This window comes from Kutzneria viridogrisea DSM 43870 (assembly GCF_000525635.1).
In the GTDB taxonomy this organism is placed as follows: Bacteria; Actinomycetota; Actinomycetes; order Mycobacteriales; family Pseudonocardiaceae; genus Kutzneria; species Kutzneria viridogrisea.
Genome location: NZ_CP007155.1, coordinates 6,583,600 through 7,044,972, shown reverse-complemented (window position 1 = coordinate 7,044,972; position 461,373 = coordinate 6,583,600). Strand labels below are relative to the sequence as shown.

General features: G+C 71.6%; 358 protein-coding genes, 4 pseudogenes and 2 riboswitches (2 of these 364 cut by a window edge). Of the genes and pseudogenes, 222 read left to right on the top strand and 140 right to left on the bottom strand.

All coding sequences use genetic code 11. The features are described from left to right. The 5 genes in view from KALB_RS30845 to KALB_RS44435 are tightly spaced (at most 16 nt apart) and all read left to right on the top strand, a layout consistent with a single transcriptional unit that may run on beyond the window. Window positions 1-302: the 3' portion of a hypothetical protein gene (locus KALB_RS30845; protein ID WP_148309721.1), read on the top strand. Its footprint begins 226 nt before the window's first position; only the last 302 of its 528 coding nucleotides appear in the window; its start codon lies beyond the left edge, outside the window; the stop codon is at window positions 300-302. 16 nt (window positions 303-318) lie between these two features. Beyond that, window positions 319-492 (top strand): hypothetical protein, encoded by a 174-nt coding sequence (locus KALB_RS47865; protein WP_158510852.1) that lies wholly within the window; start codon window positions 319-321, stop codon window positions 490-492. Further along, a complete protein-coding gene (locus tag KALB_RS30840) occupies window positions 489-1,802 on the top strand; it encodes a glycosyltransferase family 2 protein (protein WP_025359535.1) in 1,314 nt (437 codons plus the stop codon). Before KALB_RS47865 ends, KALB_RS30840 begins: the two co-directional genes overlap by 4 nt. Then, a complete protein-coding gene (locus KALB_RS30835; RefSeq protein ID WP_025359534.1) occupies window positions 1,799-3,847 on the top strand; it encodes a hypothetical protein in 2,049 nt (682 codons plus the stop codon). The genes KALB_RS30840 and KALB_RS30835 overlap by 4 nt, the downstream gene beginning before the upstream one ends. Beyond that, a complete protein-coding gene (locus tag KALB_RS44435; protein WP_025359533.1) occupies window positions 3,844-4,539 on the top strand; it encodes a helix-turn-helix transcriptional regulator in 696 nt (231 codons plus the stop codon). The genes KALB_RS30835 and KALB_RS44435 overlap by 4 nt, the downstream gene beginning before the upstream one ends. 68 nt (window positions 4,540-4,607) lie before the next feature. Here the strand turns inward: KALB_RS44435 and KALB_RS30825 are convergent, their stop codons facing one another. After that, window positions 4,608-5,384 (bottom strand): hypothetical protein, encoded by a 777-nt coding sequence (locus tag KALB_RS30825; RefSeq protein ID WP_148309720.1) that lies wholly within the window; start codon window positions 5,382-5,384, stop codon window positions 4,608-4,610. A gap of 233 nt (window positions 5,385-5,617) precedes the next feature. Between KALB_RS30825 and KALB_RS30820 the strand changes: the two genes are divergently transcribed. The 21 genes from KALB_RS30820 to KALB_RS30720 all read left to right on the top strand — a co-directional run bounded on the left by KALB_RS30820 (window position 5,618) and on the right by KALB_RS30720 (window position 29,074). Next, window positions 5,618-6,022 carry an acyl carrier protein gene (locus KALB_RS30820; protein ID WP_025359531.1) on the top strand — a complete coding sequence of 135 codons (405 nt, stop codon included), beginning with the start codon at window positions 5,618-5,620 and terminating at the stop codon, window positions 6,020-6,022. Then, window positions 6,019-6,465: a hotdog family protein gene (locus KALB_RS30815; protein ID WP_025359530.1), complete on the top strand. Its 447-nt coding sequence runs from the start codon at window positions 6,019-6,021 to the stop codon at window positions 6,463-6,465. The genes KALB_RS30820 and KALB_RS30815 overlap by 4 nt, the downstream gene beginning before the upstream one ends. Continuing rightward, entirely contained in the window at window positions 6,462-7,685 is a 1,224-nt protein-coding gene (locus KALB_RS30810; protein ID WP_025359529.1) for a beta-ketoacyl-[acyl-carrier-protein] synthase family protein, read from the top strand. Before KALB_RS30815 ends, KALB_RS30810 begins: the two co-directional genes overlap by 4 nt. Beyond that, entirely contained in the window at window positions 7,658-8,053 is a 396-nt protein-coding gene (locus tag KALB_RS30805) for a 3-hydroxyacyl-ACP dehydratase FabZ family protein (protein WP_025359528.1), read from the top strand. The genes KALB_RS30810 and KALB_RS30805 overlap by 28 nt, the downstream gene beginning before the upstream one ends. Then, complete coding sequence (locus KALB_RS30800; protein WP_030108280.1) at window positions 8,050-9,306, top strand: beta-ketoacyl-[acyl-carrier-protein] synthase family protein; 1,257 nt, start codon at window positions 8,050-8,052, stop codon at window positions 9,304-9,306. The genes KALB_RS30805 and KALB_RS30800 overlap by 4 nt, the downstream gene beginning before the upstream one ends. Next, on the top strand, window positions 9,303-11,519 hold the full coding sequence (locus KALB_RS30795; protein ID WP_025359526.1) for a beta-ketoacyl-[acyl-carrier-protein] synthase family protein: 2,217 nt from the start codon (window positions 9,303-9,305) through the stop codon (window positions 11,517-11,519). The genes KALB_RS30800 and KALB_RS30795 overlap by 4 nt, the downstream gene beginning before the upstream one ends. After that, the gene (locus KALB_RS30790; RefSeq protein WP_025359525.1) at window positions 11,516-12,289 is read left to right on the top strand and encodes a 3-oxoacyl-ACP reductase family protein; all 774 of its coding nucleotides are present in this window, start codon (window positions 11,516-11,518) and stop codon (window positions 12,287-12,289) included. Before KALB_RS30795 ends, KALB_RS30790 begins: the two co-directional genes overlap by 4 nt. Next, window positions 12,286-13,767, top strand: coding sequence for a phytoene desaturase family protein (locus KALB_RS30785; RefSeq protein WP_081789617.1), 1,482 nt, complete (start codon window positions 12,286-12,288; stop codon window positions 13,765-13,767). Before KALB_RS30790 ends, KALB_RS30785 begins: the two co-directional genes overlap by 4 nt. Before the next feature lie 11 nt (window positions 13,768-13,778). After that, entirely contained in the window at window positions 13,779-14,291 is a 513-nt protein-coding gene (locus KALB_RS44430) for an ester cyclase (RefSeq protein WP_025359523.1), read from the top strand. Continuing rightward, window positions 14,288-14,794: an ester cyclase gene (locus tag KALB_RS44425; RefSeq protein ID WP_025359522.1), complete on the top strand. Its 507-nt coding sequence runs from the start codon at window positions 14,288-14,290 to the stop codon at window positions 14,792-14,794. Before KALB_RS44430 ends, KALB_RS44425 begins: the two co-directional genes overlap by 4 nt. Further along, window positions 14,791-16,137 (top strand): cytochrome P450, encoded by a 1,347-nt coding sequence (locus tag KALB_RS30770; protein WP_025359521.1) that lies wholly within the window; start codon window positions 14,791-14,793, stop codon window positions 16,135-16,137. The genes KALB_RS44425 and KALB_RS30770 overlap by 4 nt, the downstream gene beginning before the upstream one ends. After that, window positions 16,134-17,417: a cytochrome P450 gene (locus KALB_RS30765; protein WP_025359520.1), complete on the top strand. Its 1,284-nt coding sequence runs from the start codon at window positions 16,134-16,136 to the stop codon at window positions 17,415-17,417. Before KALB_RS30770 ends, KALB_RS30765 begins: the two co-directional genes overlap by 4 nt. Beyond that, entirely contained in the window at window positions 17,414-18,475 is a 1,062-nt protein-coding gene (locus KALB_RS30760; protein WP_025359519.1) for a 3-oxoacyl-ACP synthase III family protein, read from the top strand. The genes KALB_RS30765 and KALB_RS30760 overlap by 4 nt, the downstream gene beginning before the upstream one ends. 1,392 nt (window positions 18,476-19,867) lie before the next feature. Continuing rightward, entirely contained in the window at window positions 19,868-20,752 is an 885-nt protein-coding gene (locus KALB_RS30755; protein WP_158510851.1) for an HNH endonuclease signature motif containing protein, read from the top strand. A gap of 395 nt (window positions 20,753-21,147) precedes the next feature. Beyond that, entirely contained in the window at window positions 21,148-21,894 is a 747-nt protein-coding gene (locus KALB_RS30750) for an FHA domain-containing protein (RefSeq protein WP_158510850.1), read from the top strand. 52 nt (window positions 21,895-21,946) lie between these two features. Then, a complete protein-coding gene (locus tag KALB_RS30745; RefSeq protein ID WP_025359516.1) occupies window positions 21,947-23,041 on the top strand; it encodes a serine/threonine-protein kinase in 1,095 nt (364 codons plus the stop codon). A 23-nt stretch (window positions 23,042-23,064) separates the two neighbouring features. Then, window positions 23,065-24,621: a hypothetical protein gene (locus KALB_RS30740; protein ID WP_025359515.1), complete on the top strand. Its 1,557-nt coding sequence runs from the start codon at window positions 23,065-23,067 to the stop codon at window positions 24,619-24,621. Window positions 24,622-24,626: 5 nt separating this feature from the next. Further along, window positions 24,627-25,103, top strand: a complete 477-nt coding sequence (locus KALB_RS47860; protein WP_158510849.1) for a hypothetical protein — start codon at window positions 24,627-24,629, stop codon at window positions 25,101-25,103. Further along, the gene (locus KALB_RS47855; RefSeq protein ID WP_025359514.1) at window positions 25,100-27,610 is read left to right on the top strand and encodes an Hsp70 family protein; all 2,511 of its coding nucleotides are present in this window, start codon (window positions 25,100-25,102) and stop codon (window positions 27,608-27,610) included. Before KALB_RS47860 ends, KALB_RS47855 begins: the two co-directional genes overlap by 4 nt. Beyond that, the gene (locus KALB_RS30725; RefSeq protein ID WP_025359513.1) at window positions 27,607-28,479 is read left to right on the top strand and encodes an OmpA family protein; all 873 of its coding nucleotides are present in this window, start codon (window positions 27,607-27,609) and stop codon (window positions 28,477-28,479) included. The genes KALB_RS47855 and KALB_RS30725 overlap by 4 nt, the downstream gene beginning before the upstream one ends. Before the next feature lie 85 nt (window positions 28,480-28,564). Continuing rightward, a complete protein-coding gene (locus tag KALB_RS30720; protein ID WP_025359512.1) occupies window positions 28,565-29,074 on the top strand; it encodes a GNAT family N-acetyltransferase in 510 nt (169 codons plus the stop codon). Here the strand turns inward: KALB_RS30720 and KALB_RS30715 are convergent. Continuing rightward, window positions 29,058-30,185, bottom strand: coding sequence for a hypothetical protein (locus KALB_RS30715; protein ID WP_025359511.1), 1,128 nt, complete (start codon window positions 30,183-30,185; stop codon window positions 29,058-29,060). The genes KALB_RS30720 and KALB_RS30715 overlap by 17 nt on opposite strands. Next, a complete protein-coding gene (locus tag KALB_RS30710) occupies window positions 30,182-31,267 on the bottom strand; it encodes a helix-turn-helix domain-containing protein (protein WP_025359510.1) in 1,086 nt (361 codons plus the stop codon). The genes KALB_RS30715 and KALB_RS30710 overlap by 4 nt, the downstream gene beginning before the upstream one ends. Before the next feature lie 238 nt (window positions 31,268-31,505). On the opposite strand from KALB_RS30710, the gene KALB_RS30705 reads away from it, so the two are divergent. From KALB_RS30705 to KALB_RS30695, 3 genes are read left to right on the top strand one after another with little or no spacing between them, the layout of a single operon-like run. Continuing rightward, a complete protein-coding gene (locus KALB_RS30705; RefSeq protein ID WP_025359509.1) occupies window positions 31,506-32,111 on the top strand; it encodes a nucleotidyl cyclase domain-containing protein in 606 nt (201 codons plus the stop codon). Window positions 32,112-32,162: 51 nt separating this feature from the next. After that, complete coding sequence (argS, locus tag KALB_RS30700; protein ID WP_025359508.1) at window positions 32,163-33,905, top strand: arginine--tRNA ligase; 1,743 nt, start codon at window positions 32,163-32,165, stop codon at window positions 33,903-33,905. Beyond that, window positions 33,902-35,242, top strand: coding sequence for a hypothetical protein (locus KALB_RS30695; protein ID WP_025359507.1), 1,341 nt, complete (start codon window positions 33,902-33,904; stop codon window positions 35,240-35,242). The genes argS and KALB_RS30695 overlap by 4 nt, the downstream gene beginning before the upstream one ends. A gap of 43 nt (window positions 35,243-35,285) precedes the next feature. Here KALB_RS30695 and KALB_RS30690 read toward each other — a convergent pair whose 3' ends face one another. Next, window positions 35,286-36,683, bottom strand: coding sequence for a sugar porter family MFS transporter (locus tag KALB_RS30690; RefSeq protein ID WP_042220975.1), 1,398 nt, complete (start codon window positions 36,681-36,683; stop codon window positions 35,286-35,288). 260 nt (window positions 36,684-36,943) lie between these two features. Between KALB_RS30690 and KALB_RS30685 the strand changes: the two genes are divergently transcribed. Both KALB_RS30685 and KALB_RS30680 read left to right on the top strand, forming a co-directional pair. Beyond that, on the top strand, window positions 36,944-38,170 hold the full coding sequence (locus KALB_RS30685; RefSeq protein ID WP_025359505.1) for a mannosyltransferase family protein: 1,227 nt from the start codon (window positions 36,944-36,946) through the stop codon (window positions 38,168-38,170). A gap of 180 nt (window positions 38,171-38,350) precedes the next feature. Further along, window positions 38,351-39,433 (top strand): HNH endonuclease signature motif containing protein, encoded by a 1,083-nt coding sequence (locus KALB_RS30680; protein WP_025359504.1) that lies wholly within the window; start codon window positions 38,351-38,353, stop codon window positions 39,431-39,433. Between the two features lie 27 nt (window positions 39,434-39,460). Here the strand turns inward: KALB_RS30680 and KALB_RS30675 are convergent, their stop codons facing one another. Genes KALB_RS30675 through KALB_RS30650 form a run of 6 tightly spaced genes read right to left on the bottom strand, consistent with a single transcriptional unit; the run spans window position 39,461 to window position 46,977 of the window. Then, window positions 39,461-41,386, bottom strand: a complete 1,926-nt coding sequence (locus tag KALB_RS30675) for an AfsR/SARP family transcriptional regulator (RefSeq protein ID WP_025359503.1) — start codon at window positions 41,384-41,386, stop codon at window positions 39,461-39,463. 28 nt (window positions 41,387-41,414) lie between these two features. Further along, on the bottom strand, window positions 41,415-42,959 hold the full coding sequence (locus tag KALB_RS30670) for an amino acid adenylation domain-containing protein (RefSeq protein WP_025359502.1): 1,545 nt from the start codon (window positions 42,957-42,959) through the stop codon (window positions 41,415-41,417). Continuing rightward, window positions 42,956-44,218, bottom strand: a complete 1,263-nt coding sequence (locus KALB_RS30665) for an MFS transporter (protein ID WP_025359501.1) — start codon at window positions 44,216-44,218, stop codon at window positions 42,956-42,958. The genes KALB_RS30670 and KALB_RS30665 overlap by 4 nt, the downstream gene beginning before the upstream one ends. Further along, window positions 44,215-45,288, bottom strand: coding sequence for a class I SAM-dependent methyltransferase (locus tag KALB_RS30660; protein WP_148309719.1), 1,074 nt, complete (start codon window positions 45,286-45,288; stop codon window positions 44,215-44,217). Before KALB_RS30660 ends, KALB_RS30665 begins: the two co-directional genes overlap by 4 nt. A gap of 28 nt (window positions 45,289-45,316) precedes the next feature. Next, window positions 45,317-45,637 carry a Rieske (2Fe-2S) protein gene (locus KALB_RS44420; protein WP_025359499.1) on the bottom strand — a complete coding sequence of 107 codons (321 nt, stop codon included), beginning with the start codon at window positions 45,635-45,637 and terminating at the stop codon, window positions 45,317-45,319. Then, complete coding sequence (locus tag KALB_RS30650) at window positions 45,634-46,977, bottom strand: iron-containing redox enzyme family protein (protein ID WP_025359498.1); 1,344 nt, start codon at window positions 46,975-46,977, stop codon at window positions 45,634-45,636. The genes KALB_RS44420 and KALB_RS30650 overlap by 4 nt, the downstream gene beginning before the upstream one ends. A gap of 514 nt (window positions 46,978-47,491) precedes the next feature. Here KALB_RS30650 and KALB_RS30645 point away from each other — a divergent pair. From KALB_RS30645 to KALB_RS47850, 17 genes are all read left to right on the top strand, one after another. Next, window positions 47,492-47,734: a phosphopantetheine-binding protein gene (locus KALB_RS30645; RefSeq protein ID WP_025359497.1), complete on the top strand. Its 243-nt coding sequence runs from the start codon at window positions 47,492-47,494 to the stop codon at window positions 47,732-47,734. Next, complete coding sequence (locus tag KALB_RS30640; protein WP_025359496.1) at window positions 47,728-50,865, top strand: non-ribosomal peptide synthetase; 3,138 nt, start codon at window positions 47,728-47,730, stop codon at window positions 50,863-50,865. The genes KALB_RS30645 and KALB_RS30640 overlap by 7 nt, the downstream gene beginning before the upstream one ends. Next, on the top strand, window positions 50,865-51,560 hold the full coding sequence (locus tag KALB_RS30635) for an alpha/beta fold hydrolase (RefSeq protein WP_025359495.1): 696 nt from the start codon (window positions 50,865-50,867) through the stop codon (window positions 51,558-51,560). Before KALB_RS30640 ends, KALB_RS30635 begins: the two co-directional genes overlap by 1 nt. Further along, window positions 51,557-52,291 carry an SDR family NAD(P)-dependent oxidoreductase gene (locus KALB_RS30630; RefSeq protein WP_042220973.1) on the top strand — a complete coding sequence of 245 codons (735 nt, stop codon included), beginning with the start codon at window positions 51,557-51,559 and terminating at the stop codon, window positions 52,289-52,291. Before KALB_RS30635 ends, KALB_RS30630 begins: the two co-directional genes overlap by 4 nt. Beyond that, window positions 52,288-53,541 carry a glutamate-5-semialdehyde dehydrogenase gene (locus tag KALB_RS30625; protein ID WP_081789989.1) on the top strand — a complete coding sequence of 418 codons (1,254 nt, stop codon included), beginning with the start codon at window positions 52,288-52,290 and terminating at the stop codon, window positions 53,539-53,541. The genes KALB_RS30630 and KALB_RS30625 overlap by 4 nt, the downstream gene beginning before the upstream one ends. Further along, window positions 53,538-53,819, top strand: a complete 282-nt coding sequence (locus tag KALB_RS30620; RefSeq protein ID WP_030108178.1) for an acyl carrier protein — start codon at window positions 53,538-53,540, stop codon at window positions 53,817-53,819. The genes KALB_RS30625 and KALB_RS30620 overlap by 4 nt, the downstream gene beginning before the upstream one ends. Continuing rightward, entirely contained in the window at window positions 53,816-55,117 is a 1,302-nt protein-coding gene (locus tag KALB_RS30615) for a TrpB-like pyridoxal phosphate-dependent enzyme (RefSeq protein WP_042220972.1), read from the top strand. The genes KALB_RS30620 and KALB_RS30615 overlap by 4 nt, the downstream gene beginning before the upstream one ends. Continuing rightward, a complete protein-coding gene (locus KALB_RS30610; RefSeq protein WP_030109948.1) occupies window positions 55,117-56,172 on the top strand; it encodes an acyl carrier protein in 1,056 nt (351 codons plus the stop codon). The genes KALB_RS30615 and KALB_RS30610 overlap by 1 nt, the downstream gene beginning before the upstream one ends. Beyond that, a complete protein-coding gene (locus KALB_RS30605) occupies window positions 56,172-57,590 on the top strand; it encodes a class I adenylate-forming enzyme family protein (protein WP_042220970.1) in 1,419 nt (472 codons plus the stop codon). Before KALB_RS30610 ends, KALB_RS30605 begins: the two co-directional genes overlap by 1 nt. Further along, window positions 57,580-58,791 carry a type III PLP-dependent enzyme domain-containing protein gene (locus tag KALB_RS30600; protein ID WP_201771841.1) on the top strand — a complete coding sequence of 404 codons (1,212 nt, stop codon included), beginning with the start codon at window positions 57,580-57,582 and terminating at the stop codon, window positions 58,789-58,791. Before KALB_RS30605 ends, KALB_RS30600 begins: the two co-directional genes overlap by 11 nt. Before the next feature lie 6 nt (window positions 58,792-58,797). Beyond that, the gene (locus tag KALB_RS48790) at window positions 58,798-59,049 is read left to right on the top strand and encodes a phosphopantetheine-binding protein (RefSeq protein ID WP_025359487.1); all 252 of its coding nucleotides are present in this window, start codon (window positions 58,798-58,800) and stop codon (window positions 59,047-59,049) included. Further along, window positions 59,046-60,182, top strand: a complete 1,137-nt coding sequence (locus KALB_RS30590) for an acyl-CoA dehydrogenase family protein (protein ID WP_025359486.1) — start codon at window positions 59,046-59,048, stop codon at window positions 60,180-60,182. The genes KALB_RS48790 and KALB_RS30590 overlap by 4 nt, the downstream gene beginning before the upstream one ends. Further along, window positions 60,175-61,197, top strand: a complete 1,023-nt coding sequence (locus KALB_RS30585; protein WP_025359485.1) for an acyl-CoA dehydrogenase family protein — start codon at window positions 60,175-60,177, stop codon at window positions 61,195-61,197. The genes KALB_RS30590 and KALB_RS30585 overlap by 8 nt, the downstream gene beginning before the upstream one ends. Continuing rightward, a complete protein-coding gene (locus tag KALB_RS30580) occupies window positions 61,194-61,820 on the top strand; it encodes a 4'-phosphopantetheinyl transferase family protein (RefSeq protein ID WP_025359484.1) in 627 nt (208 codons plus the stop codon). Before KALB_RS30585 ends, KALB_RS30580 begins: the two co-directional genes overlap by 4 nt. Next, the gene (locus tag KALB_RS48785) at window positions 61,817-64,381 is read left to right on the top strand and encodes an AMP-binding protein (RefSeq protein ID WP_201771840.1); all 2,565 of its coding nucleotides are present in this window, start codon (window positions 61,817-61,819) and stop codon (window positions 64,379-64,381) included. The genes KALB_RS30580 and KALB_RS48785 overlap by 4 nt, the downstream gene beginning before the upstream one ends. Continuing rightward, window positions 64,378-66,687, top strand: a complete 2,310-nt coding sequence (locus KALB_RS30570; RefSeq protein ID WP_025359482.1) for a condensation domain-containing protein — start codon at window positions 64,378-64,380, stop codon at window positions 66,685-66,687. The genes KALB_RS48785 and KALB_RS30570 overlap by 4 nt, the downstream gene beginning before the upstream one ends. Window positions 66,688-66,797: 110 nt before the next feature. Further along, window positions 66,798-67,346 carry a TetR family transcriptional regulator gene (locus KALB_RS47850; protein ID WP_025359481.1) on the top strand — a complete coding sequence of 183 codons (549 nt, stop codon included), beginning with the start codon at window positions 66,798-66,800 and terminating at the stop codon, window positions 67,344-67,346. Here KALB_RS47850 and KALB_RS30560 read toward each other — a convergent pair. Then, window positions 67,312-67,665, bottom strand: a complete 354-nt coding sequence (locus KALB_RS30560; RefSeq protein ID WP_025359480.1) for an antibiotic biosynthesis monooxygenase family protein — start codon at window positions 67,663-67,665, stop codon at window positions 67,312-67,314. The two genes, KALB_RS47850 and KALB_RS30560, sit on opposite strands and share 35 nt — an antisense overlap. A gap of 55 nt (window positions 67,666-67,720) precedes the next feature. Between KALB_RS30560 and KALB_RS30555 the strand changes: the two genes are divergently transcribed. The 4 genes from KALB_RS30555 to ahcY all read left to right on the top strand — a co-directional run bounded on the left by KALB_RS30555 (window position 67,721) and on the right by ahcY (window position 71,123). Further along, complete coding sequence (locus KALB_RS30555; RefSeq protein ID WP_201771839.1) at window positions 67,721-68,197, top strand: MarR family winged helix-turn-helix transcriptional regulator; 477 nt, start codon at window positions 67,721-67,723, stop codon at window positions 68,195-68,197. A gap of 402 nt (window positions 68,198-68,599) precedes the next feature. After that, window positions 68,600-68,944 carry a histone-like nucleoid-structuring protein Lsr2 gene (locus KALB_RS30550; protein WP_025359478.1) on the top strand — a complete coding sequence of 115 codons (345 nt, stop codon included), beginning with the start codon at window positions 68,600-68,602 and terminating at the stop codon, window positions 68,942-68,944. A 94-nt stretch (window positions 68,945-69,038) separates the two neighbouring features. Continuing rightward, window positions 69,039-69,437: a GNAT family N-acetyltransferase gene (locus KALB_RS30545; protein WP_236650059.1), complete on the top strand. Its 399-nt coding sequence runs from the start codon at window positions 69,039-69,041 to the stop codon at window positions 69,435-69,437. Window positions 69,438-69,498: 61 nt separating this feature from the next. Next, window positions 69,499-69,576, top strand: a riboswitch (S-adenosyl-L-homocysteine riboswitch). A gap of 89 nt (window positions 69,577-69,665) precedes the next feature. After that, window positions 69,666-71,123 (top strand): adenosylhomocysteinase, encoded by a 1,458-nt coding sequence (ahcY, locus tag KALB_RS30540; RefSeq protein WP_025359476.1) that lies wholly within the window; start codon window positions 69,666-69,668, stop codon window positions 71,121-71,123. Here the strand turns inward: ahcY and KALB_RS30535 are convergent. Further along, window positions 71,117-72,460, bottom strand: coding sequence for an MFS transporter (locus KALB_RS30535; RefSeq protein WP_025359475.1), 1,344 nt, complete (start codon window positions 72,458-72,460; stop codon window positions 71,117-71,119). The two genes, ahcY and KALB_RS30535, sit on opposite strands and share 7 nt — an antisense overlap. An 83-nt stretch (window positions 72,461-72,543) precedes the next feature. Here KALB_RS30535 and KALB_RS30530 point away from each other — a divergent pair, with 83 nt between their 5' ends. Continuing rightward, window positions 72,544-73,137, top strand: a complete 594-nt coding sequence (locus KALB_RS30530) for a TetR/AcrR family transcriptional regulator (protein WP_025359474.1) — start codon at window positions 72,544-72,546, stop codon at window positions 73,135-73,137. Here KALB_RS30530 and KALB_RS30525 read toward each other — a convergent pair. Beyond that, complete coding sequence (locus KALB_RS30525) at window positions 73,114-74,079, bottom strand: LysR family transcriptional regulator (RefSeq protein ID WP_025359473.1); 966 nt, start codon at window positions 74,077-74,079, stop codon at window positions 73,114-73,116. The two genes, KALB_RS30530 and KALB_RS30525, sit on opposite strands and share 24 nt — an antisense overlap. 127 nt (window positions 74,080-74,206) lie before the next feature. On the opposite strand from KALB_RS30525, the gene KALB_RS30520 reads away from it, so the two are divergent. Genes KALB_RS30520 through KALB_RS30505 form a run of 4 tightly spaced genes read left to right on the top strand, consistent with a single transcriptional unit; the run spans window position 74,207 to window position 77,453 of the window. Further along, the gene (locus KALB_RS30520) at window positions 74,207-74,842 is read left to right on the top strand and encodes a dioxygenase family protein (RefSeq protein WP_025359472.1); all 636 of its coding nucleotides are present in this window, start codon (window positions 74,207-74,209) and stop codon (window positions 74,840-74,842) included. A gap of 14 nt (window positions 74,843-74,856) precedes the next feature. Next, window positions 74,857-76,347 (top strand): carboxylesterase/lipase family protein, encoded by a 1,491-nt coding sequence (locus tag KALB_RS30515; protein ID WP_158510848.1) that lies wholly within the window; start codon window positions 74,857-74,859, stop codon window positions 76,345-76,347. Window positions 76,348-76,371: 24 nt separating this feature from the next. Beyond that, the gene (locus KALB_RS30510) at window positions 76,372-76,569 is read left to right on the top strand and encodes a hypothetical protein (RefSeq protein ID WP_025359470.1); all 198 of its coding nucleotides are present in this window, start codon (window positions 76,372-76,374) and stop codon (window positions 76,567-76,569) included. Continuing rightward, complete coding sequence (locus KALB_RS30505; RefSeq protein ID WP_025359469.1) at window positions 76,566-77,453, top strand: hypothetical protein; 888 nt, start codon at window positions 76,566-76,568, stop codon at window positions 77,451-77,453. The genes KALB_RS30510 and KALB_RS30505 overlap by 4 nt, the downstream gene beginning before the upstream one ends. Window positions 77,454-77,685: 232 nt before the next feature. On the opposite strand, the gene KALB_RS30500 is transcribed toward KALB_RS30505, so the two are convergent. After that, on the bottom strand, window positions 77,686-80,283 hold the full coding sequence (locus KALB_RS30500; RefSeq protein ID WP_025359468.1) for a PEP/pyruvate-binding domain-containing protein: 2,598 nt from the start codon (window positions 80,281-80,283) through the stop codon (window positions 77,686-77,688). Between the two features lie 435 nt (window positions 80,284-80,718). Here KALB_RS30500 and KALB_RS47845 point away from each other — a divergent pair, with 435 nt between their 5' ends. Next, a complete protein-coding gene (locus KALB_RS47845; protein WP_158510847.1) occupies window positions 80,719-80,874 on the top strand; it encodes a hypothetical protein in 156 nt (51 codons plus the stop codon). A 377-nt stretch (window positions 80,875-81,251) separates the two neighbouring features. On the opposite strand, the gene KALB_RS30490 is transcribed toward KALB_RS47845, so the two are convergent. Next, entirely contained in the window at window positions 81,252-81,695 is a 444-nt protein-coding gene (locus KALB_RS30490) for a MarR family winged helix-turn-helix transcriptional regulator (protein ID WP_025359466.1), read from the bottom strand. Between KALB_RS30490 and KALB_RS45885 the strand changes: the two genes are divergently transcribed. The 3 genes from KALB_RS45885 (at window position 81,630) to KALB_RS50120 (ending at window position 84,461) form a co-directional block, all read left to right on the top strand. Further along, entirely contained in the window at window positions 81,630-82,163 is a 534-nt protein-coding gene (locus tag KALB_RS45885) for an MFS transporter (RefSeq protein ID WP_338033823.1), read from the top strand. The two genes, KALB_RS30490 and KALB_RS45885, sit on opposite strands and share 66 nt — an antisense overlap. Window positions 82,164-82,235: 72 nt before the next feature. Then, window positions 82,236-83,216 carry an amidohydrolase family protein gene (locus tag KALB_RS30485; RefSeq protein WP_025359465.1) on the top strand — a complete coding sequence of 327 codons (981 nt, stop codon included), beginning with the start codon at window positions 82,236-82,238 and terminating at the stop codon, window positions 83,214-83,216. A 48-nt stretch (window positions 83,217-83,264) separates the two neighbouring features. Then, window positions 83,265-84,461: an SDR family NAD(P)-dependent oxidoreductase gene (locus tag KALB_RS50120; RefSeq protein WP_081789608.1), complete on the top strand. Its 1,197-nt coding sequence runs from the start codon at window positions 83,265-83,267 to the stop codon at window positions 84,459-84,461. Window positions 84,462-84,521: 60 nt separating this feature from the next. On the opposite strand, the pseudogene KALB_RS50325 reads toward KALB_RS50120, so the two are convergent. The 3 genes and pseudogenes from KALB_RS50325 to KALB_RS30465 all read right to left on the bottom strand — a co-directional run bounded on the left by KALB_RS50325 (window position 84,522) and on the right by KALB_RS30465 (window position 87,843). Then, a pseudogene (locus KALB_RS50325) lies at window positions 84,522-85,125 on the bottom strand (transposase family protein). Window positions 85,126-85,172: 47 nt separating this feature from the next. Next, window positions 85,173-86,342: an acyl-CoA dehydrogenase family protein gene (locus KALB_RS30470; RefSeq protein WP_025359462.1), complete on the bottom strand. Its 1,170-nt coding sequence runs from the start codon at window positions 86,340-86,342 to the stop codon at window positions 85,173-85,175. After that, window positions 86,335-87,843 (bottom strand): long-chain-fatty-acid--CoA ligase, encoded by a 1,509-nt coding sequence (locus KALB_RS30465; protein ID WP_025359461.1) that lies wholly within the window; start codon window positions 87,841-87,843, stop codon window positions 86,335-86,337. The genes KALB_RS30470 and KALB_RS30465 overlap by 8 nt, the downstream gene beginning before the upstream one ends. A gap of 480 nt (window positions 87,844-88,323) precedes the next feature. Between KALB_RS30465 and KALB_RS30460 the strand changes: the two genes are divergently transcribed. Then, window positions 88,324-89,367, top strand: a complete 1,044-nt coding sequence (locus KALB_RS30460; RefSeq protein ID WP_025357638.1) for an IS630 family transposase — start codon at window positions 88,324-88,326, stop codon at window positions 89,365-89,367. 19 nt (window positions 89,368-89,386) lie between these two features. On the opposite strand, the gene KALB_RS30455 is transcribed toward KALB_RS30460, so the two are convergent. From KALB_RS30455 to KALB_RS30445, 3 genes are all read right to left on the bottom strand, one after another. Further along, window positions 89,387-90,034 carry a response regulator transcription factor gene (locus tag KALB_RS30455; protein ID WP_025359460.1) on the bottom strand — a complete coding sequence of 216 codons (648 nt, stop codon included), beginning with the start codon at window positions 90,032-90,034 and terminating at the stop codon, window positions 89,387-89,389. A gap of 65 nt (window positions 90,035-90,099) precedes the next feature. Next, on the bottom strand, window positions 90,100-93,888 hold the full coding sequence (locus tag KALB_RS30450; protein WP_025359459.1) for an nSTAND1 domain-containing NTPase: 3,789 nt from the start codon (window positions 93,886-93,888) through the stop codon (window positions 90,100-90,102). A 16-nt stretch (window positions 93,889-93,904) separates the two neighbouring features. Continuing rightward, entirely contained in the window at window positions 93,905-94,492 is a 588-nt protein-coding gene (locus KALB_RS30445; RefSeq protein WP_025359458.1) for a TetR/AcrR family transcriptional regulator, read from the bottom strand. Window positions 94,493-94,594: 102 nt separating this feature from the next. Between KALB_RS30445 and KALB_RS30440 the strand changes: the two genes are divergently transcribed. The 3 genes from KALB_RS30440 to KALB_RS30430 all read left to right on the top strand — a co-directional run bounded on the left by KALB_RS30440 (window position 94,595) and on the right by KALB_RS30430 (window position 96,055). Next, a complete protein-coding gene (locus KALB_RS30440; RefSeq protein WP_025359457.1) occupies window positions 94,595-95,419 on the top strand; it encodes an SDR family NAD(P)-dependent oxidoreductase in 825 nt (274 codons plus the stop codon). Window positions 95,420-95,487: 68 nt separating this feature from the next. Next, window positions 95,488-95,676, top strand: a complete 189-nt coding sequence (locus KALB_RS30435) for a hypothetical protein (protein ID WP_030111859.1) — start codon at window positions 95,488-95,490, stop codon at window positions 95,674-95,676. A gap of 13 nt (window positions 95,677-95,689) precedes the next feature. Further along, a complete protein-coding gene (locus tag KALB_RS30430) occupies window positions 95,690-96,055 on the top strand; it encodes a MerR family transcriptional regulator (RefSeq protein WP_030111860.1) in 366 nt (121 codons plus the stop codon). On the opposite strand, the gene KALB_RS30425 is transcribed toward KALB_RS30430, so the two are convergent. Then, entirely contained in the window at window positions 96,052-96,693 is a 642-nt protein-coding gene (locus KALB_RS30425; RefSeq protein WP_030111861.1) for a hypothetical protein, read from the bottom strand. The genes KALB_RS30430 and KALB_RS30425 overlap by 4 nt on opposite strands. Before the next feature lie 180 nt (window positions 96,694-96,873). On the opposite strand from KALB_RS30425, the gene KALB_RS30420 reads away from it, so the two are divergent. Then, complete coding sequence (locus KALB_RS30420) at window positions 96,874-97,746, top strand: C1 family peptidase (protein WP_025359455.1); 873 nt, start codon at window positions 96,874-96,876, stop codon at window positions 97,744-97,746. A 78-nt stretch (window positions 97,747-97,824) separates the two neighbouring features. On the opposite strand, the gene KALB_RS30415 is transcribed toward KALB_RS30420, so the two are convergent. Next, a complete protein-coding gene (locus tag KALB_RS30415) occupies window positions 97,825-98,544 on the bottom strand; it encodes an SDR family oxidoreductase (protein WP_025359454.1) in 720 nt (239 codons plus the stop codon). 118 nt (window positions 98,545-98,662) lie between these two features. Here KALB_RS30415 and KALB_RS30410 point away from each other — a divergent pair, with 118 nt between their 5' ends. From KALB_RS30410 to KALB_RS30400, 3 genes are read left to right on the top strand one after another with little or no spacing between them, the layout of a single operon-like run. After that, a complete protein-coding gene (locus KALB_RS30410) occupies window positions 98,663-99,517 on the top strand; it encodes a LysR family transcriptional regulator (protein WP_030110047.1) in 855 nt (284 codons plus the stop codon). A 4-nt stretch (window positions 99,518-99,521) separates the two neighbouring features. After that, entirely contained in the window at window positions 99,522-100,292 is a 771-nt protein-coding gene (locus KALB_RS30405; protein WP_236650057.1) for a GNAT family N-acetyltransferase, read from the top strand. A gap of 17 nt (window positions 100,293-100,309) precedes the next feature. Beyond that, complete coding sequence (locus KALB_RS30400; RefSeq protein ID WP_025359452.1) at window positions 100,310-101,224, top strand: ribonuclease Z; 915 nt, start codon at window positions 100,310-100,312, stop codon at window positions 101,222-101,224. A gap of 5 nt (window positions 101,225-101,229) precedes the next feature. Here the strand turns inward: KALB_RS30400 and KALB_RS30395 are convergent, their stop codons facing one another. After that, complete coding sequence (locus KALB_RS30395) at window positions 101,230-101,739, bottom strand: pyridoxamine 5'-phosphate oxidase family protein (RefSeq protein WP_025359451.1); 510 nt, start codon at window positions 101,737-101,739, stop codon at window positions 101,230-101,232. 162 nt (window positions 101,740-101,901) lie between these two features. On the opposite strand from KALB_RS30395, the gene KALB_RS30390 reads away from it, so the two are divergent. Beyond that, a complete protein-coding gene (locus KALB_RS30390) occupies window positions 101,902-102,699 on the top strand; it encodes a putative hydro-lyase (RefSeq protein WP_025359450.1) in 798 nt (265 codons plus the stop codon). Window positions 102,700-102,756: 57 nt separating this feature from the next. On the opposite strand, the gene KALB_RS30385 is transcribed toward KALB_RS30390, so the two are convergent. Then, a complete protein-coding gene (locus tag KALB_RS30385) occupies window positions 102,757-104,205 on the bottom strand; it encodes a GAF domain-containing protein (RefSeq protein ID WP_042220963.1) in 1,449 nt (482 codons plus the stop codon). A gap of 149 nt (window positions 104,206-104,354) precedes the next feature. Between KALB_RS30385 and adh the strand changes: the two genes are divergently transcribed. The 3 genes from adh to KALB_RS30370 are packed head-to-tail and all read left to right on the top strand — an operon-like array spanning window position 104,355 to window position 106,683. Continuing rightward, window positions 104,355-105,878 (top strand): aldehyde dehydrogenase, encoded by a 1,524-nt coding sequence (gene adh / locus KALB_RS30380; RefSeq protein WP_025359449.1) that lies wholly within the window; start codon window positions 104,355-104,357, stop codon window positions 105,876-105,878. A 4-nt stretch (window positions 105,879-105,882) separates the two neighbouring features. Further along, on the top strand, window positions 105,883-106,269 hold the full coding sequence (locus KALB_RS30375; protein WP_025359448.1) for a DUF779 domain-containing protein: 387 nt from the start codon (window positions 105,883-105,885) through the stop codon (window positions 106,267-106,269). A gap of 60 nt (window positions 106,270-106,329) precedes the next feature. After that, the gene (locus KALB_RS30370) at window positions 106,330-106,683 is read left to right on the top strand and encodes a hypothetical protein (RefSeq protein ID WP_025359447.1); all 354 of its coding nucleotides are present in this window, start codon (window positions 106,330-106,332) and stop codon (window positions 106,681-106,683) included. A gap of 52 nt (window positions 106,684-106,735) precedes the next feature. On the opposite strand, the gene KALB_RS30365 is transcribed toward KALB_RS30370, so the two are convergent. The 6 genes from KALB_RS30365 to KALB_RS30340 all read right to left on the bottom strand — a co-directional run bounded on the left by KALB_RS30365 (window position 106,736) and on the right by KALB_RS30340 (window position 111,094). Beyond that, window positions 106,736-107,215, bottom strand: coding sequence for a HEAT repeat domain-containing protein (locus tag KALB_RS30365; protein ID WP_025359446.1), 480 nt, complete (start codon window positions 107,213-107,215; stop codon window positions 106,736-106,738). Between the two features lie 55 nt (window positions 107,216-107,270). After that, a complete protein-coding gene (locus KALB_RS50060; RefSeq protein ID WP_025359445.1) occupies window positions 107,271-108,671 on the bottom strand; it encodes a resuscitation-promoting factor in 1,401 nt (466 codons plus the stop codon). Further along, on the bottom strand, window positions 108,668-109,075 hold the full coding sequence (locus tag KALB_RS30355) for a hypothetical protein (protein ID WP_025359444.1): 408 nt from the start codon (window positions 109,073-109,075) through the stop codon (window positions 108,668-108,670). The genes KALB_RS50060 and KALB_RS30355 overlap by 4 nt, the downstream gene beginning before the upstream one ends. Further along, on the bottom strand, window positions 109,068-109,433 hold the full coding sequence (locus tag KALB_RS44415; RefSeq protein ID WP_025359443.1) for a hypothetical protein: 366 nt from the start codon (window positions 109,431-109,433) through the stop codon (window positions 109,068-109,070). The genes KALB_RS30355 and KALB_RS44415 overlap by 8 nt, the downstream gene beginning before the upstream one ends. Then, entirely contained in the window at window positions 109,430-110,677 is a 1,248-nt protein-coding gene (locus tag KALB_RS30345) for a PepSY-associated TM helix domain-containing protein (protein WP_081789607.1), read from the bottom strand. The genes KALB_RS44415 and KALB_RS30345 overlap by 4 nt, the downstream gene beginning before the upstream one ends. 84 nt (window positions 110,678-110,761) lie before the next feature. Further along, on the bottom strand, window positions 110,762-111,094 hold the full coding sequence (locus KALB_RS30340) for a Cif family virulence factor (RefSeq protein WP_025359441.1): 333 nt from the start codon (window positions 111,092-111,094) through the stop codon (window positions 110,762-110,764). 389 nt (window positions 111,095-111,483) lie between these two features. Between KALB_RS30340 and KALB_RS30335 the strand changes: the two genes are divergently transcribed. Continuing rightward, window positions 111,484-112,680, top strand: coding sequence for a macrolide family glycosyltransferase (locus KALB_RS30335; protein ID WP_158510846.1), 1,197 nt, complete (start codon window positions 111,484-111,486; stop codon window positions 112,678-112,680). A 48-nt stretch (window positions 112,681-112,728) separates the two neighbouring features. Here KALB_RS30335 and KALB_RS30330 read toward each other — a convergent pair whose 3' ends face one another. Together KALB_RS30330 and KALB_RS30325 are read right to left on the bottom strand one after the other, a co-directional pair. Beyond that, window positions 112,729-113,112, bottom strand: a complete 384-nt coding sequence (locus tag KALB_RS30330; RefSeq protein ID WP_025359439.1) for a VOC family protein — start codon at window positions 113,110-113,112, stop codon at window positions 112,729-112,731. Window positions 113,113-113,219: 107 nt separating this feature from the next. After that, window positions 113,220-114,113, bottom strand: coding sequence for a LysR family transcriptional regulator (locus tag KALB_RS30325; protein WP_025359438.1), 894 nt, complete (start codon window positions 114,111-114,113; stop codon window positions 113,220-113,222). Between the two features lie 74 nt (window positions 114,114-114,187). Here KALB_RS30325 and KALB_RS30320 point away from each other — a divergent pair, with 74 nt between their 5' ends. The 3 genes from KALB_RS30320 to KALB_RS49545 all read left to right on the top strand — a co-directional run bounded on the left by KALB_RS30320 (window position 114,188) and on the right by KALB_RS49545 (window position 115,834). After that, window positions 114,188-115,039, top strand: coding sequence for a hypothetical protein (locus KALB_RS30320; protein WP_025359437.1), 852 nt, complete (start codon window positions 114,188-114,190; stop codon window positions 115,037-115,039). Continuing rightward, window positions 115,036-115,395: a GntR family transcriptional regulator gene (locus tag KALB_RS30315; protein ID WP_030111704.1), complete on the top strand. Its 360-nt coding sequence runs from the start codon at window positions 115,036-115,038 to the stop codon at window positions 115,393-115,395. Before KALB_RS30320 ends, KALB_RS30315 begins: the two co-directional genes overlap by 4 nt. Before the next feature lie 241 nt (window positions 115,396-115,636). Further along, the gene (locus tag KALB_RS49545; RefSeq protein ID WP_030111705.1) at window positions 115,637-115,834 is read left to right on the top strand and encodes a class I SAM-dependent methyltransferase; all 198 of its coding nucleotides are present in this window, start codon (window positions 115,637-115,639) and stop codon (window positions 115,832-115,834) included. A gap of 141 nt (window positions 115,835-115,975) precedes the next feature. Here KALB_RS49545 and KALB_RS30305 read toward each other — a convergent pair whose 3' ends face one another. The 3 genes from KALB_RS30305 to KALB_RS30295 are packed head-to-tail and all read right to left on the bottom strand — an operon-like array spanning window position 115,976 to window position 118,794. Further along, window positions 115,976-116,596 (bottom strand): L-threonylcarbamoyladenylate synthase, encoded by a 621-nt coding sequence (locus KALB_RS30305; protein WP_025359436.1) that lies wholly within the window; start codon window positions 116,594-116,596, stop codon window positions 115,976-115,978. A 50-nt stretch (window positions 116,597-116,646) separates the two neighbouring features. Further along, window positions 116,647-117,777: a hypothetical protein gene (locus KALB_RS30300; protein WP_025359435.1), complete on the bottom strand. Its 1,131-nt coding sequence runs from the start codon at window positions 117,775-117,777 to the stop codon at window positions 116,647-116,649. Window positions 117,778-117,828: 51 nt separating this feature from the next. Further along, the gene (locus KALB_RS30295) at window positions 117,829-118,794 is read right to left on the bottom strand and encodes a pirin family protein (RefSeq protein ID WP_025359434.1); all 966 of its coding nucleotides are present in this window, start codon (window positions 118,792-118,794) and stop codon (window positions 117,829-117,831) included. Between the two features lie 315 nt (window positions 118,795-119,109). On the opposite strand from KALB_RS30295, the gene KALB_RS30290 reads away from it, so the two are divergent. From KALB_RS30290 to KALB_RS30280, 3 genes are read left to right on the top strand one after another with little or no spacing between them, the layout of a single operon-like run. After that, window positions 119,110-120,000: a C1 family peptidase gene (locus KALB_RS30290; RefSeq protein WP_025359433.1), complete on the top strand. Its 891-nt coding sequence runs from the start codon at window positions 119,110-119,112 to the stop codon at window positions 119,998-120,000. A gap of 43 nt (window positions 120,001-120,043) precedes the next feature. Next, window positions 120,044-120,241 (top strand): hypothetical protein, encoded by a 198-nt coding sequence (locus KALB_RS49540; protein WP_025359432.1) that lies wholly within the window; start codon window positions 120,044-120,046, stop codon window positions 120,239-120,241. After that, window positions 120,238-122,331 (top strand): alpha-galactosidase, encoded by a 2,094-nt coding sequence (locus KALB_RS30280; RefSeq protein ID WP_025359431.1) that lies wholly within the window; start codon window positions 120,238-120,240, stop codon window positions 122,329-122,331. Before KALB_RS49540 ends, KALB_RS30280 begins: the two co-directional genes overlap by 4 nt. Window positions 122,332-122,408: 77 nt before the next feature. On the opposite strand, the gene KALB_RS30275 is transcribed toward KALB_RS30280, so the two are convergent. Further along, window positions 122,409-123,392, bottom strand: coding sequence for a TauD/TfdA family dioxygenase (locus KALB_RS30275; protein WP_025359430.1), 984 nt, complete (start codon window positions 123,390-123,392; stop codon window positions 122,409-122,411). 145 nt (window positions 123,393-123,537) lie between these two features. Here KALB_RS30275 and KALB_RS30270 point away from each other — a divergent pair, with 145 nt between their 5' ends. Both KALB_RS30270 and KALB_RS30265 read left to right on the top strand, forming a co-directional pair. Next, window positions 123,538-124,254: a thioesterase II family protein gene (locus KALB_RS30270; protein WP_025359429.1), complete on the top strand. Its 717-nt coding sequence runs from the start codon at window positions 123,538-123,540 to the stop codon at window positions 124,252-124,254. 62 nt (window positions 124,255-124,316) lie between these two features. Beyond that, window positions 124,317-125,255, top strand: a complete 939-nt coding sequence (locus KALB_RS30265) for an ornithine carbamoyltransferase (protein ID WP_268872227.1) — start codon at window positions 124,317-124,319, stop codon at window positions 125,253-125,255. 57 nt (window positions 125,256-125,312) lie between these two features. On the opposite strand, the gene KALB_RS47840 is transcribed toward KALB_RS30265, so the two are convergent. Together KALB_RS47840 and KALB_RS30255 are read right to left on the bottom strand one after the other, a co-directional pair. Then, a complete protein-coding gene (locus KALB_RS47840; protein WP_025359427.1) occupies window positions 125,313-125,555 on the bottom strand; it encodes a hypothetical protein in 243 nt (80 codons plus the stop codon). A gap of 14 nt (window positions 125,556-125,569) precedes the next feature. After that, on the bottom strand, window positions 125,570-127,033 hold the full coding sequence (locus KALB_RS30255; protein ID WP_025359426.1) for an amidase family protein: 1,464 nt from the start codon (window positions 127,031-127,033) through the stop codon (window positions 125,570-125,572). 154 nt (window positions 127,034-127,187) lie between these two features. Between KALB_RS30255 and KALB_RS49535 the strand changes: the two genes are divergently transcribed. The 12 genes from KALB_RS49535 to KALB_RS30190 all read left to right on the top strand — a co-directional run bounded on the left by KALB_RS49535 (window position 127,188) and on the right by KALB_RS30190 (window position 175,023). Beyond that, window positions 127,188-149,747 (top strand): non-ribosomal peptide synthase/polyketide synthase, encoded by a 22,560-nt coding sequence (locus KALB_RS49535; protein WP_025359425.1) that lies wholly within the window; start codon window positions 127,188-127,190, stop codon window positions 149,745-149,747. Beyond that, a complete protein-coding gene (locus tag KALB_RS30240; protein ID WP_025359424.1) occupies window positions 149,744-159,667 on the top strand; it encodes an amino acid adenylation domain-containing protein in 9,924 nt (3,307 codons plus the stop codon). Before KALB_RS49535 ends, KALB_RS30240 begins: the two co-directional genes overlap by 4 nt. A gap of 156 nt (window positions 159,668-159,823) precedes the next feature. Further along, entirely contained in the window at window positions 159,824-160,612 is a 789-nt protein-coding gene (locus KALB_RS30235; protein ID WP_025359423.1) for a thioesterase II family protein, read from the top strand. Continuing rightward, window positions 160,609-164,313 (top strand): SDR family NAD(P)-dependent oxidoreductase, encoded by a 3,705-nt coding sequence (locus tag KALB_RS30230; RefSeq protein ID WP_025359422.1) that lies wholly within the window; start codon window positions 160,609-160,611, stop codon window positions 164,311-164,313. The genes KALB_RS30235 and KALB_RS30230 overlap by 4 nt, the downstream gene beginning before the upstream one ends. A 15-nt stretch (window positions 164,314-164,328) precedes the next feature. Continuing rightward, on the top strand, window positions 164,329-164,547 hold the full coding sequence (locus KALB_RS30225; RefSeq protein WP_025359421.1) for an MbtH family protein: 219 nt from the start codon (window positions 164,329-164,331) through the stop codon (window positions 164,545-164,547). Window positions 164,548-164,628: 81 nt separating this feature from the next. Further along, on the top strand, window positions 164,629-167,814 hold the full coding sequence (locus KALB_RS30220) for a non-ribosomal peptide synthetase (RefSeq protein ID WP_025359420.1): 3,186 nt from the start codon (window positions 164,629-164,631) through the stop codon (window positions 167,812-167,814). A 1-nt stretch (window position 167,815) separates the two neighbouring features. Continuing rightward, window positions 167,816-168,793 carry a TauD/TfdA family dioxygenase gene (locus tag KALB_RS30215; protein WP_025359419.1) on the top strand — a complete coding sequence of 326 codons (978 nt, stop codon included), beginning with the start codon at window positions 167,816-167,818 and terminating at the stop codon, window positions 168,791-168,793. A 32-nt stretch (window positions 168,794-168,825) separates the two neighbouring features. Beyond that, window positions 168,826-169,851 (top strand): 2,3-diaminopropionate biosynthesis protein SbnB, encoded by a 1,026-nt coding sequence (gene sbnB / locus KALB_RS30210; protein ID WP_025359418.1) that lies wholly within the window; start codon window positions 168,826-168,828, stop codon window positions 169,849-169,851. A gap of 10 nt (window positions 169,852-169,861) precedes the next feature. Continuing rightward, window positions 169,862-170,845 (top strand): 2,3-diaminopropionate biosynthesis protein SbnA, encoded by a 984-nt coding sequence (sbnA, locus tag KALB_RS30205; protein WP_025359417.1) that lies wholly within the window; start codon window positions 169,862-169,864, stop codon window positions 170,843-170,845. Further along, entirely contained in the window at window positions 170,842-171,777 is a 936-nt protein-coding gene (locus KALB_RS30200) for a daunorubicin resistance protein DrrA family ABC transporter ATP-binding protein (protein WP_025359416.1), read from the top strand. Before sbnA ends, KALB_RS30200 begins: the two co-directional genes overlap by 4 nt. Further along, on the top strand, window positions 171,774-172,583 hold the full coding sequence (locus KALB_RS30195) for an ABC transporter permease (RefSeq protein ID WP_025359415.1): 810 nt from the start codon (window positions 171,774-171,776) through the stop codon (window positions 172,581-172,583). Before KALB_RS30200 ends, KALB_RS30195 begins: the two co-directional genes overlap by 4 nt. Window positions 172,584-172,983: 400 nt before the next feature. Further along, window positions 172,984-175,023 carry an AfsR/SARP family transcriptional regulator gene (locus KALB_RS30190; protein ID WP_158510845.1) on the top strand — a complete coding sequence of 680 codons (2,040 nt, stop codon included), beginning with the start codon at window positions 172,984-172,986 and terminating at the stop codon, window positions 175,021-175,023. Here the strand turns inward: KALB_RS30190 and KALB_RS30185 are convergent. Together KALB_RS30185 and KALB_RS30180 are read right to left on the bottom strand one after the other, a co-directional pair. Further along, on the bottom strand, window positions 175,004-176,374 hold the full coding sequence (locus tag KALB_RS30185) for a glycoside hydrolase family 30 beta sandwich domain-containing protein (protein WP_081789602.1): 1,371 nt from the start codon (window positions 176,372-176,374) through the stop codon (window positions 175,004-175,006). The genes KALB_RS30190 and KALB_RS30185 overlap by 20 nt on opposite strands. 166 nt (window positions 176,375-176,540) lie before the next feature. After that, on the bottom strand, window positions 176,541-176,906 hold the full coding sequence (locus tag KALB_RS30180) for a PIN domain-containing protein (RefSeq protein ID WP_025359412.1): 366 nt from the start codon (window positions 176,904-176,906) through the stop codon (window positions 176,541-176,543). 259 nt (window positions 176,907-177,165) lie between these two features. Between KALB_RS30180 and KALB_RS30175 the strand changes: the two genes are divergently transcribed. From KALB_RS30175 to KALB_RS50055, 15 genes are all read left to right on the top strand, one after another. Then, window positions 177,166-178,047, top strand: coding sequence for a 2OG-Fe(II)-dependent halogenase WelO5 family protein (locus KALB_RS30175; RefSeq protein ID WP_042220953.1), 882 nt, complete (start codon window positions 177,166-177,168; stop codon window positions 178,045-178,047). Window positions 178,048-178,251: 204 nt separating this feature from the next. Next, the gene (locus tag KALB_RS30170; RefSeq protein ID WP_042222709.1) at window positions 178,252-178,623 is read left to right on the top strand and encodes a nuclear transport factor 2 family protein; all 372 of its coding nucleotides are present in this window, start codon (window positions 178,252-178,254) and stop codon (window positions 178,621-178,623) included. Window positions 178,624-178,655: 32 nt separating this feature from the next. After that, window positions 178,656-179,618, top strand: a complete 963-nt coding sequence (locus KALB_RS30165; protein WP_051912920.1) for a TauD/TfdA family dioxygenase — start codon at window positions 178,656-178,658, stop codon at window positions 179,616-179,618. 44 nt (window positions 179,619-179,662) lie between these two features. Then, window positions 179,663-180,778, top strand: coding sequence for a hypothetical protein (locus KALB_RS30160; protein ID WP_025359409.1), 1,116 nt, complete (start codon window positions 179,663-179,665; stop codon window positions 180,776-180,778). A gap of 74 nt (window positions 180,779-180,852) precedes the next feature. Then, window positions 180,853-192,636: an amino acid adenylation domain-containing protein gene (locus KALB_RS30155; RefSeq protein WP_025359408.1), complete on the top strand. Its 11,784-nt coding sequence runs from the start codon at window positions 180,853-180,855 to the stop codon at window positions 192,634-192,636. A 53-nt stretch (window positions 192,637-192,689) separates the two neighbouring features. Continuing rightward, entirely contained in the window at window positions 192,690-193,907 is a 1,218-nt protein-coding gene (locus KALB_RS30150) for an MFS transporter (protein ID WP_025359407.1), read from the top strand. A 49-nt stretch (window positions 193,908-193,956) separates the two neighbouring features. Further along, complete coding sequence (locus tag KALB_RS30145) at window positions 193,957-195,684, top strand: carbamoyltransferase N-terminal domain-containing protein (RefSeq protein ID WP_025359406.1); 1,728 nt, start codon at window positions 193,957-193,959, stop codon at window positions 195,682-195,684. 27 nt (window positions 195,685-195,711) lie between these two features. Beyond that, a complete protein-coding gene (locus tag KALB_RS30140; RefSeq protein ID WP_052360499.1) occupies window positions 195,712-197,247 on the top strand; it encodes an amino acid adenylation domain-containing protein in 1,536 nt (511 codons plus the stop codon). Window positions 197,248-197,299: 52 nt separating this feature from the next. Continuing rightward, window positions 197,300-204,856, top strand: a complete 7,557-nt coding sequence (locus KALB_RS30135) for an amino acid adenylation domain-containing protein (protein WP_052360498.1) — start codon at window positions 197,300-197,302, stop codon at window positions 204,854-204,856. 59 nt (window positions 204,857-204,915) lie between these two features. Then, the gene (hppD, locus tag KALB_RS30130) at window positions 204,916-205,989 is read left to right on the top strand and encodes a 4-hydroxyphenylpyruvate dioxygenase (protein ID WP_025359405.1); all 1,074 of its coding nucleotides are present in this window, start codon (window positions 204,916-204,918) and stop codon (window positions 205,987-205,989) included. Further along, window positions 205,986-207,095, top strand: coding sequence for an alpha-hydroxy acid oxidase (locus tag KALB_RS30125; protein ID WP_025359404.1), 1,110 nt, complete (start codon window positions 205,986-205,988; stop codon window positions 207,093-207,095). The genes hppD and KALB_RS30125 overlap by 4 nt, the downstream gene beginning before the upstream one ends. 4 nt (window positions 207,096-207,099) lie before the next feature. Continuing rightward, window positions 207,100-208,434 (top strand): aminotransferase-like domain-containing protein, encoded by a 1,335-nt coding sequence (locus tag KALB_RS30120; RefSeq protein ID WP_025359403.1) that lies wholly within the window; start codon window positions 207,100-207,102, stop codon window positions 208,432-208,434. A gap of 1 nt (window position 208,435) precedes the next feature. Continuing rightward, complete coding sequence (locus tag KALB_RS30115) at window positions 208,436-209,683, top strand: cytochrome P450 (RefSeq protein ID WP_042220951.1); 1,248 nt, start codon at window positions 208,436-208,438, stop codon at window positions 209,681-209,683. 28 nt (window positions 209,684-209,711) lie between these two features. Then, window positions 209,712-210,764 (top strand): branched-chain amino acid aminotransferase, encoded by a 1,053-nt coding sequence (locus tag KALB_RS30110; RefSeq protein ID WP_025359401.1) that lies wholly within the window; start codon window positions 209,712-209,714, stop codon window positions 210,762-210,764. Next, window positions 210,761-211,999: an SDR family NAD(P)-dependent oxidoreductase gene (locus KALB_RS50055; protein WP_025359400.1), complete on the top strand. Its 1,239-nt coding sequence runs from the start codon at window positions 210,761-210,763 to the stop codon at window positions 211,997-211,999. Before KALB_RS30110 ends, KALB_RS50055 begins: the two co-directional genes overlap by 4 nt. Here KALB_RS50055 and KALB_RS30100 read toward each other — a convergent pair. After that, window positions 211,996-212,379 carry a DnaJ family domain-containing protein gene (locus KALB_RS30100; protein WP_025359399.1) on the bottom strand — a complete coding sequence of 128 codons (384 nt, stop codon included), beginning with the start codon at window positions 212,377-212,379 and terminating at the stop codon, window positions 211,996-211,998. The two genes, KALB_RS50055 and KALB_RS30100, sit on opposite strands and share 4 nt — an antisense overlap. Before the next feature lie 92 nt (window positions 212,380-212,471). Here KALB_RS30100 and KALB_RS30095 point away from each other — a divergent pair, with 92 nt between their 5' ends. Then, entirely contained in the window at window positions 212,472-214,022 is a 1,551-nt protein-coding gene (locus KALB_RS30095; protein WP_025359398.1) for a cation:proton antiporter, read from the top strand. Here the strand turns inward: KALB_RS30095 and KALB_RS30090 are convergent. Continuing rightward, window positions 214,015-214,482 carry a DUF309 domain-containing protein gene (locus KALB_RS30090; RefSeq protein ID WP_025359397.1) on the bottom strand — a complete coding sequence of 156 codons (468 nt, stop codon included), beginning with the start codon at window positions 214,480-214,482 and terminating at the stop codon, window positions 214,015-214,017. The genes KALB_RS30095 and KALB_RS30090 overlap by 8 nt on opposite strands. Window positions 214,483-214,551: 69 nt before the next feature. Between KALB_RS30090 and KALB_RS30085 the strand changes: the two genes are divergently transcribed. Next, a complete protein-coding gene (locus KALB_RS30085; RefSeq protein WP_025359396.1) occupies window positions 214,552-215,433 on the top strand; it encodes a carbohydrate kinase family protein in 882 nt (293 codons plus the stop codon). Between the two features lie 36 nt (window positions 215,434-215,469). Here KALB_RS30085 and KALB_RS30080 read toward each other — a convergent pair whose 3' ends face one another. Next, window positions 215,470-216,366, bottom strand: a complete 897-nt coding sequence (locus tag KALB_RS30080) for a hypothetical protein (RefSeq protein WP_025359395.1) — start codon at window positions 216,364-216,366, stop codon at window positions 215,470-215,472. Between the two features lie 134 nt (window positions 216,367-216,500). Between KALB_RS30080 and KALB_RS30075 the strand changes: the two genes are divergently transcribed. From KALB_RS30075 to KALB_RS30025, 11 genes are read left to right on the top strand one after another with little or no spacing between them, the layout of a single operon-like run. Then, window positions 216,501-217,085, top strand: coding sequence for a Pvc16 family protein (locus KALB_RS30075; protein WP_025359394.1), 585 nt, complete (start codon window positions 216,501-216,503; stop codon window positions 217,083-217,085). Then, on the top strand, window positions 217,082-217,825 hold the full coding sequence (locus KALB_RS30070) for a hypothetical protein (protein ID WP_025359393.1): 744 nt from the start codon (window positions 217,082-217,084) through the stop codon (window positions 217,823-217,825). Before KALB_RS30075 ends, KALB_RS30070 begins: the two co-directional genes overlap by 4 nt. A gap of 16 nt (window positions 217,826-217,841) precedes the next feature. Beyond that, window positions 217,842-219,635 carry a phage tail sheath family protein gene (locus KALB_RS30065; RefSeq protein ID WP_025359392.1) on the top strand — a complete coding sequence of 598 codons (1,794 nt, stop codon included), beginning with the start codon at window positions 217,842-217,844 and terminating at the stop codon, window positions 219,633-219,635. A gap of 12 nt (window positions 219,636-219,647) precedes the next feature. Continuing rightward, window positions 219,648-220,103 (top strand): phage tail protein, encoded by a 456-nt coding sequence (locus KALB_RS30060; protein WP_025359391.1) that lies wholly within the window; start codon window positions 219,648-219,650, stop codon window positions 220,101-220,103. Next, entirely contained in the window at window positions 220,100-221,968 is a 1,869-nt protein-coding gene (locus KALB_RS44405; protein WP_025359390.1) for a phage tail sheath family protein, read from the top strand. Before KALB_RS30060 ends, KALB_RS44405 begins: the two co-directional genes overlap by 4 nt. Next, entirely contained in the window at window positions 221,955-222,455 is a 501-nt protein-coding gene (locus KALB_RS30050) for a phage tail protein (protein ID WP_025359389.1), read from the top strand. The genes KALB_RS44405 and KALB_RS30050 overlap by 14 nt, the downstream gene beginning before the upstream one ends. Then, window positions 222,452-223,693 carry a CIS tube protein gene (locus tag KALB_RS30045; RefSeq protein WP_025359388.1) on the top strand — a complete coding sequence of 414 codons (1,242 nt, stop codon included), beginning with the start codon at window positions 222,452-222,454 and terminating at the stop codon, window positions 223,691-223,693. Before KALB_RS30050 ends, KALB_RS30045 begins: the two co-directional genes overlap by 4 nt. Then, complete coding sequence (locus KALB_RS47835; RefSeq protein WP_158510844.1) at window positions 223,690-223,863, top strand: hypothetical protein; 174 nt, start codon at window positions 223,690-223,692, stop codon at window positions 223,861-223,863. Before KALB_RS30045 ends, KALB_RS47835 begins: the two co-directional genes overlap by 4 nt. Then, window positions 223,856-224,941 carry a phage late control D family protein gene (locus KALB_RS30035; RefSeq protein WP_025359386.1) on the top strand — a complete coding sequence of 362 codons (1,086 nt, stop codon included), beginning with the start codon at window positions 223,856-223,858 and terminating at the stop codon, window positions 224,939-224,941. Before KALB_RS47835 ends, KALB_RS30035 begins: the two co-directional genes overlap by 8 nt. Further along, window positions 224,941-225,612, top strand: coding sequence for a phage baseplate assembly protein V (locus KALB_RS30030; protein WP_025359385.1), 672 nt, complete (start codon window positions 224,941-224,943; stop codon window positions 225,610-225,612). Before KALB_RS30035 ends, KALB_RS30030 begins: the two co-directional genes overlap by 1 nt. 5 nt (window positions 225,613-225,617) lie before the next feature. Further along, window positions 225,618-227,081 (top strand): hypothetical protein, encoded by a 1,464-nt coding sequence (locus KALB_RS30025; RefSeq protein ID WP_025359384.1) that lies wholly within the window; start codon window positions 225,618-225,620, stop codon window positions 227,079-227,081. A gap of 65 nt (window positions 227,082-227,146) precedes the next feature. Here KALB_RS30025 and KALB_RS44400 read toward each other — a convergent pair whose 3' ends face one another. Beyond that, entirely contained in the window at window positions 227,147-228,358 is a 1,212-nt protein-coding gene (locus KALB_RS44400) for an eCIS core domain-containing protein (RefSeq protein WP_025359383.1), read from the bottom strand. Window positions 228,359-228,424: 66 nt separating this feature from the next. Here KALB_RS44400 and KALB_RS30015 point away from each other — a divergent pair, with 66 nt between their 5' ends. The 13 genes from KALB_RS30015 to KALB_RS29955 all read left to right on the top strand — a co-directional run bounded on the left by KALB_RS30015 (window position 228,425) and on the right by KALB_RS29955 (window position 245,498). Continuing rightward, window positions 228,425-228,811: a GPW/gp25 family protein gene (locus KALB_RS30015; protein WP_025359382.1), complete on the top strand. Its 387-nt coding sequence runs from the start codon at window positions 228,425-228,427 to the stop codon at window positions 228,809-228,811. 19 nt (window positions 228,812-228,830) lie between these two features. Next, window positions 228,831-230,972: a putative baseplate assembly protein gene (locus tag KALB_RS30010; RefSeq protein WP_025359381.1), complete on the top strand. Its 2,142-nt coding sequence runs from the start codon at window positions 228,831-228,833 to the stop codon at window positions 230,970-230,972. After that, the gene (locus KALB_RS30005) at window positions 230,972-232,993 is read left to right on the top strand and encodes a phage tail protein I (protein WP_025359380.1); all 2,022 of its coding nucleotides are present in this window, start codon (window positions 230,972-230,974) and stop codon (window positions 232,991-232,993) included. Before KALB_RS30010 ends, KALB_RS30005 begins: the two co-directional genes overlap by 1 nt. Then, window positions 232,990-234,543, top strand: coding sequence for a hypothetical protein (locus KALB_RS30000; protein ID WP_025359379.1), 1,554 nt, complete (start codon window positions 232,990-232,992; stop codon window positions 234,541-234,543). Before KALB_RS30005 ends, KALB_RS30000 begins: the two co-directional genes overlap by 4 nt. 68 nt (window positions 234,544-234,611) lie before the next feature. Continuing rightward, a complete protein-coding gene (locus KALB_RS44395; protein WP_025359378.1) occupies window positions 234,612-236,519 on the top strand; it encodes an ATP-binding protein in 1,908 nt (635 codons plus the stop codon). Next, the gene (locus tag KALB_RS29990) at window positions 236,516-237,799 is read left to right on the top strand and encodes a hypothetical protein (RefSeq protein WP_025359377.1); all 1,284 of its coding nucleotides are present in this window, start codon (window positions 236,516-236,518) and stop codon (window positions 237,797-237,799) included. Before KALB_RS44395 ends, KALB_RS29990 begins: the two co-directional genes overlap by 4 nt. Then, window positions 237,796-239,145 carry a hypothetical protein gene (locus KALB_RS29985; RefSeq protein ID WP_025359376.1) on the top strand — a complete coding sequence of 450 codons (1,350 nt, stop codon included), beginning with the start codon at window positions 237,796-237,798 and terminating at the stop codon, window positions 239,143-239,145. The genes KALB_RS29990 and KALB_RS29985 overlap by 4 nt, the downstream gene beginning before the upstream one ends. 35 nt (window positions 239,146-239,180) lie before the next feature. Beyond that, window positions 239,181-239,873 carry an AfsR/SARP family transcriptional regulator gene (locus KALB_RS29980; protein WP_042220947.1) on the top strand — a complete coding sequence of 231 codons (693 nt, stop codon included), beginning with the start codon at window positions 239,181-239,183 and terminating at the stop codon, window positions 239,871-239,873. Between the two features lie 17 nt (window positions 239,874-239,890). Next, on the top strand, window positions 239,891-240,829 hold the full coding sequence (locus tag KALB_RS29975; protein ID WP_025359374.1) for a carbon-nitrogen hydrolase family protein: 939 nt from the start codon (window positions 239,891-239,893) through the stop codon (window positions 240,827-240,829). Window positions 240,830-241,749: 920 nt separating this feature from the next. Beyond that, a complete protein-coding gene (locus tag KALB_RS29970) occupies window positions 241,750-242,865 on the top strand; it encodes an HNH endonuclease signature motif containing protein (protein ID WP_025359373.1) in 1,116 nt (371 codons plus the stop codon). A gap of 4 nt (window positions 242,866-242,869) precedes the next feature. Beyond that, window positions 242,870-243,991: a MalY/PatB family protein gene (locus KALB_RS29965; RefSeq protein ID WP_025359372.1), complete on the top strand. Its 1,122-nt coding sequence runs from the start codon at window positions 242,870-242,872 to the stop codon at window positions 243,989-243,991. A gap of 119 nt (window positions 243,992-244,110) precedes the next feature. Next, a complete protein-coding gene (locus tag KALB_RS29960) occupies window positions 244,111-244,701 on the top strand; it encodes a papain-like cysteine protease family protein (protein WP_025359371.1) in 591 nt (196 codons plus the stop codon). A 5-nt stretch (window positions 244,702-244,706) separates the two neighbouring features. Next, window positions 244,707-245,498, top strand: coding sequence for a hypothetical protein (locus tag KALB_RS29955; RefSeq protein WP_025359370.1), 792 nt, complete (start codon window positions 244,707-244,709; stop codon window positions 245,496-245,498). A gap of 48 nt (window positions 245,499-245,546) precedes the next feature. Here KALB_RS29955 and KALB_RS29950 read toward each other — a convergent pair whose 3' ends face one another. After that, complete coding sequence (locus KALB_RS29950; RefSeq protein ID WP_030109226.1) at window positions 245,547-245,993, bottom strand: L,D-transpeptidase; 447 nt, start codon at window positions 245,991-245,993, stop codon at window positions 245,547-245,549. A gap of 113 nt (window positions 245,994-246,106) precedes the next feature. Here KALB_RS29950 and KALB_RS29945 point away from each other — a divergent pair, with 113 nt between their 5' ends. Then, entirely contained in the window at window positions 246,107-246,568 is a 462-nt protein-coding gene (locus KALB_RS29945; RefSeq protein ID WP_025359368.1) for a heme-degrading domain-containing protein, read from the top strand. Here KALB_RS29945 and KALB_RS29940 read toward each other — a convergent pair. Continuing rightward, complete coding sequence (locus tag KALB_RS29940) at window positions 246,546-246,965, bottom strand: hypothetical protein (RefSeq protein ID WP_025359367.1); 420 nt, start codon at window positions 246,963-246,965, stop codon at window positions 246,546-246,548. The genes KALB_RS29945 and KALB_RS29940 overlap by 23 nt on opposite strands. On the opposite strand from KALB_RS29940, the pseudogene KALB_RS49525 reads away from it, so the two are divergent. The 3 genes and pseudogenes from KALB_RS49525 to KALB_RS49515 form a co-directional block, all read left to right on the top strand. After that, window positions 246,964-247,470: pseudogene (locus KALB_RS49525) on the top strand (RNA polymerase sigma factor); the annotation flags it as partial. The gene KALB_RS29940 and the pseudogene KALB_RS49525 sit on opposite strands and share 2 nt — an antisense overlap. A gap of 250 nt (window positions 247,471-247,720) precedes the next feature. Continuing rightward, window positions 247,721-248,575, top strand: coding sequence for a hypothetical protein (locus tag KALB_RS49520; RefSeq protein WP_025359365.1), 855 nt, complete (start codon window positions 247,721-247,723; stop codon window positions 248,573-248,575). 47 nt (window positions 248,576-248,622) lie between these two features. Beyond that, window positions 248,623-249,426, top strand: a pseudogene (locus KALB_RS49515) (glycosyltransferase family 87 protein); the annotation flags it as partial. A 181-nt stretch (window positions 249,427-249,607) separates the two neighbouring features. Here the strand turns inward: KALB_RS49515 and KALB_RS29920 are convergent. Next, window positions 249,608-251,092, bottom strand: a complete 1,485-nt coding sequence (locus tag KALB_RS29920; RefSeq protein WP_025359363.1) for a flavin-containing monooxygenase — start codon at window positions 251,090-251,092, stop codon at window positions 249,608-249,610. Window positions 251,093-251,192: 100 nt separating this feature from the next. Here KALB_RS29920 and KALB_RS29915 point away from each other — a divergent pair, with 100 nt between their 5' ends. Beyond that, window positions 251,193-251,837 carry a TetR/AcrR family transcriptional regulator gene (locus KALB_RS29915; protein WP_025359362.1) on the top strand — a complete coding sequence of 215 codons (645 nt, stop codon included), beginning with the start codon at window positions 251,193-251,195 and terminating at the stop codon, window positions 251,835-251,837. 29 nt (window positions 251,838-251,866) lie between these two features. Further along, entirely contained in the window at window positions 251,867-252,898 is a 1,032-nt protein-coding gene (locus tag KALB_RS29910) for a YdcF family protein (protein ID WP_030108918.1), read from the top strand. Here KALB_RS29910 and KALB_RS29905 read toward each other — a convergent pair. Continuing rightward, window positions 252,895-256,278: a TM0106 family RecB-like putative nuclease gene (locus KALB_RS29905; RefSeq protein ID WP_025359360.1), complete on the bottom strand. Its 3,384-nt coding sequence runs from the start codon at window positions 256,276-256,278 to the stop codon at window positions 252,895-252,897. The two genes, KALB_RS29910 and KALB_RS29905, sit on opposite strands and share 4 nt — an antisense overlap. Window positions 256,279-256,341: 63 nt before the next feature. Here KALB_RS29905 and KALB_RS44390 point away from each other — a divergent pair, with 63 nt between their 5' ends. Then, complete coding sequence (locus tag KALB_RS44390; protein WP_025359359.1) at window positions 256,342-257,076, top strand: GNAT family N-acetyltransferase; 735 nt, start codon at window positions 256,342-256,344, stop codon at window positions 257,074-257,076. Window positions 257,077-257,101: 25 nt separating this feature from the next. Here KALB_RS44390 and KALB_RS44385 read toward each other — a convergent pair whose 3' ends face one another. Next, window positions 257,102-258,304, bottom strand: a complete 1,203-nt coding sequence (locus tag KALB_RS44385) for an RCC1 domain-containing protein (protein WP_025359358.1) — start codon at window positions 258,302-258,304, stop codon at window positions 257,102-257,104. A 54-nt stretch (window positions 258,305-258,358) separates the two neighbouring features. Further along, window positions 258,359-260,065 carry a PucR family transcriptional regulator gene (locus tag KALB_RS29890; protein ID WP_025359357.1) on the bottom strand — a complete coding sequence of 569 codons (1,707 nt, stop codon included), beginning with the start codon at window positions 260,063-260,065 and terminating at the stop codon, window positions 258,359-258,361. Window positions 260,066-260,252: 187 nt separating this feature from the next. Here KALB_RS29890 and KALB_RS29885 point away from each other — a divergent pair, with 187 nt between their 5' ends. Together KALB_RS29885 and KALB_RS29880 are read left to right on the top strand one after the other, a co-directional pair. Beyond that, the gene (locus tag KALB_RS29885; protein WP_025359356.1) at window positions 260,253-260,708 is read left to right on the top strand and encodes an Hsp20/alpha crystallin family protein; all 456 of its coding nucleotides are present in this window, start codon (window positions 260,253-260,255) and stop codon (window positions 260,706-260,708) included. 47 nt (window positions 260,709-260,755) lie between these two features. After that, window positions 260,756-261,043 (top strand): ubiquitin carboxyl-terminal hydrolase 14, encoded by a 288-nt coding sequence (locus KALB_RS29880; protein WP_035971579.1) that lies wholly within the window; start codon window positions 260,756-260,758, stop codon window positions 261,041-261,043. Here the strand turns inward: KALB_RS29880 and KALB_RS29875 are convergent. Next, complete coding sequence (locus KALB_RS29875) at window positions 261,034-262,506, bottom strand: sensor histidine kinase (protein ID WP_236650056.1); 1,473 nt, start codon at window positions 262,504-262,506, stop codon at window positions 261,034-261,036. The two genes, KALB_RS29880 and KALB_RS29875, sit on opposite strands and share 10 nt — an antisense overlap. Window positions 262,507-262,516: 10 nt before the next feature. Next, window positions 262,517-263,191, bottom strand: a complete 675-nt coding sequence (locus tag KALB_RS29870; protein ID WP_025359353.1) for a response regulator transcription factor — start codon at window positions 263,189-263,191, stop codon at window positions 262,517-262,519. 107 nt (window positions 263,192-263,298) lie between these two features. Between KALB_RS29870 and KALB_RS29865 the strand changes: the two genes are divergently transcribed. Then, window positions 263,299-264,030 (top strand): ABC transporter ATP-binding protein, encoded by a 732-nt coding sequence (locus KALB_RS29865; protein ID WP_025359352.1) that lies wholly within the window; start codon window positions 263,299-263,301, stop codon window positions 264,028-264,030. Continuing rightward, window positions 264,030-266,543 carry an FtsX-like permease family protein gene (locus KALB_RS29860; RefSeq protein ID WP_025359351.1) on the top strand — a complete coding sequence of 838 codons (2,514 nt, stop codon included), beginning with the start codon at window positions 264,030-264,032 and terminating at the stop codon, window positions 266,541-266,543. Before KALB_RS29865 ends, KALB_RS29860 begins: the two co-directional genes overlap by 1 nt. A gap of 8 nt (window positions 266,544-266,551) precedes the next feature. Here the strand turns inward: KALB_RS29860 and lexA are convergent, their stop codons facing one another. The 3 genes from lexA to KALB_RS29845 form a co-directional block, all read right to left on the bottom strand. Then, a complete protein-coding gene (gene lexA / locus KALB_RS29855) occupies window positions 266,552-267,214 on the bottom strand; it encodes a transcriptional repressor LexA (protein ID WP_025359350.1) in 663 nt (220 codons plus the stop codon). 49 nt (window positions 267,215-267,263) lie between these two features. Next, window positions 267,264-268,031, bottom strand: coding sequence for a GH12 family glycosyl hydrolase domain-containing protein (locus tag KALB_RS29850; protein WP_030109452.1), 768 nt, complete (start codon window positions 268,029-268,031; stop codon window positions 267,264-267,266). 108 nt (window positions 268,032-268,139) lie between these two features. After that, window positions 268,140-269,981 (bottom strand): glycogen debranching N-terminal domain-containing protein, encoded by a 1,842-nt coding sequence (locus KALB_RS29845; RefSeq protein ID WP_025359348.1) that lies wholly within the window; start codon window positions 269,979-269,981, stop codon window positions 268,140-268,142. 89 nt (window positions 269,982-270,070) lie between these two features. On the opposite strand from KALB_RS29845, the gene KALB_RS29840 reads away from it, so the two are divergent. The 5 genes from KALB_RS29840 (at window position 270,071) to KALB_RS29820 (ending at window position 275,181) form a co-directional block, all read left to right on the top strand. Continuing rightward, window positions 270,071-271,072: a LacI family DNA-binding transcriptional regulator gene (locus KALB_RS29840; protein ID WP_025359347.1), complete on the top strand. Its 1,002-nt coding sequence runs from the start codon at window positions 270,071-270,073 to the stop codon at window positions 271,070-271,072. 3 nt (window positions 271,073-271,075) lie between these two features. Then, window positions 271,076-272,308 (top strand): extracellular solute-binding protein, encoded by a 1,233-nt coding sequence (locus tag KALB_RS29835; protein WP_025359346.1) that lies wholly within the window; start codon window positions 271,076-271,078, stop codon window positions 272,306-272,308. Beyond that, the gene (locus KALB_RS29830) at window positions 272,305-273,297 is read left to right on the top strand and encodes a carbohydrate ABC transporter permease (protein ID WP_025359345.1); all 993 of its coding nucleotides are present in this window, start codon (window positions 272,305-272,307) and stop codon (window positions 273,295-273,297) included. Before KALB_RS29835 ends, KALB_RS29830 begins: the two co-directional genes overlap by 4 nt. Then, a complete protein-coding gene (locus KALB_RS29825; protein ID WP_025359344.1) occupies window positions 273,294-274,118 on the top strand; it encodes a carbohydrate ABC transporter permease in 825 nt (274 codons plus the stop codon). The genes KALB_RS29830 and KALB_RS29825 overlap by 4 nt, the downstream gene beginning before the upstream one ends. A gap of 340 nt (window positions 274,119-274,458) precedes the next feature. Further along, window positions 274,459-275,181, top strand: a complete 723-nt coding sequence (locus KALB_RS29820; protein WP_025359343.1) for a GAF and ANTAR domain-containing protein — start codon at window positions 274,459-274,461, stop codon at window positions 275,179-275,181. An 11-nt stretch (window positions 275,182-275,192) separates the two neighbouring features. Here KALB_RS29820 and KALB_RS29815 read toward each other — a convergent pair whose 3' ends face one another. Then, complete coding sequence (locus KALB_RS29815; RefSeq protein ID WP_025359342.1) at window positions 275,193-275,528, bottom strand: ArsR/SmtB family transcription factor; 336 nt, start codon at window positions 275,526-275,528, stop codon at window positions 275,193-275,195. A gap of 172 nt (window positions 275,529-275,700) precedes the next feature. Between KALB_RS29815 and KALB_RS29810 the strand changes: the two genes are divergently transcribed. The 3 genes from KALB_RS29810 to KALB_RS29800 all read left to right on the top strand — a co-directional run bounded on the left by KALB_RS29810 (window position 275,701) and on the right by KALB_RS29800 (window position 279,438). Then, window positions 275,701-276,909 carry a macrolide family glycosyltransferase gene (locus KALB_RS29810; RefSeq protein WP_025359341.1) on the top strand — a complete coding sequence of 403 codons (1,209 nt, stop codon included), beginning with the start codon at window positions 275,701-275,703 and terminating at the stop codon, window positions 276,907-276,909. A gap of 73 nt (window positions 276,910-276,982) precedes the next feature. Beyond that, window positions 276,983-278,284, top strand: coding sequence for a sensor histidine kinase (locus KALB_RS29805; RefSeq protein ID WP_025359340.1), 1,302 nt, complete (start codon window positions 276,983-276,985; stop codon window positions 278,282-278,284). After that, complete coding sequence (locus tag KALB_RS29800) at window positions 278,281-279,438, top strand: S8 family serine peptidase (protein WP_042222690.1); 1,158 nt, start codon at window positions 278,281-278,283, stop codon at window positions 279,436-279,438. The genes KALB_RS29805 and KALB_RS29800 overlap by 4 nt, the downstream gene beginning before the upstream one ends. Here the strand turns inward: KALB_RS29800 and KALB_RS29795 are convergent. After that, a complete protein-coding gene (locus KALB_RS29795) occupies window positions 279,380-282,094 on the bottom strand; it encodes an AAA family ATPase (protein WP_042220938.1) in 2,715 nt (904 codons plus the stop codon). The genes KALB_RS29800 and KALB_RS29795 overlap by 59 nt on opposite strands. Before the next feature lie 501 nt (window positions 282,095-282,595). On the opposite strand from KALB_RS29795, the gene KALB_RS29790 reads away from it, so the two are divergent. Then, window positions 282,596-282,955, top strand: a complete 360-nt coding sequence (locus KALB_RS29790; RefSeq protein ID WP_025359337.1) for a hypothetical protein — start codon at window positions 282,596-282,598, stop codon at window positions 282,953-282,955. 109 nt (window positions 282,956-283,064) lie between these two features. Here KALB_RS29790 and KALB_RS44380 read toward each other — a convergent pair whose 3' ends face one another. The 6 genes from KALB_RS44380 to KALB_RS29760 form a co-directional block, all read right to left on the bottom strand. Continuing rightward, window positions 283,065-283,793, bottom strand: coding sequence for a transglycosylase SLT domain-containing protein (locus tag KALB_RS44380; RefSeq protein WP_025359336.1), 729 nt, complete (start codon window positions 283,791-283,793; stop codon window positions 283,065-283,067). 2 nt (window positions 283,794-283,795) lie between these two features. Beyond that, window positions 283,796-285,046 (bottom strand): WXG100 family type VII secretion target, encoded by a 1,251-nt coding sequence (locus KALB_RS29780; protein WP_025359335.1) that lies wholly within the window; start codon window positions 285,044-285,046, stop codon window positions 283,796-283,798. A gap of 5 nt (window positions 285,047-285,051) precedes the next feature. After that, window positions 285,052-285,450, bottom strand: a complete 399-nt coding sequence (locus KALB_RS29775) for a DUF2563 family protein (RefSeq protein WP_025359334.1) — start codon at window positions 285,448-285,450, stop codon at window positions 285,052-285,054. An 85-nt stretch (window positions 285,451-285,535) separates the two neighbouring features. Continuing rightward, complete coding sequence (locus tag KALB_RS29770; protein WP_025359333.1) at window positions 285,536-285,838, bottom strand: WXG100 family type VII secretion target; 303 nt, start codon at window positions 285,836-285,838, stop codon at window positions 285,536-285,538. A 17-nt stretch (window positions 285,839-285,855) separates the two neighbouring features. Further along, on the bottom strand, window positions 285,856-286,218 hold the full coding sequence (locus tag KALB_RS29765; RefSeq protein ID WP_236650055.1) for a WXG100 family type VII secretion target: 363 nt from the start codon (window positions 286,216-286,218) through the stop codon (window positions 285,856-285,858). Between the two features lie 224 nt (window positions 286,219-286,442). Then, window positions 286,443-290,357: a type VII secretion protein EccC gene (locus KALB_RS29760; protein ID WP_025359331.1), complete on the bottom strand. Its 3,915-nt coding sequence runs from the start codon at window positions 290,355-290,357 to the stop codon at window positions 286,443-286,445. Between the two features lie 104 nt (window positions 290,358-290,461). Here KALB_RS29760 and KALB_RS29755 point away from each other — a divergent pair, with 104 nt between their 5' ends. From KALB_RS29755 to eccD, 6 genes are read left to right on the top strand one after another with little or no spacing between them, the layout of a single operon-like run. Further along, window positions 290,462-291,247 carry a WXG100 family type VII secretion target gene (locus tag KALB_RS29755; protein WP_236650054.1) on the top strand — a complete coding sequence of 262 codons (786 nt, stop codon included), beginning with the start codon at window positions 290,462-290,464 and terminating at the stop codon, window positions 291,245-291,247. Window positions 291,248-291,277: 30 nt separating this feature from the next. After that, window positions 291,278-292,303: a WXG100 family type VII secretion target gene (locus KALB_RS29750; protein ID WP_148309716.1), complete on the top strand. Its 1,026-nt coding sequence runs from the start codon at window positions 291,278-291,280 to the stop codon at window positions 292,301-292,303. Next, a complete protein-coding gene (locus KALB_RS29745; RefSeq protein ID WP_025359328.1) occupies window positions 292,300-293,742 on the top strand; it encodes a WXG100 family type VII secretion target in 1,443 nt (480 codons plus the stop codon). The genes KALB_RS29750 and KALB_RS29745 overlap by 4 nt, the downstream gene beginning before the upstream one ends. Next, window positions 293,739-294,188, top strand: coding sequence for a hypothetical protein (locus tag KALB_RS29740; protein WP_030110070.1), 450 nt, complete (start codon window positions 293,739-293,741; stop codon window positions 294,186-294,188). Before KALB_RS29745 ends, KALB_RS29740 begins: the two co-directional genes overlap by 4 nt. Before the next feature lie 11 nt (window positions 294,189-294,199). After that, a complete protein-coding gene (locus KALB_RS29735) occupies window positions 294,200-294,529 on the top strand; it encodes a YbaB/EbfC family nucleoid-associated protein (protein WP_025359327.1) in 330 nt (109 codons plus the stop codon). Further along, entirely contained in the window at window positions 294,529-295,899 is a 1,371-nt protein-coding gene (gene eccD, locus KALB_RS29730) for a type VII secretion integral membrane protein EccD (RefSeq protein WP_025359326.1), read from the top strand. The genes KALB_RS29735 and eccD overlap by 1 nt, the downstream gene beginning before the upstream one ends. Here eccD and KALB_RS29725 read toward each other — a convergent pair. Beyond that, window positions 295,896-297,041, bottom strand: coding sequence for a glycosyltransferase (locus tag KALB_RS29725; RefSeq protein WP_025359325.1), 1,146 nt, complete (start codon window positions 297,039-297,041; stop codon window positions 295,896-295,898). The two genes, eccD and KALB_RS29725, sit on opposite strands and share 4 nt — an antisense overlap. Before the next feature lie 9 nt (window positions 297,042-297,050). Continuing rightward, window positions 297,051-298,184, bottom strand: a complete 1,134-nt coding sequence (locus tag KALB_RS29720; RefSeq protein WP_042220935.1) for a type VII secretion protein EccE — start codon at window positions 298,182-298,184, stop codon at window positions 297,051-297,053. A 114-nt stretch (window positions 298,185-298,298) separates the two neighbouring features. Between KALB_RS29720 and eccB the strand changes: the two genes are divergently transcribed. Beyond that, window positions 298,299-299,669, top strand: a complete 1,371-nt coding sequence (gene eccB / locus KALB_RS29715; RefSeq protein WP_420811811.1) for a type VII secretion protein EccB — start codon at window positions 298,299-298,301, stop codon at window positions 299,667-299,669. Continuing rightward, window positions 299,659-300,315, top strand: a complete 657-nt coding sequence (locus tag KALB_RS29710) for a LuxR C-terminal-related transcriptional regulator (protein ID WP_025359322.1) — start codon at window positions 299,659-299,661, stop codon at window positions 300,313-300,315. Before eccB ends, KALB_RS29710 begins: the two co-directional genes overlap by 11 nt. A gap of 126 nt (window positions 300,316-300,441) precedes the next feature. Here KALB_RS29710 and KALB_RS29705 read toward each other — a convergent pair whose 3' ends face one another. The 3 genes from KALB_RS29705 to KALB_RS29695 form a co-directional block, all read right to left on the bottom strand. Beyond that, window positions 300,442-301,554 carry an HNH endonuclease signature motif containing protein gene (locus tag KALB_RS29705; RefSeq protein ID WP_081789595.1) on the bottom strand — a complete coding sequence of 371 codons (1,113 nt, stop codon included), beginning with the start codon at window positions 301,552-301,554 and terminating at the stop codon, window positions 300,442-300,444. Between the two features lie 1,140 nt (window positions 301,555-302,694). Continuing rightward, complete coding sequence (locus tag KALB_RS29700; RefSeq protein ID WP_025359320.1) at window positions 302,695-303,468, bottom strand: DUF427 domain-containing protein; 774 nt, start codon at window positions 303,466-303,468, stop codon at window positions 302,695-302,697. A gap of 82 nt (window positions 303,469-303,550) precedes the next feature. Then, the gene (locus KALB_RS29695; protein WP_081789594.1) at window positions 303,551-304,231 is read right to left on the bottom strand and encodes a hemerythrin domain-containing protein; all 681 of its coding nucleotides are present in this window, start codon (window positions 304,229-304,231) and stop codon (window positions 303,551-303,553) included. 246 nt (window positions 304,232-304,477) lie between these two features. On the opposite strand from KALB_RS29695, the gene KALB_RS29690 reads away from it, so the two are divergent. From KALB_RS29690 to KALB_RS29680, 3 genes are all read left to right on the top strand, one after another. Then, a complete protein-coding gene (locus KALB_RS29690) occupies window positions 304,478-305,605 on the top strand; it encodes a nucleotide disphospho-sugar-binding domain-containing protein (protein WP_025359318.1) in 1,128 nt (375 codons plus the stop codon). A gap of 146 nt (window positions 305,606-305,751) precedes the next feature. Beyond that, the gene (locus KALB_RS29685; protein ID WP_025359317.1) at window positions 305,752-306,747 is read left to right on the top strand and encodes a S1 family peptidase; all 996 of its coding nucleotides are present in this window, start codon (window positions 305,752-305,754) and stop codon (window positions 306,745-306,747) included. Window positions 306,748-307,218: 471 nt separating this feature from the next. Next, window positions 307,219-307,818, top strand: a complete 600-nt coding sequence (locus KALB_RS29680) for a LysM peptidoglycan-binding domain-containing protein (protein WP_025359316.1) — start codon at window positions 307,219-307,221, stop codon at window positions 307,816-307,818. Window positions 307,819-307,851: 33 nt separating this feature from the next. Here KALB_RS29680 and KALB_RS29675 read toward each other — a convergent pair whose 3' ends face one another. The 3 genes from KALB_RS29675 to KALB_RS29665 are packed head-to-tail and all read right to left on the bottom strand — an operon-like array spanning window position 307,852 to window position 310,544. After that, on the bottom strand, window positions 307,852-308,442 hold the full coding sequence (locus tag KALB_RS29675; protein WP_025359315.1) for an FMN reductase: 591 nt from the start codon (window positions 308,440-308,442) through the stop codon (window positions 307,852-307,854). Next, window positions 308,439-309,524 (bottom strand): LLM class flavin-dependent oxidoreductase, encoded by a 1,086-nt coding sequence (locus tag KALB_RS29670; RefSeq protein WP_025359314.1) that lies wholly within the window; start codon window positions 309,522-309,524, stop codon window positions 308,439-308,441. The genes KALB_RS29675 and KALB_RS29670 overlap by 4 nt, the downstream gene beginning before the upstream one ends. Window positions 309,525-309,551: 27 nt before the next feature. Beyond that, window positions 309,552-310,544, bottom strand: a complete 993-nt coding sequence (locus tag KALB_RS29665) for an Lrp/AsnC family transcriptional regulator (protein WP_025359313.1) — start codon at window positions 310,542-310,544, stop codon at window positions 309,552-309,554. A gap of 97 nt (window positions 310,545-310,641) precedes the next feature. Between KALB_RS29665 and KALB_RS29660 the strand changes: the two genes are divergently transcribed. Further along, entirely contained in the window at window positions 310,642-311,964 is a 1,323-nt protein-coding gene (locus tag KALB_RS29660; RefSeq protein ID WP_030110018.1) for an MFS transporter, read from the top strand. On the opposite strand, the gene KALB_RS29655 is transcribed toward KALB_RS29660, so the two are convergent. Further along, window positions 311,961-313,601, bottom strand: coding sequence for a helix-turn-helix domain-containing protein (locus KALB_RS29655; RefSeq protein WP_052360495.1), 1,641 nt, complete (start codon window positions 313,599-313,601; stop codon window positions 311,961-311,963). The genes KALB_RS29660 and KALB_RS29655 overlap by 4 nt on opposite strands. 82 nt (window positions 313,602-313,683) lie before the next feature. Here KALB_RS29655 and KALB_RS29650 point away from each other — a divergent pair, with 82 nt between their 5' ends. From KALB_RS29650 to KALB_RS29620, 7 genes are all read left to right on the top strand, one after another. Then, a complete protein-coding gene (locus tag KALB_RS29650; RefSeq protein WP_025359312.1) occupies window positions 313,684-315,066 on the top strand; it encodes an FAD-binding oxidoreductase in 1,383 nt (460 codons plus the stop codon). Continuing rightward, window positions 315,063-316,469 (top strand): carboxylesterase/lipase family protein, encoded by a 1,407-nt coding sequence (locus KALB_RS29645; protein ID WP_025359311.1) that lies wholly within the window; start codon window positions 315,063-315,065, stop codon window positions 316,467-316,469. The genes KALB_RS29650 and KALB_RS29645 overlap by 4 nt, the downstream gene beginning before the upstream one ends. Before the next feature lie 120 nt (window positions 316,470-316,589). Beyond that, entirely contained in the window at window positions 316,590-316,991 is a 402-nt protein-coding gene (locus KALB_RS29640; RefSeq protein WP_025359310.1) for a roadblock/LC7 domain-containing protein, read from the top strand. After that, window positions 316,988-317,482 (top strand): GTP-binding protein, encoded by a 495-nt coding sequence (locus KALB_RS29635; RefSeq protein WP_025359309.1) that lies wholly within the window; start codon window positions 316,988-316,990, stop codon window positions 317,480-317,482. Before KALB_RS29640 ends, KALB_RS29635 begins: the two co-directional genes overlap by 4 nt. 38 nt (window positions 317,483-317,520) lie before the next feature. Further along, window positions 317,521-317,600: riboswitch (S-adenosyl-L-homocysteine riboswitch) on the top strand. Between the two features lie 9 nt (window positions 317,601-317,609). Then, window positions 317,610-321,236 (top strand): methionine synthase, encoded by a 3,627-nt coding sequence (metH, locus tag KALB_RS29630; RefSeq protein ID WP_420811810.1) that lies wholly within the window; start codon window positions 317,610-317,612, stop codon window positions 321,234-321,236. A 76-nt stretch (window positions 321,237-321,312) separates the two neighbouring features. After that, window positions 321,313-322,332: a LysR family transcriptional regulator gene (locus tag KALB_RS29625; protein WP_236650053.1), complete on the top strand. Its 1,020-nt coding sequence runs from the start codon at window positions 321,313-321,315 to the stop codon at window positions 322,330-322,332. Window positions 322,333-322,337: 5 nt separating this feature from the next. Beyond that, window positions 322,338-323,279, top strand: a complete 942-nt coding sequence (locus tag KALB_RS29620; protein ID WP_025359306.1) for a LysR family transcriptional regulator — start codon at window positions 322,338-322,340, stop codon at window positions 323,277-323,279. On the opposite strand, the gene KALB_RS29615 is transcribed toward KALB_RS29620, so the two are convergent. Continuing rightward, window positions 323,280-324,392 (bottom strand): HNH endonuclease signature motif containing protein, encoded by a 1,113-nt coding sequence (locus KALB_RS29615; RefSeq protein ID WP_081789593.1) that lies wholly within the window; start codon window positions 324,390-324,392, stop codon window positions 323,280-323,282. It lies immediately after the preceding gene. 621 nt (window positions 324,393-325,013) lie between these two features. Between KALB_RS29615 and KALB_RS29610 the strand changes: the two genes are divergently transcribed. Beyond that, entirely contained in the window at window positions 325,014-326,390 is a 1,377-nt protein-coding gene (locus tag KALB_RS29610; RefSeq protein ID WP_025359304.1) for a helix-turn-helix domain-containing protein, read from the top strand. A gap of 108 nt (window positions 326,391-326,498) precedes the next feature. Beyond that, window positions 326,499-329,132, top strand: coding sequence for a M4 family metallopeptidase (locus KALB_RS29605; protein ID WP_148309715.1), 2,634 nt, complete (start codon window positions 326,499-326,501; stop codon window positions 329,130-329,132). A 43-nt stretch (window positions 329,133-329,175) separates the two neighbouring features. Here the strand turns inward: KALB_RS29605 and groEL are convergent, their stop codons facing one another. The 8 genes from groEL to KALB_RS29565 form a co-directional block, all read right to left on the bottom strand. Then, the gene (gene groEL, locus KALB_RS29600; RefSeq protein ID WP_025359302.1) at window positions 329,176-331,467 is read right to left on the bottom strand and encodes a chaperonin GroEL; all 2,292 of its coding nucleotides are present in this window, start codon (window positions 331,465-331,467) and stop codon (window positions 329,176-329,178) included. 3 nt (window positions 331,468-331,470) lie between these two features. Next, window positions 331,471-331,833: a hypothetical protein gene (locus KALB_RS29595; RefSeq protein WP_148309714.1), complete on the bottom strand. Its 363-nt coding sequence runs from the start codon at window positions 331,831-331,833 to the stop codon at window positions 331,471-331,473. A gap of 70 nt (window positions 331,834-331,903) precedes the next feature. Then, on the bottom strand, window positions 331,904-332,941 hold the full coding sequence (gene hpaD / locus KALB_RS29590) for a 3,4-dihydroxyphenylacetate 2,3-dioxygenase (protein ID WP_025359300.1): 1,038 nt from the start codon (window positions 332,939-332,941) through the stop codon (window positions 331,904-331,906). Further along, complete coding sequence (gene hpaE / locus KALB_RS29585) at window positions 332,938-334,449, bottom strand: 5-carboxymethyl-2-hydroxymuconate semialdehyde dehydrogenase (RefSeq protein WP_025359299.1); 1,512 nt, start codon at window positions 334,447-334,449, stop codon at window positions 332,938-332,940. The genes hpaD and hpaE overlap by 4 nt, the downstream gene beginning before the upstream one ends. Before the next feature lie 2 nt (window positions 334,450-334,451). Continuing rightward, window positions 334,452-335,396, bottom strand: coding sequence for a 4-hydroxy-tetrahydrodipicolinate synthase (dapA, locus tag KALB_RS29580; protein WP_025359298.1), 945 nt, complete (start codon window positions 335,394-335,396; stop codon window positions 334,452-334,454). Then, window positions 335,345-336,043, bottom strand: a complete 699-nt coding sequence (locus KALB_RS29575; protein ID WP_042220929.1) for a GntR family transcriptional regulator — start codon at window positions 336,041-336,043, stop codon at window positions 335,345-335,347. Before KALB_RS29575 ends, dapA begins: the two co-directional genes overlap by 52 nt. Then, window positions 336,040-337,431 (bottom strand): fumarylacetoacetate hydrolase family protein, encoded by a 1,392-nt coding sequence (locus KALB_RS29570; RefSeq protein WP_025359296.1) that lies wholly within the window; start codon window positions 337,429-337,431, stop codon window positions 336,040-336,042. Before KALB_RS29570 ends, KALB_RS29575 begins: the two co-directional genes overlap by 4 nt. A gap of 81 nt (window positions 337,432-337,512) precedes the next feature. Beyond that, window positions 337,513-338,949 (bottom strand): aldehyde dehydrogenase family protein, encoded by a 1,437-nt coding sequence (locus tag KALB_RS29565; protein ID WP_025359295.1) that lies wholly within the window; start codon window positions 338,947-338,949, stop codon window positions 337,513-337,515. Window positions 338,950-339,089: 140 nt separating this feature from the next. Between KALB_RS29565 and KALB_RS29560 the strand changes: the two genes are divergently transcribed. Further along, complete coding sequence (locus KALB_RS29560) at window positions 339,090-340,538, top strand: GMC family oxidoreductase (RefSeq protein WP_025359294.1); 1,449 nt, start codon at window positions 339,090-339,092, stop codon at window positions 340,536-340,538. Here KALB_RS29560 and KALB_RS29555 read toward each other — a convergent pair. The 3 genes from KALB_RS29555 to KALB_RS29545 all read right to left on the bottom strand — a co-directional run bounded on the left by KALB_RS29555 (window position 340,504) and on the right by KALB_RS29545 (window position 344,748). Then, on the bottom strand, window positions 340,504-341,631 hold the full coding sequence (locus KALB_RS29555) for an HNH endonuclease signature motif containing protein (protein WP_158510843.1): 1,128 nt from the start codon (window positions 341,629-341,631) through the stop codon (window positions 340,504-340,506). The two genes, KALB_RS29560 and KALB_RS29555, sit on opposite strands and share 35 nt — an antisense overlap. Before the next feature lie 1,089 nt (window positions 341,632-342,720). After that, window positions 342,721-343,629, bottom strand: a complete 909-nt coding sequence (locus tag KALB_RS29550; RefSeq protein ID WP_025359292.1) for an aldo/keto reductase — start codon at window positions 343,627-343,629, stop codon at window positions 342,721-342,723. Between the two features lie 9 nt (window positions 343,630-343,638). Continuing rightward, window positions 343,639-344,748 (bottom strand): zinc-binding dehydrogenase, encoded by a 1,110-nt coding sequence (locus tag KALB_RS29545; RefSeq protein WP_025359291.1) that lies wholly within the window; start codon window positions 344,746-344,748, stop codon window positions 343,639-343,641. Window positions 344,749-344,827: 79 nt separating this feature from the next. Here KALB_RS29545 and KALB_RS29540 point away from each other — a divergent pair, with 79 nt between their 5' ends. Beyond that, window positions 344,828-346,123 carry an amidohydrolase gene (locus tag KALB_RS29540; RefSeq protein WP_025359290.1) on the top strand — a complete coding sequence of 432 codons (1,296 nt, stop codon included), beginning with the start codon at window positions 344,828-344,830 and terminating at the stop codon, window positions 346,121-346,123. Between the two features lie 57 nt (window positions 346,124-346,180). Here KALB_RS29540 and KALB_RS29535 read toward each other — a convergent pair whose 3' ends face one another. Further along, entirely contained in the window at window positions 346,181-346,894 is a 714-nt protein-coding gene (locus KALB_RS29535) for an SDR family NAD(P)-dependent oxidoreductase (RefSeq protein WP_025359289.1), read from the bottom strand. A gap of 50 nt (window positions 346,895-346,944) precedes the next feature. Here KALB_RS29535 and KALB_RS29530 point away from each other — a divergent pair, with 50 nt between their 5' ends. After that, window positions 346,945-347,880 (top strand): aldo/keto reductase, encoded by a 936-nt coding sequence (locus tag KALB_RS29530; protein WP_025359288.1) that lies wholly within the window; start codon window positions 346,945-346,947, stop codon window positions 347,878-347,880. A 41-nt stretch (window positions 347,881-347,921) separates the two neighbouring features. On the opposite strand, the gene KALB_RS29525 is transcribed toward KALB_RS29530, so the two are convergent. Genes KALB_RS29525 through KALB_RS29505 form a run of 5 tightly spaced genes read right to left on the bottom strand, consistent with a single transcriptional unit; the run spans window position 347,922 to window position 353,677 of the window. Continuing rightward, a complete protein-coding gene (locus KALB_RS29525; RefSeq protein WP_236650052.1) occupies window positions 347,922-348,644 on the bottom strand; it encodes an alpha/beta fold hydrolase in 723 nt (240 codons plus the stop codon). 11 nt (window positions 348,645-348,655) lie between these two features. Then, window positions 348,656-349,495 carry an ABC transporter permease gene (locus KALB_RS29520; protein WP_025359286.1) on the bottom strand — a complete coding sequence of 280 codons (840 nt, stop codon included), beginning with the start codon at window positions 349,493-349,495 and terminating at the stop codon, window positions 348,656-348,658. Next, window positions 349,492-350,436 carry an ABC transporter permease gene (locus tag KALB_RS29515; protein WP_025359285.1) on the bottom strand — a complete coding sequence of 315 codons (945 nt, stop codon included), beginning with the start codon at window positions 350,434-350,436 and terminating at the stop codon, window positions 349,492-349,494. The genes KALB_RS29520 and KALB_RS29515 overlap by 4 nt, the downstream gene beginning before the upstream one ends. Beyond that, window positions 350,433-352,001 (bottom strand): ABC transporter substrate-binding protein, encoded by a 1,569-nt coding sequence (locus KALB_RS29510; RefSeq protein ID WP_025359284.1) that lies wholly within the window; start codon window positions 351,999-352,001, stop codon window positions 350,433-350,435. Before KALB_RS29510 ends, KALB_RS29515 begins: the two co-directional genes overlap by 4 nt. After that, window positions 351,998-353,677 carry a dipeptide ABC transporter ATP-binding protein gene (locus KALB_RS29505; protein ID WP_025359283.1) on the bottom strand — a complete coding sequence of 560 codons (1,680 nt, stop codon included), beginning with the start codon at window positions 353,675-353,677 and terminating at the stop codon, window positions 351,998-352,000. The genes KALB_RS29510 and KALB_RS29505 overlap by 4 nt, the downstream gene beginning before the upstream one ends. Before the next feature lie 180 nt (window positions 353,678-353,857). Here KALB_RS29505 and KALB_RS29500 point away from each other — a divergent pair, with 180 nt between their 5' ends. Next, window positions 353,858-354,838: a methyltransferase gene (locus tag KALB_RS29500; protein WP_030108072.1), complete on the top strand. Its 981-nt coding sequence runs from the start codon at window positions 353,858-353,860 to the stop codon at window positions 354,836-354,838. A 1-nt stretch (window position 354,839) separates the two neighbouring features. Next, window positions 354,840-355,769: an alpha/beta hydrolase gene (locus KALB_RS29495; RefSeq protein ID WP_025359281.1), complete on the top strand. Its 930-nt coding sequence runs from the start codon at window positions 354,840-354,842 to the stop codon at window positions 355,767-355,769. Here the strand turns inward: KALB_RS29495 and KALB_RS29490 are convergent. Genes KALB_RS29490 through KALB_RS29480 form a run of 3 tightly spaced genes read right to left on the bottom strand, consistent with a single transcriptional unit; the run spans window position 355,756 to window position 358,708 of the window. After that, on the bottom strand, window positions 355,756-356,343 hold the full coding sequence (locus KALB_RS29490) for a TetR/AcrR family transcriptional regulator (RefSeq protein WP_025359280.1): 588 nt from the start codon (window positions 356,341-356,343) through the stop codon (window positions 355,756-355,758). The genes KALB_RS29495 and KALB_RS29490 overlap by 14 nt on opposite strands. Before the next feature lie 46 nt (window positions 356,344-356,389). Next, window positions 356,390-357,988 (bottom strand): amidohydrolase, encoded by a 1,599-nt coding sequence (locus KALB_RS29485; protein WP_025359279.1) that lies wholly within the window; start codon window positions 357,986-357,988, stop codon window positions 356,390-356,392. Window positions 357,989-357,991: 3 nt separating this feature from the next. Further along, on the bottom strand, window positions 357,992-358,708 hold the full coding sequence (locus KALB_RS29480) for a MoaF C-terminal domain-containing protein (protein WP_025359278.1): 717 nt from the start codon (window positions 358,706-358,708) through the stop codon (window positions 357,992-357,994). Window positions 358,709-358,820: 112 nt separating this feature from the next. Between KALB_RS29480 and KALB_RS29475 the strand changes: the two genes are divergently transcribed. Both KALB_RS29475 and KALB_RS29470 read left to right on the top strand, forming a co-directional pair. Beyond that, entirely contained in the window at window positions 358,821-359,525 is a 705-nt protein-coding gene (locus tag KALB_RS29475) for an SDR family NAD(P)-dependent oxidoreductase (protein ID WP_025359277.1), read from the top strand. Window positions 359,526-359,538: 13 nt separating this feature from the next. Beyond that, window positions 359,539-360,336, top strand: coding sequence for an SDR family NAD(P)-dependent oxidoreductase (locus KALB_RS29470; RefSeq protein WP_025359276.1), 798 nt, complete (start codon window positions 359,539-359,541; stop codon window positions 360,334-360,336). 122 nt (window positions 360,337-360,458) lie between these two features. On the opposite strand, the gene KALB_RS29465 is transcribed toward KALB_RS29470, so the two are convergent. From KALB_RS29465 to KALB_RS47830, 8 genes are all read right to left on the bottom strand, one after another. Continuing rightward, a complete protein-coding gene (locus KALB_RS29465; RefSeq protein ID WP_025359275.1) occupies window positions 360,459-361,157 on the bottom strand; it encodes an ABC transporter ATP-binding protein in 699 nt (232 codons plus the stop codon). Next, a complete protein-coding gene (locus KALB_RS29460) occupies window positions 361,154-362,851 on the bottom strand; it encodes a branched-chain amino acid ABC transporter ATP-binding protein/permease (RefSeq protein ID WP_025359274.1) in 1,698 nt (565 codons plus the stop codon). Before KALB_RS29460 ends, KALB_RS29465 begins: the two co-directional genes overlap by 4 nt. Continuing rightward, window positions 362,838-363,698, bottom strand: coding sequence for a branched-chain amino acid ABC transporter permease (locus KALB_RS29455; protein WP_025359273.1), 861 nt, complete (start codon window positions 363,696-363,698; stop codon window positions 362,838-362,840). The genes KALB_RS29460 and KALB_RS29455 overlap by 14 nt, the downstream gene beginning before the upstream one ends. 10 nt (window positions 363,699-363,708) lie before the next feature. After that, complete coding sequence (locus tag KALB_RS29450) at window positions 363,709-364,872, bottom strand: ABC transporter substrate-binding protein (protein WP_030108487.1); 1,164 nt, start codon at window positions 364,870-364,872, stop codon at window positions 363,709-363,711. Further along, window positions 364,869-365,264: a nuclear transport factor 2 family protein gene (locus KALB_RS29445; RefSeq protein ID WP_025359271.1), complete on the bottom strand. Its 396-nt coding sequence runs from the start codon at window positions 365,262-365,264 to the stop codon at window positions 364,869-364,871. The genes KALB_RS29450 and KALB_RS29445 overlap by 4 nt, the downstream gene beginning before the upstream one ends. Before the next feature lie 10 nt (window positions 365,265-365,274). Next, window positions 365,275-366,018 carry a MoaF C-terminal domain-containing protein gene (locus KALB_RS29440; RefSeq protein WP_411931064.1) on the bottom strand — a complete coding sequence of 248 codons (744 nt, stop codon included), beginning with the start codon at window positions 366,016-366,018 and terminating at the stop codon, window positions 365,275-365,277. 86 nt (window positions 366,019-366,104) lie between these two features. Further along, window positions 366,105-367,025 carry an AraC-like ligand-binding domain-containing protein gene (locus KALB_RS29435; RefSeq protein WP_025359269.1) on the bottom strand — a complete coding sequence of 307 codons (921 nt, stop codon included), beginning with the start codon at window positions 367,023-367,025 and terminating at the stop codon, window positions 366,105-366,107. Window positions 367,026-367,108: 83 nt separating this feature from the next. After that, complete coding sequence (locus tag KALB_RS47830; RefSeq protein ID WP_158510842.1) at window positions 367,109-367,273, bottom strand: hypothetical protein; 165 nt, start codon at window positions 367,271-367,273, stop codon at window positions 367,109-367,111. A 138-nt stretch (window positions 367,274-367,411) separates the two neighbouring features. On the opposite strand from KALB_RS47830, the gene KALB_RS29430 reads away from it, so the two are divergent. Next, a complete protein-coding gene (locus KALB_RS29430; RefSeq protein WP_030108489.1) occupies window positions 367,412-368,041 on the top strand; it encodes a 3-keto-alpha-glucoside-1,2-lyase-like domain-containing protein in 630 nt (209 codons plus the stop codon). Between the two features lies 1 nt (window position 368,042). Here the strand turns inward: KALB_RS29430 and KALB_RS29425 are convergent, their stop codons facing one another. Together KALB_RS29425 and KALB_RS47825 are read right to left on the bottom strand one after the other, a co-directional pair. Further along, window positions 368,043-369,335 (bottom strand): glycosyltransferase family 2 protein, encoded by a 1,293-nt coding sequence (locus KALB_RS29425; protein ID WP_025359267.1) that lies wholly within the window; start codon window positions 369,333-369,335, stop codon window positions 368,043-368,045. Further along, window positions 369,332-369,490 (bottom strand): hypothetical protein, encoded by a 159-nt coding sequence (locus tag KALB_RS47825; RefSeq protein ID WP_158510841.1) that lies wholly within the window; start codon window positions 369,488-369,490, stop codon window positions 369,332-369,334. The genes KALB_RS29425 and KALB_RS47825 overlap by 4 nt, the downstream gene beginning before the upstream one ends. A 354-nt stretch (window positions 369,491-369,844) precedes the next feature. Here KALB_RS47825 and wecB point away from each other — a divergent pair, with 354 nt between their 5' ends. Genes wecB through KALB_RS29405 form a run of 4 tightly spaced genes read left to right on the top strand, consistent with a single transcriptional unit; the run spans window position 369,845 to window position 376,823 of the window. Continuing rightward, window positions 369,845-371,047 carry a non-hydrolyzing UDP-N-acetylglucosamine 2-epimerase gene (wecB, locus tag KALB_RS29420; RefSeq protein ID WP_025359266.1) on the top strand — a complete coding sequence of 401 codons (1,203 nt, stop codon included), beginning with the start codon at window positions 369,845-369,847 and terminating at the stop codon, window positions 371,045-371,047. Then, complete coding sequence (locus KALB_RS29415) at window positions 371,044-372,792, top strand: DUF2334 domain-containing protein (protein ID WP_030109699.1); 1,749 nt, start codon at window positions 371,044-371,046, stop codon at window positions 372,790-372,792. Before wecB ends, KALB_RS29415 begins: the two co-directional genes overlap by 4 nt. Further along, window positions 372,789-373,403 carry a hypothetical protein gene (locus KALB_RS29410; RefSeq protein WP_052360493.1) on the top strand — a complete coding sequence of 205 codons (615 nt, stop codon included), beginning with the start codon at window positions 372,789-372,791 and terminating at the stop codon, window positions 373,401-373,403. The genes KALB_RS29415 and KALB_RS29410 overlap by 4 nt, the downstream gene beginning before the upstream one ends. 30 nt (window positions 373,404-373,433) lie before the next feature. Beyond that, on the top strand, window positions 373,434-376,823 hold the full coding sequence (locus tag KALB_RS29405; protein WP_148309712.1) for a hypothetical protein: 3,390 nt from the start codon (window positions 373,434-373,436) through the stop codon (window positions 376,821-376,823). Here the strand turns inward: KALB_RS29405 and KALB_RS29400 are convergent. Continuing rightward, on the bottom strand, window positions 376,778-377,770 hold the full coding sequence (locus KALB_RS29400) for a phosphotransferase family protein (RefSeq protein WP_025359263.1): 993 nt from the start codon (window positions 377,768-377,770) through the stop codon (window positions 376,778-376,780). The two genes, KALB_RS29405 and KALB_RS29400, sit on opposite strands and share 46 nt — an antisense overlap. A 76-nt stretch (window positions 377,771-377,846) precedes the next feature. On the opposite strand from KALB_RS29400, the gene KALB_RS47820 reads away from it, so the two are divergent. Then, window positions 377,847-378,008 carry a hypothetical protein gene (locus KALB_RS47820; RefSeq protein WP_158510840.1) on the top strand — a complete coding sequence of 54 codons (162 nt, stop codon included), beginning with the start codon at window positions 377,847-377,849 and terminating at the stop codon, window positions 378,006-378,008. 1 nt (window position 378,009) lies between these two features. Here KALB_RS47820 and KALB_RS50115 read toward each other — a convergent pair whose 3' ends face one another. Together KALB_RS50115 and KALB_RS29390 are read right to left on the bottom strand one after the other, a co-directional pair. Then, window positions 378,010-378,273 (bottom strand): VOC family protein, encoded by a 264-nt coding sequence (locus tag KALB_RS50115; RefSeq protein ID WP_338033876.1) that lies wholly within the window; start codon window positions 378,271-378,273, stop codon window positions 378,010-378,012. Between the two features lie 13 nt (window positions 378,274-378,286). After that, window positions 378,287-378,694: a YccF domain-containing protein gene (locus tag KALB_RS29390; RefSeq protein ID WP_025359262.1), complete on the bottom strand. Its 408-nt coding sequence runs from the start codon at window positions 378,692-378,694 to the stop codon at window positions 378,287-378,289. Window positions 378,695-378,822: 128 nt separating this feature from the next. Between KALB_RS29390 and KALB_RS29385 the strand changes: the two genes are divergently transcribed. Further along, a complete protein-coding gene (locus tag KALB_RS29385) occupies window positions 378,823-379,713 on the top strand; it encodes a right-handed parallel beta-helix repeat-containing protein (RefSeq protein ID WP_025359261.1) in 891 nt (296 codons plus the stop codon). A 3-nt stretch (window positions 379,714-379,716) separates the two neighbouring features. Here the strand turns inward: KALB_RS29385 and KALB_RS29380 are convergent, their stop codons facing one another. Beyond that, window positions 379,717-380,343 (bottom strand): hypothetical protein, encoded by a 627-nt coding sequence (locus KALB_RS29380; protein ID WP_025359260.1) that lies wholly within the window; start codon window positions 380,341-380,343, stop codon window positions 379,717-379,719. A 226-nt stretch (window positions 380,344-380,569) separates the two neighbouring features. Between KALB_RS29380 and KALB_RS29375 the strand changes: the two genes are divergently transcribed. Further along, complete coding sequence (locus KALB_RS29375) at window positions 380,570-381,358, top strand: DUF1684 domain-containing protein (protein ID WP_025359259.1); 789 nt, start codon at window positions 380,570-380,572, stop codon at window positions 381,356-381,358. Between the two features lie 4 nt (window positions 381,359-381,362). On the opposite strand, the gene KALB_RS29370 is transcribed toward KALB_RS29375, so the two are convergent. The 10 genes from KALB_RS29370 to KALB_RS49980 form a co-directional block, all read right to left on the bottom strand. After that, window positions 381,363-382,271, bottom strand: a complete 909-nt coding sequence (locus tag KALB_RS29370; RefSeq protein WP_025359258.1) for a CE1 family esterase — start codon at window positions 382,269-382,271, stop codon at window positions 381,363-381,365. Between the two features lie 11 nt (window positions 382,272-382,282). Then, the gene (locus KALB_RS29365; protein WP_051912904.1) at window positions 382,283-382,960 is read right to left on the bottom strand and encodes a FadR/GntR family transcriptional regulator; all 678 of its coding nucleotides are present in this window, start codon (window positions 382,958-382,960) and stop codon (window positions 382,283-382,285) included. A gap of 59 nt (window positions 382,961-383,019) precedes the next feature. Next, on the bottom strand, window positions 383,020-387,111 hold the full coding sequence (locus tag KALB_RS29360) for a non-ribosomal peptide synthetase (protein WP_025359256.1): 4,092 nt from the start codon (window positions 387,109-387,111) through the stop codon (window positions 383,020-383,022). Next, window positions 387,095-387,604, bottom strand: coding sequence for an SET domain-containing protein-lysine N-methyltransferase (locus KALB_RS29355; RefSeq protein ID WP_025359255.1), 510 nt, complete (start codon window positions 387,602-387,604; stop codon window positions 387,095-387,097). The genes KALB_RS29360 and KALB_RS29355 overlap by 17 nt, the downstream gene beginning before the upstream one ends. Before the next feature lie 149 nt (window positions 387,605-387,753). Then, the gene (locus tag KALB_RS29350) at window positions 387,754-388,914 is read right to left on the bottom strand and encodes an FAD-dependent monooxygenase (RefSeq protein WP_025359254.1); all 1,161 of its coding nucleotides are present in this window, start codon (window positions 388,912-388,914) and stop codon (window positions 387,754-387,756) included. A gap of 78 nt (window positions 388,915-388,992) precedes the next feature. Further along, window positions 388,993-390,417, bottom strand: coding sequence for a glycoside hydrolase family 76 protein (locus KALB_RS29345; RefSeq protein ID WP_025359253.1), 1,425 nt, complete (start codon window positions 390,415-390,417; stop codon window positions 388,993-388,995). 12 nt (window positions 390,418-390,429) lie between these two features. After that, complete coding sequence (locus KALB_RS29340; protein WP_025359252.1) at window positions 390,430-391,911, bottom strand: FG-GAP-like repeat-containing protein; 1,482 nt, start codon at window positions 391,909-391,911, stop codon at window positions 390,430-390,432. Between the two features lie 96 nt (window positions 391,912-392,007). Next, window positions 392,008-392,508: a hypothetical protein gene (locus tag KALB_RS29335; RefSeq protein ID WP_025359251.1), complete on the bottom strand. Its 501-nt coding sequence runs from the start codon at window positions 392,506-392,508 to the stop codon at window positions 392,008-392,010. A gap of 2 nt (window positions 392,509-392,510) precedes the next feature. Next, window positions 392,511-393,758: a phenylacetate--CoA ligase family protein gene (locus KALB_RS29330; RefSeq protein WP_025359250.1), complete on the bottom strand. Its 1,248-nt coding sequence runs from the start codon at window positions 393,756-393,758 to the stop codon at window positions 392,511-392,513. Window positions 393,759-393,818: 60 nt separating this feature from the next. Then, window positions 393,819-393,947, bottom strand: coding sequence for a hypothetical protein (locus KALB_RS49980; protein ID WP_268872226.1), 129 nt, complete (start codon window positions 393,945-393,947; stop codon window positions 393,819-393,821). Window positions 393,948-394,053: 106 nt separating this feature from the next. Between KALB_RS49980 and mmuM the strand changes: the two genes are divergently transcribed. After that, window positions 394,054-394,935 carry a homocysteine S-methyltransferase gene (gene mmuM, locus KALB_RS29325; protein ID WP_030107997.1) on the top strand — a complete coding sequence of 294 codons (882 nt, stop codon included), beginning with the start codon at window positions 394,054-394,056 and terminating at the stop codon, window positions 394,933-394,935. A gap of 31 nt (window positions 394,936-394,966) precedes the next feature. Here mmuM and htpG read toward each other — a convergent pair whose 3' ends face one another. The 3 genes from htpG to KALB_RS29310 form a co-directional block, all read right to left on the bottom strand. Then, the gene (gene htpG / locus KALB_RS29320) at window positions 394,967-396,841 is read right to left on the bottom strand and encodes a molecular chaperone HtpG (RefSeq protein ID WP_025359249.1); all 1,875 of its coding nucleotides are present in this window, start codon (window positions 396,839-396,841) and stop codon (window positions 394,967-394,969) included. Between the two features lie 92 nt (window positions 396,842-396,933). Further along, window positions 396,934-398,070, bottom strand: coding sequence for an HNH endonuclease signature motif containing protein (locus KALB_RS29315; protein ID WP_148309711.1), 1,137 nt, complete (start codon window positions 398,068-398,070; stop codon window positions 396,934-396,936). A 463-nt stretch (window positions 398,071-398,533) separates the two neighbouring features. Then, complete coding sequence (locus tag KALB_RS29310) at window positions 398,534-401,527, bottom strand: AfsR/SARP family transcriptional regulator (RefSeq protein WP_025359247.1); 2,994 nt, start codon at window positions 401,525-401,527, stop codon at window positions 398,534-398,536. A 170-nt stretch (window positions 401,528-401,697) separates the two neighbouring features. Between KALB_RS29310 and KALB_RS29305 the strand changes: the two genes are divergently transcribed. The 10 genes from KALB_RS29305 (at window position 401,698) to KALB_RS29260 (ending at window position 412,212) form a co-directional block, all read left to right on the top strand. Beyond that, a complete protein-coding gene (locus KALB_RS29305) occupies window positions 401,698-403,164 on the top strand; it encodes a DUF8189 domain-containing protein (protein WP_025359246.1) in 1,467 nt (488 codons plus the stop codon). Continuing rightward, window positions 403,161-404,387, top strand: coding sequence for a PLL family lectin (locus tag KALB_RS44375; RefSeq protein WP_025359245.1), 1,227 nt, complete (start codon window positions 403,161-403,163; stop codon window positions 404,385-404,387). The genes KALB_RS29305 and KALB_RS44375 overlap by 4 nt, the downstream gene beginning before the upstream one ends. A gap of 164 nt (window positions 404,388-404,551) precedes the next feature. Next, window positions 404,552-405,589, top strand: a complete 1,038-nt coding sequence (locus tag KALB_RS29295) for a LacI family DNA-binding transcriptional regulator (protein ID WP_236650398.1) — start codon at window positions 404,552-404,554, stop codon at window positions 405,587-405,589. 416 nt (window positions 405,590-406,005) lie between these two features. Further along, window positions 406,006-406,509 (top strand): DUF6801 domain-containing protein, encoded by a 504-nt coding sequence (locus KALB_RS29290; protein WP_030111232.1) that lies wholly within the window; start codon window positions 406,006-406,008, stop codon window positions 406,507-406,509. A gap of 99 nt (window positions 406,510-406,608) precedes the next feature. Beyond that, the gene (locus tag KALB_RS29285; protein WP_201771837.1) at window positions 406,609-407,673 is read left to right on the top strand and encodes a ferredoxin reductase; all 1,065 of its coding nucleotides are present in this window, start codon (window positions 406,609-406,611) and stop codon (window positions 407,671-407,673) included. A gap of 14 nt (window positions 407,674-407,687) precedes the next feature. Beyond that, window positions 407,688-408,929 carry a fatty acid desaturase family protein gene (locus tag KALB_RS29280; RefSeq protein WP_025359241.1) on the top strand — a complete coding sequence of 414 codons (1,242 nt, stop codon included), beginning with the start codon at window positions 407,688-407,690 and terminating at the stop codon, window positions 408,927-408,929. A gap of 84 nt (window positions 408,930-409,013) precedes the next feature. Continuing rightward, complete coding sequence (locus KALB_RS29275; RefSeq protein ID WP_025359240.1) at window positions 409,014-409,838, top strand: class I SAM-dependent methyltransferase; 825 nt, start codon at window positions 409,014-409,016, stop codon at window positions 409,836-409,838. 86 nt (window positions 409,839-409,924) lie between these two features. Then, entirely contained in the window at window positions 409,925-410,338 is a 414-nt protein-coding gene (locus KALB_RS29270) for a VOC family protein (RefSeq protein WP_025359239.1), read from the top strand. A 143-nt stretch (window positions 410,339-410,481) separates the two neighbouring features. Then, window positions 410,482-411,000: a CHAP domain-containing protein gene (locus tag KALB_RS29265; RefSeq protein WP_025359238.1), complete on the top strand. Its 519-nt coding sequence runs from the start codon at window positions 410,482-410,484 to the stop codon at window positions 410,998-411,000. A 156-nt stretch (window positions 411,001-411,156) separates the two neighbouring features. Next, window positions 411,157-412,212, top strand: coding sequence for a sulfite oxidase (locus KALB_RS29260; protein ID WP_035976535.1), 1,056 nt, complete (start codon window positions 411,157-411,159; stop codon window positions 412,210-412,212). Between the two features lie 424 nt (window positions 412,213-412,636). Here the strand turns inward: KALB_RS29260 and KALB_RS48770 are convergent, their stop codons facing one another. Both KALB_RS48770 and KALB_RS48140 read right to left on the bottom strand, forming a co-directional pair. After that, complete coding sequence (locus KALB_RS48770) at window positions 412,637-412,843, bottom strand: hypothetical protein (protein WP_030111229.1); 207 nt, start codon at window positions 412,841-412,843, stop codon at window positions 412,637-412,639. A gap of 57 nt (window positions 412,844-412,900) precedes the next feature. Then, window positions 412,901-413,425: a hypothetical protein gene (locus tag KALB_RS48140; RefSeq protein ID WP_025359235.1), complete on the bottom strand. Its 525-nt coding sequence runs from the start codon at window positions 413,423-413,425 to the stop codon at window positions 412,901-412,903. Between the two features lie 510 nt (window positions 413,426-413,935). Between KALB_RS48140 and KALB_RS29245 the strand changes: the two genes are divergently transcribed. The 3 genes from KALB_RS29245 (at window position 413,936) to KALB_RS29235 (ending at window position 419,931) form a co-directional block, all read left to right on the top strand. Beyond that, window positions 413,936-415,930, top strand: coding sequence for a glycoside hydrolase family 31 protein (locus KALB_RS29245; protein WP_042222655.1), 1,995 nt, complete (start codon window positions 413,936-413,938; stop codon window positions 415,928-415,930). 138 nt (window positions 415,931-416,068) lie between these two features. After that, complete coding sequence (locus KALB_RS29240) at window positions 416,069-417,394, top strand: apiosidase-like domain-containing protein (protein WP_081789590.1); 1,326 nt, start codon at window positions 416,069-416,071, stop codon at window positions 417,392-417,394. 1,679 nt (window positions 417,395-419,073) lie between these two features. Then, on the top strand, window positions 419,074-419,931 hold the full coding sequence (locus tag KALB_RS29235; RefSeq protein WP_025359232.1) for an HNH endonuclease signature motif containing protein: 858 nt from the start codon (window positions 419,074-419,076) through the stop codon (window positions 419,929-419,931). Here KALB_RS29235 and KALB_RS29230 read toward each other — a convergent pair. After that, the gene (locus KALB_RS29230; protein ID WP_025359231.1) at window positions 419,912-420,664 is read right to left on the bottom strand and encodes an SAM-dependent methyltransferase; all 753 of its coding nucleotides are present in this window, start codon (window positions 420,662-420,664) and stop codon (window positions 419,912-419,914) included. The two genes, KALB_RS29235 and KALB_RS29230, sit on opposite strands and share 20 nt — an antisense overlap. A gap of 266 nt (window positions 420,665-420,930) precedes the next feature. Here KALB_RS29230 and KALB_RS29225 point away from each other — a divergent pair, with 266 nt between their 5' ends. Together KALB_RS29225 and KALB_RS29220 are read left to right on the top strand one after the other, a co-directional pair. After that, window positions 420,931-421,470 (top strand): RNA polymerase sigma factor, encoded by a 540-nt coding sequence (locus KALB_RS29225; protein ID WP_025359230.1) that lies wholly within the window; start codon window positions 420,931-420,933, stop codon window positions 421,468-421,470. Then, the gene (locus KALB_RS29220) at window positions 421,467-423,716 is read left to right on the top strand and encodes an EAL domain-containing protein (RefSeq protein ID WP_148309709.1); all 2,250 of its coding nucleotides are present in this window, start codon (window positions 421,467-421,469) and stop codon (window positions 423,714-423,716) included. The genes KALB_RS29225 and KALB_RS29220 overlap by 4 nt, the downstream gene beginning before the upstream one ends. Window positions 423,717-423,779: 63 nt before the next feature. Here KALB_RS29220 and KALB_RS29215 read toward each other — a convergent pair whose 3' ends face one another. Next, window positions 423,780-425,612: a Xaa-Pro dipeptidyl-peptidase gene (locus KALB_RS29215; RefSeq protein WP_042220910.1), complete on the bottom strand. Its 1,833-nt coding sequence runs from the start codon at window positions 425,610-425,612 to the stop codon at window positions 423,780-423,782. Window positions 425,613-425,782: 170 nt separating this feature from the next. Between KALB_RS29215 and lanL the strand changes: the two genes are divergently transcribed. The 4 genes from lanL (at window position 425,783) to KALB_RS29200 (ending at window position 431,060) form a co-directional block, all read left to right on the top strand. Then, entirely contained in the window at window positions 425,783-428,407 is a 2,625-nt protein-coding gene (gene lanL / locus KALB_RS29210) for a class IV lanthionine synthetase LanL (RefSeq protein ID WP_025359227.1), read from the top strand. Continuing rightward, window positions 428,397-428,528, top strand: coding sequence for a hypothetical protein (locus KALB_RS49975; protein ID WP_268872225.1), 132 nt, complete (start codon window positions 428,397-428,399; stop codon window positions 428,526-428,528). The genes lanL and KALB_RS49975 overlap by 11 nt, the downstream gene beginning before the upstream one ends. A 64-nt stretch (window positions 428,529-428,592) precedes the next feature. Continuing rightward, complete coding sequence (locus KALB_RS29205; protein WP_030109437.1) at window positions 428,593-429,579, top strand: lanthionine synthetase LanC family protein; 987 nt, start codon at window positions 428,593-428,595, stop codon at window positions 429,577-429,579. A gap of 59 nt (window positions 429,580-429,638) precedes the next feature. Then, entirely contained in the window at window positions 429,639-431,060 is a 1,422-nt protein-coding gene (locus KALB_RS29200; protein WP_025359225.1) for an FAD-dependent monooxygenase, read from the top strand. Between the two features lie 4 nt (window positions 431,061-431,064). Here the strand turns inward: KALB_RS29200 and KALB_RS29195 are convergent, their stop codons facing one another. Genes KALB_RS29195 through KALB_RS29180 form a run of 4 tightly spaced genes read right to left on the bottom strand, consistent with a single transcriptional unit; the run spans window position 431,065 to window position 434,427 of the window. After that, on the bottom strand, window positions 431,065-431,814 hold the full coding sequence (locus KALB_RS29195) for an amino acid ABC transporter ATP-binding protein (protein ID WP_025359224.1): 750 nt from the start codon (window positions 431,812-431,814) through the stop codon (window positions 431,065-431,067). Beyond that, entirely contained in the window at window positions 431,811-432,644 is an 834-nt protein-coding gene (locus KALB_RS29190) for an amino acid ABC transporter permease (RefSeq protein WP_030109096.1), read from the bottom strand. Before KALB_RS29190 ends, KALB_RS29195 begins: the two co-directional genes overlap by 4 nt. Then, window positions 432,641-433,510: an ABC transporter substrate-binding protein gene (locus KALB_RS29185; RefSeq protein WP_025359222.1), complete on the bottom strand. Its 870-nt coding sequence runs from the start codon at window positions 433,508-433,510 to the stop codon at window positions 432,641-432,643. The genes KALB_RS29190 and KALB_RS29185 overlap by 4 nt, the downstream gene beginning before the upstream one ends. Continuing rightward, window positions 433,507-434,427: an EamA family transporter gene (locus tag KALB_RS29180; RefSeq protein ID WP_025359221.1), complete on the bottom strand. Its 921-nt coding sequence runs from the start codon at window positions 434,425-434,427 to the stop codon at window positions 433,507-433,509. The genes KALB_RS29185 and KALB_RS29180 overlap by 4 nt, the downstream gene beginning before the upstream one ends. Window positions 434,428-434,467: 40 nt before the next feature. On the opposite strand from KALB_RS29180, the gene KALB_RS29175 reads away from it, so the two are divergent. After that, window positions 434,468-434,986: a MarR family winged helix-turn-helix transcriptional regulator gene (locus tag KALB_RS29175; protein ID WP_030109098.1), complete on the top strand. Its 519-nt coding sequence runs from the start codon at window positions 434,468-434,470 to the stop codon at window positions 434,984-434,986. Here KALB_RS29175 and KALB_RS49970 read toward each other — a convergent pair. From KALB_RS49970 to KALB_RS29160, 3 genes are read right to left on the bottom strand one after another with little or no spacing between them, the layout of a single operon-like run. After that, window positions 434,969-438,841 carry a CHAT domain-containing protein gene (locus tag KALB_RS49970; RefSeq protein WP_025359219.1) on the bottom strand — a complete coding sequence of 1,291 codons (3,873 nt, stop codon included), beginning with the start codon at window positions 438,839-438,841 and terminating at the stop codon, window positions 434,969-434,971. The two genes, KALB_RS29175 and KALB_RS49970, sit on opposite strands and share 18 nt — an antisense overlap. Then, entirely contained in the window at window positions 438,838-439,773 is a 936-nt protein-coding gene (locus KALB_RS29165) for a hypothetical protein (protein ID WP_025359218.1), read from the bottom strand. The genes KALB_RS49970 and KALB_RS29165 overlap by 4 nt, the downstream gene beginning before the upstream one ends. Next, entirely contained in the window at window positions 439,770-440,177 is a 408-nt protein-coding gene (locus tag KALB_RS29160) for a zinc ribbon domain-containing protein (protein WP_025359217.1), read from the bottom strand. The genes KALB_RS29165 and KALB_RS29160 overlap by 4 nt, the downstream gene beginning before the upstream one ends. A 126-nt stretch (window positions 440,178-440,303) precedes the next feature. Here KALB_RS29160 and KALB_RS29155 point away from each other — a divergent pair, with 126 nt between their 5' ends. After that, the gene (locus KALB_RS29155; protein WP_025359216.1) at window positions 440,304-441,716 is read left to right on the top strand and encodes a phosphatidylinositol-specific phospholipase C domain-containing protein; all 1,413 of its coding nucleotides are present in this window, start codon (window positions 440,304-440,306) and stop codon (window positions 441,714-441,716) included. Between the two features lie 6 nt (window positions 441,717-441,722). Here KALB_RS29155 and KALB_RS29150 read toward each other — a convergent pair whose 3' ends face one another. From KALB_RS29150 to KALB_RS29140, 3 genes are read right to left on the bottom strand one after another with little or no spacing between them, the layout of a single operon-like run. After that, the gene (locus KALB_RS29150) at window positions 441,723-442,475 is read right to left on the bottom strand and encodes an ESX secretion-associated protein EspG (protein ID WP_025359215.1); all 753 of its coding nucleotides are present in this window, start codon (window positions 442,473-442,475) and stop codon (window positions 441,723-441,725) included. Then, on the bottom strand, window positions 442,472-442,801 hold the full coding sequence (locus KALB_RS29145) for a hypothetical protein (protein WP_025359214.1): 330 nt from the start codon (window positions 442,799-442,801) through the stop codon (window positions 442,472-442,474). Before KALB_RS29145 ends, KALB_RS29150 begins: the two co-directional genes overlap by 4 nt. Then, the gene (locus KALB_RS29140; protein WP_148309708.1) at window positions 442,798-443,886 is read right to left on the bottom strand and encodes a WXG100 family type VII secretion target; all 1,089 of its coding nucleotides are present in this window, start codon (window positions 443,884-443,886) and stop codon (window positions 442,798-442,800) included. The genes KALB_RS29145 and KALB_RS29140 overlap by 4 nt, the downstream gene beginning before the upstream one ends. Before the next feature lie 169 nt (window positions 443,887-444,055). Here KALB_RS29140 and KALB_RS29135 point away from each other — a divergent pair, with 169 nt between their 5' ends. Beyond that, the gene (locus KALB_RS29135; protein WP_025359212.1) at window positions 444,056-445,021 is read left to right on the top strand and encodes a helix-turn-helix transcriptional regulator; all 966 of its coding nucleotides are present in this window, start codon (window positions 444,056-444,058) and stop codon (window positions 445,019-445,021) included. Window positions 445,022-445,028: 7 nt separating this feature from the next. Here the strand turns inward: KALB_RS29135 and KALB_RS29130 are convergent, their stop codons facing one another. Then, entirely contained in the window at window positions 445,029-445,775 is a 747-nt protein-coding gene (locus KALB_RS29130) for an MBL fold metallo-hydrolase (protein ID WP_025359211.1), read from the bottom strand. Window positions 445,776-445,861: 86 nt separating this feature from the next. Between KALB_RS29130 and KALB_RS29125 the strand changes: the two genes are divergently transcribed. From KALB_RS29125 to KALB_RS29110, 4 genes are all read left to right on the top strand, one after another. Beyond that, window positions 445,862-446,446 carry a CGNR zinc finger domain-containing protein gene (locus KALB_RS29125; protein ID WP_025359210.1) on the top strand — a complete coding sequence of 195 codons (585 nt, stop codon included), beginning with the start codon at window positions 445,862-445,864 and terminating at the stop codon, window positions 446,444-446,446. A gap of 180 nt (window positions 446,447-446,626) precedes the next feature. Further along, a complete protein-coding gene (locus KALB_RS29120; protein ID WP_025359209.1) occupies window positions 446,627-447,034 on the top strand; it encodes a condensation domain-containing protein in 408 nt (135 codons plus the stop codon). Continuing rightward, a complete protein-coding gene (locus tag KALB_RS29115) occupies window positions 447,031-451,905 on the top strand; it encodes a non-ribosomal peptide synthetase (protein WP_081789585.1) in 4,875 nt (1,624 codons plus the stop codon). The genes KALB_RS29120 and KALB_RS29115 overlap by 4 nt, the downstream gene beginning before the upstream one ends. Window positions 451,906-451,991: 86 nt before the next feature. Next, on the top strand, window positions 451,992-452,831 hold the full coding sequence (locus tag KALB_RS29110) for a hypothetical protein (RefSeq protein ID WP_148309707.1): 840 nt from the start codon (window positions 451,992-451,994) through the stop codon (window positions 452,829-452,831). On the opposite strand, the gene KALB_RS29105 is transcribed toward KALB_RS29110, so the two are convergent. The 3 genes from KALB_RS29105 to KALB_RS29095 all read right to left on the bottom strand — a co-directional run bounded on the left by KALB_RS29105 (window position 452,832) and on the right by KALB_RS29095 (window position 455,671). Continuing rightward, a complete protein-coding gene (locus tag KALB_RS29105) occupies window positions 452,832-453,521 on the bottom strand; it encodes a fibronectin type III domain-containing protein (RefSeq protein ID WP_148309706.1) in 690 nt (229 codons plus the stop codon). It abuts the gene before it with no gap. Next, entirely contained in the window at window positions 453,518-454,159 is a 642-nt protein-coding gene (locus KALB_RS29100; protein ID WP_025359208.1) for a hypothetical protein, read from the bottom strand. The genes KALB_RS29105 and KALB_RS29100 overlap by 4 nt, the downstream gene beginning before the upstream one ends. Window positions 454,160-454,315: 156 nt before the next feature. Then, on the bottom strand, window positions 454,316-455,671 hold the full coding sequence (locus tag KALB_RS29095; RefSeq protein ID WP_025359207.1) for a DHA2 family efflux MFS transporter permease subunit: 1,356 nt from the start codon (window positions 455,669-455,671) through the stop codon (window positions 454,316-454,318). A 117-nt stretch (window positions 455,672-455,788) separates the two neighbouring features. Here KALB_RS29095 and KALB_RS29090 point away from each other — a divergent pair, with 117 nt between their 5' ends. The 4 genes and pseudogenes from KALB_RS29090 to KALB_RS50320 form a co-directional block, all read left to right on the top strand. Then, window positions 455,789-456,727, top strand: a complete 939-nt coding sequence (locus KALB_RS29090) for a LysR family transcriptional regulator (RefSeq protein ID WP_025359206.1) — start codon at window positions 455,789-455,791, stop codon at window positions 456,725-456,727. Window positions 456,728-456,759: 32 nt separating this feature from the next. Continuing rightward, window positions 456,760-457,287 carry a carboxymuconolactone decarboxylase family protein gene (locus KALB_RS29085; RefSeq protein WP_025359205.1) on the top strand — a complete coding sequence of 176 codons (528 nt, stop codon included), beginning with the start codon at window positions 456,760-456,762 and terminating at the stop codon, window positions 457,285-457,287. An 81-nt stretch (window positions 457,288-457,368) separates the two neighbouring features. Then, a complete protein-coding gene (locus KALB_RS29080) occupies window positions 457,369-458,724 on the top strand; it encodes an aspartate aminotransferase family protein (RefSeq protein WP_025359204.1) in 1,356 nt (451 codons plus the stop codon). A 1,120-nt stretch (window positions 458,725-459,844) separates the two neighbouring features. After that, window positions 459,845-460,861: pseudogene (locus KALB_RS50320) on the top strand (HNH endonuclease signature motif containing protein); the annotation flags it as partial. A 101-nt stretch (window positions 460,862-460,962) separates the two neighbouring features. Here the strand turns inward: KALB_RS50320 and KALB_RS49505 are convergent. Beyond that, on the bottom strand, window positions 460,963-461,373 hold the 3' portion of the coding sequence (locus KALB_RS49505; RefSeq protein ID WP_025359203.1) for a sensor domain-containing protein. 327 nt of this gene lie beyond the right edge of the window; only the last 411 of its 738 coding nucleotides appear in the window; its start codon lies off the right edge, out of view — the gene reads right to left on this strand; the stop codon is at window positions 460,963-460,965.

Genomic DNA, 461,373 nt, shown 5'->3' with positions numbered 1-461,373 from the left:
CGATCGCCTACCCGCTGGCGGGTTTCCTGCTGCTGCTGGCCTTCCTGGCCCAGGTGCCGCGCTGGTCGCTGGCCAGGGTGTGGCTGGCCGGGCTCGGCTCCACCGCGGTGCTGGTCGCGGTCAACCAGGTCCGCCTGCTCGGCATCGCCTTCGCCAGCAGGGAATGGGGCCTGCAGACCGGGTACGAGATCAGCCACCGGGTGGTCGGCACCGTGATCACCCTGGTCGGCCTGGTGCTGGCCATCGCCATCGTGTTCGCCGTGATCGGCCGGGACTCCCGCGCCGCACGGGCCGCCGCCTGAGGGAAGGACTGAGCTGATGTACACCGTGGGACCCATCACGATCGGCGGTACCGGGGCCGGACTCGCCACAGCCACCCTGGCCGCCACCGGGGTCAACTCCCTGTCCATCGGCATGGGCGGCGCGATCCTGCTGATCACCGGCGCGGTGCTGGTGCGGGCCGGGTCGATGAAGCGGCGGCGGGACAAGTGATCAGCGTCGTCTCCGGCGTGGTCATCGCCATCGGGCTGTGCTACTTCCTGCTGGCGATGGTGCTGGGCATGCGCTACGCCCGCGTGCAGCGCCGCGAGCACGAGCGCACCCGGCGTGCGGGCGTCGTGCCGCACGCCCCGCGCATGGAGCTGTACTTCCTGGTGCCCTGCCTGAACGAGGAGCGGGTCATCGGGGACACCGTGCGCACCCTGCTGCGCGAGGCCCCCGGCTCACGGGTCGTGGTGATCGACGACGGCTCCGACGACGACACGGTCGGCCAGGCCCGTGCCGCGGGCGGCGGGCAGATGCTGCTGGTGCGCCGGATCCTGCCCGACGCGCGCAAGGGCAAGGGAGCCGCGCTCAACCACGCGTACCGGCACGTGATGGCCGATGTGCGCAAGCGCGGGCTGGACCCGGAGAAGGTGCTGGTGTGCGTGATGGATGCGGACGGGCGCGTCTCGGCAGGCGCGATCCCGCACGTGCTGCGGTTGTTCAGTGACTCGACGGTCGGCGGTGCGCAACTCGCCGTGCGCATCCGCAACCGCGACTCGTTCATCACCCGCATGCAGGACGTGGAGTTCTGGTCGGTGGCCGCCATCGCCCAGTACGGCCGGTCCTACACCCGCTCGGTCAGCCTCGGCGGCAACGCCCAGTTCACCCGGCTGTCCGCGCTGATCGACCTGGGCCGCGACCCGTGGTCCAGCTCGCTCACCGAGGACCTGGACCTCGCGCTGTGCCTGATGGCAAAGGGCTGGGCGCTGGTCACCACCCCGCACGCCTGGGTGGAGCAGGAGGCCGTGGACACCTGGCGGCGGCTGATCCGCCAGCGGACCCGGTGGTACCAGGGCCACATGATGTGCATCAACCGGCTGCCCGCGGTGTGGCGCTCCACCAAGCTCTCGCACATCGCCGCGCTGGAGGCCTCCCTGTACGTGCTGATGCCCTGGGTCACCGTGCTGCCCTGGTCACTGATCTTCCACTACACCCTGTTGCAGACCGTTTTCGTGTGGAGCTATGTGGGGACCGACCAGTTCCTGGGCTCCTCCGGGCTGTCCCGCGTGCTGTTCGTGCTCGTCTGGTACCTGCTGTCCTTCCTGCCGCACATCGTGGCCGGGTACGCCTACTCGCGGCGCGACTCCGGCACGAGCCGGTTCAAGGCCGTGCTGTACGGACACGCCCTGGTGGCCTCGGGCTACGTGACGATCGCCGCCGCGTGGAGCGCCCTCGGCAAGATCATCGAGGGCTACTCGGGCTGGGCCAAGACAACGCGCAGCGCGGTGCCGGCCCCCGCCCGCTCGGAGGCGGCATGATCGGACTGCTGATCGCGCTGGCCGCCGTGCTCTTCGGCGCCGCGCTGCTGGCCGCCTGCTTCGGCCTGCGCAGGCGTTCCGACGTGGTCACGGCCGTGCTGGTGTTGTTCTTCCTGGCACTGGCCACGCTCGGCAAGCTGCTCGGCCTGCTCGGCGGCCTGCGCTCCGAGCCGATGTTGTTGGCAGCACTGGGTTTCTGCGTCGCCGCCGCGATCGTCGCGCTGTTCGTGCCGATGGCCAACCGCGGGTTCATGGCCACGCTGCGGCTGTTCGCCCCGCCCTACCCCAACGCGCTGCACGCCCCGCTGGTGTGGATCGCCGCCCTGGGCGCCATGCTCGCGCTGGGCTACCGGTTGTTCGTCGCGGTCCGGTTGCCGCCCAAGGACTACGACTCGATCTTCTACCACCTGGTGAGCGTGTCCCAGTGGGTGCGCACCGGCTCGCTGTCCCGCCCGTTCCTGGACCTGGCGGGCACCAACCCCTACACCGTGATCTGGGCCGACTCGTACCCCAAGGACGCCGAGCTGATCTCCACCTGGAGCGCGGTGTTCCGGGGTGACCTCCAGTACACGCAGGTCACCCAGCTGGCCTTCGCCGTGCTGCTCGGCTTCGCCGGGTACGGGCTGGGCCGCAGACTCGGCGCCAGCGCCGCCTGGTCGGTGCTGGCCGCCTGCACCGTGATCACCATCCCGGCCGCCCTGCTCCAGTTGGACACCAACTACGTGGACGTGGCGATGTGCGCCGCCGTCGTGGCCGGTGCCCAGTTCGCCGTTGCCGCACTAGGTATTGGTGGCGGTGACCGTCCACTGTGCACCGGAACCGGCAACTACGCGCTGCTGTCCGGCCTGAGCTTCGGCCTGGCCGCGGGCATCAAGGCCACCGGGGCCGCCTTCGGCGGGGTCACCCTGCTGGTCGTCCTGGTCTTCGCCATGCTGCACGTCCGCTGGCACAACCTGCGCCAGCGCCCCGGCGAGGGCATCGGCCTGGACCGCTGCGCCTCACGCCGCGCCACCCGCCTCGCCCTGGCGATGGCCGTGCCGCTGCTGCTGTTTGGCTCCTTCTGGTACCTGCGCACCTGGTGGCACTGGGGATCCCCGTTGTGGCCCATGGCCTTCGGCCCGATGCCCGGCCCGATCGACCCGACCTACTTCTACCAGACGGTGAACCTGCCCGAGGCCTGGCAGACCGACCCGGCCCCGCTGGCCGCCGTCAAGATGTGGGGCTCGGCCGTCACCGCACCCTTCCAGCCCTGGAACCTGCTCTACCAGCAAGGCGGGCTCGGCGTGGTGTGGCTGTTCCTGGCCCTGCCCGCGCTGCTGTGGCTCTACGCGAGGCCGAGCAGGCACCGTGACGCCGCAGTCGGCCTGCTGCCGTTGGTCCTCGCCTCGTTCGTGGCCGGTTCCTACGTCGTGCCACGTTTTTCGCTGCCACTGGCCGTCGCGGGCACCGTCGCACTCGCCGTGCTGGCCACCTCGCTGCGTGCCCCCGCCTTCTCGGACAGCGCACGTCACCGGCTGCGCCAGGAGCCCAAGCTCTCGGCGAAGGCCAAGTCCGCACTGGCCTCCGTGCTCGCCGGCCTCGCCGTGCTGGGGCTGACCTTCAACGCCTCGTGGGCCACCACGGCGGGCAACTGGGACGTCACGCCCGGAAAGCGCTCCGCGGGCGACGTGATCACCGCCGCGGTCGCCCCGGCCGAGCAGCGCCAGAAGATCTCCTACTGGGAGCAGTCCCAGCGGCTACAGGACAAACTCGTCGGCCACGCGCCCGTTGCGTTCCTGGAGAACGCCCCGCTCTGGCAGACCCTGACCACCACCGGCCTGGACATGCGGCGCGCGCTCTCCGTACTGCCCGCGGTGTCCAGTGTGGACCAACTGGCCAAGTCACTGCACGAGCGCGGACTGCGCTACGTGTACCTGTCCCAGGACTCCCCGGACCTGGTGTCGCAGCTGAAGTCGCCGACCGGCGGGCAGCGGTTCCGCCCCGTCTCCGACATCGACCGCGGCCAGGTCTACGAGCTGATCGATCCCCGAGGTGACCAGTCATGACCAGCGCTGTGCCCCAGCAGCTCGCCCCCGTCCAGCCACTGGCGGGCCGGGTCGCCCCGCCCCGCGTGCTCGTGGTGGGCCGCGCCCCGCTGACCGCCGAGGGCATCGCCCGCGTGCTCGAACGCGCCACCGGCGTGGTCCTCGCCGGGGTCACCTGCTCCATGTCCGTGGCGGTCAACATGATCGCCATGCGACACCCCAGCATGGTGGTGCTCGACGAGCAGATCGACCCCAGCCTGTGCTCGGTGACCCGGTTCGCGTCCCGGCACGGGGTCGGCGTCGTGCTCGTGCTCGGGCCCAGCGGCCCGCCCACCGTGCGCGCCTCGCTGGGCAGGCGGGCCGGGGCCAACGCCGTGGTCTCCAGCACCGTCGCGCCCGCCGAACTGCTCGACGCCATCCGGCACACCGCCGCTGGCCGGCCGTTCGTGACGCCCGAGCTGCGCACCGGGAGGCCCGTGCGGCTCGCCGGGCTCGGTGGACCGGGCGGCGCCCTGTCCCCGCGCGAGTCCGAGGTGCTGCACCTGATCGCCGAGGGCATGGACAACCACGGCATCGCCGCCGCGCTCGGCGTCTCGCTGGAGACCGTGCGGACCCACGTCAAGAACACCGCCCGCAAGCTCGGCGCCCGCGACCGCTCCCAGGTCGTGGCCATGGCCTACAAGTCCGGCTTCGTCGACCGCTTCACCCGGTGAGCGCCCTGGTGCCATGAAAGTGCCGTTCGAGGCATCTAACGCCACGAACGGCACTTTCATGGCGCGGGTCACTCGGCGGTGATCGGGTCCTTGCGGAAGCGGCGGTAGAGGCCGAAGCCGACCAGTCCGGCGAGGGCGGCGCCACCGGCGCTCATGGCTACGCCGTCACCGAGCGGCACCGGGGGCTTGGGCACGTTGGGGCCGCAGGTGGTCTTGGCGAACTCCAGGGAGACGCCCTTCTCACCGAGCACGTTGACCGACAGGGCGGTGACGGTGATGACCCCCTCCTTCTCGGTCTGCTTGTTGATCAGGACCTCGCCCAGCCCACCAGGCAGTTGCACTCCGGTCTGCTTGCCGGGCCGCACCTCGACGGGCACGTCGACCAGCGGGGCACCGGGCAGCAGCGCCACCCTGACGTGCACACTGGCCAGGTTGAAGGTGCCCTTGAGGTCACCGCCGTCAGCGGTGCAGCCCACGTCGAGCGAGGCCTCGGTGATCTCCACGCGGGGGCCGCCCGGGATGCCCACGGTCAGCTTGGCGTCGGCGTAGTTCACGTCCGCCTTCGAGTACCCCTTGGCGGTGTCCCCGCTGGCCGCCGCGCCAAGGCCGACCAGGTCCAGCCGGGCGATACCCAGGTCGACGGTGGGCTGGGTGATCTTGCCGCCCGGCGGGTACTCCACCTGCACGGGGCTGATCGCGGTGCCCAGCACGGAGCCGCGGATCACCTCCGCCTTGGCGTAGGCCTTGCCGGTCTCCTCGGCGAACGCGGGGGCGGCTCCGACCACCAGCCCGAGCCCGGCCACCCCGGCCGCGGCCAGCGCCCTGCGCGCAATCCTTGATCGCACTCCGATCTCCTTCCTCACCTGGGGAGCCCGCCGCGACGCGAGGGGCACGGCAGCAACCCTCGGTGGCGCGAACGTGTTGTGGGAAGCCAGGAAGGGGACAACACCCCAGCACGGTGAGCGGTGCTCACCCAGCGGGGGGAGTCGCGGGAATTTCCCGTTGTGGCGGCGTAATGGCGGGCGCCCAGCCTCATCTACGCCGCATCGAACAGTACTGGCACTGGAAGGGGTTGGCCATGGTCGACCGGGATCCCGTTGTCGTCGTGCACACCGCGATCGCGGACGCGCTGGGCCTGGAGCCCGAGGAGGTCAGCGGTCCCGCCACGCTGATCAACGACCTCGGCGCCGAGTCCATCGACCTGCTGGACATCCTGTTCCGGCTGGAGCGCGGCCTCCAGGTCAAGATCGAGGCCGCCGAGCTCGCCGAGTACGTGCAGGGCGGCATCCCGGACGAGGAGTTCGGCGACGAGAGCGAGATCGTCACGGCGGCGGGGCTGGCGCAGCTCAAGCTGGTGATGCCGCAGATCGACACGGCCGCGCTGGTGGGCAGGCTCAAGGCCGACCAGGTGATGGGCCTGTTCACCGTGGACAACCTCGTGCGACTCGTGCTGGCCAGGCTCTCGGCCGAGGTGGTGCGGTGAACTTCCACCTGGTCGACCGGATCGACCTGATCGAGCCGAGGCGGCGGGTGCTCGCGTGCAAGCTCACCTCGTTCGCCGAGCAGTACTGGCGCGACGACGGCCGCGGCGTGGAGATGCCGCCCGCGCTGGTCCTGGAGGCCCTGTGCCAGGCGGGGAACTGGCTGGTGCTGGCCTCCACCGGGCTGTCCCGCAGCGCGGCGCTGCTGTCGGTGGACCGCACCAGGTTCGGCGCTCCGGTGCGGCCCGGCGACGTCCTGGTGCTGGACGGGGTAGTCGAGTCCTTCGGCGCCGACACCGCCGCCATCTCCGGCACGGTCCGGGTGGACGGCCAGGAGGTGCTGGCCGCCGACACGATCCTGTGCGCGCTGATCCCCAGCGAGGAGTTGGACGATCCGGCCGCGCTGGGGTGCCGCCTCGAAGCGCTGACCGGTGGTGCCCGGTGAGGCGCGTGGCGATCACCGGCGTGGGCGCGGTCACCCCGCTGGGGCTGACGGCGGAGTCCACTTGGGACGGACTGCGGGCGGGCCGGTGCGGGATCACCGGGTTGGACACGTTCGACGCGCGGACCTTCCCGGTGCGGATCGCCGGTCAGGTAAGAGGATTCGACCCGGAGTCGGCGATCCCCGCCGACCACTCGCGGCGGCACCTTTCGCGTGCCGCCCAGTTCGGGGTCGCCGCGGCGTACCAGGCCCTGGACGACGCTGGCGCCGACTGGTGGCTGGTGCCGCCGCACCGGCGAGGTGCCGCGGTCGGTGCGACGGTGGGGCGGCCGGAGTTGCAGGACCTGGTCGACATGTCGCACCGGCTGGCCACCGCTGGGGAGTTGCCGAGGCAGGCGCCAGGCGAGGTGTTGCGCAGGGAACAGAACCTTGGCGTGCGCTCCATCGCGCTCGCTGGGGACTGCCGTGGGCCGGTGCTCAGTCTCAGCACGGCTTGCGCAGGTGCCGGGCACGCCATCGGCGAGGCATATCGGTCCATTCAGGACGGTGACTGCGACCTGGCGCTGGCGGGCGGGTTCGACGCGCTCACCACGTGGATGGACGTACTGGGCTTCACCCTGCTCGGGGCGCTGAGCCCGGACGGGTGCCGACCGTTCGACGCGACCCGCTCGGGCTTCGTGCTCGGTGAGGGCGCGGTGCTCGTCGTGCTGGAGGAATGGGACACCGCCCAGGACCGTGGCGCACGTGTGCACGGCGAACTCGTCGGCTACGGCAGCTCGCTCAACGCGTACCGGCTCACCGACTCCCCGCCGGACGGCGGCGGTGCGATCAGTGCGATGAGCAGCGTGCTGGCCGAGGCCGGGCTCGCCCCGTCGGAGATCGACTACATCGCGGCGCACGGCACCGGGACGCGGGGTAACGACCTGAGCGAAACCGTTGCCATCAAGCAGGTGTTCGGCCGGACGCGGGTGCCGGTCAGCTCGCCGAAGTCGATGACCGGGCACCTCACCTCGGCGGCTGCCGGGGTCAACCTGTTGGCTGCGCTGGGCGCGATCCGGACTGGGATGCTGCCGCCGACGATCAACCTGCACACCCCGGACCCGCGCCTGGACCTGGACCACGTGCCGCTGCGCGCAAGGCCGCACCCGGTGCGAGCCGCGCTGGTCAACGCCTTCGCCTTCGGTGGCAGCAACGCGTGCCTGGCCGTGCGGCGGGCCGCATGACCCCGGTGGACAAGGTGATCGCGCTGGACCCCGGGGAGCACGCCATGGCCGTGCGCAACGTGGCGTCCACATTGGACGTGTTCCGCTCGCACTTCCCGCGCCGCCCCGTCCTGCCCGGGGTGCTGATCCTGGACGACATGGTGGCCGTGGCCAGGCTGGCGCTCGGCGAGGTGGACGGCCGGTGGACGCTGGTGCGGGCGGATCGCCTGCGCTACCGGCACTTCGTGCGACCGGGGCAGGCCATGGGCATCCGGGTGGACGTGGTCGGCATCGCCGGGGACACGGCTACCTGCCGCGCCGCGGTGTCGGTCGGCGACCGGGTGGTCACGACGGCGGACGCGCTCGTCCTGCGCCGGGAGGTGCGATGAGAGCCGTTGCGGTGACGGGGATCGGGCTGCTGACCCCGCTGGGCCTTGGCACCGCCGAGACCTGGAAGCGGCTGCTGGCCGGTGACTCGGCGATCGGCCCGATCCGCTCGTACGACCCGAGCCCGTTCCACTGCCAGCTCGGAGCGGAGATCGCCGAGTTCGATCCGGAGCGGTTCGCCAGTCCTCGCCTGCTGCGCACGACCACCCGCAACGACCAGTTGGCCATCGCCGGTGCGGTGCTGGCCGTCGAGGATTCCGGTGTCGACACCACTGCGGTCGACCTCGATCGGTTCGCGGTGTTCGTGGGCGGTGCGAAGGAGATCTCGCGGCCCGAGGACCTGATGACCGCCAGCCTGTCGGCACGGCGCGAGGACGGCACGGCCGACCACGGACTGCTCGGACGCAACGCGCGCTCGGCCTTCTCGCCGAGGTTCTACCTCGAAGGGCTCCAGTCGGCCTCGCTGTTCTACCTGTCCTCGATCTTCGGAGCGCGCGGGCCAAGCACGTACTTCCACGGCACGGCCGACGCCAGCGCGTGGGCGGTCGCCCGCGCGTACCGGTCCATCGCGCGCGGTGAGTCCGACCTGGCGATCGCCGGTGGCGCCGACGACGCCGTGTCCTGGTGGTCAATGTCCAAGATGGACGGTCTCGGCCTGCTCGCCTCGAACGGCGAGTTCCGTCCGTACGACGTGCGGCGCAGCGGGACCGTACTGGGGGAAGGTGCGGCGTTCCTCGTGCTGGAGTCCGAGGAGTCGGCCCGGCGGCGAGGCGCACACGTCTACGCCACGGTGCGGGCGGCCAGCACGACCTTCGACCCGCACGGGTTGGCCACCCCCGACCCGACTGGCGCCCCGTTGGCCGACGCCCTGCGCCGCGTGGCGGATCCGTCCGAAGTGGACTACGTGGCCACGCACGGCTCGGGCACGCCGCTCGGCGACGTCAGCGAGGCGCGGGCGCTGCGCGAGGTTTTCGGCGAAACGGGGTACTGCGCCAGCAGCGTCAAGCCCGCTACCGGTCACCTCACGGCCGCAGCCGGTGCGCTGAACGCGGCGGTGTGCGCGCTGGCGGTCGACGCCTCGGCGGTGCCGCCGCTGCTCAACCTGGAGCGTGTCGACGTGGACTGCGCCGCGCCATGGGTCCTCGGCCAGGCAAGGGAGTTGCGGGTGCGCACGGCGGTCGCACTCGCGCGCGGCCTGCTGGGGCAGCAGGTCGCCGTCGTACTCGGTCGGGCAGCACAGAGGAGCAGGACATGACGATCGCCGTGGTGGGCACCGGGGCCGTGACGGCACTCGGCCCCAGCGCCCAGGATCTGTGGCAGGGCGCGCGCTCCGGGCGCGTGGCCATCGGCCCGGTCCGCGGGCTGCCCATGCAGGAGTACCGCACGCGGGTCGCGGGTGAGGTGGCCGAGATCCCGTTCAGCGGCACAGGATGTCGCGACCGCGCACTGGAACTGGCCATCGCGGCGGCGCACGAGGCGCTCGGTGAGCTGCCTCGGTCCGTCCCGCCCGAGCGCTGCGGCGTCGTGCTGGGGACCTGCAACGCCGGGGTGATCAGCGCCTGGCAGTGGCTCAAGGCCACGGTGTCCAGCGAGCACGTGGACCCGCGTCTGGTGGCGGGCAGCACCCCACAGGCGCTCGCCGAGGCGCTCGCGGTCCACTTCGGCTTCCAGGGCCCGGTGCTCGCCGTGAACACCGCCTGCGCCTCGGGCACCAACGCGATCGGCCTCGCCGCCGACCTGATTCGCCTGGGGCGGGCCGACTTCGTGCTCGCCGGTGGCACGGACGGGCTGTCCGAGGTGGCGTTCGCCGGGTTCGACGCGCTCGGCTCGCTCTCCGAACAGGCCGCCGCCCCGTACTGCGGCAGCAGGTCCGGCCTGTCCCTTGGCGAGGGCAGCGGCATGGTGGCCCTGGCCAGTCCCGTGCTGGCCCAGGACGCCAGATGGCCGGTGCTCGCCGAGGTGCTGGCCTACGGGCTGTCCGCCGACGGCTACCACGTGACGGCGCCGCGTCCGGACGGATCCGTTGCCGCACAAGCGATGCGTTCCGCCCTCGCCCGAGCGGGCGCCCGCACCTCGAAGGTGGGGTACGTCAACGGGCACGGCACGGGCACCGGCAGGAACGACAGCGCCGAGACCAAGGCGATCCGGCTGGCGTTCGGCGCCCACGCGGACCAGTTGCTGGTGAGTAGCACCAAGTCGGTGATCGGCCACCTGCTCGGCGCGGCCGGGGCGGTGGAGGCGATCGTCACCGTGCGGGCACTGGCCGAGGGCGTGGCCCCGCCGACCGCGGGCTACACCCGGCACGACCCGGACTGCGACCTGGACTACGTCGCCGGTGACGCGCGGCGGTTCGAGGCCGACCTCGCCGTGTCGAACAGCTTTGCCTTCGCTGGCGCCAATGCCTCGGTCGTGCTGGCGAAGCCGGGCAGTTGGCGGGTCCCCGAACCCACAGCCGACCGCGTGGTGATCACCGGCATGTCGGTGATCACGCCTGCTGGCAACGAGATCGAGTCCGCGTGGCAGGCGCTGCGCCGCGGAGTTCCCGTCCGGTGCGGGGTGCGGGTCGACCCCGATCCGCACCTGGACCGCCGTGCACGCCGCAGGATGGACCGGCTCGCCGTGTTCAGCGTGATCACCGCGGCCAGGGCCCTCGCCAGTGCGGGGATCACTGACCCGGAGTCCGCCGGGATCGTGTTCGGCACCGGCAACGGGCCCATGGAGGCCATGGCGGACTTCGCCCTGCCGCTGCTCGCCGAGGGCCGGTCCGCCGCGAACCCCGGCGTGTTCCCCAACACCGTCTACAACCAGGCCGCCGGGCAGGTCGCCAAGCACCTGGGCCTGCGCGGGCCGACCAGTACCCTGTCGGTCGGTCACGCCACAGGCGCCGCGGCGATCAGCTACGCCGCCGACCTGGTGGCGACCGGCCACAGCGACACGCTGCTCGTCACCGTCACCGACACGGTGTCCGCCGAGGTCGTGCAGGCCTACGCGGACAACGGTCTGCCGCCGACCTGCCTGCTCGCGGAGGGCAGCGTCACACTGGTTCTGGAGCGACGATCCACGGCGCTGGCCCGCGGTGCCACGGTCCTGGCGGAACTGCTCGGGTCCGGCACGGCCTTCGACGGCAGGCCGAGGCGTCCCTGGGACCCGCGCGGTACCGGTCTGGAGCGGGCCATGCACAACGCCATGGCCGACGGGGACAGCAAGCCGGAGGAGATCGACACCTTGTGGCTCAACGCCTGCGGGCTGGCGTGGGCGGACCGCGCCGAGCAGCGGGCGGTGCACCGCGTGTTCACCGAGCAGCCCACCACGTACGAGCCGAAGCGCGTGCTCGGTGAGCCAGCAGGGGTCGGCGGGGCGCTGAGCACGGCGCTGGCCGTGCACGGGTTGGCGGGCGGGACCGCGCTGGTGAACAGCTCCTCACTGGGTGGGACCCACGTGAGCCTGCTGCTGGGAGCGGACCGATGACCGCGCTGGCGGGCCAGGTCGCGCTGGTCACGGGCGGCTCGCGGGGCATCGGCGCGGCCGTGTGCCGGGCGCTGGCCGCCGACGGGGCCGCGGTGGCCGTCAACTACCGAACGTCCGAAGTGGACGCTCACAAGGTCGTCGACGAGATCGTGGCGGAGGGCGGCCGGGCGCTGGCCTTCGGCGCGGACGTGGCCGACGCCGAGGCGGTGCGGGCCATGACCCGCCGCGTGCTGGACGAGCTCGGCGGACTGGACGTGCTGGTCAATAACGCCGGTGTGGCAAGGGACGGCCTGCTGCACACGATGGCCCCGGAGGACTGGATCCCGGTGATGCACACCAACTTCGGCGGGGTCTTCAACTGCACCACCAGCGTGCTGCCGCACTTCATGGCCAAGGGCTCCGGCGTGATCGTCAACGTGTCCTCGGTGCTGGGGGAGCGGGGCTGGGTCGGCACGGCCAACTACGCCGCGTCCAAGGGAGCGATCAACGCCTTCACCCTCAGCTGCGCCGTGGAGCACGCCCGGTTCGGGGTGCGGGTCAACGCGGTGCTGCCGGGCTTCACGCCCACCGACCTGGTCGGTGATCTCGCCGGGGGTGAGGCCGCGCGGGGGATCCGGCGCCAGGTCCCGATGCGGGCACTGGCCGGGGTCGAGCAGGTGGCCAAGGCCGTGCGCTTCCTCAGCGGCCCCGAGTCGGACTACCTGACCGGCGCGCTCGTGCCGGTGGACGGCGGCGCCACGGCCGCGCTGGGCCTGGGCAGGCCGCGGTGACCGACTACGACGCCGTGGTGGTCGGTAGCGGGCTCGGCGGCTTGACGGCAGCAGCTTTCCTTGCCAGGGCGGGACTTCAGGTGCTGGTGGTGGAGCAGGGCGACGGCCCCGGCGGGTACGCGCACGCCTTCACCCGCGAGGGCCGGTACTTCGACCCGGCGATCCACGTGGTGCCGGGCGCCAACGAGGGCGGCACGATCGACACCGTGCTGCGGCACCTGGACGTGCGGGACCGTTGCCAGTTCGTGGAATCCGACCTGCTGTACCGGGCGGTGGTCGGCACGCACCGGTTGGACGCGCCGTTCGGAGCTGAGGCGTTCATCGAGTCGCATGTGCGGGCCTTTCCCCACCAGGCGACGGGAATCCGCGAGTTCTTCCGGCTCTGCGAACGGTTTCTGGCCGAGGCGCACCAGGTCCCGCTCAAGCTCTCGCTGCGTGAACTCGGTGAGGCGGTGGAACGGTTCCCGGTGCTGTTCGCGCACCGTTCGGCCACACTGGCACAGGTCGTCAACCGGTACATCACCGACCCGGCCTGCGCCGCCGTGTGCACCGCGAGTTGGCCGTACATGGGATTGCCGCCCTCGCTGCTGTCCTTCGAACTGTTCGCCCGCTTCCTGTTCACCCAGATGCACGGTCTGTACCACTGCGTCGGCGGCTTCCAGCGACTGGTCGACGCGTTCACCGCGGCGATCACTCGCGACGGCGGCAAGCTCGTCTACGGCAAGGCGGTGCAACGGGTTCTGCTCGAACAGGAACGGGTCGCCGGTGTCGTGCTCGATGGCGGTGAGGTCGTTCGCGCGCCGGTCGTCGTGTCCAATGCGGACGCTCGGCAGACCTTCCGGCACATGGTGGGCCTGGAACACCTGCCCACGCGGTTCGTGCGCCGACTGAACTCGCTGCAACCCTCCCTGTCGATGTTCGTGCTCTACCTGGCCACCACCAACGACTTGACCGGTGGCACACACGAGACCTTCGTCTTCGACAGCACCGACCACGACAGCACCTTCCGCGCCTTCGAACGCGGCCAGGCCCCGGCCACCGTCGTGGCCGCCCCGACCCTGCTCGATCCTTCCCTTGCCCCGCAAGGCGAACACCTGATCACTTCGACCGCGCTGGCGCCCTTCGAACCGGGCACGCCGTGGCCGCAACTGCGCCCCGTGCTGACCGAGCGGTACCTGGACCTGGTGGAGCGGGTCTACCCGGGAACCCGCGAGGGGCTGACCTTCGTGTCCAGCTCGACCCCGCTGACCTTGCGGCGGTACACCGGCAACGACCGCGGGGCCGCGTACGGCTGGGAGAACACGCCCAAGCAGGCCGGGAGCAAGAGGTTGAGCTACCAGACGCCGATCCCCGGACTCTACCTGGCCGGGCACTGGGCGCAGGCGGCCAGCGCGCTGCGCGTGATCGTCTCCGGCGGGCACGCCGCGCAACAGGTGCTGCGTGACGCCGGGCGGACCGAGTGTGGACCCGAGTTGTGAGAGGACACGACATGCAGGACCTGGGCCAGCGGGCTCGGTGGATCACCGACCAGCTGTTCAACCTCGGCAACCTCGATGCGGCGCGGACCTGTGCGCCGGACTTCCTCGGGCACCTGCCGGACTATCCCGACGCCCACGGCCCGGACGGGCTCGCCGAATTCGTGCGCGGGCTGCGCACCTCGTTCCCGGACTTCGGGCACAAGGTGCACGTCAGCGTCTGGGAGGGCGACCAGGTCTTCCTGCGCTCCAGCCTGACCGGCACCCAGCGCGGCGAGTTCCTCGGCATACCGCCGACCAACCTGCCCGTGCTGATGTCGGAGATGCTCTGGCTGCGCTTCGACGCCGACGGGCGGCTCGCCGAGCTGTGGCGGGAGACCAACCCGGTGGCCGCCCTGGACCAGATCGGCGTGGTGCCGCCGGACGGGGTGGGCCCGGCGGGCCGGTTCGGGCACACCCTGAAGACCGTGGCCAGGCTGGCGGCACTGACCGCTCGGCAACAGCTCGCACAGCGGAGGTCGGCATGAGCCAGGAGCAGTTCTTCCGGGAGCGGGTGATCGAGTTCGTGAACCGCTCGTGGAGCGTGGCCGATCCTGCCGCGCTGGACACGCTGGGGGAGCTGGTGGCACCCGGCGTGCGGTTCACCATCGGCAGCCGGGCGGAGGTGAGCACGCTGGCGCAGTTCCAGGCCCTGGTGCGGCAGATCAAGGTTGGGCAGCCGGACCTGGACTACCGGATGGTGGACATGGTGGTGCAGGGCAACCTGATCGCGTACCGGCTGATCGTCACCGGCACGCACCTTGGCATGTTCGCGGGGGTCTACCCGCCCACCGGCAGGAGGCTCACGCTCAGCGCGATGGTGCAGGTCCGCCTGGACGAGCAGGGGTGCCTGGTCGAGGCGTGGCAGGAGGGCGACTTCCTCGGCGTCCTGGCACAGGTCGGCGCCATCCCGCCCACCGGGACCGGACCGCTGGGCCAGGTGCTGCACTCGGCGCGCACCTCCTGGCGCCTGGCCAGGGCGGGCCGGTGACCCGGCTCGCGCCCGGTCCGCGCGGGCTGCCGCTGCTCGGGTCGGGGCCTGACCTGGTCCGCGACCTGGTGGGCACCTTCACCCGCGGCTGGCGTGAGCACGGTGACGTGGTGCGGTTCCGAGTGCCGGGCAAGGAGCTGTTCCTGCTGGTGGACCCGGAGCACGTCAAGCACGTGCTCGCCGACAACCAGCCGATCTACCCCAAGGACCCGCAGTCGGTGGGCAAGTTCGAGGAGTTCGTGGGCCAGGGCCTGTTCACCTCCAACGGGGAGTTCCACTTCCGGCACCGCAGGCTGGCCCAACCGGCCTTCCAGGGCACGCGCATCGCCGGGTTCGCCCCGGACATGGTCGCCGCCGCCGAGGACCTGGTGCGGGACTGGCGGCCGCTGGCCTGGAAAGAGTCCACAGTGGACATCGTGCCGGAGATGATGCGACTCGCGCTGACCATCGTGATGCGCACCCTGTTCAGCACCGACGTGTCCGCGCAGGCCGGGCACATCGCCGCCGCCGTGCGCACCTGCAACGCCTACACGAACCTGCGCCTACAGCGGTTCGTGGAGCTGCCCCGGATCGGTCCGAGCCGCCGCCGCAGGGAGTTCGCCGCCGCCCGCGCCCGGCTCGACGAGTTCGTCTACGCCCTGGTGGCCCGGCGCCGCGCCCAGGGCACCGACTCCTCTCGGGACCTGCTCTCGCTCTACCTGGCCGCCCGCGACGAGCAGAGCGGCTACCGGATGAGTGACCGCCAGCTGCGCGACGAGGTCGTCACGATCTTCCTCGGCGGTTACGAGACGACCGCGCTGTCACTGGTGTGGACGTTCTGGCTGCTGGCCAGGCACCCCGATGTCGAGCGGCGGGTCCGCGCCGAGCTGGAGCACGTGCTGGGCGGCCACGAGCCGACGGCCGCCGACCTGCCCCGCCTGGAGTACCTGCGCGCGGTCTACGCCGAGGCACTGCGGCTCTACCCTCCTGTGTGGACGTTGTCCCGGACCCCGTTGCGGGAGGACGTGATCGGTGGCTACCGGGTGCCACGCGGCGCGCAGGTGTTCATCAGCCCGTACCTGGTGCACCGGCACCCTGGGCACTGGCCGGACGCCGAGCGCTTCGACCCGGACCGGTTCCTGGGCAAGCGGCCCGGCGGCTGGGCCTACCTGCCGTTCGCGCGCGGCCCACGCGTGTGCCCCGGCTCGTCCATCGCCTGGCTGGAGGGCCCGCTGGTGCTGGCCACGATCCTGCGCAGCTACCGGCTGACCGTGCCGCCGACGCATCAGGTCCGGCCCAGGTCCAACGTGTTCCTCTACCCCAGCGGAGGCATGCCCATGCGGATCGAGGAGGTCGAGCCGTGACCCTGCCACCCGGCCCACGTGGTCACTTCCTGCTCGGCTCGGCGCTGGGCTTCCGCCGCGACCCGCTGGGCACCTTCGAGCGGGCCTGGCGCGAGCACGGCCGCCTGGTCCGGTTCCGCGGTCCGGTCGAGGTCTACCTGGTCACCGACCCGGCACACCTGGAGCGGATCCTGGTGTCCAATGTGGACAACTACCCGCACCCCGCCGACTTCGACCGCAAGGTGGGGGCCTTCGTGGGCCGTTCGCTGGTCACGACGAACGGTACCGAGTGGGAGCGGCGCCGCGCTGCCGTGGAGCCCGCGTTCCGCCGTGAGCCGCTGCTGGGGTACGGGCAGGTCGTCACCGAGCGCAGCACCGCCATGCTGGACCGCTGGCAGGCCGCGCGCGGGCCGTTCGACCTCGGCGCGGAGATGCGCGTGCTCACCCTGGACGTGTTGGCGCGCAGCCTGTTCGACGCCGAGTGGTCGGAGCAGGCGCCCGAACTGGCCGAGGCCGTTCGCGTGGGCATGGAGTACCTCAACCAGGAGCTGATCTCCGTGCTGAGCCTGCCCGAGTGGCTGCCGACCCCGCGCAACCTGCGCCTGCGCAAGGCCCGTGCCCGCCTGGACCGTTCTGTGTACGCGCTGATCGCAGAGCGGCGCCGTACCGGAGGCAGCGACCTGCTGTCCATGCTGCTGTCCACTTCGGACAAAGAGGTTCGGGACCACGTGGTGTCGATGTTCGTGGCCGGTCACGTGACCGTGGCCGCCACACTCACCTGGGCGTTCACCGCGCTGTCGCGGGAAGTTGAGGTGGTGGAGCGGATCCGCGCTGAACTGTCCGAAGTGGTCGGTTCACGGCCGCCCACTGGCGCTGATCTTCCGCACCTGAGGTACCTGCGCATGGTGGTGCAGGAGGTGTTGCGGCTGTACCCACCGCTGTGGCAGGTGCCGCGCACGCCGGTCCGTGCCGACGAACTCGGCGGCCACCGCATCCCGGCCGGGTCGTTCCTGCTGTTGAACACGTACCTGGCGCACCGTGATCCGGAGTACTGGGAGCGACCCGAGCGCTTCGAGCCGGAGCGGTTCGAGCGCGGCCGGTCCGCGCGACGGCCGCGCTTCGCGTACCTGCCCTACCTCGGTGGCCCCCGGTCCTGTGTCGGGCTGGCCCTGGCGAACCTGGAGCTGACCTTGGTGCTTGCCGCTGTCCTGCAACGGTTCTCGGTGGACGTGCCCGGTCCGGTGCGGCCGAGCCCGGACCTGGTGCTGGAGCCCCGCGACGTGCTGGCCTCGGTCCGGTGAGGGCGCACGTCATCGGCACGGGCGCCCACCTGCCCGGTGAGCCGATCGAGACCGCGCTGATCGAGGAACTGGCCGGGCCGCTGCCCGCCGAGGTACTGGACGGCCTGTCCGTGGACCGGCGGCACTGGATGATCGACCCGCGCACCGGTGAACACCTGGACAGCAACTCCGGCATGGCACACCGGGCAGCGCTGCGTGCGCTGGAGTCGTGCGGGGTCGAACCCGGCGAGGTCGATCTGCTCGTACTGTCCACCGGAACGCCCGACTACCCGTTGCCGCAGGTGGTCAACCTCGTGCAGGAACGCCTCGGGCTGCGGCGCTGCGCCACACTGGAACTGCGCTCCGGCGGGGCGGGGGTGGTGCAGGGCATGGACATCGCACGGATGTACCTGGAGCGCGGCGTGCACCGGACCGCCCTGGTGATCGGCAGCGAGGCCATCTCGCCGGTACTCGCTCCGGTCTACCTGGGCACCGAGCCGGAACGGATCCGCATGCGCGACCGGATGCCGATTTACATGTTCGGTGACGGCGCCGGAGCTGTTGTGCTGCGCGCCAGCGAGGAGCCGGGCGGCGTGCTCGGCGCCGCCATGTCGGCGATCGGCGGGGACCGGCCGCCGGGCATCCAGTCGATCGGTGGCGGGACCCACGCGCCGCTCCGCGCGCAGCAGGCGGCTCGGCGCCTGGTGGAGTTGAAGGTCGACGTGGTCGGCGCTGGGCAGTTCACGCCCGCGATGGTGGTCGAGGCGATCTCCGAGACGTTGGCGAGCTGCGGTGTCGCCGTGGACGACGTGGACGCGTGTGTCCTACCTGAGGGCAACGTGGGCTGGCTGCTCGATTCGCTGCACGCGGCCGGGCTGGACACCCCGCAGTGGCAGGCCCTGGACGGCCGGATCGTGGACAGCCTGCGCACCATGGGCGCCGTCGGCAGCGCAGCGGTCCCACTGTTCCTGGACGAGGCCGTGCGGAGCGGGCGGATCAGTGCCGGGGACCGCGTCATGCTGGTGGGAATCGAAAGCACGAAGTGGATCTACGCGGGGCTGGTGTTTGACGCGAGGTGAGGGGGTGGGGGGTTCTTTGGCGAGGTGAGTTCCGGGCTGGGGTGGGCGAGTCCCGGTCTCCGGCAAGCGAGTCCCGGGCTGAGGGGCGTGAGTCCCGTGTGAGGTGGGTGAGTCCCGGTGTGTGGGGTGCGAGTCCCGGTGTGAGGAGGGCGAGTTCCGGCGTCTGGGGTGCGAGTCCCGGCGTGAGAGGCGTGAGGCCTGGTGAGGAGAGGGTGCGGCCTGGCTTCTGCCGAGTGTTGGCGTTTGCGGGGTGCACACGGGGTGTGTCGGGGTTGGGGGTGTGGGGTTGGTTTGGTGCGGGTCCCTCGCGGCGGCCGTAATCGGGGTAGTCGGGGCGTGGAGGACGCCCCGATTTCGCCAGCCAGCGTAAGGCCGCCGCTACCCGCACAAAACCAACCCCGGGTTGGTGAGGGGCGTGCGGGGGTTGGTGGAGGGCGGCACGCGGGGGTTGGTGGTGCGGCACGTGGGAGTTGCGGTGCGTGTCGGACGTTGAGGGGTGGTGTGTTGGACGTTGGGGTGCGGCGTGTTCGGCGTTGCGGTGCGGTGTGTTGGACGTTGTGGTGCGGCGTGTTCGGCGTTGAGGGGTGGTGTGTTGGACGCTGCGGGGTGGTGTGTCGGCGGCTGCGGTGCGGCGTGCTGGAGGTTCTGGGGCGGCGTGCTGGAGGTTCTGGGGTGATGTGTTGGACGTTGGGGTGCGGTGTGTTCGGCGTTGCGGGGTGGTGTAGCGGACGTTGGGGTGCGGCGTGTTCGGCGTTGCGGTGTGTTGGAGGTTGGGGTGCGGAGTGTCGGCGGCTGCGGGGCGGCGTGTCCCGCTGACCGGAGCGCGAGTCCCGTTCTGGGGTGGGTGAGTCCCGGTGTGAGGAGCGCGAGTCCCGTTCTCGGTGGGTGAGTCCCGGGCTGGGGAGGGCGAGTCCCGTTCTCCAGCAAGCGAGTCCCGGGCTGAGGGGCGTGAGTCACGGTGTCTGGAGCGTGAGTCCCGGTGTAGGAGGGCGAGCTCCGTTCTGGGATGGGTGAGTCCTGGGCCCCGGTGTGGGGTCTCGTCGACTGGCCAGGGTTGGGTTTGTGGTGCGGTCACCCACATGGGTAGGCATTGGCATGCAACGGTTTTGAGGTGGATTGGGGAGTAGAATTGTTGGTATGGCAGCGTTTGTGGACACCCCTAGCGTCACGGAGTTGTGGCGGTGGGGTGACGCGGAGCTGTTGGGGGCTATGCAGGAGGCGGAGGGTCGGCTTCGGCGGGAGTACGCGGGGTTGCTCGCGATGATCGCGGAGGCGGACGCGCGGGGTGTGGCGGAGCGGGTGGGGTATCCGAGCCTGAGTGAACTGTTGCGGAGCGTTCTGCTTGTGAGTAAGCGGGAGGCGAAGCAGAGGATTGTGCATGCGGGTGTTCCGGTGCCGGTTCCACTTGAGCCGGAGCAGTTGTCGGTGATCGACCGGGTGCTGCGGGAGTTGCCGCCACGCGTGGATCAGACCGAGCGCGGGCACGCCGTGGAGGTCCTGGCAGCAGCGGCCCAGTCGCTGGACGCCTCCAACCTGGTGCCGCTGGGCCGGGAGATCGTCAACCGGCTGGACCCCGACGGGGCGCTACCGGGTGAGGACGAACTCGCCCATCCCCGACGCGAGTTCCGGTACGACACACGGCGGGACGGGTCAGTACGGTTCCAGGGGTGCTTGGACGCGGAGACCGGCGCACTGCTGGGGGCAGTCCTCAGCCCGCTGGCGAAACCACACAACGCCCACGACACTCGCAGCCTCACGGAACGGCAAGGGGATGCGTTCGCGGAACTGCTGGAGACTAGCACTACGCCGACGGAGGGCGGGGAACGGCCCCACATCGCGGTGACCGTGCCGTACGAGACCCTGCGAACAGGGCTCGGCACCACCGAACTCGCCCCATCGGCGATCCGCCGACTGGCCTGTGATGCGAAGGTGATCCCAGTGGTACTGGGTAGCAACTCCGAACCGCTCGACATCGGGCGGATCAGCTACACCGTGCCGCCCCACCTCCGACGAGCACTGATCGTCAGGGACCAGCACTGCGCATTCCCGGGGTGCAGGCGGCGGCCGAGCACTTGCCACGCACACCACATCGTCCACTGGGCGAATGGTGGAGCGACCGCACTGTCCAATCTGGTGCTGTTGTGCGGGATGCACCACAGGCTCGTCCACCACAGTGCCTGGACAATCCACCTGGTCAACGGCAGACCGGAGTTCACTCCGCCGAGCTGGCTCAGGCGAGGGCGGAGTCCCGGTTGGTGCTCCGACCAGAGCGCATGATCGCCACCTGCTGTGCAAGGCAGCGTGGGGCGCTGGTGGCTGCGGCGACCGCCGTTACAGTACGTGCCGCATCAGGAAGTGGACGCGGCACGTCAACGAACGGGCCTGGGCGCAGACCGCGGTGCGAGCGCTCGGACAGGGGGCCGGATGTCCCAGGTCAGGGGCCGGGTTCTTGATCACTGCCACGTCCGGCACGGCTCCCAAGCTGTGGTTATCGGTGGAACCCGTAACGCCAGGCGGTTCAAACCGATGCTGATCAATGCGTCAAATGAGGTGGTGACGTGGCGAGTACGTGGTTTCCATGGAGTCCGGGAGACCTCCCGACCAGGATTGATCTCATGGAAGCGGCGGTCGTAGCGCGAGAGAGGGAATGCGTGAAGTCACGTGTCACCTGCTTGTGGATCACTTCTCCGGACGGTAGGAAGTGGACCCACGAGCTGGCCGGGGGGCGCACGAGGATCGGCAGGGCCACCAGGGACGGGGCACCGGAAGTCGCACTGGAGCCCGACGAGCAACGCCTGGTCAGCAGGGTGCACTGCGTGCTGGACCACCGCGACGGCTGCTGGACGCTGACCGACAACGCCTCCGCGAACGGCACCCTGCTGCGCCGCAACGGGGAGGTGACGAGGGTGCTGGGCAGCGCCGAACTGCGGCACGGGGACTCCGTGCTGATCCTGGGCGACATCAGCGAGGACGGCAAGCCCGGCTACTGGAAGCTGAAGTTCGACGACCCGTTCCGCACCCAGGTCGCGCCCACGGACATGCCGCAGCCCACCGCCGAGGCCGCGCCGCACCTGACCTACGACTGGATCCAGTTCAAGGTCTTCCGGGTGACCGGGGCCGAGCGGGTCGAGGTCACGGGCCTGTCCCCGCAGGCGCACAAGCTGATCCGGTACATGGCCGAGCTGAGCAGGCTCAACAACGGCTCCGCCGTGGCCTGCCCGCACAACGAGCTGATCCAGATGATGTGGGGCAGACCCGAGGAGTGGCCGCCGGGACGCGCCTACGACGAGACCAACCTGCGCAACATCGTCAACGCCGCGCGCAAGCGGATCGAGCCGGACCCGGCCAACCCGGTGCTGCTGCAGACCGAGCGCAACATCGGCTACCGCTTGATCATCAGGGCATCGGGGGCGCCGTGACCGAGCTTGCGAGTCAACCACTGAGCACAGCGTTCGCCAGCGAGGTGCGGGGATGAGCCTGCTGGAGATCGGCCAGAAGATCAGTCGCAACTACACGGTGGAGCGTTTCCTGGGGCAGGGCGCCTTCGCCGAGGTCTACCGGGTCAAGCACCGCTACCTGGGCCGACAGGCGATGAAGGTGTTCAAGCGGATCGGCACCGTCGAGGAGATCGAGGCGATGCTTGGCGAGGCGATCCTGCTCTCCAAGATCGGCCACCCCAACATCGTGCGCGTGTTCGAGGCCGACACCGTGACCACCTCGGCGGGGCAGTGCGGGTTCTTCACCATGGAGTACGTGGCCGGCGGCAACCTGCACCGGTTCCTGACCTCGCACTACTCGGGTTTCGTTCCGGTGGAGGTGGCGGTGCGCATCCTCAGCCAGATCTGCGAGGGCCTGGCCGTGGCGCACTCGGAGGACCCGCCCATCATCCACCGCGACGTGACCCCGCAGAACGTGCTGATCGGTGACGACACCAAGGGGCTGCGCGCCAGGGTCAGCGACTTCGGGCTGGCCAAGCGCACCGACCCGCTGACCCTGCTGGCCAGCACCAAGGGCACGCTGGCGTTCAAGGCGCCGGAGTCCCTGCGGGACCTGCGCAGCGACTCCTGCGCGGGCGACGTGTGGGCCATCGGCACCATCGCCTACCTGGTGCTGACGGGCAAGCTGCCCTACGAGGGGGCCGACGGGCCCGCCTCGTTCTTCGGGGCGCCGTTCCTGACCAAGCCGCAGCGGCCGCAGGAGATCAACCCCGAGATCGACGACGGGCTGGCCGAGATCGTGCTGCACGCCCTGGAACCAGACCCGGCCAAGCGCACCCCGCACGCGGGTGCGATGGCCGACGAGTTCTCCCAGTGGCGGCTCCTGCGTGGGCGGACCAAGCAGTCCGAGCGGGTGCACACCTTCTCGCGGGCGCCCGACCCGCAGGTCGTGCCGCTGGACGAGGCGCGCGGCAGGCAACTGGTCGGGCAGGCGCTGGAACTGGGGCGCCAGGGCAGCACCCTCACCGAGGCGATCGCTCTGCTGGAGCAGGCGTTCCGCGCCTGGCCCGCGCTGCGTGCCGAACACGAGCGGCGGTTGTGGTTGTGGCGCAAGGGCATCGTGAGCTGAGCAGAGGAGCACGGGGGATACCGATGAATCCGACGGATTCCGCACTGGACGAAGCCCTGCGGCCACTGGCGGGCGTGAACCTGTACCGCGCCAACATCTTCCGGATCAGCGGCCTGCCGACCTCGGCCACCGCGGCGCAGGTCAACAGCAGGCGGCGGGAGGCCACCATGCTGGCCAAGCTGGGCACCGCCGCGCCCCCGCCGCGCGCGGGCGAGCTGCCGCTGCCGAGCCCGCCGGACGAGGAGGCGCTGCGGGCAGCCTTCGAGGCGCTGCGCGATCCGGTGACGAGATTCGTGCACGAGGTGCTGTGGCTGTGGGGCGGGGAGAAGGCGGCCGCGCACGACGAGGCGATCCGCGCGCACTGCACGGCGCTGGAGGAGGAACGGCCGGGGGAGCCCAGGTCGCCGGCCGAGCTGGAGCGGCTGGACCAGTTGTGGCGGCAGGCGTTGAAGGCATGGGCCTCGGTGCTCTACGCCGCGCGGACCTGGGACCGGCCCAGACAGCGGGTACGGGAGATCGACGACCCCCGGTTGACCATCGGCACGCTGCGCAGACTGGAGGCCAGGTTGCCGCTGCACGTGGTGACCACCCTGGTTGAGCTCGCGGCCAGGACGGCGGAACTGGACAGCGAGGACGCGGCGGACCGCTACCTGGAACTGCTCGACGACTCCCCGTTCGGCGAGGACCTGGTCGAGAAGGCCGTGCTGGCGGTGTCCCGTACCGCCGAGGAGCGGGTGTTCGCGGCCTGCACCGCGGCGGAGAACATGGTCGTCTCCTCCTCGGAAAGCGGGCTGACCGCCGCCCGCACGCTCATCGACCGGGCCACGCCGCAACTGCGCGTGGTCTCCGCACTGCTGGGGCCGGACAACCCGGCCACCTCGGCGGTGCACGACGCGGTGGCCGCCGGGATCAACCAGTGCGCCGTGGCCTACTGGAACGCCAAGGACCAGCCCCCCGGGGTGGTGGCACTGCTCCGCGAGGCGCAGGACCTCGCCAGGGAGAGCACCACCAGCGCGCAGATCAGCCGCAACCTGAACACGTGCGGCTCGGAGTTCGTGCTGGTGCAGGTGCTCGACCTGTGCAAGGCGAAGGACGTGGACGGTGCCGCGGACCGCCTGCGCGCCTGGCGCGAGCGCACCACGGACCCCGAGCTGGACGCGCACCTCGGCACGCTCCTGGACGACCCGTTCGCGCTGCGCGGCCCGATCCAGTCGGCCCCGTTCACCGGCAACGTCTTCGGCATCGGCGTGACGGCAGTGGGACAGCGGGCCCGTGCCGCCGACGGCAGCTACATCGCCACCTACTGCTTCACGATCATCTTCCTGCTCATCCCGATGGCCGCCTACCACCGCGACGCCCGGTACGTCTACGCCAAGGTGCCGCTGAGCCGGTTCGCGCGCTGGTGGCGGGTGGCGATGCTGGTGCTGCTGCCGACCCTGTTCGCGCTGGTCTTCCTGAGCGGCACCGCCGCGCTGTGGGTCGGCGCGCTGGCCGGGATCACCGCCGGGGTCGCGCTGCTGGCCAGGCAGAAGGTGTTGTCCGACTGGGTGGCCGAACGGTCCGCGATGGAAGAGGTGTGAACCCCGTGCTGACCAGTTTGCTCGAACGGGTGCGCCAGCGGCGCTTCCCACCCGAGTTCCGCATCGCGCAGGTGCTGGCGCCACTGCCGGTACCGCCGCAACCACCACCCGTGCCACGGCCCGAGCAGTCCGGGGACTTCTCCGACGCCGCACTGGCCGACCTGGCCACCAACCTGTGGCGCACGGTGCGCAAGATCGCGCCGGAGGGCCAGGAGGACCTGCCCCGCGCGCAGCGGCAGGCCGCACGCCACCTGCGCGCGATGAGCGAGGTGCTGGCCGAGTCCGGGGTCAGCGTGCAGGACCACGACGGACTGGCCTACGACCCCGGGCTGACCCTCGACGTGCTCGCGTACGAGGAACGGCCCGGGGTGACCAGGGAGGTCGTCGTGGAGACGATCCGCCCCTCCGTGTACCGCTCCGGCCGCACCATCCAGATCGGGCAAGTGATCGTCGCCCAACCCGAACGAGGGGGAGAGCAGTGAGCCGTCAGACCGTCGACTTCGGCATCGACCTGGGCACCACCACCAGCGCCATCGCGGTGAGCACCGGTGCGGGCGCGGAGGTGGTGCGGGATGCGGCCACGCAGCGGGACTTCACCCCCTCCGCGGTCTACGTCAGCAAGAACTCCAAGGTGTTCGTCGGGGACAAGGGCCGCGAGCGGGCCGAGTCCGACCCGGACAACGCCTGCGTGGAGTTCAAGCTGCAGATGGGCATGCGCGGCACGCACAAGCACTTCGCCGCCGCTGGCCGGGACATGAGCCCGGAGGAGCTGTCCGCGGAGGTGCTCAAGTCCCTGCGCGGCAACGTGCAGCAGGCCACCGGTGAGGCCATCTCCGCCTCGGTGATCACCGTGCCCGCGGCCTTCGAGCTGGACCAGTGCGACGCCACCCGCCGGGCCGCCGCGCTGGCCGGGCTGGAGTTCGCCCCGCTGTTGCAGGAGCCCACGGCCGCGGCCTGGGCCTACAGCGTGCACCACAAGCCCGAGCGCGGGTTCTGGCTGGTCTACGACTTCGGCGGCGGCACCTTCGACGCCGCGGTGGTCAGCTTCCGGGACGGGGAGTTCGTCGTGGTCAACCACGAGGGCGACAACTTCCTGGGCGGCAAGCTGATCGACTGGGCACTGGTGGAGCAGGTGCTGATCCCCGCCGCCCGCGAGGAGTACGGGCTGACCGGGCTCAGCAGGGGCGACGCGCGCTGGCGGGGCACCGTGGCCAAGCTCAAGCAGGCCGCGGAGAACGCCAAGATCCACCTGTCCACGGCGCAGACCGTGGAGGTGGACGTGCAGCTGGACCCGCCGGGCGGGGAGCGGGTCGACTTCACCTGGGAGCTCACCAGGGCCGACGTGGAGCGGGCGTCCATGCCGCTGTACCGCAGTTCCATCGAGCTGTGCCGCCGGGCGCTCACGGAGAAGGGCCTGGCACCCGGGGACATCGAGCGGGTGCTGCTGGTCGGCGGCACCACCATCGCCCCCGGCCTGCGCGCGCTGGTCGCCGACCCGACCGAGGGCCTGGGCATCCCGGTGGACCACAGCCTGGACCCGGTCACCGTGGTCGCCAAGGGGGCCGCGATCTTCGCAAGCACCCAGCGCGTACCGCACGGCACGCACGTGGCCGCGCCCGGCGAGGTCGTGCTGGAGATGGAGCACGAGCCGGTCGGCCAGGACCTGGAACCCCTTGCGGGCGGCCGGTTGCGCGCCGAGGCCGCGCGGGACTGGTCGGGCTGGACGATCGAGTTCGTCAACGAGCAGGCGCAGCCCGTGTGGCGCAGCGGCCAGGTCGCGGTCAGCGGCGAGGGCACCTTCGCCACCCGGCTCGCCGCGGTGCACGCCGCCACCAGCGCCTACCAGGTGCTGCTGCGCGACCAGCACGGCACGCAGGTGCCCACGGTGCCCGCGACCGTGGAGTACCGGCACAGCGTCGGCCCGCTGGGAACGTCCACAGTGCTCAGTCACTCGGTGGGTGTCTGGCTGGAGGGCAACGAGGTGCAGTGGTTGCTGCGCAAGGGAACCGAGCTGCCCGCCAGCAAGCAGATCGTGCTGCACTCCACTGTGGACGTACGGCGCAACACCCGCAGCGGCCTGATCCGCGTGCCGATCGTGGAGGGCGAGCGGTCCAGGGCCGACCGCAACACGCTGATCGGGCGGCTGGACATCCGCGCCGACGAGGTCAAGCGGGACGTGCCCGCGGGCAGCGAGGTGGAGGTGCACCTGCGCATCGACCGCAGCTTCACCCCGCGCGCCGACGCCTACGTGCCGCTGCTGGACGCGGAGTTCGACATCCAGGTGGAACTGGGCCGCTCGGCGGCGCCGGACGTGGCCGAACTGCGCGAGGAGGCACGGGAACTGGTGCAGCGGCACGGTGACCTGCGCGCCAGGGCCACCCAGTTCGGTGCGACCGACGCGGGCGCGCTGCTGGACCGGTTCGACCGCGCGGGCGTGCTCAAGGAGGTGCAGGGCATGGTCGCCGCGCTGGAGGTGGACCTGGACGCCGTGCAGACCTGCCAGGTGCGCCTGCGCGACGCCCAGAACCAGCTCGACGAGGTGGAGGAGGCGCTGGTCCTGCCCGAGATGATCAGCCACGCCCGTGCGCTGGTGCAGCAGGTGCGGGAGATGGCCAAGGACTGGGGCGAGCCGGGGGACCAGCGGGACCTGACCGCGGCGGCATCCTCCGTGGAGGACGCCATCGCGGCGGGGGACCGCAGCGTGCTGCAACGCCAGATGGAGGTGGTGCGCGGCATCGGCCTGCGCATCCTGCGCGACACCGGGCGGCTGGACGCGGTGATCTTCGGGCAGCGCGAGGCCCAGCTCAGCGGCAGCAGCGACCCGCAGGTGCAGCGGGTGCTGGCCGAGGGGCGGCTGGCGCTGGACTCCGGGGACGGGGCCCGGCTGCGCCAGGTCAACCGGCAGCTGGACGCGTTGCTGCCCGAGGACGAGACCACCGCTGACGTGTTCGGCATGAAGAGCACCGTGACCATGGGAGATCGGCGTTGACCATCACCGAGGCCGCCTCGTTCGCCCGCAGGGGGCGTTACACCGAGGCGAGTGCCGTGCTCGCCGGGCTCGGGGGCCTGGGCAGCACCGATCCCCGGGTGCTCGACCTGCTCGCCAGGGTGTACGCCCAGCAGGGCGATCTGGTCGCCGCCGACGAGTGCTGGGCCGCCGTGCAGCGGTTGGACGGGGACCACTCCGCCGCCGACGCGGGCCGCAGGCGCATCGCCGAGCTGCGGTCGCGGCGGCACCGGTCCGGCACGGCGCGGACCGTCGGGCTGGTGGCGCTGGCCGGGGTCGTTGGCGTGCTCGCCGGGGTGGCGCTGCGCCCGGGGGCCGACCCCGACTTGGCCGCGCAGCTGCACCGCGTGCAGGACGGGCAGCAGGCGCTGACCGGCAAGGTCAGCGACCTGTCCGCCAAGCTCAGCCAGGAGTCGACCCACCGCGAGCAGTTGCTCGCCGAGGTCCGCGCCGCGCTGTCCGGCGGCCCGGTCTCGGCGAGCGAGGGGCACGGCGGGGTCGAACTGTCCTTCTCCGAGGGCCTGTTCTCCGCGCTGGACCGGCTCTCGCCGGCGGGCCGCGCGGCCCTGACCGAGCTCGCGGGGCGGCTCAAGAAGTACTGCGCCGAGCTGAGTGTGCAGATCGTCGGGCACACCGAGAACGCGCTGGTCTCGCCGGACAGCGGGTTCGTGGACAACACCGACCTCGCGCTGCGCCGGGCCCGGGTCGCCGCCGAGCAGTTGGCCGAGGCCACCGGCCTGCCCGCGTCCGCCTTCCAACTCGGTGCGGGTGGCGCGGTCTTCGACCAGACCAAGCCCGGCGCCGACCCCGCCCGCAACCGCACGGTCACCCTGCTGCTGCACCCCGCGTAGCAGGCCGTTTCGCGCAGACGGCCGCTGTGGCCCATACCGGAACGCAGGCATGATCACAGGTATGGGCAGGTGAGAGGGGCTCTACGTGGGGTGGTTGGACGCGGTTCAGGTCAGGCAGGCACGCACCGAGGACCTGGGTGCACTGGTCGAGGCGCTGGGCGAGGAGGACTTCTTCGCCGACCGCCTGGCCAGACAGCGGGCCGGTCGCGGGATCCAGCTCACGGCCTGGCTGCGCGGCACGCCGATCGGCGGGGTGTACCTGTGGTGGGACCCCGCCGAGGAACCCGAGGTCCGTCGACACCTGTCCGGCGTGCCGCTGCTCAACCACGTGGAGGTGTGCGCGCGGCACCGCAACCGCGGGGTCGGTACCAGACTGGTGCTCACCAGTGAGCGGCTGCTGCGGGAGCGCGGGTTCGACCGGGTGGCGCTGGCGGTGCGCATCGACAACCCGGACGCGGGCAGGCTGTACCAGCGGCTCGGCTACCAGGTGTGGCCCCACCCGCCGGTGATCTGCCGCTACGAGGTGAAACTGCCCGACGGGACTCGCAAGCAGTGCTCGGAGACCTGCGACATGCTGGTCAAGCCGCTGTGCTGACCACGTGTGCCAGGCCCAGTTCGGCCAGCGCCTTGTCCAGGTCGGTGTCGGTGCCCTGGGCGTCCAGGTGCCGGCGCCACAGGTCCCGGTCGCGCTGCCAGGCCCGCAGGTAGGACACGCACAGCCCCGGTTCGATCAGCAGGCTGCGGCCCTGCGCCGCCTTCAGCGCCGCGATCATGCGAGCCCGTTCGTCCGTGGCCATCTCCACCGAGCTGAGACGGCCTGCCACCTCCGCGATGAACAGCCTGCGGTCGCGCAGGAACCCACGCCAGTAAGGGCGCGTGGCCCCGCGCAGGCCCTTGCCCGCGTCCAGCAGCCCGAACACGCCCTCGGCCAGGCAGTCGCCCAGTTCCTCCGAGCGGGCCCGCCTGGCGTCGCGGAACGGGTCGTAGGGCGCCTGCACCGCCAGCCCCGTGATCGCCGTGGGACGCAGCCGGTCCTCACCGAGCAGGAAGAACCAGTCCTCGTTGTAGATGTTGGGGAAGAACGAGGAGTAGGACTCGGTGCCCACCGCCAGCGCCCCGCCCCCGACGAAGGTGTCCTGCTGCCCGTTGACGGTGCGGAAGGCGTGGCACACCACGGAGTTGTCCGGGTAGCCGCCGTTGGCCAGCCCGACGCCCGCGTACCGGTCGAGCAGCCCGGCGGCGTCGGTGAGGTCCTCGGGCCTTGGCACGCTGATGTCGTCGTCGAGGAAGACCACCCGCTGCCAGCCGACGACCTTGGCCAGCAGCAGGCCCAGGTTGCGCTTGAGGCTGGTGTCGGTGCGCCGCTCGAACCGGGTGTTGCGCAGCATCAGGCAGGTCTGGAACTCCGGGACCAGCCCCGTGGGCAACTCGTCCACGTCGATGGCGAGCACGTCCACCCCGGCTGCCCCGGCCAGGGCCACGGTGTGCTGCGGGGAGGCGAGCTTGCTGCACAGTGCGACCAGGGTGCAGTCCAGTCGCGAGGCGAGGGCGATCGCCTTGCGCAGGTAGGCGGCGGGCCGTGCGGTGGGCACGATGATCGCGTCCACCTCGTGTTGCGTCGTGGGCTTGCCGGTGGCAAGCAGGTTGCGGTGGGAGCCCTGGTGGTGTGCCGAGTGCACGGTGGCCGTGGCCACGGGGGTGTTCACAGAATTGCTCCAGACCATTCCAGGAGGCGCGTCTCGGCGAGCGTCCAGTCCGGGGTGAGCGCCTTGCCACCCACGATGGTGACGCGGGTGATGATCCCGAAGGAGTCGGCGCCCGCGGAGTGCTCTCGCAGGTAGGCGTCGTTGCGGTCGCGGAACCGCGCGTCGGTCAGCGCACGCACCGCGCCCAGCGTGCCCCGCCCGAACATGCCGTTGCAGACGGTCACCGTGCGCTTGACGTTGAACGGGCTGCGACCGCGGTAGAACAGCGCCACGTCCTCGGTGAGCTGCCCGTTGCGGGACAGTTGCGGCGCGAACAGCGTCTGACTGCTCTCGCGGTTGATCTCGAAGCCGCCGACCGTCGAGTCCGCGTGCCTGTCCAGTTGCCGGACCGGCAGTTCGGCGCGTTCGATCAGGTCCTTGGTCACCACGTTCCAGTCCACCCCACCCAGCAACACCAGATGTGAGGTGTAGTCGTCCTGCTCCATTGCCTGTGCGGTGCGGAAGTTCACCTGGTTGTTCGGGTTGAAGGCACGCAGGTGGCCGTACAGCTCGATCAGCGCGTCCAGATCCGAGTAGGTGTACAGCTCCACGTAGTCCGGGCTGTCGGGGTCGGTGTAGGGCAACTGGCTGCGCAGTTCCTGCGGGAGCCGGGCGCACACGATCGTGATGACCTGGTCCTCGGGGAAGCGCAGCAGGCCGCCTCCGCTGGGCCCGACCGGGGCAACCGCTTCCGGTTGTTGCAGCGCGGCGGAGCGCAGGTCGGTCAGCTCGCGCAGCAGCGCCTCACGGGTGAGGCGTTCCTGCTCGGTGAGCTGGTCGGCGGACAGCACCCGGTAGGGCTGCTGGGCCAGTGACCGCCTGGTGGCGAAGAAGGTGGCGTAGGCCGTGAGCCGGGGGGCCGGCGGGGTCGTCGGCTTCGCGACGTTCTCCCAGGAGGAGATCAGCGCGACGCTCAGCGGCTTCTTGCCGCCCAACGCCTCGGCGAGCTGGAGCTGGGTGATCCCCTGACCAGACCAGTGCTCCTCGCGCAGCTCCCGGAGCCGTCGGGCCAGCGTCTGACGCGGGTTCTCCGAGGCCAACACGGTGCCGAAACCTCCAGTGAGTTTCAGTTGAATGAGCTGAATATGGATCGTACACGTGAACTCCCGGTTGCCACCAGGGGGCCACGACCCGGACGGCGTGCAGGTCGCGCCCGGTTTAGGCCACGCGCGCGTATTGCTACAGCCCAGTACGTAGCTTACAGTCGAATCGCAGCAAAAGTCGAGTCAACTTCACTGAAGTTACTGAAATTCAGGGCAAGAGGTATGTTGGGAGCTCGAGATGACAACACTGGCCGCGGTGCTGCCACTGCACCGAACCATCATGGCGGTGGACATCGAGGGATCCACCACGAGGACCAACCCGGTGCGCGCACGCAACCGCCAGCTGATGTACGAACTGGTCGAACAGGCCCTGCACCTGGGCGGGATCGCCGCCGAGCACCGCGACGAGTTCCACGACCTCGGCGACGGGGTGCTCGTGGTGATCCACCCCGTGCCGCAGGCGCCGAAGACGGTGCTGCTGAACACGGTGATCCCCACGCTGCGCGAGCTGCTCGCCGAGCATGCCGCGCGGCACCCCGAGCAGTCCTTGCGGCTGCGCGCGGCGGTGCACACCGGGGACGTGCACTACGACGCGCGGGGGTGCTACGGCGAGGACGTGGACATCACCTTCCGGCTGCTCAACTCGCAGAAGCTGAAGACGCTGCTGCGGCAGAGCAGTGACCCGCTCGTGCTGGTGGTCTCCCAGGACGTGCACCGCTCGGTGATCCGGCACGGCTACGAGGGCATCGACGACAGCGCGTTCGAGCCGCTGGTCAGCGTGCGCATCGCCGGGCAGCGCCAGCGCGGCTGGGTGCACGTGCCCAGCCAGCGGCTGCCCAACTGACCGCCACTGGGATACTCCCGTGATCGGGGCGGGACTACTGGAGGTCGGTCGGTGTTCACCGGGGATGTCGGGCTGGAGTTGGGCGGCAGGGTCGCGGCGGCACTGCGCACCGCGCTGGACGTGGAGATCACCGCGGAGCAGGCGCTGATCCGCCCCTCGGCCGCCGGGCGAGGCGCCGACTACCAGTGCAACGCCGCGATGAGCCTGGCCAAGCGGGTGGGCCGCGCGCCGCGCGAGGTGGCCGAGCTGATCGTGACGCACCTGGACGCCGCCGATCTCGTGGAACCGCCGGAGGTGGCCGGTCCGGGCTTCGTCAACTTCACGCTGCGCCGGGAGTGGTTGCAGCAGTGGGCGACCGGGCTGTTGGCCGACCCCCGGCTGGGCGTGCGCAGCGCGCCGCGGCCACGTCGCTACGCCATCGACTACGGCAGCCCGAACGTGGCCAAGGAGATGCACGTCGGCCACCTGCGGTCCTCGATCATCGGTGACGCCATCGTGCGCATGCTGGAGTTCGCCGGGCACGAGGTGATCCGGCACAACCACCTTGGCGACTGGGGCACCCCGTTCGGCATGCTCATCGAGCACCTGGTCGACGAGGGCTGGGCCGCCGGCGGCGAGCACTCGATCAGCGACCTGAACAGCTTCTACCAGGCGGCGCGCAAGAAGTTCGACGCCGACCAGGACTTCGCCGAGCGGGCCAGGCGCCGGGTCGTCGCGCTGCAGAGCGGGGACGAGGCCACGCTGGGGCTGTGGCGCGAGCTGGTCGGCGAGTCCGAGCGCCACTTCGCGCAGGTCTACCAGTTGCTCGGTGTGAAGCTGACCGCCGAGGACTACTACGGGGAGAGCTTCTACAACCCGTTCCTGGCCGACACCATCGCGGAGCTGGAGGCCAAGGGGCTCACCGAGCTCAGCGACGGGGCGGTGTGCGTGTTCCCGCCCGGCTTCAGCAACCGCGAGGGCGACCGGCTGCCGCTGATCGCGCGCAAGAGCGACGGGGGCTACGGCTACGCCAGCACCGACCTGGCCACCGTGCGGTACTGGACCCGCGACCGGCAGGCCACCGACCTGCTCTACGTGGTGGGATCCCCGCAGGCGCAGCACTTCCAGATGGTGTTCAAGGCCAGCGAGCAGGCCGGGTGGCTGGACCAGGCGCACCGGGCCGTGCACATCGGCTTCGGCTCGGTGCTCGGCTCGGACGGGCAGATGCTGCGCACCCGCGCGGGCAGCACGATCAAGCTGGTGGACCTACTGCGGGAGGCCGTGGACCGGGCCGCCGCCGTGGTCGCCGAGCGCACCGAGCTGGACGAGCGGCAGCGGGCCGAGGTCGCGCGGGCGGTCGGCATCGGCGCGGTGAAGTACGCCGACCTGTCCAACGACCGGGTCAAGGACTACGTGTTCGCCTGGGACCGGATGCTGGCCATGGAGGGCAACACCTCCGTGTACCTCCAGTACGCCAACACCCGGGTGCTGTCGATCATCGGCAGGGCGGGCAGGTCCGCGCCCGAGGGCACCGAGGTGGTGCTGCACGCCGCCGCCGAGCGCGCGCTGGTGGTCAAGCTCCTGCAACTGCCCGCCGCGCTGGCCGCCGCCACCGAGGAGTTCGCCCCGCACAAGTTGTGCACCTACCTGTATGAAACGGCTGCGGCGTTCTCGGCCTTCTACGAGAATTGCCCCATCCTGAAAGCGCCCGACGACCGCACCCAGCTGTCCCGGCTCGCGCTGGCCCAGCTGACCTCGCGCGTGCTCACGCTCGGCTTGGCGTTGTTGGGCATCGACACCCCGGAGCAGCTGTGAAACAGATCCTCGCCGTGCTCGGCCTGCTCCTCGCGCTGGCCGTGCCCGCGCAGGCAGCCGAAGGACCCGCCCACGTCACCGGATCGCTCAACGACGGCTCGACCTACGTGATGGACGTGCCCGCGCGCTGGAACGGCACGGTGTTGCTGTGGAGCCACGGGCTGAACTTCACCCCGGAGACGCCGACTCCGCCCAACCCCGCGCAGAACGCGCCGACCGGCGCCACGCAGGCCCTGCTGGACCAGGGCTACGCGCTGATCGGCTCCTCGTACGTGACCGCGGGCTGGGTCGTGGCCACCGCGGTGCCCGACCAGGTCGCCACGCTGGCCGCGTTCCAGCAGCGGTTCGGCAGGCCCAAGCGGACCATCGCCTGGGGCGGCTCGATGGGCGGGCTGATCACCACCAAGCTGAACGAGGACTACGGCTCCCTGCTGGACGGCTCGGTGTCGCTGTGCGGTGCGGTGATGGGCGGACCGGGCATCTTCAACTCCATGCTGGACGTCAGCTTCGCGCTGCGCACGCTGATCGCGCCCGAGCTCAAGCTGGTGGACTACACCGACCGCGCCGACGGGCTGGCCGCGATGCGGCAGCTGGCCAAAGCCGTCACCGCGGCCCAGGCCACGCCCGAGGGCAGGGCCCGCATCGCGCTGGCCGCCGCACTGTACGACGTGCCGGGCTACAACGACCCCAGCCAGACCAGGCCCGCGCCCGGTGACGCGGCGGCGGCCGAGGTCAACCAGTTCCAGTTCGTGTCCACGGTGATCGCCGCGATCGACACCGCCGCCCGCCAGGACACCGAGGGCAACCTGGGCGGCAACCCCTCGTGGAACACCGGCGTGGACTACCGCAGGCTGCTGGGCCAGTCGCGGGTCGCCGAGGAGGTCGGCCAGCTCTACTCCGCTGCCGGGCTGTCCCTACACGGTGACCTGGACGCGCTGGCGGCTGCCCCGCGGATCTCCGCCAACCCCGCGGCCAAGGAGCTACTGGCCCGCTCCTCCGCGCTGACCGGACGGCTGACCAAGCCGCAGATCACCCTGCACACCACCGGCGACGGGCTGGTCCCGATCGAGGGGGAGCAGGCGTACCGCCAGTACTCGGGTGACAGCCCGCTGCTGCGTCAGACCAATGTGGACGGTCCAGGGCACTGCGCCTTCGCGCTGCCCGAGGTGCTCGCCGGGCTCAAGGCGCTCGAACAGCGACTGGACTCCGGCCGCTGGGGCGACACCGGGGCCGCCGCCATGAACGCCCGCGCCCGCGCCGCCGACCCCACCGCGACCCCGCGGTTCACCGAGTTCAAGCCCGGCCCGTACCAGCGGCCGTACCAGTTGCGGCGCTGACACACGTGTGGCGCGCACCCCGGGTGCGCGCCACACGAGTTCGTCAGTGCCCGTAGACCAGTTCCTGGCCGATGTCCTCCAGGCTGCGGCCCTTCGTCTCCGGCATCAGCTTCTTGACGAACAGGAACGCCAAGCCCGTCATCACCGCGAAGAACAGGAAGTTCAGGCCCGCGCCGAACTTGTCCAGCAGCGCGGGGAACACCAGTGCCACCAACAGGTTGAACAGCCAGTTGAAGGTCACGCAGAGCCCGACCGCCCCGGCCCGTACGCTCAGCGGGAACAGTTCCGGCAGGGCCACCCACTGCACCGGTCCCCAGGACACCGAGAACGAGGCGATGTAGACCGCGATGCCGAGCAGGGTGAGCCCCAGCAGCAGCGGCCCGGTGGACAGCCCGGCCAGGTTCACCGCGGCGAGCAGGACCATCGCCCCGCACATGCCCAGCGCACCGTAGAGCAGCAGCGGGCGCCGCCCCACCTGGTCGATGAGCCGCATCGCGGGCAGGGTCATCACCATGTTGATCGCGCCGATGCCCACGTTGGCCAGGATCGCCCCGTTGGCACTGAAACCCACGTTGGTGAGCAGGGTCGGCGCGTAGTAGATGATCGTGTTGATGCCCACGAAGTTCTGGAAGAACACCAGCAGCATGCCCACGACGAACAGCGGGCGCAGCCGCCCCTTGACCAGCATGCGCAGTTGCAGCGGCTCGGCCTGTTCGGCCTCCTTGCGCGCGCTGGCCTGGATCTCGGCGAGCTCGGAGTTGGCGGCCTGCTCGTCACCGCGCAACGAGGTCAGCACCTTCTTGGCCTCGTCCGCGCTGCCCTTGTTGACCGCCAGCCAGCGCGGGCTCTCCGGCTGGGTGTAGATACCGATCATGAGCAGCACCGCGGGCAGCACGCCCAGGCCGATCATCCAGCGCCACGCCCCCGCGTCGGCCAGCGCGTAGTCGGTGGCGTAGGCGACCAGGATGCCCACGGTCACCAGGAGCTGCATGAGTGAGGTGAGCTTGCCCCTGGCCTCCTTGGGTGCGAGCTCCGACAGGTACATCGGCACGACCACCGAGGCGATGCCGACACCCACACCCATGATGAAGCGGAACGCGACCAGGAACTCCGCGTTGCCCGCCAGCGCGGCGCCCAGTGTGCCGACCGTGAAGACCACGCCCGAGGAGAGGATCATCTTTCTGCGGCCAAGGGAGTCGGCGAGCTTGCCCGCCAGACCCGCGCCCAGCATCGAGCCCGCCAGCAGTCCCGACACGACTGTGCCCTGCACGATCGGGCTCAGCGGGATGTCGTCCTTGATGTAGAGCAGGGCACCGGAGATCACTCCTGTGTCGTAGCCCCAGAGGATGCCGCCCAGCGCGCCGAAGAACCAGATCCCGATGTTCCTCCTGCTGTGCCGCGCCCTGGCGACCACAGTGGAGGAGTCCGTTCCGGGAGACATCTTTGTCCCTTCTCTCGGAGGGTGATCACCCTAGGGCTGACCGTGGTGCCCAGCTACTCGGAAGCACTCGCTGCCGCCGATGCGTGGTGCTCTGGGGCAGTCTCGGGTCACGGGACTTGACAAGCTTTCCGTGCAACCGAAGCAGGCTCACACGGCATGACAGGGGCTCAGCGAGGCCGCCGGTTGCACGGGATCGCTGCCGTGTACAGAACTTCACAGTCACGGGCTGGCAGGGTGTTTGCGCTGGCAGCATCGGTGCGGTGACCAGTACAGCCCTGCCCCGACGGCAGCACAAGACGGTCTCGGAGCTGCTGCGCGGGGACTTCGGCCGGGTGCTCGTCCACGTCCTGTGCTGGCAGCTGGCGATGACCCTGCTCGGGGTGCTGATGGAGCGGATGCTCGGCGTCGGCGGCAAGTACACCGGGGACGTGGCGCCCGCCGGGGCGAACCTGCTCACGCACACCTACCGCTGGGACTCCGGCTGGTTCCGGGACATCGTCCTGCACTGGTACCAGTTCCGCGCCCAGGAACCCGTGTTCTACCCGGTGTTCCCGTTGGCCGTGCTGCTGGTCAACTGGTTGAGCCTGGGCACGGCCGGTCTGCTCGTCTCCGGCCTGGTCGTCAACACGGTGTCCAGCTGGCTGGCCGTGACCGCGCTGGTCAAGATCGTGCGGTACCACGTGGACGGTCCGCACGAGCGCAGGCTCGCGCTGCTGGCCTTCCTCGCCGCGCCCGCGGCCTTCTTCCTGCACATGTTCTACAGCGAGGCCGTGTTCGTCGCCTTCGCTTTCTGGGCCTACCTGTTCGCGCTGCGCAGGCAGTGGCGGGCCATGGCCCTGTGCATGATCCCGATGATGGCCACGCGGGTCACCGCCGTGCTGTTCCTGGGCCTGTGCTTCCTGGAGTTCTGGCGTGCCGGTCAGTGGAGACCCCGCGCGCTGCTGAGCTGGAACCTGCTGTGGTTCCCCGTCGGCCTGGCCGGGCTCGGGCTGTACGCCTTGTTCCTGCACGCCGTGACCGGCGACGCGCTCGGCATGTTCACCGCGTACCACAAGGGTCCTGACTGGGCGTACCACGTGTTCAACCTGAACTTCCCCGGCACGATCCTCGACCAGGTCCGGCAGCTGTGGCGTGAGCTGACCGGTGTGGACCAGGTCTACGTGCGGACCTTCACCGACCGGCTGCTGCCGCTGCCCTACCTGGCCGTGACCGCGGCCAGCTCGGTCTACCTGCTGGTGGTGCGGCGGTCGGCCGCGGTGCCGTTGGCGGCCTTCGGGTTCGCGTCGATCGTCATGTTCACGCTGAACAGCAACCTGATCTCGGTGTACCGCTACCTGTTGCCCTGCATCACGATCTACATCGCGCTCGCCGAACTGGTCGGGCGGCGGCCGTCCTGGCGGTACCCGGTGTACGGGCTGCTGGTGTGCGGCGGGGCGTTCCAGGTGGCGCTGGTCGCGACGTTCGTGTGCTATCGGTGGGCGGGGTGAGTCGCAATGTGGTTTCGGGGTGGTTTGTCCTGGGGCCCTGGCGATGGGCTGTGATCGGGGTAGTTGGGGCGTGGAATGCCGCCCCGATCTCGCCGACGAGCGTAAGCCCATCGCCACCCAGGAAAAACCACCCCTGAGGATTCACTCATTCGTGCGCTCAATTCGGCGTAGAATGGTGGCATGGGGCAGCGGAAGATCGCGGAGCGGATGCTGGAGGCGTGGAAGCGCCTCGCGTCCGTCGAATTCGATCTGCTCTGCTGTGCCGCTGAGATCGGTGATCCGCATGAGATCGCGTTGTTGCTGCGCATTCCGCTCGGGAGGGCTCGTCGGCTTCAGGAGCAGGCGGTGGCAATGGAGCGGTTGCCGGTGTTGGCTGGGTTGATGCGGGACGGGTTGCTGGATCTGGACCGGTTCGAGGTGGTGCGGAAGCTGACCGAGAACCTGGACCCAGTGAAGGCTCGTCGGGTGGATGCCCGGCTGACCGGTGCCGCCGAACTGAACTCCAGGGAGTTGAAGGTCGAGGTTGGGCGGCTGGTGTGTCTGGTTGATCCGTCGGGAGCTGAGGTTCGGCACGTCAAGGCGGTGAAACGGTCCGAAGTGCGGTACCGGTCGATGCCTGATGGCATGGCGGAACTGATCGCCTACCTGGACGCCGTGGAAGCACGGCGGATCTTCGACCAGGTCAACGCCGACGCTGAGACGCTGCCGGAGGACGGTCGGTCCTGGGGCGAGAAGCAGGCCGATGTGTTCGTCGATCGGGTGCTGGGATCGGGTCGGCCGGTGACGGTGCGGACTGATGTGACCGTGTCCGCGCGGACACTGCTCGGGTTGACCACCGATCCTGGATATATCGCGGGTGTCGGATACGTTGACGCGAACTTGGCTCGTGAAATCGCCGCGCAGGGCGACTGGCGTAAAGTGCTCACCGATAAAGTCGGCATGCCGATTGGTGTCGGTCGGAAACGGTATCGTCCGCCGAAGGCGTTGCGGGATTTTGTGATGGTGCGGGACTGGGTCTGTCAGGCGCCGGGCTGTCTGCGGCCGGTGGCGGAATGCGAGATCGATCATGCGCGAGGTTTTGCCTCGGGCGGTGCGACGGATGAGCGGAATCTCGGGCCGTTCTGCGATGTGCACCATTACCTGAAGACGATCGGCAGGTACCGGTTCGAGCGGGATGCGGATGGGATTCGACGGTGGATCACGCCGCTGGGGTTCGAGTACGAGACCCGGGCGAAGGCCATCGCGGAACCGGACCCGCCGTGAGCGACGGATCGGAAGGCGGGCGGCCCGTCAACCAACCCGGGGGCGACCGTGCGACAGGGACCAGCGCAGTTCGTCCACGGCCTTGTGCAACGCATCGGTGCAGTCCCGCATGCTCAGGGCCCGCAGGGTGCCGAGTTCCCTGCGGTACCAGGCGAGTCCGCGCGCCGTGGCGGAGGGCTCACCCAGCAGCTCCAACTGGGCCTCGACCAGACCGACATAGTGCCGGACCACGCGCGACACAGCGGCCTCAGCGTCCACATCGGACGGTTGCTGTTCGCGGGCGACAAGCCGGACCATGTCGGGGATCCGGTAGCTGTCGATACGCAGGCGCTCCACCAAACCGGCGTCCACCAACCGGTCGACGACAGCCTCGGCGCGCTCGACATGCTCACCGAGCAGGGCGGCAAGCACATGCTCGGACACGACAGGCAGGTCGAGCACGCCGAGCAGGCTCAGGGCGGTGATGGCGGAGCGATCCGCCCACCGGTGCAGCAGCCGCACCCCGGCGTGCAGGCTGGCGCGCACACTGTGGCCGCCGTGGGCGAGCAGGTCGAGGCGGCGGCGTGGGTCGGCGAGGCGGGCGGCGAACTCGTGCAGCCGCCATTCGGGGCGGGTGGCGAGCCTGGCGGCGGCCAAACCGAGTGCCAGTGGGGAGTACTCGCACAGCCGCGCCACCTCCGAGGCAGCGGCCCGCTCGGCGTCGACGCGCACGGGCCCGAGCGCGGAGCGCAGCAGGCTCAGCGCGGTGTCGGCGGTCATCCGTCCCAAGTGGACATGTCCGCGCGGGCCGACTGAGTCGAGGGCGAGACGCCCGCCGATCAACAGGGCGCTACCGGGAGCCGGGTCCAGCAGCGGCCGTACCTGCTCGGGATCGCCCACGTCGTCGAGCACGACCAGCACGCGCTGCGCGGAACCACTGAGCCTGCGCACCGCATCGACCACCTCCTCGGGCCGCATCGCCCGGTCGGCGGCCGAACCCCGTACGTCGAGGTACACCTGCCCGTCGGGGAAGTGCGGGGCCAGCGCGTGGGCGGCCCGCAGCAGCAGGGTCGTCTTGCCCGCACCGGCGAGCCCGTGTACGGCGCACACCTGTTCGCCGCCGCTCAGCAGTGACACCACGGCGTCGAGTTCGGCCGTGTGCCCGACGACCCCGTGCACGGTCGGCAGCGGCCGGACCACCTCCACCGGCTTGGGGCGTGCGGGCTCGCGACCCCGCACCAGCTCCGGATCCTCGACGAGGATGCGCTGGTGCAGTTCGCGCAGCGGCTTGCTGGGTTCGATGCCCAGCTCGCCGACGAGCAGCCGCCGCAGGTCCCGGTACGCGCCGAGCGCGTCGGCCTGGTGCCCGCAGCGGTAGAGCACGAGCATGAGGTGGGCGTGCAGCCGTTCCCGCAGCGGGAACTGGGCCACCAGCTGCTTCAGCTCCGGCAACAGTGCCTCGTGCTGGCCCAGCCCGATCTGCGCGCCGATCCGCGCCTCGATCACCGCCAGCTGCGACTCCTCCAGCCGGGCGCGTTCGGCCATGACCGCGGGGCTCAGCGGCACGTCGGCCAGCGGCACGTCCCGCCAGATCGCCAGCGCGCGGCCGAACGAGCTCGCGGCCGCGGACAGGTCGCCCTCGGCGGCGCTGGCCCTCCCCTGCGCCACGAGCCGGTCGTACTCGTGCACGTCCAGCATTCCCTGCGGCACCAGCAGCTGGTAGCCGGGGGCGCGGGTCTGCAACACGGTGCCGGTCAACTGCTTGCGCAGCCGCCACACGTAGCCCGCGAGCAGCCCGCTGGCCGAGGCCGGGGCCCGGTCCGGCCACAGCTCGGCCAGCAACCGGTCCACCGGCACCACCTGGTTGGCGTGCAGCACCAGCGTGGCCAGCAGCGCGCGCTGCTTGGCCGAGGCGATCGGGGACCACTCGCCACCGTCGAGGTACTCGACCGGTCCCAGTATGCGCAGCCTCATCTCGCCCCCTAGCGACGAAGCACCAAGCTCACTGCCGGATCTCGGCGGCCAGCCTGCGTCGGTCCACCTTCCCGCTCGGGTTGATCGGGAACCCGGTCACGTGCAGGAAGCTCTGCGGTGTCATGTACTCCGGCAGCCTGCGGCGCACCGCCGCGGTCAGCTCGGCCTCGCCGAGCCGCTCACCGGTGTAGATCGCGTGCAGTTCCAGGTCCTCGCCCCGGCCGGGAATGGCCAGCACGACCACCTCCCGCACGCCCGCGCAGCCACGCAGCACCGACTCGACCTCGGCGAGCTCGATACGGTACCCGCGGATCTTGACCTGGTCGTCCAGCCGCCCGAGGTGCACCAGGGCCCCGTCCTCCAGCCGCACCCGGTCCCCGGTCCGGTACCAGTCCCGGGTTTCCGGCGTGCCCGCCAGCACCTCGGCGGTACCGCCCTCGTACCGCACGAACCGGTTCGGGTCGTGCGCCGGATCCAGGTAGCCGTCGAACCGCTGGCTGCCGCGCACGCACAGCTCCCCGTCCTCGGTCGCCTGGCCCTCCGGGGTGAGCAGCACGCCGTCCAGGTGCTCGTAGACGGTGCCGATCGGCACGGTCCCGTTGGAGGTCTCCGGCCACTGTTGCTGGTCGGCGGGCAGCCGGTAGCCGACGCAGGTGATCGTCAGCTCGGTCGGCCCGTAGATGTTCTCCACGGTGCTGTTCGCCGCGGCCACCAGCCAGTCCCGCGCCTGGTCCAGGGTGAGCTGTTCACCGGCGAACAGGCTCCACCGCAGGCTGGGCATGGAGCCGGGCTCCAGGGCGTGCAGCCTGCGCGAGAAGGAGATCACCGAGGGCACGGAGAACCAGTGCGTGATCTGCCTGTCGACGACGAACCGGATCGGCACCATCACCTCGTCCGAGCGCGGCACGACCAGGGCCGCACCCGAGGTCCAGGCCACGAACATGTCGAACACGGACGGGTCGAAGGTCATCGCGAACGCTTGGGACAGACGGGATCCCGGCCCGGCCCCGTACCGGCTCACGCAGTGCGCCAGGTAGTCGCGCAGGTTGCGGTGCCGGATCGGCACCCCCTTGGGCGTACCGGTGGAGCCGGAGGTGAACAGGGTGTAGGCCACGTCCTCCGCGGTGCCGGTGTACGGCTCCTGCCAGGGCTCGGGCAGCGCCGCCAGCCAGTCGTCCGCCAGCAGCCGGACCTCGGTCATGCCGGTACCGGCCAGCGCGGCCCCGGCGTGCGGTGCGCCCTCGTCGTCGACCAGCACCACCGACACCCCGGCCGACTGGCACATGGTGCGGTTGCGCTCGGCGGGGAAGGTCGGGTTGAGCGGCACGACCCCGGCGCCCAGCCGCAGCGCCGCCAGGTACCCGGCGTACGCGGCGAGGCTGCGCAGGGTCAGCAGCCCGACCGCGCCGGGCACGCCACCGGCCTCGCGCACGATCCGCGCGGCCAGTCGATCGGCCACAGTGGACAGTTCCCGGTAGGACAGCACGTGCTCGCCGACCTCCAGGGCGGTGGCCTCGGGGAACCGCTCCACGGTGTCCCGGAACCACGTGTGCAGGGTGCCCTCGGGGTTCACGAGGCGCTCACCTCGACCGGCTTGTCCACATCCGCGATCGCGCCCGTGGTGACGACGCGCAGGAACGGGATCACCAGCAGGGCGCACACCACGGCGAACAGGCCGAACGCCAGCTGGTAGCCGAGCACCTGCGCGAGCACCCCGGCCAGCGCGGCGGCCACCGGGGTCATGCCCCAGGAGATCAACCGGCTGGCGGAGCTGAACCGCCCCAACAGGTTCTGCGGCACACAGGACTGCGCGATCACCCGCGAGTTGACCGTCCACATGGTACCGCCCGCCCCGGCGACGAAGGCCGCCGCGCCGATCACCCACGCGCTGTCGGCCGTGGCTGGCAGCACCGCGGGGGCGGCCACCAGCGCGAAGGAGCCCACGATGTCCACGAACATCGCCCAGCGCCTGCCCAGCAGCCGGTTGGCCGGGCCGGTGAGCACGGTGCCGACCACGCCGCCCGCGCCGAGGCAGGTCAGCAGCAGGCCGTAGCGCTGGGAGTCCAGGCCGAGCGGGCCGGTGGCGTAGACCGGGATCAGTGCGAGCCAGGCCGCCCAGCACCCGGCCATCACGGTGATCAGGAAGGACATGCCGCGCAACAGCTTGTGCTGCCACAGGAAGGCCAGGCCGTCGCGGATCTCCACGTGCACCGACTTGCGCTCGGACACCTTGCTGACGGCGAAGTTGCCGGTCAGCAGCACCAGCAGCAGGGCGCCGGCCACGTACACCAGCCCGGTGCTGCCCAGCGCGATGGCGAACCCGGCGGCGACCAGGAAGCCGCCGACCGGGGCGCCCAGGAAGCTGTTGCACAGGTACTCCACGGCGGTGATCCGCGCGGTCACCGACTGCCAGCGGCTGCGCGGCACGGCGGAGGGCACGATGGAGGCCCCGGAGATCAGCGCCACCACCTCGGCCACACCGAGTACCAGCGCGACCAGGTAGATCAGCGGCAGGCTGACCAGGTTCAGCAGCACCGCGAGCAGCAGCACGGCGACCGAGACCATGCGCGCGGTCTCCGCCCCGATCATCAGCGAGCGCCGGTTGTGCCGGTCCACGAACACGCCGATGTGCAGCGCGGTCAGCAGCCAGGGCAGGGTCAGCGCGATCACCACCCCGGACACCAGCGCGGGCGAGCTGGTCAGTTGCACGGCCAGCAGCGGCAGTACCACCTTGGTCACCGCGTCGGCGATGTTGGTGGTGCCGGTGAACAGCACCAGCAGCCACTCGTTGCGGCGGCCCACCTCGGCGGTCACCGGTTCGGCTTCGGTCATGGGGTGCGCACCTCCCGGTCGGTGCCCACGCAGACCCGCTCGCGGTCGTGGAACACGTGCAGCGGGACCGGGATGCCCGCCTCGCAGCGCAGCGGGGCGGCGAAGGTCTGCACGGCCTGCCGCCAGTGCGTGTCCGGGTGCAGCGGGCTGTTGGACAGGGTCACGCCCGCGCCCAGGTCCAGCTCGAACCAGATGGCGATCGCGTCGCAGTCACCGTCCACTGTGGGCAGTGCCTTGACCAGTTCGCGGTTGGGCGGGCAGTCGGCGCCGAAGTCCACGTCCAGCAGCGGGAAGGGTTCGGTCAGCGCCAGGTGCGGGTAGTTGTGCAGGTAGGTGGAGAAGTACTCCATCGAGCGCAGGTTGTTGAACCCGCTGACGTCGAACCCGCACGCGGTGGACACGTGGTTGTGCGAGCGCAGCCGGTCGCTGGACACCAGCTGGCCCCACAGCCTGCCGCGGCCCGGCACGATGCGCGGTTCGGCGACCAGCAGCTCCTCACGGGCGTGCTCCAGCGTGGGCAGCGCGTTCTCGCCGAGCAGGGCGCAGTCGAAGATCTCGGTGACCAGCACGTCGGCCCTGCGCGGCAGGTCGACGCCCAGCCGCAGGTCGGTGGAGGCCTTGTTGACCACGGTGATCCGCGTGTCGAACCCGTTGGCCCGCACGATCTGCTCGGCCACGGTGGCGATCAGCGGTTCCACCTCGCAGGTGACGACCTGCGCGGCACCGGCCCTGGCCGCGAGCAGGGCCAGCAGCCCGCTGCCGGTGCCGATGTCCAGCACCAGGTCGCCAGGGCGCACCGAGGCCATGATCGCGTCGTGGTAGGCCTGGTTGCGCTCCACGTCGTTGAGCATCGCGAAGTGCCAGCGCGGCACCAGCTTGCGCACCGCCCGGTTGAGCAGCAGCGATGGCAGCGAGTCACTGCCCTCGGCCAGCCGCTCGGCCAGCCCGAAGTAGTCGGCCGCGCTGCCGTAGTCCTGGCGGTCCATCGACACGCGGCCGCGGGCGAGCAGGGTCTGCACCAGGTCCTCGGTGTCCATCGCCGGGACCCGTGCGGGTCTGCTGGGGGGCATCACATCCACTTGCTGCTGCACGGCATCCTCACTGAGCTAGGACCATTGTGTTGGTGGCCACCGGGTCCGCACCGCCGTCGGGCAGGTACGCGATCACGTGCGGGCCCCGTTGGACGGTGGACACGCCGCGCGTGCACAACCGGTCCACCCGGAAGCTGTTGCCGTGCCAGGGGCAGCGCAGGCCGTTGCCCTCGACCTCACCCAGGTGCAGCGGGCCGCCCCGGTGCGGGCAGCGGCTGGCGATCAGGTGCACCGCACCGTCGCGTTCCAGCCCGAAGTAGCGCTGCTCGCCCACCACCACGACGTTGTGCCGCGGCCAGGTGAGTTCCACGCGGACCGCGGCGCTCACCGGTCGCTGACCGCGATGCTCGCGTCGGACTCGGCACGCAGCCCGTACAACCGTCCACTGGGGACGGTCACGGCCTCACCCTGCTTGACCTGCAAGGGATCGCCGGTGGGGCTGCGGTACAGGTCGACCACCCCGCTGAGCACGCTGACCGTGGTCTCGCCCGCGGCCATCCGCGTCTCGAAGAAGCTGGCCGGCCCGAGGTCGCTGACCACGCCCGTGCGGGCGGCGTCCCCCTCGGCGGTGTGCGTGCTGGGATCCCACTGCAACTGGGCGAGCAGGTCGTTGTCCGCCAGCACACCCAGCAGCCGGATCTCCTCGACCCCGCGGATCAGCCCGTGCGTGGCGACCGGCCCGTGCTTGCGGGCCAGCGGCAGCAGCAGGTCGTGCACTGCCATGCGCCCGTGGTGCTGGTCGATGTGCGCGTGCTCGTCGCAGTAGCGGGTGTCCACGTCCTCGCCGTAGACCACGCGCAGGGTCTTCGCCAGCTGCGCGAAGTACGGGGCGAAGGTGGCCTCCAGCAAGGCCATCGCGCCGATGTAGCGGAAGAATCCGGTGCGGTTCTGGGTGACCCAGTAGAAGTAGTTGTTCACCGCGATCGAGCTGGGCAGGTAGTAGAACCAGTAGTGGTGCGCCCTGGTCGACATGTCCGCGCTGGCGCACAGGTCGGTGAACAGCTTGCTGTGCTTGGCGTCGAAGACCCCGTAGCCGAACTCGTCGATGAAGATCTTGAACAGCTCGCTCTGCTCGGGACCGAAGGCCCCACCGAGGTTCTGCGACATGGCGGTGGCCTCGGTCAGCCCGTCCAGCGCCATCTGCGCGATCAGCGTCTCCGCGGCCCGCCTGCGGTCCGGGGCCGCCTCGATCGCCCTGAGGATCGTGCGCTCGGCGGTGACCGCCTCGGTGATCGTGGCCTCCAGGTGCGCCTCGGTGGCGGCCATGTCCCAGTCGCCGTTCACCCGCACGCTGGTGTCCAGGAAGCTCAGCGCGTAGTGCTCCACGTCGTGGCGCGCGCGGTCGGCGAGCAGCCGGTTCTGGGTGGAGTAGAAGGCCTCGAAGTCGCGTTCCTTGCCGCGCAGGCCGTCCTCGGGCAGGAACAGGGCCCCGCTCTCGTAGACGTTCATCAGGAAGCGGTTGGCCATCAGGCTCTCGTCGGCGGCGAACTGGTCCTCCCGCAGCGGCGTGCTCAGGTCCAGCCGGGCCAGCCTGCCCGCGTCCAGCGGCCGCCGGTACGGGTTGTCGCGCACCCACGGCGCGGCGACTCCCCGGTACGGCTGGCTGCCCGCGAATTCCGCGACGGCGGCGGCGACCGAATTATCCAAGCCGACCTCAGAGATAGTCATCGGTGATTCTCCATACCCCAGCCTCGCAGCAGCTCTACAGGCCCGTACGTGCGATGTTCCCATTCGCGGGACGTGCCGCAACTATTCCTGGTCAACAACCATTCGTCTAGTACCGATCTCTTGGTGACCGATCAATCACACTGTGCGACCGCTGTTTCTTCTCGGCGCGGGTGTGTTCGTCCAACCCCGTTGTACAACGGGGCAGACCTGCTGTGTTCATGAATGGATTCCGAGCTGGCGCTGGAACGTCGACCTGCGGTTGTGTCATCCGCTGAACGGGGTAAGGCCCCAGGTCGGCGCTGTGTGAATGGGCAGGCGGGTGGAGTAGAACAGGCAATCTGTTTCTGTTTCTGCGAACGCGTGAATCCGAAGCGTGACGGCCTTGACCCATTACTGCGATCGGCGGAGTGACCCGTTCGGTACACCGCGGCTGCATCCAGAAAACATCGAGAAAACATCGGCCGCGGAGATGCTCTCCGGCGCCGGGATCGGATTAGAAGGCGGAGATACAGCCATGACCGCACCACTGGACCTTGACGCCACGATCGGCAAGTACGCCACCGGGGCCTTCGACGACAGCACGCCGCTGCTGGAGGTGGGCCTGGAGTCGCTGTCCCTGCTGCGGCTGGCGGTGGAGGTGGCCGCCGACGACGACGCGGAGATCGACGCGACCCGACTGGCCGAGCTGCGCGTGGTCGGCGACCTGAAGGCCTGGCTTGGCGACCTGGCCGTGGTGGACGGGGCCGCGTCGTGCTGACCGAACAGCAGGCCGACCTGGCCATCACCGAGTCCCAGAAGGGACTGCTGGTGCTGGACAGCCGCGTGGCCGCCAAGCACCTGTACAACCAGATCATCCAGTTCGACCTGGACCCGGCGGCGGTGCCCGCCGAGGCGGTCGGGCCCGCGCTGCTGGCGCTGGTGGCCGTGCAGCCCGCGCTGCGCCAGGTCTTCACAGCGCTGCCCGCGATCCACGCCCGGCTCACCGCGCCGCCCACGGCCGAGGGCTTCCCCCTGACCCACCTCGACGTGCCCCCGCAGGACTACCCCGAGGCGGTGGCCGCGCTGGCCCGCGAGCTCGGGCCGATGGCCTTCGACCTGGCCACGGGCCCGGCGTACCGCTTCGGCACGGTGCGGGCCACCGACAACAGCGCGGCGACCATCCTGCTGGTCGGCCACCACATCGTCGGTGACGGCGTGTCCATGGGCCCGATCGTGCGCGACCTGGAGGCCCTGTTCACCGGGCGGTTGGCCGGGGAGGCGATCGCGGCCAAGCAGGTCGAGCGCGAAACCGCGCTGCGCAAGGAACTCCAGGCGCAGAACCGGGTCGCCGCCCAGGACCGCACCACCGAACGCGCCAAGCAGTGGGCCGCCGCGCTGCGCGAGGTCCCGCCGCTGGTGCTGCAACCGCGCCCGAACCGCCCCACGCAGACCGCCTTCACCGGTGCGCGGGTCGCGTGGCGGCTGGACGAGGCCGAGTCGGCCCGCTTCACCCAGACCTGCAAGCGACTGGGCGTCACCTCCTTCGTGCTGCTCAGCGGGGTCTACGGCGCGGTGCTGGCCCGGCACGGCGCGGTGTCCAAGGTGCTGGTGGGCAGCCCGTTCATGGCCCGGCGCACGATCGGCGCCTTCGATCTGTGCGGGTTCTTCGTCAACACGTTGCCGGTCACCGTGGACGTGGACTGGGCGCGCACCGTGGACGAGCACCTGGCCGAGCACGTGCGGCCCGCGATCGACTTCTGCCGCTCCCACGTGGACGTCAGCTTCAACCAGCTCGTGGAGCACGCCCAGCCGGACCGCTCCAGCAACCGAAACCCCTTGTTCTCCGCCATGTTGGCGATGCAGGACACCTTCGACCCGGCCACGGCGCAGGCCGTCGTCCGGGTCCGCGAACCGGGCAACGGCACCGCCAAGTTCGACCTGTGGCTGGGGGCGACCCCGATCGACGGCCGCTGGCAGCTGGAGCTGGAGTACGACCGCGAGCTGATCTCGCCCGCGGTGGCCGACGGCCTGCTGGACTCCTTGCGCACCGCTCTGCGCCGTGCCGTGGCCGACGGCTCACGCACCCTGGCCGAACTGTTCGAGGACGCCCCGCTGGCGGAGAGCCTGCGTACCGACGGCCAGCCCGCCAGGGTCGAGGCCGCCACGCTGAGCCAGTGGTTCGAGCAGTCCGTGGCGGCCACGCCCCAGGCGGTGGCCATCGAGGACCCGCACAACCGGCTCACCTACGCGGAGTTGGCCGCGGCGGCGACCACCGCGGCGGCGGGGTTGGCCGCGCACGGCATCGGCCCCGGCGACGTGGTCGGCCTGGCCCTGGACACCCTCGCCGACACCGTGGTCGCGATCATGGCGATCCTGCGCCGTGGCGCCGTGTTCCTGCCGCTGGACTCCGGGCTGCCCACGGAGCGCCTGGCGTACATGGCGGACAAGGCGGGCTGCCGCACGGTGCTCGGCGCCCCGCTGGTGCCCGACTTGACCGTGCTGAACATGGCTGAACTCGCTGAAGGCGGCACCGACACCAGCTCGCTGGCCAGCGCCGACAGCCCGGTGTACGTCATGTTCACCTCCGGGTCCACCGGCCAGCCCAAGGGCGTGCAGATGGGCCACGGGCCGCTGCTCAACCTCACCGGCTGGCAGCACGCCGCGCTGCGGATGGGCCGCCAGACGCGGTTCCTCCAGTACGCCCCGCTCGGGTTCGACGTGTCGTACCAGGAGATCCTGCCGACCCTGCTGTGCGGGGGCACGGTGGTTTCCCGCGAACCGGCCGACCGGCGCGATTTCCCCGCCATGTTGCGACGTATCGCCGACACGGCCGTCACCCACGTGTACCTGCCGGTGGCTGCGCTGCGCCCGCTGGTGCAGTGCGCCAAGGCCAACCAGGTGAGCCTGCCCGCGTTGCGGTACCTGTGCGTCTCCGGCGAGCAGTTGCTGGTGGACGAAGAGATCCGCGAGTTCTTCGTGGCGCACCCGCACTGCACGCTGGTGAACCTGTACGGGCCCACCGAGACGCACGCGGTGACCAGCCACCGGCTGTCCGCCCGGGACGAGCAGTGGCCGCCGCACGTGCCGATCGGCCTGCCCTACCCGAACGTGGCCGCCTACGTCGTTGACGTCACCGGCCACCTCGCCCCGGTCGGTGTGCCCGGTGAGCTGTACCTCGGCGGGGACTGCCCGGCCGAGGGCTACGTCAACGACCCGCAGATCACCGCCGAACGCTTCGTGGCCGACCGGTTCGACGGGGGCACGGCCTACCGCACCGGGGACCGCGTGGTGCGCGAACCCGACGGGGTGCTGGTCTTCCTGGGCCGCGAGGACACCCAGGTGAAGATCCGCGGGTACCGGGTGGAGCTGGGGGAGATCCAGACCGTGGCCACGGCGGTGGACGGGGTGCTGGAGGCGGTGGCCGTGGCCAGGGGCAGCGGGGTCGACCGCGAGCTGGCGCTGTTCGTGCTCGGTGAGGGGCCGGTGGACCACGAGGCGTTGCGGGCCAAGCTGGCCGAGGCGCTGCCGGAGTACATGGTGCCCACCTGGATCTTCGACCTGGACAGGGTGCCGACAACTCCCACTGGCAAAACGGATCTGGACGCACTGGTGGCACTGGCCGACGAGCTGGTGACCGAGCGCCGGATCGACTCGGCCGCGGCGCCCGCGGACTACCAGGACGCGCTGGAGGCGGAGCTGGCCGGGATCTGGGCCGAGGTGCTGGGCGTGGACTCGGTGCTGCGGGACCGGCCGGTGATGGCCTACGGCGCGCACTCGCTGAACATCTTCACGGCGCTGGCGCAGGTGCAGGAGCGCTACGGGGTTCCGGTGCCGGTGGTCGACTTCTTCAGCTCGCCGACCGTGGCCACGCTGGCGGGTCTGGTGCGCACGGCCCTGGCGGGGGCGTGATGGCCACCGTCTCGCCCTCGCGGCTGATCCCCTTGGTGCGCAAGAAGAACCGGCCCAGTTGTGTGCTGCTGCCCGGACTGGGCGGCGGGCTGGAGCCCTACCTCCGACTGGCCGCCGCCCTGGGCGAGCAGCGCAACGTGCACGCCTTCCGCGCGGCCGGGCTGATGCCCGAGGAACTGCCGGAGACCTCGGTCGCCGAGATGGGCGACGCGGCGGCGGCCGTACTGGAGCAGTCCGGGATCCAGCCCGAGCTGGTGATCGGCTGGTCGCTGGGCGGGGTGGTCGGCTGGGAGCTGTGCACCCGGCTGCCGCACCGGCCGCCGCTGGTGATCATCGACAGCGCGCCCTGCCCGTGGCAGGCCAGCGAGGACAGCCGGGTGGAGCTGCGTTCGAGCATCACCGGCATGTTGGGGCCCAACCCCGATCCCGGCACGCGGGACCGCGTCTTGTCCACAGTGGACGCCCAGCTCGACGCGCTGGCCGAGCACAAGACCTCGGTCGGCTACGACGGGCCCGTGCTGCTGCTGATGTGCCAGCCGGACGAGGGCTGGCGCGAGGAGGCGGTCCGGGGCTGGCGGGCACTGGCCCCGAACCTGCGCACCGCGCGGCTGGGCGCGGGCCACTACGAGGTGTTCGACGCCGGGCGGCTGCCCGAGCTGATCGACCAGATCGCCGAGTTCGAGGAGGCGTGGTGACCGGGCCACTGGCCGTGGTCAGCGGCGGGACCCGGGGCATCGGGCTGGCGCTGAGCCATCGGCTGATCAAACTGGGCCACCGGGTGGTCGCCCTGTACCGCGGCGATGACGCCGCGGCCGAGGCGGTGCGCGAGGAGTCGCTGCACGTGCTGCGGGCCGACCTCGCCGACTCCGGGGCCGTGCGGGCCGCGGCCCACCAGGTCCTCGCCGAGCACGGTGTGCCGACGGTGCTGGTGCACAACGCGGGCCGCAACATCGACCGGCCGTTCCTGGAGATGAGCGAGGAGGACTGGCACGGGGTGCTGGACACCAACCTGTCCGGGGTCTTCTACCTCACCAGGGCGCTCGCCCCGGCGATGGTCGAGTCCGGGCAGCAGGGTGTGATCGTCACCGTAGGTGCCACCACCGGGATGCGCCCGCGGCTCAACGGCGCCAACTACTGCGCCAGCAAGGCGGGCCTGCTGCAACTGACCAAGTGCCTCGCACTGGAGCTCGCGCCCCGGATCCGGGTCAACTGCCTGATCCCCGGCATGACCGAGACCGAGGAGCTGGTCACCCGCTTCCGGTTGCACGACCCCCAGGCCCGCGCCCAGGTCCTCGGCGAGATCCCGCTGCGCCGCATCGGCGGCACCGAGGACGTGGCCGACGCCCTGGAGTACCTGGTGAGCCCGCGCAGCGCGTACCTGACCGGCCAGAAGATCATCGTGGATGGTGGGCAGTACATGTGGTGACCGAGATCCTGGCCGCGACGAGCGCCGCACGCGACACGGCGCCCGCACCCGGCGACGAGCGCTACGACTCCTACTGCACGGAGCTGGCCCGGCAGCTGACCGCCAACTGGGACGCGGTGCTGGCCGCCAACGCCGAGGACATCGCGCTGGCCCGCCAGCGCGGGCTCGGCGAGCCGCTGATCGACCGGCTCCAGCTGGGCTACCAGCACCTGGCTCCGCTGCTGGAGCTGGCCGAGCAGACCCGCAAGGCGCTGCCCGCCGTGACTGCCTGTTCACCCGGTACGCCCGCGTTCGGGCAGAGCGTGGTGCGGCGCAAGCCCAAGCCGCTCGGCGTGCTGCTGATGATCTACGAGGCCCGGCCCACCGTGACGGTGGAGGGCGCGCTGCTGGCCGTGGCCGTGGGCAACGCGGTGATCCTGCGCGGGGGCTCGGAGATCGCGGCCACCAACGCCAAGCTCGGTGAGCTGGCCGCGAACGCCGCCCGCGCGGCCGGTCTGCCCGAGGGCATGGTGTCCGTGCTCACCGACGGGGACCGCAGGCTGGTCCGCGAGCTGCTCAAGCGGCACGACGCCATCGACGCGCTGATTCCGCGCGGCAGCGCCTCGCTGATCGACTACTGCCGCACGGCCTCCACCATCCCGGTGATCGCCAGCGGCGGCGGGGTCAACCACCTCTACGTGGACTCCAGCGCCGATCCCGCGGTGGCCGCCCGCATCGCCGTTGACAGCAAGCTGACCGAGCCCACCGCGTGCAACACGCTGGAGATGGTCCTTGCGCACCAGGACATCGCGGCTCAGGTCGTGACGGAGTTGCTGGCGCTGGGCGAGGAGTTCGAGCTGCGCCTGGACCCGGCCCTGCTGGTGCCCGGCGAACAGGTCAGTGAGCTGTCGGCCCGCGACGACGGCCGCGAGTTCCTGGACCGCTCGCTGGGGGTCCGGCCGGTGGCCGACCTCGCGCAGGCCACCGCGCACATCCGCCAGCACGGCTCGAAGCACACCGAGGGCATCGTCAGCGAGGACCCCTTGGTGGTGCAGGAGTTCCTGGACACCGTGGACGCGGCGGCCCTGGTGGTCAACGGATCGCTGCGGTTGCACGACGGCCCGACCATGGGGCTGGGACCGGAGATCTCCATCAGCACCGGCAGGTTGCACACCAGGGGACCGGTGGACCTGTCCGCGCTGCTGACCTACAGCTGGGTCATCGAGGGCCACGGAACGGTCCGTGGCAAGGAGAGGGGGAGCGCGTCGTGACGCCTACCCAAGCCCGTCGGGCCGAGGTCAACGACGCCGTGAAGCGCATCGTCGCGCTGGAGTCGCGGCTGTCGCTGGCCCCGCACGAGATCCCCGACGCCGAACCGCTCAACGGGGACCTGCTCAAGGTCAACTCGCTCGGGTTCCTCGGCATGTTGGTGCGCCTGGAGGACGAGCTGGACGTGACCCTGCCCGACGACCTGTTCACCGGGCGGACCTTCCACACCGTGGCCGACCTGACCGGGGTCGTGCTGCTCGCGGTGGGGGAGCAGTCATGAGGTGGCGCAGTGTGTTGCCGCGCCTGGGGTACGAACTGCCGCCGGACCTGACCCCGCCGAGCGCGAACGGCCCGCTCACCCCGTCGGTGCCGCTGGAGCTGATCCGGCAGAGCGTGTCCGCGCGGGAGTACTGGGACATCCCGGAGCCGGTGGCCGAGCAGTACCGCCGGTACCGGCCGACCCCGCTGTGGCGGGCGACCGCCTTCGAGCGGGCCATCGGCGCCGAGGTGCCGGTGTACGTCAAGTACGAGGGCGGCAACATCTCCGGCAGTCACAAGCTCAACACCGCGCTGGCCCAGGCGTACTACTACCAGCGGGCCGGGGTGCGCGAGCTGGTCACCGGCACCGGGGCAGGCCAGTGGGGCACCGCGCTCGCGGCGGCCTGCGCGGCGTTCGGCCTGTCCTGCACGGTGTTCATGGTCGGCGGCAGCCTGCGCGACAAGCCGTACCGGGGCAGCCTGATGCGGCTGCTCGGCGCGCAGGTGCACGCCAGCCCGAGCGGGCTCACCGAGATCGGTCACCAGGGCGGGGGCAACAGCCTGGCCCTGGCCATCGGTGAGGCAGTGGAGTACGCGAAGGCCGGTGCGGGGCGCGCGTTCTGCATCGGCAGCGGGGAGAACTACAGCATCCTGCACCAGTCGGTGATCGGGCAGGAGGCGATCGAGCAGCTGTCCACTCTGGACGCCGAGGTGGACACGGTGATCGGTTGCGTGGGCGCGGGCTCGAACTTCGGTGGTATCGCGCTGCCGTTCTTCTCCGGTGACGACCAGGGGCCGACCCTGCTCGCCGCCGAGTCCAGCTCCACGCCCAAGCTGACCCGCGGTGTCTACGCCTATGACCTGACCGACGCGACGGGCACCGGCCCGATGGAAGCCATGTACACCATCGGCAGCCAGTACTCGATCCCCGCGTCCCACTCGGCCGGGCTGCGCTTCCACGGGGCCGCGAAGCTGTTGTCCGCCATGCGCCACCGGGGGCAGATCGCCGCCACCGCCGTAGGCCAGCGGGCGGCGCTGGAGGCGGGCCGCGCGTTCGCGGGCAGCGAGCTGATCGTGCCCGCGCCCGAGTCCGGGCACGCACTGGCGGCAGCGGCCTCGGTGGTCACCGGGCGCGACGCCAAGCACCGCGGCGGCCGTGGCGTGCTGGTGTGTGTGAGCGGGCACGGGTTGCTGGACCTGGCCGCGTACGACCAACTGCTCGCCGGGCAGCTCACCGACCTGGCCGCCGACCCCGAAGCCGTCGAGCTGGCCACGGCCGCGCTGACCCGGGTCGACAACACCCTCGTCGAGGTGAACTGATGACACCGACCGAGACCCGCCACGGCGTGTTCACGCCGATCCTGCGCGGGCTGCGTGCCGAGGCGCTGGACTGCATTCAGGCCAACCTGGCCGTGCTGGCCGATCAGCAGGGCGGCAGCGGCACGCACCTGGCACTGGGCTCCGCACTGCGCTTTCCTGTCGACTCCACAATGGACACACGGCTGTCCGAGGCTGCCGAACAGGTGGGCGCCGAGGTCGTACAGCGCTGGGACGACGCCGACGTGCGGGACCTCGCCGAGCAGCACCCCGTGCTCTACGTCGTGGCCGACGCGTACGAACTGCCGTGGGTGCCTTACGCGGGCCAGCAGCACATGGAGCACTCGTTCCTGCTGCTCGGACCATCCACTGTGGCCGATGCGTACCACAACGACACGCAGTGGGGCGCCGTCCGGCCCGGGGTGTGGAAGATCGGTGACACGCCCCTGCCGAGGGCTACGGCGTTCACGCTGGAGGTGCGGCCGACCAAGCTGGACCCGGCTGCCGTGGTGGCCGCCAACGCCGCCGCCATGACCGGGGCCGTGCCCGCGATCGAGGCGTACGTCCAGGGCTGCAACGAGGATCTGCCCCAGCTCGTGCTGGACGTATGGGTGATCGGCCGCTCCCGGCTGCTGCACGCGGCGTGGCTGGCCAGCGTGGGGCTGCCCGCGGAGGCCGCCGAGCGGCAGGCGCAGGACTGGCTGTCGTTCGCGGCGCAGACCTACGTCGCGATGCGACGGGCTCAACGCGGCGGGCCGCTGACCGCGCCGATCGACACGGAACTGCACCGCCTACTGCACGGCGATGTGGCGCTGGCCCAGGACCTGTTCGTGCGCAGCACCGTCAACGAGGCGCTGTGCTCCGTGCTGCGCCTGGACGCCGTGCCCGCTGACGGGACACTGCGCGACCTGCCCGGCTACAACTCGTTCAAGCTCGTGGACGTGATCAACCGCGTCGAGGACCGGCTCGGGATGCAGGTGGACCCGCGCGCGCTGACCGCGCAGAACCTGCGCGACCCGGCCAGCCTGTGCCGCCTGTTCGTGGCTGGGGAGGCGTGATGCTGCTGCACGAGCTAATCGACACGACCCGCCCGGACGCGATTGCCATCAGCCGGGGCGAGGACGCGCTGACCTTCGCCGAGCTGGACCTGGCCGGGCTCCGCGTGGCCAAGTGGTTGCTGGACAAAGGGGTTCGCCGTGGCGACCGGGTCCTCGCCGCGCTGCCGCCCTCGGTCGAGGTACCCGCGCTGCTCTACGGCTGCTCGCGAGTCGGGGCAGTGTTCAGCCTGATCCACGACACGGCCCCGGCCTCGGCGGTGCAGCACGTCGTCGACGACTGCGAGCCCGCGCTCGTCGTGGACCCCGCCGAGCTGTCCACTGTGGTCGGATCGGGCGCGGTCCCGGACGAGCTGCCCGCGTCGCCGCTGACCGTCGACCCGATCTGCCTGATCTACACCTCGGGCAGCACCGGTGCGCCCAAGGCCGTCGTCTCCACGCACGCCCAGGTGACCTTCGCCGCCAGGGCGATCCAGTCGCGGCTGCGGTACCGGCCCGAGGACGTCGTGTACTGCGCGCTGCCGCTGGCCTTCGACTACGGCATGTACCAGCTGTTCCTCGGCGCCCTGTCCGGGGCGCGCGTCGAACTGGGCTCCGCCTCGGACGCCGGTCCGCAACTGCTCGGCAAGCTCGCCGCCTGCGGGGCCACGGTGCTGCCCGCCGTGCCCGCGCTGGCCCGCGGCCTGGCGGCGATGCTGGCCCGGCCCACGGCCAAGGCCCCGGCGATCCGGTTGCTGACCAACACCGGGGCCGCCATGCCCGACACCGTGCTGGCCACCCTGCGGGCGCGCATCCCAGGGCTGCGCGTGCAACTGATGTTCGGGCTCACCGAGTGCAAGCGGGCGACGATCATGCCGGTGGACGAGGACCTGAACCGGCCGGGCGCGTGCGGCGTGGCGCTGCCCGGCACGGAGGTCTACGCCGTGGACCCCGCGGGCGGGCGGCTCCCGGCCGGGGAGGTCGGCGAGATCGTGGTGCGCGGCCCCAACGTGATGGCTGGCTACTGGCGGCGGCCCGAACTCACCGAGCAGCGGTTCCCGCGCCAGCAAGGGCTTTTCCCCGTCCTGCGCACCGGCGACTTCGGCTGGCTGGACAAGGATGGCTACCTGTACTTCGCGGGTCGCCGTGACGACCAGTACAAGGAGCACGGGTTCCGGGTCAGCGTGACCGAGGTCGAGGCCGCGGCTCACCGAGTGTCCGGAGTGGACGCCGCGGCGGTGTTGCCGCCGGGTGCCGAGGAGCACGGGGCCACGCTCGTCGTGGTGTCCGAGCTGGCGCCGCATGAGGTGCTCGCCGGGCTGCGTGCCGAGCTGGAGGAGTTCAAGATCCCGCGCACCTGCCACGTGGTGGCGGCACTTCCGTTGACCCGCAACGGCAAGGTCGACCGCGCCGAGTTGGTGAGGGTGACCCGTGCTGGCTGACCTGGAGACCCCGGCCTACGTCTACGACCTGGACGAGGTGCGCCGCTGCGCGGCCGCCCTGCGTGCCGCGCTGCCCGAGCCGACCCGGATCTACTACTCCTTCAAGGCGAACCCGCACCCGGCGGTCGTCTCCGCGCTGCGCGAGCAGGGCTGCCACGCGGAGGTCTGCTCGCCCGGCGAGCTGGCCACCGCGCTGGACGCGGGCTTCCCCGCCGCCGAGGTGCTCTACACCGGCCCCGGCAAGCGCGACCAGGACGTCACCGAGGCCGTCAAGTCCGGGATTCGACTGTTCTCAGTGGACAGTCCACACGGGATTGATCAGCTCGATTCGGCCGCCGCCGCACAGGGTGTCACGGTGCGCAGCCTGGTTCGGGTCAACGACCTGAGCCCGGTGCCCGGCCAGGGCCTGACGATGACCGGGGTGGCCTCGCAGTTCGGTGCCGACGCGGACTGGGTGCTGGCCGAGCCCGAGCGCTTCGGCGCCAGGGACCACGTCCTGCCGGCGGGGTACCACCTCTACATGGGCACCAACCTCACCGAGTCCGACGCACTGCTCGCGCAGTTCCGGCAGTCGGCGAGCACCGCGCGCTGGCTCGCCGAGACCACCGGCACCGCCGTGCAGGTGCTGGACCTGGGCGGCGGCTTCGGCGCCCCGTTCGCCAAGGCGGGCGTGCTGCCCAGGTTCGACGGCCTGGCCGAGCGGATCGCCGACCTGCTGGACGAGACCTTTCCCGGTTGGCGTGCGGGCAGTCCCGTCGTGGCCTTCGAGTCGGGGCGCCACCTCGTCGCCACCAGCGGCACGCTCTACACGCGGGTGCTGGACGTCAAGCGCTCGCACGGCAGGGACGTGCTGGTGCTGGAGTCGGGCATCAACCACCTGGGCGGCATGTCCGGGCTGCGCAGACTGCCGCCGATCACCCCCGACGTGCTGGCCGCCGAGGGCGTTGGCGAGCCGCTGACCGGCGCGATCGTCGCCGGGCCGCTGTGCACCCCGTTGGACACCTGGTCGCACGCGGCGAGCCTGCCCGCGGTGCGCCCCGGCGACCTCGTGTCGGTGCCCAACGTGGGCGCCTACGGGCTGTCCGCCAGCCTGCTGGCCTTCCTCGGCCACCCGGCACCGGTCGAGGCGGTCCGCGAAGGCGGCCGGATCACCGACGTGTCCCGCTTGCACCTCCACCGACAAGACCTGAACAGGATGTGATCAGCCGTGGATGCCAACTTCCCCGCCGTGCTCCAGCCGTTCCTGAAGTACGCGGGCGGTCAGGAGATCACCGGTGAGTCCCGGTTGCGCGACCTGGGCCTGGACTCGATGCAGTCCATCCAGCTGCTGTTCGCGGTGGAGGACGCCTACCACGTGTCCCTGCCCGACGAGCTGCTCACCGACGACACCTTCGCCACCGTGGGCAGCCTCTGGGCGGCCATCGAGTCGGTGCGCCCGGCCGCACAGGAGGCGTCGTGAACCTGGACGAGCTGTTCGCGGTGACCGCCGAGCACGCCGCGCGTACCGACCGTGAGGCCTCGTTCCCGGTCGAGGCGCTGGATGCCATGCGCGCCAACGGAATGCTGGGCTTCGTTGTGCCGACCGAGCACGGCGGCGGTGGCGGCTCGGTCACCGAGGTGCTGGACCTGACCCTGCGGCTGGCCCGCGAGGACATGTCCGTGGCGATGATCTTCACCATGCACTGCCAGCAGGCGCTTGCCCTGGTGCGGCACGCCAATCCCGAGCTGGCGGCGCAGGTGCTGCCCCGGCTGGCCCGCGGTGAGCTGTACCTCGCCTCGGTCACCACCGAGCGGGGCAAGGGCGGCCACCTGCTCAGCTCCGAGTCGGTCGTGCACAGCGACGGCAGCCACCTCAAGATCGACCGCGACGCGCCGATCGTCACCGGTGGCCCGCACGCCGACGCCTACCTGGTCACGGTGCTCGCCCCGGACGCCACCTCGCCCAGCCAGGTCTCCCTGGTCTACGCGGAACGGTCCGAAGTGGACGTTGAGGTGCTCGGTGGTTGGCAGCCCCTGGGTATGCGGGCCACCCGCAGCGTGCCGATGCGGCTGACCGGCCAGGTCCCGGTGCGCAACCTGGTCGGCGAGCCCGGCGGGTTCCGCGAGATCGTCACCGGCACCTTCGGACCGCTGGCCCACCTGGGTTGGTCGGCGGCCTGGCTCGGCACGGCGGCTGGTGCGCTGTCCCGCGTGGTGCAGTTCCTGCGCGGCGAGTCCGGCCGCAAGCAGTTCGACACGACCTCCGAGCTGTTGCTGACCGGCCTCGCCAAGGTGCGTGGTCGGATCGACACCGTGCACTCGTTGCTGCGCAACACATCGCGCGTGGTTGAGTCCACTGAGGACCTGACCCAACCGCCCGTGCAGCTACTGCTCAACACGCTGAAGATCACCGCCGCCGAGCAGTGCTTCACCGCCGTGGACGAGCTGATCGAGCTGGTCGGCCTGCGGCACGGCTACCTGACCGGCTCCCCGCTGCGCCTGGAGCAGGCGTTCCGCGACCTGCGCTCGGCCTCGCTCAACTACGGCAACCAGCGGCTGTACCTGGCCAACGGCACGTTGTCCCTCCTGGACCAGCAGGTGCGCCTTGTCTGAGCAGGCCCGCGAGCTGTGGCGCTCCCTCGGCGAACGGGGCGTGCTGCGCGCCCTGTTCGCCGAGGGCCCGTCGCGCGAGCAGTTGGGCGGCCTGCTCGCCGAGCTGGACCGCGAGCACCCGGTTGGCGTCGTGCTCTCTGCCTGCGTGCAGCTCGCCACGATCCTGCCGATCCTGCGCGGGGAAACGGGTGCCGCCGCCAAGGTGTACGAGTCCGCGCTGTCCGGTGCGGCCGTGCTCGCGCTCGCCGCGACCGACGCCGCCGCGGCCGGGTCCGACCTGACCTCGTTGGGCACCAAGGCCGAGCTCGCCGAGGACCACCTGGTCCTCACCGGTGCCAAGCGGTGGATCACCAACGCCTGCACCGCCGACCACGTGCTGGTGCTCGCCAGGCACCGGCCTGCCGACCACTTCACGAGCTTCCTGTGGGTGCTCGTCCCGGTGACGGCACCCGGTGTGCGCGTGGAACCGGCCAGTGGCGGGCTGTTCGCCGGGTCCGGGGTCGGCCACCTGGAGTTCGACCAGGTCCGGCTGGACCGCGAGCACGTGGTGGGCGGGGTCGGCCGGGGCATGGTGTCCTTCGGACGACATGTCACCACCGAACGGCTCGCCGGTGGGCTGTGGGCCGCGGCGATGTGCCGCCGGGTGCTTGCCGACACGCTGAAGTCCCTGTGCGAGCGGCAGTTGGGCGGGCGTCCCATGTGGACGAACGAGGCGATCCGGCACCGCTTCGCGCGCTGCCTGGTGGAGACCCGCCGCATCGAGGCGATGTGCGCGCAGGTCGAGCAGTGGTCCCTGCTGGGCAGCATGGTGCTCAAGGTCTCCGTGGCCGAGAGCCTGGACCTGGTGCTCACCGAGTGCGCGCAGTTGGCCGGTGCCGAGGCGTTCGCCGAGGGCGGGCTCGCCCAGCTGCGGGCGGAGATCGGCATGTTCGGCATCGCGGGCGGTGCTTCCGGCGCGATGCTCGCGGGCATCGCCGAGCACGCCCACGACCTGTTGGGGCTGCGGGCCGGATGAGCAGCACCTGGGTCGCCGACACCGTCAAGCTGGCCTTCGCCAGGGTGACGGAGACCAGTACTCGCCTTGCCACCGAAGAAGACCGCAGGGCAGGGGCGGAACAGGCCGCGTGGCGCCAACGCGAGTACCTGGCCGCCAGGGCCCTGCTGCGCGGACTGCTCACCGAGCTCGCCGACCTGGCGGCGGCGCGGGCGAGCCTGTCCGCCGACGAGGCCGGTCGCCCGTTCCTGCTTGGGCGGCCGGACCTCGCCGTCAGTCTGTCCCATGAGGACGGTTGGGTGGCCGCGGCCGTGGCGGTGGGGCAGGGCGCGCGGGTCGGGGTGGACGTGCAGGTGCCGGTGCAGGGCACGGACCTGTCGCTGATCAACCGCTGTTGCGGCCCCAGGGCGCGTGCCGAGCTTGCGGCCATGCCCGGTGAGCGCCGCGATCACGAGTTCGCCTGGATCTGGAGCGTGCAGGAGGCATGCGTGAAGGCAGAGGGCACCGGGCTGGCCGGTCGTCCGTGGACGGTCCCCGTCGAGGTCGGCGGCACGGCCGGTCGCTGGGGCGACTACCACTGGCGCAGCCTGCGCGACAGGGCGCCGATCCCGCTCAGCTGCGCCTACCGGCAGGTGGGCGGATGACCGCGGCGCCGCAACCAGAACTGGCCGGGCTGAGCTGTTACACCGGCAGCCTCGCGGGCTACCTGGACGGTGAGCCGGTCGACGCCGCCGAGTTGCTGGCGAACTCGATCAGGCTGGCCGTGCGCATCGACCTGCCCGAGGGGGCGCTGGCCTTCTCCCACCACAGGTTCCCGCTCAACCGGCTGCCCAACGGTGATCAGCTGCACTACGCCGCCGAGGCCGACCCGCAGCGCGCCCTCGCCGCGATCACCGCCGAGCTGAGCAGGCACGGACGTGTGATCGTGGTGGTGGACAACGCCGAACTGCCCTGGTCGCCCTCCTACGGGGTCGGGCCGAGCGCTCCGCACTGGCTGCTGCTGTCCACCAGGGAGGAGGACAAGTGGCACGTGGTGGACCCGTTCAGCGGGCTGCTGCCGGCCGGGGAACAGCACCCGTTCACCGGCTGGCTGTCCACCGAGTCCTTGCTGGCGGCCCTCGCCCCGCGCGACTGGGCGCCAGAACAGTTGCGCCGCAACGAACTCGCCTTCGGACTGCCCGTGCCCGTTGCCGGATCGGGGCTGACCTGGCTGGGCCGGGTCCAGGCCACGCGGCAGGCCGAGGACCCGTTGCCCGGCAACTGGCTCACCGGCTGCGACCAGGTGCTGCCCTTCCTCATCGGCCACCTGGAGCGGCGCCTGGCCGAGAGCGGTCCGCTGCTGGACGACCTGTGGGCCGCCGCCCAACACCACGTGTTCCGGCACCGCTGGCTCGGTGAGCGCGCGGGCGTGCTCGGTGACCTCGCCGGGGCGGCCCGGCACGAGTCCGCCGCCCAGGCCTGGGCCAGCCTGCCCAAGGCCCTGCGCTTCGCCGTGGAGTCGGCCTCGCGCGGACGGCCCAGGGCCACGCTCGTGCGCACCACGCTGAACCACCTGCTGGCACTGGAAACCCCACCCGCCCCCGCCTACCACGCCGTGTCACACCACACGCCGATCTCCACCCGTGATCCGGAAGGACCTGCCATGCCCACCCGCACCCTCTATGACTGGTTCCTCAACTCCGCGACGCAGCACCCGGACAACACCGCGATCGAGGTGAGCACCCAGTCGCTGACCTACGCGGAGCTCAGGGCAGCGGTGGAACGCCTGTCCGGGGCCATGGTGGAGGTGCTGGGCCGCACCCCGACCAGGGTCGGCCTGCTCACCTCGCGCAGCCTCGCCGGGTACGTCGGATACCTTGCCGCGCAACGACTCGGCGCCGCCTGCGTACCGCTGAACTCGGCCGCCCCCGCCGTGCGCAACCTGACGATCACCACCGAGGCCGAGCTGGACCTGACCCTGGTGGACGACACCTCGGGCGACGGGCTGGCCGAGTACCGGCGCGACTGCGGCATCGCCCTGCTGGACCTGACCGGGGACCGGGTGCGCGAGCTGACCTCGCCCAGCCGTGAGTACAAGGAGACCGAGGTCGTGCCGCGCGGGGCCGAGGACGTGGCGTACATCATCTTCACCAGCGGCACCACCGGCAAGCCCAAGGGCGTGCCCACCACACAGTCCAATGTGGACGCGTTTCTGGCCGAGGTGATCGAGCGCTACACCCTGCTGCCCACCAGCCGGGTCTCGCAGACCTTCGAGATGTCCTTCGACGGCTCCATCGTGGAGATCTTCGGCACCTGGGGCTCCGGCGGCGCGCTGTGCGTCGCCCAGCACGGGGACGTGTTCACCCCGGTGAAGTTCGTCAAGGCCAAGCAGTTGACGCACTGGATGTCGGTGCCCTCGCTGATCTCCTTCGCCACCAGGCTGCGCGCGCTGGCCCCGGGCAGCATGCCCACCCTGACCGGCAGCATGTTCGGCGGCGAGGCGCTGACCATGGAGCAGGCCGAGGCCTGGTCGGCGGCGGCACCCAGCACGCGGATCCTCAACTGCTACGGGCCCACCGAGACCACGGTGACCGTCACCGGCTACGAGGTGCCGCTGGACGGCAGCCAGCAGGAGACCTCCAACCGCACGATCCCGATCGGGGACGTGTACCCGCACATGGAGAGCGTGCTGCTGGACGCGAACCTGCGCCCGGTGGACGACGGGGAGCTGTGCGTGCGCGGCCCGCAGCGCTTCCCCGGCTACCTGGACCCGGCCGAGAACGCGGGCCGGTTCGTCTCCTTCGACGGGGTGCAGGGCGAGCTGTTCACCGGCGGCGCCCCGCTGACCGAGAAGCACTGGTACCGCACGGGCGACCGGGTGCGCCGCGAGCACGGCACGTTGGTCCACTTGGGACGGATCGACGAGCAGGTCAAGGTGCGCGGCAACCGGGTGGAGCTGGGCGAGATCGAGTCGGTGCTGCGCAGGCACCCGGCCATCGCCGAGGTCGTGGTGCTCACGATCAGGGGCGCGGACGGGGAGATCGACCTGTACGCGGTCTACACCGGGGGCAAGGTCAGCGACGCGGAGTTCGCCGGACTGGTCGAGGGCCTGCCCACCTACATGCACCCGCGCGGCTACCACCACCGCGAGGAGATCCCGCTGACCACGGTCGGCAAGGTGGACCGCAAGCTGCTCACCGACCAGTTCGTGGCGGTCGCCCGATGACCGCGGCGACTGCCATGCAGGAGGCCCTCTGGTGGGTGCACCAGCGGGCGAAGAACAAGTCCGTCTACAACCTCACCTGGCGGCTGGGCTGCGACAAGGCCCCAGACCTCGAGGCGCTCGGCCTCGCCTGGCAGGCGGTGGTGGACCGGCACGAGGCGTTGCGGACCTCGGTGGTGCAGCGCGAGGGCGTGATCGAACTCGTGGTGCGGCCGGAACTGGCCGTGCAGGTGCAGCTGGTCGAGGTGGACGAGGCCACGCCGGAGCTGCTGAGGCTGATCGCCGAGGAGATCCAGGAGCAGGCGATGCACCTGGACCAGGCCCCGCTGGCGCAGCTCACCGTGGTGCGGGTCGGCGAGGTGCACGAGCTGCTGCTGACGGTGCACCACGTGGTGCTCGACGGCTGGGCGAACCAGTTGCTGGTCAGCGAGCTGTCCTCGGCCTACGAGGCGGCCTGCCAGGGGCGCAAGCCGGAGTTCGCGACCGAGGCCGTGCCGTTCAGCGCGTACGCCCAGGAGTGCGCACAGGCCCGCGACGCGGGCAAGTGGCAGGCGAGCCTGGACCACTGGCGCAAGACCTTGGACGGCGCGGTGTCCACGACTGTCGCCGCGGACCGGCACAACCTGGCCGGGACCGGGGCTCCGGGCACGACCCTGCGCTACGCGCTCAGCGACGAGGCGGTGGCCGGGGTCGGCGAGCTGACCAAGGCCACGTTCGCCACGCCCTTCGTGGTCGCGCTGGCGGCTTTGCAGATCGTGTTGGCACGCGGCGGTGCGGGGGAGGACGTGGCGCTGGGTGTGGTGGTGGCCAACCGCATGTCCCAGCGCGACCAGGAACTCATGGGTTACACGGCCAACCTGTGCATCGCCCGCGCCACGGTGACCGGGGCCGACACGGTGCTGGACGTGGTGGGCCGCGCGCGGGACGCGATGTGGACCATGCTCGCGCACCAGACCGTGCCCTACCCGGCGGTGTTCGGGGCGCTGACCGAGTCCGCGCAGGCGATGTTGCGCGATTCGGCCCCGCTGCTGCTGAACTACCTGGGCCCGATCGGCAACGGGCTGTCCCTCGGTGACGTTCCGATGCAACTGCACCGCTCGCCGAACCGGGCGGCACGCGCGGATATCGCCGTGGCGATGTGGGAAACCCCTGACGGGTTCATGACCGAGATCGAGTACAACACCGGCCGTTACGACCGGGAAACCGTGCTGCGGCTCATGGAGGACATCGACACTGTGCTGTCCGCACCCGGCGCGACCGCGGTGTCCGAACTGGACCTGGGCACGCGCTCGGTCGCGGGCTACGTCGACCACCAGGCCAAGCCGGTGACCACTGGGGCCGCGCTGCCCGAGTCCGCGGCGGCCGAGCAGGTCTCACGGGTGTGGGAGCAGGTGCTGGGTGAGCCGCCCGCCGAGCCCGACGAGGACTTCTTCGCGCAGGGCGGGCGTTCGCTCAAGGTGCTGCAACTGGCCTCGGCCGTGCGCGAGGAGACCGGTACCGAGCTGGACCTGGTGCGGTGGCTGGCCGAACCCACCCCGCGGCGGCTCGTGGAGCAGGTCGCCAGCACCGCGGGCGGCCAGGACGCCAGCACGCTGGTGGTGCTGCGCGAGAGCGTGGACGGCGGCCCGCACCTGCACCTGCTGCCCGGCGCGGGCGGCGGTCCGCACGACTACCGCGCACTGCTGGCGGCCCTGCCCGCGCACTGGCGGGTCACCGCATCCCAGGAGCGGCGCCCGTTCGGGTCGGTGGCCGAGATGGCCGCGGCCTACCGCGCCGATCTGGACGCCGCCGGGGCCCGGCCCGATCTGCTCGGCGGCTGGTCCATGGGCGGCCAGATCGCGTTCGAGCTGGCCAGGGGCTACCCCGTGCCGGTCCCGCTCGTGCTGATCGACTCCGCGCCCCCGGTGGGTTACGACTTCGGCGCCGACACCGACTCACTGCGCTTCGAGGCGTTCGCGACCGGGGCGTTCGGCGGCGGCCTGCCGCGCGTGCGTGGTGGCGACTCACTCCGGGTCGCCGCGCTGGCGGCCTGGCTCGCCGCCGACGGACGGGAGGTGTCGGCCACCGTGCTCGCCCAGCAGTGGGCCACCTACCGGCGGCACGCCCAGGCCGTGTCGGACTACGTGCCCAGCGGCGGCGTGCCCGCACCGGCGCTCGTGGTGGCCGCCGACCTCGTGGACGCCCAGGTCGACCAGTGGGCGGCGCGTGTCGGCTCGGTGCGACGGCTGCGCGTCGCGACCGATCACGCCGGTGTCCTGCGTGGCGACCCCGTCCGCGCCGTGGCCGAGGCGATGACCCACCTGCTCTGACCACCACCCGCCGCGTGTCGGCGTTTCCCGTACGGTGTGTCGGCCCAACACGGCGTACCGGAAGCGCCGACACGCGGTACCGGAACGCACGACACGCGGGGGAGGTGGGCGTGGCACTGAGTCAGGCGGAGATCCTGGACGCGGCGACCGGGTTGCTGGACGAGGTGGGCGTGGACGAGCTGAGCACGCGCAGGCTCGCGGCGCGCCTCGGTGTGCGGGCCGGCGCCCTGTACTGGCACTTCCCCAACAAGCAGGCGCTGCTGGACGAGCTCGCGGGGCGGGTGCTGCTGCCGCTGCTGGACCTGGACCTCGGGGCGACCGGGCAGTGGGCGCACGGGGTGGCGGCCTTCGGCGGGGCGCTGCGGGCGGCGATGCTCGCGCACCGGGACGGCGCCCGGCTGGTGGCCACGATGGCCAGGCCGGTGGCGACGGCCCGCACGGCGCACGCGCGGCTGATCGACCTGCTGATCGGCGGGGGAGCGCAGCCGGAGCAGGCGGGGTTCGCCGCGGACGCGCTCACCAGCTACGTCAACGGCTACACCCTGGAGGAGCAGGCCCGCCAGCTGGTGACCCTGTCCGAGGAGCACCGCGAGCGGGCGTTCGCCACCGGGATCCGGGTGGTCGTCAGCGGCCTGCGGGCGGAGTTGTCGCTGCGCTGACCGAGTGGGTGGCGCACACGATGAACAGCCTTGGCTCGGTGTTGTCGGCGATCCGCATGATCTCGCCCATGTGTTGCTGGGCGTCGGGCCGCTGGAGCATCGCCTGGAAGTGCTCGGGGCTGGCCCACTGCGCGTAGTTGACCACCCGCGCGCCGTCGAGGCTCGCGTGGATGTTGGCCGAGACGAAACCCGGGATGCCCACGAACAACTGCTCGGTGGCCTGGTTCAGCGCGGCGACCAATTCGGCCTGGCGGGCCGGTTCGACGGTGAACACGTTGATCAGTGTGGCCACGGGTGCGTCGGCCTGGATGGTGGTCACGGGCCGCCTCCATGTTAGCGTCCTAATATGTAATTAGCACGCTAACATGTTTGGCGTGGACTCGCACGTGGACCCCGGCCAGTCGATGGGCTTCGCGCTGAAGCGGTTGCAGCAGGCGCTGCGCTCGCGCATGGACGCCGGGCTGGCGCGCTACGGACTGACCACCCCGCAGTACGCGGTACTGGCCCTGCTGGCCGACCAGCCGGGCATCTCCAACGCGGAACTGGCCCGGCGCGCGTTCGTCACCCCGCCGACGATGATCAGGATCGTGACCACCCTGGCGGAACTGGGCCTGCTCACCAGGCAGGGCACCCCGGTCGAGGGGCGGGCGCGGTCCACCCGGTTGACCGAGGAGGGGCGCCGTCGCCTGAACGCCGCGGCGCGGGCCGTGCAGCAGTGCGAGGACCTGCTCCGCGAGCAGGCCGGTCCCGGCGAACGGGAGCTCGTCCTGCGCTGGCTCGCCGACTGCGCGGATCGGCTGGAGGCCCCGCAGCGTGCCGGAGTGTTTCCTGATGAGCGTCCAGGACGGTGATCCCCATGCGCCCGAAAGGCCGCCTTTGTGGACGTGCTGAGCTCTACTCGGCACATTTCCGCAACTCTTGACGCACCCGACCGGGGGACGTGCACGGCGGGTCAACTGTTCACTCCGCGTCGTGACCTTGGCTGGGGTGAACACTGATTTTCCTTGATGCCCTGGTTCAGTCATCGTAATCCATGTCACACGATCGGTGGGGGGTGCCCGCTCGCGCTCCCGTTTCGTATCGTCGCTTGCGTCACGGGCCGAATCGAGTATTCTCACCGGTGGTATTGGCGGTGCAATCACCGAGGCGGACCCGCAAAACTTCTGCCCGAACGGGTTTTCGCTGCTGGTGAAGTGGGTGTTGGGCCACTCGGCCGAGTGCCCCGTGATTGCAGGAGAAGACGGAGAAGGTTCATGGCGCAGAAGACGATCGTTCAGCTCATCGACGACGTCGACGGCAGTGAGGCGAACGAGAGCGTGTCGTTCGCGCTGGACGGCGTGGAGTACACCATTGACCTGTCCGACGACAACGCCGCCAAGCTCCGCGGGAACTTGGCGCCGTTTGTCGAGAAGGCGCAGCGCCTCGGTGGCCGCAAGCAGCGTGCGGGCGCGACCAGGACCGCTGTCCGCGCAGGTGGCGACCGCGCGCAGAACCAGGCCATTCGGGAGTGGGCCCGCAGCCAGGGAGAGACCATCTCCGACCGCGGTCGTATCCCGCAGGAACTGGTCACCCGGTTCCAGGCCGCGCACGGTTCCTGAAGTGGTAACACGGGCCGACGGACCGACCTCCGTCGGCTCGTGCACCGCTGCACCGATTCGCCGGGCGGTTCCCGGTGACCTGGAAGACCTGCTCGTGCTCGTCGGCGAGTTCTACGAGATCGACCGGCACGAGTTCGACCGGAGCACCGTGCTGCGGGGTCTTGGCCCGTTGCTCGACGGTGACGAACACGGTCAGGTTTGGCTACTCCTGGACAACCGTGACCGATCCGCGGCGGGCTATGCCGTGATGACCTGGTCGTGGAGTCTGGAGTCCGGCGGGCGTGAGGCCCTGCTCGACGAAATCTACGTGCGCGACCGCGCCTCGGGCGCGGGATCTGCGCTGTTGAACCGCGTTTTGCGGGAAGCTTCCGCCCGCGGAGCACGTGCGGTCTTCCTCGAAACAGAGGAGCACAACGAGCGCGTGCGGGCGTTCTATTCACGGCACGGATTCGCGGTGGAGAAGTCCACCTGGATGTCCCGCGTCCTGCCCTGAACCCGTTGACACCCGGCGAACGCGGGTGCGATGCTCGGCCCCGCGCCGACACGGCGCGGCCAGACCCGAGAGGCGCTGCGACGGACCACATGTCCGCCACGCTCGGGTCTGCGTTCACCACTCAAGGGCGCCTCCCACACGGGAGGTGCCCTTCAGCGTGTTTGCGGCAGTTCGCGGCCGTCCTCGCACCTCCCGTCCCCGACAACCACGGGAAACGAGGTAGGGACCATGAGCGACAAGTTGCGGAAGTCCAACGGCGTCGAGTTCGCCGTGGCCGACCTGGGGCTGGCCGCGCTCGGCCGGGACCAGATCCGGCTGGCGGAGCACGAGATGCCGGGCCTGATGGCCACCCGGCGCGAGTACGCCGAGAGCCAGCCACTCAAGGGGGCGCGCATCGTCGGCTCGCTGCACATGACCGTGCAGACCGCGGTGCTGATCGAGACCCTGGTCGCGCTGGGCGCACAGGTGCGCTGGGTGTCCTGCAACATCTTCTCCACCCAGGACGAGGCCGCCGCCGCGGTGGTCGTCGGCGAGGGCACCCCGGAGCAGCCCGCGGGCACCCCGGTGTTCGCCTGGAAGGGCGAGACCCTCGAGGAGTACTGGTGGTGCACCGACCAGGTGTTCCGCTTCCCCGACGGCCAGCTGGCGAACATGATCGTCGACGACGGCGGGGACGCCACGGTGCTGCTGCACAAGGGTGTGGAGTTCGAGGCAACCGGCGTGGTGCCCTCCGCGGGGGAGAACGACCCCGAGGAGTACGGCATCCTGCTGCGCACCCTGGCGGCCAGCCTGGCCGAGGACCCGAAGCGGTTCACCCGCATCGCCGAGCAGATGCGCGGGGTCACCGAGGAGACCACGGCCGGGGTCAACCGGCTCTACCGGCTCGCGGCCGAGGACAAGCTGCTGTTCCCGGCGATCAACGTCAACGACTCGGTGACCAAGTCGAAGTTCGACAACAAGTACGGCATCAGGCACTCGCTGGCCGATGGCCTCAACCGGGCCACCGACGTGATGATCGGCGGCAAGCTGGCCGTGGTCTGCGGCTACGGGGACGTGGGCAAGGGGGCCGCCGACGCGCTGCGCGGCCAGGGCGCCCGCGTGGTGGTCACCGAGGTTGACCCGATCTGCGCGTTGCAGGCCGCCATGGAGGGGCTGGAGGTCGTACGGCTGGAGGACGTGGTCGAGAAGGGCGACATCTTCATCACCACCACCGGCAACTTCAACATCATCATGGCCGAGCACATGGCGCGGATGAAGCACAACGCCATCGTGGGCAACGTGGGCCACTTCGACAACGAGATCGACATGGCCGGTCTGGCCAAGGTGCCTGGCATCCGCAAGCGCGAGATCAAGCCCCAGGTGCACGAGTGGGTCTTCCCCGACGGGCACGCGATCCTGGTGCTGTCCGAGGGCAGGCTGATGAACCTGGGCAACGCCACCGGCCACCCCAGCTTCGTCATGTCCAACTCCTTCACCAACCAGGTGATCGCGCAGATCGAGCTGTTCACCAACGTGCGCGGCTACGAGCGTCAGGTCTACCGGCTGCCCAAGCACCTGGACGAGAAGGTGGCCCGGCTGCACCTGGACGCGGTCGGCGCCCGGCTGACCACGCTCACCAAGGAGCAGGCCGAGTACATCGGGGTGGACGTGGCCGGGCCGTTCAAGCCCGACCACTACCGCTACTGATCCGCTAGCCCCTCCCTGGTCGCGCCGGACGAGAGCAGCACCCCGGCCAGCGCGACCAGGGCGGCGGCCCCGAACGCGAACGGGTAGCCCCCGCCGGAGACCAGGATCGCGGCGGCCAGCTGGCTGCCCACCGCCCCGCCCGCGGTCCTGGCCACGGTGTTCACCCCGTTGGCCGTGGCCACCCTGTCGTGTGGCACCGAGCCGGTGACCAGCCGGGGCAGCACCGCCATGACCAGGCCGAACCCCACGCTGGCGACCAGGTAGAACACCACCAGGTGCCACACCTGTCCGTTCCACAGCGCGAGCAGCCCGGCCGCCGCCGCCACGCAGCCCAGCCCGGCGGCCAGCGAGGTCCGCTCGCCAAGGCGCACCGCCAGCCAGCTCGCGGGCAGCATCACCAGCGTGCCCGGCAGCATGATCAGACCGGCCACCGTGACCCCGGTGCCGAACCCGGTCTGCGCGATCTTGGGCACCAGCACGTACAGCACGAACTGGGCCGCCCCCAGCGACAGCGCGGCCAGGTGGATCCACAGCACCGGCCGGTCGACCAGCACCTCGGGGTCCACCAGCGGGCTGGTGCTGCGCCGTTCCACCACGAGGAACGCGGCAAGGCCCAGCACCGCCAGCGCGAACAGGCCAAGCACCCAGGCCGAGCCCCAGCCCAGGGTGGGGCCGAGGGGCAGCGCCAGCAGCAGGCCGCCGATGCCCAGGGCGAGCAGCACGGCCCCGGGTACGTCCAACCGGCCGCCGGGCCGGTGCGGGCTCTCCGGCACACTGCGCGCGACGAGCACCAGTGCGGCGGTCACCAGTACCGCGCTGACCGCGAACAGCCAGCGCCAGGACAGCAGGTCCACCAGCAGCCCGCCGAGGACCAGGCCCAGCCCGGCCGCCCCGCCGACCAGCCCCGAGGTCAGCGCGAGGCCGTGCGTGACCCGGTCGGCGGGCAGCGATTCCTTGACGATGCCGAACACCAGCGGCAGCACGCCCAGGCTCACGCCCTGCACCGCGCGGAACGCGATCAGCGAGCCGATGTCCCAGGCCACCAGCCCGCCCAGCGTGCCGAGCAGGAACACGGCCAGCACCCAGAGCAGCACCCGGCGCTTGCCGTGGAAGTCGCCGAGCTTGCCGATCAGCGGGGTCAGCACGGCGCTGGCCAGCAGCGGCGCGCTGAGCACGGCCCAGGCGGCCCAGGTCGCGGTGGTGTTCAGCGCGTGCTGCAACACGGTGGTGGTGGGCACGAGCATCGTCTGCGTCAGCGAGTACGCCAGCACGGTCACGCTCATCGCGGTCAGCAGCGCGCCGCCGCGCACGGTCGGCCGCGCGGCCAAGTCGATCATCGGATCCCCCTCGAATCGATGCGAACCGCGTTCGCTGAAGTTTAGGTTACCCTAACTAACTGGGGGGCGTCTACGGTGTGCGCGTGGTGACACCAGAGGCGAACAGACCGCGCCTGAGCCGGGACCTGATCGTGGCGGCGGCCCGCTCGGTCGCCGACTCCACCGGGCTGGACAGCCTGACCCTGCGCGAGGTGGCCCGCGAGCTGGGCACCGGCCAGGCCTCGCTGTACCGGCACATCGCCGACCGGCGCGAGCTGCTCGGGCTGCTCGCCGACGACCTCGCGCTGGGCTTCCCGCTGGCCGATCCCGCGCTGCCGCCCCGCGAGCGGCTGCCCGCGCTGTGGCAGAGCCTGCACGGCTACCTGTCCCGGCACCGGTGGGCCGCGCGGGTGATCGTCGACGGGGAGCACACCTCCCGCAACGCCGTGCCCTTCGTGGACAGCCTCCTGGACTGCTCCGCGGCGGTGGGCATGGGTCCGGCGCTGGCCATGCGCACCTACCAGGCGGTGTACAACCTGCTGCTGGGCTACCTGCTCAACGAGCACCCGATGGGCCACGACCGCGAAGGCGGCCAGCGGCCGCTGCCCGGCTGGCACGTGGCTGGCGGGCAGGACGCCTTCTGCTGGGCGATGCGGTGCCTGCTGGACGGGGTGCTAGAAGGGCGTGGCGACCTGTGAGCGGGCAACGGAGTTCTCCCGCAGCCACGCCGTGAAGACCGGGCTCGCCAGCGCACTATCCACATAGGACAGACGCAGTGCGGTGACCAGTTCCTCGGCGAGCGGTGCGAGCGGGCCGCCGGTGTGCCAGGCGAACAGCTGGCTCAGCCGCAGCGGGGACCCGATCAGCTCGCGGCCGACCACGCCCTCGGGCACCGGGGCGGTGGCCTGCAACAGCCCCACGCCCAGCCCGTGCGCCACGATCTCGCCCGCGGAGTGCAGATCGCTGGTCTCGTGCGGCACCCACGGGCTGAACCCGGCCGCCTCGCAGGCCGCGCGCACGTGCCCGCGCACCCCGTCCCCGGTGGCCGGGGGCAGCACCCAGTTCTCCTCGCGCAGCTCCGCCAGGTGCAGCCGTTCGCGGGCGGCCAGCGGGTGGGACCGCGCCAGCATCACGAACACCGGCCCCTCGCTCACCGTGCGCACCGCCACCTCCGGCAGGGTGCTGGCAGGGGCCGAGGGGAAGCCCACCAGCGTCGCCCCGTCCAGGCGCTGCTCGTCCAGCAGCCTGATCAGCGCGATCCCGCTGTAGTGCACGGAACTGGCCACCGGCGGTGCGCCCCTGGTGCGGCACAGGTGGTCCAGGCTGGCCGCGAACAGCGGGCCGGGCATGCCGCCGATCCGGATCCGCTCCCCGCCCGCACGGCAGGTGGCGTGCCTGCGCAACTCCGCCATCCGGTCCAGGATCTCGTCGCAGGTGGACAACACGTACTCGCCCAGCTCGGTGGGCACCGCGCCGTTCTTGCCGCGCAGGAACAACTGCCCGCCGACCGCCGACTCGATCCGTCTCAACTGGACGGTCAGCGAGGGCTGGGACACCCCCAGCGCGGCGGCCGCGGCGGTCAGCGAGCCCGCCTCCGCGATCGCCCGGACCGACCGCAGGTGGCGGATCTCCAGCTCCATCGCACCAGGTTAGCCGGGGCCTGCCATAGAGCCGCCCTATGCCCGAGACGTAGTGGTGCGCCGCGCTGATCCGGTGCCAGTGTTGGTACCGGGCCGCCTGCCCGGTCGTCCAGAGAGGAATCCCCGCATGGATCCCACCACACGCCGCGCCGCGCTCAAGGTCGGTGCCGCCGCCGCGCTGGCCGCTGGTCTCACCGCCGTGTCGGCCGGTTCGAGCCCGGCGGCCCGCCTGCCGCTGACCCCGGCCTGCACCGACGGGGACGACACCCCCGGCAACATCGAGGGCCCGTACTTCAAGCGCAACTCCCCGCTGCGCTCGGACCTGCGCACCGCGGGTGTCACGGGTGTGCTGCTCACCCTGCGCGGCACCGTGCACAGCGAGCACTGCCTGCCGGTCCCCGGCGCGCTGCTGGAGTTCTGGCAGGCCGATGACAAGGGCGTCTACGACAACACCGGGTTCACCCTGCGCGGGCACCAGTACACCCCGGCCGACGGCACGTACTCGCTGGAGACGATCGTGCCCAAGGACTACGTGGACGCGGGTACGCACCGCACCCCGCACATCCACGTGAAGGTGCAGCCCGCCAACGGCAGGGTGCTCACCTCGCAGCTGTTCTTCCCCGACACCACCACGGCGTACGGGCTGGACTTCGCGCAGCTCAACGCCCGCGACCGGTTCCTCAACCGCAAGTGCACGCTCGCACTGGGCGTGCTGTCCGACAACCACTACGCGGCCAACTTCGACTTCGTCGTCGCGGCCTGAGAGCGGGAGACCCAGTGGAGTTGACCAGACGTGGCGTGTTCGCGCTGACCGCCGCCGCCTCGCTGACCCTGTGCGGCGGCGCGGGTGCGGCGGCGGCCACCGAGGAGGTGATCGCCAGGACCGCACTGGGTCGGCTGCGCGGCCTGCGCCAGGGCGGGGTGTGCGTGTGGCGGGGCGTGCCCTACGCGCAGCCGCCCGAGCGGTTCGCCCCGGCCAGGCCGGTGCAGCCCTGGCAGGGGGTGCGCTCGGCCACCGAGTTCGGACCAACCGCCATGCAGATCGCGCTCGGCCCCGGCGGGCCGTCCACCGCCACCAGGCAGAGCGAGGACTGCCTGTACCTCAACGTGTGGTCCCCGGGCACCACCGGCCGCCGCCCGGTGGTCGTGTGGATCCACGGCGGGGCCTTCGTCTCCGGCGCGGGCAGCGACTACGACGGCACCCAGTACGCCGCCCTCGGCGACACGGTGTTCGTCACGATCAACTACCGGCTCGGCGCCTTCGGCTACCTGTACCAGGCCGACCGGCCGGGCTCGGGCAACCTGGCCCTGACCGACCAGATCGCCGCCCTGCGCTGGGTGCGGCAGAACATCGCCGCCTTCGGTGGGGACCCGGACGCCGTGACGGTGATGGGGGAGTCAGCGGGCGGCATGTCCATCGGCTACCTGCTGGGCATGCCCGCCGCGCGCGGGCTGTTCCGCCGCGCGGTCGTGCAGAGCGGGGGAGCGCGCCCGCTGTTCACCCCGGAGCAGGCGGCGAAGACCACGGCGGCGGTCCGCGAGGCGCTGGGCGGTGCGGATCCGAAGTCGGTCACCGCCGAGCAGTTGCGCACCGCCTCCGCCGCCGTGGCCAAGGACTCCGCGCTGGGCGGTGAGCCCTTCCATCAGGTCGTGGACGGCGGCGTGGTGCCCGCACACCCGCTGGAGCAGCTCGACAGTCAGGTGGACGTCATGATCGGCACCTGCCGGGACGAGTCGAACGTGCTCGCCAGGATCCTGCCGCTGTTCGCGAAGGGCTTGCCTCAACACGTGAAGGAAGTGGTCGGCACGGCGAAGTGGGCGCAGTTGCAACGGGTCTACCGGGACAGCACCCCGTCCGACCGGGACTGGGAGCTGGACCTGCTCAGCGCGTGCTTCACCGTCATGCCCTCGGTGTGGCTGGCCGAGGCGGCGCACAACGCGGGCGCGCGCGTCTGGCAGTACCGGTTCGACTACGCCGACGCCAGCCCGACAGGACCGGTGCACGCGGCCGACTTGATGTTCACCTTCAACTCGGTCGAACCGGACCTGTTGGCGCCCAAGGCCGATCTCGCCGTGGCCCGTGCCGTCGCGAGGCGCGTGTTCGACGGGGTCGTGGCTTTCGCCCGGGACGGCAACCCCGGCTGGGCCGCGTTCGAGCCGGTCAGGCGGTGCACGATGCTGTTCGACGCCGAGCCGGGAGTGCGCGAGGACCGGATCGAGCGGGTGCAGCGCGAGGCCTGGCGTGGAGTCCGGCCCACGCACTTCTGAGGGATTGGTCCATAATCCTGGTTGATGACCCAACCGGACAGCACCGAGTTCTCCGCCACGCCGCAGCGGGCGATCGCGGCCAAGGGCCTGACCCTGGACCGGATCGTGCACCGGCCGCATGAGCGCGGGCACGCCCTCAGCGCCGACACCCTGAGCTACTGGACCACCGGTCGCGGCCAGTCCGAACGGCCGCGTGGCCTGCACTGGGACCGGACCCGATGAACGAGTCGGAGTTCTCCGCCGCGCTGCAACAGGCGGTCCTGGCCAGGGGGCTGACCCTGGACCGGATCGTGCACCGGTTGCGGGAGCGCGGGTTCACGCTCAGCACGGCGACCCTGAGCTACTGGACCACCGGCCGCAGCCAGCCCGAGCGGCAGGAGTCGCTGGCCGCCCTGGACGTGCTGGAGACCATCCTCGACCTGGAACCGGGTTCGCTGCGCGGAAAACTGGTGCCCAGGGCGCGCAAGAGCCGTCGCAAGCCCGACCGGCTCGTGCCGCTGGAGTTGCTGTGGCGGGAGATCAGCGGGCCGATCGGGCGGGTCGTGGACCCCGGCGAGCACTACGTGCGGGCGCGCAAGGTGCTCAGCATGCACGACCGGTACACCCTGGACGCCAACGGGGCACTGGCGCACGTCCGTACGACCACCGTGCTGGAGGCCGACGAGGACGACGTGGACCACATGCTGATCATCTGCCACGACGAGGACGTGGTGCACGACCTGCCCCAGGTGCGCCCGGTCAGCGGGGCCTACCTGGGGCGGGTGGACCGGTTCGACAGCGATCACGTGCAGATGGCCGAGCTGGTGTTCGACCAGCCGCTGCAACGGGGTGAACGCACCATGGTCGAGCACGAGCTGATCTTCCCGGCCGGGGGCAGGCGCGTGTGGCGCGGCGAGCGCAGGCTGCCCATGGCGATCCGCCAGCACGTGGTGGAGGTGGTGTTCGACCCGGCGGCGCTGCCCGCGGCGGCCCAGCACGTGACCGTGCCCGCCGACGGCACGGGCCGCACCGTGCAGCCGCTGGCCGTGGACCCGGCCAACACCGCCCGGCTGGTGCTGCTCGACCCACCAGCCGGGATCCACGGCATCCACTGGACCTGGCCCTGACCACGAGTCCCGCTCTGGGGCGCGCGAGTCCCGCCCAGCGGTCGGCGAGTCCCGCTCTGGGGCGCGCGAGTCCTGTCCAGCCGTGCGTGAGTCCCGCTCTGCCGCAGCCGAGTCCCGTTCTCGGGTCGCCGAGTCCCGCTCTCCCGCACGCGAGTCCCGACCTCAGGTTGGCGAGTCCCGCTCTGCCGCAGCCGAGTCCCGCCCAGCGCACGTGAGTCCCGTGCGCCAGCGGTCAGTCCGCGGCGGACACCGTGCCCGCGGCTCCGTCCACGGTGATCCGGTCACCGGTCGCGATGCGGTGCGTGGCCTCGGCGACCCCGACCACGGCGGGGATGCCGTACTCCCTGGCCACGACGGCGCCGTGCGAGTTCGCGCCGCCCATCTCCATCACCAGTCCACCCGCGGTCAGGAACAGCGGGGTCCAGCCGGGGTCGGTGGAGGGGGCGACCAGGATCTCGCCGGGCTCCAGCCGCGCGCCGACCGGGTCGAGCACGACCCGCGCCGTGCCGGTGACCCGGCCCGAGGAGGCCGAGGTGCCGACCATCGCGTCCCCGGTGGCCGCCGGGGCGGAGGCCTCGGGTTCGGAGCCGTCGGACAGCAGCACGCGGGGGACCTTGCGGCGGCGCAGTTCCCGCTCGTACGACTCGCGCCGTTCGGCCACCAGGTCCCGGCAGTCCCGGCCGTCCAGCGCGGCGAGGGCCTCCGCCACCGTCAGGAAGAACACGTCCTCGGCCCGCTCGATCCGGCCTGCCGCGGCGAGTTCCACCCCGACCTGTCCGAGCTGACGGCGCATCTCGGCCAGCGCCTGGATGAGGAAGAACTTGGGGGTTTCGCGCAGCCCGGCCAGTGCGCGCACCCGGCTCAGCGCGCGGCCGACCAGCCAGCCCCGCAGCGGGCCCGCCTTGGCCACGAGCGCGCGTACGGTTCGCTCCGCCTCGGCCCTGCCCCGCGCGAACTGCACGTCCGGCGCGGCCTGCGGGTCCGCCAACCGCAGGTAGTTGGCCAGCACACCGAGGATGTGTTCGGGCCGCTCGGACCAGCGGGGCATGCCGAGGTCGATCTCGGCGACGGCCCGGTGCCCGAACCGGGCGAGCCAGCCCGCCAGCTCGCGCCGCACCACCTCCGGCAACTCGCCCGCCAGGTAGCGCTCGGACAGTTCGGCGGGGCTGAGCGTGTCGAAGAGTTCGCCGTGCTCGCGAATTCGTGTTGCCAGCGCCCAGAGTTCCAGGTCCATCTCGGTGGTGACGTTGTGCGGCAGCCCGCGCAGCACGGCCTCCAACTGGCCGGGCTCCAGCTTGTCACCGAGCAGCTTGCCCACCAGCGCGAGCATCACGAACCCGGCCCCTGCCACGGGGAGCAAGCTGGGCAGCATGGGCACCAGCGAGGTGGACAGGAACCGCTGCACGTGGTCCAGGCGTTCTCGCGAACTGGGATTTCCCCGCAGGGCAATGGCTTCCTGCAGATGAGAGCCGATCCGTGTCACGCGCCGACGTGCCGCCTCCGGGCGCAGCACGGCCTCGACGAAGCGCCACGGCAGGCCCAACCTCAGTACGACCCTTAGCAGTCTGCGCAGCCCTGGCAGTCGCGAACTGTCCACAAGGGACATGTCCGGATCCTGGTAGAGGGAGCGGAACACCACTGCCGACCGCGCCTCCATCAGGTCGAACACGCGTGGGACCACGTCCCGGCCCAGCCTGCTGCGCAGCACCGGCGTGATGTCGACGAACGCGCGCTGACCGGCCTCGGCGAAGACCCTTGGCCCGGCAAGGGGATTGGCGACCGGCACGCCCACCATGCGGGCCATGCCCGCGCCGATCAGCCGGAACGCGGCCATGCCCATCGGCGTGATCGGCCGGTACAGGCCCTGCGCCACCGACAGACACAGGTAGGCCCTGCGCCCGGGGCCGGTGTTCGAGGGGCTGTCCGGCACCGGGAACAGGGTGGTGATCGGCCGGGCCTGGGTCAGCCAGAGCCGCCCGCCGGGGTCGATGGCCCACTCGGTGTCCTGTGGGCTGCCGTAGTGCCGCTCCACCCGGTCGCCGAGCCGGGCCAGTTCCCGTACCTGCTCGTCGGACAGGCAGGCGCCCTGGTGGTCGAGTGCGACCTGCTCGGTGCCACCGCCCGCCAGCGAGCGGATCGCGTGCTTCTTGTCGCCCAGCCTGCGCTGGCGGATCTCGCCCGAGGCGGTGTCCACCACGAAGTGGTCAGGGTTGACCGAACCTGAGACCACAGTCTCACCAAGGCCAGGGTTGGCGTCGATCACCGCCTCGCGTCGGCGCCCGGTGACCGGGTTCGCGGTGAACAGCACCCCGGCCACCTGCGAGTCGACCATGTGCTGCACGACGACCGCCAGTTCCACCGCGTCCTGGTCGATGTTGTTGGCCTCGCGGTAGGCGTGCGCGCGGTCGGTCCACAGTGAGGCCCAGCAGCGGCGGACCGCGTCCAGGACGGCTTGCCCGCCGACCACGTTGAGGTAGGTGTCCTGCTGTCCGGCGAAGCTGGCGAACGGCAGGTCCTCGGCCGTGGCCGAGGACCGCACCGCCACCGGGACGTCCGCGCCGAGTTCCGCGTACCGGGCCAGCACCGCCTCGGCGATGTGCTCGGGCACCTCGGCGCCCAGCAGGGCCTCGCGGGCCAGGTGCGGCCGGTCCACCAGCGCCCGCACGCCCGCGGTCTCGGCGACCTGCCGGTAGGCGGCCGTGGTGACGCAGAACCCTTGGGGCACCGGCAGACCGGCCCTGCTGAGCACGCCGAGGTTGGCCGCCTTGCCGCCGACCGAGGCCAGCATGCTGCCGTCGATCTCGGTGAAGTCCACGGTCAGCGTCATCATGGCAGTCAGGTTAAGACCGCGCGGCGCGAAACTCAACGGTTGTTGAAAATCTCGCGCCGCTCCAGGACCTGGACCACCCGGTCGGCCGTGGCCCTGCTCGACTGCGGGTTCTGCCCGGTGATCAGGTTGCCGTCCACCAGGACCTCGCTCGACCACGGCGGGCGCTGAGCAGCGCGGCCACGGCAGGGTGCCATCGCCGCCGCACCGCTGGTCGACGAGGAGTTCCTGCTCCTCGCCCCGCCGACGCTGGCGCGCAGCGTCGATCCGGCCCGGCTGCGGGAGGAGCCGGTCCGGGCGCTGGCGTACCTGCCGTTGATCGCCTACGCCGAGGAGCTGCCGATCATCCGCCGCTACTGACGCAGCGAGTTCGGCCGCAGGCTGCCCAAGCGGGTCGCCGTGGTCGTGCCCGATCAGAGGGTGGTCCTGGCACACGCCGTGAGGGAGCTGGAGAACACCATTCGCATCTATGCCAACCAGATTCAGGTCCTCACGCTGCGCAACGCCGAACTGGAAGACAAGCTCCACCGACGCGCCGGCCACGACGTCAGCACGATCCGAGTCGGACCGGCGCACGTTGTCTCGCGTCCGTGATGATCTAGTGCGATCCTCCGTGTGGCGCCAGCGAGTCAGGATCGGGGCTGTGTGGCACGTGATCGCGCCAGGTCCGGCGACCGCGAGTCGCCGGACCTCGGCGCGGCAACTGGGTCAGCCCGCGCCCTGTTTCGCCAGACGCCCTTGGCTGCCCTCGGCGGCGGATCGGGCCCAGTGGATTCGTTCGGTTGGCAATGGCCCAAACGGTCCAATACGGACACACCCGCGATGGTGTCAACGCAGCCGACCACCCGCTGCGACCGGCGAGGATGGCCATTTCACCGGTCGCAGTCGCGAGTGGCGGAGGCCACAGTTGTCGTCAGCTGAGATTGCAGCTCCGATCCGAACTACCCGGACCCCGATGCCTGCCGGATCCATCAGGTGCCGCGCCGGGCTCTCGTGACGAGCTGGGCCTCGATGCGTCGAAGCGTCGAGTTCATGGCGTCGATCTCGTCGGGATCGGGCACAATCCCGTCGAGCAGGCCGCTCCAGACCTCACGCAGTTGTCGCAGGTGGTCGTTTGCCCGCGCGGTGGGGTACAGGTGTGATCGCCGGCCGTCGTGTGGATCGACGTCACGGCGCACCAAGCCCTTCTTCTCCAGGCCGCGCAACGCCCTGCTGAAGTTGCTGGAGATCAGTTGGGTCGCCTCCGCTGCCGCGCTGGCCGACGTGCCCGGGTTGCGGTCGATGAACCGCATCACCGCGCTCTCCAGCGGCGTCCACGACTCGGCCGCGAACTCCTTGGACGCGTGGATATGTCGGCCGACCGCAAGGATCAGGTCGGCGAGCTCGAACAACCGCGACGCTTGCTCGTCATCCACCCTCCCATGCTATCTTTGTTGTCAATTGATAGCTATCAAAGGATAGGTGATGAGGTGGGTGCTCCGTCGCATGGCAACATCACCGTCCCGCTCCTGCTCGGGCTTGCCGCGGGGCAGCTGGCCTTCGGGCCGGTGTCGGACACAGTGGGGCGGCGTGGGCCACTGCTCGTTGGTTCGGTGGCGTTCGTCGCCGCGGGTGTCCTTGCCGCCTTCTCGCCCACCATCGGTATCTTGCTGGCCGCTCGCCTCGTTCAGGGGTTGAGTGCAGCGGCGGGCATGGTCGTCGGCCGCGCGATCATCGCCGATCCGGAAACCGGTCGTGCTGCCGCCCACGCCTTCAGTCTGATGATGATCGTCAGCGGCATTGCCCCCGTAGTCGCTCCAAGCCCCGTACGGCGACGTGGACCAGACCGCTCGCCTGACCGACGTGAACACTGTGCCGCCACAACCCGGCCCGCCCACCATTGACCCGGTCAGCAATCAAATCGGCTCACCGGACACTGGTCAGACAAACCACCAACGCGACACAAGGACAAAACCGTGCCCCTCATCGCCATCGAAGAACACTGGATCATGCCGGACTTGACGTCCGCCCTTCGTGCCATGCCGGAGGATGTGCGCGACGAAAGCCTCGCCTTCAACGAGATGGGCGACCATCAACAGCGCCTGGAGGACCTTGGCGCGGGCCGCATCGCGGCCATGGACGCCCAGGGCATCGACGTGTCGATTCTCGCCCTGACGCCACCGGGAACCCAGCCGCTGCCCGCCAGGGATGCCCTGCGGCTGAGTCGCGCCGCGAACGACGTCGCGGCAGAGGCTGTCAGGAGCAATCCGTCCCGATTCCGATCGCTATGCACCCTGCCGATGTCCTCACCACCCGATGTCGCGGGCGAGCTTGAACGAGCCGCAGGTCTGGGCCACGTAGGCGCCATGGTCTACGGCCGAGCGGGCGGCCTCCTCCTCGACGACCCGGCCTACAACGACTTCTTCGCCGCCGCAGCCGAACTCGGCCAACCAGTGTTCATTCATCCGCAACTGCCGTCGGCCGCCGTCCGTGACGCGTCCTACCGCGGCTTCGATCCCATGACCGAGCTCGGCCTGGCCACCTTCGGATGGGGGTGGCACCTCGACGCCGCGACCGCGGCACTGCGACTGATCCTGCGAGGCACCTTCGACCGGCACCCCGACCTCCAGGTCGTGCTCGGCCATTGGGGTGAGATGCTGCTGTTCTGGCTGGACCGGGCCAACAGTCTTTCTCGCGTCGCCGGCTTGCAACGATCGGTGAAAGACTACATACGGTCGAACTTCTTCATCACCACCTCCGGCATGCTCAACCCGGCACTCCTGCACCACGCTCTGTCGGTGACCACCGTGGATCGGTTGATCTTCTCCACCGACTACCCTTTCCAGCATCCGACGCGGGAAGAAATCACTTCTTTCCTGGAGCACTTCACTTCCGATGGGGAACGGCAGAAGTTTTCGTCGGCCAACGCGGCATCCCTCTACGGCATCGACATCTGACGTGCGACTGGATTCAAGGGAAAAAGAATTCCTGTCACAGGAGCGATTATGGGCACGTCACGTACCGTCGTCATCACTGGCGCAGCCGGAGGCATCGGCTCCGAGCTCGTCGAGCGGTTCCTCAAGAACGGCGACACCGTGGTCGCCACTGACGTCTCGCAGGAGACGCTTGATAGCTGGCGCTCCCGCTGGGATGCCGACACCTTCGACGGGCGGCACTCGTTTCTGCACGCCGTCGCCGGGGACCTGTCCAGCGAACAGAGCATCGCGGCGCTGACCGAAACCACGTGGGACCGCTTCGGTATCGTCGGCGTCCTGGTCAACTGCGGCGATCTTTCCCTCGATCCTGTTCGAGGAGATGCCCGTCGACCTCTGGCGGCGAGTCCTCGACGTCAACCTCACTGGCGCCAGATGCGCGCCCTTCACCGGGACGAAGTGCCACAGGACGTGGTTGGTTCGGTGTTCTTCCTCGCGCCCAGGCCCCACCCAATCGCACCGACCAGTCAATACGACCCACTCAATACGACAACAGGAGCAGTCATGAGCTCGACCTCAGTGAACACCACTGTTCTGCTCATCGGCGCGTCTCGTGGCTTGGGCCACGCCATCGCCGCGGAGTACCTCGACCGTGGAGCGCGCGTCGTGGCGACCGTCCGCGGTACCGGCCGCACCGCGCTGCACGAGCTGCAGGACACCGCCGACGGGCAGCTGGAGATCGAGCACGTCGACATCACCGTGCCTGAGCAGGTCCAGGCCCTGCGCGACCGGCTCGGTGACCGCAAGTTCGATCTGCTGTTCGTCAACGCGGGCGTCAGCAACGGCCGGTACGAGACCAGCGCGGATGTCACGACCGAGGAGTTCACCCGCGTGATGGTCACCAACGCGCTCAGCCCGATGCGGGTCATCGAAACGCTCGGCGAGCTCACCGGCCCGAACGGCACCATCGCGATCATGTCCTCCGGGCAGGGCAGCATCGCCAACAACGGGCGCGGCGGCTTCGAGATCTACCGGGCCAGCAAATCCGCCCTCAACCAGCTCATGCGCAGCTACGCCGCGCGCCACCGCGACGACAGCCGAACGCTGCTGCTGATGGCGCCCGGCTGGGTCAAGACCGAAATGGGCGGCTCGGACGCCCGCCTCACCATCAGTGAGAGCATCCCCAACCTCGTCACGGTCGTCGACGCCCAGCGCGGCCGCGCCGGCCTTCAGTACCTCGACTACCAAGGCCAGAGCGTCGCCTGGTGAGGGGTCTCGACAGCAGCGGAGGAAAACCCACCGAGGTGCCTGGTCACAGGGTTCCCTCAACTAGGGTGCGTCTGACAAAGCGTTGGTCCAGGTGATCACGGCGTGCAGGACGATCGCTGCCCGGTAGACCACAGCAAGTTTGTCGTACCGGGTGGCGATGCCCCGCCACTGCTTGATGACAGTGGAGCCACACTCGATCACGTTGCGGCCCCGGTAGTCCACCGGATCGAACGCCGACGGCCGGCCACCACGAGACCCTCGACGAACGCGGTGACCGACCTGATCAGCCGGCTCCGGAATGACCGCACGGATCCCACGCGACCGCAGATGAACCCGGATCGCCCGCGACGAATACGCCTTCGCCCGCGTCCGTCCACGAGATGGTGGATCTTGGTGGTCACCCCGCCCCGCGAGCGACCCAGAGCGTGGTCGGGCGGCTCGGCCAGCGGATTCATGTAGTTCGACCCAGCCCCCTGTGTCGCGGGTGATGCTGGTGGCGTGCTGGTGGGCGCGGGCGATCGTGGAGTCCACCGACGATGCCCTCCACCATCGACCGCGCATCGGCGAACGGCCTGCCCTGCCGATGCGTCCGCGCCGGTAACAGGTCCTCGATCAACGCCCACTGCTCGTCGGACAGCAGTGGGAACCGTGTCCTGACCGCCAGGGTCGCAGCATCCCACCGCAATGTTTGTCAGACACGACCTGGCGCCGCTACCCGCGGAAGGCGGCCTGCCCGGTCAGCGCGTTGCCGATCACCAGCTGGTGCACTTCCGAGGTGCCCTCGTAGGTGAGCACCGACTCCAGGTTGTTGGCGTGCCGGATCACCGGGTACTCCAGGGTGATCCCGTTGGCGCCCAACAGGGTCCGGCACTCGCGTGCGATGGCCAGCGCCTCGCGCACGTTGTTCAGCTTGCCCAGGCTCACCTGCTCGGCGCGCAGCTGACCGGCGTCCTTGAGCCGTCCCAGGTGTAGCGCGAGCAGCGCGCCCTTGCCCAGTTCCAGCGCCATGTCGGCGAGCTTGGTCTGGGTGATCTGGTACCCGGCCAGGGGCTTGTCGAACACCTCGCGGTCCGCGGTGTAGGCCAGCGCGGACTCCAGGCAGTCGCGGGCGGCACCCAGCGCGCCGAACACGATGCCGAACCGCGCCTCGTTCAGGCAGGCCAGCGGCCCGGACAGGCCCTTGGCCCCGGGCAACATCGCCGACTCCGGCAGCCGCACGCCCGCCAGCACCAGCTCGCTGGTCACCGAGGCGCGCAGGGAGAGCTTGCGGTGGATCTCCGGCGCGGAGAAGCCCGGCGTGTCGGTGGGCACCACGAAGCCGCGGATGCCCTCGTCGGTGCGGGCCCACACCACTGCCACGTCGGCGATCGAGCCGTTCGTGATCCACATCTTGGACCCGTCCAGCACCCAGTCCGAGCCGTCCCGCTTGGCCCTGGTGCGCATGCCCGCCGGGTTCGAGCCGAAGTCCGGTTCGGTCAGCCCGAAGCAGCCGATCGCCTCGCCGGATGCCATGCGCGGCAACCACTCCTGCTTCTGCTGCTCGCTGCCGAAGTGGTGGATGGCGAACATCGCCAGCGAGCCCTGCACCGACACCAGGCTGCGCAGACCCGAGTCGGCGGCCTCCAACTCCATGCAGGCCAGGCCGTACGCGGTGGCGCTGGTGCCCGCGCAGCCGTAGCCCTCCAGGTGCATGCCCAGCAGCCCGAGCCCGCCCAGCTCGCGAGCCAGTTCGCGGGCGGGCAACCGCGCGGTCTCGAACCAGTCGGCCAGGTGCGGGCGGATCCGATCGGCGCAGAACCTGCGCACGGTGTCGCGGATCGCGCGCTCCTCCTCGCTGAGCAGCGAGTCGATGGCGAACAGGGTGAACGGGTGCTCAGACATCGTCGTCCTTCGGTGTGGTGAGGATCCGGCGCAGCTCTCGCTTGAGCACCTTGTGGCTCGGGCCCATCGGCAGTTCGGCCACGAACTCCACGCGGCGCGGGTACTTGTGCCCGGCGAGGTGTTCCCTGGCCCACGCGATGATCGCGGCGGCGTCGGTGTCGGCCCCCGGCTTGGCCACCACCACCGCCACGACCTCCTCGCCGCGCAGCTCGTCGGGCAGGCCGATCACCGCGACCTGACCCACCGCCGGATGGCGCGCCAGGACCTCCTCCACCTCCCGCGGGTACACGTTGTAGCCGCCGCGGATGATCAGGTCCTTCTTGCGGTCCACCACCGAGACGAAGCCCTCGGCGTCCTTGACCCCGATGTCCCCGGTGCGGAACCAGCCGTCCACCACGGCGGCCCGGGTGGCCTCCGGGTCGTCCAGGTACCCCGCGAACACGTTGTGCCCGCGGATCACGATCTCGCCGGACTCGCCCACGGGCAGCAGCTCGATCCGATCCTCCAGGTCGGCGCGGGCGATCTCCACGTCCACGCCCCACACCGGGTGGCCCACCGTGCCCGGCCGCGCGCCGTAGCACTGCTGGTTCACGCTGGCCGTCGGTGAGGTCTCCGACAGCCCGTAGCCCTCGTAGACCGTGGTGGCGAACTGGGCCTCGAACCGCTCCAGCACCGCCACCGGCAGCGAGGCCCCACCCGACACGCAACTGCGCAACGTGGTCACCGGCGCGTGCCGCGCTGCCCGGTCCAGCAGGCGCATGTACATGGTCGGCACGCCGAAGAACGCCGTCACGCGCTCGGCGTGCACCAGCTCGATCGCCTCGTCGGCGTCGAACCTCGGTTGCAGCACCAGTGTGCCGCCGACCCGGAACGTGGAGTTCATCGACACGGTCTGGCCGAAGGTGTGGAACAGCGGCAGGCAGCCCAGCACCACGTCGTCCCGGTACAGCGGGTTCGCGTCGAAGGCGTTGACCGTGGCGTTCATGACCAGGTTCAGGTGGGTCAGCACCGCGCCCTTCGGCTGCCCGGTCGTACCGCTGGTGTAGAACACCACCGCCGTGTCGCCCGGGTCGCGCAGCTCGTAGCTCGGCACCGGCTCGTGGCCGGTCCAGTCGCCCGCGTCGAGCAGTGGGATGCCCGCGAGCTCGGCGGCCCGCTCGCCGACGGCGACGCAGGACCGCTCGCAGACCACGGCCCTCGCCCGGCTGTGGGTCAGGATGTGTGCCGCCTCCTCGGCGTTGAGCAGGGTCGGCACCGGCACGACGGCCGCCCCCAGCGCGAGGATCCCGTAGTAGTTGCGCGCGAAGTCCGCCACGTTCGGTGCCAGCAGGGCCACGTGGTCACCCGGCCGCACGCCGCGCTCGTGCAGCCGTGCGGCGCAGCTGCGCGCCTGCCGCCACAACTCGCGGTAGGTGAGCCGGTGACCGCTCTCGATCAGCGCGGTCTTGTCCGGAACCCGCTTCGCCGACTCCGCGAGGATCGTTGCCAGTGACAGCCGCACATCGCCTCCGCCGACCTAACCGAACGGTGTTAGGTAAAACCTAGGCCACGGCCCCGGCAGATGACAACCCCCGCCCTTGCCCGCGCGAGTCCCGCTCTGGTGACGGCGAGTCCCGTTCTGGGGAACGCGAGTCCCGGCCTGGGGAGGCTGAGTCCCGCTCTGGCGCGCGATCCCGAGGGCAGGGGAGTGGATCTTGCCCGGGGAGGACGGGACTCGCGCTCCGGAGGCCGGGATTCGTGCGCTGGAGAGCGGGACTGGCGCTCCGGAGGCCGGGACTCGCGGGCGGCTCAGCGGGACTCGCGCTCTGGTCGGCGGGACTGGCGCGCGGCTGAGCGGGACTCGTGCCCCGGTCGGCGGGACTCGCGCTCCGGAGAGCGGGACTCGCGTGCTGGAGGCCGGGACTCGCGCTCGCCAGGGCGGGACTCGCGGGGTGGGGGTTATTGAGTCGAAAGTGATCGTTTGCCTGTATGTTGCTCACTTGTGATCGAGGTCGAGGACGCGCGTCGTCTGTCGCCCGCTGAGCGGGAGGTGCTGCGGTTGCGGGTAGTGGCCGCGTTGGAGTCCGGCACCGTCACCGGCTATCGGCAGGCGGCCGAGGTGTTCAGGGTGGCCGAGCGGTCGGTGGGCGCGTGGTGGCGGGCGTATCGGGATGGTGGCCGTGAGGCGCTGGCGGTGCGGCGGGTGCGCCGCCCTGGACCGGCCGAGCTGATCACTGCCGCCGAGCGGGGCACGCTATTCATGGCGATGGCCGACTACACGCCCGAGGAGTTGCTGATCGGTGGCCCGTTGTGGACCCGGGCGGCGGTGGTCGAGTTGATCCGGTTGGTCACCGGGGTGGTGATGACCGAGCAGGGCGTGGGGCTGTGGTTGCGTCGTCACGGGTTCACCCCGCAGCGCCCGGCCCGGCGCGCCTACGAGCAGCAACCGGCCGCGGTGCGGGCCTGGCTGGACACCGAGTATCCGGCGATCGCGTCGCGAGCCAAGGCCGAGGGCGCGGTGGTGGCCTGGGTTGACCAGTGCGGGTTGCGCTCGGATGCGGCCCCGCCGGGGCGGTCGTGGGCGCCCAAGGGACACACGCCGGTGGTGCGGGTGACCGGGAAACGGCTGCGGGTCAACGTCATGTCCGCAGTCGCGTCCCGGGGTGCGTTGTGGTTCACCGTGTTCACCGGCCGGTTCACCGCGCCGGTGTTCACCGCGTTCCTGGCCCGGCTGGCCCGGCAGGCCGGGCGGAAGGTGTACGTGATCGCCGACCGGCACCCGGTCCACCGCAGCAGGGTGGTGCGTACCTGGCTGGAAGCCAACACCGACCGGATCGAGTTGCACCTGATGCCCGGCTACAGCCCCGAGTTGAACCCCGACGAGCTGCTCAACGCCGACCTCAAACGCAACATGCCTGCCGGTCGTGCTCGCACTGTGGAGCGGCTCGCCCGGGACACGCGCCGCTTCCTGCACCGCCGCCAGCGCCAGCCACACCTCGTCCGTGGCTACTTCCAGGCACGCCACGTCCGCTACGCGATCATGTAGGCAACCAAACAGTTTCGGCTCAATAGGTGGTGCGGCCGATTCCTGCTTGGGTGGCTTTGCGGATGGCCTCGGCGCGGGTGGTGACCCCCAGCTTGGTGAAGATCGCGGAGTTGTGGTTGCCCACGGTCTTGGCGGCCAGGCGCAGCGTGCGGGCGATCGCGGGGTTGGACATGCCGCTGGCGAGCAGTTCCAGCACCTGGGACTCGCGGTCGGTCAGTTCGGGGAACGGGGCCTGGTGCGCGGTCGTGGCGTCCACCAGCAAATGCGTGAACCGGGACGCGATGCGCGGGCAGAAGATCGCACAACCGTCGGCCACGCTGCCGATCGCGCGGATCAGGCAGTTCTCGTCGGCGTCGTCGAGCAGATATCCGAGGGCACCGGCCCGCACGGCGGACAGCAGGGATTGGGTGTCCGCCAGTTCGGTGCGCACGAGAACGGCGACACCGGGTGCCGTGCGCCGCACCTCACGAATAGTGGTGAACCCGTCGTGTTCCCGCAGTTGCAAATCCACCACCAGTACATCGGTGCGGTGCGACACCACTTCCCGCACGGCCTCGCGCCCCGTTCCGGCCGTGCCGGCGACTCGCATTCCTGGTACTCCGTCGAGCAGTGAGCTCAGGTGACGGCGCGCGTCCAGGTGCCCATCGGCGATCACCACGTTGACCATGTCAGCATGTCTACGGCACCGGGCTTTGTCCGGTTCCGGGCGGCGGAGCCGTACAACCAATGCCCTCACAAAGGGCAGAGCTGCCGGTAATCGATATCCGGGAGGTAGCGCGCCCACTCCTCGGGGGTGATCCTTGGGTAGGCCACGGCGCAGATCCGGGCTTCGACCTCGTTCACATCCGTGTCCCACAGCCGCACGGTTCCGTCATTGCTGCCGCTGACAACGGTGTGCCCGTCCGGGGAGAACATCGAAGTCGCCACAGCCAGGGTGTGGCCCGACAGGGTTTCCAACAACCGCGGGGCCCGCGGATCGCTGACGTCCCACACCCGCACCGTCTTGTCGGCGCTGCTGGTGACCAACCGGTTCCCATCAGTGCTGAACGAGGCGTCGTACACGCCTCGGGTGTGACCGGTGAGTTGTGACAGTTCACGGGGGTTGTGCCGATCTGTCATGTCCACGAGCCGAACAAGTCCGTCATCGCGCACAGTGGCCAGCACATTCCCGTTCGGGCTGAAACCGCGTACCGGTATGCTTTCCGTGCTGCCCAGTGGGAAAGGCAGGCGACGCGGATTGCTCGGATCAGTGACGTCCCACAGGAGCGATTTCGGGTCGCCGTTCTCGGTGGCCAGGGTCTTGCCGTCAGGGCTGAAAACCACGGCCCAGGAATTGACGGTGTAACCGGGCGGGCGGGACAGCTCGCGCGGGTTCTTCGGATCGCTGATGTCCCACAGCACGACCCCGTGCTCGGTGCCGGTGGCCAGCACCCGGCCGTCGGCCCGCAGGGACAGGGAGTCGACCTCCCCGGACTTGGGCTGCACGGAACCGACCTTCACCGGGTGCTCGGGGTCGCGGACGTTCCACAGGGCGGCGGTGCCGTCGTCGCTGCCGGTGGCCAGCAGGGTGCCGTCCCGGCTGAACTCGACCGCCCGCACGTAGCCGGTGTGGTCGGTGAGCGTGGGCAGCGCGTGCCAGGACCGGGGGTCGGTGACCTCGGTGAGCCGCACCGTGCCGTCCCAGCTGCCGCTGGCCAGCAGGTGGCCGTTCGGGCTGAACTGCACCGAGGACACGAAGTTCTCGTGGCCGATCATGGGCAGCTCGCGCAGGTTGGTCAGCCGGACGGCGCGCTCGTCGTCGGTGACCAGCAGCCGGTTGCTGTCCGGGCTGAAGGCCACCGAGTAGACCCCGCCACTGACCACGTTCGACAACCGGGGGTGCGCGCGGTCGGCCAGGTCCCACAGCCGGACGGTCAGGTCCCCGGTGGTGGCGAAGGTGTGCCCGTCCGGGCTGAAGCCCACACCCCACACGATGGAGTTCTGGCCGGTCAGCGTGGCCAGTCCGCGCGGCGCGGCGGGATCGCTGACGTCCCACAGCCGGGACTGGTGGTCCCAGCCGCCGGTGCCGACCGTGTGGCCGTCGGGGCTGAAGGCCAGCGAGGCGACTGTGCCGACGTGCCCGGCCAGCACGCCGCGCCGGACCGGGGCGGCCGGGTCGCTGAGGTCCCACAACCGCACGACGCTGCCGTCGACCGCGGCCAGCAGGTGCCCGTCGGCGCCGAACGCGGTCTGCCCGAACGGGGCGGATCGGCCCAGCTCGGCGGGCAGCTGCACGGGGTGGGCGGGATCGCTCAGGTCGAACAGCCGGTCCGGGCCGTCCTGCACGCTGGCGACGGCCAGCCTGCCGTCCGGGCGGAACGCCACCCAGGTGAGGTTCTTGCCGTGCCCGTCGAGCAGCCCCGACTCGCGGGGGCTGGCCGGGTCGGTGACGTCCCACAGCCGCGCCGAGCCGCCGCCCACGGTGACCATCGTGCGGCCGTCGGCGGTGAACGCGAGCTGGACCAGTGGGTCGGCCTGCCGGATGGTCGCCAGCTCACGCGGCCGGTGGATGTCGGTGACGTCCCACAACCTGGCCGTGCGGTCCAGGCTGACGGCGGCGGCCACCTTGCCGTTCGGGGAGAACGCCGAGTAGGACAGGTCCCCGCTGAAACCGGTCAGCCGGGTGCCGAAGTCGGTGCTCAGCGAGCTGAGCAGGTTGTCCCGGCTCTCCTGGTTGGGCACCAGTTCGTACACGGCCAGGCTCAGTTGCAGCGACAGCGCGGGGTTGCCCGCCCGCATCGCGGCGGCATCGCCGATCGCCTTGCGCGACACCGCGATGTTGCGCTGCTCGGTCGCGGTCCGCTGGGTGTTCATCGCGTAGACCACCGCCGTGACGGCCATCAGCAGCAGCACCGTCAGCAGGGCCACGAGCTGGCGCAGGCGCTTGGCCCGGCGGCGGGCCGTGGCCTGCTCCGCCGCCTCCGCCGCGAGGCTGGCCTCGAGGAACTCCCGCTCGCGCACGGTCAGCGCGGACCCGTTGGCCGCGGCGAAGTCCCTGGCCAGCGCCAACCGCGTGCCCCGGTAGAGCGCGCCGGGGTCGCGATCCAGCGCCCGCCAGGAGTCGGTGGCCTCCCCGAGTTGGCGGTGCACGCGCAACGCGTCCCGGTCCTCGGTCAGCCAGCCCCGCAGCCGCGGCCAGGACCGGATCAGCGCCTCGTGCGCGATCTCCACGCTGTCCCGGTCCAGGGTCAGCAGCCGCGCGTCGGCCAGGGTCCGCAACACCGGCTCGGACTCGGGGTCCAGTTCCTCACGGCGGATCCGGCGCTTGGTGTCCTCGGTGCCCTCGCCCAGCGCCGTGAGTCGCAGGAACAGCTGCCTGGCCACCCGCTGCCCGGCCGGGTCCAGCCCGCTGAAGACCTGGTCGGCGGTGCGGGACACCGCGTGCTGGATGCCGCCGGTCTCCTGGTAGCCCTCCAGCGTCAGCCGGGTGCCGCGGCGCCGGTGCCAGGTCTCCAGCAGGGCGTGCGACACCAGCGGCAACACCCCGGCCTGCCCGGTCGCGTCGGCGATCAGCCGGGACACCAGTGCGGTCTCCACCGTGCAGCCCGCCCGCACGGCCGGGGCCGTGACCGCCTGGCGCAGCTCCTCGGCGGTCATCGGACCGACCAGCAACTGCCCGTCGCGCAGCGCCTCGACCAGGTCCGGGTGCTGGCCACAGTGCCCGTAGAAGTCCGCGCGCACCCCGAGCACCACCCGGGTACGGCTGGTCGCGGCCTGGGCGGCGTGCACCAGCGCCGCGATGAACCAGGTCCGCTCCGCCGGGTCGGTGCAGACGGTGAAGACCTCCTCGAACTGGTCGACCACCAGCAGCAGCTCGGCGTCCTCGGACTCGCCCAGCAGCGCCTGCCGCACCACCAGGTGCAGGTTCGCCGGGTCCTCGGCCAGCTCCGCGTGCAGGCCCGGCGCCGGCTCCCCGGTCAGCGGGGCCAGGTGCAGGGCGCACTCCTCCAGCGGGTGCGGACCCGGCGTGATCACCAGCGTGCGACCGCCCCCGGCGGCCACCTCGGCGACCAGGCCCGCGCGCAGCAGCGAGGACTTGCCCGAGCCCGATGCCCCGAACACGCCGAGCAGGCGCCGATCGCGGACCCGCGCCAGCAGCTCGCCGACCAGCCGCTCGCGGCCGAAGAACCGGTCGGCGTCGGTGGACTGGAACGCGCCCAGCCCCACGTAGGGCGCGGGCTGCTCGGGCGCGCGGGGCAGCGGGGGCGCCGCCCCGGACAGTTCGGCGGCCACCTGCTGCCAGCGGTCCTGCCACTGGTCCGGATCGCCCTCGCAGGCCCGCACGTAGGCCAGCGTGACGGCCAGGGTCGGCAGCTTGCGCCCGCCCGCGGCCTCCGAGAGCACGGTCGCCGAGTAGTGCGCGGCCCTGCTCAGCTCGCGGTAGGTCGGGCTGCCCGCCTGCTCCCGCAGCTTGCGCAGCTCCACCGCGAACCGGCTGAGCGCCCCGTCCCCGGCGTCGAGCGGGCTTTCCCGTCGAGGCACCGCCCTACCTCCCCAGTCAGCCCCCGGCCACAGTGTCCCGGACGGCCACAAGAGCGGCGACCGCCTCGGTGACCACGTGGCGGCGGTGCTCGCTGGTGTGCCCCTCGATCAGCACGTGGTACTCGGGGGTGATCGAGGTCCACATCGCGGCCAGGGTGAGCACCAGCGCGAGCAGGTCGGCGGCGGCGAAGCGGTCGGTGACCAGGCCCTCGCGCTGGGCCTGTTCGATGGCCAGCACCTTGCCCCGGTTGGCCTGGACCACGCTGTCCAGCGGGACCTGGCTGTCGGCCCGCTCCAGGCGGTACCAGGTGGCCAGCCGCTGCACCTCGGGCCGCCGCTCGAAGCCGTCGAACAGCCTGCCCGCGTACTCGGGCAGGTCGGCCGGGTCGATCGGCACCTCGCGCAGGGTGGTGGCCACCAGCTCGTTGAACACCGCGTCGAACAGCTGGTCCTTGCTGCCGAAGTAGTGGTAGATCTGCGCCTTGTTCGCCTTGGCCACCAGCGCGATCCGGTCCACCCGGGCGCCCGCGATGCCGTACGCGGCGAACTCCTGCGCCGCGGCCTCGATCAACCGCTTCTGGGTGGCCTGCGCGTCTCCTGCCATGACCCGAGGGTAGTCGACTAACCGGATAGTTGACAGCGGGGGCACCGCGTGGTTGTCTTTCAACTAACCAGATAGTTAGCAACTCGGAGGGAAGTGGGCGACATGTCCAAGGTCTGGTTCGTCACCGGGGCCTCGCGGGGTCTGGGGCGCAGTGTCGTGCTCGCGGCGGCGGAGGCGGGGCACCGGGTGGTCGCCGCGGCGCGCCGTCCCGAGCAGGTGTCCGACCTGGTCGAGCGCTACGGGGACCGGGTGCACGCCACCCGGCTCGACGTCACCGACGCGGCTGCGGCCGAGCGGGCCGTGCGCGAGGCGGTGGAGGTGTTCGGGCGGCTGGACGTCGTGGTCAACAACGCGGGCTACGGGGACCTCGCCCCCGTGGAGGACGTGACCCCGGAGGCCTTCCGGGCCCAGATCGACACCAACTTCTACGGCACCGTGCACGTCAGCAAGGCGGCGATCCCGGTGCTGCGCGAGCAGGGCAGCGGTCACATCGTGCAGGTCTCCTCGATCGGCGGCCGGATCGGCAGCCCGGGGCTGGCCGCCTACCAGAGCGCCAAGTGGGCCGTCGGCGGCTTCTCCTCGGTGCTGGCCGCCGAACTGGCCCCGTTCAACGTCAAGGTGACGGTGGTCGAGCCCGGCGGCATGCGCACCGACTGGGCCGGGTCCTCGATGGCCATCCCGCCGATGAGCGAGCCCTACCGGCAGACCCTTGGCCCCATGCTGAAGATGCTGGCGGACCTGCACGGCAACGAGCCCACCGGCCCGGACGCCGCCGCCGAGGCGATCCTGCGCGTCACCGAGGCCGAGCAGCCCCCGCTGCACCTGCTGCTGGGCGCCGACGCGGTGGCCATCGCCGAGCAAGCGGCCGAGCAACTCGCCGAGTCCGACGCCGCCTGGCGCGAGCTCAGCGTCTCCGTCTCGCACTGACCTCCTCGGCGACCTGGCGACGCGTGATCGCGGCTCACCGCGGTCGGCCGGTGTGCCCGAGCAGGGCCGTGAGCAGGACGTGCACGGCCTTGCCGGGGTCCGCACTCGCCGCCTACGACTCCGCCCGCCGGGGCGTCACGCAGAAGCTCGCCCGCATGTCCTTGTCCGTCAACAGGATGGCGCACGCGCGCCGGTTCCTCTGGGCACGCGACCTCGCTGTGCGCGGCGCCATGCGGTTCGGTGAGCTGCCCGCGTAGTAGCGTGGCGGTGATGCGCATCGGAGAGCTGTCGGAGCGCACCGGCACACCCCGTCGGCTGCTGCGCTACTACGAGGAACAGGGGCTGATCGTCGCCGCCCGCTGCGCCAACGGCTACCGCGCGTACGAGGAGTACAACGTCGACCGGGTCCGGCAGATCAGGGGCCTGCTCGACGCCGGACTGCCGACCCGGATCATCAAGCAGATCCTGCCCTGCCTGGACAAGCCGAGGGTCATCCACTTCACCGACGCGACCCCGGAGATGCTCGCCACCCTGGAGCAGGAGCTGGACCGCATGTCCGAGCGCATCCGGTTCCTCAGCCGCAACCGCGACGCCATCGCGGAGTACCTGGAGGCCGTGCGGGCCACCAGGGCCTAGCCCAGTGCGGCGATCGCCCCGCGCAGCAGGGCGAGCTCGTCCTCCGGCAGCGAGCGGCTCGCGTGCACCATGTGCAGCGCCGTGAGCAGTCGAGTCCGGTCCTCGTCCGTGCCCAGGTCGCCGAGGTACGCGGGCAGCAGCAGGGCGAGCGTGGTCAACTCCGCGCGGGCGCACAGTTTCGTGGCCAGCTCGGCCAGTTCCGCCGAGGCGGGCGCCGCCCGCGTGCCGGTGGCGCGCAGCCCTTCGGCCACCGCGAAGCGGATCCCGTCCGCGTAGGGCCCGGCGGCCGCGTCCTCGATCGTGGCCGCGGCCCGCCGGTAGTGCTCGTGCGCCAGGTCCGCGGTGCCCAGTTGCTCGTGCGCCTTCGCCAGGTTCAGGTGCAGTGACGGGTAGAAGCCCCGGACCCGTTCGTCACCTACCGCGTCCGCACGGTCCAGGCATACCTGGTTCCAATGCAGTACGTCCTCGGGTCGCTTTTGGTGCCGTGCCAAGTAGTGCGCCGCGACGCACGCGTCGTAGTCGTCGGTCGCGGCGTCCCAGGCCTGGCGGAACAGCGCCTCGGCCTCGGCCGCCCGGCCCTCGGCCTCCGCCCGCATGCCCTGTGCGCACAACAGCACCACTGGGTTGTTCGGATCCACGGTCAGCAGTCTAGTCGCCCAGCGGAAAACTGTTTTCTCACAGTTGTTCTGCCTTTGAAACTCGCCCTACTTTCGTCGGGTAACACGAGTTCTGCTCGCCGGATAGCTTCAAATCGCTTGCTGGGAAACAGATTCCACCTTCTCAGTCCCTGTCACTGTCCGTGAGAGCAAGGAATCATCATGTTCGCAAAGAAAGCGGCTGGCGTCGCCACCGTTCTCGCGCTGGCCGCCCTGCCGGTCGCCCTGTCCGCGACCACGGCCACCGCTGCACCCCTCGCCGAGGAGCACGGTCTGGGTCTGGACCTGAGCGCGGCCAAGGCAGCCAAGGCCGCCGCCCCGCACGCCGGGCAGCACGCGCAGGCCCCGCTGGAGCGCATCGGCGACGCGCCGAGCAGCTTCGACCTGACCAAGTACGCGCTGTCGGCTGGCAACCAGGGCAAGGTCGGCTCCTGCGTCACCTGGGCCACCGGCTACAGCGGCTACGGCATCCTGATGAACGAGCAGGGCATCAAGGGCGCCCCGATGGCCCCGATGTACATCTACTCGCAGATCGCGCGCGGCAACGACCGGGGCACCCTGGCCTCGGTGGCCCTGCCGATGGAGCAGAAGCAGGGCATCGACACCAAGGCCCACTACACCCAGGGCGACTTCGACTACACCACCCAGCCCACCCAGGCCGAGCGCGCCAACGCCGCGCACTACAAGCTGTCCGGCTTCGAGGAGCTGCCCTCCAGCGGCGAGGGGCTCAAGTCGGCCATCAAGGACTCCATCTCGCGCGGCATGCCCGTGCCGATCGGCGTCCAGGTGCACCAGAGCTTCCGCTCGCTCAACAGCCAGACCGCCTCGGACTACAGCTACCTGCCCGGGGACAACGACCCGGTCATCGGCGGCCACGAGATCACCATCGTGGGCTACGAGGACCGCGGTGTGAAGATCGAGAACAGCTGGGGCACCAACTGGGGCGACCACGGCTTCTTCACCGTGCCGTGGGAGTTCTTCGACAGCAGCGACATGATGGAGGCCCACGCGATGGGCAAGCTCGTCCAGAGCTGATCCTCCCGGGGGTCGCGTGAAGGTGGCTTTCACTGCGCTGGCCGCAGTGAAAGCCACCTTCACGGCGTTGTTGCCGGGTCAGACGAGCACTGTGCCGCCGTCCGTGGTGAGCACCGTGCCGGTGGCGAATGGCTGGGTGAGGCAGTACAGGTAGGCCTGGGCGATGTCGGCCACCTCGCCGACCCGCCCGGCCGGGATCGCGGCGCCGACCTCGGCGTACATCCGCTCGCGGGCGGCGGGGTCCATGGCCGCCCACAGTTCGGTGCGCACCACGCCGGGGGACACGGCGTTGACCCGCAGCGGGGCGAGCTCCACGGCCAGCGCCCTGGTCAGGGCCTCGACGGCCCCGCACACGCTCGCGCCCAGCGCCCACCCGGCCCGCGGGCGGTCCTTGGCGACGCCGGTGGTCAGCGTGATCGAGCCGCCCGGCCGCAGCCTCGGGGCGGCGGCCCGCACGGAGGCCAGCGCGCCGAAGTAGCGGACGGTGAAGAAGGACTTGGCCGCGTCGAGGTCCAACTCCGCCAGCGTGCGCAGCTCCAGCGACTCGCCCGCCGTGTAGACGAGGTGGTCGATGGGGCCGAGCTGGGCGAACAGGGCCTCGATCACGGCGGGCTCGGACAGGTCGGCCACGTGTCCGGTGCTACCCGAGGGCAGTTCGGCCAGTGCCTTGTCCACGCTGGTGCGGCGGCTGGAGGCGACGACCACGTCCGCGCCGCGCTCGGCGGCGGCCCTGGCGGTGGCCAGCCCGATGCCGGAGGTGCCGCCGAGCACGACGACCCGCTGTCCGTGCAGTTCCATGTGAGTTCCTCTCGTGGTGACCTGTTCCACCCTGCGTCCGGTCCGGGTGCGGCGTCCAAGACCCATGTCGCGCGCTGTAATACCCTGGAGGTATCAGCACTGATCCGGGGAGCTGCCGGTGGACGTGGACCTGCGCAAACTGCGCTACTTCGTGGCGGTCGCCGAGCAGTTGCACTTCGGGCGCGCCGCCGAGCGGCTGCACATTGCCCAGCCGGTGTTGTCCCGGCAGATCCGCGCCCTGGAGGAGGAACTCAAGGCCCAGCTGTTCGTACGGGACAAGCGGCGCACCGAGCTCACGGCGGCGGGGGAGCAGTTGCTCGCCGACGCGCGGCCCCTGTTGGCCGCAGCCGAGGCCCTGCGCCGCAGGGTCGGCCGCGCGGCCCGTGGCAGGGACACCTTCACCGTGGGCTTCATGCCGGGCCTGATCGTCACGACTGCGGTGCGGGCACTGGCGCAGCGGCACCCGGAGCTGACCGTGGAGGTGGTCCGCACCACCTGGGACGACCAGGTGGAGGTGATCAGGGACGGGCGGGTGGACGTGGGCTACGTGCGGCTGCCGGTGGACCAGCGCGGTCTGCGGCTGCGGCCGCTGCTGACCGAGCCGAGGGTGGCCGTGCTGCCCACCGAGCACCGGCTCGCGGGCAAGGAGGTGATCTCCATCGCCGACCTGGCCGAGGACCACCTGCTGCAACCCCCCGACGCCGTGCCGGAGTGGCGCGACCTCGCCACCGAGTTGCGCGAGGGCAGGCGCGTACCCGAGCCCGCGTTCCACTCCGTGGAGGAGAAGCTGGAGCACGTGGCCGCCGGGCAGGGCGTTGTCGTGCTGCCGTTGTCGGTGGCCAGCTTCTACACCCGGCCCGACCTCACCCACGCCACCGTGCGCGACATCGCCGACAACCAGGTGTGCCTGGCCTGGGACTCCGCCCGGCGCAGCCCCCTGATCCGCGAGTTCGTGGCCATTGCGGAAGGCTGAGCGGGTGCACGAGAACGACCTGCGACTGGCCATGGAGCTCAACCTCGCCGAACACGCCGGCTACCTGTACGGCACGGTCCACCGGCAGCCGGACCTGGTGATCACCGACAGCGGGCTCGCCGAGGACACGTTCAACATCGTGGCCGCCGCGGCCTTCACGGAGCGGACCGCCGACACGCGCATCGCGCAGACCGTGGCGGCGCTGCGGGCCACCGGCCGACCCTTCTCCTGGTGGGTGGGGCCCGCCTCGCGCCCGGTGGACCTGGCCGACCGGCTGACGGCGGCCGGGCTGGCCGCCAGCGAGCGGGAGACCGCCATGTGGGCCCCGCTGGCGGAGCTGCCACCGGTGGAACCCTTGCCAGGACTGGACATTCGGCCGGTGACCGACCGTGTGCTGCTGGCCGGGTTCGCCGAGGTGCTGGCGGCCAACTGGCAGCCGCCCGCGCCCGGTGTGCGGCGCTTCTACGAGCTGGCGGCCGACCGGGCGCTGGCCAGCGGGCTGCTGCTGGTGGGCAGCGCCGGGGGACAGGTCGTCTGCGCGGCCGAGGCCGTGCTCCACGCGGGGGTGGCCGGGATCTACAACATCGCAACGCTGGCAACACATCGGCGGCGCGGCTACGGCGGGGCGATCACCCTGGCCGTGCTGCACGCCGCGCGGGCCGCCGGGGCGGAGCACGCCGTATTGCAGGCGTCAGCGGAGGGGGAGCCGGTGTACCGTCGCCTCGGTTTCCGGTCCTGCGGGCAGTTCACCGAGTTCGCCGTGACCCCTGATTGAGTCTGGAGTGGACAGTCGTGTCACAGCGCGAGCTGGTGGTGCTCGGCACCGCGAGCCAAACCCCCACGCGGCACCGCAACCACAACGCGTACCTGCTGCGCTTCGACGGTGAGGGCCTGCTGTTCGACCCCGGCGAGGGCACCCAGCGGCAGCTGCTGCTGGCTGGGGTCGCGGCTACCCAGATAACGCGGATCTGCGTCACCCACTTCCACGGGGACCACAGCCTGGGCCTGGCGGGCATCATCCAGCGGCTGTCCCTGGACGGGGTGACCCGCCCGGTCTCCTGCTACTACCCGGCTTCCGGTCAGGTCTACTTCGACCGCCTGCGGCACGCCACCTCCTTCCACGAGCGCGCCCCGCTGGTGCAGGTGCCGCTGGCCGCCGAGGGCCCCGTGCCGGGTGGGCCGCTGCTGATGTCCGTGCGCGAACTGGACCACCGCATCGACTGCTACGGCTACCGGGTCGCCGAGCCGGACGGCAGGCGGATCCTGCCGGAGCGGCTCGCCGAGCACGGCTTGCGCGGACCGCAGGTGAGCCAGGTGCAGCGCGCGGGCTCGATCACCGTGGACGGCCGCACGGTGAGCCTGGAACAGATCAGCGAGCCGCGGCGGGGCCAGGTCTTCGCCTTCGTCATGGACACCCGCCTCTGCCCCGGGGCCTACGAGCTGGCGGCGGGCGCGGACCTGCTCGTGGCCGAGTCGACCTACCTGGACGCCGACCGGGACATGGCGCAGCGCTTCGCCCACCTCACGGCACGGCAGGCGGGGCGGTTGGCGGCCGAGTCGGGCGTCCGCGAGTTGGTGCTGACCCATTTCTCGCAGCGCTACCCGGTGGAAGAGTCGGAGCGGTTCCGTGAGGAGGCGGCGGCCGTGTTCGACGGCCCGGTGCACGTGGCCCAGGACCTGACCCGCATCCCGCTGCCCCCGCGCTGAACCGCTCAGAACCGCCAGCGGGTCTGGCTGTGCGGGTCCTTGCCGAAGCCGAACACGGTGCGCAGCGGCACGGCGAACACCAGCGCCTCGGACTCGCCGCTGCTGCGGAACGCCCCGTCGCCGACCTCGAAGCGCCAGTCGCTGCCGTACTTCTGTTCGTAGGCATCGGCGATGCGCCGCAACCGGGCGTTGTCGGTGACCTGCTCCGCCGTGCCCTCCACGACCAGGTCCAGGCCGCTGGCCCAGCTGTTGCTGCCCGTGGTCAGCACCACCTCGCGGTTCTGAGTGAGGTTGCGGGCCTTGCGCTCGTGCGAGCCGGTGCACAGGTGCAGCGCCCCGTCGAGCAGCACGGCGACCAGCGGGGTCACGTGCGGTCGTCCGTCCGGGCGCACCGTGCTCAGCCAGTACAGCTCGGCCTCGGCCAGGGCGCGCCGCGCCACCGCCCAGTCGGTGGGCGGCGCGGCCGGGTCGCCGTAGCGCAGGTCCTGCTGGGTCCGCGGATCGGTGCTGGTCATCTCGTCTCCCGTCCTCGTACTGGAGGGGTTGACCGGCCGCGGGCCCGGAACTCATCGGGGCGGGCGCGAGCTCGCCGAGCTGCCCGGCACTTGTAGGATTGTTGAACGAATTCTACAGTGTGAGCTGGTTCACGAATCTTCCCCGACGGACGGAGGATCGAGATGACCAGCAGCACCTCACCCGCCCAGGCCCGCGCCCTGTTCCGCGCCGGGACCTCGGTGCCCACCGCGGGCTGGGCCAGCGGGTTCGCCCAGACCAACCTGATCGCCGTGCCGCTGGACTGGGCCCGGGACGTGCGGGAGTTCTGCGCCGCCAACCCGAGGGCCTGCCCGGTGCTCGACGTGAGCGCCCCCGGCGATCCGGGCAGCGGCCTGGCCGTTGGGGCCGACCTGCGCACCGACCTGCCCCGCTACCGTGTGTGGCGGGACGGGGAGCTTGTCGAGGAGACCGGGCACGTGCTGGACCACTGGCGCGCGGACCTGGTCGCCTTCTCGATCGGGTGCAGCTTCACCTTCGAGACGGCGCTGGCCGCCGAGGGGATCCCGCTGCGGCACGTGGCCCAGGGCCGCAACGTCGCGATGTACCTCACCGACCAGCCCTGCCGACCCGGTGGCCGACTGCACGGGCCGCTGGTGGTGTCCATGCGCTACATCCCGGCGGGCATGGTCGAGGACGCCGTGCGGATCAGTGGGCAGATGCCCGCCGTGCACGGTGCCCCGGTGCACGTCGGAGCCCCCGCCGCGCTGGGCATCCGCGACCTGGACCGCCCCGACTTCGGCCAGGCGTGCCAGCGCGAACCCGGTGACGTGCCGGTGTTCTGGGCCTGCGGCGTCACCCCGCAGGCCGCCCTGATGGCCTCCCGCCCGCCGTTCGCGATCACGCACGCCCCCGGCCACATGTTCATCTCCGACCGGCGGGACGAGGAGTACCGGGTGCCGACCCCGCTCGCGAGGTCATGAAGGTGCCCTTCATGACGGTGAACGTCCGCAACGGCACCTTCATGACGCTCGGGCACTTCAGGACAGCCGCGCGGCCCTGGGGTCGGTGCTGGGCAGCACGCGCAGCAGGTGCTCGGCGATGGCCGGGTCGCCCGCGCCCTCGGCGGTGGTCGACAGCCGCCACACCGCCGCCGTGTCCCCGCGGCTGAGCGCGGCGCGGCGCACCGTGGCCCACAGGTGCTCGCGCTCCTCGCGCACCGCGGGCGCCTCGGACCCGGGCAGCAGCGGCCCGCGGTAGCCCTCGGCGGCGGCCCGCACCCGGCCCCCGGCCAGTTCCGCGCGCACCGCGAGGAAGTCCGCGTCCAGCACGGCGCTGATCCGGTACGGCTGGGTGCTCAGCACACCGCCGGGCAGTTGCGCGCGCAGCCGGTGCACCTCGGCGCGGACCGTCACCGGGTTGCCGCGCTCCCCGTACAGCCCGGTGGCCAGCTGCTCGGCGGTCAGCCCCTCGGGGTGCAGCGCCAGCAGGGTGAGCAGCTCCGCGTGCCGCAGGCTCAGCCGCAGCTCGCGCCCGCCCACGTGGGCCACCGGCGCCGCCCCGCCCAGGAAAGCCAGTGACAGCACGGGATCCGCCCGCCTGGCCTGCTGGGGCAGCCGCAGCAGGTAGCCCTCCGACAGCGGTTCGAGCAGCCCGTGGCCGTGCTCGCCCAGGTCCACCCGGTCCCCGCTGGCGGGCAGCGCCACGCGGTCGGGCAGCCACCCGAGCGGCTGCGTGGCGAGCACCCGCCCGCTGGCGCTGAGCAGCGCGCCGGACTCGCCGCGCAGGGCGGTGAGGTGGCCCAGGTTGCGGTCGAGCAGGCGCTGGTCGCGCACGGCGAGCTGGGCGTGCAGGTGCGCCTCGGCCAGCCGCACGCTCGCGGTGACCAGGGCCATCGTGGCCGGGTGGAAGGTGCGCACCGGGCCGGTGATGTCCACGGCGCCGATGACCGCCCCGGAGTCCGGGTCGTGCACGGGAGCCGCCGCGCAGGTCCACGTGTGGTAGCGCCGCACCAGGTGCTCGGCGGAGTGGATCTGCACCGCCCGGTCGGCGGCCAGCGCGGTGCCCATGGCGTTGGTGCCCACGGTGTCCTCGGTCCACCGCGTGCCCTCGGCCAGGCCCACCCGGTCGGCCAGCCGCAGCACGTCGGACTGGCCCTCGCACCACAGGATGTGCCCCTCGGCATCGGTCACGATCATCACGTGCATGGCCTCGTCGGCGATGGCCACCAGCGTGTCGCGCAACAGGGGCAGCACCTCGTTGAGCGGGTGGCCGGAGCGGATGCGGGTCACCTCGCTGTGCTCGAACACCCGGCGCGGTCCGCCCCGCTCGGGGTCCACCCTGGCCGCCAGCGAACGCTGCCAGGAGTCGGCGACCACCGGGCGCGGGGCCTGCCCGCCGCGCTCCCCGCTCAGCACGGCCTCGCGGATGCCCGCCAGCACGCGGGCACGCGCCACCGGGTCGGTGATGGACGGCGGCTGGCCGGTCATGGGCGTCCCCCGGCGACGTCGGCGGTGCGTCCCATCATGCGCCGATCGGGTTAGCCCGACAAGCGGCGTTCCCGGTGCATGCAACGTCGCTGCAACCCCACCGCCCCTAGCGTCCCGGCAATCCGGCACGAGGACGTGGAGGATCGAAGATGAGCAAGTACGCCGCACCGGGCGAAGAGGGCAGCATCGTCAGCTACCAGCCGCGTTACGACCACTTCATCGGCGGCGAGTACGTGCCGCCGGTCAACGGCGGCTACTTCGAGAACCCGACCCCGGTCACCGGCCAGACCTTCACCGAGGTCGCGCGCGGCACCGCCGAGGACGTGGAGGCCGCGCTGGACGCCGCGCACGGGGCAGCACCCGCCTGGGGCCGCACCTCCGCCGCCGAGCGCGCGGTGATCCTGAACAAGATGGCCGACCGCATGGAGGCCAACCTCGAACTGCTTGCCGTGGCCGAGTCCTGGGAGAACGGCAAGGCCTGCCGGGAGACCCTGGCCGCCGACATCCCGCTGGCCATCGACCACCTGCGCTACTTCGCGGGCGCGATCCGCGCGCAGGAGGGCCACCTGTCCCAGATCGACGAGAACACCGTGGCCTACCACTTCCACGAGCCGCTTGGCGTGGTCGGCCAGATCATCCCGTGGAACTTCCCGATCCTGATGGCGATCTGGAAGCTGGCGCCCGCGCTGGCCGCGGGCAACGCCGTGGTGCTCAAGCCCGCCGAGCAGACCCCGGCCTCCATCCACGTGCTGCTCGGCCTGGTCGCCGACCTGCTGCCGCCCGGGGTGCTCAACGTGGTCAACGGTTTCGGCGTGGAGGCGGGCAAGCCGCTGGCGTCCAGCCCGCGCATCCGCAAGATCGCCTTCACCGGGGAGACCACCACCGGTCGGCTGATCATGCAGTACGCCAGCGAGAACCTGATCCCGGTGACCCTGGAACTGGGCGGCAAGAGCCCGAACATCTTCTTCAACGACGTGGCCGCGGCCCAGGACGCCTTCTACGACAAGGCACTGGAGGGCTTCGCCATGTTCGCGCTCAACCAGGGCGAGGTCTGCACCTGCCCGTCCCGGGCGCTGATCCAGCGCGGGATCTACGAGGACTTCCTGGCCGCCTCGGTCAAGCGCGTGGAGCAGATCAAGCAGGGCGACCCGCTGGACACCGAGACGATGATCGGCGCGCAGGCCAGCAACGACCAGCTCGAGAAGATCATGTCCTACATCGACATCGGGCGGCAGGAGGGCGCCAAGGTGCTCACCGGCGGGGAGCGCGCGGACCTGGGCGGCGCGCTGTCCGGCGGCTACTACGTGCAGCCCACGGTGTTCGAGGGCGACAACCGGATGCGGATCTTCCAGGAGGAGATCTTCGGGCCGGTGGTCTCGGTGACCCGCTTCGAGGACTACGCGGACGCCATGAAGATCGCCAACGACACCCTGTACGGGCTGGGCGCGGGTGTGTGGAGCCGGGACACCACCACCGCCTACCGCGCTGGCCGCGACATCCAGGCCGGCCGGGTGTGGGTGAACAACTACCACGCCTACCCGGCGCACGCGGCCTTCGGCGGCTACAAGCAGTCCGGGGTGGGCCGGGAGAACCACAAGATGATGCTGGACCACTACCAGCAGACGAAGAACCTGCTGGTGAGCTACTCGCCCGACGCACTGGGCTTCTTCTGAGCCGATGGGCGGCTCACGGGTAGACCTGACCCCGCAGGCGGCACAGCTGCTGTGCCGCCTGCGGGCGGTGCACGGTCCGCTGATGTTCCACCAGTCCGGCGGCTGCTGCGACGGCAGCTCGCCGATGTGCTTCCCGCTTGGCGAGTTCAAGCTCGGCGGCTCCGACGTGCACCTCGGGGACCTGGCCGTGGACGGGCTGGCGGAGCCGGTGCAGGTGTGGATGTCACGGGCGCAGTTCGAGTACTGGCGGCACACCCACCTGACCATCGACGTGGTGCCCGGCCGGGGCAGCGGCTTCTCCGTGGAGGCCCCGGAGGGCGTGCGCTTCCTGATCCGCTCGCGGCTGCTCACCGAGCAGGAACTGCTCGAACTGGACGGATCCGTGGGCTGAACGCGCACGATCGGGTGCCCGCACGCGGTGGCGGGCCGTGCCGTTCCTAGCGTGGGGCACATGAACTTGGGCAAGGTGAGCAGTGCCGTGTTGATGCTGTCCGGGATCGCCGGCGTCCTGACCCCGCGCGGGGTGGGCCAGGCGCTGGAGCTGACCGCCCCGAGCGCGCGTGGCACCGCCGAGATCCGCGCCGGGCTCGGCGGCACCTACGCCGCGCTCGGTGGCTGGTCGCTGGCGAGCAGGGAGCCCGCCGCCGACCTGGCCGTGGGCGCGACCTGGCTGGGCGCCGCCGCCGTGCGCACGGCGGCGCTGCTGGTGGACCGCCCGCGCACCACGTGGTCGTACTGGGCCTACCTCGCGCTGGAGGTCGGCATGGGCACGGCCTCGCTGCGGGCGGCCCGGGCCGCGCGCTGAGCCAGTGCCATGAAAGTGCCGTTCCTGGCGTTCAACGCCAGGAACGGCACTTTCATGACAACGCGATGCGTAGTTCGCGCCACACGGCGGCGGGCAGGTCGCGGCGGCTCAGGGCGAGCAGGGCGCCGCGGGCCCGCGCGCCGCCGATCTCGCCGAGCGCGCTCACCACCCGGATCATGTCCACATCGGACAGTCCGGGGTCCGCCAGCAGCGCGATGAGAGCCGGTACCGAGTCGGCGCGGCCCAACTCGGCCAGGGCGTCCAGGGCGATCCGCCGGGTTGGCGGCGGCGCCAGCATGCGGTGTGCCCGCGCGAGCCGGGGGCCGTCGGTGCACCAGGCCACGAGCAGGTCGGCCATGGCCAGTTCCAGGTCGTCCCGGTGCAGGTCGGCGGGCAGCGGGTCGCCGCGACCGGCGAGTTCGGTCAGCAGCGCGGGCAGGTCCGGCAGGTCGCGGGCCACCTGCTCGGCGCGCTCGCGGCCTCGCCCGCGGGCCAGGTCGAGCAGCAGTGCGGACAGCTGCTCCGGGGTCATGCACTGATGGTTACCGGGCGGCTGTCACCTCGGCGTCACTGGCCGGGCCCAGCCCTCAGCGACAGCCCCACGGGCCCAGCCCGCGCGCCGCGTACACCCGGTTGGCGACCGCGATCTGCTGCTCGCGGGTGGCCCCGTCGGCGTTGTCGGCGTAGGCCCCGCCGCCGTTGGCCATCCACGTGCCGTGGTCGAACTGCAACCCGCCGTGGTAGCGCCCGTTCGCGGAGACCGCGTGCCAGTTGCCGCTGGACTCGCAGCGGGCGATCCGGTCCCACATCGCCCCGTTGGGCGCGGAGGTGTCCACGGGCTCGGGCTTGCTGCCCACCCGCACGACCTTCGGCTTGGGCGGGGTGAGGACCTTGGCCTCGCCGACCTGCTCGCGGCGGACCTCGCGGCCGTTGCGGGTGGTCACCCGGTAGGTGACCTCCTTCTGGCCGGGTGCCCCGGGGTCGTCCACCTTCTGCTGGCCCACGGTCATCGAGGGGTCCTCGGTGCGCTGCACCGGGGCCTCGATCGTCTCGTTCTGGTGCACCACGGTGACGCCGTTGCGGCTGATGTCCACCTGCGCGCCGGTCGCCAGCGGGGTCTGCACCGCGGGGCTGACCGAGTCCTCGGCGCCGAGCGTGATCGACAGCTCCCGCAGCAGCTCCTGCACGGAGTTGGCGTGCGTGGTCAGCTGCCGGGGCGCCGCGCCGCCGTCCAGCACGGTGATCGCCTTGGCGGTGCGCAGGTCCACGGCCATGCCGCCGAGCGGGATCTCGCTGTTCGGGTCGGCGGACAGCTTGACGTCCCGGTCCGGCACGCGCAGTTCGCGCAGCGCCCCGGACAGGGTGGTGGCCTTCACCCACTGGCTGCTCTGCTTGCCGTCCACGGTCAGGTGCAGCTGCCTGCCGCGTTGCAGGACGATCTTGCCGCCGTCGGCGATGGCGCTGTCGGTCGCGGGCACCACCGCGTCGTGCGCCCCGGGCAGCAGTCCGTCCCTGGCCAGCACGTCGCCCACGGTCCCGGCGTAGGTGTGCACGGTCCTGGTGTGCCCGTCCACGTCCACCGTGACGGCCTTGTCCATGGCCATGGCCGTGGCGCCGCCACCGGTCAGGCTGAGCAGGGTGGCCATCACCGCGGCCTTGACGAAGCGCCGCTTCCAGGACCGCTCGGGTGTGGTGGCCGCCGGCTCCAGGGGCAGCTCGCCGCCGAAGCGGTCCTCCCACTGCGCCCAGTCGGTGTCGGTGATCCTGGGCAGCAGGCAGGTCTTCGCGTTGAGCAGGTCGACCAGCTGGTCGACGCCCATGTCCACGGAGGCCAGCAGGGCGTCGGCGTCGGGACCCAGCACCTCGAACAGGTCCTGGGTCCGCACGTAGACCCCGCCGGGCACGTGCTGCTTGGCGGCCTCGAACTCGGCCTGCCAGTACCAGAGGCCCTGGTCCTCGGCGGTGACCCCGCCTGTTCCGCCGCTCACCGGCCCACGCCCTCCCGCTCCCTCGACAGCCACCAGCCGGTCAGCACTGGCAGCAGCACGGGCACGAACCCGTAGCCGGAACCAAACCGGGACCACACAGTAGCGTCCGGAAAAGCGGCGGGGTCGAGCACCGTCCAGCTCCCGACCGCCGCTACTCCCAGCAGCTCAACGCCACAGCACACTAGCGCGGGGGTTCGTGGCTGGTCGGGATTCCGGTTGCTCCGGGACAGCAGAATCAGCCCGATCGTGTACACCAGCGCGGCGACACCCGAAAGGGCGTAGGCCAGCGGGGCCCTGGCCGGGTGGGTGATCAGCTGGACGGCGCAGCGCGCGGAGGCGGCGACCACGAACAGCGTGTAACCAGCGAGGATGAGCTGCGCCGGGCCGACCCCGCGGTCAGCCACCGCCGACCCGCCAGGTGGTCTGCATGCGCACCACGACCACCGCGAGCGCGATCAGTGCTGCGGCAAGCAACAGTCCCGCCCAGCGGCCGTTGTCCCGCGCGATCCGCGTTGCTGTGACCGGAAGCACAAGCAGTGAGGCGGCGAGGTAGGCGTTGTGCGTGAGCTGTTCAGCCATCCGGTGGCCCGCCAGTTGGCCGCACACGTCCGCCACGGCCTGCGCCAGCACCGCGAGTTCGACACCGGCCAGCGCGGGCCGGACCGCCCGCCAGCGGTAGCGCCCGGCCGCCGCCGTGAGCAGCACGCCAAGCGCGAGCAGCCCGCAGACCACCGTGGTGGCGAACGCCAGCACCTCGATCACGCCGCGCGCCGCCTGCGCCGCCTGACCCCGGACCGGTAGAGCCAGGTGGACAGGCCGGTGAGCATCAGCGCCAGCGGGGCAAGGCCCAGCACCAGCCAGATCACCCGCCACCAGCCGTCGACCAGCCAGCCGAAGTGGGCGGGCTCGAAGACCTTGTCGTAGAAGGCGTTCGCCGCGGGCTGGCCCGCATCGTCCACAACGGACACATGGCCCGGGTCGTACCGGTCCACGTACACCGTCGTGTCCCCGCCGAAGAAGGCCCGCTCGCCGTAGGGGGCGTAGTCGCTCGCGATGTTCACCGTGTAGTAGTCGGTGTCCTGCTGGGGCGCCACCAGGTAGCGCACCTCGCCCGCGCTGTGCCGCACCGCGGCCTGTGCCGCCCGGTCCACGCCGATGTCCTGGGCGCCGGCCGCCGCGGGGTTCGGGGTGAAGCTGTACCGGTTCTCCTCCGGCGCGCTGCCGCCGGTGATCGTCAGCCAGGCCGTCTCCACCCCGGGCAGGTAGAACGCCGCCCCGGTCACGCCCCACATCAGCACGAAGGGCAGCGCGATGATGCCGATCACGTTGTGCAGGTCGAAGTCCCTGGCGAACCGGCTGCCCTGTGTGCGGACCCGGAACCGGTGCGAGAGCTTGCGGATCCCCGGCCACCAGGTGATCAGCCCGGTCACCGCGAGCAGGATCATCAGCAGGCCCAGCACCACCAGCGCCAGCTGCCCCCAGTTGGCGGTGGCCACCGGTGAGGGCGCCGCCAGCCAGGGCACGTAGCCCGCGTAGCCCTCACAGGTGAACCCGCAGTCGTGCAGGTTCGCCAGCCAGCCCATCACCCCGTCGTTCAGCTCCGCCGAGCCGTTGATCCGCCCGGTGCCCGGGTCCACCGCGTAGGCCGTGGTGTAGCGCGGATCACCGACCGCGATGATGCCGTGCTCGTTGCTCACCCAGGCCGCCTGGAACTCCGGGTGCGCCTTCGCGACGATCTCGCGCGCCTGTTGCAGCCCGATCGGGTGCGCGCTGTCGGTGTGCCGGTAGAACTCGGCGTGCGTCGCGCGGAAGATCTCCGCCCGGTACAGCAGCACGGCGCCGGAGGTGGTCTCCAGCACCAGGAACAGGCCGAGTACCAGGGAGGTCCAGCGGTGGGCGAGCACCAGCGAGGTGCGCACGGGTTTGCGGCGCCACCAGCGGCGCACGCGGCCGCGCGCGGGTCTCGGTGGCGCCGCTGTGGCCCGCTCCTCCGCCTGTGTGGTCATGTCCGTCCCCCGGGATCGCGTGCCGCGTGTCGCGGATCGAGGGAAGGTTAGCCTTGCTTAACTAGCTGGTCCAGTTCCCGCCGCTCAGGCCAGCACGGTCAGCAGGGCGATGTGCTGCCCGCTGAGAGTGAAGTGCAGGTGCAGGTCGCGCGGGCCGCCCGCCAGCCCGTCCACCGCGAGCGCCACCAGCAGGGTGCGCTGGTCCACCTGGTGCGAGGCGGTGACCTGCGCGTCCAGCGGCTGCGTCCGCATGTGGTGGATGCTCCACCCGAGGATCTCGCGGTGGCCGCGGAAGGTGCTGCCATCGCTGTCCTGCACGACCCCGTCCTCGGTGAAGGCCGTGACGAGTGAATGGGGGTCCTGCGCTCCGACGGCTTGCACGAATGTGGCGACCGGCTGCGGGAGGTTCACAGGCATGAATGGGCTCCAGTGACTGTCGGGGGCTGCGCCTCATTATTTCGGTGTGCGATTTTTTTTCCGCGTTCGTGCACACCCTGTCCGCTCGTGGCGGCGGGTGTGCCGTGTCGTGTCGGTGTGTGATCGATGGACGGTGACCGTGCTGGTACTTCCTGTGACTACAGCAGGTGAAGAGCGTATATCGGCTTTGGAAAACCTTTACCGTCGGTGGCGCTCCGTGAGCGAATCGTTGCCCGTCCGTGCCAGAAGGTCCTGCACGTTCGACCGTGGTCCTTCCGTTGTGCGCCGATCTTGTGCTTGCCGGTCCGGCCGTGCGGAAAGAAATGATTTCCCTAGTGTGGGCGGTGCTACAACGGTCGTAGGCGATTCCGCAATTGAGGTTGGTGATGATGGCCGGTCACATCGCGTTCTTCAGTTTTCCCGCCTACGCGCACCTGGCGCCGACCCTCCCGGTGGTGCGCGGACTGGTCGAGCGGGGACACCGGGTGACCTGCGTGGTGGCCGACCGGTTCGCCGACCGGGTGGCCGAGACCGGAGCCGAGGTGCTCCGCTACGAGTCCACCTTCCCGTGGCAGACCGGGCTGTCCGACGCGGGCGACCACGAGGCGATGGTGCAGACCGCGACCAGTTTCGTGCGCGAGGGCCTCGCTCCGCTGGAGGTCGCGCTGCGTCGGTTCGCCGAGGACGTGCCGGACCTGTTCGTACACGACCTTGCCGCCTCGGAGACCGCGCGCATCCTGGCCAAGCACTGGGGCAAGCCGATCGCGCAGAGCTGCGTCAGCATGGCCTCCGGCCCCGCGTTCTCGATGAACGAGGCGCAGGCCGCCAAGGGATCCGTCGAGGTGGACCTGGACGATCCCGTGCTGGCCGAGTTGTTCGCCGAGCAGGCCAAGCTGGTCGAGGACCTGGGCCTGGGCGAGGTGGACATCGAGGGCTTCGGCGGGGACCACGCCCCGAACCTGGTGTTCCTGCCCAAGCAGTTCCAGGTCAACGGTGCGGACTTCCCGGACAGGTACGGCTTCGTCGGGCCCTGCGTGGTGCCCGCCGCGGACTCGGACTGGGCACCTCCGCCCGGCGCGGGCGGGGTTGTGCTCATCTCGCTGGGCACCTCGTACAGCCCGGGTCGCGCCGAGTTCTTCCGCCGCTGCGCCGAGGCCTTCGCCGAGCAGCCCTGGCACGTGGTGATGACGCTGGGGTCCGCCGTGGACCCCGCCGAACTCGGTGCGCTTCCGTCCAATGTGGAGGCTCGCCAGTGGGTGGCCCACCCCGCGGTGCTCAAGCACACCAACGTCTTCGTCACGCACTGCGGCATGGGCAGCGTCATGGAGGCGCTCAGCCTTGGCGTGCCGATGGTCTGCGTGCCGCACCACGTGGACCAGCAGGTGATCGGCGGCCAGGTGGCGAACCTGGGACTGGGGCGCATGATCGACCGTGGTGTCGGCGCCGAGGAACTGGTGGCCGCCGTGGCCGCGGTCGGCGCGGACCCGGCGTACCGGCGGCGCGCGGTCGAGATGCGAGGTGAGATCGAACGTGCCGGCGGGACCGAGCGGGCGGTGCGGCTGGTGGAGTCGTGGCTGGCGGGATGAGGGCGAAGGCCGGGTGGGGTGGGCGAGCCCGCCCCACCCGGCCTCGGCTCAGGCGGTGCCGTAGGGCTGGGTGATGACTTCCATGCCGTGGCCCGCGGGGTCCATGAAGTAGACGCCGCGGCCGCCGTGGTTGTGGTTGATCTCGCCGACCTGCTTGCCCATGGGGTCGGCGAAGTAGGTGATGCCCGCGTCCTTCAGGCGCTGCCAGATCTCGTCGAACTCGGGCTCGGAGACGAGGAAGGCGTAGTGCTGGAGGACGATCTTCTCGGGGTCAGCGGTGGCGAAGTCGAGGGTGACGCCGTTGCTGAGTTGCAGGGGGACGAAGGGCCCCCACGGGGTGCCGATCTGCAGACCGAGGATGGTGGCCAGGAAATCGGCCGATTCGTGCCTGTCCTTGGACAGCACGATGGTGTGGTTGAACTCGACGGACACGGTGCAATGCCTCCAGGGGCATCTCAAGACACCTCCACGCCTCACCCAGCCGGTGACCGACGCGCGATGGCTTCCCGTGCATCGTAACCACGGGGCGGTGACCGGGGTCAAGCGCCTTGCACGGCCTCGCGGACGTGGTCGCGCAGCCAGGCGTGGGCGGCGTCGGCGTCGTAGCGGTGGTGCCAGGACTGGTGGATGAGCAGTGGGGGCACGGTCACGGGCAGTTCGAAGGTGTGCAGGCCCAGTGCGCGCACGGCGGTGCGGCACAGCCGGTCGGCGACGACGCCGACGAGGCCGCTCTCGCGCACGAGCAGCAGCCCGGCGGTGACCGAGGCGGCGGTGGCGGTGACCTCGCGGGAAAGTCCCTGGGCGGCAAGGGCTTCGTCGATGGGGCCGGTGCCGCGGCCGCGGCGGGAGATGCTCAGGTGCTCGGCGCGGGCGAAGCGCTCGGCGGTGACGGCACCGCTGGCGAGGGGGTGGTCGGCGCGCACCACGCCGATCATGCGGTCGCGGGCGAGCAGTTCGACGCTGATCTCGGGCGGGGCGGAGTGCACGGTGCCCACGGCGAGGTCCACGGAGCCCTGGCGCAGGTCGTTGGTGTCGGTGGCGGCCTCGGGCAGCAGCCGCAGCCGCACACCGTGGGCCTCGGCGCGCAGGGCGGCGAGCAGCCGGGCGCCGACCCCGGCGCCGAACGCGTCGTGGCACTGCAGGCTGAAGGTCCGGTCCAAAGTGGACAGATCGAGTTCCTGGTCGGGGCGCAGCAGGGCCTGCGCGCGCTCGACGAGGGTGTGCACCTCGGCGCGCAGGGCGAGCGCCCGCGGCGTGGGCACCATGCAACGCCCGGAGCGGACCAGGATCGGGTCCCCGGTGGCCCTGCGGATGCGGCCCAGGGTGCGGCTCATCGCGGGCGCGGACAGTCCCAACCGGTCGGCGGCCCCGCCGACGCTGCCCTCCTCGAGCAGCACGTCCAGGGCCACCAGCAGGTTCAGGTCCAGTTGCACGGGTAGACGCTAGCCCTTGACAGCCTGTGGCAGACTTTGTGTTGAGTGATTGATACAAACCGGGGAGTGGGGGCATGGGCGAGTACAGCGGCACGCACATCGTGATCATCGCGGTGGTGCTCGCGCTGATCGTGGCGGCGCTGTGGCCCACGGAGGCGGGCGGCGGGCGGCTGCTGCGCGGCTGGGGGCTCCCGGACGCCGACCGGGAGCAGCGGCTGATCGCGCGGAACTACCTGCGCAACCGGCGGGTGCTGTACCTGGTGTTCAGCCTGGCACCGCTGCCCCTGTTCGGCTCCAGCGGCTGGCTGGTGGTCATGCTCGCCGGGCTGTTGCTGGCGGAACTGGTCGCTGCCTTCACCCCGGTGCGTGGCGGCACGCGGGTTGCCACCCTGCGCAGGCGCACCTGGCGCGACCTGGTGCCACGCTGGGTCATGGCCACCTACCTGACCTTCGCCGGGCTGGCGGTGCTCGGGTCGGTGCTGGTGCTGCTGGCGACACCGTGGGCGGCCGAGTCGGCGGCCAACCAGCCGTTCTCCCAACTGGACGACTCGACGCCGGTGCTCTCGCTGGTGATCGTCGGGGTGGCCACGCTCGCGGCGGGCGGGCTGGTCCTGCTGGCGACGGCCCGCCCCTCGGTGGGGGACGCGGCGGCCGACTCGGCGCTACGGGTGCGCAGCGCGCGGGTGATGATCGCCCTGGCCACGGTCGTGCTCGCGGACCAGGCCTCCCGCCAGCTGCGCATGGTGGGTGACTACAACTCCCCGCAGTTGGCGGGCCACCCCGGCAAGCCGGAGTGGCTCGCCCTGGCCGGTGCCGTGTTCGGCGGTGCGACGAGCTGGTTCCTGCTGCTGGCCGCGGCCCTCGCGTGGATCCTGATCGCGAACCCGATGCGGCGGCCGGGCATCGTGGTCGCGGCGACCCGATGAGCCGCGCGTTGATCACGGTGGACACCACCAGCGGGGTGCCGCCGTGGCGACAGATCCACGACCAGATCGTGCGGGTGGCAGGCGGCCCGCTGCTGCCCGCGGGCTCGCGATTACCCACGATCCGGCAGCTCGCCGGTGACCTCGGACTCGCGGCGGGCACCGTGGCGCGGGCCTACCGCGAACTGGAGGCCGCGGGCATCACGCGCACGGCCCGCCGCCTGGGCACGGTGGTGCAGGAACGGACCGGCCCCGCGCCGGACCTGTTGCGCGTGGCGGCGGCGGAGTACCTGGCGCGGGCCCGTGAGCTGGGCGCCGACCTGGAGGCGGCACTGGAGGCGGTGCGCGCGGAGTACTGAGCCGGTGTCCAGTTTCGCGCTGTGGTCAGTGCACGGCGGGCGGTGCCACGATCGGCGCCGCACGCCGAGCGAGCGAGGAGCGCCATATCCCACGCCGCGCAGTGGCCCGATTTCGTCGACACCCAGGCACGCGCCGAGCACGAGCGCATGGCACTGCTGGAGCAGGTCTTCGACCCGCACAGCCCGCGCCACCTCGATCGGATCGGGCTGGCGCTGCCTGGTCGCCACCGACCTGAGCACGGTGCTGCGGCACGACGTGCTGGTGGACCCGGCGCCGGGCGAGTTCGACCTCATCCACAGCAGGTTCGTGCTGGACCACCTGCCGGAGCGGCAGAAGGCGTTGCGGCGCTTGGTGTCCTGGCTCAGGCCCGGTGGGGTGCTGCTGATCGAGGCGGGCACCACGGCCCCGGAGCTGTCCTCGGTTCCGCTGGTGGGCTAGGCCATGGCGGCGGCGAACTCCGTGCTGGTCGCGCAGCCGCGCGGCACACGGCTGGACCCTCCAGTCGTCGTGTCCACCGACCAACGCTGGAGCGGTTCTACCGCAGGGAGCGCAAGAGCCGCGCAACCGGCCGCGCGCGGGCTACTCGAACCGGGAGGTGTCCCCCGCGCCGCGGCGGATGATCTCCGGCTCGTCCTCCGAGAAGTCGATCACCGTGGTCGGCTCGGTGCCGCAGTCCCCGGAGTCCAGCACTGCGTCCACCACGTGGTCGAGCAGCTCCTTGATCTCCCAGCCCTGGGTCATCGGCTCGTCCTGGCCGGGCAGCAGCAGGGTGCTCGACAGCAACGGCTCGCCCAGTTCCTCCAGCAGGGCCTGGGTGGTCACGTGGTCGGGAATGCGCACGCCGACGGTCTTCTTCTTGGGGTGCATCAGCCTGCGCGGAACCTCCTTGGTCGCGGGCAGGATGAAGGTGTAGCTGCCGGGGGTGCACGCCTTGATCGTGCGGAACACCGTGTTGCTGATGTGCGCGAACTGCCCGAGCTGGGCGAAGTCCCGGCACACCAGCGTGAAGTGGTGCCGGTCGTCGAGGTGGCGGATGGTGCGGATGCGGTCCAGGCCCTCGCGGTTGCCCAGCGCGCAGCCCAGCGCGAAGCAGGAGTCGGTGGGGTAGGCGACCAGCCCACCGGACCGGACCAGGTCGACCACCTGACCGATGGCTCGCCGCTGGGGGTTGTCCGGGTGCACGTCGAAGTACCTCGCCATGTGCCGAGCCTAGGGCCAGGCGGTCAGCACCGGCACATCGGCCGGGGCGCTCAGCCCGCGCGCAGGATGTAGCTGGCGTAGCTGCCCGCGCCCCGGTAGGACTGGGTGTTGACCACCACCCAGGTGGGTCCGCCGTGCCCGGCGGCCACGGCCCAGCCCTGCCCGCTGCCCGCGAGCAGTTCGGCAGGCACGGGGTAGGCCACCCACTTCGTCCCATCCCAGCGCAGGATGCGCGGCGCGGACCGGTGCGAGCCGGTCAGCTGCTGCGCGGCGATCCACAGCTGACCCGGCGACCCCGCCGAGGCCCCGCGCACGATGTTGACCGCGGCCCCGCCGTCGTCCTCGGTGGGCGCGGCCGGGCCGAGCTCCCAGGCGTGCCCGTTCCAGTGCTCGAAGGTGTAGATCTCCCGGCGGAACGCGGTGTTGCCGCCCACCAGCCACGGCCCGGTGAGCAACTCGCCCGAGGCCACACCGCCGGTGGGCAGGCTGGGCACCGGCGGGGTGCTCACCGGAGTCCAGGCGTGGCCGTCCCAGCGCGTCACGAAGATCCGCGAGTGCGAGGTCCCGTCCGGGTCGGGGGTCACCGCGCTGCCGGTGGCCCACACCTCGTGCGGGCCGTGCGCCTCCACCGCGTTCAGCGCGCCCTCGACCACGCCCGCCGGCAGCGGTACGGGGACCTCCAGCCAGGCGTTCCCGTTCCACCGCAAGCTGATCGGCAGCCGGTGGCCCGCGCGGAGCACGGTCCCGACGAGCCAGCCCTCGGTCAGCCCGGTCAGCTCCGGCTGGTCCTCGGCCCGCAGCGGGACCGGCACCTCACGCCAGTCCGCGCCCCGCCCGTGCGCCACGATGGGCAGGCCGGGGGCCTTGGTGCCGATCGCCCACGCCTCCGCGTGGCCCACGGCCAGCACCGTGGTCAAGGCGCTGTCGGGCAGGTTCGGCGTGGCCACCTCGCTCCAGGTGTGCCCGTCCCAGTGCACGACCAGTGGCCGCCCGCTGTTGCCGGTCGAGCCGGTGGCCCACGCGCTGTTCGCGTCGTGGCTCGACACGGAGTCCAACTGCCCGTAGTCGGCCGACGGGCGGGTGTAGGCCACGCTCAGGTCGGTCGGCGCCGCCTGCGCGCTCGCCGTTCCGGTCACCGCCAGCGCCGAAGCCGCCAGCAGGCCGATGACTGTTCTCCCCATGGGTTCACCGTCACACGGTCGCCGGGGGAAAACCACCGCCAGGAAGCGGATTCAGCGGATGCGGCCCCTCGGCTTGAGAGGTGTGCCCGGAAGTGCGGGGGCCGGGATCGGCCCGCCCTGGTAGCCGTGCACGGTGCCGAACCGGTCCCCGCCCATCCAGTCCGCGCGGGCCTGCGTGATCTCCTCCCCGCTGCGGGCGACGAAGTTCCACCACATCACGATGCGCTCCTCGAAGGGCTCGCCGCCCAGCAGCATGACAGCGCTGTCCACCGAGGCGCGCAGCCGCAGCTCGCGCCGCCCGCAGCCCAGGTACAGCAGGTTGCCCGCGGCCACCTCCACCCCGTCCACCTCGGCCGCGCCGGACATGGACAGCGCCGCGTACTCGAAGTCCGGCCGCACCGGCAGCCGCACGTCGGTACCGGCGGCCAGCGCCAGGTCCGCGCCCACCAGCGGGGAGTAGGTCGTGCCGGGGGACTCGGCGCCGGCCAGCTCGCCGAGCAGCACGGTGGCGGTCAGCCCGCCGCTGGTCAGCACGGGCAGGTCGGCGTGGAACTCGAAGCTCGGGTCCACGTGCCGGTGCTGGTCGGGCAGCGCCACCCACAACTGCGCCCCGTGCAGCACCGGGCCGTGCGCCCCGGGGGACTGCTCGGAGTGCGAGATCGCCCGCCCCGCCGTCATCAGCCCCAGCTGGCGTGGCCGCACCGTCTGCAAGCTGCCCAGGCTGTCGCGATGCTCCACCTCGCCCTCGTGCAGCCAGCTGACCGTCTGCAACCCCGTGTGCGGGTGCGGGGCCACCTGCATGCCCGGCTCGCTCGCGATGTCCTCGGGGCCGTAGTGGTCCACGAAGCACCAGGCACCGATCATCCGGCGCCCGATGTTGGGCAGCAGCCTGCGCACCACCGTGGACTCGCCGAGCTTGACCTGCTTGCCGATCAACAGTTCGCGCACCGGCCGCGCGGTGACGTCGGTGCGGCCCCCGCACTCGGTCAGCGAGGGCCGGAGGTCGAGGTTGCTCATGGGCGTGAGCGTAGCGCCAGAGGCGGCACCGAACTGACCGGTCGGACGATCAGAAAATTGCTGATGATTTTTCCGGGAACGCTCCCGACAATTCGCGATATGTTCCGCATCGCGGACGAAACGGACATAAATTTCCAAACTTCTGTTAATTTCACAGAACCCTCCGGTGGTCCCGTCAACTCCCTACTTTCGTCGGGTAACGCCTACAGTGAGCCCTCGCTAACGTCGTTCGCGTTTTCCCCTGTCGGATATTCGTTCTTGATTGGTTTCCGTTTCTCGTCCCTGCGAGACAACACCGAGAGCAAGGAATCAACCATGTTCGCAAAGAAGGCGGCCGGCGCCGCCGTCGTACTCGCCGTCGCCGCCATGCCGCTCGCGCTGACCGTGACCGACGCCGGCGCCCAGGCGCCCGCCAAGCCGCACCACGGCATGGGCCTGGACCTGGCGGCGCTCAAGGCCGCCAAGGAGCACGGCACCTTCTCGGCGCACGCCGCGCAGGCCGTCGAGGGCCCGCACAAGCGCATCGGTGCCGCCCCCGCCAGCGCCGACCTGTCGCAGTACGCGCTCAGCCCCGGCGACCAGGGCCAGGTCGGCTCCTGCGTCACCTGGGCCACCGGCTACACCGGCTACGGCATCCTGATGAACGAGCAGAACATCGACGGTGGCCCGATGGCCCCGATGTTCATCTACTCGCAGATCGCCAAGGGCAACGACCAGGGCACCTATGCCTCGGTCGCGCTGCCGATGGAGCAGAAGCAGGGCATCGACACGAAGTCCGACTACACCCAGGGCGATTTCGACTACACGACGCAGCCGACCCAGGCTGAGCGTGAGAACGCCGCGCACTACAAGCTGTCGGGTTTCCAGGAGTTGCCGACGAGCGGTTCCGCTGCGAAGCAGGCCATTGAGAACGCGATTTCCCAGGGCTCCCCGGTGCCGATCGGTTTCCAGGTGCACCAGAGCTTCCAGTCGCTGGACAGCTCCACCGCCTCGGACTACAGCTACATGCCCGGTGACTCCAGCAGCGACCCGGTCATCGGCGGCCACGAGGTCACCATCGTGGGCTACAACGAGCAGGGTGTGAAGATCGAGAACAGCTGGGGCTCCGGCTGGGGCGCCAGCGGCTTCTTCACCGTGCCGTGGGACTTCTTCAACACCGGTGACGTGAGCGAGGTCCACGCCATGGGCAAGCTCGTCCAGGGCTGATCCCCGCCATCGCCTGAAGGTGGCTTTCACTGCGCCCAGCGCAGTGAAAGCCACCTTCACGGCGTTCTGCATCGCATGGGACCTGTCGGTGTTCACCACGGCGCCGCACAACGGTTCCCAGTACTCTGCCACCGTGTACGGCAACGGAGTGGAGTTGCAGCAGGCGATCGAGCCGCTGTTCGAGGCGTACTTCTCCCACGCGCGCAACGACGAGGTGTTCACCGAGATGGCCAGGAAGTGATCGTCGCACTGCGCGGGGCGGGCACCTCGCTGGTGGTCCGCGTCAGCGAACCGGTCCCCGAGGTGCTGCACTGGGGCGCGGATCTGGGTGATCTGTCCGAGGAGGACTTGTCCGCGCTGGAGCTGACCGGGCAACTGGCCGTGCTGAACAACTCCGTGGACTCACCGCGTGTCCTCTCGGTCTGGCCCACCCAGGCCGAGGGCTGGCTGGGAACGCCAGCGCACCAGGGCCACAGCGAGGGCACACGCAGCACTCCCCGGCCCAGGCTCACCGGGTACGACCTGCGCGGCGAGGAACTCGTGCTGCGGCTGGACGACGCGGTGTCCGAAGTGGACATCGAGCTGAGCTACCGGCTCACCGGCAGCGGCGTGCTCGCCGTGCGGTCGAGGCTCACCGCGCGGGCGCCGTACGAACTCACCGGCGTCACCACGCTCGTGCCGTTGCCACCGCGTGCCACGGAGATCCTGGACTTCACCGGTAAGTGGTGCCGGGAACGCGCCCCGCAGCGCACCGCGCTCGGGCACGGGGCCCACGTGCGCGAGGTCCGGCGTGGCAAGCCGGGGCAGGACTCGCCCTACCTGCTGGTGGTCGGCGTGCCGGGATTCCGGTTCGGCGCGGGTGAGGTGTGGGGCCTGCACGTGGCGTGGAGCGGTGACCAGCGGTACCTGGTGGAGCAGTTGCCCGAGTCCACCGGCGTGCTGGGCGGTGGCGAACTGCTCCGGCCCGGCGCGGTGAGGTTGGCGGCGGGGGAGAGCTACGAGTCGCCGACCTGCTACCTGGCCTGGTCGGACACCGGCCTGGACGGGCTCGCGCACCGGTTGCACGCCATGCAGCGCGGCACACCGCGTGGCCCGCGCCCGCTGGTGCTCAACACCTGGGAGGCCGTCTACTTCGACCACGACCTGGACCGGCTGCGCGAGTTGACCACGCTCGGGGCGCAGGTCGGCGTGGAGCGGGTGGTGCTGGACGACGGCTGGTTCCTGGGCCGCCGCGACGACCGTGCCGGGCTCGGCGACTGGACCGTGGACCCGCAGGTGTGGCCGCGGGGCCTGCACCCGCTGGTGGACCACGTGCGCGGGCTCGGCATGCAGTTCGGGCTGTGGGTGGAGCCGGAGATGGTCAACCTGGACTCCCGGCTGGCCCGCGAGCACCCGGACTGGGTGATCGGTCCCGTCCTGCCCTCCCGCAACCAGCAGGTACTGGACCTGGCCAACCCGGACGCCTGGGCGTACCTGCTGGAGTCCCTGGACGACCTGGTCGGCGAGTACGCCATCGACTACCTGAAGTGGGACCACAACCGGGACCTGCTCGAGGCCGACGCGCACGCGCAGACCCACGCGCTGTACCGGTTGATCGACGCGCTGCGGGCCAGGCACCCCGCGCTGGAGATCGAGAGCTGTGCCAGTGGCGGCGGCCGGGTCGACCTGGGCATCCTGGCCCGCACCGACCGGGTGTGGGCCTCGGACTGCAACGACCCCGTGGAACGCCAGCACATCCAGCGCTGGACGGGGCAGCTGGTGCCGCCCGAACTGGTCGGCAGCCACGTCGGACCGGCGCGCTGCCACACCACCGGGCGGGTCACCGAGGGCTCGTTCCGCATGATCACCGCCCTGTTCGGGCACGCGGGCATCGAGCAGGACCTGACCCGGTGCACGCCCGAGGAACTGGACGACCTGCGCCGGTGGGCCGCGCTGTACCGGGAGCTGCGCCCGCTGCTGCACAGCGGTCGGGTGGTGCGCGCCGACCTGCCCGACGAGGCCACCCTGTTGCACGGGGTCGTCGGCGCCGAGTCGGCGATCTACTGCTGGGCCCGCACCGAGACCTCCGCACCGGGGCAGTCCGGACGGGTCCGCCTGCCCGGCCTGGACCCGCGCGCGGCATACCGGGTACGGGTCCGCACCGAACTCGGCCTGCCCTCGATGCGCCAGGTGAGCCCGCCCGCGTGGATCGGCCAGGCCCTGCGCGGCTGGGTGCGGCTGCCCGGCGCCGTGCTGACCGGCTCCGGCGTGGCGCTGCCCGTGCTGGACCCGCAGCAGGCGATGCTGATCGAGGTCGCAGGGCGCGAGCGGGAGGTCCTGGCAGGTGGGTGAGCTGCGGCTGGCCCACGATGTCATGAAAGTGCCGTTCGAGACATCCAGTGTCTCGAACGGCACTTTCATGACAGGGGTCAGACCAGCACGTATCCGTCGCTCGGGCGCTGGTGGCGGGAGCGGCGCAGGTCGGTCATCACGAAGGTGCGCTGCAACCAGCGGTCCTGGCCGTCGTAGCGCGGGGTGAAGCCGGTGCGGCCGTGCACGGTGACCCGGTTGTCCACAATGGCCAGATCACCGGGTCGCAGCACGAGGGTCTGCGCCGCGTCGTTGAACCGCTCCTGCAACTCGGTCAGCGCGGCGGCGGCCCGGTCGGTGCGCGGGCTGGTGGCGGCCAGGTCCACCTGCAGGTTCGGGTCCTCCTCGGCGCCGGTCAGCACCGCGTGGTGCACGGCACCTTCCGGTCCGAGGTCGAACGAGGGCGGGGCCTGGGTCACGAACTCGTTGCTGAACAAGGCTTCCCGCGCCGAGCTGGACAGCAGCGGCAGCACCGTGCGGATGCACGCGGTGCGCAGGCCCGCGATGCCCTCGTGGTCCTGGCGCAGGCACAGCAGCATCACGAAGTCCGGGCGGTTGGGGTGGAACGCGTTCTCGGTGTGCCACTCCAGCAGCACCGACCCGGCGTTGCCCTGGAAGGACTCCTTGCCACGCACCGGAACCACGTCCTGCACGAGGGCGCCGGTCTTCTCCGGGCGGAAGGCCGCGGGGTCGCCGAGCCCGGCGGCGATCATCATCAGCACCGCGGCGGGCACCGAGGCGGTGCGCTGCACCGAACCGGCCACCCCGGGCGTGTCGGGCAGCACCTCGCGGTCCACCGGCAGCCCGCGCAGCAGCATCGCGCCCTGCGGTCCGGAGTCCCTGCGGAACTCCCGCAGCGGGCGGCGCAGGCCGATCGGGGTCTCGTCCCAGGCCTGTCGCGCGGCGGCCACCCAGTCGGGGGAGTCCACCGGGTCCGCGCCCGGCCCGCACAGCGAGCGGGCGACCTGCTCCACCCCCGCGGCGTCGGTGCTGTCGAGCACGACCGCGATCGGGTCGACGACGGTCTCGGTGACCACGCTCATCGCGAAAAACCTCCGGTCGGCACTGGTAGTTCAGGGCAGCCGGGGCCGCCACACCGCTGACCGTACGGAGCACCGATTTTGAGTCGTTATCGAAGCCCTTTCCGGCTGTACCACGAGCGTCCGCGCCTGGGTAGGGTCGGCGACCGTGACCACCACCTGGCTCCCACCCGAGACCACCGGCAGCGGTGTGCCGCTGTTGTGCCTGCCGCACTCCGGCGCCGGAGCGGCCGCCTACCGCGAGTGGACCGCCCGGCTGGCCCCCGCCCTGCGCGTGCTGCCGGTGCGGCTGCCCGGCCGCGAGCAGCGGTTCACCGAGCCGCTGCTGACCAGCGTCAAGGAGATCGTCACCGAGCTGGCGCCGGTGGTGCTGGCCCTGCCGCCCGGCCCGTACCGGCTGTTCGGGCACAGCATGGGCGCGCTGCTGGCCTACGAACTGGCCCAGGCCGCGTCCGCGGCGGGCCGCCCGCCCGAGCACCTCTACGTCTCCGGCTTCTGCGCCCCGCAGCTGGCACACACCCAGCCGAAGCTGCACGAGCTGACCGACGCGCAGCTCGTCGAGTACCTGAAGTCCCTGCAAGGCATGGATTCCGAGCTGCTGGACCTGCCGGAGTTGCTGGAGCTGATGCTGCCCGTGGTGCGCGCGGACTTCACCGTCTGCGGCACCTACCAGCACCCGGACCACGCCCCGCTGGAGATCCCGGTCACCGTGTTCGCCGGGTCCGAGGACTCGACCCTGCCCGCGGGCTCACTGGAGGGCTGGCGCGAGGCCAGCACCGGCCCGGTGCGCCTGCACACCCTGCCCGGCGGGCACTTCTACCTGACCGAGCAGCTCGACGCGGTCGCGCGCGTGATAACCGCATGAAAACCGCTCCGGCTAGGGTGCCGGGGTCCTGTCGTGGAACGACGATACGAGGAGTTGGCGGCGTGGGTGGTACGGCGGGCAACGGCTTGCGGCGTCACCTGATCTCACTGTCCGATGTGGACACTGCTGAGCTCGGGCGGCTGGTGCGGATGAGCGTGGGCTTCGCGGAGGGGCACCGGCGCGGTGAGCCGCTGTCCGGCGCCGTGGTGGGGATCTACTTCCGCAAGACCTCCACCAGGACGCGCACCGCCTTCTCCACCGCCGCCCTGCGCCTTGGCGCGCGCATCATCAGCTACGGGCCCGACGACCTCCAGCTCAACACCGGCGAGACGATCGAGGACACCGCCAAGGTGATGTCCCGCATGCTCGACGGGCTGGTGGCCCGCACCACCGGCACGATGCGCGAGCTGCGCGCCCTTGGCGACCAGAGCACCATGTCGGTGATCAACGCCATGAGCGCGCTGGAGCACCCCACCCAGGCGCTGGCCGACCTCACCACGCTGATGCGCCGGTTCGGCAGGCTGGAGGGCCTGCGCGTGCTCTACGTCGGCGAGGGCAACAGCACGGCGGTCGCGCTGGCGCTGGCGCTGAGCCGGTTCCCCGGCACCAAGCTCTACCTGCGGACCCCCGCGGGCTACGGGCTGGACCCCGAGGTCGCGGTGCAGGCCAAGGGATACGCGGCGGCCAGCGGTGCGCTGGTCGAGGAGCGGCACGACATGGCCGAGCTGCCCCGCGACGTGGACGCGGTCTACACCACGCGCTGGCAGACCACCGGCACCGACAAGCCCGACCCGAACTGGCGCGAGCTGTTCGCCCCGTTCCAGGTCGACCAGGACGTGCTGGACAGCAGCCCGGAGGCCGTGTTCCTGCACGACCTGCCCGCGCACCGCGGCGAGGAGGTCACCGCCGAGGTGCTGGACGGCCCGCGCTCCATCGCGTTCGACCAGGCCGAGAACAAGCTCTACAGCGCCATGGCCGCACTGGAGTGGTGCATCCGCTGAGCGGGTAGAACGCCGTGAAGGTGGCTTTCACCGCGCTGGACGCGGTGAAAGCCACCTTCACGCCATTTCGGCCAGGGCGAAGCTCGCGGCGACCACGGCGGCGCGGGCGGCGGCCAGCGCCTCGTGCAGCTGCTCGCGGTCGGCGGGGCGCTCGGCGGCCGCGGCGGCGCGCGCGGCGCACTCGACCAGGCACAGCACGGTCTCCTCAACCGGGTCGGACCGGTTGGCGGTCGCGCGCAGGACTTCCAGCTCGCGGTGCAGCACACCGCTGAGGGCAGTACCGGGGTACGAGATGGTCATGGCTCCCCACCAGGTCAGAGGCCGCGGGCGAACGTGGGTACCCGGCGGACCGGGTTGGCCTGCTCGAAGGCGTGCGCCAACCGGATCAGCACCGGCTCGCTCCAGGCGCCCGCGGCGAAGGTGACGCCCACCGGCAGCCCCCGCACGAAACCGGCGGGCACGCTGATCGCCGGGTAGCCGGCGAACCCCGGCACCAGGGAACTGCCCATGACCTCCGGGTCCCCGTTGACCAGGTCGATCATCCACGGCGGCCCCATGGTGGGCATCACCAGCGCGTCGAGCCCGTGTGCGCCCAGCGCGGCGTCGATGCCCTCGTCCCGGGTGAGCCGGTGCAGGGTGGCCAGTGCCTCGCGGTACTCCACGTCCAGGTCGGCGCTGAAGCCGTTGACCAGCTCCAGCGATTCCTGGCCGAAGTGGCGCAGTTGCACGTCCGCGTGCTCGCGGTTGTACTCGATCAGCTCCGCGAGGCTGCGCGGGTGCTCGCCGGGGGTCTGCGCGAGGTAGGCGTCCTTGTAGTGCTTGGCCTCGCGGAACTGCACGGTGCCCAGCACCATGCCGTGCCGCATCAGCTCGTCGGGTGTGGGCAGCGGCACCTCGTCCACGAGCACCGCGCCGGAGTCGGCCAGCACCTTCAGCGCCGACTCGGCCACGGCGTCGGCGTGGTCGTTGAAGCCGAAGTAGCCGCGCACCACGCCGATCCTGGCGCCCCGCAAGCCATCCGCGTCCAGGAACCGCGTGTAGTCCTCCTGCGGGCGGCTGGCGCGGGTCGCGGGGTCGCGCGGGTCCACACCGGTCAGCACGCTGAGCATGCGCGCGGCGTCGGCCACGGTGCGGGTCAGTGGTCCGATCGAGTCCATGCTGTGCACGCCGGGGATCAGGCCAGCCCGGCTGGTCAGGCCCACCGTGGGTTTGAGACCCACGACGCAGTTCACGCTGGCCGGGCCGAGAATTGAGCCTACGGTCTCAACTCCCAGTGCGGCGGCGCACAGGTTGGCCGCCACGCCGACCGCCGAGCCCGCGCTGGACCCGTTCGGACTGCGGTCCAGGTGGTACGGGTTGCGGCACTGGCCGCCACGCGGGCTCCAGCCACTGGACCCGGTGATCCAGGTGGTGAGGTTGGTCTTGCCGAGCAGGACGGCACCGGCCGCGCGCAACTGGGCGGCCACCGTGGCGTCCTGCGCGGGCCGTGACCCGAGCAGTGCCTGCGAGCCCGCGGTGGTGTGCATCCGGTCCGCGGTCTCGATGGTGTCCTTGAGCAGCACGGGAATGCCGTGCAGCGGCCCCCGGTTCGGGCCCGCGTCCAGCGCGGCGGCCTCGGCCAGCGCGTCCGGGTTCGTCTCGAGCACGGCGAGCAGTTCGGGGTTGAGCCGCTCGATCCGGTCCAGGTAGTGGCGGGTCAGCTCCACCGCGCTCAGCTCACCGGCGTCCAGCCGGGCGCGCAGCTGCCCGATCGTCGCCTCCTCGAACTCGTCGAGCATCGACCGAACCTCCGCACTGTGCTGTCCTGGCTGGTCGCCACGCTAGGCACGCGGTCTTTCGTCTTGTTATCGGCCGCGCGATAACAAGACGAAACGCGCCGTCACTAGCGTCCGCCGCGGCACGAAGTCTTTGAGGTCACGAGGAGTTGGCGGCGTGGACGGTTCGACGATGCGGGTGGACGAGGGCACGGCGAGCCTGGCGGCGCTGGTCCAGGCGCGGGCCGAGCGCGCACCCGGTCGGCGGGCGCTGGTGTTCGAGGACACCGCGCTGACCTATCGGGAACTGACCGAGCAGGCGCACCGGCTGGCCCGGTTCCTGCTGGCGCGCGGGGTCGCGCCCGGGCAGCGGGTGGCGCTGGCGCTGCCGCGCTCGGTGTCGATGATCGTGGCGATGCTCGCCGTGGCCGAGGTCGGCGCGGCCTACGTGCCCGTGGACCCGGACTACCCCGCCGACCGGATCGCCTTCATGGTGGCCGATTCGGCCCCCGCCCTGCTGCTGACCGACAGCACGGTCGCCGGGGCGCTGCCCGAGCTGGCCGCACCTCGGCTGCTGCTGGACGACCCGGAGATCGCCGCCGCTGTTGCTTCCCAGGAAGATACTGGGGTCGGCATCGAGGTCAGCCCGGCCAGCCCGGCGTACGTGATCTACACCTCCGGTTCGACCGGCCGTCCCAAGGGCGTGGTCGTACCGCACGCCGGTGTGGTCAACCACATGCTGTGGCAGGCCGAGGCCTGGGACGTGGACGAGCAGGACGTGGTGCTGGCCCGCACCGCGTTCAGCTTCGACGCGGCGGGCTCGGAGATCTGGCTGCCGCTGCTGGCCGGGGCCACGATCTGTCTCGCGCCGAGCACCGTGACCCGCGACCCCGAGGCGCTGGTGGCCTACGCCGCGCGGCACGGGGTCACCGTGGCGCAGTTCGTGCCCTCGCTGCTGGCCGTCACCGCCGAGGCCATCGCGCGCGCCGAGAACCTGGCGCTGCGCCTGGTCTTCGTGGCCGGTGAGGTGCTGCCGCCCACGCTGGCCGAACAGGTCGTCTCCGAGTGGGGTGTGCGGCTGGCCCACCTGTACGGCCCCACCGAGGCCTCGGTGGACGTCACCGGCTACGAGGCGCGGCCCGGGTGCGGCAACGCCCCGCTGCCGATCGGCCGCCCGGTGTGGAACACCAGCGCGTACGTGCTGGACGAGGCGCTGCGACCGGTCGAGCTCGGTGTGACCGGCGAGCTCTACGTGGCCGGTGTGCAGCTGGCGCACGGCTACCTCAACCGCCCCGGCCTGTCCGCGGAGCGGTTCGTGGCCGACCCGTTCGGCGAGCCGGGCACCCGCATGTACCGCACGGGTGACCTGGCCCGCTGGAACGCCAACGACGAGCTGGACTTCCTCGGCCGCGCCGACGACCAGGTCAAGGTGCGCGGGTTCCGCATCGAGCTGGGCGAGATCGAGGCCGCGCTGGCCCAGTGCGAGGGCGTGCGCCGAGTGGCCGTCCTGGTGCGCGAGGACCAGCCGGGAGACAAGCGCATCGTCGCCTACGTGGTGTCCGATGTGGACAGCGGCGAGCTGCGGACCGCGCTCGGCGAGCGGCTGCCCGAGTACATGGTTCCCTCGGCGATCGTCGCGCTGGAGGACTTCCCGCTGGCGCCCAACGGCAAGCTGGACCGCCAGGCACTGCCGCGTCCGCGCTACGAGACCACCAGGGGCGCCAGCACCGAGCAGGAGCAGGTGCTGTGCGGGCTGTTCGCCGAGGTGCTCGGCGTGGCCGAGGTCGGCGCCGAGGACAACTTCTTCGACCTCGGCGGTCACTCCCTGCTGGCGGCCAGGCTGATCGCCCGCCTGCGCTCGCAGCTGCGCGTCGAGCTGCCGGTCCGCGCGCTGTTCGAGGCGCCCACCGTGGCCGAGCTGGCCCGTCGCCTGGACGCCGCTGTGACGGCCCGGCCCGCACTGTCCAAGGTGGACCGTCCGGAGCGCCTGCCGCTCTCGCCTGCCCAGCAGGGCCTGTGGTTCCTGCACCGCCTTGAGGGCCCGAGCGCGACCTACAACATCCCGCTGGCCCTGACCATGACCGGCCAGGTGGACCGGGACGCGCTGCGGCTGGCCCTGGCCGACGTCGTGGACCGCCACGAGTCCCTGCGCACGGTCTTCCCCGACGAGGAGGGCCGCCCGTACCAGCACGTCCTGGCCTCCGGCCCTGACTTGTCCTTTGTGGACCTCAAGCCGGGTGCCGTGGAGCAGGCCGCCCGCCACGCCTTCGACCTGGCGGCCGAGGCCCCGCTGCGGGCCACGCTGTTCTCCGAGGGCGACCGGCACGTGCTGCTGCTGGTGATGCACCACATCGCCAGCGACGGCTGGTCGGAGCGCCCGCTCATCGCCGACCTGTCCACCGCGTACCAGGCACGACTGCACGGCGCCGCACCGGACTGGGCGCCGCTGCCCGTGCAGTACGCGGACTACACCCTGTGGCAGCAGCACGACCTCACCGAGGGGCTCGCCTTCTGGCGTGAGGCCCTGGCCGGTGTGGCCGAGCTGGCGGAGTTCCCCAGCGACCGGCCGCGCCCCGCCGTGGCCTCGCACCGCGGTGACGAGCTGACCTTCGCCTTCGAGGCGGACCTGCACCGGGCCGTCACGGACCTGGCCCGCAGCACCGGCAGCACCGTGTTCATGGTGGTGCAGGCCGCTCTGGCCACCCTGCTCACCAGGCTCGGCGCGGGCACCGACATCCCGCTGGGCACGCCCGCCGCGGGCCGCACCGACGAGGCGCTGACCGATCTGGTCGGCTACTTCGTGAACACGCTCGTACTGCGTACGGACACCTCCGGGGACCCCAGCTTCCGCGAGCTGCTGGCGCGGGTCCGCGAGGCCGACCTCGCCGCCTACGCCCACCAGGACGTGCCCTTCGACCGGCTCGTCGAGGAGCTCAACCCGCAGCGCTCCCTGGCCAACACCCCGCTGTTCCAGGTCATGCTGACCTTCGAGAACCTGGGCGAGGCCGCGCCGCGACTGCCCGGCCTGGACGTGGCGGTCAGCGAGATCCCCACCGGTGTGGCCAAGTTCGACATGGACCTGCGCCTTCAGGAGCGGCACACCGCCGACGGCCTGCCCGACGGGGTCACCGGCATCGTGGAGTACGCCACCGACCTGTTCGAGCACGACACGGTCCGCACGATCACCGAGGCGCTGGCGGCCGTGCTGCGCGCCGCCACGGCCGCCCCCGACCAGTCCATCGCGCGGATCGAGGTGCCCGCGATCGGCGCCGCCCCGCTCGGCGAGCAGGTGCGGGTCCGCGGCGCCCTTGCCGACCTCGGGCGACTGGAGTCGGTGCTGCGCAAGCACCCCGCCGTGGACCAGGCCGCCGTGCGGGCCTTCGGCGACAAGCTGGCCGCCTACGTGGTGCCGTTGCCCGGACTGACCGTGCGCGGCACCGACCTGCGCGAGCACGTCGCCCGCGAGGTGCCGGAGTACATGGTCCCGGCGGCCTTCCGCACCGTGGACTCGCTCGGCGGTGAGCTGCCCGAGCCGGACTTCGGCGCGGTGGAGCAGCGCCCGATGAGCCCGCGCGAACGCGTGCTGGCCGACCTGTTCGCCGACCTGCTCGGCCTGCCCGCGGTGGGCCTGGACGAGGGCTTCTTCGACCTCGGCGGCGACAGCATCGTGTCGATCCAGCTCGTCTCGCGCGCACGCAAGGCCGGGCTGGTGATCACCCCGCGCAACGTGTTCGAGCACAAGACCGTGGCCCGGCTCGCGGCCGTGGCCACCGAGGCCGCGGCCCCGGTCGCCTCCGCCGTGGTGGACGTGGCGGTCGGCGAGGTCGTGCCGACCCCGATCATGCACGCCCTGCGCGAGCACGGCGGCCCGACCGACGCCTACCACCAGTCCGTGCTGCTGCGCGTGCCCGCCGGGCTCGGTGCGGAGAACCTGACCGCCGCCGTGCAGGCCTTGCTGGACAAGCACGACGTGCTCCGCCTGCGAGTTGATGATCAGTGGCGGATGACCGTGCTCGCACCCGGATCGGTCGACGCGAGCGCTTGCGTCCAGCGGATCACCGGGTCCACTGTGGACGAAGCACGTGCCGAGGCCCAGCAGCGCCTGTCCCCGCGAGACGGGATCATGGTGCAGGCCGTGTGGTTCGAGGACACCGACCGGCTGCTGGTCCTGGTGCACCACCTCGCCGTGGACGGTGTGTCCTGGCGCATCCTGCTGCCCGACCTGCGCGCCGCGTGGGAGGCCGTGTCCGGTGGGCGAACCCCGGAGCTCGCCCCGGTGGGCACCTCGTTCCGGCGCTGGACCGAGCAGTTGCGGGCCCAGTCCGCGGCCCGCGCCGAAGAGCTGGCCCTGTGGCAGGAGGTCCTGGAGGGCGAGGACCCGCTGATCGGGGTCCGCGCGCTCGACCACGCCCGTGACGTGCGCGGCACCGCGCGGACCGTCACGGTCTCGTTGCCCGCGGAGTACACCGGGCCGCTGCTGACCACGCTGCCCGCCGCCGTGCACGGTGGCGTCAACGACGTGCTGCTCACCGCGCTGGCGGTGGCGGTGGCCGACTGGCGCCGCGACCGCGGCGAGGAGGTCTCCGGCCTGCTGGTGGACCTGGAGGGCCACGGCCGCGAGGAGATCGCCGAAGGGCTGGACCTGTCCCGCACGGTGGGCTGGTTCACCAGCGTCTACCCCGTGCGACTGGACGCCGCGGTGTCCGATTTGGACGAACTGCGGGTCGGCGGCGCCTCGCTGGGCCGCGCGGTCAAGCGGGTCAAGGAGCAGCTGCGCCGCCTGCCGGACAACGGGATCGGCTACGGCCTGCTGCGCCACCTCAACGAGCGCACCCGCGACACCCTCGCCGGGTACGGCACCCCGCAGATCGGCTTCAACTACCTGGGCCGGTTCAGTGCCCCGGAGGGCGCCGACTGGGCCACCGCCCCCGAGGGCGAGTCGCTGGGCGGCGGGGCCGACGCGGGCATGCCGCTGGAGTACGCGCTGGAGATCAACGCGCTGACCGAGGACCTGGCCGACGGCCCGCGCCTGTCGGCGACCTTCACCTGGCCGGACGGCCTGCTGTCCGACCAGGACGTGCGCAAGCTGGCCCGCACCTGGCTGCGCGCCCTGGAACTGCTGGCCACCCACGCCACCGACCGCGGTGTCGCCGGGCACACCCCCTCCGATCTGCCGCTGGTGTCCCTGGCGCAGCACGAGATCGAGCGCATCGAGGCCGCCGTGCCCGCGCTGGCCGACGTGCTGCCGCTGGCCCCGCTCCAGGACGGCCTGCTGTTCCACGCCCTGTTCGACGACCAGGCCCCGGACATCTACGCCGTGCAGGAGGTCTTCCGCCTGGACGGCCCGCTGGACCCGGCCGCGCTGCGCCGTGCCGCCGCCGGGGTGCTGCGCCGCCGCGACAACCTGCGCGCCGGGTTCTGGCACGAGGGCGTGAGCCGCCCCGTGCAGTTCGTGCCCGCCGAGGTCGAGCTGCCCTGGACCGAGCACGACCTGTCCACTGTGGACGCCGTTGCCCAGCGGGACGCCGTCACGGCCATCACCACCGAGGACCGCCAGCGCCGCTTCGACCTGGCCAAGCCCCCGCTGCTCCGGTTCACGCTGATCAAGCTCGGCGCGGAGCAGCACCGGTTCGTGATCACCAACCACCACGTGCTGTTCGACGGCTGGTCCATGCAGTCCCTGCTGGACGAGCTGTTCGACCTGTACGCCGGGCGCGAGCCGGGTGCGGTCGCCCCGTACCGCGACTACCTGGCCTGGCTGTCCGCCCAGGACGCGTCCACCGCCGAGCAGGCGTGGCGCACCGCACTGTCCGAACTGGACGGTCCGACCCTGTTGGCGCCCAACGCGGCGGGCACCCCGGTGCGGCCCGAGCAGGTGATGCTCCGGCTCACCGAGCAGTTCACCGCGGAGTTGCTCGCGGCTGCCCGCAGCCACGGCCTCACGCTGAACACGCTGGTACAGGGCGCGTGGGCGATGCTGCTGGCGCTGCGCACCGGCCGCACCGACGTGGTGTTCGGCGCCACCGTCTCGGGCCGCCCCTCGGAGATCCCCGGCATCGAGTCGATGATCGGCATGTTCATCAACACCCTGCCGGTGCGCATCCGGCTGGACCGCGAGGAGAGCCTGACCGGGCTGCTGGCCCGTGTGCAGGACGAGCAGTCCCAGCTGCTGGCGCACCACCACGTGGGCCTGGCCGACCTCCAGCGCCTGACCGGGCTGGGCGAGCTGTTCGACACCCTGACGATCGTGGAGAACTACCCGCACGAGGCGGGCAGCAGCTGGCCGGTGGCCCCGGGCCTGACCGTGGCCGGGCTGGAGGACCACGACGCCACGCACTTCCCGCTGACCCTGTCCGTGCTGCCCGGCGCCCAGCTCGGGCTGCGCCTGGAGCACCGCCCCGACCTGCTCGACCACGCCGCGACCGTGGAGCTGAGCCAGCACCTGGAGCGGCTGCTGCGCGCGGTCGTGTCCACTCCGGACAGTACGATCGGCGAGCTGGTCGAGCTGAACTGGGACGGCACCGCCGAGCAGGCGGAGGTCGAAGAGGTCGCACAGCAGGCGGTTCGCCGCGCGCCGCGCACCCCGCAGGAGGAGATCCTCTGTGGACTGTTCGGTGACGTGCTCGGCGTGCCCGAGGTCGGCATCGACGACAGCTTCTTCGAGCTGGGCGGCCACTCGCTGTCGGCGATCCGCATGCTCAGCCGGATCCGCTCGATGTTCGGCGTGGAGCTGACGATCCGCAACCTGTTCGAGTCGCCCACGGTGGCCGGGCTGGTCGAGCGGTTCAGCGCCGCCGGGACCGCGCGCGTCCCGCTGGAGCGGGCGCAGCGCCCCGAGCAGCACATGCCGCTGTCCTTCGCACAGTGGCGGCTGTGGTTCCTGCACCGCCTGGAGGAGGACAGCGCCACCTACACCGAGCCGCTGATCCTGCGGCTGACCGGTGAGCTGGACCGCCCCGCCTTCGCCGCCGCCGTGGCCGACGTGGTGGACCGGCACGAGACCCTGCGCACGATCTACCCCGAGCACGACGGCACGCCCTACCAGCTGATCCTGCCGCTGGCACAGGCCCAGCCGGTGATCACCGAGGTGGCCACCGACGCGGAGACCCTGCCGGTGCTGCTGGCCGAGGCCGGGCGGTACAGCTTCGACCTGGCCGCCGAGGTGCCGCTGCGGGTGACGGTGTTCTCCAGCAGCCCCACCGACCACGTGGTCCTGTTGCTGCTGCACCACATCGCCAGCGACGGCTGGTCGGACGCCCCGCTGTCGCGCGACCTGTCCACCGCGTACAAGGCGCGGCTGCGCGGGCAGGCCCCGGACTGGGCGCCGCTGCCGGTGCAGTACGCGGACTTCACGCTGTGGCAGCAGAAGCTGCTCGGTGACGAGAAGGACCCGGACAGCCTGCTGAACGAGCAGTTGACGTTCTGGAAGAAGGCGCTGGCCGAGCTGCCCGAGCAGCTGAGCCTGCCCACCGACCGGCCGCGCCCCGCGGTGGCCTCCTACCGGGGCGACGAGGTGGAGTTCACCATCGACGCCCGCCTGCACCTCGGACTGGTGGAACTGGCCAGGCAGACCAACTCCACGCTGTTCATGGTGGTGCAGTCGGCGCTGTCCGCCCTGCTCACCAGGCTGGGCGCGGGCACGGACATCCCGATGGGCAGCGTCTCGGCCGCCCGCACCGACGAGGCGCTGGAGGACCTGGTCGGGTTCTTCGTGAACACGCTCGTCCTGCGCACGGACACCTCCGGCAACCCCAGCTTCCGGCAGCTGGTCGGCCGGGTGCGCGAGGCCGACCTCGCCGCCTACGCCCACCAGGAGGTCCCGTTCGAGCGCTTGGTCGAGGTGCTCAACCCGGTCCGCTCCCTGTCGCACCACCCGCTGTTCCAGGTCATGGTGCTGTTCCAGAACAACGCCGAGGCCGAGCTGGACCTGCCCGGCCTGCGCGCCAGCTTCGAGGACATCGGTTCGGGCTCCTCCAAGTTCGACCTGGACTTCGACTTCCGCGAGTCCTACGCCGAGGACGGCACCCCGCTGGGCATGGCGGGCCTGATCGAGTACGCCACCGACCTGTTCGACCGGGAGACCGTGCTGACCATCGCGGGCCGCCTGGTGCGGCTGCTCACCGCGGTGGTGGCCGACCCGGACCGCCCGATCGGCCAGATCGACGTGCTGACCCCGGCCGAGCGCCAGCGCATGCTGGTGGAGTGGAACGGCGCCGAGGCCGACACCACCCAGGAGACCCTGACGGGCGTCTTCGAGGCCCAGGTCGCCCGGGACCCGTCGGCGATCGCCGTGGTGTTCGAGGACACCCGACTGTCCTATGCGGACCTCAACGAGCGCGCGAACCGCTTGGCGCACCACCTGATCGCCCAGGGCGTGGGCACCGAGGACCTGGTTGCCCTGGCCATGCCGCGCTGCGCGGAGATGGTCGTCGCCGTGCTGGCCACGATCAAGGCCGGTGCCGCCTACCTGCCGATCGACCCGGCCTACCCGGCCGACCGCATCGCCTACGTGCTGGCCGACGCCAAGCCCGCGGCCGTGGTCACCAGCTCGCAGGTCAGCGTGGAGCTGCCCGACTCGGTGCCGGTGGTCGTGCTGGACCAGGCCGAGCTGTCCACGTACCCGAGCGGCAACCCGGAGCTCGGCGCGCTGAGCCCGGACAACGCCGCGTACGTGATCTACACCTCGGGATCCACCGGCCGTCCCAAGGGCGTGCTGATCCCGCACCGCAACGCCGTGCGCCTGTTCACCGCCACCGAGCAGTGGTTCCACTTTGGACCGGAGGATGTGTGGACCCTGTTCCACTCCTACGCGTTCGACTTCTCGGTGTGGGAGCTGTGGGGCCCGCTGCTGCACGGCGGTCGCCTGGTGGTCGTGCCGCACGCCACCACGCGTTCGCCGGAGGAGTTCCTGGCTCTGTTGAGCCAGGAGCGGGTCACGGTGCTCAACCAGACCCCGTCCGCGTTCTACCAGCTGATCCAAGCGGACAAGGACAACCCCAAGCCGCTGTCCCTGCGCTACGTGGTCTTCGGCGGCGAGGCGCTGGAACTGCGCCGCATGACCGAGTGGTACGCCAGGCACGCCGCCGACGCCCCGGTGCTGGTCAACATGTACGGCATCACCGAGACCACGGTGCACGTCACGCACATCGCCCTGGACGAGGAGATCGCCGCGGGCGGCGGTGCCAGCCTGATCGGCACCGGCATCCCCGACCTGCGCGTCTACCTGCTCGACGACTGCCTCCAGCCGGTGCCGCCCGGGGTCACCGGTGAGCTCTACGTCGCGGGCGCCGGACTGGCCCGCGGCTACCTGGGCCGCCCCGGCCTGAGCGGGGAGCGGTTCGTGGCCGACCCGTTCGGCGAGCCGGGCACCCGCATGTACCGCAGCGGGGACCTGGCCCGGTGGACCACCGACGGCACCCTGGACTACCTGGGCCGCGCCGACCACCAGGTGAAGATCCGCGGCTTCCGCATCGAACTGGGCGAGATCGAGGGCGTCATCGAGCGCCACCCCGAGGTGGAGCAGGTCACCGTGCTGGTGCGCGAGGACCGGCCCGGGGACAAGAGGCTGGTCGCCTACGTGATCGGCGGGGTGGACCACGCCGAGCTCAAGGCACACGCCCAGGGCTCGCTGCCGGAGTACATGGTGCCCTCGGCCTTCGTGACGATCGACGCGTTCCCGTTGACCGCCAACGGAAAGCTGGACCGCAAGGCGCTGCCCGCGCCCGACCTGTCCGCGGCCGCCGGTGGCCGCGAGCCGCGCAACCAGCGCGAGGAAGTCCTCTGTGGACTGTTCGCCGACGTGCTTGGCGTGGAGCGGGTCGGCATCGACGACAGCTTCTTCGACCTCGGCGGCCACTCGCTGCTGGTGACCAGGCTGGTCAGCCGGATCCGCTCCGCCTTCGGCGCGGAGCTGGCCCTGCGCGCGCTGTTCGAGGCGCCGACCGTGGCGGGGCTGTCCGAGCGGCTCGACGCCGCCGAGCGGGCCCGCACCGCGCTGCGCCCGATGCCGCGCGAGGGCAGGTTGCCGCTGTCGTTCGTGCAGCAGGGCTTGTGGTTCCTCGGCCAGCTGGAGGGCCCGAGCGCCACCTACAACGTGCCACTGGTCATGCGCATGTCCGGCGATCTCGACCTGGACGCGCTGCGTGAGGCCCTGGCCGACGTGGTCGCACGGCACGAGTCGCTGCGCACCCTGTTCCCCGACGTGGACGGCACGCCCTACCAGGTCGTGCTGGACCCGGTGCAGGGCCGCCCGGAACTGCACGTCGAGCACGTCAGCGCGGAGGAGCTCACCGAGGCGCTGCGCGAGGCCTCCCGGTACCACTTCGACCTGACCACCGAGCTGCCGCTGCGCACCACCCTGTTCTGCCTGGGCGGCAACGAGTACGCGCTGCTGCCGCTGATGCACCACATCGCCAGCGACGGCTGGTCGGAGTCCCTGCTGGGCAACGACCTGTCCGAGGCCTACGCGGCACGACTGCGTGGCCAGGCGCCGGGCTGGGCCCCGCTGCCGGTGCAGTACGTGGACTACACGCTGTGGCAGCGGGAACTGCTGGGCAGCGAGGAGGACCCGAACAGCGAGATCAGCCGCCAGATGGCGTTCTGGCGCACGACCCTGGCCGGGCTGCCGGAGAAGATCGAGCTGCCCACCGACCGCGCGCGGCCCGCCGTGGCCAGCTACGGCGGCGACGAGGCCGAGCTGCGGATCAGCCCCGCGCTGCACGCGAAGATGGCCGAACTGGCCAAGCAGACCAACACCACGCTGTTCATGCTGATCCAGGCGGGCCTGTCCGCCCTGCTGACCAGGGTCGGCGCGGGCACGGACATCCCGCTGGGCACGCCGATCGCCGGTCGTACCGACGAGGCGCTGGAGGACCTGTTCGGGTTCTTCGTGAACACGCTCGTACTGCGTACGGACACCTCCGGGGACCCGAGCTTCCGCACCCTGCTGGACCGGGTGCGCGAGACCGACCTGGCCGCCTTCGCCCACCAGGACCTGCCCTTCGAGCGGATCGTGGAGGTGGTCAACCCCACCCGTTCGCTGGCGCACCACCCGCTGTTCCAGATCATGCTGACCTTCGAGAACTTCGACGAGGTCGACGTGCGCCTGCCCGGCCTGGAGGTTGGCCTGGAGGACGTGATCGCGGGCGTGGCGAAGTTCGCCATGGACATCCGCCTGCAGGAGCGCTACTCCGCGGACGGCGAGCCCGCGGGCATCGTCGGTGAGATCGAGTACGCCACCGACCTGTTCGACCGGGCCACGATCGACGGCTTCGGTGAGCGGCTCATGCGCGTGCTGGACGAGGCGGTCAGCAACCCGGACCGGACCATCGGCGAGCTGGACGTGCTGGACCCGGCCGAGCGCCAGCGGATCACGGTGGACTGGAACGGGCCCGCCGTCACCAGCACCACGACGGTCGGCGAACTGGTCGAGGCCCAGGACCCGGCCGCCACGGCGGTGATCTGCGGCGAGCAGCGACTGTCCTATGCGGACCTGCGCGAGCGGATCGGCACGGTGTCCGAGCTGCCGCAGGAGCTGTCGGTGGACTACGTGGCCGCCGCGCTGGCGGCCCAGTGGTCGGCCGCGGTCACCGTGGTCGAGCCGATCCTGCCGACCGACCGCGTGCTGCTGCACACGGCGAGCACGGCGGTTCGCGACCTGGTCTGGGCGCTGACCTCCGGCGCGGCGGTCGTGATCGGCTCCACCGAGGGCGTCACCGTGGCGTCCTACACCCCGACCCAGCTCGCCGCGTCCACTGTGGACCTGCGCCTGGTGTTCTGCGCTGGCGAGCCGCTGCCCGCCGCCCTCGCGCGGCGGTTCCACGGCACGCTGGTGAACCTGCACGAGGTGGCTGGCCGTCCCGTGGCCGCCACGAGGTTCGTCACGACCGACCCCGCCGCGCTGGTGCCGATCGGCCGCCCGCTGCCCGGTGTCGACGTGTCCGTTGTGGACGGTGAGGGCCGACTGCTGGCCCCCGGCGTGCTCGGGCAGTTGGTCGTCGACGGGGAGCGGACCGGCGACCAGGTGCGCTGGCGGTCGGACGGTCAGCTCGAACTGGTCGAGACCGCCGTGGTCCGCGGGCTGCTCATCCAGCCCGCCGAGGTCGAGGCCGCGCTGCTGGAGCGCCCCGACGTCACGCAGGCGGCCGTGGTGGTCCGGGACGGGCAGTTGGTGGCCCACCTGGTCGGCCGGGACGTGGACGTGGCCGGGGTCCGCCAGTACGTGGACGCGGTGCTGCCGGAGTACCTGGTGCCGACCACCGTGGTCGTCGCGGCCGAGCTGCCGCTGACCGAGCGCGGCACCGTCGACCGCGAGGCGCTGGACGTCTCCACCGGCGCCGCCGAGTCGCGGTCGGCGCGCACCCCGCAGGAGGAGATCCTGTGCGGGCTGTTCGCCGAGGTCCTCGGCGTGGAGCGGGTCGGCATCGACGACAGCTTCTTCGTGTTGGGCGGCCACTCGCTGTCGGCGATCCGCCTGCTCAGCCGGATCCGCGCCACCTTCGGCGCGGAACTGACCGTGCGCGCCCTGTTCGGCGAGCCCACTGTCGCGGGCCTGGTGGAGCGGCTCGACTCGGCCGCCGCCAGCACGCGGGTCCCGCTGGTGCCCGTGCAGCGGCCCGAGCGGCTGCCGCTGTCCTTCGCCCAGCAGCGCCTGTGGTTCCTGCACCGGCTGGAGGGCCCCAGCTCCACGTACAACGTGCCGCTGGTGCTCCGCCTGTCGGGCCGACTGGACCGCGCGGCGCTGCGGGCCGCCATCGGTGACGTCGTGCGGCGCCACGAAACCCTGCGCACGATCTTCCCCGAGGCCGGGGACACGCCGTACCAGTTGGTGCTCAACGAGGTCAGCCCCGAACTGGACGTGGTGCGGACCAGCGAGGACGGGCTTGCCGCCGCGCTGGAGACCGCGTCCCGGCGGGCGTTCGACCTGACCGGCGAGATCCCGCTGCGGGCCACGCTGTTCGAGCTCGGCACCGACGAGCACGTGTTGTTGCTGCTGGTGCACCACATCGCCAGCGACGGCTGGTCGGAGGGCCCGCTGGCCCGCGACGTGTCGGTGGCCTACGCGGCACGCAGCCAGGGCGCCGCCCCGCGCTGGACCCCGCTGCCCGTGCAGTACGCCGACTACACGATCTGGCAGCGCCAGGTCCTCGGCGCCGAGGAGGACCCGGAAAGCCAGCTGGCAAAGCAGATCGACTACTGGAAGCAGGCCCTGACCGGGCTGCCCGAGGTGCTGCCGCTGCCGGTGGACCGGGTGCGGCCCGCCGTCGCCTCCTACCAGGGTGACGAGATCGCGTTCACCATCAGCGAGCCGCTGCACCAGGCCATGGCCGGGCTGGCGCGGCGCACCGGCAGCACCGTGTTCATGGTGATGCAGGCGGCCTTCGCCGCGCTGCTCACCAAGCTGGGCGCGGGCACGGACATCCCGATCGGCACGCCGGTGGCCGGTCGCGGTGACGAGGCGCTGGACGAGCTGGTCGGGTTCTTCGTGAACACCGTCGTACTGCGTACGGACACCTCCGGCGACCCGAGCTTCCGCGACCTGCTGGCCCGCGTCCGCGAGTCCGACCTGGCCGCGCTGGCCCACCAGGACGTGCCGTTCGAGCACCTGGTGGACGCGGTCAACCCGGTCCGTTCGCTGGCGCACCACCCGCTGTTCCAGGTCATGCTGGTCTTCGAGACCAACAGTGCCGGGGTGTTCGCCATGCCGGGGCTGGACGCGCGGTTCGCCGAGGACGTGGACATGTCCGCGGCCCGCTTCGACCTGACCCTGCACCTGGACGAGCACCGCGGGGCCGACGACACCCCGCACGGCATCACCGGGTTCCTGGAGTTCGCGACCGACCTGTTCGAGCGCCCCACCGTGGAGCGCATGGTGCAGCGGCTGATCACCGTGCTGGCCTCGGTGGTCGACGATGCCGAGCAGCCGATCAGCGCGCTGGAGGTGCTGCTGGCCGACGAGCACCGTGCGGTGCCCGCCCGCGAGCTGCCCATGGCTGGCGTCGCGGAGCGGTTCGCGGCCCAGGTGGCGCGGACCCCGGACGCGACCGCCGTGGTGCACGAGGACGTTGAACTGTCCTATGTGGAGCTGAACGAGCGGGCGAACCGCCTGGCGCACAAGCTGGTCGGCGCCGAGCAGGTCGCTGTGGACCTGCCGCGCTCTGCCGACCTGGTGGTGGCCGTGCTGGCCGCCGTCAAGGCCGGTGCGACCCTGGTGCCGACCGCCGAGGTGGTCGTGACCAGTGTCGACGCCGAGGGTGAGCCCAGCACCGATCCCGCTGTGACGGCCCGTGCCGTCGTGCTCGTGACGGCCGAGGGCCTGGCGATCCCGGCCACGGCCATCGCGGAGCAGGCGCCCGAGCGGGTCGCGCTGTACGGCGAGTCCGCGGAGTTGGAGATCCTGTCCACGCTGGTGTCGGGCGGCTGCGTGGTCGTGCCGACCGAGCAGGTGGACGACACCGAACTGCTCGGCTGGCTGGAGTGGTTCGAGGTGCAGCGGCTCACCGCGCCCGCCGCGGTGGTGGACCGCCTGCTGGCGGTCGCCGAGGAGCAGTCCTACGACCTGGACGACGTGCGCCGGGTCATCCGCGTGGCCCAGCCCTGGGGCGCGCAGGTGCTCGACTCCGCACTGCGCCCGGTGCCGCCGGGTGTGGTCGGCGACCTGTACGTCGGCGACGAGGCCCTGGGCTACCAGGGCGAGCCCGCCCGCACGGCGGCCCAGTTCGTGGCCAACCCGTTCGGTGCGCCGGGGACCCGGTTGCACCGCACGGGGGAGAAGGCCCGCTGGAGCGTGGACGGCGTGCTGCTGCCGCCGCTGGCCAGCACCGTTGAAGAGTCCGAAGTGGACGCTGGCCGCGAGGCGCGGACCCCACAGGAACGCCGTCTGTGCGAGCTGTTCGCCGAGGTGCTGGAGGTCGAGTCCTTCGGCGTCACGGACAGCTTCTTCGCCTGGGGCGGTCACTCGCTGCGGGCGACCCAGCTGATCAGCCGTATCCGCTCGGCCTTCGCGGTGGAGCTGCCGGTGCGGGCGATCTTCGAGGCGCCGACCCCGGCCGCACTGGCCGAGCAGCTCGCGGCGGCCGGTGGGGCGCGCACCGCGCTGGCCCCGGCCACCCGGCCCGAGCGTGTCCCGCTGTCCTTCGCCCAGCAGCGGCTGTGGTTCCTGCACCGGATGCAGGGCCCGAGCCCGACGTACAACGTGCCGGTGGTGCTGCGCCTGGACGGTGAGCTGCACCGGGACGCACTGGTCGCCGCGGTCCGGGACGTGGTGGTCAGGCATGAGAGCCTGCGCACGGTCTTCCCGGACGTCGAAGGCACGCCGTACCAGCACGTGCTGGCCGAGTTCGAGCCCGCGGTGTCCTTCGTGGACACGACGGACCTGGACGCGGACCTGACCGAGCTGGCGCGCCACGCCTTCGACCTGGCGACCGAGTTGCCGATCCGGGTCACGGTGTTGTCCACCAGCCCGACCGAGCACGCGCTGTTGCTGCTGACGCACCACATCGCCAGCGACGGCTGGTCCACCGAGCCGCTGTCCCGCGACTTCGCGCACGCCTACGCCGCGCGGACCCGTGGCGAGCAGCCGGAGTTCACGCCGCTGCCCGTGCAGTACGCGGACTACACCCTGTGGCAGCAGGACTTGCTGGGTAGCGAGCAGGACCCGACCAGCCTGCTCTCGCGCCAGGTGGAGTTCTGGCGTACGGCCCTGGCCGACCTGCCGGAGCTGCTGCAACTGCCCACCGACCGGCCGCGTCCTGCGGTGGCCTCCTACGAGGGCGGCGCGCTGGACTTCGAGTTCACGCCCGAGCTGCACCGGGGCGTGACCGAACTGGCCGAGCGGACCGGCACCACGGTGTTCATGGTCATGCAGGCCGCGCTGTCCACCCTGTTCACGAAGTTGGGTGCTGGCACGGACATCCCGCTGGGCACGCCGATCGCGGGCCGCACCGACGAGGCGCTGGAGGAGCTGGTCGGCTTCTTCGTGAACACGCTCGTCCTGCGTACGGACACCTCCGGTGACCCCGGCTTCGGCCAGGTCCTGGAGCGGGTGCGCGAGGCCAACCTGGCCGCGTACGCCCACCAGGACGTGCCGTTCGAGCGGCTGGTCGAGGTGCTCAACCCGACCCGGTCCCTGGCCCACCACCCGCTGTTCCAGGTCATGATGACCCTGCACAACAGCTCGGCGGACGGTCCCGGGCTGGAGGGCGTGGACACTGGCGTGGCCACCGTGGACCTCCAGTTCACCCTGCAGGAGTCCTTCGACGCCAACGGTTCCCCGGCTGGGCTCGGCGGCGACGTGGAGTACGCCACCGACCTGTTCGGCCCCGACTCGGTGCGGCTGCTGCTGACCAGGCTGGAGACCCTGCTGGCGGCCGTCGTGGCCGACCCGCGGCGGCCGATCAGCCGGATCGACCTGCTCACCGCGCAGGAGCGCACGCAGGTGCTGCGCACCTGGAACGACACGGCCCGCGAGGTGCCCGCGCTGACGGTCCCGCAGCTGTTCCAGGCGCACGCCCAGGGCAGCCCGGAGGCCACCGCGCTGGTGTTCGGCGCCGAGCAGGTGTCCTATGTGGAGCTGAACGTGCGCGCCAACCAGTTGGCGCACCACCTGATCGCCCAAGGCGTCGGCCCGGAGCGGATCGTCGCGGTGGCCCTGCCCAGGTCGGTGGACCTGGTGGTCGCCCTGCTCGCCGTACTCAAGACGGGGGCCGCCTACCTGCCGATCGACCCCGGCTACCCGGCGGAGCGGATCGGCTACATCCTGGCCGACGCCCAGCCGGTGTGCCTGCTCAGCACGGGCAACGGTCCGCGCACCGAGGTGCCGACCGTGCTGCTGGACTCGGCGGCCAAGCAGGCCGAGCTGGCGGAGCTGTCCGGGGCCGACCCGGAGTCCACTGTGGACCTGCGCAACCCGGCTTACACGATCTACACCTCCGGCTCCACCGGCCGCCCCAAGGGCGTGGTGGTCACGGTCGGTGACCTGGCCAACTTCCTGGCCGCGATGACCGACCGGATCGGCCTCACCCCCGAGGACCGGCTGCTGGCGGTCACCACGGTGGCCTTCGACATCGCCGGGCTGGAGATCCACCTGCCGCTGGTCAGCGGCGCGAGGGTGGTGCTGGCGGCCGAGTCGCAGGTGCGCGACCCGGCGGCGCTGACCGCGCTGGCGCGGACCAGTGGCGCGACCGTCATGCAGGCCACGCCCTCGCTCTGGCAGGCCGCGCTCGCGGAGGACGCGGAGTCCTTGCGGGGCATGAGGATGCTGGTCGGCGGCGAGGCGCTGCCCGCGGCGCTGGCCGGGACCATGGCAGAGGTCGGTGCCGAGGTGGTCAACCTGTACGGGCCCACCGAGACCACGATCTGGTCGGCCAGCGCGGCGATCAGTGACGGCAGTGTGCCGCCGATCGGGCGGCCGATCGCCAACACCGCCGTGTACGTGCTGGACTCCGCGCTGGCCCCGGTGCCGGTCGGGGTCACCGGTGAGCTCTACATCGCCGGTGACGGCCTGGCCCGCGGCTACGCCAACCGGCCCGGCCTGACCGCCGAGCGGTTCAGCGCCGACCCGTTCGGCGAGCCTGGTTCCCGCATGTACCGCACCGGCGACCTCGCCCGGTGGCGTGCCGACGGCCAACTGGAGTACCTGGCCCGGGTGGACGACCAGGTGAAGCTGCGCGGGTTCCGCATCGAGCTGGGCGAGATCGAGTCCGTGCTCACGGCGCACCCCGAGGTGACGCGGGCGGCCGTGCTGGTGCGGGAAGAGCGGCTGGTGGCCTATGTGGTCGGCAGTGCGGACGTGTCCGGTCTGCGGGCGTTGGCGCAGAGCAGGTTGCCGGAGTACATGGTGCCCTCGGCCTACGTCAGCCTGGACACGCTGCCGCTGACCCCGAACGGCAAGCTGGACCGCAAGGCCCTGCCCGCGCCCGACTTCGGCGCCGAGTCCGGTGGCCGTGCCGCGCGCACCCCGGCCGAGCAGGTTCTCTGCGGGCTGTTCGCCGACGTGCTCGGCGCGGAGCGGGTCGGCATCGAGGACAACTTCTTCGAGCTGGGCGGGCACTCCCTGCTGGCCACGAAGTTGATCAGCCGGATCCGGGTGGCGCTGGGGGTCGAGGTGCCGATCCAGGCCCTGTTCGAGGCGCCGACCGTCGCCGGTCTCGCCGAGCGGCTGACCGGCGCCGCCACGGGCCGCCGTGCCCTGGAGCCGATGGCCCGCCCGCAACGCGTGCCGCTGTCCTACGCCCAGCGCAGGCTGTGGTTCCTCAACCGGCTGGAAGGCCCGTCCGCCACCTACAACCTGCCGCTGGTGCTGCGCCTGTCCGGCTCGGTGGACGCCAGTGCGCTGGCCGCCGCGCTGCGGGACGTGGTGGGCAGGCACGAGAGCCTGCGCACGGTCTTCCCGGACAGCAGCGCCGACCCGCACCAGATCATCCTGTCCCCGGCCGAGGCCCAGCCGCGGTTCGACACCGTGGAGCTGTCCGCCGCGGAGCTGGACGGGGCGATCGCCGAGGCGGCGCAGTACCGGTTCGACCTGGCCGCCGAGCTGCCGATCCGGGCCTGGCTGTTCACGGTCAGCCCGACCGAGCACGCCGTTGTCCTGCTGATGCACCACATCGCCAGCGACGGTTGGTCGATGACCCCGCTGAGCCAGGACCTGGCGCACGCCTACACGGCCCGGTGCCGTGGCGAGGAGCCGGTGTTCGCCCCGCTGCCTGTGCAGTACGCGGACTACACCCTGTGGCAGCACGAGGTCCTCGGTGACGAGCAGGACGCCGACAGCGTGCTGGCCCAGCAGGTGGCGCACTGGCAGCGGACCCTGGCCGGTGCTCCCGAACTGCTGGAGCTGCCCACCGACCGGCCCCGTCCCGCGGTGGCCAGCTACCAGGGCGGCATCCTGGAGTTCGAGCTGGACTACGAAGTCCACAAGGGACTGTCCACACTGGCCAAGCGGAGCGGCACCACGCTGTTCATGGTGGTGCAGTCCGCGCTGGCGACCCTGTTCACGAAGTTGGGCGCCGGTACGGACATCCCGTTGGGCACGGCGATCGCCGGTCGCACCGACGAGGCGGTGGAGGACCTGATCGGGTTCTTCGTCAACACCCTCGTGCTGCGCACCGACACCTCCGGCGACCCGAGCTTCACCGAACTGCTGGGCCGCGTGCGGCAGACCGACCTGGCCGCCTTCGCCCACCAGGAGGTGCCGTTCGAGCGGCTGGTCGAGGTGCTCAACCCGGCCCGCTCGCTGGCGCACCACCCGCTGTTCCAGGTGCTGCTGACGGTGCAGAACACCGAGCAGGCCCAGCTGCGGCTGCCCGGGGCCGAGGTGGAGTTCGACGGGGCCGGCACCGGGGTGGCCAAGTTCGACCTGGCGTTCAGCCTGGAGGAGTCCGGCGAGGGCCTGGAGGGCCTGGTCGAGTACGCCGCCGACCTGTTCGACCGGGACACCGTGCAGCGGCTCGTGGACCGGCTGATCACCCTGCTGCGCGGCGTGATCACCGACCCCGAGCTGCCGATCAGCCAGCTGGACGTGCTCAGCGACACCGAGCGCGGGCAGCTGCTCGGCGAGTGGAACGAGACCGCTGCGTCCACTGAGGACGGTGTGCTAGCAGAGCTGTTCGCGGCGCGGGTCCGGCGCGACCCGCAGGCGCCCGCGCTGGCGTTCGAGGGCACCACGCTGACCTACGGTGAGCTGGACGCCCGCGCGAACCGCTTGGCGCACAAGCTGGTTGAGCTCGGTGCCGGTCCGGAACGGTTCGTCGCGGTGGCCGTGCCGCGTTCGGTGGAGATGGTCGTGGCCCTGCTCGCGGTGGCCAAGTCCGGTGCCGCCTACGTTCCGGTGGACCCGAGCTACCCGGCCGACCGCGTGGCCTACATGCTCTCCGACGCGGCGCCCAGCCTGGTGCTCACCACCTCGGGCACCGGCCTGGCCGGGCTGCGCCTGGACGAGCTGGAGCTGGACGGCCCGGACACGGCCCCGGCGGTGACCGGACTGGGGCTGGGCAGCCCGGCGTACGTGATCTACACCTCCGGGTCCACCGGCCGTCCGAAGGGTGTGGTGGTGACCCACTCCGGTTTGGCCAGCCTGGTTGCGGCCCAGGTCGGCGCCTTCGGTGTCGGCCCGGGCAGCCGGGTGCTCCAGTTCGCCTCGCTCAGCTTCGACGCGGCGTCCTGGGAGGTCTGCATGGGCCTGCTCTCCGGTGCCTGCCTGGTGGTGGCCCCGGCCGACCGGGTGCTGCCCGGTGAGCCGCTGGCCGAGCTGGTGGCCGAGCACGCGGTGACCCACGTGACCCTGCCGCCCACGGCGCTGGCGGCGCTGCCCGCCAACGGCCTGCCCGAGGGCATGACCCTGGTGGTGGCCGGCGAGGCAACCCAACCGTCCACTGTGGAGCAGTGGTCGGCGGGCCGCACGATGATCAACGCCTACGGGCCGACCGAGACCACGGTCTGCGCCACGATGAGCGGCCCGCTGTCGGGAGCCGTGGTGGCGCCGATCGGGCGGCCGATCACCAACTCGCGGGTGTACGTGCTGGACGCGGGCCTGCGCCCGGTCCCGCCCGGCACCACGGGTGAGCTGTACGTGGCCGGTGCGAGCCTGGCCCGCGGCTACCACAACCGGCCCGGCCTGACCGCCGAGCGGTTCGTGGCCAGCCCGTTCGGCGTGGGGGAGCGGCTGTACCGCACCGGCGACCTCGCGAAGTGGCGGGTGGACGGCCAGTTGGAGTACGTGGGCCGCGCCGACCACCAGGTCAAGGTGCGCGGGTTCCGCATCGAGCTGGGCGAGATCGAGTCCGTGCTCGCGGCGCACCCCGCGATCGCCGAGGTGGCCGCTGTGGTCCGTGAGGACCAGCCCGGCGACCGGCGCATCGTGGCCTACCTGGTCGCGGCCGGGCAGGCGCCCGGATCGGCGGAACTGCGCTCGGTGGTGGGCGCCGCGCTGCCGGAGTACATGGTGCCCTCGGCCTTCGTGGTGCTGCCCGCGATCCCGTTGCTGCCCAACGGCAAGGTGGACCGCAAGGCGCTGCCCGCCCCGGACTTCACCGCCGTGTCCACCGGCCGTGCCCCGCGCACCTCGCGCGAGGAACTGCTGTGCGGGCTCTACGCGGAGGTCCTCGGCCTGCCCGAGGTCGGCATCGACGCCAACTTCTTCGAGCTGGGCGGGGACAGCATCCTGTCCCTTCAGGTGGTCAGCCGGGCGCGCAACGCTGGCATCGTGATCAGCGCGCGGGACGTCTTCCGGTACGGCACTCCTGCCGCACTGGCCGCCGCGGCCGGTTCGCAGGGTGCCCGCGCCGAGGAGCCGGACGCCGGGATCGGCGCGATGCCGCTGACCCCGATCATGCGCTGGCTGCGTGAACAGGGCGGCCAGTACACCGGGTTCAACCAGTCCATGGTGGTCCAGGTGCCCGCCGACCTCGGCATGGACCGGCTCACCACGGCCGTGCAGGCACTGCTCGACCACCACGACGCCCTGCGCGGCAAGCTGTCCGACGCCGCGCTGGTGATCGCCCCGCGCGGTGCGGTGCGCGCCAAGGACGTGGTGCAGCGGGTGGACGTCACCAGGCTGGACCTGGCCCAGGCCGTCACCGAGCACGGCGGCTACGCCAGGGACCGGCTCGCCCCCGCCGACGGGGTGATGGTGCAGATCGTGTGGTTCGACGCGGGGCCGAACGAGTCCGGGCGGCTGCTGCTGGTGCTGCACCACCTGGTGGTGGACGGCGTGTCCTGGCGGATCCTGTTGCCGGACCTGGCCGCCGCCTGGCACACGGCGGCGCGCGGTGACCAGCCGGTGCTGGACCCGGTGCGGACCTCGCTGCGCACCTGGGCGCACGCGCTGGCCACGCAGGTCCCCGCCCGGCGCGCAGAGCGTCCACTGTGGACGTCCATGCTCGGCGGCACCGACCCGCTGCTGAGTGGGCGCGCACTGGACCCGGCGGTGGATGTGGCGTCCACGGTGCGCGAGGTGGAGCTGACGCTGTCCACGAAGGACACCGAGGCGCTGCTGACCGCGGTGCCCGCGATGTTCCACGCCGGGGTCAACGATGTGCTGCTGACCGGGCTGGCGCTGGCCGTGGCCAGGTGGCGCGAGCAGCGCGGCCTGTCCGGTGACGGGGTGCTGGTGGACCTGGAGGGCCACGGCCGCGAGGAGATCGTGGACGGGCTGGACCTGACCCGCACGGTGGGCTGGTTCACCAGCCTGTTCCCGGTCCGTCTCGACCCGGGAACCCCGTCCTGGCAGGAGGTCCAGGCCGGTGGGCACGCGGTCGGCCAGGCCGTCAAGCAGGTCAAGGAGCAACTGCGGGCGCTGCCCGACCACGGCATCGGCTATGGCCTGCTGCGCTACCTGGACCCCGAACCACACCTGGACCCGGTGAAGCCGCAGATCGGCTTCAACTACCTGGGCCGGTTCGGCGCGGGCACGGCGGGGGACTGGGCGCTGGCCGAGGACGTGTCCGGGCCGGACGGGCGTGACCCGCGCATGCCGCTGGCGCACGCGCTGGAGGTCAACGCGGTCACCGAGGACCGCGCGGACGGGCCCGCGCTGACCGCGACCTGGTCCTGGCCGGACGCGCTGTTCACCGAGCCCGAGGTCCGCGAACTGGCCGAGGCGTGGTTCGAGGCGCTGCACGCGCTGGTCGAGCACGCGCAGGCCCCCGGTTCGGGCGGGTTCACCCCCTCGGACCTGTCGTTGGTGTCGCTGAGCCAGGACGAGATCGAGGACCTGGAAGAGGAATTGGGGAGCTTCGAGTGAAGCCGTCTGGCCTGCAAGACGTCCTGCCGCTGTCCCCGCTGCAGGAGGGCATGCTGTTCCACTCGCTGTTCGATCGGGCAGCGGTGGACGTCTACACCACCCAGCTGGTGCTGGACCTGGACGGCCCGCTGCGCGCGGAGACCCTGCGGCAGGCGGCCAACGCCTTGCTGCGCAGGCACTCCTCGCTGCGGGCCTGCTTCCGGCAGCGCGCCAACGGGCAGCCGATCCAGGTGATCGTCAAGGAGGTGGCCGCACCCTGGCAGGAGGTGGACCTGACCGGCCGGGAGCAGGAGCTGGCCGAGCTGCTCGCCGCCGACCGGGTGCGCCGCTTCGACCTGGCCAAGCCGCCGCTGATCCGGTTCACCCTGGTCCGGCTCGGCGAGGACCGGCACAAGCTGGTGATCTCCAACCACCACATCCTGCTGGACGGCTGGTCGGCGCCCCTGTTGTTGCAGGACCTGTTCGAGCTCTACGCCGGGCGCGAACCCGGACCTGTTGCCCCGTACCGGGACTACCTCGCCTGGCTGGCGGCGCAGGACGCCGGTGCGGCGGAGCGGGTCTGGCAGCGCGCGCTGGACGGGGTCACCGAGCCGACCCGCGTCCGCGCCGCCGACCCGGCCCGCGTGCCCGATCTGCCGGAACGGCTCTACGTGGAGCTGCCCGCCGAGCTCACCTCGGCGCTGACCAAGCTGGTCCGCGGTCGCGGGCTCACCGTGAACACGGCGGTGCAGGCGGCGTGGGGCATCGTGCTCGGCGAGCTGACCGGCCGCGATGACGTGGTGTTCGGCGAGACCGTGTCCGGCCGCCCGCCGGAGGTGGCCGGGGTCGAGACGATGATCGGCCTGTTCATCAACGCGCTGCCGGTGCGGATGCGCCTGGACCCGGCCCGCTCCCTGGTGCAGAACCTGGCGCGGTTGCAGTCCGATCGCGCCGAGGTGCTGTCCCACCAGCACCTGGGCCTGGCGCAGATCCAGTCGGCCACCGGGCTGGGCGAGCTGTTCGACACCATGACGGTGTTCGAGAACTACCCGGTCAGCGCCGATGACGAGGACGAGACCTACGCGGGGCTGCGGCTGACCGATGCCACCGGCGGCGGCGCCACGCACTACCCGCTGAGCCTGATCAGCACGATGGCGGGCGACAAGTTGTCGCTGCGGCTGGACTTCCGCACCGACCTGTTCGACCGCGCCGAGGTGACGCGCCTGGGTGACCGGCTCGTGCGGCTGTTCGAGACGCTGGTGGCCGACCCCGACCTGCCGCTGGCCAAGCTGGAGCCGCTGACCGAGGCCGAACGCCACCGCGTGCTGGTCGAGTTCAACGACACGGCCCAGCCGGTGCCGGAGGGCACGCTGGCCGACCTGCTCACCGGGCAGGCGCAGCGCACGCCCGAGCGGATCGCCGTGGTGTTCGAGGGCACCGAAGTGTCCTATGTGGACCTGCATGCCAGGGCGAACCGCCTGGCGAACCTGCTGACCGAGCGCGGGGTGGGCCCCGGGCACACGGTCGCGATCAGCCTGCCGCGCTCGGTGGACCTGGTCGCCGCGCTGGTCGGGGTGCTGAAGACCGGCGCCGCGTACCTGCCGGTTGACCCGGACTACCCGGCCGACCGGATCGCGTACATGCTCGCCGACGCCAAGCCCAGCCAGCTCGTCGACGACGAGATCATGGCGCTGAGCAAGGACTTCGCCGACAGTGAGCCGGGGCGCCGGTTCTCCGCCGCGCTGCCCGCCTACGTCATGTACACCTCCGGCTCCACCGGCCGCCCCAAGGGCGTGGTCGTGCCGCACCAGGCGGTCCTCACGCGCATGGCGGGCATGCAGGCCGACTTCGGGCTGGCCGCCGACGACCGGGTGTTGCAGAAGACCCCGTCCAGCTTCGACGTGTCGGTCTGGGAGTTCTTCTGGCCGCTCACCCAGGGCGCCACCCTGGTCGTGGCCCGGCCCGACGGCCACCGCGACCCCGGCTACCTGGCGGAGACCATCCGCGCCCAGCGCGTCACCACGGTGCACTTCGTGCCCTCCATGCTGCGGCTGTTCCTCCAGGAGCCCGCCGCCGCGCAGTGCACGGGCCTGCGCCGGGTCTACTCCGGTGGTGAGGTGCTCACCGAGGAGTTGCAGCGGCAGTTCCACACGCTGCTGGACGTCCAGCTCATCAACGGATACGGCCCCACCGAGTCCACTGTGGACGTCACGTTCTCCTCGTGCGTGCCCGACTCCGGCCCCGCCCCGATCGGCGGCCCGGTCGGCAACACCCGGCTGTACGTGCTGGACTCCGCCCTGCGCCCGGTCGGCGTGGGCGCGGTCGGTGAGCTGCACATCGCGGGCGTGCAGCTGGCCTACGGCTACCACGGGCGCGCGGACCTGACCGCGGAGCGCTTCGTGGCCGATCCGTTCGGCGAGCCGGGCAGCCGCATGTACCGGTCCGGCGACCTGGTCCGATGGCGTGGCGACGGCCAGATCGAGTTCGTCGGTCGCGCCGACGACCAGGTCAAGGTGCGCGGCCTGCGCATCGAGCTCGGTGAGATCGAACAGGCCCTGCTCGACCAGGACGGCGTGCGCCGCGCGGCGGTCGTCGTCCGCGAGAACCGCGTGCTCGCCTACACCGTTCCGTCCACTGTGGACGTACTTGCGCTGCGCTCGGCCCTACAGGACAGGCTGCCGGAGTACATGGTGCCCGCGGCGATCGTCGGGCTGGACGAGCTGCCGCTCACCCCGAGCGGCAAGCTGGACCGCAAGGCGCTGCCGGAGCCCGAGTTCGGCGCGGCCCCGGTCGGCAGAGCGCCGCGAACACCCCAGCAGGAGATCCTCTGCGGGCTGTTCGCCGAGGTCCTGGGCGTGCCCAGGGTCGGCATCGACGACAACTTCTTCGACCTCGGCGGGCACTCCCTGCTGGCCATCCGCCTGATCAGCCGGATCCGCTCCGCGCTGGACGCCGAGCTGCCCATCCGCGTGCTGTTCGAGGCACCGACCGTGGCCACGCTGAGCGAGCGCCTCGGTGCCGCCGACCGTGCCCGCACCCCGCTGACCCGCCAGGAACGCCCCGAGCTGGTGCCGCTCTCGCTGGCCCAGCGCCGACTGTGGTTCCTGTACCGGCTCGAAGGCCCCAACGCGCTGTACAACATCGCCACGTTGGTGCGCCTGAGCGGCCAGCTCGACCAGGACGCGCTCGCCGCCGCTGTGTCCGATGTGGTCGGTCGGCACGAGATGCTGCGTACGGTTTTCCCCGAGTCCGGCGGCACCCCGCACCAGGTCGTGCTGGACCAGGGGCCGCGACTGCACGTCGAGTCCACACTGGACGAATCGGCGGTCGAGCGGGCCGCTGGCCACGCGTTCGACCTGGCCACCGAGCCGCCGCTGCGGGCGACCCTGTTCACCGATGGCGCCGAGGAGCACGTGCTGGCCCTGGTGCTGCACCACATCGCCGGTGACGGTGGCTCCACGTCCGCGCTGCTGGGGGACCTGGCGCTGGCCTACGACGCACGCCGTGACGGGCGCGCGCCGTCCTGGGCCGCGCTGCCCGTGCAGTACGCGGACTACACCCTGTGGCAGCAGAAACTGCTCGACAGCGACATGGACCGCCAGCTCGCGTACTGGCGCACCTCGCTGGCAGGCCTGCCCGAGCAGCTCGAACTGCCCACCGACCGGCCGCGTCCCGCCGTGGCGATCACGCACAGCGAGACGGTGGAACTGGGCTTCGGGCCCGAGCTGCACCGCGACCTGCTCGCACTGGCACGCAAGACGAACACCACCCCGTTCATGGTCATGCAGGCCGCGCTGGCCGTGCTGCTGACCAGACTCGGCGCCGGTACGGACATCCCGCTGGGCACCGCCGTGTCCGGCCGCGGGGACGACGCCCTGGACGGGGTGATCGGGTTCTTCATCAACACGCTCGTGCTGCGCACGGACACCTCCGGTGAGCCGAGCTTCACCGAGCTGCTGCGCCGGGTCCGGCAGACCGACCTGGACGCCTTCGCGCACCAGGACGTGCCCTTCGAGCGGCTGGTCGAGACGATCAACCCGAGCCGCTCGCTGGCCCGCCACCCGCTGTTCCAGGTCATGCTGACCTACCAGGACCCCGGGGAGTCGGAGTTCGCCCTGGCCGGGCTGGACACCAGGTTGGACGGCACCGGCACCGGCTCGGCCAAGGTGGACCTGTCCTTCCACCTTCAGGAGTCCTTCACCGCCGAGGGCCGCCCCGACGGGGTGGACGGCCTGCTGGAGTTCGCCACCGCCCTGTTCGACCGGGCCAGCGCCCAGGCCATCGCCGACCGGCTGGTCATCGCGCTGACCGCGCTGGTCGCCGACCCCGCACAGCCGATCACCCGCGTGGACGTGCTGTCCGAGGTGGAGCGGCACCAGGTGATCACCGCCTGGAACGACACCGCCCGCGAGGTGGCCCCGGCCCACCTGCCCGGCCTGTTTGAGACTCAGGTCTCAGTTCAGCCCGATGTGGTGGCCGTGGTGCACGGGGCCGAGTCGCTGACCTACCGCGAGCTCAACGAGCGCGCCAACCGGCTGGCCCGGTACCTGGTGGCCCAGGGCGTGGGCCCGGAGCGCTTCGTCGGCGTGGCCATGCCGCGTTCGGTGGACCTGGCCGTGGCCCTGCTCGCCGTGGTCAAGGCCGGTGCCGCCTACCTGCCGATCGACACCAGCTACCCGGCCGAGCGCATCGGGTTCATGCTGGAGGACGTCCAGCCGGTGCTCGTGCTCACCGAGCAACCCGTTGACACCAGCGGGTTCTCCGGCGAGAACCTCACCGATGCCGAGCGCTTGGCCCCGCTGCGGGTGAGCAACCCGGCCTTCGTGATCTTCACCTCCGGGTCCACCGGCCGCCCCAAGGGCGTGGTGGTGGAGCACCGCTCGCTCAACGTGTACCTGGCCTGGACCCGCTCGGCCTACCCGGGTGTCGCGGGCCGCTCGCTGGTGCACAGCCCGGTGTCCTTCGACCTCACCGTGACCGGCCTGTTCTCCACGCTGACCGCGGGCGGCTGCGCCCAGTTGATCGAGCTGGACGAGAACTCCGCCGCCGACGGCACCCTGGTGCGGCCCAGCTTCGTCAAGGCCACCCCGAGCCACCTGTCCCTGCTGATCGCCCTGCCCGGGGAGTTCTCGCCCACCGACCAACTCGTGCTCGGCGGGGAATCGCTGATGGGCGAGGTGCTCGACGAGTGGCGGCGCCGCCACCCGGGCGCGACCGTGATCAACGAGTACGGCCCCACCGAGACCACCGTGGGCTGCACCGAGTACCGCATCGAGCCGGGGGACAGCGTGCCCGCCGGGGTGGTCACGATCGGCAAGCCGATCTGGAACACCCGGATGTACGTGCTGGACGGCGGCCTGTGTCCCGCGCCGGTCGGCGTGATCGGCGAGCTCTACATCGCCGGTGACCTGGTCACCCGCGGCTACCACAAGCGGCCCGGCCTGACCGCGGGCAAGTTCGTGGCCGACCCGTACGGCCCCGCGGGCGCGCGCATGTACCGCTCCGGGGACCTGGCCCGGTGGAACGCCCAGGGCGGGCTGGAGTTCATCGCCCGCGTGGACGACCAGGTGAAGCTGCGCGGGTTCCGCATCGAACTGGGCGAGATCGAGGCGGTGATCGGCCAGCGCGAGGACGTGGTGCAGGCGGCCGTGATCGTCCGCGAGGACCAGCCCGGCGACCGGCGACTTGTCGCCTACGTGGTGCCCGCCAACGGGTCCGTGGACGTGACTGCCCTGCGCGCGACCGTGGCCGACCAGCTACCGGAGTACATGGTGCCCGCGGCCTTCGTGGTGCTGGACGCGCTGCCGCTGACGGCGAACCGCAAGCTGGACCGCAAGGCCCTGCCCGCGCCGGAGTTCGGCTCCGACTCGGCTGGCCGCGCCCCGCGCACCCCCGCCGAGGAGGTGCTGTGCGCGCTGTTCGCCGACGTGCTCGGTGTGGAGCGGGTCGGGGTGGATGACGACTTCTTCGACCTGGGCGGGCACTCGCTGCTCGCGACGCGCCTGGTCAGCCGGGTCCGCGCCGCGTTCAACGCGGAGTTGCCGATCCGCAGCGTGTTCGAGGCCCCGTCCGTGGCCGGGCTGGCCCAACGCCTGACCGGCGCGAGCGGGTCCGCGCGGCAGCCGTTGACCCCGATGCCCCGGCCCGAGCGCGTGCCGCTGTCCTTCGCCCAGCGCAGGCTGTGGTTCCTGCACCGGCTCGAAGGCCCGTCGCCGACGTACAACATCCCTTTGCTGCTCAGGCTTTCCGGCCACCTGGACCGCGAGGCGCTCACCGCGGCCGTGGCCGACGTGGTGGCACGACACGAGTCCCTGCGCACGGTCTTCCCCGACGTGGACGGCGATCCGCACCAGGCCCTGACCCAGCAACCGGTTCGGGTCGACTTCGTGCCTGCCGGTGACCTGGACGAGCAGCTGACCCAGGCGGCACGGCACGGCTTCGAGCTGGCGACCGAGGCCCCGCTGCGGGTCACGGTGTTCAGCGCGGGCGCCGAGCACACGGTGCTGCTGCTCACCCACCACATCGCCAGCGACGGCTGGTCGGCGGCACCGCTGGTCGGGGACCTCAGCGCGGCCTACACCGCACGACTGCGCGGCGAAGCTCCACAGTGGACGCCACTGCCCGTGCAGTACGCGGACTACGCGCTGTGGCAGCAGGAACTGCTCGGCAGCGAGCAGGACCCGGACAGCCTCGTGTCCCGGCAGGTCCAGTTCTGGCGCGACACCCTCGCCGGTGCGCCGGAACTGCTGGACCTGCCGACCGACCGCCCGCGCCCGCAGGTGCTCACCCACCGCGGCGACTCCCTGCTGCTCGACATCGACCCGGAGCTGCACCGCGCGTTGATCAGCACTGCGCGCCGCGGCGGGGCAACGGTGTTCATGGTGTTGCAGGCCGCGCTGGCCGCCCTGCTCACCCGGCTCGGCTCCGGCACCGACGTGCCCATCGGCACCCCGGTGGCCGGTCGGCTGGACGAGTCTCTCGAAGACCTCGTTGGCTTCTTCGTGAACACCGTCGTACTGCGTACGGACACCTCCGGCGACCCGAGCTTCACCGAGCTTCTCGCCCGGGTCCGCCACACCGACCTCGCCGCGCTGGCCCACCAGGACGTGCCGTTCGAGCGCCTGGTGGAGGCCCTCAACCCGGTCCGCTCGCTGGCCCACCACCCGCTGTTCCAGGTCATGCTGACCCTGCAGAACAACGAGGAGGGCGCCCTGTCGTCGCCGGGACTGACGGTCCAGGTGGACGACATCGGCACCGGCGTGGCCAAGTCCGACCTGTCGCTGAGCCTGCGCGAGAACCGCACCGCGCAAGGTGATCCCGCTGGAATCGAGGGCGTGCTGGGCTTCGCCGAGGACCTGTTCAGCCCGCAGGCCGCCCAGTCCGTCGCGGACCGGCTCGTGCGGCTGCTCACCGCCGCCACGGCGAACCCGGACGCGCCGATCAGCAGCTTCGAACTGCTCGGCGAGCAGGAACTGCACCGCGTCCTGCACGAGTGGAACGACCGTCCCGCACCGGTTTCGCGCACCCTGCCCGAGCTGTTCGCCGAGCAGGTCGGCCGCACCCCGGACAACCCCGCCGTGGCCACCGCCGAGGCAGAACTGTCCTATGTGGAGCTCAACCGGCGTGCGAACCGACTGGCCCACAAGCTGATCGACCTGGGTGTCGGCCCGGAGCAGGTCGTGGCCCTCGCCGTACCGCGATCGATCGACATGGTGGTCGCGCTGCTCGCGGTCGCCAAGGCCGGTGCCGCGTACGTGCCGGTTGACCCGAACTACCCGGCGGACCGCATCGAGTACATGCTGTCCGACGCGCGTCCCGCGCTCGTGCTGACCACCTCGGGCACCGGCATCGAGGGCCTCGCGCTGGACCGCATCGAGCTCGGCCCGGACACCTCGGACCCGGTCGTGCCGGGGCTGACCCCGGCCAGCCCCGCGTACGTGATCTACACCTCCGGGTCCACCGGCCGTCCCAAGGGCGTTGTCGTCTCGCACGCTGGCCTCGCGGGCCTGTCCGCCAACCAGCGGGCCAGCTACGGGGTCGAGCCGTCCAGCCGCGTGCTCCAGTTCGTCTCGCTCAGCTTCGACGTGTCCGTGGCCGAGCTGTGCATGGCGCTGCTGTCCGGCGCCTGCCTGGTCGTGCCGCCCGGCCCCGTCGCCGGTGAGGAACTGGCCGAACTGCTCGCCGCGCAGCGGATCAGCCACGTGCACATGCCGCCCTCGGTGCTGGCCAGCGTGCCGAAGGTCGCACTGCCCGAGCTGCGCGCGCTGATCACCGGCGCCGAGCACTGCCCGCCCGACCTGGTCGAGTTCTGGTCCACGGGCCGCCGCATGATCAACGCGTACGGCCCCACCGAGGCCACCGTGGACATCTCCTTCGCGGAGATCGGCCGGGACCAGGGCATCGGCAGGCCGATCGCCGGGGCCAGGGTGTACCTGCTCGACCCCGCGCTGCGCCCGGTGCCGCCCGGGGTGGCCGGTGAGCTGTACGCCAGCGGCCCCGGCATCGCCCGCGGCTACCTGAACCGGCCCGGCCTGAGCGCCGAGCGGTTCGTGGCCAACCCGTTCGGCGAGCCGGGCACCCGCATGTACCGCACCGGGGACCTCGCCCGCTGGCGTGCCGACGGCCAGCTGGAGTTCGTCGGCCGCGCCGACCACCAGGTGAAGATCCGCGGCTTCCGGGTGGAGCTCGGCGAGATCGAGGCCGTGCTCACCGAGCACCCCGCCGTGGACCGCGCCGTGGTGCTCGTCCGCGAGGACCGGCCAGGAGACCGCCGCCTGGTCGCCTACGTGGTCGCCGACCAGGTCGACCTGGCGGGCCTGCGCGGCACCGCCGCCGACCAGTTGCCCGAGCACATGGTCCCGTCCGCCTTCGTGCGGCTCGCCGAACTCCCGCTCACCCCCAACGGCAAGCTCGACCGCCGCGCCCTGCCCGCCCCCGACTACGCCGCAACGCCCAGCCGCGCCCCGCGTGGCCCCCGCGAGGAAGTCCTCTGTGGACTGTTCGCCGAGGTGCTCGGCCTGCCCTCGGTCGGCATCGACGACAACTTCTTCGAGCTGGGCGGGCACTCCCTGCTGGCCACCCGGTTGATCAGCCGCATCCGCGTGACCTTCGGCTCGGAGCTGGGCGTGCAGGCGGTGTTCCAGTCCCCGACCGTGGCCTCGCTCGGCGCCCAGCTCGACAGCGGGGACCAGCGCGGCGGCCTGGACGTGCTGCTGCCCATCCGCACCGAGGGCAGCCGCCCGCCGCTGTTCTGCGCCCACCCGTCCACCGGCCTGAGCTGGGCCTACTCCGGGCTGCTCCGGCACCTGGACGCCGACCACCCCGTCTACGGCCTGCAGGTGCGGGGCCTGGCCGAGGTGTCGGCCCTGCCGGGCACCCTGGACGAGATGGTCGCCGACTACGTGGACCAGATCCAGAAGGTACAGCCCGAGGGCCCGTACCACCTGCTCGGTTACTCGCTGGGCGGCAACATCGCACACGCCATCGCCGTGCGGCTGCGTGCCCTCGGTGAGCAGGTCGCGCTGCTGGCCGTGCTCGACGCCCAGCCGGGCGGAACGGATGAACTGGACAACAAGGCGGTGCTGGGCAGGCTGCACGCCGACCTCAGCGGCGGGGCAGCGGGCGACGAGCGGGCCACCGTGCTGGGCTTCCTGCGCCAGGACGTGCTGCCCGACCTCAACGAGGAGCAGCTCGGCCGCGCGCTGGACGCCATGATCAACAGCATCAGCGCCACCATGGCGCACCGGCCCACCAGCTTCGACGGGGACCTGCTGCTGATCACCTCCGCCAGCCAGCCCGAGGGCGGCGTGCCCCTGGCCCAGGCCTGGGCCCCGTACGTCGGCGGCCGGATCGAGGAGCACCGGGTCGACTGCCCGCACTCCGACATGCTCGACGCCGACCGCATCCCCGACATCGCGAGGATCCTCACCGGCCGGATCTGACCAGTGCCATGAAAGTGCCGTTCCTGGCGTTCAACGCCAGGAACGGCACTTTCATGGCGTCAGGGGGCGGGATGGGCGAACGATATCGGGGGGATAAGGCGACTCTTTAGGGTCTACAGACACGAAAACCACTAGCTCACAAGGTGGTCCGGGCAAATGCTGGATTCCGACAGGTTCGTCGTCGAGTCGCCGTACGTGCGCAGGGCACGGCGGTCGCAGTGGCGTCACAGGCTGATCTGCTTCCCCTACGCGGGCGCGGGTGCGGCGGGGTTCGCCGACTGGCCGCAGTGGCTGCCAGCGGACGTGGAGCTGATCGCGGTCCAGCTGCCGGGCCGCGAGGACCGCATCCGCGAGAAGCCGCTGACCACGATGAGCGCGCTGGTGCGCACGGTGGCGCTGGCGCTGCGCCCCTACCTACAGGGCCAGTTCGCGTTCTTCGGCCACAGCGTGGGCGCGGTCATGGCCTACGAGCTGGCCAGGGCGTTGCGGGACAAGCGGGGCGTGCAGCCCGCGCACCTGCTGCTGTCCGGGCACGTCGCCCCGGACCACCCCGTGTCGCTCAAGCGGTTGCACGACCTGCCGGAGCCGGAGTTCCGCGAGGCGCTGCGGGAACTGGGCGGCACGGCGGGGTCCGTTGTGGACGACGAGAACCTGATGGGCCTGCTGCTGCCCGCGCTGCGCGCCGACTTCACGCTGGGCGAGACCTACCGCTACGCGCCGGGCGAGCCGCTGTCGGCGCCGATCACGGTGTTCGGCGGCGACCGCGACGAGCGCGCCCCGCTGGACGGCCTGGCCGCGTGGCGGCGGCACACCACCGGTCCCTTCGCTGAGCACGTGTTCGCCGGGGGCCACTTCTACCTCAACGAGTCCGGTGCGGAGCTGGCCGAGGCCATCGGTTCGGCCCTCGGTCAACAAACACTGCGCCAGGAGGTGCGGATCCCATGAGTACAGGCAACGAGGCCGTGCTGGAGGACCTGCTCGCCGCGGTCCGCGCCCAGCCGGGGGTGACCGAGGCGGCGGCGGTGGTGCGGCGTGAGGCGCGCGCCGAGCGGACGCGGGTCGCGAAGCGGGCCGAGGAGGCTGCCCCGCGGCGCACGAACGACCACGAGGGCCTGCCGCTGGCGGAGGCGTTCGGCGGGGAGTACGTGCCGCGTGCCGGGGATCCGGCCACGTTGCAGGAAGCGCTGAAGCTCGCGGCGGAGTTGGCCCCGGACAAGGGGATCACCTACGTCACGGCGAGCGGGGACGAGGAGTTCCAGAGCTACCCGCGGTTGCTGGCCGAGGCGCAGCGGGGGTTGACGGGCCTGCGCGGGCTCGGGCTGCGGCCGGGTGACCCGGTGCTGTTCCAGTTCGCGGACAACAGGAACTTCCTCGTCACGTTCTGGGCCTGCGTGCTGGGCGGCTACCTGCCGACCCCGGTGGGCACCCCGCTGGGCTTCGACCGGGACAACGCCGTCACGCGCAAGCTGTTCAACTCCTGGGAGTTGCTGGACCGCCCGCTGATCCTCACCGACCAGCGGCTGCTGGCCGCCGCGCGCGGCCTGTCGGTGCTGTGGGACGTCGAGGACCTGCGCATCGAGGCCCTGGAGCCGCTGCTGGCCGAGTCCGAGTCCACCGACTGGTTCCCGGCCACCCCGGACGACCCGGCCCTGCACCTGCTCACCTCGGGCAGCACCGGCATCCCCAAGTGCGTGCGGCACGCGCACCGCAGCATCGTGGCCCGCAGCGTGGGCCACGCCATCGCCAACGGGTTCACCAGCCAGGACGTGTCCCTGAACTGGATGCCGCTGGACCACGTCGGCGGCATCGTGATGTACAACGTGTTCTCGGTGGTGCTACGCCGCCAGCACGTCAACGCCGAGATCGAGGCCTTCCTGGCCGACCCGATGATCTGGATGGACTGGGTGCACCGGTTCCGGGTCACCGACACCTGGGCGCCCAACTTCGCCTTCTCCCTGTTCAACGAGCACGCCGACAAGGCAGCCGACCGCACCTGGGACCTGAGCTGCCTGCGGTACATCCTCAACGGCGGCGAGGCGGTGGTCAGCCGGACCGCACAGCGCTTCGGCCAGGTCCTGCGCGAGCACGGGCTGCCCGCGGACGCCATGCGGCCCGCCTACGGCATGTCGGAGACCTCCTCGGGCATCGTGTCCTCCGCACTGTCCTCTGTGGACGACACGGCGGGCACGCTGTGCTTCGCCCAGGACTCGATGTCGGGGCGGCTGCGCGAGGCCGAGCGCGGCGCCCAGGACTCGGTGACCTTCACCGAGGTCGGCGGCCCGCAGCCGGGCGTGCGGCTGCGCATCGTGGACCACGAGGACCGGGTGCTGCCCGAGGACCACATCGGGCGGTTGCAGGTGACCGGTCCGACGATCATGACCGGGTACCACCGCAACGAGGCCGCCAACGCGGCGGCGTTCACCGCGGACGGCTGGTTCAGCACCGGGGACCTGGCCTTCCTGCACAACGGCCGGCTGACGATCACCGGCCGGGAGAACGATCTGATCATCATCCAGGGCGCGAACTTCCTCAGCTACGACATCGAGTCCATCGTGGAGCAGGTGCCGGGCACGGAGGTCACCTTCGTGGCGGCCTGCGCCTACGCCGAGTCCGAGGGGGACACCGACAAGCTGGTGGTCTTCTTCGTGCCCAGCTCGGAGTTCGCCGCCGACCAGCGGGCCACCGTCGCGGAGATCAAGGCCCGGCTGTCGCGGGAGATCGGCCTCCAGCCGCACCACGCCATCCCGGTGCCGCGCGAGGTGTTCCCGAAGACCGCCAGCGGCAAGATCCAGCGCTCCCAGCTGGTCAAGGACCTGCGCAACGGCGCGTTCGACGAGGTGCTGAGCGAGATCGAGGGCGCCCCGGAGCCGGAGGGCGCGCTGCCGAACTGGTTCTTCGACAGGGCCTGGCTGCCCGCCGAGCAGGAGGCGCGGGCCGAGCTGCCCACCGGGCCCTGGCTGCTGCTGGCGCCCGACGGAGCGCAGATCCCCGCCGAGGACAACGTGATCATCGTGCGGCAGCACGAGTTCGACGGGGACTACCTGACGCTGGTCGAGCGGCACAAGCCCAGCGTGGTGCTGCACGGTTTCGGCCTGGCGCGCGGCGAGGGGCCCGTGGCCGACCAGCTGCACACGGGCGTCTACTCGGTGCGTGGCGCACTGCAAGCGCTTGCGGGCAGCCAGGTGCAGCTGCTCGTGCTGACCCAGGGCGGCTCCTGGGCGCGCGAAGGGGACCGCGTCGACGTGGCCAAGGCCGCGCTGCCGGGCCTGATCCGCACTGCCGCCGCCGAACGGGTGCTGCCGGTGGTGCGCCAGATCGACGTGGACGGCGGTGACCTGCTGGCGGTGGTCCGCGCGGAACTGGCCGCACGCGGGCAGAACGACCTGGTGTCCTATCGGGACTGTCAGCGGCTCGTGCCGAGGCTGCGGCCGGTGGCCGTGGGCGACGACCTGCCGCCGAACGTGCGGGTCGGTGGCCTGTACCTGCTGACCGGCGGCCTGGGCGGCATCGGCTACGAGGTGGCGCAGTACCTGCTCGCCGCCTACCAGGCCAAGTTGCTGCTCGTGGGCCGCTCCGAGGTCGGCCCGGAGGACGAGCGGCTGGCGGACCTCCAGGCGCTGGGCGAGGTCGAGTACCGGTCGCTGGACGTGGCCGACTCGGCGGCGCTGGCGGCCGCGGTGACCGAGGCGGAGCGGGCACACGGGCCACTGACCGGAGTGCTGCACCTGGCCAGCGCGGACGTGTCCGGCCAGTGGAGCGAGCTGGAGCAGCACACCGTCGCCCGCGAACCGCTCAGCGCGTTCAGCGGGATCTACCAGGCCAAGGTGTTCGGCACGCTGGCGCTGGCCGAGCTGCTGGAGGACCGGCCCGAGGCCGTGCTGGTGCTGTTCTCCTCGGTGAACGGGGATTTCGGCGGCAGCTCCTTCGGCGCCTACTCCTCGGCCAACAGCTTCCTCAACGGGTTCGCCGACCACTGGGGCCGCGAGCGCGGGCGCCCGGTGCGCTGCCTGGCCTGGAGCATGTGGGCCGGGGTCGGCATGAACCAGGGCAGCCCGACCGCTGCCGCCGCCTCACGCGGGTTCCGCGCGATCACCGACGAGCAGGGCCTGGAGTCGCTGCTGTTCGCGCTGGCCACCGAGCACGTGCACCTGCTGATCGGGCTGGACGGCCGCAACGAGCACATCGTGCGCGAGCTGGCGCCCGAGCAGTTGCGCAACAGCGAGATCGTGCTCGCCCACACCGGGCCGGAGATCGACCCCGCCGCACTGTCCGAAGTGGTCCGTCGCAGCCCGCTGCCCGTGCGGATCCTTGCCGTGCGGGAGATCCCGCGCGATGCCGAGGGCGGCGTGGACCAGGCGCGGCTGCTCGCCGCGGCGGCGGTGGACCGGCCCAGCGGCGGTCACCGGCACGTGGAACCGGCCACCGAGCTGGAGCGCAAGCTCGCCGAGCTGTGGGCGGAAGTGCTGGGCCAGCAGCGGATCGGCCGCGAGGACCGGTTCTTCGACCTGGGCGGCAGCTCGCTGCGGGCGGCCCAGTTGATCGCCAGGACCAACAGCGCGCTGGGCACCAGGTTGCTGGTGCACCAGCTCTACGAGCACCCCACCATCGGCGAGCTCGCCCCGGTGCTCGCCAAGGAACTGAACTAGCCCGAGAGGTGTGACATGACCAACCCCTTCGAGAACAACGACGGCCGCTACCTGGTGCTGGTCAACGAGGAGGGTCAGCACTCCCTGTGGCCGTCCTTCGTGGACGTGCCCGCGGGCTGGACCCAGGTGCACGGCGAGGAGTCCCGGCAGTCCTGCCTGGACTACATCGAGCAGAACTGGACCGACATGCGGCCCAAGAGCCTGATCGAGCAGATGGACGCCGCCTCGGCCTGACGAGGCCACCCCGAACGACCCGAGCTGAGCGAAGAACCGTTGCCAGCACACCGATCTCAGAAGTGAACAGGAGCGACCCCGATGGCTACCGGCCATGAGTTCTGGCAGGGCGTGCTCGCCGCTGGCGGGTACACCGCCGTGCCGAGGTGGGTGCTGGGCGATCCCGCCGTCGGGGTTGCCCAGCACGAGGAGAAGCTGTCCGAGCAGCTGTTGACCGCGCTGCGCGAGCGGACCTCGCTGAGCACGGCCCTGCTCTCCGCGCACGTCAAGGTGGTCGCCGCGCTGTCCGGTGAGCGGGAGGTCGTCACCGGCTACCGACCCGAGCAGGGCGGGCAGGCGCTGCCGTTCCGCGTCAGCACCGAGGTGCGGGGCTGGGGCGAGCTGCTGGCGCAGGTGCACGGGGTCGAGCAGGACGTGTTGCGGCACAGGGACTTCCCGATCGCGGCGAGCGGCCCGCTGTTCGAGACCGAGCTGGACCTCGCCGGTGGCGAGCCGGCCGGGCACTCCGTGTTCGCGGTCGGCCTGCGCGAGGACGTGCTGGTGCTGCGCTACCGCACCGAGGCGCTGGACGCCGACGCGGCGGAGCGGGTCGCGGGCTACCACGTGTCGGCCCTGGCGGCGCTGGTCGCCGGGGACTGGGAGGGTTCGCTGCTGTCCGAGCGGGAACTGGACTTCCAGCTCAACGGGCTGGCCGGTCCGCGCCGCGAGCTGCCGGACGCCCGCTTCCACGAGCTGTTCGAGCAGCGGGTCCGCGAGCACCCGGACACCGTGGCCGCCGTGCACGGGGACACCGAGTGGACCTACGCCGAGCTGAACCGCCGCGCCAACCGGATCGGCCGGGTGCTGCTGGCGCGCGGGCTGGCCCGCGAGGACGTGGTCGCGGTGGTGACCGAGCGCAACCTGGACTGGATGGCCTCGGTCCTGGCGATCTTCAAGGCCGGTGGCGCCTACCTGCCCATCGAGCCGCACTTCCCCGGCGACCGGATCGCGACCACGCTCAACCGCGCCGGGTGCAAGCTGGTCCTCACCGAGCGCGGCAGTACGTCCACTTTGGACCAGGCGCTGAACTCCCTGCCCGGGGCCCAGGTCGTGTTCCTGGACGCGGCCTACGCCGAGCAGCACCCCGACGGTGACCTCGGCCTCGCGGTGACCGAGGACCAGCTCGCCTACATCTACTTCACCTCCGGCTCCACCGGCGAGCCCAAGGGCGCCATGTGCGAGCAGGCGGGCATGCTCAACCACCTGTACGCCAAGATCGACGACCTGGGCGTGGCACCGGGCACGGTGGTGGCGCAGACCGCCCCGCAGTGCTTCGACATCTCCCTGTGGCAGCTGGTGTCCGCCCTGCTGGTCGGCGGTCGCACGCTGATCGTGGAGCAGGAGGTGATCCTGGACGTCGCGCGGTTCGTGGACCGGATCGCCGGCGGCGGGGTGCACGTCCTCCAGGTGGTCCCCTCGTACCTGGAGGTCGTGCTCTCCTACCTGGAGGAGCACTCCCGCGAACTGCCCGCGCTGCGCTGCGTGTCGGTGACCGGGGAGGCGCTGAAGAAGGAGCTGACCCAGCGCTGGTTCTCGATGACCAGCGGCATCAAGCTGGCCAACGCCTACGGGCTGACCGAGACCTCGGACGACACCAACCACGAGGTGATGGACCGGGTGCCCGAGCGGGAGCGCGTGCCGCTGGGCCCGGCGGTCAACAACGTGCACGTGTACGTGGTGGACGAGCGGCTCAACCCGGTGCCGCTGGGCGCCCCCGGCGAGATCGTGTTCTCCGGGGTCTGCGTGGGCCGGGGCTACGTCAACGACCCGGAGCGGACGAAGGCGGCCTTCCTGGCCGACCCGCACAAGCCGGGGGAGCGACTCTACCGCAGCGGGGACCACGGCCGCTGGCTGCCCGAGGGCAAGCTGGAGTTCCTGGGCCGCCGCGACAGCCAGGTGAAGATCCGCGGCTTCCGCATCGAGATCGGCGAGATCGAGAACAAGCTGCTGCTGGTGCCCGGGGTCCGCGACGGGGCGGTGGTCGTGGCCGAGCGGGCCGACCACAGCAAGCACCTGGTGGCCTTCTACGCGGGCCCGCAGGAGATCCCGGTGGAGCTGCTGCGCACGCGACTGGGCGAGTCCCTGCCGGAGTACATGGTGCCCACGGCCTTCCACCACCGCGAGGCCCTGCCGCTGACGGCCAACAGCAAGGTCGACAAGAAGGCGCTGACCAGGCTGGCCGGTGAGCTGGCCGAGGTCGAGGGCGAGTACCTGGCCCCGAGCACGCCCACCGAGCAGCGGCTGGCCGCGGCCTGGTCCAAGGTGCTTGGCGTGCCCGCCGAGCAGATCGGCCGCGCCGACCACTTCTTCGACCGCGGCGGCACCTCCCTGTCGGCGGTCAAGCTGGCCATCGCGCTGGAGCGGGCCGTCTCGCTCAAGGACATCACCCGCCAGCCGGTGCTGGCCGACCTGGCCGCCCTGCTGGACGGCATCGCCCGCGAACAGGGCGGGCTGCTGCAACAACTGTCCGAATCGGACGGTGCGGCGGGCACGCTGGTGTGCTTCCCCTACGCGGGCGGCAACGCGGTGAACTTCCAGCCGCTGGCCAAGGCCCTGCAGGGCAGCGGTCTTGGCGTGTACGCGGTGGAGCTGCCCGGGCACGACCTGGCCGCCGAGCGCGAGCCCTTCGCGCCGATGAGCCAGGTGGTGGACCAGGTGGTCGGCGAGATCACCCAGCGCGGGCTGCGCGACCTGGTGCTGTGGGGTCACTCCTCGGGCACCGCGTTCGCCCTGCACACCGCCCGCGAGCTGGAGCGGCGCGGGGTCACCGTGCGCGGCGTGCTGCTGGGCGCGCAGCTGCTCGGCGAGGCCGCCCAGCGCCGTGCCACGGTGGCCGAGCTGACCGCCCGCACCGACGCGGAGATCGCCGCCCGGCTCAGCTCCGACAGCGCCTACACCGAGCTCGGTGAGCTGGACAGCCAGCGCGCCGAGCACGTGGGCGCCGCCTACCGGCACGACTGCGTGACGGCGCACCGCTACTTCGCCGAGGCCATCGACACCCCGCCGGCCAGGCTGGCGGCCCCGGTGACCGCCGTGCTCGCCGCCGACGACCCGGCCACCGAGGGCTTCGCCGAGCGGCACGCCGACTGGCGGCTGTTCGCCGACCGCGTGGCGCTGCACGAGCTGCCCGAGGGCGGTCACTACTTCCTGCGCACCCGGCCCGAGGCAGCGGCCGATGCCGTGCTGCGCGCGGCGGAGCTGCTCACGTCCAACAGAAAGGCTCAGTGAGATGTCCACCCAGCTCGATGTGGCGGTGCGGCCCGGCAGCCCGCCGGTGGTGTCGGCCGAAGGCGAGGCCGCGGCCTGGGCCGAGGCACACCGCGAGGCCCTGCACGCCGTTGTCGCCGAGCACGGTTCGGTCCTGGTGCGCGGGCTCGGCCTGCGCGACGCGGACCAGGTCGCTGCCCTCTACCAGCGGCTGACCGGTTCGCTGATGGCCGAGAAGGAGGCGTTCGCCCCGCGCTGGACGTACTCCGAGGGCGTCTACTCCTCCTCGAAGTGGCCGCCGAACCAGCCGATGTGCATGCACCACGAGCTCAGCTACACGCTGGAGTTCCCGCGCCTGATGCTGTTCGCCTGCCTGACCGCGCCCGCCCAGGGCGGGGCGACCGCGGTGGCCGACGCGCCCACCGTGCTCGACGCGCTGCCCGCCGACCTGGTGGCCCGCTTCGAGCAGGAGGGCTGGCTGCTCACCCGCAACTACAACGACGAGATCGGGGTGCCCTACGCCGAGGCGTTCGGCACCGAGGACAAGTCCGTGGTGGAGCAGTACTGCCGGGACAACGCCATCGAGTTCGAGTGGCAGGCCGACGGCGGGCTGCGCACCCGGCAGCGCCGCAGCGCCATCGTGCGCCACCCGGTGACCGGCCAGCGCTGCTGGTTCAACCAGATCGCGTTCCTCAACGAGTGGACGATGGCCCCCGAGGTGCGCGAGTACCTGGTGGACGTCTACGGGGTGGAGGCGCTGCCCTTCAACACCCGTTTCGGCAACGGCGACCCGATCGGCGAGGACGTCGTGCAGCTGCTGAACAAGGTCTACGAGGCCAACACCGCGCGGGAGCCCTGGCAGGCGGGCGACCTGATGCTCGTGGACAACATCCGCACCGCGCACAGCCGGGAGCCCTACGAGGGCGCCCGCGAGGTGCTGGTCGGCATGGGCGACCCGGTGCGGCTCGCCGACTGCTCGCCGACCGTCAACGCCGGGTGACCCCCGCCCCTCCCACCACCACGGAGCACACGATGCCGGACACGCCCACCTTCGCCGTCATTCCCGGCGGCCAGGTCCAGGACACCTTGCGCGGCAAGGAGAAGCTGGTCGTCGACCTGGTCGCCCGCACCTACCAGGTGCACGGTGCCGGTGACTCGGTCAACCCGCCCTCCTACTTCCTGCGCTTCCCCGACCGCCCCAGCTCGCGCATCATCGCGCTGCCCGCCTCCATCGGCGGGGACGTCCAGGTGGACGGGCTGAAGTGGATCTCCAGCTTCCCGGAGAACGTGCAGGCGGGTCTGCCGCGCGCCTCCGCGGTGCTGATCCTCAACGACCCGGCGACCGGCTACCCGTTCGCCTGCCTGGAGAGCTCGATCATCAGCGCCTGCCGCACGGCGGCCTCCGCCGCGCTGGCCGCCGACGTGCTCAGCCGCGACCGGGGCCGTCCCGCCCGCGTGGGCTTCGTCGGCACCGGCCTGATCGCCCGCTACATCCACCAGTTCCTGGCTGGTACCGGCTGGTCCTTCGACCAGTTGGGCGTGTTCGACCTGTCGGCCGACAGCGCGGCGGGCTTCCGCGGCTACCTGGAGTCGGCGGGCACCACCGGTGAGATCACCGTGCACGACAGCGCGGAGTCGTTGATCCGGGGCAGCGACCTGGTCGTGTTCGCCACCGTCTCCGGTGAGCCGCACGTGCACGACCCGGCTTGGTTCGAGCACAACCCGCTGGTGCTGCACGTGTCCCTGCGCGACCTGTCGCCGGAGATCATCCTGGCCTCGACCAACGTGGTCGACGACGTGGAGCACTGCCTGAAGGCCAACACCTCCCCGCACCTGGCCGAGCAGCGGACCGGCAACCGGGACTTCCTGGACGGCACCCTGGCCCAGGTCATGTCCGGCGAGGTGACCGTGCCCGCGGACAGGCCGGTGGTCTTCTCCCCGTTCGGCCTTGGCGTGCTGGACCTGGCCGTGGGCAAGTACGTCTACGACGAGATCACCCGCGACGGTGGGCTGAACGTGGTCGAGGACTTCTTCCACGAACTGCGCCGCTACGGCTGAGGGGGCACGCGTGCCAGTCATCACCGCTCCCCAGGACTTCAACACCGACGACCTGTACGTGGACCTGAAGCCGGTCTTCGAGCGCGCGCTGTACCTCAAGTGCGAGGGCTTCAACTTCGCCGGTTCGATCAAGCTCAAGGCGGCGGCCGAGATGGTCGCCGCCGCCGAGCGCAGCGGTGCGCTGCAACCGGGTTCGGTGCTGGTGGAGTCCTCCTCGGGCAACCTGGGCGTGGCCCTGGCCATGATCGCGGCCAGCAAGGGCTACGGCTTCCTGTGCGTCACCGACTCGCGCTGCAACCTGTCCACCCGGCGGCTGATGGAGGCGCTGGGCAGCCAGGTGCACATCATCAGCGAGCCCGACGCCACCGGCGGCTTCCTGGGCGCCCGCATCGGCTACGTGCAGGCGCTGTGCGCGGCCGATGACCGGTACGTGTGGCTCAACCAGTACCGCAACCCGAACAACTGGCGGGCGCACCACCGCAGGACCGCGCCCGCCATCGCCAGGGCCTTCCCCAAGCTGGACGTGCTGTTCGTCGGGGCGGGCACCACCGGCACCCTGATGGGCTGCGCCCGCTGGTTCCGCGAGTGGCACCGGCCGGTGCGCGTGGTCGCGGTGGACAGCGTGGGCTCGGTGACCTTCGGCGGCCCGCCCGGCCGCCGCATGATCCCCGGCCTGGGCACCAGCGTGCGGCCCGCCCTGCTGGAGGAGTCCTATGTGGACGAGGTCGTGCTGGTGGAGGAGGCGGACACGATCCGCGCCTGCCACCGGCTGGCCCGCCGCGGCTTCCTGTTCGGCGGCTCCACCGGCACGGTGGTCAGCGGGGCCATGTCCTGGCTGGCCGAGCACGGCCACGAGCGGCTCACCTCGGTGGCCATCGCCCCCGACCTGGGCGAGCGCTACCTGGACACGGTCTACCAGAGCAACTGGCTGCACGACCTGTACGGGGAGGACGTGCTCGGTGCCGAGCAGCTGACCACCGGGCGGACCCGGTGATCCGCTCCGAGGGCCTGGTCAAGCGCTTCGGCGCGGCCACCGCCGTGAACGGGGTCGACCTGGAGGTGCCCACCGGCACGGTGCTCGGCCTGCTCGGCCCGAACGGGGCGGGCAAGACCACCACGGTGCGCATGCTCACCACGCTGGTCCGCCCCGACGGCGGGCGGGCCAGCGTGCACGGGTTCGACGTGGTGCGCGAGCCGCACCAGGTGCGCAGCCTGATCGGGCTCACCGGCCAGTACGCCACCGTGGACGAGGGCATCTCCGGCCGGGAGAACCTGTACCTGATCGGCCGGCTGCTCGACCTGTCCCGCAAGGGCGCCCGGCAGCGCGCCGAGCAGCTGCTGGAGCGGTTCGACCTGGTCGCCGCCGGTGGGCGCCAGGTGCGAACCTATTCCGGCGGCATGCGGCGGCGGCTGGACCTGGCCGCCAGCCTGGTGGGCGAGCCCGCGGTGCTGTTCCTGGACGAGCCGACCACCGGGCTGGACCCGCGCAGCCGCAACGGCCTGTGGGACGAGGTGCGCGCGCTGGTGGCCAACGGGGCCACCGTGCTGCTCACCACGCAGTACATGGAGGAGGCCGAGGCGCTGGCCGACCGCGTGGTGGTGATCGACGGCGGCCGGGTGGTCGCCGCCGGTTTCACGGAGGAGCTGCGCGCCAGGGTCGGCGGCCAGGTGCTGCACGTGCGGCCCGCCCGGGTGCACGACGTGCCCTCGGTGGCGCGGGTGCTGGCCTACGCGGGGCTGGGCGTTGCCGCGGTCGATGCCGGGGACGAGCTGGTGCGCCTGCCCGTGTCCGGACCGGACGCGCTGACCACCGCGGTCAGTGCGCTGGGCCGCTCGGGGCTGTCCATCGCCTCGGTGGACACCAGGGTGCCCAGCCTGGACGAGGTGTTCCTGACCCTCACCGGAACCGAGCGGAGTGGATCATGACCACGGTGGTGCAGGCCCCAGTGGGCCCGGTGCGGGCCCGGATCGGCCCGCGTGCGGTGCTGCGGCACTCGCTGGCCATCACCCGGCGCAACCTGGTGCAGGTCCGCAACGACCCCGGCCAGCTGCTGGACGCCACGCTGATGCCGATGATCTTCACCTTGATCTTCGTCTACGTGTTCGGCGGGGCGATCGCCACCGACCAGCACTCCTACCTGCAGTACCTGATGCCCGGCATCATGGTGCAGACCCTGGCATTCGCCTCGCGGGCCACCGGCATCGGGCTGAGCACCGACTTCGGCAACGGCCTGATGGACCGGTTCCGCGCGCTGCCCATCGCGCGCTCGGCCGTGCTCACCGGTCGGGTGCTGGCCGACCTGTGCCGCCTGCTGCTTGGCCAGCTGGTGATGCTGGTCTTCGCGCTGGTCATCGGCTTCCGGGTGCAGACCGGCCCGTTGGAGGTGCTCGGCGCCCTGCTGGTGCTGGTGCTCTACGGGTTCGCGCTGTGCTGGGTCTCGGCCTTCATCGGGCTGGTGGTGCGCAGCCCGCAGACCGTGCAGACCGTGGGCTTCCTGTGGACCATCCCGTTGCAGTTCGGCAGCTCGATGTTCGTGCCCACCGCCACCATGCCCGGCTGGCTGCGCGCGTTCTCCTCGGTCAACCCCACCACGCTGGTCACCGATACCTGTCGCGCCCTGTTGAACGGCGGGCCGGTTGTGACCAATCTCGCGGGTGCGCTGGGCTGGTCACTCGGCTTGGTGCTCGTGTTCGTCCCGCTCTCGGTCTGGCACTACAGGCGCCGCACGTGAAGTGAATTCCGTGTTCGGGCGTGTCGCATATCTCCCGGTCATTTCGTCTCGTTATCGAAATCCTTTTCACAGGCTGTGACCTCGCCGCTAGCAGGGGCTCCCAGGCCCGTCAACCCAGGTGCAGCAACATGCACGAGGTATCTCAGTCACAGCAGGTGTGTGGCGGCGAACGTTCGGTGACGTTTCCTGTGTATTAACAGGGGGGCCGGGCGTGACCATTGTGAGTCGTGGTTGACTTCGTTCACCGGTGGAACCGTCACGACGAGTGGGGACTCGAAGGGGAAACCGGAACGAGGCGTTTACCGATTCATTCCGTGGACCGGCTGGGGGGTCGATGGACTTGTTGTACTTCCGTGTGCTCGGACCGCTTGAGGTCCGGTTGGGCGAGCGTCGTGTCTCGGTGGGGGGACCACGGCAGCGCGCGATCCTGGCCATGCTGGCGCTGGCACCGGGACGGGTCGTCCCGGTGGACGCGCTGGTGGAGGCCGTGTGGCAGGGCCGCCCGCCCGCCACCGCGCGAACCCAGGTGGCGATCTGCGTCGCCGGGCTGCGCAAGACCTTCAAGGAGCACGGCGTGGACGAGGAGGTGATCAGCACCTCCCCGCCCGGCTACCTGCTGCGCGCCGAGGGGCACCGGGTGGACGCGGTGGAGTTCGCCGAGGCCGTGGAGAGTGCGACGACCGCCGCCGCGGCCGGTGAGGTGGCCGAGGCCGCCTGGCGGCTGGACACCGCGCTGAAACTGTGGCGCGGGGCCGCGCTGGCGGGCATCTCCGGCCACGCCGTGGAGATCGAGGCGGCCCGGCTGGAGGAACAGCGGCTGACCGCCTACGAGCAGCAGGCCGCCCTGCGCCTGGAACTGGGCCAGCACCGCGACCTGGTCGGCGAGCTGAGCACCCTCGTGCGCGAGCACCCGCTGCGCGAGCAGGCCAGGGCCCAGCTGATGCTGGCCCAGTACCGGTCCGGGCTGCGGGCCGAGGCGCTGTCCACCTTCCTGGAGGGCAGACGGCTGTCCATCGAGGAGTTCGGCCTGGAACTGGGCCCGGTGCTGCGCGAGATGCACGCCGCGATCCTGCGGGACGACCCCGCGCTCACCAGGCAGCCGCGGGCCAGGGCCGTGGTGCCCGCGCAACTGCCCGGCGAGGTGTACGGCTTCACCGGGCGTGAGCCCGAGGTGCGCGCGCTGGACCGGCTGCTCGACGCGGCGCCGGGCACGCCCACCACGGCACTGATCACCGGGGGCACCGGCCTTGGCAAGACCGGGCTCGCCGTGCACTGGGCGCGGCGGGCGGCCGGGCACTACCCCGACGGGCAGCTGTTCGCGGACCTGGACAGCCCGGTGGCCGAGGTGCTCAGCGGCTTCCTGCGCGCACTGGGCGTGCCCGAGGACCGCGTGCCCGCCGAGACCGCGGAGCGCTCCGCCCTGCTGCGCAGCACGCTCAAGGGTCGCAAGGTGTTGCTGGTACTGGACAACGCGAGCTCCTTCGAGCAGATCAGCCCGCTGCTGCCGGGAAGTTCGGGCTGCTGCGTGCTGGTCACCAGCCGCGTCCAGCTCTACGGGCTGCTCGGCCAGCACCACGCACTGCACCTGCGACTGGACCGGCTGGCCGAACCCGACGCGGTCCGCCTGCTCGGCGCCGTGGCCGGTCCGGCCCGCGTGGCCGCCGACCCCGGGCACGCCCGCAGGCTCGCCCGCCTGTGCGACCGCACCCCGCTGGCCCTGCGCATCGCGGGCGCCCGGCTGGCCGCCAAGCCGCACTGGACCGTGCGGCACCTGGCGGACCGGCTCACCGAGGACAGCCGCCGACTGGACGAGCTGAGCACCGGCGAGTTGGACCTGCGCGCGGGTTTCGCCGCGAGCTGCCGTGCCCTGACCGAGGCGGAATCGGTGCTGCTGCGCCGGTTGAGCCTGCTCGCGGTGCCCGACGTGTCCGCATGGGTGGGCGCCGCGCTGCTGGACACCGGCCTGACCCGTGCCGAGAAGCTGATGGAGCGGTTGGTGGACCGCCAGCTGTTGCAGGTCGTCGGCACCTACGCGCGCGGCGGGGTCCGGTACCGGGTTCCCGAGCTGCTTCGCTTGTACGCCAAGGAGTTGTGCGAGCGCCACGACTCCGAGGCCGAACGCGAGGCGGCCTGCGCGCGGGCCTACTCCGGCTGGCTGGCCCTGGCGCTGGCCGCGCTGCACCGGGAGCGGCTGCCCGAGGTCGGCTGGTCCCCGGAGCCCGAGCAGCTCGCCGAGCTGGTGCGCGACCCGCAGCTGTGGTTCGAGCTGGAGCGGGTGCCGATCTTCTCGGTGATCCACCAGGCGGAGCTGGCCGGGCTGGCCCCGATCGCCGAGGCGCTGGCGGCGGTGGCCCTGCCCCAGTTCGTGGGCGACGTACCGGAGCAGCCAGCCCCGGCACGCGATCGCCGCACAGGGTTGATCACCACGGGCGCACGATGACCGCCGTCAACGAGTTCGCGGGCAGGGTGCGGGTCGTGGCCACCGGCCCCGGCTCGCGCCTGCTCAGCACCGAGCTGGCCGCGGTGCTGAGCACGGTGGCGCCGGGCAGCAGGCGGGGCAGGTCCAGCCGGACCTGGTGCGCCGCGGTCTGATCCTTGTTGATCAGCACCACGGCGATGCTGCCGTCGGGTCGGCGCACCGCGTGCGCGTCCACGCCGGTGCTGCTGGAACTGGTCGCCAGCAGGTCGCTGCACGGCTGTGCGGCCTCGGTGAGCAACTGCATGCCGTAGTACGGGGCGAAAGGCTTGCTGCTGCTGGAAAGCAGGCCCAGGTCCGCGGTGTCGCTGCCACCGTTGTGCAGGGCCCACCAGTTCACCGACTCCACCCCGCTCTCGAACTGGGTGAGCACGTCATCGGCCAGGTACAGCGCGTTCTGCTCGCTGATCTGCGCCGCGGCGGGCCAGGTCGCGGAGTTCGTCTCGCCCACGACGATCTTCGTGGCCCTGCCCGCGGTCTGGTCCACCAGCCCGCGCAGGGTGCTGATCACCGGCTTGATCAGGCCGATGCCCGCGAAGAAGTCGCTCTGCTGGCCGAACGGGTAGGAGTGCACGTCGACGAAGTCCGCGGCCGAGCCGACCGTGGACAGCACGGTCTTGTCCCAGTCCCACAGCGCGGTGCCCTCTCGCGCGGGGATGACCTCCACACCGATCCGGATCGTGGGGTCCACCGCCTTCATCGCCCTGGCGTAGTCCAGCACCGCCCGCCCGTAGGCCGCGGGCGACTTGTCGGCGTGCGCGTCGGGTTCGACGTTGAACGGGTAGGTGTTCTGGATCCCGCCGTTGAGGTAGACCTCCTCGCCGACGATCCAGTCCCGCACTCCGTAGTGCTGGGTCCGGTTGGCGTAGCGCACCCAGTCGGCGGCCTCCTGGGCCGTGCCCGTGCCGTAGTTGACGTGCACGCTCGTGGTCGCACCGGAACGGCGGGCCACCTGCTCGAACTGGTCGAAACTGAAGTGCGACCCCAGCCCGGTGTAGTCCAGGCCGTGCGCCTTGTGCTCCTCGGCGAGCGGGTCGGGGGAGAGCGTGCCGTCCCTCCAGTGGAACAGGTCGCTCACCCCGCCCCCGTTGAACTCCAGGTTGCGGATGCCCGCCCGCCGGATCAGCCCCGGCACCTGGGGGTCCAGCAGGTGGTCGTTCCACAGCGGGGTGTTCGCCCCGATCGAGCCGATGTGGCCGGTCTTCTGGTCGGCGTGCACGGTGACGAGGTCGGGGCCGGCGGTGTCGGCCCGGGCCACACCCGCCAGCGCGCAGGACAGCACGAGGACCGTGCCGGTGACTGTGCTCATTCGCATGGCGCCCAGCCTGGTGCTGGTCCCGGGTGCGGCCGTGTGCCGTTCCGCCGAAGTCGCTCACGACGAATGTCATGGTGCCGGCCACCAACCCCGCGAGTCCCGCTCTGGGGAGCGCGAGTCCCGCCTGGGGGAGCGCGAGTCCCGCGCTGGGGAATGTGAGTCCCGCTCAGCGGATCGACTTGGGCCCGAGGACGTGCGCCCCCAACGCGGTGACCCTGGCTCGCAGTCCGCGATCGGCCGTGACCACGTAGGTCCGTCGCGGCGCGTGCTCCCGGACCAGGTCCACGATGCGGTCGTCACCTTCCCCCGGCGCGGCGATGACCCGCACCGTGGGCGAGCCCGCGACCCGGCTTGCCTTGCCCTCCACCACAAGCACCACCTCGACCGGCGCCCCCGTCTCGGGCAGCCCGCGCTCGGACAGGTCGGCGATGCGGTCGCGCAACCGCTCCGTCGCGGCGGCACGGTCCCGCCACCAGCCGTCGGGCACGGACCCGACCACGTTGGCCGCGTCGATCACCAGCAAGGGGTCCACGCCTGGCAGGGTAGCCCGACCGGGGAACGGGTTCACCGGTCACCGAAGGCGGGCCGGTTTGCTTGTCTCGTCCTGATTGTGATTCGCGTGGTGAAGTAATTGTTCCTCAGGTTTCGCGCGCCCTAGTTGACCGATGTTGCGATGTCAAGCGTTCGCATGGAACTACGTTCCGTCACTGGAGCGGTGTGGGGTGTCCCCCGAATGCCGTTCAACCCCGGGTTGACTCGCCTGAAGCACGTACGTAGCATCCAATTGCGAAATGTGGAACCATTTCCGCTGGGGGGTTGTGGTGACTGTTGATCAATGCAGCGCGCTCACAGGTCGTGTGGGTGGTGCTGAGTACTTCCGATTTCGCGAACATCATCATTTTCGGCCGGAGTCGATCATCGATGTGTTGCGTGGCCGGGTGGCCGGTGTGGTGTTCCGCGGCGTTGTTCCCGCGCGGACCTGCGCACTGCTGGCCGAGAGGTTCTGGGCGAGTCCGGCGCGCAGGGCGCGCGGCACGGACGCACCGGGCTACTACCTGGGGGCGTACCACTACCACAAGACCACCGAGGACTACCTCGCGGAGACCGCCGAGTTCCGCGGCGCGCTCGACGCCGTGCTCGACATGCCCGACGACCCGCTGACCAGGCTGAACCAGGGGTTGTCCGAGGCGCTGGCCGCCGAGGGGGTCCAGTTCAGGCTCGCCAGCCACGGGGGGCGCGAGGCGAGCCGGGCGATCATGCGGTCCTGGCACGGGCAGAGCGAGTACGCGCTGGCCCCGCACGAGGACCTGGGGCAGTGCACCGAACCCAAGCAGGCGGACTTCGAGATCCAGCGCGCCGCCGAGCACCAGATCGTGGCGCTGAACATGTGCCTGGACAACGGTGCTGGTGGCAGGCTCGCGGTGTGGAACATCCGGCCCGACGAGGCCAGCAGGCACCGGCTCGGGCTGCACTACACCGGCTCGCCCTACCCCCTGGACTCGCTGGCGGGGATCGAGGTGGCCTGGCTGGAGGTCCACCCCGGTGACGTGTACCTGTTCAACGGGGCGCACGTGCACGCCGTCGAACCGGAAACCAGTGTCGAAACCCGCAGAATCACTCTTTCCGGAATCCTCGGGTTCATTGACGAAAACACCGTGGTTTCCTGGACCTGATTGATTCTCGCTGTCGGCGTGGCCGTACTTGTCGCATGGACGGGATCGCGCGCGATCCCGGCTGCGTCGCTGACGCGCGCGCGTGCTGAACGCTACCCGTGAAATCGGCGCCCGTGTGCGCCCGGAATCACCGGTGCGGTAGTTCGGCGCGCCCGGAACACGATGCTCCGCTCGCCGCGGACACGATCTGTCGAGGTATCACCGATGACGCTGACCTCAAAACCGTTCACGCTGTCAATCGTTGTCAACAACTACTATCGCTGCATCGACCACGGCGATGTGCCCGCCGCCCTGTCCTGTTTCGCCGCGAACGCGGTGTACCGGCGGCCGGGCTACGAGGCCCTCACCGGCCTGGCCTCGATCGAGCAGTACTACCACCGCACCCGGATCATCGGCGCCGGGCGGCACACCATCGAATCGCTGATCGAGGGCGAGGACGAGGTGGCCGTGCGCGGCAGCCTCGTCGGGCGCTCCCGCGAGGGCCTGCCGCTGGACGTGCGGTTCGCGGACTTCTGGCGCTTCCGCGAACTGCTCGTGGTCGAGCGCAACACCTACTTCGACGCCGCCGCGGTCTGAGCACCGAGCCGACCCGTACCGAGGAGCCCACGATGACACTGCCCGCCGTTGGCAAGCAGTTGGAGACCGTCGCACCCGGTGGGCGGGGACCGGTGCTGTTGAGAGGACCGGGCCGCGGCGCCGAGTCCTTCGCCTGGCTGCGGGACAACCGCCAGGCCCTCGACGAACTGGTGAGCAGCCACGGCGGCGTGCTGCTGCGCGACTTCGGGTTCAGCTCCGTGTCGGACTTCAACAAGGCCGTGCAGCTGATCAGCCCCCAGCTGCTGGACTACGTCAACCGCTCCACCCCGCGCACCAAGCTGGGCGGCAAGCTCTACACCGCCACCGAGTACCCGGCGGACAAGAGCATCCCGATGCACAACGAGAGCTCCTACGCCGACGTGTGGCCGAGCAAGATCTTCTTCTACAGCGCCGTGGTCGCCGAGACCGGTGGTCACACCCCGGTCGCCGACAGCAGGCTGGTGTACCGGCGGATCGATCCCGAGGTGCGGCAGGCCTTCGAGCGCCTGGGCGTGCTCTACGTGCGCAACTACACCGCGGGCGTCGACCTGAGCTGGCAGGAGGTCTTCCAGACCGACCAGCGCGCGGCCGTGGAGCAGTTCTGCGCCGAGCACGGCATCCAGGCGAGCTGGGGCGGCGGAAGGCCGGAACTGACCACGCGGCAACGCTGTCAGGCCACGCTCGTGCACCCGTCCACATCGGACACGGTGTGGTTCAACCAGGCGCACCTGTTCCACCTGTCGGCGCTCGCGGTCGACGAGCAGCGCTCGCTGACCGACGAACTGGGGGTGGACAACGTGCCGCGCAATGCGTTCTATGGGGACGGGACCGCCATCGAGCTCGACGTGCTCGAGCACATCCGTTCCGCCTACGAGCAGGAGAAGGTCGTGTTCCCCTGGGAGCGCGGCGACATCATGCTGCTCGACAACCTCCTGTTCGCCCACGGCCGCACCCCGTTCACGGGGGCCCGCAAGGTCGTCGTGGCGATGGGATGACCTCGTCCACCGCACCCGTCTGCTCCTACTGAGGGGAACGCTCCATGACCAGCACCGGCCAGGTCGGCTCGCAGCAGCCCGTTGTGAACTCCTACAACGGGTGGGACCCGCTCGAGGAGGTCATCGTCGGCAACGCCTACGGCGCGGCCAAGGCGGGGTTCGAGCCGGCGTTCAACCCCTACCTGCGGGATCCGAGCGCGCGCACCCGCGAGGGCTACCCGCGCGCGGAGAAGGACATCGAGGCGGCGCAGGCGCAGCTGGACAACTTCGCGAAGGTCATGCGGGACCGGGGCATCACCGTGCACCGCCCGACCCGCACGGACTACTGGACCCCGGTCAAGACCCCGGACTTCGAGGTGAAGGGGCAGAACGCCAGCGCCTGCCCGCGCGACGTGCTGCTGGTGGTCGGTGACCAGATCATCGAGGCCACGATGGGCCAGCGGGTCCGGTTCTTCGAGTACCTGGCCTACCGCGAGCTGGTGAAGGACTACTTCAACCGTGGCGCGCGCTGGGTGGCCGCGCCCAAGCCCTCGATGTCCGATGCCATGTACACCAAGGACTACTCCACCATCGAGTTGCCCTTCGACGCCGACACCCACCCGGCGCTGACCGAGTTCGAGCCCTGCTTCGACGCGGCCAGCTTCTCCCGCATCGGCAGGGACATCTTCTACCAGCCCGACATCGTCACCAACGACTTCGGCGCCCGCTGGCTGGCCAGGCAGCTCGGTCCGGAGTTCCGCATCCACCGCGCCCGGTTCAAGGACCCGCACCCGCAGCACATCGACGCCACGATGGTGCCGCTGCGGCCCGGTCTGGTGATGATGAACCCGGAGCGCCCCGCCGTGGACGACACCGTGCGGCTGTTCAAGGACAACGGCTGGGAGATCGTGGACGCGGTGCCCTCGGTCACCGACACGATCCCGCGCCCCGACGAGGTCAGCAACTGGATCTCGATGAACATGTTCAACCTGGACGAGCAGACCATCATCTGCGAGGAGCAGGAAGAACCGATGATCAAGCTGCTGGAGACCCTCGGCTTCTCCGTGATCGCGCTGCCCTTCCGGGACGTCTACTCCTTCGGTGGCAGCTTCCACTGCTGCACCCTCGACGTCCGCCGCCGCGGCGGCCTGCGGTCCTACTTCCCCAAGCTGGACGGCTGAGTCCGACCCGATCCGCTGTGCCGAGTCCCCACGTCCCTGGGTGACGCCAGTCCCCGAACCAGGAAGGTCCGCAGATGTCGCTCACCCCGCAGGACCAGGCCGACCTCGAGGCGTGGAACCGCACGCAGGTGCAGCACCCCGTGCACAAGACGGTCCACCAGCTCATCGCCGAGCAGGCGCGGGAGCGGCCCGAGGCCATCGCGATCACCTGTGGTGGCAGGGAGTTGACCTACCGGGAGCTGGACGAGCGCAGTGACCGGCTCGCCGCGCTGCTGCGCCAGCGGTACCGGGTCGGACCGGACGCACTGGTCGCGCTGGTGCAGGACCGCGGCGAGCACGTGCTGATCAGCATGGTCGCGGTGCTCAAGGCGGGCGGGGCCTACGTGCCGATCGACCCCGGCACCCCGGACGAGCGGCTGGGCTTCGTGCTCGGCGACACCGGGGCGGCGGTGGCCCTGACGGGCCGGGAGCACGCCGGGCGGGTGACTCGTCTGTCCACAATGGACGTGTTCGCGGTGGACGGCCCGGAGGTGGAGCTGGTGCTGGCCGACCAGCCCGCCACCGGGCCGGACTCGCCGTGCGCGGCGGAGAACCTGGCCTACGTCATCTACACCTCGGGCACGACCGGGCGGCCCAAGGGCGTGATGATCGAGCACCGCACCGCGGTGAACTACATCTGCAACGTGGCGAACCGGATCGGACTGTCCACTGAGGACATCTGCGACTACTCGACGAACCTCAGCTTCGACCTCACCGTGACCACGACCCTGGCCTGCCTCGCGCTGGGCGGCCGGGTCGCGGTCTACCAGGGGCCGGTGCAGGACCTGGACGCCTACCGGGCGCACCTGGTCGAGGCCGGGGTCACCTTCGCCAAGCTCACCCCCGGCTACTTCGGGCTGCTGGCCGACTCGGTGCACCAGACCGAGCTGCGCCGGGTGGTCCTCGGTGGCGAGAAGATGGGCCGCGGGGTGCTGCGCAGGATCAGGAAGCGGCCGGAGCAGGCGTTGGTGGTGCTCGACGAGTACGGGCCGACCGAGGCCACCGTGGGGACCTGCCTGAGCGTGGTGTACCCCTCCTCCGGCGCGGAGCCCAACATCGGCCGCCTGTACGGCAACGTCACCGGCTACGTGGTCGACGAGCAGGGCGCGCTGCTGCCCGTTGGCGCGGTCGGCGAGCTGTGCATCGGCGGCGCGGGGCTGGCCAGGGGCTACCTCAACCTGCCCGAGCTGACGGGGCAGCGGTTCACCGACAACCCGTTCCGCACCGAGCAGGAGCGGCTGGCTGGCGGCAACGAGCGGATCTACCACACCGGGGACCTCGTGCGCTGGCTGCCCGGCGGCGAGCTGGAGTACCTCGGGCGCAACGACGACCAGGTCAAGATCCGCGGCTACCGGGTGGAACTGAGCGAGGTCGGCGAGGCCGTCGAGCAGCACGGCGACGTGGAGCAGGCGGTGGTGCTCGCGCTGACCGAGGGCGCCGAGAAGCAGGTCAAGAGCCTGGTCGCCTACGTGGTGGCCGGGGAGTTCGGCTGTTCGGACGCCGAACTCGACGAGTTCCTGGCCCAGTCGCTGCCCGAGTACATGGTGCCCAGCGCCTACGTGTTCCTCGACGCCCTGCCGCTGACCGCCAACGGCAAGGTCGACCGGGCCGCGCTGCCCAAGCCGCGGCTGAACCCGATCGACAGCTACGTGGCGCCGCGCACGGGGCTGGAGAACACCGTGCACGAGGTGTGGTCGGAACTGCTCAACACCGGTGACCGCAAGTTCGGTGTCACCGACGACTTCTTCAAGCTGGGCGGCGACAGCATCGTGGCCATCCAGCTGCTGAGCAGGCTGCGGCAGCGGCTGGGCGTGCACATCCCGGTCGACGAGGTGCTCAACCGCAACACGATCGAGAAGCAGTGCGACTTCCTGGCGACCCGCCAGCCGGGCGGCGGGCACGGGGACGGACCGGTCCGCACCGAGACGGGCGCATTGACCGGCCCCGCACCACTGTTGCCGATCCAGCAGTGGTTCTTCGACAACGACTTCGCCCGCCCCGACCACTGGAACCAGGCCTTCCTGGTCGCCACGCCGGAACTGGACCTCGACCGCCTGCGGGCCGCCGTGCGGGCACTGGGCGAGCACCACGCGGGGTTCCGGCTCAGGTACCGGCGTGCCGAGCAGTACTACGCCGGGGACTTCACGCCCACCGAGCTGGTGGTCGGCACCAGCGAGGACCTCACCGAGCTGCTGACGGCTTGGCAGGGCGACTTCGACCTGGCCGAGGGCCCGGTGTACCGGGTGGGCTACGTGAGCGGTTTCGCCGACGGCACCGCCCGCGTCCTGATCGCCTGTCACCACCTGGTGGTGGACGCGGTCAGCTGGCGCATCCTCGCCGAGGACCTGCGCGCGTTCTACCACGGGGAGCAGCCCGCGGCGCAGGCCAGCAGCTACCGGCAGTGGGCGCGGGCGGTGGCCGAGTACCCCCGGCACAACCCCGCCGAGCAGGACTACTGGGCCGGGGTGGACGAGGAGTTCGCGCGTGGGGGTGATGCGGCGCTGCGGGCGTTGGTGCACAGCGAGGACACCAGGACCGTGGCCGGGTTCGAGCTGGACCGCGAGACCACCGGCAAGCTGATCAGCGGCAGCAACCACGCCCACCACACGCAGATCAACGACATCCTGCTGACCGCCTTCGCGCACGCGCTGGCCGAGGTGACCGGACAGCGGGTCAACCACGTCATCCTGGAGGGGCACGGCCGGGAGGAGATCGACCCCGGGCTGGACGTGTCCCGCACGGTCGGCTGGTTCACCACCATGTTCCCGGTCCGCCTCGAAGCGCGGCCCGACCCGCAGGACAGCCTGCGGACGATCAAGGAGACCCTGCGGGCCGTCCCGGCCAAGGGCATCGGCTACGGGCCCTGCCGCGGCTACGACAGCTCCCGGCTGCCGCGGATCAACTTCAACTACCTGGGCCAGTTCGGCGCGGACGACCCGGCCGACGCGCGGGCCTGGCGGATCACCAGGGAACCCGCCGGCCAGGCCGTGCACCCGGACAACCGGGACGGCAACATCATGACCATCAACGGCATGGTGCTCGACGGCAGGCTGAGCTTCACCATCGTCAACAAGCTCGGCACCGAGACCGGGCAGCTGGTCGCCGACCGGTTCCGGCAGGCGCTGGTCGCACTGGTCGAGGACCTGGCCGCGGCCGACCGCGGGTACCTCACACCGTCCGATGTGGACCACGTGGTCTCGGCGGAGTACCTGGACGAGATCCAGCGCGAGCGCGAGGTGGAGGGTGTCCACCTGGCCAACAGCCTGCAACAGGGCTTCATCTACCAGGCGGTGACCCAGGGGCGGTTCGACGACGCCTACACGGTGCAGACCACCTGGAGCTACCACGTCGGCATGGACGTGGCCGCCCTGCACGAGGCCTGGCGGTGCGCGCAGCGCCGGTTCGCCAGCCTGCGGCTGCGCTTCGGCTGGCAGGAGGACCTGGTCCAGATCATCGACGTGCGGGGCAGCCTGGACTGGACCCTGCTCGACCACAGCGCGCAGTCCCCGGCCGAGCAGGAGGCCTCGCTGCGCGCACTGCTCGACGCCGACCGCGCCAAGCCCTACGACCTCGCCGCGGGCTCGCTGTTCCGGGTGTACCTGGTCAAGCGGCACGACCAGCACCTGACCTGCCTGTTCAGCAGCCACCACGCGATCCTGGACGGCTGGAGCAACACGGTCCTGTTCAACTACGTGCACGAGGCGTACCAGGACCTGGTCGAGGGCAGGCCGGTGGACTCCTCGCCCGACTACGGCTACGCGGCGGGCCAGCGGTACCTGCAACGCCACCGCGGCGAGCACGCCGGGTTCTGGCGCGACTACCTGGCCGGGCACGAGCAGCGCATGGACCTGCAGGGGCTGCTGACCCCGCAGGCGCGCGCCCAGGGCGTGCAGGTGGAGCAGACCCGGTACACGCGGCGCATGCGGGAGATCAGCTTCCAGGTGGCCGAGGAGCGGCACGGCGCGCTCAAGCGGCTCACCCAGGAGTCGGGCACCACCGCCAACGCGCTGTTCCTGCACCTGTGGCACCAGGTGCTGCGCGCCTACGGCGGCAGCACGCAGACGATCTCCGGCCTGGTGCTGTCCGGGCGCGGCATCCCGGTCAACGACATCGAGAACTCGGTCGGCCTGTTCATCAACACGCTGCCGCTGGTGGTCGACCACACCGAGCCCGCCGAGACGGTGCTGGCCGACATCAGGGCGATCCAGCGGCAGATCAACGAGTTCAACGCGCACAGCGCCGCGGAGCTGGCCGGGCTGCACGAGGGCAGCGGGCGGTTGTTCGACACGCTGTTCATCTACGAGAACTGGCCCAAGCTGGCGCAGGACGGCTGGCAGGCCCGGCTGCGGACGAGCTTCGACGGGGAGTACGAGAAGCTGGACTACCCGCTCGCGGCGATCGTGTCGGAGACCCCGGCGGCGATCGACTTCCGGCTCAGCTACGCCGAGGAGCTGTTCGACCGCACCTACGTGGAGCAGATGCTCGCCGTGCAGCGGCACCTGCTCGACCAGGTGCTGGCCGAGGCCGAGCGCCCGACCGCGGACCTGGCGCTGCTGGACGCCGACGGCCTGGCGCGGGTCGAGGCCGCGCTCGCCCCGCCCGCGGCCGAACCGGCCACCGAGCTGTCCTTCCCCGAGCGGTTCCTCGCCCAGGCCACGCTTACCCCCGAGCGCGTCGCCGTGACCTGCGGTGAGCAGGCCCTGACCTACCTGGAACTGGAGCGGCGCGCCGAGCGCCTGGCCGGTCTGCTGCTGGCCGAGCACGGCGTGCGGCGGGGCGAGTTGGTCGTGCTGTGCATGGACAAGGGGCTCGACCTGATCGTGTCGATGCTCGCGGTGATGAAGGCGGGCGCCGCCTACGTGCCGCTGGACCCGAGCTACCCGGCCGACCGGATCGCGCACGTGCTCGCCGACACCGGGACCCGGGTCGTGCTCACCACCGGCGCGCACCTGGGCCGGTTCCCGGTCGCCGTGGACGTGACCGCTCTCGGTGCGGTCGCGGACCGTGCGATCGACCGCGAGCCGGTCAGCGGCTCCGACCTGGCGTACGTGCTCTACACCTCGGGCACCACCGGTCTGCCCAAGGGCGTGATGGTGGAGCACGGGTCGTTCTGCGCGCTGCTGGACGCGGTGCGGCAGCGGCACTTCGCCGAACACGACCAGGTCAGCACCTGCGCGCTGACCAACCACGTGTTCGACATCTTCGGCCTGGAGTACGGGCTGCCGCTGATCACCGGCGGGCGGGTGGACCTGGCCACCGACCTGCCCGAGATCCTGGACTGCCGGGACCTGGACTTCGTGCAGGTCACGCCGAGCGTCTGCGATGTGCTGCTGGAGCGGCTGACCGGTACCGAGTCGACCCTGCTGCTGGTCGGCGGCGAGCGGTTGAGCCGGGAACTGCTCGACCGGGCGCTGGCCCGCGGCCTGGACGTGGTCAACGTCTACGGGCCCACCGAGACGACGATCTGGTCCACCTCCAGGCTTTACCGGCACCGCGAGGCCGACACCGGCCAGGGCGTGGGCCTCGGCCTGCCGCTGGCGGGGGAGACCGCGCACGTGCTGGACGCGCACCTGCGCGCCGTGCCGGTGGGGGCGGTCGGTGAGCTGCTGATCGGCGGCGTGGGTCTGGCGCGCGGCTACCTCAACCAGCCGGAGCTGACCGCCGAGCGGTTCGTGCGGCGCGGCGCGCAGCGGCTCTACCGCACCGGCGACCTGGTTCGCCTGCGGGCCGACGGGGAGCTGGAGTACCTGGGCCGCAACGACTTCCAGGTCAAGATCCGCGGGCACCGGATCGAACTGGGCGAGGTGGAGGCCGCGCTGTCCCGCTGCGCGGGCGTGCGGCAGTGCGCGGTCGTGGCCAAGGGCCTCGGGCAGCCGGTGCTGGTCGGCTACTACGTGGCGGATCAGCACCTGGACCCGGCCGAGCTGGACCGGCAGCTGCGCCAGACCCTGCCCGGCCACATGGTGCCCGCCAGCTACGTGGCGCTGGACGAGCTCCCGCTGACCATCAGCGGCAAGCTGGACCGCAAGGCGCTGCCCGACCCGGCGCTGCCCGGTTCGCGCGCGGCGGCCCCGCCCCGTGGCGAGCTGGACGAGCGGCTGTGCGTGATCGTGGCGCGGCTGCTGGGCCGCGGCGTGGACGAGATCGGCATCGACGACGACTTCTTCCAGCTGGGCGGCAACAGCATCCTGTCGATCAAGCTGGTCGCGGCGGTGAACCGCGAGCTGAGCCTGCCGGTGACCGTCGAGTACCTGCTGCGGCACAGGACCGTGCGCGAGTTCGTGGACGAGCTGGGCGGCCGGGGCGGCGACCGGGCGATCACCCCGGCCCGCGCCGAACGCCCCGAGGACCAGGTGCTGTCCTTCGCCCAGGAGCGGCTGTGGTTCATCGAGAAGTTCGAGGGCGGCACGAACGCCTACAACCTGCCGCTGGTCTTCGCCGTCGACGACCGGGTGGACACCGCGGTCCTGGCCGAGGGCGTGGCCGATCTGGTGCGGCGGCACGAGATCCTGCGCACGCTCATCCGTGAGGGCGAGGACGGCAGCGGCTACCAGGTCGTGCTGGACCTGGACCAGGTCGACCTCGCGCTGGACCCGGTGCACGTCCCCGACCGCGCCGCCATGCACGAGCACATGCGCGAGCAGTCCCAGGGCGTGTTCGACCTGGCCACGCAGGCCCCGTTGCGGGTGCACCTCTACCAGTTGGCGGGCAGCGGCGAGCGGTACCTGTCCTTCGTGATCCACCACGTGGCCTTCGACGGCTGGTCCACCGACGTGGTGCTGGCGGACCTGACCTCGTTCTGCACCCGCACCGAGCGGACGGCCCCCGAACCGGCCGTGCCGCCGTTGCAGTACCGGGACTTCGCCGCCTGGCAGCGTGATCACCTCACCGGGCAGCGCACCGAGGAGCTGCTGCGGTTCTGGCGGGACAAGCTCGCCGAGTTCGCCACCCTGGAGCTGGTCACCGACCACCCCCGGCCGGACAGCACCGACTACCGCGGCGCCAACCTGCACCTGGAGCTGGACGCCGAGGTGTCCGGCGCGCTGCGCGAGTTGGCCAAGCGCTTGCGGGTCAGCCTGTTCAGCCTGCTGCTCAGCGGTTACTACCTGACCCTGCGTTGCTTCGCCAACCAGGACGACGTGGTCGTCGGCGTGCCCTTCGCCAACCGGGACCACCCGCAGCTGGAAAACCTGGTCGGCTTCTTCGTCAACACCCTGCCGCTGCGCTCGCGGGTCGAGCCGGGCAGCACGGTGCTGGACTACGTGCGGGCCACCGCCGCCGAGGTCCTGGAGGTGTTGCGGCACCAGGAACTTCCCTTCGAGCGACTGGTCGACGGGCTGGACGTGCCCAGGGACACCAGCCGGCACCCGATCTTCCAGGTGGCCTTCGGGGTGCAGGGCTTCGGCGCCGCACCGCGCGGCACGCGGAGCGCGACGCCGGTGCTGCGGACCTCCGAGGAGACCGCGATACTCTACACCGTCGCGCGGTTCGACCTGAGCATCTTCGTCGACGACTCGCGGGACCGGCTGCGCTGCGACCTGAACTACGCCACGAGCCTGTTCACCGAGTCCACGGCGGGCAGCTTCGGGCAGACCTACCTGCACGTGCTGCGCCAGTTCGCCGGGCTCACCGAGGACGACCCGCTGCGCGTGGCGGACCTGACCTACCTGGACCAGGCGCGCCACCGCGAGATCGTGCACGGGTGGAGCGCCCCACGCGCCGCGCACGACTCGGACGCGCTGCTGCACGAGCTGTTCGAGCAGCAGGCCAAGCGCTTGCCGGACAAGGACGCCCTGGTCTGGAAGGGGCGGCGGCTGACCTACCAGGACGTGGACGAGACGGCCAACCAGCTCGCCCACCACCTGCTCGCCGAGCCCGGGACCGGGCCGGGTGAACTGGTCCTGCTGTGCCTGGACCGCAGCGACCACATCGTCGTGTCGATCCTCGGCGTGCTCAAGGCCGGGTCGGGCTACGTGCCGGTGGACCCGAGCTACCCCGACGACCGGATCGCCTTCATCCTGGACGACACCGGGGCGCGCACGATCGTCACCAACCGCAGGCACGCGCAGCGGCTCACCGAGCTCGTGGCGCAGGTGCGGCCGCCGGTCCGCGTGCTGGCCGTGGACGACCCGGCAGTGCAGGACCTGCTCGACGAGCAGCCGCTGCACACCCCGTCGACCGGGGTCACCAGCGCCGACACCGCCTACGTGCTGTTCACCTCGGGGACCACCGGCACGCCCAAGGGGGTGCCGCAGTCGCACGCCAACGTGGTCCGGCTCTTCCGCACCACCGAGCTGGTCTACGACCTGCGCGAGGACGACGTGTGGACGCTGTTCCACAACTACGTCTTCGACTTCACCGTCTGGGAGCAGTGGGGCGCCTTCCTCTACGGCGGCCGGCTCGTGGTGCCGACCTTCGAGGAGACCCGCGACCCGAACCTGTTCCACGCGTTGTGCCGCCGCGAACGGGTCACCGTGCTGTGCCAGACCCCGACGGCCTTCTTCCAGTTCGCCGAGGTCGCGCTGGGCAAGGAGGAGGGGCAGCGGGTCGAGGATCTGCGCTACGTGTTCTTCGGCGGTGAGGCGCTCAACGTGCCGCTGCTCGCGCCCTGGTTCGCCCGCTACGACCACCGCAAGCCGCAGTTGGCCGCGGGCTACGGCACCACCGAGACCACGGTGTTCACCTGCGCCAAGCTGTACGACAACACCGACACCAGTTCCACCGACATCGGCCCGCTGCTGCCCGACGTCGCCGGGTACGTGCTCAATCCGCACCTGCGCCCGGTCCCGGTCGGCGCGGTGGGCGAGCTGTTCATCGGCGGCGAGGGACTGGCCCCCGGCTACCTGAACCGGCCGGAGCTGACCGAGCAGCGCTTCATCGCCAACCCGTTCGCCGCCGAAAACGAGGATGGCTCACCTCGGGTTCGCAACGACCGCCTGTACCGCAGCGGCGATCTGGTGCGCTGGCTGCCCGACCGCGGCCTGGAGTTCGTGGGCCGCAACGACCTCCAGGTCAAGGTGCGCGGTCACCGCATCGAGCTGGGCGAGGTCGAGACCGTGTTGGCGGGCTACCCGGGCGTGCGGCAGGCCGCGGTCGTGGCCCGCAAGCGCGGGACCGGGTCGGCGGACACCGACCTCGTCGGCTACTACGTGTCCGCGGCGGCCGTGGTCGAGGCGGAGGTCCTGGAACACCTGCGGGCCAAGCTGCCCGAGTACATGATCCCCACCGCGCTGGTCCGGGTGGAGGCGCTGCCCCGCACGATCAGCGGCAAGCTGGACACCAAGGCGCTGCCCGAGCCGGAACTGGCCGCCACCGAGCACTTCGTGCCACCCCGCACCGCCGAGGAGGCCACCGCCCGGGTGGTCATGGCCGAGGTGCTCGGCGTGCCCGAGGACCGGATCGGGGTCCGCGACGACTTCTTCGGCCTTGGCGGCAACAGCATCCTGTCGATCAAGCTGGTGGGCAGGCTGAGCAAGGAGCTGGGCGCCGAGATCAGCATCGCCGCGCTGTTCAAGCACCGGACCATCGCCGACCTGGTCGGCGGCCTGTCCGGGGGCGGCCGCCCGGCGAGCGTGATCGGGAAGCTGGCGGCCCGCGCCGAGACCGAGCAGGTGCTGTCCTTCGCCCAGCAGCGGCTGTGGTTCATCGACCGCTACGAGCAGGGCACCACCGCGTACAACATCCACCTGATCTACGAGGTGCTGCCCGGCACCGACCTGGACCTGTTGCGGCGCAGCGTGCTCGCGGTGTACGAGCGGCACGAGGTGCTGCGGACCCTGGTCGAGGAGGACGCCGAGGGCGAGCCGTACCAGCGGGTGCTGGCGGTCCAGGACGCGCCGCTGACCGTCGACCAGGTGTCCCTGGCCGACGCCGGGGCCCTGCGCGCGGAGGTGGAGCGCGACGTCAAGCGCCGGTTCGACCTGGCCACCCAGGTCCCGTTCCGGGCGCGGCTCTACCGCACCGGCACCGGTGAGCACCGCGAGGTGGCGCTCGGGCTGTTCGTGCACCACATCGCCTTCGACGGCTGGTCGGCCGATCTGCTGCTGACCGAGCTGGGCGAGTTCTACGAGTACTTCTCCCGGCAGGCCGCGGGGGAGCCCGCCGTGCTGAACCTGCCGGAGCTGAGCATCCAGTACCGGGACTTCGCCGCCTGGCAGCGCCGCGAGATCAGCGGGCAGCGGCTGGCCGAACTCGTGGCGCACTGGCGGTCCAGGCTGGCCGGCGCACGGCCGCTCGCGCTGGCCACCGACCACCCCCGCCCCGCCGCGGTGGACTACCGCGGCGCGTTCATCACCGCGGAGTTCGACCGGGAGGTCTCGCTGGCGCTGCGCGAGCGGGCGCGGCAGCTGGGCGTGAGCCTGTTCAGCCTGCTGCTCACCGGCTGGTACCTGGTGCTCACCAGGTTCAGCGGGCAGCAGGACCAGGTCGTCGGTGTGCCGGTGTTCAACCGCCAGCAGGCGCAGACCCACGACCTGATCGGCTGTTTCGTCAACTCGCTGGCCCTGGACCTGCGGCTGGACCAGCAGGACAGCACCGCGACCGCCGTGGTCCGGGTCGCCGACCGGGTCCTGGAAGCCCAGCAGAACCAGGACCTGCCCTTCGACCGGCTGGTGGCCGAGCTCGGGCTGGCCCGCGACCCGGGCCGGCACCCGCTGTTCCAGGTGTGGTTCGACGTGCACTCCTTCGCCGAGACCGCGGCCGACCACGACAGCGGGGGCCAGGCCGGGCCCGCGGCCCCGCTGCGCACGCACCCGCTGGACGAGCGCCGCGCCACCGAGGACCAGGAGATCGTGACCCGGTTCGACCTCAGCGCCGAGATCAACGACGGTGCGGACACCCTGGTCGGCACCTTCACCTACGCGGTGAGCCTGTTCGAGCGGTCCACGGTGCGGCGACTGGTGCGGGCCTACCAGCTGCTGCTCACCCAGCTGGCGGAGCCCGTGGCGCGGCCCCTGGCCGAACTGAGCTGCACCACGCCCGAGCAGGACCGGGAACTGCTCGCACTGGGCAGGGCCGAGCGGCTGGACCGCCCGGGTACCGTCGCCGAGCTCGTGCGCGCGCAGGCCGCGCGGACACCCGAGGCGATCGCGGTGGTGCACGGGGAGAACCGGCTGACCTACCGGCAACTGGTCGACCTGTCCTGGGTCGAGCAGGAGATCCCGGCCGAGCAATGGTTGGTGGACAACGCACTCGCGGTGGCCGCCGAGCACGGCTTCGGCGCTGACGGCACGGAGGTGGTCTGCGACCTGGGTGGCGGGCCGAGGGCGCTCTGCCTCGCGCTGCTGCACGGCCACACCGCGCTCGTGGCCACAGCCAGCGGCGAGCTCACCGGGCAGTTGTGGGCCGCCGGGGTGACGCACCTGATCGCCACCACCGAGCAGCTGCGCGGGGTCGACCTCGCGGGGCTGCCCGCCCTGCGCAGGCTCGTCCTTACCGGGCCGCCACTGGATTCGGCGGAACTCGCGCAAATCCAACGGGCCACCCGGTGCGAGGTCCTAACCGAGTACCGCTCGGCTTTGGTGCACACCGCACGTGAAGGGGAATCGGCACTGGGCAGGCCGCTGCGCAACGTGCACGCGCTCGTGCTGGACGCCCAGCTTCGGCCGGTGCCGATCGGGGCGGTGGGGCAGCTGTTCCTCGCCGTGCCGGGCCAGCCGGGGCAGGACCTGCTCGGCGATCCCAGCACCTTGTTCCATCCCACGGGGGAACTCGTCCGGTGGCGGGCCGACGGGGTGCTCGAACAGGCGGTCCGGCCACCGGCACCGGCCAGGCCGCAACCGCCCAGGCGGGCTGGGGCCAGGCGGGGTCGGGGGCGCTGACATGGTGAGTGCCCCGAACCCGCGAACCAGGACTACGAAGGACTGATCACGAGATGTTGCCCCAAGCCTACCGACGCGTGCTGGCCCTGCCCCGCGTGCGGACGACCATCCTGATGATGTTCGTCGCGCGGCTGCCGATGACCGCCATGGGCATCCTGATGACCCTGCACGTGGTGCACACCCTCGGCAAGGGATACGCCGAGGCCGGGCTCGTGGGCACCGCCACGACCATCGGCGGTGCGCTCGGCGCGCCCGCGGTGGGCCGGATGATCGACCGCTTCGGGCTGCGCAGGGTGGTCGCGGTCTGCGGGCTCTGCTCGACCCTGTACTGGGTGGGCGTGCCGCACCTGCCCTACCTGGTGCTGGTGGTGTTCGCGGCCCCCGCGGGCCTGCTCGCGGTGCCCGCGAACTCGCTGACCCGCCAGTTCCTCACCGCGCTGGTGCCCGAGGACCAGCGCCGCGCCGTGTTCACCCTGGACACGATCCTCGCCGAGACCTCGTTCATCTTCGGCCCCGCGCTGATCGTGTTCGTCACCACCCAGCTGTCCTCCGCGGTGGCGCTGACCGGGATCGGCTGCTGCATCGGGCTCACCTCCCTGGCGCTGTGGATCACCAACCTGCCGGTGCGCACCGCCGAGGAGGCCGCGCCCGGCGAGCAGGTGGCCCGCCCCAGGATGCGTACCTGGCTGGACGGCAGGCTCGTCGCCGCGCTGCTGATCTCCGTCGGCGCGCTGTTCACCCTGATCGGCACCGAGTTGGCGTTGATCGCGGGCATGGGCGCCTCGGGGGAGACCAGTTGGACGGGCGTGGTGTTCGCGATGATGTCGATCGCCTCCATCCTCGGCGGCTTCGTGCACGGCGCGGTCCGCAAGTCGCTGAGCCAGGCCCTGCTCGCCGGTCTGCTCGGCCTGCTGGTGGTCCCGGTCGGCCTGGTCGACCACCCGTGGTGGCTGCTGGGCATCGCGCTGATCCCGATGAACCTGATGTGCACGCCGACCCTGGCCGCGTGTGCGGAGACCGTCAGCAGGCTGGCCCCGGCCAGGGTGCGCGGTGAGGCCATGGGCCTGCAGGACTCGGCGACCCGGTTGGGCATCGCGCTGGGCAACCCGGTCGTCGGCTTCGTCATCGACAACGCCTCGCACGTCTGGGGTTTCGCCGCGGCCGGTCTCGGCGGCCTCGTGCTGACCGGGGCGGGCGTGCTCTGCCAACGGCGGTCCGGGGCCACCGACCGGCCGCAGACCCCCGCCACCGAAGCCGAGGTGCCCGCGTGAACCGACCTGTCTGCTCGGCAACACTCCTGCGCCAGAAGGGCTTGCGGCAATGTTGATCTGCGGAGTCAAAGTCTCGCACGACGGCGGGGTCGCGGTGATCCGGGACAACCGCCTGCTGTTCAGCACCGAGGTGGAGAAGCTGGACAACGGGGAACGCTACAGCTCGCTTGGCGACCTGCGGCGGGTGGCGCGGATCCTGCGCGCGGAGGGCATCGACCCGGCCGAGGTGGACCGCTACGTGGTGGACGGCTGGTTCACCGAGGGGCAGGAGCAGGCCCCGGTGTCGGTGATCGCCAGCACCGACGGCGGGGTGCCGCTGGAGGTGACCGTCGCGCCCTACCAGGACCGCGGCACCCAGGACCCGATCCACCGGTACACCTTCGACGGCTACGACTTCGCCCCCGGCCGCGGCGGTTACGCCAGCTACCACCACGTGAGCAACCACCTGCTCGGCGCCTACTGCTCCAGCCCGTTCGCCGCGCGCGGCGAGGACGCGCTGGTGCTGGTCTGGGACGGCAGCATGGTTCCCCGCCTGTACCACGTGCGGGCCGACACCAGGGCGGTCACCCCGATCGCCTCGCTGCTGTCGGTCACCGGCAACAGCTTCGCCGACTTCAGCTCGCGCTTCGAGCCGTTCAACCGCTCCACCGAGGGCTTCACCCCCGACGAGGTGATGCGCCACCACCTGTCCATCGCGGGCAAGGCGATGGCCTACGCCGCGCTGGGCCGGGTGGAGCCCGAGGCGTTCGGGGTCTTCGACGAGATCATCGCGAGCTTCCCCACGGTGTCCACCGACAACGCCAAGCTGGTCGGGGAGAAGGTCGCGGTCAACCGCGAGCAGCTGCTGCCCGGGCTGAGCAACGCCGACCTGATCGCCAGTTTCCAGGCGTACCTGGGAGAAGCGCTGCTGCGCGGGCTCACCGCGCAGGTGCGCCGCCGCCCCTGGGGTCAGCGGCTGTCCGCGCTGCGCGGCGGCGGGCCGGTCCAGCGGCCGAACCTGGTGCTCGGCGGTGGCTGCGGGCTGAACATCAAGTGGAACAACCTGTTGCGCGGCAGCGGTTTGTTCAACGACGTCTGGGTGCCGCCCTTCCCCAACGACTCCGGTGCGGCCATCGGCACCGCCTGCTGCGAGATGTTCCGCGAGGGCGGCCACCTCGCGCTGGAGTGGGATGTCTACAGTGGACCCCGGCTGGTGCCCGGCCCCGTGCCCGCGGGCTGGCAGGTCCGCCCCTGCGACGAGCGTCAGCTCGCCGAGCTGCTGCACACCGAGGGCGAGCCGGTGGTCGTGCTCGACGGCCGCGCCGAGATCGGCCCCAGGGCGCTGGGCAACCGCAGCATCCTGGCGCCCGCCACGGACCCGGCGATGAAGGAGCGGCTCAACCGCATCAAGGACCGCGCGCACTACCGCCCGGTGGCGCCGATCTGCCTGACCTCGCGGGCGGCCGAGGTGTTCAACCCCGGCGGCGCCGACCCGTACATGCTGTTCGAGCACCACATGCGTCCCGGCTGGGCCGAGCGGGTCCCGGCCGTGGTGCACCTGGACGGCACCGCCCGCCTACAGACCATCGACGCCACCGCGAACAGCGCGACCGGCCGCATCCTCACCGCCTACGAGCAGGTGAGCGGCATCCCGGTGCTGTGCAACACCAGCGCGAACCTCAACGGCAGTGGCTTCTTCCCCGACGTGGCCTCGGCCGCGAAGTGGGGCGGTACCCGCTACATCTGGTCCGAGCAGCGCCTCTACACCAATCCCGCCTTCCCCGGCCAGGACTCGTAGCAGCACACCAACCCGGAGGTGAGCGCGGTGTCCCCGTGCACGGTGCAGGGCCGGTTCGCGGCCCAGGTCGAGCAGCACCCCGACGCCGTCGCCGTGGAGTTCGGTGACCAGGCGGTGAGCTACGCCGAGCTGGACGCCCGCGCCAATCGGCTCGCGCACCGGCTGATCGGCCTGGGCGTGCGGGCCGAGTCGAGGGTCGCGGTGCTCCAGGAGCGCTCGATCGACCTGGTGGTGTCCCTGCTGGCGGTGCTCAAGGCCGGGGCGGCCTACGTGCCGCTGCACTCGGGTTACCCCGCGAGCAGGCAGGGCTGGGTGCTGGCCGACGCCGGGGCCCAGGTGCTGCTGGTGGACCGCGCCTGGCACCCCGTCGGGTTCGAGCACGGGGCACACGTGGTCGTGGTGGACCAGGACCCGGAGCTGGCCGGGCAGCCGACGAGTGATCCCGGGGGGCGGGTCAGCCCCGACGGGCTCGCCTACGTCATCCACACCTCCGGGTCCACCGGCGTGCCCAAGGGCGTTGCCGTGTCCCACCAGGGGGTCGTCGACCTGGCCACCGAACCCTGTTGGGCGGACGGGGCGCAACGAGCGGTGCTGCTGCACGCCCCGTACGCCTTCGACATCTCCACCTACGAGCTGTGGGTGCCGCTGCTCAACGGCGGCCGGGTCGTGGTCGCCCCGCCGCGGCACCTGGACGCGAGCTCGCTGCGGGACCTGTTGGTGCGCCACGAGATCACCGCCGTGCACCTGACCGCGGGCATCTTCGGCGTGGTCGCCGACGAACTGCCGGAGGCGTTCCGCCCGGTGCGCGAGGTGCTCACCGGCGGGGACGTGGTGCCGCCCGCCGCGGTGAGCCGGGTGCTCGCGGCCTGCCCGCAGGTCCGCGTCCGGCACCTGTACGGCCCCACCGAGATCACCCTGTTCGTCACGCACTGGGTGGTGGCGGGCTCCTGGGACGGCGCCCGCCGGGTGCCACTGGGGCGGCCCCGGAGCGGGATGCGCGCCTACGTGCTCGACGAGAACCTGGCGCGGACCGACTCCGGGGAGCTGTTCGTGGCGGGCAGCGGGGTGGCGCGCGGCTACCTGGACCGGCCGGGGCTGACCGCCGAGCGCTTCCTGCCCGACCCGTTCGGCCCGCCGGGCAGCCGCATGTACCGCACCGGGGACGCGGTGCGCGTCGGCCCGGACGGGGCGCTGGAGTTCCTCGGGCGCGGCGACGGGCAGGTGAAGATCCGCGGCTTCCGCGTGGAGGTCGGCGAGGTGGAGTCGGTGGTCAGCCGACTGCCCGGGGTCAGCCGGGCCGTGGTGGTCGCCGGGACCGACCGGCACGGGACACGACAGCTGGTGGCCTACGTCGTGCTCGGGCCGGGCGCGGCGCCGACCGCCGAGGACCTGCGCGCGGGCGTGGCTCGGGTGCTGCCCGACTACATGGTGCCCGCGGCGGTGGTGTTGCTCGCGGAGTTGCCGCTCACCCCGAACGGCAAGGTCGACCGCGAGGCACTGCCTGATCCCGGCCGCGCCGCGCCCGCCCGCCGCCGGACCGCCGCGGCACGTCGGCGGGGGTGAACCGGCCGAGCCGCCCGCGCGCCCACAACGTCCACACCAGCTGGGGGAAGTCATGATCGAGCACTCGGACGGTGCCACCCTGCAAGCCGAGTCGACCGGACTGCACGAGATCGAGGCCAGCCTCGCCGCGCACCCGGACGTGGCGCGTGCCGCCGCGCTGGTCCTGGTGGAGGAGGACGGCTACGAGCTGTTGGTGGCCTACGTGGTGCCCGCCGAGAGCAGCGCACCCCCGGCGACCGAGCAGCTGCTGGACCGGTTGGCCGAGGACCTGCCGGGTTACCCGCTGCCGGATGCCGTGGTACTGCTGGCGGAACTGCCGCTGACCCCCACCGGTGAGGTCGACCGCGAGGCACTGCCCGAGCCCCGGCTGTCCGGCGCACCCCGCTCCCCGCAGGAGGAGTTGCTGTGCGAGCTGTTCGCGGCCGTGCTCGACCTGCCTTCGGTGGACGCGGACGAGGACTTCTTCGACCTGGGCGGCCACTCGCTGCTCGCGACCAGGCTGGTCAGCCGGATCCGGTCGGTGCTCGACGTCGAGCTGGCCGTGCGCGACCTGTTCGAGGCGCCCACGGTCCGCGCGCTGGCCGGGTGCATCGACGGCAGGGGCGAGGTGCGCCCCGCGCTGCGGCCCGCTGTCCGTCCGGACCGGGTCTCGGCGAACTTCGGTCAGCAGCGCTTGTGGTTCATCGAGCAGTTGGGCGATGCGGGCGCGGTGTACAGCATGCCGGTGGCGTGGCGGTTGTCCGGCACGTTGGACCGGGATGCCTTGTGTGCCGCGGTGCTCGACGTGGTGGTGCGGCACGAGGCCTTGCGCACGCGGTACCAGGACGCCGACGGCGCCCTGTTCCAGGTGATCGCCGACGGGGCCGAGCTGTCCCTGGACTTCTCCGTGCGGGCGGTGTCCGAGCAGGACCTCAGCTCGGCCATGGCCGAGGTCGCCGCCCGGCGCTTCGACCTGGCCGCCGACCTGCCGATCCGGGTTGTCCTGTTCGAGCTCGGTGCGGACGAGCACGTGCTGTTGCTGGTGCTGCACCACATCTCCGGTGACGGCTGGTCGGTCGGCGTGGTCCAGCGGGACCTCGCGCGGGCCTACACCGCTCGGCTGGCCAGGCGGGCCCCGGTGTGGGAGCTGCTGCCGGTGCAGTGTGCGGATCACACGTTGTGGCAGCGTGAGTTGTTGGGTGATGAGTCCGATTCGGACAGTGTTGCCGCGCGGCAGTTGGCGTTCTGGCGTGCGGAGCTGGCCGGGCTGCCCGAGGAGCTGGCGCTGCCGTTCGACCGACCGCGCCGCGAAACCTCGAGCCATCAGGGCGGCGTGGTGCGCCTGGCTGTGCCGACCGGTCTGCACCGGCAGTTGCAGACCGTGGCGCGGGCGAACAAGGCGACGCTGTTCATGGTGTTGCAGGCGGCTTTCGCTGCGCTGCTGAGCCGCCTCGGTGCTGGAACGGTCATCCCGGTCGGTGTGCCGGTCTCGGGCCGTACCGACTCCGCCCTGGACGATGTGGTGGGTTTGTTCCTGAACACGTTGGTGGTTCGGGTTGATGTGGCGGGTGATCCGTCGTTCGCGGAGTTGGTGTCCCGGGTTCGGGAGACCGCGCTGGCGGCTTATGCGCATCAGGATGTGCCGTTTGATCGGCTTGTCGAGGTGCTCAACCCGCAGCGGTCGTTGTCGCGGCATCCGTTGTTCCAGGTGTCGATGGTGGTGCAGAACATCCCGGACAGCCGCGCCACGTTCCCGGGCCTGTCGGTGGCCGAGGTCCCGGTCGACCTCGACAGCGCCAAGTTCGACCTGCTGCTGGCCTGGCAGGAGTCCTTCGACGACAACGGAGAGCCCGCCGGTGTGCAGGGCGAGTTGATTTACAGCAGGGACCTGTTCGACGAGTCCACTGTGGACCGAATCGCTGGGTACCTGGTCCGCCTGCTCGAAGCGGTCGCCGCGGACCCGGACCTGCCGGTCAGCGCCGTGGCGGTCATGGACGCGGCAGAGCGCGAGTTCGTGCTGGGTGCTCCGGTGGGACCCCTTGTCCAGCCGTGCCTGCCGGAGTTGTTCGCGCGGCAGGCCGCGGCAACTCCCGACCGGGTCGCCCTCGTGGCCGGTGCCGAGTCGGTGACCTACGCGGAGCTCAACGAGCGGGCGAACCGCCTGGCGCACGAGCTGATCGCCGCCGGTGCGGGTCCTGAGCGGTTCGTGGCCCTGTCGCTGCCGCGTGACGCCCGGTTGGTCGTCGCGGTCCTGGCGGTGCTGAAGTCCGGGGCCGCGTACGTGCCGATCGACCCGGCGTACCCCGCGAGCCGGGTCGAGTTCATGCTCGCCGACGCGCGCCCCGTGCTCGGCCTGACGGTGGGTGAGCCGACTGCCGCCGGTGGCGAGACCACCTGGCTGCGGTTGGACTCGCCCGCTGTAGAGGCGTCGTTGGCGACTCGGCCCGCGACCGATCCTGGTGTCGCGCCGCACCCGCTCACCGGCGCGTACGTGATCTACACCTCGGGTACGACGGGGCGGCCCAAGGGGGTTGTGGTCAGTCACGGCAATGTGGCCAACCTGTTGGCGTGGGGCGGTGAGCGGTTCAGCCCCGATCGGTTGGCGCACGTGCTGTTCACGACCTCGTTGAACTTCGACGTCTCGGTGTTCGAGCTGTTCGTGCCGCTGGCACACGGTGGCACGGTCGAGGTGCTGCCCGATCTGCTGGCGCTGGCCGACCGGGATCCCCGGGCGCCGCGGCCCTCGCTGATCAGCGGCGTGCCCTCCGCGCTGTCCCAACTCGCCGCCAACGACTTGCGGGGACTTGGCGCCGACAATGTCGTGCTGGCGGGAGAGGGGCTCTCAGCCGCGACAGCGCAGTCCGTGGCGACCGCGTTGTCGGCCCGGACCCTGCACAACATCTACGGCCCCACCGAGGCCACCGTGTACGCCACGGAGTGGTCCACTTCGGACTCGATCGACCAGGACCCGCCCATCGGCAAGGCGTTGCCGAATGTGCGTTGCTACGTGCTGGACCAGGGCCTGCGGCCGGTTCCGGTCGGCGTCACCGGTGAGCTCCACCTCGCGGGCGCCGGGGTCAGTCGCGGCTACCACGAGCGCCCAGGGCTCACGGCCGAGCGGTTCCTGCCCGATCCGTTCGGTGCGCCCGGTACGCGCATGTACCGCACGGGGGACCTGGTGCGGCTCACCGCCGACGGGGACATCGTCTACCTCGGCCGCGGCGACCAACAGGTGAAGGTGCGTGGGTTCCGCGTGGAGCAGGGGGAGGTCGAGGCCGCGCTCACCGGGCACCCGGCCGTCCGGCAGGCCGCGGTCCTGGCACGCCGGGACCAGTTGATCGGCTACGTGGTCGCCGTCCAGCCGGTGACCGCCGCGCAGATCCGTACCCACCTGGCTTCGACCCTGCCCGCGTACATGGTCCCGGCGGCCGTGGTGTTCCTGGACGAGTTGCCGCTCACCCCCAGCGGCAAGCTGGACCGTTCGGCGCTGCCCGAGGCCGAGTTCGCCCACGGCGGTCAGGCCAGTCCGCCGCGCACCCCGCACGAGGTGCTGCTGTGCGAGCTGTTCGCGGCCACCGTGGACCTGCCGACCGTCGGCCTGGACGAGGACTTCTTCGAGCTGGGCGGCCACTCGCTGCTGGCACTGCGACTGGTCAACAGGATCCGGTCGGTGCTGCGCGTGGAAGTGCCCGTGCGCGAGGTGTTCGAGGCGCCGACCGTCCGTGCGCTGGCCGCCCGGATCAACAGTCGTGAGGTGGCACGCCCGGTGCTGCGGCCTGCTGTCCGTCCGGACCGGGTCCCGGCGAATTTCGGTCAGCAGCGCTTGTGGTTCATCGAGCAGTTGGACGACGCGGGCGCGGTCTACAGCATGCCGGTCGCGTGGCGGCTGTCCGGTGCGCTGGACCGCGATGCCCTGTGTGCCGCGGTGCTGGACGTGGTGGTGCGGCACGAGGCGTTGCGCACGCTCTACCAGGACGTCGACGGTGCGCTGTGCCAGGTGGTCCTCGACCCGTCCCGGATCACCCTCGACGTCACGGTGCGGCAAGTCGCCGAGCAGGACCTGCCCGCCGCCCTCGCCGACACCGCCGCCCGGCGCTTCGACCTAGCCGCCGACCTCCCGGTCCGGGCCGCGCTGTTCGAGGTCGGTGCGGACGAGCACGTACTGCTGTTGGTGGTGCACCACATCTCCGGTGACGGCTGGTCGGTTGAGGTGATCAAGCGCGATCTGTCCCGTGCCTACGCCGCACGGCTCGCGGGTGGGCCGCCGACGTGGGAGCCGTTGCCGGTGCAGTGTGCGGATCACACGTTGTGGCAGCGTGAGTTGTTGGGTGACGAGTCCGATTCGGACAGTGTCGCCGCGCGGCAGTTGGCGTTCTGGCGTGCGGAGCTGGCCGGGCTGCCCGAGGAGCTCGCGCTGCCGTTCGACCGCCCGCGCGGTGAGGCCGCGGTCCACCGGGGCGGGGTCGTGCGGCTCGCGCTGCCCGCGGCACTGCACGCCGACCTGCACCGCGTGGCGCGGGCGAACAAGGCGACGCTGTTCATGGTGTTGCAGGCGGCATTTGGTGCGCTGCTGAGTCGTCTCGGTGCTGGGCCCACGATCCCGGTGGGTGTGCCGGTGTCCGGTCGCGCTGATGTGGCATTGGACGATGTGGTGGGTTTGTTCCTGAACACGTTGGTGGTTCGGGTTGATGTGGCGGGTGATCCGTCGTTCGGGGAGTTGGTGGCGCGGGTTCGGGAGACCGCGTTGGCGGCTTATGCGCATCAGGATGTGCCGTTTGATCGGCTTGTCGAGGTGCTCAACCCGAAGCGGTCCTTGTCGCGGCATCCGTTGTTCCAGGTGTCGATGGTGGTGCAGAACATCCCGGACAGCGGATCGGTCTTCCCGGGCCTGGCAGTGTCGGACGTGGCCGTGGACGTGGACGCCGCGAAGTTCGACCTGTTGTTGGCGTGGCAGGAGTCCTTCGACCACAACGGGGAACCCAACGGCATCAGTGGCGAGCTGAGCTTCAGCAGGGACCTGTTCGATCAGTCCACTGTGGACCGCATCGCGGAACACCTCGTTCGGCTGGTCGAAGCGGCTGCTGCCGACCCCGGGCAGGCCGTCAGCGAACTGCCCGTACTGAGCGCGGCTGAACGCGAGTTCGTGCTCGGCGCACCGATCGAACCGGCCATGGACCCGTGCCTGCCAACGGTGTTCGAGCGGCAGGCGGCGGCAAACCCTGACCAGGTCGCCGTCCTGGCCGGTGCCGAGTCGGTGACCTACGCGGAGCTGAACCGGCGGGCGAACCGGCTGGCGCACGAGCTCATCGCGGCCGGGGCAGGTCCGGGACGGTTCGTCGCGGTGTCGCTGCCCCGCGGCAGCCAACTCGTCGTCGCCGTGCTGGCCGTGCTGAAGTCCGGTGCGGCCTACCTGCCCGTGGACCCGGCCTACCCGGCGAGCCGCATCGAGTTCATGCTCGACGACACCCGGCCGGTACTGGGAATCGCAGCCACGAAGCCCGTCACCGAGCGAACCGGCCTGCCGTGGATCGTGCTGGACGAACTGGCGGCCACCTCGCGCGCCGACCACAACCCCGTGCGGGCACCGCACCCGCTGCACCCGGCGTACGTGATCTACACCTCGGGGACGACGGGGCGGCCCAAGGGGGTTGTGGTCAGTCACGGCAACGTGGCCAACCTGCTGGCGTGGGGCGGTGAGCGGTTCAGTCGCGATCAGTTGGCGCACGTGCTGTTCACGACCTCGCTGAATTTCGACGTCTCGGTGTTCGAGCTGTTCGTGCCGCTGGCGCACGGTGGCACGGTCGAGGTGCTGCCCGATCTGCTGGCGCTGGCCGACCGGGATCCCCGGGCGTCGCGGCCCTCGCTGATCAGCGGCGTGCCCTCCGCGCTGGCACAGGTCACCGCCCAGGGCGGGTCCACCGTCAGTGCGGGAACCGTTGTGCTGGCAGGTGAAGCGCTGACCGCACCAACCGCACGCCTGGTCAAGCACGCGCTGTCGGCCCGGACCCTGCACAACATCTACGGTCCGACCGAGGCCACCGTGTACGCCACGGAATGGTCCACTTCGGACTCGATCGACCAGGACCCGCCCATCGGCAGGCCGCTGCGCAACGTCCGCCGCTACGTGCTGGACGCGGACCTGCGGCCGGTGCCGATCGGGGTCATCGGTGAGCTCTACCTCGCGGGCGCCGGGGTGGCCCTCGGCTACCTCCACCGTCCCGACCTGACCGCGCAGCGGTTCCTGCCCGATCCGTTCGGTGCGCCCGGTACGCGCATGTACCGCACCGGGGACCTGGTGCGGCTCACCGCTGACGGGGACCTGAGCTACCTCGGCCGCACCGACCAGCAGGTGAAGGTGCGCGGGTTCCGCGTGGAGCCCGGGGAGGTCGAGGCCGCGCTCACCGGGCACCCGGAGGTCTCGCGGGCGGTGGTCGTGGCCCGCCAGGACCAGTTGCTGGCCTACGTGGTGGCCCCACCCGCGGCGAGCGCGCCGTCGATCCGCGCACACGTGGCGTCCACGCTGCCCGCGCACATGGTCCCGGCTGTCGTGGTGGTGCTGGACGAGTTGCCGCTCACCCCCAGCGGCAAGCTCGACCGCGCGGCGCTGCCGGAACCGGCCTTCACGGCGGGCGCGGGCAGTCACCCCCGAACCCCGCGCGAGCAGGCTCTGTGCGAGTTGTTCGCCGAGGTGCTGGACGTGCCCGGTGTCACCGTGGACGACAACTTCTTCGACCTGGGCGGCCATTCGCTGCTGATCCTCCGGCTCGTCGAGCGCATCGCCCAGGTGCTCGGCGTGCGGGTGCCGCTGCGCGAGCTGTTCACCGCGCCCACGGTGCGCGGCCTCGCCCAGCGACTGGGCACCAGCCCCGCCGGTGACCTGTTGGACCCAGTGATCCAGTTGACCGCCGGGACCAACGACCGCCCGCTGTTCTGCGTCCACCCGATCACCGGTCTCAGCTGGAGCTACGCGGCGTTGCTGCCGCACCTGGGCACCGAGCACCCCGTGTACGGCGTACAGGCCGTGCTCGCCGAGCGGCCCGCCACCGCGACGGAGCTGGTGGCCCACTACGTGGCGCAGATCCAGCGGCACCAACCGCACGGCCCGTACCGGCTCGTCGGCTGGTCCCTGGGCGGGATCATCGCGCACGCCGTGGCGGCACTGTTGCAGCGCGGCGGCGAGCGCGTGGAGTTGCTCGCGCTGATCGACAGCTACCCGTTCGCCGACCAGGCGGTGTACGGGGACGCGACCGCGATCCTCGCCGAACTGTTGCGTGGGGTCGGCGTGGACCCGGGCGGGCAGCCGGACCGGGACCAGGTGGTGGACCGGCTCGGCGCGGTGCTGGACCTGCCCGCCGACCGGGCAGCCGCGCTCGTGGACACGGCCCTGCACACCGTGGACCTGCTCACCGGGCACGAAACCCCCGAGTACACCGGCCGCCTGGTGTTCCTGGCCGCGGGCGAGGGCGCGGCGGACCGGCTGTCTCCCGCGGTCTGGAAGCGCCACGTGGCCGGTCCGCTGGAGGTCCACCGGTTGTCCGGCGCCCACCACGACCTGTTGCGCGCACCCTCGGCCGCCGAGATCGGCCGGGTCCTCGCCGCCGAACTCGCCGCCGAGCACGAACCGCAGTGACCCCGTCTGCCCGCTGGCCCGGGCAGATCCCTGAAGTTGAGCGACTAGGAGTTGTCAGCATGAACGACGCGCTGCGCCTCGTCCGACTGGACCACGTGGAGTTCTTCGTCACCGACCTCGCCGCGAGCGTCGAGGAGATGACCACCAAGTACGAGTTCACGACCATCGCGCGGAGCCCGGCCGGGATCGCGGACCACCGCTCGGTCGCGCTGCGGCAGGGCGGCATCACGCTGGTGCTGACCCAGGGCCTCAGCGACGACCACCCGGCGAGCGGTTACGTGCACGCCCACGGGGCCGGGGTCGCCAACATCGCGTTGCGCACGCCCGACGTCCGCGCGGCCCTCGACGCGGCGGCCCAGGCGGGCGCCCGCGTCCTCCAGGCACCCAGCCAGGTCGGCGGGGTGCTCACCGCGGTGATCGAGGCCTTCGGCGACGTGCGGCACACCTTCGTGCAGCGCCCCGCCGGTGAGCCCGCGGGCGCGCTGCCGCCCGGCCTGCTGCCCGTCGCGGGCGCCCGGCCGGGCAACCGGATCGGGCTGGGCGAGGTGGACCACTTCGCGGTGTGCGTGGAGGCGGGCCAGCTCGTGCCCACCGTGGAGTTCTACGAATCGGTGCTGGGCTTCCGCAAGACCTTCGAGGAGCGCATCGTGATCGGTGCGCAGGCGATGGACTCCCAGGTGGTGCAGAACGCCCAGGGCGACGTCACCTTCACGATCATCGAGCCGGACACCACCCGCGACCCCGGCCAGATCGACGAGTTCATCAAGGACAACGGGGGAGCCGGGGTCCAGCACCTCGCACTGTCCTCTGCGGACATCGTGCGCGCGGTGGGTGCCCTGCGCGACAACGGTATCGACTTCCTGACCACCCCCGGCTCCTACTACGACCTGTTGCCGGGGCGCATCGACCTGGCCGGGCACACCGTGCCGGAGCTGCGCGAGCTGAACATCCTGGCCGACGCCGACCACGCCGGGCAGCTGTACCAGATCTTCACCCGCTCCACCCACCCCAGGCGGACCTTCTTCATGGAGGTCATCGAGCGGCTGGGGGCGCAGACCTTCGGCAGCGGCAACATCAAGGCGCTCTACGAGGCCGTGGAGCAGGAGCGGCTCAACGGGGAGTCGCGGCGATGACCGCCGGGGCGGCCCTGGACCTGGCCGAGCTCGCGCGCGCGGCCAAGGCCGTGATCCCGGCCGCGGTCTGGGACTTCGTCGAGGGCGGCAGCGGTGCCGAACTCAGCCTCGGTGCGAACCGGTCCGCGCTGGACTCGCTGGCCCTGGTGCCCAGGGTGCTGCGCGACGTCTCCGCGCCGACCGCGGGCTGCGCACTGCTCGGTGCGCAGGCCGAGATGCCGGTGGCGATCGCGCCGATGGCCTACCAGCGCCTGCTGCACCCCGATGGGGAGCTGGCGGTCGCGCGGGCCGCCAAGCTGGCGGGCATCCCGTTCACCGTGCCGATGCTCAGCAGCGTCGCCGTGGAGCAGGTCGCGAGCTCCGGGGCCGACCTGTGGTTCCAGCTCTACTGGCTGCGCGACCGGGGCAAGACCGCCGAACTGCTGGCCCGCGCGCAGGCCGCGGGCTGCCGCGCGGTCGTGCTCACCGTGGACGTGCCCAGGATGGGCCGGCGGCTGCGGGACCTGCGCAACAGCTTCGCCCTGCCAGGTGAGGTCGGGGCGGCGCACTTCGCGCCGGACCAGGCCGTCGCCGCCCAGCGCCGCAAGGACGGGGCCTCGGCCGTGGCCGACCACACCAGCCAGGCCTTCGACCCGTCGCTGAGCTGGCCGGACCTGGAGTGGCTGCGTGGCAGGACCTCGCTGCCGCTGGTGCTCAAGGGCGTGCTCGACCCGCGCGACGCGCTGCGGGCGAGTCAGTCCGGAGTGGACGCACTGGTGGTCTCCAACCACGGCGGCAGGCAGCTGGACGGGGCGCTGCCCGCCATCGACGCGCTGCCCGCCGTGCGCGAGGCCGTGGGCGAGACCTGCGAGGTCCTGTTGGACAGCGGCATCCGGTCCGGGGTGGACGTGCTGCGGGCGATCGCCCGAGGTGCCCGCGGGGTGCTGCTCGGCCGCCCCGTGCTGCACGGGCTGGCGCTGGGCGGCGCCGAGGGCGTGGGCCGCACGCTCGCCCTGCTGCGCGCCGAGATCGACGACGCGCTGGCACTGGCCGGGTGCCGGGACGTGCACGAGGCCGCGGGGCTGCGACTGGCGAAGTCCCCGGCGCAACGACGGGAAGGGCAGTGAGCACGTGAACGCACCCAGCACCACCGAGGCGGACCTGTTCGTGGAGGAGCTGCACCCGTCCCTGTCCGATCCCGGGCTGGAGACGATGAACTTCCTCAACGAGGTCGCGCACCGCTTCCCGAAGGCGGTGCCCTTCGCGGCGGGCCGGCCCTGCGAGGAGTTCTTCGACCTCGACGCCCTGCCGCGCTACCTGACCACCTTCCAGCGCTACCTGGCCACCGAGAAGGGCGCCGACGAGCGGCAGGTGCGGCGCACACTGCTCCAGTACGGCCGCACCAAGGGCATCATCCACGAGCTGCTGGCCCGCACCCTGCGACTGGACGAGGGCATCGAGGTCGACCCGGAGTCGATCGTGGTCACCGCGGGCTGCCAGGAGGCGATGTTCCTCGCGTTGCGCGCCCTGTGCGCCAGTGAGCAGGACGTGGTGCTCGCGGTGTCACCGAGCTACGTGGGCCTGACCGGTGCGGCCCGGCTGCTGGACCGCGAGGTGTGGCCGGTCCGCGAGACCGCGCACGGGGTGGACCTGGATCACCTGGTGGCGCAGGTCGCCGCGATCCGCGCGGTCGGCAAGCGGCCCAGGGCGTTCTACCTGGTGCCCGACTTCGCCAACCCCTCGGGCATGAGCCTGGACCTGGACAGCCGTAAGGCCCTGCTGGACCTGGCCGGGCAGCACGACTTCCTGCTGCTGGAGGACAACCCGTACGGGGTGTTCCAGGCCGAGGACGGGCCGCGGGTGCCGACCCTCAAGGCCCTGGACACCGACCGGCGCGTGGTGTACCTGGGCTCACTGGCCAAGACCTGCTTCCCCGGGGCGCGCGTCGGCTACGCGGTGGCCGACCAGCTGGTGAGCTCGCGGCACGGGGGCACCGGCCTGCTCGCCGACGAACTGTCGAAGATCAAGAGCATGCTGACCGTCAACACCTCGCCGCTGGCCCAGGCCATGGCGGGCGGCAAGCTGCTGGAGCACGGGTGCAGCCTGGTGCGGGCCAACCAGGCCGAGATCGCGGTGTACCGCAGGAACATGCGCCTGCTGCTGGACGGGCTGCGCAGGCGGTTCCCGGCGGGCCAGCCGCACGGGGTCAGCTGGAACACCCCGAGTGGCGGCTTCTTCGTCGTGGTCACCGTTCCGTTCGTCGCCGACGACGCGATGCTGGAGCACTCCGCCCGCCGGCACGAGGTGCTGTGGACCCCCATGTCGCACTTCTACGACGGTGGCGGCGGCGCCAACCAGTTGCGGCTGTCGATCAGCGTGGTCACCCCCGAGCAGGTCGAGACGGGGCTGGACCGGCTGCTCGCACTGGTCGAGGAGCAGGCGCACCGAGCGGGAGCGGGGAACTGACATGGCCGCGCGTCGTCGCAGGATGTCCGACGAGATGCTGGAGATCGACCTGGCCGACCCCAGGACGCACACCGAGCGGGACCTCACCGAGTACTGGCAGCGGCTGCGCAGGGACTTCCCCGTCTACTGGCACCCGCCCGTGGGTGTGAACCCTGGGTTCTGGGTGTTCAGCCGCTACGCCGAGGTGATGGCGGTGTTCCGGGACAACACCAACCTGACCTCCGAGCGCGGCAACGTGCTGGTCACCCTGCTGGCGGGCGGTGACTCGGCGGCCGGGCAGATGCTGCCGGTGACCGATGGCAAGCGGCACAAGGACCTGCGCAACGTGATGCTCAAGGCCTTCTCGCCGAGGGCGTTGAGCCGGATCAGCGAGTCGGTGCGGGACAACACCCGCCGCCTGGTCGCCGAGGCGGTCCGCGGCGGGCAGTGCGAGTTCGCCGAGCAGGTGGCCTCCTACATCCCCAACGCCACGATCTCCAGCCTGCTCGGCGTGCCCGACGCCGACCGGAACGCACTGCTGTCCTGGTCGAAGTCGGCGCTGAGCTCCGACGAGGCCGACCAGAGCCCCGAGCAGGCCTGGCTGGCCCGCAACGAGATCCTCAAGTACTTCACCGAGCTGGTCGCCGACAAGCGGCGCACCCCGGGCGAGGACGTGATCACCACGTTGACCCGCACCGAGGTGGACGGGCAGCCACTGTCCGATGTGGACATCGTGTTCAACTGCTACAGCCTCATCCTCGGCGGGGACGAGACCAGTCGGCTGGCCATGATCGACCTGGTGCTGACCCTGACCCGCAACCCCGAGCAGTGGCGCAGGCTGCGGGCGGGCGAGGTGGAACTGGCCAGCGCCACCGAGGAGGTGCTGCGCTGGTCGACCCCGGCGATGAACTTCGGCCGCACCGCCCTGCGCGACACCGAGATCGGCGGCCAGCTCGTCCGCGCCGGGGACATCGTCACGGTGTGGAACACCTCGGCCAACCGGGACGAGACCGTGTTCGCGCAACCCTACGAGTTCGCGCTGGACCGCTCGCCCAACAAGCACGTCACCTTCGGCTACGGCCCGCACTTCTGCCTCGGCGCCTTCCTGGGGCGCGTGGAGGTGCGGGAGGTGCTCGACGCCCTGCGCTGCTTCAGCACCGGGTTCGAGATCACCGGCCAGCCCCGTCCCATCCACTCCAACTTCATGCACGGCATGTCCTACCTGCCGGTGCGGTTCGAGCCCGACGAGGCCGGGCTCGCCGCGGTGTGAGCGACCACCCCAGCGAAGGGAGCAGCAGATGAGCCAGCCCTCGGCCGTCGCGGGCGCGCGGACCCCCGCCTTCGGTGAGGCCTTCACCGCCCACATGGTCACCGCCAGGTGGACCGCCGACCGGGGCTGGCACGCCCCGCGACTGCGCCCCTTCGAACAGTTGTCGATCAGCCCGGCGATGGTCGGGCTGCACTACGGGCAGGTCGCCTTCGAGGGGCTCAAGGCGCACCGCGGCGTGCACGGGTCGCTGGCCCTGTTCCGGCCCGGCGAGCACGCGCGCCGCTTCCAGCAGTCGGCGCGGCGGCTGGCCATGCCCGAACTGCCCGAGGAGCTGTTCCTGGCCGCCGCGCGCGACCTGGTCCGCGCCGACGGGGACCAGCTGCCCGCCGACCCGGGGCTGAGCCTGTACCTGCGGCCGGTGCTGTTCGCCACCGAGCCCTGCCTGGCGGTGCGGCCCGCCCGGGAGTACCTGTTCGTGCTGATCGCCTTCGTCACGGCGGGCTTCTTCGGCCCCCGGCCCGAGCCGGTGTCGGTCATGGTCAGCCGCACGCACAGCCGGGCCGTCCCGGGTGGCACCGGGCACGCCAAGGTCGCGGGCAACTACGCCCCCGCCTACCTGGAGCAGCTGCGCGCCGAGCAGGCGGGCTGCCAGCAGGTGGTGTGGCTGGACGCGGTGGAGCACCGCTGGGTCGAGGAGTTGGGCGCGATGAACATCTTCTTCGTGCGCGGCCAGGGTCCGGGCGCCCAGGTGGTGACGCCGAGCCTGACCGGGACCTTGCTGCCCGGCATCACCAGGGACTCCCTGCTCACCCTGGCCGCCGACCTGGGCTACCAGCCCGCGCAGGAGCGCGTGTCGCTGGACCAGTGGTGGTCGGAGTGCCGGTCGGGGGTCATCACCGAGACCTTCGCCTGCGGCACGGCGGCCGTGGTGACCCCGGTTGGCCGGGTCCGCGACGAGCAGGGCGACTGGACGATCGGCGACGGCACCGCCGGTCCGGTCACGCTGGCCCTGCGCGACGCGCTGGTCGACGTGCACACCGGGCTCTCCGCCGACCCGCACGGCTGGATGTCGCCGGCATGAGCACGACGTCCACGGAGGACACCTGGTCGCCGCTGCGGGCGGACCCGTCCACCACGCAGCCCGGGGTCGTGCTGCACGGCAGGGCCTGGACCTCCGCGCCCGCCTTCCCCGACCCCGTCGCGCCCCGGCCCTGTGTCGTGCTGGCCAGGGTGGTCGGCACCGCGGGCGGCTACGTGCGCGGCCTGTCGGCGGCCGGCGCACCCGTCACCGTGTGCACGACCCTGGACCAGGTCGGACCGGCGCTGTCGCGGTTCGGCTCGGAGGCCGACGTGGTCGACCTGCGGCCGTTGGACGGGGCCGACGTGGTCGAGTCGCTCGGCCTCGGCGCCGCGCTGAGCGGGCGCACCGCGCGGCTGGTCACCGTGGTGCGCGGCGTGTTCGACGTGCTCGGCGACGAACACCTCGACCCGCGGCTGGCCATGCTGCCCGCGGTGTGCCGGTCCGTGCGGCAGGAGAACCCCCTGCTGGCAACGAGTTGTCTGGACGTCACCGACGCGTCCGCGCCCGCGGACGGGCTGGTGCGCCTGCTGTCCGGCCGGGAACTGCCCGCCAGCGCCGCGCTCCGGCGCAACACCACCTGGTACCCGCAGCCGCATCGGCTGCACGCGGCCAGCTCAGGGCCGGTGATCCGCCCGCACGGGGTCTACCTGGTCCTCGGCGGACTCGGCAGGCTGGGTGCCCAGGTGGCGCGGGCGATCGCCGCCCAGGCGCCGACCACGCTCGTACTCGCGCAGCGCAACCTGCCCCGGTACAGCGCAGGTCTGCCGGTCGGTGGATCCGCCGTCGACCTGCGCCAGGTGGACGTCACCAGTCCCGCCCAGCTCAGTGCACTGCTCGACGCCGTGCAGGCCCAGTACGGCGGCCTGCACGGAGTGGTCCACGCGGCGGGAACGCGCCTGAGCCGCGCGCGCATCGACGAACTGCCCACCCACCGGAGCATCCGCGACCAGTTGACGGAGGCCACCGCTGCCAGCGTCCTCGGTACGACGACGTTGTACGCCGCACTGGAAGGCCGTGACCTCGACTTCTGCGCACTCGTGACGCCCGGCCCCGAAGCACCGGGGCACGCCCTGCACACCGCGGCGGCCGCGTTCCAGCACGCGTTCGCCCACAAGGCGCGGTCCCGCGCGGGCAGGCCGTGGACCGCCGTCGGCGGCGAGTTGTCCGCGCTCGGTGCGGGGCTGCTGCCCGCCCTGGCCACGGGGGTCGGCAGTGTGCTCGCGACCGCGCCCTAGCGGCCCTGCTCGCGCCAGGTGCGCACGACCTCGTCCACGTCGAGCAGTTCGAGCACGACGGGGGGACCCTCGGTGGGGCCCAGGCGCGCCTCGCGGATGCGCAGGTTCAGGTCCTCGACGATCTCGCGGACCGACTGCTCGGAGCGCTCGGTGGACAGTCGGCGGGGCAGGTCCTCGACCTCCTTGCGCAGGGCGAGGGAGCGCGGGCCGACGAAGCGGATGTTCTCGCGGCGCATCAGGCCCTTGACCCACCAGTTCTCGTCATAGGGCTCGTTGGCGCCGGGCAGCGGCTTGCCCGAACCGGGCAGGTCCTCGAAGGCGCCGCGTTCCTGGGCCTCGCGGATCTGACGTTCGATCCAGGTCTCGTGCCGACCGTTCACGCCGATCACCCCCCGGGGCAATGCTACTGGCTCGGCGGGTGGGGATGGGCGGCTTCGGTTAGGGTGCGGCGGCAGGTCCGATCTTGGTCGAGGTGAGAGCGATTCAGCTGCTCCTGGTCGTGGTGGGCGCGATCGCGGTCGCGGCGCTGGCCCACAAGAAGGGCCTCCAGTCCTCGCTGGTGGTCGTGGTGCTGGCGGCACTGGTGTCCTTCGTGCCCGGTCTGCCGAGGTTCGAGCTGCCCCCGGAGATGATCCTGGGCGTGGTGCTGCCCCCGCTGCTGTACTCGGCGGCGCTGGACTTCTCCTTCGTCAGCCTGACCCGCAACCTCCGGCCGATCCTGGGCCTTGGCGTGGGCCTGGTGGTGGCGTCCACGCTGGTGACGGGGGTGGTGGCCTGGTGGGTGGTGCCGGGACTGGCCCTGGTCCCGGCGCTGGTGCTGGGCTCGGTGGTGGCCCCGCCGGACGCGGTGGCGGCGCTGGCGGTGGGCCGCCGGCTGGGCCTGCCCAAGCGGCTGATGGCGATCCTGACCGGGGAGAGCCTGCTCAACGACGCGGCGGCGCTGACGATCTTCACCCTGACGGTGGCCGCGGCCACGGGTGGGCACACGGTGTTCGAGAACCCGTTGCTGCTGTTCGGCTACGGGGTGCTGGTGGGCAGCCTGATCGGCCTGGCGCTGGGCTTCGTGGTGCACTGGATCAGGCAGCGGTTGCGGGACAGCGGACTGGAGACGGCGCTGGGGCTGGTGGTGCCGTTCGCGGCCTACCTGTTCGCTGAGGAACTGCACGCCTCGGGGGTACTGGCGGTGGTGGCGGCGGGGCTGACGCTGGGGCACAACGACACCAGTGCGGGCTTCGCGACGCGCCTACAGGGCCGCGAGGTGTGGAAGAGCCTGGACGTGCTGCTGGAGGCGTTCGTCTTCGCGTACATGGGCTTGCAGTGCCGGTTCGTGTTCGCGGACCTGCACCTGACCGGCACGGACTGGCTCTGGTTCGCGCTGCCCGCGCTGGCCCTGCTGGCGACGGTGATCCTGGTCCGGCCGCTGTGGGTGCTGCTGACCTACGGCCAGAACAAGCTGTTCCGCCGGGAGCGGCTGCCCTGGCCGTACGTGCTGGTGATCTCCTGGACCGGCATGCGCGGGGTGGTGACGATGGCGGCGGCGGCCGGTGTGCCGCCGATGCCCGGCCGGGACCTGATCCAGGCGCTGGCCTTCGTCATCGCGGTGGGCACCCTGCTGATCCAGGGCCCGAGCCTGCCCGTGCTGATCCGCAGGCTGGCGCTGAGCGACCCGGCGGAGGAACGCGAGGACCTGGCCAACGCGGAGCGGGCGCAGCAGATCAGCCGCCGCGCGGCGAAGAAGACGCTGACCAAGCTGGTCAAGCACCCGCCTGCCAACGCCGACCCCGAGCTGATGCGCAGGTTCGAGGAGCAGATCACGGCCAAGCTCACGGCCCGGCGGGCGGCGGCCGAGGTGTCCACGCCCGCGCTGCGCGAGATCATGCTGCAACTGCGCAGGGACGTGCTCGCGGCGCAGCGGCTCGCGCTGGCCACCGCGCGGGACGAGGGCAAGCTGGACGAGGACACGGTCCGCCGCGAGCTGGAGCGGCTGGACTACGAGGAGGCGGCCGCGGCGGCGGTCAGCTGAGCGCCCGCAGCCGTGGTCGCGGCACGGTGCCCAGGTGGGCCGGCAGCTCGCCGAGCAGGGCGGCGGTCCAGTCGAGCAGGCCGCCGACGTCCACCCCGTGCGGCGGTGCCTGCCGGTACGGCTCGAGGTTGCCACTGCCCCTGCGCAGCAGCGACTCGGCACCGACAGCGTTGCCCCTGGCCAGGTGGGTGAGCCCGACCGCGAGCTGGGCGAGTCCGCGCCACAGTTCGCGGTCGGACTCACCCGCGGTCTTCCAGGCGTCCTCCAGCACCTCGTGCGCGTGGAAGGGCATGCCGGTGTCCAGCAGGTGCTGTGCCTCGCGCAGGCTCTCCCGCGGGGTGCGCCGGATGCCCTCGGGCTGGCGGGCCACCCCCGCCGAGCCGTAGGGCAGCGGTCGGCCGAGGCCGTCCCGCGGTCGTGCGTTGCGGGCCTGCCCCGCCTGGTCACGATCGCGTTCCACGGCAACCGATCCTGCCACAGCACACGGCCCGCGGCGGGCGGTCGCCCCGCGCTGGGGCATGATCGCTGAATGGACTGGGACGTGCTGGTGGTCGGCGGCACCGGGGTGGACACGGTGGTGCGCGTGCCCAGCCTGCCCCTGCCGGTCGCCGACTCGATCATGGTGCCGCGCATCGAGCGGCACGTGGCGCACACGGGCAACGGGGTCGCCCGCGGCTGTCACGCACTGGGCCTGCGGACCCGGTTGGTGGACGTGATCGGGGCCGACGAGGAGGGCGCGCTGATCCGCCGCGAGTATGCGGAACTGGGCCTGTCCTTCGGGTACCTGGAGCACGGCAGCGGCACGCGGCGCAGCGTGAACCTGGTCGACGAGCGGGGCAGCCGGGTCTCGCTCTACGACGGGCGGCACCCGTTCGACATCGCGGTGGACCCGGGCCTGTACCGGCCGGACCTGGAGCGGGCCGGGCACGTGCACGTGTCGATCGTGAACTGGGCGCGGCACGCGCTGGCCGAGGCGATGCGGGCGGGCCGGACCACCTCGACCGACCTGCACGACTGGGACGGGCGCAACCCCTACCACGAGGACTTCGCGTTCCAGGCGGACCTGGTGTTCCTGTCCACGGCGGCGCTGGGCGACCGGACGGCCGCGACCGTACGGCGGATCCTCGCCGAGGGCCGCGCGCAGGTCGTCGTGGCGATGGCCGGTGCGCAGGGCAGCCACGTGCACCCGCGCGGGGCGCGGTCCTGGCACGTACCCGCCGTCGAACTGCCGGACAGGCCGGTGGTGGACACCAACGGGGCGGGCGACAGCTACGTGGCGGGCTTCCTCTACCGCCACCTGACCGGCGAGCCCCTGGGCGAGTGCGCCCGCGCCGGGGCGATCGCGGGGGCCTACGCGTGCGGCACCGCGGGCACGCACACCTCCTTCGCCGACCGCGCGACGCTGGGGTAGCTGCCCGGCGGCCCGGCGCCGCCGGGCACCCGGCGCTCAGTCCTCGTCGTTGTCCTCGCGCCGCTTCTCCTGCTCGGAGTGGCAGCCGTGGTGCGAGCAGATCTTGTCGTACACCGCGAGGACCTCCTTGACGGTGTGCGTGCGCAGGTACTCGCAGCGTTCCTTGCGCGCCCGCGCGTGGCAGGCCCGGACCTCCTTCTCCCCGGTGAGCACGGCGATCGCGGCCAGCCCCTTGCCCCAGCACATCAGGGCGCGGCACAGGCAGTCCACGAAGTCGCGGGTGTGCTCGAAGCCCTGCCACACCTCGTGCACGTGGCGGCGGGCCACCAGCGCCCGGGCGTAGAGTTCCTTGAGGTCCACCTTGGCCGGGTCACCGCTGAGGTCCGCGGTGATGCCGCTGACCTCGGCCTTCAGGTCGGACACCCGCTGCACCAGGTCGGTCGGCTCCTTGGCCAGCTTGGCGAAGCACGCCTTGGCGGCGTCGGCCCTGCCCTGGTAGTCCACGATCCTGGCGGCCAGCTCCTCGTCGGACACCCCGTCGGTGCAGGTGTCGAACTCGCACTCCCGCGGCGCGCAGCAGCCCTTGCCGCAGCCGCACTCCCGCAACTGCTCGACCACCTGCCCGTAGGCCTTGTCCAGGCAGTGCACCACGTGCTCCTGCTTGATCAGGCAGCGGATCCGCTCCACCAGCAGCTTGCTCTGGTGGCGCAGGTCGGCCACCTCCAGCGCCACCGAGTGCCGGGCGTCGCGGTAGTCGGTGCGGATCTTGTCGTAGTCGGTCCTGGCCTTCTCCAGTGCGGGCAGCTGCGCGGCGTTGTACTCGGCCTGCGCCTTGATGCCCGCCGCCTTGCACGCGAGGCAGTCGACGATCTCCGGACGACACTGGCCGCACTCGCCGTGCGCCTGCTCGGCCTCGGGCGATGAGCTGTTCATGAGGCTCCCTTCGTGCCTGGCTGTCCAGGGGCGTGCACAACCCCCGCTCGCCGCCGAGTCTGGGCAGCCGGTGTCACCGCACCGTTGCCGCCGCCGCGACGGTGCGGTGACGCGCGCTGGGCACGATCTCGGCCATGGCAGGACACCGAGCCCTCGCGGCCGCCGGGCGCAGCATCGTGGAGCTGCTCAACCGGCGGTTCGCCGAGCTGTTGCCGGACCCGTTGCCCCGGCCCACCGCGGTGCTCGCGGGCAGCGCGGACTTCGACAAGGTCAACAGCAGTCCGGTCTCGGTGATCCGCTACCCGGCGGTGTCGGTCTACTGCTACCGGGTCTGCGTGGACGCGCCCACCCGCCCCGGCTGGTCCTCGGTGTCCAGTGTGGACGGTGTGTCGCGCACCCCGCTGCGCATGCACCTGCTGCTGGCGGCCTGGGACAACTTCGTGGAGAGCGAGCTGGAGTGGCTGGGGCTGACCGTGCAGGTGCTGGAGCGCGACGGCGTGCTCACCGGGCCGCTGCTGGACCCCAGCGGGGGCTGGCAGCCCGGTGAGGCGGTGCAGGTGGTGCTCGACGAGCTGCCGCTGGACTCGATGAGCGAGGCCTTCGAGGCGCTGACCACCAAGTACCGGCTTTCCCTTCCCTACGTGGCAAGGGTGATCCGGATCGACGGCGGCCCTCGGCCGGTCGGCGAGTCGGTGGCACAGGTGGAGGTGGACCGATGACCGTGCTGCACCGGCTCGCGCTGGGCGTGCAGCCCATCGACGGCGGGACCGGGCTGCAACTGGGCGGCCGGGTGCGAGTCGGCCGCGAGACCCCGGCGGGGCGGTACGAGCCCTTGGAGAGCAACGGGACCGGCCGGTTCAAGCTGCGGCACGGGCCCGGTGTCGGCGACCGCGTGACCGTCCGGGTGCACGACCCGCTGCGCCAGTTCGTGCCCCGCCGGTTCTCCATTCCACTGTGGACGCTCGCCGAGGTGACCAGCGGCCCGTACGTGCCGACGGCCTCGCGCCTGCTGCGGCCCTGGCTGCTGCCCGGATCGGCCTACCCCGCCCCGAGCGGCGCCACCGGCATCCGCGGCCGTGTCATCCACAGTGGACAGCCCGTGTGCTGGCCAAGGATCACCGCGCTGGGCCCCGGCGGGGTCCGGGTGGGCTGGGCGCACGGGGACGAGCGCGGGGAGTTCCTCGTGCTGATCAGCACGACCGGCACCCTGCCGCCGCCCGCGCCCAGCCTGCTGCCGGTGGAGCTGGTGGTCTGCGCCCCGCGCGAGGGCGCGGACCTGGTCGTGGAGCCGGTGCCCCGGTCCACGGCCCCGCCCGCGCCGGGGGACCTGGACAACGAGCTGCTGCGCGGGCAGTCCACCCCGGCGGGCTACCTGACCTCGACGGCACCCCGACCCCACCTGGCCGTACGGATCGGCGAGGTGCTCACCACCCAGCAAGACGTGATCTTCACACCGTGACCGAGGAGGTCCGCGCATGGCCGAGTACCTGACTCCCGGCGTCTACATAGAGGAGACCAGCTTCCGGTCGCGGTCGATCGAGGGCGTACCGACCAGCACCTGTGGCATGACCGGTCTGACCCGCTACGGCCCGGTGCCCTACCTGCTGCCCAACGCCGTGCTGACGCCGAAACCGGTGCTGGTCACCAGCTTCACCGAGTTCGAGCGCGCCTTCGGCGGGCTGGGCCCGGTGCCGGGGCTGCCTGACGACACCAACTACCTGGCCCACGCGGCGCGGGCGTTCTTCGCCAACGGCGGGCACCGGCTCTACGTGCAGCGGGTGTTCCCCTTCGACCCGGCCGCCGACCCGAGCAAGTACTTCGCCAAGCTCGCCCTCGGCAGCCCGAAGCCGCTGGCCACCTGGCACGCGCGCTGGCCCGGTGCCGCGGGCGGTTCGATCACCGTGCGGGTCCAGGCCCGGCGCAGCCGCAACGTGCTGATCGGCAGCGTGCTGCGGGGTGTGGCGCCGGGGGCCGCGGTGGAGGTGGGCGGCTCGGCCGGGGCCGCACTGGACCCGAAGAAGATCCGCATCGTGGCGGGGCAGGCGGGCGCCCTGGGCTACCGGGCCGCGGACGGCTCGGTGGAGGCGCCCACGGCGGGGCAGCAGGTCTACCACGTGAGCCTGGATGTCACGGTCAACGGGGAGGACCACCGGTCGGACACCTACAGCGGGCTGGAACTGGACCGGGCGCACCCGCGCTGGATCGGCAGCGTGTTGCAGGCGGCCGACCCGCCGGACGAGTTCAGCCTGGTGTGGCTGGAGGTCACCGATCCGGTGACCGACCCGGGTGCGCTGCTGGCGGCCCTGCTCACCGACGGGGCGCGGTTGTCCGGTGGGCAGGAGGGCGTGCTCAGCGTGGCCGCGCTGCAGGGCGAGGTGGCCGATCCCGACGACGTGCGCAAGGTCGGCACCGGTCTGGCCGCGCTGGGCGAGATCGAGGACATCGCGATCGTGGCCATGCCCGACGCGGTGCGGTTCGGCCCCGGCAACGAGTGCCGGCAGGCCACCCAGGCCCTGCTCGACCACTGCAAGGACCTGCGCTACCGGGTCGCGGTGGTGGATCCGCCAAGGGACTGCGCGCTCTCGCAGGTGCGCGAGTTCCGCGCGCAGTTCGACAGCACCTACGGGGCGCTCTACTACCCGTGGGTGGAGCTGGTCGACCCGACCGCGGTCCCGGACCCCTCCGCGCCGACCCCGACCCTGCAACTGCCGCCCTCGGGCAGCGTCGCGGGCATCTACGCGCGCAGCGACATCGAGCGCGGGGTGCACAAGGCCCCGGCCAACGAGGTGGTGCAGGGCATCACCCGGTTCGTCACGAACATCACCTACGACCGGCAGGCCGTGCTCAACCCCGAGGGGGTCAACGCGCTGCGCTTCTTCGCGGGCCGCAGCAACCGGGTGTGGGGCGCGCGCACGATGAGCTCGGACCCCGAGTGGAAGTACGTGAACGTGCGCAGGCTGTTCGCCTACCTGGAGCACTCCATCGAGAAGGCCACCCAGTGGGCGGTGTTCGAGCCGAACAACGAGCGGCTGTGGGCCTCGGTGCGGCAGAGCATCGAGGACTTCCTGCTGGTGACCTGGCGCTCGGGAGCGCTGATGGGCACCAAACCGGAGCAGGCGTACTTCGTGCGCTGCGACCGCACCACGATGACCCAGAACGACCTGGACAACGGCAGGCTGATCTGCCTGATCGGGGTGGCGCCCACCTACCCCGCCGAGTTCGTGATCTTCCGCATCGGCCAGTGGACCGCCGACGCGCAGACCAGTTGACGGAGGTGAACCATGGCTGTACGGGACAATCCCTACGGGGCATTCAACTTCATGGTGAAGCTGGGTGACGGCGGCGGCGAGGACCAGGTCTCCGGCGGGTTCTCCGACGTGTCCGGACTGGGCAACGAGGTGAAGTTCGCCGAGTACCGCAACGGCAACGAGGCGGAGAACCACGTCCGCAAGATCGCCAACGTGAACTCGACCGACGACGTCACGCTCAAGCGGGGCCTGATCGGGGACCCGCGGCTGTTCAGCTGGCTCAAGGCCACCCGCGAGGGCGAGTACCAGCCGATGACGGTGACGATCACGCTGCTGGACGAGAAGCGGACCCACGTGTGCCAGTGGGTGCTGAAGTTCGCCCAGCCCAAGAAGTGGGTCGGCCCGGCGCTGGCGGCTAAGGGCGGCGGCGAGGTGGCGATGGAGGAACTGCACCTGGTCGCCGAGAGCATCGAGTTCGCCTCGCTATGACCAGCGGACTGCGGCTGGGCGCCCCGGGTGTCTACACCTCGCCGTCCCGCGTGGAACCGGCGGCCGGGCTGGTGCGGCTGGACGTGGCCGGGTTCGTCGGGGTCGCACCGCGCGGCCCCGGCCACCGGCCGGTCGCGGTCACCAGCTGGTCGGACTACCAGCGCTGGTTCGGCGGCTTCGAGGGCAGGGGCCGCCTGCCCTACGCCGTGCAGGCGTTCTTCGCCCAGGGCGGGGTCCGCGCGCAGGTGCTGCGCGCGGTGCCGCCCACCGGTGGGGACGGGGCCACCGCGCGGCACCGGCTGGTCTTCGGCGCGGGCCTCGCGGTGGAACTGGCCGCGGCCAACGAGGGCAGTTGGGGCAACGACCTGTCGGTCACCGTGCGGTTCGACGCGGTGCAGCGGTTCCACGGCACCGTGCGGGCGGACCGGGTGACCCTGCCCGCGGGCGCCTCGGTGCCGCTGGGCTCCCTGCTGCTGGTCGGCGACGCGCTGCGCTGGGTCGTGGCGCTGACCGATGCCGGGGCCGTGCTGGACCGCCCGCTGACGATCACCGGCGAGCGGGACCTCGCCGTGGTCACCGCCACGGTGCGGATCAGCGACGGGGACCTGGGTTTCGCCCGGCAGGAGACCTGGCCCGGGCTGGGCCTGCACCCGCTGCACCCGAGGTTCGCGGCCAACCAGCTACGGGAGGGCTCGGCGCTGGTGACCCCGGCCGCGCCGTGGACGGATCCCTTGGCGCCACTGGACTCCACGCTGCTGCCGATCGACTCGACCAGGTCGCACGAGGGGGTGGACCGGTGGGCGGAGATCGACCGCCGCAGCTTCTTCGACGCCGAGCCCGCCGACGCCGACCCGCTGGACGAGGCCGATCACCTCGGCGTGGACGTGTTGGGCCGCAACGGCGAGATCGGCCTGCTCTGCGTGCCCGACCTGTACTGGACCTGGGACGGGCGTGGCCCCGTGGTCGACCCGCCGCCCGCGCGGACCGGCGGTGGCTGCTTCCGGCCGTGCGCCCCGGACCCGGTGGCGGTCCAGTACCGGCGCCGCGAGTTGGAACCGGTGCTGGACGGGCGCGATCCCGCCGACCTGGCGGAGATCGTGGCCCGGCAGCACCGGCTGCTGGCGGTCGCCGAGCTGCGCCGGCGGTTCGTCGTGCTGCTGGACGCCCCCGCCGGGCTGCCCGCGGGCGAGGTCGTGGCCTGGCGGTCCCGGTTCGACTCCAGTTACGCCGCCGCCTACTTCCCGTGGCTGGGCGTGCCGGTGCCCGAGCAGCCGCTGGTGCTCGTGCCGCCCTCGGCCTTCGCGGCGGGCGTCATCGCCGCGCGGGAGATCCGGCTCGGCCTGCCCTGGGGCCCGGCCAACGAGCTGGCCGCGGGCGCGGTGCTCGCCAGCGACCTGGTCAGCGACGCCGAGCACGACCGGCTGCACCTGTCCTCGGTCAACGTGTTCCGCGCGGAGCGGGACGGCTTCCGGCTCAGCGCGGCGCGCACCCTGTCCAGCAACCCCGACTACCGGCAGCTCAGCGTGCGGCGGCTGATGACCGTGCTGGCGCTGAGCATCGACCAGCAGGCCCAGCGGCTGGTGTTCGAGCCGGGCACGCCCGGGCTGCGCGACCGCGTGCGGCAGCTGCTCGTGCAGTTGCTGCGCGGGCTCAACCGGCAGGGCGCCTTCGCCGGGGACACCGAGGAGCAGTCCTTCTTCGTGCACTGCGACGAGGGGCTGAACCCGCCGTCCTCGCAGGCGCTGGGCCGGGTGGTCGCCGAGGTCGGCGTCGCACCCGCGGCCCCGCTGGAGTACCTGGTGCTGCGCGTCGCGCAGGACGCCGACGGAGTGTCACAGGTGGAGGTGGGCAATGCCGGTTCCTGAGCTGGTGCAGTCCTTCCGGTTCCAGGTGCGGCTGGACCTCAGCCCCGGCGTGCCCGCCAAGGCCGGGCCGTCGAGCCTGGGCGACGGGGCCTTCGCCGAGTGCGGCGGGCTGCAACTGGAGATGGAGGTCAAGGACCGCACCGAGGGTGGCCGCAACGACTCGGTGCTGCGCAGCGTGGGCCGGGTCAGGCTCCAGCCGCTGGTGCTCAAGCGCGGCATGTTCGTGCCCAGTTCGGGCGGCACGGCCGACAGCTCGCTGTGGATGTGGTTGCAGAACACGGTGGCCGGGGTGCAGCCGGTGGCCCGCTACGACGGCACGGTCCAGGTGTACGACACCACCCGGACCCGGGTGCTGGCCACCTGGACCTTCAGCAGGGGGCTGCCCGCCAAGGTGGTCGGCCCCACGCTGAACGCGCGCACCGGGGAGATCGCACTGGAGGAACTGCACATCGCCCACGAGGGCCTGTTCCTGGCGGTGCCGCGATGACCGCGCCCAAGCTGGAGAAGGCCAGGCTCCAGGAGCTGGTGGACATCGCGGGCCGGTCCGGGCCCAACGGCCAGCCGGTGGTGCGGCCCAGGGACCAGGGCGTGGAGGTGCAGTTCAACCCGGCGAACCTGCGGGTGGCCCGCAGTTCCGCGATCGACACCGGCGGGGCCACGGTCAACACCCAGCACCGCCAACTGGTGCCCAGCCCGGCCAAGCTGACCGTGGAGCTGGAGTTCGACACCACCGACGGCGACGCCAGCGGGGTGCCCGTGGACGTGAGCACCCGGACCGCGCTGGTGCGCAAGTTCGTGCAGTCCCCGGCCAACTCCAAGGGCGCACCGCCGCCCCGGGTCTGCTTCATGTGGGGCAACCTGCGCTTCCAGGGCATCATGACCCAGGCCGACGAGGAGCACGAGTTCCACGGCAGCCAGGGCGTGCCGCTGCGGGCCAAGGTCACCGTCAGCATCACCGAGCAGGACCTGACCCTGGAGTCCGGGCCCGCGGCCAAGGACAGCGGCGGGGCCACGCAACCCGGGGTCTCGCTGAGCGTGGGCCTGGGCGCCAGCGGCAGCCTGAACCCGACCGTGGTGGTCGCGGCCCAGGCGGGGGAGAGCGCACAGCAGCTGCTGGCCCGGCTCAACCTGGACCCGGAGAACTGGCGGGCCGCGATGAACGGGCTGAGCGGCCCGCTGGCGCTGGCGGCGGGCGCCCAGGTCGAGCTGGGCGCCGAGGTGTCGGCCTCGGTCGGGGTGGGCGTCACGACAGGCTTCACCGCGGGCGTGCAGGCCGGTGCCACCGCGGAGCTGGCCGCCGCGCTGGGGCCCGGTGCCGACCAGTCCACCGCGGGCTTCGTGCTCGCCTCGGGCGGCGGGGTCGCGGCCTCGGTCCGGGCCGTGCAGGCCCAGCAGGCGGCCGAGGCCGATCGCGGTGCGCGGGCGGCCTTCGGCGTGCCCGTCGCGCCGCCCAGCCCGGCGGTGGACCCGCGCGCACTGGGCTACGGGCGCGCGATCCCGTTGCGCGCCAGGGCGAACGCCGACACCACCGCCGACATCGCGGCCGGTGGGCGGCGCGGCCTGGCGGCCCGCGCGCGGCCCGGCGAGGTGCAGGCGGCGGGTGGCCCGGCGCAGGCCCCGTGGCAGCAACTGCCGCCCACCTCGGCGGCGGCCGACTCCGCGCAGCGCGACCGCGACCGCCGTCCGAGCACCACCCGGCTGCGACCTGGAGGGCAGTGCCGATGACCGTGCACGTGGCCGAGCTGCACACCGAGGTGGTGCCCGCCGCGCCGAACGCGCCCGAGGGCACCGCGCCCAAGGCGCCGATCGGCACCGACGAGGAGCACTGGCGTACCTGCGCGGCCCGCCTGACCTGGCTGGCCCAGCGGGTGCGCGCGGAGGGCTACGATGACTGATCCCGTTGTCGCCAACGCCTCGCCGGTGTTCACAGTGGACGGTGAGCTGTCCAGGGACCTGGCCCGCGACTGCGTGCGGCTGGAGATCGAGGAGGGCCTTGAGGGGCTGCGGACCCTGCGCGCGCACCTGATCGCGATCGGACCCGGCACCACCGGGCCGCAGCAGCGGATGCTGCACCTGGACGGGCGCGGAGTGGACCTGGGCAAGGCGTTGCGGGTGGCGATCGGCCCCGCCACCGGGCAGCGCTATGCCTTCGAGGGCACGGTCTCCGCGATCGAGGCCGTGTTCGGCGACGGGGAGCCGCCCGTGGTCGTGGTGCACGCCGAGGACGCGCTGATGCGGCTGCGCATGACCCGGCGCTGCAGGACCTACCGGGAGGTGACCGACGCCGAGATCGCCGCCGAGGTGGCCGCGGCGCACGGGCTGACCGCCGACGTGGCCGTGGACGGCCCGCGCTACGACGTGGTGCAGCAGGCCAACCAGAGCGACCTGGCCTTCCTCCGCGAGCGGGCCCGGCTGGTCCGCGCCGAACTCTGGTGCACCGGAAGGACCCTGCACCTGCGCTCGCGCGCCAACCGGGCGGGCACACCGCTGACCCTGGTGCGGGGCAACCACTTGCTCTCGGTACGGCTGTGCGCGGACCTGGCGCACCAGCGCAGTGAGGTGGTCGTCACCGGCTACGACGCGCAGGCCAGGCAGGTGATCAACGAGCGGGCCGGTGCGGAGGTGGTGGACGCCGAGATCAGCGGCGGGCGCACGGGTGCCCGCCTGGTGGGCAGGGCGCTCGGGGGCGCCGGGTCCCTGCGGGTGCGCGAGGTGGCGCTGACTTCCGGCGAGGCGGCCGCCTGGGCCAGGGCCGAGATGTTGCGCCGTGCCAGGCGGTTCGTCACCGTGCAGGCCACCACCCGGGGCACGCCCGACCTGGTGGTGGGCAGCCAGTTGCGGCTGGAGCAGGTCGGCGCCCCGTTCGAGGGCGGCGGCTACCACGTCACCAGGGTGGTGCACACCTTCGACAACGTGCGGGGCCTGCGCACCAGGTTCGAGGCCGAGCGCGCGACCGTGAACGAGGTGGTGTGATGGGACTGCCGACCCCGGCCGACGGCGGAGCGCCCGGCTATTTCGGGGTGTACCCGGCGATCGTGACCGACATCGTGGACCGCGACCGGCTGGGCCGCGTGGAGGTACGCTTCCCCTGGCTGGGCACCGAGGGCGACGAGCAGGTGCGGGCCTGGGCCACGCTGTGCACGCCCTACGCCGACGACGAGCAGGGGCTGCTGGTGCTGCCCGAGGTGGGCAGCCAGGTGCTGGTCGCCTTCGAGGCGGGCAACCTGCGCAGGCCCTACGTGATCGGCGCCGCGTGGAACGGCCGCGAGTCGCTGCCGCACGAACCCGAGGCCGCCAACAACATCCGGATCCTGCGCACCCGCGCCGACTCCAGGTTGACCTTCGACGACACCGCGGGCGCCGAGAAGGTCGGCATCACCATGGCCGCCGGCCACGAGGTGGTGCTGGACAACGCCACCCAGGAGATCACCGTGCGGCACGCCAACGGCTGCGTGCTGCGGATGACCGCGGCCGGTGGCATCGAGCTGACCGCCGTGTCCTCGGTGCAGGTCACCGCGCCCGCCGGGATGCGGGTGAGCACCCCGCTGGCCCAGTTCACCGGCATCGTGGAGTGCCAGGTGCTCAAGGCCGACGCCCTCGTCCAATCGCCTGCCTACACCCCAGGCGCCGGAAACCTCTGGTGAGCCCGATGGACCACGACTTCGCCCTGCGCGCGCCCTGGTACGCCCGGCGGCGCGACCCCGCCGACCCGCTCGCGCCGGTGATCCAGAAGTACGACCGCTCGGACTTCGCCACGCTGATCACCCAGGACCCGACCACCTCGCTGCCGTTCACCGAGGAGGACACCTGGTCCTTCCCCGCACGTAAGCAGGCGGTGTTCATCGGCAAGGGTCGCGACCGGCTCGCCACCCACGTCCTGGTGCACACCGACACCCGCAAGCTGTACCAGGCCAACCACAACCGGTACTACGCCGTGGTGGTGGAGGTGTTCTGCGCCGACGGCTCGCTGGCCCGCGCCGGGTCGCACCGCGACATCGAGGTCGGCATGGTGGTCCGCAAGTGGGACACCGCGCTGGTCGGTGACCGCAGGCCGATCCGCAGGATGGCGCGGGACCTGATGTTCCGGATGGCCGCCGAGCAGCACCCGGGCCAGGACCTCGCCGAGCCCGTGCTGGACGTGCGCAACCTGTGGTGGGCCGACCAGGCCGCGCGGCAGAACTTCGAGCGGCGGCACGCCGGGGTGACCGTCGAGCAGGACCTGAAGTCCTGGAACGGCACCGCATGGGCCAAAACCTCCACAGTGGACTGGAAGACCGAGCTCAAGCTGCCCATGTGGCGACTTCCCCCGCGCGACCGGGACTGCGCCGCGGCCGCCACCCGATCGTTGTGGTTCGGCCTGCTGCCCGTGTACTCCGCCGACCTCGACCCCGACGGGGCGCCCCGGCTGGACGACCAGTCCACCTACCAGGTGCAGTGCTACGTGCACAAGATCCCCGCGCGCGGCCACGAGCACTGCCCGCCGAAGGTGTGGTGGAGCGCGCCCACCGAGGCGTTCCGGCTCGCCTCCTTCTTCGACCCCGAGGGCACCCGCAACCACCGGGTCGCCGTCACCGCCCCGGACCTGCGCGCCCTGGCCGCCAGCGCGGGGCAGCCCCGGGCCGGTGGCATGGCCATCACCACCCCGGCCGAGTCGCAGCTGTCGGCCACCCTTGCCGACGTCACCAAGGGCAACCAGGTCAAGCCGGGGCAGAACGAGGCCGCCGGGGTCTGTACCTTCGCCATCGAGCTGTTCTTCCTCGTCGCCCTGTTCCTGTTCAACCTGTTCCTGCCCGTGGTGGTGTTCCTGTTCCAGCTGTGGTGGCTGCTGGCCCTGCGGTTCTGCGTCCCGCCCTCCGGCTCGCTCACCGCCCTGGAGGACTACTTCGCCGCGGGCGGCAAGCCGGAGAACCTGCCCACCGGCCTCAAGGCGGAGCTGGACAAGGTGCTCGGCTTCCCCGGCAGCGCGGACCAGTTGGCCGGGGACCCGCAGGTGCAGGCCGACCCCACGCTCGTCGGCGACCTGGTCACGGTCTCCCGCCCACCCCGGCCCGAGGACCAGCCCGCCCCGCCCACCCCGTACGAGTCCGAGCCCGACCCGCTCTGCTCGGGCTGACCGCGGCTTCATGAAGGTGCCCTTCAGGGCGTCCAACGTCCCGAAGGGCACCTTCATGCCGGATCTCAGCGGGTCAGATCCACCTCCACGACCTGGTCGACGCGCTGCCAGAACTCCCTGGCACCAGCCATCTTCATGTTCTCCATGGCGGCGTGGAACACCCTGCTCACCCGCAGTTCGTCGGGGTGCCACTGGTAGCGGTCCGCGAGCAGGACGTGCACCCTGGCCTTGCTGGGGTCGGTCCGGTCGAGGATCGTGATCGTCAGGTGGTCCACCTCACCGAAGGTGTAGTGGAGGTTGTCGGTCTTCCAGTCGTCGGTCAGCATGGTCAGTCGTGTGGGTACGCCGACCTGGTTGACACCGGCGACGAGGTGGCGGAAGCCGGGATCGCCGAACAGGTCCTCCGCGCTGTAGGACAGGTCGGTGCCGGTGCCGTCCCGGTAGTGCCGAAGCGTGCGCCCCGCGGGCTCGGTCTGGTCGAACGCCATCTGCACTTCCGCCACGATGAACAGCGTGAGGCAGTCGGCGAGGAGATCGGGCAGTCCACCGAAGAGCGAGTCGATGACGAGATTCGTCCTGGGCCTGCGTCCCTGGGCGTCGGGCAGATCGTGGTCGCCGGTGTGCTGCCCGAGCAGATAGAGGTCGTACAGCGTCTGGATCGCGCGATAGAGCAGGAGAGAGGGCCATTCCATCGTCATCGCGATCCGCAGGAGGCAGTTCAGCGGAATCATGACCGCCGCGGGGATGCGCCCACCGAAGAGCTTGGTTGCCGCGTAGATACCGAGTGAGCGCAGCATGTCGCTGGAGGTGGAGTGCTCCGGCGCGTTCACGTCCACGTCGACCACCCGCGCCGCGGTCTGCTCGGCCTCGACCTCGTGCGGATCGGACCTGCCGCCGTCGATCGGGTCCAGGTGCACGCCTTGGCGCTGCTGCACCACGTGCGTGAGTTCGTGCGCGATGAGCCGGTCCCCGGACAGCGTGCCAGGCCGGTATTCGCCCGCACCGAACATGATGTCGGTGCCCGAGGTGAAGGCGTGCGCGCGCAGCGCCGAGGCGGCCTGCTGCGCGGTGGGACCGGTGTGCACCCGGACCCCGGAGAAGTCGGCGGCCAGCGCGCCCTCCATGTGGCGGCGCGTGTGCTCGGGCAGCGGCGAGCCGCCGGAGGCCGTGCACCGCTGGATGTCGTGCTGGACAGCCGCGGCCTTGGTACGCGGGTCGCACTCGCAGGTGGACCCGATCCCGCATCGCTGGACGGGCCGCTGTCGGTACTGACGCATGGCCGTACGATCGACTCGCGCTGTCACCACAACGTTGCCGTGACGGCCCTCGCCCAGGATCGCCCCATGACGGTGCACACGTGGTTGGGACGGGGACTGCGGTTCCCGGTGCGGCCGGACTCCTCCGGGGCGATCGGGGCGCTGTCCGGGCTGGAGCTGGTCCGCCAGTCGATCGAGGCGATCCTGGACACCGAGCCGGGGGAGCGGGTCATGCTGCCCGCCTTCGGCTGCGGGCTGCGGCGCTACCTGATGGCGCCCAACACGGTCACCACGAGGGCGGCGCTGCGCGAGGCGGTGACCCTGGCGCTGGGGCAGTGGGAGCCGAGGATCTCGGTGACCAACGTTGCGGTGACGCCCGGCGAGGACCCTTCCCTGGTGTGGATCGAGATCGCCTACGTGCTGCTGGCCGACCTGCGGCCGGACAACCTCGTCTACCCGTTCTACCTGCGGTAGCCACCGAGCGGAGGTTGTGATGGCGTTGACCGGCCCCATCCTGGACGACCGCACCTACCAGCAGTTGCGCGAGGAGTTGGTGCGGCGGATCCCGGTGTACGCCCCGGAGTGGACCGACCACAACGAGAGCGACCCGGGCATCGCACTGCTGGAGCTGTTCGCCTACCTGGGCGAGTCCCTGCTCTACCGGTTCAACCAGATCCCGGACACCACGAAGATCGAGTTCCTGCGGCTGCTGGGGGTGCGGCCCCGCCCCGCGCGCCCGGCCAGGGTGCTGCTGACCGCGAGCACCGAGCTGCCCCAGGGCGTGCAGGTGTTGCGCGACAGCGTGGCCCAGGCCGGGGCCGTGGCCTTCCAGACCGAGGACGAGGTCTACGCCTGGCCGCTGGACGTGCTGGCCGCGGGCAAGGGCAAGCTGCCACCGGCGCGGACCGCGGCCGAGGTGGAGCGCCGCGCCGTGGCCAGTGCCATGGCCGGGCTCGGTCCCAACGACGCGCATGAGCACTACCGGACCGTGCTGGCACCGGCCGATCCGATGGACGCCGAGGCCGTGCCGCTGACCGTGTCGGGGACCTGGGACAACACGCTGTGGATCGCCTTGCTGCGCAAGAAGGCCACCGACCCGCAGCAGCTGGCCGGGCGCACGCTGTTCCTCGGGCTGGCCTTCGACGAGACGGTGCCGGCGGACTTCGCCCTACAGGACCTGGACGGCCACGGGCAGGACTACCGGTCCACGGGCCTGGGCATCGAGGCCCCGCCGATGATCTGGCAGCTGTGGGCGGGCTCGGACCGGGACCGGAAGTCGTACTACACCACCGTCGAGGTGCTGGGCGACAGCACCGGCGGACTGGTGAGCACCGGCGTGGTGAAACTGGGGCTGCCCAAGCAGCTGCCGGTGTTCGACCCGGCCCGCACCAACCCGCAGGGCGACCCGGGCTGCCCGCCGGTGCTGATCGACGAGAAGCAGGCCGCGTTGGTGGTCGGCTGGCTGCGGGTGGCTCGGCCGGCCACCTCCGGGGACTCGATCCGGCCGGTGCGCTGGACCGGCGTGAACGCCGTCAGCGCCGTGCAGTCCAGGACCGCCGCCGCCGAACTGCTGGGCACCGGCACCGGGGACCCGGACCAGGACCACCCGCTGACCCAGCGTCCCGTGCTCACCGGCACCGCGCGGGTCCAGGTCGAGGAGGCCGACGGGTGGCGCGACTGGACCGAGGTCGAGGACTTCGTGGCCAGCGCACCGGACGACCGGCACTACACGATCGACCTCACCGCTGGGGTCGTGCGGTTCGGCGCGCCCCGTGTTCCCCAGCCGGGACAACGCATCCGCGTGCTGTCCTACCGCTACGGCGGCGGCCTGGTCGGCAACGTGCCCGCGGGTGCGATCGGGCAACTGGGCCAGGTGCGGGCCGCGAACCCGTTGCCCGCGGTGGGCGGCGCGGACGCGGTCAGCCTGGCCGAGGCCCTGGACGCGATCCCGGCCGAACTGCACCGCAGGGATCGGGCCGTGGTGGCGCAGGACTTCCGCGACCTGGCCTGCGAGGTGACTGGGGTGGTGCGGGCCGAGGTGTTGCCGCTGCTGCACCCGGACACGCCGACCGTGCGGGCGGCCGGGGTCGTGACGGTTGTGGTGTGGCCCGGTGAGGACCTGCGCACCCCGGACGCGCCGATGCCCGACCGGGGGCTGCTGCGCCGGGTCGCGGCGTACCTGGACCAGCGCAGGCTGCTGACCACCGAGTTGTACGTGGTGCCGCCGACCTACCAGCGGATCGTGCTGGCGGCCGGGGTGCGGGTCCGCGCCGGGTACCAGGTGGACGCCGTGCGCCGGTGGGTGGAGCTGATCCTGCGCCAGTACCTGGCCCCGGTGCCGCCGTACGGGCCGGAGGGCGGCGGCTGGCCGCTGGGCCGCACCGTGCGCCGCGCCGAACTGGAGGCGGTGGCCGTGCAGGTGGACGGCGTGGAGTACCTGGAGGACCTGACACTGGGCCGGGTCGACGCCAAGGGCGTGATCACCGAGGCGGACACCGTGGAGCTGGCGCGCTGGGAGGTGCCGCGCCTGGTGGAGATCACCGTGGTGCAGGGCAAACCGTTGCGGCTCGGGGAGAAGTACACCCCGCCCAGCAGCGACCTGATCGTGCTGCCGACCCTGCCCGAGGTGTGCTGATGGACGGCGACCGCGGCTACAGCCAACTGGTGCGGCCCGAGCAGTGGGCGCTGTGCGTCCGCGAGCACACCGCCCTGCTGCCAGGCGGCGGGGTCACCCTGGACTGGGTGGACGACACGCCCCGGCACACCGGCCGGTGCCGCACCGCGCCCGCCGGGCTGGTCTTCGACCGCTGGTGCCGGGCCTACCGGTCCCGGCCCGAGCGGGGGCTGGTCGAGGTGATCCCGGCCGGTGCGAGCAGTTCCGGCACGCACGACCCCGGCATCCTGCGTAGCCCGTTGGGACTGGCCGTGGACTCCGCGCAGCGGCTCTACATCGCCGAGTCCGGCACCGGGCTGGTGCACGTCGTCGACCTGTGGGGCAGGCGGTTGCTGCGCAAGATACCGTTGCGGTGCAAGGACAAGCGGCGTCCGATCGACATCGCGGCGCGCTGCTGCGGCGCACTGGTGCTGGCCGCCGATCCGTACGGGATCGTGCTGGTGGACGGCCGTCGCGGCCCGCTGCCCGGCCCGAAGCTGGTGACCCCGCCCTGCTCCGACGGCATGCTGCCCAGCCGCATCGCGTTGTCGGCGCGCGGCCCGCTGCTGCTGTGGCGGCACCCGAGGGCGGCCCGCGCCCTGGTGTCCACTGTGGACGGGGAGGTGCTCGTCGAGGTCCCCGGCGGCACCGACATCGAGCTGACCCGGGACGGCACCCTGGTGGTGGCACGCCAGCCGGGGCAGTCCTTCCGGCGCTTCGCCGCCGACGGCCTGGAACTGGAACCGCTCGGCGCCCCCGGCTACGACGGCGGGGCACTGGCGGTGGCCCCCAACGGGCGGATCGCCTTCACCACCGCCGAGGGCCTGGCCTGGACCACCGGGTCCAGCGCGGTGCACGCCACCAGCGGCACCGTGCTCAGCTACCGGCTGGACAGCGGCACCTACCGCACCCGCTGGGGACGGCTGTTCCTGGACGCCTGCGCGCCGACCGGCACGAACCTGGCCGTGCGGTTCGCCACCAGCGACGAGGACACCGCCACCGAGCCGCCGGCCCCGCGCCGCGCCCTGTCCCCGCTGTTGCGGCGGCCCACCGGGCGGGAGGCCCCGTGGGCGCAGATCGCCGCGGACGACCAGTTCGAGACCTACGAGTCCCCGGTGACCGCCGAGCCGGGCCGCTACCTGTGGATCACCCTCACCCTGACCGGCACGCGGCGGCTCAGTCCGAAGGTGCGGGCGCTGCGCGTGGAGCGGCCGGGCCACCAGCTGCTGCGCGCACTGCCGCGCGCCTGGTCCCGCGAGGAGTCCGACGCCGACTTCCTCCAGCGCTTCCTCGGCCCCGCCGAAGGGCTGCTGCACGAACTGGACCAGCGCGCCGCCGCCCGCTCGGTGCTGGTCGACCCCAGGGTGACCCCGCAGGAGGCGTTGCCCTGGCTGGCCAGCTTCGCCGGGCTGGTGCTGGACCGGCGCTGGCCCGAGCGGGCCCGCAGGCAGCTCATCGCCAGGGCGTACCCGCTCTACCGCGCCAGAGGCACCAAGCGGGCGCTGACCGAGATCCTCGGCATCTACCTCGGCTACCAGCCGGTGATCGTGGAGCGCTGGCAGCTGCGCGGGCTCGGCGGCACCGTGCTGGGCACCAGCGCGACCGGCCCGCGGGCGCCCGAGGTCGGCGCGGCCACCGGCGCGCTGGGCACCTTCACCGTGGGCGGCACGCTGCCCGGCCAGAACTCGTACTCCTTGGCAGCACACCGGTTCAGCGTGCTGATCCCCGGTGAGCTGACCGCCGAACAGCTCAGCGTGGTCCAGGACGTGCTCGCCGAACACCGGCCCGCGCACACCGAGTACGAGCTCTGCGAGCTCAGCTCCGGCATGCGCGTGGGGCAGCGGCTGCACCTGCGGCTGACCTCCTACGTCGGGCCCGGGGCCAACTGGGCGCCCGCGGTGGTGGACCACACCCTGATCGGCGGGGACGGGGTGATCGGCGTGCCCTCGGTCGGGTCCCGGCTGGGCGACACCTCCGTCGCCGGGCAGGTGAGGGTCGGATGACCGCGCTGACCGTGGACCGCCTCAGCAGCACCGTGCACGGCGCGGACCGTGCGCAGGCCAGCCGGGTGCGGCGCCTGCTGGGCGAGCTCGCCGAACGGCGGCTGGACGAGGCGCTGCGGGCCGCCGAACTGCCGACCGGGCTGTGGTGCCTGCGCAGGCTGGACGTCTCGGTGCGGATGGACTTCGGCCGCGGCGACCTCGCGCTGGCAAGGGACTGGGCGGACACCCTCGTCGGCGCCCTGCGCGCCGCGCTGGCCCAGCGGCCCGGCGAGGTCGCGCACTTCGTGGACCTGCGGCACGCACTGGCCGACCTGGTCGGCTCGGTCGCCCTGGGCAGGACCGACCGGGGCTGGGCGTGGCGGCGGGTGGACCTGTTGGGCGCCAACGACCCTGAGCCCGCTGACGCTCCGCGCGAGGCGATCGTCGCCGCCCTGCGACGGCATCCTCGGTACGCCTTGGCAGCCCTGCTGGCCGCCCTGCGCGAGGCCGGGCCCGCAGCCCTCCAGCGAGTCCTCGGTGCGACCGGCTGGACCGCCGTGGCACAGGCCCTGCTCGCCGCCGGAGGTGTGCCGCCGGGCGGGTTGCGTGCCGTCGCGGGGTCGGTACGAGGCTTGTCGGCGGCTGGGGAACCGCCCGGTGCTGGCCGCTCGCCTGGCGTTGGCGGCTCGGCTGCTTCCCGTGAGGTCTCGCCTGGCGTTGGCGGCCTGGCTGCCGTTTCCCGTGAGGCCTTGCCTGGGGGGGGCCGCTCGCTTTCCGGTGACGGCTCACCCGAAGTGGACCGCCCGCTCCCCGCTGAGGACTCGCCCGCTGTCGACCCGCGCGACCGTGCCGCCGCGGCGATCCTTGCCCGGTCCGCCGCCGCTGGCGCCCTGGTGCGCTCGCGGCTGCGTCCCGACCCGGACACCGTGGCCGCCTGGGCCGTGCTGGTCCTCGCCGAGGCCGAGCCGGGCGCCTTCGCCCGCGCCGACGCGCCCGCCGTGCTGGCCCGCGTCGCCGCCCAGCTGGCGCCGGGTGCCATGAAAGTGCCGTTGCTTGCGTTCAACGCAAGCAACGGCACTTTCATGGCACCGGTACCCACGGAGTGGGCGGGCCTCCCGTTCCTGCTGGCGACGGCCCAGGACGCGGGGGTACCGGCCCGGTTGCTGGCGGACCCGGTGCTGGCGGCCCGCCCGCTGCGCTGGGTGCTGCACGGGCTGGCGACCCGCCTGGTGCCGCTGAGCGAGGACGATCCGGCGGCGTTGGCGTTCTGCGGGCTGGACCCGGCTCAGGTGCCGCCGACGGTCGACGCCTCGCCTGCCTCGCGGGCGGAGCACGAGGCGTTGACGGCCCACGCGTGCCGCTGGGCGGCGGTGACGGAGGAAAGACTTGATCCCGGCACGCAGGTGGCGCACATCGCGCGTCGTCACGGGTGCGTCCAGGGCGAGCCGGGTTGGCTGGAACTGGTGCTGCCGCTGCACGAGGTGGACCTCGCGGTGCGCCGGGCCGGGCTGGACGTGGACCCGGGCTGGGTGCCCTGGCTGGGCGCGGTCGTGAGGTTCCGTTATGAGTGAGCTTGCGAACGAATCAATGAGCACAGGCCGGCGCGAAGCGCTGCACCGAGCGCTAGCGAGGTGCGGCGATGAGTGAGCGGACCAGCCACGACCTGACCGCGCGCGCGGCCGACCTGGCGGTGCGCGTGGCCGACCTGCTCGACCAGCGATGCAGCGTCGAGTCCGGGGCGGCGCAGACGGCGGAGTTCCTGCGGGCGTGGGGAAAGCAGGCGCAGGCGGACCGCTGCGAGGAGCAGCCGTTCGATCTGGTCGCGGCGCGTTTCGGGCTGACCGAGCAGGAACAGCAGGTGCTGTTGCTGGCGGGTCTCGCCGAGGAGCACGAGGGGATCGCGGGCACGTTCCGCGCGCTGCACCCGCGTGGTGAGCCGCACCCGACCACGGGGCTGGCGGCGCTGCTGCTCGGGGGTGACCGGGCAGCGGTGCGCCGTCTGCTGACGGAAGGCGCGGCGGTGCGGGCCGGGCTGCTGCGGTTCGGCGCCGAGGGCACGTTCTTCGAGCGGTCGATCACTGTGGCCGATCGGCTCTGGGAGGCGCTGCACGGGCACGAGGGCTGGCCCGCGTCGATCGAGCGCGTGCCGGTCGAACCCGCGCCCGGTGGTCTGGACCGCTGGCTGGCGTGGCCGCAGGTACGCCGGGTGGCGGTTTCCCTGCTGGCCGCCGATGACCGCACGGTGCTGGTCGCCACGCCGGAGGAGGAGATCGCGCTCAGCAGGTGCGCCGCGGTCGCCGACGCGGCAGGCACCCCGCTGGTCGCCGGGCGGGTCGCGGCACAGGACCCGCACGGGATCGCCCTGCTGGCCGCACACGCCGCCGCCCGCGGCGCGATCCCGGTCCTGGTGCTGGCCGCCCACGCCGAGGGCACGCCGCCCGCCACGCTGCGGATCGCCGCCCCGGGACCGGTTCTCGTGGTGAGCGGCGGCCCCGTGCGCGCCGTGGGCCACCGCCCGCTGCTCACGCTGCCGACCGGGCCGTTGGACGGCACCGACCACCGAGCCACGTGGGCCGCCGCCCTGCCCCGGCACGGCGAGCTGGCGCCCGCGCTGGCCGCCCGCCACGCGGTGGACCCCGCGCACACCACGCAGATCGCCGCCGATCTGCGCGAGCCGGTGGACCTCGCGCAGGTCGCGAGCGCGATCCGGGCCAGGGCCGGTGCGGTGCTGCCCGCTGGTGTGGACCTGAGCACCCCCGACGTGCCGTGGCACCGCCTGGTGCTGCCGCAGGACCAAGCCGGCCAGTTGCGCGCCGCGGTGGACCGGCTGGAGCAGGCCGCCACGGTGTTGGACGACTGGGGATTCCGCGCGCGGGCCAACGCCTCCGGCGGCACACGACTGCTGTTCACCGGCCCGCCGGGCACCGGCAAGTCCCTGGCGGCCCAGGCCGTCAGCAGCGCGGCGGGCACCGACCTGCTGACCGTGGACGTGTCCCGGGTCGTGTCCAAGTGGATCGGTGAGACGGAGAAGAACCTGGCCTCGGTGTTCGAGGTGGCGCAGCGTACCCAGGCCGTGCTGTTCATGGACGAGGCGGACGCGCTGTTCGGCACCCGCACGGAGATCGGCGACGCGCACGACCGCTACGCCAACCTGGAGACCGCCTACCTGTTGCAGCGGCTGGACCGCTTCGACGGGGTGGTGCTGCTGGCCAGCAACCTGCGGCACAACATCGACCCGGCGTTCCTGCGCCGGATGGACCTGGTCGTGGAGTTCCCGCAGCCCGACGAGTCCTGCCGCCACCGGCTGTGGGACCTGCACCTGCCCGAGCGGGTGCGCGGCCCCGACGTGGACCTGGCCGTGCTGTCCCGGCTGTACCCGGTCGCCGGTGGCTGGATCCGCAACGCCGTGATCGCCGCGGGGTTCGCCGCGGCCCCGGCGGGACCGGTCCGCCAGCACCACCTCGTCGCCGCGATGCGCCGGGAGTACGCCAAAGCGGGGCAGCCGTTTCCCGGCGAGCCCACCAACCTGATGGAGACGAGGACATGACCACCTGTGACGACACCGCCGCACCCTGCGCCTCGTGCTGTGCGGCCGACCTGCCGGTGAACCCCTTCGTCGCCCTGCGGGTGGCGTTCGGCATGCTGCTGGGCGAGGACGACTTCCGCACCCTGATGGGCAACTCCCGGGGCAAGCAGATGCTGCACTCGGCCTGGCTGCACGGATCCGGTGTGGTGTGGGGCATGCGCGCCAGGCTGGACGGCGAGTTCCTGCTGCGGGTCTCGCCTGGCCTGGCCCTGGACGGGCACGGGCGGGAGCTGCACGCGGAGACCGGCTGGTGCCTGGACCTGCGCGACTGGCTCACCAGGAACCAGCACACCGCCGACTCCGCCAACGAGGGTGACACGAAGGTCATCCACACGCGGCTGCTCGCGGAGTTCTCCTGCCGACCGAGCAACCTCGTGCCGACGCTGGCCGACCCCTGCGACGTCACGCGCAAGCGCGACGACTACTCGCGCGTCCTGGAGACGGTGCACTTCACGCTGAGCGCCGACCCGGTCGAGCCGGTTCCCGTGCCGTACCGGCGGGTGCGCGCCCTGCTGGGGCTGGGCGAGGCCGACACGGAAGTCGACAGCGCGTCCTGCCTGCCGCCCGAGCAGCGCGCGGCCGAGCTGCTGCACAAGCTGCGCGTGCTGGCCGCCGCCGACTCCGCCGAACTGGCCCCGCCCAGCGCCGAGGAGCCCTTCCCGGTCACCGAGCTGAACGCGCCGGTGCTGCTGGCCGAGGTGGCGATCACGGTGCGGGTCGCCGACGGGGCGATGACCATCGTCAAGGTGGACCTGAGCCCGGAGGTCCGCACGACCCTGCTGCCCACCTGGCTGATCCAGGAACTGACCTGCGGGCTGGCCCCCGGCCTGCTCGGCCCGGACACCCAGCCCGACGCGGGCGGCCCCCGGCTGGACCCCGGTTCGCTCAAGTGGTCCGCGAACGGCGACCAGTTGACCTTCGAGGTCACCGCCGCGCTCAACCCGCGCTCGCTGCGCAGGGCCGTGCGGGTGACCTCGCTGTCGGCCGACCGGGGCTGGGTGGACGAGGACATCGACGCCGTCCGCGTGGACGAGGAGTCGGGCACCCACGTGACGGTGGAACTGGCCGGGCGGCTGTCCAACGAGCTGGTGCGGCTGACCGTGCGCGGCACCGGCCCCGAACCCGCGTTCGGCGTGCACCCCGCGGTGCCCCTGGCCGGGGTGCGCGGCGGCCCGCCCGGCAGCAGGCACGACGGTCACGACGCCGCGCTGACCTTCACCTTTGGGAGGACCCAGGCATGACCACCCCGAGCAGCACCGAACAGGACACCCCGACGGTCGGCGGGGCGATCGCCCGACTCAACGCCCAGGACGGCCTGTTCCTGCGCGCTGAGCACCTGACCCTGATGCAGGACTACAGCGAGGACCTGGCCAAGGCCCTCGGCACGGCCTGCGGCCCCGGGGTGGTGCACGGCTTCCCGGTGACGCTGGCCAAGGACAAGGTCGTCGTGGGGCCGGGCCTCGCGGTGGACCCCAGCGGAACCGTGCTGGAGAGCAAGAAGACCGACGCCAAGGTGAGTTTTCCCAAGGAACCGCTGCCCGCGGACGGCTTCTACGTGGTGCAGTTGCTGGAGGGCAAGTGGTTCTACGGCACCGACAGCGTCTACGGCAACCCCTGTGACGACACCTGCTCCGGTGCGACCGCACTGCACCCCAACGAGGGGCGGGGCATCACCGTGATGCTGACCCCGGCCACCCTGAGCGGTTTCGACGGGCAGGCCAGCGACAAGCGCCGCAACTGGTTGGCCTCGCACTACTTCGAGCGCGAGCGCGGCTACGCCAAGCCCTGGCTCCAGCAGCCCGCCCCGGGCCGCGTGGTGAGCCCGTTGCAGAGCCTGGCCTGGTCCACCGGGCTCGACGCGCCCGCCACCTCCGGCGTGCCGATCGCCGTGCTGTTCACGGTCAACGGCAAGTGGCAGGTCGACACCTGGACCGCACGCCGCGACCTCAGCGGGTCCACGGCGTTGCGCGGCTGGCAGTGGCGGCTCGCCGGTCGGCCCTGGGACGTGTTCCTGGCCCAGGTGCTGCAGTTCCAGGACCAGCTGTCCACGCGGTCCGCGGCCCAGGTGACCTCGCTGGACCAGGTCGTACAGTGGCTGGACGCCGCGCGTGCGGACGTCACCGGTGGGGCCTCGGCCAGCTCGGTGGACCTGCTCAACTCCGCGATCGGCGCGCTCAGCGGGGCACAGGCCCCCGCGGCGCAGGCGGTTTCCCTGGTGGAGCGGGGGTTCCAGGACCTGCCGCCAGCGGGGTTCCTGCCGGTGGACCCGAAGGGGAACGTCGCCGAACAGGTCACCGCGCTGTTCCCGGCCACCGTGCCGCTGACCTTCTACACCTGCCGCTTCGACTACACGCCGCAGGTGCTGGAGAGCGCCCAGCACAGCGACCGGATCCCCTTGGACGGCAGCGAAGCCGGTCTCGGGGTCGACGTGTTCATCCCCTCCGGGCAGCCGGACTGGGTGGTCTTCGCCCGCAACAACGAGCCCGTTCCACTGGGCGGTGGCACCGCGATCGGGGCGCGCGCCACGACCAGGGCACCGAAGGCCGCGGCCCGTCGTGGTGACGCTGGTGTGACGAGGCGCGCATAGCCTCTGCTCCTGATGGGCGAGGATCGGGAGATCAGATGGCGGCAGCGGTGATGGTGCACCTGTTCCGGGGTCCGTACGTGACGCAGGGGACGCGCAGGGTGGAGGTGCCGGAGGCGAGCAAGCGCCTGCTCGCCTTCGTGGCCCTGCACCGCAGACGGTTGGAGCGCAGGTTCGCGGCAGGCCACCTGTGGCCGTGCGCCGACGACGCGCGGGCCGCGGCGAACCTGCGCTCCACGCTGTGGCGGTTGCGGCGCATCGGGGTCGACCTGATCAGCGCGGACAAGTGGTCGCTTGCCCTGCGGCCCGAGGTGCTCGTGGACATCGAGGTGGCGGGGGACTGGGCGGGACGGCTCATCGACGGCAGCGCGGGCACCGAGGACCTCGTGCTGCACCCGTGGTGGACCGAGGCCCTGGACCTGCTGCCCGGCTGGTACGAGGACTGGGCCATCGGCGAGCGCGAACGCCTGCGCCAGCGCACGCTGCACGCGCTGGAGGCGCTCAGCCGCAGGTTCGCCGCGCTCGGCCGCTGCGCCGAGGCCGTGGAGACCGCGCTGGCCGTGGTCGGCGCGGACCCGTTGCGGGAGAGCGCCCAGCGTGCGCTGATCGACGCACGTCTGGCGCACGGGGACGACGTGGCCGCTCGGCGCGGGTACGAGCTGTACCGCGAGCTGCTCGGCCGGGAACTGGGCCTGGCACCGGCCGCGGACCTGTTGCCCAGGACGGCCTGACCCGAGACGATCACGGCATGCGTGTTGCCGCTGCCCAACTCCGTTGCCCCCTGCTGGATCCCGCCACCGGTGTGCGCAAGGTGCTCGACTCGCTGCGCTCGGCCGCGGCGCGGGACGTGCACCTGGTGGCCTTCCCCGAGGCGTTCCTGTCCGGGTACCCCGTCTGGCCGATGATCACCGACGGGGCCCGGTTCGAGGCCGCGGTCCAGAAGGCCGCCTACGCGGCGTACCTGGACGCCGCCGTGGAACTGGACGGCCCCGAACTGCGCCAGGTCGCCGAGGCCGTCAGCGACCTGGGGGTGTTCACCTACCTCGGCATCACCGAGCGCGGGACCGGTCCCGGCCGGGGCACCGTGTACTGCACCTTGGTCGCGCTCGCGCCCGGCCGGGGCGTGGTCAGCGCGCACCGCAAGCTGATGCCCACCTACGAGGAGCGCCTCGTGTGGGGCACCGGCGACGGGCACGGCCTGCGCGTGCACGAGGTCGCCGGGATGCGCGTTGGCGGCCTGTCCTGCTGGGAGAACTGGATGCCGCTGGCCAGGCACGCGCTCTACGCGGGCGGGTCCGACCTGCACGTGTCCACCTGGCCCGGCGGCCCCGCGCTCACCAGGGACATCACCCGGTTCATCGCGCTGGAGGGCCGCATGTACTCCCTGGCCGTCGGCGCGATCATCGACTACGCCGACGTGCCAGCCGGTTTCCCGCTGCGCCAGCAGATGCTCGACTCCGGCGAGACCTCGCCCTACACCGGCGGCTCCGCCATCGCGGGCCCCGACGGCAAGTGGATCGTCGAACCAGTGGACGGCGAGGAGCGCCTGCTCGTGGCCGACCTGGACCCGGCCGCCGTGCGCGGAGCACGCCAGAACTTCGACCCGACCGGGCACTACGCGCGCCCCGACGTGTTCCAGGTGACGGTAAACCGCACCCGGCTGACCGCCGCCCACTTCCAGGACTGACGTGTGTGGTTTTTCCCCCGGCGAGTCCCGGTCTGGGGTGGGTGAGTCCCGGTGTGGGGAGGGCGAGTCCCGGTGTGTGGGGCGTGAGTCCCGGTGTCCGGAGCGCGAGTCCCGGTCTGGGGAGGGCGAGTCCCGCTGTGGGGAGCGCGAGTCCTGGTCTGGGGTGGGGGTGAGTCCCGTTGTGCGGGAAGGGGTGTTGGTGGGTGGTGTGCGGGGTGGTGCCGGGTTGGTGACGTGGTTTGGTTTGGTGCGGGTCCCTCGCGGCGGCCTTGGATCGGGGTTTCCGTGGCATGGAGGGATGCCCCGATACGCCGACGAGCGTAAGGCCGCCGCTACCCGCACAAAACCAACCCGTTTGGTGGGCGGTGTGCGTGGGGTTGGTGGTGCGGCACGTGGGGGTTGAGGTGCGTGTCGGACGTTGCGGGGTGGTGTGTCGGCGGTTGGGGTGCGGTGTGTCGGACGTTGGGGTGTCGCGTGTTCGGTGTTCTGGGGTGGTGTGTCGGACGTTGCGGGATGGTGTGTCGGTGGTTCCGGGGGTGCGTGTCGGACGTTCCGGTGCGGCGTGTTCGGCGTTCCGGTGCGGTGTGTCCCGATGACTGGAGCGCGAGTCCCGGTCTGGGGTGAGTGAGTTCCGTTCTCCGGCAAGCGAGTCCCGTGCTGGGGAGGGTGAGTCCCGTGCTGAGGGGCGCGAGTCCCGTTCTGGGGTAGGTGAGTCCCGGGCTCCGGTGGGTGAGTCCCGCTGACTGGAGGGTGAGTCCCGTTGTGGGGAGCGCGAGTCCCGCTCTGAGGAGGGTGAGTTCCGTTCTGGGGTGGGTGGGTCTCGTTGACTGGCTCGGGTTGGGTTTTGGGTGTGGTCACCCACATGGGTAGCCATTGGCGTGCAACGGTTTTTGTGCGAAATAGGGGGTAGAATTGTTGGTATGACAGCATTCGTGGAGACTCGGCATGCCGCAGGGTTGTGGCGGTCGGGGGACGCGGAGCTGTTGGGTGAGTTGCAGGACGCGGAAGTGGTTCTGCGGCAAGCCTATGCGAAGGTGTTGGGGTTGGTTGCGGAGGCGGATGCGCGGGGTGTGGCGGAGCGGGTGGGGTATCCGAGCTTGAGTGAATTGCTGCGGAGTGTTCTGCTTGTCAGCAAGCGGGAGGCGAAGCAGAGGATTGTGCATGCGGGTGTTCCGGTGCCGGTTCCGCTTGAGCCTGAACAACTTTCGGTGATCGACCGGGTGCTACGGGAGCTGCCGCCGCATGTCGGTGCGGCCGACCGGGAGCAGGCTGTCGAGGTCCTGGCGGCAGCGGCCCAGTCGCTGGATGCCTCCAACCTGGTGCCGCTGGGCCGGGAGATCGTCAACCGGCTGGACCCTGACGGGGCGCTACCGAGCGAGGACGAACTCGCCCATCCCCGACGCGAGTTCCGCTACGACACACGGCGGGACGGGTCAGTGCGGTTCCAGGGGTGCCTGGACGCGGAGACCGGCGCACTGCTGGGGGCAGTGCTCAGCCCGTTGGCGAAACCACACGACGCCAGCGACACCCGCACCCTGCCTGAGCGGCAAGGGGACGCGTTCGCGGAACTGCTGGAGACCAGTACCACGCCGACGGAGGGTGGGGAACGTCCGCACATCGCGGTGACCATCGACTGGCACACGCTAAAAACCGGCACAGGAAAAGCCGAACTCGCCCCATCAGCGATCCGCCGACTGGCCTGTGACGCGAAGATCCTCCCAGTAGTGCTGGGCAGCAACTCCGAACCCCTCGACGTCGGGCGGATCAGCTACACCGTGCCGCCCCACCTCCGACGAGCACTGATCGTCCGGGACAAGCACTGCGCATTCCCGGGATGTAGGCGAAGGCCCAGCACCTGCCACGTGCACCACATCATCCACTGGGCGAACGGAGGGGACACCGCGCTGTCCAACCTGGTGCTGCTGTGCGGGATGCACCACAGGCTGATCCACCACAGCGGCTGGACAGTACGAATCACCAACGGGCGGCCGGAGTTCACGGGACCGGAATTCCTGAGGTGCAGACAAGTATGCTGATCGGATGAGCAACCCGTTGAGCGCCTTCGACTTGGTGCAGTTGCGGCAGCGGCGCAGCGTGAAGTGGGCCGAGTACGGGCCGGAGGTGTTGCCGGTCTGGGTGGCGGAGATGGACACGCCGTTGGCGGAGCCGGTGGCGGCGGCGTTGACGGCGGCGATTGGGCGCGGGGACACGGGGTACGCGAAGCCGGGCGGGTTGCTGGAGGCCTTCGCGGGGTTCGCGGAGCGGCGCTACGGGTGGCGGGCCGACCCGGCGGGCATGCGGCTGGTGCCGGACGTCATGACGGGCATCGTGGAGGCGCTGGGGCAGGTGACGGCGCAGGGGGACGCGGTGGTGGTGAACAGCCCGGGGTATCCGCCGTTCTTCTACTGGCTGGAACGGATCGGCCGCGAGGTGGTGCGCAGCCCGGGGCTGGACCTGGACCGGTTGGAACGGGACTTCGCGGCGGGGGCGAAGGCGTACCTGCTGTGCAACCCGCACAACCCGACGGGGCGGGTGTACACGGCGGAGCAGTTGCGGGCGGTGGCGGGGCTGGCGGACCGCTACGGGGTGCGGGTGGTGGTGGACGAGATCCACGCGCCACTGACGTACCCGGGGGAGCGGCACGTGCCGTTCGCGACGATCGACGCGGAGTCGGCGGCCCGGTCGATCACGCTGGTGTCGGCATCGAAGGCATGGAACCTGGCGGGGCTCAAGGCGGCGCTGGCGGTGCCGGGGCCACAGGCGCGCGCGGAGGTGGCGGCGATCCACGAGGAGGTCAGCGAAGGAGCGGGCCTGTTCGGGGTGATCGCCTCGGAGGCGGCGTTCACACAGGGCGAGCCGTGGCTGGACGCCCTGCTGACGGGGCTGGACGAGAACCGGCGGTTGCTGGCGCGGCTGTTGGCGGAGCACGTCCCGGCGGTCGGGTACGAGGTGCCGCAGGCGACGTACCTGGCGTGGCTGGACTGCCGGGGGCTGGGCATCGAGGGCGACCCGGCCGAACTGTTCCTGGAGCGGGGCGAAGTGGCGTTGTCGCCTGGGCCGCGCTACGGGGTGCCCGGGTTCGCCCGCTTCAACTTCGCGACGGCACCAGAGCGGGTCACGGAGGCGGTGCTGCGTATGGCCAAGGCGCTCACGGACCGTTAGAGCTCGTATCCATAACGTGCACGTTATGGGCATTGGGATTACCACGGTGCCGCCGTTCGCGTGATGCTCGCAGGGTCTCGTACCTGGCCCTCCCTGCGGTCAGGTCGGAAGGAGCATCCATGCACAGCACAAGTGCGTGCCGAGCGGCCGTGCTCGCGGCCGGTCTGCTCGCCGTCGCCGCCATCGGCCTACCTGCGGCCGCGGCGCCGGCGGCACCCGCTGCACCCGCGGCCAGCAAGCAGCTGAACATCTCCCAGCAGGTCCAGGAGCAGGACCAGTGGTGCTGGGTCGGCAGCGGCCTGACCATCGCGCAGTTCCTGGGCAAGGACCAGGGCATCGACCAGAACACGTTCTGCGACATCGCACAGGGCTACCCGCAGGGCAGCCAGTGCCCCAACCAGGCCGGTCAGCTCGAGTACGTGCAGACGGCCTACCAGGCGCTGGGCATGAACCCGGGTCAGGTGAGCAACCCGCTCAGCTTCTCCACGGTGCAGTCGCAGATCAACGCGGGCAAGCCGATCGAGACCGGGATCTACTGGACGGCCGGTGGCGGGCACGCGCAGGTGATCTACGGCTACGACTCGAGCACGTCCTCGATCTTCTACGGGGACCCGTGGCCGGCCAGCCCCCGCTACAGCCAGATGGCCTACAACTCCTATGTCAGCAACGGGGAATTCCAGTGGGGCCAAGCACTGTACGGGATGGGATGAGCGCGATGAAGAAGACGACACAGGTGCTCGGGTGTTCCGCGGTGGTCGGATTCGCCCTGCTGCTGGGCGCAACCGGGGCGCAGGCCGCGCCGAGCGCGCCCACCGATCTGTCAGCGGCCCAGCAGGCGGCATCCCAGGCGCAGACCCGGGATTTCGTGGCGCGGTTCTTCGTGAACGTGGACCAGCACAGTGCGGGCAAGGTTTCCGCGCTCAGCGCGCAGGCGGAAAGTGCCGCGGCGCAGGCGAAGGCGCCGCAGGTGGTCGGTGAGCCGTTGGCGGTGTACACGCTGAGCCCGGACTTCGTGGCGGGCAAGTCCGCTGAGGTGGCGAAGTTCGGGTACGTGGCGGTGCACGCGAAGTCGGCGACGGGGCAGGACGCCTCGGTGTGGATGGTCCGGGAGGGCCAGACCTGGTCGGCGATGAACGTGACCACCGGGACCGAGGAGATCACCTACCCGGCGCGGGCCGGTGCGGACACGGTGTTCACCGAGCCGCAGATCAACGCCTGGTACAAGGTGCACGAGGGCCGGGTGCTGCCGCTCAACGAGGTGGCCCGCACCTCGGTCGGCCAGGGCGTGAGCCTGGCGGCGTACCAGAAGCAGGTGCACGACAAGTACGGGGACAAGCTCGCCGGATCGGCCTACCAGGCCAACAAGCTGCTCGGCGGCTACAGCCCGTCCTCGGCGAGCCCGGCGCCCGCCGCGGACACGACTGACTGGACCCTGCTGTCGGCCGGTGCGGCGATCGTGCTGGCCGCCGCGGGTGGTGTGCTCGCCCTGCGGCGCAAGCTGGGCTGAGACAGGCGTGTGCCCCCTCCGCCGTCCGCGGAGGGGGCACACACGTGGTCAACCGGTGACGACCTGGACCTCGTCGCTGGGCTGCAAGGTGCTGAAGAAGGTCTGCGCTGCGGCGGTGCTCAGGTGCACGCAGCCGTGCGAGGGATCGGTCAGGCTGCCCTCGTGGAACGCGTCCCCGCCGTTGAAGAACACCGAGTACGGCATGGGCGCGTTGTTGAAGATCGTGCTGACGTGGTGCAGGTCCTTGAAGGTGACGCGGAACGTGCCGGGATCGGTGGGGGCCTCCGGGCGGCCGGTGCGTACCGGGACCGGCCCGTAGTCGATGATCCCGTTGTGCTGCAACCAGGCCTGCTGTGTGTTCAGGTCCACGCAGGCCCGCGCGGCGGTATCGCACGGGGTTCGTGCGGCCGACGCGAGGGCGGGAGTCGCCACGAGTCCGAATGCGGTCATTGCCAGCGCCGTCACGGCCGAGGCGCGTGCGCGGATGCTGGACATGATCATCGCCTCCTGTTCGCTCGGTCCCCAGTTGGCTACCCGTGGGATCGGCTCGGGCAAACCTGGTGGTAGCCCAGGTGCCAGTTAGGCAACAGTGTTGATTTAATGGGCGCATGAGCGACCTGCTGACCGAGCTGACCGAGCAGGAGGAGCGGTTGCAGTTCGACCGCTTCGACAACGACACGGCGCTGGACCTGGGGGAACACCTGCTGCGTGCGGCGCGCGAGCGCGGCCTGCCGGTGACGATCTCGGTGCGGCGCAACGGGCAGCGGCTGTTCCACGCCGCGCTGGCGGGCACCTCCGCGGACAACGACGCGTGGATCGACCGCAAGAGCCGCGTGGTGGACCGCTACGGGCACAGCTCCATGCTGGTCGGGGCCACCTTCCACGCGGCGGGCGGCACCTTCGAGCAGCAGTCCCGGCTGGACCCGGACCGGTACGCGGCGCACGGCGGGGTGTTCCCGGTGATCGTGCGCGGGGTCGGGCCGATCGGCACTGTGGGCGTGTCGGGCCTGCCCCAGGCCGAGGACCACGCCTTCGTGGTGGAGCAGCTCACGGGATTCCTGGCGCGCTGAGCCGGTCCGGGTGGTTGGCCACGACCAGCCGCCACGCGGTGGACTTGACGTCCTCCACCCACAGCCTGCCGAGGTCCTGGACGTCCGCGCGCAGGTCCAGTGAGCGGGCCACCAGCTCGCCCATCAGCCCGGTCGCCCTGGCGGACAGGCCGGTGGCGAACTCCAGGGCGTAGTCCGGCAGCTGCTCGCGGTCCAAGGCGTCGCCCTCGTCCCCGCGCACCCGGTAGCGCAGCGCACCGGAGTAGTAGGCGCACATGGTGTGCGCGGCCATCTTCTCCCGCTCGTTGAGCCGGGCCTGGTCGGTCTCGCTGCCGTAGCGCAGCCCGCACCGGTTCTGGTCGGGCTCGGCCCAGCCCACCCAGCTGATCAGCCGGAGCAGCCGGTCGTTGTCGTCCATGTGCCGATGCTGGCACCTGGTCGCGCCGCACGCTCGACGGCGCGGTGATCTGGCTCACGTGGTGCAACAATCCGGGGGTGCCCGGCCCCCTCCTGACGTGCACACCGTGACCAACCGGGACCAGGGACCCGGCACCGACGCCGAACTCTGGGCGATCGGTGACCAGGCGGCGTTCGCTCAGCTGTTCGAGCGACACGCCGAGGCGGTGTGGAACCACGCCTACCGGCTGACCGCGTCCTGGTCGCTGGCCGAGGACCTGACCTCGTTGACCTTCCTGACGGCCTGGCGCAAGCGCGCCGAGCTGAACCTGGTCCGGGACAGCGCGCGGCCCTGGCTGTACGCCGTGGCCGGTGCCCTGGCGCGCACCGAGTTCCGGCGCGTGACGCGGCTGCGCGCCCTGCTGTCCAAGCTGCCGTTCGACCTCACCCACTCCGACCACGCCGAGGGCGTCGCCGAGCAGGTGGACACCGACCGGGGCGCGAGCCGGGTGCTGGCCGCCGTGGACCGGCTGCCCAGGGCCGAGCAGGAGGCGGTGCGCCTGTGCCTGCTGGGCGAGGTGTCCACCGCCGACGCCCGCCCCACCGGCCGGGCCGCAGCCGCGGCCCACCGGTGCTCCCACCGAGGCGGACACCGAACGGTGCTGGCAGGCCACCCGCCGGACCCCGCACCCCGAGCGCTACCCGGACCGGGCGAGCTGGCAGCCGGTCGGGGCCTTCGACGGGGCGCGGCGGTTCCTCTTCGGTTACCGCACCGCCGTGTGGCTGGCCGGGGACCAGCCGCTGGTCTGCACCTTTGCCCGTTCCTCGGTGCTGGTGTCCGACCCGGCGGCCGAGCCGCTGCCCTCGGCCGCCGCCCAGGTGCGGCTGCGCGCCGCCACCCCGGACGGCGTGCTGGTCGGCACGCTGGCCAAGCCCGAGCTGCGATCGACGGTCGTGCCGCCGGACCGCCTGGCCAAGGACGAGCTGGCCACCAGGGGGCCTGCCTTCGCGCTGGTCGGCGAGTGGTCGAGCCCGGAGACCCCGGTGGAACTGGGCGGCACCCCGGTGAAGGCCCCCACGGGCTACGGGCTGCTCCGCGTCGTGGACCGGCCGGTGGCCCAGGGGGACCGCGACTCCGAGACCGGCCGTGCCCTCGGCGCGTGCATGGCCCGGCGGGCGGCCACCGGCTACCCCGTGGCCGACGCCGAGGCCTGGCAGCCCGGCCCCTCGCTGCCCGTCCCCGCGGGCACGCGGTTCCTCCTCGGTTATTACGGCGATTCGGTTGGCAGTTGTCTGCGGTCCGCCGATGGCACCGGTGATTTCCTCGCGTCCTCGGAGGAATCCGCCCCCGGGCGGATCTCGGTGGTGTACGGCTCAGCATTGGCACCGGATGTCCGGACCACCTCCGCCCCCACCTGTGAATTCCTGTGGGGACGGCTGACCGGTGCGGCGCGGCAGGTGGTGTTCACCGGGCCCAACGGTGAGACCGCGCAGGCACATGCAGGGGTGGACGGGCTGTTCGTGGCCGCTGTCCCCGTGCGCAGGACCTTGCCGGACAACGGGATCCGGTTCGGGGTGTCGGTGCGCGACGGCGAGGGAAAGCAGATCGAGTACTACCAAGTACTGCAATAAGTCCCGCAACAACCACTGCGGGTCGGAATTGTCGCTGGGGGAGAGCTGTGTGCAAAGTGCTGGCGGCTGTCGTCGTCAACGTGCTGAATCTCGTGCTGTTGTCGGTGTACGACGCGGGCGATGGGGATTTCCGCGTCTACCGCGCCGCGGGCGACCTCCTGCTGCACGGCGGTGACCTGTACCAGGCACAGGTCGTGCCGGGGCTGTGGTTCACCTACCCACCGGTGGCCGCCGTGCTGTTCGTCCCGCTCGTGCTCGTGTCGAGCCAGGTCTGGGTCCTCGTCTCGGTGGCCGCGCTCGGGCTGGCCCTGTGCCAGCTGCGCGTACCGGTCTGGCTCGCGCTGGTGCTCGCCCCCGCCATGACCTGGCTGGAACCTGTGCGGTCCACGCTGGGCTTCGGCCAGGTGAACCTGGTGCTGCTGGCCCTGGTCGCACTGGACCTGTTGCCCCGGCACACGCCTTGGCCGCGCGGGCTGCTGCTCGGGTTCGCAGCCGCGATCAAGCTGACCCCGCTGGTGTTCCTGCTCTACCTCCTGGTGCGCCGCGACCGCAGGGCGATCGTCACCACCCTGTGCTCCTTCGCCGCGAGCACCGCCGTGGGCCTGCTCGCGGCCCCGGTCAGCTCCTGGCGCTACTGGACCAACGAGTTGTGGCACACCGACCACATCGGCGCGTTGTCCTTCCCCCGCAACCAGTCGCTGCGCGGCCTGGTCGCCCGGCTCGATCTGGGCACCTGGCCCTGGCTGTTCGCCTGTGCCGCGGTGCTCGCGCTGGCCTGGGTCGGCGTGCGGCACTTCGTCCACACGGGACGGTCCCAGCACGCCGTGGTGCTCACCGCGTTCGCGGGGTTGCTGCTCTCGCCGGTGTCCTGGTCGCACCACTGGGTGTGGATCGCACCCGCCCTGGTGGTGTTCGCCACCAGCGGTGGCGTGTGGCGCTGGCTGGCGGTGCTCGGACTGGGGCTGACGACCCTGGGCCAGTTCGGCCCCAGGGGCGAGGGCTACGTCTGCTTCGGGGTGCTCGTACTGGTGGTCAGCGCGTGCTGCTCGGTACCAGGCTGGGCCGCCGCGAGAAGCGCATGCCCTCGTCGTCCACCGAGCCGAAGCGCAGTTGCAGCACGTCGCGCGAGTAGTTCTGCCGCAGCCGCCACGGCACCCGCGCGCCCTGCTTGGGCAGCACGTCCACCGAGCGCAGCACGTAGCCGGACTTGAGGTCGATCAGCGGGGTCAGCTCCTGGTCCGGTCCGGGCGCCCTTGGCGTGCACTGCTGGAACCCGTTGCGGTCCATGTGCTGGAGCAGTCGGGTCACGTACTGGCCGACCAGGTCCACCTTCAGCGTCCAGGAGGCGTTGGTGTAGCCGATGGCCAGCGCGAGGTTCGGCACCCCGCTGAGCATCATGCCCTTGTAGCCCACGGTCTTGCCCAGGTCCACCGGCTCGCCGTCCACGGTGAGCGTCATGCCGCCCAGCAGCAGCAGGTTCAGCCCGGTGGCCGTCACGATCACGTCGGCGGGCAGTTCCTCGCCGGAGGCGAGCCGGATGCCCTGCTCGGTGAACCGCTCGATCCGGTCGGTGACCACGCTGGCCCGGCCCCTGCGCACGGCGCGGAACAGGTCCCCGTCGGGCACCACGCACAGCCGCTGGTCCCACGGGTCGTAGCTGGGCCTGAAGTGCCGGTCCACGTCGTAGCCCGGGGGCATCGCGCGCTGCACGCCTTTGCGGATCACCGACTTGACCAGCGCGGGCAGCTTGCGGCTGAGCGTGTACGACAGCTGGAACAGCAACACGTTCTTCCAGCGGACCAGCGGGTAGGCCAGCTTGGCGGGCAGCAGTCCGCGCAGCCTGTCGGCCACCGGGTCCTTGGACGGCCGGGAGATCACGTAGGTGGGCGAGCGCTGCAACATCGTGACGTGCTCGGCCCGCTCGGCCATGGCGGGCACCAGGGTCACGGCCGTGGCCCCGCTGCCGATGACCACCACGCGCTTGCCCGCGTAGTCCAGGTCCTCCGGCCAGTGCTGCGGGTGCACGACCTGCCCAGCGAAGTCCTGCGCCCCGGGGAACTCGGGGGAGTAGCCCTGGTCGTAGCGGTAGTAACCGGTGCAGGTGAACAGGAAGCCGCAGGTCAGGTGCAGGGTCTCCCCGGTGTCGGTGCGCTGCACCCGCACGGTCCAGCGCGCGTCTGCGGAGGACCACTCGGCGTGCACCACCTTGTGGTGGTAGCGGATCCGGTCCTCGACACGGTGCTCGCGGGCGGTCTCGCGCACGTACTCGCGGATCGAGGGCCCGTCGGCGATGGCCTTGGCCGAGCGCCAGGGCTGGAAGGCGTAGCCCAGGGTGAACATGTCCGAGTCCGAGCGGATGCCCGGGTAGCGGAACAGGTCCCAGGTCCCGCCCATCGCGGCACGCGACTCCAGGATCAGGAAGCTCTTGCCCGGCGAACCCGCCCGCAGGTGGCAGGCCGCGCCGATGCCGGAGATCCCCGCACCGATGATGAGCACGTCAACGTGTTCGTAGGTCATGGCAGCTCCCGGCGTCCACGGCGTCGACCGAGGCTATCAACGCGCCGTCGAGCTGGTCAACAGTGTGTCGACTGAATCGACGGTTGTAGAGTGCGGCGCGATGAGCCCCACGCCGAGCACCGAGCGCCCCGTGCGGGGCAGGCGCGCGCCGAGGGTGTCCGGGGACGACCGCGAGCGCGCGATCCTGGCCACCGCCGAGCGGCTGCTGGAGCAGCGCCCGTACCACGAGATCTCCACCGACGACCTGGCGCGCGGGGCGGGCATCTCCCGGCCCACCTTCTACTTCTACTTCGCCTCCAAGGACGCGGTGCTGCTCGCGCTGTTCGACCGGATCATCGAGCAGGCCGAGGCGGGCCGCATCGAGGTGCTGGGCCGCGACCGGGACGACCCTGCCGCGCGCTGGCGCGAGGCGATCGGGGTCTTCTACGAGACCTTCGGCGCGCACCGGGCGGTGACCCTGGCCGCGGCCGAGGTGCAGCTGTCCAACTCCGAGGTGCGCGAGCTGTGGAGCAAGGTCATGGAGGGTTGGGCCTCCGACACCGCCGCGCTGATCGAGGCCGAGCGCGAGCGCGGGGCCGCGCCGCCGGGCGCACCCGCGCGGGACCTGGCCATCGCGTTGATCCGCATGAACGAGCGCATGCTGCACGCCACCTTCGCCGGTGAGTCGCCCTCGGTGTCCGAACAGGACGTGGTGGAGGTCCTGGCCACCATCTGGCTGAGCACCATCTACGGCCCGGCGCGGTGACCGGTGTGCTGATCCACTAGGTTTCGGCTATGGCTTCGGGCTACAACCTCATCGAGGCGGTGTGGTTCGGCATCGCCGGGCTGTGGCTACTCGCCTTCCTGATCAGCTTCCTGATCGACCGCAGGCGGCTGCGGGTCGGCGTGTACCTGGTGCTGTGCTTGGGTTTCCTGGCCATGGGCGGCATGGTCGCGCTGGTCAGGGCCTCCCCGACAGCGGGCGTGATCGTGCTGTTCCTGCTGCTGGCGCTGGTGCCGCTGTCGATCATGGCCCTGGCCGGCTTCCTGATCGCCAACGGGGTCACGATGCTGCGCCGCGAGGGCCGCAGCCTTGGCAACCTGCTGTCCCTGCTGGTCGGCCTCGGCATCATCGGCTTCGTGCTGCTGGGCATGTTCGCGGCGGGCACCAGGAACGAGCTGCTGATGGCCGTGGTGTTCTCGCTGACCGCGGTGCTGGGCTACATCTCCTTCGTCTTCGTCTGCTTCCTGCTCTACGCCCTGTTCTACGGCCGCATCCGGTACCGCCGCGACGCGGACTTCGTGGTGGTGCTGGGCTCCGGCCTGCTCGGCGGCAACCGGGTGCCCCCGCTGCTGGCGGGGCGGCTGGACCGGGCGCGCACGGCCTACGAGGCGATGCGGGCGCGCGGCGGGCAGCCGCTGATCCTGACCTCCGGCGGGCAGGGGCCCGACGAGGACCTGCCCGAGGGCCGGGCGATGGCCGACTACCTGGTCGCGGCCGGGGTGCCCGAGGAGCACCTGCTGGTGGAGGACCGCTCGGCGACCACCGAGCAGAACCTGACCTTCAGCCGGGCGATCATGGCCGAGCACAAGCCGGACTACCGGTGCGTGGTGGTCACGAGCAACTACCACGTGCTGCGCGCCGCGCTGCTGACCCGCCGCACCAAGGTCAACGGCCAGGTCATCGGTTCCCGCACCGCGATGTACTTCCTGCCCAGCGCCGTGATCCGCGAGTTCGTCGGGGTGCTCGCCGAGCACAAGGTGAAGAACCTGATCATCTGCCTGGTGCTGGCCGCCCCCGGCCTGCTGGCGCTGCTGCTGCACTAGCTGTTGCGGGCAGGCCAGGGCCGCGCCGAGTTCATCAGCCCGATCATGCCCGAGACCAGGCGCATCTGGTCCACCGAGCGGATGTCGGCCTGCACCAGGCGCGGGGAGCAGACCAGCACCGCGACCGCCTGCGCCCGGGACAGCGCCACGTTCAACCGGTTGCGGGACAACAGGAAGTCCAGCCCGCGTGGCAGGTCCACCGCCGCCGAGGAGGTCATCGTGGCGATCACCACCGGTGCCTCCTGGCCCTGGAACCGGTCCACGGTGCCCACCCGCACCTCGCCGAACCCGGCGCGCTCCAGCGCCCGCGTGACGACCCTGGCCTGGAGGTTGTACGGGGCCACCACGAGGATGTCGGCCGGACCGAGCTCGCGGGTCGAGTCCCCGTCCGTCCACTTGCGACCGTGCAGTTCGGACACGATCCGCACCACCTCCTCGGCCTCCTCCACCGACCGCGTGGTGTTGCCCCGGTGGTCCACCTCGGACAGGTACAGCCCCGCCGCCACCCCGTGCACCCCGCGCTGCGCCGCCGTCTGGTGGGCGTGCAGCAGGCCCGCGTAGGACAGCAGGGACACCGGTTCGCACACGGCGGGGTGCATCCGCCGCGACTGGTCAAGGAAGTAGCCCAGCTCGGCGGGGATCACGTCGGCATCGCCGATGACGTGCCCCAGCGCCGAGGCCTCCGCGCCCGCGGGGTGGGTGCCCTGCACCACCTGCGGCAGCTGCTGCGGATCGCCCAGCAGCACCAGGTTGCGCGCGCACATCGACACCGCCAGCGCGTCGGCCAGCGCGAACTGCCCGGCCTCGTCGATCACCAGCACGTCGAAGGGCTCGGCGCGCAGCGCGGCGTTGGCGAAGGTCCACGCCGTGCCGCCGACCAGGTGGCCCCGGTCGTGCTCGGCGCGCCACCGCGCCAGCCCGTTGTTGTCCTTGGGCTGGTCCCAGGGCAGCTTCGGGTCGGCGGCCTTCTTCGGCCGCTTCGCGCAGGGCAGCTCCGGGGCGCTGGCCTTGGCCGCCGACAGCACGTTCTCCACGGCCTTGTGGCTGGTCGAGGTCACCGCCACGGTCCGCCCGGTGCGCACCAGGTGGGCGATCAGCTTGCCAGCCAGGTACGTCTTGCCCGCGCCGGGCGGGCCCTGCACGGCCAGCGCCGACCCGTCCAGGGCGTCCACCGTCTCGATCACGGTGCTGACCAGGTCCTCGCCCGGTTCGGGCAGCGGACGCCCGCCGCGCAGCCTCGGCGGGGTGCGGCGCAGCAGGTCCACACCGGGGTGCGCGGGCAACTCCGGCAGCGCGTCCACGACCAGCCGGGCCAGGTCGGCCACCGCCTCGTCCTTGGGCGCGGGCCGGACCGGGCCGCCGGGCAGCACGGCCGCGGGCAGGTCCTGGTGGGTCTCGTCCACCTTGGCGCTCTCCACCAGGGTCAGCTCCTCGGCGGTGGCGGCGCTGACCAGCCCGTCGCGGGTGCCCGAGCGGTAGCGCAGCCGGATCTGGTCGCCCTCGGTGAACGGGTGCGGGTGCTCCGGGTCGCAGCGCAGGGTCAGCACGCGTTTGGCGGTGCGCGCCCGGCCGGTCGGTGGCAGCCAGTCCCCGGCGTGCACCGCAAGCGGCACCGCGCAGGTCGTGTCCACCTCCAGGTCCGACAGCGGGGCGGCCACCTGCCGGAAGAACTCCCACCACGCGGGATTGGTCTCCCGTCGGTGGTAGCCCACCGAGGCCGCCAGCAGGGCCTTGGCCTTCTCCTCGTCAGTGGCCCGCACCGGGTCCTCGGGCAGGTCCGCCAGCAGCGGGTCGACCAGGGCGGCCAGCTTGGCCGCCCGCTCCGCCCTGCGCTCGGCGGCCAGCTGCGCGGCCGTGTCGTCCATCAGCGCGTCCATGGCGGACACCTCGGCCGGTGGCGCGGGCTCGATGCCCGCCTCCTGCCTGGCCCGGTGCAGGAACTGGAAGAGCCGGTGCGTGGACACGCAGTCGTACTCGTTGTAGTCGCCGATGCCCGCGAGCACCTCGGCGGCCCGCTCCTGCTCACCCGCGGCGGTCAGCACCAGGTAGTCCTCGTACGCCTCGATGCTCGACGCCGCGGTCTTCACCTCGCCCTCGCGCGCCGAGGGCATGTAGAGCGGCTCCAGGTACTTGATCGAGTAGGACCGCTGCGAGACCCGCAACGCCTTGCGCACCACCGAGTACAGGTCCACCAGCGCCCCGCCGCGCAGCAGGTCGTCCACGGCCTCCTCGCGGGTGCCGTGGACCGCCGCCAGCCGCTTGAGCGCGGTCACCTCGTAGGGCGCGTAGTGGTAGACGTGCGCCTCGGGGTGCTCGGCCAGCCGCGCGCCCGCGAAGTCCACGAACTGCTCGAAGGCCCGCTTCTCCTGTGCCCGCGAGTGCGCCCAGAACGGGGTGAACCGCTCCTCGCCGTCCACGGTGACCGCGCCGAACAGGTACTCCAACCCGGTGCCGCCCAGCGCGTACGGGTCGCCCTCCATGTCGAAGAACACGTCGCCCGGACTCGGCGCGGGCAGGGCCGCCAACTCCTCCGGGTCCACGACCTCGTAGCTGACCTCGCCGCTGGTGTCCTGCCGCACCTGGATCGCGGCCTGGGCGCGCAGCGCGCCGAAGGTCGTCGCCGACAGCTCGCGCGGGCGGTCCTCCGGCTGCGCGGCCGCCAGCGCGTCGATCGTGCCCAACCCGGCCTCCACCAGCTTGCGCCGCTGGTCGGTGCGCATCCCGGCGACCAGCGACAGGTCCCGGTCGGCCTCCCGCCCCGCGGCGCAGTGCTCGGCGTAACGGCAGCTCGCGCAGGCCGGGCGCTGGTCGTCCCACAGCCGCACCGGCAACCGCGCGGGCCTGGCCAGCAGCGTGTCGCGCAGCCTGCGCATCAGCGGCACGAAGTCGTCCACCCGCAGCGTGCGCCGACTGCCGTCACCGAGCAGCAGGTGCATGTTCGGCCCGGTCGGGAACCCCGTGGCGCGCAAGGCATCCGCGTACGCCGTCAGTTGCAGCACCGCCGAGGGCCGCGCGTGCCGCGCCAGCTTCGCGTCGTACGCCTCGTACCGGCCCTGCTCGTCGGCCACCAGGAAGTCCGCGCGCCCGGTGAACTCGCCCTCGCGGAACACCGCCTGGTAGATCACCGGCTTGCCCGCCCGCAGGGCCTCGGTGGTCACCCGCTCCGGGTCCGGCCCGTCGACCTGCACCACGCCGTCCCCGTACCGCTGCCGGAACAGCTCCAGCATCGCCAGCTCGTGGGCCTGCCCGTGCCTGACGGCCAGCTGGTCGGCGCCGGCGGCCGGGCGCGGCGCCCCGGGCAGCCCGGCGGCCCGCGCCTGGTCGAGCACGCTGCGGTGCCCGCATTCCAGCAGGTCGGCCAGGTCGGTGGGGGTGAACATCGCGGGAGCAGTCTGTCATGGGCCGTGCCGGGGCTCGCGCGACACGCCGTTTACGCTGCACCCGTGCGCGACCTGGTCACCGAGACGATCTGGGCGGCGGCCCGCGAGCAGCTCACCGAGGGACACACCACCGGCGCCGAGACGCCGGTGCGCTGGGCGCTGACCGGGGTGGCCTACGAGGGCTTCAACGGGGTCTACGACCCGGACCTGACCCAGCCCGGCCTGATCGCGCGCGTCATGCCGCCCTTCGTGGCGGCGGGCCTGCCCATGCTGTGGCACTGCGAACAGTCCACAGTGGACGATCGGGTGCGGGCCGACTTCGCCGCCGCGGGCATCGAGCACTACGAGACCGAACCGGGCATGGTCGCCGACCTGGCACCGGCCGAGCCCGTGCGGGGGCCGGTGCGGATCGTCACCGTCGGCGACTCGCAGATGCCGACCTGGGCGCGGTTGCTGACCGGGCAGCAGGACGGCGAGCTCGTGACGGGCACGGCCCGGCTGCGATCGGCCAGGACCAGCGTGACGCACCTGCTCGGGCTGCTCGACGGGGTGCCGGTCAGCTGCGGGGCGGTGTACCTGGGTCCCGGGGCGGCACTGGTGGAGCACGTCGTGACCGCCGAGACCGCGCGCGGGCGTGGCGCCGGGACGGCGGTCACGCGGGCCTGCCTGGACGTGGCCCGTGCCGCGGGGTACCGGCACGCCGTGCTGACCGCCTCGCCGGACGGTGCCGGGATCTACACCAGGCTGGGCTTCCGCACGGTGTGCCACGTGGAGCGGTTCGAGTGGGCACCGCGGTGACGGCGCCCACCCGGACCGGCCGGTACTAGTACCCGGCGTAGAAGCCCCAGGCGAACACCTGGTCGCCCTTGAGGATCAGCGACCTGGTCTGATCCGGCGCGATCGCGGTGACCCCCGTGGTCGCCTCGGCCGGCAGCTGGCAGAGCTTGCGGTCGCTGTCGCCCCAGAACAGCAGCTGGCTGCCCTTGATGGCGTAGCTGCACCGGTCCGAGGCGGCGATCGAGCTCACCCCGGACTGGGCCGCCGCGGGCACGATGGCCTCCCCGGAGTTCTTGCTGCCACCCCAGGCGAGCACCTTGCCGTCCTTGAGCGCCAGCGAGTGGAACCCGGAGGTGGCCACGGTGCTGACCCCGGACTGCGCGGCGGCCGGGATCGTGCGCTCACCGTTGTTGTTGCTGCCCCAGCCGAGGACTTTGCCGTCCTTGACCGCCAGCGCCACGCCGCCCGCCGCGGCGATCGCCGTGACCCCGGACTGGGCCTCGGCCGGGACCTTGTCCTGACCCCAGCTGTTGTCGCCCCAGACCAGCACCTTGCCGCCCTTGAGCGCCATGTTGTAGGAGTAGCCCGCGGCGATCGCGGTCACCCCCGACTGCGCCTCGGCGGGCACGGCGGTCTGCCCCCGGCTGTTGTCGCCCCAGGCGAGCACCTTGCCGTTGCGCAGAGCCAGGCTGTGCGTGCTGCCCGCGGAGATGGCCGTGACCCCGGACTGGGCCTCGGCGGGCACGGTGCTCTCGCCGTAGTCGTTGTCGCCCCAGGCGATCACCCCGCCGTCGCGCAGCGCCAGGAAGTGGTTACCCGAGTTGGCCACCGCGCTGATCCCGGACCGCGCCTGCGCGGGGATCACGTCCTGGCCGAAGTAGTTCGTGCCGCAGTTGTCGTCGGTGTCCTTGCACAGGCGGTAGCTCGGCCCGAAGTAGCCACTGATCACCTTCATCGACACCGGGGTCGTGCCGGTACCGCACTGCTTGGCCGAGTAGGTCTTGGTGTACCTGGTCGGCTTGGTGCCGGGGATGTCGCTGACCACCAGCAGGTAGTAGCAGCCCTCGGCCGAGGTGCTGGTCACCGACCCGGTGATGGTGGTGTTCCAGTCGTCGGTGCTGGACTCGCCCTGGGCGTGGGCGGCCAGGTGGCTCACGTGCCAGGTCTGGGGCGTGCTCGCCGCGGTGGCGGTGCCGACGCCCAAGGTCGCCAGCAGCAGCGGTACCGCTGCGAGGATCGCTCTTCTCACGGTGTTCGGGTTCCTTCCGCTGGGTCAGGTTGCGCGCGCACCCGAAGCTAGCGATCACGGTTTTCGGGTCGTTATCCCTTGGGCGGGGTGGCCCTGCGAACCCCGCAACACCCGCAGGGCCCTGGTGGCCACGTGCAGGTTGAGCCGGTTGTCCACGTCGTTGAGGTCGAACCCGGTGATCTCCCGGATCCGGCCGAGCCGGTAGCGCAGGGTGCTGCGGTGGATCGCGAGCGCCGAGGCGGTCTCGTCGTAGTTGCCGCCGCACTCAAGGTACTGCGACAGCGTCCGCACCAGGTCCGAGTTCCGCCGCGCGTCGTAGTCCAGCAGCCGGCCGAGCCACTCCCGGACGAACGCCTCGACCTCGCCGCGGCTGCGGCCGGTGTCCAGTATTCGGTAGATCCCCAACTGGTCGAACGCCGTCACCCCGGAAGGGACCCGCGACCTGCACCGGATGTCCAACGCCCGCAATGCCTCCGAGTACGACCTCGGGAAGTCGCCCGGCCGCTCGCACCGGCCGCCGATCCCGATCGCGCCCGCGCCGCCCAGCCGCTCCGCGAGCGCGCGGTGCAGCGCCTGGCCGTCCGGACGGCCGCGCACCAGCAGCACCACCGCTCCCGAGCGCCGCGACCCCAGTGACCGCCACCGCAACAGGTCCACCGCCCGGTCGGTGGCCTCGGCGACGAGGTCCTCGGCCTGCTGTCCGTGCCAGCGCAGGACAACCACGTGGTGGGTGCCGCGCAGGTCGTGCCCGATCGCGTCGGCCCTGGCGTAGGCGCTCTCCTGGTCGGTGCCGATGATCAGGTCGTCGACCAGGTCCCGGTGCAGGCGGAGTTCGACCTCGGCGAGGTTGCGCTGGTGGGACAGCTCCAGCGCCAGCACCGTGGTCCCGTACTCGAGCGCGAACACCTCGTCCTTGCCCGCGATCCGGGCCGGGTCCACCAGTGCCAGCACGCCGAGCACCTCGTGCCGCGGCTTGACCAGCGAGATGACCCTGTCCTTCTCCCGGACCGGGTGCGGGACGGCCGCCGCCCGCCTGAGCACCTCCTCGCGCAGGTGGGCACTGGGCTTGGGGTACGGGTCGGGCCGGTCGGGACCGCACCAGGCCCGGAGGTTGCCGAAGCGGTCCTCCACCGCCACCGGCAACGCCGTGAGCTGGTGCAGCGCGTGCGCGATGCCCGGTTCACCGGCCCCGGAGGCCGGGATGCGGCTGAGCGTCTCGTGCACCCTCGTCTGCTGTTCGAGCCGGGCGACCGTCGCCGACAGTTCCGCGTTGAGCGCCCGCAGTTCGAGGGCCTGGGCCCGTTCCCTGCGGTGCAGCGAGGCGTTGGCCATCGCCTCGGCCGTCTGCTGTCCCAGTGCCTCGAGCAAGAAGAACTCGTCCGCCGACGGCGGCTGCGGTGCCCGCACCACCAGGTACCCGGTCAGTCCGTCCAGCCCCCGCAACGCGAAGCTCCAGCGCCAGGCGCCGTCGGACAGGACGATCGGGCCACTGCGCCCGTCGAGCCGCCCGACCCGCGCGTCGAGTTCGGCGTGGGGTGGCCCGGGGCGCCGGTTCGGCACACCGTCGACGACGAGGTATGCCGCCTCGACGGCACAGCCGCTCAAGGTGGACACCGAGGTCTCGGCGAGCCGCAGGATGTCCTCGGCGCCGCGGCCGTCGAACATCGTCATCGCGATGACCAGGAGGCGGTGCAGGTCCGACAGGTGCTCCCGCCGCCTGCCGTGCTGCTTCTGAGCCGCGCTCGCCTCCGCTGGTGTCATGTGACCTCCAGTGCCGTACCAACAACCCTAACGCGCCCGATCTGGCCTGCCAGGCCGAGTGGGCAAGGGAAATTCCGACCTCCCAGGAGCACGCGCGGCCGGTGACCTGTTTGCCATTGTGGTTTCCGCCAACAGCAGAGGTCCACGGCTCCCGTGGTCGAAGATCCTGACGAGAGGTGAGGAAACCATGACGTTGATGCGGTTCGACCCGTTCCGCGATCTGGAACGGCTGACGGACCAGGTGCTCGCGGGCAGCCGTGGTACCCGGGCGATGCCCATGGAGGCCTTCCGCCGCGGTGACGAGTTCATCGTCGCACTGGACCTGCCCGGCGTGGACCGCGAGGAGGTCGAGGTGACCGTGGAGCGCAACGTGGTCACCGTGCGGGCCCGCCGCCACCCGCTGCGCCGCGAGGACGAGGAACTGCTGGTCGACGAACGCGTCCAGGGCGAGTTCAGCAGGCAGTTCTTCCTCGGGGACAACCTCGACACCAAGCGCCTGTCCGCCGACCTGGAGCGAGGAGTGCTCACCCTCAGGTTCGCCGTGGCCGAGACGAGCAGGCCCCGCAAGGTCGAGATCACCGGCCGCGCGGAGGAGAGCCGGGCCATCGAGGCCGACACCCACGACAAGGCGAACGCCCAGTAGGCGGAGCAGGCCAAGCACCTGCTCGCCAGGATGACCGGAGGTGTGTGATGGCCAAGGTCGTCGGCATCGGGCCGAACCCCGCGCTGGACCAGCACCTCGCGCTCGTGCGGGAGGTCGTGCCGAGGACCCCGCAGGGCTGCGAGGAGTGCCTGATCACCGGAACCCCGTGGCTGCACCTGCGGCTGTGCCTCACCTGTGGGCACGTCGGCTGCTGTGACTCCTCGCCGATGAAACACGCGAGCAAGCACGCACACGCCGTCCGGCACCCGATCGCGCGCTCCTTCGAGCCCGGGGAGACCTGGCGCTGGTGCTACGTCCACCAGGCCTACGTGTGATCGCCGCGCCCCGGCAGCCGGGCGACCAGCCGCGCGCCCTGCTCGCTGTCCGCCACGCGCAGGGATCCGCCGTGCCGGGTGGCGATGTCGCGGGCGATCGTGAGGCCGAGGCCCGAGCCGCCCGCGTCCCGGGCGCGGGCGTCGTCCAGCCGGGCGAAGCGGTCGAAGACGCGTTCGCGGTCCTCGGCGGGGATGCCGGGGCCGTCGTCGATCACCTCGAGCACGACCTCGCCCGCCGAGTGGCGCAGGCGCACGGTGACGGAGGTGCGCGCGTGCCGCACCGCGTTGTCCAGCAGGTTGCGCAGCAGGCGTTCCAGCCGCACGGGTTCGCCGGTAACCACCGCTGGACCGTCCACAACGGACCGCACCACCGGGCCGCCTGGCACGAGCGCGCGTTCGGCGACCTGCTCCCGCACCACCTCGGCGAGGTCGACGACACCGGAGGGCGCCGCGACCTCGGCCGGATCGACGGCGAGTTGCAGCAGGTCCGCCGTGATGCGTTGCAGGCGCTGGACGTCGAGCAGCGACCGGTGCGCGACGGCGGGCCAGTCCACCCGGTCCGGGTGCGTGAGCGCGACCTCCAGGCCTGTCCGCAGGTTCGCCAGCGGGCTGCGCAGCTCGTGGCTGGCGTCGGCGACGAAGCGTTCCTGCTGGTCGTGCGCGTGCTGTAGCCGGTCGAGGGTCGCGTTCGTGGTCCGTGCGAGCCGGGCGAGCTCGTCGCGGGAGCGGGGCACCGGCACGCGCCGGTCCAGCTGGCTCTCGCTGACCTCGGCCAGCTCACGGCGGATCGCCTCCACGGGCCGCAGCGCGCGCCCGGTCGCCAACCAGGCGACCAGCGCCGCGAGCAGGACCGCGAGCGGGATGAAGAACGCCAGCGTGTTGTCGAACGCGCTCAGCGTGCGGAGCGTGTCCCACGGCAGCACGAACAGGTACAGGGTGAGCCGGTGGTGGCCAACCGGGCCCGCACCACCCAATCCGGCGTCCAAAGTGGACTCTTCGCGGCCGAATGGCTCCACCAGGTCGGCCGGTACGTCGTCCACCACCCGGCCCAGCACGGTGTACGTGCGGTACTCGCGCCACTGCGGGTGTTCGCCGGGGCGCAGCGTGCCGCTCGTGGTGGTGGTCCAGTCCGCTGGCGCCCCGGCGGGGGCGGGCGGCAGCGGAGTCCACGAGGGGTCCCAGTGGCGCAGGTTGGCGCTGCTCACCACCGCCCGCCCGGAGTCCGCTACCACCTCGAACACCGCGTCCCCGGACGGGATCGCCGTGGCCAGCGCGGCCCGCCCGCCGCCGAGGGAGGCGACCCGGTAGGCGTCGGCCATCCGGTCCAGCTCCGCGCGCGTCGCGTTCGTGGCGTTGTCGGTCAGCTGCTTGCTCAGGAACTGCCGTGTCCCCAGCCACCCCAGCGTGAACACGACCGCGCAGAGCAGTGCGGCCGACAGGGCGGCGCCGCGCCGCACGGACACGGGCCACCACCTACTCATCGGACACCAGCCGGTAGCCCGCGCCGCGCACCGTGTCGATGGTGCGGCGCCCGAACGGCGCGTCCAGCTTCCGCCGCAGCGCGCTCACGTAGACCTCGACGATGTTCGGATCGCCCTGGTAGGCCAGGTCCCACACCTGCTCCAGGATCTCGTGCTTGGCCACCACCTGCCCCTCGTGCCGCAGCAGGCATTCGAGCACCGCGAACTCCTTCGTGGTCAGTGCCACCGGCTGCCCCGCGCGCAGGCACGTCCGCTTCGCGGGGTCGAGCACCAGGTCGCCGAACGCGAGCGTCGCCGAGGCGCCGGCCCGGCCCCGGCGGGTGAGGGCGCGCAGCCGTGCGGTGAGCACCACGTAGGAGAACGGCTTGCTCAGGAAGTCGTCGGCCCCGGTGTCCAGCGCCTCGGCCTCGTCGTACTCCCCGTTCTTGGCGGTGAGCATGAGGATCGGCGTGTTCACCCCGCGTTCCCGCAGCGCCGCGCAGACCCGGTAGCCGTTGAGCTTGGGCAGCATGATGTCCAGCACGATCACCTGGTAGGGGTGCAGCTGCGCGAGTTCGAGCCCTTCCTCGCCGTCGTGGGCGAGGTCCACGGCGTAGCCCTCGGCCTCCAGTCCCCACTGGAGCGTCTCGGCCAGCCGCCTCTCGTCCTCCACCACCAGCACCCGCATGGGGCGATCCTCCCAGATCCGCGCCTCGGTTCCTGAAGCGATCTTCAGGTCGTTTCAGGAACCGTTCAGGCCGCGCTCGTCATGATCGCCGCATGCACGGGAACACAATGGACGGTCCCGCCGCGGTCGGCGTGGCGGAGGTCGTGAAGGTCTACGGTCGCGGTGACGCGCAGGTGCGGGCGCTGGACCACGTGTCACTGGACTTCCCCGCCCGCCGCTTCACGGCGATTATGGGCCCGTCCGGCTCGGGCAAGTCCACGCTCATGCACTGCCTCGCCGGTCTGGACACAGTGGACTCCGGTCGAGTCCGGATTGGACGGACCGAGCTCACCGGCCTGTCCGACGCCGAGCTGACCAGGCTGCGGCGGGACCGGGTCGGGTTCGTGTTCCAGTCGTTCAACCTGCTGCCGACCCTGACCGCGGAGGAGAACATCCTGCTCGGCCTGCGGCTGGCGGGCCGCCGACCGGACCGGGCGTGGTTCGGCGCGGTCGTCGACGCGCTGGGCCTGCGCCCGCGGCTGCGGCACAGGCCGGGGGAGCTCTCGGGTGGCCAGCAGCAGCGGGTGGCGTGCGCCCGCGCGCTCGTGGGGCGCCCGGACGTGGTGTTCGCCGACGAGCCCACGGGCAGCCTCGACTCGCGCTCCGGTGCCGAGGTGCTCGGCTTCCTGCGCACCTCCGTCCGCGAGCTCGGCCAGACGGTGGTGATGGTGACCCACGACCCCGTCGCCGCGTCCTATGCCGACCACGGGGTGCTGCTGGCCGACGGCCGGGTCGCCGCCCACCTCCCGCGGCCCACCGCCGACGCCGTGCTCGCGGCGCTCACCGGACTGGGGGCGTGATGTTGCGGACCGTCATCGCCGGGCTGCGAGCCCGGCCACTGCGGCTGCTGCTCTCGGCCGTGGCCATCGCACTCGGCGTGTCCTTCGTCGCCGGGGCGCTGGTCCTCGCCGACGCCGTTGGCGCCGGTCTCCGCGCGGCCGTCGCCTTCCAGACCCGCGGGGTCGACGCCTCGATCAGCACGACACGTGGCGGCCCCGCGCTCGACGAGGCGGTGCTGGCGAAGGTCCGCCGGGTGCCCGGGGTCGCCGCGGCGGAGGGGCGCGCCACGGCGAGCGCACCCCTGCGGGACGCCGCGGGCCACCCGCAGGAGGCGGCGGCCACCAGCCTGCCCGCGGACCCGCAGCTGCGCCCCTTCGACCTGGCTGAGGGCCGGTTTCCGCGTGACGCCAACGAGATCGCGATGGAGCGGCACACCGCGGCGGCCTACCCGCTGGGACAGTCCGTGACCGTCTTCGACCGGAACGGCCACCAGCACTCCTACACACTGGTCGGCACGTTCAGCCGACCCACCGAAGCCGGTATCGGCTCGGCCCAGCTGGTGCTGCTGCCCGAGGCACTGCGGCAGTTGGCCGCCGGGACCGGGTTCAGCGAGATCGTGGTGCGCGCGACGCCGGGGGTCGGCCAGTCGCAGCTCGTCGACGACCTGACCCGGGCCGTGGGCGGCCGGGGCACCACCGTGCAGACCGGGCGGGACGCCGCCGCGCAGCTGCTGCGCGAGGCCGCGCCGGACTCGGCCAGCCTGACCAAGTTCTTCACGGCGTTCGCGGTGCTCGCGATGGTCGTGGCCGCGATGGTGATCACCAACTCGTTCACGATCCTCGTCACGCAGCGGGCCAGGGAGCTGGCCCTGCTGCGCTGTGTCGGGGCCGGGAAGCGGCAGGTGTTCGCGGGAGTGCTCGCCGAGGCCGTGGCGGTGGGGGCGGTCGCGTCCGTGGCCGGGCTGTTCGGCGGGCTCGGTGTCGCCGCCGCGCTCCAGGCGATCGCCGGTGCGCTCAGCGGGCATGAGGCGGCCGTGTACCTCCCCCTCACCGCACGTACGGCCCTCGCGGCCCTGGCGGTCGGGGTGCTGGTCACGGCGCTGGCCGCCGCGCTCCCGGCCTGGGCCGCGACCCGCGTCGCCCCCGTCGAGGCGCTGCGGACCCCGTTGGAGGGCAAGTCCGCACGCGCCGGGTGGCCCCGGGCGGTGGCCGCGATCGTGCTCGCGCTGGTGGGCGTCGGTGCGGCCGTGCTCGCGTTGCACGTCGAGGTGGAGCACGGTGCCGTGCTCGCGGTCGTGGCCATGGTCGCGCTGCTCGGCGCGGTGCTGGCCGTGGGACCGCTGGTGGCCGGACCGGTCGTGCGTGCGCTGGGTCTGGTCTGCGCCCCGGTGCTGGGCCTGCCCGCGAAGCTGGCAGCGCTCAACGCCGACCGCAACCCGAAGCGCACCGCGGCCAGCGCCGCCGCGCTCACCATCGGGCTCGCGGCCGTCTCGCTCGTGACCACGGTGGTGTCAGGCGTGGAGGCGGGCCGCAGCAGCGGCCTCGACCAGCAGTTGGCGGCCGAGTTCACCGTCACCTCGGTGGTCGCCGACCAGCCGCTGCCCGCCACGCTCGCGGACACCCTCGCCGCGGTACCCGGGGTCGCCGCCGCGGCGCCCCGGCGGTCGTTCTCCGGGGACCTGGGGGCGCGCGGCACCTACGGGATGGCCGCCGTGCGCGGCGACGCCGTGGGCAGCCTGCTGCGGCCGGTGGTGCTGTCCGGCCGCCTTGACCGGCTCGGCCCGGGAGAGCTCGCCGTGAGCAGCCAGCTCGCCAAGGAGGCGGGGCTGGCGGTCGGCGACACCGTGCAGGGCGGGCCCCGGGACCGGCCGGTCCCGCTGCGGGTGGTCGCGGTCTACGACGGGGTCCGCGTCCCGGGCGCCGACCTGGGGCTCGGTCTGGTCGATCTCGGGCAGATGCCCGCAATCGCCTTGCACGGCAACAGCTACGACGACAGCGTCCTGGTCAAGCTCGCGGCGGGCGCCGACCAGGACCAGGTCCGGTCGGCGCTGGACAGGGCGCTCTCCGCCGCGCCGCTCGCCCAGTTGCACAGCCTCGCCGACCTCAAGGACCAGATGTCGGCGCCACTGCGCAGCACGCTGGACCTGCTGTGGGCACTGACCGCGCTCGCCGTGCTGATCGCGTTCGCCGGTATCGCCAACACGCTCTCGCTGTCCGTACTGGAGCGGACCCGCGAGTCCGCCCTGCTGCGCGCGCTCGGGCTGACCAGGGGCGGGCTCGTCGCCGCCCTCACCGCGGAGTCGGTGTTCCTCGCACTGCTCGGCGCGGCCTGCGGCCTGCTCCTGGGCATCGGCTCGGCGTGGCTGATCACGCAGGTGGCCTCGACCGGCGCCCAACCGGTGCTGTTCACGCTGCCGTGGGCCCGGCTCGGGGTGCTGCTGGGGGCCGCGGTGCTGGCGGCGCCGCTGGCCGCCGTGATCCCCGCCCGCCGCGCCGCGCGCGGTTCGCTGACGGCCGGGATGGCGGAGCAGTGACCCCAGGGTCAGACGCTGCGCAGCACCGAGACCACGGTGCCCAGCACCACGGCCTTGTCCCCGTCGATGACCTCGTACGCCGGGTTGCGCGGTTCCAGGTAGACGTGGCCGTTGCGGCGGCGGTACACCTTGACGGTGGCCTCACCGTCGATCGCCGCCGCGACGATCTGACCCGAGTGGGCCTCGTGTTGCTGCCGGACCACGACGATGTCGCCGTCGCAGATCGCGGCGTCGACCATCGAGTCACCGCGCACGCGCAGGCCGAAGACGGTGCCGCGCCCGGTGAGTCCGCGGGGCAGGGTCAGGACGTCGTCCACGTGCTCCTCGGCCGCGATGGGAGTTCCCGCGGCGATGTGGCCGACCACCGGCACGGGAACCGAGTCCTCGGCGGGTTCGCGGGTCGCGGACTCCCGCAGGAAGTCGCGCACGTCGATCGGCCGGGTCATCGTGCTGCCGCGCCGCAGGAAACCCTGCTCCTCCAGACTCGCCAGGTGCTTCGACACCGAGGAGGAGGACCGCAGGCCGACCGCCTCGCCGATTTCCCGGGTGCTCGGCGAATACCCGTACCTCGTCACCCAATCCCGGATGGTGGCCAGGATGTGCTGCTGGCGCAGCGGCAGGGCCGAGGTGTCCAGGTGCTCGAACATACCGAGGTCGTCGTAGGCGGTCACCCGCGGAATGATAGAGGTAGCAAGGAGGCTGTCCGACTTCAGGCACGCGCTAGTTGTTGGTGAAGCTGAACGAGTTCACCGCGAGCCCGGGTCCGCCCTGCCAGGGCTCGAAGCCGAACTGGACGCTGGTCAGGTACCAGGAGCGCTGCACGTAGCCGCGGTTGGCCGCGTCCAGGGTGAAGTCCCTGACGCTGACCTCCAGTGAGTTCGTGGCCTGTTGCCTGGCGTAGGAGATCACGTTCCAGCTGACCCCGTTGTTGTTCTGGACCCCGTACCAGACGTCCCAGGTGGCACCGGCCAGGTTCGCGGTGGCGACCTTGCCGCCGAAGGGCCTCGGGCCGCTGGTGTGCGCGCCCCAGATCATGATCTCGGCCCCGTTGTTCTGGCCGGTGGGGTTGGGGTTGGTGTCCAGCCAGATGTCGTAGGCCGCGTCCCACTGGCCGCCGGTGGTCGTGTAGTTCACCGAGGACCGGAGGTTGCCGAACTTGCTGACCTGCAAGGGGAGTCCGCTGCCGCTGGAGCAGTTGCCGTAGTGGCAGCCCGCGTAGATCGAGGGGTAGGCGGCCGGGGCGTTGGTGGTCGGCAGGTTGTGGTTCCCGCTGACCACGGTGAAACCCGAGTCGGTGGGCTGGACGCACTGGGGGATCGTGTCGCCCCACTCGTCGTTCTGCACCACGAAGCGGTTGTTCGCCACGTGCACAGAGTCGTACTGGCCACACAACTGCGCGTAGCTCGGGGTGGCCGCGGCCGCGCCCACGCCGAGGTCGGCGAGGCCGAGCAGTAGCGCCATTGCCGTTGCTGTCCTGCGAAACGTCATGGGTCACCCTCCGGGCACCGGCACTCTGGGAGCGCTTCCAGGCGGCACTGCGGACAGTAACGTGGGTCACACCCGGCTGTAAAGGCGCCTTGTGTGCCGTTCGCGGCATCACCACCAGTCCGAGAGCTGGCCCACGGCGGTGACGGCGGCAGCGGCGGCCCAGGCCTGCGGGCGGCAGGCGGCGGGGTAGGCGAGCACCTCGGGGTCGGCGGCGTACAGCTCGGGCAGGCGGTTGCCGAAGCGGTGGGCGGCCTCGAGCAGGCCGCGGGCGAGGTCGTCGGCCAGCTGGCGGTGCCCCTCGGCGGCGAGCCCGCGGATGGCGACGGCCGTGTCGTGCGGCCACACGGTGCCGCAGTGGTAGCTGTACGGGTTGTACGCGGCGCTGGCGGCGGACAGGGTGCGCAGACCGCGCCCGCAGTCCAGGTCGGGCTGGGACAGGCGGTGTGCCACCCGCGCTGCCTCGTCGGTGTCGAGCAGGCCCGTGCCCAGCAGGTGGGCCATGTTGGAGCTGGCCCCGGTGACGGGCGTCTTGTCGGCGTCCAACGCGATCGCGGGGTACGGGCCGATCTCGTCGCTGATCCAGAACCGGGCGCGGAACCGCTCGCGCAGCGCGGCGGCCCAGGACCACCACTGCTCGGCCCCTGGCTCGTCGAAGGCCCTGGCCAGCACGGCGGCCCCGAGGGCGGCGGCGTGCGCGTAGCCCTGCACCTCGCACAGCGCGAGCGGGCGCTTGGCGAAGGCCCCGTCGGCGAAGCGGATCGAGTCGCCGGAGTCCTTCCAGCCCTGGTTGGCCAGCCCGCCCTCGCCCGAGCCGCCGTACTCCAGCAGCCCGTCCCCGTCCGCGTCGGCCGGGCCGGTGATCCACTCCATGGCGGCGCGCAGGTTCGGCAGCAGCGCGCGGACCTCGTCCTCGGGCAGCCCGGCACGCCACGCGTCGTGCAGCAGCCGGACCCACAGCGCGGTGGCGTCGATCGTGCCGTAGTAGACCGGGGGCAGGTGCAGGCCGCTGGTGCGCAGTTCGCCGCGCCGCACCTCGTGCAGGATGCGGCCGGGCTGCTCCTCGGTGTGCGGGTCGGTGGTGCGCCCCTGCCTGCGGGCCAGCGCGCGCAACGTGCCCCCGGCCAACTCGGTGCCCAGCGGCAGCAGCAGCCACGCCGTCAGCAGCGAGTCCCGCCCGAACAGGGTGAGGAACCACGGGCTGCCCGCCGCGGCGAACCGGTCCGCGGGCCGCACCGGGTCGGCGAGCAGCAGCGCGTCCAGGTCGGCCAGGTTGCGGTCCAGCACCGCGGCGCACTGCTGGTCGGCGGGCGCCCCGGGCAGCCGCCAGCCCGGTGAGGGGGCCGCGGTCGGCGTGAACCCGGCGGGCTCCACGTGGCCGCGCGCGGTCACGGTCAGCTGCCAGGACTCGTTGGCCGCCAAGCGAACCGGCCAGGTCAGCACGGCGACCCCGAACTCGTCACGGGTCCGCGCGGGCGGGTCCACCGCGACCGTGACCTCCGGCCAGGTCAGCGTCGCGAGGTCGCCGGGCACGAGGTCGGCCACGCCCCCGTCCTTGACCAGTGCGACCGGGGCGTGGTCGGTGGCCAGCCGCAGTTCCACCTGGTACTCCACGGGGTTCAGCCCGGAGTTGCTCAGCTCGAAGCGGTCGGTGAGCTGTTCCCCGGTGAGCACCCGGTCCCGCCGCAGGCGCACGGTCGGGTCGGCCAGCCCGGGCTGGGCGCCGATCACCACGGCGTCGAACCGCGCGCCGGACACCCCGGCCAGCCGCCCGCCCACCGGGGTCAGTTCCGCGCCGAGCAGGTCGATCGCCAGCACGGACAGCAGCCGCCGGTCGTGCTGGAACCAGCCGTGCGCCCCGTGGCCGCGCAGTTGGCCGTCCGGGCCGGACAGCGCGACGGACGGGGCGCGCACCACGGTCACCAGGTCGTGCAAGGCGGGCTGAGCGGGCATTGGACGGCTCACTTCCTCGGCGGGGCGTTGACAGGGTCACCCTCTTGCCCTGATATTAACGTTAAAATCGATACCAGGAAGGAGTCGGTGTGGGCAACGGGCGAGCGGTGACCCTGCGCGACGTGGCGGCTCGGGCAGGTGTGTCCGTGCAGACCGTGTCCAACGCGCTCAACGCCCCGCAGCGGTTGCAGGCCGACACCCTGGCCACCGTCACGGCCGCGATCCGCGAGCTGGGCTACCAGCCCAACCGCAGCGCACGCAGCCTGCGGACCTCCTCGGCGCGCCTGATCGGGTACTGCGTGGCACGGCGTGCCGACGGGGTGGCCAACCCGATGATGGACCAGTTCCTGCACGCGCTGACGGCCGCCGCCGAGGACGAGGGCAGGCACGTGCTGCTGTTCACCGCCCCGGCCGGTGCCGAGGCGATGACCCCCTACGCCGACCTGATCGCCCAGCGCGCCGTGGACGCCTTCGTGCTGTCCGACACCGTCCCGCACGACCCGCGCCACCGCTGGCTCACCGAGCACGGCGCGCGCTTCGCCTCCTTCGGCCGGGTGTGGCACGAGCAGGAGCAGCCCGGCCCGTGGGTCGACGTGGACGGGGCCGCGGGCTGCGCCGAGGCCGTGCGGCACCTGCATTCCTTGGGACACAAGCGGATCGCCTTCCTCGGGCTGCCCCCGGACGGCGGCGCCGTGCAGGATCGCCAGCACGGCTGGCAGGCCGCCTGCGGGCAACTCGGGCTGCCCACCGAGGGCCTGCTCGTGCACTGCGCGGACGACACCGTGCGGCACGGGCGGGACGCGGCCCTGCGGCTGCTCGACGGGGCCGAGCCGCCCACGGCCCTGGTCGCCGCCAGCGACGTGGTCGCCTTCGGGGCGCTGCACTGCGGGCGCCCGCTGGCGGTGGTCGGCTTCGACGACACCCCGCTGGCCGCACTGGTGCCGCCCGGCCTGTCCAGCGTGCGCCAGCCGGTGGCCGAGGTCGCCAGGACCCTGATCAACCTGCTCGACGACGACCACGAGCGCGGTGTGCTGCTGCGCCCGGAACTGGTGGTCCGCGCGAGCAGCCGTACGACCGTGAGGGAGAGCTGAGCCGTGAGAACCCGTCGCAGCGCCGCGATGACCGCCGCCGCACTGGCCCTGACCGCGCTGGCCGGGTGCGGCCAGGGCTTCGACTCGAACCAGGCCGCCGCCAGCGGTCCCGTCTCGCTGTCGGTGCTGATCGGCTCCTCCGGGGACGCCGAGACCCAGGCCGTGCGCGCCGCGACCGGGGCCTGGGCCGACCGCACGCACAACTCCGTGAACCTCACGCTGGCCCAGGACGCCAAGCAGCAGCTCAGCCAGGCCTTCGCCGGTGGCACCCCGCCGGACCTGTTCTACCTGGACCCGGCCATGTTCGCGCGGCTGGCGAAGTCCGGTTCGCTGGACTCCTACGCCGCCGCGCTGCCCGACCCGGACGGGTTCTACGCCACGCTGCGGCAGACCTTCACCGCCAACGGCAAGGTGGTCTGCGCGCCCAAGGACTTCTCCACGCTGGCGCTGGTGATCGACACCGACGCCTGGGCCCAGGCCGGGCTGACCGAGGCCGACACCCCCACCACCTGGGACCAGCTCGCGGCCGTCGCCACCAGGCTGACCACCCCGCAGCGCAAGGGCCTGGCGCTCAGCGACACCCACGACCGGGTCGGCGCCTTCCTGGTGCAGGCGGGCGGCTGGTACCTGTCCCAGGACGGCAGGACCGCAACCGCCGACTCGCCCGAGAACCTGACCGCCCTGCGCTACCTGCAGAAGCTGCTCACCTCGGGCAGTGCCGCCTTCGCCAAGCAGGTGGACGCGGGCTGGGGCGGTGAGGCCTTCGGCAAGGGCCGCGCCGCGATGACCATCGAGGGCAACTGGATGATCGGCGCGCTGGCCAAGGACTACCCGGACCGGCACTGGAAGGCCGTGGAGCTGCCCGCGGGCCCGGCCGGGCGCGGCACGCTGTCGTTCACCAACTGCTGGGGCATCCCGGCGAACAGCCCGCACCGCGCGCAGGCCGAGCAGCTGGTCGCCGCGCTGACCGACCCCGCGCAGCAGACCGCGCTGGCCAAGGCCACCGGCACGCTGCCGTCACGGACCTCGGCGGCCACCGCGTTCGTGGCCGAACACCCCGAGCAGAAGCCGTTCCTCGCGGGCGCCGAGCACGCGCGCGGTCCCGTCACGGCGACGGGGTTCGACTCCGTGCTGTCCGACTTCGACTCGGGCCTGCTGGGGCTGTCCACCGGTGGCGACCCCGAGCAGCTGCTGAAGACCTTGCAGCGCAACGCGAGCCAGGCGCTGGGCAAGTGAGACGCCGCCGCGAATCGCTCGCGGGCTGGCTGTTCACCACGCCCGCGCTGGTGCTGCTGGGGCTGTTCCTGTTGGCGCCGATCCTGCTCGCGGTCTGGGTGAGCCTGCTCGACTGGGACGGCACGCGCAATCCGCTGGCCGGGGGCGTGCCGTTCGTGGGACTGGACAACTACCGGGACCTGCTCACCCAGGACGGCCTGCTGCGCACCGACTTCGCCACCAGCGTGCGCAACACCCTGTACTTCGTGCTGCTGGCCGTGCCCGCGCAGACCGCGCTCGCCTTCGGGCTGGCCGTGGCGGTCAACAACAAGCTGTTGCGCGGCAGGACCTTCTTCCGCACGGTGTTCTACTTCCCCTCGGTCACCAGTTCGGTGGCGATCTCCGTGGTGTTCCTGTTCCTGTTCTCCGGAACCGGTGCCGTCAACGGGTTGCTGCGACTGTTCGGAGTGGACGGACCGACCTGGTTCGCCGACCCGCGCGGGCTGCTGCACCTGCTGCTGGGCCAGCCCCCGCGGTGGATGCTCGACACCCGGGTGTTCTCGCTGTCGTTGTGGGACTGGGTGTCCGGGCCCTCGGTGGCGATGACCGCGGTGATCGTGCTCGTGGTGTGGACCACCTCCGGCACGTTCATGCTCATGTACCTGGCGGCGCTCCAGAACCTGCCCGAGGACGTGGGCGAGGCGGCGCTGATCGACGGTGCCACGCGGTGGCAGCGGCTGCGCGGAGTGACCCTGCCCCTGTTGCGGCCCACGACCTTCCTGGTGATGACCCTGGGGCTGATCAGCACCTGGCAGGTGTTCGACCAGGTGTACGTGATGAGCCAGGGAAACCCCGCCAAGACCACGCTGACCCCCGCTTACCTGTCCTACCAGCGGGCCTTCGGCGACGGCGCGTTCGGCACCGGTGCGGCCATCGCGATCACCCTGACCGCGCTGATCCTGGTGCTCACCTGGGCGCAGCGCCGACTGTTCGGGGAGGGGCGCGGATGAGGCGGATCCTCGGCTACTCGGTGCTGGCACTGGGCGCGGTGCTCTACCTCGCGCCGTTCGTGATCCAGTTGGTCACCTCGTTCAAGACCGACCCGGACGCCGTGGCACACCCCCTGTCCCTGCTGCCGGACCCGTTGTCCACCGACACCTACCGGCGCCTTGCCACCGACCCCGCGGTGGACTTCCCGCGCTGGTTCGGCAACTCGCTGCTGGTCACGGTGTGTGTCACCCTCGGGCGGCTGCTCGTGGACGCGCTTGCCGGGTACGGCCTGGCCCGGTTGCGCTGGCGTGGCCGGGACGCGGTGTTCGGCGGCATCCTGGCGGTCATGTCGGTGCCCGGGGTGGTGCTGCTCATCCCGAAGTTCCTCGTGTTGCGCCAGCTGTCCCTGTACAACTCCTACCTGGGCATGGTCCTGCCGCTGCTGGTGGACGGCATGGGCATCTTCCTGATGCGCCAGGCCTTCCTCCAGGTACCCCGCGAGGTCGAGGAATCGGCCACTGTGGACGGTGCGGGCGTGTTGCGCACCTGGTGGTCGGTGGTGCTGCCGATGGTGCGGCCCGCGCTGGCCACCCTGGCGGTGCTGTCCTTCCAGGGCTCCTGGAACGAGTTCACCGGCCTGCTCGTGGCCACCTCGGACCCCCGCTACGAGACGCTCACCCTGGGGCTTGCCCGCCTGGTGTCCGGCGCGCTGGGCCAGGGCGAGCAGTTGCCGCTCAAGCTGACCATCGCCATGCTGTCCACCGTGCCGGTGCTGGTCGTCTTCCTGGCCGCCCGCAAGTACTTCGTGAACAGCCAGCTGTCCTCGGCGGTGAAGGGCTAGTGGCGCGAATTTCCTGACAGGGAAAGGACTTTCTCTCGCCTTGTGACCCAAAGTGGGCACAGTGTGGCGCGCAACGGCCACTCGGGGAGCGCCGTTTCGGGAGTACAGTGGCATGCTTGGTGTGCATGGCCGCTGGGTGTCAGCGGGGTCGAACGCACCCTGAGGCACCCGCCGGGCTGGGGTGAGTTCGGTCTGCTCCACCGATGAACTGGAGGCGCGGTTGGAGGAACTGGAGTTCACTGTGGGCGAAGGGCCCTGCGCGGACGCGTTCCGCGACGGGGCACTGGTCCGCTGTGACACGCAAGCTCAGGCTCGACTAGGAGTCCGAGAGGTGAGCCTGATGTCGGCGCACAGTATGGCCGCGACCTTCGTGGAACTGGCCGACACACTCGTCGCCGACTTCGACCCGTTGGACTTCATGCACCTGCTCGCGGACAGGTGTGTCGACTTGCTCGGGGTGGACGCCGCCGGGCTGCTGCTGGTTGACCACAGCGGGCGGCTGCGGGTCGTCGGAGCCTCCAGCGAACGCGCCAGGCTGCTCGAGCTGTTCGAGTTGCAGAACAGCCAAGGGCCCTGCCTGGAGTGCTACCGCACGGGTGTCGCGGTGATCGTGTCCGACCTGGAGGAGATGTCCCGGCTCTGGCCGGAGTTCTCCCGGGTGTCGGGGCAAGCCGGGTTCACCTCCGTGCACGCCCTGCCGATGCGCCTGCGCTCGGAGGTCATCGGCGCGCTGAACCTGTTCCACGCCGCGCCCGGTGCCCTGGACGAGGCCGCGCTCAAGATGGCCCAGGCCATGGCCGACGTGGCTACTATTGGCCTGCTACAGGAACGTGCCATCAGCCGCAGGGAGCTGCTGGCCGAGCAGTTGGAGGGCGCGCTGCACAGCAGGGTCCTGATCGAACAGGCCAAGGGCGTGCTGGCGGGCAGGCTCCAACTCGACATGGACACGGCCTTCTCGAGGTTGCGCAACTACTCCCGCCACCACAACATGCGGATCAGCGCGGTGGCCGAGGACCTCGTCTCCGGCGAGCTCGACGCCAGGACGCTGCTCGGCCTGCGGTGAGCGGGGCCGGTTCAGCGGTCGGCGGAGTTGGTGAGGTCCTCGAGCAGTTGGATCTGGTCGGACAGGACGCCGGTGAGGATCTCACGGGCGACCCTCAGCAGTTCGGCCACGCGGGGGCTGGTGAGGGAGTAGTAGACGCTCGAGCCTTCCTTGCGGGTGGTCACCAGGCCCGCCCGCCGCAGGACCGCCAACTGCTGGGACAGGTTGGCGGGCTCGACCCCGACCTCGGGCAACATCTCCGCGACGGCGTGCTCGCGCTGGCTGAGCAACTCCAGCACGCGGATGCGCACGGGATGCCCCAGCGTCTTGAAGAACTCGGCCTTCACCTGGTAGAGGGGTGTTTTCACGCGGGCCCTTCCCCTGTCGCGCACTACGCGAGCAGTGGCGGTCTTGCTCCATTCTCAGGTGCAAACCTTAGCAAGTTCCGTGGTCGGAAGGCTGCGGGACGGCGGGTTAGGGGAATCACCAGACCCCGGTTGCGGGGTGTGGCGCTGGGCCGATCGGGGGTGAGCATGAGGCATGGCGCCCAGTCGGCACATCGCGCACCTCAGCCTCCCGCTCTTCGGCCACGTGTACCCGACGCTGAACTTCGCCGGTGAGCTGGTGCGCCGTGGCCACCGCGTCACCTACGGCACCAGCCGGGCCTTCGCCGCGCAGGTGGAGCGCATCGGCGCGCGGTTGCTGGCCTACCCGGAGGCCATGGCCGAGCAGGCCGCCTTCACCGGGGTCGAGGTGGTCACCACGGTGGCGGCCACCACGATGGAGATGCGCTTCTACGAGCAGAGCCTGCTGCTGGTCGAGGACCTGGCCGAGCAGTTCGCCGGGGACACCCCCGACCTGATCTGCACCGACCCGATCATGTTCGGCGCCGCCACCGTGCTGGGCCGCCGCTGGGGGGTGCCCGTGGTGGTCACGCACCTGCACTTCGCCTTCTGCACGGGCTACGACTGGCGCCCGGACCGGTTGCGCCGCTCCTTCGCCGGGCAGGACCTGACCGAGCTGGTGGACCTGGCCACCCGGCTGGACGTGCTCAACGACAAGTACGAGGTGCCCGCCGACCAGCCCGCGGCCACCGAGGAACTCGTGCTGTCCTTCCTGCCGCCGCGGTTCCAGCCGCACCGGGAGCTGTTCGGCCCCAACCACCAGTTCGTCGGGCCCGCGCTGGAGGGCCAGTCCTATGTGGGGCAGTGGTCCCCGCCCGGTGACGACCGGCCGCTGCTGCTGATCTCGCTGGGCAGCATGGTCCGGGAGCGGCCCGAGTTCACCCAGCTCTGCGTGGACGCCTTCGCCGAACTGGACTGGCACGTGGTGCTGACCACCGGCGGCACCGAGCCCAACCGCTCGTTCCCGCCGAACTTCGAGGTGCACCAGTGGGTTCCGCTGCGCTCGGTGCTGGAGCACGCCTCGGTCTGCCTGAACAACGCGGGCATGGGCGCGGTCATGAGCTCGGTGTACCACCACACCCCGCTGGTGCTCGTGCCCGGCCTGATCGACCACGAGGCCGTGGCCGACCGGGCCGTCGCGATGGGGGTCGCCCGCTGCCTTGGCGAGCGGGACCTGACCCCCGAGCTGCTGCGCCGCGCCGTGCTCCAGGTCGAGGCCGACGAGGCCGTGCACGCCGCCGTGCGGGCCATGCGCGCGGAGATCGTCGAGGCCGGTGGCGCCGGCCGGGCCGCCGACCTGGTCGAGCAGCGGCTTGCCCCTGCGCACCCACCCCGATTCCCGTGAACACCTCGTGAGGAATGGATCACCCAGGTAGGTTCGGATGGCCGTGTGGGGGCGGGTCATCGGAGGGGTCCTGATGTCGTCGGCTGGGTACCAGGCGCGAGTGCCGCGCTTCCTGGTGCAGTTGCTGCGCCGCGGCGCCCCGGTGATCGCGGCCACCCCACGCGACGTGCCCGACCTGGTGGTCGACCCGGCGCCGATCGCGGGCTGGCGCCGCATCTCGGCGATGTGCGAGACCGACAGCGAGCTGGAACCGGACTCGCTGCTGATGCGGGCCTGCCGCTACGTCGTGCTGGTGCCGCTGGTGTTCCGGCTGTTCGTGCTGCCCGTGACGCTGCTGCCGAGCGGACTGCCCGCGGCCACCACGCTGATCGCGCTGGTGTTGCTGGCGCTCAACACCCTGGGCATCGTGTGGGTCCTGCGCGTGGTGGGACTGCGGTACCGGGCGGCACGCGGCCTGCTGCTGCTGGACGCGTTCCTGGCGGTGTCGGCGAACCTCGCCGTGGCCGCGACGACCCCGCCCGGTTCGTACGGCCTGGCCACGGCCGTCAGCTGGATGGCACTGGTCGGGTCGGTGGCACTGTGGACGGTCGCCTGGGGCATTCCCTCCGGTGCGGGCCTGACCCTGCTCAGCGTGCCGCTGCAACTGGCGATGTGCGCCCTGGCGGGACGCGAGGCCGACACCGCCGAGCTGGCGGCCAACGCCGCGGTGCTGGGCGTCGCGCTGGTCACCGCCACGGGCGGGCTCATGCTGGTGGGCCTGGGCACGCGGCTCGCGCTGGGCATCGGCATCCGGCGCGGTCAGCAGGCGCAGGACGCCCGCGTGCGCAGGGAGCTGCACGACACGGTGTTGCAGGCGCTGGAGGCGATGGCGCTGCCCGCCCCCGGTGACGGCGAGCACGCGGCGGCCCGGCTGGCCGAACTGCGGGGCATCGCCCGCGCGCAGGCCATCGAGTTGCGCGGCATGCTGTCCGAGCCCGCCGACACACCGCCCGCCGGGCTCGGCGAGGACCTGACCGTGCTGGCCACCGAGATGGCACGGGAGGGGCTGCGCGCGCAACTGGTGTTCGCCGACGTGGACGACAGCACGCTGCCCGAGGCCCGGCGCAGGGCCGTGCGCGACGCGGCCCGCGAGGCCCTGCGCAACACCATCAAGCACTCCGGCACCAACGAGGTCGTGCTGTGCGTGGAGGAACGCGACGGCGGCATCGCCGTGATCGCCCGCGACCACGGCACCGGGTTCGACGCGGACCGGCGACCCGCCGGGTTCGGCATCAGCGAGTCGATCTCCGCCCGGCTGACCGAGGTCGGTGGGCACTCGCGGGTGGATTCCCAGCCGGGCAGGGGAACCCGCGTCACGCTGTGGGTCCCGCGGTGAGGGCACTGCTGGTGCTGGCCCTGGCCGCCCCGCTGGTGGTGCTGGCCGCGCCCCCGGCGCACGCCGCGGGCTGCGCGGTGCCCAAGGCCGTCTACACCGAACCGGCCCCGTGGCCGCAGAAGCTGGTCGACCCGACCCGGATCTGGCCGCTCACCCGTGGCGCGGGGCAGGTCGTGGCGATCGTGGGCACCGGGCTGGACGCGGACAACCCGCAGTTCGGGCACGGGCGGGTGCTCGGCGCCATCGACGTGGTCGGCAGGGCGGGCGGGGTCGCCGACTGCGACGGCCGGGGCACCTTCGCCGCGGGCATCGTCGGCGCCCAGCCCGAGGACTCGACCACCTTCACCGGCATCGCGCCGGAGGCCAGGCTGATCGGGGTGCGCTACACCAACGGGGAGGGCCCCGGGGACCCCAACCAGCTCGCCACCGCCATCACCAGGGCCCAACAGGCCGGTGCGGGCACGATCCTGGTCGCCGTGCCGTCCACATCGGACAGTCCCGCGCTGCGGGCCGCCGTGCAGCAGGTGCGTGCCGCGGGCGCCGTGGTGGTGTCCCCGGCCGCCGCCACGCAGGCCGGTGCGCGCAGCTACCCGACCGCCGACCCGGGGGTGCTCGCGGTCGGTGCCGCCGACTCCGCCGGGGCCGCCGTGCAGACCGAGTCGGGGGACTACGTGGCACTGGCCGCGCCCGGTGCGGACCTGGTCAGCACCGCCGCCGGCGCCGCGGGCAAGGACGGGCACCTGTGGCCGGTCAAGGACCCCACCTTCGCCGCCGCCTACGTGGCCGGGACCGTGGCGCTGCTGCGCGCGTACCGGCCCGCGATGACCCCCGACCAGATCACCGCCCGCCTCACGCTGACCGCGAGCAGGCCCCCCGGCGGCGGGCCGGACCCGAAGCTGGGCTGGGGCCTGCTCGACGCCTACACCGCCGTGTCCTCCTCGCTGCCCGCGAGCGCCCCGGCCCCCGGCGGTACGCCCTCCGCCGCGGCGCAACCGGTTGTGCAGCCCGCTGCCGCCCCTGGACCGCCCGCCCGCGACCGGCTGCTCGGTGGGCTGGCCCTGGCCGGGGTGGTCGTGGCGGTGCTGGCCGGGGTGGTCACCGCCGCGGTGCGACGGGGTCGTGCGCGTGGCTGGCGACCTGGTCGTCTCGACTGAACAGCTCGTAGCGCCGGTTGACGTTGAGCTTGCGGTAGACCCGGGTCAGGTGCTGCTCGACGGTGGACACGGTGATGTAGAGCTTGCCCGCGATCTCGCGGTTGGTGTGCCCCACCGCGGCCAGCACGGCGACGCGGCGTTCGGCCGCGCTCAGCGCCGTGGCCGCCGAGCCGCCGAGGTGGTCCTCGTTGGCGGGCAGCAGGGTTTCGGCGCGGCAGCCCTTGGCGACGTGCCAGGCGCGGCGGGCGGCCATGCGGGCACGGCTGGGCTCGCCCAGTGCCTGGTGCACGGTGGACAGGTCGGCCAGGGCGCGGGCCAGTTCCAGCCGGTCACCGGCGGCCTGGAGTTGGTCCACGGCGTCCTTGAGCAGGGCGGGACGGTGGGGTTCCTCGCTGGTGGCGGCCTTGAGCCGCAGGGAGATGCCCCGGCTGCGGGAGGGCCCGGCGGCGAGCATGCCCAGCTGTTCCTCGACCAGGTCGCGGGCCTGGTCGCGTTTGCCCAGCCGCAGGTAGACCTCGGCCGCGCTGGTCCGCCAGGGCACCAGGGCGGGCAGGTCCAGGTCCCAGGCGCGCATGAGTTCCCCGCAGTACAGGAAGTCCCCGAGTGCGGCGTGCAGGCGGTTGGTGGCCAGGTGGTAGTGGCCGCGGGCGTGCAGGTAGTGCAGGCCGTGGCGGGTTTGCAGCATGGCGGGGGGCACGGGCTGGGTGAACAGGGCCGCGGTGTCCTCCAGTTTGCCCATGGCGGTGGTGGCCATGAGCAGGGTGGCCAGGGGCACGCCGATGGCCACGCCCCAGGCTTGCGGGGACATGTGGTCCAGTGCGGCGCGGGCGTGTCGTTCGGCCTGGGGCAGGTCGCCCTGGCGGATGCAGATCTCGGCGCGGATCGCGGCGAAGGGGGCCTGCCAGCCGGGGGCGCGGCGGGCGGCGGCTTCCTGCAGGAGCAGGTCGCACCAGGGCGCGGCCTTGTCCAACCGGTCCGCGTAGATCAACGCCAACAGGGCGTTGTCCAACGGCGCCAACGACATCACGTCAAGTCGGGTGGATTGCAGGACCTGCTCCGCGCCCGTCACGGCCTCCTCGACCGGTCCACGGGTGAGGACCGCGTGCAACGCCTGTGCCGCACGGACACGCGGGTCGATACCGCGTTGCGGCGCAACCGGTAGCTCGGGCACCCGGTTGCGCAGGGTGGGGTAGGAGGCGGACAGCCACAGGGCGGTGATGTACTGCTCGTCTGCGCCGTCCAGCAGCTCCAGCATGTCCCCGGCGTCGTCCATCCGGCCGTGCCACAGCAGGTTGCGCAGTAAGGTGCTCGCGTCGGCGCCGGCCAGGTGGCCCGCGCGCATCGCCGCGGTCAGCCGGTTGAGGTGCCGCGCCCCGCTGGCCGGGTTCAGCCGCCACTCCAGCCCCGACAACCGCGTCGTGATCGACGCGCGCCGCGGCCCGTCGGCGCACTGGTCCGCGGCCAGCTCCAGGTACGACATCGCCGTCTGCGCCTGGTCGGCGACCAGTTCCCGGTCCGCGGCCTCACACAGCACCTGCACGGCCCACGGGGCCTCGGCCCTGCCCGCCGCCACCAGGTGCCGCGCGACCTCGGTGGCGGGCTCGCCCCGGTCGTGCAGCAGACTCGCCAGCCGGTGGTGCAGGTCCGCCGCCACGCTCGCGGGCATGTCCTCGGCCACGGCCTGCTCGTGCCGGAACCCGTTGCTGCTCAACAGTCCTGACATCGCCAGCACGTCCAGGGCGCCGACAACGGCGTCCGGCTCAACCGCCAGCACCTGGGCGACCGCTGCCACCGTGACGCCCGGCCCCGCGATCACCAGGCAGCGCGCGACCGCCAGCAGCAGCGGGTCACCGCGGCGCAGGCAGTCCGCCACCGCGCGGTGGAAGGCGGCGCCCGTGGCGTCGTGGTTGTCGAGCAGGCTGCGCACCAGCAGCGGATTGCCCCCGCTGAGCCAGTGCACCGACTCGGCCAGACCGCCCGCGCCGCGCAGGACCCGGGCCACCCCGGCCTCGGTCAGCGGGGCGACCTGCACGCGGCGGAACCGGGCCTGGCGAGTCAGCTCCCCGTGGAACAACGGACGGGCCTGCACCGGACCCACCCCCTCGGCCAGCACCACACCCACCCGCGCCGTACGCACCCGCCGCACCAGGAACAACAACAACTGCAACGAGGGCACATCCACGTACTGCAAGTCATCCACCACGATCACCAGCGGACGCCCACCCGCGACCTCCACCAGCGCCGAGCACAACCCGTTGACCACATTCGCCCGGACGTGCTCCACCGTCTCCGACTCCGGATCCGACAGCGCCGCGGTGAACATGCCCTCCTCCAGCAGGCCCGTCACCCGCTCCCACACCCCAGCCGGCACCGCCACCGAGTGGAACAACTGCGACACCACACCCAACGGCAGCGTCCGCTCCACCCGCGACCCCGTCGCCGTCAGCACCACCGCCCGCTCGGCAGCCCGCTCGGCGAACGCGTACAACAGCTCCGTCTTGCCCGTCGCCACCCCACCGGCGACCAGCACGACCCCACCCCGGCCGTCCGCACAATCACGCACCAGGCAGTCAAGATGATTCAGTTCCGCGTCGCGCTCGACCAATTCCAATGGTGACGTGTCAGTCAGGTCGACCAATTCGCGCGGTAGGGCCATGGTCCTCGCCCCCCTGAGTGAACTCGCACAATGAACACCTGCGAAACTAGCACCGGGCGACAAACGTCATCAGTCGCCCGAGCGAGTGATCCGAATATTCCGTGCCGCCGTGCCGCCTATCCGTTGCCGGCGGGCGGCCGTCACTCGGGCGTGTAGGCGGCTGGGACGATCGGGGGTGGAGGGTTCGGTATCGCGGTTTCCCCACGCGGAAACCCGCGTTCGTGACATGGCAAGTATTTTCCGGTCACCGTGAGCTGGCGATGTGTCCAAAGTATGCCGAACCCCGCAGCCTTTGGTCGATCCGGCCGTCCGAGGTTTCTTGTCCGTCATGCTGGGGGCTCGTTGGTCTGAACAGGTGGCCCCGGCTCACCCGGACCGGGAATCCGCCCGGACTGTGTCCTCACCGGAACGTGTACGTCCTGGCCGCGCAATTGTCTGCAAGACTCGGTCCCGTCCAGAACTTTCCTGGGCGAACACCGAAAACGTACGAGGAGGACCACCATGTCCAAGCTCGCCAAGCTCGCGGTCGGTATTTCGGTTGTCGGAATGGCCGTGCTCGCGGCCCCGATGGCCTCGGCCGCCCCGGCCTCACCGACCGATTCCACGGTCGCCTACTGCAACTCCGACGGCACTCCCATCTCGGCCGACGCCTCCGCCGACGCCGACGTGGTCAGCACCTGCGACCAGGACCAGCAGGTCGTGGCCCTGTGCTACGCCGACGGTGAGGACGGCACTCCGCTGGTGCTGGTCACCAACGAGGACGACAACAGCACCGGGTTCGCCTCGGCCGACTCGCTGACCATCGACGAGCCGGAGGCCGTCACCACCTGCGACACCGGGGACTCCTACCGGGGCAAGTGACCCCGCACCGCGGAGGCGGGGACGTGAGGTCACTGGGGGTACGCCCGCGCCGGTGACATGACGGTGCCCTCTGCGACGGCCAGTGTCGCAGAGGGCATCCACCACCATGCTAGTCGAGCAGCGAACGGTAGGCGGTGGCGGCGGTGCTGTCCCCGTGCAGGTAGTTGGCGGCGCTGTCCCGGAGCCCGCCGCTGAGCACGGCGGCACGCTGGGCCTGTTGCTCGACGCGCTCCGCGATCGCCGCCACCGTCCTGGTGTGCGCCTCGGCGGCCTGCCGGGACTCGGGCAGGCCGCCGAACGCCGACGCGGCGGGACTGGGGGTACCCACCGCGCCGTGCACCGACCGAATCACATCGGCCTGCGCGGCCAGGTCGGTTGCGGCCCGTTCCAGGCTGGGGGGATGTGCCTGGAACCCGGTGGACGGCGTGGCAGCGCCCCCCGCCGGAGTGCCGCCGACCTGACCGCCCGCGGTGCGGGCTCGGTTCAGGTAGCGCCGGTAGTCGCCACCCGTGTAGGTCGACCACGGACGGAAGTTCCTGCCGTGGTTGGACAGTGCGTAGGCGTGCCGCGCGTTGGTTGCCGGATCCGCGTTGGCCTGCTCGTCGCGCAGGACCCGCTCCGCGGCCGTGCCGTGGCCGGGGTTGAGCGAGCGGATCTGCCACAGCCCCACCGAAGGCCCCCACTTGGCGGTCTCCAGGGACACGTCGCCCACGGCGTGCGCGTTGTTGTGCGACTCCGCGATCGCCACCGCCACGGCGGTGGTCAGCGCGTCACCGCGGAAGCCCGCGTCGTAGGCGTGCTGGGCGATCTGCTGGTCGGTCAGCAGCAGTCTGGTCACGGCTACAGGTCCTCACCGATCACGCCCGGCGTCACGGCCGAGGACTCGCCCCACACGTCCTCGGTCTCCACCAGCCACGGCGGGATCCGCTTGCCGTTGCCCATGTCCCCGGCGCCCGCCCCGGACATCGGCATCATCGGCATCATCGGGCCGCCCATCCCCTTGGCTCCCGCGGCCTCGGCCGCCACCGCACCCAGCGCGGCGGCGCCCGCCGCACCCGGTGATCCGCCCGCCACCATGCTCGCGTTGGCCGAGGGCACCGTCCCGCCGCCGATCCCGCCGCCGCCGATTCCCCCTGCCCCGCCGCCGATCCCGCCGCCGCCCTTGAGCGCAACGGAATCGCCCAGCTTGGGCGTGCCGGTGGACTTCGCCCCGTTCTTCTGCTCGTCCTGCTTCTGCTTCAGGAACGGCGGCAGCTTGGGCATGATCGAGCCGAAGCGGCCGAACGCGGCTGCCGAGGCGGCACCCAGGCCCGCGGTGAACATGCCGCCGAACAGCGGGGAACTCGTCGGCACCTGGGTCGTGCCCGCGGGCAGCGTGGTGGCGCCCACCCCTGGCACGTCCCAGGAGTTGTGCGAGCTCACCATCGGGTTGCGGATCGCCCCGCTGGCGGTGCCGGGATCGGACCCCGTGGCCTGACCGGGGTTGGGCACCTGGTCGGCGTTGGGGGAGGGCGGGATCGAGGACTCGGCCGTGGCGTAGTCCCCGGCCAGTTCGTTCATCACGGCCACGGCCTGCGCGTGTGCCGCGTCGGAGGCGGCCGCCGCCTGCTGCTGGTTGCGGATCGCCGCGATCGCCTCGGACTGCTGTTGCTGCATCTGCGCCACCACCTGCGGCGGCGTGTCCGCCTGCACGGTGATCTGCGTCGTGGCCAGGCTCAGCACCGAGGGCGGCACCTGCGGCACGTTCACCGGCTTGGGCATCCTGGCCCGTGCGATGCCCAGCGAGTCGCCCGCCTCGTTGGTCAGGTCCCGCATGGCGAAGGCCGTGTCGGCCACCTTGCGGATGCCCTGGGCCAGATCGGTGATCATCGTCCGGTACTGCTCGGCCGCGCCACCGCGCCACTTGTCCTGGAACCCACGCAGCTGCGACTCCAGGTCGCCCGCGTTGTCGTGCAGGCTCTTGCCGGTGCTGTCCCACACCTGCGCCGCCGAGCTGACCGTCTCCGGCTGGCTGGCGAACAGCATGGTGTAGAGCTGTTCGTGGCTGTACTGGGCGAAGTTCGTGCGCGGGCCGTGCCCCTTGCCAGTCATCTCGCTCAGTCCTCCCCGTCACCGAGCACGCCGGACACCGTGTCCAGCACGCCACCGACCACCCCGCCAACCAGACCGCTGTCGGTGTAGTCGGCCGACACCCGCATACCAGCGGAGATGTCCTCGTCCAGCCGCTCGTAGCCGGTCGCCACGGTCTTGGTCACGTTCTGCGCGAACTCGATCGCCTGCCGAACCTGGTCGAGCAGGCCGTGCATCTCACCGATGGCCGCTCGCGTCCGCTCGTGCAGCGACAGGGCCTCGCCGAAGTCCCCCAGCAGGACCGGCTTGCCCGCCAGCCCCGCCAGCTGGTCCATCGGTTTGCCCACACCGTCCAGCTGGGTCCGCAGCTCCTCGGCGAAGCGCGTCAGCGACTCCAGGTGGACCGCGAAGGACTGGTCCGGCATCTCTGGTCAGCTCCCTGTGTGCCTGTGGCGCCCAACGGTGGACCGCCCCTGGCGGGCGGCCCACCGGGGCGCGGGTGAACACCGGTCAGGCGAAGTACCGGGCGTTCTTGTTCTCCAGGGTCAACTGGAGGTCGTGCGCCTCGTTCACCTTGCCCGCGAACTGCGCGATGATGTTCGCGATGTCCGCGGTGGCCTGGCGCAGCCGCGTCTCGGCCTGCTCGGCGGCCTGACCCGCGGAGCTGCCCGACGCGTACCAGGTTGCCTTGATCGGCTGCAGGTTGGTGTGCAGCTGGTCAAGGTACTCGTTGAGGGCCTTGGCCTTCATGCCCAGCGTCTGGGCGCTCACCTGCAGCGCCGCGAAGTCGACGCTGATCTGGTCGGCTGTCATCTCTGGTCTCCGTTCCCTCAGGCCAGCGCGCTTCCGCCGGACAGCCTGCCCAGCACCGCGCCGCCCGCGTCCACCGTGTTCGACAGGCTGTTCAGGCTCTGCGACACCGTCGCGTCCCCGCTGCCGTAGTTGTGGAAGCTCTGGTTGACCAGGTTGGACATGGTGTCCAGCTCGTTGCTGGCGACCCGCATCTTCTCCTGCAACTGCGTGTGCAGGTTCCAGAAGGAGACCGCCTGGCTGCCCTGGTAGTGGCTCAGCGCGGAGACCAGGTCGTTCTCCAGGTTCGACATGGTCTTCTTGGCGTTCGCGGAGCACTCCTCGAAGCCCTGGACCGCGCGCGTCATCGCCTGTGCATCGGCTGTGTAGCCGGGGCTGCTCACGGGCGATCCACCTCCTCTCACTAGACCGGTGATCTCGCAGCACAACGCTAGGAATTCCAGCGCCCCGAGCAAACGGCACAAACGCCGGTGAAGGTGACGGCACTTATACCCACAGGGCCCCGCGGCACGCCCCCAGCCCGCGAGTCCCGCTGCCCCGATGTCATGAAGGTGCCGTTTGGGACGTTGAACGTCCGCAACGGCACCTTCATGACGCTCGGATACGGCTAGGAGGGGGACCAGGCGACCTGGATGAGGCTGGTGGTGGCGCGGCGGCGGACGAGGTGGCCGCGGCCGGGGGGCTGCTGGGTGGGCTTGACCTCACCGAGCAGCGGGCCCTCGTCGGGGGAGCCGGACAGCATGACGCCGGGCGAGCCCAGTTCGCGGACCCGTTGCACCACCGGCTCGAACAGCGCGCGGGAGGCGCCGCCGCTGGCCCTGGCGATGATCAGGTGCAGGCCGATGTCGCGGGCCTGCGGCAGGAACTCCAGCAGCGGGGCCAGGGGATTGCGCCCCGTGGTGGCGACCAGCTCGTAGTCGTCGACCACCACGAACAGTTCGGGACCGGTCCACCAGCTGCGATCGCGCAGCTGCTCGACCGTCACGTCCGGGCCCGGGATGCGCCCCCGCATGGCCTGTGCCACCTCGGCGACGAACCCGTTGAGCACCGGCTCGGAACCGGCGTAGCCCAGCAGTTGCGGGCCGCGCACGCAGTCGAGCAGGCCACGCCGGTAGTCGGCGATGATGATCGCGGCCTCCTCGGCGGTGTAGCGCTGCTCGATGCCGCGCGCGATCGTGCGCAGCAGCGCGGTCTTGCCGGACTCGACGTCACCGAAGCACAGGAAGTGCGGGTCGGCGGCGAAGTCCAGGTGCACCGGCTTGAGGTCGGACTCGCCGATGCCCAGCGGGACGAGCTTGCCGGTGTCCGCGGGCAGTTCGGCCAGCGACACCTGCTTGGGCAGCAGGCGGACCCGAGGCGCCTGCGGGCCGGTCCACGCGGCGCTCACGGCCTCCACGAGCTTGGCGGCACCCTGGGCCAGCGAACCGATGCGCTGGTCGGCGTCGGCGCGCGGCAGGGCGGTCAGGAAGTGCAGCTTGTCCTTGGTCAGCCCGCGCCCCGGGGCCCCGGTCGGCACGTTCTGCGCCGCCCTGCGGTCGATCGAGGAGTCGGCCGGGTCGCCCAGCCGCAGCTCGAACCGGGTGCCCGCGGCGTCGCGCAGCTGGGGCCGCACCCCCATCCACCAGTTGGCCGACACCACCACGTGCACGCCGAAACCCAGTCCGCGTGCGGCGAGCCGGATCACGGCCTGCTCCAGGGCCTCCTGCTCCTCGCGCAGCGTGGCCCAGCCGTCCACGACCAGGAACACGTCGCCGAACTCGCGGCCCTCCTCGCTCTCCTGGAACTCCGCGCGGCGCTGGCGGAACGTGGCGATCGAGTCGATCCCGTTGGCGGCGAAGAACTGCTCGCGCTGGGTCAGCAGCGTGGACACCTCGGCCACCACGCGGCGCAGCCGGTCGGCCTCGCGCCGGGTGGCGTAGCCGGACACGTGGGGCAGCCCGGCGATCGGCCGCAGCGCGCCGCCGCCCATGTCCAGCACGAAGAACTGGACCTCGACGGGCGTGTGGGTCAGCGCGAGCACGCCGATCAGGCTGCGCAGCAACGTGCTCTTGCCGCTCTGCGGGGCGCCGACCACGATGGCGTTGCCCGCCGCGCCGGAGAAGTCCGCCCACAGCAGGTCACGGCGTTGCTCGAAGGGCTTGTCCACCACGCCGATCGGCACGGTGAGCCGCCCGTTGCCGCCCCAGCCCACCGGGCACAGGCCGCGCTCGGGGTCGGTGCCGATCGGCGGCAGCAGGTGGTCCAGGGTCGGCGGGTCGCCCAGCGGGGGCAGCCAGATCTGGTGCGCGTCCGGGCCCTTGCCGGTCAACCGGTCCACCATCGTGCCCATGATCGACTCACCCCCGCCGGACTCCGCCGGGGCCACCTCGTGCCGGACCTGCTGCGGGATCTCGGTCGCCGCGAGGGTGAACGGCAGTACGGCGCGCATCGGCGCGGGTCCGCTGGCGGCCACCCCGCGCGGCGGCAGCTCGCCGGAGACGTAGGCCGCCTTGAAACGGATCAGCGTTTCGGTGTCCACACGCAGGAATCCCGAACCCGGTACCGGCGGCAGCTGGTGCGCGTCGGCCACGCCGAGCACGGAACGGCTCTCCGAGGCGGAGAAGGTGCGCAGGCCGATCCGGTACGACAGGTGCGAGTCCAGCCCGCGCAGGCGGCCCTCCTCCAGCCGCTGCGAGGCCAGCAGCAGGTGGATGCCCAGGCTGCGGCCGAGCCGGCCGATCATCACGAACAGGTCGATGAACTCCGGCTGGCTGCTCAGCAGCTCGCTGAACTCGTCGATGATCACCAGCAGTGAGGGCAGCGGGTCCAGCGCGGCACCGCCCGCCCGAGCGCGCTCGTAGTCGCGCACCGAGGCGTAGTTCCCGGCCGCGCGCAACAACTCCTGGCGGCGCACGAGCTCGCCCTTGATCGCGTCACCCATCCTGTCCACAAGGGACAGATCCTCCGCGAGGTTGGTGATCACCGCGCAGGTGTGCGGCAGGCCGGTCATGCCCGCGAAGGTGGCGCCGCCCTTGAAGTCGATCAGCGCCAGGTTCAGCGTCTCCGAGGAGTGCGTGGCGGCCAGGCCGATCACCAGCGTGCGCAGCAGCTCGCTCTTGCCCGACCCGGTGGCCCCGATCACCAGCCCGTGCGGGCCCATGCCGCCCTCGGCCGACTCCTTCAGGTCCAGCTCCACCGGCCGGCCGTCCGGGTCGACGCCCAGCGGCAGCCGCAGCCGCTCGCGGGCGGTGCGCGGGCGCCAGGTGATCGCGGTGTCCAGGTCGCGCGGGTCGCCGATGCCCAGCAGCCCGGGCAGCCCGAAGTTGGCCGCCATCGGTGCCTCGGACACCACCGGGGCGGCCCGGTGCAACGGGGTGAGCTGGCGCGCGAACGCCTCGGCGGAGGCCGGGTCGAGCCGATCCGGCTTGCCCAGCAGGGCGATCCGCCGCTCGTTCTCGTCGCCGACCACCATGCCCAGCCGGTCGCCGACCACGTGCAGGCACAGCTCGTCCGGTCCCGGCGGCTGCTCCGGCACGCCCCCGGTCACGTCGATCACGGTGACCCCGTGCCGCCCACCGGCCGCCGCCAGCCGCGCGTCCTGGCCCAGCTGCCCGCCGTCCACCACCAGCACCACGTGCTGGAACTCCAGGGTCGCGCCCTTGCGGTTGAACGGCGGCCGGTCGCCAAGGTCGGGGCCCAGCCGGTCGGCGAGCACCCCAACCTGGTCGGCCGCCAACCGGCACGGGCCGGTGGGGTCAGTGCCGCCAGCGTGGTTGTGCGGCAGCCACTTCGCCCACTCCCACTCCGGAGTGCGTTGCGGCGCAATGCAGAGCGCGACCCGCAGATCACCGGGGGAGTGGAAGGCCGTCAGCTGGGCGAGCACCGACCGGACCAGCTCCAGCGCGCACTCCCGCTCCCCAGTGACGACGATCCGCGCGAAGGAGCGCAGCGAGATCGCCACCGGCAGGTCGGGCACGGTGGCGTAGGCGCGGATGAAGTGGCGCAACGCGGTGGAGCACACCGGGTCCAGGTCCTCCAGCGGCACGGTCTGCGGGGCGCGCAACGGGGTGGCCAGCCGCTGTGGGCCGGTGCCCACCCGCACCCGGCCGAACGCGGGGTCGGCGCGGTGGCGCTCCCACAGCCGCCCACGGGCCAGGAAGGCCCACAGGTCGGCCGGATCGGGCTGGGTCGCGGTCAGCGCCACCCGCTGCCGGTCGGCCACCTCGCGGACCTGCCCGCGCAGCCCGGCCAGGTAGCGCTGGTAGTCCCGGCGCTCCTCGTTGATCTGCGCCTTCTTGGCCACCCCGCCCTTGGCCAGTGACATGACCACCATGCCGCCCATGGACACCACGAACAGCGCGCCGAAGACATAGGTCATCACCCCGCCGCTGCGTCCTATGTAGACGAACGACATGACGCCCATGCCCAGCATCATCGGCAGGAAGAACAGCAGCTGCGTGGCGCCCTGCCCGCCGCCGCCCTTGGGCAGCATCGGCGGGGACTGGAGCTGGATCTCACCACTGGGCGGTTGCACGACACTCACGCGTCGGCATTCTGCACGTCGTGGGCCGTCGGCAGTAGTGGGTACTTTTGCCGTCCAGGGCTGCCCCGGCGCCCCCATAGGCTGACCGCCGAATCGGTGGACCTGTGAGCTCGGTGGGAGGCAGCGGGATGGAGTCGGGCCGGTACGAGGTGCGCCCCGAGGCGATGCGCGCGGCTGCGGGCAACGTCGGCGGGATCATCCTGCAGACCATCAACGCGGTGCTCGGCCTGGAGTCCCTGCTGGTGGCGCCGACCTCGTTCGCCGCCATCGGCGACGCCGTGGCCTCGGGCAACACCGCGATGCAGGCCCAGCAGGTGGCCGCGCTCCAGTCGCTGCTCAAGGGCCTGCAGGCCGTCAACGACCTGGTCAAGCGCAGCGCCGACGACTACGACCAGGCCGACCGCGCCATCGCGCAGGGCTTCGGCGGTGGCGGCGGCACCGACAGCGGCCCGACCAGCACCTGGTCCAGCCCCGCGGCCAGCGCGGTCGCGGCACACGCGGTCAGCGACAGCATCGGCGCCACCGGGGACCCGAACTCGGTGGGCAACGTGCTGGACTACCTGGGGCAGGCCGGGCTCGGCCACGCCTCCTCGGCGGGCCTGCACGCCCAGGACGGCGGGCAGTTCGCCGACTGGCTCGACGCCAGCCCGGACCACCAGGCCGGGGTCGGCGTGCTCGGCGTGTACGCCGGGGTGGCGCGCGACTTCGGGGACGTCCCCGGCGGGGTGCACCCCGGTGACGTGGTGGTGGTGGACAACGGCTCCGGCTCGGTGATCGGCATCGCCGGGCAGGGCGGGCGCCTGTACAACCACGGCCTGGTGACCCCCGACTTCGGTGCACTGGCGACGGTCCGCGTCTACCGGCCGATGGCCGCCGCGACCTCCCTCTGACCCGCGCGACCCCAGGAGAGGGGACCCGAGGTGTACATCTTCCCGAACTCCAGCGCGATGGACGCGACGGCGGCGGGCGGTGGACCGATCACCTTTCTGCCCAGGATCGTCACCGGCTCGCCCGAGCAGATCATGACGCACGTCACGCAGGTGCTGGACAAGGCCAGGCACTTCATCTCGCTGATGGACGAGTTCGCCAAGGCGGAGAAGCAGCTCGCCCAGGTGTGGTCGGGCAAGGCCGCCGACGGGGCGCTGAAGAAGATCTCCGACTCGGTGCAGTCCTTCGAGAAGATCATCAAGGTGGTGCAGGAGGGCGCCCAGCTGCTCGGCGTCGCCGGCGGCCTGGTCAAGGCGGCCCAGCACGCCTACCAGTCGGTGGTCTCGGCGGTGAACCCGACGGTGGCCGCGTTGATGTCCAACCCGTGGACGCACGCAGCGGCACGTGCGCTGTCCAGCGCGACGAGCGCCTCGTTGCGCGCGTTCATCGAGTCGATCGGGGCGCTGCTCAAGACCCTGGGCGTGGTCAAGCTCGGCACCCAGCTCAGCACGCTGGCGGGCATCATCGGTCAGCTGGAGGAGCTGTTCGGCGGCTCGAAGTCGCAGGCGGCCACCGGGGGCGGCACGCCGACCGACACCAGCACCGTCAGCAGCACGCCCGTCACCGCACCGCAGACCCCGCCGCCGGTGGCCTCCACCTCCGGACAGCAGGCCGTGCAGCAGGCCGCGGCCACGAACCCGATCACCAACTACACCCCGGCCGCGCTCAACGGGTTCACCGGCAACACCGCCAACACGGCGAACAGCTGGATCCCCGTCGATCCCGCGCCGACTCCTGTTGCCACCACGCCTGCCACCACACCTGTTGGCACGCCGACGACTCCGGCGATGCCCAGCAACAACACGATCACCGTCACCACGACGATCGACGGTGAGAGCACGAAGGTTGAGCTGCCCGCCGACCACGACGTGGACGTGGACGTGCAGGTACCGGTGCACGGGCAGACCGTGACCGAGCACATCTCGGTGACCGGGCTCGGCAAGGTCGCGGCCCGGTGACGGCCACGCTGATCGACCTGTCCGGGCTGGTGGGCTCGGTGTTGCAGTCCTACCTCGGTGTGGTCGACAAGTGCCGCCAGCTGGTGACCGGGGACCCGGCCGCGTTGCGGGCCGCCGCCCAGCGGCACGCCGACCAGGCCGCCCGGCTGACCTCGGTCGGCGGCCAGTTCACCTCCTGTGACGCCAAGTTGGCGCCGATCTGGCAGGGCAGCGCGCACGAGGCGTTCCACGGTTCGGCGGTCAAGCTCTCCGCCGACCTGAACGAGGTGGCCGCCCAGCTGCGCACCGAGTCGCAGCGGCTGGCCATGGCCGGTGCCGCGATCAGCGTCACGATGTCCACAATGGACAACGTTCGCGCGCAGTTCGTGCACTACGCGCAGGACCTGATCAACCAGGCCCGCACCGCCTCGGCCAGCCAGGTCGGCGCCTTCCTCAGTGCGGCAAAGCAACTCGGCGAGTCCGCCGTGTCCGCGGCGCGCACCGTGGAGGAGCGGCTCGCCTCGGCGCTGCGCCAGCTCTTCGGACTGTCCGGAGTGGAGTCGCCGGAGCACGAGGGCCCCGGCACGGTGAAGATCGACTTCGAGCAGCTCAAGCGCGGGCCGCTGACCTGGATCGGCGACGAGATCCTCAACGGGCGCAAGCGTCCCCGTTCGGTGCCCTCGGCCTTTGCCAACTCCGGCTGGTACAAGCTCGGTGCGGACGGACTGACCGGCACCAGGGCCCCGCGCAAGGACGACACCCCGTTCGGCGCGGCCGAACTGCCCGAGCACGCCTCCACCGGGCGCAAGCTGTGGCACGAGACGAACGTGTCGCTGTGGAAGCTGTCCGAGGAGCACAGCGTGCTCGGTGACGCCAGTTGGGGCGGCAAGCTGGAAAGCCACGGCGAGCACGCCAGCGGGGACCTGCACCTCTACGCGGGGCCGCGCGCCACGGTCGAGGCCGGAGTGGGAATCCACAGTAGACAGTTCCGAGTGGACGGTTCACTCAAGGCGACCCTGCTGGACGCGGGCGCCTCCGGGGTACTGGCCGACGGGCCGGTGACCGCGCGCGGGGACGTGGGCGGGTTCGTCGGCGGCCAGGCCAACGCGCACCTGGACGCGGGCCTGCACGGGGTGGCCGCGCACGTCGACGCCTTCGCCGGGGCCAAGCTCACCGGCGCGGCCGCGGTGGACGTGGCGGGCATCGGCGTGGGCGCCAAGGGGGAGCTGGAGGTGGGGCTGGGCGCCCAGCTCGACGGGCAGGCCACCTGGGACAACGGGCACGTCAAGGTCAACTTCAAGGTGGGCGCCGCGCTGGGTGTCGGTGCGGGCTTCGGCGCGGACATCGACGTGGACGTGCCGAAGGTCTGGCACACCGCCCAGCACTACGGCCACGACGCGATCGAGTCGGTGGAGCACACCGCATCGGCCGCGGCCAGCGCGGTGGGGTGGCCCTGGTGAGCGTGCCGCTGGGTGTGGACGTGCCCGAGGGCTGGCAGGCCGTTGACCCCGCGGACACCGGTGCGGTGCTGATCGTGGTGCTGCCCGTGCCGGAGGGGGAGTTCCGGCCGAACATCACCGTGGGCGTGGGCGATCCGGCCGAACACGTGGACCTGGACGCGGCGGCCGACGCGGCCCGCGCGCGGCTGACCGAGCTGGCCACCGAGCTGGAACTGCGCAGCCGCAAGCACATCGAGTCCGCGCTGACCCCCGGGCTCACCCAGGTGTTCGACCTGCTCCTCGGGCCGCTGCGGCTGGTGCAGTCCCAGGTGCACCTGGCCGTGCCGCTGCCCGACACCGCACACCACGTGGCCGTGGAACTGGCCTGCACCTGCACACCCTCCCAGGCCGAGCGGGTGGTGCCGGACTTCCAGCGCTTCGTGTCCAGTTTCCACCTGCGCAGTTGAAAGGGCGTTTCATGGATTGGGAGACCGGGGTCGACGTGGAGGACCTGCTCAGCCAGGTGCGCCGCCAGCAGGAGGAGGTCGAGCGCATCCAGGCCGGGGTGCAGACCATGCAGGTGCGCGGCAGCTCGCGTGGCGGTGAGGTGACCGTCTCGCTCAAGGGGGACGGCCGGTTCACCGAGATCAGCATCGACCCGGACACCGCGCGCCGTTACAACGCACGGGACCTGGGCGAGATCGTGTTGGAGGCGGTCAACGACGGGCTGGCCAAGCTCGCCGAGGCCACCACCGCGCGCTTCGCCCCCGTCATCGAGGCCGCCTCGCGGATGGAGAACCTGGGCTGATGATCTCCACCACCCGGCGGATCACGGTGGTCACCCCTCGCGCCAGGGTGGACGTGGCCCTGCCGGTGCAGAGCACGCTCGCGGAGCTGCTGCCCCAGTTGGTGCGGCTGTCCGGGGCGGAGGGCCAGGCCTCAGCGGAGAACCCGGGCTGGGTGCTGTCCCGGCTCGGCGACTCGCCGTTCCCGCCGGGGCTCACCGTGGCCGCGGTGGGCCTGCGCGACGGCGAGGTGCTGCACCTGAGCCCGCGCGAGCGGCAGGCCGTGCCGCTGCTGTTCGACGACGTGGTGGACGCCATCGCCAGCGCCGCGGGCACCAGGACCGGCACCTGGCAACCGCGGATCGCCCGCAGGGCAGCGCAGTTCGCCGCCGTGGCGGTGCTGCTCGGCGCCGCCGTGCTGCTCGGCTCCGGGCTGGCGGGCACGCTGTGGGCGCCGATCGCCTGCGGGGCCTACGCCCTGGTGCTGCTGGCCGCGGGCGGTGCGCTGGCCAGGGCCTACGGGGACGCCGACTCGGGAACCGCCTGTGCCACAGCGGGTCTGGGCGCCGCGCTGGTCGCCGGGCTGACCGCGGCCCCGCCCAACCTGGTGGCACTGGCACCCGGCTCTGTCGCATGTGGACTCGCGGCCGTCACCGGTTACGGGGTGCTGTCCGCCGTGCTGGTCGCGGACCGGCTCGCCTGGTTCGGCGGCGCGGCCCTGGCCGCCGGGCTGGGGACCGTCGCCTCGGCGGTGGTCCTGCTCAGCGGCAGTTCGGTGGCCGGGCCCGCCGCCGTGCTGGCGGCCGTGGCCACGGCGATCGCCGCACTCGCACCGATGATGGCGCTGCGACTGGGCAAGCTGCCGCTGCCCCGGGTACCGGCGGACATCGAGTCCTTCCGCGCCGAGGAGGAACCCACGCTCGGCCCCGACGTGCTGGACCGCACCTCGGGCGCCGAACACATCCTCACCGGTCTGCTCGCCGCGACCGCCGCCGTGGTCGTCGGCTCGGTTTTCGCCCTGCTCACCGAGGATTCGCCCTGGCAGGCCGCGCTCGCCGGGGTGCTGGGACTGGTGTGGCTGCTCCGCTCGCGCTCCTACACCGGCACCGCCGCGCGCGTGGTGTTCCTGCTGGCGGGCGTGCTCGTGCTCGCCCAACTCGGCTGGTGGCTGATCGCCCAGGACCACCGGGTCCTCACCCTGTGCGCGGCCGGTGCGCTCGTGCTCGCCGCCGTGCTGTGCCTGGTGCACTCGCTGCGGGTCACCCGCGGACTGCGCTCGCCGTACTGGTCCCGGCTGATGGACCTCGCCGAGTTCACCGGCCTGATCGCCATCGTGCCGCTGATCGGCGCGATCCTCCGGGTGTACCAGACGGTTCGCGGCATGGTCGGCTAGCGCGCGTCCCGGCACACCTGGACCGGGTCGCGCACGTTGGCCGCACTCCTGGCCGCCCGCGCCGCGGCCTCGGCGTAACCGGGATCGCCCAGCACGCGCCGCACGGCCTCACGCAGCGCCTCGGCCCGCGGTGGCCGCACCACCACGGCGCTGCCCTGGCGCGCGGCCCGGTTGGCCAGCTCCCACTGGTCGCCACCACCGGGCACGACCACGGCCGGTGTGCCCGCCAGCATCGCCTTGGCCAGCGTGCCGTGCCCTCCGCCGCACACCACGACCGAGGCCTGGCGCAGCAGCAGGTCCTGCCGTCCCAGACCGGCCCGCGCCCAGGCGGGCAGCCCGGCGGGCGGTGGCCCGAACGTGGTCACCACCGCCCGCACGCCGGTGCCCCGCAGGGCGTCGAGCGCGATCTCGGCCAGGCCGTCCACCCCGCTCGTCGAGGTCGAGGCCGCGATGACCGCCAGTGGCGCCTCGCCGGGCGGCGGCTCCAGCACGTCCTGGGTCGGTTCCCACAGCAGCGGGCCGACCACGTAGGCGTTGCGGGGCCAGTCCGGTCGCGGTACTTCCAGCGCGGGCAGGGTCGCGATCAGCCGTGCCACCGGCCCCGGACCGTCCGCGGGCAGGCCGATCTCGCGCCGCGCCTGGGCCCGCTGCCGGACGCCCTGGCTGGTCGACCGCGCGGTGGCCGCCCGCAGCACCGCGTCCCGCAGTCGGCCGCCCACCCCGGTGCCCACGGCCAACCCGGTGCCGATCGGCGGCAAGCCGCTGGACGGCTCGTACAGCGGGTGCGGGGACAACTGCGCCCAAGCCACGCCGAGCAGTTCCGCGGCCAGGGCGCCGCCCGGTGCGAGCACGTCGCAGACCACGAGATCGGGCTGGACCTCGGCCAGGCGCGGCGCCAGCACCCTGGCGAGCGCGGCGGCCCCCTCGTGCAGCACGCGGCCCAGATCGGCCTGGTCGTCCACCGGCTTCGGCGGCGAATCGGCCATGCGCCGCGCCGGGATCCCCGCGCCGATGGCGGTGTCCACCCACCGTGCGGCCGTGAACAGCGTCGGTGCGTCCCCGGCCCCGGCGAACCGCTCGCACAACGCGATCGCCGGGAAGACGTGACCAGGATCGGAACCAGCGACCACAGCTACCCGCACAGCCGGACCCTAGTCCAGGGCGAGCGGCAGCGTCCGCAGGACGTGGTTCCCGTGCCGCCCGTTGAGCGGCACCAGGTCACCGGCCAGCCCGCGCAGCACCCGGTCCAGGCGGCGCGGCGCGTGCTTGAGCTGGAAGCCGATCCGCACCCCGGTGCTCGCCTCGACGGTGCCGCCGGGCGTGCGGCCCAGCCGGAACGAGGTGCAGGTGAACTCGCTGCCCGGCACCAGCTCGCCCAGCAGCTCCACGGCGGCCCGGTTGCCCGCGGGCGCGAAGCAGGCCTGGTGCAGTCGGCCGATCGACCAGGTGCGCCAGCTCTGCTCCACCCTGACCTCGGGGCGTGACCCCGGTGTGGCACCGGCGAAGGCACGCGGATCGGTGCCCAGCGCCACGAGCAGGTCCTGGCGCAGTTCGGGTTCGTCCAGCACGGCACCGGCCTGTCCCGCCTCCGCCAGGCGGCCGACGAGCCCCAGCGCGGCGCTCGCGGCGGCCCGTTCGGCCCCGGTCGTGCCGCCGCCCCTGGCCAGGGTGGCGCCCGGGGCGTCGGCGGGCCGGTAGCGCAGGGCCAGCCAGTGGATCCGCACGGGCTCAACGGGTCCCGGCCCGACAGCGGTCGGTGCGGGCGCCGCCCACACCACCAGTTGCGCGCCCGCCAACGGGATGTCCGCACGGCTGTGCGCCGCTCGCAGCGCCTCGATCAGCGCCGGTGTGTCGGGCTCGGACAGCAGGCGCACCACCGTGATCCAGCTGTCGTCCACGCGTGCCACGCCCACCCGGTTGCCCGCCCGGTCGACGTGCCGGTGCACCGTCAGCCCCGGCAGCACGGCGGCGATCGGATCCTGTTGCGGGGCAAGGCGCCGGACCGCACGCTGTGCGCCCGCGTGGCCCAGCCGCACGAGCAGCCACTGGTACAGGCACAGCCCGCTGCTGCGCACCGAGGTCAGCGCCACCGCCAGCACGGCCAGCACGATCACGGCGATTCCCGTTGGGCCCAGCGGTATCGCGGTCGCCAGCACGGCCAGCGCCGCGACCTGCCACACCGCGACCTGGCCCGCGCCGACCGGTCGCAGCCAGCCCGCTTTGACCGTTCTGCGTCGAGTGCCAACCTTGCGGAACTGGACCGTGCTCTCCACTGCTGAACTCATCGCGCTCCTGCCCCCGCGGGCGCCAACCTTGCCCGAAATTACCCAGCAAACCCCTGGGCCGCAGGGCAAGCATAGGTATGCTCGGGCGACGCCGTACAGAGGGCATGGGGGCCTGTGTTGTGGACTCAGCGTGATCAGATCCAGGCGTACCAGTTCCTGCGCCGAAGGCTGGTCTCCGCTTTGGTGTCCGCCGACGCCAATTCGCCGGTCTCACCGAGCAGGCGGCTGGTCGCGGGCGTCGCCGTCGGGGTCGGGGTCGCCCTGCTGGTGACCGCGGGCTTCGGCGTGGCCGGGGTGCTCAGCCCCACCGGGGACGCCGACTGGAAGCAGGGCGGCCAGGTGCTGGTGGAGAAGGAGACCGGCGCCCGCTTCGTGCTCGGCCAGGACGGCCTGCTGCACCCGGTGCTCAACTACGCCTCGGCTCGCTTGCTGGCTGGTGGCAACGGGGACAAGACCACCACCGTGCCCGCGTCCACCCTGGCCGGTGCCGCCCGCGGGCACGCGCTGGGCATCGCCGGTGCGCCCGACTCGCTGCCCGCCGCCGACCACCTGCTGCCGCCCGCGCTCACCAGCTGCTCGTGGAGCTCGCCCGACGCGCCCACCGCCGCCGAGCCGGTGTCCACCGTGCTGCTCGGCGTCTCCGGCGGCGGGCGCCCGCTCGCCCCCGGCCAGGGCCTGCTGGTGCGGTCCCGCTCCGGGGACCGGTACCTGATCGCCTCCGGGCGACGCTACCGGCTGCCCGAGGACGCCGCCCTGACCGCGCTCGGCTACGACGGCCTGCCCGTGCTGCCAGTGGCCGGGACCTGGGTCGACACCGTGCCCGCCGGGCAGGACCTCGGCCTGGTGTCCGTGCCCGACAGCGGGGCCAGCGGCCCCACCGTTGGCGGCAGGTCCACCCGGGTCGGGCAGGTGCTCTCCGCCGACAACGGGGTCTTCTACCTGGTGCGCAAGGACTCCCTGGCCACCATCACCCAGACCGAGGCCCGGCTCGTCGTCGGCAACCCCGCCAACACCGGCACCCGGACCGTTCCCGTGTCCACCGCCGACATCGCCGCCGTGCCCAGGGCCCAGGCGTCCACTGTGGACGAAAACGCCGGTGGCTACCCGCGCCGCGTGCCCGCCGTCGACCCCGCCTCCACCGGCCGCCTCGCGCTGTGCGCCGCGGGCGGCCAGATCACCCTCGGCCCCGCTGTGCCCCTGCCCGCCGGGGCGCGCACCATGCCCGTGCCCGGTCGCACCGATGACCGTGTCGCCAACGAGGTCTACGTGCCGCCCGGTTCCGGTGCGCTCGTCAACGACGGCGCCGCCGTCTACCTCGTCACCGACACCGGCACCAAGTACCCCGTGTCCGGTGCGGACGCCGTCAAGGCCCTTGGCTACGGCTCCGTGTCGCGGCAGGGCGTGTCGACCAGCCTGTTGTCACTGCTGCCCACCGGGCCCGCCCTGGATCCGCGTGCCGCACAGAGGAGCACCGATGGCGGATGAGATCGAACCGATCCCGGTCGGTGTGATCGAGGACCACCCCCTGTACCGGGCCGCCGTCGCCCGGGTCCTCGAGGACGCGCCCGACATCGAACTCGGTGTTGTCGCCGACTCCGTGGCCCGCTTCGCCGCCGGCCGGCAACCCGCCGGTGGCGTCGTCGTACTCGACCTGAAGCTGCGCGGTGTCCGTGACGCCGCCGCCGTGATGGAGGTCGTCGGCATGGGCCACAAGGTGCTCGTCGTCTCCGCCCACGCCGGTCAGGCCGAGGTGCTCGGCGCCATCTCCGCCGGTGCCCGTGGCTACCTGTCCAAGGACGCCGACGGCGCCGAGATCCTGCGCGCCATCCGCGAGATCGCCGTCGGCAACAGCTACGTCTCACCCACCCTCGCCGCCTTCGTGCTCAACTCCTCCCGCCAGCGCAACACCGGCCCCAAACTCGCACTGTCCAAACAGGAACAACAGGTCCTGTCCCTGCTCGCCGCCGGTGAACGCGACCAGGACATCGCCGACGCCATGAACATCACCGTGCGCACCGTCCGCTCCTACCTGGACCGCATCCGCGACAAGACCGGCCGTCGCCGCAGGCCCGACCTGACCCGGCTCGCCATCGAACAGGGCATCGCCCACGAGGGCGGCCTGCGCGACTAGGGCTCGCACTGCTGGGGTAATGACCAGGTGAAGGCGGCGTTCGGTGTGCTGGACGCATTGTTCACCGATTTCGGTCAGGTCGGCCCGTTACCGCTACGCTGGCTGGTCAGGACTTTGAGGCATAGCCTAGCCCGATTCCCGTCTGAGCCAGCTCGGTGGTGTGAATTCCGGCTGCCCGTTGGTGATTCGTACTGTCCAGCCGCTGTGGTGGATGAGTCTGTGGTGCATTCCGCAGAGCAGCACCAGGTTGGTCAGTGCGGTGTCTCCGCCGTTGGCCCAGTGGGTGATGTGGTGTGCGTGGCAGGTGCTGGGGCGTCTTCTGCATCCTGGGAATGCGCAGTGTTTGTCCCTGACGATCAGTGCTCGTCGGAGGTGAGGTGGCACGGTGTAGCTGATGCGGCCGATGTCGAGTGGTTCGGAGTTGCTGCCCAGTACTACTGGGATCACCTTCGCGTCGCAGGCGAGTCGGCGGATCGCTGATGGGGCGAGTTCGGTGGTTCCTGTGCCGGTTTTTAGCGTGTGCCAGTCGATGGTCACTGCGATGTGGGGGCGTTCTCCGCCTTCGGTGGGCGTGGTGCTGGTTTCCAGTAGTTCCGCGAACGCGTCTCCTTGTCGTTCGGGCAGGGTGCGTGTGTCGTGGGCGTCGTGTGGTTTCGCCAGCGGGCTGAGGACTGCCCCCAGCAGTGCGCCGGTCTCCGCGTCCAGGCACCCGTGGAACCGTACTGACCCGTCCCGCCGTGTGTCGTAGCGGAATTCTCGTCGGGGATGGGCGAGTTCGTCCTCGCTCGGTAGCGCCCCGTCGGGGTCCAGCCGGTTGACGATCTCCCGGCCCAGTGGCACCAGGTTGGAGGCGTCCAGTGTCTGGGCCGCTGCTGCCAGGACCTCGACCGCGTGTCCGCGCTCGGTCTGATCCACGTGTGGCGGCAACTCCCGTAGCACCCGGTTGATCACCGACAACTGCTCCGGCTCCAACGCCACCCCCACCGGAACACCCGCGTGCGCGATCCGCTGCCTGGCTTCCTTCTTGCTCACGCAGAGCACACCACGCAGCAACTCACTCAGGCTCGGATACCCCACCCGCTCCGCCACACCCCGCGCTTCGGCCTCCGCGACCAACCCCAACACCTTCGCATAGGCTTGCCGCAGAACCACTTCCGCGTCCTGCAACTCACCCAACAGCTCCGCGTCACCCAACCGCCACAACCCTGCGGCAGGCTGAGTCTCCACGAATGCTGTCATACCAACAATTCTACCCCCGAAATCGCACCAAAACCGTTGCCCACCAATGGCTACCCATGTGGGTGACCACGCCCAAAACCCAAGCCGGGCAGTCGGCGAAACTTGCCCACCGGAGCCCGGGACTCACCCTCCCCACAACGGGACTCACGCTCTAGTCAGCGGGACTCGCCCACCCCAGCCCGGGACTCGCGCTCCCCACAACGGGACTCGCGCCCCGGTCAGCGGGACACGCCGCCCGCCGCCGACATGCCGCCCCGGACACGCCGACACGCCACCCCGGAACACCGAACTCGCGGTACGGAACGTCCAACACGCCACCCCGGACACGCCGACACGCGGCACCGCAACGTCCGACACACCGCACCCCAAACGCCAACACACTATCCCGCAACCGCCAACACACCACCCCGCACCGTCCGACACGCACCGCAACTCTCGCCTACTGCGCACCACCAACCCCCGCACACCGCCCACCAATCCGGGGTTGGTTTTGTGTGGGTAGCGGCGGCCTTACGCTCGTCGGCGAATCGGGGCGTCCTCCACGCCCCGACTACCCCGATTACGGCCGCCGCGAGGGACCCGCACCAAACCAACCCGCGTCACCAGCCCGGCAGCACCCCGCACGCCACCCACTCACGCCACGCCCCGCACACCGGGGCTCACCCACCCCAGCCCGGGACTCACACACCGGAGCCCGGGACTCGCCCTCCTCAGAGCGGGACTCGCGCTCCCCACACCGGGACACACCGCACCAGAAGCCCCAACACGCAGCCCCGGACCGCCGAACACACCATCCCGCAAGCGCCGACACGCCTTCCCGCAACGTCCGACACGCGCCACCAACCCCCGCACGCCGCCCGCCAACCCGCGTCACCAACCCCGCCACACCCCGCACGCCACCCACTCACGACACGCCCCGCACACCGGGACTCACCCACCCCACAACGGGACTCGCCCTCCTCAGAGCGGGACTCGCGCCCCGGTCAGCGGGACACGCCGCCCGCCGCCACCAACACGCCGCCCCGGAACGCCGAACACACCGCACCGGAACGTCCGACACACCACCCCGGACACGCCGACACGCCACCCCGCAACGCCGAACACACCCCCCGGACCGCCCAACACACCCCCAACCACCCCCTACACCACCTCGACCGTCACCTTCCCCGGGTCGAAGCTGATCTTGCCGGCGATTGCGGTGCACTCCACGAACGGCTGCTCGTAGATCCAGGCCACGTCCTCGATCTCCGCGGTCCGCACGTACGAGGCCGTTCCCTTGTACGGGCACACCGTGGACGTGTCGGTTGGGCTGAGCAGGTCGAGGCGCACGTCCTCGCGGGGCAGGTAGTACCGGTTGGGCAGGCCGTTCTCGGACAGCACGAGCGGTCGGCCGCTCTCGGCGAGGACCTGGTCCCCGGCGCGGACCACGACCTTGCGGCTGCTGGCGCGGATGTCCACGCGGGTGAACGGGTCGCGCAGGTGCCCGAAGACCTCCTCGTCCTCGTCGTACCAGTGGTCGAGGGCTGCCCAGTACACCGAGGCGTACCCGCGCAGCCACTCCGCGGCGGGCAGCGGTTCGCGGTAGGCCCACACGGCGTTCTCGGCGGTGCGCTCGCCCACGGTGATGCTGCGGTACGAGGCGTCGCCCTTGAACGGGCAGTGGGTGGACAGGTCGGTGTCGGTGAGCAGCGCGGTGTCCAGGTCCTCCTCGGGCACGTACAGCCGGGGCAGGATGTTGGACTCGTGCACGAGCACACCTCGATCGGTGTCGAGCACGGTCCGGTCGGCGAAGACCCCGCGTACCCTGCGGGGGAACGGGGTGGCCAGCAGCTTGTGCGCCGGGCCGTCGATCCGGTAGTTCGCGGCGCTCGGCGGGTTCGCGGACAGCGGTCCGTTGCCAAGGGTCAAGCTCATCGTTCGCCTCCTAGGTCCGCTAGGGACAACCCCGGCCGCTGCCGCGGGTATTCCGCCAACCTCGGTGCGGTGGCCGTGCCGGCTACGCCGTCGTGCGCAGCCCGGCGGCGGCGAGTCGGCGGGTGTAGGCGGGTAACCACTCGTGCTGGTACACCTCGGCCTGGCCGGGCGCGATCAGCGCCACGAACCGCGCCGCGCTCTCCGGGGCGGCGCCGTCGGTGATCCAGGGCAGCACCTCGGGCAGCAGGCCCCGTGCCATCAGGTCCTCGCCGTTGCTCCGTTCCACCTGTGCCCAGTCGGCGGTGCTGAACTCGGCCAGGATGATCGGCAGGACCCGCTGCTCCTCCACGGCCAGGTGGCAGCCCAGCAGGTTGTCCAGGTCGGTGACGGCCTTGCGCGCGGCGTCCTGGTGTCCGGGCAGCTCGGCCAGCCGCGTGCCGACCTCGGCGGTCAGCTTGTCCAGCCGGTGGTGCTCGGCCTCCAGTTCGCCGAGCACCTCTGCTGCCTCCGCGCACCTCGCCGTCACCAGCGGCCACATCACGTGGTCCTCCACCTCGTGGTGGTGCTCCAGGATCCGCACGGTGGTCGACCAGCAGTTGACCAGCGCCTGTGCGCGCGCCGCCGGCGCCTCCCGCTTCCTGGTCAGCAGCAGCCTCAGCCTGGCCAGGTCCCGCCGGAAGCAGTCGTGCGCCCGCAGGAACAGGCTCAGGTCCCCGGCGGTGATCCGGTCCATGCACACCTCCGCGCTCGAAGCTGCGATCATCGCTGAGCGGTGGCGAACCCGCCAATGGGCCGATCGGGCAGCACTGGTGACACACGGGTGACGACCGCGAGTGAACCTGTGCCGACGGCCGGTCGGCAGCACCCCGTTGCCTGACCCGAATGGTGGAGCACCAAAGTTGTGATCGCGGCTTCTTTGGTTGTCGCACAGGAAGAACTGTTCAGAACTGGTGTTAGCTTCGAGGCAGTCACCGAGCAATCCTCACTGACTCCTGGGGGAGCACCTGCGATGCGCGTGCTGATCACCTGCCTGTCCGCACACGGACACCTGTTCCCGATGATCTCCACCGGCTGGGCGCTGCGCGCGGCCGGGCACGAGGTGCTGATCGCCACCTGCGGTGGGCTCGCCCCGGTGGAGCGCACCGGGTTGCCGGGCGTGGACATCGTGCCGGACCTGGACATGGGCCTGCCCGAGGGGGCGGAGGTCGGGCGGGAGCCGACCCCCGACACCCCGGAGGACCCCGAGCACCCGTGGGCGCGCTTCTTCGCCTTCATGGCGGAGACGATGATCGAGGGCCTGGTGCGGGTCGTCGAGTCCTGGCGGCCGGACGTGGTGGTGCACGAGGAGACCCTGCTGATCGGCTCGCTGGCCGCGATCCACGCGGGCATCCCCTCGGTGGCGCACGGCATCGGCCTGGCGCACAACCTGTCCGGGGCCGAGGCGTTCTTCCGCCCGCAACTGACCCTGTTCCGCCGCTACGGGGTGCGGGGCCTGCCCGCACCGAGCGCGGTGATCGACGTCAGCCCGCCGAGCATGGGCTCGGTCCAGGGTGCCTGGCCGATGCGGTACCTGCCGTACAACGGCTCGGGCATGCTGCCTGGCTGGCTGTTCACCCCGCGGGACCGGCCGCGCATCGCCGTCACGCTGGGCACCTTCACTCCGCACCTGGCCGGTCTCGGCCCGGTGGAACGCGTGGTGGCCGCCGCGGAACAGACCGAGGCCGAGTTCGTGCTAGCCCTGGACGGGGCGGACATCTCGGCGCTGGGCGAGCTGCCGCCCACCGTGCGCGTCACCGGCTGGGTCCCGCTCAACTCCCTGCTGGCCACCTGTGCCGCGGTGATCCACCACGGCGGTGCGGGCACCACCATGACCGCCATCGACGCGGGAATCCCGCAGCTCGTGGTGCCGCGGGACGGTGATCAGCCGCTCAACGCCGCCGCCGTGCACGAGCGCGGACTGGGTCTGCTCGCCACGCCCGAGGAGGTGGACGCGAAGCTGGTCGACGCCCTGCTGCACGACCCGGATCTGCGCGCCGCCGCCGGGCAGGTGCGCGCGGAACTGCACGCCATGCCGCCGGCCGCCACCGTGGTTCGGCAGATCGAGCTACTGGTACAGACCAAAACAGTACTTTCGTAGGGTGGGGTGCCCTCCTCAGGTGGTCCTACGTTGTAGGAACGCGCGCGTTCGGTTGCACTCCCTGACTCGCAACAGAACGGAGATGGCCAATGTTCCCTGCACGCCATCGAGATCTCGCGAGGCGCTGCGCGATCGCCGCTGCCGCGGTGACCGCGACCGGAGCGTTCCTCGCCGTACCGGCCTCAGCGGGCACGCCCCTGCAGGCCAGGCAGGCCGCGACCCTGGGCACCGAGCTCAGCTCCACGCTCGGTGACCGGACCGTCGGCTCCTACTTCGACCAGGCCACGTCCCGGCTGGTGGTCACCGTCACCGACGCGGAGGCCGCCAACCAGGTGCGTGCCAGGGGCGCCGTGCCCCAGCACGTGTCCTACCGCGCATCGGAACTTGCCGCGGTCACCGCGGAACTCGGCCGCAGCGCGAGCATTCCGGGTACGGCCTGGCGCGTTGACCCGCGTTCCGGCCAGGTTCTGGTCACCGCGGACGCCACGGTCACCGGGGCGAAACTGGACAAGGTCACCGAGGTGGTGCACGGCTTCGGCGCCAAGGCGCGGCTCAAGCGGACCAGCGGGCACCTGCGCCCACTGATCAGCGGCGGCGACGCCATCTGGGGCCAGGGCCTGCGCTGCTCGCTGGGCTTCAACGTGCACGACTCCAGCGGCAACCCGGCCATCCTGACGGCTGGGCACTGCGGTGTGGCCACCAACGACTGGTGGGCGGATTCCTCGAACTCCCAGCACATCGCGCGCACCCAGGGGGCGAGCTTCCCCGGCCACGACTACTCCTGGGCGGCCTACGACTCCGGGGTGGACGCGCCCAGCGCGATCAACACCGGGCAGCAGATCACCGGTGCCGGTGAGGCCACCGTGGGCGAGCAGGTCACCCGCTCCGGGTCCACCACCGGGGTGCACTCGGGCTCGGTGACCGGCCTGAACGCCACGGTCAACTACCAGGAGGGCTCGGTCAGCGGGCTGATCGACACCGATGTCTGCGCCGAACCGGGCGACAGCGGGGGCTCGCTGTACGACGGCGGCACCGCGATCGGGCTGACCTCGGGCGGCAGCGGGGACTGCAACTCCGGCGGGGAGACCTTCTTCCAGCCGGTGCCCGCCGCGCTCAGCGCGTACGGCCTCACCCTGCCCTGATTCCGGTACCCGCCACGGCCGTGCTCAGCAGGCGCGGTCGTGGCGGGTTCGGGCGACACGCTGAAGTGCCTCCCACAGTCGCATGTCAAGTGTGCTAATGCGGGGTCTAAACCCCTGTTTGCCCGGTCACACCAATTCGGGTGATTCCGACCCGAGTCGGAGGTGAAGTGAGTGTGAGATCGACACGCGGGTGGACCAGGGAAAATGCGCAACGCACTCACCTGTTTGCCTGGTTCGCCGCGCTGGCAGCAAATCCAGCTTTCCTCTCGCCAATTCCGCTGGCAGCTCTTACCTTCTCCCTCGGCAGTAACGAGAAGTCGTTGCTGCCAGGTCAGACCGGGAGAGCAAGCGCCGAATCCTGTCCACCAGCGCTCCCGGCCGCGTTGTCAAGTGAAGGGATGCTGCCGGACAGGGACGACGAGCTGGACTCGGTTTCGGGTCGGGCAGCAGGCGCGGTGGCAACTGACGCACATGTCCTCCTGTCGAGGCAAGCGTGACATCCGCACCACCCTGGGGATCACCGTCGCCGGACTGCTCGGCGTCGCGGCTCCCCTCTTCGTGACCAGCGCCACCGCGCACGCCGTGGACTGGGACGCGATCGCCGCCTGTGAGAGCGGCGGAAACTGGCACACCAGCACCGGGAACGGCTACTACGGCGGGCTCCAGTTCACGCCGGGCACGTGGCACTCCAACGGTGGCAGCGGTATGCCCAACCAGGCCTCCCGCGAGGAGCAGATCCGGGTCGCCGAGAACGTCCTGCGCAGCCAGGGAATCGGCGCCTGGTCCAGCTGTGGCGCGAGAGGAGCGCACGGGGCGACCGCACCCGCACGCCGGAGCGCGCCCGCGCCCTCGTACAGCGCTCCGGTGCAGGCCAGCGCGCCCGCCGCGCAGGGGCCTGCCTCCACGAGCAATCCGGCCGGTGACTACACGATCAAGGTGGGCGACACCCTCTCCTCGATCGCGCAGGAGATGAAGGTCGAGGGCGGCTGGCAGTCCTTGCTGGACAAGAACAAGGGCTTCCTGACCAATGCGGACCTGATCTTCCCCGGCGACAGAATCCTCACGAAGTAGTCCGCGGGAGCGGGGACCGGGCACGGTCCCCGCTCACCCGTTGCCCGCCAGCAACTGCTCGAACGGGACCACGTTCTCGTACGGATCCTGACGAACGGGTTTCGGCGTTCCGGCAACGAGGTTCGCCAGTTCCCCGCCCGCCAGCCCGATCCGGTCGGTGAGCTGGCCGCCCCAGTCCTCCGCCGCCGCGTACACCGCGGTCGGCACCACGGCCGCCCGCAGGTAGGCGAACAGCGGGCGCAGTGCGTGTTCCAGCGCGAGCGAGTGCCGCGGCGTTCCGCCGGTCGCGCCGATCAGCACTGGCTTGCCCGCCAGCGAATCCGGCTCCAGCACGTCGAAGAAGGACTTGAACAGGCCGCTGTAGGAGGCGTTGAAGATCGGCGTCACCGCGATCAGCGCGTCCGCCCCGACCACGGTGTCCACCGCCTCGCGCAGCGCGCCCGCGGGGAAGCCGGTCAGCACCGCGTTGGCCACCTCGTGCGCCAGGTCCCGCAGCGCCACCACGTGGATCTCGGCCTGCCCGCCCAGCGCCTGCCCGGTGGCCTGCGCCAGCCGCTCCGCCAGCAATCTCGTCGAGGACGGCTCGCCGATCCCCGCCGACACCACCGCCAGCCGGTACGTCATGCCCTGACCTCCTGTCGTGCCGCGAGCAGGCTCGCGTGCGTCGGGGCCTGCGGCACGTGTGCCGGTCGCAGCGCGTCGTACTCCTTGCGCAGCACCGGGATCACTTCCTCGCCGAGCAGGTCCAGCTGTTCCAGCACGGTCTTCAGCGGCAGGCCCGCGTGGTCGATCAGGAACAGCTGCCGCTGGTAGTCGCCGAAGTCCTCGCGGAAGCGCAGGGTCCGGTCGATCACCTGTTGCGGGCTGCCGACGGTCAGCGGGGTCTGCGAGGTGAATTCCTCCAGCGAGGGTCCGTGCCCGTAGACCGGGGCGTTGTCGAAGTACGGCCGGAATTCCTTGACGGCGTCCTGGGAATTGCGCCGCAGGAAAACCTGTCCGCCCAATCCGACGATCGCCTGGTCCGCCTTGCCGTGCCCGTAGTGCTCGTAACGTTCCCGGTACAGGCCGATCAGTCGCTGGAAGTGGTCGGCGGGCCAGAAGATGTTGTTGGCGAAGAACCCGTCCCCGTAGTAGGCGGCCTGCTCCGCGATCTCCGGGCTGCGGATCGAACCGTGCCACACGAAGGGCGGCACCCCGTCCAGCGGGCGCGGCGTGGCGGTGAAGCCCTGCAACGGGGTGCGGAAGCGCCCCTGCCAGTCCACCACGTCCTCGCGCCACAACCTGTGCAGCAGCGCGTAGTTCTCCACGGCCAGCGGGATGCCCTGGCGGATGTCCTGGCCGAACCACGGGTACACCGGCCCCGTGTTGCCCCGGCCCAGCATCAGGTCCACCCGGCCGTCGGCCAGGTGCTGCAACATCGCGAAGTCCTCCGCGATCTTCACCGGGTCGTTGGTGGTGATCAGCGTGGTGGAGGTGGACAGGATGAGCCGCTCGGTCCTGGCCGCGACGTAGCCCAGCATGGTCGTCGGCGAAGAGGGCACGAACGGCGGGTTGTGGTGCTCACCGGTGGCGAACACGTCCAGGCCCACTTCCTCGGCCTTGAGCGCGATGGCCACCATGGCCTTGATCCGCTCGGCCTCGGTCGGGGTCCGGCCCGTGGTCGGGTCGGTGGTCACGTCGCCGACGGTGAAGATCCCGAACTGCACGGCTGCTCCTCTCTGGTTGTTGAGCTCTCAACTACTGGGCTTCAACCTAGCACGGGCCGGCGGTATTCCCGCTGGTGGGGTGATCGGGCTGGCGGCCTTCAGGGTGCGCAGCACGGGGGCCGTCTCCAGGGTCTGGATCCCGTCGAGGCTGCCGAGCCGCCGGGTGAGGTAGTGGTGCAGGGCAGCCGGGTCGCGGCACAGCGCGTGGGCGACCAGGTTGGTGGGGCCGGTGGTGGCGGCGACGAAGGCGAGCTCCTCGTGCTGTGCCAACGTGCTGGCGACCGCGTCCAGCCGGGAGGGGGTGATCGACATCCAGAGCAGCGCGGCGGTGCTGGCGCCGAGCAGCCCGGCGCTGATCTCCACGTCGAAGAAGATCGCGCGGGCCGCCCGCAGGGCGGCGAGCCGGCGGGCGACGGTGGACTGGGACCAGCCCGTGGCCCCGGCCAGTTCCGCGTGGCTGGCGCGCCCGTCCCGGCCGAGGGCGCTCAGCAGCGCGCGGTCGTCCTCGGTGATCGGCTGGGGGCGGGCGGTGTGGCTGGGGGTCAGCTCGCGCTGCTGCTCCTCGCTGAGCGCGGCGACGTGCCCGTGCCAGGCCGAGGGACCGCCCAGGTAGGTGTGCAGCAGGTAGTGCGCGGACACCGAGGTGATGCTCGCGGTGCGCGGGATGTCGTGCAGCAGAAGGGAATGCCCGGCCGAGTCCGGGGCGTGCACGATGGCGACGATCTCGGTGCCGCCGGAGGCGAGCTTGACCCAGGAGGTGTCCGGGCGGCGGGCCAGGGCCTGCGCGAGGTCCTGGGCGGTGTGCGGGCTCGCGGTGAGCCGGGCCAGCCAGCGGGCCTGCCCCGCGCGGTCGGCGTCGGGCAGGCCGACCACCCGCAGTCCCGCCTCGGCGCGCAGCCTCCGGTAGCGGCGGGCCACCGTCTGCGTGGACACCCCGAGCACCGAGGCGATCCGGCTGAACTGGGCCCGGCCGTCGAGGTGCAGGGCGTGGATCAGACCCTTGTCGATCTCGTCCAGCATGGAACTATTCTGCACATGCCGGGGTGCGAGTGGAACTTTCGGTCTGATTCGTGCGGATGAGTGGAACCATTGGCCAGCGGTCCGCAGGCTCGGCGCCATGACAACAGTGCTCTACCGGTGGCGCTGGGCGGCACTGGCCGCCCTGCTGACCGCCGAGGCGATGAACCTGCTGGACTCGACGATCGTGCAGGTCGCCGCGCCGGTGATGCACGCCGACCTGGCCGGGCCGGAGTCGGACATCCAGTGGTTCAGCGCCGCCTACACCCTGCCCTTCGCCGTGCTGCTGATCACCGGCGGGCGGCTCGGCGACCTCGCGGGCCGCAAGCGGGTGTTCCGCCTCGGGGTGGCCGGGTTCGTGCTCGCCTCGCTGTGCTGCGCGCTGGCTGGCACGGCCTGGCTGCTGATCACCGCGCGGGCCGTGCAGGGCGCCGCCGCCGCTCTGATCATCCCGCAGACCTTCGGGTTGATCCGGAGCATGTTCGAGGGCCCCGAGCTCTCCCGCGCGCTGGGCAGCATCGGCCCGGTCATGGGCCTGGCCGCCATCTGCGGACCGGCACTGGGCGGCATCCTCACCCACGCCGACCTGTTCGGCTCCTCCTGGCGCTCGGTGTTCCTGGTCAACCTCCCGCTGGGGCTCGGTGTGCTGGCCGCGACCCGCCTGCTGCGCGAGGACCGCGCCGAGCACCGGCCACGCCTTGACCTGCTCGGCACGGGGCTGGTGGTGCTCGGCGCCGGGCTGGTGGTCTACCCGCTGATCCAGGGCGGCGACTGGGTACTGTTCGCGGCGGGTTCCGCCGTGCTGGCGGTGTTCGCGGTGCAGCAGCGCAAGGGCAGCCTGGTGGAGCGGACCCTGTTCCGCAGCAGGGGATTCCCCGCCGCGCTGGTGAGTTCGGTGCTGTTCTTCGCCGTCATGAACGGGCTCATGCTGGTGGTGGTGCTGCAACTGCAACTGGACCTGCACGCCGACGTGCTGACCTCGGGGCTGACCATGGTGCCCTGGTCCTGCGGCATGGCGGTGGCCTCCTGGGTGTCGGGCGCGTACCTGGTGCCACGCCTGGGGAATCGGGTCATGCACCTCGGGCTGGCCGTGCTGCTGCTGGGGCTGCTGGCGGCGATCGCGGTGTACGCGGGAACCCCGGCGGGCAGCTACCCGTGGCCGCTGCCCGGCGCGCTCACCGTGTGCGGACTGGGCATCGGCCTGTTCACCACCTCGTTCTTCACCTCCGCGCTGCGCCAGGTCCGTCCACAGGAGACTGGTTCGGCGGCCGGTCTGCTCAACGCCGTGCAGCAGTTCGGCGGCGCGCTCGGGGTCGCCGTGCTGGGCAGCGCCTTCCTCGGTGGCACAGCACAAACCGCGTGCTGGGTGGCGGTGGTCGCACTGCTGGTGACCGGGCTCAGCTCCGCGCTGATGAGTGGCTAGCCCGGCACCACCCGCAGCAGCACCTGGAGGTCCAGTGCTCGCGGGTGCTCGCGCCAGCCGGGGCCGAGCAGGGCGTCGAGGTGGCCAAGTCGTTGGTACAGCGTGTTGACGTGCACGCCGAGGGCCTGCGCCGCGGCGGCGGCCCGCCCACCGCTGTCCAGGTAGGCGCGGACGGTGTCCAGCAGCGGCACACCACGCCGCTCCTGCTCGGCGAGGACCGGGCCGAGCGCGCGCTCGAACTCGGCGTGCAGCTGCTCGCGCCCGGCATGGGTCAGCAACACCCGGTAGATGCCCAACTGGGCGGCGGTGCACGACTCACCCTCGCGGCCCAGGGCGAGCAGCGCGTCCAGGGTCTGCTCGGCCTCCTGGTAGCAGCGGGCGAGCTCGCCGGGGTTGGCGGCCGGTCCCGCGGCGCCCACGGTGTGCCGACCCGGCGGCCACTGGGCGAGCAGGTCCTCCGCCGACTCGCCGGGCGCCACCAGCACGAGCCGGTCCCCGCTGCGGGCGAGCACACCGCCGGTCGGCACACGGGGCGGCTCGGTGCCGGGAGTCGTGAGGAGCACGCAGTGTGGGCGGGACGGGTCCAGGCCCAGGGCGCGCATCCGCTGGCCGTCCGCGGCGGGGCGGGTGAGCAGGTCGATCACCTGGGTGTCGCGGGTGAGCCGACTCGCCTCGGCCGCGGCCCGCTCGCGCAGCACCGCGAGCGCCAGCACCGGGGCGGCCCGCTCCAGCAGCAGCCGGTCCCCGGCGCACACCTGCTCGCCGACCAGCACGAGCGAGCCGAGCACCAGCCGGTCCGCCCGCACGGTGCACACCACCTCACCCTCGGCCCGCTCCTGGCCAGGCAGGAACCGCACCTGCCCCGCCACCGAGGCGGCCACCTCCGCGACCAGGTCGTCCACCCCGCCGCCGCGCAGCACCACCTCGGTCAGCTGCCGGTCCCAGCCCAGGGTCCGGGCCAGTTCCGCGTTGGCCTCGTTGAGCCGGTGCAGGGTCACCGCGTTGTCGATCGCCACGGCCGCGTGCGCGGCCAGCGCGGTGAGCAGGGCGACCTCCTCCTCGGTGAAGTGCCGCTCCTGCCGCTTGCAGGCGAACAGCGCGCCGAGCACCCGCCCGCGCACCGTCAGCGGCACGCCCAGCAGGGCGCGGATGTTCTCCGCTGCGGCCACCTCGTCGGCCACCGGGTGGTGCTCGAAGGACACGGCCGCGGCGTACTCACAGGTCCAGATCGGTCGTGCCCCGGTGACCACGGCGCCCGCGATGCCCGCCGCACGCGGCAGGCGCAGCCCGAGCAGCTGCGGGGTGAGCGCCCCGCTGGCCACCTCCATCACGAACTGCTCGCCCTGCACCAGCCCGATGTAGGCCAGGTCCACGGCCAGCAGCCGACGGGCCTGCTCGGTGACCTCGCGCAGCAGCTCACCCGGCTGGTGCAGCCCGGCGAGGCGGCCCGCGATCTCGTTGAGCGCCGACAGCTCGGCCGCCCGCTGGCGTCGCTGCGCCAACAGGGCCCTGACCTGGAGAGCCGCCCGCGCCTCGCGCTCCACCTGCTCGGCGGGCAGGCCCCGCGCGAGCAGCCGGTCCCGGTGGGCGGCCAGCGCCTGGGCCGGTTCCTCGGCGAGCAGCAACTCCAACCACATGGGAGGAGTATCCACTCAACCGGGCGAACAGTGGGCGGTTCGTCCATCGGCAGACCCCGGTGAGCGGGCCTAGCCTGATCTTGTGCTGATCGAGGACCTGCTGGCAGGGCTGCCCGAGGAACGCGTGGTCCGCGACCCGGACGTGCTGCGCGGCTACGCCCACGACGAGGCCGAGTGGGCGCCCTGGGAGCTGCCCGCGGTGCTCGTGCGCCCGCACAGCGCCGAGGAGGCGCGGACCGTGGTCCGGACCTGCCTGCGCCACCGGGTCCCGGTCGTCACCAGGGGAGCGGGCACGGGGTTGTCCGGCGGGGCCAACGCGCTGGCGGGCTGCGTGGTGCTCAGCACCGACCGGCTCACCGCCATCCGCGAGATCAACACCGTGGAGCGGCTCGCCGTGGTGCAGCCCGGGGTGGTCAACGAGGACCTGCGCGCGGCCTGCGCCGAGCACGGGCTGTGGTACCCGCCCGATCCGGCCAGCTCCCCGTGGTCGACCATCGGCGGCAACGTGGCCACCAACGCGGGCGGCGTGTGCTGCGTCAAGTACGGGGTGACCCGCGACTACGTGCTGGGCATGCAGGTGGTGACCGGCACGGGTGAGCTGGTGCGGCTGGGGCGGCGCACCGCGAAGGGCGTGGCGGGCTACGACCTGGCGGGCCTGCTGGTCGGCTCGGAGGGCACGCTGGGCGTGATCACCGAGGTGACGGTCCGGCTGCGCGCCCAGCGCGCGCCCGAACGCACCGTGGCCGGCTACTTCGGCTCCACCGGCGCGGCGGGCGAGGCCGCGGCGGCGATCGCGGCAGCCGGGGTCGTGCCCTCCGCGCTGGAACTGGTGGACCGGCACTGCCTGGCCGCGGTGGACGCCTGGAAGAACATGGGCCTGAGCGCCGACGCCGAGGTCGTGCTGCTCGGCCGCACCGACGCGCCGGGCGCGCTGGGTGAGCACGAGGCCGCGACCATGCTGGACTGCTTCGAGCGGGCCGGGGCGAGCTGGGCCGTGCAGTCCAGCGACCAGGCCGAGGCCGACGCCCTGTTCGCGGCCCGGCGGCTGGCCTACCCGGCGCTGGAGCGGCTCGGCCCGGTGCTGACCGAGGACGTGTGCGTGCCCACCGGGGCCGTGGCGCGGATGCTGGGCCGGATCGAGGCCGCGGCCCGGCGGCACGACACGCTGATCGCCAACATCGCGCACATCGGGGACGGCAACCTGCACCCGCTGCTGATCACCCCGCACGGGGACGAGGCGGCGCGTGCCAGGGCGCAGGCCGCCTTCGAGCAGATCATCGCCGACGCGCTGGACCTGGGCGGCACGGTCACCGGGGAGCACGGGGTCGGTCTGCTCAAGCGCCCCGGGCTGGACCGCGAACTCGGACCGGTGGTGCTGGACATGCACCGCGCGGTCAAGCAGGCACTCGACCCGCACGGGATCCTCAACCCCGGCAAGGTCTTCGACGAGAGGAACAGCACGTGACCGAGCCCGTCGTCCGCACCACCTCCGGCCAGGTCCGCGGCGAGCAGGTGGCCGGGGTCAGCCGGTTCCTCGGCGTGCCCTACGCCGCGGGGCCCGTGCGCTTCGCCGCCCCGGCGCCCGCCCCGGCCTGGCCGGGCGTCCGCGACGCGCGGCGCCCCGGGCCCACGGCCCCGCAGAACCACCGCGAGTTCCCCGGCCTGGACGCCTCCGTGCTGACCGGCACCGGTTGGCGGCCCGGCCCGGACTACCTCTGCGCCGACGTGTGGACCTCGGACACCGGCGCGGGCGGCCTGCCGGTGATGGTGTTCGTGCACGGCGGGGCCTTCGTCGGCGGCACCGGCTCGGCCTCCTGCTACGACGGGGCCGCCTTCGCCCGCAACGGGGTCGTGCTGGTGACGATCAACTACCGGCTGGGCATCGAGGGCTGGCTGCCGGTGGACGGCGCCCCGGCCAACCTCGGGCTGCTCGACCAGATCGCCGCCCTGCGCTGGGTGCGGGACAACGCCGCCGCGTTCGGCGGGGACCCGGACAACCTCACCGTGTTCGGCGAGTCCGCCGGGGCGGTCAGCGTGGCCTGCCTGCTGCGCTCTCCCTTGGCGCAGGGCCTTTTCCGGCGCGCGATCGTCCAGAGCGGACACGCCGAGATGGTCCACGCCCCCGAGCAGGCCAAGCTGCTCACCGAGCACGTGGCCGGTCAACTGGGCGTGGCCCCGACCGCCGAGGCGCTGCGCACCGTGCCGGTGCAACGGCTGCTGGCGGTGCAGGAGGCGTTGGCCGTGCGGGGCCCGGACCTGCGCGACGCCAGCGGTGCCGCCCCGGCGCACGGCATCGCCTCGTTCCTGCCCGTGCTGGACGAGGAGTCGCTGCCCGAGCGGGCCGAACCGTCCACTGTGGACCTCATTGTGGGCAGCTGCGCCGAGGAGATGCGGCTGTACCTGGTACCGACCGGGATGATCGACGCACTCGACGAGCAGCAGGCGATCGCCATGCTCGCCAGGACACACCCCGAGCCGGAGGCCGAGCTGCGCCGCCACGGCCTGGGCACCGACGGCCGTTCACCCGGTGAGGTGTTGTCCAGCACCATGACCGACCTGGTGTTCGCCGACGGCGCGCGCCGGTTGGCCGCCGAGCACGCCGGGCAGGCCTTCCGCTACGAGTTCGGCTGGCGCTCCCCGCAGTTCGGCGGGCGGCTGGGCGCCTGCCACGGCGTGGAACTGCCCTTCGTCTTCGACAACCTCGCCGCCGCCTCGGGGCCGCGGGGCCTGGTCGGCGAGCGGGCCCCGCAGGAACTGGCCACGCAGCTCAACCGCGCGTGGGTGGAGTTCGCCCGCACCGGACGGCCCGGCGAGGTCGGGCACAGCGCGCTGACCTGGCAGCACGTCGAAACGCACTCGGGCGAATAGTTCAACGGGGACAACGGAAATCTGTCACCTGTACGAGTGGACAGTGTCCGAACTGCTGGCAGTTCCAATCACAGCACGTTAGGAAGGTGCGCCTAGGGGCCACTCTGAGGAGCACAGCACGTGAGATCGTCCGAGGACTACCACCGGCTGGTCACCGAGTTCACCCGGTGCACGCCCGGCGCTGAGCACAGTGTCGTGGTGTCCAGCGACGGCCTGCTGCTGTGCACCTCGGACCCGCTGGCGGCCGACCGCTCCGCGCAGCTGGCCGCCGTGGTGTCCGGGCTGGTCAGCCTGGCCGACGGTGCCTCGGACGTGATCGACGGCGGCGCGGTGCGGCAGGCGGTGGTGGAGATGCGCCGCGGCGTGCTGCTGCTGGTCTCGCTGGGCCGGGGTGCCCGCCTGGCGGTGCTGGCCGGTCAGCATGCCGACATCGCGGTGCTGGCCCGCGCCGCGGTGGAGCTGTCCGAGGGCCTGTCCGCACTGCCCACGCCCGACCCGCGCGAGAACCTGGTGGCGTGGTGAGACGCTCCACGAAGATCGTGCTGGCCGGCGGGTGCGGCGCGGGCAAGACCACCTTCGCCAGCGCCGTCTCCGAGATCCCGCCGCTGACCGCCGAGAACACCGACTTCGGCCGGATCAGCCTGGACACCGAGCTGGTGCTCTACCTGTTCGGCACGCCGAGCCGGTTCTGGTTCACCTGGGACGACATCTCCGGCGGGGCCATCGGCGCCGTGGTGCTGGTGGACACCAGGCGGCTGGCCGACTGCTTCGCCGCGATCGACTACTTCGAGCACCGCGGCCTGCCCTTCGTGGTGGCGCTCAACCACTTCGACGGGCACCGGGGGCGCACCGCCGAGCAGGTCCGCCAGGCGCTGCGGCTGGGCCCGCTGGTGCCGGTGCTGGACTGCGACGCGCGCGACCGGGAGTCCGTCCGGGACACGTTGATCGACCTGGTGCGGCACGCGATGCGTTGTCAAGGCGCGTTCCAGCCCGTGGGCGCACTGTCCGACTAGGGGTTCGCGCAATCATGCTTTCCGGTATCCTCCATGTTCAGGTCGAGAGGCGCTGCAACGGACCAAGGCGGTCCGCCACGCTCGACCGGACCCACCCGGACAAGGGCGCCTCCGATTCCAGTCGGAGGTGTACGGATTGAGCAGTTCCACCAGTCTGCGAGCGTTGCTTGACCAGCGGATCGCGGTGCTCGACGGCGCTTGGGGCACGATGTTGCAGGGCGCCAAGCTGACCCCCGAGGACTACCGGGGCGATCGGTTCGGCAACCACACGCACGACGTGACCGGCGACCCGGACCTGCTCAACCTCACCCGTCCCGACGTGATCCTGGACGTGCACCGCCAGTACCTGGACGCGGGCGCCGACATCACCACCACCAACACCTTCACCGCCACCAGCATCGGCCAGGCCGACTACGGGCTGGAGAAGCTGGTGCGGGAGATGAACGTGCGGGGCGCGCAGCTGGCCCGGCAGGCCGCCGACGAGGCTGGTGGCCGGTTCGTCGCGGGCTCCATCGGGCCGCTCAACGTCACGCTCTCCCTCTCACCCAAGGTGGAGGACCCGGCCTTCCGCGCCGTCAGCTTCAACCAGGTCCGCGACGCCTACGCCGAGCAGATCTCCGCGCTGGCCGAGGGCGGGGTGGACCTGCTGCTGGTCGAGACCATCTTCGACACGCTCAACTGCAAGGCCGCCATCGCCGCCGCCCGCGAGGTGGCGCCCGAGCTGCCGCTGTGGATCTCGGTGACCATCGTGGACCTGTCCGGGCGCACCCTGTCCGGGCAGACCGTCGAGGCGTTCTGGAGCTCCATCGAGCACGCTGACCCGCTGCTGGTGGGCGTGAACTGCTCGCTGGGCGCCAAGGAGATGCGCCCGCACGTGGCGGAGCTGTCCCGGCTGGCGGGCACCTACACCGCCTGCCACCCCAACGCGGGACTGCCCAACGCCTTCGGCGGCTACGACGAGACCCCCGAGCAGACCGCCGAGATGCTGGCGGAGTTCGCCGACTCGGGCATGGTCAACGTGGTCGGCGGCTGCTGCGGCACCTCCCCGGCGCACATCGGCCGCATCGCCGAGGCCGTGCGCGGGCGGCCCGCCCGGCAGGTGCCCAGCCCGGCGCCCACCACCCGGTACAGCGGCCTGGAGCCGTTCAGCATCGGCGAGGACACCGGGTTCGTCATGATCGGTGAGCGCACCAACGTCACCGGCTCGGCGCGGTTCCGCAGGCTGATCGAGGGCGACGACCACCAGGCCGCCGTGGACGTGGCCCTGGAGCAGGTGCGCGGCGGTGCCAACCTGCTCGACGTCAACATGGACGCCGACCTGCTCGACAGCGAGCGGGCGATGACCACCTTCCTGAACCTGATCGCCACCGAGCCCGAGGTGGCCCGCATCCCGGTCATGATCGACAGCTCGCGGTGGACCGTGCTGGAGGCCGGTCTGCGCTGCGTGCAGGGCAAGGGCGTGGTCAACTCGATCAGCCTCAAGGAGGGCGAGGAGCAGTTCCTGGCCCAGGCGCGGCGCATCCGCGACTACGGTGCCGGCGTGGTGGTGATGGCCTTCGACGAGCAGGGCCAGGCCGACACCACCGAGCGCAAGGTGTCCATCTGCGCCCGCGCCTACGACCTGCTGACCCAGCAGGCGGGCTTCCCGGCCGAGGACATCATCTTCGACCCGAACGTGCTCGCCGTGGCCACCGGCATCAGCGAGCACAACGGCTACGCCAAGGCCTTCATCGACGCGCTGCCGCTGATCAAGCAGCGCTGTCCCGGCGTGCGCATCAGCGGGGGCATCTCCAACCTGTCCTTCTCCTTCCGCGGCAACGACGTGGTGCGCGAGGCCATGCACTCGGCCTTCCTGCTGCACGCCGTGCGCGCGGGCCTGGACATGGGCATCGTCAACGCCGGTCAGCTCGCGGTGTACCAGGACATCCCCGCCGACCTGCTGGAACTGGTCGAGGACGTGCTGTTCGACCGCCGCGAGGACGCCACCGACCGGCTGGTGGCCTTCGCCGAGACGGTCAGCGGCAAGGGCACCAAGCGGGCCGTGGACCTGTCCTGGCGCGAGCAGCCGGTGCGCGAGCGGCTGGCGCACGCGCTGGTGCACGGCATCGTGGACTTCATCGAGGAGGACACCGAGCAGGCGCGGCTGGACTGCGCGCGCCCGCTGGAGGTCATCGAGGGTCCGCTGATGGACGGCATGAAGATCGTCGGCGACCTGTTCGGCTCCGGCAAGATGTTCCTGCCCCAGGTGGTCAAGAGCGCACGGGTGATGAAGCGCTCGGTGGCCTACCTGGAGCCCTTCATGGAGGAGGAGAAGGAGCGGCTGCGGCTGTCCGGCCAGGTGCGGACCACCAGCGGGCAGGGCAAGGTCGTGCTGGCCACGGTCAAGGGCGACGTGCACGACATCGGCAAGAACATCGTGGGCGTGGTGCTGGGCTGCAACAACTACGAGGTGATCGACCTGGGCGTGATGGTGCCCGCCTCGGTCATCCTGGACACCGCCGTTGCCGAGGGCGCCGACGCGATCGGGCTGTCCGGCCTGATCACGCCCTCGCTGGACGAGATGGTCTCGGTGGCGGGGGAGATGCAGCGCAGGGGCCTGAAGATCCCGCTGCTGATCGGCGGGGCGACCACCTCCCGCCAGCACACCGCGGTGCGCATCGCCCCGGTGTACGACAAGACCACCGTGCACGTGCTGGACGCCTCGCGGGTGGTCGGCGTGGTCTCCGACCTGCTCAACGCCGACCGCGCCGAGCAGTTGGACACCGACAACCGCGCGGAGCAGGCCCGGCTGCGCGAGCAGCACGAGAACCGCCAGCAGCGCCCGCTGCTGAGCGTGGCCCAGGCCCGCGCCAACCGCGAGGAGGTCTCCTTCGCCGAGCTGCCCACCCCGGCGTTCACCGGGCTGCGAGTGGTCGAGCCGGACCTGACCACCCTGCGCGAGATGGTGGACTGGCAGTTCCTGTTCCTGGCCTGGGAGCTCAAGGGCAAGTACCCGGCCATCCTGGAGCAGCCGGTGGCCCGCGAGCTGTTCGACGAGGCCAACACCCTGCTGGACCAGATCATCGCCGAGGGCAGCTTCCAGGCCAGGGGCGCCTACGCCTTCTGGCCCGCGCACAGCGAGGGCGACGACATCGTGCTGGAGTCGGGGGTCCGCTTCCCGATGCTGCGCCAACAGACCGAGAAGCCCGAGGGCAGGGCCAACCGCTGCCTGGCCGACTACATCGCCCCCGCCGGGGACCACCTCGGCGGCTTCGCCGTGGCCATCCACGGCGCCGAGGAACTGGCCGCCAGCTACGAGGCCAGGCAGGACGACTACAAGGCGATCATGGTCAAGGCCCTGGCCGACCGGCTGGCCGAGGCCTTCGCCGAGTACATCCACCTGCAAGCCCGCAGGGACTGGTTCGAGCCCGACGCGCAGCCGCTGCTGGAGGACCTGCACGCCGAGCGCTTCCGTGGAATCCGGCCCGCGCTGGGCTACCCGGCCAGCCCCGACCACAGCGAGAAGCAGGCCCTGTTCGACCTGCTGGAGGCCGGTGAGCTGGGGCTGGGGCTGACCGAGTCCTTCGCGATGACCCCGGCGGCCAGCGTCAGCGGGCTGATCTTCGCCCACCCCGAGTCCAAGTACTTCACGGTGGGCCGGATCGGCCGGGACCAGATCGAGGACTACTCCGCCCGCCGCGGCATGCCGCAGGCCGAGGTGGAGCGCTGGCTGCGCCCGAACCTGGCCTACGAGCCGGAGGTTACCAACCAGTAGCCTGCAATCGGCGGTAGCAGCGACACCTGGTGGCCGAATACCAAGGGCTATGGAGTTACAGGTCCGCCACCTGAGAGTGATCCGCGCCATAGCCCAGGAGGGCAGCCTCAACCGTGCGGCTGCCAGCCTGGGCATGGCGCAGCCCTCGCTCAGCCACCAGCTCCGCCGCATCGAGCGGCTGCTCGGCGGTCAGCTGTTCGACCGCGACCAGCAGGGCACCCGTCCCACCGAACTGGGCCGCCTCGTGCTGGCCAGGGCCAAGGCCATCGTGCTCGCCTTCGACGAGATCGAGCGCGACTTCCGCCGCCAGCAGCCACATGCCGCCGATTTCGTGCGCATCGGCTGGAACGACAGTGCGCTGACCGCTCAGCTGCTGGACTGCGTGCAGGTCGTGCTGCCCGGGGTCGCCGTGCGCACCAGGGCCGACGTGTCCCGGCTGCGGCTGCTCACCCAGTTGACCAACCGCTGCGTGGACGCCGCCCTGGTGATGATCTGCGGTTCGCGCCCGCTGTCCGTGCCGCCCGGGGTGCGCACCACGGTGATCGTCGAGGAGCCCGCCTTCCTCGCGCTGCCCGCCGCGCACCCGCTCGCCGCCCGCGCCGAGATCGCGCTCGCTGAGCTCGCCGACCAGGACTGGATCGTCTCCAGTTGCGGGGACGGCTGCCGGGTCGTGTTCCGCGAGCTGTGCCAGGCGCACGGGTTCTCCCCACGCATCGCCCACGACGTGGACACCGACTCCGCCCGCGAGGCCCTCGTGCTCGGCGGCTACGGGGTCGGCCTCATGCAGCCCACCCGCCCGCAGCGCCCTGGCCTGGCCATTCGGCCCCTGTCCGGCACGCCCATGCTCGTGCGGCATGTGCTCGCCTGGCGCGAGGAGAGCACCCTCGCGTTCTGCGCCGACGAGATCGCCGTGGCCGCCACCGAGGCGTACTGGGACCTCGCCCGCCGTACTCCGCACTACCAGCGCTGGCTGGATAACGGCACGACAGCACCAAGCGGCACTAGTCGGCAGCTTGCTCTACACGGCAGGGTGAACTCACCCTGCCTAGGAATTGAGGAGTCCGCCGTGTCCCGAGCCACCGCTTCCGCCACCTGACGGCCGTGCAACTGGAAGTCCACCACCTGCGTCTCGTGCAGGCCATCGCCGAGTCGGGCACCCTGTCGCGGGCCGCGACGGCACTGGGCGTCACCCAGCCCGCTGTCAGCGCCCAGCTCAAGCGCCTCGAGCGGATGTTGGACTGCCGGTTGTTCGACCGCACCGAGAACGCCGCCGTACCCACGCCGATGGGGGAGCTGCTGCTGCGTCGCACGGCCGCCGTGCTGCCGCTGATGGAGCACCTCATCGAGGAGGTCGAGCCGTGCACGGTCGCCGCGCGGGCACCCCAGGTGCTCCGCGTCGGCGCCGTGTGCAGCGCCATCGTGCCGCACCTGCCCACTGTGGTCGCCACCGCCTGTCCCGGCTCCACCCCCTCCGTGCTCAACGACGACTGCTGCGCCACCCTGCTCGGCCTGCTCGCCCAGAACCGCCTCGACCTCGCCCTGTACAAGGAGTACCCCGGCTTCGAGCAGGAGGTACCCGACGGCGTGGACACCGCGCTGGTGATCGAGGAGCCCACCTTCGTCCAACTCGCCCGCGACCACCCCCTCGCCTCCCGTGCCACCGTCACCCTCGCCGACCTGCGCGCCGAACGCTGGGCCCTGCCCCCCGTCTCCTCCGCCCGCTTCCACGAGTACTTCAACGACGCCTGCGCCCGCTCCGGCTTCACCCCGATCCTCGACCAGACCGCCACCGAGGTCGTCGTGCTGATGGCCGTCCGCTGCGGCGCCGTCGGCCTCATCCAGCCCGCCTGCGAGGAGAGCCGCGACGTCGTCGTCCGCTCCCTCGCCGGCGACACCCTGCCCCGTCGCCACCTGCTCGCCTGGCGCCGCAACAGTTTCATGGCCACCCATTGGCGCGCGATGCTCGACGCCGCGATCGAGGGCTACTGGACCGAGGCCGCCCTCTCCGAGGTGTACCGCCGCTACCTGCCCCTCATCCGCTGATCACGTTTGTCTTCGCCTGAGCCAGTTCGGTGGTGTGAATTCCGGCCGTCCGTTGGTGATTCGTACTGTCCAGCCGCTGTGGTGGATCAACCTGTGGTGCATTCCGCACAGCAGCACCAGGTTGGACAGTGCGGTGTCCCCTCCGTTCGCCCAGTGGGTGATGTGGTGCGCGTGGCAGGTGCTGGGTCGTCGCCTGCATCCCGGGAATGCGCAGTGTTTGTCCCTGACGATGAGTGCTCGTCGGAGGTGGGGTGGCACGGTGTAGCTGATGCGGCCGATGTCGAGTGGTTCGGAGTTGCTGCCCAGTACCACTGGGAGGATCTTCGCGTCGCAGGCGAGTCGGCGGATCGCTGATGGGGCGAGTTCGGTGGTTCCTGTGCCGGTTTTTAGCGTGTGCCAGTCGATGGTCACTGCGATGTGGGGGCGTTCCCCACCCTCCGTCGGCGTGGTGCTGGTTTCCAGTAGTTCCGCGAACGCGTCTCCTTGTCGTTCGGGCAGGGTTCGTGTGTCGTGGGCGTCGTGTGGTTTCGCCAGCGGGCTGAGGATGGCCCCCAGCAGTGCGCCGGTCTCCGCGTCCAGGCACCCCTGGAACCGCACTGACCCGTCCCGCCGTGTGTCGTAGCGGAACTCGCGTCGGGGATGGGCGAGTTCGTCCTCGCTCGGTAGCGCCCCGTCGGGGTCCAGCCGGTTGACGATCTCCCGGCCCAGTGGCACCAGGTTGGAGGCGTCCAGTGTCTGGGCTGCTGCTGCCAGGACCTCGACAGCCTGCTCCCGGTCGGCCGCACCGATGTGTGGCGGCAACTCCCGCAGTACCCGGTTGATCACCGAAAGTTGTTCAGGCTCAAGTGGAACCGGCACCGAAACAGCCGCATGCACAATCCTCTGCTTCGCCTCCCGCTTGCTGACAAGCAGAACACTCCGCAGCAATTCACTCAAGCTCGGATACCCCACCCGCTCCGCCACACCCCGCGCATCCGCCTCCGCAACCAACCCCAACACCTTCGCATAGGCTTGCCGCAGAACCACTTCCGCGTCCTGCAACTCACCCAACAGCTCCGCGTCCCCCAACCGCCACAACCCTGCGGCATGCCGAGTCTCCACGAATGCTGTCATACCAACAATTCTACCCCCGAAATCGCACCAAAACCGTTGCCCACCAATGGCTACCCATGTGGGTGACCAACCCCGGGTTGGTTTTGTGCGGGTAGCGGCGGCCTTACGCTGGCTGGCGAAATCGGGGCTGCCTGCACGCCCCGACTACCCCGATTAGGGCCGCCGCGAGGGACCCGCACCAAACCAACCCACGTCACCAACCCGGCAGCACCCCGCACGCCACCCACCCACGCCACACCCCGCACACCGGGACTCGCCCACCCCACACCGGGACTCGCGCCCCGGAACGCGGGACACACCGCACCCCAACCGCCGACACACCGCCCCGCAACGTCGAACACGCCACACCGCAAGCGCCGACACGCCATCCCGCAACGTCCGACACGCGCCACCTACCCCGCACGCCGCCCGCCAACCCCCACACCCACCACCCCCCGCACGTCCCCCACCCACGACACACCCGCACACCGGAACTCACCCACCACGGAACCCGCCCCACCTCAGGACACGCCACCCACCACCCTCACACCCCGCCCAAATACCCAACTTCCGGAGGGCCGACCGGGGCGGGGTGGTCGGGTACGGTCCACCTCGTTGCCCTGCGGCACAACCGGAGGCGCCATGGAGACAGCCCCGCAGGCTTGGGCGGAGTTCGGCAGGCAACTGAGGGTGTGGCGGCGCCGTGCGGGCCTGACCCAGTTGCAGCTGGGACTGCGAATGGGCTACCACAACAGCCTGATCAGCAGGCTGGAGAGTGGTCTGCGCGAACCACAGGCGGGCCTGGCCGACCGGCTGGACGACCTGTTGGGCACCAACGGGGAGCTGTCGGCGATCCTGGCGCACCCGAGCGCCACACCACGGCTGGACCGGGCGCTGTTCTCGCCGATCCCGGCGGGCAACGGGAGTGAGGCGCTGACACCGCTGAACGTGCGGTCCTGGCCCACCCGGCTGCCCGATTGCGGGATCTCCTGTCCTCTGCACGGCAACACGGGCTGTGAGCTCCCGCCCGCGGCCGACGTGCTGGACCTGTTCGCGGGCATCAACCGGCACGGCCTGCCCGCGCTGCCGAGCACGGCGGATCCCGATGTGCTGCACGGCATGACGGCCTTGCTGGCGGGCTGTGAGAAGGCCAGCGCACACCTGGTCGCCACGGAGTTCGTGGACTCGGTGGAGCGGGCGCTGCACCTGGTGGTGCGCTGGGCGGAGACGGTCAACGCGGCGGGCAGGGTGCCGAGGGTCCAGTTGCGGCTGGCGGCGGGCTACGCGCAGATCGCGGGCAGGCTGCGCATGCAGCGCGGGCAGTCGACGATGGGCATGGCCTGGTTCGCGCACGGCATGCGCTGGGCGGAGGTCTCGGACAACCTCACCGTGCGGGCCACGCTGCACACCGACCTGAGCCTGCTGGCGAGACTGGACGGGGATCCCGCCTCGGCGCTGGGCTACGCGCAGGCCCTGGGGGTGCTGGAACCGGGCAGGGCGTGGATGGTCGCGCTCTCGCACCTGTACCAGTCGCGGGCCCATGCGCTCAACGGGCTAGCCGCGCCCTGCCGACGGCACATCTGCCTGGCCCGCAGGAAGGTGTCCCAACTGGACGAACGCGATCTGCTGGAGGCGCCGTGGCTGGCCGGTGCCGACGGTGAGCTGCGGGTGGAGACCGCGGTCGGCGGGGCCCTGCGCGACCTGGCCGCGGTGACCGGTGACCGGGCCACGGGGCGGCAGGCGGTGCACGCCGTGCAGCGGGCACTCGCCCAGTTGCCGCAACACATGCGGGCCACCTACCTGTTGCTGACCCTGCGCCTGGCCGACGCGCACGCCTGCGCCGGCGACTTCGACACCGCCCTGTCGGTGGCCAACCCCGTTGTGGGGGAGGCGATCCAGGCGGACCGGTTCACCCTCAACCACGAGCTGCGCGGGCTGCGCCGCAGGTTGATCGGCCGTTGGGGTGATCTTCACCAGGCCCGCGATCCCTTCGGGGAACCGGGGTTTGCCGGTTTTTGACAGAGCGGGGTGCGCACCCTGTTCGTCCGTTGACGTGGGATTGGCCTCGTGTGACCGTTCGGCCGCTTGAGCCCGAAAAAGAGGCTTCACACCCTGCGAGGAGCCAAGATGAGACGTAGCACGGTGGTGTCAGGCGCAGTCCTTGCCCTGGCCGTGGGCGTGACCGGACCGATGTCGGTGGCCGCACCCGCCGCACCCGCCGGTCCGGCGGCCCAGACCCCGCTGTCCCTGGCGGTCTCGGCCGCCGACCGAGCCGCGGCCGGTGGGCTGGACGCACTGGCCAAGGGGCCCTACGAGCAGTACGACCGGCACATGGTCACCCCGTGGCTCAACGGCCTGTACTCCGTGGCCTACGAGCGCACCTACCGCGGGCTGCCCGTGGTCGGCGGGGACGCCGTGGTGCTGGCCGACGGCCAGGGCACGGTCCGCGCGATGCAGGCGGCCACCGCCGCCAGGATCGACGTGGCCACCACGCCGAGGATCAGCGCCGCCACCGCCGAGCAGACCAGCCGCGCCAGGCTGGCCAGCGTGGACAGGGTCGACTCGCACCGGCTCGTGGTGCAGGTCAAGGACAACACCGCCCGGCTGGCCTGGGAGACGGTGCTGACCGGGCTCACCGAGCACGCGCCCAGCCACCTGCACGTCTTCGTGGACGCCGCCACCGGCGCGGTCCTGGACCAGCAGGACGACGTGAAGGCGGGCACCGGCACCAGCAAGTGGAACGGCCCGAACCCGCTGGCCCTGTCCACGACCAACTCCGGTGGCAGCTACTCGCTGAAGGACCCGCTGCGCCCCGGCCTGCAGTGCGCGGACTACAGCACCGGCACGGTGTTCACCAAGTCGACCGACACCTGGGGCACCGGCAACCCGACCAGCAGGGAGACCGGCTGCGTCGACGTGATGTGGGCTGCCCAGCAGGAGTGGGACATGCTCAAGAACTGGCTGGGCCGCAACGGGCACAACGGCAACGGCGGCAGCTGGCCGGTCAAGGTCGGGCTCAGCGACGTCAACGCCTACTGGGACGGCTCCAGCGTGTCCATCGGGCACAACAACGCCAACGAGTGGATCGCCTCGATGGACGTGGTCGGCCACGAGATGGGGCACGGCCTGGACCAGTTCACCCCGGGCGGCACCAGCAGCGAGTCCGGGCTCGGTGAGGGCACCGGCGACATCTTCGGCGCGCTGACCGAGGCCTACGCCAACGAGCCCGCACCCTACGACACCCCCGGCGACTACCTGGTCGGCGAGATGGTGAACCTGGTCGGCAACGGGCCGATCCGCAACATGTACAACCCCTCGCTGATCAGCAACGACCCGAACTGCTACTCCTCGTCCATCCCCGGCACCGAGGTGCACGCGGCCGCTGGCCCGCTCAACCACTGGTTCTACCTGCTGGCCGAGGGTTCCAACCCCGGCAACGGCAAGCCCACCAGCCCGACCTGCAACAGCTCCACCGTCACCGGGGTCGGCATCCAGAACGCGGGCAAGGTCTTCTACGGTGGCATGCTGCTCAAGACCAGCGGCATGAGCTACAAGAAGTACCGCACCGCCACCCTGTCCGCGGCCAAGGGCCTGGACGCGACCTGCGAGCTGTTCAACCGCACCAAGGCCGCGTGGGACGCCATCAGCGTGCCCGCGCAGACCGCCGACCCGACCTGCACCAGCAACCCGGGCAACGACTTCTCGGTGGCGCTGAACCCGGCCTCCGGCAGCGTCAACCCCGGCGCCTCGGTGACCTCCACCGTGTCCACCGCGACCACCAGCGGGTCCGCGCAGTCCGTGGCGCTGTCGGCCTCCGGCGCCCCCAGCGGGGTCACCGTCTCCTTCAGCCCCACCTCGGTCACCTCCGGCGGCAGCTCCACGATGACCGTGGCCGCCTCCGCCAGCGCCGCGCCCGGCAACTACACGATCACCGTCACCGGCACGGGCAGCGCCACCCACACCGCCCAGTTCACGCTGACCGTCAACGGCAGCAACCCCGGCAACGACTTCTCCATCGCCACCAGCCCGACCTCCGGCAGCACGGCAGCGGGCGGCTCGGTGACCACGACCGTGTCCACGGCCACCACCAGCGGGTCCGCGCAGTCCGTGGCGCTGTCCGCCTCGGGTGCGCCCAGCGGGGTCACCGTCTCGTTCAACCCGTCCTCGGTGACCTCGGGCCAGTCCTCCACCGCCACGGTGGCCGCGGCCGCGAGCACCGCACCCGGCACGTACACCATCACCATCACCGGGACCGGATCCGCCACGCACAGCACCACGTTCAGCCTCACGGTGACCGGTGGCGGCGGCTGCACGGCGGGCCAGCTGATCGTCAACGGCGGGTTCGAGAGCGGCACCAGCCCGTGGACCGCGAGCTCCGGCGTGGTCGACAACGACAGCTCGCAGCCCGCGCACAGCGGCTCGTACAAGGCCTGGCTGGACGGCTACGGCCGCACGCACACCGACAGCGCCGCGCAGACCGTGACGGTGCCCAGCGGGTGCACCAGCGTGAAGCTGAGCTACTGGCTGCACATCGACACCAGTGAGTCGGGCAGCACCGCCTACGACACGTTCAAGGTCCAGGTCAACGGCACCACGCTGACCACCCTGTCCAACGCCAACGCCGCCGCGGGCTACACCCAGCGCACGCTGGACCTCGGCGCCTACGCGGGCAAGGAGGTGACGGTGACCTTCACCGCCACCGAGGACGCCAGCCTGCAGACCAGCTTCGTGGTCGACGACGTCACCTTGCAGGTGAGCTGATCGCACGCTCTCGGGGGACGGTACCGCCGTCCCCCGAGGGCGCTCAGCCGAGCATGATGAAGCGTGCGGCCAGTTCCGCGGCACTGGTCACGGCCACCCGCAGCACCCCGGCGGAGTCGATCACCCCGCTGTCCGGGCCGCCCGCGAAGGACTCGGTGTGCACGTCGAACCCACCGGTCGGTGGTGCGGTGGTGAGCCGCTCGGCCTCGATCCCGCCGTTGACGGCGTTCTGCAGCAGGGGCGCGCGCAGGGCCGCGGCCACCGCCGCCCAGCCCGCGGTCTCGTCGGGGTCGGCCAGGCCCGTGCCGGACAGCGCCTCGCCCGCCAGGAACAGGGCGACCCCACCGCCCGCGACCACGCCCTCGGCGATGGCCGTGCGCATGGCCAGCACGGCGCGTTCGGTCCGGGACTTGCGCTCGGCCAGTTCGGATTGGGTCAGCGCCCCCACGGTGATCGCGGTGACGCCCCCTGCCAGCTGGTCCAGCCGCTGCTGCAACTGCGGGCGCTGCTCCGGCGGGGCCTGTGCGAGCTGCCAGTTGACCAGGCTGAGCCGTTCCGCCAGCCGGGGGTTCTGCCCCGACTCGACCACGATGGTGGTCTCGTCCCTGGTGACGACCACGGTCCGCGCGGTGCCCAGGTGGTCCAGCTCCACCTGCGCCAGGTCGGCGGCCGAGGCCACGACCACCGCGCCGGTCACGGCGGCGATGTCCGCCAGCCACTCCACGTGCTCGGCGCCGCCCGGGGCACGCACGGCCACCGACTTGAAGGTGCCCCGGACCTTGTTGACCACCAGGGTCGACTGGGTCTCGCCCACCACCTCGGTGGCGATCACCAGCAGGGGCTTGCCGCTCTGCATCACCTTCTCCAACACCGGCACCAGCTCGGCGACACGGTCCAGCACGTCGGCCACCAGCAGCACCCGCGCGTCTTCCAGCACGGCCTCGCGGCGCTGGTCGTCGGTAATGAAGTAGGCCGAGGTGAACCCGCTGCCGAAGCGGATGCCGCCGACCTCGCGGGTGGCCAGCGCGATGTCGTTGCTCTCCTCCACGACGATCGCCCCGCTGCGGCCCACCCGGGACAGGGCCTGTGCGATCAACGTGCCGATCTGGCCGTCGGTGGCCGAGCTGGTGGCCAGCCGCTCCACGTGGTGCATGGTCGCCAGCGGGGTGGCCATCGAGGCCAGCAGCGCGCAGGCCCGCGTCGCGGCCTGCGCCACGCCCCGCCGCAGCCGGATCGGGTGCGCCCCGGCCCGCATCGCCTCCAGCAGGCGGGTGACCATGGCCTGGGCGAGGACCACGGCGGTGGCCGCCCCGTCCCCGGCGCCGACCCGCACCTGCTGCACCAGGTCGCGCACGTAGCCGGCGCCCAGCTCGTAGCGCGGGTCCTCGGCGCGCAGCGTGCTGGTGATCAGCGCGGTGTCGCTGAGCTCCACGTAGCGGCCGTGTTCGTCGATGACCGCCACGCGGCGGCCCAGCGGGCCCAGGGTGCGGCCCACCGGTTCGGCCGCGGCGCGGATGCCCCTGGCCACGGCGATCTGCGCGGCGCTGTAGGTGGCCGCCCGCTTCAGGTCCGGACCGGCCGAGTTGTGCGGCTCGCCGACCACCCCGGCCCTGGCCACCCGCAGCCCGGGCCCCGCGTCGTAGGCGAAGTAGCGCGGGGACTGGTCGGGCCGCCGCACGCGCACGGCGTCGTGCACGTACTTGAACAGCTCCTCGCTGTCGATCCAGCCGTCCCCGTCGAGGTCGGCGTCCCCGGTGGACAGGCCCTGTACCAGCACGTCGGTGAAGATCGAGGACTGTGGGGACTCCACCGCGAGGGTGTCCTCCTCGTAGGCGTACTCGTAGGCGTTGGAGGCGGTGAGCACCACGTAACCGTGGTTCTCGTGGTTGTCCAGCACCTCGTCGCGGGCGGCCTTGAAGCCCTCCACGAAGGCCCCGCTGAAGCAGCAGTCGAGCAGCAGCAGCTTGCCCGCGGCCAGGCAGTCCTCCAGCTGCTCGTTGACGAAGGAGCGGGAGATCGCCGAGCCAGCGGGCCGGTCCTGCACGGTGTTGGTGGTGGCGAAGTACAACCGCCGCTGCGGGGTGGTCACCCCGTGGCAGGAGAAGTACAGCAGCACCATGTCCTCGCGGGACCGGTTGGTGGTCAACGCCTCGATGCCCCGGCGCACCTCCAGGTCGGTGCCGTCGCGCAGTACCTCCACGGTGTCGAACGCCCCGACCGCGGGGTCCAGTAGCAGGGCCGCCAACCGGGTGACGTCCTGCTCGGGCCCGCGCAGGCGGGACAGCCGGGTGTCCTCGTACTCGCCGGTGGCGACCAGCAGCGCGTGTCGGCCCATCGCTCACTCCCGCCCGGCGGAGTGCTCGCGCAGCCAGGTCTCGACCACCTGGCGCTCGGTGCGCGCGCCGGCGCCGTCGATCCGGAGCCGGTCCTGGCCGGAGCGCAGTTCGATGCTGCGGGCGCTGCCCCGCTTGACGAAGGCCAGCAACACCGAGACCAGGGCCCTGATCGCGCTGGGCGTGGTGAGCCCGGCGACCACCAGCGCCCCGATCGTGGTGGCCGTGTCAGACTTGGCCCCGGGTTCGGCGGGCGTGGAGACGGGCCGGGCGTCGACCCGGGCCCCGCCGTGCAGCTCCCGCAGCAGCGAACTCGTTGCCGCGGCAAGGTTCCCGTCCGCTTCGAGGACGATCTCGATCTGGGTCACGGACTGCACTTCGCCGCCCTGACCCGGATCGTGTCGCCCCGGCGGGACACGATCCGGTCACGGCGGGGCGCTACACCTGCTCACCCAGCTTGAACTCCGTGGACCTGGTGTAGGAGAAGCCGTCGGCGCCGATGGTCACGTCCATCTCGCGGGCGTCGGTGCGGGCCACCAGCGGGCGCGGGGCGCCGTCCAGGTCGAGCACGGGGGAGGCCTCGGTGTACCAGCTGGGCACGACGGCGTTGCCCCACCAGTCGCGGCGCTGGTTGTCGTGCACATCCCAGGTGATCACGGGATTGTCCGGGTCCCCGGTGTAGTAGTCGTGGGTGTAGATCTCGATGCGGTGCCCGTCGGGATCGCGCAGGTACAGGTAGAACGCGTTGGACACGCCGTGGCGGCCGGGTCCGCGCTCGATCATGTCCGACTGGCGCAGCGCGCCGAGGTGGTCGCAGATGTGCAGGATCTGGTGCCGCTCGTGGGTGGCGAACGCGATGTGGTGCAGGCGCGGTCCGTCGCCCCCGGTCAACGCCACGTCGTGCACGGTGGGCTTGCGGAACATCCAGGCCGCGTACACGGTCCCGTCCGAGTCCTGGATGTCCTCCGACACGCGGAAACCCAGGCCCTCGTAGTACTTCCGGGCCGCGGGCACGTCGGGGGTGTTGAGGTTGAAGTGGTCCAGCCGGGAGATCGCGCCCGCCCCGTGGGTGTCGTAGCGCTGGGTGAACCGCTCCACGTGCACCGCCTCGTGGAAGAACTCGATCGGGAAACCGAGCGGGTCCTCCACCCGCACCGCCTCGCCGATGCCCAGCGTGGCACCGGGTTCGCGCCGCCGCACCCGTACGCCGAGCTCCCGGTAGTACGCCTCGGCGAGGTCCAGGTCGGCGGGGGTGCGCACCCGGTAGCCCAGCACGGCCAGCGCGGGCACCGGGCCGCGCCGCAGCACCAGCGAGTGGTGCAGGTACTCCTCGAACGCGCGCAGGTGGATCGTGTCGGCGTCCTCGTGCGTGACGACCAGCCCGAGCACGTCCACGTAGAAGGCCCGTGAGGCTCGCAGATCGCTGACGACGAACTCGGCGTAGGCGCAGCGGATCACGTCTGGGGCGGTGCTCATGCCGAAGTCCTCTCGCTGGTGCCGAATCGCGCGGTGTGCACCTCGCCGAGCGTGACGTGCACGGCCTGCTGGTGGGTGTAGAAGTCCAGTGAGCGGTAGCCGCCCTCGTGGCCGAGGCCGGATGCCTTGACCCCGCCGAACGGGGTGCGCAGGTCGCGGACGTTGTGCGAGTTCAGCCACACCATGCCCGCCTGCACGGACTGCGCGAAGGTGTGCGCCCTGGTGAGGTCGCTGGTCCACACGTACGCGGCGAGGCCGTACCTGACGGCGTTGGCCAGTTCCAGCGCCTCCTGCTCGGTGTCGAACGGGGAGATCGCCACCACGGGACCGAAGACCTCCTCCTGGAAGATCCGCGCCGTGCGCGGCACGTCGGCGAACACCGTTGGCGCCACGTAGTTCCCGGTCGGCAACCCCGCGGGACGGCCGCCGCCCGCGAGCAACCTGCCCTCCGACTTGCCCAGTTCCACGTAGTGCATGACCTTGGCGTAGTGCTCGGGGTGCACCAGGGCGCCGACCTCGGTGGCCGGGTCGTGCGGGTCGCCGACCACGATGTTGGCGGCGCGCTCGGCGTAGCGGCGGCAGAACTCCGCGTAGACCGGGCGCTGCACCAGGATCCGGCTGCCCGCGGTGCAGCGCTCCCCGTTGAGCGAGAACACGCCGAACAGGGTGGAGTCGATCGCCGCGTCCAGGTCGGCGTCGGCGAAGACCACCGCTGGCGACTTGCCGCCCAGCTCCATGGACATCGCCTTGAGCGAGTCCGCGCAGTTGCGGTAGATCAGCTGCCCGGTGGTGGTCTCCCCGGTGAACGAGATCAGCGGCACGTCGGGGTGGCGCACCAGCGCGTCACCGGCCTGTTCCCCGATGCCGTTGACCAGGTTGAACACGCCATCGGGCAGACCGGCCTCCCGGAAGATGCCCGCCCACAGGCCCGCCGACAGCGGGGTGAACTCCGCGGGCTTGAGCACCACCGTGCAGCCCGATGCCAAGGCGGGGGCCAGTTTCCAGCTCTCCAACATGAACGGGGTGTTCCACGGGGTGATCAGCCCGGCCACGCCGACCGGCTTGCGGTGCACGTAGTTCAGCTGGCGGCCCGGCACCTGGTAGACCTCGTCGGACTGCGCCACGACCAGGTCGGCGAAGAAGCGGAAGTTCTCCGCGGCGCGCTGGGCCTGGCCCAGGGCCTGGGTGATCGGCAGGCCGGTGTCGAAGGTCTCCAGCTCGGCGAGCCGCTTGTCCTGTGCCTGCACGGCATCGGCGATCCGGTTCAGGATCCGCGCCCTGGCCCTGGCCTGCATGCCGGGCCATTCGCCGCTGACGAAGGCCGCGCGGGCCGCGGCCACGGCCCGGTCGACGTCGGCCGCCTGCCCCGCCGCGGCGAGGGTGTAGGGCTGGTTGGTGACGGGATCGAGCACCTCGAAGGTCTCGCCGCCCACGCTGTCGACGAACTGCCCGCCGATGTAGTGCGGCAACTTGTCCGGCAGGTCCGCCGGGACGTGGTGCGCTGCCATGCTCAGTTGCCTCCAACGGTGAAGCCGTCCACGGGTGTGAGGTACTGCTCGCCCTGTGCCAGCAGGGTGGTGATGCGCTGCCGCCCGGGTTCGGTCGGCGTGATCAGCGGAGGGCGCACGAAGCCGGAGGCGAGCAGCCCGCGCTGCTGTAACACCCACTTGCCCGGCGCGGGATTGGTCTCCACGAACAGCAGGTCCACCAACGGGTGCAGCCCGTAGTGCAGCTCGCGGGCCCGCTCCAGGTCACCGGCCTGCCAGGCCTCGTAGAGCTGCGCGCAGGCCGCGGGCGCGATGTTGGCCGTGGCGCTGACGAATCCGGCGCCACCCAGTGCGAGCAGTGGCAGGCACAACAGCTCGATCCCCGACCAGACAAGCAGATCACGGCCACACAGGTGCAGCACCCGCGAGAAGTGCTCGAAGTCCTTCGTCGTCTCCTTGATGCCGACGAAGTTCTCCAGGTCCGCGTAGAGCCTGGCGACCGTCTCCGGCGCGAGGTCCACGGCGGTGCGGCTGGGCACGTTGTAGGCGATCACCGGCAGGTCCGGGAAGCTGCGCGCAACCGTGCTGTACCAGGTGTACAGGGCCTCCTGGGTCGGCCGGGCGTAGTACGGGGTGATCACCAGCACCGCGTCCGCACCGGCCTCCCGCGCTGCGGCGGTCAGCTCCAGGGTCTCGTCCAGCTTGGCCGAGCCGGTGCCCGGCACGAAGGGCACCCGGTCGGCCACGGCCTGGGCCACCACGCGGATCGCCTCGGCGCGCTCGTCCAGGGTCTGCGCCCCGGGCTCGCCGGTGGACCCGCCGAGCGAGATCCCGTGCGTGCCCGAGGCCAGCTGCCAGTGCACCAGGTTCGCCAGCCCCGCGTGGTCCAGCTCCCCGTCCGCGGTGAACGGGGTCATCAGCGGCGCGATCGACCCCCGGATCTGCCGGGGGTCAGAGCGGAATCGCATGGGTTCTCCTTGTGGTCCAGGAAGGCTCGCAGGGTGGCCAGCCGGTGCTCGCGCACGGCCAGTTCGACCTCCAGCGCGGGCGCGCCGCGCGCCACCAGGTCGAGGATCTGCTCGTGTTCGCGCACCGACTCGTGCGCGCGTCCGGGCACGAAGCTGAACGTGGAGGTGCGCAGCGCGGACAACCGGTTCCAGCCGCGGTGCACCAGGTCCAGCACGTGCGGGTTGGGGCAGTGCGTGAACAGCGCCTCGTGGAACTCCCGGTTGAGCGCGGTGAACCTGTTCGGCTCGAAGTGGTCTAGGCAGCTGGTCAGCTCGGCGTTGATCTCCCGCGCCCTGGCGAGGGACTCCGGGGCGCACAGCGGGGCGGACAGCGCAGCCGCGTACCCCTCCACCAGCGCCAGGGCCTGCATCGTGTGCTGGTACTCGGTCTCGTCCACCATGGCCACCTGGGCGCCCACGTTGCGCTCGAAGGTGACCAGGCCCTCGGCCTCCAGCAGCCGGACCGCCTCCCGCACCGGAACCGCGCTGACCCCCAGCTCCTGGGCGATCTGCCCCAGCACCAGGCGGTAGCCGGGGGAGTAGCTGCCGTCGGCGATGCGCTGCTTGATCCAGTCGTAGGCCAGCCGGGACTTGCTCGGTGCGGTCATCGCTCGTACCTCGCCCGCCACGCGGGGTTCATCGGGTACAGGCCCTCCACCGGCTCACCGGCGGCCACCTGCTCGGCGATGAACACCTCCTGCGCCTCCTGGGACATCGCGTCGGAGACCAGCTCCTCGACCAGTTCCGGCGGGATCACCAGCACCCCGTCCGCGTCCCCGACGATCACGTCCCCCGGCCGCACGGACGCGCCGCCGCAGGCCACCACCTCGTCGACCGCCCAGGGCACGTGCCGCCTGCCGAGCACCGCGGGGTGCGCGCCGCCGTGGTAGGTCGGCAGCCCCAGCGCGGTCACGGCGGCCAGGTCGCGCACGCCGCCGTCGGTGACGATGCCCGCCGCGCCGCGGACCTTCGCCCGCAGCGCGAGGATGTCGCCGACGGTGCCCGACGTGCGGTCCCCGCGTGCCTCGATCACCAGCACGTCATTCGGCTCCAGGGCGTCGAAAGCCCGCTTCTGCGCGTTGTAGCCGTTGCCGTGCGAGGAGAACAGGTCCTTGCGGTACGGGACGTACCGCAGCGTGCGCGCCCGCCCGACCAGCCGCGCGCCCGGCTGGGTCGGCGTCAGGCCGTCGATCGACACGTGGTCGTGGCCCCGCTTGCGCAGTTGCGCGGACAAGGTCGCCGTGCTGACACTGCTCAGCCGGTCCCGCAGTTCCTCGGTCAGCACGAACTCCGTTGCCGTGCCCCAGGCTTCGGCGCGCTGGTGCTCGTCCACCCGCGGCTGCGCCCCGTACGGCCCGAGCGGTTCGGTCCCGGCCACGATCGGCGTGCGCAGCCGTCCGGTGCTCAGCCCGTCGCCGTCCACCTCGACCTCCACGGTGTCCCCGGGGCCCACCACGGAGGCGCCCGCCGGGGTGCCGGTCAGCAGCACGTCCCCGGGCTCCAGCGTGATCAGCTGCGTCAGGTCGGCGATCACCCGGTCGAACGGGAACAACAGGTCGGCGGTGGTGTCCTCCTGCACCAGCACGCCGTTGACCCAGGTGCGCACGCGCAGCCTCCTCGGGTCCAGTTCGGCCGCGGGCAGCACGGTGGGCCCGAGCGGGGTGAAGCCGTCCCCGCCCTTGGCGCGCAGGTTCGAGCCCCGGTCGGCGTGCCGCAGGTCGTAGACGCCGAAGTCGTTGGCCGCCGTCACGCCCGCCACGTGCGACCACGCCTGCTCGGGCGTGATCCGCCGGGCCCTGCGCCCGATGACCAACGCGATCTCACCTTCGAAGCCGAGCAGTTCGGTGCCCGCGGGGCGCTCCAGCGGGGTGCCGTGCTCGGCCACGGAACTGGGCGGCTTGAGGAAGTACGAGGGGTGGGTCGGCGTCCGGCCGCGCTGCGCGGCCCGCGAGGGGTAGTTCAGGTGCAGCGCGATGATCTTGCCGGGGGTGTTCATGGCCGGTGTCCTGCCTGGTCGGTGAACATATCGCAAAAGATATATGATCTGGAGGTGTGGCGAGCCCTGCGCCCGGCCGGATCAGTAGCCGTAGTGCAGCCAGACGGACTTGGTCTCGGTGTAGGCGTCCAGGGCCCACGGGCCCATCTCGCGGCCCCAGCCGGAGGCCTTGTAACCGCCCCAGGGCGCGGCCATGTCCGGGATCGGCGGCATGTTCACGAACACCGCCCCGGCCCGGATACCGTCGGAGAGCCGTTGCGCGGTGCGGATGTCGCGGGTCCACACCGTGGCCGCCAGGCCGTACTCGGTGTCGTTCGCCCTGGCCAGCACCTCCTCGACCTCCTCGTACGCGGTCACCGCGAGCACCGGCCCGAACACCTCCTCGCGCATGATCGTCATCTCGTCGGCGACCCCGGCGAACAGGGTCGGCTGGTAGAAGTAGCCCGGCCGGTCCACCGGCTGCCCGCCGGTCACCAGTTCGGCTCCCTGCGCGCGCCCGGTCTCCACCAGCCGGTGCACGTGCTCGCGGTGCCGGTCCGACACCAGCGGCCCCAACTGGGTCGTCTCCTCGATGCCGGGGCCGATCCTCAGCCCGGCAAGGCCGCTGGCCATCTTGTCCACGAACTCCTGCTCACGCCGCCGGTCCACGTAGAACCGGGTGTAGGCCGCGCACACCTGGCCCGCGTTGAGCGTGGACCCGGCCAGGTTGCCCGCCACGGCCGCGTCGATGTCCGCGTCGGCCGCGATCACGCTCGGCGCCTTGCCGCCCAGCTCCAGGGTCAGCCGCTTGAGGTTGGACCTGGCGCTGGCCGCGGTGATCAGCCTGCCCACCGCCGTGGACCCGGTGTAGGACAGGTGGTCCACGTCCGGGTGCTCGCTCAGCATCGCCCCCACGGCCCCGTCCCCGGTGACCAGGTTGACCACCCCGGGCGGGAAGCCCGCCTGCTCGCACAGCTCCACCAGCCGGATCGCCGTCAGCGGGGTGACCTCGCTGGGCTTGATCACCACCGTGTTGCCGGTGGCCAGCGCGGGCCCCAGCTTCCAGGTGAGGATCATCAGCGGGAAGTTCCACGGGGTGATCAGCGCGTTCACCCCGATCGGCTCGCGCCGCGTGTAGTGCAGGGTCTCGGGGTGGGACACCGGGTTGGTGCTGCCCTGGAGCTTGGTCACCCAGCCCGCGAAGTAGCGCAGGTGCGCCGCCGCCCCGGCCACGCTCAGCCCGCGCGACACGCCGATCGGCTGTCCCTGGTCACGGGTCTCCAACTCGGCCAGCTCCGCCTGGTTGGCCTCCACCAGCTCGGCGAGCCGGTACAGCAGTGCCGCCCGCTGGACCGGCAGCAGCCCCGCCCACTCCGCTGCCCCCAGCGTCCTGCGGGCCGCCGCCACCGCACCGTCCACATCGGACTGAGTTGCCGTGCCGACCTGCTCGATCACCTGCCCGGTCGCGGGGTCGGTGGTGGGCAGTGCCCCGCCGGAGGCCGCGGTCCACTGTCCGTCCACGAACAGCCGTGTGGCCATGCCGCGCTCCTCCCGGTCCGACTGCATGCCATCGAGTATCGGCTCGCGTGCCCTGCTCGGTCTTGTCCCAGCGGGCACGCCGGTTGTCCGACAGCGAAGAGAACCCGTACGGAGCAGCGGGTCACTGACAGTCTGGTCACATGGACGTGATCGTGGTGGGCGCGGGTTCAGCCGGATGTGTGCTCACCCGGCGGCTCGTTGACTCGGGCGCCCGGGTCGTGCTGCTGGAGGCCGGTGGGCCCGACACGAACCCCGCCATCCACGACCCCGCGCGCATGGGCGAGCTGTGGCACGGCCCCGAGGACTGGGACCACCACACCGTGCCGCAGCCCGGGGCCGCCGGACGCCGACTGCACCTGCCGCGCGGGCGTGTGCTCGGCGGCTCCCACTCGCTCAACGCGATGATCTGGGTCCGCGGCGCCGCCCAGGACTACGACGGCTGGCAGATGCCCGGCTGGCGCTGGCGCGATGTGCTGCCCGTGTTCGAGCAGATCGAGAAGGGCCCGCTGGAGATCGTGCGCAACGAGCCGCTGCACCCCGTTCAGCGGTCCATTGTGGACGCCGCAGTCGAACTCGGCGTCCCGTACAACCCCGACTACAACTCCGGAACCCTCGACGGCGTGTCCGTGCAACAGGTCACCATGCGGGGCGGCAGGCGCCTGAACACCTGGATCGCCTACGTGCTGCCCGTGCTCACCCACCCCAACCTGACCGTCCACACTGGAGCTCGGGTGCACCGCCTGCTGATGAGCGGGACCCGGGCCACCGGCGTGCTCGTGGAACTGGACGGCCACCTGCAATCACTGCACGCCGACCAGGTCGTGCTCGCCGCCGGTGCCCTCGCCTCACCCGCGATCCTGCTGCGCAGCGGCATCGGCCCCGCGCGGGAGCTCGCCGCGCTCGGCATCGAGGTGGCCGCCGACCTGCCCGGTGTCGGCCGGAACCTGCACGACCACCTGCTTTCGCCCGTCATCTTCACCACCGACCTGCGCGAGGTGCAGCCGCCCACGCCCGGCCGTTCCGTCACGCAGACCCACCTGTTCTGGCGCAGCCGCGCCGGGCTCGAGGTGCCCGACACCCAGCCCATCCATTTCAGTGTGCCCATGTACGAGCCGTGGATGACCGGCCCCGACACCGGGTTTTCCCTGATGGCGGGCATGATCACCCCACACAGCCGTGGCTCGCTGCGCCTGTCCGGCCCCGAGGTGGACGACGAGCCCCTGATCGACCTCGGCGCCCTCACCGAACAGGCCGACCTCGACAGCCTCGTCGCCTCCGTCGCCCAGTGCCGCGCCATCGGCCGCTCCTGGGCCCTTCGCGGCGAGTGGGGCGCCCGCGAGCTCTACCCCGGCCCCGGCGAGCGCGACATCCGCTCCTACGTCCGGCGCACCGCCATCACCTACCACCACCAGGTCGGCACCTGCCGGATGGGCCTGGACGACCAGTCCGTGGTCGACCCCCGGCTCGCCGTGCACGGCATCACCGGCCTGCGCGTCGCGGACGCCTCGGTGATGCCTCGCGTCATCAGCGGCAACACCAACGCCCCCGCCGTGCTCATCGGCGAGCAGGCCGCCCAGTTCTTCGTCTGAGCCAGTTCGGTGGTGTGAATTCCGGCCGTCCGTTGGTGATTCGTACTGTCCAGCCGCTGTGGTGGATGAGTCTGTGGTGCGTTCCGCAGAGCAGTACCAGGTTGGTCAGTGCGGTGTCTCCTCCGTTGGCCCAGTGGGTGATGTGGTGCGCGTGGCAGGTGCTGGGTCTTATTGTGCAGCCGGGGAAGGCGCAGTGCCTGTCCCGGATGGTCAAGGCTCGTCGGATGCTGGGTGGCACGGTGTAGCTGATCCGTCCGATGTCGAGCGGTTCGGAGTTGCTGCCCAGTACTGCTGGGAGTACTTTCGCGTCGCAGGCGAGTCGGCGGATCGCTGATGGGGCGAGTTCGGTGGTGCCGAGCCCGGTCTGGAGTGTTGTCAGCGGAACTGTCACCGCGATGTGCGGGCGTTCTCCGCCTTCGGTGGGTGTGGTGCTGGTTTCCAGTAGTTCCGCGAACGCGTCCCCTTGCCGTTCGGGCAGGGTGCGTGTGTCGTGGGCGTCGTGTGGTTTCGCCAGCGGGCTGAGGATGGCCCCCAGCAGTGCGCCGGTCTCCGCGTCCAGGCACCCGTGGAACCGTACTGATCCGTCCCGCCGTGTGTCGTACCGGAACTCGCGTCGGGGATGGGCGAGTTCGTCCTCGCTCGGTAGCGCCCCGTCGGGGTCCAGCCGGTTGACGATCTCCCGGCCCAGCGGCACCAGGTTGGAGGCGTCCAGTGTCTGGGCGGCTGCTGCCAGGACCTCCACCGCGTGTCCGCGCTCGGTCTGATCCACGTGTGGCGGCAACTCCCGCAGCACCCGGTCGATCACCGACAACTGCTCCGGCTCCAGTGGAACTGCCACCGGAACACCAGCGTGCGCGATCCGCTGCCTGGCTTCCTTCTTGCTCACGCAGAGCACACCACGCAGCAACTCCGCCAGGCTCGGATACCCCACCCGCTCCGCCACACCCCGCGCATCCGCCTCCGCGACCAACCCCAACACCCGTGCATACGCTTGCCGCAGAACCACCTCCGCGTCCTGCAACTCACCCAACAGCTCCGCATCACCCAACCGCCACAACCCTGCGGCAGGCCGAGTCTCCACGAATGCTGTCATACCAACAATTCTACTCCCGAAATCGTCCCAAAACCGTTGCACACCAATGGCTACCCATGTGGGTGACCACATCACAACCGAAGCCGGGCCAGTCGGCGGGACTCGCCCACCCCGAACCGGGACTCACGCTCCCCACAGCGCGACTCGCGCCCCGGTCAGCGGGACTCACCCACCGGAGCCCGGGACTCGCTTGCTGGAGAGGGGGACTCGCGCTCCTCAGAGCGGGACTCGCGCTCCGGTCAGCGGGACACGCCACCTCACACCCGCCAACACACCGCACCGCAACACCGAACACGCGGCACCGCAACGTCCGACACACCACCCCACAACCGCCAATACGCCGCCCCGGTACACCGAACACACCATCCCGCAACCGCCGACACACCACCCCGGAATGCCGAACACACCGCACCGCAACGTCTGACACGCCGCCCTGGAACACCGAACACGCAGCACCGAAACATCCGACACACCGCCCCGCAACGCCCGACACGCACCACCAACCCCCACGTGCCGCGCCCCGCCAACCCCACGCATACCCCCCCACCAACCCGGGGTTGGTTTTGTGGGGGTAGCGGCGGCCTTACGCTGGCTGGCGAAATCGGGGCTGCCTGCACGCCCCGACTACCCCGATTAGGGCCGCCGCGAGGGACCCGCACCAAACCAACCCCACACCCCCAACCCCGACACACCCCGTGTGCACCCCGCAAACGCCAACACACGGCAGAAGCCGGGACTCGCCCACCGGAAGGCGGGACTCACCCGTCCCAGAGCGGGACTCGCGTACCCCAGAGCGGGAATCACCCACCGGAACCCGGGACTCGCGCACCCCACACCGGGACTCGCGCCCCTCTGCCCGGGACTCACACCCCGCACGCCAGCACTCACTCTCCCCACCCCGGGACACGCCGCCCCGAAACGCCGAACACGCCGCCCGCAACGTCCGACACACCACCCCGAAACGCCGAACACGCGGCACCGGAACGTCGAACACGCGATACCCGAACACCGAACACGCGGCACCGCAACGCCGAACACGCACCACCGCAACGTCCGACACACCACCCCCCAACCGCCGACATCCACCCTCTACGGCCCCTCGGGATCCACGACATCCCGGTCTGCCCAGAGGGGTTCGACCGCGGCGCGCAGCTCCGCCGCGCCGACCCGGTTCACCAGGTCCACGGCCTTCAGGTTGTCGGTGAGCTGTTCGGTGCTCGTCGCGCCGAACAGGGTGGTCACGTTGGCGGGGTGCGTCAGCGTGAACGCCAGGCAGAGCTGCGCCGGGGTGGCGCCGAGTTCCCCGCTGATCCGGCGTACCTCGGCTGCGGAGTCGGTGATCCGCTGCCGGATGCCGCCGGGGTCGCGGCCCACCTCGCGTGAGCTCTTGCCCAGCAGCACGCCGCCCTCGAACACGTCCGAGGACTGCAGGCCCACACCGAGCTCGAAGACGCCCGCGAACGGCTCACCGTCCGGAATGGACCGTCGGGCGAGGCTGTACTTGAGTTGCGCGAGGCACGGCCCGGCAACGCCTTCCGCCGTGGCGTGGGTGTGCAGCTCGCGGATCGTTGAGGCAGACCAGTTGTTGACGCCCCAGCAGTCGATCAGCCCCTCGCGGTGCAACTCGGCCAGGTCGAGGACGAGCTGCCGCAGGTCGGTGTCGGAACGCCGCAGGTCGCCGAGGACGACCAGGTCGGCGTGCTCCACACCGGCCCGGAACAGGGCGTTGACCAACTGCGCGCGCAGCGGGTGCTCGGGGTAGCCCTCCAGCCAGAGCTTGGCCGAGAGCTGGTAGTCCGAGCGCTTCAGCCCGGCCGCGCGGACCATCGCCGAGAACAGGACGTCGGTGAACACCGGGGCGCTGCCCGGGAACCCGTACACGCCCACGTCGTACCAGGTGATCCCGGCGTCCACGGCGGTGCGCAGCATGGTCACCGCCTCGCGGAAGTCCATGCGGTCGTAGGTGTGCCACGAGCCGAGCGCGAAGGGAACGGTCATCGGTCGCTCCTAGGGGAGTCGGGGGTCGATCACTGCCTTGAGCTCGCCGTACCGGGACATGGACTCGACGCTGGCCGAGGCCCCGGACAGGCCGACCGGCTCGCTGAACAACTCCTGCCACGGCATGCGGTCGGCGAAGGTGCGGAAGAACTCCACGGAACGGTGGTAGTCGCCGATGTCCCCGTTGAGCGAGCCGACCACCGTCAGCTCCTTGCCCATCACCGAACCCAGCGGCACCGGGCTGGGCCTCGGCCCGGTTGAGCCGACCACCGCGACGGTCCCGCGCTGGGCGGCGTAGCCCACCGCCTCCTCGCCAACGCCCGGCCCGCCCGCGAAGTCGAACACGTGGTCCGCGCCGCGCCCCTCGGTCAGTTCCAGCACGCGGGCGAGCCGGTCGGCGGGCAGCAGGTCCACCGACACCGTCGCGCTGGCGCCGAACCGCTCGGCGATGGCCAGCCTCCTGCCCGGGCCGCCGACCGTGATCACGGTGCCCGCGCCGTTGATCCGCGCCACGGCGGTGGCGAACACGCCGAGCGCGCCCGCGCCCTGTATCACCACGCTGGCCCCGGGCCGGATGCCGCCTGACCGCGCGATCGCGCGTAGCACCGTCTTGCCCGCGCAGCCCGACATCGCCGCCCAGGTGTCACTGATCTCCTTGGGTAGCAGCAACTTCGCGGCACCCGGTGTGACGTAGCAGTAGCTGGAGAGCCCACCGGTGGCGTACGGGGGCTGGTCCGCGCGCTGGCGGAAGCCGTAACCGCGGTCCGCGCAGGCCACCGGCTCGCGCAACACCGTGCAGCCGTAGCAGTGTCCGCAGGTCGACTCCGACCAGCCGATCCGGTCGCCGGGGGAGAGGGGGCGGCCCAGGGCGTCCACGACCCCCGGCGCGGCGGCCACCACGACGCCGACCATCTCGTGGCCCAGCACCAGGGGCAGCATGCCGGGCAGGTTCATCTGCCCGGACCACAGGTGTACATCGGTGCCGCACAGGGTGGCGCAGGTGATGCGGACCAGTACCGCGCCGGGTTCCAGCTCGCGGGGCAGCGGCAGCTCGCGCAGGACCAGCGGACGTCCGTGCTCGGTCAGCACCGCGGCGGAGGTACTCGTGGGCAAGGGCATCGGGTCTTCTCCTTGCTGGCAAGCGGAATCCGTTTAGTCTACGCTCGTGGAAGAAAAAGTCCAGGCCGGGGAGGAACCCTTGTCCGCAGACCTCGTCGTGCTCGGCGGCACGGTGCACACCTTCGACCAGCGCGACCGCGTGGTCACCGGCCTGGCCGTGCGATCGGGCCGGGTGCTCGCGGTGGGCGAGGTGCGCAGGCACATCGGACCGGCGACGCGGGTGATCGACCTGGGTGGGCGCACCGTGCTGCCCGGCATCAACGACTCGCACCTGCACGCGGCGTGGATGGGCGCGCGCTGGCCGCACACCCTGTTGGAGGACAACGAGTTCGTCGAGCCCGAAGTGACCGATGTGGACAGTGCACAGGAGGCGATCCTGCGGGCTGGGGACGTGTGCGCCGCGCTGGGCATCACCAGCTACACCGAGCCCGGACTGGGGCCGGGGGAGACCGGCTGCTTCTCGCAGACCGTGCTGGAGCAGTACGCCTGGCTGGCCGCCCGCAGGCTGCTGCGGGCACGGGTGACCGTGCTGCGCCTGTTCGGCCGACTGGACGGTCCGAGCACCCTGCCCGACTTCGCGCGCGGGCTGCTCACCCCGCCGCCGCGCGCCGACCCGAGTTGGCTCGCCGTCAACGGGGTCAAGATCTTCGCCGACGGCATACCGCCGATGCGCACGGCGTGGACGCACCACTGCTACCCGGACGGCAGCAAGGGAGCGCTGCTCGTGCAGGGTGTCGACGAGGCCGACCGGGCCGCAAACCTGCGCATGATGGTGGAACTGGCGCACCTCGCCGGGGTGCAGGTGGGGGTGCACGCCACCGGTGAGCGCAGCGTCGAGGCGGTGCTGGAGGTGCTGGCCGACCGGCCCGGGGGCCGCCACTACATCGTGCACGGCGACCTCGTGACCCCCGATCAGCTCAGGCGCATGGCCGCCGCGGGGATCGGGCTCACCGCGCAGCCCGTCATCGCCGCCGCCATGACCGGGGCGGTGGCCGAGGCGCTGGGGCCCGAGGTGGCCGCGCGGGCCTGGCCGCTGGCGGAGGCGTTCGACTCCGGCCTGCCGCTGACCCTCAGCAGCGACGCACCCGTGGTGACCCCGGACTGGCGCGTGCACCTGGCCTCCGCCGCGGAGCGGTTGGGCAGCAAGGGCGTCGACCCGGACCTGGTGCGCAGGCTGCTGCGCTGCTGGACGACCGCCGCCGCCTACCAGGACGGGGCCGAGGACTGGAAGGGCAGCCTGGTCCCCGGCAAGGTGGCCGACTTCTGCGTGCTGGCCGCCGACCCGCTCACCCTGCCCGCCGCCGACCTGCCCTCGGTGGCCGTGCTGGCCACGTTCGTCGGCGGGCGGCAGGTCTTCGGCGCCGAGGTGGCGTGAAGGTGGCTTTCACTGCGTCCAGCGCAGTGAAAGCCACCTTCACGGCGCCCTCCCCGGTCACGTCAGCAACTGCCCGCCGTCCACCGCGAGGCTCACGCCGGTGATGTGCCGGGCGCCGGGTGAGGCGAGGAACAGCACGGCGGGCACCACGTCGTGCACCTCGGCGATGGAACCCAGCGGGATGCGCGACTCCCAGGCGGCCAGCGCGGCCGGGTCCTCGGCGAACCCGGCGGTCATCGGGGTGCGCACCGGGCCGGGCGCCACCGCGTTGACCCGGATCCGGTGTGGCGCCAGCTCGATCGCCGCGCTGCGGGTCAGCGCGTCCACCGCGGCCTTGGTCGCCTCGTAGTGGCCCAGCCCCGGGGTGGGCTGTCTGGCGCCGATCGAGGAGATGTTGACGATCGCCCCGCCGGTGCCGCGCCGGACCATGCGCGCGCCGATCGCCTGCGTCATCAGGAAAGTACCCCGCAGGTTCACGCTGACGCACCGGTCGAACACCTCGGTGTCCAGTTCGGTCAGTGGGCCGCCGCCCCCGGCCAGCCCCGCGCTGTTGACCAGCACGTCGACCTCGCCGAAGCGCGCCGCCGCCGCGTAGACCGAGCTGGGCAGCTCGATGTCCACGTGCACGTACTCGGCGCCGATCTCACGGGCGACCGGTTCGCCCGAGATGTCGGCGACCACCACTGTGTCCCCGGTGGCAAGGAAGGCCTCGGCCACCCCGCGCCCGATCCCGCTCGCCCCGCCGGTCACCACCACGGTTCTGCTTGTCATTCTACGAGCGTAGACTAAAACTCCGTTGTGCAGCCAGAGAAAGGACGCTTGTGGACGGTCAAAAGAAGCTGTGGCACTCGGTGTTCGGCCTCGGCTCGTGGAACACCTGGGACCGCATGGAGTTCGATGACGCCGTGGCACTGATCAGCGCCGCGGTGGACGCCGGGGTCACGCTGTTCGACGTGGCGCACTACGACTTCGGCCCGCACGCCGAGCAGTCCCGGACCGACGTCCTGTTCGGACAGGCCGTGCGCGCGGCCGGGCTGGCGCGCGAGCGCTACCAGCTCTGCGGCAAGCTCTGGTTGTGGGACTACCCGCGCACGGGGTTCGCGCGCCAGCTGGATGTGGCCCTGGACCGGGTCGGGGTGGACCGCGCGGACTCCGTCGTCGTCGGCGACTACCTGCACCGCGTGGACATCGCCCTTGTCGTGATCGACGTCAACGAGCAGATCCGCGCGGGCCGCTTCGACAGCTGGGGCGTGAACAACTGGGTCGCCGACGACCTGGACCTCGCGTTGGAGTTCGCCGAGCGCGAGGGCCTGTGCCCGCCGAGCTTCGCCCAGCTCAAGTACAGCGTGGTGCGGCGGTCCATGGCCGAAGGACCGTTCTACGGCAAGCACTTCGCCAGCGGGCGGCTCGCGTTGCAGGCCTCCGACGTGTTCGAGGGTGGGGTGCTGCTGGGCACCAGGACGCCCGCGCGCAAGATCGGTGCCGACCCGGGCGGCATCCGGGAACTGGTGCACCAGGCCGCCGACATGCTCGGTGCGGTCGCGGCCGACTTCGGGGCGAGCCGGGCCCAGTTGGCGATCGCCTTCTGCCTGTGCCACGAGGCGGTGGCCAACGTGTTGTTCGGGGTGAGCCGCATGGCCCAGCTGACCGACAACCTCGGGGCACTGCGGCTGTGGCGCGAGCACGGGGAGGAGATCCAGTCAGCGGTGCGGGAACTGTGGCTGGACAAGGAGGTCAGCGCGGACGGCACCTGGTGATCCGGCGTGGGGGCGGGACAGGTCTGCCGCCCCCACGCCGGTCACGGCGCGTCCAGGAACCCCGCGGCGGCAGCGCGGAAGGCCGCGCCGCGCAGGGCCGCGCCGTGGTCGCCGGGAACGAGGACCAGTTCGCTGCCCGGCACGAGTGCGGCGAGGGCCTCGATGCCCTGGCAGATCGGGTCCTCGGCGCCGCCCACGAACAGGGTCGGTACCGAGAGCTGCCCCGCCGCGGGGCTGAAGGGGTGTTGCCGCAGTCCCGCCACGCAGGCGGCCAGTGCCACCGGGTCACGGCCCGGCGCGGTGACCATGCGGGCGATGGCCGCGCTGAGCGGATCGGCGGGCAGCCGCCCGCCGGAGGCGAAGTCCAGCACGGCGGCCACGTCCACCGCACCGAACGGTTCGACCGGGCTGATGCCGCCCAGCACGAGTCGGCGCACCGGCAGCGCCCCCGGCAGCTCCCAGGCGAGGCGGGCGCCCAGCGAGTAGCCGATCACGTCCAGCTCGCCAGTACCGGAGACGGACTTCGCCAACGCCGCGACGAGCCCGCGCGGGCTCGTGTCGGCCGCGGCCGGGCTGGAGCCGTGGCCGGGCAGGTCGGGCACCAGCACGGTGCGCCCGGTGGCGGTCAGCGCCGCGGGCCAGCCGGTGGCGATCCAGTCCGTGTGCCCGTCCGAGGCGAAGCCGTGCACCAGCAGCACGGTGGGGCCGGTCGGGGTGCCCGTGGGTTCGAACCGCCGCACGACGAGGGAGGTGTTGGTGGGCAAGGGGGTTCTCCTCAGGTCGTCCGGGTGCGCAGGCGCTGCAACTCGTGCAGGGTCCTGGCACGGGGGTCCACCGCCTGGCGCAGCGCGCTGCCCACCAGGTTGAGCAGGAACACGCAGAGCATGATCGTCACACCGGGCACGACCACCAGCCAGGGCGCGGTCACCAGGTAGGACCGGCCCTCGGCGATCATGTTGCCCCAGGTCGGGGTCGGCGGGGCGATGCCCAGCCCCAGGAAGCTCATCGCCCCGTCCACGAGCATCGCCGCCGCGGCCAGCACCACGACCTGTACCAGGGCCAGCGGCAACACGTTGGGGAACACGTGCACCAGCAGGGTCTTCCAGCGGCCCATGCCCGAGACCCGCGCCGCGCCGATGTAGGCCCGGGAGGCCACGGCAAGCACCCGGCTGCGGATCACCCGCGCGGTGAACGGGGTGAAGATCACCGTCAGCGCGATCAGCTCGGTCCACAGGCTGGCGCCCAGTGAGATCGCCAGCGCCATGGCCAGGATGATCGCCGGGAAGGACATCCACGCGTCCATCACCCGCATCAGCACGGCGTCGGCGGCCCGGAAGAACCCGCTCACCAGGCCGATGACCAGGCCGGTTGCCGCGGCACACACCGTGATCAGTGCGGACAGGCCCAGCGAGGCCCGGCCACCGGACACCAGCCGGCTGGCCACGTCCCGGCCGTAGGAGTCAGTGCCCAGCAGGTGTGCGGCCGAGGGCGGCAGCAGCCGGTGCACCGGGTCGGTGGCGCTCACACTGGGCAGGAACACCGGCAGCACCAACACGATCAGCACGATCAGGCCGAGCGCGCCGGTGGCCAGCACGAGGGTCCGGTTGCGCCTCACGACACACGCACCTTCGGGTCGATCACCGCGTAGGACAGGTCCACCAGCAGGTTGACCAGGACGAACAACAGGGCCACGAACAGGGTCACGCCCTGGATCAGCGGGAAGTCCCTTGTGGACACAGCACCCATCAGCAGGTGCCCGAGCCCGGGGATGACGAAGATGGACTCGATGATCACGATCCCGCCGACCAGCATGGCGAAGTTGCTGCCCAGCTGGGTGATCAGCGGCATGAGCGCGTTGGGCAGCACGTGCCGCAGCATGACCCTGCTCTCGGACAGGCCCTTCGCCCGTGCCGTGCGCAGGTAGGCCAGCGGCAGTTCGCCGAGCATGCTCTCGCGCAGGGTCAGCACGAACAGCGCGGTCTGGCCGATCACCAGCACCACCAGCGGCAGCACCAGCGCGGGCAGTGCCTGGACGGGGTCGGTGAACAGGCTGTGGTAGCCGCTGGAGGGCAGCCAGCGCAGGGTCACCGAGAAGACCAGCACCAGCACCAGCGAGATCCAGAAGTCCGGGATCGCCATGCCCAGCGCGGAGAGGCGGTCCAGGGCCCGCGCCAGCGGGTTGCGCGGGGACACCGCGTACCAGGAGGTGACGGCCACCGAGAGCAGGAAGCTGATGACCGAGGACAGCACGGCCAGGGTCAGTGTGGGCGGGATGTGCTCCAGCACCACGCCCAGCACCGGCTGGTGGTAGGTGATCGAGCTGCCGAAGTCCCCGTGCAGCACGTGCCCGGCCCAGCTCAGGTACTGCTCCCACAGCGAACCGTCCAGGCCCATCGCCGAGCGCAGCGCGGCCACGTCGGCGGGGCGCGCGGTGGGGCCGAGGATCGCCAGCGCGGGGTCGCCGGGGATCAGCCGGATCACGAAGAACATCATCGTGCCGACCACGACCAGGATGACCAGCAGGTCGCGCAGCCTGCGCAGCAGCAGCCGGGTCATGGCGCCAGCCAGGAGTTCCAGAAGATCCGGTAGAAGTTGTCGTAGCCCTTCAGCCGAGGGGAGTACGCGGCGTAGAGCCGCGACTGGCTCAGCGTGATCACCGACAGCTGGCGCCAGGTCAGGTCCTGCAACTTGTCCACTGTGGACTTGGCCTGGTCGGCGTTCGTCGAGGCGTTGAACTGGGCCAGCAGCGCGTCCAGCTCCGCGGAGGAGGACCCGTTGAGCGTGCCCAGGGTCAGCGCGGGCATCTGCGCGGGCGAGGTCAGCGCGGAGTCGAAGAACAGCGTGGTCAGGTCCCAGCCCGCGGGGTCCTTGGTCAGCGTGCCCAGCATGGTCGCGAAGTCGTAGGTGTCGATCTTCGTCTGGATGCCGATCTTGGACAGCTCGTCCTGGAGCAGCACCGCCCACTTGCCGAACTCGGGGTAGGAGTTGGTGGTCACGATGTGCACCGTGCTGCCCGCGGGCACCCCGGCCTCGGCGAGCAGCTGCTTGGCCCTGGCCGGGTCGTGCTGGCGGTACACGTCCTCACCGGCGGTGGAGTAGAAGGACTTGTTGTCCGGTGAGGCGAAGGCGCCGGTCTCGATGGTCAGGTCCTTGCTGCCACCGGTGGCCGCGTTGATCGCGGGCTTGTCCAGCAGCAGGTTCAGCGCCTGCCGCGCCCTGGGGTCGGCGAACCGCGAGCCCTTGGTGAAGTTCGGGATGATGACGTTCTCGTTGCCACCGGGCAGGTTGTGCACCACCACCGCGGGGTTGGCCTTCAACGACTCGTACTGGTCGTTGGTGGGCATCGCGTGGTCCCACTGCCCGGTCTGTAGGCCGTTGACCAGCGCGTCCTGGTCGGCGACCACCTTGTAGGTCACCGTGTCCAGGTAGGCGTGCTTGGCACCGGCCTGCCCGCCCCAGTCCTGTTCGGACCGTGACTTGTAGCCGTCGTAGCGCTGCAACACCAGCTGCTGGCCGATGTCCCAGCTCTTGAGCTTGTACGGCCCGGTGCCGATCGCCTTGTCCTGGCCGAACCCGGTCGCGGGCAGGCCGGCCAGGTTCTTCGCCTCGTAGATCTCGGTGCCGGGGCTGGCCAGCTCGTCGATGATCGGGTAGCGCGGGCGCTTGAGCCGCAGCTGCACGGTGTGCGGGTCACCGGCGGTGATGCTGTCGATGTCGGGGGAGACGAGCTGGCCGGTGCGGTGTGCCTTGCGCCAGCGGTCCAGGCTGGCCACCACGTCGGCGGCCGTCAGCGGGTTGCCGTCCTGGAAGGTCACGTCCTTGCGCAGCGTGAAGGTGTAGACCAGCCGGTCCTGGCTCGTGGTGTAGTTGTCCACGAGCATGGGCCGCGCGGTGAAGTCGCGGTCCACCTCGAACAGCTTCTCGTACATCATGTTGCCGATCTGCGCGGTCACCTGGCCGGGGTTGGCCACCATGTCCAGGGACTGCGGATCGGTGGGTACCGCGACGGTCAGGTTGCCGCCGCGAACCGGCGGTCCGTCGGTACCGGAGTTCTGCGTGGCGCCACCGGCACAGCCGGCCAGCAACAGGGCGATCGGGATCAGCAGCGGGAGTCGTCTCATCGGTTCAGCAGTCCTGGTTCCGGCAGTCGGGGCAGTTCGGGGTTGGCCGCGAGCAGCCTGCGGGTGTACTCGTGCCGAGGGGCGAGCCGGATCTGCTCGGGCTCGCCCACCTCGACCAGCTCACCCCGGTACATCACGCCGACCCGGTCGGCCACCGAGAGCACCAGGCTGAGGTTGTGCGTGATGAACAGCAGGCTCAGGGTCCTGGTGCGGCGCAGGTGCAGCAGCAGGTTCATCACCTGGCCCTGCACCGAGACGTCCAGCGCGGAGGTGGGCTCGTCGGCCACGATCAGCGAGGGCTCGGCCGCGATCGCGCGGGCGATGGACACCCGCTGGCGCTGGCCGCCCGACAGCTGGGCGGGCAGCTTGCCCGCGGTGTCGGCGGGCAGGCCGACCTCCGCGATCAGCTCGGTCACGCGACTGTCCAGTTCGGACCCGCGCAGGCCGATCAGCTCGCGCAGCGGCTCGGCGATGATGCGCGCCGCGGTGTGCCTGGGGTCCAGCGAGCTCTGCGGGTCCTGGAAGATCAGCTGCGTGGCCCTGCGGAACTCCCGCTCCGAACCGAGCAGGCCCTTCGGGGTGCAGCGGTGCGCGCCGAAGCTGATGGTGCCCGAGGTGGGCGTCTCCAGCGCGCTGATCATCCGGCCCAGGGTGGTCTTGCCGGAGCCGGACTCGCCGACCAGGCCGAAGAACTCGCCGGGCGCGATCTCCAGCGAGACCTCGTCTACGGCGCGCAGTGACCGTCCACTCCGGCCGTACACTTTGGACACCCCGTCGACGACCAGCGGCGCGCCGTCGACGGGGTGCTCGTGGGGCGGCAGGACGAGGGTCTCGGTGGCCACCTCGCCCTTGTCCAGCAACGCCTCGGAGATGGTCGGGAAGCCCTCGCGCCTGCTCACGCCCAGTTGCGGGACGCAGGCCAGCAGCGCGCGGGTGTAGGGGTGGCTGGGTGCGGTCAGCACCTCGTCCCTGTCGCCGATCTCCACCAGCTTTCCCCGGTAGAGCACGGCGATCCGGTCGGCCACCTGCGCGGCCACACCCATGTCGTGGGTGATGAACACGCAGGCCGTGCCGTGGTCGCGGCGAACCCGGTCGAACAGGGCGAGGATCTCCGCCTGTGTGGTCACGTCCAGCGCGGTGGTCGGTTCGTCGGCGATGAGCAGGTCCGGGTCGGACATCAGCGCGAGCGCGATCATCACCCGCTGCTGCATGCCGCCGGACATCTGGTGCGGGTACAGGTTCAGCACTCGCTCGGTGTCGGTCAGGCCGACCTCGGTCAGCAGCGCGCGGGCCTTCGCCTCGGCCTGCTCGCGCAGGTGCCTTGGATAGCACTCGACGAGCTGCCTGCGCACACGCTGGGCGGGGTTGAGCGAGTCCAGTGCCTCCTGGAAGATCATGCCCAGCCGCCTGCCGCGGTAGCCGCGCATCCGGTCGGGGCTCAGCCCGGTCAGGTCCTCGCCGTCGAAGCGGATCTGGCCGCTGGTGCGCACGGGGGCGACGAACTCCAGCAGGCGGATGATCGACAGCGCGGTCACCGTCTTGCCGCTGCCGGACTCGCCGACCACGCAGAGCGTGCGACCCGCGGCCAGGTCGAGGGAGAGCTCGTGCACCAACTCGCGGTCGCCGTGCTCGGTGACCAGACCGACGCTGAGCCGGTCCAGCTCCAGCAGCGCCATGGGATCCCCTTTCGTCCACAGGGGTAGTTCTACGCATGTTGACACCAGCCCGGGGCCATGTCAATGGTTCTTTCTACGCCCGTAGGAACTTGTTTTTGCTTGCCATCACAGGAAAATCTCAACCTGGTGTTTATTGTCAACGTGTGTAGACTTTCGCGGATCCCAGTGAAGGAGGCGACCGTGAGCGGTCCCGATCCCAGTCGCATCGTCCAGATCGCCGTGGGCTACATGGCGGCCAAGCAGTTGTTCGCAGCCAGCGGAGCCGGGCTGTTCGCCGCGCTGGCGGACAAACCGCTCGCGGTGCCGGAGTTGGCCGAATCGACCGGTCTTCCGGTCAGCACAACGCGCATACTCGGTGACAGCATGTCATCGCTCGGACTTCTGTCCCGAGTGGACGGACGATACGCGCTGTCCCCGGACGCCGCCGCGCATCTCGCGGGGGAGGCCTCCGGTGTGGATCTCCGGCCGTTCCTGGCCTTCCTGGACCAGATCAGCTATCCGCACTGGCAGCAGTTCGAGCGGACCGTGCGCACCGGCGGACCCGGTGAGCTGGACCTGGAGGGGCAGCGCTGGAGCACCTTCCTGTCCGGGGTGATGACCTACAACGCCCTGCACGCCGAGGTGCTGGCCGCGCAGTTCGACTTCGGCCCGTACCGCGAGGTGCTGGACCTCGGCGGGCTGTCCAGCGCCTTCGCGGTGCGGGCCATGCGCGCCAACGACTCCCTGCGCACCACCTTCGTGATCGACCCCAACTCGGTCGAACCGGTCAGGCAGGCCGTCGCCGAGGCGGGACTGGCCGATCGCAGCGTGGTGCTCGGCGAGGCCACCCCGACCGCCCGTCCGCTGGGCTCCTTCGACCTGGTGCTGGTCAACCATGTCGTGCACCGGTTCACCGCCGAGCAGAACAGCGCGATCCTGGCCAACGCGCGAGCCGCCGCCGCACCCGGTGCGCGGTTGCTGCTGCTGGACTTCTTCCTCGACGAGGACGAGCAGCCGCGCGCCCTGGACGCGCTGCACGCGGGGGAGTACCTCGTCATCGACGGCACGGTGGTCTACCCCGAGCGCGAGGTGCGCTCCTGGCTCGACGAAACCGGTTGGCGCACAGTCGATCGGCTCACCCTGCCCGGGTGCCCTCGGGTGCTGATCGCCGAGGCGGTGTGACATGGCTCTGGATCCCGCAGTCGTGGAGCTGCTCGCCCGTACCGCCGCGCTGGCGCCGACCGGTCCGCTGTCGGCCGCCGAGATGCGCGCGGCCTTCGCCGCCGAGTGGCAGCGTCCCCGCGAGCTGGAGCCGGTTGGGTCCGTGACCGACCACGAGGTGCGCGGGCCCGGCGGGCCGATCCGCACCCGCGTGTACCTGCCGGAGACCGATCAGCCCGTACCGGCCTTCCTGTGGATCCACGGCGGGGGCTGGACCCTGGGCGCCGTGGAGGAGAACGAGGTCGCCTCCCGGGCGGTGTGCAACGCGGCGCGGGTGGCCGTGGTCGCGATGGACTACCGGCTCGCCCCGGAGCACCCGTACCCGGCGGCGCCCGAGGACTGCTACGCCGTGCTGGAGTGGTTGGCCGCGGGCGGGGCCGGTCCGCTGGTGGACCCGAGCAGGCCGGTGGTCGGCGGGGAGAGCGCGGGCGGCAACCTGTCCACTGTGGTCGCACTGATGAGCAGGGACCGCGGTGGGCCGGAACTGGCGGGTCAGGTGCTGATCTGCCCGGTGTTCGGCCACCCCGACGACGGCTACGAGTCGTACCGGAGCTGCGCCGAGGGATACGGCATGAGCGCGGGCGCGATGCGGTTCTTCTTCGACCAGTACGTCGGCGACCCGGCGCAGCTGGACGAACCGTACCTGTTGCCGTTGCGCGCCAAGGACCTGAGCGGACTGCCCCGCGCGCTGGTGCTGACCGCGGAGTACGACGTGCTGCGCGACGAGGGGGAGGAGTTCGCCAGGCGGCTGGTCGCGGCCGGGACGCGGGTGGAGCTGAGCCGGTACAAGGGGCAGATCCACGGGTTCTACGGGCTCTACACCGACCTGCCAGCCTCGCCGCGGTCACACGCCCACGTGGCCGAGTTCCTGCGCACCGTCAGGGGCGGGTGATCCGGTCCAGGAAGGACTCGATGTGCTGGTGTCGCAGCGCCACCGTGGAGAACTCGGCACCGACCAGGCTCATCACGTTGGCGCCAGCGGTGAGCAGCACGATCTCGTCCACCAGTTGCTCGTCCGGCAGGGCCGTGCGGATGTCCCCGTCCTCACGGCCCTCCGCGATGAACCGGTGCAGGACGCCGCGCCAGAACCGCAGGTGCTCCAGGTACTTCTCGTGCAGCTTGGCGTCGGACAGGGCAAGCTGCCAGAACGCCAGCAGGACCCGGCCCGCGGTGATGCGGGGCGGGTCCAGCGGCATGACCGCGGTGTAGATCTCGCGCAGCGCGGCCAGTCCGCGCAGCCCCGCCAGGTTCACGTACTCGGCCATCATGCCCAGCGCACGCTCGTAGGTGGCCTCGATGATTTCTTCCTTGCTGGCGAAGTAGTGCTTGAGCGCCCCGTTGGCGAAGCCCGCCGCCGCGGCGATCTCGCGCATGGTGGCCGCCTCGACGCCGCCCTCGGTGATCAGGCGCCACGTGACGTCGATGATGTGGCCGCGCCGCTGCTCGTGGTCGATGATCTTGGGCATCGGTCGCCTCCCGCGCTGGTGTGTCTACCAGTGTAGGAGAACGGAATCAGTTCAGAGCGAACACGCGCCGCCCGGCGAACCAGGTCTGCGTCACAGTGGTCCGCGCCAGTTCCTGGGGAGTGCACCGGAACGGGTCGCGGTCCAGCACGGCGAAGTCCGCCGACTTGCCCGGGGCCAGCGAGCCGGTCACCTGGTCCAGTCCCATCGCCCGGGCCCCGTTCAGGGTGAACACCGCGATGGCCTCGGCCAGGGTGATCGCCTGCTCCGGCCACAGCGCTCCCGGCCACACCCCGCTGGGATCGCGCCTGCTGACCAGCCCCGCGATGCCCTCCCAGGCGTTGGGCGACTCGCTGACCGGCCAGTCCGAGCCGCCCGCCACCAGGGCCCCGCTGTCGATCAACGTTCGGTTCGGCTGCATGTGTGAGGCAAGCTCAGCGGGCAGCACCCCGGCTATCGCCGCCGGGATCACGCCGGGCACCCACAGGTACGGGGAGATGTCCGCGGCCACGTCCAGTTCGGCGAACCGGGGGATGTCCTCGGGGTGCACGAACTGCCCGTGCGCGATCTGGAAGCGGGCGGCCGTGTGCCCCTCGGCGCGGACTTGACCGATCGCGTCAAGGGCCGCGCGCACCGAGGCGTCCCCGGTGCAGTGGATCTTCGCGGACAGCCCGGAGCGCAGCCAGCCCGCGAGTTCGGCCACGCTCATGGTGGTGGCGCCCCGGAAGCACGGGCCGTGCGCCTCGTCGGGCAGGTAGGGCTCGAGGAAGGCCGCCGTGCGGGTCGGTGGCACCCCGTCCAGGAACACCTTGACGAAGTCCGGCCGGTGGTGCGTGCTGCGGTAGCGCTCGCCCAGTTCCAGCAGCTCGCGGCCGACTGGATCGAATCCGAACACCGGGTCGTTGACCAACATGCAGGACACCACCCAGGCGTCCAGCCCGCCCGCCTCGTCCAGCTCGTGCAGCGCGCGCAGGATGTCCACCGACACCCCGGCGTCCTGGAACGCGGTGACCCCGTGGGCGTGCAAGGTGCTGATCGCGTGCCGGGAGGACTCCAGGTGCTGCCGTGGGGTGAGCGGCGGCGGCTTGGGCAGTGCCCCGGCAGCCTCCAGCAGCACCCCGGTCGGCGCCCCGGTGACCGGATCGCGCAAGATCACCCCGCCATCCGGGTCCGGCGTGTCAGTGGTGATGCCCGCCAGCTCCAGCGCCCGCGTGCTGGCCCACCGGTTGTGCCTGCTGTCGTCGGTGAGCAGCACCGGACGGCCGCCCGCCGCCGCGTCCAGCGCGTGCCGGGCCGCCACCGTGCACAGCTCGTCCACCAGGGTGGAGGCCCACGCGCCGCCCACCACCCACTCGTCCGGGCCCAGCTCCGCCGACCAGGCGCGGACCGCCGCCAGGATCTGCCGCAGCCCGAACTCGGCGCCGAAGCTCAGCTCGAACAGGGCCGCCCGCCCCGCCATGGCGTGGTGGTTGTGCACGTCGACCAGGCCCGGCACGACGAACGCCCCGCCCAGGTCGACCACCTCGGTGTCCGGCCCGCGCTCGGGCTCGACCAGCACCCCGCCGGTCACGGCCAGCTCGGTGCGCCAGGGCGTGGCCTCGTCCACGGTGTAGACCCTGGCGTTGGTGAGGATCAGCTCCGCTGGCACGGCTCACGCCCCGGCCGGGTACACGGTGGTGCTCAGCAGCTGCCCGTACGCGCCGAAGGTGAAGTGCGTCGGTACTTGACCGGACTCGTCAAGTCCGAACAGCGCCCCGTGTGAGCGCATCCGCCCCGCGTCGCGGTGATCGGCCACGGTGACCGCCGCGCAGGGGATCACCTTCTCCCGCCAGGCGAACACGTAGATGCCCGGCCGCAACTCGTAGGTGGTCTGCTCGTCGGTGTCGGCCAGCCCCCGCTCCGGCCCGGCCAGGCAGTGCCAGGTGTACCAGTGCTCGGTCAGGTAGACGTGCTCATAGGCGTGCGCCTGGCTGTACACCCAGCGAACCCGCCTGCCCAGCAGGGCCGTGCTCGGCGCGGGCGCCGAGCCCCGTGTCACGATGCCTTCGATCAATGCGGGCCGGAACCGTTGGGACACACGGGGTGTGCCCGCGCCGATCGTGCTCTCCACGAGCAGCGCGCGACCGGTGTGCAGGTCCAGGAACAGCGAGCTCGCCTGCGTGCCCTGGTGGGCCTGCACGTAGTACAGGTCCTCGTCCACCAGCCAGGTGTCGGCCGGTTCACGCCACTGCACGGTGCCGCCGTCCGCACAGTGCAGCACGAACGCGCGCCCGTGCAGGTCGTCCACAGTGGGCGCCCGGTTGGCGTCGAAACCGGGGGCGAGCCCGTCCAGGGGCAGCCAGGTCGAGGTGTCCGACAGGTCCGTCATGCCGCCAGTCTCGGCAGCGCGCCCCGTCCGGCGGTACCCGTCGTGCGGGCCTGGTCAACAAGGATGCGCTGGCAGCCAACCGGTTCCGCCGCGCCGCCCGCAGGATGGCGGCATGTGGCTCGGGCTGGCGGGAAGATCAGTGCTCGTGACCGGTGCGGCCTCGGGCATCGGGTTGGCCTGCGCGCAGGCCCTGCTCGCCGAGGGCGCGCGGGTCGGCACGATAGACCTCGCCGATCCCGCGACCGTGCAAGCCGATGTCACCGACGAGCAGCAGCTCGCGAGCGCGGTGGACACGATCGCCCAGCGGCTCGGCGGCATCGACGTTGTCGTGGGCTGCGCGGGCATCTCCGGCCCGGTCGGCACCCCGCTGGAGCAGACCGGGCTCGCCGAGTTCACCCAGGTGCTCGCGGTGAACGTCACCGGGCAGTTCCTGCTGGTCAAGCACGCCCTGCCCTGGCTGCGCCGCGCAGTGGACCCGGCCGTGGTGCTGCTCGCCAGCGACTCGGCCTTCGTGTCGGCGCCCGGCATGGCCCCGTACTGCGCGTCCAAGGGCGCCGTGGTCGCGCTGACCCGTGCCCTGGCCGTCGAACTGGACGGTGTGCGGGTCAACTGCGTGTGCCCGTCGATCGTGGACACGCCAATGGCGCGCGCCGACCTGGGCGACACCGCGCTGGACACCGCCGAGTTCCCGGTGCAGGCGGCCCAGGACGTGGCCGCGCACGTGCTGTACCTGGCCTCCGCGCGGTCCCGCACCGTCAACGGCCAAGCCGTGCTGGCCGACTTCGGCTGGTCCGCGCGGTCGAACTTCCCGGCGTGAGAGAGGACTGAGGGTGAGCAAGAACAGGGTGGTGGCGATCACCGGTGGCGGCACGGGCATCGGCGCGGCGGTGGCGCAGCGCTACGCCGCCGAGGGCGCGCAGGTCGTGGTGCTCGGTCGGCGCCGTGAGCCGCTGGCGGAGGTGGCCGCGAGGACCGGGGCACACGTGATCACCTGTGACGCCTCCGCCAGCGACCAGGTGCGGGCCGCGATCGACGAGGTGCTCGACCGGTACGGGCGGCTGGACGTGGCGGTGGCCAACGCGGGCGGGCACGGGCTGTCCTCGGTCACCGGCACGGAGGACGAGGCCTGGCGGCTCGCCATGCAGTCCAATTTGGACAGTGCTTTCGTGTTCTGCCGCGCCGCACTGCCCGAACTGGTGCTGACCGGCGGCCAGGTGGTGGTCGTGTCCTCGCTGGCGGGCCTGTTCGCCGGGCCGAACGTCGCGGGCTACACCGTGGCCAAGCACGCGCTGATCGGGCTGACCCGCAGCATCGCGCGGGACTACGGGCCGCAGGGCGTGCGCGCCAACGCCGTGTGCCCCGGCTGGGTGCGCACCCCGATGGCCGACGGGGAGATGGCCCAGTTCGCCGAGGCCGCGGGCTTCACCGGCGGCCACGAGGAGGGCTATCGGCGGGTCACGGCCGAGGTGCCGCTGCGCCGCGCCGCCGAGCCCGAGGAGATCGCCAACATCGTGTGGTTCCTGGGCTCGGACCAGTCCTCGTACATCACCGGCGCGGTGCTCGTGGCCGACGGCGGCGCCCACGCCGTGGACCTGCCCACCCTCGCCTTCGAACGCGCCGGCATGTAACCGCGAGTCCCGCTCAGCCGACGCCGAATCCCGCCCAGCGGGCGTCGGCGCCCCACCGCTGAGCGGGACTCGCGCGACTGTGGGCGGGACTCGCGTGCTGGAGAACGGGACTCGCGTGCGCCTCAGCGGGACTCGCCGAGGTAGGCGGTGTGCAGGGTGGCGGGGGAGGCGAGCAGGTCGGGGGCGGGGCCCTGGTGCGTCACACGGCCGGAGGACACGACCACGGCGTCCTGCGCGATGTCCAGTGCGAGGTGGGTGAACTGCTCCACGAGCAGGATCGCCGCGCCCTCGGCCGCGAACCGGCTGACCACCGGCAGCAGGCGGGTGAACACCACGGGGGCCAGTCCGAGCGACATCTCGTCGATCAGCAGGAACGCCGGGTTCGCGGCGAAGGCCCGTGCCAGCACCACCATCTGCTGCTCGCCCCCGCTGAGCAGCGCCGCGGGCGAGTCGGCGCGCTTGGCCAGCTCGGGGAACAGCGCCAGCACCTGGTCCACCTGTTCGCCGGTGCGGGCGGTCAGCCGCAGGTTCTCCAGCACCGTGAGCCCGCCGAACACCGCGCGGCCCTGCTCGATGTGGGCCAATCCGCGCCGGAACCGCCCCACCCTGGACTGCCGCGTGAGGTCGTGCGGTCCGATGTGGACAGATCCGGACGCGATCGGCAGCACCCCGGAGATCGCCTCCAGCAGGCTGGTCTTGCCCGCCCCGTTCGGCCCCACCAGCGCGGTGATCCGGCCCGGCACCAGTTCGAGGCTCACGTCCCGGATGACCGGGCCCGCACCCCGTGCCACCGTCACCCCGTTGACCCGCAAGGTGTTCACGCCAGCTCCGTTTCACCCATGTACGCCTTGAGCACCGCGGGATCGGCCAGCACCTGGGCCTGCGGCCCGCTGGCCAGCACCCGGCCGAAGTCCAGCACGGTGATCGTGTCGCAGACGGCCCGCACCAGGTCCAGGTCGTGCTCCACCAGCAGCACGGACACGCCGAACCGGGCGGGCACCTGGCGCAGCCGCCTGCCGAAGGCGAGGTGCTCCTCGTGCGGCAGGCCCGCCGCGGGCTCGTCCAGCAGCAGCACCCTGGGTCGTGCCAGCAGGTGACCGACCACCTCCACGAGCCGCCGTGCGCCCACGTCCACGCGGGCCAGCGGCGTGTCAGCGGGCGGGCAGCCGAAGAACGCCAACGCCTCGGCGATCTCCTCGCCCCGCAGGCGGCGTCGCGCCACGAACCGCACGTAGGCGGCCACGGTCAGGCCGGGCGGCACGCGGTCCTGCTGGAAGGTGCGGCGCAGGCCCAGCCGTGCCCGCCGGGTCGGGGACAGACCCGCCAGCGAGCGGCCGTCCAGGGCCACCGAGCCCTCGGCGCGCGGCAGGAACCCGCTCAGCACGTCGATCAGCGTGGACTTGCCCGCCCCGTTCGGGCCGATCACCCCGAGCACCCCGTGTTCCGGCAGGTCCAGGTCCACATCGGACAGTGCGGTGACGTGTCCGAAGTGGACGCTGAGCCCGCGCACGGTGAGCACTGGCCCGCCGATCGGAACCGGTTCCGGGGCCGGCGGCACCTCGGTCGCCACGGGGGCGATCCCGTTCCCGGTGCGCCTGCGCAGCAGCAGACCCAGGTTGGTGCCGCTGGCCAGGGCCTGCACGCCGAACAGGCCGAAGACCACGAAGCCCCAGTCCTGCGGCACCCCCCAGCGCTTGAGCAGTTCCGGCACGGCCACCCACAGCACGGCGCCGAACACCGCCATGTCGATCAGGTGCGCCCCGGACATGACCGCCAGCACGTACAGGGCCAGCGACTGGATCGTGGTGAAGCTGGCCGGGAACGCGAGGCCGACCTGCCCGGTGACCAGCCCACCGCTGATGCCGCCCAGCGCCGCGCTGACCGCGAAGGCCGTGAGCTTGGACGTGCGCACGCTCGCCCCGGCCGCCGCCGTGGCGCGCTCGGAGAAGGCCACCGACTTCCACGCGCTGCCCCAACGACTCCGGTGCAGCAGGTGCACGGCCAGGCAGCACAGCACGAGCACGATCACGCAGAGCAGGAAGTAGCCGCGGTCCGAGGTGAACGGCCCAGGTCGTTGCACGGCAACGCCTTCCGTGGCGCCGGGGAACTGGATCTGCACCAGCGTGACGTCGGCCGCGGCGGCCAGCCCCAGCGTGACGACGGCCAGGTTGACGCCCCGCAGGCGCAGCGCGGGCAGGCCCACGACCAGACCGACCACGCCAGCGGCCAGGCCGCCGAGCAGCAGCCACACGAGGAAGCCACCGGGCGCGTCAACCAGGTTGAGCGCGGAGACCACCCATGCGCCAACCGCGCCGAAAGTCAACTGGCACAGGGAGATCATGCCCGCACTGCCGGTGACCACACCGAGCCCGAGGATCGCGACGCAGGCCACCACCGCGCTCATGCCGAGGTACACGAAGTACCCGGACAGGCCGACGCTCAGCCCCCAGCCCAGGACCAGCGCCAACACGGCGAGCAGCAGCGGCAGCGCGAACCTGCGGTCAACGCGCGGCATCCCACACCTCCTTGCGCTGCGACCACAGCAGCAGGGCGACGATGAACAGCAGCGGCAGGAAGTAGCGCACCAGCGACAGGTGGTCGGACTGCGCCACCGCGCCCTCGACCACGCCCAGCACCAGCCCGCCGCCCACGGCCAGGTCCAGGCGGCGGAACCCGCCGAGCAGGGCGGCGGCCGAGGCCGGTACCACCAGCATCGCCAGCGAGGTCGGGTCGTTGGACTGCGAGGGCGCCACGACCGAGATCGCCAGCGTGGCCACCAGCCCCGTGCCCGCCCACACCGCGATGCTCAACGGTTTCGCCGGTATGCCAAGCAGTTCCGCCGTCGTGGGCCGCTCCGACAGCGCGCGCAGCCGCACGCCCACCGCCGTGCGGCCCAGCAGCAGGCGGCAGGCCAGCGCGACCAGTACCGCCAGCCCGACCGTCGCCACGGTGACCTGGCTGACCACCACGCCGCCCACCTGGAACGCGGGACCGGCCAGCACAGGCCGGAACGGCTGCGGCTTGTTGCCGAACAGGATGAAGGACAAGGAGATCAGCAGCAGCAACACCGCAGCGGTCACCGCGGAGCGGGTACCGGTGTCGGTCTCGGCCAGCCAGGTGCACACGATCCAGCCCAGCCCCGCGCTCAGCCCGGCGCCGAGCAGGATGCCGCCCAGCGTGGCGGCCAACTCCGGAAGTCCGGTGTGGACGACCAGCCACACGGCCAGGTAGCTGCCGACCATGCCGGTCGCGGCCTGCGCGAAGTTGACCACGCGGACCAGCCGGGACATCAGCGTCAGGCACACCGCCAGCACCGCGTACAGGCCACCGGCCGCCAGCCCGGCGAGCGCTCCTTGCAGCATCGCGGACTCCCTAGTTCTTCGGGATGCGCAGCCAGTCCGAGGCGGCGGGTTCCCACTTGTTGGTGCCGGAGGCGAGCTTGACCGGCCAGCCCGCGGTGTTGTCGTGGTGGGCCTTGCCGGTGCCGAACGCGTACGGCGTGCCGACCATCGGGTCGCTGATGGGCTTCATGCCGCGCAGCGCCGCCGTGACCGACTCGCGGGTGATCTCGCCCTTGATCCCCCTGAGCACGTCCAGGAAGTAGGTGGCGGCCAGATAACCGCCCTGGCTGAACGAGGTGAGCGGGATGTGCTTGCTGGTCATCAGGTCCCGCCACGCCTTGGTCTGCTGGCTGACCGAGTCGGTGAACGGGTAGAACTCGGCCGGCACGTACACCCCGGCGCCCGCCTCGCTGACGGCCTTCGCGTAGTTCTCGCTGTAGACGCTGGTCAGCAGCAGCCAGGTGAGGTCGGTCCAGCCCTGGGCCTGCGCGGCCTTGAGCTGTCCGACGGAGTCCGGCTCCACCGGGTTCACCGTGATCGCCTTGCAGCCCGCCGCGCGCGCCTTGACGATGTAGGAGGTGTAGTCCGAGCCGCCGTAGGGCACGGTGGCGTCCACGTACCTCAGCTTCTTGCCGGTGATCCTCGACCACTCGTCGATGGCGGCCTGGTAGGCGGGCAGCGTGTTGCCCGCGATCTCCAGCAGGGCGCAGATGTCCTGAAGGTGCAGCACTTCCGAGCCGTACAGCAGGGTCAGCGTCATGTCGTGGAACGGGCCCACGTTCACCGGGGCGATGTTGGGGCTGGCGAAGCAGGCCGGGTCCACCCCGATGCCCTGCACGGACAACACCTGCTGCTGCTCGTAGTACTTGGCGTTGATCTCGCACTCGATCAGGCTGGAGGAGCCGACCAGCGCCACGGCGTTGTCCCCGCCGACGATCTCGCGGGCCGCCGCCGCGGCGGCGGCCGGATCACCCTTGTCGTCGACCACCTTGTACTCGATCTTGCGGCCGTTCACCCCGCCCTGGGCGTTGGCCGCGTCGAACACCGCCCTGGCCGCCTGGGAGGCCTCGGGGAAGGTGGCCGCCCCGCTGAGCGCGTTGACCGAGCCGACCACGATCGGGTCCCCGGAACCGCTCGCGGCGCATCCGCTCGCGAGCAGGGCCACCGCCGCCAGCGCGGCCACGCCCGCTCTCACGCGGGCTCCCCGAGCGCGGCGAGCACGGGCGCGGAGTCCACGATCTGCTCGAAGGTGTCTACCCGCCCGTCCACCAGCTTCCACACGTGCGCCACGCGGGCGGTGAAACTGCGCCCCGACACGCGGTGCGTGCCGCTGTAGCTGCCCAGCCCGATCACGGTGGATCCGGCGTCGACCAGTTCGGACAGCGTGAAGCGGTACTGCGCCCAGTCCCGGCCGATCGCCTCGAACACGTTGACCCGCACCGCCTCCGGGCCGGTGTAGGTTCCCGCGTAGGGAAAACCGGCCGCCTCGGTCCACCGGCTCGACTCGGTCAGCGGGGCGAGCATGCCCGCCAGGTCCCCGCGGTCGCTGGCCGCGTAGTGCGCCGCGATGACGTCCACATCGGACACTGCTTCCTCCTCAGACTGGTTGGGTGTCGGGGTAGCTGACCGCGCCCAGCGGCTGGATGTGCCCGCCCGCGCGGGAGTGCTCGGAGCGGCCGTCCCCGGTCAGTCCGAGGAACACCCCGGTGGTGCGCTTGGCCCTGCCCAGGTCGTGCAGCCAGACGCTGGCCACCGCGATGCGGAACTCCCTGAAGCAGAACAGGTACAGGTCATCGGCGAACTTCCACACCGTGGACAGGTCCATGTCCCCGTGACCGCGCTGCACACCCTCCAGGCACTGCCAGGCGTAGCGCTGGGAGGAGACGTACACGTGTTCGTACAGGTGCTGCGGGCTGTACCGGTAGAGGTTGCGGGTGCCGATCAGGTCGCGGGACGGACCGGGCACCTCGCCGGTGGCCCGACCCGTCGTCCCGGCCCAGAACTGTTGCGCCACCTGGGGGGTACCCGCGGGCTGGATCACCGAGCGGACCGCCAGCGCGCGGTGCGTGGCCGTGGAGTGCACCACGGTGAGCGACTCGCCCTGCACGCTGGTCAGCGGCAGGTTCACGAAGTGCACCTCCGGCCGCACCGCCACCGCGTCGTACGGCTCGCTGACCCCGTTGAGCAGCACGTGCTCCGCGTCGGTGAAGGACAACTCCAGCCGGGGGCCGCCGGTCAGCGTGACGGTCAGCTCACGGCCGGTGAGGTCCTCGCCGGGCAACCGGTAGGTGTCGATGCCCGCGGCGAACTCGTCGTAGGTGCGCCAGTCTTCTTCGGCCATGCGCCACATGCTGGTGCGGTGGCGTGATCGGCTTAAGTGCTGGCGGGGCGGTCACGCGCTGGGTGGCAAGCGCTGCACGCTCCCAGTCAAGTCGAGGCCGCGGCGCGCAGCTCGCTGGGGGAGCGGCCGAACGCGGCGCGGAACACCCGGCTGAAGTGCGCGGCGTCCATGAAGCCCCAGCGCGCGGCGATGGCGGCCACCGGCCGTGCCGCGTGCAGCGGGTCCAGCAGGTCGCGGCGGCAGTGCTCCAGCCGCCGGGTGCGGATCCAGCCCGACACCGTGGCGCCCTGCTCCTGGAACAGCCCGTGCAGGTGCCGGGTGGAGATGTAGTGCGCCGCCGCGATCTGCGCCGGGCCCAGGTCGGGGGCGGACAGGTTCGTGTCGATGTAGCCGTGGATGCGCCGCACCAGTTCCCGGTGCGGGTTCCCGTTGTCCCTGGCCAGGTCGAGCTCGGCCGCGAACAGGGTGGACACCAGGTCCACCGTGCTGTGGGCGAGCCGCACGCCCGCCGGACCGTGCAGTTGCTCCAGGTTGCCGCCCAGCTGGGCCAGGAACGGCACCACCACGTTGGCCACGCCCCTGCGGCCCGAGATGCGCACGGCGGTCAGCTGGGCGAGCAGGTCGGCGGGCAGGTCCAGGGACTGCTGCGGCAGCATGACCACCAGCGTGCTGAAGTCCTCCTCGAACATCAGGGAGTACGGTCGGCTGGTGTCGTAGAGCGCCACGTCGCCGGGACGCAGCACGGCCTCGCGGCGGTCCTGGGCGAGCAGCCCGGTGCCGGACAGGATCAGGCTCAGCTTGTAGTAGCGGCGGTCCGCCTTGGCGATCAGCTCCGGGGTGCGCGTCACCATGTGTGCGGAGGCGGTGATCTCCGACAGCTGTACCTCGTCGGCCCCGCCGGAGCGGATCCGGCCGCGGAACTGCTCGCGGTGCTCGCTGGTCACCTGGAGCGGCACGAAGGACTGGGACACCGCGGAGCGGAACCCGGTGAAGTCCAGCACCGCCATGACTCACCTCACGACCTCGGGAGGGCAGGTAAGTCGTATACGATAATCGATACGATGGCCCGCAACAAGGTCGGGCGCTCAGCTCAGCGGGAGAGGTGGGCGCACATGCAGGCGGGGTGCGTGGAGCGGCCACCCCAGGGGCTGCGGATGCGGCCGCAGCGGCACTCGCTGAGGTCGAGTTCGGCGCCCGCGGCTGCGGAGCCCCTCGGGCGGGAGTGCTGGGACGGGCGCGGCTGACGGGTGTCCATGGCGGGGGCTCCTCTCGTGCTTTCCTCGGCAAGGACTGCCCTGCGTCGGATCGGGCGAAACCCCGTAACGCCGGAAACACCCGTTCGGCCCTGCGTGGATCTCGTGGCGCACAAGGCGGTCCGGCCTAGACTGGGCTGATGCGTGCGGTGCGCACTGCGGTGCTGGCAGGGGTGCTGGTCTGCGCATCCGCCTGCGGGGAGCCGGATTTCCAGTCCTGGGCGGAGAGTAGTGTGCACGGCGGCTGGCAGTCGGTGTTCACCGGCCACGGCTCGACCGGTGTGGACAGTGCGGGCACGCTGATCGTCTCGCCGACGCCACCGTCCGGTTCGGACACACACGCGGCGCTGATCGTGTCCACAGCGGACTACACCACGGTGGACATCACCGTTCGTGTGCGAACGACAGCGCAACTGCGCTCGGGGCAACCGAATCCGTGGGAGGTCGGCTGGGTGCTGTGGCACTACGCCGACCCGACCCACTTCTACTACGTGACGCTCAAGCCCAACGGCTGGGAGGTGGGCAAGGAGGACCCGGCCTACCCGGGCAACCAGCGCTTCCTCGCCACCGGGGCGCGGGGCTTCACCGTGGGCGAGTGGCACGAGGTGCACGTGAAGCAGTCCGGGACCACCATCACCGTGTCGGCGGACGGCACCGAGCTGGGGACCGTCACCGACACGGACACCCCGTACCGGCGCGGCAAGGTGGGGCTCTACACGGAGGACGCCACCGTGCAGTTCCGCCCCACCTCGCTGTGCTGCCCCGACTGACTCAGGCCGGGACCGGCTCCTCCACCAGTCGTTCCGTCTTGCTCCACGCGTTGCGCCCGCTGAGGTGACGGCCCAGCGCCCGGGTCGAGGCCAGCGCGCCGAGCAGCAGGAACGCCGGGTACAGCAGGCCGACCAGCACCGTGCGGTGCAGCGGCTCGTCCCGCAGGCGCAGGCGGTGCACCAGGCCCCACAGCACGCCGGGCGCGGTCAGCGCGGTGAGCCACAGGCCCAGCGCCCAGGGCGCGTCGGCGGTGTCGGCGACCAGTCCGCCAAAGGTCTGGCCGGTGGCCCAGCCGTAGCCCGTGACGCCGAGCAGACCCAGTACCAGCAAGGCCATCGGCACGACCAGCCACGGCGCGACCAGGTAGTACGCGAAGTCCAGCAGTGCGGCCGTGCGCACGGTGCGCGCGGCGACCAGCCGTGGCAGGAAGCGCAGGCACTGGAGGTTGCCCTGGCCCCACCGGGTTCGCTGGCGCACCAGCCGCCTCGGGTCGGTCACGGCCTGCTGGGTGATCACCGCGTTGGTGGCGTACCGCACGCGCACCCCGGCCAGGTGCAGCCGCAGGCCCAGTTCCAGGTCCTCCACCAGGCAGGCCGACCACGGGCTGTCGCCGAAGCGCATCAGGTCGGTCAGCCGCACGAACTGCCCGTTGCCGCCCAGGTCCACGCTGCCCAGCACGTCGCGCAGGCTCTGCGAGGCGTCGGCCACGCAGGAGAACTCCATGTCCTGCAGGAAACCCAGCAGGCTGCGGCGGTTGTGGATGCGCACCCGGCATTGCACGGCGCCCACGTCCCGCGCGGACAGGAAGGCCGCCACCTCGCGCAGCATGTCCGGCGTGCCCCGGCCGTCCCCGTCGATCACGCCGAGGACCGTCTCCCGCTCGCTGCCCTCGGCGACCGCGGTGTCGCGGATCAGCCGGTACGCGGCGTTGAGCGCCTCGCCCTTGCCCTGCCTGGCATTGGGCGGATCCCGGCGCAGCACGTGCAGTCGTGAGTCCACAATGGACGCCAGGATCTCCGGCGTGGCGTCGGTGGACCCGTCGTCCACGACCAGCACCCGGACCGGTGTCCGCTCGCTGTCCAGCGCCAGGGCCGCGCGCACGGTGGCCGCTACCACCAGCTCCTCGTTCAGTGCGGGCACGACGATCCAGAACCGCAGTGCCGGTGGCCGGTCCGGGGTGGTTCGCCCGGGACGTGGCCGCCACCAGGCGAACCCGGCCAGCACGAGGTTGTGCAGTGGCCACACCAGCAGCAGCGCCACACCGAGGACCAGCAGGGTGATGCCGCCGCTCATCTGTGCCGCCCACCGGTGGTCGTGCGCAGCAGCAGCACTCGCGCGGTCAGCAACAGCACGAACAGGGCGAACGCGCAGGCCACGAGCGGGCCGAGGCCCTGGCCGAGGTAGGCCGCGCCGAGCGCGGTCGCGGGCGAGGTTCGGACAATGGACATTCTTCCCCCGAAGAAGCGGGTGCGGAGTGGATCGGTCGGAATTCGCTATCGCGTTCTCGGTCAGCGGCGTTACCTCAGTGGAATTGTCCCTGACTCGCGAGTCTTTCGTGCAATTGGTTCGCCACCGGCCTGAGCGACACTGGGCCGTTCGGTTCAAACTCGCAAGGCAAATGGTCGCCGTAGCGTGCTACCAGGACCAGTGTTGATGGGCTGAGTGGTCAGGAAGCGGTGGGCGATCACCCGAATGAGTGCAGTAGTCGCTATTTCCAGGAAAGCGCTAACGGGTTTTGAGAGTGTCTCGATAGCTGTCCTCGGAACCGACCGTTGTCCGATCCGACCTATTCGGGAGCGTGAATGGTGGTACCTGAGGTGCTCGTGGTCGCAGGAACCCGTCCGGAGGCGATCAAGGTGGCCCCGTTGGCGATGCGCATGGCCCGCGCGGGCCGACTCAGACCAGTGCTGCTGGCGGCGGGACAGCACCCGAGGCTGGTCCGCGAGTCCCTGGCGGCCTTCGGGCTGGCCCCCACGGTGTCGGTGCACCTGCGCAGGCGCAGCGGCACCCTGGCCGAGCTGGCCGCGGAGGTGGTGCGCGAACTCGACGCGGCGATGGCCGCCCGGCCACCGGACGCGGTGGTCGTGCAGGGCGACACCAGCACCGCCGCGATGGCCGCGCAGGTCGCGTTCTGGCGGCGCATCCCGGTGGTGCACCTGGAGGCCGGGCTGCGCTCGCACGACCTGTACTCCCCGTTCCCGGAGGAGGCCAACCGCAAGATCATCGCGCAGGTCGCCGCCCTGCACCTGACGCCGACCGAGGAGGCCGCGCGCAACCTGGCCGCCGAGGGCGTGGCCGGGTCCACGGTGCTGACCACCGGCAACACCGTGGTCGACGCCGTGCTGCACGTGGCGGCGAACGCCCCGGGCTGCGCCGACCCGCGGGTGGAGGCCGCCGTGACGCGTGCCCGCGCGGGGCAGCGCAGGCTCGTGCTGGTCACCGCGCACCGCAGGGAGTCCTGGGGCGAGCCGCTGGAGCAGGTGCTCGCGGCGGTCGCCGACCTGGTGGCGGCGCACCCGGACGTGGAGGTGGTGCTGCCGACGCACCCGAACCCGGCGGTGTCCGGGCTGGTGCACCGCGTGCTGGACGGCCTCGAGCGGGTGGTGCTCACCGCGGCGCTGCCCTACCCGGAGCTGGCGCGGGTGCTGTCCGCCGCGACGCTGGTGCTGTCCGACTCCGGCGGCATCCAGGAGGAGGCGCCCTCCTTCCAGGTGCCGGTGCTGGTGCTGCGTGAGGTCACCGAGCGCATGGAGGCGGTCAAGGCGGGCTGCGCCCTGCTGGTGGGCACCGATCGCGAGCTGATCGTGAAGACCGCCGGCGGGCTGCTGCGCGAGGAAAGCGCTCGCCGTGCCATGACCACCGTGAGCAGCCCCTTCGGTGACGGGCTGGCCGCCGACCGCGCGGAACAGGCCATCGCCTGGCTGCTCGGTTGCGCACCCCAGCGTCCCGCCGAGTTCGCCGCGACCAGCGGCGTGCCAGCGGGCAGACCAGGAGGAGTTCGATGACCGCACGAAGATGGACCAGGGCAGGTGTGGCCGCGCTGCTGGCACTCGCCGCGGCGACCGCCGTGACGCCCGCCTCGGCCGCGCCTGCCCCCCAGTTGGTGTCGCACGCCGCGGACACCAGGAGCCTGCCAGCACCACCCGCGCCGCCCACCAGCGTGCCGCGACTGGTGTCCGGACTGGGCAAGTTGCTGACGAACCCCTTGCCGCTGCTGAGTAGCCTGCTCGGTCCGGCGAGCAACGCCGCGCCGGGCGCCAACCCGAACCAGCGCACCCTGGTGCTCTACGACAGCACCGGCCCGTACGCCTGGCTCGGTGAGGCCTACGCGGTGGAGGCCGCCAACCTGATCAGCCACGGCAGCGCGTACAAGATGCAGCCGGTGGCCCAGTACACCGCCAACGAGATGGCCGGCTACACCGGCGTGGTCTACCTCGGTTCCACCTACGACGAGCCGATCCCCACCGCGTTCCTGGACGACGTGCTCAGCGGCAGCCGCCCGGTGATCTGGATGAACGACAACCTGTGGCAGCTCACCCAGCGCTCCGCCAACTTCACCGCGCAGTACGGGTTCACCTGGACCGGCTTCGACTTCTCGAACACGCCCACGGTGACCTACAAGAACACCACGCTGCAGCGCGACGTACTGGCCGCGCCCTCCGGCCTGCTGGCCACGACGATCACCGATCCGGCCAAGGCCAGCTCGCTGGCGGTGGCCAACCGAGCCGACGGCAGCAGCCTCAACTGGGCCGTGCGCGGGTCGAACCTGACCTACATCGGCGAGATTCCCTTCAGCTACGTGGGTTTCAACGACCGCTACTACGCCGCGGCCGACCTGCTGACCCTGCTCGCCAACCCGGCGACGCCCAACCGCAAGCGGGCACTGGTGCGCATCGAGGACGTCAGCCCGGGCAGCGACCCCACCGAGCTGCGCCAGGTCGCGGACTACCTGCACTCCGCGGGAGTGCCGTTCTCGGTGGCCGTGATCCCGCAGTACAAGGACCCCAACGGGTACTACAACAACGGCACCGCGCAGAACATCTCGCTGGCGGGCGCGCCCGCCGTGGTCTCCGCACTGCGGTACATGCAGTCGCACGGCGGCACACTGGAGATGCACGGCTACACCCACCAGTACTCGAACGTGGCCAACCCGTACAGCGGGGTCAGCGGCGACGACTTCGAGTTCTACCGCGCGCACATCGACTCCGCCAACAACGTGGTCTACGACGGGCCGCCCGCGGAGGACTCCGCGCTGTGGGCGCAGTCCCGGATGACCATGGGCAAGCTGAACTTCACGCTGGCCGGGCTGCCCACGCCCACGGTGTTCGAGCCCCCGCACTACGCGGCCTCGGCCGTGGACTACCAGGTGGTCGCCAGCAACTTCGCCGCGCGCTACGACCGGGGCCTGTACTTCGGCGGCTGGTGCCCCAACGGTTCCTGCGGCAGCGGAACCCCCGACTACAGCAAGCTGTACGGGCAGTACTTCCCGTTCCTGGTACGTGACATCTACGGTTCACCGGTGATCCCCGAGCAGCTGGGCAACGTGGAACCCGTGCCGTACAACAACCACCCGGCGCGGCTGCCCGCCGACATCCTGGCCACCGCCCAGAGCACGAGCGTGGTCACCGACACGGTGCAGAGCTTCTTCTACCACCCGTACCTGGGCACCTCGTACCTGCGGCAGATCGTCACCGGCTTGCAGGGTATGGGCTACGGCTTCGTGACCGCCTCGGCGGTGGCCGCCGGATGACCAGGACCGGGGCGGGCGACCGCCAGCGCCCGCCCCGTGTCCACCCGGTCCTGGCCGCCGCCCTGCTCGCGGCCGGGTGCGCCGCCACCGGTACCGAGTCCACCGGCTGGACGGTGACCGTCTACTACACGGCCGTCGCCGAGCTGCACCACGGGCCGCCGCAGCTCGTGCGCGGCTGCCCGGTGCTGGACTGCGCGCACGGCAGCGCGGAACTGGGCAGCTTCCCGGCCGACTTCGTGGCCGCCGTGCGATCCGAGGGCGCCGGGCGCATCGCCGTGGGCAAATACCTGAACTGGTCCTCGGACACCGGGTTCTGGCTGGACACCGCGGCTCGCGACACCGCGGGCAGGCCGCTGCGACCCTGGCGCAGCGCCGCCGCCGACGACCTGGCGCCGGGCACCCGCGTGCGGTTGACCGGGTGCGGGCAGGGCGCCGAGCAGGCCGTGTGCGACCGGCTCAGCGCGGGGGAGTGGACCATCAGCGACGCGTTCACCCCGGGCCTGGGCGGCGCCAAGCACGTGGATCTGTACGTGGGCGAGGAAAGCGGCCCCGACTTCACCGATGATCCGATGTTCACCACCCTGCACGGGGCGAGTCTGCGCACCGGCTAACGGCGGGCCTGGCAGGGCCGATCTCCTACTGTGACTCACGTCAACGTTGTTGTGGCCCGGGACATCACCGGTGGCGTGAACTTCGGCGGGGCCAGACGGCGCCTGGCCGGGGTGTTGCCACACGAGCAGATGGTGCGGCGGCTGTCCACCGTGCAGGACCGCACCGTTGAGCGACCGGAGTTCGTCAGCCCCGGTATCGATCACGCCTCGGACCCGCGCAACCTGCTCGACACGCTGCGGGCCCGGCGGGGCGGCCGGGGCATCGTGCTGATCGGGGCGGCCGGGACGGGCAAGAGCCGGACCTGCTTCGAGGTGGCCGAACTGGCCGTGCGGGAGGGGATGCGCGCGCTGTACGTGCTCTCCAGTGAGCACACGGTCACCGCCGAGGACCTGATCGAGGCCGTCACCGCGGAGCCCGGCGAGGTGCTGGTGGTCATCGACTACCTCAACGACTGCCACGGGTTCGCCTACTCCGAGCTGCGCACCAGGGTGGCGCCCGCGGCCCGCGCCGAGGGCGTCACCGTGCACGTGCTGGCCTCGGCTCGGCCCGGCTGGAAACAGGCCGGAGACCTGCCCGAGGTCAAGCAGGAGTTCGACCTGGTGGAGCTGCGCGTCGACCGCGCGCACCACCGCGCGGTGTGCGCGGCGATCCTGGAGGTCGAGGCGAAGACCGCGCTGGGCCGCTACGACCGGGAGCGAGTCGAACGAGCCTGCGGGCACAAGCCGGTCATCGCCAAGCTGATCGCCCGCGAGATCGAGCGGCACGCCCTGGCCGGTGCGGAGCTCGTGGCGGAGCGGTCCGGGGACCTGCTTGGCTGGCTGCTGCGCATGTTCGCCTCCTACCAGCTCCTCGTGCCGCCCTCCGAGGACCCGCTCAGGCCGGTCCCGCCCGGGGAACGGGTGCGCGGGGCGGTCGCGGTGGTGGCCGCCTGCCCCCAGCCCCGTGACGCCGTGGAGCAGGTCGCGGCGACCGTGCTCGACGGGGACCCGGTCGCGGCGCAGGGCTGCGTGGACATGTTGCTGCGCATGGGATGGGTGGAGCAGGAGGAGGTCAACCTCGTTGTCGTGCACGACATCGTGGTGGACACGCTGTTGGCGCAGACGTTGCTCGACGAGTTCACCGATCGGGTGCGCGAGCAGTTCGCGGACACCCTGCTGGCGCCCGCGGTGCGGGACGCGCGCACGGCCAGCCGGTTCGTGCTGCACCTGAACCGGCTCACCCGGGATCTGGCCGAGGGGCGTGCGCGGCACCTGGCGGAGTACTGCCAGCGGTGGCTGCGCGGCAACGCCGTCGACCTGGGCGCCACCCTGTTGGAGGAGGCACAGGCCAGCGGGTTCGCCCTGGGCACGCTGCTCAACGGGGAACCGTGGGCGGAGGCCGCCATCGAGTGCTGGTCCGAGCTGGTCGGCCCGTGGCTGGCCAAGTACGGACGGACCCAGCAGGCGCGTCACCTGTACGCCAAGGGCCTCTACATGGCGCCCGCGGAGCGCGCGAGCTACCTCGCCGAGGACGCCATCACCTGGCTGACCGAGCACGGCACCAAGCCCAACGCCGCGTTCGTGCTCAGCGGCCTGCTGCACCAGAACGGGCTCGGCCCGCACAAGCACATCGTGACCAGGCACGCCCTGGACTGGGCGAGGCGGCACAGCGAACGGGTCGAGGCGCAGTTCGTGCTCACCTCACTGCTGGTCAGCGTCGAGCCAGGGCACGAACGGACGCTGGTCGTGGAGTTCGCGCGCCGCTGGCTCAAGCACCACCATGGCCGGGACGACGCGCGGTACGTGCTGGGCCTGCTGATCCCGCTCGACCTCGGCCTGGCCACCAAGGAGATCCTCGCGCGGGCGCTGACCTGGCTGGAACTGCACTCCGGGGCGGTCGCGTCCATGGTGCTCAGCGCCCTGCTGCGCGCCCGCGGTACCGTGGCCACGGAGCGGGCCCTGTCGTGGTTGGCGGAGCACCACAAGCTGCCCGCCGCGCACCACGTCCTGCAACCGTTGCTGGCCAGCGGCGAGGCAGGTGAGCTCATCGGCTGGACCGTCGCGTGGCTGCGCGACAACCTGCACCGGTTCTCCGGTGGCTTCCTGCTCAAGGTGTTGCTCGACCGGGAACTCGGCGCACACGAGGCGGAGGTGCTCGGCCTCGCGGTGCGCTGGCTGGGGGCGAACCGGACCGAGCAGGTTGCCGGGCACGTGCTGGTCAAGCTGATCGCCCGCACGGACCTCGGTGACCAGCGCCCGGTGGTGCTCGCCCACACCGACGCGTGGCTGAGGCTGTACAACGAGTCGCACTTCGCCGCCGACACCGTGATCGCCGCGCTGATCACGGCGGACTGCCCGAACATCGTCGAGCACGGCGTGGCCTGGCTGGCCGACAACCGCAAGAACGACAAGCTGCCGCTGGTGGCCACCGCCCTGCTCACCCGCAGGGACCTGGGCAGCCACCTCGACCTCGTGCAGGCCACCGCCTTCCGCTGGCTGGTCACCCACCAGGCCAACAAGCACGCCGACCTGGTCCGGGCCGGGCTGTGCACCGGTACCGCCACCGACCTGGACGCCGCCCTGGCCTGGCTCGACCGGCGCGGCCGCGTGCCCGCGGCCGGACCGCTGATCCGCCACCTGGCGCTGTACACCGAGACCGACACCGCCGAGTACGCCCTGGCCTGGCTGGGTGCGCACGGGGCCATCGCCGAGGACGGCCTGCTGCTCAAGAGATTGCTCGCCGACGAGCGCACCGCTGAGCGGGTCGTGCCCGTGGTGCTGGCCTGGTTCGACACCGAGGAGATCGTCGAACACGAGCCGCACCTCGCGGTGCTGCTGCCCTTGCTGCAACTGGACCGGCACACCGAGCGCCCCGAGGTCCGCGACCGCGCACTGCGCTGGCTGGACAGCCACGACACCGGCCAGGACGAGGTGCTGGCCCTGCTGCTGCAACGCGCCGACCTAGCCCCGGTGCGCGAACCCGTGCTGCGCCACGCCTTCACCTGGGTGCGTGCCAACCCCGCCGACCGCGACGCCTACCACGTGCTGAGCAGGCTGCTGGCCTGCCCGCACCTGGGCGACCAGGCCGCCGCCGCGATCGACCTGGCCTGCGGCTGGCTGCGGGTCCGCACGCTGCGATCCCGGGACTGCTTCGTGCTCAGCCGCCTGCTTGCCCGCGAGGACCTCGGCGAGCGGGCCGATGAGGCGGTGGAACACGCGGTGCGCTGGCTGGACAGGAACCCGTCCAGCGCCAGCGCGGGCGCGGTGCTCGGCCCGCTGCTGGCTCGCCCCGAACTTGGGCGGCACGTGCCGTTCGTGGCCGAGTGCGCCAGGCGCTGGCTGGACTCGGCGCCCGCCGAGCACAGCCACCACGCCGCGGTCGAGGACGGCCTGGCTCAGGTCGTGGCCAACTCCGTCAGCACCGACCACAGGTCCGAGTAGCTCTCCTCGACGCCCTCGGTGTTGCCCAGCCGGTGCCGCTCCAACCGGATCGCGCCGAGGGTGCGCGCGCGGTAGATCAGTGCCCTGCGCCGCGCGGACCAGCTGTCGGCCAGCGGCCCGTAGGTGTTCCAGAACGCGTCCCGCTCGGTGCCCGGCCTGCGCTGCGCCATGAAGATCGTCCAGTCGGACTCCGGGTCGCCCCAGGAGGTCCGGTCGCAGTCGAACACCCCGGTGATCGTCGGTTCCCGCGCGTCACCGGAGATCATGGTGTTGACGATCCACAGGTCCCCGTGCAGCAGCCTCGGTTCGGTGATCTCGTCCAGCACCGCCCGTTCGCGCCGCACGAGTTCGGCCAGCTGGCGCACGTCCCCGGCGGCCAGCCCGGCCTGCTCCAGGTCGGCCGCCGTGTCCGCCAGGTACGCCAGCAGCGCATCGCTCCACCGCTCGTGCAGCGGGCCCATGACCGGGCCGAATCCCTTGCCGCGCACCGAATGTAGCCTGCGCGTGAGCGTGCCGAGCTGCTCGAAGTAGCCTGTCCAGGACGGCCGCGGGTAGGCCGACAGCCCGCCCGCCGCGGGCACCCCGTCCAACAGGGTCTGGAACAGGTAGTCCCGGCCGATCAGCTCGTGCGTGAAGTCCACCGTCAGCGTCCTGGGCAGCATCGCGGCGAGTGGCGCCAGGTAGGGCACGCTCGCGTGCTCGTTGCGCATCAGGTCGCGCTCGATGCGGTACTGCCTGGCCGGTTCCGGGGCCACCCGCAGGATCACCGGCCGCTGCCCGGCCAGCTCGACCCGGTAGGTGTTGTTGTACATGCCCTTGCCCAGTTCCTGGGCCGCCAGCACCCGCGTCCCCGCACCGAACGCCCGCGCGCACATGACCTCGACCTGTCCGGCGGTCACGCCCTGCTGGAAGGCCCCTGGCGCGCGCTCGACCGGTCTGAAGTCCATGCCGGGATGCTACGCGCTGCCACTTCCTGCAGCGCGTATTGCGTGACCGGGTCGGCCCGGTGCCAGCATGGCCGCCATGCCAAGCACAATGGTACTGATGCTCAGTTCCGCGCTGTTGCTGCCGACCTGGACCCCCACCCCGGTACCGGCCGTCAGCGGTGGGTCGAGCCTGGACGCCGTGAGCGCCGTGTCCACCAAGGACGCCTGGGCCGTGGGCATCGCCGCCGTCTCCAGCTGAGTCAGCCCGCCACCAACTCCACCTCGAAGCCCTGCGCGTCCTCCAGGTAGGCCGCGTAGTGCTGCTCGCCGCCCGCGTGCGGGTGCCGGTCACCGAACATGAGCCGCCACCCGTGCTCGGGCGCCAGCGCCGTCAGCCGGTCCACCTCCGCGCGGTCCCGCACGTGGAACGCCAGGTGGTTCAGTCCCGGCCGACACCGCTCGTGCCCTGTGCCGTCAGCGCCGGGGACTGCTCGAACACCAGGTAGGTGCCGCCCAGCCGCCAACTGCGCCCCGTGCTCAGCCAACCGTGAACGCCCCCGACCCCCGGTAGGTCCTGCTGTCCACGATCTCCTTGCCCAGTGGCACCAGCGAGACCGGGATCAGTTTGAAGTTCGCCAGCCCCAGCGGGATGCCGATGATCGTCAGGCACTGCGCGATCCCGGTCAGCAGGTGCCCCAGCGCCAGCCACCAGCCCGCCACCACGATCCACAGCACGTTGCCGATCAGCGAGCCCGCCCCCGCGTCCCGCCGGTCCACCAGGGACCGGCCGAAGGGCCACAGCGCGAAGCTCGCCATCCGGAACGAGGCCAACCCGAACGGGATCGTGATGATCAGCACGCAGCAGATCACCCCGGCCAGTGTGTACGCCAGCGCCAGCCAGAATCCGCACAGCACGAGCCAGATCAGGTTCAGCAGCGTCCTCATGCCCGTCAGTGTCCCGCACCGGAGCCCCGCGCCACGTCAGGGTTGACCCCGATTGGTCCCCTGGGACCAGTCCCAGACGCGCGGTCCTAGGTTCGGCTCCGCAGCGTCACCGACACTGGGGAGACACCATGATCAGCAGGTCCGTCGCCGGGTTCACGGCGGTGCTGGCCACCGCGCTCTGCACCTGTCCCGCCCACGCGGCCCGGCCCACCTACGGGGCGGGCCCCGCCATCCCGGCCACCTGCACCGTGCGGGCCACCAGCCAGCGACAGCTCGCCTCGGTCCAGCCCGGGGACGTGGTGTGCCTGGGCGCCGAGCTGGCCAAGTCCCGGCTCAAGATCACCAAGGGCGGCACCGCCGACAAGCCGATCACCTACGACGGCAAGGGCGGCAGCGTGGACGGCATCACCGTCGAGGCCGACAACGTGATCGTCATGAACTACACGATGAACCAGCCGCAGGCCCCCGGCATCGAGATCACCGGGAACAACATCACCCTGCAGAACAACACCGTGACCAAGCCGGTCAAGGGCGACGGCGACGGGATCCGGTTCTTCGGCAGCCACCTGAGGATCCTGCACAACACGGTCAGCGGCACCAGCAACCGCAACGGACACGCCGACTGCATGCAGACCTTCGCCAGCGACACCCCGGCCAGCCAGGACGTGCTGATCGAGGGCAACCGCTGCGAGAAGATCGACAACATGGGCCTGATGGCCGAGGGCCCCAACGACGGGGAGGGCGACGGCAAGGGCCACTCCGACCACTTCACCATCCGCGGCAACTACTACGAGACGCTCAAGGCCAGCCAGGCCCTGATGTTCGAGGACATCCAGTACGCCACGATCAGCGACAACGAGTTCGCCGCCGCGCCGACCAAGGCCATCGGACTGGCGATCCACTCCACCAACGCCCACGTCAGCGGCAACAAGGTCAGCTCGGGCATCCGCTACGAGGTGGGCATCGACAGCTCCTCCAGGAAGGGTTACGAGGGCCCCACGCCCGGCGGCCAGCCCTGAGCCTCACCCTGGGCTGACCAGCACCTCGCTGCCGACCGGCACGAAGCCCGCGGCCAGGAACGCCCGCAGCGAGCGGGCGTTGCCCGGGGCCACGGCCGCGAACGCCGGCGCGCCGACCGGTACCAGTGCCAGCGCGTCGGTGATCAGCGAGCGGCCCACGGCCCCGCCCTGCCGCTGGGGCGCGGCCTCAACGGACATCTCCACCCGCCCGGCCAGCCCGCTGGCCAGGGTCACCAGGCCCCGCTCGTCCCCGTGCACGAGGACCCCGCTGCGCTGCGCCCGGGCGTAGCGCACCCTGGGGTGGTCGTCGAGGTCGGTGCGCAGGGGCAGCCCGCCACCTCCGGTGCCACGCGCCACCAGCGTGACATCGAGGTCGCCGACCACCCCGGTGCTGCCCGCCAGCAGGAGCAGCACCTCGGGGCGCAGGGCGGCACCGAACCCGTCCAGCCCGAGCCCGTGGAAGGCCTCCCGCGGCAGGGAGGTCGCCACGGCCGCGTGCCCGGTCAGCGACACGACGGCCTGCATCCCGCCGACCAACGGTGGCAGGAACCGAACGGTTCCGTCAGCGGGCGGGAACACGCCATCGGCAGCCGCGAGCAGCACTGCCAGCAAGGGGTGTGGTTCGGGCATGCGGTGATCATGCCGGTTCTGCTCGGGACATCGCGCCTCCTTCCGCGGGTGACTGTGGGACCGCCACGACCACCGTGCGCCTTGCCCTTGGGGCCAGGTCAAGCCGCGGGGTCGGTGCAGCTCGTCCGCAGGGAGTCGCTGACGCAGAACTGACGGGTTCCCACTGGCTGGGACGCGGAACAGCTCACCCGCGCCGGCGTTTCACCTGATGACGGAAGGAGCGGTGATGAGCACCCAACTGGTCAGTGACTGGCAGGAGTGGAAGATCGCGAGGGAGCGTGACCTGGCCGACCCGTACGGCTGGCTCGCCCTGGTGTCCCTGGACTGGCTGACCGAGGTGCCGCGCGCCTACCCGGGGCTGCCCGGCCTGTGGTGGCAGGACGAGCAGGCGGCCCACCTGGACCCGCAGGGCGCCGAGGCCCGCCACGAGGGCGAGCCGGTGACCGGGCCGCGCCGGTTCGAGTTGGTGAACAGCGGGGCGGGCACCCGTGTGCTGGCCGGTGGGCTGGAGATCGAGATCGCCCGCCGCGGCGGCTACCTGATCCGCGTGCACGACCCGGAGGCCCAGGTGCTCAGGGACTTCCGCGGGGTTCCCGCCTACGAGCCGAGGCCGGAGTGGGTGCTCACCGGCCGGTTCGAGGCCTTCGACCAGCCGCGGCCGACCACCGTGGGCGCGGTGGTGGAGGGGCTGAGCCACGTCTACACCGCGCCGGGTGTGGTGCGCTTCGAGCACGAGGGCGCCGAGCACGTGCTCACCGCGTTCAACGGCAAGGACGGCGGGCTGAGCATCCTGTTCACCGACGCCACGAGCGGGGTCACCACCTACGCGGCGAACCGCTCCCTGGCGGTGCCCGCTCCCGCCGAGGACGGCACCGTGGTGCTCGACTTCACCCGTGCGGTCAACCTGCCCTGCGCCTTCACCGATTTCGCGACCTGCCCGCTGCCGCCCGAGGGCAACCGCCTGCCCTTCGCCGTGGAGGCGGGGGAGAAGTTGCCCTACGAGCGCCAGCGCTGAGGCCTCAGGGCAGCACGTGGTTGCCGAAGAACTGCCACATCAGGTCGGTCGCCTTGATCGTCTGCGTGGTGTGGCCCGGCCCGCTCTTGCTCGCGGCGCCGGGCCACGTGTGGTCCCCGCCGGTGACCTTGTAGTGCTGCACCTCGCTGCCGCCACGGCACCCGCTCCAGCGCTCGCCGGTCACGTCCTCCTTGGTGAAGAACGTGGCCGGGCCGCTGGTGCAGCCGTCACGGCCCGCCCAGCCGGTGAGCCAGTCCGGGATCGAGGGCAGCTTGCGGTCCGGGGCGCCCTGGTACGGGATGACCGAGTCGGCGGTGCCGTGGAAGTCCAGCACGGGCATCGGGCGCTGCGGGGCGCACTGCTGGCCGGTGTCGTAGAACGCCGCCGCGACGGGTGCGATCGCCGCGATCCGCGTGGACAGGCGGCAGCCCAGCACGCCCACGAACCCGCCGCCGTTGGACTTGCCGGTGGCGTAGACGCGGTGCGAGTCCACGCAGACCTGTTGCCGCAGCGAGGAGATCAGGTCCTCGGTGAACCGCACGTCATCGGCACCGGAGGAGTACGGCGCGCCCTGCCAGCCCGCCTGGCCGTTGCTGGTCGCGGTGCCCTGCGGGTACACCGTGATCGCGGGCAGCGCGTCCAGCCCCGAGTAGGTCTCGATCAACTGGTCGCTCTGGCCCCGGCCGTGGAACGCCAGCACCATCGGCACGGCCTTGCCCTGCTCGTAGTTCGCGGGCACGTGCACCAGGTAGTCGCGGTGCAGTCCACCAGAGGTGATCGATCCGCTGGCGGTGCTGCCGGGCGCCGTGGGCGGCGCGACAGAGCACCCGGTGTCCGCGGTCGGGGTGGCGTGGGTCGGTGTGCAGGCGATCGAGGCGACCACCGCGAGCACCGACAGCAGTGCTGTGCGCATGCTGTACCTCTTCAGTTGACGACGAGCCGCTTCTCGACGGCGTGCTGGATCTCGGCGAGGTGGTCGCGCATCAGGTCGTGCGCGGCCGTGGGGTCCCGGTCGGCGACCGCGTCCACGAGTGCCCGGTGCTGGCGGATGTCGCGCAGCCGGTTCGTGTAGATCTTGCGGACCTTGCTCTGCTCGCGGCTGTTGGCCACGAGCAGCGTGTCCACTACCTCGTACAGCACGGGGTTGTTGGCGGCCCTGGCCAGTTCGCGGTGGAAGTTCCAGCGCAGCGGGGCGGCGCCCTCGCCCGCGGTGTGGTTGCGGGTGGCGTCCTTGAGGACCTCGCGCAGGTGGGCCACGTCGGACTCGGTGCGGTGCCGCGCCGCGTGCGCGGCGATGCCCGGCTCCAGCACGGAGCGGGCCTGCACCAGGTCCAGGACCCGCTCCAGCGTGGGCCGGGTCAGGTTCGGGTTCGGCAGCACCGTGCGGTGCACGTTCGGGCCCACGTAGATGCCCGAGCCGTGCCGCAACTCCACCGTGCCGGTGGCCTGTAGGCGGCGCAGTGCCTCACGGATCGTCGGCGCCGTGACCTCGAACCGCTCGGCCAGGTCGCGCACCGAGGGCAGTGCCTGGCCGACCGCCAGTTCGCCGGCCAGGTCCAGGATGCCCGCCGTCAGCGAGTCCGACAGGTTCTCTCGCGCCACGGCACCTCCACTCACCAAGTCACCAAGTGACTAAATCACTTGGTGACTTGGTGGTCAAGTCAGCCAGGTCGGCCGGGGTGGCGGGGGGCTCGGTGGCGGCCGAAGCCGATCTCCACGGGGTGCACGCCCCAGAGCGTGTCGCCGAGTTCGCGGCGGCGGATGTCGTAGCCCTCGTTGCCCGCACCGGGCTCCTGGCGGCGGGTCGGGGCACCGGCGTAGCGCAGGCCGGGCTCCAGGTGCTCGCGCTTCATGACCACGCTGTGCGGCATCACCGAGGTGTACTCGCCGACCACCGCGCCGTAGAGCGGCACGGTGGCGTTGCCCAGGGTGGAGTGCGCGCCCACCCGCACGTGGCCGATCTTCAGCACGCGGTCCTCGAAGGTGTGTGCCTGGAACATGGCGTTGACGGTGGCCCCGTCGCCGAACTCCAGCATGTCGGGGTCCACGATCTGCGCGAAGCCCTCGCCGAGCACGACCCGCCTGCCGATGCGCATGCCGATGCAGCGCAGGTAGATCGGCAGCAGCAGGGTCCCCTCCAATGTGGACAGTGCCCGCCCGGCGATGAAACCCCAGGCCACATAGAGGAAGTCCCAGCGGCTGCACCAGCAGGACCACAGCGGGTGGGTGCCCTCGCGGACCCGTCCGAGCAGGCCCCACTTCAGCACCAGCACCACCAGGCACAGCCCCGCCGCGGTGGCCAGGCTGACCGCGGGCACACCCACCAGCAGGAAGGCCCAGAACGGCAGCACCGAGACCGCGACCACGCCCGCGGTCCACAACGTGAAGGCGGCCAACGGGAACAGGGGCAGGGTGAACCGCAGCCACTCCCAGAAGAAGCGGTTCACCACGCGGATCGTGGCGGGCTCGTGGGTCAGCGAGCGGTCCACGCTGACCACCTCGCGGCGCGGCAGCTCGAACGGCGGATGGCCGAACCAGGAGCTGCCCGGGCGCACCAGGCTGTCGTCGGCCACGGTGGAGATGCCGATCAGGATGTCCTCGGGCAGGCTCTGCCCTGGCGGGATCACCGCGTGGTTGCCGAGGAAGGTGTTGGCGCCCAAGGACACCTCGCCCAGCGACACCACACCCCGCTGGATGCGCGGGCCGCCAAGGTAGATGCCGTCGGCGAAGAAGGTGTCCCGGTCGATCCGCACCAGTTCGGGCACCACGTCGATGATCGTGCTGATCTCGCAGCCCGTGCCCAGGCGCATACCCGCGGCACGCAGCCACCATGGCCAGAAGATGCCGCCGCTGAGCCAGGTACCGGCCGAGTTGACCAGCCCCGACTTGAGCCACACGCGGATGTACCCCGGGCTCCACCGGCTGATCACACCGGGTGTGACGGGGCCGAGTACCTGTGCCGCAACGGCTTGCACCGCCACCGAGCCGACCAGTGCCAGGCAGGCGGACACCGCCAGCGTCACGAGCAGCGGCAGGTTGTCGGCCGGGTGGGCCAGCGCCGCGAGCAGCGACTTGTAGCTGAGGTCGAACCAGGCGCTGATCAGCACGAAGCTCAGGGTGTACGGGATGGCGGTGAACCAGCTCAGCGCGCTGTTGGCGAGGATCGTGGCCAGGCCGTGCATGCGCGGTGAGAGCTGGCGGCCCGTGCTGGTCGGCCACGGCGGGGTGGGCGCCGCACCGGCTGGTTGCGCGGGCACCCCGTCCCAGCGTTCGCCCTCGGGAACCGCGCCACCGGCGGGCAGGAAGGCCAGGGCGGACAGCCAGGAGTCGCGGCCCAGCGTGGTGTTGGGCCCCATCCCGGACCGGGTCTCCAGCGTGGCGCCCTCGTGCAGGGTGACGCTGCCGAGCACGACCTGCCCCGCGTCCAGGTGCACCAGCCCGAGCTGCACGTCCTGGCCGATGGTGACGTCGTCGCCGATCTCCAGCAGGTCCCAGCCGCCCTGCTGGAGGTTGACCCCGCGGTGGATGTGCACGCGTTTGCCGATGCGCGCGCCCAGCGCGCGCAGTGCCGTGCACTGGAACTCGGTGCCCGCGATGGTGTTCCACGGCACGAAGCGCAGGAACTGGCGCACCACCCACATCCGCACGTGGAAGCCGCTCCAGGCCGGGGCGCGCACCGCCTCGTACCGGCCGATCAGCAGCTTCTTGGCCGTGACGGCGATGGCCACGGACAGCGGGGTGAACACGGCCGTGACCAGGCTGAACAGGAGCGGGGACAGCTCGATCAGCGGTACCAGACCGAGTACGTCGGACAGCCAGGGCAGCACCCAGAAGACGGTGAAGAAGGCGACCGCGGCGCCCAGCACCAGTTCGCCGAGCAGCCACACCGACTGCGCCGCGGTGGCGGCCAGTGCGTTTCCGCTGCCGTACCTGGACTTCGCGGAGTCCGAAGTGGACTCCGGCGGCACGGCACGGCGGGCGAGTTCGCCGACCGTGCGCGCCTCGTACAGGTCGCGCACGGTGATACCGGCTGTCGCGGGCTGCTTGCGCAGCTCGGTGATGAGCATCGCGCCCGTCAGCGAGTTGCCGCCCAGCGCGGTGAAGAAGTCCTCGTCCGCGGCGGGCGGGTGGCTCAGGTTGAGCACGCGCTGCACGGCCTGGGCGATGCCCAGTGCCAGGGGGTCCTGTGGCGGGGGACCGGCGCTGCGCGGCCCGCTCGTGCCCACGGCCAACTCGGGCAGCTCGCGGCGGTTGAGCTTGCCGCTGGTGTTGCGCGGCAGCTCGGCGATCGTGCCGAACACCGCGGGCACCATGTACTCCGGCAGGGACTGCCGCAGTCCCTGCCGCAGGGACTCGTCCTCCGGCGGTGCGGCCGGGTCGACGGGCACGATGTGCGCGGCGAGCACCTGCCCGGCGCCCTCACCCTGCACCCGGCAGGCCGCCTCGCGCACGCCGGGGCAGCGCGACAGACAGGACTCGATCGCCTCCAGCTCGATCCGGTAGCCGCGCAGCTTGACCTGCGAGTCGATCCGGCCGTGGTAGAAGATCGTGCCGTCCGGCTCGGCGTGCACCAGGTCGCCGGTGCGGTAGACGCGCCCGAAACCGGGATGGCGCGGGAACTTGTCCGCGTCCAGCTCGGGCTGGTTGAGGTAGCCGACCGCCAGGCCCGGCCCGCCCATGCACAGCTCGCCGCGCTCACCGGCCAGCACCGGGTTCAGGTCCTCGTCCAGCACCCAGGCCCACATGCCGGGCACCGGCTTGCCGATCGCGACCGGTTGTCCCGCGACGATGTCCTGGCGCAGGCAGGTCACCGTGCACTCGGTGGGGCCGTAGCCGTTGACCATGCGGCGCCCGCGCGACCAGCGCTCGGCCACGTCCTCGGGCAGCGCCTCACCGCCCACGTAGAGCAGGCGCAGCGCGGGCAGTTCGGTCTCCGGGTCGGCGCACCCCGTGGCGCGCAACAGGGTCGGCGGCGGGCAGAGCACGGTGATGCGCTCCTCGCGCAGCCACGGCACCAGGTCCGGCCCCAGCCGGGCGGTCTCGTCGTCCATCGGCACGACCGTGGCGCCCGCGGCCAGCGCCAGCCACACCTCCTCCACCGAGGAGTCGTAGGCGGGGGAGGAGCCCTGCGCCACCCGGTCGTCGATGCCAAGGCCGAACTCGGCCAGGTCCCCGCCGACCAGGTTGCCCGCGCCCCGGTGGGTGATCATCACGCCCTTGGGACGGCCCGTGCTGCCCGAGGTGTAGATCAGGTACGCCAGGTCCTCCGGCTCGGGGTGCGGGGGCAGCGGGGCGGCCACCGGCAGCAGCGGCAGGTCCGCCCGGATCACCGGACCGCCATAGCCCACGCGGGCCGCCCGCTGTGCGCCCACCTCGTCGGTGATCAGCGCCCCGGCCGCGCTGTCCCGCAGGATGTGCGCGAACTGGTCGTCGGGGAAGGACGGGTCCACGCACACGTAGGCCGAGCCCGCGCGCAGCACGGCCAGCTGCGCCGCGTACAGGCGCGGGGTGGTGCGGCCCAGCAGGATCGCGGTGACGCGGCCCTGGCCGGATGCGGCCCGCACCATGCCGGCGAGCAGGTCGCTGTCCCGCTTGAGTTCCGCGTAGGTCAGGGTCTGGCGCTGTGGGCGGTCGGAGGCGGGTGGCACGTCGACCGCGAGGGCACCGGGCCAGCGTCGTGCGGAGTCCTCGAAGAACTCGCTGAGCACCGCCGGGGAACTGGTCCGGGGCCGCTGCTCAACGGTGGAGGACATAGCCGTCGCGCACCGCCTCGTCGGCCAGGTGGGGCAGCAGGTGCTCGGCCAGCAGCGGGCGCAGCCGCCGCCTGCTCTGCGCGGACAGGTGGCGGAAGCCGCTGATCCGGCCCTCGCACTGCGCGCTGCCGCAGCGGCAGTCGAAGGGCTCGGCCATCTCGTACTCGGTGGTGCCGTAGTGGAAGGTGATCTCCTGCCAGCGCTCGATCGGGCGCAGGGCGAAGAACTGCCTGCCGTCCAGCCGCACGTTGGGCTCGCAGCTGTGGTTGGTGAACCGCCAGAAGAACCGGTCCATCACCTCCTCGGTGCCGTACCTGTCCGGCAGGTCGATGTGGCTGTCGGGGCCGATCTGCACGGAGTACCGGGTGGGTACCCCGGTGATCTCCCCGTTGACCTCGAACAGGCGGCTACCGGTGGCGAAGGGCCTGCTCGCGACGATCGTGTACTCGCCGCCGGACCGCACTACCGCGACTCCGCTGTTCTCGCTGGTCATCACGTGCATCCCACCTCGGTACCGTGTTGTGTCGGACACTGTCCTGGCACTACGGGTGCGGTGGTGTCGTGGTTCATCCTGGGCGCGAAGTCACTTCGGGTTCAAGGCTCCGGCACGGTCAGCCCGTTCGGCTGCCTTCCCAACAGGTCTCACCGAACCGGGTGAGCAGCCGAGTAGTCCGCCAGTTCGATGCGGGTGGCGAACCTGTCGGTCATCCTGAGCAGCATCCGCAGCAGCAGGCCCGAGCGGAACATGGCGTTGCGGGCCCACAGGCCCGGCCTGCTGCGCGGCGCCAGGAACGGGCCCGCGCTGCCCTGCCTGGAGACCTTCGCGTAGCCGCGGAACGCCTCCTCGTAGCGCTGGAACGCCACGCGGTGGTCGCCGCCCGCCGCGAGCAGCTCCCCGGCGAGCACGTAGGCGCCGACCACGGCCAGGCCCGTGCCGAACCCGCCCAGCGTGTTGCCGTACGCGGAGTCACCCAGCAGCACGACCCGGCCCCTGGCGTAGTGCTCGACGCTCACCCGGCTGATCGAGTCCAGGTAGAACCCGGACGAACCCGGCACCCGGTCGAGCAGTTCGGGGATGCGCCAGTCACCGCCCCGGTAGGCGTCGATCACCAGCTTCTGCTGCTGCGCCACGTCGTACCGGTCGTAGCTCAGCGCCGGTGCGGCGAACACGAACAGGGCCGGTGCCTTCGGGCCGCCCAGCGCCACCATACGGCCCGGCTCGTTGTACATCACCGCCTGCGCCGAGCCGAGGCCCAGATCGGCCAGCGCGTAGTAGTAGCCCAGGTGCTCGACGTAGTCCGACTCCGGGCCGAACGCCAGGCGCCGCACGGTCGAGTGGATGCCGTCCGCGCCCACGACCAGGTCGAAACCGCGCGCCGGGCCCTGCTCGAAGGTCACCTCCACCCCGTCCGCGGACTCGGTCAGCGAGGTGATCGAGTCGCCGAACACGTACTCGCAGTCCTGGGCGGTGCGCTCGTACAGCAGCCGGGACAGGTCGCCCCGGCGGATCTCGATCTCCCCGCCGGTGAACTCGCCGGGGATCACCGCCAGCCGCTGGCCCCGCGCGTTGACGATCGTCTGGTCCCGGCCGCCGGTCTGCTGCCGACGCACCTCCGCCAGGATGCCCATGCGCTCCAGCACCGTGCGGTGCGTGGCGCCCTTGAAGTCGACCGCCTGCCCGCCCTCGCGCAGGGCGGGGGCCCGCTCCACGACCGTGACCTCGCAGCCGTAGCGGGCCAGCCAGAGGGCGAGCGCGGGTCCGGCGATGCTCGCGCCGGAGATCAGGACCTTGGTGTTCTGCATGGCCAGATCCTGTAAGGGCCCGCGCACCGCCGACTGACCGCGCGCTGACCCGCCGCTGACGGGGTCTGCCGGGGTGGGTCAGGGCGCCGCGTTGAGCAGGTCCAGTGCGCTCTGTTGGCGGGCCGCGTCGAGCTGGTCGAGTGGGCCGGCCCACATCAGCCCGTAGGCGTCGAAGGTGTTGCGGTCGTGGGCGTAGGCCGAGGCCGCCTGCCTGGACAGGTAGGAGCTGTACGGGTGGTCGGACAGCGCGCGGTTGAGCGCGGCCAGACCCCGCACGTAGGCGCCCTTGAAGGACGGGCCGTCGGCCCCGCTGCCGCCCGGGGACTCACCGGGGTCGCGCAGGACGCCGCCCGGGTTGAGCGAGCCGCTGCCGGTGGAGGCGTTGGCCAGGGTCCGCGCCGTGCCGAGCAGGCCGGTGTCCCCGGTCGCCCGGGACAGCTCGGTCAGTGCCGCCAGCGGTACGCCCTGGTTGTAGGTCCACACCGTGTCCCCGTTGTTGGTGCAGGTGTTGAGGTTGATGCCGTCGTTGACCAGGTTCGAGCTGTTGATCATGCGGGTGCCCTGGAACCAGGACCAGTCGGCGCGGGCGCGTCGCAGGTACGTGCTGTCCCCGGGGATCCTGTTGTGCAGCGCGGAGTTCAGCTGGATGTAGAGCGAGTTGGTGATCGCGTTCTTGTAGGTCTTCTTGGTGCTCCACCAGACTCCGCCGCCGCAGGTGCCGTCCCAGTAGCTGAACATGTGCTCGGCGGCGGTGCGGGCGGTGCTCAGGTACCGGCTGTCCCCGGTCAGGTCGTAGGCGTCCACCCAGGCCATGCCCCACCACCCGGTGTCGTCCAGGTAGTCGTTGGTGAACGCCCCGTGCTGCGCGTCGTAGGTGTTGGCGATGGCGTAGCGGTAACTGCCCATGCCGGTCACGCGGATGTTGTCGATGACGGCGGTCAGGGCGTTGGCGGAGTTCCACCAGTTGGTGGTGGCCCACAGGCCGGTGCTCCGCGTGTAGTTCATCATCAGCGCGGTGGCGGCAGCGGTGCGCCGGTTGCCCGCGTTCCAGGTGGTGCGGTACCAGGCCGTGCAGGCGATGGCACCTGAACCACCTGCCTGGCCGCAGGCGCGCAGCAGGCCGATGCCCCCGCTGTTCCAGTCGTCGGAGTTGTACATCAGGGTCCGCCAGCCGGTCTGGCCCGCCGGTGTGACCGTGTCGCCGAGCTTGCTGCCGCCCGTCCAGGTCCGGCCGCTGTCGAAGGACCGGTCCAGCCACACGTGGTCGCCCGCGGCCCCGCCGGAGATCGAGGCCCAGCCCATGTCGTCGCTGTCGTCCAGGTGCAGGGTGAGGCGCCTGCCGCCGGTGCCTGCCTCGCCCACCTGGCGGTCCCCCGGCGACAGCGCGGGATCCCTTGTGTCGCAGTACTTGTTGCAGATCGCGGCACTGGGCGCGGCGTGCGCCGGAGCCGGAACCAGCAGTGCCGTCAGGGCGGCTGTCGTGAGGATGGCCGCTCGGACCATGAGACCTCCCCGTCACTCGGTGACCACGCCGGTCGCGATCTGTCCGAAATCGGACTGGTTCACCCAGGCGTGCACCGAACCGTCCTGGTTGACCACCAGGTAGTCGGCGTGGCCGTCCCCGGTGACATCGGCGTAGCGGACCTGGTCCGGCACGGTGGTGGCGCCGGGGTTCGCCTGGCCCCCGTCCACCCAGCCCCCGTGCCCGTCCCCGCCCCTGTTGTAGAAGACCCGGGTCGAGCCGTCCTGGTTGACCAGCAGGTAGTCGGCCCGCCGGTCCCCGTCCAGGTCGGCCAGCCGCACGCGGTCGCGGTCGGTGGTCAGGCCACCGGCCACCTGCCCGTCGTCGACCCAGCCGCCGTGCCCGTCACCGCCCCGGTTCAGCCAGGCGTGCACCGAGCCGTTGTCGTTGAGCACCAGGTAGTCGGCGTGGCCGTCCCCGTCCAGGTCCGCGAACCTGACCTGCTCGCGGTTGGTGGTGGTCCCGGTGGCGACCTGGCCGCCGTCCACCCAGCCCCCGTGGCCGTCACCGCCCTTGTTGAGCCACACGTGCACCGAGCCGTTGTCGTTGAGCAGCAGGTAATCGGCCCTGCCGTCCCCGTCGAAGTCGGCGAGGCGCACGCGGCCGCGGTCGGTGGTCAGCCCGGAAGCGACCTGGCCCCAGGGGATCCACCCGCCGTGGCCGTCCCCGCCCTTGTTGATCCAGGCGTCCACGGAGCCGTTGTCGTTGAGCACCAGGTAATCCGCGTGGCCGTCCCCGTCCAGGTCGGCCCAGCGCACCTTGCTGCGGGTCTCCGGCGCGCCCGGCGCGGGCACCCTGCCCTGGAACCAGCCGTTGGCGTAACCCTGGCGCAGCCCGGCGTCGAAGGCCCGCGCCATCGTCGCGTAGCCGGAGTCGTTGGGGTGCAGGCGGTCGTTGAGCTGCGCCGAGGTCAGCGGCAGGTCCTCGTACACGATCTTGCCCCCGCTGGCGCGGTACTGGGCCACCAGCGCGCGGGCCCGGTTGTTGTAGTCGGCGACCAGCGACTCCAGGCCCGGGGTCACCCCGATCAGCCCGGACAACACGAGCGTCACCCCGGGCCGGTCGGCGTAGATCCGCGCCACCAGCGCCGCGAGCCGGTCCGCGGCGTGCGGCTTGTCCGCGCCCCGGTCCAGGTCGTTGATGCCGATGTGCAACAGCACCACGTCCGGCCGGTAGGTGGCCAGCCAGACGTCCACCTGTCCCGCGATGTCGTTGATCATCCACCCGCTGTGGCCCTCGTTGTCCGGATCGGACAGCTGGCCCGCCCGCACCGAGCCGACCAGGTCCAGCCGGTAGTTCGACTGGCCCGCCTGCGCCTGGGACAGCGGGAGCCGGTAGCCCGCCCCGGTCGAGCTGCCCACCCCGAAGGTGATCGAGTCGCCCAGCGGCATCACGCGGACCACGGGCAGCGGGGCGGGTGCGGACGGACTCCCGGCCAGCAGTGCGGTCAAGACCAGTGCGGCAGCAGTCCTCACCGGTGCCTCCTTCGGCGCGCAGGGAGATCCAGTGTCCACCCGGCGCGGCGAAGTGTGCGCAGTCCTGTCCTGGACAGGACAAGAGGCGCCGCCGCCCTAGACGGCCACCGGCTCCAGGGCGCCGATCTCCGCCAGGGACAGGCCGATCTGCTCGTGCAGGAAGCGCACCATGGTCCAGTGCGGCAGCGCGTCCTCGTCGAACGGCCCGAACTCCCGCTGGTAGAGCGGGATCCACCGCAGCGCCTGCTCGATCGCCTGCTCGCGGCCCGGTTCCCGCTGGTAGTCCTCGTAGGCGATGCTGCGGTGCTCGATGAAGCAGCGGCCGGGCAGCGCCTGTTCGCACAGCTGGCGGTACTCCGCGGTCTGCAGGATCAGGTAGTGCCACACCTCGTCGATCTCCTGCTCCACCGGCAGGAACAGCCCGGCCAGCCGCTCGTGGTGCTTGGACACCAGGTAGAGGTAGCGCAGGCATTCGAGGACCTGGCGGCGCACGAAGGGCTCCTCGGCGCCGGTCTCGTGCACGAAGTGCTGGACGACCTCCTCGTGCAGCTGCTCGCCGAGCAGCGCGCGCAGGTGGTCGGCGGTGACCGCGGGCATGACTACTCCTGTCCTGAGCCGAGTTCGTTCACCAGCCAGGCGTACTTGCCCGACTTGCCGATCGGGATGTGGGTGCTGTGCAGCACCTCGCAGCGCAGTCCGGTGGCCTCGAACACCGTTCGGGCCAGTCGCGACTCGTCCTCCGGCGACAGGGAGTGGTTGTCGAAGGTCGTGTACGACAGCCGCGCGGTCTCCGTCACGTGCAGCTGGTACACGAAGACCTCCGGCGTGGTCCCGCTGATCCAGCTGTCCAGGTCGTCCTGGGAGACCAGGGCCCGGTCCAGCCGCAGCAGTTCCTTCTCCCGCCCGCAGAAGCGGGTGATCTTGGTGGGGTCGGGCGTGCCGTCGGCGGTGCGGGCGCAGTCCCCGGAGCGGTAGCGGATCAGCGGCATGTACGGGTTGCGCACGCTGGACACGATCAGGCTGTAGATCGTGCTGCCCGGCGCGACCGGCAGCAGTTCCACGCTCATCTTGTCCAGGTACGGCCGGTAGGTGCCGTCCTGGTCGCTGTAGTACATGTAGCCCAGTTCGGTGCTGCCGAACAGGTCCACGATGGGGCAGTCGAACACCAGCTCCAGGTACCGCCGCACGTTCACCGGGGTGTACTCGTAGGCGTGCACGATGCTGGCGGGCTTGGGGAACCGGTCCCACAGGTCCCACTCGGTGACCTTCCTGGCCAGGTGGGCCAGGTGGTAGCTGGAACAGTCCAGGTGGTACCAGCCCTGCGGATGTGCCTGCTGTACAAGGGAGATCTCCGACAGCATGCGCTCGACGTCGGCGCGCTGCCACAGCTGTGGGTCCAGGTGCAGGTTGAGGTACGTCGTGCGCTCGTCCAGCCGCCGGTCCGCCAGGCTGGGCACCGGCTGCGGCTGCCCGCCGTGCTTGGCCGCGTTGACCCGCGCCACGTGTTCGGTGGCCAGCACGGTGGTGATCGACACGCGCTGGCAGTCCGCCGCCCAGGTGCGGCTCAGCTCGGGGTGCTCGCTCCACAGCCGGTAGTAGGACTTCAGCAGGAAGTACGGCGGCCGGATGATCTGCATCCGGGCGTGGTTGGTCCCGGTGGACAGCACGAACTCGGCCTGTCCCGTGCGCAGGGCCTCAGCCAGCTGCGGGGTCATCCAGTTGTCCGGGAAGCCCCGCGCGATCTCCGTCTTCTCCAGCACGGGGAAGTGGCCCCGGCGCACCGAGTCTCGGTAGATCGGGATCTGGCTGACCTGCTCGACCATCTCAGCGGTCGGTTGACCGTCCATGGACCTCGTTCCCCAGGTGGTGGTGGGGCGGGGTGGGCACCGGCCCACCCCGCCCTCGGGTCAGCGGCTGATGCAGCCGGTCTTCGCCCGGGAGATACAGCCGTCCTTGCCCGAGCCGTTGGCGGAGTTCGCCGCGACCCACTGGGACCAGTTGCCGTCCTGGGCGATCTTCTTGATCAGCTGCTCCATGCCGAACCTCCTGGGATGGTGATCTACGGACGCCTCCGACAGTAAAGGCATGGCAAAGCAAGGGTCAAGGCGTCGATCGGACCGATTGGCCCCGTGACCTGGTATTATGACTTCAGTGGTGAGTGAAAACATTCTCGTACTCGACGGCGGGCTGTCCAACCAGTTGGTGGCCGGCGGACACGACCTGTCCGACCACCTGTGGTCGGCGCGGCTGCTGCGGGACGAGCCCGCGGCGATCGAGGCCGCGCACCTGGCCTACTTCCGTGCCGGGGCCGACGTGGCCACCACTGCCAGCTACCAGGCCAGCTTCGAGGGCTTCGCGCGCAGTGGCCTGGACCGTGCCCGGGCCGAGGAGTTGTTGCGGCGCAGCGTGGAACTGGCCCGCAGTGCCGCCGACAAGTCCGAAGTGGACCGTCAACTGCTGGTGGCGGCCTCGGTGGGGCCGTACGGGGCGGTGCTCGCCGACGGCTCGGAGTACCGGGGCCGGTACGGGCTGAGCGTGGCCGAACTGGCCGAGTTCCACCGGCCCCGCGTGCGGGCCCTTGCCGCTGCCGGGCCGGATCTGCTTGCGCTGGAGACGATCCCCGACGTGGACGAGGCCCGCGCCCTGCTGTCGGTGGTCGGCGGACTGGGGGTGCCGGTCTGGCTGTCGTTCAGCGCGCGAGGTGCCCACACCTGCGCCGGTCAGCCGTTGGCCGAGGCGTTCGCGCTGGCCCGTGAGGTCGACGAGGTGATCGCCGTGGGTGTCAACTGCTGCGAGCCCGCCGATGTCGACCGCGCCGTGCCGCTGGCCGCCGAGGTCTCCGGCAAGCCGGTGGTGGTCTACCCCAACAGCGGGGAGCGCTGGGACGGGTCATGGCGGGGGAGTCGCACCTTCGACCCCGCCCGGGTCAGCGCCTGGCTCGCCGCCGGGGCACGACTGGTCGGCGGCTGCTGCCGGGTCGGGCCCGAGCAGATCGCCGAGGTGGCGCGGGTGGTGCGGGGGTGAGGCCCGCCGAGACGGCTCGGCGGGCCCCCGCTCACAGCGACTGCTCCAGGCGGTTGGCCAGGAGCTTGACGAAGCGCGACGGGTCACCGAGTTCGCCGCCCTCGGCGAGCAGGGCCATGCCGTAGATCAGCTCGGCCGTCTCGGGCAGCCGCTCGTCCTCGGGGCGCTCGGCGTGCGCCGCGCGCAGGCCCGCCACCAGCGGGTGCCCCGGGTTGAGCTCCAGGATGCGCTTGATCTGCGGCAGCTGCTGACCCATCGCCCGGTACATCTTCTCCAGGGTGGGCGTCATGTCGTGGCTGTCGCCGACGATGCAGGCCGGGGAGGTGGTCAGCCGCGAGGACAGCCGCACCTCCTTGACGTGCTCCTCCAGTGCGCTGCCCATCCAGGTCAGCAGCCCGGCGAACTCCGCCTTCTGCTCCTCGTCCTGGTTCTCGTCCAGGTCCACCTGGCCCTTGGCGATGGACTGGAACTGCTTGCCCTCGAAGCCGGGGACCGCGTCCACCCACATCTCGTCGATCGGGTCGGTGAGCACCAGCACCTCGAAACCCTTGGCCTGGAAGGCTTCCAGGTGCGGGGAGTTCTCGATGGCGGTGCGCGACTCGCCGGTGAGGTAGTAGATGTGCTCCTGGCCCTCCTTCATCCGCTCCACGTACTGGGCCAGCCTGGTGGGCTTGTCCGCGTCGTGGGTGGACTCGAAGGAGCAGATCTCCAGGATCGCCTCCCGGTTGTCGAAGTCGTCGAGCAGGCCTTCCTTGACCGCCCGGCCGAACTCCTTCCAGAAGGTCCCGTACTTCTCCGCGTCCAGGGACTTCACCGTGGACAGCACCCTCTTGACCAGGCGCTTGCGGATCAGCTGGATCTGCCTGTCCTGCTGGAGGATCTCCCGCGAGACGTTCAGCGACAGGTCCGCGGCGTCCACCACGCCCTTGACGAAGCGCAGGTACTCCGGCATCAGCGCTTCGCAGTCGTCCATGATGAACACGCGCTTGACGTAGAGCTGCACCCCGCGCTTGCGCTCGCGCATGAACAGGTCCATCGGCGCCCGCGAGGGGATGAACAGCAGCGCCTGGTACTCGAACGTACCCTCGGCCTGGAAACGCACCGTCTCCAGCGGGTCGTTCCAGTCGTGGCTGATGTGCTTGTAGAACTCGGTGTACTCCTGCTCGGTGACCTCGCTGGAGGCGCGTGCCCACAGCGCCTTCATCGAGTTGACCGTCTCCACGGTCGGCTCGGCGCCCTCCTCGGTGGGCTCCGCCGCCATCCGGATCGGCCAGGTGAGGAAGTCCGAGTAGCGCTTGACGATCTCGCGGACCTTCGCCGCCGAGGTGTAGTCGAACAGCTGGTCCTCGGCGTCGACCGGCTTGAGGTGCAGGGTGACCGCGGTGCCCTGCGGGGCGTCCGCCACCGGCTCGATCGTGTAGGTGCCCGCGCCCTCCGACTCCCAGCGCACGCCCTCGTCCGAACCCGCCTTGCGGGTCACCAGCGTCACCTTGTCGGCCACCATGAAGCTCGCGTAGAAGCCCACGCCGAACTGGCCGATCAGCTCCTGCGAGGCCGCCGCGTCCTGCGACTCCTTGAGCTTGCGCAGGAACTCCGCGGTGCCCGACTTGGCGATCGTGCCGATCAGGCTGATGACCTCGTCCCGGCTCATGCCGATGCCGTTGTCCCGCACCGTCAGTGTGCGCTGCTCGCTGTCGATCTCGATCGCCACGTGCAGGTCCGAGGTGTCGGCCTGCAACTCCTTGTCGCGGAACGCCTCCAGCCGCAACTTGTCCAGCGCGTCCGAGGCGTTGGACACCAGCTCGCGCAGGAAGGTGTCCTTGTTCGAGTAGATCGAGTGGATCATCAGCTGCAACAGCTGACGGGCCTCGGACTGGAACTCCAGGGTTTCGATCGGCGCGGTCACGTGCTTCCTTTCCAGCTGTCTCCCCACGACTGCCGACCGATCTTACCGGACGGGCCGGCCCCGAATCCTCGAAGCCCGCACATTGCCCGCCGTCAAATCGGCGGGCCCGGACAGAATTGTTCTCGTCTTCGTTTGAGCCAGCTCGGCGGTGTGAATTCCGGCCGCCCGTTGACCATTCGTACTGTCCAGCCGCTGTGGTGGATCAGCCTGTGGTGCATCCCGCACAACAGCACCAGGTTGGCCAGCGCCGTGTCCCCTCCGTCCGCCCAGTGGGTGATGTGGTGCGCGTGGCAGGTGCTGGGCCTGCGCCTGCACCCTGGGAACGCGCAGTGCTGGTCCCTGACGATCAGTGCTCGTCGGAGGTGGGGCGGCACGGTGTAGCTGATCCGCCCGATATCGAGTGGTTCGGAGTTGCTGCCCAGTACTACTGGGATCACCTTCGCGTCGCAGGCGAGTCGGCGGATCGCTGATGGGGCGAGTTCGGTGGCGCCGAGCCCGGTCTGGAGTGTTGTCAGCGGAACTGTCACTGCGATGTGCGGGCGTTCCCCACCCTCCGTCGGCGTGGTGCTGGTTTCCAGTAGTTCCGCGAACGCGTCCCCTTGCCGTTCGGGCAGGGTTCGTGTGTCGTGTGCGTCGTGTGGTTTCGCCAGCGGGCTGAGGACTGCCCCCAGCAGTGCGCCGGTCTCCGCGTCTAGGCGCCCGTGGAACCGCACTGATCCGTCCCGCTGTGTGTCGTAGCGGAACTCACGTCGGGGATGGGCGAGCTCGTCCTCGCTCGGTAGCGCCCCGTCGGGGTCCAGCCGGTTGACGATCTCCCGGCCCAGTGGCACCAGGTTGGAGGCATCCAGGTGCTGGGCCGCCGCTGCCAGGACCTCGACCGCGTGTCCACGCTCGGCCTGATCCACGTGTGGCGGCAACTCCCGTAGCACCCGGTTGATCACCGACAACTGCTCCGGCTCCAACGCCACCCCCACCGGAACGCCCGCGTGCGCGATCCGCTGCCTGGCTTCCTTCTTGCTCACGCAGAGCACACCACGCAGCAACTCACTCAGGCTCGGATACCCCACCTGCTCCGCCACACCCCGCGCTTCGGCCTCCGCGACCAACCCCAACACCTTCGCATAGGCTTGCCGCAGAACTACTTCCGCGTCCTGCAACTCACCCAACAGCTCCGCGTCACCCAACCGCCACAACCCTGCGGCATGCCGAGTCTCCACGAATGCTGTCATACCAACAATTCTACTCCCGAAATCGTCCCAAAACCGTTGCCCGCCAATGGCTACCCATGTGGGTGACCAACCCGGGGTTGGTTTTGTGCGGGTAGCGGCGGCCTTACGCTGGCTGGCGAAATCGGGGCTGCCTGCACGCCCCGACTACCCCGATTAGGGCCGCCGCGAGGGACCCGCACCAAACCAACCCACATCACCAGCCCGGCACCACCCCGCACGCCGGGACTCGCGCCCCTCAGACCGGGACTCGCGCTCCCCAGCCCGGGACTCACGCCCCCACACCGGAACACACCAACCCCCAACACACCACCCCCCAACCCCCAACACACCACCTCGGAACCCCCAACACACCACCCCGCAACGTCGAACACACCGCCCGCAACGTCCGACACACCACCCCGCAACGTCCGACACGCGCCGCATCCCCAACCCCGCCGCACCCCGTCAACCCCTCACCCCCACCTCACCCCGTCACCCTCACCCCCACCCGACCCCCCGCTGGCTCGCCTGCTTCGCGGCTGCCGTACCGGCGGAAGGTCGCCAGCGCCTCCTGCCAGGTCGTCTCGGCGGCGGCGCTGTCGCCCGCCAGCGCCTGGGCGCTGGCCACGTCGCGCAGGGTGCGGGCCCGCCACAGTGGCAGGTCCAGTCCGCTCCACCACTGCACGGCGCGGTCGAGGTAGTCCAGCGCGGCCTCGGCCCGCCCGTCGGCCAGTTCGCGCTCGCCGAGGGTGCGCAGCATCAGTGCCTGCCCGAACCCGTCCTGCACCTCGTGGCAGGTCCGCAGGCAGTCGGTGAGCCAGTCGAGCACCTGGGCGCCGCGTCCCTGCCGGATCAGCACCTTGGACAGGGACTGCGTGGCGTAGGCGAGCATGTGCTGGTCGCCGATCTCGCTCATCATGCGGCGGGCCAGCACGCAGTCGCGCTCGGCGAGGTCGAGTTCGCCGAGGGCGCGGTGGATGATCCCGGTGGAGCGGATCGCCAGCGCCTGCCCGTACCGGTCGTCCAGGTCCTGGTACGCGGCGACGGCCCGCTCACACTCCTGGGCGGCGGCGGGCAGGCGCCCCAGCTCGGTGAGGATCATGGCCCTGCCGTGCACCGCGCGGGCACTGAGCTGCGGGTCGCCCAGTGAGCTCAGCACGGGGGTCAGTTCGTCCAGTGTGGACAGTGCGGGGCGCAGCCTGCCCCACTCCCGCTGCGCGCTGCACAACTTCAGCTGGGCCACGGCGCGGCCGTAGTCGTCCCCGGTCTCCCGGTAGATCGTCCGCGCGCGGTCCAGGTAGTCCACGGCCTCGTCGAGCCGGTCCTGCTCGAAGCGCAGGTTGCCCAGCCCCACCAGCAGGGAGGCCTCGCTGGCACGGTCCCCGCTGCGGTGCGCGGCGTCCAGTGCCGCCGAGTGCGTGTGCCACCACTGGCTGAAGTGGTTGCGCACGGAGAACGCGGAGGAGGACAGGGTGGCGGCCAGCGTGGCCGCCGCGGTGACCAGCCCCAGCTCCGAGGCGCGTTCCACCAGGCCGACGAGCACCGAGCCCTCGGCGTCCAGCCAGGCGGTCGGGTTGGTGAGCAGCCTGCGCGTGACCTCCTCGCCCAGCGGCGGCTGCCCCAGGTGACGGGTCAGCTCCGGCGCGGTCCCGCGGGGCATGTGGTGGGTGGCGAACTCCACCAGCGCCGCGGCGTACCGCGTGCAGCGCTCCACCGCCTCGGGTTCGGGCTCGGCCTGCTCACGGCAGAACTCCCGGGTCAGGTCGTGCAGGGTGTACCGGACCGCTCCGGTGCCGTCGGGCGTGGCGGTGTCCAGCAGGGTGGCGTCCACGAGGCGTTCCAGCACCTCGTCGGCGGCCTGCGGCGGCAGGTCCAGCAGCGCGGCGACCAGCCAGCCCGCGAAGTCGGTGACGCCGAGCATGCCGAGTCGGCGCAACGCGATCCGCTCCAGCTCACCCAGTCCCTCGTAGCTGAGCATCAGGCTGCCGCGGACCTCCAGGTCGCCCAGCACCAGCTCGTTGAGCAGGCGGTGCTGCGCGCGCAGCCTGCCCTGCAACTCGGCGAGGGGCCACTGCGGACGGGCGGCCAGCCGTGCGCCGGTGATGCGCACCGCGAGCGGGAGGTGGCCGCACAGCCGCACGATGTCGGCGGCCTGCTCCGGCTGTGCGGCGACCCGCTCCGGTCCGGCCAGCGCGCCGAGCAGGGCCAGCGCCTCGGTGTCGGCGAACACCGGCAGGTCCACGTGCACCGCACCGGCCACCGCGCCCAGCCGTCTTCGGCTGGTGATCAGCACCGCGCAGCCCGCCGCGCCGGGCAGCAGCGGGCGGACCTGCCCCTCGTCGGCCGCGTCGTCCAGCACCACCAGTGCCCGGCGGCCCGCCAGCAGGGAACGGAACAGGGCCGCCCGCTCGTCCAGGCCGGCGGGTACGCCGTCCTCGGGCACACCCAGCGCGTGCAGGAACCGGCCGAGCACGGCGCTGGGCTGCTGCGGGCTCGCGGTGGCCCCGCGCAGGTTGACGTAGAACTGGCCGCCGTCGAAGTGCTGCCGCACCCGGTGGCAGACCCGGATGGCCAGCGCGCTCTTGCCCGAGCCCGGCTTGCCCGCGACGGCCGCCACGGCGATCGTGCCCTGCTCGGCGAGCAGGTGCGCGGCCAGCCTGGTGATCTCCTCCTCGCGGCCGGTGAAGTCGGAGATGTCGGGTGGCAGCTGGGCCGGTGCGGGCGCGTTGTGCCGCGGCTCCACCCGCCGGGGGCCGTCGCCGCGCAGCACCTGGGCGTGCACGGCCCGCAACTCCGCGCCCGGCTCGATGCCCAGTTCCTCGACCAGCAGCCGGCGGATCTGCTCGTAGCAGCGCAGCGCCTCGGCCTTGCGGCCCGCCTGGTGCAGCGCCAGGACCAGTTGCCCGCGCAGGCGTTCCCGCAGCGGGTGCTCGGCGACCTGGGCGGTCAGCTCGGCGACCAGCTCCGCGCCCTCGCCCAGGGCCAGTCGGGCGTCGGCCAGGTCCTCCGAAACGGCCAACCTGGTCTCCGCCAAACGGTCCCGTTCAGCGACGGCCCACTCGCCGTCCACGTCCAGCAGGGCCGTGCCACGCCACAGCTCCAGCGCGGCGAGCAACTCCTCGGCGGCCTGCTGGAACCGCTCCTCGGCCAGCGCCGACCTGCCGCTGGCCACGCGCGCGGCGAACACCTGAAGGTCGACCCGCGCCGCCTCGGCGACCAGCAGGTACCCGGCTGACCTGCGCACGACCAGTTCGCCGCCCAGCGCCGAGCGCACCGCGGAGACCAGGCTGTGCAACCGGGCCCTCGGGTCCGACGGCGGATCAGCCCCCCACAGCGCGGAGATCAACGCCTCCGCCGACACCACCCGTCCCGCGTTGACCGCGAGCACGGCCACCAACGCCTTGGGCTTGCGCCCGGTGATCGGTACTTCCACACCGTTCCGCAGGGCCAGTACCGGCCCCAACACGCACACGTCCACACGATCCCCCTCCCCCCGAACAGGAGCTTGGCCAGCGTTCCTTCCGCTGTCAAGGAGATCCACGCAGGCGGTGCACAGGAATCGAGCAGGAATCGGGAAGGTCGGGCACCGAGGCTGCGGGCATGAACGTGACACGAACAACCAGAGGGCGGGGGCACCGTGCCAGACGCGTGCTCACCGGCCTGCTCGCCACGGCGGGTCTGCTGGTGAGCGGGTTGAGCCTCGGTACGGCCCCGGCCACCGCCAGCTCGGTCGGCGGCCAGATCACCAGGGACGAGGTCCTCTCCCGGGCCCAGGACTGGATCAACGAGCACGTCCCGTACAGCCAGAGCCGTTCCTGGACCGATGCCAACGGTACCTACCGCCAGGACTGCTCGGGCTACGTCTCGATGGCCTGGCACCTGCCCAAGCTGCCCGGCGGTGGGGACTACAGCACCGCCACGATCACCCAGGTCACCAACACGATCGCGCGCGGTGACCTGAAGCCGGGCGATGCCCTGTGGCGGCGGGACTCCAGCGTGCAGCACATCGGCCTGTTCATCGCCTGGGCGGACGCCGCCCACACCAGCCCGGTCGTGCGCCAGGAGCCCGAGGACGGCAAGTTCGCCGAGCAGGTCACCTGGTCCGCTTCCTATGCCAACACCTTCACTCCGGTGCGGTACAAGAACATCGTGGACGGGGCGGCCCCCAGCGACCCGCTGCCGGGTTCCGCGTCCTACCGGTACAACAACCAGCAGCTGTCCTTCGCGCGTGGCGCCGACGGCAGCCTCCAGCACTACTGGTGGATTCCCGGTGAGGGCACCCGGCACGACTCCTGGGGCGGCCAGATCGTCGGCCAGCCCACCGGCTTCGTCTACGGCAACCAGCAGCACGTCTTCGCCCGGGGCGTCAACGGCACGTTGCAGCACTGGTGGTGGATCGATGACGGCTCAGGCGTGCACTTCGCCGACTGGGGCGGGGAACTGACCTCCGACCCGACGGCTGTGGTGTGGGGAGATCAGCAGCACATCTTCGCGCGGTCGAAGAAGGGCACGCTGGAGCACTGGTGGTGGACCCCGCAGGACGGGCTGCACATCGCCGACTGGGGCGGGGAACTGGCCGGTCGGCCCACCGCGATCTCCTACGGCAACCAGCAGCTGATCTTCGCCCGTGGTTCGGACAACCAGTTGCACCACTGGTGGTGGATCAACGACGGTTCCGGGCTGCACTACGACTCCTGGGGCGGCTCGCTGGACGGGGACCCGGCCGCGATGGTCTGGCAGAACCAGCAGTTGGTGTTCGCCCGCGGCACCGACGGCACGTTGCAGCACTACTGGTGGATGCCCGAGTCGGGGCTGCACCACGACTCCTGGGGCGGTCAGATCGTTGGCAGGCCCGCGGTGATGGTGTGGGACAACCAGCAGTTGGTGTTCGCCCGCGGTACCGACGGCAGTCTCCAGCACTACTGGTGGATCTCCGGTGAGGGCACCCGGCACGACTCCTGGGGCGGCAAGCTGACCGACGACCCCTCGGCCTTCGCCTACGACAACCAGCAGCACGTGTTCGCCAAGACCACTGACAACTCGCTGTTCCACTGGTGGTGGATCAACGACGGTCAGGGCACGCACACCATCAGTTGGGGCGGGAGCCTGGGATGAGGACCACGAGACTGATCGCCGCCGCGTCGAGCCTGCTGGCCACCGCGGCCCTGTTGGCCGGTGGGCAGACCGCGAGCGCGCAGCCGGACGCCGTCCGGGTGCCCGCGGGCGTGGCCAAGCCCGCGAACTGCTCGTCCATTCCGCCGGACCGCGACCTCAACGTCACCACCACGGTGCACCAGGTGGGTCTGGACCTCGGGGTGTCGGACAAGGTGATGCTGGCCGGGTTCGAGACCGGCTGGGTCGAGTCGCACATGAACAACCTCAGCTGCGGGGACCGCGACTCGCTGGGTGTGTTCCAGCAGCGGCCGAGCCAGGGCTGGGGAACGCCCGCGCAGATCATGGATGTGCGTTACGCGGCAACGCAGTTCTTCACCCGCGCGATCAACAGTGAGCGCAACCACCCGGGGTACTCGGCCGACCAGATCGCCTGGGACGTGCAGCGCTCCTGCTGCCCGGCGGCCTACGCCAACGCACTGGGCAAGGCGCAGTCCATGCTGGCCGAGGTGGCCGGTTCCGGACCCAGCAACTCCGACGGCATCGGCGGTGCCAGGGCGTACAAGTGGGGCGACCAGCAGCTGATCTTCAGCCGTGGCACCGACGGCGCGCTGCACCACTGGTACTGGATTCCCGGTCAGGGCACCAGGTCCGACTCCTGGGCCGGTACGGTCGTCGGTGAGCCCACCGGGTTCGCCTACGGCAACCAGGAGCACGTCTTCGCCCGTGGCCCGAACAACACGCTGCTGCACTGGTGGTGGATCGACGACGGCTCAGGCCTGCACTTCGCCGACTGGGGCGGGCAGGCCTTCAGTGACCCGACGACCTTCGTGTGGAACGGTCAGCAGCACATCTTCGCGAAGAACTCGGCCGGCCAGTTGTTCCACTGGTTCTGGGATCCGACCGACCTCCAGGTGCACACGGTCAACTGGAACGGGGCGCCGGGCACGTTCGTCGGCACTCCGTTCGGGTACTCCTTCGGCAACCAGCAGCACGTGGTGGCCCGTGGCCCGAACAACACCCTGTACCACTGGTGGTGGGACCAAGGCACCGGCAAGGTGACCTTCGCCGACTGGGGCGGGCAGGCCTACAGCGACCCGGTGGCCTTCGTCTACGGCGACCAGCAGCAGATCTTCGCCACGTCCAGCAAGAACACGCTCTACCACTGGTGGTGGACCCCGCAGGAGGGCGGCCTGCAGAACGACTGGGGCGGTAACGCGTCCTGAGTGGACAGACGGGTCGAGGCGGTTCCCGAGCGCGGGAGCCGCCTCGACCCAAGGTTCTGGGAGCGCTTCCAGAACCGCGCTGGCGACCGGTTCCGGGCTGGACGAGGTCGAGGCGGTACTAAGCTGAGCGGGCTGTGGTACTCGAGGGTGACGCGGGGCAACGCATTGCCGGAGTAGGGGAGTCCGTGGTCGAGCAGAGCCGGGAGATGCCGACCCTGGACGAGGTCGCCAGGGTCGCCGGGGTGTCCCGGTCCACGGCCTCGCGGGCCATCAACGGGCAGGTCTACGTCAGTGCCAAGGCCCGCGAGGCGGTGACCAACGCGGTGGCCAGCCTGGGCTACAGCCCGAACCTGCTGGCCCGCTCGCTGGCGACCAAGCGCACCAACTCGATCGCGCTGGTGCTGTCCGAGCGCGGGGACACCGTGCTGGCGGACCCGTTCTTCGCGCGGGTGCTGCGCGGGGTGCACGCGGGCCTGTCCGGCAGCGGCATGCAACTGGTGCTGCTGATGGCCCAGGACGAGCAGGCCCAGGGCGAGCTGGGGCAGTACCTGTGCGCGGGGCACGTGGACGGGGCGCTGGTGGTCAGCCTGCACGGGGACGACCCGCTGCCCGACCAGCTCGCGAGCTCCGGCCTGCCCGTGGTGCTGTTGGGCAGGCCGCTGGCGAAGGTGGACGTGCCGTACGTGGACGCCGACAACTCCACCGGCGGGGAGCTCGCGGCGGCACACCTGGTCGAGCGCGGGCGGCGGCACATCGCCACGATCGCCGGACCGCGCGACATGGCGGCGGGCATCGACCGGCTCTCCGGCTGGCGGCGCGGCATGACGGCCGCCAAGCGCAGGCCCGCGGGCGTCGTGCACGCCGACTTCACCGCGGCCGGTGGCGCCGCGGCGATGCGCGAGTTGCTGGCGGCGTACCCCGAGGTGGACGGGGTGTTCGCCGCCTCCGACCTGATGGCCGTGGGTGCCATGCAGGTGCTGCGCGAGGCCGGTCGGCGCATCCCGCAGGACGTGGCCGTGGTCGGCTTCGACGACTCCGAGTTGGCCGAGACTGCGGTGCCCCCGTTGACCAGTGTGCGCCAGCCGATCGAGGAGATGGGCAGGGCCATCACCCTGCGGCTGATCGCGCAGATCAACGCCGTGGCCGACCAGCCGTCCTCGGTGCTGCTGCCGACCGAACTGGTCCCCCGCGAGAGCAGCTGAGTCAGCGCAGCAGTAGCACGGCCAGCTCGTCGAGCAGTTCGCTCACGCGGTCGGGCGTGGCGCGGGTCAGGGCGCGCGAGAGTCTACGGCCGACCGCTGCCCGGCCCGTCCCGCAGCGGCTTCGTCACTGCGACCCGCATATCGCGCTAATCGGCGGACTCACGTTTAAAACCAGATCCGTGGGCGCCCCGACTGTTTCGTGACCGGTGATTAGCGCGCATTGACAAACTCCTCGTGCACGGTTGTGCCCGCGAATTGGCTGCCATTACGGTCGGCTGCGCTGGTGGACCGATCTCAATGACGAGGAGGAATCGACAGTGGCAGCGATCACGCACCGGGCGAGGAGCAGGAATGCGACCAGAGCTGGAGTGCTCACCGCCGTCACGGCTGTCGCACTGGGGGTTTTCGGAGCGGGAATGGCCGCGGCGGCTGACAAGTCGCTGACCTTCAAGGGCGCATTCCCGCTCATCGGTCAGCAGAGCGTGCACACCGTGGTGCACGTGAACATCCCGGCCAAGGCCACGCCCGGTCAGGCCCTCACGGTGCCCTTCAGCATCGATGTGGACGCGGGCAAGGCGGCCGGTGACGGGCTGCGCCTGGTCGGGGCCAAGAACGTCGCCGGGACGATCAAGTCCTCGGTGACGCTCAAGGCCTCGGACGGCAGGACCGTGCCGCTGCCGATCGAGCTGCCGATCCCGAAGACCGCGGTGCCGCCGCAGGGGGCGCTGACCTTCGCGGCCAAGGGCTCGGTGCGGTTCACCGTGCCCAAGGGCGTGGCGGCCGGTGCCGCGAAGACCTCGGTGGACGCGACGGCCACCACCCACGTGGTGACCGACAGCTCGCTGGGCCAGTTCGACGTCAAGCTCACGCTCGACCCCGCTGGGCAGGACACCGTCCTGGGCAGCACGCAGGTCGGCTGATCCACCCTCCCGGTGCGGGGCGGGTACGTCCCGCACCGGGACCCTCCACTGAGGACTCAACCCATGACCGAGCGCGGCGCACGTCCCAAGGTTCCTTTGGTGCGCAAGCAATTCCTGCGGGCCGTGCGCTCGCTGTTCTCCCCGCTGCTGCCCGACGACTACCTGGAGCTGATCAACCCGCTGTGGTCCACCCGCGAGCTGCGCGGACGGGTGGAGCGGATCGAGCGGGAGACCTCGGACACCGTGACGGTGCTGATCCGGCCCGGGTTCGCCTGGCAGGGCCACCGTCCCGGCCAGTACCTGCGCATCGGCGTGGTCATCGACGGGGTGCACCACTGGCGGGCCTACTCGCTGACCTCCGACCCCGACCGCGCCGACGGCCTGATCAGCGTGACGCCGAAGCTGGTCGAGGGCGGCAAGGTCTCCCCGTACCTGGTGCGCCGCCTCGCCCTGGGCTCGGTCGTGCGGCTGGGCCGCGCCGAGGGCACGTTCACCCTGCCCGAGCGCGTACCGCCCAAGCTGCTGTTCGTCAGCGCGGGCAGCGGCATCACGCCGATCATGAGCATGGTGCGCAGCCTCGCCGACCACGGGCAGCTGCGCGACGTGGTGCACCTGCACTCGGCGCGCACCGAGCAGGACGTGATCTTCCGACCGGACCTGGCGGACCTGGACCGGCGCCACGAGGGCTACCGGCTGTACCTCCAGTTGACCGCGGAGCACGGCCGGATGTCCCCGGCGGACCTGGACGAGCTGTGCCCGGACTGGCGTGAGCGGGAGGCGTTCTGCTCCGGACCTGGCGAGTTCCTGGACCAGCTCACCAGCCACTTCGAGCGCGAGGGCAAGCGGGAACGCCTGCACCTGGAGCGGTTCCAGCCCAGGATCCTCGGCGGTGAGGTCGAGCCGGGCAGCGGTGGCCCGGTGCGGTTCCTCAGGGGCGGCAGGAACACCGAGTGCGACGGGCGCACGCCCATCCTGGTCGCCGGTGAGCGGGCCGGACTGGAACTGGCCTACGGCTGCCGCATCGGCATCTGCTTCACCTGCGTGGGCCGACTGCGCTCGGGCCGCGTCCGCGACCTGCGCACCGGCGAGGTGTCGGGCAGCACGGGGGAACTGGTGCGCACCTGCGTCAGCACCGCCGAGGGCCCCGTCGAGATCGAACTCTGAGAGCGAGCCACACCATGACCCAGTCCCAGATCCCGAGCCCGATCGCGCACCTGAGCGCCGAGCAGGTCGAGCAGCTCGGCCGCGAGCTCGACGCCGTGCACGCCGAGGTGTTCGCCGACCTGGGCGACCGGGACCGCCGCTACATCAAGGCGGTCATCGCCGTGCAGCGCCAGCTGGCCGTGGCCGGGCGCGTGCTGCTGCTGGGCTCCCGGTTCCGGCCCGCCTGGCTCGCGGGCACCGCCTGCCTGGGGGTGGCCAAGATCCTGGAGAACATGGAGATCGGCCACAACGTGCTGCACGGGCAGTGGGACTGGATGAACGACCCGTACATCCACTCCTCGACCTGGGACTGGGACACCGCCTCCACCGCCGAGGCGTGGAAGCACTCGCACAACTACGTGCACCACACGTTCACCAACATCCGCGGCAAGGACAAGGACCTCGGCTACGAGATCATGCGGATCGACCCGCACCAGCCCTGGCACCCGGTGTACCTGTTGCAACCGTTGTACAACCTGCTGCTGATGGCCCTGTTCGAGTGGGGCGTGGCCCTGCACGACCTGGACCTGGAGGCGATCCGCGCGGGGGAGAAGCCGGTTCCCCAGGTGGTCGAGGAGCTCAAGGGCATCTCGGGCAAGGCCCGCGACCAGGTGGTCAAGGACTACCTGGGCTGGCCCGCGATCAGTGCGCTGGCAACGGGTCTGGTCGGGCTGGTGGCCTACCGGGCGCGGGGTCGCACCGGCGTGCTCGGCGCCGCGGCCCGGCTGGCCCGGCGAACCTTCGTCAGCACCGCCGTGGCCAATGCCGCCGCCAACGTGGTGCGCAACGTGTGGGCGCACGGCATCATCTTCTGCGGCCACTTCCCCGACCAGACCTACACCTTCAGCGAGGAGGAGGCCCGCGACGAGAGCCGTGGCGGCTGGTACGCGCGCCAGCTGGTGGGCGCGGCCAACATCGAGGGCGGCCCGCTGTTCCACGTGCTCAGCGGCAACCTCGGCTACCAGGTGGAGCACCACCTGTTCCCGGACATGCCCAGCACCCGGTACGCGCAGATCGCCCCCAAGATCAAGGACATCTGCGAGCGCTACGGGCTGCCGTACAACTCCGGGCCGCTGCTCAGGCAGTGGGGCATGGTGCAGCGCACGATCCTGCGCCTGGCGTTCCCCGGCGGCAAGCCGCGCCCGAAGCCCGGGCCGTACCGGGGCGGTGACCGGCCGGTGGTGAGCAGTCCCGAACCGGTTCTTGTTGACCGCTGAGCAGGTTCGCGAGGCGGCCTTGCCCGGGGGACCGGCCCGGCCTAGGGTCCGGCCACAGTGATCACACGGTGGAACGGGGCGGGAATGCTTACCAGTTACCAGGAATCCGTCGCGGGGGCCTTCGACCGCTCGGCCGAGAGCTACGACGCGGTCGGCGTGGAGTTCTTCCAGGTGTTCGCGCGGCAGCTGTTGGACGATCTCGTTGTGCGCCAAGGGGATCGTGTGCTCGACGTGGGCTGTGGCCGCGGCGCCGTGCTGTTCCCGGCCGCCGAACTGGTGGGGCCGAACGGGTCGGTGACCGGGATCGACCTGTCCGAGGGCATGGTGCGGCACACCCTCGCGGAGATCGAGGGCCGGGGGCTGTCCAACGTCACGGCCCAGGTGATGGACGCGCAGCGGCCCGCGCTGCCCGGCGGCGCGTTCACCGCGGTGCTGGCCTCCTGCGTGGTGTTCTTCCTGCCCGACCCGCTCGCGGGCATGCGCGCCTGGCACGACCTGCTCGCGCCCCGCGGGCGGATCGGCATGACCACCTTCGCCTCCGGCGACCCGAGGTGGGCTGCCGTGGAGCAGGTCTTCGCGCCGTTCGTGCCGCCAAGCACCCTGTGGGCGCTGGCCGCGGCGGCACAGACCTTCGGCAGCACCGAGTCCTTCGAGCGGGCCGTGGCCGCCGCGGGGTTCGCGGGGATCAACTCCGTGGTGCGCGAGCACCCGATCCACTTCGCCGACCGCGAGCAGTGGATCAGGTGGTCCTGGTCGCACGGCCAGCGCATGTTCTGGGAACTGATACCCGAGTCTCAGCAGCGGTCCGTGCGCGAGCAGGTGCTCGAGTGCCTGCGCCCGCTGTGCCGCGAGGACGGCAGCCTGGTGCTGAACCAGGTCGTGCGCTACACGGTGGCACGGCGGGACTGATCACTCCGATGGCGGTTGCCTTCGTGTTGCCGGGGTGTATTTGATCTGCGAGTATCACACTCCGTCACGAATCGAAGGAGCGTTCGATGACCGCTCGGCTCAATCCCTACATCAGCTTCTCCGGGGACGCCCGGCAGGCGATGGAGTTCTACCAGTCCGTCTTCGGCGGCGAGCTCGTGCTGAACACCTTCGGCCAGTACGGGCCGCCGGACTCACCGATCGCGAACCAGATCATGCACGGCATGCTGGAGACCCCCAGCGGGTTCACGCTGATGGCCTCGGACACCCCGCCCGGCATGGAGTTCAAGCCCGGCACCACCATGACCGTGAGCCTGAGCGGGGACAGCGCCGAGGAACTGCGCGGCTACTGGGACCGGCTCTCCGAGGAGGGCTCCGTGTCCGTCCCGCTGGAGAAGCAGATGTGGGGCGACGAGTTCGGGGCCTGCGCCGACAAGTTCGGCGTCTCCTGGATGGTCAACATCGGCCAGCCGCAGAGCTGAAACCCTCTCACTTCCGAGCTGGGCCCGTGACCTGAGCCACCGTGGTCACGGGCCCTTCCTCTTGCTGCAACGCCCCTTCCGGCCATCACGCGGCTGGCTCCATGGTGTGCGGGTACGTGTCACGCGCACCTGAGGAGCCCTGCATGTCCACCAGAAACCGCGTTGCCGTCCTGCTCGCCGGCGCCGCCGCGATCGGCTGCGCCGCACTGCCCGCCCAAGCCGCCGCCGCGCCCAGCGACGTGCGCGCCAGCATCGCCAAGATCGCGCTCGGCGAGGTCGGCTACGAAGAGGGATCCAACAACTGCAACAAGTACGGCCCCTGCGAGGAGTGGTGCTCGCTGTTCGCCACCTGGGTCTGGAACAAGGCGGGGGACGCCATCCCGCACTACGCCTACACCGGTGACGTCTACGAGTGGGGCGTGCGCAACGGCCGGGCGCACGCCAGCAACACCGGCATGAAGCAGGGCGATGTCGTGTTGTACGGCACCCGGGACAACAGCCTGCACATCGGCGTGGTCGTCTCGGTCGCCAGCAACGGCCAGATCACCACCGTCGAGGGCAACGACCGCAACGCCGTGCGCAAGGACGGGCCCTTCGACCCGACGCACGCCAAGGCCGCCGGGCGGCCCGGCAACATCTACGGCTGGGTCTCGGCCGTGTAGCAGCGCACCGAGGAGGACCCCTGCACGGCTGCCGAAGCCGTGCAGGGGCCAGGGTGCGGGCTCGGTGGTCACCCCTTCAGCCCATTCCGCAGTGCTATGAGGACATAGCCACCTTGGGCTTCTGCTTGGGATATCCGATTCGTCAGGCTGAGTGGTATGACGGCACCGTGGGGAAAACGCGGGGACATGATCGTCCACGAAAGTGAACCGTTCAACGCCGAGCCGACCCCCGCGGCATTGGCGCGGGCGGTGTTGACCAGTACCGACGCGTTCTACGTGCGCAACCACGGTCCAGTGCCGGAACTGGACCCGCGGACGTGGCGACTGTCCGTACGGGGACTGATCGCCCGGCCACTCACGTTGTCGTTGGCGGACCTGCAAAGCCAGTTCGACCACCACCGGGTGATCGCCACCATGCAGTGCGCGGGCAACGGCAGGGCCGGGTTGATGGCGGTGCGCGCCATGCCGGGGCACCCGTGGCAGCGGGGCGCGACCGCCACCGCGACCTGGACCGGGGCCCGGCTCGCCGACGTGCTCACCGCTGCCGGCCTGGACACCACCCGCGGTCACGTTGCCTTCGAAGCCCCTGACATCGCCGTGGACGCCTGCCCGCCGCAGCGTTTCGGTGCTTCCATTCCGCTCGCCAAGGCGATGAGCGACGAGGTACTGCTGGCGTGGCGGATGAACGGCCAACCGTTGCACGCGGTGCACGGCGCGCCGGTCAGGGTGGTGGTGCCCGGCTACATCGGCGCTCGCAGCGTCAAATGGGTGGACCGCGTCACGGTGCGGGAACACCCGTCGCTGAACTACTTCCAGGACGTCGCCTACCGGCTGGCGGGGCAGGCGCTGGGGCCGATCGCGGTGAACTCCGCCATCCTCGCCCCGGACGACGGTGCCACCGTGGCCGCCGGACCGGTCACGATCACCGGATATGCCATGGCCGGCGACGGACGCGGCATCACCCGCGTGGAGGTCAGCCTGGACGGCGGTCGGCAGTGGCACCGGGCGGAGTTGGGGAGCCGACTCAGCCAGTGGGCCTGGCGTCAGTGGAGCATCACCCTCGACCTGCCGCCAGGCGAGGTGGAGGTGACTGCTCGAGCGTGGGACGTCACCGCGGCCACGCAGCCCGAGCACGAAGCACCGCTGTGGAACCCCAAGGGATACGCCAACAACGCCTGGGCGCGCACCCGCTACCTGGTCAAAGCCAAGTGAGCTCGACCGGTCCACCGACTCCCAGCCTGCTGCGGTGTCACTCCAGGTCTGGCGGGCCGGTAGTCACCGGTATTGCGCTTGCTGAGCTTGTAGGTGTGATGTCGGTTGGCGATGGACAGGCGATGACCATCGCGGTATGCCCAGGTCATGAGGTATCCACAAGCGAGCCGCCAGGCCCCGGCGCGACGCGCGCTCGAACGCGACGACCAGATGGTAACCGGCTGGATGAAACAGGGGTGGCCCCAGTGATGGCCCTCGAGGACGCTGCGGGATTCTCGCGGACGCCGCCCACTCCTGGGCCTGGCGCGGCCACACGCTGATCGTGCGGGTAACAGGGTCGCTCCCGTCCTAGCTGCGGTGTACCGTGCTGGCCACCGGGCGTTCACTGATCCCGAGGACCTGATCTACGCCGTCTGGCGAGGCTTTACGTCAACTCCAGTACCGCCACGACGTCCTCGACGGCTGCCCAACCGGTACCGGGCTCCTCGGAGAACGCCCGCAGGAGGTACTTCACCGTCTGGGCTTCCAGCGCCTTGCCCCGCGCCAGTACGGAGGCCACCAGGTTCGTGATCTGGCTGATCTGCTTGGGGAGGGCCTGGTCCTCTGTTCGCCTCCGGATTCCGTTCCGCATCGGAAGAAGAGAACGGATCGAGAGGGCCATGATCGGGACGAGGCCTTCCGGGCTCGGCTAGGTCTCGTTCCCGCGTGGCTCGCCGGCGTAGGGAATCCACTCGAACCCCTGCGCGAAGGAGTGGAAGCCTGTCGTGGAGCCCAGTGCCAAGCGGGCCTCGCTGGACAGGACCAGACCAGGAAGGCCGCCGACGCGCAGCTCCTCTGACCAGTCCACCCGCAGCTCGTCCAAGTCTACGAACCCCTCCGGGTCCCACCCGACCATCGCGGCCTGATAGCCGTCCAGTCGCTCCAACACTTTGTACAAGCCGTCGCCCAGTGCGGACAGCTGGGCCTTGTTCAGGATGGCGCGCTCGATGCTGCGGTCGTGCGGCAGTCCCCACGACACGCCCATCGGAGCCACCGCCAGCTCCACATAGCCAACTCCCGCATATGAGATGGCATCGCGCAGGAACGGCGGGTGCAACCCGATCAGACGCTCGTCCACCGGGACCGGCCCCATCGTCGCGAGTGAGTCACGGGCTTGCTCGGCAGCGGATCGTTCCACCCCGAAGTTCATCACCAGTTCGAAGATGACCGCCATATCGACACCGGGCTCTCACAAGGTCAGGACCACCGGGCCGAAGACTACCCACTCCCGATCGAGACGCCAGCCCAAGACCGGCCATCGTCGCAGCCTCGGTCTCTTCCCGCCGTCCAGGGAGCAACGGAGCGCTCGTCAAGTCAGCCTTTTGCCGTTGGGCCGGACCTCTTCCTCCCGACAGGGTTGGTATGCCGCACTCGCCCTGGCGCTGGCGCGGTCGGCCAGTGCATGCGCGTCGGGGCAGGCCGAGTTCGGCGTTGCCCGGCCAGTACGAGCCGACCTTCACCCCGGCGGTGTGCGCGGTGGCCGTCGACTTCACGGTGAACCGGCTCACCGACTCCCACACCGCGAGTCCCGCCGACAGGCGCACGAGTCCCGTTCACCAGGGCGTGACTCACGCGCACCAGAGCGGGACTCGCGGGTGGTGTCTTGACAAGGCCTGCGCGAATCTGTTTGTTTGTGACGTATTGCACCCTGCAATGAGCAATTTTGTGCATCGAGGAGGGCGGCATGCGCTCAGCGGTGATCGTCGGGCTCGTGGTCGTGGCGGCGGCGAGCACGGCGCCGGTCGCGGTGGCAGAGCCCCTGGGGCTGACCCGCACGGAGGGCGCCGTGACGGTGGCGGTCCCGCGCAGCGCGGGCGCACCGGGCTACCAGCTGCGGATCAGCACGGCGAGGTTGGGGCTCACGGCGCAGCGGGGCGGGGAGCCGCTGCTGCGCACGGCGCCGGACGCGTTCACCTACGGGGCCGGCGTGGCGACGGCCGTGCGGTCGGTGCAGGTGCGTGGGGACTCGGTGGTGGCGGAGGCGGACAGCAGCACGGGCCGGGCGGTGACGCTGGTGCTGACCCCGCGCGCGGACCGGTTCGACCTGCTCTGGTCGGTGGCGGGCGAGCCGCCGGGGGACCGGGCGGCGCACTTCGAGCTGGCGGCCTCGGGCCAGTGGTACGGCGGGGGCGAGACCAGCGAGGGCAAGGAGCAGCCCTACCCGCTGTCGGCGGGCACGGTCAACGAGCCGGAGTTCTCCCCGGCGAGCTACATGATGCAGGAGCCCTACTTCTACACCTCGAAGTCGATCGGCCTGTACGTGCGCACGGCCCAGCCGATGAAGGTCGCGCTGGCGCAGGGCAGGGCCGATCTCACGGTGACCGGTGCGAACGAGTTCTCCAGCACGGTGTTCGTGGAGTCCAGCCGCCGCGCGGTGTACGAGGACTACATCGGCGAGGTGGGCAAGCCGGCCAAGAGTGACGCCACCGACGAGGAGTACCGGCGTCCACTGTGGAACTCGTGGGCGCAGGACTACCGGGACATCACCCAGGACAAGATCCTGCAGTGGGCCGGTGAACTCAAGGCCGCGGGCGTTGCGGGGCACACGATCCAGTTGGACGACAAGTGGGAGTCCAACTACGGCAACATGACCTTCGACGCCACGACCTTCCCCGACCCGAAGAAGATGGTGGACACCATCCACGGCATGGGGCAGAAGTTCGGCCTGTGGACGACGTTCTGGGTCAATCTGGACTCCAAGAACTACGCCTACGCCAGGGATCACGGCTACCTGGTGCGGGCCAAGGGCGACAGCACCAAGCCCTGCACGGTGACCTGGTGGAACGGCACGGCAGGCATCATCGACCTGGCCAACAAGGCCGCCCGCGACTGGTACACGGGCAACCTGCGCGCGCTGATGTCCCAGTACGGGGTGGACGGCTTCAAGTTCGACACGAGGTTCTTCGACGACAGGTGCGCTACCTCCGACGGGCTCACCCCGCAGGACTACCAGCGGCTCGGCGCGGACATGACCGACCAGTTCGACCAGCAGGGCGTGGGCATCCGCACGCACTGGGGCAACCAGCGCTACGGTTTCGTCATCAGGGCGGTGGACGCGGACACCACCTGGACCGGGCTGCGCACGAGCCTGCGCAGGTCCATGGCGATCTCCGCCAACGGTTACCCGTTCGTGGAGACCGACATGATCGGCGGTTCGAACAGCATGCCGCCGCCCTCCCGCGAGGTGCTCGTGCGCTGGGCGCAGGCGGCCTCGCTGATGCCGCTGATGTACTCCTCGACCTCGCCGGTGCGCACCGTGGACACCACGACCGGCAAGCCGGTGACCTATCCCGCCGACACCGCGCGGGTGTACGCGCAAGCCGTGCGCACGCACGAGAAACTGGCCCCGTACCTGCTCGACCAGGTGCACACGGCGGTCGCCGAGGGCACCCCGATCATGCGGCCGGTGTTCTTCGACTTCCCCGCCGACCACCGCTTCGACGCGGTCGACGACGAGTGGATGCTCGGCCCGGCGCTGCTGGCCGCGCCGATGATCACCGAGGGCAGCGCGAGGGACATCACCCTGCCGGAAGGCCTCTGGTACGACCCGAACCGCGGTCAGGTGCTGTTCGGCGGCAGGGTGCTGCACGACTACCCGGTGCCGCTGGACACCACGCCGATGTTCGTGCGGCTGGGCGCACCCGGCGCGGTCGGGCTGATCGGTGCCCTGAACAGGTGAGGGCTCAGCGGGGCTCGTCGGTGACCAGGTCGACCGCGGCCTGGACGCTCGGCGCGCCCCGCCTCCCGGGCGGTGTATACACCGCTTGCGGTGGCAAGCACGCGCTGACAGGCTGCCCCGAAGCGAACAGGGGGCCTGATGGGACTTCGCGCGATGCTCACGACGCTGGTGCTGGTGGTGGCGGGGCTGGCGGTCCCGGCGGACGCGGCGGTGCCCAACCGCTACACGTGGCCGACCGGGGTCAGCGCCAACGGGCGGTACCTGGTGGACCAGCACGGCAAGCCGTACCTGATCGCGGGTGACTCTCCGCAGGGTCTGTTCGTCACCATGTCCGAGCCGCAGGCGTGGCGGTTCTTCGTCAACCGCAGGATCGCCGGGTTCAACGCCCTGTGGATCAACTCACTGGTCACCGTGGACCAGGGCGGCCGTCCCGACGACAGCACCTTCGACGGCATAGTCCCGTTCACCACACCGGGCGACCTGTCCACTCCGAACGAGCAGTACTTCGGACGGATCGAGCGCATGGTGGCCATGGCCCAGGGGCAGGGCCTCACGATCTGGCTCAACCCGGTGGAGACCTGCGGCCACCTGCCGCTGTTGCGGGCCAACGGGGTGGACAAGGCCCGTGCGTTCGGCGCCTACCTGGGCAAGCGGCTGCGGTCCTACCCCAACATCGTGTGGTTCAACGGCTGCGACCTGCAGACCTGGCGGGATCCGGCCGACACCGCGCTGGTGCAGGCCGTGGCCAGGGGCATCAAGGACGTCGATCCCGGGCACCTGCAGACCGTGGAGCTGAACTACCTGAGCAGTGGCTCGCTGGACGACCCGACCTGGGCCGAGTACATCAAGCTGGACGCGGCCTACACCTACTACCCGACCTACGCCCAGGTGCTCAAGGAGTACAACCGGCCGCAGCACATGCCGGTGTACCTGACCGAGGCCAACTACGAATCCGAGCACGACTACACCGGCCCGAAGACCCTGCGGCGCCAGGAATACTGGACCACGCTCAGTGGTGCGACCGGGCAGTTCTACGGCAGCGGCTACACCTGGCAGTTCAAGCCGGGCTGGCAGGACCACGTGGACACCCCCGGCACCGAGCAGTTCGAGTACGTCACCGACATCCTCCGCGAGAACCGTTGGTACGACTTGGTTCCCGACCAGCAGCACACCCTGGTCACCGCCGGGTACGGCACTTTCAACCCGTACGGCAACGTGAACGACAACGACTACGCCACCGCTGCCCGCACCGAGGACGGCAGCACGGCACTGGTCTACGTGCCCACCGCGCGCACGGTCACCGTGGACCTGGGCAGGATGCGCGGTGAGGTGACGGCCGTCTGGTACGACCCGACGAACGGGGAGTACCGGGACACGGCAGCCGACGGTAGCGGCCGGTTCACCACCCCGGGCCGCAACGCCGAAGGCGAGGACGACTGGGTGCTGTTGCTGCAGGCGGGGTAGGGGGTGGGGGTCGGCGTTGCGGGGTGGTGAGTTGGGGGTTGGGGGCGGTGTGTCCCGGCGTGGGGGCCTGGGCTGAGTGGCGTGAGTCCCGTTGTGTGTGGCGCGAGTCCCGGTCTCGGGTAGGTGAGTCCCGGTCTCCGGAGGGTGAGTCCCGGTCGGAGGTGTGAGTCCCGGTGTTGAGTGGGTGGGCTCAGGTTGTGGAGAGTGAGTCCCGGTGTTGAGTGGGTGGGCTCAGGTTGTGGAGAGTGAGTCCCGGTGTTGGGAGAGTGGGGCTCGGGTTGGGGAGAGTGAGTCCTGGCGTGCGGGGTGCGGTGGCGCGTGTCGGACATTGCGGGATGGCGTGTCGGCGGTTGCGGTGCGGTGTGTTCGACATTCCGGTGCGGTGTGTAGGGGCTTCTGGTGCGGTGTGTCCCGCTGTGGGGAGGGCGAGTCCCGGTCTTCAGCACGCGAGTCCCGCTGTGTGTGGCGCGAGTCCCGCTCTGGGGTAGGTGAGTCCCGTTGTCTGGTGCGCGAGTTCCGCTCTGAGGTGGGTGGGTCCCGGCTTCTGCCGTGTGTTGGTGCTTGCGGGGTGTACACGGGGTGTGGCGGGGTTGGGGGTGTGGGGTTGGTTTGGTGCGGGTCCCTCGCGGCGGCCCTAATCGGGGTAGTCGGGGCGTGGAGGACGCCCCGATTTCGCCAGCCAGCGTAAGGCCGCCGCTACCCGCACAAAACCAACCCCGGGTTGGTGGGCGGTGTGTCGGGGTTGGTGGTGCGTGGCGCGCGGGGGTGTGGTGCGTGTCGGGCGTTGCGGGGTGGTGTGTCGGACGTTCCGGGGTGGTGTGTTGGTGGTTGGGGTGCGGTGTGTTGGAGGTTGTGGTGCCGCGTGTTCGGTTTTGCGGTGCGGTGTGTTGGCGGGTGTGGGGTGGCGTGTTGGCGGCTGCGGGCGCGTGTCCCGCTGACCGGAGCGCGAGTCCCGCTCTGAGGGGCGCGAGTCCCGGTCTCCAGCAAGCGAGTCCCAGGCTGAGGGACGCGAGTCCCGGTCTGGGGTAGGTGAGTCCCGGGCTCCGGTGGGTGAGTCCCGCTGACCGGAGCGCGTGTCCCGTTGTGGGAGGGCGAGTCCCGGTCTCCAGCACGCGAGTCCCGCTTTCAGGTGGGTGAGTCCCGGGCTCCAGAGCGCGAGTCCCGGTGGGGGCGTGAGTCCCGGGCTGGGGAGGGTGAGTCTCGGCGTGCGGGGTGTGGCGGGGTTGGTGACGTGGGTTGGTTTGGTGCGGGTCCCTCGCGGCGGCCTGTGATCGGGGTTTCCGGGGCATGGGGGGATGCCCCGATTCGCCGACGAGCGTAAGGCCGCCGCTACCCGCACAAAACCAACCCCGGGTTAGTCACCCACATGGGTAGGCATTGGTGGGCAACGGTTTTGGTGCGATTTCGGGAGTAGAATTGTTGGTATGACAGCATTCGTGGAGACTCGGCCTGCCGCAGGGTTGTGGCGGTTGGGTGATGCGGAGCTGTTGGGCGAGTTGCAGGGCGCGGAAGTGGTTCTGCGGCAAGCCTATGCGAAGGTGTTGGGGTTGGTCGCGGAGGCCGAAGCGCGGGGTGTGGCGGAGCGGGTGGGGTATCCGAGCCTGAGTGAGTTGCTGCGTGGTGTGCTCTGCGTGAGTAAGAAGGAAGCTAGGCAGCGGATTGCGCACGCTGGTGTTCCGGTGGGGGTGGCGTTGGAGCCGGAGCAGTTGTCGGTGATCAACCGGGTGCTGCGGGAGTTGCCGCCACACGTGGATCAGACCGAGCGCGGACACGCGGTGGAGGTCCTGGCAGCAGCGGCCCAGTCGCTGGACGCGTCCAACCTGGTGCCGCTGGGCCGGGAGATCGTCAACCGGCTGGATCCCGACGGGGCGCTACCGGGTGAGGACGAGCTCGCCCATCCCCGACGGGAGTTCCGGTACGACACACGGCGGGACGGGTCAGTGCGGTTCCAGGGGTGCCTGGACGCGGAGACCGGCGCACTGCTGGGGGCAGTCCTCAGCCCGCTGGCGAAACCACACGACGCAGGCGACACACGCACCCTGCCCGAACGGCAAGGGGATGCGTTCGCGGAACTGCTGGAGACCAGCACCACGCCGACGGAGGGTGGGGAACGCCCGCACATCGCGGTGACGATCCCGCTGACAACACTCCAGAACGGGCTCGGCAGCGCCGAACTCGCCCCGTCAGCGATCCGCCGACTGGCCTGTGACGCGAAGGTCCTCCCAGTGGTACTGGGCAGCAACTCCGAACCGCTCGACGTCGGGCGGATCAGCTACACCGTGCCGCCTCACCTCCGACGAGCACTGATCGTCAGGGACAAGCATTGCGCGTTCCCGGGGTGCAGGCGAAGGCCGAGCAGTTGCCACGCACACCACATCATACACTGGGCCAACGGAGGAGCGACGGCGCTGTCCAACCTGGTGCTGCTCTGTGGAATGCACCACAGACTGGTCCACCACAGCGGCTGGACAGTACGAATCACCAACGGGCGACCGGAATTCACGGCACCGAGCTGGCTCAGCCGGAGGCGGGAATGAGTTCGCTGGCGAAGTCGGCCCTGGCCACGCAGCAGAACGCCAGCGATGGCTGACCGGTCGGCGGGTCCGGCCAAGTATCCGGTGTGGACATACCCGCGCCGTCCAGTCGCCAGTCGAGCAGCGCGGACCGGAACTCGGCCCTGCTGCGCGGGGTGCACCGCTGGGCGGCGGCGAACCGGGCCAGGCGCGCGCGGTCGGCAGGGGCGAGGTAGTCGGGGCTGAGGTGGCTGACCGCCAGCGCGCTGCCCTCGGCCACGGCGAGCCGGTAGCGGTGCAGCAGTTCGGGCACGTCCTCGACCAGGTGCAGCACGTGCAGCATCAGCACTGCGACGGGGCGGGACGGGTCCAGTACGCGGCGGACCGCCGGGTGCGCGAAAATCGTTGCTGGTGCACGGAGATCGGCCTCGACCGCCACGGTGTCGGCGGACCCGAGCACCAGGGCGCGGCCCTGCGCGGCGGTAGCCGGGTCGTTGTCCACGTACACCACGACCTCGCCGGGCGCGACCACCTGGTGCAGGTGGCCGGCGGTGGGCAGTCCGGAGCCCAGTTCCAGGAACTGGCCGATCCCGCGCTCGCGCAGCACACCGACCAGGCGGTGCAGGAAGCGCCGGTTCGCGCGGGCGAGCCGGGTGGTACCCGGTAGCTCGCGCTCCAGCACGGAGGCCGCATGTCGGTCCACGGCGCTGTTCAGCGCGCCGCCGAGGAGGTGGTCCCAGACCCTGGCCTGGTGCACGGCCCGCTCCTTCCCGCCTCCTCGATGGTAGGCGAAGGCAGCCACCTCATCGGGTGAACTGGTTAGCGGGAACACCCACTTGGGGCCTGCCCGGGCACTCGTGAGAGTAGATCGTCGCCACAGTGGCGTCGCCCGAACGGGAACGGAGACCGAGTGCTTGACCAGATCATGGCGTGGGGAGGTGCGCACCACCAGCGCCGGGGCCCGTTAGCGGTGCGGACACCCCCGGCCGCGAGGACCCCAGAACCGGGCGAGGACAACACGGCGTGAACAGCGCTCGCGACGAGTACCGCGGCCAGGAGCAGTTCCGGGCCGCGTTCACCGAGTTCTTCAACAGCAACTTCGAGGCCGTCGAGACCTACATCAGACGGTTGTGGCCTGCCGCCGACGCGACGGCGATCGCGCAGGACACCTTCGCGGTGCTGCTGTTGCGCTGGGACGAGATCACCAGCAGCAGGCGCGGTTACGCCTTCCGAGTGGCGCGGCACAAGACCATCGAGGAGTACCAGCGCCGCCGGGAGGTCGCCACCGGCCTGGCCGACGTCACCGGGGTGGACCGCATCGTGCAGCCGCACTACCCCAGCGACCAGGAGCACGTGGTCGCGGCCATCCATGCCCTGCCGCCCAGGCTGCGCGAAGCGATCTCGCTCTCGGTGCTGGACTGGCCGCCCACGCGCATCGCCAAGGCCATGCGGCTGCCGGTCAGAACGGTGCACGGCTACCTCAGCGAGGCCCGTGCCCGCATTCACGAACACCTGTACGGGCCGCGCCGCCGCCGCCACGTCGGGGCCGAGGACGAGGAGTGACCCCAGTGCTGACCACGCTGCTGACCCGGCTCACCGCGCTGCGCGGGGCCCGCCGCGACCGCAGGGTGCAGCAGCACCTGGACGGCCTGACCGCACTGGTGCTGCGAGAGAGCCGGGAGCCCACCGGACCGGCCGCGCGGGCAGAGATCCTCACCGGCCTGTTCCAGCAGGCGGGGTTCGGCCCCGTTCGGCGGCTGCGGGCCGCCCCGGGGGAACTGGCCCTCGCGGAGACCGCCGCGTCCTGGGAACGGTTCGTGCGCGGCAACGCCGTGATGACCGAGTCGTCCCTGGACACCCAGTCGGCGCTCGAGTCGGTGCTGCACGAGCTCGCCGACTGGGTGCGCGACCCGGCCGGACCGGTCCCGGAGCAGGTCGGCAGGCGGCTGGCTGACGAGCTGTGGCTGGACGCGGAGTCCTTCGGCCACGGGCTCATCCTGATCCAGGACCTGTGCGAGCGGCTGCACGCCGACCGCGCCGACCGGTTCCGCATGGTCTCGGCGCTGACCGTGGGCTTCACCCAGGGCACCCGGCAGCGGGTGCTGGCCGAACAGACCGCGATCCACCAGGGCCGTGCCGAAGCGCTGACCAAGGCGCAGCGGCACCGCAGTGCCCAGCGCGGCCAGTTCCTGGCCTGCTACGGGGAATTCGGCATCGCCATGGGCCTGCTCGACGCCGCGGGCCGGGTGCTGGTCGCCAACCCGGCGTTGCGCGAGCTGCTGCGGCGGACCGATGCCCAGTTGATCGGCACCGCGCTGTCCGAGCTGGTCGACCAGGTCGATGCCGGGCACACGGCCAGCGCCTGCGAGACCGTGCGCGCGCACTGCCCGCACGTCTACCTCACCGTGCGGCTGCGGGCCGCCGAGGTCCACCTGGCGTTGCACTGGTCGGAGGACGGCACTTCCGAGGGGGCGGTGCACCTGGTCGTCGACCACGAGCCGGTGACCCGGTTGTCCCCGGACTGGCTGCGCCAGGCGGCCGGACCCGACCCGGTGACCGGGCTGCCCGGCCCGCAGTACTTCGCCCACCGGTTGGAGCAGGCGCTGCGCGGGGCGAGCCAGCAGGAGCCGATCAGCCTGTGCCTGGTGCGCCTGCGCGCGTGGACGGGGGTGCGCAGGGCACACGGTGCCGCCGCGGCGGAGGCCGTGCTGCGCGCGATCGTGCCCCGGCTGATCGCGGCCTGCGACGCCGCGCACCTGCTGGCCCGGATCGAGCCGGACACCTTCGCCCTGCTGCTGACCGGGCGCGACGCCTGGACTCGCGGCATGGACCTGGCCGCGCGTTGCCGGGACTGGGTCGGCGCCGCGGTGCACCACGGGGACCGGCTGCTGCTGCTCGACCCGGCGGTGGCGTTGGCCACCAGCACCGGGCAGGTCGGTGGCCACGAGCTGGTGCGGCGTGGCCTGGGCAGGCTGGAGCAGCCCGGACCCGTGCTGGCCCCGGTGCCCCGCCCCGCGCCCGCCGAGCGGGACCTACTGGTGGAGTTGCCCGCCGCCTTCCGCCGCGAGGAGGTCGAGCTGGCCTACCTGCCCACGGTGCGGTTGGCCGACAACACCCTCGTCGCGGCGGAGGCCACCCTGCGTTGGCGGCACCCCACCCGGGGGCTGGTCCCCATCGACCACCTCATCCAGCGTGCCGAGGACATCGGCCTGCGGCTGCCGCTGACCGCACTGTTCCGCACGGCCTGCGCGCACGCCCGCGGCTGGCACGAGGAGCTGGGCCGGTCGGCACCGCACCTGATCGTCAACGTGCCAGCCTGGCTGGCCCGTACCGACCGGCTGGTCGGCCAGGTCACCGGGGTGCTCAGCAAGACCGGCCTGCCACCCGCTTCGGTCCACTTAGGACTGACCGAGGCGGGTCTGCTCTGCGAGCACGGCGGCATCCGGCCACACCTGCCGCTGCTGGCCGGGCACGGGCTCGCCCTGCGGCTGAACAACTTCGGCCTCACCTTCGCCCGGTTCGACCAACTGCCCGAGCTGACCCTGCGCGAGATCGCCATCCCCTCGCCCCGTGGACCGGGAGACGGGGCCTCGGCCGCGCAGTGCAGGCAGACCGTGACCGAGCACCTGGTGCGACTGGGCCGCCAGCTCAGCCACGCCATCACCCTGCAGGGCGTCGCCAGCGCCACCGACGTGGCGCTCGCCCACGCGATCGGCGCCGACTACGTGCAGGGACCGAGCCTGGGTGAGCCCTGCCCCGCCGAGGAGATCGCCCACCGGGTGCTGCACCCCGTGCCGCCGCTGCCCTGAGGGGGTCGCGTGAAGGTGGCTTTCACTCCACCCAGCGCAGTGAAAGCCACCTTCACGGCGCCCTCAGCCCGCCACGGGGATCCGCACGCTGCTGTCGTCCAGCGCCACCGAGACCTTGGTCCCGGCGGGGTAGTGCAGGGTGTAGTCCCGGTCGGTGACCAGCAGCACCACGCCGATGCGGTGACCGGCCTTGAGCTGGTACTGCCTGGGCTGCAACTCCCAGTCGAACCGGTAGCTGCGGCCGGCCTGGATCGGCTCGGTCTCGTCGGCGGCGTGCCGGTTGCGCACGTCCAGCCAGCCGCGGCTGATCACCTGGTACGGGGTCTTCGCGGTGCTGTAGGCGTACCGGGTGCGGCAGCCGGAGTCGGTGCCCAGCGTGTCGCCGAAGCACCAGCTGTCCTTGGTGGGGCCGAACCCGGTGATCCGGGTGTCCTCGCCGTAGTCGACAAGCAGCGCGCTCAGGTACGGGGACTTGCCGTCCACGGAGGCGCGCACACTGATCTGCGGGGTGCCCGAGACACGCACGTCACGCGGCAGCGGGGCGGAGAGGTAGAGCAGCCGGTTGGGATCTGCCTTGTCCGGTGCGGAGATCAGGCTGTCGGCGGTGCGCTGCGGGTCGTCGACGAAGCTCTGCCGCTGGGTTCCCAGCCGCAGGGTGAGGTCGCGCGCCCCCGGCTCGGGCCAGTCCCGGTAATCGGTCCACTTGCCCGGCGCGGTCTCGAAGTGCACCTTCGGCTCGCGGAACACGTCGTTGCGCACGTGGTACAGCTCGTGGTCGAACCACTTGTGCACCGCGTCGAGCCAGGACTGCTCGGCCACGTAGAGCGGGTCGTCGTGCCCGGCCTGGTGCAGCCACAGCTTGCGTGGGATGTCGTTGTCCCCCAGGGCAGTCCACAGGTCGGTGAAGTTCTTCGGCTTCACGTTCCAGTCGTTGATGCCCGCGACCTGGAACACGCTGCCGCGGTAGTTGCCCAGGTCCTTGGCGAAGTTGCGCTCGTCCCAGAAGTCGTTGTAGTCCCCGGAGACGCGGTCCATCCGCTGTTCCATCTCGCGGATGGGCGCCTCACAGACCGCGGCGTTCTTGCGGGTCAGCACCACCTTGGCGTGCAGGTCCGCGTCCTCGCCCACGTAACCGCCCGGTGCGACCACCGCGCCGTTGGCCCGGTAGTAGTCGTACCAGCTGGCGATGCCCGAGATGGACACGATGGTGCGCAGGCCCTCGACCCCGGTGCTGGCCACCGCCACCGGCAGCGTGCCGTCGTAGCTCTTGCCCGCCATGGCCACGTCACCGGTGGACCAGGAGGCCCTGATCTCCTTGCCGTCCTTGCCGAACGCCCTGGCCTTGCCGGTCAGCCACTGCACCACGGCCTTCATCCCGGCCTTCTCGTCCGGGCCGACCGCGGTGGGGCAGCCCTCGGAGTCCCCGGTGCCCAGGGTGCTCGCGCTGAGCACGGCGTACCCGCGCGAGACGAAGTAGTTGTCGTAGTAGACCCGGTCGTAGCTGACCGGCGGCTGCGCCCCGGTCGGCGGGGTCCACGGCGCCAGCCTGGGCACGTCGGTGACCTCGGCCGGGTGGTACGGCGGGTCCAGCGTGCCCCCGTAGTACGGGCTGGGCTCCACGATGCTGGCGACCTTCAGCGCACCGTTGGTCTCCTTGGGCCGCACCACGAACACCGACAGCCGGTCCCGTTTGCCGTCCCGGTCGCTGTCCACCGGCGTCTCCACGAACACCTGCTCGCGGATCGCCTGTGCGTAGTCGTAGACCGGTTTCGTCTCGTTGTCCCGGACCACCACGTGCTGCGTGCGGTCCTCGGCCGCCGCGGCGGGCGTCGCCACCACCGTCAGCACGGACAAGCCGACCAGCCCCGCGGCGGTGAGCACGCGCAAGCCTCGCATCGTCCCTCCCAGAAGTTGACGGCACGACTCTGCTGCCTGCGCGCCAGGCCCCGCAACCTACTAACGTCGCGGTGTCCGTTGACGCTTGCCCCATCGGCCGCCCTTCAGGGCGCTCTGACCAGCACTGTCGCCCTCTGCCCCGTGACGACGCTCACTGCCATGCTGGGCCGATGGCACTTCCGTCGATCGCGCAACGGGTTCTGCGCGGCTGGACGCTCAGCCAGGGCGAGACCTGGTGCTCGGCCACGCCGCCCGGTCACGTGCCGCGGCGGCAGGGCTGGAAGCTGCACGTGTCGGCCACGGCCGCCTCGGCGCCGCGGGTGCTGGAGCGGGCCCTGCCGGTACTGGCCGAGCACGCCTGTGCCTTCAAGTTCGCCGTCACGACAAGGGTCCTGGCCGAACTCACCGCCGCGCGCGGCCCACGCGCCCAGTCCGGCAAGTTCCTCACGGTGTACCCCGCGGACGACGAGCAGCTGCGCGAGCTGGCCGAGGGCCTGCACCGAGCAACCCTCGGCCTGGCCGGGCCGGTGGTCCTCTCCGACCGCAGGTACCAGCCGGGCAGCCTGGTGTCGTACCGCTACGGCTGTTTCTTCGCCCCGCCCGAGCTCAACGACGAGGGCTTCTACGAGGGTCGGCTGCGTGCCCCGGACGGCAGCACCGAGCCCGACCAGCGCAACGCCTGGTTCTCCCCGCCGCCGTGGGCGACCCCACCTTTCCCCGCACCTGTCACGGCCAGGGGCGGTCCCGTGCTGCTCGCCGGGCGCTACCTGGTCCGCGAGGCGATCCGGCACGCCAACCGGGGCGGGGTCTACCGGGCGCTGGACCAGAGCACCGGCCAGGACGTGCTGCTCAAGGAGGCCCGCCCGCACATCGGTTCCGGCCACGGCGACAGCGACGTCCGCGACTGGCTGCGGCACGAGGCCGAGGTGCTGGCCCGGCTCGGCCCGCGCGGGATCACGCCCGAGGTGCACGAGGTGTTCGAGGCCGCGGGCCACGTCTTCCTGGCCGAGGACCTGATCGAGGGCACCAGCCTGAACGAGTGGTCCGCCGGGCCCGAACTGCCCACGGTGGCTGCGTTGTGGCAGCTCGCCCGCGACCTGACCCGGTTGCTCGGTGAGGTGCACGAGGCGGGCTACGTGGTCCGCGATGTCAAGCCCAGCAACGTGATGATGACTCCGAAGGACACGCCGGTACTGGTGGACCTGGAGTGCACGGTCCCACTCGGTGGCAAGGCGTACGTCGGCGGCACACCGGGGTTCACCGCCCCTGAGCACCTGTCCGCACCTGAGGGTAAGGCGCCGCTCGGCCCGGAAGTCGACTGCTTCAGCCTGGGCGCCACCCTGCTGCACGCGGCGAGCGGCATCAATCCCGTGCTGGCACAGGACAGTGAGCCCGCCCGCCCCGACGCCGACCGGCTCGCCGCGATCGTGACCGCGGCGGCTCCGGACAACCCAGCGCTGCACGCGCTCGCCCCGCTGGTGCTCGGCCTCACCGCCGAGGTCCCCGCCCGCTGGTCCCTGCCCGAGGCGGCGGCCTGGCTCGCCGCCGAACCGCAGGTCCACGCCACCGAACCCGGTGTGGCCCTGCCCGCCAGCGCCGTGCGGCGCCTGCTGGACGACGGGCTCGCCCACCTGGCGCGGACCGCCGACCCCGCCGCCGAACACCTGTGGCCCCGGCCCCGCTCCGTGCCGCCCAGCGATCCGTGCAGCGTGCAGTTGGGAGCGGGTGGGGTGCTCGCCGTGCTCGACCGCGCGGTGCGCACCGGGGCATACCCGCAGGCCGAGACGACGTTGCGGGTCGCCGCGGACTGGTTGGACGAGCGGCTCACCCGGCCGGGGCGGGTGTTGCCCGGGCTCTACTTTGGACGGTCCGGCACGGCCTGGGCCCTGTACGAGGCGGCCCGCACGCTCGGCGACACCGCGCTGGCCGCCCGCGCCGCGGAGTACGCCCTGCGCATCCCGCTGGACTGGCACAACCCGGACGTCTGCCACGGGCTGTCCGGTGCCGGGTTCGCGCAGCTGCACCTGTGGCGGCGCACCGGCGACCAGCGCTTCGCCGCCCGCGCCGCGGAGTGCGCGGACCGCGTGCTGTCGCTGACCGGTACGGCCGAGCGCGGCGTGGACTGGCCGCTGGGGCCCGAGCACCGCGGGGAGCTGGCCGGGTCGGCCCTGTACGGGTTCGGGCACGGGGTCGCGGGCAACGCGGCGTTCCTGCTCGGCGCGGGCATCGCCCTGGACCGGCCCGACCTGGTCGAGGTGGCGACCGCTGGCGGGCACGCACTGTGCGCGGTGGCCGAACCGGTGGGGGATGCGGCGCGCTGGCCCAAGGGACCGGGCCGCACCGAGCGGATGGGCCTGAACCTGTGGTGCAACGGGGGTTCCGGCATCGGCACGTTCCTGATCAGGCTGTGGCGGGCCACCGACGAGCCGCTGTTCCTGGCGCACGCCGAGCGCGCGGCCCGCGCCGTGCACGACGACCGCTGGCGGCTGGGCGCGAGCGCCTGCCACGGGGTCGCGGGCAACGCCCAGCTGTTGCTCGACCTCGCCGAGATCACCGGGGAGCGGCGCTACCGGGACTGGGCCGCCGAGTCGGCGACCTGCCTGTGGGTGCGGGCCGCGCGCCGGGACGGGCTGCTGCTCGTGCCGGACGAGACCCTGCGCGAGGTGCACGCGAGCTACCAGATCGGACTGGCCGGAGTGCTGGACTTCCTGCTCCGCCTCAGCCACGGCGGCGGCCGAAGCTGGCTGCCGGACACCGACGAGCCGTGGGGAGGGGGTGACGAACATGGAGAGTGATGTCCTGGAGCTCCAGGCGCTGCCGGAGACCGAGGTCGAGCCCTTGGGCCCGGTGATGTGCTGCGACACCGACTGGACCAGTGGTCAGTGCACCGACATCGGACCGCGCTGTCACGCCTGATGACCGGGGCCGGTTCCGCGCGAGCGCTCGCGCGGAACCGGTCAGTCCACTGTGGAGGTTCGTGGTGAGCTGGCAGGCGGTGCACGGGCTCGCCGGGCGGCCCCGGCACACCCCGGACCGCGTGCGCCCCGATCTCGCCGACGGCGGTCCGGGTCTGGCCCTGGCCTACCACCAGCTGGACCGCTGCCAGCCGGGACGCGGCTGGGGTGAGATGGCCCGGGGCTACCTGGCCGCGTCCGCCGCGGGCGCCCAGCGACTCGGCGGGACTGGTGCCGCACCTGGGTTGTACGGCGGGCTCGCCGGGCTGGCGCTGGCCGCGTGGATCGTGACCGGCGATCCCGGTGTGCTGCCCGAGGTGCACGACAGCGTGCTGCGCCAAGCCCTCGTCCGCGCCGAAGCGCTCGCCGACCCCGCGCCGGAGCGGGCCGTCGACCTGATCTCGGGGCTGACCGGGACCGCCGCGTACCTGTTGTGCCGACACCCCGAGACCGATCATGTGCTGCGCGCGGTGCTCAGTGCCCTGGTCGCGCAGCGGTACGAGCTCGACTGCGGTGTGGCGCACGGGGATTCGGGGCCGCTCGCGCTGCTCTGCCTGGCCGCCGACTCCGGGGTTGTCGTCCCGGGGCAGCACGAGGCGATCGTCCGGCTGGCCGCGCGGCAGGTCGAGGAACTGCCGTTTGTGTCCTGGTGTCGTGGCGGCGCTGGGCTCGCGTGCGCCCTGTGGGCCGCCGGGGTCACCCTGAACGACGTGGGCCTCCGCGAGCGCGCGGTGCGCACGCTCAAGTCCGTGCACCGCCGGGCCGTGACCACCCCGTATCTCGGCCTGTGCCACGGCAAGGCCGGACTGCTGATCATCACCAACCGGTTCGCCCGGCTGACCGGTGACGGCGAGCTCGTGGCTGCCGCCGACCGGCTCCTCGCTGAGGTGGCCGCCACGCCCGTGACCAGTGGGCCGGGGCTGCTCGACGGTGCGGCTGGGGTGGTGCTCGCGCTGCTCGCCGCCCTCACCGAGGAACCGCCGACCTGGGCGCGGGTGCTGTTGCTGTGCTGACAGCGGGCGGCGTGAGTCGCCGCGAAAGCCACCTTCCGGTAAGGAGAGGGGAGAGTCGGGTGGACGTGGTGGTTGCCGGGGCGGGGCCCACGGGGCTCGTGGTGGCGATCGAGTTGGCCAGGCGCGGGGTGGGCGTGCGGGTGGTGGACCGGGCCGCGGAGTTCGCGGCCAACTCGCGCAGCGACTCGTTGCGGCCCCGCACGCTGGAGGTGTTCGAGGACCTCGGGGTGCTCGACGCGGTGCTCGCGGCGGGCAGCCACAAGTATCCGATGCGCGTGCATCACAACGGTGTGCCGGTGGCGGAGCGGTCCACCTCCCGGCGGCAGGAGCCCACTCCCGACCGGCCCTACCCGAACATGTGGCTGCTCGGCCAGGCGCGGACCGAGCAGGTGCTGCGGGACCGGCTCGCCGAGTTCGGGGTGCGCGTGGAACTGGACTGCGCCGTGACCGGCGTGGAGCAGGACGAGCACGGGGTTTCGATACAACTGCATCACAACGAGACGGTGCGGGCGGCCTACCTGGTCGCGGCCGACGGGGGCAAGAGCTTCGTGCGCCGCGCACTGGGCGTGGCCTTCGAGGGCTGCACCGACGAGTCAACCCGGATGATGATCTGCGACGTGCTGGTGGACGGGCTGGACCGGAACTGCTCGCACTGGTTCGCCCGCGCCGAGGCCCCCGGGGTCGGGCTCGCGCTGGTGCCGGTGTCCGGGCAGCCGCAGTTCCAGGTCCGCGCCGCGCTCGACGCCGACCGGGAACCGGGCACGCTGGCGGAACTGCAGGCCCTGCTGGACCGGTTCTGCGACGGGCACCGGGTGCGGCTGCGCGAGCTGACCTGGTCCACCGTGCTGCGCTCGAACCTCCGTGTGGCGCAACGCTTCCGCGTGGGACGCGTGCTGCTCGCCGGCGACGCGGCGCACGTGCACCCGCCCACCGGCAGCCAGGGTCTCAACACCGGGGTGCAGGACGCGCACAACCTCGGCTGGAAGCTCGCCGCCGCCGTGTCGGGCGCACCCGAGGCCGAGCTGCTGCTGGACAGCTACGAGCAGGAGCGGCGCGCGGTAGCCCTGCGCGTCCACGCCATGATCACCGACCTGATGCGCAGCTATACCGGGCGGACCGCGCACCCCGCCCCGCTGGAGGTCAGCTACCGGGACAGCCCGCTGTCGGTGGACGAGCGCCCCGCACCCAGCGGCCTGCGTGCTGGTGACCGCGCCCCCGACGCACCCCTGCTCGGCCCGGACGGGCGGCCCACCCGGCTGTTCGAGCTCTTCCGCGGGCCGCACGCCACGCTGCTGGCCTTCGGCGAGGTCGCGGCCGACCGCCCGCACTGGCCCGGTGAGCTGCGCGCCCACCACATCGCGCCAGCCGGGACCCCGGGCGAGTTCGTCGACACCGCAGGGCACGCGTTCGCCGCCTACGGGGTCGCACCCGGCACGCAGGTGCTCGTCCGCCCGGACGGTCACATCGGCCGGGTGCGCTGACCGCTCACAGCCGTCCGGCCTGGATCACCCGCCGCAGGAACTGCCAGGTCCGGTCGTGCTCCGGGTCGACCAGCACCCGCTCCGGCGGCCCGGACTCCACCAGCACCCCGCCGTCCAGGAAGCACACCCGGTCGGCCACCTGCCTGGCGAAGCCCATCTCGTGCGTGGCCATCAGGATCGTCGTGCCCTGCTCGGCCAGTTCCCGCACCAGCGCCAGCACCTCGCCGACCAGCTCCGGGTCCAACGCGCTGGTGATCTCGTCCAACAGCAGCAGCCGGGGCTCGTAGGCCAGCGCGCGCACGATCGCCACCCGCTGCTGCTGCCCGCCGGAGAGCCGGTCGGGGTAGGAGCCCGCCCGGTCGGCCAGCCCGACCCTGGCCAGCAGGGCCCGCCCGCGCTCCTCGGCCTCCGCCCGGCCCAGCCCGTGCACCACGCGCGGGGCCAGGGTCACGTTGTCCAGCACCGACAGGTGCGGGAACAGGTTGTAGGACTGGAAGACCACGCCCATCCGGCGGCGGGCCAGGTCCGGGTCCACCCTCGGATCGGAGACGTCCTGCCCGTCGAGCAGGATCTGCCCGTCGTCGATCTCCTCCAACAGGTTGACGCAGCGCAGCAGCGTGGACTTGCCCGAGCCGGAGGCGCCGATCAGCACCACGATCTCGTGCTCGCCGACCGCCACGTCCACCCCGTCGAGCACCCGGCGCTCGCCGTAGTCCTTGACCAGGCCCCGAACCTGGAGCACTTGCTCACTCATCCACTGCCCTCCCTGCGCGCCAGCCTGCGGCCCGCCGCGTCCGCCAGCCGTGCGCAGGGCACCGCCAGCAGCACGAACAGCAGACCGGCCACCACGTACGGCGTGAAGTCGTAGAACCGCGCGGTCGCGATCTGCGCCGCGCGCACCGCGTCCACCGCGCCCAGCACCGAGATCAGCCCGCAATCCTTCTGTAGGGCCACGAAGTCGTTGAGCAGCGGGGGCAGCACCCGGCGGACCGCCTGCGGCACCACCACGATGCGCATCGTCTGCGCGTGGGTCAGCCCGATCGAGCGGGCCGCCGCCCGCTGCGAGGGGTGCACCGAGTCGATGCCAGCGCGGAACACCTCGGCCACGTAGGCGGAGTAGATCAGCACCAGCGCGATGCCGCCGAGCAGCACCGGGTCGTTGGGCACCCCGGACAGTCGCAGGCCGGGCAGCCCGAAGCCGACCAGGTACAGGCAGATGATCAGCGGCAGGCCGCGGAACAGGTCCACGTAGCCGGTGGCCAGCGCGCGCACCGGGAACCACACCGGCCCGCGCAGGGTGCGCAGCGCGGCGATGCCCAGGCCCAGCACCAGGATCAGCAGTTCGCAGACCACCAGCACGCGCAGGTTCAGCCACAGCCCGTCCAGGATCGCGGGCAGCGCGGACACCGCCGTGTCCAGGTCCAGGAACGAGGACCGCACGGTGGACCAGCCGGGCGCGGAGGTGACCGCGAACCAGGCGACCACGGCGAAGACCACAGTGGACAGCAGGGCGACCGCGGTGGACCGCCTGGTGCGGGATCGCTTGTACGCCAGGCGATCCCGCTGCAACTGGCTGACCGTCACTTCAACACCGGGGCGTTGGCGTTGGTGGACAGCCACTGCGTGGTCAGCTTGCCGAGCGTGCCCTCCGAACGCAGCGCCTCGACCGCGGCGGACACGCAGCCGGTCAGCGGGCTGCCCTTGTCCAGCACCGCGCCGAACTGCTCGGCCCTGCCCGTGCCGGGCAGTTGCCCGACGATCACCGCGTCCTTGACCTCACCGGCCCCGGTGATCTCGAAGGCGGTGGGCAGGTCCACCACCAGCGCCTGCACCTGCCCTGCGGACAGCGCCTGCTTGGCGTCGTCGTTGTTGTTGAAGACGGCCACCTGGCCCTGCACCTGCTGGGCCGCGTCGTAGCTGGTGGTGCCGACCTGTGCGCCGAGCTTCACCCCGTGCAGGTCAGCCAGCGAGTGGGCGTTCGCGGCCGGCGAGGACTTCACCGCGACCACCGCCTGGGCCACCTCGTAGTACGGGGCCGAGAAGTCCACGGCCTTGCGGCGCTCCTCGGTGATCGAGAACTCGTTCAGGTCCACGTCGTAGGGCTTGGGACCGGGCTGGATCGCCGCGGTGAACGGCACCCGCGCCCAGCTGACCTGCCCCTGCTGGTAGCCGAGCCTGCCGGCGATCGCGTAGGCCAGCGCCGACTCGAAGCCCTTGCCGTTGCTGGGGTCGTCCTCGGTGAACCAGGGCGCGTAGACCGGCTGGTCGGTGCCGAAGGTGAGCGTGCCCGCCTTGAGCGTGCGCAGCTGCGCCGGGGTGCAGTCGCCCTGGCCCGCGGTGTGCGCCCCGGTGGTCGGTGCCGCCTGGTCGACCGGGGCGCAGGCGGCGGCGAGCAGCCCGGCGGTCAGCACGGCCGTCACCGCGAGGACTGGTCGGTGCGCAGTGGTCATGGCCGCATCCTGCACGAAGGCCCGTCGGGGCAGTAGCCGGGGGAGCCGGTTCCCACCGATCGGGACGTCGCACGCCGCCTGCTCTGGCCCAACAGGACACCGACCAGCACCAGTCCCAGCCCGAGCAGTTGCTGGACGGTGAGCCGCTCACCGGCGATCGCGGTGCCGACGAGCACACCGGCCACCGGGTTGAGCAGGCCGATCAGGCCGACCGTGCCCGCGCTGAGGTGCCGCAGCCCGGTGAACCAGGCGGCGAAGGCCACGGCGGTGCCGATGACCGAGACGTAGCCGAAACCCAGCAGCGCCTTGGTGTCCAGGGCGGGCGGCGTGCCCTCCACCAGCAAGGCGGCCGGCAGCAGCACGAGCCCGCCCGCGATGAGCTGCCAGGCGGTGCTGGCCAGCACGGGCACGTCGGTGGTCCACTTCTTGGCGAGCACGTAGCCCACCGAGGACATGGTCATGGCGGCCACCGAGGCGAGCACGCCCAGTGGCTCGACCCGGCCCACCCCGGTGGCCAGCAGCACGTACACGCCGAGTACCCCGACGGCGACCCCGGCCAGGGCCTGTGGGCGTGGGCGTTCGGCCAGCAGCAGCCAGGCCAGCAGCATCATGACCGCGGGGGAGCTGGCCATCACCGTTGCGGCCACGCTGGTCGGCAGCAGCTGGGCGGCCAGGTAGACCAGGGCGAAGAACGCGCCCATGTTGAGCGCGCCCAGCACCAGTGAGCGCCACCACCAGCTGCCGCGCGGTAACCGTCGGCACACCGCGAGCAGGACCAGCCCGGCCGGGAGCGCGCGCAGCACCGCCCCGTAGAGCGGGTGGTCCGCGGGCAGGGCGTGCCGCGTGACGAAGTAGGTGGTGCCCCAGGCGATCGGCGCGAGGGCCGCGAGCAGCGACCACCTCCAGGTAGCTTCCATGGAAGTTAATATAACTTCCCAGGAAGGTACTATGTCGAGCATGACCGAACAGCTCGACCGGGTCGCGCGCATCCAGCGGGAGTGGGCCCGCGAACGACCCGACCTGGACGTGAGCCCGCAGGGCGTGATCGGCAGGCTGCACCGGGTGGCGGGCCTGCTCACCGAGCGGCTGTGCGAGGTGTACGCCCAGCACGGGCTCAGCGAGGGTGAGTTCGACGTGCTGGCCGCACTGCGCCGTGCGGGCGAGCCCTACGAGCGGGCCCCCGGCGAGCTCGCGGCGTTCACGATGGTCACCACGGGCGGCATCACCAAGCGCATCGACCGGCTGGAGCGGGCCGGGCTGGTCACCCGTCGGGTGAGCGAGCACGACGGCCGCGGCCGGGTCGTGGCCCTCACCGAGCGCGGCCGGGCGGTGTTCGACGCGGCGTTCACCGAGCACATCGCCAACGAGCACACTCTGCTCGAAGCCCTGTCCTCGCGGCAGGCCACGCAGTTGGAGTCCCTGCTGACCGCCTGGCTGCACGAACTGGAACCACCGGTGTCAGGGGCCGTGGTGTAGGAAGCCCGCCCACATGGAGGGCTCGTCGGGGTGGTCGCGCCGGAGCCGGTGTGCGGCGCGGTGCAGGGCCTCGGCGGGACCGGTCGGCGGTGTGCCGTCCAGGGACCGGTACACCTCGGCGGCCAGCTCGCAGCGGTCCTGGATGGGCCACAGGGTGCCGATCACGTCCCGGTACCCGGCCAGGTGCAGTGCCGAGGCCAGGCTGATCGACTCGTCGAGCAGCTGTGCGGAGGCGGCGGTCTCGCAGGCGGACAGGAACGCGAACTCGGCGTGCGCCAGGTCCTGCCCGGCGATCTCCGCCACGGTCAGCGGTCGGTCGTGCAGCGCCAGCGCACTGCGCGAGGGGTCCCCGGTGTCCTGCCAGGCGTGGCAGGCGATGTGCAGCCACGGGTGGCCCGCCAGCTCGGCGAGCACGCGGTCCGCCGTGGCCGCCTCGCCCAGCAGGGTGCTGCCCCCCCGCTCGACCAGCGCCACCTCCTCGGCGACGTTGCGCAGCGGCGGCGTGCCCGCCACGCCGACGACGAGCCTGCGCCTGTCCTGTGTGGACGGTCGATTCCTGGCCCGCAGCAAGGTGGTCAGGGTCGTGGTGTAGGAGGACACCACCTGGTCCGCGGCGGCGTGCAACGGCAGCAGGGCGAACGGCCCCACCGGGCACCACCACAGGCGGCCCGCGTCCGGCAGCGCGCGCAGGACCGGCTCGACAACGTTGTCGGCCAACCAGTCCAGCACCTCCAGCAGGGTCTCCTGGGCCGTCACGTAACCGCCGAAGCCTTTGCCGAGCGGCAAGTTCAGCACCCGGATCGCCTGCTCGGCGGTCTGCGCCAGGGTGATCTCCAGCGGCACCACCCGCACCTCGTGCTCGGCGGTGACGATCAGCGCGTCACACCGCTCCCGGCTGGCGGTCAGCAGCACGACGGGACCCCGCGCCGCGGCCAGCCTCAGCTCGGCGAAACCCTTGCGGCGCGCGAACCCCGCGAACCCCGGCAGGGCGCGGATCCGCGCGACGAGCTCCTGTTCCCGGTGTGCCAGCTCGGAAAGGTCGGCCTCGGCCGCGGCGCGCAGGTCGGCGCGCACCCGCTCCAGTTCCCCGGCCAGCTCCGGCCACTGCTCCCGCAGTTGCGCCACCGAACCGTATGCGGGATCGCCGCGGGTCTCCAAGGCCTGCGACCACAACACCGCCCGCCCGTGCTCCAGCAGTTCCACCGCGGTCTCCGGGCGGCCCGCCGACAGCGCGACCGCCGCCGCCTCACTGGCCAGCCCGGTGTTGTCCTGCAAGTAATCCTGCTGGTCCTGGCGGGCCAGGCCCGGCCACGCCACCAGCGACAACAGGTCCACGGCCTGCGCGTAGCCGCTGACCGCCTCCTCCCAGCGGGCGGTCCGCACCGCCAGCGCCCCGCCGCACCGCGCGGAGTGCAGGCGCAGCCAGCTCGGCACCCGGGGATTGCCCGCGACCTCGCGGAACGCCTCGTGCGCCGCCGTGGCGTCACCGGGCTCGTCCCTGGCCCGCAACAGCTCCGCGAGGTGCACGCGCAGCAACGGTTCGGTCGTCTCGGTGGACCTGGCCATGCCCTCGGTCACGGCCGCGATGGCCTCGTGCAGGTCGCCGCGGTCACCGACCAGTTCGTGGCGCAGCTTCAGCGCGGTGGCCAGGTTGATCCGCACCCCGGCGTGCCGGTCCGGCCGCGGGTCGGTGACCGCCAGCAGTTCGCGCAGCACGGGCACGGCCTCGTCCAGGTCCGCGACCTGGCGGCTCAGCGAGGCGCGGACCGCCAGCGCCGACCCCAGCCCGAGGCGCGCGTTCTCCAGGGTGCGGTGGGAGGCCTGGAAGTCCAGTGCCATGCGGTAGGCACGCACCGCCTCGTCCAGCAGCGGTACCTGCCGGATGCGCTGGCCCTGCTCGGACAGCGCCAGCGCCAGGCTGACCCAGGTGTTGGGCCGCTCCGGGTCGTCCAACTCCATGCCCAGCAAGGCCGACTGGAAGCACCGCACCGCCTCGGCGCCCTCCATGCTGCTGCCGCGCTGCCGTGCCCTGGTGGCGAGCGCGGACCCCAGCACGATGCGCGCGTCCCGGTGCGCCGTGCCCTCGGGTGGCAGCAGTTCCAGCGCCTGGCGCAGCAGCTGCACGGCGCGGGTCGAGTCGGCGAACTCCCCGAAGTGCGCATGTCGTTGCCAGTAGGCGGTTCCCCTGCGCAGCAGCAGCGCGCCCCTGGCCGAGGGGTCGGCCGGCGAGAGCTCGTCGAGGTGCTCGAACTCGCGGACCGCGTCCTGGATGTCCACCGACAGGCCCATGCGCTGGTAGCGCTCCAGCAGCGCACCGGCCAGCCCGTTCACGGCGTCGAACCAGTCCATGGATTCCACTGTGGACAGTTCCTTCGCCCTGGCGAAGAACTCGATCGACTCGTCCAGATCGGACTCGTTCGACCCCGCGAGGTACCTGGAGTGCAGGGCCGTACCGAGCCCGACCGAGGCCTTGTAGCGGAAGTTGACCGCCAGCCCGGGGGAGCGCAGTGCCCTGCGCAGCGAGGAGATCGCGCTGTCCAGGTCGGCCTCGGCACCGGTCTCGGCGAAGCGGTACCGCAGGGTCTCGCCCAGGTCCACCTCGACCTCCGCGGTGCCGCCGCGGACCATCGCCGCGGTGAGCAGTTCCACCGCCTCGCCCAGGTCCGTGCCGGGTCCCCCGCCGCGCAGGGCACGCGTGCGCAGCGTGACTCCGAGCGCACTGAGGGCGTTCATGCTGTCCGGCAACAACTGCACGACCGCGCGCAGCAGGGTGATGGCCTCGTCCAGCTCCTGCGCGCCCTCCTCGAGCTGGTCGGAGCTGGCCGTCAACGCGGTCGCCAGCTCCATCAGGTCCACGGCCAGCGCCTCGGGCTCCTGGACCCGGCGCTCGGCGAGGACCTCGGCGGGCAGCGCGGCGCGCATCGCACCGACCCATTCGTCCACAACGGACTCATCGGCCTCGCTCGCCCAGCGCTGCCCGAGCAGCCTGCCAAGCATCCCGCTGAACTGAGGGAAACTGGGATTGTCCCGCGGCATCAACGCTACGGCCGCACGCGCGGCGAGCACCGCCGCGGACACGTCCTCGGGCTGACCGGTGAGCCGGGCGCGCGCCTCCAGGGTGGCGGCGAGGTCGGCCAGCGCGGGGAGCCGGTCGCCGGGCGAGGTCAGTTCCGCCAGCGCGGAGCGGAGTTCGGTCTCCGCACTGTCCAACCAGGACGGTTCCCGCTCCTCCCCGTACGCCAGGAACAGCGCCCGGCCCAGGCTCGCGTGCAGCACCGGGCGCACCGGTGCCGTAGGTGGCAGCTCCGACAGCGCCCGCCACAGCACGGCGATCGCCTCCTGCAACTCCGCCCGGTCCCCGCTGAGCTGGTAAAGGTCCACCAGCGACCCGCCCAGGCTGCCCAGCGCCAGACCGTGGTCCTCGGCCCCCACCGAGACCTCCACCGCCTGCCGCAACCGGGTCAGCGCGCAGCGGATCACCGTGGCGTTGAACGGATCGGCGGCCAGCAGCTGACTCGCCTCGGCGACCAGGTGCTGGTGACCGCGCTGCTCGGGGCTGATCTGCGCCAGCAGCCCGAGCAGGGCCTCGGCCAGCTCGAGCTCCTCCTCGCCCAGGGCCCACCCGACCTGCTGCGCCGCCTGCCTTCTGCACCGCAGGAACATGGCTACCCGGTGCACGCCCGACAGCACCACCTGGCGCCCGGCGGGGGTGTCCCGCACCGACAGCGCCAGCAGCCGCTCGGCCTCGTCCCAGCCCGGCTTGCCCAGCACCAGCCCCGGGTCCCCGCCACCGACGTACCCGTCGATCAGCTCGCTGACGGCCCGCAGCGCGGTGGCCAGGTAGTCGGTGGTCACTTCGGCTCGGGGTGCTCGTAGGTCAGCGGCAGCGAGCGATCACCTGGGGCCTGCCGCCACAGGGTGCACAGCACCTCGTTCGCCTCGCGCTCGGCGTCCTGGTCGGCGGGCATCGGCAGCCGCAGCCTGCGCAGCAGCTCGAACCGGTTCAGGTCGAAGGCCGTCTGCACCGCCTCCCCGTACGCCACGGCCTCGTGCACGGCACCCCGGTAGGCGATGCGCGCGATCACCAGCGGGGCCAGCGCCAGCAGCAGCCACCACCCCGACCCGGCGAGCAGGGCCCCGGCGGCCACCCCCGCCACGACCGCCGTCACCGACAGCCGCACCATGCCGTCCAGCGCGTTGCGCCGGTCGTCGACCACCGAGCGGGTCGTCTCGTCCAGCACCAGGTAGAGCCTCGGCCAGGCCACCACCCCGTCCAGCCCGTACTCCCGGCCGGCCCGCGACTCGGCCGCCGCCAGCGCGTTGCCCAGCGCCGTGGGCAGCAGCGGTGCGCCGCCCACCGGGAACAGCCTGCGCAACACCGTGCCCGCCTGGCCCGCGCGCTGCACGGCGGCGTGGTCGGCGGCCTCGGGCAGTTCGGCGGCGCGGGCCAGCCTGCGCCGCCGCCCGGTCTGCCGCCAGGTGCCGTACCGCCTTGGCAGCGCGGCCCAGCGCGGCCAGTAGCCCTCCAGCAGGCGCACCATCGGCAGCTGAAGGGGCTGCACCAGCACAGCCAGCACGACCAGCCCCAGCGCGCCGAGCACGAGCTGGCCCAGGTTCAGCCCGGCGATCGCCTGCCACGCGTCGGCGAACCGCAGCGGGCCGGGCGCCCCGGCGAAGGCCAGCAGCAGCAGGAAGGCGCAGGCCGCGATCGTCGGCACGCAGCCGACCACGAGGAAGCGCAGGCCGAACACCTCCCGCGCCGTGCGCAGGGCCGCGTCCACGCTCACCGCACGCGCTCCATCGACCCGTGCCCCTCGGGGCACCGCGGCGGCGAGTCGTCCAGGAACAGCAACCGCACCTCCGCGGGACAGCTCGGGCAGCGGAACCGCAGCAGCACGTACCCCGTGGACCGGCCAGGCAGGGTCGCGCCGTCCCCGTCACCAGCCGAGCGCGTGCCCTCCTCGACCCGTGCGGCCAGCTCCAGCAGCCGGTCCCGCGTGACGGTGCCGATGACCTGGCCGTCCACCGCCAGCGCCACCCGGTCCAGCCCCGGCTCCGCGCGGAACAGGTCCAGCAGCCGCTCGGCGACCACTCCGCCGGCCGCCTCGGAGGTCACGGCCACGCGGACCGGATCTCCGGCTGGAACGTCCTTGTCCAGCAGCGATCCGTAGCGGCGCAGCGGGTCGACCATGGTCACACTCTAGTGCCGCCCGCCGCGGTCTGTACCGCCTTCTGATCAGCTACCGCCGAGGCTGGTGCTGCCCGAACCCGCGCGTTAGGCTCGCCGCGCACGAACTGACTGCCTGGGGGCACAGGAATGCACCGTGTGGTGAGCGGGCTGCTCGCGTTGGCCCTGACGACGTCCGGCGCCGCGGCCGCGGCCACCCCGGTGGAGGTCACGCCCTTCGCCTCTGCGGTCTTCCGCGCGACGCACAACAGCTATTCGGGCAACGTGGACGGCACCAAGGGGTCCATCACCCAGCAGCTCGACGCCGGGGTGCGCTTCATCGAGCTGGACATCTACACCAGCGATTTCGGCACCCTGCACGACTACGCGATCGGCCACTCCGGGCCCGGTGACGCCGTGGACCACGCGGGCAACCCGGCCTCCAACGCGCTGCGCGACTGGCTGCGGGTGATCAACGACTGGTCCGCGGCGCACCCCTCGCACGCCCCGCTGACGGTCATGCTGGACCTGAAGAACGACCTGACCAGCGCGGGCTCGCCCGCCGATGGCAACGCCACGGCCCTCAACCAGGAGCTGCGCGCGGTCTTCGGGTCCAGGCTGCTGCTGGCCAAGGACAACGCCGCGTTGCCGACCGTCGAGTCCGCGCGCGGCCGGGTGCTGGCCCTGCTGTCCGGGGACCGGACCTCGCGCCTGGGCTACCGGCACGACTCGGGCCGGCACCCGGCCGTCGCGATCAACAGCCACGGCCAGGTCGTGGAGGTGCACGACTCCGGCGGCGGGGACCTGTGGCTGTGGACGGGCACCTACGGGTCCGACGGCCGGATCACCTGGAACCGACACGAAAGGTACGACACCGGCACCACGCCCGCCGTCGCGCTCAACGACCAGGGCCTGCTCGTGGAGGTGCACAAGTCCGAGACCGCTGACACCCTCTGGTACCACGTGGGCCGCCTCGGTGCCGACGGCGCGATCACCTGGTCCGCCAGCAGGAAGTACGACAGCGGGGTGCAGCCCACCGTCCGGTTCACCAGCCCCGGCGGCAGCGCGCTGCGCGAGGTGCACCGCAGCCAGTCGGGCAGCCAGAACTGGGAGTGGAAGGGCGCGCTGGACGCCGGTGCCCTGTCGGTGTCCTGGACCGGCAACGCCCGGACCTCCGACGCCCTGCCCGCCACCAACGTCTCGGCCAGCGGCTCGGCCAAGGTCACCGTGTCCACCGGCTCGGACGGCGCCTCACCCGCCGACACCCTGCGCGCCAGCACCGACCGGGCCGCCGCCGAGAACATCCGCTACGAGCAGCTGGCCTTCGTCGAGTACCAGCCTGACGATGGCACCGAGTTGCAGCGCACCGCCCTGTTCTACGGGGCGCCCTCCAGCAACACCTCGTTCATCACCGAGGCGCGCAAGGCGGGCCACGTGGTGCGCGGCTGGGACTTCGACGACCCGGGCCGCGCGACCACCCCGCTGGCCAACTATCCGGCCACCAACCACCCGGACGCCGCCTGGTACGTCAAGCTGATGGCCGACGCGCACGCCGTGCGGTAGGCGGGTTCAGCAGCGGGCGGCCGCGGACAGTTCCGCCACCGCCGACTGGAGTTCTCGCTGCCGCAACGGGTTGACGCTCACCCAGTCGTCCTCGGCGCTGCTCACCCGCAACCGTCCACTCGGACCGTCCAACCAGGACAGTTCGGTGCCCGCCCTGGTGCGGCCCGTGTCCGTGCGGCGGGTGGCGCCGAACTGACCCCGGCCGCTCAGGCTCGGCAGCAGGTGGGCGAGCCGGTCCAGGGCCTGCGGGTCGCCGCCGCAGTCGCGGACCAGGTCGCGCAGCTGCCCCTCCTGTTCGGCACCGGCCCTGCGCACGGCCAGCGCGGGCAGGGTGATCGGCATCGACCTCGCGGGCGCCACCTCGGGCACCAGCGCGAGCAGGTGCTCGGCCAGCGCCGTGTCGGCGACCCGCTGGACCGCCACGGTGCCCGCGGGGTCCTCGTCCAGCTGCTGGCGGCAGACCAGTGCCCAGGACCGGTAGACCAGGGCCGCGACCCCGACCGCGCCCTCGCCGGTGACCAGCACCAGGTGCACGGTGCCCCGGTGCTCGCGCAGGGCCGTGACGACCTCGGCGGCCTCGCCGACGGGCCCGCTCTCCTCGGCCAGCCCGCTGGCGCACAGGGTCTGTCCGGCGGCGGCCAGCAGCAGTTCGCGCTCACCGGGGATCCGGCCGAAGCTGGGCACCCGCAGCGGGAACGGGAAGGGCACGCCCGCGTGCGCGCTGAGCAGGTCCAGCTCGACCAGTCCGAAGTGGGTCATGCCGGGTCACCGTCCGGGGCGCGCAGGGACCGCGCGATGGCGGCCTCGGTGTCCAGGTAGGTGGCCAGCGTGCCGCGCAGCGCCTGGTGGCAGTCGGACAGTTCGGTGTCGGCGGCGGTGACCTCCCCGGTGAGCCCGGACCGGCCCGCCGCCTCGCGCAGCCGGGCGGCCAGGTGCAGGGCGGGCGGTGCGGTGCCGAGCTGGGGCAGCCGCTCGGCCAGCCGCCCCGCCGAGGCCACCAGGGCGGTGGTCTGCTCGCCGAGCGCGGCCAGCGCGCTGGCCTGCGTGGTGAGTTCCTGCGGAATGACCTGGTACCCGGAGTTCACGACTCACCCCTGTCCGGTGCCAGCCCGATGACCGGGTTGGTCACCTGCTCGTCCAGTGCGAACAGCTGGTTGTCCACGGTGGGCATGCGGTTGCGGTGCTGCTCCTCGCGCTCGCCGCGACCGCGCGCACCGCCCGGCGGCATGCCGCCGCTGGCCCCGACCGGTCCCGGCGGGGCCCCGGCCCGCGCCAGCAGCGCGCGCTCGAAGGCCCCGCCGAAACCGGCGGCCGGTCCCGCGCCCAGCTGACCCGCGCCCAGCGGCGAGGCACCGACCAGTTGCCGCCACGGCACGCCGCCGCCACCTGCCGAGCCGCCGCCCCCGGCGTACCCGGCGAGGCCGGTCTCCGCGACCGCGCCCTGCTGACTGTCCACTGTGGATGAACGGGCGGCGGCCGGTGCGATGGCCTGTCCGCTGCTGGCCAGGCTCTGCTCGTAGCGCTGCATCACGTGCACCGCCTCGGCCTTGCGCTCGGCGGCGGCCACGTTGGCCAGGAACATGCTGCCGCCCGCCCCGGCCACCGCCCCCACGGCCGCACCGATCGCGGCGCCCGGCGCCGCGCCGACCCCGGCCGCGCCCGCCCCGACCACGCCGCCGACCGCCGCGCCCGCCGCGGCACCGGCCAGGCCGCTGGCCAGCGCCAGCCCCGTCGGGTCGCCCGGCGGCCGCGGCATGGAACTGCGCGCGGTGGCCAGTGCCTCGCCCGCACTGCCCGCTGCCTGCTGCACGGTGCCCGCGCGGGCACCACTGTCGGCGGCCCGCTCGCCCAGCGCGCCGATCCGGTCCGAGGCCAGCTCGGCCGCCTGGCCCGACCAGTTCGCCCGCAGCGCGTCACGCTGTTCGCGCAGGCTGTCGGCGTGCCCGCGCAACTCGGTGCCGTGCCGCCCCCACTCCTCGGACACCGCCGCCACGTCCGCGGGATCGGCGTTGGTCCACAGCATCTGGTAGAGCTGCTCGTGGGTGTAGGCGTTCCAGTTGGTGGCGCCCGGCGGGACCGGGGCGCCGAAGTAGCCCTCCCACACGTTGTGCAGCGCGTCCACCAGCGGTGTGGCCAGTTCGCCCAGGTGCAGGTCCGGCACCTGCTCCATCACTTCGATTCCCCCATCGCGTTGTGTGCCCGGCCCCCGCCAGGCGAGTGCGATTCTGTCGTCTGTCACGGGGCGGGCGGGCCCGGACGCGCTGTCTCAGTTGGGCCGTGGCGCAGGTGAGCCATCGGCCGATTGACCCCGGTCCGAGCCGCCGCCTAGGGTCCACTGCGTGCTGGACGCGCTGGACCCGGACTCCGCCCAAGGCCAGGTCTACCGGGCTCTGGTGAGCTCTCCCCGGTCCCGCGTTGCCGAGCTGGCGGCCCGCACCGGGCTGGCCGGTGACGCGGTGCGCGCGAGCCTGGCCGAGCTGTCCGCCGAGGGCGCGGTGCTGGTGGTGGACCCCCAGGCCGAGGTCTGGGACGCGCAGTCGCCCGCCGAGGTCACCGAGGCCCTGTTGCAGCGGGAGGCCGCGCGACGGGTCGGCGTGCGGCGGACCGGGATCGAGCTGGAACGGCTGTTCCGCACCGCACGGCAGGACAGCGGCAGCTACCCGGCGCTGGAGGTGGTGGAGGGCGGCGAGCGCATCCTGGCCACGCTCCAGCGCCTGCAAAGCGGCGCCCGGCGCTCGGTGCGGGGCATCGACCGGCCCCCGTACTACGGTTCCACCGGCTACTACGCGGACCAGGAGGTCATCCAGCGCGAGCGGATGGCCGCCGGGATCGCCTATCACTTCCTCTACTACGAGTCGGCCTGCTCGGACCCGGTCGTCGGGCCGAACATGGCCCGCATGATCGAGGCGGGGGAGCAGGCCCGCACCCTGGCCGAGCCGCCGATGAAGCTGCACATCGGGGACGAGGACCTCGCGGTGGTCACCCTGGAGACCGAGGACCGGTCCGACTTCGTGGCGCTCGTGGTGCGCCCCTCCGCCCTGCTCACCACGCTGTGCCAGGTGTTCGACACCCTGTGGAAGCTCGCCGTGCCGGTCTCGGTGGCCGACACCGGGGCCGAGATCGACCGCAGGGACCGGGGCATCCTGGTGCTGATGGCCAGCGGGGCCACCGACGAGGCGATCGCGCGGCGGCTCGACCTCTCGCGGCGGACCGTGGTGCGACGGGTGGCCGCCCTGCTGGAACAGCTCGGGGCGACCAACCGGTTCCAGGCCGGGGTGCAGGCGGCGCGGCGCGGCTGGCTCTGACCCGGCCTCAGTCCAGGACGAGCCGGTCGGCGATGCCCGCGGCGGTGAAGGCGCCGACGAACTCGGTCAGGCCCTCGGTGAAGTGCGCCCAGCTGTCCAGGTGCGCGGGCACCACGCGACGCGCCCCGAGCAGGCTCGCCGCGCGCGCGGCCAACTCGCTGTCCAGGGTGAGCAGCGCCCCGTCGAGCAGGGGAGTGCGTGCGGCGCCCGCGAACAGCACGGCCGTGTCCACCGGCCCGAAGCGCTCGGCGATCCGCTCCACCACCTCGATCGAGGCGTTGTCCCCGCTGACGTAGACCGTTGGCACGCCCTGCCCGGTCAGCACGAAGCCGATCACGTCCCCGGTCACCGGCTCGCAGCCCTCCGGCCCGTGCTGGGCGGGCACGGCGGTCACCACCAGCACCCCGCCGTCCGGCCTGGTCAGCCCGTGGGTCTGCCAGGGCTGAAGTCCGCGCGCGGTCCCGCCAAGGCGCCCGGCCCCGCTGGCGGTGGTCAGCACGAGCGGCACCTCGGCCAGCAGTTCGCGGCCGGAGTGGTCCAGGTTGTCCGGGTGCTCGTCGTGGGAGAGCAGCACCGCGTCCAGCCGTCCCAGCTCGGCGGCCCGCACCGGGGCGGGCCGGGTCTTGACCAGCGCCCTGCCTCCTGTGGGGTACTCGCCAGCGGGGTCGAAGGTCGGGTCGGTGAGCAGGCGCAGGCCGCCGATCTCGATCAGCACGGTGGGGCCGCCGAGCACGCGGAACTGGGGGTCGGACATGGTTACCTCACGGAGAATCGCTTGATTTGACGTGATGAACCGTAGTCCACGTCTCACGCGAGACGCAATGGGTTAGCATGAGAACCGTGCGGACCGCTGCGCTGCCGCCCGCCCCGGGCGAGGACCAGCACCCGGCGTTGGCCCTGGTCAACACCGTGCAGACCACCCCGGCGGGCAGTGCCGACCTGATCGCCGACCCGGAGCTGGCCGGATCGTGGCTCATCGGGCGCTCGCTGCTGCCCGAGCACGTGGGCTTCGGCGAACCCTGCACCACCCGGCTGCACGCCCTGCGTCAGGCGCTGCGCACCCTGCTGGCCTGCGCCACCTCGGCGAGCCCGCCGCCCGCCGCGGCCATCGCCGCCGTCAACACCGCGCTGACCGCCGCCCCCACCGCCGGGCTGCTTGCCTGGGACCCCGCCCAGGGCCTGCACCGCTCCGCCAGGCACCCGCTGGACCAGGCCACCGACCACTTGCTCGCCCGCATCGCCGTGGACGCCGTGGACCTGCTCACCGGGCCCGGTGCCGACAAGCTCGCCGCCTGCGGGGCCGCCCCCTGCTCGCGCTTCCTGGTGCGCACGCACGGCGCGCGGCAGTGGTGCTCGGTGCGCTGCGGGGACCGGATCCGCGCCGCACGCGCCTACGCCCGCAGGACGCACGGGTCCTCGACCTGAGCTGCTGCGCCGAGGTCTAGAGCCCGGCATTTCCCCCACGCACTCGGCCCGCTGTCATGCCCGGCGTGTACTCCAGGGCAGTCCTTGACGTAATCCAGGACACAGAATTTTTGTGTCAAGGCCCCGAGCGGGTATTAACTGACTTCGGGGAGTGAGCGCGGGAGGGGATGATCCGTCGGCATGGTGCTGCCCTCGTACGCCCAGCAGCAGATGTGGGCCTTGGCGCGGGTTGCCGGGGCCGGCGCGGCCGACAACCGGCCGATGGCCTTTGACCTGCGAGGAAACCGCCACCACGAGGTGTTCGCCCGTGCCATGGACCCGCTGGTGGTCAGGCACGAGTCGCTGCGCACCGTCCTGGTGGGGGTTGGTGGCGAGGGGCATCAGGTGATCGGATCATCAGCCATCGATCTCACCCTGACGGTCTACGGCCTCACTGAGAGTGAGAATGCAGACGATCGTCTACATGGGCTAATGCGCGACGACCCACAGGTGCCGTTCGTGCAAGCCACGGCTGAGGGCGAGGACAAGGTGGACTGCGGCCACTGGGACATGCTGGAGAGCGCCGAGCTGGACCGGATCCCCGCATGAGCGGCAGAACCAGCGTGGCCCAGGGGGTGCACGCCCAGGCCCTGCGCACGCCGGAGGCCGTGGCGGTGGTCGACGGCGCGCACCGGCTGGACTACGCCGCTCTGGACGCCGCGGGATCGGTTGTCGCGCAAGCGCTTTCCCGTAGCGGGGTCCAGCCGGGGCAGGCGGTGGCGATCGGCCTGCCCCGCTCCTGGCAGCTGATCTGCGCCATGCTCGGCGTCCTGCGGCTGGGCGCCCAGGTCGTGCCGCTGGACGGCCAGAGCCCGGCCGCGCGCCGCAGGCACATCCTCACCGACTCGGCGGCCGTGGCCCTGATCCACGGGGACACGCCGCCCGCCGATCTGCCCGACTCCGTGCGACCGCTCGCGGTGGCCGACCTGCTCGCGGCGCAACCCGGCGAGGTGGGCGAGCCGGAACCGCCCGCACCCGCCTCGTTCCTGTTCTACACCTCGGGAACCACGGGCCGTCCCAAGGGCGTGGAGGTCCGCGACGCGGGCGTGCTGCGGCTGGCCCGGCCCGGCTACCTCCGGATCGAGCCGGGCACGCGCTACTCCTGCCTGTCCAACCCGGCCTTCGACGCGCTGAGCTTCGAGGTCTGGGTGCCGCTGCTGACCGGCGGCTGCTGCGTGGTGCTCGCCGACGAGGCGGTGCAGACCCCGCACGAACTGGCCGCCGCGCTGCGCCGCGAGCGCGTGGACACCGTGTGGATGACCGCCGCGCTGTTCAACGCGGTCGTGGACGCGGTGCCGGACTGCTTCGCCGCGGCCAGCCAGGTCCTGGTGGGCGGCGAGCAGCTCAACGCCGCGCTGATCCGCCGCTGGTACCGCGACAACCCCGACAGCACCACCCAGCTCTACAACGGTTACGGGCCAACGGAGTCCACGACCTTCGCGCTGAGCCACCCGATCCCGCGCGAGTTCGGCGGGGACTCGGTGCCGATCGGCAGGCCGCTGCCCGGGACCGAGGCGCTGCTGGTGGTGCCCGGGGCCGAGCGCACGGCCGAACCCGGTGAGCTGGCCGAGCTGCACCTGGCCGGTGACGGGCTTGCCGCCGGCTACCGCAACCTGCCCGAGGAGACCGCGCACCGGTTCGTGACCCTGCCCTGGTACGACGAGGGCCGCGAGCGCTACTACCGCACCGGCGACCTGGTGCGCGCCGACGCCGAGGGGCTCGTGGAGTACGTCGGGCGCACCGACCGCCAGGTGAAGGTCCGCGGCTTCCGGGTCGAACCGGGCGAGCTGGAGCGGCGGATCCTGGCGCACCCGACGGTCCGGCAGGCCTACGTGTGCACCCGGCGCGACGGCGCGCACGGCCCGAACGAGCTGTTGGCCTACCTGGTCGCGGAAGACCTGTCCTACGAGGAGTTCGACCGGCACCTCGCCGGGGAGCTGCCGTCCTACATGCGACCGCACCACGTGTACCGGGTGGATGCGTTGCCGCTCAACGCCAACGGCAAGGTGGACCAGGCCGCGCTGCTGAGCCGCGAGGACCGGCCCTGGCGCCGTGAGTCCACTGAGGACACCGCAGTTACGGCCTGGCAGCGCGAGGTCCTGGACCTGGTGTCGCAGGTGCTCGGGATTGCCGACCCCCGGCTGGGCGACCACTGGATCGCCGGTGGCGGCGACTCGCTCAAGGCGCTGCGACTGCGGTTCGCCGCACGGCAGCGCTGGGGCTGTGAACTGCCACAATCCGTTGTCCTGCACGGCGACTTCGCCGAGTTGGCCGCCACGATCGCCGCGGCCAGGACGGGCACGACCAGGGCCTACCCGGTGCCCGCCGCTCCGACGGGCGCGAGCTCGGCACCGGCCACCAGCGAGCAGCAGCGGCTCTGGCTGTTCCAGCAGAGTTCCCCGCAGTCCTTGGCGTACAACGTGAACCTGGCCTTCCGCATTGACGGTGAGGTGGACGCCGCGGCACTGCGGGGTGCACTGCGCGGCTTGGTGGAACGCCACCCGGCGCTGCGCACCTCGTTCGAGGCGACCACCGAGGGCCTGCGCCAGGTGGTGTGCGAGCCGTACGACCCATGGACCGAATCCAGCCGTGATGAGTTCTTCGGCACGGCCTTCGACCTCGCACAGCACCACATGCTGCGCGCGAGCTGGGTACCCGGACAAGGCGGGGGCGAGCTCCTGCTGTGCCTGCACCACATCGCGGTCGACGGCTGGTCGCTCAACGTGCTGCTCCGCGACCTGTCGGCCGGGTACGCGCAGACCCCGCTCAGTGACAGCGCACGCACTCCGCTGGACTTCGCCGCCTGGCAGACGGAGTGGTTCGCCAGCCCGGCCTACCTCGCCAAGTGCGAGGAGCTGCGCGCCCACTACGCGCAGGTGGACCGCGCGCCGGAACCGTTGCGCCCGGCCAAGTCCCCGGCGGCGGCACTGCTGCACACCACCCTGGACACCGCGCGCCGCGAGCAGGTGGACCGGCTCTGCGCGGAGCTGGGCCTGACCCGTTTCCAGCTGCTGCTCGGGGTCTACGTCTGGAGCCTGTACGGGGTCACCGGGCGGCGGAGCCCGTGCGTGGCCAGTCCGGTCGCGAACCGGCCGGTCCAGGAGTTCGAGTCCAGCGTCGGCATGTTCGCCAACACCGTGCTGCTGCCGCAGGACGTCGTGCCCGGCGAGGACCTGCGCGGGCAGTTGCTGAGGCTGGGCGCTGCCACGCGGGAGGTGCTGGACCGCCAGGAGGTCGCGCTGTCCGACGTGCTCGCCGCGGGACAGTCGCCGATCGACTTCCTGTTCGTGCTGGAGAACACCGAGTTCTCCGCGCTGGCGCTGCCCGGCTGCGCGGTCCGTCCACTGTGGCCGGTACCGGCCGCGGCCAAGTGCCCGCTGACCATGTCCGTCGTGGCCGGACCGGAGGGCTTCGACTGCCTCTGGGAGTACGCCCAGGACTGCTTCGAGACCGTCGAGGTCGTGGCGATGGCCGAGCTGTTCGAGCGCGGGCTCGACCTGCTCGCCGCGGGTGGCGCCGCGACGCCCGCCGAGCTCGTGGCCTCCTACCGCCGATCGCTGCCCGAGCACGGCCGCGGCGAGCAGACGCCGTTGCACAGCAAGACGATCGCCGACCTGGTCGCCAGGCAGGTCGTGCTCACGCCCCAGGCCCCGGCCCTGATGTCCGCGGACGGCCCGGTCAGCTACGCCGAACTCGACGCCTACGCGACGGCGCTGGCCGCCGAGCTGCCCGCCCCGACGGGCTCGTGCAGCGTGGCCCTGTACTTCGAGCCCTCCGTGGAGCACGTGGTCTCGTTGCTGGCGCTGGCCAAGCTCAACCTGACCGCCGTGCCGCTGGACCCGGCCTACCCGCCCGACCTGCTCCGGCAGGTCATCGAGCAGGTCGACCCGTTGTGCGTGCTGCTCGCGCCCGGCGCCGAGTTCGACGCCATCGACCCCGGTGACGTGCCCCGGCACCCGGTCGTGCTGTCGGCCGCCGAGGCGCCCGCCGTACCGCCGCACGAGGGCACCCGCCCGCTCTACACCCTGTTCACCTCCGGCTCCACCGGGACGCCCAAGGGTGTGCAGGTCCCCGACCGGACCCTGGTCAACCTGCTCCAGTGGCAGGCCGGGTCCGGCGGCCTGGCGTTGCCCGCCGCGACCCAGCAGTTCTCCATGCTGTCCTTCGACGTGTCCTTCCAGGAGGTCTTCGGCACGCTGTCCTCGGGTGGCTGCCTGCACCTGGTGCGGCCCGACTGGCGCCACGACGTGCCCGCGCTGTTGGACCAGCTGGAGTCCGCCGGGGTGGAGCGGATCTTCCTGCCGTACGTGGCCCTGCAACTGCTCGCCGAGCACGGCGTCCGGTTGGGGCGCTACCCCTCACGGCTGCGCGACGTGGTCACCGCGGGCGAGCAGTTGGTCTGCACGGAGGCGATCCGCCGCTGGTTCGCGGGCCTGCCGGGGGCGCGCCTGTTCAACCACTACGGCCCCACCGAGACGCACGTGGTGAGCAGCCTGTGCCTGGACGGGGACCCGGCCCGGTGGCCGGAGCGCCCGGCGATCGGCAGGCCGGTGCCCAACGCGGTGCTGCGCGTGGTGGACGAGTCCGACCAGGCCGTGCCCCCGGGCTGCGTGGGCGACCTGCTGATCGGCGGCCTGGCCGCGCGGCGCTGCTACCTGGGCGACCCCGAACGCGACGCCGAGCGCTTCGTGGAACTGCCCGGGGTCGGCCTGTGCTACCGCAGTGGGGACAAGGCGTACTTCGACCGGGACGGCCTGCTGCACTTCGTGGGCCGCGAGGACCAGCAGATCAAGCTGAGCGGTTACCGCCTGGAGCTCGGACAGGTCGAGGCGGCACTGTTGCGGCACCCGGAGGTCGTCAACGCCGCAGTGGTCCGTGACGGGGACAGCCTGGTGGCCTGCGTGCAGTGCCGTCAGCGGCCCACTGCTGAGGAACTCGCCGCCCACCTGGCGCAGTTCCTGCCCGCACACGCCCGAGTGGACCGGTTCCGCCTGCTGGCCGACCTGCCGCGTACCCCCAGCGGCAAGGTCGACCGGGCGGCGGCGTTGCGCGCACCCGGCGAGGACCTGCGCCGTGGCGGCCCCGCGAACCGGCCCATGCTCTCACCCCGCGAGGCGCAGCTGGCGGAGCTGTTCGAGCAGGCGACCGGCTCGCCCATCGGCCCGGACCAGACCTTCTTCCAGGCGGGCGCCTCCAGCCTCGGGCTGATGCGCTTCCACCTGCACTGCACCCGCGAACTCGGCCCGATCTTCACCGTGGCCGACCTGTTCGAGCACGTGACGGTCCGCGCGCTGGCCCGGATGATCGGTGGACCGGAACCCGTTTCGGCACAGGAGGTCGAGCCGATCGCCGCGGAGTTCGAGATCGCGTTCGACTCGGCGAGCACCCCGGCGTTGGCCTCGGCGTTCAGCTCGGTGTAGCGCTCGCCGTGGTCGATCGTGGGCCGTAACGAATCGTAGGGCCCCGCGATGCGTTGGCTGGCAACATCCGACGCAGGGGGGCCGCCGTGGCACTCACCGATTGGTTGCGCAATCTGTTCACCGCCCCGCGCGAGCTGGTCGCACACCAGCTCGGCCAGGCAGGGGCGGACCCAAGGCAGGTGTTCCGGAAGTTCCGGATGCGCCGCAGCTACCGGATCAGGTACATGGTGCTGGGCGGTCTGATCATCCTGGCTGGGCTCGCCACGCCGTGGGTGATCACGCAGTTCACCCCGCCCGGTGGCTCGGTCACCCTCAACGGCACGATCTACGACGCGGGGAGCACCTTCTCCAACGGCTTCGACTTCGGCGACTCCGCCAAGGGCCAGGGCGATTCCCTGACCCTCAGCGGGATCGCCAACATCGAGTGGGCGGCGGGCGTGGTGCTCGCGACCGGCCTGTTCCTGCTGATCGTCAACCCGCAGGAGCCGAGCCCGCGCACCCGCTTGGTCAACTTCCTCGTCTCCCTGCTGCCCAGGCTGTTCAACTTCTTCACGATCTACGCGTTCGTCAGGTACGCGTGGTGGTCCTTCGCCGAGGACGGCGTACAGCAGGACACCGTGCGGCACTTCCTGTTCCTCAACGGGGGAAGCCAGGCCGCACTGGACGCCACGCGCTGGATCGCCGTCTACCCGCTGCCCGGGTTCTTCATCACCCTCTTCGGTCTTGTGCTCGCCGCCATCGGCCTGTACTCGGGCACCTCCCGGCTGACCGAGGAACAGATCGCGGCCCGCAACCAAGCCGGGCTCGCTGTTGTACGAGGGCTGCTCAGTTTTGTCGGGAGAGTCATCGCGACCGCCATCCTCATCGCGTTGCTGCTCGCCGTGCTCGTCAACACCGTTGACTTCCAACACATCCAGATCGGGTGATCACGCTCCGGTCGTCTCGTGCGCGACGGACGAGGTCTGTCCATAGTAGAACGCCGCCACCCGGTAGGAGGCCGTGTGCTCCTGCTCCAGCGGGTAGACCCCGACCTCGTTGACCCCCGGCCCGAGCACGGCGGCCACCCGCACGGCCGAGCCGTTGGCCGGGGTCACCTCCAGCAGGTAGCCGTCCTCGTCCCGAGCGTGGTCGGTCCAGCTCAGGTGGACCCCGTCGGTGCCCACCGCCTCCGCGTGCAGGTCGGTGGGGCCCGCGCCGCTGTTCTCCTTGTCGCGCAGGGAATTGTGGGGCCCGGGCGAGCTCGGTCTGCTGCGCGGGGCGGCCCAGTCGCCCTCCGGCGCCGCCGGTCCCGAGCCGGTCGGCAGGGCCACCGCCACCGAGGTCGACTCCCGCCCGAACACGGTGCGCACCCGATAGTAGAAGTCCGTCCGCGGGATGAGCTCGCTGTGCGTGTAGCTGGTGGCGTTCGCGGGCAGGAAGGCCAGTTCGGTGAACTCGCCCCCGGCCTGGTTGCGGTACTCCAGCACCTGTCCCAGTGCGGTGTCCGGCGCCGCGGGCCAGGTCAGCCTGATCTCCGTCGAGCCCGTCCTGGTCGCGGTGAGCCCGCTGTCCGCGGTGCAGGCGGCGAGGCCCAGAACGAGCAGGACCGCCCCGAGCCTCGCCCGCACAACGCTCACTTGCGCCAGAAGTGGACGTCGCTCCAGTTCACGGTGATGCTGCCCGAGCCGGAGCTGGTCTTGTAGGCGCCGATCTTGTCGTAGAACGCGCCGCCCGGGGCGTTGTTGTCGGTGTAGGCCAGCGAACCGTTGATGTACACGCGCAGGGTGTGCGCCTGCACGTCGTGCACCGTGTTGACCCGCACGGCGGTGCCGACCTTGGCGATGCCGCTGTTGATCGTGCCACCGCCCTCCACGCTGTAGAGGCGGCCGGTCTTCTCCACCGCCAGCATGAAGTACGGACCGTCGTCCCCGTTGAAGGTCTGCTTCAGGCTGATCCGGTTGCCGCCCATGCTGCTGATGGTGAAGGTGCCGCCGAACTGCCGGACCCCGGAGGAGTAGTTCGTGCCGCCGCCGGAGTAGTTGCGGTAGCGGCGTTCCGCGCGCGGCGCGCCGTTGCCGCACGCGTCGAACGCGCTGGCCGAGGGCAGGCTGAAGGTCAGGCCGTTGACCTTGCCGCCCTGGCAGGTCTGCACGTCGTAGGACGGGGAGTCCTCGGTCCAGTTGCCCGATTCGACCGGTCCCGCAGCGAAGGCCGAGGGGGCCAGGCCCACCAGGGCGGCACAGGCCACCAGTACGGGGAGAACGCGGATTTTCACGGCAGGAGCTCCATTTCCGCCAGGCACCGCGGAGGTCCGCACGAGGGGAGGGCGGCGATTCCCTGTCGTGCCATCGATCTCCGCGAGCCGAAGGTCAAGTAGCAGCCCTGACAGGAAAGCAGCGCCGGTGACGCGTGTCAACGGGCTGCACAGTGTTCAGGAACGTGAACGCGACCGGGTTCCGGCCACGGCCAGCAGCACGATCGCGCTGAACGCGAGGGCGACCAGCACCATCGAGGCCCGCGGGGCGATCAGGTCCTGGGCCCCGCCGAGCAGACTGCCCAGCAGCGCCACACCCAGCGCGCCGCCGGTCTGCCGCGCGGCGTTGAGCACCCCGCTGCCCAGACCGGCCTGGGCCGGGCCGAGCGAGCTCATCGCCGTGGCGGTCATCGCGGGCATGGCCAGGGAGCAGCACCCGAACAGCACCGAGCCCACGAGCAGCACGGCGAGCGGGCCGTGCACGTCCAGTGTCGCGAGTACCGCCGAGCCGAGGGCGCCCGCGATGCCACCGGCCACCATGGGCGCGCGGGTGCCCAACCGCGCCACGACCCGGCCCGCGAGGAACGCGTTGGTGCCGACCGCGAGGGTCAGTGGCAGCAGCGCCAGACCGGCGGCCCAGGGCACCAGGTGCAGGGACTGCTGCAAGTACAGGGAGAGCACGAACAACGTGCCGTAGAGGCAGAAGTTGAACAGGAAGCCGATCGCGCTCGCGGCGCTGAACGCGCGGTTGCGGAAGACACCGAGCGGCAGCATGGGCGCGCTGGCGTTCGCCTCGACGAGCACGAACCCGATGGCGGCGCACACACCGACCGCCAGCAGCCCGAGCACGACCGGACTGGTCCAGCCGCGCTGACCGGCCTCGATCATGCCCGCCGCGAGACAACCCAGTGCCGCCACGCTGAGCAGCTGCCCCGCGAGGTCCACGCCGACCTGGCGCTGGCGGGGCGCCTCCGCGACGGTCCAGCGGGTCAGCAGCACTGCCAGTACCGTCACGGGCAGGTTGACCAGGAAGATCGTGCGCCAGCCCACGAGGTCCACGGCGAACCCGCCGAGTACCGGCCCAGCGGCCAACCCGAGACCGCTCATGCCGCCCCAGATGCCCAGGGCGTGCGCACGCCGCCGCGCGTCAGGGAACTGGTGCACGATCAGCGCCAGCGAGGCGGGTAGCAGTACCGCGGCGCCGACACCCTGCACGGCGCGGGCGGCCACCAGCACCGCCTGGCCGGGGGCGAGCGCGCAGGCCGCCGAGGACAGCGCGAACACCACGAGCCCGAGCTGGAACGCACGGCGGGCACCGGCCTGGTCCGAGCCCGCGCCTGCCGTCAGCAGCAGGGCGGCCAGCGCGATGGTGTACGAGTCGACCACCCATTGCAGGCCCTCCAGCGTGCCGCCGAGATCGGACCGGATGGCGGGCAGTGCGACGTTCACGATGGTGGCGTCCAACGTGATCATCAGGAAGCCCAGGCAGATCGCGGTCAGCGCGAGGCCGGGGCGGGTGACGGGTGCCAGCACGAGATGATCTTCCACCGGTCCAGCCAAGCCGGTGGCCGGGCACCCGGTCCACGACCGGCCGCCTAGCACTGGTAGGCGCAGACTCCCACCGCAGGTCAGCGGCGGTAAAGTCGCCGGGTGGAGCTCAGGCGGCTCAGGTACTTCGTGGCGGTGGCCGAGGAACTGAACTACGGGCGGGCCGCCGCCCGGCTGAGGATCAGCGGGCCCTCGCTGTCCCAGCAGGTCAAGGCGCTGGAGCGGGACCTGGGCGCGCAGCTGCTGATCAGGGACCGCCGCCACGTGGAGCTGACCCCGGCCGGGGCCCGGCTGCTGGCCGACGCCAGGCAGATCCTGTCCCTGGTCGAGAGCGCGGTCAACCGGGTCCAGGGCTCGGGCGCGGACGTGCTGCGGCTGGGCTACGTGAGCTGGCTGCCGCCCGAGGTGGCCGCGCTGGTGGCCCCGGCCGTGGAACTGCGCGTGGACGAGTGGGTGCTGCCCTCGCACACCCAGGTCGAGCGGGTCGCCGACGGCAGCCTGGACCTGGCCGTGGCCTGGGCCCTGCGCCCCGAGGTGCGGAACAACGGACTGGTCGCCCACCTGCTGCGCTGCGAGCCGCTGACCGCCTTGCTGCCCGCCGGGCACCGGCTGGCGCGCGAGAAGCAGGTGCCCGCCGACCAGGTGGTCGCGCTGGTCGACGAGGACGAGACCTCCTGGGCCTCCTGGAACCGGTTCGCCGAGGACTTCGTGCGCTGCACCGGGGCCCGCCAGGTGCGGGTCGCCAACGGGGGCATCGCCGGGCGCGCGTTCCACGACCACGTGGCGCGGTTGCGTGCCCCCGTGCTGCGCTCGCCCAAGCAGCACCCGGCGCCGGTTCCGCCCGGCCTGGCGTCCCGGCCGGTCACCGGGCCCACTCCGCTGTGGACCTGGTCCCTGCTGCACCGCGCGGACGACACCCGCGACTCGGTCCGGCACGTCGTGGAGAGCCTGCGCCAGATCGGCGAGGTCGCGCGCTGGCACGGGCCGCCGGACATGGCGGGCTACTGGCTGCCCACCGAGGACCCGCACCGCCGTGGTTGACTTCGGTACTGGGCAGGGGAGGAGCGGGACGCATGGCCGACTACGACAGGGGAGTGGAGCTGCTCCAGCGACTCGGCGGGGTGGCACGCCCAGCCGTGCTGGAGCTGTTCGAGGGCGTCGGCGCGGCGGACTTCGGCGCTGAGGCCGTCGCCTTCGTGTACGGCGGCGTCTACCAGCGGCCCGACTTGTCCTTGCGGCACAGGCAACTCGTCACGGTCGCCGCGTTGAGCACCCTGGGATACGCCCAGGCCCAGCTCGACTTCCACCACACCGCCGCCCGCAACCTGGGCTGCACCGAGCAGGAACTCCGGGAGGCCGCGGGAACCGCGGGAGAAGTCGGCGCCCTCGATGAGCGGAGTCGGCTGCTCGTGCTGGTCGCCGCCAGCACGGCTCGCGGCGGCGTGGGTCCGGAACTGCGCGAACACCTCCTGCGGCTGCGCGACTCCGGCGGTGAACGCGCGGCCGTGGAGGTCATCCTGCACACGGCGGTCTACGCCGGGTTCCCCGCCGCGCTCAACGCACTGGCCATTGCCCGGGAGGTCCTCCGACCCGGCGGGTGAGGCGCCGGTCAGGGCGCTGTCAGCTGGATGTCAGCCGCCAGGGTGAACCTGGATCCAGGTGACACCTGGACGGAGGACGCCGTGACCATCGAGTCCATGCCCGCACTGCACGGGGTGCGGACCCCGCTCCCGGGACCGCGCAGCGCGGAACTGCTGGCCAGGCAAGCTGATCGCGAGTCCGCCGCGCGGTCCTACCCGCGCCGCCTGCCGATCGCGCTGCGCCGGGGCAGCGGCAGCTACGTCGAGGACGCCGACGGCAACGTCTTCATCGACTTCCTCAACGGGGCCGGGGTGCTGCCGCTGGGGCACTCCCACCCCGAGCTGATCGGCGTGGTGCAGCACCAGGCGGCTGAACTCGCGCACGGGCTGGACTTCCCCACGGCGGTGAAGGACGAGTTCACCACGGCCTTGCTGAGCACCCTGCCCGAGGCCATGCGGTCCACGGCGAGGGTGCACTTCAGCGGGCCCACCGGCACCAACGCCGTCGAGGCGGCGCTCAAGCTGTGCCGCACGGCAACCGGCCGCAGTGAGGTCGTGGCCTTCCACGGCGGTTTCCACGGTATGACGGCGGGTTCGCTGGCGGCCTCCTCGGAGGGCTCGCTGCGCGCCAGCTCACCGGGCGTGCACTTCCTGCCCTTCGCCTACTGCCACCGCTGCCCGCTCGGCCTGCGCCCGGAGTCCTGTGACACCAACTGCGCCGCCTACCTGGAACGGGTGCTCACCGGCAGCCACACGGGGTTGGCCAGGCCCGCCGCGGTGCTGCTCGAACTCGTGCAGGGCGAAGGCGGGGTCGTGGTCGCACCGCAGGAGTTCGTGCGCCGGGTGCGCGAGGTCACCGCGCGGCTGGACATCCCCCTGATCGTGGACGAGGTGCAGACCGGTTGCGGTCGGACCGGTCGCTGGTTCGCCTTCGAGCACTACGAGATCGAGCCGGATGTGCTGGTGCTGTCCAAGATGCTGTCCGGCTCCGGCATGCCCACCGCCGTCGTGGTCTACCACGAGCGGCTCGACAGCTGGCGGCCCGGCGCGCACACCGGCACCTTCCGCGGCAACCAGCTCGCCTTCGCCTCCGGCACGGCCTACCTCCGCATCGCCAGGCGGGACGGCCTGCTGGAGACCGTGTCCGCGCGGTCGACCCAGCTCAGACGCGGCCTCGACGAGCTGGCCGCACGACTGCCGCAGCTGATCTCCGAGGTGCGCTCGCTCGGGCTGATGCTCGGTGTGGAGTTCAGCCACGCCGACGGCAGCCCCTGGCCGGAGGCGGCCAGCGCCACGCAGCAGGAGGCACTGGCCCGTGGCCTGATCGTGGAGATCGGCGGCCGTGCGGACTGCGTGGTGCGCATGCTGCCCCCGCTCAACCTGGACGAGGCAACGGCACACCATGCACTGGAACTGTTCGGTGCCGCCGTGGAAGCGGTGTCGAAGCGGTTCGCGTAGGGGCCTGCGGCGGTGCGGTGCGGTGCGGTGCGTGTCGGACGGTGCGGGGTGGTGTGTTGGGGGTTGGGGGCGGCGTGTTCGGTGTTCTGGGGTGGTGTGTTGGACGTTCGGGGGTGGTGTGTTGGCGGTTGGGGGCGGCGTGTTCCGGTGTGTGTCGTGAGTCCGGCTGTGTGAGGCGCGAGTCCCGGTCGCGGGTGGGCGAGTCCCGGGCTAGGAAGAGCGAGTCCCGGTCTCGGGTAGGCGAGTCCCGCTCTGGGGAGGGTGAGTCCCGGTGTGCGGGGTGCGGGTCCCGCTTTGGAGGGGGTGGGTTCTGCCTTGTGAGGTGCAGGTCCGGCTGTGCGGTTGGGGATTGGCGAGGTGTGTCGGGGTTGGGGGTGTGGGGTTGGTTTGGTGCGGGTCCCTCGCGGCGGCCGTAATCGGGGTTTCCGGGGCATGGAGGGATGCCCCGATTCGCCGACGAGCGTAAGGCCGCCGCTACCCGCACAAAACCAACCCCGGGTTGGTGGGGGTGTGCGGGTGCGCGGTAGGCGGGGATTGTGGTGCGTGTCGGGCGTTGCGGGGCGGTGTGTCGGACGTTGCGGGGTGGTGTGTTGGTGGTTGGGGTGCGGTGTGTTGGACGTTGGGGTGTCGCGTGTTCGGTGTTCCGGGGTGGTGTGTTGGCGGTTGCGGGATGGTGTGTTCGGTGTACCGGGGCGGCGTATTGGCGGTTGCGGGGTGGTGTGTCGGACGTTGGGGTGCCGCGTGTTCGGTGTTGCGGTGCGGTGTGTTGGCGGGTGTGGGGTGGCGTGTTGGCGGCTGTGGGCGGCGTGTCCCGCTGACCGGAGCGCGAGTCCCGGGCTGAGGGGCGCGAGTCCCGGTCTGGGGTGGGTGAGTCCGGGGCTCCGGTGGGCGTGGCCCGCTGACCGGAGCGCGTGTCCCGTTGTGGGGAGCGCGAGTCCCGGTCTGGGGCGGGGGAGTCCCGCTGACTAGAGCGTGAGTCCCGTTGTGGGGAGGGTGAGTCCCGGGCTCCGGTGGGCAGTTTCGTCGACTGGCTCGGGTTGGGTTTTGGGTGTGGTCACCCACATGGGTAGGCATTGGTGGGCAACGGTTTTGGGGTGGATTGGGGGGTAGAATTGTTGGTATGACAGCATTCGTGGAGGCTCGGCCTGCCGCAGGGTTGTGGCGGTTGGGGGACGCGGAGCTGTTGGGTGAGTTGCAGGACGCGGAGGTGGTTCTGCGGCAAGCGTATGCGCGGGTGTTGGGGTTGGTTGCGGAGGCGGGTGCGCGGGGTGTGGCGGAGCGGGTGGGGTATCCGAGCTTGAGTGAACTGCTGCGGAGTGTTCTGCTTGTCAGTAAGCGGGAGGCGAAGCAGAGGATTGTCCACTCGGCTGTTTCGGTGCCGGTTCCGCTTGAGCCTGAACAACTTTCGGTGATCAACCGGGTGCTGCGGGAGTTGCCGCCACACGTCGGTACGGCCGACCGGGAGCAGGCTGTCGAGTTCCTGGCAGCGGCGGCCCAGTCGCTGGACGCGTCCTGCCTGGTGCCGCTGGGCCGGGAGATCGTCAACCGGCTGGATCCCGACGGGGCGCTACCGGGTGAGGACGAGCTCGCCCATCCCCGACGAGAATTCCGTTACGACACGCGGCGGGACGGGTCAGTGCGGTTCCAGGGGTGCTTGGACGCGGAGACCGGCGCCCTGCTGGGGGCCGTGCTCAGCCCGCTGGCGAAACCACACGGCGCAGGCGACACCCGCCCCCTGCCCGAACGGCAAGGGGATGCGTTCGCGGAACTACTGGAGACCAGCACCACCCCCACTGAAGGCGGAGAACGCCCGCACATCGCGGTGACAGTTCCGCTGACAACACTCCAGAACGGGCTCGGAACCGCCGAACTCGCCCCATCAGCGATCCGCCGACTGGCCTGCGACGCGAAAGTCCTCCCAGCAGTACTGGGCAGCAACTCCGAACCACTCGACGTGGGCCGCATCACCTACACCGTGCCGCCCCACCTTCGACGAGCACTGGTCCTCCGCGACAAACACTGCGCGTTCCCCGGATGCAGAAGACGACCCAGCACCTGCCACGCGCACCACATCGTCCACTGGGCGAATGGCGGAGACACGGCGCTGGCCAATCTGGTGCTGCTGTGCGGAATGCACCACAGACTGGTCCACCACAGCGGCTGGACGGTGCGAATGGTCAACGGACAGCCGGAATTCACGGCGCCCGCGTTCCTCAGGCGAGGACGAAGAGCGGGCAGTCAGGGCAAGGTGCCCAGTGGGCCGGGGGCGGCGAGCACGGCCTTGGCCTCGGCGAGCGGATCGCGGTACGGGGAGAGCAGGCGCTCGGCGAGGTGGGAGTGCAGGCGGGCGACGGAAACCACGGCGAGGGCGCCGAGCAGGGAGAGCAGGAGGAAGCAGGCGGCCATGAGCAGGGCGGTGGGCAGATCGCCGACGAACACGCCGATGCCGCCACGGCCCTCGGGGCCGCTGGGGAAATAGCCGAGTTTCACGCCGTGTTCGAGGTGGCCGTTGTACCAGGTGGGGGCGGACAGCCAGAACCACAGGGGCAGGGTCACCCCGGCGACACAGGCGAGCCACAGCACGAGGGCGGCGAGGTCGAGCAGGGCGAGCGGCAGGTACAGCAGGCCGAGGTAGGCGCAGTCGCGGAG

Coding starts and splice junctions, on each gene's coding strand:
- KALB_RS47865 (WP_158510852.1), top strand. CDS start 319: ATGTACACCGTGGGACCCATCACGATCGGCGGTACCGGGGCCGGACTC.
- KALB_RS30835 (WP_025359534.1), top strand. CDS start 1,799: ATGATCGGACTGCTGATCGCGCTGGCCGCCGTGCTCTTCGGCGCCGCG.
- KALB_RS44435 (WP_025359533.1), top strand. CDS start 3,844: ATGACCAGCGCTGTGCCCCAGCAGCTCGCCCCCGTCCAGCCACTGGCG.
- KALB_RS30820 (WP_025359531.1), top strand. CDS start 5,618: ATGGTCGACCGGGATCCCGTTGTCGTCGTGCACACCGCGATCGCGGAC.
- KALB_RS30800 (WP_030108280.1), top strand. CDS start 8,050: ATGAGAGCCGTTGCGGTGACGGGGATCGGGCTGCTGACCCCGCTGGGC.
- KALB_RS30795 (WP_025359526.1), top strand. CDS start 9,303: ATGACGATCGCCGTGGTGGGCACCGGGGCCGTGACGGCACTCGGCCCC.
- KALB_RS30790 (WP_025359525.1), top strand. CDS start 11,516: ATGACCGCGCTGGCGGGCCAGGTCGCGCTGGTCACGGGCGGCTCGCGG.
- KALB_RS44430 (WP_025359523.1), top strand. CDS start 13,779: ATGCAGGACCTGGGCCAGCGGGCTCGGTGGATCACCGACCAGCTGTTC.
- KALB_RS44425 (WP_025359522.1), top strand. CDS start 14,288: ATGAGCCAGGAGCAGTTCTTCCGGGAGCGGGTGATCGAGTTCGTGAAC.
- KALB_RS30745 (WP_025359516.1), top strand. CDS start 21,947: ATGAGCCTGCTGGAGATCGGCCAGAAGATCAGTCGCAACTACACGGTG.
- KALB_RS30740 (WP_025359515.1), top strand. CDS start 23,065: ATGAATCCGACGGATTCCGCACTGGACGAAGCCCTGCGGCCACTGGCG.
- KALB_RS30705 (WP_025359509.1), top strand. CDS start 31,506: ATGACAACACTGGCCGCGGTGCTGCCACTGCACCGAACCATCATGGCG.
- KALB_RS30690 (WP_042220975.1), bottom strand. CDS start 36,683: ATGTCTCCCGGAACGGACTCCTCCACTGTGGTCGCCAGGGCGCGGCAC.
- KALB_RS30680 (WP_025359504.1), top strand. CDS start 38,351: ATGGGGCAGCGGAAGATCGCGGAGCGGATGCTGGAGGCGTGGAAGCGC.
- KALB_RS30675 (WP_025359503.1), bottom strand. CDS start 41,386: ATGAGGCTGCGCATACTGGGACCGGTCGAGTACCTCGACGGTGGCGAG.
- KALB_RS30665 (WP_025359501.1), bottom strand. CDS start 44,218: ATGACCGAAGCCGAACCGGTGACCGCCGAGGTGGGCCGCCGCAACGAG.
- KALB_RS30660 (WP_148309719.1), bottom strand. CDS start 45,288: ATGCCCCCCAGCAGACCCGCACGGGTCCCGGCGATGGACACCGAGGAC.
- KALB_RS30650 (WP_025359498.1), bottom strand. CDS start 46,977: ATGACTATCTCTGAGGTCGGCTTGGATAATTCGGTCGCCGCCGCCGTC.
- KALB_RS30645 (WP_025359497.1), top strand. CDS start 47,492: ATGACCGCACCACTGGACCTTGACGCCACGATCGGCAAGTACGCCACC.
- KALB_RS30635 (WP_025359495.1), top strand. CDS start 50,865: ATGGCCACCGTCTCGCCCTCGCGGCTGATCCCCTTGGTGCGCAAGAAG.
- KALB_RS30615 (WP_042220972.1), top strand. CDS start 53,816: ATGAGGTGGCGCAGTGTGTTGCCGCGCCTGGGGTACGAACTGCCGCCG.
- KALB_RS30610 (WP_030109948.1), top strand. CDS start 55,117: ATGACACCGACCGAGACCCGCCACGGCGTGTTCACGCCGATCCTGCGC.
- KALB_RS30605 (WP_042220970.1), top strand. CDS start 56,172: ATGCTGCTGCACGAGCTAATCGACACGACCCGCCCGGACGCGATTGCC.
- KALB_RS30580 (WP_025359484.1), top strand. CDS start 61,194: ATGAGCAGCACCTGGGTCGCCGACACCGTCAAGCTGGCCTTCGCCAGG.
- KALB_RS48785 (WP_201771840.1), top strand. CDS start 61,817: ATGACCGCGGCGCCGCAACCAGAACTGGCCGGGCTGAGCTGTTACACC.
- KALB_RS30570 (WP_025359482.1), top strand. CDS start 64,378: ATGACCGCGGCGACTGCCATGCAGGAGGCCCTCTGGTGGGTGCACCAG.
- KALB_RS30550 (WP_025359478.1), top strand. CDS start 68,600: ATGGCGCAGAAGACGATCGTTCAGCTCATCGACGACGTCGACGGCAGT.
- ahcY (WP_025359476.1), top strand. CDS start 69,666: ATGAGCGACAAGTTGCGGAAGTCCAACGGCGTCGAGTTCGCCGTGGCC.
- KALB_RS30535 (WP_025359475.1), bottom strand. CDS start 72,460: ATGATCGACTTGGCCGCGCGGCCGACCGTGCGCGGCGGCGCGCTGCTG.
- KALB_RS30525 (WP_025359473.1), bottom strand. CDS start 74,079: ATGGAGCTGGAGATCCGCCACCTGCGGTCGGTCCGGGCGATCGCGGAG.
- KALB_RS30520 (WP_025359472.1), top strand. CDS start 74,207: ATGGATCCCACCACACGCCGCGCCGCGCTCAAGGTCGGTGCCGCCGCC.
- KALB_RS30510 (WP_025359470.1), top strand. CDS start 76,372: ATGACCCAACCGGACAGCACCGAGTTCTCCGCCACGCCGCAGCGGGCG.
- KALB_RS30505 (WP_025359469.1), top strand. CDS start 76,566: ATGAACGAGTCGGAGTTCTCCGCCGCGCTGCAACAGGCGGTCCTGGCC.
- KALB_RS30500 (WP_025359468.1), bottom strand. CDS start 80,283: ATGATGACGCTGACCGTGGACTTCACCGAGATCGACGGCAGCATGCTG.
- KALB_RS45885 (WP_338033823.1), top strand. CDS start 81,630: ATGTCGGCCGACCGCAAGGATCAGGTCGGCGAGCTCGAACAACCGCGA.
- KALB_RS50120 (WP_081789608.1), top strand. CDS start 83,265: ATGGGCACGTCACGTACCGTCGTCATCACTGGCGCAGCCGGAGGCATC.
- KALB_RS30470 (WP_025359462.1), bottom strand. CDS start 86,342: ATGTCTGAGCACCCGTTCACCCTGTTCGCCATCGACTCGCTGCTCAGC.
- KALB_RS30455 (WP_025359460.1), bottom strand. CDS start 90,034: ATGGTCAACGTGGTGATCGCCGATGGGCACCTGGACGCGCGCCGTCAC.
- KALB_RS30445 (WP_025359458.1), bottom strand. CDS start 94,492: ATGGCAGGAGACGCGCAGGCCACCCAGAAGCGGTTGATCGAGGCCGCG.
- KALB_RS30440 (WP_025359457.1), top strand. CDS start 94,595: ATGTCCAAGGTCTGGTTCGTCACCGGGGCCTCGCGGGGTCTGGGGCGC.
- KALB_RS30430 (WP_030111860.1), top strand. CDS start 95,690: ATGCGCATCGGAGAGCTGTCGGAGCGCACCGGCACACCCCGTCGGCTG.
- KALB_RS30420 (WP_025359455.1), top strand. CDS start 96,874: ATGTTCGCAAAGAAAGCGGCTGGCGTCGCCACCGTTCTCGCGCTGGCC.
- KALB_RS30415 (WP_025359454.1), bottom strand. CDS start 98,544: ATGGAACTGCACGGACAGCGGGTCGTCGTGCTCGGCGGCACCTCCGGC.
- KALB_RS30395 (WP_025359451.1), bottom strand. CDS start 101,739: ATGACCAGCACCGATCCGCGGACCCAGCAGGACCTGCGCTACGGCGAC.
- KALB_RS30390 (WP_025359450.1), top strand. CDS start 101,902: ATGACCAGCAGCACCTCACCCGCCCAGGCCCGCGCCCTGTTCCGCGCC.
- KALB_RS30385 (WP_042220963.1), bottom strand. CDS start 104,205: ATGACCGGCCAGCCGCCGTCCATCACCGACCCGGTGGCGCGTGCCCGC.
- adh (WP_025359449.1), top strand. CDS start 104,355: ATGAGCAAGTACGCCGCACCGGGCGAAGAGGGCAGCATCGTCAGCTAC.
- KALB_RS30375 (WP_025359448.1), top strand. CDS start 105,883: ATGGGCGGCTCACGGGTAGACCTGACCCCGCAGGCGGCACAGCTGCTG.
- KALB_RS30370 (WP_025359447.1), top strand. CDS start 106,330: ATGAACTTGGGCAAGGTGAGCAGTGCCGTGTTGATGCTGTCCGGGATC.
- KALB_RS30365 (WP_025359446.1), bottom strand. CDS start 107,215: ATGACCCCGGAGCAGCTGTCCGCACTGCTGCTCGACCTGGCCCGCGGG.
- KALB_RS30345 (WP_081789607.1), bottom strand. CDS start 110,677: ATGACCACACAGGCGGAGGAGCGGGCCACAGCGGCGCCACCGAGACCC.
- KALB_RS30340 (WP_025359441.1), bottom strand. CDS start 111,094: ATGCCTGTGAACCTCCCGCAGCCGGTCGCCACATTCGTGCAAGCCGTC.
- KALB_RS30335 (WP_158510846.1), top strand. CDS start 111,484: ATGGCCGGTCACATCGCGTTCTTCAGTTTTCCCGCCTACGCGCACCTG.
- KALB_RS30320 (WP_025359437.1), top strand. CDS start 114,188: ATGGGCGAGTACAGCGGCACGCACATCGTGATCATCGCGGTGGTGCTC.
- KALB_RS30315 (WP_030111704.1), top strand. CDS start 115,036: ATGAGCCGCGCGTTGATCACGGTGGACACCACCAGCGGGGTGCCGCCG.
- KALB_RS30305 (WP_025359436.1), bottom strand. CDS start 116,596: ATGGCGAGGTACTTCGACGTGCACCCGGACAACCCCCAGCGGCGAGCC.
- KALB_RS30300 (WP_025359435.1), bottom strand. CDS start 117,777: ATGGGGAGAACAGTCATCGGCCTGCTGGCGGCTTCGGCGCTGGCGGTG.
- KALB_RS30295 (WP_025359434.1), bottom strand. CDS start 118,794: ATGAGCAACCTCGACCTCCGGCCCTCGCTGACCGAGTGCGGGGGCCGC.
- KALB_RS30290 (WP_025359433.1), top strand. CDS start 119,110: ATGTTCGCAAAGAAGGCGGCCGGCGCCGCCGTCGTACTCGCCGTCGCC.
- KALB_RS30275 (WP_025359430.1), bottom strand. CDS start 123,392: ATGAGCGTGGTCACCGAGACCGTCGTCGACCCGATCGCGGTCGTGCTC.
- KALB_RS47840 (WP_025359427.1), bottom strand. CDS start 125,555: ATGACCATCTCGTACCCCGGTACTGCCCTCAGCGGTGTGCTGCACCGC.
- KALB_RS30255 (WP_025359426.1), bottom strand. CDS start 127,033: ATGCTCGACGAGTTCGAGGAGGCGACGATCGGGCAGCTGCGCGCCCGG.
- KALB_RS30235 (WP_025359423.1), top strand. CDS start 159,824: ATGCTGGATTCCGACAGGTTCGTCGTCGAGTCGCCGTACGTGCGCAGG.
- KALB_RS30230 (WP_025359422.1), top strand. CDS start 160,609: ATGAGTACAGGCAACGAGGCCGTGCTGGAGGACCTGCTCGCCGCGGTC.
- KALB_RS30225 (WP_025359421.1), top strand. CDS start 164,329: ATGACCAACCCCTTCGAGAACAACGACGGCCGCTACCTGGTGCTGGTC.
- KALB_RS30220 (WP_025359420.1), top strand. CDS start 164,629: ATGGCTACCGGCCATGAGTTCTGGCAGGGCGTGCTCGCCGCTGGCGGG.
- KALB_RS30215 (WP_025359419.1), top strand. CDS start 167,816: ATGTCCACCCAGCTCGATGTGGCGGTGCGGCCCGGCAGCCCGCCGGTG.
- sbnB (WP_025359418.1), top strand. CDS start 168,826: ATGCCGGACACGCCCACCTTCGCCGTCATTCCCGGCGGCCAGGTCCAG.
- KALB_RS30195 (WP_025359415.1), top strand. CDS start 171,774: ATGACCACGGTGGTGCAGGCCCCAGTGGGCCCGGTGCGGGCCCGGATC.
- KALB_RS30185 (WP_081789602.1), bottom strand. CDS start 176,374: ATGCGAATGAGCACAGTCACCGGCACGGTCCTCGTGCTGTCCTGCGCG.
- KALB_RS30175 (WP_042220953.1), top strand. CDS start 177,166: ATGTGGAACCATTTCCGCTGGGGGGTTGTGGTGACTGTTGATCAATGC.
- KALB_RS30170 (WP_042222709.1), top strand. CDS start 178,252: ATGACGCTGACCTCAAAACCGTTCACGCTGTCAATCGTTGTCAACAAC.
- KALB_RS30165 (WP_051912920.1), top strand. CDS start 178,656: ATGACACTGCCCGCCGTTGGCAAGCAGTTGGAGACCGTCGCACCCGGT.
- KALB_RS30160 (WP_025359409.1), top strand. CDS start 179,663: ATGACCAGCACCGGCCAGGTCGGCTCGCAGCAGCCCGTTGTGAACTCC.
- KALB_RS30155 (WP_025359408.1), top strand. CDS start 180,853: ATGTCGCTCACCCCGCAGGACCAGGCCGACCTCGAGGCGTGGAACCGC.
- KALB_RS30150 (WP_025359407.1), top strand. CDS start 192,690: ATGTTGCCCCAAGCCTACCGACGCGTGCTGGCCCTGCCCCGCGTGCGG.
- KALB_RS30145 (WP_025359406.1), top strand. CDS start 193,957: ATGTTGATCTGCGGAGTCAAAGTCTCGCACGACGGCGGGGTCGCGGTG.
- KALB_RS30135 (WP_052360498.1), top strand. CDS start 197,300: ATGATCGAGCACTCGGACGGTGCCACCCTGCAAGCCGAGTCGACCGGA.
- hppD (WP_025359405.1), top strand. CDS start 204,916: ATGAACGACGCGCTGCGCCTCGTCCGACTGGACCACGTGGAGTTCTTC.
- KALB_RS30125 (WP_025359404.1), top strand. CDS start 205,986: ATGACCGCCGGGGCGGCCCTGGACCTGGCCGAGCTCGCGCGCGCGGCC.
- KALB_RS30115 (WP_042220951.1), top strand. CDS start 208,436: ATGGCCGCGCGTCGTCGCAGGATGTCCGACGAGATGCTGGAGATCGAC.
- KALB_RS30110 (WP_025359401.1), top strand. CDS start 209,712: ATGAGCCAGCCCTCGGCCGTCGCGGGCGCGCGGACCCCCGCCTTCGGT.
- KALB_RS50055 (WP_025359400.1), top strand. CDS start 210,761: ATGAGCACGACGTCCACGGAGGACACCTGGTCGCCGCTGCGGGCGGAC.
- KALB_RS30085 (WP_025359396.1), top strand. CDS start 214,552: ATGGACTGGGACGTGCTGGTGGTCGGCGGCACCGGGGTGGACACGGTG.
- KALB_RS30080 (WP_025359395.1), bottom strand. CDS start 216,366: ATGAACAGCTCATCGCCCGAGGCCGAGCAGGCGCACGGCGAGTGCGGC.
- KALB_RS30075 (WP_025359394.1), top strand. CDS start 216,501: ATGGCAGGACACCGAGCCCTCGCGGCCGCCGGGCGCAGCATCGTGGAG.
- KALB_RS30070 (WP_025359393.1), top strand. CDS start 217,082: ATGACCGTGCTGCACCGGCTCGCGCTGGGCGTGCAGCCCATCGACGGC.
- KALB_RS30065 (WP_025359392.1), top strand. CDS start 217,842: ATGGCCGAGTACCTGACTCCCGGCGTCTACATAGAGGAGACCAGCTTC.
- KALB_RS30060 (WP_025359391.1), top strand. CDS start 219,648: ATGGCTGTACGGGACAATCCCTACGGGGCATTCAACTTCATGGTGAAG.
- KALB_RS44405 (WP_025359390.1), top strand. CDS start 220,100: ATGACCAGCGGACTGCGGCTGGGCGCCCCGGGTGTCTACACCTCGCCG.
- KALB_RS30050 (WP_025359389.1), top strand. CDS start 221,955: ATGCCGGTTCCTGAGCTGGTGCAGTCCTTCCGGTTCCAGGTGCGGCTG.
- KALB_RS30045 (WP_025359388.1), top strand. CDS start 222,452: ATGACCGCGCCCAAGCTGGAGAAGGCCAGGCTCCAGGAGCTGGTGGAC.
- KALB_RS47835 (WP_158510844.1), top strand. CDS start 223,690: ATGACCGTGCACGTGGCCGAGCTGCACACCGAGGTGGTGCCCGCCGCG.
- KALB_RS30035 (WP_025359386.1), top strand. CDS start 223,856: ATGACTGATCCCGTTGTCGCCAACGCCTCGCCGGTGTTCACAGTGGAC.
- KALB_RS30030 (WP_025359385.1), top strand. CDS start 224,941: ATGGGACTGCCGACCCCGGCCGACGGCGGAGCGCCCGGCTATTTCGGG.
- KALB_RS30025 (WP_025359384.1), top strand. CDS start 225,618: ATGGACCACGACTTCGCCCTGCGCGCGCCCTGGTACGCCCGGCGGCGC.
- KALB_RS44400 (WP_025359383.1), bottom strand. CDS start 228,358: ATGCGTCAGTACCGACAGCGGCCCGTCCAGCGATGCGGGATCGGGTCC.
- KALB_RS30015 (WP_025359382.1), top strand. CDS start 228,425: ATGACGGTGCACACGTGGTTGGGACGGGGACTGCGGTTCCCGGTGCGG.
- KALB_RS30010 (WP_025359381.1), top strand. CDS start 228,831: ATGGCGTTGACCGGCCCCATCCTGGACGACCGCACCTACCAGCAGTTG.
- KALB_RS30005 (WP_025359380.1), top strand. CDS start 230,972: ATGGACGGCGACCGCGGCTACAGCCAACTGGTGCGGCCCGAGCAGTGG.
- KALB_RS30000 (WP_025359379.1), top strand. CDS start 232,990: ATGACCGCGCTGACCGTGGACCGCCTCAGCAGCACCGTGCACGGCGCG.
- KALB_RS44395 (WP_025359378.1), top strand. CDS start 234,612: ATGAGTGAGCGGACCAGCCACGACCTGACCGCGCGCGCGGCCGACCTG.
- KALB_RS29990 (WP_025359377.1), top strand. CDS start 236,516: ATGACCACCTGTGACGACACCGCCGCACCCTGCGCCTCGTGCTGTGCG.
- KALB_RS29985 (WP_025359376.1), top strand. CDS start 237,796: ATGACCACCCCGAGCAGCACCGAACAGGACACCCCGACGGTCGGCGGG.
- KALB_RS29980 (WP_042220947.1), top strand. CDS start 239,181: ATGGCGGCAGCGGTGATGGTGCACCTGTTCCGGGGTCCGTACGTGACG.
- KALB_RS29975 (WP_025359374.1), top strand. CDS start 239,891: ATGCGTGTTGCCGCTGCCCAACTCCGTTGCCCCCTGCTGGATCCCGCC.
- KALB_RS29970 (WP_025359373.1), top strand. CDS start 241,750: ATGACAGCATTCGTGGAGACTCGGCATGCCGCAGGGTTGTGGCGGTCG.
- KALB_RS29965 (WP_025359372.1), top strand. CDS start 242,870: ATGAGCAACCCGTTGAGCGCCTTCGACTTGGTGCAGTTGCGGCAGCGG.
- KALB_RS29960 (WP_025359371.1), top strand. CDS start 244,111: ATGCACAGCACAAGTGCGTGCCGAGCGGCCGTGCTCGCGGCCGGTCTG.
- KALB_RS29955 (WP_025359370.1), top strand. CDS start 244,707: ATGAAGAAGACGACACAGGTGCTCGGGTGTTCCGCGGTGGTCGGATTC.
- KALB_RS29950 (WP_030109226.1), bottom strand. CDS start 245,993: ATGTCCAGCATCCGCGCACGCGCCTCGGCCGTGACGGCGCTGGCAATG.
- KALB_RS29945 (WP_025359368.1), top strand. CDS start 246,107: ATGAGCGACCTGCTGACCGAGCTGACCGAGCAGGAGGAGCGGTTGCAG.
- KALB_RS29940 (WP_025359367.1), bottom strand. CDS start 246,965: ATGGACGACAACGACCGGCTGCTCCGGCTGATCAGCTGGGTGGGCTGG.
- KALB_RS29920 (WP_025359363.1), bottom strand. CDS start 251,092: ATGACCTACGAACACGTTGACGTGCTCATCATCGGTGCGGGGATCTCC.
- KALB_RS29915 (WP_025359362.1), top strand. CDS start 251,193: ATGAGCCCCACGCCGAGCACCGAGCGCCCCGTGCGGGGCAGGCGCGCG.
- KALB_RS29910 (WP_030108918.1), top strand. CDS start 251,867: ATGGCTTCGGGCTACAACCTCATCGAGGCGGTGTGGTTCGGCATCGCC.
- KALB_RS29905 (WP_025359360.1), bottom strand. CDS start 256,278: ATGTTCACCCCCACCGACCTGGCCGACCTGCTGGAATGCGGGCACCGC.
- KALB_RS29890 (WP_025359357.1), bottom strand. CDS start 260,065: ATGACACCAGCGGAGGCGAGCGCGGCTCAGAAGCAGCACGGCAGGCGG.
- KALB_RS29885 (WP_025359356.1), top strand. CDS start 260,253: ATGACGTTGATGCGGTTCGACCCGTTCCGCGATCTGGAACGGCTGACG.
- KALB_RS29880 (WP_035971579.1), top strand. CDS start 260,756: ATGGCCAAGGTCGTCGGCATCGGGCCGAACCCCGCGCTGGACCAGCAC.
- KALB_RS29870 (WP_025359353.1), bottom strand. CDS start 263,191: ATGCGGGTGCTGGTGGTGGAGGACGAGAGGCGGCTGGCCGAGACGCTC.
- KALB_RS29865 (WP_025359352.1), top strand. CDS start 263,299: ATGGACGGTCCCGCCGCGGTCGGCGTGGCGGAGGTCGTGAAGGTCTAC.
- KALB_RS29860 (WP_025359351.1), top strand. CDS start 264,030: ATGTTGCGGACCGTCATCGCCGGGCTGCGAGCCCGGCCACTGCGGCTG.
- KALB_RS29850 (WP_030109452.1), bottom strand. CDS start 268,031: ATGACGTTTCGCAGGACAGCAACGGCAATGGCGCTACTGCTCGGCCTC.
- KALB_RS29845 (WP_025359348.1), bottom strand. CDS start 269,981: ATGCCCGCTCAGCCCGCCTTGCACGACCTGGTGACCGTGGTGCGCGCC.
- KALB_RS29825 (WP_025359344.1), top strand. CDS start 273,294: ATGAGGCGGATCCTCGGCTACTCGGTGCTGGCACTGGGCGCGGTGCTC.
- KALB_RS29820 (WP_025359343.1), top strand. CDS start 274,459: ATGTCGGCGCACAGTATGGCCGCGACCTTCGTGGAACTGGCCGACACA.
- KALB_RS29810 (WP_025359341.1), top strand. CDS start 275,701: ATGGCGCCCAGTCGGCACATCGCGCACCTCAGCCTCCCGCTCTTCGGC.
- KALB_RS29805 (WP_025359340.1), top strand. CDS start 276,983: ATGTCGTCGGCTGGGTACCAGGCGCGAGTGCCGCGCTTCCTGGTGCAG.
- KALB_RS29795 (WP_042220938.1), bottom strand. CDS start 282,094: ATGGCCCTACCGCGCGAATTGGTCGACCTGACTGACACGTCACCATTG.
- KALB_RS29790 (WP_025359337.1), top strand. CDS start 282,596: ATGTCCAAGCTCGCCAAGCTCGCGGTCGGTATTTCGGTTGTCGGAATG.
- KALB_RS29780 (WP_025359335.1), bottom strand. CDS start 285,046: ATGACTGGCAAGGGGCACGGCCCGCGCACGAACTTCGCCCAGTACAGC.
- KALB_RS29775 (WP_025359334.1), bottom strand. CDS start 285,450: ATGCCGGACCAGTCCTTCGCGGTCCACCTGGAGTCGCTGACGCGCTTC.
- KALB_RS29770 (WP_025359333.1), bottom strand. CDS start 285,838: ATGACAGCCGACCAGATCAGCGTCGACTTCGCGGCGCTGCAGGTGAGC.
- KALB_RS29735 (WP_025359327.1), top strand. CDS start 294,200: ATGGATTGGGAGACCGGGGTCGACGTGGAGGACCTGCTCAGCCAGGTG.
- eccD (WP_025359326.1), top strand. CDS start 294,529: ATGATCTCCACCACCCGGCGGATCACGGTGGTCACCCCTCGCGCCAGG.
- KALB_RS29720 (WP_042220935.1), bottom strand. CDS start 298,184: ATGAGTTCAGCAGTGGAGAGCACGGTCCAGTTCCGCAAGGTTGGCACT.
- KALB_RS29710 (WP_025359322.1), top strand. CDS start 299,659: ATGGCGGATGAGATCGAACCGATCCCGGTCGGTGTGATCGAGGACCAC.
- KALB_RS29705 (WP_081789595.1), bottom strand. CDS start 301,554: ATGACAGCATTCGTGGAGACTCAGCCTGCCGCAGGGTTGTGGCGGTTG.
- KALB_RS29700 (WP_025359320.1), bottom strand. CDS start 303,468: ATGAGCTTGACCCTTGGCAACGGACCGCTGTCCGCGAACCCGCCGAGC.
- KALB_RS29695 (WP_081789594.1), bottom strand. CDS start 304,231: ATGATCGCAGCTTCGAGCGCGGAGGTGTGCATGGACCGGATCACCGCC.
- KALB_RS29690 (WP_025359318.1), top strand. CDS start 304,478: ATGCGCGTGCTGATCACCTGCCTGTCCGCACACGGACACCTGTTCCCG.
- KALB_RS29680 (WP_025359316.1), top strand. CDS start 307,219: ATGTCCTCCTGTCGAGGCAAGCGTGACATCCGCACCACCCTGGGGATC.
- KALB_RS29675 (WP_025359315.1), bottom strand. CDS start 308,442: ATGACGTACCGGCTGGCGGTGGTGTCGGCGGGGATCGGCGAGCCGTCC.
- KALB_RS29665 (WP_025359313.1), bottom strand. CDS start 310,544: ATGCTGGACGAGATCGACAAGGGTCTGATCCACGCCCTGCACCTCGAC.
- KALB_RS29660 (WP_030110018.1), top strand. CDS start 310,642: ATGACAACAGTGCTCTACCGGTGGCGCTGGGCGGCACTGGCCGCCCTG.
- KALB_RS29655 (WP_052360495.1), bottom strand. CDS start 313,601: ATGTGGTTGGAGTTGCTGCTCGCCGAGGAACCGGCCCAGGCGCTGGCC.
- KALB_RS29615 (WP_081789593.1), bottom strand. CDS start 324,392: ATGACAGCATTCGTGGAGACTCGGCATGCCGCAGGGTTGTGGCGGTTG.
- KALB_RS29610 (WP_025359304.1), top strand. CDS start 325,014: ATGGAGACAGCCCCGCAGGCTTGGGCGGAGTTCGGCAGGCAACTGAGG.
- KALB_RS29605 (WP_148309715.1), top strand. CDS start 326,499: ATGAGACGTAGCACGGTGGTGTCAGGCGCAGTCCTTGCCCTGGCCGTG.
- groEL (WP_025359302.1), bottom strand. CDS start 331,467: ATGGGCCGACACGCGCTGCTGGTCGCCACCGGCGAGTACGAGGACACC.
- hpaD (WP_025359300.1), bottom strand. CDS start 332,941: ATGAGCACCGCCCCAGACGTGATCCGCTGCGCCTACGCCGAGTTCGTC.
- hpaE (WP_025359299.1), bottom strand. CDS start 334,449: ATGGCAGCGCACCACGTCCCGGCGGACCTGCCGGACAAGTTGCCGCAC.
- dapA (WP_025359298.1), bottom strand. CDS start 335,396: ATGCGATTCCGCTCTGACCCCCGGCAGATCCGGGGGTCGATCGCGCCG.
- KALB_RS29575 (WP_042220929.1), bottom strand. CDS start 336,043: ATGACCGCACCGAGCAAGTCCCGGCTGGCCTACGACTGGATCAAGCAG.
- KALB_RS29570 (WP_025359296.1), bottom strand. CDS start 337,431: ATGAACACCCCCGGCAAGATCATCGCGCTGCACCTGAACTACCCCTCG.
- KALB_RS29565 (WP_025359295.1), bottom strand. CDS start 338,949: ATGGCCACACGGCTGTTCGTGGACGGACAGTGGACCGCGGCCTCCGGC.
- KALB_RS29560 (WP_025359294.1), top strand. CDS start 339,090: ATGGACGTGATCGTGGTGGGCGCGGGTTCAGCCGGATGTGTGCTCACC.
- KALB_RS29555 (WP_158510843.1), bottom strand. CDS start 341,631: ATGACAGCATTCGTGGAGACTCGGCCTGCCGCAGGGTTGTGGCGGTTG.
- KALB_RS29550 (WP_025359292.1), bottom strand. CDS start 343,629: ATGACCGTTCCCTTCGCGCTCGGCTCGTGGCACACCTACGACCGCATG.
- KALB_RS29545 (WP_025359291.1), bottom strand. CDS start 344,748: ATGCCCTTGCCCACGAGTACCTCCGCCGCGGTGCTGACCGAGCACGGA.
- KALB_RS29535 (WP_025359289.1), bottom strand. CDS start 346,894: ATGACAAGCAGAACCGTGGTGGTGACCGGCGGGGCGAGCGGGATCGGG.
- KALB_RS29515 (WP_025359285.1), bottom strand. CDS start 350,436: ATGACCCGGCTGCTGCTGCGCAGGCTGCGCGACCTGCTGGTCATCCTG.
- KALB_RS29510 (WP_025359284.1), bottom strand. CDS start 352,001: ATGAGACGACTCCCGCTGCTGATCCCGATCGCCCTGTTGCTGGCCGGC.
- KALB_RS29505 (WP_025359283.1), bottom strand. CDS start 353,677: ATGGCGCTGCTGGAGCTGGACCGGCTCAGCGTCGGTCTGGTCACCGAG.
- KALB_RS29495 (WP_025359281.1), top strand. CDS start 354,840: ATGGCTCTGGATCCCGCAGTCGTGGAGCTGCTCGCCCGTACCGCCGCG.
- KALB_RS29490 (WP_025359280.1), bottom strand. CDS start 356,343: ATGCCCAAGATCATCGACCACGAGCAGCGGCGCGGCCACATCATCGAC.
- KALB_RS29480 (WP_025359278.1), bottom strand. CDS start 358,708: ATGACGGACCTGTCGGACACCTCGACCTGGCTGCCCCTGGACGGGCTC.
- KALB_RS29475 (WP_025359277.1), top strand. CDS start 358,821: ATGTGGCTCGGGCTGGCGGGAAGATCAGTGCTCGTGACCGGTGCGGCC.
- KALB_RS29460 (WP_025359274.1), bottom strand. CDS start 362,851: ATGCCGCGCGTTGACCGCAGGTTCGCGCTGCCGCTGCTGCTCGCCGTG.
- KALB_RS29455 (WP_025359273.1), bottom strand. CDS start 363,698: ATGCTGCAAGGAGCGCTCGCCGGGCTGGCGGCCGGTGGCCTGTACGCG.
- KALB_RS29440 (WP_411931064.1), bottom strand. CDS start 366,018: ATGGCCGAAGAAGACTGGCGCACCTACGACGAGTTCGCCGCGGGCATC.
- KALB_RS29435 (WP_025359269.1), bottom strand. CDS start 367,025: ATGGCGGTGCTGGACTTCACCGGGTTCCGCTCCGCGGTGTCCCAGTCC.
- KALB_RS47830 (WP_158510842.1), bottom strand. CDS start 367,273: ATGGACACCCGTCAGCCGCGCCCGTCCCAGCACTCCCGCCCGAGGGGC.
- KALB_RS29430 (WP_030108489.1), top strand. CDS start 367,412: ATGCGTGCGGTGCGCACTGCGGTGCTGGCAGGGGTGCTGGTCTGCGCA.
- KALB_RS29425 (WP_025359267.1), bottom strand. CDS start 369,335: ATGAGCGGCGGCATCACCCTGCTGGTCCTCGGTGTGGCGCTGCTGCTG.
- KALB_RS47825 (WP_158510841.1), bottom strand. CDS start 369,490: ATGTCCATTGTCCGAACCTCGCCCGCGACCGCGCTCGGCGCGGCCTAC.
- wecB (WP_025359266.1), top strand. CDS start 369,845: ATGGTGGTACCTGAGGTGCTCGTGGTCGCAGGAACCCGTCCGGAGGCG.
- KALB_RS29415 (WP_030109699.1), top strand. CDS start 371,044: ATGACCGCACGAAGATGGACCAGGGCAGGTGTGGCCGCGCTGCTGGCA.
- KALB_RS29410 (WP_052360493.1), top strand. CDS start 372,789: ATGACCAGGACCGGGGCGGGCGACCGCCAGCGCCCGCCCCGTGTCCAC.
- KALB_RS29400 (WP_025359263.1), bottom strand. CDS start 377,770: ATGGACTTCAGACCGGTCGAGCGCGCGCCAGGGGCCTTCCAGCAGGGC.
- KALB_RS47820 (WP_158510840.1), top strand. CDS start 377,847: ATGCCAAGCACAATGGTACTGATGCTCAGTTCCGCGCTGTTGCTGCCG.
- KALB_RS29390 (WP_025359262.1), bottom strand. CDS start 378,694: ATGAGGACGCTGCTGAACCTGATCTGGCTCGTGCTGTGCGGATTCTGG.
- KALB_RS29385 (WP_025359261.1), top strand. CDS start 378,823: ATGATCAGCAGGTCCGTCGCCGGGTTCACGGCGGTGCTGGCCACCGCG.
- KALB_RS29380 (WP_025359260.1), bottom strand. CDS start 380,343: ATGCCCGAACCACACCCCTTGCTGGCAGTGCTGCTCGCGGCTGCCGAT.
- KALB_RS29375 (WP_025359259.1), top strand. CDS start 380,570: ATGAGCACCCAACTGGTCAGTGACTGGCAGGAGTGGAAGATCGCGAGG.
- KALB_RS29370 (WP_025359258.1), bottom strand. CDS start 382,271: ATGCGCACAGCACTGCTGTCGGTGCTCGCGGTGGTCGCCTCGATCGCC.
- KALB_RS29360 (WP_025359256.1), bottom strand. CDS start 387,111: ATGTCCTCCACCGTTGAGCAGCGGCCCCGGACCAGTTCCCCGGCGGTG.
- KALB_RS29355 (WP_025359255.1), bottom strand. CDS start 387,604: ATGACCAGCGAGAACAGCGGAGTCGCGGTAGTGCGGTCCGGCGGCGAG.
- KALB_RS29350 (WP_025359254.1), bottom strand. CDS start 388,914: ATGCAGAACACCAAGGTCCTGATCTCCGGCGCGAGCATCGCCGGACCC.
- KALB_RS29345 (WP_025359253.1), bottom strand. CDS start 390,417: ATGGTCCGAGCGGCCATCCTCACGACAGCCGCCCTGACGGCACTGCTG.
- KALB_RS29335 (WP_025359251.1), bottom strand. CDS start 392,508: ATGCCCGCGGTCACCGCCGACCACCTGCGCGCGCTGCTCGGCGAGCAG.
- KALB_RS29330 (WP_025359250.1), bottom strand. CDS start 393,758: ATGGACGGTCAACCGACCGCTGAGATGGTCGAGCAGGTCAGCCAGATC.
- KALB_RS49980 (WP_268872226.1), bottom strand. CDS start 393,947: ATGGAGCAGCTGATCAAGAAGATCGCCCAGGACGGCAACTGGTCCCAG.
- mmuM (WP_030107997.1), top strand. CDS start 394,054: ATGACTTCAGTGGTGAGTGAAAACATTCTCGTACTCGACGGCGGGCTG.
- KALB_RS29315 (WP_148309711.1), bottom strand. CDS start 398,070: ATGACAGCATTCGTGGAGACTCGGCATGCCGCAGGGTTGTGGCGGTTG.
- KALB_RS44375 (WP_025359245.1), top strand. CDS start 403,161: ATGAGGACCACGAGACTGATCGCCGCCGCGTCGAGCCTGCTGGCCACC.
- KALB_RS29290 (WP_030111232.1), top strand. CDS start 406,006: ATGGCCGCGGCGGCTGACAAGTCGCTGACCTTCAAGGGCGCATTCCCG.
- KALB_RS29280 (WP_025359241.1), top strand. CDS start 407,688: ATGACCCAGTCCCAGATCCCGAGCCCGATCGCGCACCTGAGCGCCGAG.
- KALB_RS29275 (WP_025359240.1), top strand. CDS start 409,014: ATGCTTACCAGTTACCAGGAATCCGTCGCGGGGGCCTTCGACCGCTCG.
- KALB_RS29270 (WP_025359239.1), top strand. CDS start 409,925: ATGACCGCTCGGCTCAATCCCTACATCAGCTTCTCCGGGGACGCCCGG.
- KALB_RS29265 (WP_025359238.1), top strand. CDS start 410,482: ATGTCCACCAGAAACCGCGTTGCCGTCCTGCTCGCCGGCGCCGCCGCG.
- KALB_RS29260 (WP_035976535.1), top strand. CDS start 411,157: ATGACGGCACCGTGGGGAAAACGCGGGGACATGATCGTCCACGAAAGT.
- KALB_RS48770 (WP_030111229.1), bottom strand. CDS start 412,843: ATGCGGAACGGAATCCGGAGGCGAACAGAGGACCAGGCCCTCCCCAAG.
- KALB_RS48140 (WP_025359235.1), bottom strand. CDS start 413,425: ATGGCGGTCATCTTCGAACTGGTGATGAACTTCGGGGTGGAACGATCC.
- KALB_RS29245 (WP_042222655.1), top strand. CDS start 413,936: ATGCGCTCAGCGGTGATCGTCGGGCTCGTGGTCGTGGCGGCGGCGAGC.
- KALB_RS29240 (WP_081789590.1), top strand. CDS start 416,069: ATGGGACTTCGCGCGATGCTCACGACGCTGGTGCTGGTGGTGGCGGGG.
- KALB_RS29215 (WP_042220910.1), bottom strand. CDS start 425,612: ATGCGAGGCTTGCGCGTGCTCACCGCCGCGGGGCTGGTCGGCTTGTCC.
- lanL (WP_025359227.1), top strand. CDS start 425,783: ATGGCACTTCCGTCGATCGCGCAACGGGTTCTGCGCGGCTGGACGCTC.
- KALB_RS49975 (WP_268872225.1), top strand. CDS start 428,397: ATGGAGAGTGATGTCCTGGAGCTCCAGGCGCTGCCGGAGACCGAGGTC.
- KALB_RS29195 (WP_025359224.1), bottom strand. CDS start 431,814: ATGAGTGAGCAAGTGCTCCAGGTTCGGGGCCTGGTCAAGGACTACGGC.
- KALB_RS29185 (WP_025359222.1), bottom strand. CDS start 433,510: ATGACCACTGCGCACCGACCAGTCCTCGCGGTGACGGCCGTGCTGACC.
- KALB_RS29180 (WP_025359221.1), bottom strand. CDS start 434,427: ATGGAAGCTACCTGGAGGTGGTCGCTGCTCGCGGCCCTCGCGCCGATC.
- KALB_RS29175 (WP_030109098.1), top strand. CDS start 434,468: ATGACCGAACAGCTCGACCGGGTCGCGCGCATCCAGCGGGAGTGGGCC.
- KALB_RS29160 (WP_025359217.1), bottom strand. CDS start 440,177: ATGGTCGACCCGCTGCGCCGCTACGGATCGCTGCTGGACAAGGACGTT.
- KALB_RS29155 (WP_025359216.1), top strand. CDS start 440,304: ATGCACCGTGTGGTGAGCGGGCTGCTCGCGTTGGCCCTGACGACGTCC.
- KALB_RS29150 (WP_025359215.1), bottom strand. CDS start 442,475: ATGACCCACTTCGGACTGGTCGAGCTGGACCTGCTCAGCGCGCACGCG.
- KALB_RS29140 (WP_148309708.1), bottom strand. CDS start 443,886: ATGGAGCAGGTGCCGGACCTGCACCTGGGCGAACTGGCCACACCGCTG.
- KALB_RS29130 (WP_025359211.1), bottom strand. CDS start 445,775: ATGTCCGACCCCCAGTTCCGCGTGCTCGGCGGCCCCACCGTGCTGATC.
- KALB_RS29120 (WP_025359209.1), top strand. CDS start 446,627: ATGGTGCTGCCCTCGTACGCCCAGCAGCAGATGTGGGCCTTGGCGCGG.
- KALB_RS29115 (WP_081789585.1), top strand. CDS start 447,031: ATGAGCGGCAGAACCAGCGTGGCCCAGGGGGTGCACGCCCAGGCCCTG.
- KALB_RS29085 (WP_025359205.1), top strand. CDS start 456,760: ATGGCCGACTACGACAGGGGAGTGGAGCTGCTCCAGCGACTCGGCGGG.